Consider the following 453,400-nt stretch of genomic DNA (forward strand, 5'->3'; position numbering starts at 1 on the left):
CGATGATGATTGGCTTTGCATATGACAGAGAGACTACCGAGTTGGGGCAATCCCAATTTAATGATGGGAGTTATGAGGTGATGCTACGTTTTGAGCTTTTCAAGAAGTATAACCGAATGCTAACCCCTCGTTTCTTTTAAGAATATATTAAACACATGTAGATCACTCGAAAACATCTTATAGGTTAAGGTGTTTTTATTTTTGGGTCTCTGTATACTATATTTATTTAGGTAGTGTTATACATTATGAATTGCAGTGATGTTTTTGTAATTTTGGCGTAATAAAAAATAATGAAAGAAGAAGAAAAAGTCATTTTAGTAAACGAAAATGATGAGCAAATAGGATTGATGCCTAAGCTTGAAGCACACCAAAAAGCTGTATTGCATAGAGCTTTTTCGGTATTTATTATTAATGATAAAAATGAATTAATGCTTCAACAGCGTGCTCATCATAAATATCATTCGCCAGGTTTATGGACAAATACTTGCTGTAGTCACCAACGCGATGGAGAAAGTAATATTGAAGCCGGTACTCGTAGATTACAAGAAGAGATGGGGTTTACAACTTCGTTAAAAGATTCGGTGTCCTTTATTTATAAAGCTCCTTTTGATAATGGACTTACAGAGCATGAGTATGATCATGTATTAATAGGTAATTATCATAAAGACCCAGTAATTAATCCTGATGAAGTAGCCGATTGGAAATGGGTGTCTATCGAAACAATAAAAGAGGATATAGTAAATCATCCAGAGCAGTATACCGAATGGTTTAAAATTATTTTTGATAAATTTTACTCACATATCACACTATGAGGATAAAAGCGTGTAGAAAAGCACATTTTAATGCCGCCCATCGATTATATAGAAAAGATTGGAGTGATGAGCAAAACCTTCAGGTATTTGGTAAGTGTAGTAATCCAAAATATCATGGTCATAACTATGAATTAATAGTTTCTGTGATTGGAGAAATAGATCAGGAAACCGGATACCTAATGGACCTAAAGATTTTGAAAGATCTTATCAAAACTGAAGTAGAGGATTATATGGATCATAAAAATCTTAACGAAGAAGTAAAAGAATTTGCAACCCTTAATCCTACTGTAGAAAATATTGCGGTAGTAATTTGGAACCGATTGCGTAATAAATTAGCCTCTAAATATGATATTGAGATTACGTTATATGAAACTCCTCGTAATTTTGTAATTTATAAAGGCGAATAGGTATATGGGATTAGAAGTAGGGGATAAAGTTCCCGAATTTATTACTAAAAATGATAGTGGAGAAGATTTTCAAAGTAATAGTGTAATCGGTAAAATACCTGTGGTCATTTATTTTTATCCTAAGAATTTTACTCCAGGTTGTGTTAAAGAAGCTTGCGATTTTAGAGATAGTTATGCTGATTTTAAATCTGCAGGGGCAGAGGTGATTGGAATAAGTTCTGATAGTATAAAATCTCACGAAAGATTTAAACGTAAATATCAGCTCCCTTTTATATTTTTATCTGATACTAAAGGAAAGCTTAGAAAACTTTTTGGCGTAAAATCAGAATTGTTAGGTTTGCTTCCAGGAAGAGAAACCTATGTGATCGATAGACAAGGGGTTATACAACTTAAATTTAATAGTATGAATGCAAGTAAGCATTTGGACAAAGCAATTACCAAAATCAAGGAAATCGTTAATGAGTAGATCTCCATTGTACATATTAAAATTTAATCCCATTTTAAAAGATAAAATTTGGGGAGGGACTAAATTAAAACATCTTCTTAATAAAGCTTCTACAAGTTTTTCTGTGGGTGAAAGTTGGGAAATTAGCGATGTGGAAGGAGATTATTCTGTGGTCAGTCATGGAGAATTATCTGGTAGAACCCTTCATGAACTTTTGGAAGAATATAAAGAACAGCTTGTCGGCACAAAAAACTTTCAACGTTTTGGAACCAAATTCCCTTTATTAATTAAATTTATTGATGCTAAAGAAGATCTTTCAGTACAACTGCATCCTGGAGATGAAATTGCAAAGCAAAAACACAATTCTTTAGGTAAAACTGAAATGTGGCACATTGTCCAGGCTGATAAAGATGCCAACATTATAGCTGGATTTAATCAATCGGTTGATAAAGAATTATATCAAAAGCATGTCGAGCAAAAATCTATAAAAGATATTTTGAATTATGAGCAAGTAAGCAAGGGAGACACATTTTTTGTGTATTCTGGACTCATACATGCAATAGGTAAGGGAGTACTTCTGGCAGAAATACAGCAAACATCTGATATCACCTACCGAGTGTACGATTGGGATCGAAAAGATAGTAATGGTAAGTATAGAGAGCTTCATCAAAAAGATGCTTTGGAAGCCATTGATTTTAAAAACGAGGAAGAGTATAAAATAACATATACACCTGTTAAGAATGGGACCTCTAGTTTAGTAGAGTGTCCTCACTTTGTTACAAATCTTATTGAGGTAGATCATAGTATGACGATTTCTCATAAAGAGCTTGATTCATTTGTGGTGTATATGTGCGTAGAAGGCGAAGCTTTACTACAATATAATAGTTCAGGGGATGATGTAAAGATAAAATTTGGCGAAACAGTATTAGTTCCGGCATGTATTAAAAGTATTAATATACAATCTGAAGGAGTTAAATTACTTCAAACATATATTTGATATATGTTCATAGAAAACATTAATTTTGCATAAAAACAATTCGATATGGCAAACAAGAGAGACCTTAAGAAAGACATTAACTATGTGTTGGGAGATATCATAGAAGAAGTATATGTATGGCAGTTAGATAATCCAGATAAAGATGATAAAGCAGGAGAAGCAATTATCGATGAGGCTATTACTTCTTTTGACGGATTTATGGCAAGAGTTAATGATCGTAAAGTAGAAAATGCTTCAAAACATTTTAAGGCAATTAGAAATGATTTGCAAAAAACTGCAGAAGCTTTGGTTAAGAAAGTAAATTCATTATAATTTTTTTAAAAAAGTATTTGCAAATATCATTCAAGAAATTATATTTGCACCGCTTTTGCCGATATAGCTCAGCTGGCTAGAGCAGCTGATTTGTAATCAGCAGGTCGTGGGTTCGAGTCCCTCTATCGGCTCTTAATTAAAAGTTCTAGATGTCAAAGTCTAGGACTTTTCTATTTTAACCACTTATGTATATAGGGCGAGAAGTTTATCTTGAGTTTTGGCGAACTTGTGAGGCAAAGTATTTAAGGCAGTCCCTCTATTGGCTCTCTAATTAGGCTTTAAACATTATGTTTAGGACTTTTTATTTTGTTATATGGGCTTTATCTGTCCAACTGCACCCTTCCATTTTGTAGAAAAAGGAATTGGAAGGCCCAGAATAATTTTAGCCTGTGCTCCTTCCTCTTCTTTAGGAGCGATAATATCATAATGCTTATTAATATCACTCCAAAGTGAATTGGATTTACTACTATTTTCAAGTGAAACGATACATTGGTTAGCTATCCATAATTCTGCATAAGGAAACCAAGTTGGGATACTAATGACGTCGTCAATTAATTGTACTTCGATAAAACATACCTCATCATCATATTTATTTTTTTGTTGTACTCGAACAATTTCTATAATTTTTATTTTGATAGGAGTTATTAAAATAGCAGTTGTACTATTGTAGTACATTGAATGAATATCTAACTGATTCAGTATTTCTATTGCTTCAGATGATTTTGCAGATCCATAGCAATAGGCATTTACACTATATTGTATGGCTATGGCTAATGATTCATGATAATCCTTATTTTTTACAATTTTTTGATAGGTTTGTACTTTATCCCCCCAAGGGATAGATCCGCTACTTTCAATGAGTTTACATGCTTCATTATCTGGCAGTTTTTTATACATTTTAGAAAACAGCCAACCACCATCATCTCCGCATTCAAAGTAATCTACACCAAGTGCGTACCATATAGATTTGACTATTTTGTCATTGTCACAAACAATCATATTGATTAATTGTCTTACAAACCAATGCAATGATTTTATTGCGTAGAAGTTTTCAGGCTCCTCCTCAATATAGTCTTTTAGTTGTCTCCAAGCGTAACGAATATCTATCTGGGTACTATAGTCTGGCTCAACTTTATAAAGTATTCTAATTAAAAGGTCTATTTTACAACAAGAGGTTTTAATATCGAATGTTAGCGACTCTTCATCTAATGTGTTATCTGGTGGAAATTGTGAGATAAATCCTTCCCAATCCTTTTCATAGGATTCATGAAAATCATAATATTCAATTTTCTCTTCCATAACCATTTTGTTATGCAAATCATCCTATAAAAAGAAGTGTTCTATTTTTGTATAGAATCATTTTTGATTCGCATAGATTCTTTTGCTCTACGGTCTTCTATATATTTGAAGAGTTGTTTGCCGTATAGAGATTTTTTAACCCTAGGGCTTAATGATTTTGCCACGGTGTCCAGGTATTTAATATTGGCATCGTATACTTCTTTTAAAGTTACATAAGGAGATACTTCTAGTTTCTTATTGTTCATGGCAAAATTAATAGTATACAAATACTTTTGACGAAGTAATTTTTTATAGGCAATGTCATTTTCCATCAATTTTTCTTCATCTTTTTGCTTGCTGGCTTCAAAATCTTCTTTGATCAGTCTAAGGTTTCTTTCATTAAACCTCTTAATCATTTTTTTATACTCATCAAATTTTGCCTGATTTTTTCCGCCTATCACTTTTACATCTTTTTCAAAATCACTTAGACTCGTTGTAATTATAACTTCTCCAGGTTCTGCAAAAAAGTCAATCCGATCATTATATTGTACTCCATCTTCTTTGTCAAGGTATAAATAATGGATTTCTGGTTCTTGAACTTGAGATTGCATTATAAATTCTGAATTTCCGTCTACGATTACAGAATCTACATTAACCAGCATGGTGTCTTGTATTTTTTGTAGATATAGGGTTCCTTTTTTCAGACCTTTAATAGAACCACTAATAGTAACATTACCTTTTTTTTCTACAGAGCTACAATTGGTTAAGAAAATGCTTAATAATAATATGAAAGAAAATTGTTTCATGTATAATCTAATGAGTTAAAACTGGGCTACAAATATGCTATAATTTAGATTGAAAAACTAACTCCCCGAAGCTATTTGCATTAAAATTGTGCATAAAATTGCTCCGTATGTTCCAACTACATACCCAAATACGGCTAAAAGTACGCCTACAGTTGCTAAAGAAGGGTGAAAAGCTGCTGCTACTACCGGAGCTGATGCAGCACCACCTACATTAGCTTGACTACCAACGGCAAGAAAGAAATATGGAGCCTTTATCAATTTAGCAACCCCAATAAGAAGTACAGCATGGATAGTCATCCAAACTAAACCTATAGCAATAAGCCCAGGGTTTTCCAAAATCATGCCCAAGTCCATTTTCATTCCTATAGTTGCGACAAGTATATAGATAAATATACTCCCAATTTTACTGGCTCCAGCTCCTTCATATTGTTTTGCTTTGGTATATGATAATAAGATTCCGATGGTCGTGGCGATTGTAATCATCCAGAAAAACTTTGAAGTAAATGAGGATAGAGCAGAACTTTTATCGTTAAAGACTTCAAAATTATCAGATAAAAAATCAGAAATGCCTCCTGCCCCCCAATGGGCAATTCCCACTGTAACAAAAGCAATAGATAACATAATTATATAATCTGTAAGCGTTGGATTTCGAGTTATACTATCGGCATAATTTGATACTTTTTGTTTTAAAGATTCTATGGCACTGTTGTCAGCTTTTAACCAGCGGTCAATTTTATTACTTTTTCCTATACCTATTAATAAAATAGCCATCCATAAATTAGCAACTACTATATCAACGAGTACCATTCCGCCATACTTATCCGGATTGTATTGATAGATCTCCAGCATAGCAGCTTGATTCGCTCCACCACCAATCCAACTTCCTGCCAGCGTTGATAAACCTCGCCAAACAGCATCAAAATCGGCCCCTCCAACAGTTTCTGGTGATATCGCAGAAATTAGCAAAATTGCAATGGGTCCACCGATTATAATACCTAGTGTTCCAGTAAGAAACATGATTAAAGCTTTAGGGCCTAAATTAAATATACCTTTAAGATCAATGCTTAGTGTCATTAAAACCAAAGAAGCGGGGAGTAAATATCTACTAGCGATATAATATACTTTAGAGGATTTTTCTACCAATTCTCCATCTGCATTTAGCTCTTTCCAATCAGGAGAAATTATCCCCAATGAATTAAATATAGCAGGTAGCAAATAACAAAGTAATAATGCTGGAACAATTTTATAGAATGACTTCCAAAATCCTGTTTTTATTGATGAAGTATAAAAAACAAGTCCAAGGCAAAGCATTAAAATTCCAAAAACTATAGTATCATTGGTGAAAATAGGTGGGTTTTCCATTGTCGAGTTTTTATTTTATTGAGATGTCTCGCAAAATACATTATTTTGAAAAAGACTAAATACTAATGAAAAGAAAGTTTTAATCATTAACCCAAGTTTTTAGTAAACTTAGTTGCTTTACTGTGGCCTCGGGGTTTTGTTGTAAGATTGTCTTTTCTACGGTTGGTTCAATTACTGTTGAGTTGAGTGTAAGAATCTCGTCATTTCGCTTAATTTTAAAAACGATTTCATCTCCTATTTCCCATTGGTTAGAATCACCAAAAAGATCATAAATGTTTTTTATGTTATAGCTTTTATTATTAATGCTTAATAAGACATCTCCTCCTTGAATCCCCAGATTGTTTAGAAAATTATTATAAGAAACACCTGGTATAAAAGTAACTTCTTTTGAGATTTCTGAACCTTTAACAAAAGGTTGTTGTTCAAAAATGAAATAGGATGATTTTACATTTTCTGTGCCGTATACGACTCCCACCTTTTCAAGATAGGTTCCATAGTCAATAGGGGTGTTTCCCACGACATGCGTTTCTAAAAAATCTTTGATTTCGGGATATGAGAATTCCTTTATTGTACTAATCAACGTTTTGTCTTCAAATGGTGTGTCGATACCAAATTCGCTTGAGAGGGTTTTAATAAGGTCTAATATGCCGTATTGACCATTACTTTTTTCTCGCATAATGATATCAAGGCACATAGATATTAGTGCTCCTTTTTCGTATACATTTCTATAGTTTTTACGATAAGGATCTTCTAATATATTTTTACTCATTGTAGTAAAAGACATTGTATCATCAAATTTTCTGGAAGTTTCAATCTTTTCTTGTAGCCTTTCAAAAAACTCTTCTTTTGTGATTAAACCTTGTGTGATTTGAAATAAAAGAGAAAAATACTCTGTAGTACCTTCATACAACCATAAGTGCTCTGACATCTTAGGGTTGTTATAATTGAAATCATGTATTTCTTCAGAATGTATGGTTAATGGGGTAACAATATGAAAAAATTCATGAGAGATAACGTCGGTAAGTGCTTCATTGAGTTTTTCTCTGGAAAGAGACTCTGGAAGCACAGCTACAGTGGATGTATTGTGTTCTAAGGCTCCAAAACCTTGTGCGTCATTAGATTTTAAAGTGGAGAGGTATAATAAAATGCTATATTTCTTTGTAGTGTTGATATCTCCAAGAAAGTTTTTTTGTGCTCGGATAATGCGTTCTATTTGAGGCATAATCCTAGAAGCTTTATGTACTTTGTTTGGTGAGTAAATACTTAATTGTATCTCAATGCCATTAACTGTAAAAGTAATTTGATTATCATCAGAATACATGATAGGAGAATCTGCTACTTCTGCATACCGTGTAAAAGAGAAAAAATCAACTTCATAATTAATGTTTTCTATAGACTGTTCAAAAATGGTTTCTACAGCCGAAGTAGCACTCTTAAGATTTTTAGGATACTTTATAAATACATTATACGTACTTTCTCTAAGATCATTAAAATATCCAACCAGGGCATATAGATTTAAAACAAAGTTTTGGTTCTTTAAGATATTAATACCAGTTGGCGAAAAAATATGATTAGAATCTTCAGAATCAAAGGTGTCATTTACCCAATATGTGATTTTATCTAATTGGTTTACATTGTTTATCTTCCATCGATTATCTCCATATTTTTGAACATACATCGTATTTCCTTGCTTATCAAAGGCTTTAAAATCTTCGATATATTTTCCATAATTATTGTTTTGGTATGTGCCAGGTACAATTTTGGGTAAATAATAGCTTATCGTATCTGTATTTAAATCTTGTACTTTAATTTCTACTTTAACCTTGTCATCAATAACATTAAAAAGATCGATAGATGCGCTTATTGTAGATTTGCGCGTTTCGGTTGGTAATTGTGAAGTCTTGCAACTAGCTGCTAAATTAAAAATAGCAAATATATATACTAAGCTTGTTATTATTTTAATAGTTTTTTGCACAATTATTTAGATGTTATTTTTAATATAGGTTGCCACTCCGTCTTCTTTTCCTGATAGCGTGATCGCATCTGCAATTCTTAGTGTTTCTGGTTTTGCATTGGCTACTGCAACACCTGTTCCAACGGCTTTAAGCATATCAATATCATTATAGTTATCTCCAAAAGCCAGCACTTCGGAAATCGGAATCTTATAATGCGTATTTAACAACATTTCTATAGCCGTAAGTTTAGAGATGTTTTTATTTGCAATTTCAATATACGTTGGTTTAGAGCGATATAAATGTAATTGTTCTGAAAAATTATGCTCCAAAAAGGTATAGGCTCGATCTATATGTGCTTCTTCGCCCATACACATAATTTTATGAGCTCCTTTGCTTTCTGTTTTCCATTGTTGTATTACTTGTTGCAAAGGTTTTACGACCGGAGTAACTTTTGTATTGTTAGCTTCTCTATTGGCCCAATAATCCATTTCTGGAACATACCAGTCATCATTATGATATACACTTATATGTATATTTTGATTCGTGTTAAAATGATGAAGTTCTTCAATAATATCAGGAGTGATAAAGCTTGAATGAACAGATTTTTTATTGATTAAAATCAATCCTCCATTATAACAAATTAAAGGTTGATTGGTAATACCTAATTCCTCCTGCAGATGTGTCATTGCACTGGGCATTCTTGAAGAAATTAATATTACAGGAATCTGATCTTTAATTCGTCGAATTTCTGAAATAGTAAGTTCTGAGAGCTCTCTTTCCGGATTTAATAAAGTCCCATCAATATCTGAAAACAGAATGCTATGTGGCATTATTTTTTAAATTTTTTAGTTAAACCAAATTGGTTATAGTTGATTTACAAAGTTAGCGATACCGTTTAGAACTTCGGGCATAATTTTTCGCCAGGATTCGTTATAAGATTTGTGATTTTCTAATCTACTATTCCCTTTAATTTCTTTAAGAATATGGTTCATGTTTTGAACAATTAAATATTCGGCTTGCGGGACAGATTCTTTTAATTTTTCGGCCTGAGATAATTCTACTTGTATGTCTTTATCACCATGTATTATCAAAATAGGGATCTCTAATGTCGAGATCTCTTCAGTTGGGGTGTACCTCATCCAGGATCTCATAAATGATTGTAAATCATATCTAAAAATAGATTCTAAGGCAGGATCATAGCCCGTTGCTCTACCGTTTTCTTTAAGTTGATTAAAAGCTACCGTCGCACTTTTATCTAATCCCGGAGCTTGTTTTGCAATTTGCTCGATGATCACCTCATCTACAGACTCTGCATTTCCTGCGATAGATATAAAACCGTCTACTTTATCCTTTGCAGCAATCATACCTATCAAAGATCCTTGTCCATGGCCGGCCACAAAAATTTTCGTATAGTTTCCATTTTTTTTGAAATAGTTTATAGTGGATACTGCATCTTCAATATAGTGGTCAAAAGAAATTTCATGTTCACGAATTCCTAAGGCATCCATCTTAAAAAGTCTTTTGTCATAGCGATAGGTGGATATTCCTAATTTTGCTAATTCATAAGAAAATTGCTTAAATGTATCACTTCTAGACATTCTATCATTACCATCTCTATTTATGGCTCCAGAATCCATTATAAAAATAATTAGAGGTACTTCTTTATCTGATTCAGAATAGGGGGTTACCAATGTGCCTTCGATATATTTATTGATTTTGACTGTGGCAGAATTATATTCTTTCTCCTGGCCAAAGCAATATGATATAGGGATTATAAGGAATAGAAAAAGTTTAATTTTCATTGTAGGGCAAATTATTTTATAAGTTACATTAGAAAACGATAAATAAGATTTCATATTTTGATTTGGGCAAATTATAAGTGCTTATTCTGTACTATATGTTTGTTTCTCCGATTTATGATTTGAGGTTATATTAATGTACTTTTTGAAGAGATCTTCATAGCAAAATTTTCAAATAAATTTTAACGAATCACTAACATACCCTTTTTTATCTTTGCTACAAAATATAAAATAATGAATCTTCGTATTAAATCAGTTCTTGTCGTAGTATTAATTACTTCTTTTGCGTATTCTTCAGAATATGATTGGGGAAAAACTGGGCATAGAGCTACTGGCCAAATTGCAGAATGTTACCTTACTAAAAAGGCTAAGAAGAACATTGCTTTGCTTTTAAAAGGAAAAAGTCTTGCTTTTGTATCGACTTATGCCGACGAAATTAAAAGCGATGAACGGTTTAGACCCTATAGTCCATGGCATTATGTTAATTTTTCTTTTGAAAAAAAGTATGGAGAAGAAAAGCCAAGTGAATTTGGCGATTTGGTTCAAGGCATTAATACGTGTATACAGGTTCTTAAAAATGAAGAATCGTCAAATGATGATAAAGAATTTCACTTAAAGATGCTTGTGCATTTTATAGGAGATCTTCATCAACCTTTGCATGTGGGTAGAGGAGAGGATAAAGGAGGAAATGATATTCAGGTGCGTTGGTTTAATGATGGATCAAATTTGCATAGAGTTTGGGATAGCGATATGCTTGATTATAATGGAATGAGTTATACCGAATTATCTAAAAATACCGATAGACTATCCAAAGCACAAACTAAAGCGCTAGAAGAAGGGACTATTTTGGATTGGGTATACGAATCTCAGAAACTTGCTAAAAAAGTATACGCATCTGCAAATGTAGGAGAAAAATTAGGATACAAATATATGTATGATCATTTCTATACGGTACGCACACAACTTCATAAAGGAGGTATTCGATTGGCAAAAATATTAAATGAAGTTTTTGGCTAGAATCTAATTACTTATTATAGATTCTTTTCGATATTGTTTTGGAGACATTGCAAAATGCTTTTTGAATGTTTTGGTAAGATGACTCTCATCGGTATACCCTAATTGATAGGCAATTTCTGCGATGGTAAATTCTGTATGTTGTAAACGGTATTCTACCAGTTTCATTTTGTATTTTGTGACATACTGATGTATAGATTCTCCAGTTTTTCTTTTGAAATAGGTGCTAATAGAACTTTGAGACATGTTAAACTTATTGGCCAAAAAACTTATTTTGGTTCGATCATTATCATAAACATTTTGTCTGATATGGCCCAGGATCTGGTCAATTTTTGAATGATTTATAGGTATTTCTCTTTGGTTAGAATTATATTTTTCAGAAATATTTCGAACAATGATACTTAAAATGGTACTAATTGCATTAGAAATAATTTCTTGATAATAAATCTTTTCATTTTTAAATTCTTCTAGAACTACGTTGTGTATATCCCAAATAATACCGCGATCATCTTCATGAGAAATAACATCGCCAGGAATAATATTAGGGTGATGCAACAGTTGTTCTATGCGCTGTAACCAGAATTTCCTATCGGGTAAGTTCACTTTACTGGAAAACAAAAGTTCTGTAAATTTAAAATAAGTAAATGTAGAGTAATTTTCTATCTCAAAATGATGGGTATCTTCTGGAGCTAATAAAAAAATATTATTTTCCTTATACGGAAATCGAACACCATTGATGGTATGATAACCGTTCCCTTTTTCAACAAATATAATCTCAAAGTAATTGTGATTATGTGGTTCCGCTTCCCATTCATCGATAGAATATTGGTCTACTACAAAGGTCTCATGTAAAGTGTAACGGTTCATAACAATTCTTTAACATTTTAAAGTTACAAAAATAAAATCAATAATACATGGTTGTTTTTTACAAGTAATTATCAACTAAAACGTTTGATGGTGTTGATAAACAATGTGTTGTATTGTTTTTGTACAAGTTTTCTATAAAAAAGTACAAGACATGGATGTATATATAGTGTTACTTTTGGGCATTGGATTTTAGCCCTATCTTCACATGAAAATTAAAATTTATTTATACAGTTTTTTACGAATTTCGTTTGGAACGTTATTGGTATTACATAGTATATTCAATGCCATTAAGTATTCTGGTTTTTTAGACCGTTTGGATGTGTATTTTAATCAAGTATCTATATTTGATAATACAGTTTTAGAAACTCTTGCCCCACTAGTTCCTTTTGAAGAATTTATTATTGGTTTTTTCTTGATTCTAGGAATATTTACAAAAAAAGCCTTAAAAGTGTCCATAGCTTTATTTGCCTTCTTTACTCTGTTTTTATTAGATGCAAATTTTGTAAACTGCGCTGCAATACACTTGCTTTTATGTGCAACTTCTATTATTTTGTTGAGAAAAAATAATTATGATATAAATTCTATAGACTCATACAGAGTATTGCTGTAGATAGTTGTGTTATATTATGTAATGACTCTGAAAGTGAGATTAATTCTTGGACCTATATTTCTTTTTGTCTTAGGAATTTGATGTAACCAGTGATCTTGCGTTTTTCCCATCATCATGAGTAAGCTTCCATTTTGTAAAAGAATCTTTTGCTTTAGATTTTTGTTGTTTTTGTGTTTAAAATGAAACCATCGTTCTTCACCAAAACTTACAGAAGCAATGGTAGGGTTATTACCTAGTTCTTTTTCATTATCCGAATGCCAACCGTTACTATCCTGACCATTTCTATATAGATTGAGCAAACAAGTAGTAAACCTGGTTTTACTTACGACTTCTATTTTTTCTTTAATGAATAACAAGTCCTTAGTAAATGGATTTGGATTCATGGTTATGTTAGAATAGCTATAGGGTTTGGTGTTGTTGGCATATAAAGCAGTTAAACGAGGTTGTAAGTGTGTTTTTCCAAAAACAGTAATATGATCTTGCCTCCATTCAATATCGTTTAACAGAGCGTTAAATAACTTCTTAGATTCCCCAGGATTAAAAAAAGTAGGATGATATATTACTTTGGCATCCGGCATGTTTAATTGTACGGGTTCTTTTTGGGTGTCAAATAAATCTAAATCCATAGCAGATAATCTGTGATTTAAATATATTGATAAGCCCAATAAATTAAACCAAATTGTAATACTAGTCTGAACATTAGAACTGGTTTTGGAAGATTAAGCCCAGCTTTTTTGTTAATAAGCATATGGATATGTACTGGAAAAAACAAAACAAGCATAATAATTATAGACCAGATGGCAATCGCTTTGGTTTGTGTAAATAGTATGCCTACTCCGGCTGCTATCTCGGCAATACCACTTAGATAAACCAGTAATTTGTGATGTGGAAGATAAAGCGGCATTATACGCATAAATGCTTTCGGTCTGATAAGATGAAAAATACCAGCCAAAATAAAAATAAAGGATAGAATATATAGATGCCAACCCATTAAACACCCGTTGTTTTTTCTTTGCCGGCACTACTAAGAGCAAAATCTTTTTTTCGAGTCATATTCTTGATATAACCTACTTTTCTAAAACGAAGAGCAGACCAATCATCATCAATAGAAACTTGTCTTACGGGTTCTAAATTATAATCCCCAAGAACTCCCCAACCTTGATCCCTGGTGATTTCTGATCTATATTTTTTAGAGGTCTTTTTTGGATAAGCAAACCATAATATGGCATCGCCAACAAGTTTTGGGTATATAGTTTCAATACGATTCTCTACCTGCTTTTTTTCGGTCACAAAAACAAGTCCAAAATCAACCTCAGAAACCTGAATTAGGGATTCTTTTACGATAACGTCTTTAAGGCAATTTAATTCTTCACAAAAACCTTCTGGCTCATTAAGAATAAGAATCTCATCCAGAGCTGGTGGAAGCTGTAGTTTTTTGAAGAGCGGAGTCATGAAAATTAATTTTAAAATGAATTTATGCTTCTTAAAGATACAAAAAAAGGAAGCTATATCGGATAATTTAACTATGATTTTATAAGACTTATTGTTAATAAATACATGGTTTTACTGGAATATGATTAAGAATTTGGATTTTCCTTACCAAAGAAGAGGTATTCATGTTAAAAAACAATAAATATGTCAGGACAATACAATAAGGTGCTTGCTTTTGAAGTTTGAAGAGTTCAACTTAAATATATTAATTATGAAAACAACTGTTAAAAGTGGCGTTTTTAGCGCTATGCTATTCGCGATGTGCACTCTGTTCATCTCATGTGAGAGTGATCAATCTGAAATTTCAGAAGAACAAACAAGTAATTTTGAAGTAGTAGAAAAAGGCTTTACTCAAGAACAGGCCTATCCTGAAACTAAAGGAGAGATGGTAACCATCCAGCTTCATGGTCAATCTGTGAAAGCAGAAAAAATTGGTGATGAATATATAGTTGGTGGGGATATGATCTTTACAGATGAAGATTTGGCTTCAACCAACGGTAAAAGTACGGGTCGTACTACAAGACGCTGGCCCAACAATACTGTATATTATGAAATACAGAGTAGTTTACCTAATCAGCGTAGAGTTACTGATGCAATTGCTCATTGGGAAGCCAATACAGATCTTAAATTTGTGAGAAGAACAAATCAATCTGCTTACGTCTATTTTAGAAGTGGTAGCGGATGTTCGTCATCTGTTGGTCGTACTGGAGGAAGGCAAAATATTAATTTAGCTAACGGTTGCTCGACAGGTAATACTATTCATGAAATTGGTCATGCTGTAGGGTTATGGCATGAGCAAAGTAGAAAAGACAGAGATCAATTCGTAACAATTAATTTCCAAAATATACAATCTGGAAGAGAATTTAATTTCCAAACCTATGTACAGCGAGGAAATGATGGAGATGAATATACTAGTTCTTTAGACTTCGGTTCTATCATGTTGTATGGATCATATGCTTTTTCTGCTAACGGTCAGCCAACGATTGTGAGAAAAAATGGTTCCACGTATAACGCACAAAGAAATGGACTTTCTTCTGGAGATATTGCCGGAATAGCAATTATGTATCCAGGTGATGGTGGTCCTGGTGGAGATATTTGTGAAGGTGTGGCTCCTTGGTCAAGTTCGCAAACATATCAAGCCGGAGATCTTGTGACCTATCGAGGATATTTGTATAGAAAAAGATCAGGTAGAGGATGGGATCGTATTGGCCAGTGTGGATCATCAAGAGATTCTGGTAAATCTTCTACTACGATTTCCGATTTAAATGATGTCTCTAATGACTAATTTAAAAATTGATTACATTTAAAAATAAAAAGAAATCCCTCCACAGTCTGGAGGGATTTTTATATTGATCAAGATAATGTTACTAAAGAACTCGTTAGAGTGTTATCTCTTTTGCGTTATCAGGAGTATCAAATATGGTACCTTCTTCTTCTAAAAATGTAATATCAGTAATTGTTGCTTCCCCTAATTTTTCTGTCATTCCTTTTTCCTGGGTCCAACCATAAAATTCCCACTTTGTAGCAAACGGAATACCGTCTATCATTTTAAAATCTTTGTATCGAATTGCATGTGGATCAGCTTCAGCTTTAGATGTATCGCCGTTACTTCCAAAAGAAACAATATACGCTGCCGCCTGTAACACATTTTGAGTATCACTGTATAGAACATACCAGTCATCAGGAGCATCACCCGTTCCTTTTTCAAAAGTAAGTCGTGCCGTTTGGTGTTCTGTATCATCAAGAGATCTTGGGTTTTGAAGCTCCCATTTTGTTCCCGGATCACTTAGTTTATATGGTAACCCAAAAAAATAAGTCCACGTAAACATATCAAAGCGTGCTCCTTTTTCATTTGCGTTTTCAGGACATAAAAAAACTTTTTCGCCATTATATATTAGTTTGCTTTCATCGTGTTTGTCAATTCTAATTTTTGTAGAATTTGTGAGCATTGTAATCTTACCATTTAGATGTTCTTTACCACCAAATAAAATGTTAGCGTTAAAACTTATTGCTTTATGCTTTAGAAATTCATCTTTCTTATGTGCTTTTTCTATGCTTTGAACGTATACATTTTCTATAGAAAGACCGCCATCTCCAATTCCTCCGTCTGGCTCTACAGGAATGGATTTAGAATCCGTACTGGTCGTTTGATTTTCTTCCTTTTTTTGTTGATTGCAGCTAATGAGAGTAATTGTAAGGATTACTATCCATAAATTTTTCATGATATAGTTATTTGTGTTACTTATGTTAAAAGTAATAAAACCTAGAGTGTTCTATGATAATTTATGAAAATTGTAACAGATCCTTATTCGAAGCTAGTGAAATACCAATATGCCTTGTAAGCTTTACTGTTTGTTGGTTAACTCACTAAGGAGTTTTGTAATTCGTTTTGCTGCTATTTCAATTCCATGTTCATTCCAGTGTGTATCATCAAAATGATATAAAAGTTCCGTATGTCTTTGTTGATTAAATAATGCTATAGCATTGATCGTATGAATATTGCGTTTTTTTAGCTCGACATATAACTTCTCTAAAAAATCGGGTTGTTTGTCTAAAGGAACAAGGTCGAAGTATACAGTTTCTTTGTTGGGAATCGGAAAAAAAACAAATTCAACTCCTATGGATTTACAATAATCACGATATGAAGAAATAATATCAGCAGTTCTTTTAAGTAATGCACCTGTTGCATCAATTTTGGCGGCTTTTCCTTGGAAGAAAAACATTTTCGTATTGATATCGGATTGAATCCCATTACCATTAGCGTTATTTACTCGAGCGGTAATAAAACGTATAAAACTTCTTTTTGCAGGAATATCAATACATCTTGCCAGTCCATTAAAAAATACTGTACGTTTTAATTTTATAAATGAGTTTTTTAACCAAGAATTTTGAGGAGATACTTCAGGAAGAAAGGGTAATGCTCTTTCTACAAGGCCATAAACTAATACTTTAGGTTTGTTTACTATTTTGGCATCGATCAGTTGTGTAAACTTATTAAAGGAGTATGGTGCGATATTATACGTGGATAACCCTGAAAAATTGGATACTTGGTTAGAAATGTTTTTTTCTTGACTTACTGAATAACCAGCAATATTCGAGGTTCCTAGAAACATAACCTCCGGAAATTCTATTAAAGTTTCATTTCTGAAACCCAATTGATCGGTATCCCATAAAATATTTTTTTTCAGAATGGCATGCTCTGTATGATGGGTCAAATCACCATATCCATCTCTTATTGATTTGTTATTAGGATAAAAAGGACCAATAAATAAATCTTTAGATTTTACCTTGTTGGCTTCTAAAGGGCTATAGGTTATGGCGCTTTCAGGGATGATGATTTCTATTAAAAGAATAAAAGCAGCAACAAAAGAAGCAAAGTATAATAGGTCTGTTAGAAATCTTTTCATTGCTGTACTTAAAATTGAAAATAAATAAATTCTTGAGGCTTTGCTCCAAATACTATAATTGCATAAATCACCATAAAGAAAAGGCACCATCGCCAAATACGATGTTTAGAACTGACAGAAAATTCTAGTGCATGTTCTTTATTTCTTTGAAGCCACTCAATAATCACAAAAATGATAATAATGCCAATTTTTAACAACAGTATTGCTGTTATAATTGTTGGGATCGTAAACAAGGATTCTGAAAATATACCTTCAAGATAAAAGATAGCTTCTTTTATATTTTTTGCCCTAAAAAACACCCAAGTGATTACTGTTAAGAAGAAAGTTGTTGCTATCTGAAGTATTTCTTTGATATTAGGAAATACTCTATTTTCTGCGATAACATCAGTGTGTTTTCTGTTTCTTTTGAGTAATAATAGCGGTAAAAAATAACAGGCATTTATAAATCCCCAGACTATAAATGTCCAGTTTGCTCCATGCCAAAAACCACTGACCAAAAATATGACAAAGGTATTTCTTACTTTACTCCAGGCACCACCTCGACTACCTCCTAGGGGGATATACACGTAATCTCTAAACCAGGTCGAGAGAGAAATATGCCAACGCCTCCAAAATTCGGCTATATTTCGTGAGAAATATGGAAAAGCAAAATTCTTTTTTAATGTAAAACCAAATAATCTAGAGGTTCCTATAGCAATATCTGAATATCCAGAGAAATCCCCATAAATCTGAAATGTAAAAAAGAAAGCCCCCAAAAGTAATGTGCTACCAGAATAGGTTTCATAATTATTAAAAATATCATTGGCATAAATAGCGCAATTATCGGCGATTACTATTTTTTTGAATAGCCCCCAAAGGATCTGTCTTGATCCATCAATTGCTTTTTCATAATCAAAATGTCTTTTTTTATAAAATTGAGGGAGTAGGTTAGTAGCTCGCTCAATAGGACCAGCAACTAATTGAGGAAAAAAACTTACAAAAGCGGCGAACGAGATAAAATCTTTGGTTGGAGTTAAATTTTTACGATATACATCAATGGTATAACTAAGGGTTTGAAACGTATAAAAACTAATACCTACGGGTAAAATAATGTTAAGTGATGCTGCATTGAATGTAGTTCCGAATAAGGAAAAAGCAGTTATAAAATTATCTACAAAGAAATTGTAATATTTAAAGAAACCTAAAAAGCCAAGATTAACTAAAATACTGGTCCATAGCAGTAATTTTCTTTTGTTTTTGTCTTCTTCTTTAGAAAGAGAAATCCCAACAAAAAAATCGATCAAGGTGCTAAAAAGAATAAGAGACAAAAATCGCCAATCCCATAACCCATAAAAGACATAACTAGCCACTACAAGTAGCAAGTTTTGAATGGTGAGATTTTTATGCGTTACAAACCAGTATAAAATAAATACTACAGGTAAAAATATAGCAAAGTCTGTCGAGTTAAATAACATACTGTTTTTTTGGTAACTGATTTTAGTTTTTAAACGATCGACAAATATAAGTTTTCTTTATGGGGTGAAGCAATAATTACATTCTATTCAAATTATCATCTATATCTTTATTTTTAAAAGATGATTTGTTTTCTTTTCCAAAAGAATATTTCAGAGAAAATGAAATTTCTTGTGCATTTACATAGAATATATCTTCCGATGTGATATTATTTATGGTGTATTGATCTCTAAAATTCATGTTTCTGAAGATGTCATTTGCGTTTATAGTAACCTGGAAATCTTTGAAAAATGTTCTAGATAGAGATGCACCCAATACAAAAATAGAATTTCGCTTAAAAACACCTTGGTATCGTTTTGTTAGCCCCCAAAAATTGAAAGCTATAGTGGTCTTGGGGTTGAGTTTAAATTCATTATTAGAGTAATAGTATATATATGGTTTTGTTTTTTGAAGTAGTGCCGCTGCATCATTTATTTTACTATAATTGGCCGTTACAGCATTAATCATAGTCCATAATTTATAGGTTGTTGTGTTACGTAGTTGCAATGAGTAGCCCGATTCTTCTTCAAAATTTTGAGGAGATGAGATGATCCTATTTTCTGATGAGTCAAATATTGGGCTAAAAAAAACTGGGTTTTTAGTTTTGAAGTAGCTAAGGGTCAGGTCGTATTTTTTGTACTGAAAATTTGTAGATACTTCTTCGGTTGTTGTTGGTTTTAGATTAACATTTCTAGAGAACTCTACCAGGGGATTGATAAATGTGCTTATAGAACTTGCATTAAGGTAGCTGGGTCTGTTTATGGTTGCATTATAATTTAGCGTCATACTTTTAGTGCTATCTATTGGAATAGTTACTTTGATTTTAGGAAATAACCGTGTTTGTTTTCTATCGATCAATACTTCCTGATCGTTTCTGAAACCACCTTTTACAGTATTGACCTCTGATCGCACTCCAGCAGAATAGCTGATTTTTTTAATATTTCCTGATATTTGAATATATGAGGCATAAATATCTTCTTCATAATCATAAGTTGAAGTTATACGTCCCCGAGGGGTGAAAAATTCAAAATCTGAAAAAGCTACGGCATCTCCATTTGATAAACTTGCGCCGATTTCTAGCGTAGTATTTTTGCTTAGCTTTTTTTCAAGATCTACACGCAATGCCAAAACATTGATTTGATATTGCTGATCACGATTTTGAGATACTGCGAAACCGGTTTGGTTTATATTATTAGAAATTAAGCTTTTCAAGTCTCTTGTATAGTTAGAATATTGAATGCCCAAAAACGCAGTACTCGTATTGGTAAGTTTTTTATTGAAATTGATATTACTACTTAAAAAACTTCTGGGAGCATTATTTTGGCTATCCGAAATGATAAAATCTTTTACTTGATTCACATCCAGAATTGTATTTGTAACTACCGGAAACCTATCAATATGTGCTCTATAATTCACCTGACCTGATATATAATCACTTGGGTTCAGTTGATAAAAGAAATCACCACCCCAAATAAACTGAGGTCTTGGACCTGTGGCCTTTGTCTCTTGTTGGGATGTAATATTTTGAGAGGGAATGATAAGTTTAGAGTCAACACTTTCCCAAAATCCCAATTGATTATAGCTGAAATTAGTTCTGAGCTCTAATGTATGCTTCTTGAAATTCGCGTTTATTTGGGCATAATTGCTAAACTTTCTTTTAAATGAAGCTATTTCTGATAGCTGAATTTTGTATCCATCATCTTTGCGTTGTTTTCTGGTAATGAGAATTAAACTTCTTCCTTCGGCTTCGTATTTTGCAGAAGGGTTATCTATAATTTCAATATTCTTAATGCTTTCAGTAGATAGCGATTTTAATTGATCTAGGTCAATCTTTTGATTATCTACATAAATTAATGGGCTTCCTCTTCCTATGATTGATATAGATTCTTGATCTGGACTGATCTGAATGCCCGGTAATTTTGATAATACTTCAGTGGGAGTAGAGAGTGATTCAAAAATAGAATTTTCTATAGTAACTTTTATATTTCCGTTCTCGATCCTAAAATTACTTTTGGTGCTTTTTACAGTAACTTCATCTAATGCGACTGTAGTTTCTTTTAAAACAATTGCCATTGTTTTATCAGAGTCTAGTTGAACGGTTCTTAATTCGGTTTTATATCCCAGACTTGAAATCGAGAGTGTATATGTATCAGTTTCAATAGTGTCAAAACTAAATTTTCCGTCAATTATAATTGTGGATTTTATCAGTTTTTGTGTTTGGTCGAATAATAGAACATCTCCAGTTTCTATGGGTTGATTATCTTGATCAAATAGGTTTCCTGATAAAACATAAGATTGACTATATCCAGATGATATAACCATTAAAAATAGGATATGGAGTATTGGCTTCATATAAATGACATTTTTTTGAAGCAAATAACTATTTAAAAAGTTTCTATTCTTGTATTAGAAGGAATGAATATGGTACTAGTACCCATATGATTTTATTTTTTAAGAAGTAATTCTTTTCGTGTAGAGATGTTAAGTTTACTGTAAATGTTTGTGATATGAGTTTTTACGGTACTCAAACTAATGAATAACTCATTTGCAATTTCTTTGTTGCTTTTTCCTGATACAATAAGGTCTCTTATTTTTTCTTCTTGTTTACTTAATGCAGATTTGGTAGCATTCTTTCTTAATCTATTCTGATACTTAAAAATATAAAAGACCAATAAAACAATGATAAAAACAGCTATAGCATTTATCCAAAGACTAAAGTTGTATTTTTTTGTTGTAATTTCTTTAGTTACAAATGTGAGCTTATTTTCCAGGTATAGATAGAAATTAGGGTCGATATCGCTCGACTTTAACTCCTTCAAAAAGTCCAGATAATATTTCGGATTTGCCCTTATATCTTTTTCTAATAAATTTTGATCATCTAGTTTTTTAATGCCTATAAGTTTTACCAGTAGAATTTGCAAAGAATCTTTTACATATCCTTTAGTTTCAAGAAGGTATTGTTTTGGATCAAAATCATTGGTTAAATTTTCATATCTAGCCTCGAACTTTTTTAGTTTTTGCCATTCTAGATTGGCGTTGCTTGTCGTTTTATAATCTCCAAATACATTTTGTCCTTTATTAAAATAAATGGAGTCATTTTTTGATAGAATGAATAATTTGTAGTTTTTTATTTTATTCGAGATAATCGCTCTCTCTTCGGTTGAAATTGGATTAATATGTATTTTATAGATTCGATTTTTTGAAGTAAATAAATTTTGATCAAAAGCAAAGAAACCTTCTTTGGTCATTGGCACTGATGCGATAGTAGTAGCAGTATATGTCTCTGTATTTTCTTCAAAATGAACCTGACTTAGATGTACATTTTGTTCCCATTTTTCTGGATGTTCGATATTTACATAGCCCGAAACACCATGTTGCCCATATATTGTGATGTTAATTAAGAATAGAATTATAAATATAGGATATCGATTTCTCATCGTTCTGGGATATGGATAGCGCATACGAAGTTAAACGTTTTACCCTTTATATCAAAAGTGATAAAAAAACCGCTTCAACTGATCTTTTCAGTGAGGCGGTTTCATAAATGGTCTATCTGATAAAAAGAAAACTAATTACATTCTAACTGATTTGTATTCTGAAGTATATTATGTTTGTGCTTGTAACTTCTTAGTATCTTTTTGTCCGTTGGGAATTTATCATCTAAGCAATCATTAAAGTACTTTTTTATTATTTTGATACTTTTTTTCTTATCTCTATTTAATTTATCGAAAATTATTTCTTTTCCTTTTTTTGTATCATAAATAGCAAAATAGTCTCTTAAAAAATAGTTTTTACTCATCGAGTCCCCTGATGATTTCCATCTAGTAGTAATTCCTAGAGTATAATTCTCATTTTTTGCAACTATTCTAAATATGTAAGGTTTTTTACTATTTGTATCCAACGGAATATGTACTTCATCCCGGACAACAATTTTTTCGACTTCTACTTTTTTTATTTTTTTACTTTTTCTGTGAGAAGAAGGACCTACATGAATATCATCTTCCGGTGAGCCGAAATATACATGATTTTTATAACTAGTAATTTCCAAATCTGGATGAATGGATACCTTTTCTCCACTTTTTGTTAGAATATAATTTTCAGAATTCTGTGCTATACTATGTATAGAAAATATAAATAAAGCGACAACGATTAGATAATTGGTTTTGATAGGTGATTGATTCATAATTTTTTATTTGAGTTTTTGAAGAACATAAAAAATGCCCCACACAATGAGGTGAGGCAAAGTTGTTAATTTGTGGAAGAATATAGTAATAATCCTTACTTTATCATTTCAAAACTTCGTTTGATGAATGAAGTTAGTTCTTCACCTTTTAGTAAGTTTTGAGACAATCTGGCAAGATCCAAAGATTGTTTAATCAAGCGTTCTTTTTTCTTATCCGTTTTAGTACTTGCAATTTGCCCCACCAACTCATGGTTCGTGTTTACTATAAGATTGTACATCTCTGGCATATTACCCATTCCAAACATACCGCCACCACCAGTTTGCTGCATTTCTTTCATACGACGCATAAACTCAGGTTGTGTAATCATAAATGGTGACGCATTGCTATCCATTGCTTCTAATTGAATGGTATATTTTTCTGCAGGAATCACTTTTTCTAAATCAGATTTAAGAACATCTTTTTCTTCATCTGATAGTTTAGAAATAGTTTCTTCATCTTTTTTGATCAAATTATCAACATGATCTGCATCTACACGAGCAAAAGTTATGTTCTCTTTACTAGTTTCCAGTTTTTGAATCAAGTGAGAAACAATAGGAGAATCTAACAATAAAACTTCATACCCTTTATCTTTAGCTGCTGTAATGTATGCATGTTGCTCATCTTTATTAGAAGCATAAAGAACAACTAATTTATTATCCTTATCAGTTTGAGTATCTTTAATTTTTTCTTGTAATTCTTCAAATGTTAGATACGTACCATCTACAGTTGGATATAACGCAAACTTATCAGCTTTTTCGAAGAATTTTTCTTCAGATAACATTCCGTACTCAATCACAATTTTGATATCATTCCATTTCTGCTCAAAATCTTCTCGGTTGTTTTTGAACATAGAATTTAACTTATCGGCAACTTTACGTGTAATATAACTTGATATTTTCTTTACATTACCATCTGCCTGCAGATACGAACGTGAAACATTTAAAGGAATATCTGGAGAATCAATTACTCCACGCAGCATAGTCAGGAACTCTGGTACAATACCTTCTACATTATCGGTTACAAATACCTGGTTTTGATATAACTGAATTCTATCTTTCTGCATATTCATATCCTGACCCAGTCTTGGGAAATATAAAATTCCGGTTAGGTTGAAAGGATAATCAACGTTGAGGTGAATATTAAATAATGGTTCTTCAAATTGCATAGGGTACAATTCGCGATAAAAACCTTTATAATCCTCATCTTTTAGGTCTGTTGGTTGCTTTGTCCATGCTGGATTAGGATTATTAATAATATTGTCTACTTCTTGAGTAGGAGCCGGATCTTCTTCTTTTGCACCTTCTGGTTTTGGTAATGTTTCAGTTTTGGTTCCAAACTTAATAGGTACCGGCATAAACTTATTATACTTTACCAGTAATTCTCTAATTCTTGAATCTTCAAGAAATTCTACATCATCTTCTCCGATATGAAGAATAATTTCAGTTCCTCTTTCGGTTTTACTATGCTCTTCAAGACTATATGTAGGAGATCCATCGCAAATCCAATGTGCCGCTGGTTCATCTTTATAAGATTTTGTAATAATTTCAACTTTATTTGCTACCATAAAGGCAGAATAGAAACCAAGTCCAAAATGACCTATAATTCCAGAATCTTTGGCACTGTCTTTATATTTTTCAAGGAACTCTTCTGCACCAGAAAAAGCAACTTCGTTGATATATTTTTCAACCTCTTCTGCAGTCATACCAATCCCTTGATCAATAATACGTAATTGATTATTCTCTTTATCAATTTTTACTTCTATAAAAGGATTGCCATATTCTACCTTGGCTTCACCAATACTAGATAGATGTTTTAGCTTTAAAGTTGCATCGGTTGCATTAGAAATTAATTCTCGTAAGAAAATCTCATGATCAGAATACAAGAATTTTTTGATGAGTGGAAAAATGTTTTCTACGGATACATTAATATTTCCTGTTGTCATTGTATAAGGTTTTATATATGTGTCTTTTTTGAACTGTGTATAGTCAAAAAAAATACCAATACGAGTAATCTGCCAAACTGACATTTAACTATCTTTTTTCTGGCACTTAATTGTAATTTTTTGTCAAAAACTTAGACTAAAGATTGGGGAACAACAAATTTCATTTTTTCTGAAACAACTTTAACATTTGTTTTGTTTAAACTTTTTGTTAAAAAGTTAAACAATAATTATATTTACATGAATTAATTAATTACAACATGGCATCTGCAAATAAAAAACAAACGATTAATGATCAATATATAATCTCTAAGTATATGAATTATGTACTGGAGCATGATGCATATCCTAAATCTGTATATAAGTTTTGTAAAGACAATAAGATAAAAGAAGAAGAATTCTATACATTTTTTGGTAGTCTTGATAGTATGGATAAGAGTATTTGGAATGCTTTCTTTATTACGGCGGTAGATGCAATGAATAGAAATAAAGAGTATGCTAGTTTTTCAACCAGAGATAAGATGTTGACACTCTATTATACACTTTTTGAAGTGCTTACTTTAAATAGAAGCTATGTTCTTTTTGCCTTAAAACGATATGATATTCCGTTTAAAAACCTAAATCAATTAAGAGGTTTTCGTACTCATATCAAAAATTTTGCTAAAGAATTAATAGAGATTGACAATGATGAAAAGATGTTTAAGATTACTAAAAATCCAATATCTGTATTTTCTGAAGGTGCATGGCTACAATTTTTGTTTCTCTTAAATTTTTGGGTTGGAGATGAATCTGCAGGTTTTGAAAAAACTGATGTAGCCATAGAAAAATCAGTACATACGATTTTTGACCTTTTTGATAACACGCCATTGAATAATGTGTTGGATTTTGGGAAATTTCTATGGAATGAAAAAGTTAGATGGAATTAATGTAAGGAATGTAATAAACATTAGACTTCTTAAAACATATATAAGATAATGAAAACAATAGATAAAATACCCACCAGTAAATTAGGTCGTACAGCAGAGCTTGTAAAGACCGGTGTAAAAGTGGGTGGTAATTATCTAAAGTATTATAGTAAAAAGGCCGTTAACCCTGATTTGACTAAAGATCAATTAAATGAAGATAATGCATCAGATATCTATGATGGATTAAAAAATTTAAAGGGTAGCGCGCTTAAGGTAGCACAAATGCTTTCTATGGAAAAAAACATATTGCCAAATGCATATGTAGAAAGATTTTCTTTAGCGCAATTTAGTGTTCCACCGTTATCAGCACCACTAGTTAGAAAAACATTTAAAAAATATCACGGAAAATATCCCGAAGAATTATATGATACGTTTGCAACTCAATCTGTAAATGCTGCGAGTATCGGTCAGGTGCACAAAGCAGTTAAAGATGGGAAAAAACTTGCTGTGAAAATTCAATATCCTGGAGTTGCAAACAGTATAAGTTCTGATTTGGCGATGGTTAAGCCCATCGCCATCAGAATGTTTAATCTTAAAGGAAAAGATTCTGAAAAATATTTCAAGGAAGTTGAAGGAAAGTTGTTGGAAGAAACGGATTATGTACTTGAAGTTAAACAAAGTAAAGAAATAACAGATGCTTGTATAAATATACCTCATCTAAAATTCCCAAAGTATTACGAAACACTATCTAGTGAGCGAATTATTACTATGGATTGGATGGATGGTGTGCATCTTAGCGAGTTTACAAAACAAAATACAAATCAAAAAAAAGCAAATAAAATAGGACAAGCACTCTGGGATTTTTATATGTATCAGATGCATGTTTTAAAAGCTGTACATGCTGATCCCCATCCTGGCAATTTTATGGTGGATAAGGATGATAATCTTATAGCGATCGATTTTGGGTGTGTAAAAAAAGTGCCGTTAGAATTCTATACTCCTTATTTTGAGTTAGCCGAGAAAAAAAATATAGATGATTCACGTTTTTTTGCCCAAAAAATGTTCCAGTTGGAAATACTCCGAGAGGATGATACCCCCGAAGAAAATAGATTCTTCTCGGAGCTTTTCCACGAGATGCTAAGTCTTTTTACAAGACCTTTTAACGAAGAAATTTTTGATTTTGCTGATGAAGAGTTTTGGGGAAAAATAACAGAGTTAAGTGAGAAATACTCAAAGAATACAGAGCTAAGAAAGATGAATGGTAACAGAGGTAGTAAACACTTTCTGTATATCAATAGAACCTTTTTTGGCTTATATAATTTGTTACATGATTTGAAAGCAACAATACATGTAAAAAATTATGAAAAGTACCTATAGTCAGTCGCCCGACTGACTTGGTTTGTTTATTTATTGGTTAGGTTGTTAGAAAGATGCGCTGTGGTTGGCGCATCTTTCGCATTTTAGTGAGGCTCTATTTTTACAAGCAAAGCGCAGTAAAAATAGTTAGCCGAACTAATCCCGTTGTCTAACGGGATCTGTTTGAGTTTATGAGGAGTTTTCTAGTATCCGAAACGCAGAGAACATAGTTAGCCGAACTAATCCCGTTGCAGACTAGAGAAGCATATGTAGAATAGCATATGGATTTTCCGACATGCAAAACAAAATAACAGGCTAAAAAAACGTGAAACTAAGAGAGAATGTGGGTTTAAATGAACTTTGATGTTGTAAGAATAATCTTCAGAATAAAAAACGGATACATCATTTTCAAAAAATACATTTATCATTATCTTCACGACTAGAAATTCCCCCTAATATGTTAAAAGGCAAAATATATATATGTATTGTTGCAGTAACACTTCATTTTTATAGTTTTTCGCAAGAAAACGAAGGAGTTACAAGGTTGGTTGACAAGGTTGAAAATACTTCAGGAGAAATAGAGAAACTCTATCTATTGGATTCGTTATCGAAGACCATAGCACTAATAAAGTCTACTGACTTTGATTTTTATAAAAAAAATTATGCCAAATACGTATTGCAGTATATCGATCTAGCACAGACACTGGATAGTATTGATTTAGCTGCCTTTCAAACCTCAAAACTTACAGATCATTATTTAAAAGTAGTGCGTAGACCTGATTCTGCTCGAATTATTGTAAATACTATTTTGAAAGATAGCGGCAAAATTAAAAAGAAGAGCAATCTGGGTAATTTATATGCCAGTCAAGGGTTTGTTAATTTTCAAATAGCCGATTTAGAAAAAGCTATTATAGATTTTAGAAAAGCAGAAAAAATATTAAGTAAAACAAAGGATACCCTTAGCACTTCAAAGGTGATTTATTACACGGGGCATACGCATCAAAGATTAGGGGATTTAACCAATGCTATATTGAGATACCAACAAGTAAATGATTTATTTGTGCAGCTTCGCGATACTACGTACATGGCATTTAATAAGATTAATATTTCTTATATTTTTAGTCAATTGTCTTTGTTCGATGAAGCTATGAGAGCAAGAAAGGAAGCTAGAAGTTTGCTCACCAGTCAAAAGAACCCAAATAATTCTGCCTTATCACAAATAAGCGTAATGGATTATAGAGATCTGGTTAAGCAAAAAAAGTATGATGATGCCGAAACATCACTGTTAAAAGCATTAGAATTTTCTAAAAAAGGCTCAAGCTACAAAAGCGATATGTTTACAAGGGCATATCTTTCTGTTTTTTATTCGAAGTACAAAAATCAACCAGAAATTGCCAGAAAATATATAGATACCATAGAGCAAGATGCAGATTTTAGGAATGGTCCTGATGGTCAAATAGTATACTTAGATATTATGGCCGAATTAGAAATGGCCAGGGGTCGATACAAAGAAGCGATTCCTTTTTTGAAACAGAAACGAGAGGCTTTTTTAAAAATGAATGATGTACAGTCGCAGTTAGATGTAGAAGAATGTTTATATAAATCGTATAAAGAAATTAATAAACTTTCTGAAGCTAATGCCCATCTCGAAAAATATATGCTTCTCAAAGATTCTCTGTATAACATAAAGAGATCAAATAGTGTCATTTATTATCAAACTCTCTATGAAACAGAAAAAAGAGAAAATAAAATTGCAGCGCAAAAAGCCAGTATCGAAATCTTAGAAGCTAAAGATGAAGCAAAGAAAAATCTGATGATTTTTGGAGGGATTGGTTTAAGTTTACTTTTTTTAAGCATTTATTTATATAGAAATAGGATTTTCTTAATGCGAAATAAAAAATTACAACAATCATTTTTACAAGAATTACTTCAAACTCAAGAACGTGTAAGCAAACGAATTTCTAAGGATTTACACGATAGTGTGGGTCAAAGTTTGCTTTTGATTAAAAATAGAGTGTTAAAAAATAAAGATGATAAAACTGCAACTGTCGTTGATGGTGTTATAGATGAGGTGCGTGAAATATCCAGGACGTTGCATCCGTTTAAATTAGAAGAATTGGGGCTTACTGTAACATTGCAAAGTAGTGTGGAGAAGATCGACGAAAACTATGATATTTTTATTTCTGCAGAAATTGATGATATCGACAAAGTTTTTGATCAAGAACGAGAAATTAATATTTATAGATTGGTTCAAGAAAGTTTTAATAATATTCTTAAACATTCTAATGCCAGATCTGCAGAGATTATAGTACGTAATAAGGATCAGGATATAGAGATTGTTATTAAAGATAATGGTAAAGGATTTGATGTTTCTAAAGAGAAAATGGCTGCATCCAAAATTGGCTTAAAAACCTTGGCAGAACGATCAAAATTTTTGAAAGCTAGTTTTAATATACTTTCGGAAATTGATAAGGGGACAACATTGATTTTTAATATTCCGAAGCATGCTTAAACCTAATATACTTATTGCAGATGATCACCCTTTGTTACTAAAGGGACTTGAAGATTTTTTAAAAGAGAAGAAGTATAATATTATTGCTTCATGTACCGATGGACTTTCGGCATATAATACCATTGTTAAAGAAAAACCAGATATAGCAATTTTAGATATTGAAATGCCTAATATGACTGGGATCGATATTGCCAAAAAATGCAAAAGACATCAAATCAATACTAAAATTGTTTTAATCACGCTACACAAAGAAAAAAAGATATTCGAAGATGCTGTGAAGTATAACATTCAAGGGTATTTATTAAAAGAATTTGCACTAACCGAGATAGAAGCCTGCATTGCAGATGTCTGCCAGGGCAAGTCTTATTTTAGTGAAAAAATATATAAACGATTCTCGCATACAACAGGAGATACTACAAGTATAGAAAACCTTACTCCATCAGAGATAAAAATCTTGAGGCTTATTGCCGACGAAATGACGAGTACCCAAATAGCAGATTTTTTAAGCATATCGACCAGAACTGTCGAAAAACATCGTGCTAATATCATCAGGAAACTTCATATAGATCAAAAACCTAACTCGCTTCTTATTTGGTCTCAAAAAAATAAAGAGCTGCTACTTTAGTGCGAGTTTAATTTGAAATCAACTTTTTCTAAACTTGATTACTTCCTTCTCCCTCTGGGAGAAGGCTAGGATGAGGGTTTTTCATAATGGTCACCTTCACCTTAATCCTCTCCCAGAGGGAGGGGAAACACAACATAAATATGTTTAGTATTAGGGACTTAACCAGATGTTAACTTTAAATTATTATCAAGCCCGAAATACCATAAAACACCTCTTTTTCAACCATCTTTTTTGAATAATTACGTAGGGTTACGTATGTTTTGGTGGGTATTGATTGGATATATTTGTGTATATCAAAATTCATAATCAATCATTAAAGAACATGTTATAGGAGATGATGAGCGGAGTAGAAAGGAAAGTGTTTTCGATATATCAAAATCCAAGAGAAGGAGAAGTCTACATAGATTTTAATGATCATATCGCGACATCGTCCTATGAAGTTTTGAATACCGAGGGGCTAATTCTTGCAGAGAAAAATAATCCAGGGATTAGAAATACAATTTCTTTAAAAAATTACAAGAAAGGCGTATACACGGTTAAGGTAAAAAGTAAAAATAAAATATTAGTTAAAAATTTTCTGAAACTCTAAGTTTTAGGAAGATTGGGGGAAAAGAGGCTGCAAGTCAAATATTTGCAGCCTTTTTTAGTATACACGATTTGATCGCCTATTTAATAAAGGCATATTTAACCTGAAATTCTAAGGTTAAGAACTATTATGCATGCATACAATATCATTGAAGTTTCTTTTATCAAGATTGTAAGAATACATATATTGTGCGGCAGTTTTTAATGAATTATAGAATAACGCACAATACACAATAATTAGATATATGTATACTTCAAAAATATCAGGTTTAGGATATTATGTTCCCGAAAATGTGGTAACCAATGATGATCTTTCTAAAGTAATGGACACTAACGATGCCTGGATTCAAGAACGAACGGGTATAAAAGAAAGACGCCATATCAAAAAAGGAGATGGTAACAGTACTTCAATTATGGGAGTAAAGGCTGCCGAAATCGCATTAGAAAGGGCCAATTTAACGACCGATGATATTGATTTTATTGTTTTTGCAACCCTAAGCCCGGATATGTACTTTCCTGGAGGAGGAGTACGAGTTCAGGATATGATGAATATGAGTACAGTTCCAGCATTAGATGTACGAAATCAATGTAGTGGATTTGTGTATGCTATATCGGTTGCAGATCAGTTTGTCAAAACCGGCATGTATAAAAATGTTTTAGTCATCGGAAGCGAAAACCATAGTGGAGGTTTAGATATGACCACTCGAGGTAGAGGTGTTTCGGTTATTTTTGGAGATGGTGCAGGAGCCGCTGTAGTAACAAGAAGCGAAGAGAAGGGGAGTGGTATTTTATCTACTCATTTACATAGTGAAGGAGCGCATGCTAAAGAATTATCTTTAGAAGGACCAAGTACAGAACATTGGGTGCCAGAAATTATTGCCGAAAACCCACAAGAAGACATACCTTATTATCCTTATATGAACGGACAGTTTGTATTTAAAAATGCAGTAGTTCGTTTTTCTGAAGTAATTAACGAAGGTCTGCAAGCAAATAATCTGAGTGCTGCTGATATTGATATGTTAATCCCACATCAGGCAAACCTAAGAATCTCGCAATTTGTACAAAAACAGTTTCAGTTATCTGATGACCAGGTGTACAATAATATTCAGAAATATGGTAACACTACGGCAGCTTCTATTCCTATTGCACTAACAGAGGCTTGGGAAGCTGGTAAGATAAAAAAAGGTGACTTAGTTGTTCTTGCTGCATTTGGAAGTGGATTTACCTGGGGAAGTGCAATAATACGATGGTAACAGTATAAAATGAAAAACGCGAAGTGAGTACTTCGCGTTTTGTATATAAAAAATTCGGTTATTATTTTTTAAAGGCTAATTCAAATAAATCATAACCATGACTGTACTATAATAAACGTCGCAAATTGTGAAGTGTTACAGCTTTCACTGATTTTTTACAATTATTTAACTTTATAAAGTTTTTTGCGTATTTCGTATTAAATTTAACCAATATATTGATTATTTTTTAATGAATTAACATTTTTTTTACGAAAAATTTAGTTAAAGTAATCCGCCACCTGACTTTTCGTTAGCATCTCTTCGTTTTCTGGACACTTTTCTGTTTTTTCCGCTTCCGAAACGGTATGAAAACCCTAAATAAACGGTTTGAGTTTCTCCTTGAAACCTTCCGTTTTGAGGGAAAGGAGAATCCCCATCAAATCTAAATCGTTGAGTATTAAAGATATCATTAAAATTAATGCTCGCGGTTCCTTTTCCTTCAAGAAAGTTGTATCGGGCTCCTGTATTTATAAAATAGAATGGTTTCATGTCAAATTGAATTCCTTTTTGTTTGCCGCGATAAAAACCAAATATCTGAAAGGTTAAGTCTTTAGTTGCTTTAAAATTATTATTTATTCTAAAGTTATAAATTACAGCATCAACTTCTCTAGAAACGTTTTCTACTACTCCTTTTACAGTTTGCCCATATAAATCAAAACTTGCATTAAAATTCCACCATTTGGTCGGTCTATAATTGCTGGAGAGTTCGATTCCGTATGCAGAATTGTTATCAAAGTTATCAAAGGTTAGTATTTGTCCTTCTTCAACATTCGGGTTCTCAATTAAGGTAAGGTTTATTTCATCATTGATTAGACGATAAAATACCCCTCCGGTGATTGATCCACCTTCTATTTTTCGGGTATAATTTGCTTCAATAGAATTAGTAAACTGCGGATCTAATGATGGATTTCCTATAGAAATAATTCTTGGTGTACTCCATTCTCTAATAGGGTTTACTTGATTTAATCCTGGGCGGTCTACTCTTCGGCTATAGCTTAATTGGTAGGTGCTTTTTTCTGCGGGGGTATATGTGACATAGGCAGATGGATACGCTGTTAAAATTTCATCTTCAAATATTTTTTCTCCATTAAAAATTGCATCAACTTGATAACTTTCTAATCGTACTCCAGCTTGATATGACCATTTTTCATTATTTTTTCCGTAGGTGGCATATAAAGAATGGATGTCACGATCATACGTATATTCTGAATCTGGAAAAAGTGTAGATTGATAAATGTTATCTGTTCTTCTTAATCTTGTTTCATACCCTAACTCTAATTTGGCTTTTTCAGAAATAGGGTTTACATAGTCCAGGTTGATGGTTGTATTCTGTCTTTCGTTATCGATAAGGTCGTTATAGTTGGTAAAAGAACCATCTCCACCACTAAAATTGAATTGATCATCATTGTCTCCTTCAAAAACATTATAATCTATTTCGAGTTCTATGTTGTGCCCTTCTTTTTTAAAATCGTGCTTATAGTCAATGTTATAGGTTGACCCCAGATTCTCACTGTCACTTATAAGGTTCTGCGTGAGATCGTTTTGATCATTATTTAAAAAGATGATGTCTGTAGTACCATCAACTAACCCATCGAATAGATTCTGATTTGTATATATTGATATTGTATTTTGATCGTTGATGTAATAATCGAACCCAACTTTAAATAAGTGTGATTTGTTATTGTCTAAAAAACTAAAATTAGTTAGATAATTTTGGTCTTCTCTTAGTACAAAACCAGCATTAAGGTTTTTTGCGGCATTAGCACCATAATTACCATAAACGTTCACCTTTCCGGTTCTGTAATTTAGATCTATAGAGCTATTAAAACGAGCATTTTTATCAAAGTTTACTCCAGTATTTATGTTACCATTAAACCCTATATTACTGTTTTTGTGTAACACAATATTAATAATCCCGCTCATACCTTCTGGGTTGTATTTTGCAGAAGGATTAGTGATCAATTCGATTTTTTTGATCGAAGTAGACGGGATTTGTTTTAACAATTGAGAGGCACTCATATTTGTAGGTTTACCATCGATAAGAATACGTACGTTTTCGTTCCCTCTAAGGGCGATATTACCATCCTGATCAACGTTAATCGATGGGATATTATTCATAATTTCTGCTGCAGTACCCCCGGTAGTAGTAAGGTCTTTTCCAACGTTGATTACTTTGCGGTCTATTTTTTGCTCAATAGTAGTACGCTCTGCAACAACGGTTACATCATCCAATGCTTCTGCACTTTCTTCTAAAGCCACGGTTCCGACATCGATATCCTTACTCTTTCTTGAGATTTCTATGGGTTGCGAGTGTGTAGTGTACCCAATAAATTGAACTTTAAAAGTGTAGTTCCCTTTTGGAATATCAGTAATTAAAAAATCACCATTTTCTGTACTTATTCCACCACTAATAATTTTATTAGCTCCATCTGCAATTACAATAGTGGCATAGGGGATGGGTTGTTTAAGATTTTTGTCAATTACTTTTCCTTTTATGGTCCCTACAATAGCTTCGTTGCTTGGCTGGGCACTACTTAGTAAAAAAATTGAAAATAGAAATAGAAAAGCAAATGCTTTTTGATTGATTGATTTCATTTGGATGTTTGTTTGATTGATAAAGGTTTGGTACCTAACAGATACCCATAATGTAACACGGTGATTAGGCGTGTATATAGTACTAGACGACCATACTTGATATCTGTTACACTTTATGTGGATTTTAACAATAACTAGTTCTAAAAAAATGGTAACGATTTTTTAGAACTAGTTAAGTCTATCATACTATTCTCCCTGGTTGGGATCAAAATCATCATTTAGATCTTGATCAATTTCTGTTCTACCATTATTTAGCCGACGTTCTACCGATATATTGTATTGCTCAGTCAAGGCATTAAGATTACCAATATAGATTTCAAATTGTGCGATCCCTTTGGTTTTGGCATGAATAAAAATCCAATCCAATAACTCTCTTAAAGCTGCCGTAGTTTGTTTTCGTAACTCGGTAATACTAAGCTCGGTTTGTGACTGTTGTTGCTCTTTGATGCGTTTTTTAAAAACAGTATCAAATCCCTGGTGCGCTTTTACCATTTGGCTATAGTGTTTACCTTGATTTAAGGATTTAACTGCGGTGCTTAGTTGTGTGTCACCCTCAATTTCCTCAATAATTTCATCCATAACTCCACCTTGTTGATTATAGGCCATATCATAGATATCTTTACCATGTTTGCTAAACACTTTATACACCATGTTGGCTTGATTACGATCCTGCTCATCATCAGAAAAATCAGCAATCAATTTGATGCTACGTTGCACTAATTTTAATCCATTATCTCTTTGGCGATCAAGCATGGCTAATTCTGGAGTAAGAATACTACCTCGATTTTTCTTATACACCGCTCTAAAAGCATTATACTCTGATACAAGTTTGTCGGCGTATATACTTAACCCCATGGTATCCAAGTCGTGCTCTTGACTTAATTCTATGACGGTACGGGTGTATTTGGAGAATTCTCCATTTTTAAAGCTTTTTAATTGTGGTACTACTAATAAATTATTCATATTCTATAGGTTTTAATTATTATTTAGAATGATTATGTAATCGGGAAAAATGCCCCGGGTTTTCCGGGAGGTTTTCCCAAAGTGGGAAAGTCGTCCCGGAAAATCCGGCAACATATTCCTATGCAAGAATATGGTCCTGGGATTTCAGGCTACATATTCTAGTAAGGGATACTATTTACCCAAAAACCGAAGACATTTTTCCTCAAAAACGATGCAATGATAGTATATGCTAGTTTCATTTTTTGAAACTGGGAATTTTTTTTGAAGAATTTTGAATTGATCTTTTTCTAAGATTTTTGACTTTTTTACTGCTCAAAAAATAAGTCATAATCCCATAAAGTTTTATAAAAGATGAAGGTGAGATGATTGAAACCATTTGTTAGTTTGATATTACGTTAGCCTAATGTTTTTGCTACTTTATATTCAAAAATAGGGTTATCCTTTATGGAATAATTACCCGATTTTTATCAATTCCGACTTATAGTTCTTGTTTTCATAGAAGGAGCTCCACTACTTTTGACCAAACAAAAATTAGGAATGAAACATTTTGGATACAACAAAAAAAGTAAGTTCATCACTGATGTTATTTTGGCCCTTCAAATAAAACTAGATGAGTTCATGTATAATTTAGTACATCAACAACCTTATGAAGTAATAGTATACATATGGATTCATAAACTCTATATAAAAGGAAAATCAACAGATGATGCTACAAAACTTATTTATAAAGCAAAGAACATACTATTATCAAACTGGAAGTATAATTTGAGTAGTGTCTAAATGTTCTTTTTTTAAAGATTTTGTGTATGTATAATCCCTAAGCAACAAAATAGTATATAACAAAATCATACTAACGTAGATATCCCCGTCATAACCACAATTAAACAATACGTATAAATAAACTAAAAGTGAAAAATTATGACTTTTATCCGACAACTAGAATGTATAGAGAGAATAGATCAATTGATTCGACTTCAAGCGACAGGGCCTTCTAATGTGTTAGCCTTGAGATTAGGGATTTCAAAAACTACATTATACCGAATACTAAATATCATGAAAGAATTGGATGCACCCATTGAGTATAATGTAGGGATACAAAGCTTTGTTTATGAAGAAGAAGTTGGATTCAAATTTGGCTTTTATACAAAAGACATACAAATACATAAAATTAGATCAGTAGCGTGATGAAAATTTTAACATTTAAATTTTCTCAGTCCCGAAAAATGAAACTGGGATGTGTTAGTATTGCACTGTGAAACTAAAAAACAGTAAAGAAACGATGAGGAAAACCGTAAAATTTGAGAAAAAGTATCACTTTTTTGTGTTGTTGAACTAAGATATTCAGCCTCTTAACGAAAAGTTAAAAATAGAGGGGTATTTTCCCCTCTTGCGAATTAAAAATTAGTGGTAGTTTTGCCGCTTTGTTACAAAAAAACCTCAAAATAAATCAATGATATGAACTATTCAATAGTGCGCTATGTGTGTCTAGCACTTAGCATATTCTGTTTACAAACTACAATAGCCCAAGAGGGCTTTTACGGGGGCTATGGTCCGGCTATAACGGCGGCTCCCACGGCGGCTAAAGCCGCTAAAGCCAGCGGATCGAGTGTAGATCTTAGTACCGGGGCCATACAACATGCCCTGCCGATCTACACCATCAAACAAAATGGCGTGAGCTGGCCAGTAGGGCTGCAATACCGTTATACCGGTCTTCAGGTGATGGAAGCCCCTTCACCTATTGGACTGGGATGGAGCCTTGTGGCTACCGGGATGATTTCTCGCGAGGTACGAGGCCTTCCGGATGATCACCCTAAAGGCTATCATGGCTTAGAACATATAAGACAAACCATATTGGATCCCTATTATCATTTTGATCCTAACAACAGCCCGGGTACTGGGGGTAAACAAGTGCTCAAAGAGCACCATGCCTACCTACTGGCCAATGGGCTTATCGATGGGGAACCAGATTTATTTACCGTCAATGCGGGTGCCTTAAATTTCTCGTTTAAGATCGGGATTAACGGGCAACCGGTATTGTTATCCCATCATAATGTAGAGGTCAACTTTGGGTGGGATCAGATCGAAGTGATCGATGCTGAAGGGGTGAAATATATCTTTGCCGCCAAAGAGATCTTTGATCCTTATGAGCCTGATTTAGGGGTTATCCCCATAACAGAAGGCGACTATTATACCTACCCGCGTAGTTGGTATTTAAGCAGTATCCAACCGCCTAATACCACCCAGCAAATCACCTTTGAGTATCAAAACCAAACCGATAGAAGAAAAGCGTTTGTGCCTAAGGTATATTCATTAAAATCCTTATCCTCAGAATTTTTATTTGATCAGAATTTTGAAGGGGATGATCCAAAGACCGATCCCTATGTGTATCCACATGTGCGTATGGATGTGGATATTACCACCCCCATACTGACCAAAATCAATTTTGCAGAAGGGTCTTTAGATTTTACTATAAAACCGGGGACTTCAGGAATATACCACCAGTATAACCGTATTACTCTTAACGATTATAATCATACTGTCATTAACAGTTATGATTTGTATACCCAGCGATCACGACGATTGCTGACCGAGATCAAAAAGAATGATCAGTTAGAAGTTCGATTTGATTATTATGATCAAGACAACTCTTATGCCTTACCAGATTATGATTTTGATAAAGAAGAAATTACCTCTGGGATGGATAAATGGGGGTATTATGCAGGTAGGCAAGTATCGTCGAGTGATACAGATGCTGTGATACGGGATTATCCTTATTTTAAAGGAACGGTGCAAGGTGCCTTACAAACGATGACCAGTAAAAGTGGTGGACAAATTACGATAGTCTATGAATTGAATTCGTATGCTCAAGGCTATGGAGGGATTCGAGTACAAAGCATTGAAAGCTGTGGAGGAACCACAAGTGCATGCACCAAAAAAGAATACGACTACAGTACAGAAGAGTTAGGCTCTAGTGCCCAGATCAATTCTGTGGTTCGCAATACAAACAATGCCGATTATGTAGGCCCTGCTAAACCGATTTATTATGCACAGGTGAGTGAGCGTGTGGTATCCTCAGATCCCAATGAAGAGATTCATAACGGACGTACGGTCTATACCTTTGAAGATCCCAAGGTGTTTGAGAATGCAGAGAATTCTGGTAATGATGTACTTCATAACCTTGCACCAAGAGGTGAAGTAGAAGGAGGTATTCGAATTAAATCGGTGCGTACCTATAAAGATATTGATGGTACTCCACAACCTACAGAACAACTACTTACCGAACAACGCTATGAGTATGTGCCGGTACAGATGGATAGAGATACCTTCGGAAATTCTTTAGATCCTAATTATCCCTATGCCGTTAAAGTACGTTCTATAAAAGGTGTAAAACGTGAGTTGAACTTAAGGGAATTTATCCGTAGAGAATTAGAACGAAACGGTAGCGAACTTCTTCCGTATTTGCATCAGTTGATTCCTGGGTTTCGTGAAGTGTATGAAGAAGGTACCCAAGTAGCTTATGAGGAATGGGCCAGAGAAGCGATGAATAAAGTGGGTCTGGTGCAAGGGTTTTCCTTTGATAAATATATCCTTGCTGTAGGAGATCAGGATGCTGATGCCTGGATGAAGCAATACGAAATAGAAACCTATAAAGAAACCAACACCCAGCCGTTACAAAAACGAGTGATCAGCAGAACCTATTCTGATATCGATCCTACGCAGTATTCAGAAAATACGACAGCATATGTATATGATCAGTATCACCAAATGACAGGGCAGACTCAAACCAACTCTAAAGGAGAGGTGCAACAGTCAAGCTATTACTATCCGTATCATCCCGATATCAATAATACCCATCTGATGAGCGCCCATCGTATGGCCTCACCAGTAAAGACAGAGACCTTTATCGGGCCTAAAAAACAAGCTACAGCAGTGGTGAATTTTAATACAACCACCAGTGGGTACTATTTACCTTCTATCATACAAGGTGCTAAAGAAGGGGCACCGCTAAAAGATCAAACGATCTATCATAAATACGATGCTAAAGGAAATGCTTTAGAAATCTCCCAGGGGAAAGGCCCACATACGGTCTATATCTGGGGGTATAATGATTTGTATCCCATCGCCAAGGTTGGTAATGCCACCTATGATCAGGTAGCGGCATATGTAGCTGATCTTAAAGCCAAGTCTAATGCCGATACCGATCGTACACTGGGCTATACAGGGGCAGAGGGTGCCTTGCGACAAGCTTTGGATGCCTTACGGGATGCCTTGCCTAATGCCATAGTGACCACCTATACTTATGATCCACTTATTGGCCTGACCAGTACCACCGATCCAAGAGGATATACTACCTATACCGAGTATGATGGTCTGTATCGTTTACTGCATACCCGGGATGAAGAGCATAATATTATAGGTAAATACTATTATAACGATAGTGGAATACAATATGATCCTATAGTCGCCAGTATCATATCTGATAAAAACTGGATGTATACGAGTACCACCTTACAGATTACATCTGAAGCTAGCGGAGGCTCTTCCCGATTTGCATACAGCTGGAAGCTTACCAAACCTGGTATGGCACCAGAGTATTTTACAGGAACTAACCTTACCCTGCATGCAGGGACCACCGAAGGAATGGCAACCATAGAACTCACTATTACTGATACCATTACCAGTAAAACCAAAGTGGTAAACAAGTCGATTAGTATTTATCCACCGCTTTCGGGATCGGCTGGTCAGATTTCAAGACCTGCGAATCTTACGGTTAACAATACCGCTTCGTTTAACATTACTCCAAGTGGGGGGTCAGGAAGCTATACCTATAGCTGGACCATCAGTGGACGTGCGGGGACCTATACCAGCAGCCAAAAATCCTTCGGGCTGTATATGAACTATACCTATTATGGCAATGTAAACATCCAATGTGTAGTGCGTGATACCAAGACCGGAGATACAGAGACGCTAACTACCACCATGAATGTATACGATGGTTTTTGGACGGCTTCTATAAACACCAGGCGTCATAGTTCACCTACGGGAACCAAAAAATTAGAACTATTAGCCAAAGCAGGCAGTGGTTCTGGTAACTACAGCTACAAATGGTATGTCAACGGAAACTATAAGGGAAGCTCATCGAGTTTGTTTATTACCCTAAGATGTAGTGGTCCAAGATCAGAGAGCGTAAAATGTATTATCACCGATAATATTACCGGAAAAGCGCCTTATAGTACCCGAACCTTTAGTATAGGGGACTCAGAATGTAGTAGCTCTGGCGGCGGTGGCGGTGGAGGTGGAATCGGGATCTCACAACCTGATAACAACCAATAACCCCAAACCCGCTACAAGATGAAACAAAGAGATAAAAAACACAGTTTGATGAATACGATATTCAAAACCATAATATATACCATAGGACTGCTGCTTAGCATAAGCACTACCTATGGCCAGGGATTAGTCCCGTCTGAAGATCAGAACTATGTCATGGCAGTACAGGCACAAGCGCCTTTTACTACAGCCAATGCCTTAGAGACGGCTCCCGAAGATCAAAAAATCCAAACCATCACCTATTATGATGGATTGGGTAGAGCGATACAGCAAAATGCAATCAATGCCTCGACAAATAATAACGATATTATTTCTCATATCGAGTATGATGGTTTGGGTAGACAGACCAAACAATACCTGCCTTTTGAAGCGACAGGAGTACCGGGGAGTTACAGAGAAGTGAATATCCACCAGGATATTAACGCCTATTACCAAAACAAATATCCTGATGATTTTGCAGGAGTAGCGCTAGAAGATGTCAATGCCTATAGCGAGACCATCCTTGAGGCCTCCCCTTTAAATCGTGTAGAAGAACAAGCGGCACCGGGAAAGAACTGGAAGTATACCCGTCATAAAGATCCGGTATATGCCAGTTTCCCAACCGATATCAGCTATGTAAAGAACTGGAGTGCCTCAGAGGTGTTGGATCCGTTTCCGCCGGCATATAGTGCTGTTGATTTGGATAATGTAGTGGCCATAAATATAAACAATGCAGAACTGAAAGTGATTATATGGGCGAAGCCAGCATTAGGGATCGAGGTATTGTCTACAGGAAAACTTCGAAAAATAGAAGTCTATCCTGAGATCGAATATGCAGATCTGGGGCAGTTGACCGATGTGAACGATATCCCCGTAGATTATACCGCTAGTATCGAGAACAATTACCTGGTGATTACCCCAACCAGTGGTACTCCAAGACCACTAACCAATGGAGTAAAATTACAAAGCACCCATGATCTTAGCCACATACAATATATCAAAGAATATAACCGCTATGTGACCAATGAGCACACCGTAAAATCAGCCTATGGTCTTAACAAAGCCAATGAAGTATTGCGTTTTGATGTAGCCATTACCAATGGTATCCCAACGGTAGTGCCTAATGGCAGCTACGGAGCAGGAGAGCTGAGCAAAAGTATCGTTAAAAACGAAAACTGGACTCCAGCCGATGGGCATAAAAAAACCGCTGAGAGTTTTACCGATAAAAATGGTAGAGTAGTTTTAACCAGAAGTTATAATAATGGAGAGGCTATAGATACGTATAATGTTTACGATGACTATGGTAATCTTACTTTTGTGATCCCCCCAAAGGTCGATACTACAGACGGAGTATCGAACACTGAGCTTGCCGAAGTGTGTTATCAGTACCGATACGACGAGCGTAATCGTTTGATTGAAAAGAAAGACCCGGGCAAAGGATGGGAGTATATCGTATATAACGAGCTCGACCAACCGGTATTGACCCAGGATGAACTAATGAAGGCTAAGGACCAGTGGTTATTTACGAAGTACGATGGATTGGGTAGAAGTACCTATACCGGGATGTATACCGATACCCGAGATCGACCTACACTACAACAAGAGGTAAATACGCTTACTACCCTATGGGAGGAGCGAGGCACCGCAACCGATATCGCAGGGACTACGGTGTATTATAGCAATGTGGCGTTTCCAACAGCTAATATCCAGCTGTATACCATTAGTTATTATGGTGATTATAATGTTGATCTTCCGGCTGAGTTTAACAACCCCGGAATAGTCTTTGGTGAGCCAATAACCAATCGAACCAAAACTCTACCCACGGTAGGCAAAGTACGCATATTAGGCACCAACGATTGGACCACTACGGTATCGTATTACGATAAAAAAGCACGACCAATCTATGCAGCCAGCAAAAATGAGTATCTTAGTACCATAGATATCTTAGAAACTCAATTAGACTTTGTAGGCAAAGTGATCCAAAGTACCACCACTCATACCAAAGGCAGTAATGCAGCGATCATTATAACCGATAGGTTTACCTATGATCATATGGGTAGGGTACTTACCCATACCCAACAGATCAATGATCAGCCTGTAGAAGTAATCGCGAGTAATGAGTATGACAACCTTGGGCAATTGGTGGCCAAAAATGTAGGGGGTGGCCTGCAACATGTAGACTACAAACATAACATACGCGGTTGGTTAACCGCGATTAATGATGGGGATACGGCTAATGGAGATCTATTTGGGTATAAAATGGAGTATACGACTACTCAAAACCCATTATATAATGGAAATATCGCCAAAACCTCATGGAAATCGGCTAATGATCATCTAGAGCGAAGTTATACCTATACCTATGACGCACTAGATCGTTTAACAAGTGCGATCAGTAATGACGGGAGGTACGACTTAAGTAGTATTACATATGATACTATGGGGAATATCTTGACCCTGGATCGAAAAGGACATATAGATACAAATGCTACCACCTTTGGACAGATGGATAAACTATCGTATATCTATGAAGGGACTGGGCATAAATTACTAAGCGTCTCTGACGCTGGTAATACCACCTTTGGGTTTAAGGATGGTAATACCATAGGCAATGATTATGCCTATGATGACAATGGTAGTATCACGGCTGATAAAAACAAAGGGATTATGGATATACACTATAATCACCTGGATCTGCCGGTAGAAATCGTTTTTGATAGCATTACACCAAAAAAGATCAGTTATATTTATGATGCTACTGGTACTAAGGTTAAGAAGATTCTTAATGATAATGGTACCATTACTACGACCGAATACGCCGCAGCACAATATAAAAACGGAGAACTGGAGTTTATGGGCCAACCTGAAGGGTATATAGAAAAAGAAAGTACCTCGAGCGGAGCCGAAAGGTACAGGTACATATACCAATACGCCGACCACTTAGGTAATATTAGACTCTCGTATTCTGATAAAAACGATGACGGTGCCGTTACCCAAGACGAGATTATAGAAGAATCGAATTATTATCCTTTCGGATTAAAGCACAAAGGATATAATAGTATGATCAATGGGCGTTCGCACCAATATAAATATAACAACACAGAACTTGAAGAAGGACTAGGATTAAATTGGTATGAAATGCCTCTTAGATCCTTTGATCCTACCATAGCACGATGGAATCGTGTCGATCCTGTTACTCACCACGGTCTATCTACCTATAATGCCTTTGATAATAACCCGATCTATTATGCTGACCCTAGCGGAGGGAATAGTAGTACTATAAAAGAAGGAAGATGGATGAGTGCCAGAGAATATAGGTTAGATAGTAATGCAGGAGCAAGAGTAAGTTATAATTGGGAAAATAAAAGATATGAAGATAGTAATGGAGAAGAAGTTTCGTATGAAGATGCTTTAGCAAGTATAGCTAATCCAAATGATTTTATAAGAATTAATACAGAAACTCTAAGAGCTGAAGTTTTTGCAGATGATAATGACTATGATACTTTAGAAATAGATGGCGTTTTAAGTTCTGCAGAAAAGGGAACTACATTAGAAAGATTAAAAGCTGAAGGTTTTTTAATTAGAAATATTGAAGGGGTTGGAATGGGAGCCGTAGATGGTGCTATTTTAACACTTACAGGAGAAGCTGCATTTGCCTGGGCTTTAAGAAGCCTTAGAGGTGTATGGGCAAGTATAGTGGCAAAAGGATCAAAAAAAGGTATTGATGATGTTTCAGCTGCTGTACTAACGAGAGCAGAACAGGCAGCTATTCAAGGGTCTGGAACAACTGGCATGAGTAGCCAAATTTTATCTTGGGGAAAAAATGCAAAAGGTCATTTAATAAAACATGCTGATGCATTAGGATTTGGAGGAAACACCCCTCAACAGCTCCAAAAAATGTTACCACAATTACGATCAGCAGCAAATCAACTTTTAAATAATGCAAACCCTGCTTTAACGCGTATTGGTCAATGGCACCAACATTCTAATGCAATAATGCGTATTAGTAATGGAAAGATGTTGGTAACCCAAGCAGACGGTACTTTCATCACCGTTATTAACAAAACCTCTAACAATTGGTATCAACTTGCAAACCCTTTATAAATATGAATAGTTTTAAAGAATTAATAGATAAAGAAATCAAAAGGTTATTTCTTGTTGTCTGGCCTCCATTAGGTGAAGAAAAAGAATTAGACATTGATATATCTTTTGGGTTTGTTTTTCCTCAAAACCCGGACCGCTTATGTATTATCACCACTGATAAAGATGATATGTGGACTCCTTGTCTCCGTTTTGAAGGGATGCCCACAAAGGTATATTCTTGGTCATCTTTTGCATCCAGAATGAATGCCTGGATGAAGTCAGAATGTGAAAGTGATTTAGAGATGGAATATTATGAAGTGACAGACGTTCAGGAGTTCAGCAATATAATTGTTTCTAAAATACAATCTATTGAATTTATTGGATTAGAGAATAATCCTGAACCGTTCGGAGTAAAGGTTATGTTTGATAATGATTATATTCTTTCAACTCCAATATCAGATGGAAATACGGTTGAGACCTCTCAATTTAATAGGAATGATAATCTTTTAAATTTTGAGCGCATGGGGATTTTAGAGGTTAAACCCTTGGAATCATGATCCTAGAGAAAGCTCCCCAGCTAGCTCTCGAATGCATAAAGGCTAGTGCTCGAGGCTGTCGGGTACCGTTTAGGCTTGGTGGGAATGCGTAAGAAGATAAAAACCCCCGCTGGGTTATAGTATGTGCTAGTGCTCGTTTGTAACGAGTACCGAGCATGAGTAAGAAAAGAAGATAGCCACAACACTGTAAAAAGTGTTGTGGTTTAAAAAGTTCATTGAAATAGAGTAAAGTGTAGTTTGCTGCCAAAAAAGATCCTGAACGATAGTGGTACCATCACCACTGCCGAATACGCTGCAGCACAATATAAAAATGGAGTATTAGAATTTATAGGGCAACCTGAAGGGTATATAGAACCTTCAAATGCTGGGTATCAGTATGTTTATCAGTTCACTGATCATCTTGGAAATATACGACTCTCCTATAGCGATAAAGATGGTAACGGTACTATTACTACAGATGAAATCGTAGAAGAATCGAATTATTACCCATTTGGGCTGCAACAAAAAGGATATAACTCCACCGTTAATGGGAGATCGCACCAATACAAATATAACAATACCGAGCTTGAAGAAGGCCTGGGTCTAAACTGGTACGAGATGCCGTTACGTAGCTATGATCCAACCATTGCTAGATGGAATAGACAAGACCCTGTAGTACACCATGGCTTATCCACCTATAATGCGTTTGATAATAACCCCATTTATTATGCCGATCCTAGCGGAGCTGATAGTGCTAGCCCATGGAATCGAGATAATAGAGAAAATACCCTAGATAGTGGGGCCCGTGGTAGTTTTGGGTTTAGTAGTGTTGTAGGGAGTACCGGTGGAGCTCGTTACAATAGCTATACAGGACAATACGAAGATCGATTAGGTAGAGCAGTATCTTATAGTGATGCATTAGCTTCTCTAGGTTTAAAAGATAATAACCGTAATAGCGGTTTGTCAGGGTTAGCGATGTTAAATGCAGCGTTAGCCCCTTATGGACTTTCTGCTTCTGCTAATACGAATAAGAAAGAAAAATGGGAAGCTATTGTAGAAGATACATATCAAGAATTTGGTGAAGAATGGGGTAATTGGGATAATATTGATTGTTGTGGAGATACCGTAAGTGGCGCATTAAAAGGTGTTGGAGATGGTTTGATTGATTTAACTGTAACTTTTAATCCTTTTTTACTTACGGCTGATGTTGTAACACAAGGATTTACTGGAAAAGAATTATTCCCTGGTATGGAGGTTAGTCAAGAAGAAACAGGCGGGTATTTTGCAGGAATTTTTCTTTTTGCTTTATTAGAACCTTCTCCTGGAGGGGAAATGAATGGCATAAAATCAATAATTGCAAAAATCACTAAAAAACATGGCCTTTTCAAATGCGTACAATGTGCAGACGAAGTAGTAAGAGCACTTAAAAGTAAAGGAATAAGAGGGGAAATATTGGAAGTTACCACAAATGGAAATAGAGGTATGGCCGCCAATATTTGGAGTGATTTGATGCAAACAAATATATCTACTAATGGTCGACATCGAGCAGTTATGATAAATGATATGGTTTTCGATAATGTACATAAAAACGGAATAAAATATAGTGAATGGGTGAAAGATTTATTTTCACCAACAGGATACAAAATAACTAAAACACCTTTTTAATAATGGACTCAATCGTAGAAGTATTAAATAGTATAAAGCAAAGACCAGCAATGTATATAGGAAGGGATTCAATATCGTGTTTAAAAGCTTTCCTAGATGGTTGGTATTTTAGAAACCCAACAGGGGTTGTTGACACAGATGTCATGAATAAATTTCAAGATTGGACCGAAAAAAAATACTCTACTAAATCAAGTAAATCATGGTCTGATATATTATTGTATAACTCTCAAGATGAAAGTAAAGCATTAGAGTTGTTTTTTAAAGATTTTGATGAATTCATTGATAATCATAAGTTAGATGGGTAAGAGTAAAATGGTAATGACAAAACAGGAATTTTATAGCTTATATATCCCAGCTTTAGAAAAAGCATTGGATACTGATCATATAAACATTGGTTTCAAAGTTAAAGGACCAGAAGATTATATTGACACCAAATTACAAGTTGAAATAGAAAATTACTTAGAAGAACATGAAGATGTTTTTCTTGAAAAGGTAGCTTATTATTTTGATGCAAAATCTCATAATTTTCCTTCGATTGAAGGGGTTGAAATTGAGGTTTATAAAAAAAAAATAAAAATTGAAATTAATAATGTGAAGAAAGGGTTTTTAGATAACTCTACTGATTCCCCCGCTGGGTTATAGTATGTGTTAGTGCTCGTTTGTAACGTGTACCGGGCATGATAAGAGAATAAAATAGCCACAACGCTGTAAAAGGTGTTGTGGTTTTTAATGAAAAAATAAAATTAGTGAGAAAGAGTATTATACTATTACTTCTTTTACTGTCAACTATAGTTTACGGGCAAGAAGATATTCAAGAAGTGCTCAAACAAGATGTTTGTGAGTGTTTTGGAGAAAAAACGAAGCGTTCTTTAAACGCTGATAACATGTATGTGTTTAAATTATGTCTATTAGCTAAAATTAAGAACTACTCTGAAGAATTTCAAACGATCCTTAAAGAAGAACGTTTTGTCGAAGTAAGTAAACGTAAAGGGCAAGACTATGATATTAACTTAAGAAATTTAGGTTTATTTATAGCAGGACATTTAGAGTATTTTATTCAAGATTGTGATGTTTACTATCTATATTCTTCTGCATTGCGTATTCAAGAACTAACCATACGAGCGGGAACGTACAGATTTGAAAAAGCAATGCTATCAAGAAAATTGAAAGAACCTGGAAATAATCCTAAGCTTTTTTATGAAAGAGGGATGACGTATTTGGCTATAGGCCAATACGAAAAAGCAAAACAGGATTTTTATAAATGCCTTGATACAGATCCAAATAATGAGAAAGCGATATATAGTTTGGGTTGGGCTTGTGAGCTAAACGAAGAATTTGGAGTAGCCATAGGTTGGTATAAAGAACTAACCAAAAAAGGAAATCGTTATGATGCCGCTAAGGCATTAGAGATTACCAAACGAAAAGTAAAAGATAAAGAAGCTTTTGAGTCGCTTAAAACATTAAACCAGCTTATAGCTTTAAAAAGTGCTTCAATATCTAAAAGGAAAAAATCAATACCTGAAGGAAATTCTGTTCCAGTTATGCAGGGATGTGAAGGATTAACCGATCAAAATGAAATCAAAAAATGTATGAGTGAGCTGGTAAAAAAACATGTAAACGAAAACTTTGATGGCGATATGGTTATGAATAATTCTAGTCTAAGGAATGGAAAACATACAATACATGCTGCTTTTAAGATTTCAAAGGAAGGTAAAATCAAAGATATTAAAGTACTTTTTAATGATCCGTTTGCAATTTTTGAAACCAAAAGAGTTTTGAATTCACTACCGCCAATATTAAAACCAGGAATGACCGCAGAAGGAAAACCTGTAAGTGTATATTATTCTTTACCTATAAATTTTATAATTTCTTATGAGTAAAGGTAGTCGGATAGCTTGGATTTGCAATCCGAGATGATTTGGTAATACTATAAACTAAAACATTGTAAAAGGAGTAGCGGTTTTATACGTTTATCGAAATAATACGGAGGGCACAAGTTGCAAACTTGCGCCAGCGCAGAAGTGTAAAGGAGTAAATCAATATGGCAAAAGAAGTTAAATATATTATAATTGGATTTTTGACCACATTAATTGCGTTATCAGGACTTTATATACTACTCAATGAATATCTTTATAAAGATGTAACACTGGCTGATGGTACAAATGTATCATTAGGTCGTACTCCAGATATTATTGATACGATTATCTTTTTCTTTCTGATAGCTTTATGCTTAATCGGATTTATTTTATTTATAATAAGTTTAATAAAAGTAATTAGAAAGAATACTTTCCAATAGCTTGAATTTGCAATCCAAGATAATTTAGAAATACCATAAACCCAGATACGTTTAGTTAGAGTAGCAAGAAATAAGTATATATCATGCGCCAATCAAAGAAAAGAAGTAAGAAATTTTAATTTCTCTGGCCTCACAAATCTTCTCTAATGTTTTAACGGGCATTCTATATCCTTCAGGTTTTAGAATTTTTCGTACTGTTTTTTCATCAATATAATGTTCAGTAGCAAATGCACGATTCGATTTAGCTTTTGCAATCCATTCCTTTGCAATATAGTTGCAGATTCTTTTGTTTATATCAGCCATATCACAAAAGAATAGGATGTTGAATCAATTAATGCGGACTAAAGGACGCGTTTTGTTGGTTTTTTATATCTTTGACAAAAAATAGTGTAATGCATACCGTGATTAAACATATCGAAATGATCAAACGCATCGATCAGCTTATTCGTTTGCAGGCTACCGGTACTCCAGAAACACTAGCATGCCGCCTAAACATCTCTAGAACTAAACTATACCGCATATTAGATATGATGAAATCATTAAACGCCCCAATACACTATGATCCTAGCTTGCCAAGCTTTGTATATACAGAACCTGTAGGGTTTCTTATAGGATTTTTTAACCAACAACAACTAAACGATACCCCTACCAGGATATCCTAAAGGGGGCAAAATTATTTGGTAAATAATGATAAATAAGCCATTACTTAGGTATAGTTAAAATAGAAGAAGGAGAGGTCAACCATGAAATAGAATGGATAACAAAATAAAATAGTTTTTTGTAATAAACACAAAAACCGCCCCTGGATCAGGGGCGGTTTTCTATAATAACCAAATAGTAACACTAACCATCAACTATGAATAAAATTTGATTATTATTAAGTAACTAACTAACTAAATTTATGAAAAATCATATCTTTTATAAATAAGACGTGGCGCTTTGATTTGTGTTACACACTCCCTTAGTTTTTAACACTTTTCCTTGTTTTTTTAACTTTTTAAACTTTATTTAATAGTCGTTTAGGATGGTATTGCAAATACATTTAAAAAAGATTTATGAGTAAAAGAACATTAGTGCTAGGAGCCTCGTTAAAAGTAGATAGATATTCTAACTATGTAATTAATAAATTGGTTAGAAATAACCATGAAGTTATAGCAATAGGTATAAAAGAAGGAGAAGTTGCCGGCATAAAAATTCAAACAAATACCAATGGCATAGCAGATATAGATACCGTAACCTTGTATCTAAATCCACATCGACAAAAACCGTATTATGACTATATTATTACTCTAAACCCCAAACGAGTAATCTTTAATCCGGGAACCGAAAACCCCGAGTTTTGTCAAATGCTTAGAGAAAGAAATATAGAGGTAGAGATTGCCTGTACGCTTGTGCTACTTTCTACGAATCAGTATTAAGCCTAAAAAGGTTAGAAGACCATTAAGTATCAGGATGAAAAAACCAAATTCAAAACCAAACCAGGTGGCACTATTATCGCTAATAATATACGATAGGATTGGAGATACTATTGCTATAACGGGTACTAAGTTGTCTCTAACGTTTAATTTTGTAAATAAACCAAAAGCATATAATCCCAATAGTGGGCCATAGGTATATCCGGCAAATACAAATAATTTGGCGATAACACTTTCATCTTTGATAATATACTTAAAAGCAATAATCACCAACACCAAAATAAAAGAAAATAAAACGTGAATCTTTTTTCGTGTTTTAATCTGCTCTTGTGCACTATATTTCTTTTCAATATCAAGAATGTCAATACTAAACGATGTAGTCAACGAGGTTAAAGCACTATCTGCACTACTATATGCTGCAGCAATTAGTCCCAGAACAAAGAAAACAGCAATACCAAAACCTAATCCGCTTTGTGTGGCTATTACAGGAAACAATTGATCCTTATGCGCGTCAATCCCATTTTGCGAAGCATATTGAGTGAGCAATAAACCAAGTCCAAGAAATATAAAATTGACAATAGTCAATACAATAGTAAACCAAAACATGTTTTTTTGTGCATCTTTTAAACTTCTACAGGTCAGATTTTTTTGCATCATATCTTGATCTAAACCGGTCATTACTATAGCGATAAAGGCTCCAGAGAAAAACTGTTTCCAAAAATAATTAGCACTTTTAAAATCCTCGAAGAAAAACATTTTAGAAAGATCACTGTCTAGTACATGGCCCAGCAAATTTGATCCTGTAATTCCTAAATCATCAGATACATAATAGATCGCAACACCTACGGCAATGAGCATAAATAAAGTCTGCAAGGTATCTGTCCATACAATAGTCTTGATCCCTGATTTAAACGTATACAACCAAATCAATAGGATGGTTATAATTACCGTAACCCAAAACGGTACTCCCAAAGCATCAAAAAGAATAGCCTGTAATACATTAGCCACTAAAAACAGCCTGAAACTGGCACCAACTACCCTTGAAAGTAAAAAAAACGAAGCCCCTGTTTTATATGAATAATTACCAAAACGTTCCTCTAAGTAAGTATATATTGAGGTAAGATTGAGTTTATAATAAAGCGGCAACAATACCGTACCTATAATGGTATACCCCAAAATATAACCAAACACAACTTGCATATAACTAAATTGCGAAGCTTCTATCCAACCCGGAACCGAGATAAAAGTAACGCCGCTAAGTGAAGCTCCAATCATTCCAAAGGCTACAACATACCATGGGGATTGTCTGTTGGCTTTAAAAAAGGCATCATTGTCGGCATTTTTTCCAGTGAAATAAGAGATGAGGATAAGAACTCCAAAATACGCTGCAATTAAAAGCAGAATGTGTGTGGGTTGCATAAATTTTGGTTAAAATGAATCACCAAAATACAAATTAACTAGAAACTTCAAACTATTTAATGTGAACTTGGGATAAGAATTTGATTTGAAAAAACCGTCAAATTGAGTGGTTTTTCGCAGTGAAACGAAGAAAAATTGTATCGAAATTAGGTTTTTGCACGAAAATTTACTTGTCTTCGATTGTCCTACTGAGCTTGTCGAAGGGTGACAAGGCTTTTTATGCCAAGAGTATACATAGAACTCACGTTAATTACTAACTATTATAATCGAACAGTAAAATGTTCTTTGGCTTGTTCTTGTCTTATAAAGACAAACCCTAAACTAAAGGTATCCACAGTAACCGTGATTTTTGGATGTGTTTTTACGTTATCCCATAGTATTATATGGTGTTTTGATTGGTACATAGCCTCTGTAATAATAACAGTATCATTATGTGCTATTGAGGGTAATGTATTAGTCTTAAGATAATGAGTAAGTACATCTAGATCTATAAAAATTAAGTCGTAATGACCTTTGTGTTGAATTGAATCATGAACCTCAATACTATTGTTTAGCGACAATATTTCAGAAATAAGTCCTGATTTTTTGGATAGAAGTAGTGCTTTTTTAGAGTCAAAATAACCCGGAATACGGTATAACAGTTTGGCGGTTTTAGGGCTAAAGTGCTTCTTGTTATCACCCTGTTTCAATAAGGATGAAAGTGCAGGATACGAACCTCTTTTTTCTTTGTTATAAAAGCATTTGGTGACCAAGTTGTATACAAAAGGAGAGTGTACTCCGTGTTGATTGGTGGATTTGATTAGAAAATTTAAATAAGATTTGAATTTAAAAACCATTCTTAATGTATGCTAGTATATTTTTGAGTTGTTTGTCATCCCATTGTAGAATGGGATCCATTTTAAATCAGGGTTTGCGTTTTATTTTTAATGTTGTTTTTTTTGATCTGCAATAGAAATATAAATTTTATAGGTAAGTGATACGTTTTTTAGATTCCGGCCTACGCCGGAATGACAAAAGTTTTTGTGTTTCTTAAATATTGAAACCTAACAGCCAACAGCTAATAGCTAACCACTACCAAATCATTCTTCCATTTTTTCAGAAAGCTCGAACCAGCGCATTTCGTTTTCTTCAATTTGCTCGATAATTTTCTGAAGCTTTTGAGACTCTTCATTGATCTTTTCTTCATCGAGGTTACCTTCAACAAAAAGTGATTCAATCTCTTTTTTCTGAAGTTCTAACTTTTTGAGATCGCGTTCGATTCGATTAAACTCTTTTTGCTCATTATACGACAAGGCTGCTTTATTGTCTTTTTTCCAGGCTTTTTTTGCTTTTGGTTCTTCGTTTTCTATTTTCGGTTTTTCGGGCTCGCGGCTATTTTCATAAACACGATAATCGGTATAGTTTCCAGGAAAATCCTGAATAACCCCATTGCCTCTAAAAACAAATAAGTGATCTACAATCTTATCCATAAAATAACGATCATGCGATACAACCATCAAACATCCAGGAAAATCTAATAAAAAGTTTTCTAACACATTTAGTGTCACGATATCCAGGTCGTTTGTAGGCTCATCCAGAATTAAAAAATTAGGATTTTGTATCAATACCGTACAGAGGTATAATCTTTTACGTTCTCCACCACTCAATTTTTCTACAAAGTCGTATTGTTTTTTTCGATCAAATAGAAAGCGTTCTAACAGTTGTTGCGCCGAAATTTGTCTTCCTTTTTTTAGTGGGATGTAATCTCCAAACTCTCGAATAACGTCAATAACTTTTTGACCTTCTTTTATGGTGATTCCGCGTTGGGTATAATATCCAAATTTTATAGTATCACCCACAATTATTTTACCATGATCGGGAGTAATTCCACCGGTGATCATATTGAGAAAAGTAGATTTTCCGGTTCCGTTTTTACCGATAATTCCTATGCGTTCTCCTTTTTTGAATACATATTCGAATTTATCCAACAATACAAGGTCTTCAAAACGTTTAGAAATTTTATGCAACTCCAGGATTTTACTTCCCATACGTTCCATATTAATTTCTAGTTGTACTTCATGATCATTACGACGCTTGTGTGCACGCTCTTTGATTTCAAAGAAATCATCTATTCGTGACTTAGATTTGGTTGTACGCGCTTTGGGTTGTCTACGCATCCAATCCAATTCTTTTTTATACAGTTGTTTTGCTTTATCAGTAGCTATTTGCTCGTTGGCTATTCGGGCTTCTTTATTGCCAAGATAGTATGCATAATTACCTTTATAACTGTATAGCTTCCCGTTTTCTAATTCAACAATCTCGTTACATACATTTTCTAGAAAGTAACGATCATGAGTCACCATAAAAAGCGTGAAATTTTCTTTTGCAAAATAGTCTTCTAACCATTCTATCATCTCAAGATCCAGGTGGTTTGTAGGCTCATCGAGATATAATAAATCAGGTTTGCTTAGCAAAATATTGGCCAGGGCAAGCCTCTTTTTTTGTCCTCCGGAGAGTTCACTAACCTTTTTGTTAAGGTTTTCTAGTTTAAGCTTGAAAAGTATTTGTTTGTATTGCGTTTCAAAATCCCAAGCACTGATTGCATCCATTTGCTCAAAGGCTTTTTGGTAAGCTTCGGTATCGTCGGGGTTTTGTAATGCTTTTTCGTAAGTATTGATTACTTGTAACGTAGGGTTATCTGAAGCAAAAATGGTTTGCTCGATAGTGAGATTAGGATCAAGATTGGGTTCCTGGGGTAAGAATGAAACCTTTAGGTTTTTTCGATATACAACCTGACCTTCATCGGGGGCTTCATCTCCAGCGATGATGTTTAGTAAAGAGGTTTTTCCGGTTCCGTTTTTGGCAACAAACCCTATTTTTTGCCCTTCATTAATCCCAAAAGAAATATCCTTAAAGAGTACTCGTTCTCCAAAAGATTTGGCAATATGTTCTACAGATACGTAATTCACGTGTTATTTTTATAAGGCTTCAAAGGTACAAAGTTGAAAAGAAACACAATGATTAAGTTAATGATTTTAGTTTGAGTTATTGCATTTGTTATTTTGAGATGTTAAAAGTCTTCTGCAGGCTGCAGGAGTAAATCCTGAGTTGTGGAAAATCTCCTGCAAGCTGCAGGAGTAAATCCGGAGTTGAGGAAAATCTCCTGCAAGCTGCATGAGCAAATCCGGAGTTGAGAAAAGCTTCCTGCAAGCTGCATGAGCAAATCCAGAGTTGAGGAAAGCTTCCTGCAAGCTGCATAAGCAAATCTTACGATAAATAAAGGTAGTCGTACTAATAATAGAGTAGGTTATATTTTTCTTTTTCGACGAGTAACCGAAAACAGAAAGATAAACACAGATAAGAAAATAGAAATTCTTGCCAGATAATTTCCGACTTTGGCATAAAACGTAATTTTATCATTCGTTTTTAAGGTTCCCTTTAGGGTGCCTTGTTTTTCATATCCTAACTGGCTAACAATGGCTCCAGTTTGATTGATAATGGCAGAAATTCCAGTGTTGGCACTTCTGGCAATACTTCTTCGCATTTCGATAGCTCTTAATTTGGCATAGGATAAATGTTGTTTGTGTCCTTGCGTATTTCCCCACCAGGCATCGTTGGTGATTATGGCTAGAAAATTGGCTTTGTTTCGAACATATCCGGTAGAAAATTCTCCATATATACTTTCATAACAAATCATAGTCCCCACACCAATACTATCCTTGGTAAAGAACACCTCGCGGTCATCTTGTATTGTTTTTTTGGCTACCGTACCCCCAAGGTCAATCATTACATCGCCCAGAATTGGTTTTAATACACTTTGATACGGAAAATTTTCAACCCCTACTACCAGTTTACTTTTGTGATATAACTCATCAGTGCCATCAGGGCGAACAAAGAATGCCGAATTATAATCGTCATAAAATACATTTTCTTTATAAATATTGGTTTGCGGGCGAATTCTTGAGGGGTCATTAAACACATCGATTAACGAAATGCCCGAAAGAAAATGTGTTTTTGGATATGCCTTTATAATCTTTTGAGCTGTTTTTTTTGCGGTGGAGTGTGGGAAATTATGAAGTCTATTACTATCTGCAAAAACAGTTTCGGGAGCAATGATAAAATCGGTATTTTGGGTAATAGCGTTCTGGGTTAACGAATCTAATAAAACACTGATACGTTTATCTGTCGTATTGTATTTTTCGGTATAGGGGTTAATATTGGGTTGTAGAATGACCACTTCAATATCTTTGCCTTTTTCTGTATACGTTTTTAGAATAAGTAACGAAATAATAATTGGTAGTAGTATTATTAAACCATTACGAATTGCAGATCGATATAGAATAGCTTTGTCTTTATATTCTTGAAACAATACGATACTTTTAAACACACCAATATTGACGATCCAGACCCAAAGCGTACCACCAAAAGTACCAGTATATTCATACCACTGTATCCATGAGGTAAAACCTGCAAAACCATTGCCTAAGTTTAACCATGGCCAGGATACTTGCCACTGCAGATGAAAATATTCAAAACTCATCCAGATACAGGCCAGAAATATGCTACCAATAGTAAATGTTGTTCTTTTTGCGACAATATGATAGATTAAAAACACAAGAGCCATTAATAGAGTGTTTACAAGTTCTGCAAACCACATTCCAAAGGCTGATGAGTTGTATATCCACCAGGTAGTAATAATGTTCCAGATAAAAAAAGCGAGATATGCTAGACCAAAAACCTGGCTTTTACTGTATTTGGAATTACGAACATTATGTTCTGCTAGTAATAGCGGGACAAATCCAAAGAATAAAAATAAAGGAAAACCATAGGTAGGCCAACTAACTGCAAGTAAGAGTCCAGAAATTACGGACAGTATAATGTTTCTCATAAAAAAAGACTTCCTATATAAGAACGAAATTAAACTTATTTAGTTACAAATAATAACATTGATTACTACTTTTTTGTTAAGCATAAAATGAATTTGACCAAAATAGTTTGTTATTTTTACTCGATAATCGAGATGTAAATGCTGCGAGGCTTGACTCGAAATCAAAATATTTTTTAACAGATACCTTGTGGGCTTGCTCCGAGGAGGTTTACACAAAATCAAATGTATGTGGATTAAAAAACAAATTCCGAACATTATAACACTTCTTAATCTTTTTTGCGGATGTATTGCCGTTATTTTTGCTGTACATGGTGCTCTGGAGTTTGCAGCACTTTTTGTGATGCTAGGGATTGGGTTTGATTTTTTTGATGGTTTTGCAGCACGAATATTAAATGCACAAAGTGAGTTAGGATTGCAATTAGACTCATTAGCAGATGTGGTTACGAGCGGTGTTGCTCCAGGTATTGTAATGTTTCAATTGCTGACTAAAGTATTTGGTCAGCCTTTATATATAACAGCAGATTCTTGGGATATTACTCAAACCATAGCTGGTTTTGGAGAATCATATTTTTCGTTCCTGGGTTTATTGATTACAATGGCTTCTGCATATCGTCTAGCAAAATTTAATATAGATACGCGTCAGACCTCTTCGTTTATTGGATTACCAACTCCGGCAAATACGCTTTTAATTATTAGTCTGCCGCTTATACTTAAATTTCAGCAGGAAACCTGGATTGTAGATATTATACTTAATAAATGGTTTTTGATAGTATTGACCTTGCTGAGCTGTTATTTGTTGAATGCAGAAATCCCATTGTTTTCGTTGAAGTTTAAGACCTGGGGTTTTGTAGAAAATAAAATACGTTATATCTTTTTACTTCTTACTATTGTACTGATTGTTCTTCTCAAGTTTATCGCAATACCTATTGTGATATTGTTGTATATTTTGATGTCACTCATTTTTAGAAATGAGAAGACAAGTGTTTGAGAGGTTTGAATGGATTAAATTAGTACTGTCCTCACAGATTAATTAAAATCCAATTTCTTTTTCCTCAATTCGAAGTTTTGCCCAAGGTATACCTTACGTACCATTTCATCTTCTGCCAGTTCTTCAGGGATCCCTGCTTTAAGAATGCTACCTTCAAACATCAGATAGGTTCGGTCTGTTATGGCAAGAGTTTCTTGTACATTATGATCGGTGATCAAAATACCAATGTTTTTATTTTTTAGTTGAGCAACAATACGTTGTATGTCCTCAACAGCCACTGGGTCTACTCCGGCAAAAGGCTCATCGAGTAAAATAAAATTAGGATCTGTAGCCAATGCGCGGGCAATCTCTGTACGTCTACGCTCACCACCACTTAAAAGATCCCCACGGTTTTTTCTGATATGTCCCAGACTAAACTCTTCTATTAGCGCTTCCATTTTATGAAGCTGCTCTTTTTTTGAAAGTTTTGTGAGTTGTAATACACTTAGAATGTTGTCTTCAATACTCAACTTTCTAAAAACTGAAGCTTCTTGTGCCAAATACCCAATACCATTTTGAGCACGTTTATACATTGGAAATTTTGTGATGTCTGTATTATCCAAAGTAATTATACCACCATTAGGTTTTACTAGACCAACAATCATATAAAAAGAAGTCGTTTTACCTGCACCGTTTGGACCAAGAAGCCCAACGATTTCTCCTTGATTTACTTCAAGAGAAATCCCCTTTACTACTTTTCGTCCTTTATAGGACTTCATTAAATTATCTGCTTTCAATTTCATAATACAATGACTTCTTTATGTTTTGAATGTTGCTATAATTTTGCTGTAAATGTATAGCATTACTTGCTAACTAAAAACTTCAGTCTACGAAGCGTTTGCTTCTAAAGCATCCCAAAACTCATAAGCTCTACGCAAATGTGGGATCACAATAGTTCCTCCAACTAAAGTAGCAATACTCAAAGCTTCGGCAACTTCTTCTCTTGTTAACCCTTCTTTATGGCACGTTTCCAGATGATAGCGTACACAATCATCACATCTTAGTACAGTAGAGGCCACCAAGCCTAATAGCTCTTTAGTCTTTACATTTAAGGCGCCTTCCATAAAGGCGTTAGTGTCCAGGTTAAAAATTCTTTTAATTATTTTGTTGTTATCTTCTAGAATTCGAGAATTCATTTTTTCTCGATAAACATTGAATTCATCAACTATATTACTCATGCTGATTGTTTTTGTAATTTTTTCTTTTCTTTTTTAATGACAATTTTCGAAATGTAGATACTTACTTCGTAAAGGATTAGTATTGGAATCGCAACAATAACCTGACTTGCAATATCTGGTGGAGTAATTACTGCCGATAAAATAAGTACGATAACCAATGCAAATTTGCGGTATTTCTTTAAAAACTCTGGAGTTACTAATCCGATTTTAGTTAAGAAAAACATGATCACCGGTAGCTCAAAAATGAGTCCACAGGCAATTACCGAAGCCCTTAATAACCCAATGTAACTATCAATATCAAATTCGTTTAAAACTTCTTTACTTACCTGGTATCCTCCTAAAAAATTAATGGATAATGGGGTGATTACATAATATCCAAAAAGAACACCCAAGAAAAATAAACAAGAACAGATGATGATAAATCCTTTTGAATATTTTTTCTCATTATCATACATAGCTGGTGCTATAAACTTCCAGAATTCGTAAAGTACATAGGGAAAAGCAATAATAAATCCTGCAGTGATCGAAGTCCAGATATGAACCGAAAATTGCCCAGCCACTTTTCTACTTTGTACACTAAAAGGGAGTTCTTTAAAGCATAAACTTTCGTCTAATCCCAAAAACTTAGATAGGTTACATAGCCCTTTGTATGTAGGAAAATCCGGCTTTTTAGGACCGAATATTAACACGTCAAAAATAAATTCTTTTGCTATAAAAGCAACAACACCCGCAATAAGTACGGCTACAGTAGCTCTAATAAGGTGCCAACGCAATTCTTCCAGATGATCCAGAAAAGACATCGATTGAGGGTCTTTTTTTGTGCTTTTAGTCATTATAAGATACCTTCTCGCATTAAGTCATGAATATGTATAAGTCCGGCATACTGGCCATTTTTTTCGGCAAGTAATTGAGTAATCGAATTTTCTTCTAGTTTTTCTAAGGCATCAACGGCCATGGCATCGTTATCAATACGCTTAGGGTTAGAAGACATAATATCTTTTGCGGTTAGCCCATTAAACGAAGTATTTGTAGTAAGCATTCTTCTTAAATCTCCGTCTGTAATAATACCAAGAATCTGACCATTACTTGTAACGGCAGTGGCTCCTAATCTTTTCTCTGTAATTTCAACAATCACACTATTAATATCAGAATCGGGAGTAACTTCGGGTTTTTCATTACGAGAAGTAATATCGCTTACACGTAAATATAGTTTTTTGCCCAAGGCTCCACCAGGATGGTATTTAGCAAAATCGCGACTAGAAAACCCTTGTAAATGCAATAAACAAACCGCTACGGCATCTCCCATCACCATTTGAGCGGTAGTACTAGTTGTAGGTGCCAAATTGTTTGGACATGCTTCTTTGTCTACAAAAGCATGTAATACATAATCAGCTTCTTGACCCAAAAAAGAATCTTTATTAGAGGTCATCCCGATTAAGGTGTTTTTGAAACTTTTTATAAGCGGTACCAAAACTTTTATCTCAGGAGTGTTTCCACTTTTAGAAATACAGATAACGACATCATCCTCAAGGATGTTTCCTAAATCCCCATGTATAGCATCTGCTGCATGCATAAAAACAGCAGGGGTTCCTGTTGAATTCATTGTAGCAACAATTTTTGAAGCGATTATAGCACTTTTACCAATACCGGTTATGATTACTCTGCCTTTAGAGTTATATATGGTTTCTACCGCTTTAGAAAACTCTTCATCAACAAGTTGTTCTAAATATGCAATCGCCTGAGCTTCTTCGGCGATGGTTTTTTTAGCATATGCAATTATAGTATCTTGGGTGTTCAAAATTTAAAAAATTTGCGTGTTATAAATAAAGATTTTATTATCTTTAATTTACGCAAAGGTATACAATACCTTATTAATTTTAAATAGTGTCAAAAAAAAGCATATTAATTTATGCTTTCATTATATTTGGCATACTAAAATTGAACATGAAATATCCACTAAATCTGTGTTTGGGGAAACAGGTTTTAGTGTTAGTGAAATCTTTATTTAATTGGTATATAAAAGTTAAAAGATTTAATGAGTTTGAATGAAACTGACTTACAAAATGCTTTAAAAAAGTATTTTGGATTTGGTCAATTTAGAGGATTACAGGAAGAGGTAATTAAAAGTATTCTTGAACAAAAAAATACTTTTGTAATAATGCCTACAGGTGGAGGAAAATCCCTATGTTATCAGCTACCTGCTTTAATGTGCGAAGGAACTGCCATTGTAGTTTCGCCCCTGATCGCACTCATGAAAAATCAAGTCGATGCTATACGTAGTATTTCATCTCAGGATGGTATAGCACATGTGCTAAATTCTTCATTGAATAAATCTGAAGTAAAAAAGGTTAAGGATGATATTATTAATGGAGTTACCAAACTTCTATATGTCGCTCCAGAATCATTGACCAAAGAAGAGTACGTAGACTTTTTAAAATCTCAAAAAATTTCATTTCTCGCCGTAGATGAAGCCCACTGTATTAGTGAATGGGGGCATGATTTTAGACCAGAGTATAGAAATTTGCGTACTATTATTAAACGAATTGGTGAAGACATTCCAATTATTGGATTGACAGCTACCGCAACTCCCAAAGTACAAGAAGATATTCTGAAAAATCTGGGGATGAGCAATGCTAAAACCTTCAAAGCTTCATTTAACCGTCCGAATTTGTTTTATGAAATACGGCCAAAAACTAAAAATGTCGATGCCGATATTATTCGCTTTGTAAAACAAAACCATGGAAAAAGTGGAATTGTATATTGCCTTAGTAGAAAGCGTGTAGAAGAACTTGCACAAACTCTAGAGGTTAATGGTGTAAAAGCAGTTCCTTATCACGCAGGTTTAGATGCAAAAACCAGAGCTAGGCATCAAGATATGTTTTTGATGGAAGATACCGATGTAGTGGTAGCTACTATTGCTTTTGGTATGGGAATTGACAAACCAGATGTGCGATTTGTGATACATCATGATATTCCCAAAAGTATCGAAAGTTATTACCAAGAAACTGGTCGAGCAGGACGAGATGGAGGAGAGGGACATTGCCTAGCATATTATGCCTATAAAGATATCGAAAAACTAGAGAAGTTTATGAGTGGCAAACCGGTTGCAGAACAAGAAATCGGTCATGCATTATTACAAGAAGTTGTTGCATTTGCAGAAACATCGATATCCAGACGTAAATTTATATTGCACTATTTTGGTGAAGAGTTTGATGAGATTAATGGAGAGGGTGCTGATATGGACGATAATGTTCGTAATCCAAAGAAAAAGCATGAAGCCAAAGACGAAGTAAAACTATTGCTTGAGGTTGTAAAACAAACCGGAGAGATATATAAATCTAAAGAAGTTGTAAATACACTTATCGGGAAAAGTAATGCTCTAATATTATCTCATAAAACCGATAAGCAATCCTTTTTTGGAAGTGGAAACTCTAAAGAGGATAAATATTGGATGGCACTTATCAGGCAGGTATTAGTAGCTGGATATCTTAAAAAAGATATAGAAACATATGGTGTTATTAAGGTTACTAAACAGGGACTTGAGTTTATAGATAACCCGGTTAGTTTTATGATGACCGAAGATCATGTTTATAATGAGACTAATGATGATACCATAATAACTGCTACAAAGTCTGGTGGTGGTACTGATGATCGTTTGGTAGGAATGCTTAAAGATCTTCGAAAAGCCGTAGCCAAAAAAATAGGAGTACCTCCTTTTGTTGTATTTCAGGATCCATCGCTGGAGGATATGGCATTAAAATATCCAGTTAGCGTTGAAGAACTTGGTAATGTGCATGGTGTAGGCGAAGGTAAAGCAAAAAAATATGGAAAAGCTTTTGTAGAGTTTATTGCCAAATATGTTGAAGAGAATGATATTGTTCGTCCGGATGATTTTGTGGTCAAGAGTACGGGAGCAAACAGCGGCTTGAAACTCTATATTATACAAAATGTTGACAGAAAGTTACCTTTAAATGATATTGCCTCTGCCAAAGGGATGGAAATGCCTGAGTTTATTAAAGAAATGGAAGCTATAGTATATAGTGGTACTAAACTTAATATTACGTATTGGATAGATGAAATCCTGGATGAAGATCAACAGGAAGAGATTCATGATTATTTCCTTGAAGCAGAAAACGACAAAATTGATATTGCTATAGAAGAGTTTGATGGCGATTATGATGATGAAGAACTACGCTTATATCGTATCAAGTTTATTAGTGATGTAGCAAATTAGAAAAAGCCATGACTATAGAGTAAAAATGCTAAAGACGATTTGATATAAATCGTCTTTTTTTATATAAAAAATACCTTATCTAAATGCGCCATCTGGAGGTATGCCGTCATTATTTCCATGGTCTCTTGATATATTAATATTCAATACACTAAGGTTATCAGCAGGAATACCTTGACTTGCTGCATGTGTTCCACCATGAATTACTTTAGTATTTTTAATTTCGAACGACTTGAATTTTTCTAACATAATAAAATTTTTCTAAGATTAAAGAATAAATATAGTAAACCATAACCAATTACCTATCTTTGCAGCTCAAAAATTAAAACGCTTAAAACAACGCTGTTATGCAAGACGGATTATACGCAAAATTTAAAACAACAAAAGGAGATATTCTTATTAACTTAGAGTATAAAAAAACTCCAGGAACCGTAGGTAACTTTGTAGGCCTTGCCGAGGGTAATATTGAAAACCAAGCTATTCCACAAGGGAAACCTTATTATAATGGATTAAAATTTCATAGAGTAATTGCTGACTTTATGATCCAGGGTGGAGACCCTCAAGGAACAGGAGCTGGTGGTCCTGGATATCAGTTTGACGATGAGATACATCCAGATCTTAAGCACGATGGCCCTGGGGTTTTATCTATGGCAAATGCTGGTCCAGGTACAAATGGAAGCCAGTTTTTTATTACACATGTAGAAACATCATGGTTAGATGGAAAGCATACTGTATTTGGTAAAGTAGTAGAAGGACAAAATGTAGTGGATACGGTAGCACAAGGTGATTCTATTGATGAGGTTGAGATTATAAGAGTTGGAGCAGATGCAGAAAACTTTAACGCAGTTGAAACTTTTAGGCAATTTAACGGGGCTAAAGCAGAACGAGAGGCAGCGGCCAAGAAAAAAGCAGAAGAATTATTAGAAGAGCTAGCAGCGGGGTTTGATAAAACTGATAGCGGGCTTCGATATAAAATCATTCAAAAAGGTGATGGTGTAAAAGCCGAAAAAGGGAAAACAGTTTCAGTACATTACAAAGGTAGTTTGCCTGATGGTACTGTGTTTGACTCATCTTTTAAGAGAAATCAACCTATCGATTTTCCATTAGGGATGGGGCATGTGATCCCAGGATGGGATGAAGGGATTGCACTGTTACAAGTTGGAGATAAAGCGCGATTTGTAATTCCTCCTTATCTTGGTTATGGTGAAGCTGGTGCTGGTGGAGTGATTCCTCCAAATGCGACACTTATTTTTGATGTGGAATTGGTAAATGTGAAATAATCTTCATTTTTATTAAGAATAGTATATAAAATGTCCTTGAGATACTCAAGGACATTTTGTTTTAAAAACCATATATTTAGTGAGATAAAAAATTATGGTATACTTTATGATTATCTTAAATTGAATTTTTGTTAATAAAACCAATTTTTTATCTGACTCAAAATCATTACTTTGGTGCACTAAGTGATGATGAAAATGTTAAAATTTTCAATTGAGATTTAGATATATGCTTCTTCTTAATTATGTTTATGGGAAAACATGAAGAGGCCTTAATCAATTAATATGAAAAAAACACTACTTACAACTTTATTGGTTCTATATCTTTCAAATGCTTTGTTTGGACAAAAAAAAGAAGATATTCTTGTTGATATCAAAGATCAAATGGAAGTCATTGATGGTTATATAGAATTTGACACCTTTCATCTGGATCCCGAAGAATTTCTGGATAAAATGCCCGATAATGCTGCAGAACTTAATGGGTATTATGAACATGAACGACTTAAGAAAATTATAAGAAAAGTAGGAACGCGCTCTGCAGATGTTCTTACAACGTTTTATTTCTGGAATGACCAATTGATTTATGTGAATTATAAACATAAACCCTATTTGTCGGCAACCAATTCGAGTGGGCAAAAGGTTCTTGATTACTCTAGAACATTTACGAAATATGAGTCAAAGCATTATTTCAATAGTGGTGAGGAAATAGAAAATGAAAAAACTGGGTCTCCTGTTTCTGGAATTGCTTTAAAAGAAGATTTTTTGTCATATGCCAATAAAATGAAAGGCCTGCTTGATAATAAATTTTATAATAGGGATATATACGAAGCGTTGCAAGGAAGGTGGCTTTTTATAGAAAACACAGATGATTATATCATTTTTGAAGGAACAATACGTTTTAATTTTTACAATGGGAAATTTGCTAATCGTTTAAAAACAAGAATAGATGATGGTGTGCTTGAATGCTTTTTCCCTATGGATGATCGAATCTATAGATATAAAATAGAAAATGTTGACGAAAACGTACTTACATTAATTGATCTCTTCTCTAAAGAAGAATTTGTATATGCTAAAGTAGAATAAATACGATTGATTATGGATGCCAGATACCCAATTGGGAAATTTGAATGCCCAGATGATATAACAACAACTCATATAAAACAATGGATATCTGATATAGAAAATTTGCCTACAAAAATATCAGACCTTGTTTCTGGATTTACTGAGGAACAATTAGAAACCCCCTATCGTGAAGGTGGTTGGACAGCCAGGCAAGTAATTCATCACATTCATGATAGTCATCATAATGGTTACATTCGTTTTAAATGGGCGATGACAGAAAACAACCCGGTCATTAAAGCATACAATGAAACACTATGGGCAGAACTTTTCGATACTCAATCTGCACCAATTCATTTGTCGTTAGATCTGATTAAAGCACTACATGCTAAATGGACCTATTTTTTAAAAGGCTTATCTCCTAAAGACCTTGAAAAAACATTTATACATCCTGAAGGAGATGTTACAATCTCTTTAGCCGAAGATATTGGTATTTATGCTTGGCATGGTAACCATCACTTGGCACATTTAAAGATTGTCGCACAGTTAAGGTAAAGGCATAATCATTCGTTGCATTTCTCTATACCCATCTTTTAAACCAGGATAATCCAAATCATAGAAAGAGGTGGTTGTAAAACCGTTTTTTTGATAAAAAGTAAGAGCTGGACTGGTAGTCATTACATCTAGCCATAATACTTTTTTATCTAGACTTAGCGCATATTTTTTAGTGAATTCAAGTCCTTTTTTACCAATACCGAGGCCTGTAGCTTTTTTTAAGAGATAGATTTTCTCTAATTGCATAGCTTCAGTACTACTAAAATTATTTACACTTTCATTTTTCCGAATTTTTAACAAGCCTAAATTGGAATCTTCTTTTTGGATCAAGAAATAATTAATATTTTCAATTTTCAGATCCTTTTCGAAAACATCTTTATTAAAACTTAAATTGATATAAAAACTAGGGTCATTGTTTTTCCAGATATGTGCATAATGTTCTGGATAGAATTGTTGGCTAATAGTAACCAAACTTTCAATGTCTATTTTAGTACATTTTTTGAAGCTAATATCGACATGCATAAACTATTCTTTCCATTTTATGTTACAACCAATACTAGGTTTTTGATTTTCGGCTACCTGGGCGTTACGTAATACTGCATCTAAAGCTTGTCTTAGATCTCTACCATTAACGGGAATACCATTGCCAGGTCTGGAATCATCAAGTTGCCCCCTATAGATAAGTTTGGATTCTGCATCAAATAAGTAAAAATCGGGCGTGCACGCAGCATCATAAGCTTTAGCTACTTCTTGTGTTTCGTCAAATAAATAAGGAAAAGTATAATTGTTTTTTTGTGCAGTTTTCCACATGTGCTCAGGGGCATCTTGTGGATATTTTTTAATGTCATTACTGCTTATAGCAACAAAACCAAATCCTTGAGCACGATAATCATTAGCAACGCGTACAATTTCTTCATTTACATGAATCACAAATGGACAATGATTACATATAAACATAACTACAGTACCCTTTTTACCACAAACGTCTTTTAGGGTTACAGGATTATCCGTTACTGCATCGATCAGTTTAAAGTCTGGAGCAGCCGTTCCTAGAGGTAACATATTGGATGGAGTTCGTGCCATATTTTTTAAAATTATAGAGATGCCAAATTACAATTTTCTATAGAATAAGTCTAAAAATTATTACCTTCGTTACAACTAAATTTAACTTTATGAAGACTCTAGATACTTGGTTTAAAGAATATGCCGTAAGTCATCAGAATAAGACTAATATTGCAATTCATTTCATATGTGTGCCTGCTATATTTTTTTCAATTGTTGGGCTGATTATGAGTATACCTAATGGTTTTTTAGCTTCTATTATCCCTGGAGATAATCCTTTTATAGAAAATTGGGCTTTTGTGGTTTCGTTATTTATATTGTTGTTTTATATTAGGTTATCTGTAAAAATGGCTTTACAAATTCTAATTTTTATAGCTTTTTGTATTGTAGCGAATTATTATATAGGGCAATATGCTCCTTTATGGATGGTTTCTTTGATCATTTTTGTGGTTGCATGGATTGGACAGTTTTATGGCCATCATTTAGAAGGGAAAAAACCATCTGCAGCACAAGATTTACAATTTTTGCTAATTGGTCCAGCTTGGGTTATTCAAAAAATGTTTGGAAAAAAATAGTATGACATTAGACAGCTGGAAAAACTCGGGCTCGTATTTCGAGTATAAAGATATATATCAAATATTCTATAAAAAATCGGGTAATGGTGAGCCATTACTTTTGGTACATGGTTTTCCTACTTCATCTTGGGATTGGGAGAAGATATGGGGTTCTCTGACCAATAAGTATGAGGTGTATACCTTGGATATGATAGGATATGGCTTTTCTTCAAAGCCTATGGATTTTAATTATACTATTGCTGAACAGGTTGATTTGTGGGAAGCTTTTCTTGAAGATAAAAAACTCTTTTCTTTTCATATTTTAGCACATGACTTTGGGGATACTGTTGTTCAGGAAATGTTGGCTAGAGTTAAAGAAAACCCAGAGTATGAGTTTGATATTAAATCTGTATGCTTTTTGAATGGTGGCATGTTTCCTGAAACTAATTTCCCTACGATCACACAAAAACTCTTACTTACTCCTCTTGGATCTGTTCTTAAGCATTTTATGGGAAGAAATACACTTGCCAAGAATTTTAGAAAAATCTTTGGGAAAGATACACAGCCCAGCGATCAGGAAATCGATGATTTTTGGGAAGTGGTAGATTATAATGCAGGAAAAAATGTAATTCCAAAACTTATAAAATATCTTACAGAAAGGGATACCTATAAAATCCGATGGCGAGAAGCGATACAATATACAGATATGCCAAAACGATTAATAGACGGAGGATGTGATCCCATTTCGGGAAAACATATGGCCGAGTTTTATAAAGAGATCGTACCAGATGCAGATGTAGTAGTTTTAGAAGAAATAGGACATTACCCACAAGTCGAAGCTCCTGCAGAAGTGTTATCTCATTATTATGAGTTTAGAGATAAGTTATGATTTGCTTGCCATTGATTACATGTCCTTGCTAAAGAAGATAGCATTCATCAATAATTTATTAGTTCCATACCAAAAAGCTCTAAAGTTTGTGTTATCTGTAAATAAAATTATATCACCTTTTCCTAGATTATTATGTTTGAACGGCACCGTACCTGACAGTGAGTCCAGATTTTTTTGACTGATATAACCACTTAATAAGGGTTTTTTTGTATACTGAATAGGGTTGTTATAGCTTTGTTTGTCTGGTTTTACAAATAAAGTAGTATTTCTGAAAAGAGGTATTCTGTTATTTGTGTATCCAAAGTTTATCGGATGAGAACGATCAATTTTGGCTTCAAAAATAGCACCACCAATAACTTGTGCACCAGAAAAATCTTGTTTTTGTTCGAAAGATATATTTTTAGCAATATTCTCGGGTTTTACAAATTCGATATTCATTAACTCGGTATTGGCAAAAAACTGTGCTGCATTTCTGTATCCAATTAATGTTCCTCCATTGCTAATCCAGGTTTTAAGTTTTTCTGCTTCTTTTTTTGTAAAACTTTGTCTTCGACTATTAGGTAAGATAATATGGGTGTATTTTGATAAGGTTGTTCTATAGAAATTATCTGTTTTTAGTTTTGTGATGGGGATATCATAACGCTGATCCATTAGGTGCCATATTTCGCCAGCATCGTACGATGTGATACCAGCACCAGTAAATAGAGCAATTTTAGGTAGTTTTAAAGCTTTAAATTGATTGCTGCCAAGGTCGATACCTTGAGTAAGCCCGGTAGATACACCTGTAATGTTAATATGATTTTTTGTTGCAATTTCTTGAAGAAAAGCGTGTAATTCTTGAGTGTTTAGCTTTTGATTTTGAACCGGAATTAAAATTGTACCATAATCATAGTTATTGTTTTCTAAAGTAAAAGGTCGCATACCAACTTTGGCTCTTAATCCCTTTACTAATATTTGATACAAAGCTCTAGGGCTGTAATATTCATGCCATTGCATTACATATGCGTAATTACTTTGGTTTACAGGTTTGGTTTCTCTATGTTTTAAGTTAGAAACTTCGTTACCTAAATTAGAAACAGATATTTTGTCTGTATATTCAAGATTAAAAGCTAAAGGAAACGTCCATGCAGAAATATCATAAAAAAGGCTGTCTTGAAATGAAGTTCTTTTTTCAAAAATAGCTTTTATAAGTCGCTTTTGACGTTGATTTTTTGGAACTATATAACTATATCCTTTTTTGAATGTTTTACTTCCTGAAGTTACATCTTGCCTTGGTTCATAAAACTTAATTTGATGTCTTTTTAAAATTTCAGCGAGATGATAAACTGAAGCCGCATCTTTTGAGTTTCCGAAAATATAGGCATCTTTTGCAGGCTCTTTTCTGGCATTGCTGTAAAAATCCCTTTGATATTGTAATAATTCTTTTCGCATAGCCTTGGCAGCCTCAAGTGTAGAAAGTGTAGCTGTAAATTGATTTCTGATCGTAAATGGAAATGTTATGATTCCATTCACTGTTTGTTGTGCATGTCCTCGAGAACTTCCTTGTTCAAATAAAATTCCGATTCCTCCATTAATATCAGGAAAAGTGGATCCTTTTCCATAATAAAAATCATCAAAATTTTCTTCTGTATAGTATAAAGAGCCAATCTTGTCTAATGCATTGGCATGGTAATTTGCAATCTTTTTAGTTAATTCTTGGTTTAATTTTGGAGTAAGTGGGTGTGTCCTGGACTGTATTCCGGGTTGGAAAAAAAATGTACTATTTGATCCCATTTCATGATGGTCAGTTAGGATATTTGGATACCACTGATGAAATGTTTTAATACGCGCTCTTGATTCAGGTAGTTGTACCGGTAACCAATCACGATTCATATCAAACCAGTAGTGATTGGTTCTTCCTCCTGGCCATACTTCGCTGTATTCTCGATCCTGAGGGTCTGTACTTATATTTTTACTTTTATTCGTGTTTGCCCAATATGCAAAACGTTGTAAGCCATCTGGGTTAAGCGAAGGGTCTAATAAAATAATAGTATTGTTCAAAAGCTCTTCTATTTCTGGTCCTTGTGCGGCTGCTAAATGATATGCCAGTACTAATGCGGCATTAGATCCACTAGGCTCATTACCGTGAATAGAAAATCCCTGATAAACAACAATAGGTTGGGTATTGATGTCCAAAGTTTCAGAACCTATTTCTGTAAGCTGGAGATGCTTTTTTCGTATTTCGTTTATATTTTGATGATTTTTTTCTGAAGTGATGGTCAATAATAAAATAGGACGGTCTTCAAAAGTCTTTCCTCTATCTTCTATGGTTATTCTGGAAGAGGTTTTAGCGAGGGATTTCATATACGCTACTAATTTGTCATGAGTAACATGCCATTTTCCCGGAACGAAGCCTAAAACGCTTTGAGGAGTTGGTATTTCGGCGTTGTAAGTTATATTTTTAGGCAGATAATATTCTAATAAAAGATTGTTTTGGGCGGTAGAAAGAAATGTAGTAAGTGCTGTTAGAAATGTAAAAATATATTTCATTGAGTAGTTCTTTTGAATGTGTGAATATAAAAAAAACCGCTTCAGGCAATGAAGCGGTTTACATAACTTTAACTTTAATAAGCCTTAGTTGTTTTTTTATATATCATCAAAGTTTACATCTGTAAAACTTTCTGTAGAAGCCGAGATTTCTTCTTTAGTTTCCTCGTTAGAATTCTCATAAGATTTTTGATAATCTTTTTGATGTCTTTCACTAATTACTTCTTCACCTTTTTCTTCGACAATGTAATTTGTCATTTCATTTAAGATTTCAGTGAATCCAGAAAAATCTTCTTTGTACAAATAGATCTTATGTTTCTTGTAATGAAAAGATCCATCATCATTAGTGAATTTTTTACTTTCTGTTATTGTTAAATAGTAATCTCCAGCTTTTGTAGCCCTCACATCAAAGAAATATGTTCTTCTTCCTGCGCGTAAAACTTTTGAGAAAATTTCTTCTTTCTCCATCATTTCATTATCATTCATAATCCTTATTTCTTAAATTAATTAATATGCTATGATGGGTTAAAAATCCAAAAAAAATGTTAATCGGACAAAAAAAACTCAAATTTCTTTTTCGCTAAGCTGTTTTAAATAGAGTTCTTTGTAGTATCCTTCGGTATTGATTAGTTGATTATGAGTGCCTTGCTGGATTATTTGACCGTCTTCAAGAACAATGATTTTATCTGCGTTTTTGGCCGTAGATACTCGATGACTAACAATAAAAGTGGTTTTATCTTTAGAAATGTTGTTCAAGTTTTGAAGTATTTCTTCTTCCGTTTCGGTATCTACTGCAGATAAACAATCGTCAAAAAGAAGGATTGATGGCTCTTTAATTATAGCTCTTGCTATAGATACGCGTTGCTTCTGACCTCCAGAAAGTGTAATACCACGCTCTCCTAAAACGGTATCATATCCTTTGCTAAAACCAACAATATTATCATGCACTACGGCATTTTTTGATGCTTTATATACTTCATCGTCTGTTGCTTTTTCTTTTCCGAACTTAATATTGTTTTTAATAGAATCGCTGAATAAAAATGCATCTTGTGGTACGTAACCAATACTTTCTCTAAGATTGGTCAGGTTAAGGTTTCTTATTGGAGTCCCATCAATACGTATTTCGCCAGAAGATGCATCATATAATCTTCCAATTAGATCTAAAATAGTTGATTTTCCTGAACCTGTTTTACCAAGTATACCTATAGTTTCTCCAGTGTTGACTTCAAAACTCACCTTTTTCAAAGCAGTAATATTGGTATCATCATAGATAAAAGAAACGTTATCAAAGCTAATATTTCCTTTGATCGGGGTGTCTTGTGATATTGTATTAGTAATTTCAGGTTCTTGACTTAAAAACTCATTAATCCTTACTTGAGACGCCTCGGCCTGTTGCACTATAGAACTAACCCAGCCAACTGTGGCTACAGGCCAGGTAAGCATATTAACAAAAATTATAAACTCTACAATAACACCCAAATCCTTTATTGTGCCATCTAAGAATTGCTTACCACCGATATAGATAACAAGAATATTACTAAACCCAATAAGTAAAACCATTAAAGGAAAAAATAATGCTTGTACTTTGGCAAGATCCAGGTTTTTATCCTTACTCGTATTAGAAAGATCTGTGAAATTTTGATGTGTTTGGGTTTCTATTCCATAGGCTTTAATGACCGTAATACCACTAAATGATTCTTGAGTAAATGTGGTTAGCTTTGATAAGAACTCTTGTACGACGGTACTGCGTTTATGAATAGCAACACTAAGTTTATAGATTGATATCGATAATATAGGTAATGGAGTAACTGTGTATAAAGTAAGTTCAGGAGCAATACTAATCATATATCCAATCACCACAACAAATAAAGTAATGGTGTTTACACTATACATAATTGCAGGGCCAACATACATCCTTACCTTAGAAACATCTTCGCTAATGCGATTCATGAGATCTCCGGTTCGATTTTTTTTGTAAAAATTAAGAGATAGCTTTTCGTAATGTTGAAATACCTCATTCTTTAAATCAAATTCTATAAATCTAGAGACAACAATAAAAGTTTGTCGCATTAAGAAGGTAAAGAAAGCAGAAATTAGTACCGCTCCTAAGATTAAAAGAATATTGATTATAAGCCCGTTTTTTACTTCTGATAAATCTGTAATATCCTTGTTGATATACTGCTCTACAACATCAACAGAATCACCAACCAAAGTAGGAACGAGAGTTGCAAAAATTCTTGCAATTATAGTAATCGCAATTCCAATAAGGAGTCGATATTTATATTTCAGAAAATATTTATTCAAATGGCGTAATGCGCGCATAAAAGTTCAATTTTAAAAAACTGTTTATTAAATAATTCGTAAAATTTAACAGCTTTAAATTTTAAATTCGTAAAAAAACATTATTTTAGCAACCTGATTTTGAATATAATATAATTGTAAAATTTTAATTTTTTCACAATATGATAACCGAAGTGCTTACTGCAAATCAATTAAAAAAAGAAGCTCCAGTTTTTGGACAACTATCTTTTGATAATCATGAACAAGTTGTTTTTTGTCACGACAAAGATACAGGATTGAAGGCAATAATTGGTGTGCATAACACAATTTTAGGACCTGCTTTGGGAGGAACCAGAATGTACGATTATAAAACAGAATGGGATGCTTTAAATGATGTTTTAAGGCTATCGAGAGGAATGACGTATAAAGCGGCTATCACAGGATTGAATCTAGGAGGAGGAAAAGCAGTTATTATTGGAGATCCAAAAAAGATTAAAACTCCTGAGTTGATGAGGCGTTTCGGTAAGTTTGTTCATACTCTAGGAGGTAAGTATTATACTGCAGAAGACGTAGGTATGGAAACTTCAGATATGGATACAGTGCGAGAAGTAACGCCTTACGTAACTGGAATTTCTGAATCAAAAGGAGGAGCAGGTAACCCATCTCCTGTTACAGCATATGGTGTATATATGGGGATGAAAGCGGCAACTAAGTTTGCTTATGGTAATGATAAACTAGAAGGAAAACGAATTTTAGTTCAGGGAATAGGACATGTAGGTGAAGAATTAGTACGTTTAACATCAGAAGAAGGGGCAAACGTTATTATCAGTGATATTAATGAAGAAAGACTTACAGAAGTAAGTACTAAATATGGAGTCGATATTTATAGAGGGAATGATCTATATTCTGAAACTGCAGATATCTATGCTCCATGTGCTTTGGGTGCTACCATAAATAATGAAACTATAGATAAACTAAAAGTTAAAGTGGTTGCAGGAGCTGCTAATAATCAGTTGGCTAATGAAAGTATACATGGTCCTTTATTACAGCAGAAAGAGATCGTATATGCCCCTGATTTTTTAATCAATGCCGGAGGTATTATTAATGTTTACGCGGAAATAGAAGGTTACGGAAGAGAACAAATAATGTCTAAGACCGAAAATATCTATAATACAACATTAGATATACTCAATAGAGCAAAGGCAACGAATACTACAACTAATGCCGCTGCCATTGGCATAGCAGAAGATAGAATAGCTGCTAGAAAAAACAAACAATAATCAGATTGAAAGAAATATAATGACTAGTTATAAAAAGAGTGTTTTTTAGATAGCTAGATTAAAAATAATAGTATTTTTGCAGGGCGAAAGTTTATATATACTTTCGTCCATTTTTTTAATATAAAGTTCTTTGTAATTTTTTCTATGTTAACCAGAAGACATATTAGAGTAAAAGTAATGCAGTCGCTATATTCAATAGAGCAGACGCAAAATGATAACCTAGATAAAGAAGAAAAATTTCTTCTTTTTAGTATTGATCAGATGTATGATTTGTTTCTAATAAATCTTCAGCTTCTGGTGGAAATTAAAAAGCATGTTGCCGATTTTTTGGCTAAAAGTCAAAAAAAATACCTTGCAACGTCAGAAGAAAAAAACCCAAATACAAAATTTATTACGAATGAAATCTTGTTGTTGTTAGAAAATAATGAACAACTTAAGGCAGAAATTGAGCGAAAAAAACTCAATTGTTGGGAATTAGACGATGAGTATATAAAAATACTCTGGGGCGAGATTAAAGAAAGTGAGTTGTATAAAGATTATATGAGCACTAAGCTAAGCTCTTTTAGAGAAGATAAAGATTTTGTGTTGGATATTTTTAAAGAAGTTATAGCTCCTAATGATAAACTGTATGAGTATTTTGAAGATAAGAAACTTACTTGGGTAGATGATCTACCACTAGTGAATACAGCTATTATTAAAATGCTTCGCAAACTTAAAGCATCTCATGACGAAAATATGACGTTGCCAAAACTTTATAAAGATATAGACGATAAGAAGTTTGCTACAGATATCTTTAAAAAGACAGCGTTAAACGGAAGTGATTTCACTAAAGAAATTGATGGTAAGACACCAAATTGGGACAAAGATCGTATTGCCGAATTGGACAAAGCTATCATAAAAATGGCAATTTGCGAATTTGTAAAGTTTCCTTCTATACCCGTAAAAGTCACAATTAACGAATATTTAGAAATAGCAAAAGAATATAGTACTCCTAAAAGTAGTATTTTTATCAACGGTATCCTTGATAAGATTTCTAAGGAGTATCAAGAGAACGGTAAACTAAATAAAGTTGGCCGTGGACTTATGTAGTTCAAAAAAAATAGTATTTTTAACCCTCAATTTAATTAAAAACCCAAGTAATGAAAAAAGGAATCTTAATTTTAGCCGGTGTTTTTGCTATGACATTTGTGTCTTGTAAAGATGATGCGGCAAAAAAAGTTAAAGAAGAAAATGTAGAAATAGCAGCTGAGCGTGATGCAAAAAACACAGATTTTCCTGTAATGACTTTTGCAGAAACTGAGCACGATTTCGGAACAATTAATGAAGGAGATGTTGTAGAGCATAAATTTAGTTTTACGAATACAGGTAAAGCTCCTTTAGTTATTGTAAGTGCAAAAGGAAGCTGTGGATGTACTGTGCCAGAATGGCCGAAAGAGCCAATTGCACCCGGTGCTACAGGAGAGATGCTTGTTAAGTTTAACTCTAACGGGAAACCAAACCAGCAAACTAAGCAGGTTACAATTACTGCAAATACTGAAGCAGGAAAAGAACTTCTAAAGATTAAAGCTATGGTAACTCCAAAAGCTAAACCAGCAAGCGGAACACCAACAAGCAAGTAATTTTTTATGGAACAAATACAACAGTTTCTTCCTTTTATATTAATTTTTGTTGTGATGTATTTTTTTATGATACGTCCACAGATGCAAAAGGCAAAAAAGGAAAGAAAGTTTGCTGATGAACTTAAAAAAGGAGATCGTATCGTAACAAAAAGCGGTCTTCATGGTAAAGTTTTTGATTTCAGCGAAAAAAACAATGCTGTTATTATTGAAACAGGATCTGGTAAATTAACATTTGATAAATCGGCAATATCATTGGAGATGAGTCAAAAATTGAATACACCAACCGAAAAAAAGTAAGTAATAACTAGCCTACTTAAATAAGAGCGCGATACAAATGTTTAATTGTATCGCGCTTTTTTATGAATTTAATATAGTTTGAACCGCTGCTTATTGTTTAGCAGTTAATTCTGCAATTCGTACAATAACCTCAACAGCTTTAATCATACTTTCAACAGGTACATACTCATACCTACCATGAAAGTTATGCCCACCAGCAAAAATATTAGGGCATGGCAACCCCATATAACTTAATTGAGATCCATCAGTCCCGCCTCGTATTGGTTTTATAAGCGGGGTGATATCAAGAGACTTCATAGCTTCTTCTGCAATATCAACAATATGCATCATGGGTTCTACCTTTTCTCGCATGTTGTAATATTGATCATGAATTTCGACATGTATTGCGTCTTTATATTGAGTATTGATTTTTGAAGCTAAGGTAAGCATGGTTTCTTTTCTGGCTTCAAAATTTTCTTTATCATGATCTCTAATGATATACCGTAACTTGGTTTCTTCTACACTGCCTTTCATATCATGTAAGTGGAAAAAACCTTCACGACCACTAGTGTGTTCTGGAGTTTCTTTTTTTGGCAATCCATCGATATATTCTTGTGCAATATACATGCTGTTTATCATTTTTCCCTTGGCATATCCTGGGTGCACTATTTTTCCTTTAATCGTTACTATAGCACCAGCAGCATTGAAGTTCTCATATTCTAATTCTCCAATTTGACTACCGTCCATGGTGTAGGCCCAATCAGCACCAAATTTCTGAACATCGAACTTGTGGGCTCCACGGCCAATTTCTTCGTCGGGAGTAAAACCAATGCGAATTTTTCCGTGCTTGATTTCGGGATTTTGTAAGAGATACTCCATCGCAGAAACTATTTCCGTAATTCCGGCCTTATCATCGGCTCCAAGAAGAGTGGTTCCATCGGTAGTAATAAGGGTTTGCCCTACATATAATTTCAAATCTTCAAAATAATCAGGAGAAAGAACAATGTTATCTGCAGGATTGAGCAGTATGTCTTTTCCGTCATAGTTTTCTATAATTTGTGGTTTAACATTTGCGCCTGTAAAATCCGGAGTAGTATCAAAATGAGAGATAAAACCAATGGTAGGTACTTCTTTGTCTATGTTAGAAGGTAATGTTGCCATGATATATGCATTCTCATCGATGGTTACATCGTCTAATCCAATTGCCTTCAATTCTTCGACAAGTTTGTTTGCTAAATCCCATTGCTTCACTGTACTTGGTGTGGAGTTGCTTTCTGGGTCGCTTTCGGTATCAATAATTACATAACTGATAAACCTGTCAATGATATGTTTTTTAGAAATCATAAAAATATTCAAATATTACTTGGATTAAAGATTTCAAAAATAAGCTTTTATTAGAGCCTTCTAAAACTTATTTTTGCGCAAGCAAAATCATCATCAATGTATAAACTTTTAGTTCGTCCCATATTATTTAGGTTTGATCCTGAAAATATTCATCATTTCACATTTAAAACCATTAGATTCTTAGCTAAAATTCCTTTAGTGTCTCCAATACTAAGAAGTTTATATCAAAAAAATGATCCAAGACTGGAAAGAGAGGTCTTTGGTTTGAAATTTAAAAACCCCGTTGGGTTGGCAGCAGGATTTGATAAAGATGCCAAGTTGTTTAATGAATTATCTGATTTTGGTTTCGGATTTATTGAAATAGGTACGTTAACTCCAAAACCCCAGGCTGGAAATCCCAAAAAACGATTATTCAGGCTTAAAAAAGATAGTGCTATTATTAATAGAATGGGGTTTAATAATGGAGGGGTAGAAGATGCAGTTAAGCGATTGAAAAAAAATAAAGGAGTTTTAATAGGAGGAAATATTGGTAAGAATAAAGTTACTCCTAATGAAAATGCTGTAGAGGATTATACGTTGTGTTTTGATGCCTTATTTGATTTTGTAGATTACTTTGTTGTTAATGTAAGTTCTCCAAACACTCCTAACCTAAGAGCGTTGCAAGATAAAGAGCCACTTACAGCATTATTAAATACATTACAAAACAAGAATCAAGAAAGGCCACAGCAAAAACCGATCTTATTAAAAATAGCTCCAGATCTTACAAATGAACAACTTCTGGATATTATTGAGATCGTCAGAGAAACGAAGATTGCGGGTGTTATAGCTACAAATACTACAATTTTGAGAGAAGGGTTAAAATCAAGTGCAGTTTTATCGGGTGAGACTGGAGGTTTAAGTGGTAAGCCGTTAACGAATCGATCAACTGAAGTAATTCGATTTTTATCTGAAAAAAGTAATAAAGCGTTTCCGATTATTGGAGTAGGAGGAATCCATACCGCCAAAGATGCAATCGAAAAATTAGAAGCCGGAGCTAGTTTAGTGCAATTGTATACAGGTTTTATATACGAGGGGCCTAAATTAATTAAGGATATAAATAAAGCTATATTAAGTAAACAATCTTAATGGATATTAACTACGACATTCTCTATACTTTTATTATAGCTTCATCTGCTTTGGCTATTTCTCCAGGACCCGATAATATATTTGTATTAATGCAAAGCATGGTTAATGGTAAAAAATACGGATTAGCCGTCGTTGGAGGGTTAATGTCTGGGTGTTTTGTGCATACAACACTAGTGGCATTTGGAGTGTCTGTTCTAATACAGCAAAGCGATACTCTGTTTTTTATAATTAAGCTTTTTGGGGCCGGATATTTATTTTTTCTGGCTTTTAAGGTGTTTAAAAGTGATGCTGCGATACAACTTTCTGGAGAAACGGTGGAGAAAAAGAGTTTTGGGCAATTGTATAGGCAAGGTTTTATAATGAATGTTTTAAACCCCAAAGTTTCTATTTTTTTTCTGGCTTTCTTTCCTGGGTTTTTATTTAGTGAAATGATGAGTAGTATAACTCAATTTTATGTATTAGGAACATTATTTGTAATCGTAGGGATCATTGTTTTTGGATTAATAGCGATATTAGCGGGAGCGATTTCTGAATATTTGAAAAAGAATGCCAAAATTGGAGTCGTTCTAAAATGGTTGCAGATAATTGTCTTTATCGGAATTGGATTTTTTATCCTTTTTTCTGAAAAATAATCATATTTTTATACTCTAAGTTGAACTTCTTTTATTTTGATGCTCTAAAATGGCCGAAAAAGTAAAAATTATTGAATGCCCAAGAGATGCTATGCAAGGCATTAAAGAATTTATTCCTACCGAGAAAAAAGTTCAATACATACAATCCTTATTGCGTTGTGGTTTTGATACTATCGATTTTGGAAGTTTTGTTTCTCCTAAAGCGATACCTCAAATGGTAGATACGGCTAAGGTATTATCGCAATTAGATCTTTCTAATACCGAAAGTAAACTGTTGGCTATCATTGCTAATGTAAGAGGCGCTAATGATGCATCACAACATCCTGAAATAGATTATTTAGGATACCCATTTTCAATTTCTGAAAATTTTCAGATGCGTAATACGCATAAAACGATTGCCGAATCGGTTGAAACGCTGCAAGAAATATTAAACATTGCAGATCGGGTAAATAAAAAAGTAGTGGCTTATCTTTCTATGGGGTTTGGTAATCCGTATGGTGACCCATGGGATGTTGATATCGTAGGAGAGTGGACCGAGAAGTTGAGTGGTATGGGGGTTAAAATTCTTTCATTGTCTGATACGGTAGGTACTTCAACACCCAAAATTATCGATTATTTATTTTCTAATTTGATTCCTAAATATCCAAAAATAGAATTTGGAGCACATTTGCATACTACACCTACAACGTGGCACGAAAAAGTGGATGCAGCTTATAAGGCTGGATGTAGACGTTTTGATGGGGCAATTCAGGGGTTTGGCGGATGCCCCATGGCAAAAGATGAGCTTACTGGTAATATGCCTACAGAGCGTATGATTTCATATTTTACTTCAGTTAAAGCAGAAACTAATGTAAGGCCTATGAGTTTCGAATCTTCGTATAATGAGGCTTCAAAAATATTTTTAGAATACCATTAATAATTATTAAAGAATGAAAAAAAACATCAAGATTGTAAGTTTAGTATTGCTAGTTGTACTTGTTATTATGCAATTTATCAGACCAGATAAAAATGAATCGGGGTATGCGTCTGTTTCTTATTTTGAAAATGAAACTAAACCTACAGATCAACTTAAAACAATACTTAAGAATAATTGTTACGATTGCCATAGTAATCAAACCATATATCCATGGTATGCAGAGATTGCTCCTGTTTCTTATTGGCTAGGACATCATGTTGATGAAGGAAAAGAGCATTTTAATGTATCAGATTGGGAGCAATATACAGATGAAAAAAGAGATCATAAGCTGGAAGAACTTATTGAAGAAGTAGAAGAAGGTGAAATGCCACTTTCTTCATATACCTGGATTCATGGAAACCTATCAGAGGACGAAAAAGAGATATTAATCGACTGGGTAAAGGCCTTGAGAGTACAATATCGTACCAATTAACAATCTTATTTGGTTTGTTGTTTGATATTCAGTAAGTTAGTTTTTATTCCGTTTCAAGCTATTTAATTTTATTTAGATTTATTACAAATAAAGTTTGTCAAATGCTTTTTGATAGATATATTTGCACAGGAAAAATCAATTATTTGAATTAAGTCTAAATAAAAAGTAATGAAAATCAACAAATTAATAAATCTTGCATGTTTATCTGGAGCACTTATCCTGGGATCATGTTCTGATGATGATGATACTATTTTTCTTCCAGAAACGCAGTTTGAAGTTCCTGCAACCTATGTTTTTGAACGTAATGGTGAGAGTACTGTTAGTTTTGGAGGACAAACTACCCGAATAGCCATGTCTGAAGAAATAGTTAGCGCGTTAAAAAACGAGACATTAGATGAAGCAACTTTAGCAAATATGTTTGCTCATGTAGAGGGAGCAAACGATTTTTCTACTGAAGCACTTAATGATTCTGATAAAAGTGTACGTAGCAAAACTGCTGCATCTCGAGATTATTTCTTTGATAATGTTACTGTAACTAACGAAATCAAAGAAGAGTTTGATGGTTGGATCAAAAGCCAGGTAGACGACGTATTTACAAGTTGGACCACTCCTGCAGTAGAAGGTACAGCTGGTTTTATCGAAGAAGGTGGAGCAGACCCTGCTACCAGATACGTAAATGCAAATGGATTAGAATTAAATCAGGCATTCGGAAAAGGTTTGATTGGTGCTTTAATGGTAGATCAGGCATTAAATAATTATCTCGGGACATTAATACTAGATGAAGCTGATAATAGAACTAATAATGATAATGGTGTTGTAGCTGAGGGTAAAAATTATACAACAATGGAGCATAAATGGGATGAAGCTTATGGATATCTTTATGGTGCTTCTGTAGATGCTGCTAATCCAAATGCAACTATTGGTGATGATGACAGTTTCTTGAATAAATATATTGGTAGAGTTGAAAATGATAAAGATGGTGATTTTACTGGAATCGCAGCTGATATATATACTGCTTTCAAATTAGGAAGAGCTGCTATCGTGGCAAAACGATACGATATTCGTGATGCACAAGCTGCCATTATTAGAGAAAAAATATCACAAGTTATAGGAGTAAGGGCTGTTTATTACTTGCAACAAGGTAAAAGTACTTTAGAAGAATCAACTGTTGATTATGCTAGTGCCTTTCATGACTTATCAGAAGGGTATGGGTTCATATATAGTCTACAGTTTACTAGAAACCCTATTACAAATGCACCATATTTTAGCCGTACAGAGGTTGAAGGGCTTCTTAACCAGTTGATGGGAGCTACAAATGGATTATGGAATGTAACTCCAGAAACATTGCAAACTATCTCTGAAACTATTGCTGCTGAATTCAGTTTTACGGTAGAGCAAGCAGGAAGCTAAAAAAATTAAACAAAATATCAAATGATAAAAAAAGAGGTAGAAAGTTGATTGATTTTCAGCCTCTTTTTTTACATTTGCACAGCTTTATTAAGAATAAATAAAAATAACATGAAGAAGTTTTTGCTTTCATTTTCTGTTTTAACAATTTTTTTAGCTTCCTGTTCGTCTAGCGATGATGCTGAAAGTACAGGACCAGGAGATAGTTTTGATAGAAAAGCCATGCTTGAGAATATGGCGGATAATATTATCATCCCTGCATACCAAAGTTTTTCTACAGAGATGACCGCTTTAAAAAACGCAGCTTCAGAATTTACAACTACTACTAATGAAGAGAACTTAACAAAGTTAAGATCTGCATGGTCTACGGCCTATGTTTCTTGGCAGTCTGTAGGAATGTACGAAATAGGAAAAGCCGAAGAGCTTTCCTATAGAAACTTCATGAATGTATATCCAGTAAATACAACAAACATAGAGAGTAATATTAGCTCAGAATCTTATGATCTTACAGCTGTTTCTCAACAAGATGAGCAAGGTTTTGCAGCTTTGGATTATCTGATTAACGGATTATCTGATACCGATTTAGAAACGGTTGCCTTTTATACCGATGTAACTGATGGCGACAAATATCAAAATTATCTTATCGATGTTGTTAATCGCATGGATATGCTTACTACTACTGTAGTTACAGATTGGACCGGTGGGTATAGAAACACATTTGTTAATAATAGCGGATCTTCGGCTACAAGTTCTGTAGATAAAATCGCAAATGATTTTTTGTTTCATTATGAAAAACATTTACGAGCTGGAAAAATAGGAATTCCTGCTGGTGTTTTTGCAGAACGAGAAACTTTTCCCGATAAAGTAGAAGCTTTCTATAAAGGAGATTTTTCTAAAGACCTTTTTATAGCTAATCTTGATGCTATGCAAGATTTTTTTAACGGAAAACATTTCGGAAGTACGGTAACTGGACAAAGTTTTAAAACCTATTTAGACTTTTTGATGACAATCACCAATGGTGAAGATCTAGGCAAAATTATTAATGATCAATTTGATGTTTCAAGAACAGAAGCTTCGAGTTTGAATGATGATTTTTCGGTTCAGGTGAAGACGAATAATACCTCTATGCTTGAGGTGTATGATGAGTTACAGAAAAATGTTGTCTTCTTAAAGGTCGATATGCTTCAAAAGCTATCGATTAGTATTGATTTTGTCGATGCTGATGGAGATTAGATAGTTTCAACGCAGTGTATGAATTTTACTCTAAAAGAATATTTAAAAAAAAGTACGGAGGCTGCACCACTTGCAGTCTTTCGTATTTTTTTTGGTGTAATGATGGTGATCAGCATTATTCGTTTCTATAGTTACGGATGGATAGAGAAGCTGTATATACAACCTAAATTTTTCTTTTCATATTATGGATTCGAATATATTAAACCGATAGGAGAGTACACTTATTTGATTTTTTTGATCTGCGGCCTTTCAGCAATCTTCGTGGCATTAGGGTATAAATACAAAATAGCAATCATAACTTTCTTTTTGAGCTTCACGTATATTGAATTAATGGATAAGACTACCTATCTTAATCATTACTATTTTATAAGCCTGTTAAGTTTTTTAATGATTTTTTTACCAGCAAATGCGTATTATTCATTAGATGCAAAACAAAAAGAAACTTCATTTCAGAACATTCCCAAATGGACCATTGATGCAATCAAAGTGCTGTTAGGAATTGTATATTTTTATGCCGGATTAGCAAAACTAAATTCTGATTGGATTGTTAAGGCAATGCCTCTTAGGATTTGGTTGCCTTCTAAATATGATATTCCGTTGTTAGGAGAATTAATGCATCAGGAATGGGTTCACTATGTATTTAGTTATACGGGAGCAATTTATGACCTTACTATTCCTTTTTTGTTATTGTATAAAAGAACCCGAATTTTTGCATTTGTCTTAGTTATAATATTTCATGTGCTAACACGGGTACTTTTTCCAATAGGGATGTTTCCATACATTATGATCGTTAGTACCTTGATATTTTTTGACTCCAGACTTCATCATAAAATATTAGAATTAATAAGTAAAGTTTTTAAAATCAATAAAGAATTTTTTGATACTAAAAGACTTTTATCATTTTCATCAAAACATGAAAAAATAGTGATATCAATGTTGTCATTGTTTTTGGTAATTCAGTTACTTTTGCCGTTTCGTTATTTGCTATATCCGGGAGAATTGTTTTGGACAGAAGAAGGGTATCGTTTTTCATGGAGAGTAATGTTAATGGAAAAAGCGGGGTATGCTAATTTTAAGATTGTGGATGGCAAGACGGGTAAGAGGTTTTATGTGGATAATGATGATTTTCTTACCTCATTTCAGCAAAAACAAATGGCAACACAGCCTGATTTTATTTTAGAATATGCGCATTATTTAAAAAAACATTTTGAAAGTGAAGGGCATCAAAATGTGCAGGTATTTGTAGAAAGTTACGTAGCGCTTAATGGTAGATTAAGCAGTCAATATATTGATCCAGAAGTGGATTTGGGGAAACAAAAAGAATCATTTAAACATAAAACTTGGATTATTCCATTAAAAGATGAAATTAAGGGATTGTAGTGTATTAGTAATTACTTTTTTTATAGTAAGCTCTATTTTTAGTCAACACAAAATAACAGGAACAGTACTAGATCAAAATAACCAACCAATAAAAAATGCAGAGGTATATAACCAAAATACTGGAGAACAAACGGTAACAGATACCAATGGTAAATTTGAACTTACGAATATTGGTGATGGGGAGTACATGATTACTGTTTTTAATTATAACTATGATATACTTGAAAAACAAGCTAAAGTTGAAGGTGATGATGCAGTTATTGATTTTGAACTAAAACCCATAGGAGAAGAACTTTCTGAAGTGTTAATTACACAGCGAAGAGAAAGAATATTTGGATTGAAACAATTAAAACCCGTTGAAGGAACTGCAATATATGCAGGTAAAAAAAGCGAAGTAGTTTTATTAGAAAACGCTCTGGGCAATTTGGCATCCAATAATGCTCGACAAATATACGCACAGGTTGCCGGATTAAATATTTATGAAAATAGTGTAGGTGGATTGCAGCTTAATATTGGTGGTAGAGGACTTGATCCTAATAGAACAGCTAATTTTAATACCAGACAAAATGGTTATGATATAAGTGCAGATGTGCTAGGATACCCAGAGAGCTACTATACACCACCTGCAGAAGCTTTAAGTGAGATACAAGTAGTGCGCGGTGCAGCATCTTTACAATATGGTACCCAGTTTGGAGGGTTGATTAATTTTAAAATGAAACAACCCAATCCAAATAAAAAAATAGAGTGGGTAACCCGACAATCATTAGGTGCTTTCAACTTATTTACTAGTTTTAATAGTTTGAGCGGTACCTTAGGGAAGTTTAGCTACTATACTTATTTTAATTATAAAGAAGGAGATGGTTTTAGACCAAACTCTGAGTTTGACTCTAAAAATGCATATGCCCATTTAGGATACAAATTCTCTGAAAAAACAAAGCTTACAGGGGAGTTTACATATCTTAAGTATTTAGCAAAACAACCTGGAGGGTTAACAGATACGCAATTTGAACTAGATTCTGATTTTAGTAATAGAACAAGAAACTGGTTTGAGGTAGATTGGAAATTATTTTCTTTAAAATTAGAACATGAGTTTTCTAAGAAAACTGATTTTAGCCTAAATCTTTTTGGGCTCGACGCTTCTAGAAAAGCATTAGGATTTAGAGGTGTGCCTACAGATTTAAATTCTAATCCTATAACTGCAGTAGATGAAATAGATGCCGAAGGAAACTTTGTTACACCAAGAGATTTGATAGTAGGAAATTTTCAGAATTGGGGAGCAGAAGCTCGTTTACTTAGCCGTTATAATTTACTAGGGAAAGAATCGGTATTTCTAATAGGGTCTAAGTATTATCAAGCTAATAATGATGCAAGACAAGGACCAGGAAGTCTTGGAACTGATGCCAACTTTACTTTCCAAAATAACACGTTCCCAGATTATGCTAATCAATCTACTTTTGATTTTCCTAATCTAAATGTAGCGGTATTTGGAGAGAATATTTTTAATATAACTGATAAATTTTCGGTAACTCCAGGAATACGATTCGAGTACATTAAAACAGAATCTGATGGAATATACAACGATGTTGTTTTTGATAACGCAGGCAACCCGATAAGCAATATTACTAGAACCGATGATCAAACTCTGGAACGATCTTTTGTTCTTCTTGGGTTAGGCTCTAGTTATAAAATCAAACCAGGGCTTGAAGTGTATGCCAATATTTCTCAAAATTATAGATCAGTAACGTTTAGCGATATTCGTATCGTTAATCCAACCTTTGTTATTAGCCCCAATATAGGAGATGAAGAAGGGTATACAGCAGATGTTGGTTTTAGAGGAAAGATAAACAAAAGTCTTACGTATGATGCTAGTGTATTTGGATTGTTATATGACGATAGAATAGGTGAAGTATTTGATGATAGAGCAAGAAGAACTCGTGGAAACATAGGAGATGCTATAATTTATGGGTTGGAAAGTTATACAAACTGGAATATTGCAAATACATTCTTTGAAAACAATACGAATTATGTATTGAATACTTTTGTAAATTTAGCCATTACAGATTCAGAATATACGCAATCAGATAGACCTATTGAAGGTAGAAAAGTTGAATTCATTCCTTTAATTAACCTGAAAACCGGAATTGGTTTTGGATATAAAAACTTTTTAGGAAACATTCAATTTACACACCTATCAGAGCAATATACAGAAGCAACTAATGCCGATAGAGCACCACAAGGAAGCAAGGAAGAAGGAACTTTGGGTAAAATCCCTTCGTACTCTATATTAGACCTTTCATTTTCGTATACATACAAGAAATTTAAATTAGAAACCGGGATTAATAATGTCTTAGACGAAAATTATTTTACGCAAAGGGCAACTGGGTATCCGGGACCAGGGATTATTCCATCAGAGCCATTTTCTTGGTATGCTACACTGCAATTCAAGTTGTAATCAGAAGAAAGTTTAACCTTTGTTTAATCTAAGAATTAACTTTTGTTCAATCATACAAGTACTTATAATTGTATATTTTTGATCAAAATGATTTTTTATGGAAGATTTTAAAGGGTACGACCAAATGATGGCAGGATATTATAAAAAAATGTCTAATTATACTTTGCCGTTACTGTCGTGGGAATTCTTAGGAGAGCATCATACCACTTTAGAGACTTTTAAAGAAGATCTTAATGTGTTAAAAAAACTTACCAAGAATTGGGATTTTACTAGAAACTATCATAAAGAGTTTACACAAGAAGAATCTGTAATTATTATTACCAAACCAAATCTAAAAATTGTGTATGCTTCTCAAAATATTCAAGAATTAAATGGATATGAGCCCAATGAAGTTATAGGTCAAACTCCAAAAATGTTTCAAGGAGCAGGAACCTGCCAAAGAACTTCGGCAAAAGTACGGGATGCAGTAAATAATAAAACCCCTTTTGAAGTGTCAATCCTTAACTACAGAAAAGATAAAACTACATACAAATGTATTATCAAAGGGTTTCCTGTATACGATAAAAAAGGAAAATTGATTAATTATATAGCTTTTGAAAAAGCTGCCTAAAACACCTTCTCTTCTTATTATATTAGTTTAAGATAGTATTTCCCGTAATACTACTTTGTCTTTCTGGTTGTGTGCAGAAATTCTTAAAAAAATGTTAAAAAAATACAAGATTTCTAAAATAAAATTCTTTTATTTGCAGCCGTAAATTATGTTGGGGAAAACATAAAACTTCACAATTTCATCTTTTTTTCAGAAATATAAGACCTATGGGGTAACAATTTAATGTATTAAAACATTAAATATAGTTATGCTTTTATGGCATTTTATTATCTAAATTTTTAACACGAATCAGTAATTAAATATAAGAGCTCATTGATTTAGGAGTTTCAAAATAATTTTTAAATAATATTTCTGTTTTTATGGTCAATTTATGTAAATCAATAAGTGAAAGTAAGTGGTTTCAAAATTTTGTTACGCTTGCTATTTTAATTGCTGGTGTTTTAGTTGGTATTGCAACATATCCAGAATTTTCTGCAAAACATGAAGGAATTTTAGAACTATTAAATAAAATAATTCTAGGTGTTTTTATCATTGAAATCGTAGTTAAAATTGTTGCAGAAGGTAATAAGCCTTGGCTTTATTTTACAGATGGTTGGAACATTTTTGATTTTATAATTGTTGCTGCTGCTTTTCTTCCATTCGGAGGAAGCTCAATAGCTATTTTACGTTTGCTACGTTTATTAAGAGTTTTAAAACTTATTAAAGCATTACCAAAACTTCAGATGTTGGTAAGTGCACTTCTTAAGAGTGTACCTTCTATGGGGTATGTTTCTATATTACTTGCACTGTTATTTTATATATATGCAGTTGCTGGTGTATTCTTTTTCGCAGAAAATGATCCAATTCATTTTAAAGATTTACAAACATCAATGCTTTCCCTGTTTAGGGTAGTTACTTTAGAAGACTGGACAGATATTATGTATATCAATATGTTTGGATGCGAAAATTATGGATATGACGGTAATATGGATGTATGTATCAATTCTAATGGAGTATCAGGACTTTCTGTTGCTTATTTTGTTTCTTTCGTATTAATTGGTACTATGATTTTCTTAAACCTTTTTATTGGGGTTATCATGAATGGTATGGACGAAGCTAAAGCCGATATGCTTCTTGAAGAACAAGCTGCTTCTGGAGATAAAGATACTAATGTAGAAGATATAGAAAGTAAGTTATCCGAATTACAAGAGCTACTTATATTATATAAAGTACAGCAAAAAAATAAATAAGTATTGTAATAATGTATTCAATCAATGCCGCTTCATATTGCAGAAGCGGCATTTTTTGTTGAAAAACTATATAACTGTATCATTAAATAGTCTGATTTTAAATTGAAGAGTAAGCATGACTATCATTGCGTATAGTACAATAATTGTGTAATTTAGTTTCTTTTAAAATAATTAAAACTGAATATGATACCAGAGATCGAGAAATTATTAAATGAACAAATAAAATATGAGGCTAAGGCTTCTGCACAATATCTTTCTATGGCAAGCTGGGCAGATACCAGAGGGTATAATGGCGTTGCAAATTTTTTTTATACTCAATCTGAAGAAGAACGAGTGCATATGACTAAACTAGTTAAATTTATTAATGAACGAAGTGGTAATGCAGTAATCCCAGCTATAGAAAAACCTAGAGATGATTTTAAATCACTTATGGAACTTTTTGAAACATTTCTTACCAGCGAAGAGTTTGTTACAGAAAAAATTAATAATGTGATATATAAATGTTTGGAGTTAAAAGATTATAATGTACATAACTTTATGCAGTGGTATGTTGCAGAACAATTAGAAGAAGAAGCTGTAGCACGTACATTATTGGATAAACTTAAGATTATTGGCGATGATAAATCAGGTCATTACTTGTTTGATAGAGATATTAATACTTTTCAAGTAGATAATGAGCCTAAGTGATTGTTAATAAGTTAATAAAGAAAAAATAGAGATTCCTTTTTTCGGAGTCTTTTTTTTATATTTTTGTACCTTATTTAGATTTAATAAAAATTATTAGAGTGCAAAATACGAACACCCCATCATTATACTCTCCTTGTGTGGCCATGAATTGTGAAGTAGCTTGTGGAGGGAAAAAGAAAAAATGTTGCAAAAAGTATAAGAAGAAAGGAAAATCAAATTGTAAAAGATGTCCTAAACTTTGATATAAGATTTTAGAATATATATGGATCTAAGAATCCCTCTTTTAAAAGCGAAAAGCAGATGTGTTTTTCGCTTTTTTGTTTAAATAGTAGGGTATTTTACTATATACCTGTATTATAATAGAGAATTCATAAGTACAATACAAATAGTATTTTTAGCATTCAAAATGGATGTCATCATTTATTTAGATTTGCTATGTACAGCAATATAGACTAGATTTATACACATATGAGAAACATAATTATAGGTATAACCCTAATATTTTTAACTACCAACCTTGTAAGTGCACAAGAATGGCTAACTAATTTTGAAGATGCTAAGCATATAGCGTCCAAAGAAAATAAAAACATAATTTTGGTATTCTCGGGGTCAGATTGGTGTGCACCATGTATTAAATTAGAAAAACAAATATTAGATACTCAAGAATTTCAGAGGTCTGTAAAGGATAATTATGTGCTAGTAAAAGCAGATTTCCCAAGAAAGAAAAAAAATCAATTACCAGAAGCTGTTCAAACTCAAAATAAGAAACTAGCAGAAATGTATAATAAAAGTGGAGGTTTTCCTTTGGTGGTAGTTTTAGATAACACAGGTAAAAAATTTGGAGAGACAGGGTATAAAAAAACAACACCAAACGCTTATCTATCGATATTAAATAAAATGATTCTTCATGAATAAACTAATAATAAGTACTGTGCTATTGTTATCCCTGAACTCTTGTGTAGTTGTAAAGGAATATGAAAAAGTACAGCTTAACGATCCTGATATGGAGTTAACCGTGAAAAAATGTGATCGTTTTGAAACTAATTTTCAGGCCTATAGAGAGGCTGCAGCTGGAGCTAATGGAGGAAAGACCGGAGGAGGATGTGGTTGCAATTAAGTAAGCCTAACTATGCAAAAATAAAATCTAAAGAATTAATAAACTGACCAAATCATACCATTTGAAGCAAATTACGTTCATACTAACCCTATTATGCTCTGTGTTAACCATAGCACAAGAGATAAAGGAAGAAACTTCTGGAACCTACAAAAAAAGAGTGTTAGAAACTACAGAAGTAGATTATCTAATGAGCTACTATACTCAGGATGGTGATAATGCTGCGGTAACTGGAGGTTTAGGAACCGAAGAGCTTACTGATCTTACACCAACCATAGTGGTTTCTGTTCCATTAAATGATGATGATGTATTGACAATCGACGCAGGAATATCTGCTTATACTTCAGCATCGTCTAGTAATGTAAACCCATTTGATGGAGACGGACCAGCAGACCCCTTTGTAGCTTCAACCGGAGCTTCAGAGAGTGATGTATTGGCTACATTTTCAGGAACCTACAGCCATAGTAGTGATGATCGCAACAGTGTATGGTCTGCCAACCTGACCGTGGCTTCAGAGTATGACTATTTTTCATTAGGTTTTGGTGGAAGTTATACCCGATTATTTAATGAAAAAAATACCGAAGTAAGCATTAAAGCTAATGCATTTTTAGATACATGGAATGCCATTTACCCTTCAGAGTTAAGAAGCCTACCCAGCTTTGTTCCATTTGATGACGAATCTCGTAATTCATATTCTGTAGGATTAGGGTTTTCGCAAATACTATCTAAAAAACTACAAGGATCTTTATCCTTAGATCTGATACAACAAGAGGGACTGTTATCCACACCATTTCAACGAGTCCAATTTGCTGATGTCCAAGATGTGATCGTTCAACAATTTACGTATGCAGATGATATAGAAAGATTGCCTGATTCGAGATTCAAAATTGCAGTAGGAGGTAGGTTGCATTATTATCTTAATGAAATTGTTACTGTACGTACTTTTTACAGGTATTACTCAGATGATTGGGGGATAAATTCACATACAGCAAGTATAGAAATTCCGATTAAGATAAGTGATAAGCTCACTATATACCCTAGTTATCGATTTTATACGCAAACAGCAGCAGACTATTTTGCAGCATTTAATCAACATCTGTCTATACAGCAGTTCTATACATCTGATTATGATTTATCTGATTTTGATGCAAATCAATATGGTTTTGGTCTGAGTTATACTGATATCTTTACAAAACTCCATATTTGGAAACTTGGTTTGAAGAGTATTGATCTAAGATTTAGGCAATACGAAAGAGATTCAGGTCTAAGTTCGAGTCTTTTTTCTGGAGGATTCAATTTTATAGTGGATTAAAGAGGTATAGCAAGTTCTGGGTTTTATACCTTTGAAAAGCGAGTTATTTTTATATCGTTTTTTAAGTAATGCACTTATGATAGAAGAAAATAACCTTAATTATAATCGCATAGCCGAAGCGATTGTATACATCAAAGAAAACTTTAAGAACCAGCCCAATCTTGATGAGGTTGCAGAAAAAGTACATTTAAGCCCGTTTCATTTTCAAAGACTTTTTACAGAATGGGTTGGGGTAAGTCCTAAAAAATTTCTGCAATACACCAGTGTTGAGTATGCTAAACAAACCCTAAAAAATCAACATACCACCCTATTTGATGCGGCTTACGAGACTGGTCTCTCGGGTACAGGCAGGCTTCATGATCTTTTTGTAAAGATAGAAGGGATGACCCCTGGAGAATATAAAAGAGAAGGAAAAAACCTTACTATTAATTATAGTTTTGCTGAAAGCCCATTTGGAAAAGTGCTAGTCGCTTCAACTTCAAAAGGGATTTGTAATATGACTTTTGTAGATCATGAAGAATATGCTTTAAAAGAGTTGAAAATGATTTTTCCTGAAGCAAATTTTTGTCAGATGGTGGATAGAATTCAGCAGAATGCATTATTTATTTTTACTCAAGATTGGAAGAAATTAGATCAGATTAAACTACACCTTAAAGGAACCGATTTTCAGCTAAATGTCTGGAAAGCACTCCTAAAAATACCCAAAGGAGGATTAACTACTTATGGTACCATTGCAAAGTATATAGACAAGCCAAAAGCATCCAGAGCAGTTGGCACAGCAATTGGTTCTAATCCTGTTGCTTTTTTAATCCCGTGTCATAGGGTGATACAATCTACAGGCGATTTGGGCCAGTACCACTGGGGTAGTGCTCGTAAAACCGTGATGATCGGTTGGGAGGCTGCACAAGTTCATGATAATTGAGCAAGATTCGGGTGTTACCTCTTCATATTGATAATCATATTTGTATATGTCAATAAAAAAGTAATATCATGAGCCGATTTAAAATTATTCCTATAACAGAAGCATATGCAGCAAAAATCAGGACATTAAAAACTGACGATTTCGGGCATCCAGTAGTAGAACAGTTAGCTACAGGTTTCGGACCTTGCCGGGTTTCTCTAAAGCCTTTTAAACCTGGGAAAGATCAAAGAATATTAATAAGTCATAGTCCATTCGAAAAAAAGAATGCCTTTAATCAACCTGGCCCCATCTTCATTCATAAAAAAGAAGTAAAGCCTTATAATGATATTCATCGATTTCCTCCAGAGATTAAGAAAGATAAAAAACACTTTCCGTTGTCACTAATAGGGTATAGTAATGATCAAAAAATGATTTTTACAAAAATGGTTGGTGATGATGATGTAGATCTTTTGATTGCTGAAATATTCAAACAAAATCCTGAGGTTGCCTATTTACATGCCAGAAACTCTGAAGCTGGTTGTTATATCTGCAAAATTGAAAGAGTATAAACGCATACCGGGAAATGTAGGTTCAATAAAAAAGGATGCTGTACAGCATCCTTTTTTGCCATCTACACGTTATAGATAAAGTTATAGGCGTTTATTATAAAACGTTCTAAAAGAAGTATACCCTACCCTTTAATTTTTTAAGAGAGGTAACCCCCTATTAACAATGCTAATAGCTAAGGATTAAGTTTTTTTTATGAATAGGTTCAAAAATGTTTTTCTACTTTAGAACATTAACCTTTCTTATTAGCTAAATGGCTTAAAAATCTTGACAAATGAAGACTATAAGTGTATATATACTAATACTAATCCTTATAATTGGGTGTACATCAAAGGAACACACGTTAAGTACTGGAGATCAAAGTCAAGTGATCAAAAACATAATCAAGGCAGTTAACGAAAAAGATGCAAATAGCTATGTAGCGGGTTTTGCAGAAAATGTTGAAGTTTATGTCGAATCAGAGCTTAAGATTAATGGGAAAGAGGCATTGCAAAAAAATAGAGCACATCATTTTGAGAAATATCCTAAAGTGTACTCACAAATACAATATCTGTTAGAGATTGATAATAAAGTGATTATGCATGATAAGGTATGGCTGGATGAAAAGAATGAATCTGGCCAGGATATTGTTGAAATATTCACGTTTAATAATGGTAAAATCTCAAGAGTCGATGTAGTGCAACCTAAAAATTTATTTAAATAAAGAGTTCTAATCAATAAAAAACTAATCCGATGAAACATCTATTCACTTTACTGCTATTGTTTTCAATTTTAGGTACAAGCACCGCTCAAGAATCTGATTATGCTATGGTTGAAAAAACTGTACAATATTATTTAGAAGGTGGAACAAATAATGATTTTGAAACCCTTAAAAAAGCATTCCACAAAACCGCTACCATGCGATATATTACTGATGAGTATAAAGAAGTCAATGCCTTAGAATTCTTTAGTAAAATGAAACCTGGGCCAAAACAAAATCGTAAAACCAAAATAGATTATATCAATATCACAGGTCACGCGGCAAACGCAAAACTAGAGATTGAATACCCAACCTTTACCTTTATTGATTATATGAATCTTTTAAAAATTAATGGAGAGTGGAAGATCGTAAACAAAATTTTTTATAAGAAAGTACATGATACCAGAAAGAAATGATGAAATATGTAATTCTACTAATACTAGTGTTTAGTGTATTTTCGGTACAGTCACAAGAGTCTCTTTTGTATCTGAAACAAAAACCGCCTTCAACCACTCCAGAAGTTTTTGCACCTGGTATTATTTCTATGGAATCAATGTAGACGGAAGGTCAGAAATACGATATACATCACTTGAGGATGGAGTTTGGACGGCGCCCAAAACCATTATTTCAGATGATCAATATAGTTTTAATGATCCTTTTTTATCTCCAGACGAAAATAGATTATATTATATCTCTGATATGCCATTACAAGCAACTGGAGATAAAAAAGATCATGATATCTGGTATTCTATAAGAGAAGAAAACGGATGGTCTAAGCCTATTAATGCCGGTAAAAATATCAATACCGATAAGAATGAATATTACATGTCTTTTACTAAAGATGGTACTATGTACTTTAGCTCTAATAAAATGGCAGATCAGAATAATACCTATAATTTTGATATATACGCTTCAAAAAGAACACATGATGGTTTTCAGAAAGCAATAAGGTTACCAGATGCTATTAATACTATGGCCTATGAAGCCGATGTATTTGTGGCTCAAGACGAATCTTATATAATTTTTTGTGCAACCCGAAAAGAAGGATTTGGAAGAGGGGATCTGTATATTAGCTTCAAAAAAGATAACGGTACATGGACCAAATCTAAGAATATGGGGACTTTAATTAATACAAGAAACCATGAGTTATGCCCTTTTGTTACAGTAGATGGAAAGTATTTTTTCTACACGAGTGACAAAGATATTTATTGGGTGAGTACTAAGGTTCTGGATCAATATCGATAAAGTAGTATGAATAGAATAATATCGTTTCCCGAAAAAAACGAATATCCTGCATATGCAGCGATGTATATGGACTATGTGAAAAAAGACGGAAGCCTTTTGACACAGCTTATGGATTGTCTTGAAAGCACAAATGAATTTGTTAATTCGTTGTCAGAAAAAGAATTAAATTTCAGATATGCTCCTAATAAATGGTCGATTAAAGAAATATTGGTTCATATTATTGATGACGAAAGAATCTATGGATATCGGGCACTTGCCTTTGCCAGAAATGATAAAACCGATTTGCCCGGATTTGAAGAAAACGAATACACGCAATATGCAGATATTGCTACAAGATCAGTTGAGAATATTATGAACGAATATAAGGCAGTTAGAATGGCTACTATAGCTTTGTTTAATGGGTTTTCTGATCAGGCTTTATTGCGTATGGGTACGGCAAACAATAATAAAACCAGTGTAAGAGCTTTAGGCTATCATATTTTGGGGCACGAACTCCATCACATCCACATCATAAAAGAGAAGTATTTGACATTACTATAGGTAAAACATTTGATTTTAAACCATTGAGTTGGTATAGAGTTTGATACTACAACAAGAAGATATTGGTTTTGAATCCCATCAAAAGTGTTGTAAAACTTTTGATTACCAAAAAAAACATTAAATTTAGACCTTATAAAATTTGAATTATGAAAAGATCCCAATCTACATTTGTAATTTTTGCGATGCTTATGTTGGCAATTGTGCTAACTGGTTTTACGGCAAAATCAACTCAGAGTGCTGTTCTCGATAGTAAAGAAGTTACTGTTGATCAAATAAGCTCCAGTTTTTTAATCGGTAAATGGGTAAAACGCGATGATCCTGAAACAATAATTATATTTAAAGCCGATAAAACTGTAATCGAACAAACAAAAGAAAAAACGACTAATAACACTTGGACACATAATGACAAAAAACGTGAAGTTTGTATTGGTGGTTCAAGATGTATCTACTATGAAGCCACAGAAAGTGCACTTTTTTTATACATAAATAAAAAGAAAACGGTGTACTTTAAGTCAAGGAATGAGTAAGTACTATTAAATTAGGAACTAAAAAACAAATAAGGGTATTCATCATGAATACCCTTATTTGTTTTTACAGGATTTTTATACCTTTAGGTAATCATTATCCGAGATATACTACATTACATGTCCAAAAACTAAAGACACGTTCGTTTTAAGGGTATTAAAAAATATATTATGAAATATTCTATAAAACACCTTTTTCATATTAATGCTTCTAAATCAAAAGTATTTGAGGCGATTTCGTCGATTAAAGGACTATCTAACTGGTGGACAATTCAAACCAAGGGAAACTCAGCTTTGGGTGAAACGATTCAATTTGATTTTGGTAATGTTGATGGACCTTTAATGAAGGTAGTTAAACTTATACCAAACGAAAGAATAGTTTGGGAGTGTATATCGAGTCAGCATGGATGGTTAGGACATACATTTGTATTCTCATTAGACGATAACGACGGTAAGACCCGCGTTCGATTCTCGCATGATGGTTGGAATGAACAAGACGATTTTTATGCCATTTGCAATTTTAGCTGGGGGCGTTATATGGAGAGTCTAAGACAATACTGTCAAACTGGAAAAGGTGAGGCTTTTGGAAGTGATGGGTATCAAAAATAATTTTTTTTGGATATTTTGTAGAGATGATGTCCAAATACCCAAAGTATGTTCGTCATACTACTATAAACCATAAAAAAATGAACAATATGAAACAATTTATTTTTCTTTTTAAAGGAGGAGACGAACTGTGGGACAGCAAATCCGAAAAAGAACAAGAAGTGCATATGCAAGATTGGATGCAATGGATTGATGGGATTGCTAAAAAAGACCAATATTTGGGAGGCGAACGTTTATATCCTGGTGGAAAAACAATCCATCCAGGAGGAATAAAAGTAACCGATAGACCACTTACTGAAACCAAAGAATTAGTGGGAGGATATATAATAGTAAAAGCAAATACTATAGAAGAGGCTACCGAAATGGCAAAAGGATGCCCTGGATTATTATGGGAGTCTTCTGTAGAAGTAAGAGAAGTTTGGCCAGAAGATTAAAAAAACAGGAACAATGAAAGAATTTTTATATCTAATACGAGGAGGTCAGGAAAAGTATGAAAAAAACTCTCCTGACGAGATGCAAAAGCATATGGAACACTGGCAAGAATGGATGGGTGGCTTAGCACAAGCCGGACAGCTTGTTGGTGGTCAACCGCTAATGACCGAAGGTAAAACACTGAGCGAAGGTGGAGCAAAGATCATTGATCGACCGTTAGCCGAAGGAAAAGAATTAGTCGGTGGATATCTATTGATCAAAGCAGATTCACTGGATCATGCTTCCGAAATAGCTAAGGGATGCCCAAGTTTTGAGTATGGCTGTACTGTTGAAGTACGCGAGATTAGTCCGATGTAATATTTTTGGAACATAGTAATCACATAGATAATACGGTAAACCATCTTTTTAGGCAAGAGTCCGGAAAGATGGTTGCTGTATTGGTCAAAATATTTGGAGCCGAAAATATCGAAATGGCCGAAGATGTTGTACAAGATGCCTTAGTGAGTGCTCTGGAAACCTGGAAATATAGGGGTATGCCAGATAATCCAAGGGCTTGGCTATATCGTACTGCCAAAAACAAAGCCATTGATATCATTCGTCGAAATAAGTATAGTACTCGTATCGATTTTTCTGACCCCAATAAACAATTACTTACGTCGGGCTATACAATGAATGTGACTATGGATAATTACTGGAAAGAAGATCAAATAAAAGATGATTTTTTGGCGATGATGTACGCATGTTGTCATCCAGATATTTCAGAAGAAAATCAAATTACGTTTATATTAAAATCTCTATGCGGCTTTAGCACCAAAGAAGTAGCACGATCCTTTTTAACCAGTGAAGATACAATCTCCAAGCGTTTATATCGTACTAAGGAATATTTCAGAAAACATAAGATCCGCCCCAAAATACCAACGTCTAATGAGATTGCGGCCAAAACTAAAACAGTACTGAATGCTATTTATTTAATGTTTAACGAAGGCTATAATGCTACTCATGCAGATCAACTTATCCGCAAAGATGTAATTGAGCAAGCCATGCTACTATGTCGTTCTTTATTATCTGTAGAGCGCACCCAACTACCCGAAGTGTATGCGCTTATGGCGCTTATGTGTTTTCATGCAGCCAGGTTAGATAGCCGGCTGACCACAGAGGGCGAACTTATCTTGCTTTCAAAACAAGACAGAACACAATGGGATACTGTCATCATACAATCCGGAAAAAAATATCTTAATAAAGCCGCTTTTGGTGATACATTGTCTACCTATCATATAGAGGCCGCTATCGCATATGAACATTGCATTGCCAAAGAATATAAAAACACAAACTGGAGTATGATATTAAAGTACTATGATATATTTTTAAATATTACGCATGACCCTATCGTTTTTCTAAACAGATGTATGGTTATTTTAGAGCTGCATGGGCCTGATAAAGCACTAAAAGCTATAGAAACGATTAAAAATAATAAAGTAATCGAAAAGTATTATCTGTATCATGCTACATTGGGTGAAATTTATATACGGTTACAACAGAATACTAAAGCCGTGATTCATTATCAAAAAGCGATTCAACTTACTCAATCTAAACCCGAGAAACAGTTTCTTAAAGATAAAGTGGCTCGTATTCTTAATTAAAAAGGTTGGAAGATAGGGAGAGTGCTTAAAAATGTAACCCCAAGATGTGATATCGTAATACTAACTTTGATGTTTAATGTTCGAAAATGGCACCTCTGCCTTCAAGTTGTATAGGTTGACTTCTGATTTCCGATTCCTACCTTCAATTTCTTCAATGAAAAACTATAATACCATATTACGAGCAGTTTTGTTACCTTGCGCATGTAAATTGACAGCTGGTTTTAAAGGCAACATGTTAAATGAAATGAAGAAAATATACGTACATGCCGATGATTTTGGTATCGGTAATGAAATCACAGATAATATATTAGATTGTATACATAACGGAGTTATTAATAGTACAAGTATAGTCTGTAATACAGAGTTTTTTTCATACGGAATAGATAAGTATAAGAGTATTTCTGAAAAAGTTAGAATATGCCTTCATCTCAATTTGGTTGAAGGAACTCCATTAACTCCCAAGCAAGATGCAGACCTTATTATTGATGAAACAGGAGAATTTAAATATTCTTTTCTAATGTTGTGGTTAACCTATAGTTTGTCTTCAGGAGATAGGAAAGCAAAATTTAGAGAACAAATAAAAAGAGAAATAGAATATCAGGTTATTAAATATCAAAATGCAATTGGCAATCAAACGCCACTAAGGGTGGATAGTCATATGCACTTTCATATGATTCCTTTTGTATTTGAATGCTTATTGGAAGTTTCTGAAAAACATAATATTACTTTTATAAGAAATCCTTATGAGTTGAAATATAGTTATGGATATGCAAGAATGAAAAATCATATATCTCTAAATTTTATTAAAAATATTTTATTGAATAGGCTTTCAAAAAAATATATAACTAAAGCCAAGAAAAAGGGCATTCAAACCAATGAATATTTTGTTGGGGTTTTGTCTACGGGAAGAATGACTTATAAAGATGTATCTTCTGCATTATCAAGAGTAAAAAGTAAAAAAAGCCCAGATTCGGTTGATATTTTGTTTCACCCTGGAGGGGTAAAAGATAAGGGGAGTGTACTTTGGACAAATAAAAATGCATTTAAAACATATTATTCATCTTATGAAAGAGATATGGAGTCTGAGGTGCTTAGAAGCAATGAGTTAAAAAATCTAATTGACGACTATGAAAATATTTTTAATAATTGATGAAACTTGCTTTTATCAACCAGATTTTGTTGCAGAATTTATTAAAAAAACAAAACATGATATTGTAGGGGCCGTTTTAGTGACCAAAGTATTACCAAAAAGTAATATTGAGCGTTATATGATTAGGCATTGGTACTATTTAAAACTAATAGAGTTAATTAAGTTGGGTGCAAAAAAAACATATTTTCTGCTTAAGAATGCCTTCCAAAACCCTAAAGAGGGTTTTTATAGCGTCAAAAAGGTATATAAACATTTCAATATTGATTTTTTTGAAGTACACTATGATATTAATACAGAAGATAACTTGGATAGAATTCGTAAAACAAATCCAGATATTATCGTTAGTTCAAATTCATTAATTTTTGGCGAAGAATTATTAGCAATACCAAAATATTGTATTAATAGACATAGTGCATTATTGCCTTCATATGGTGGTTTGTGGCCCGTTTTTCAAGCTGTTAGAAAAGGAGAGCAAATTGTTGGTGTTTCTGCACATACTATGGAAAAGAAAATTGATAAAGGAATTCTTTTAAGCCAAGAAATTGTAGAAATTGAAGATGATGACACTATAGATACTATATATCAAAAATGCTTTAAATGTAGCGCATATGTAGTGAATGAAGCTATTAAAAAGATAGAAGAAGGTGATTTGGTTCCTGTAAAAAATGAGTTTAAGTCTTCATATTATAGCTTTCCTAAAAAAGAACATTGGAAACAGTTTAGACAAAAAAAAATAAAGTTTATTTAACAATGTTAAGTTTTATACAGGAATTAAATTTTGTTAAATAAAAACCTTCGTACATAACGCATAGCGTTTTTGTTATTACATATTTGCAAATAGAACTATCAATACGAAGAGAATACTACAAAGTATTGTTGCATTTCCAAGCTCCTAAATTCCGGCTCAAAAAATATCCCAGTATCGAAAAATGAAACTGGGATGTACTATTATTGTACTCGAAAACAAGAATAAAAAAACCTAAATAACTGGTAATTAGAATAAAAAAGGAATCAAGGGTAGAATGATTTTAATAATTTATTAACAAAATCATTTTCAAGGTATGGGAATGCCATAATATTAATATATTTGCGCCCTCTTCATACGACCCCAGAATAGAAGAACATATTTATAACAATTTTTAATTTATCCAAATGAAAAGAATATATTTTATTTTTTTTACACTTTACTCGTGTACAATATTTTGTCAGAATCTTTTAAATACTTCAACCTGGGAAGTAGGAAATGGGATACTTCCTGATTATAAAAATGTAGGTCTTACTCAAGAAAATTCTAGAGAATTAGGTGTTGGACCATATGGAAATAATGTAGTATTATGGAAAGGAGATCCAAGTGGAGATAGTAATGCTGATGGCGGATATGAAAGTCCATATGTTGCAATAGATCATACAAAGACGTATCGATTAGCGGTGTGGATGAAGAAAACAAACTCTAGTAATGGAACTACATATTTTGGTCTTTACTCTAAAGATAATAATTTACAGCATAGTACTCTTGGTTTAAATAACTCTCCAGTAGGGAATGCTTATTTCTGGTATGGAGATTTACCAACTTTGGATAAATGGTATTTATTAGTGGGATATATCCATCAAAGTGGTTATAACTCTACTACAAAAATTGGAGGGATATACGATGGTACAACCGGAGTTAAAGTTTTAAACGTATTGAATGACTTTAAGTTTGCTTCAACGGCGGTTTCACTTTTAAATCGAGCGTCATTATTTTATGATCCAGTTGTGGCAGATAGTCAATATTTTTATGCCCCTCGTATAGAAGAGGTTAATGGTAGCGAACCAACAATCCAACAGTTAATTTCAACAGATACATCAGGAGGTGGTAGTAATACAGCGAATACATCATGGACTAATGATGGAAATAACTTGTATTATAACGGTAGTGGTAATGTTGGTATTGGTACTATTAACCCAAGTTCTATTCTTGAATTAAAAAAAGGAAGTCAAGGATTACGGTTTTTAACTGGTGAAAATACCAGTGGATATACATTAGATATTGGAGTAAATGATGATGGAGTTAATTTTAGTAATAACTCAACAATCAGAGGCTATAATTTTAAGAATGCTTCTGGAACTTTATTTAAGATAGCCTCAAATGGAAATGTTGGAATTGGAGAAACTAATCCAAGCTCAAAATTACATGTGTATAAAGGAGCTTCTGGAGGAACTTCGCATGGTTTTTCTGATATAACGGTTGAGGATAGTGACAATGGAATGATTTCAATATTAACTCCTAGTAATAAATATGGATATTATGGTTTTGCAGATCAGGATGACGATTATGTTGCCGGGATGCAGTATGAACATGCTACAAATTTGATGCGATTTAGAGTGAATAATCATACTAGTGATGTGGTTATTAATGCTGATGGTAATGTAGGTATTGGCACTGCAACACCTGACTCCAAATTAGCGGTAAATGGTAAAATTCATGCCAAAGAGGTTAAAGTAGACCTAGTGGGCTGGCCAGATTATGTGTTTACAGAAGAGTATAATCTTCCTACACTAAAAGAGGTTGAAACGCATATCAAGGAAAAAGGACATCTACAAAATATTCCTTCTGCAAAAGAAGTCGAAGAAAACGGCGCGCTATTGGGAGAGATGAACAAAAAACTTTTAGAGAAGATAGAAGAGCTTACACTCTATACAATCGCCCAGGACAAACAACTAAAACAGCAACAAGAAATAAATAAAATACTTGAGGCTCGTTTAAACAAGTTAGAAGAGTTATTCAATAAGAAATAAATTTTTAACAAAAAATAAAATCAACCAAATTTCAAAGAGAAGAGGGGTTGATATAACTCATGTATGGTTATAATATCATAGGATACGATAGGGTGTTATAACTGGCTAACGATAGAAAAATTAAAGAAGAATGATTAAAAAACTCATAATATATTTAATTATATTCTCACCAATGATTGGTATGGCTCAGCTTGGTTCTGGTGGATGTACCAAGAAAACCTTTTGGCGCGACAAAGATGGTGATGGTTGGGGATTTCCTTTAGATAATGTATGTGCGTGGAGTGCACCATCGGGGTATATAACTCCTTCTTTCTCTAAAATGGATTGTAATGATAACGATCCAAATATTCAAGGTACCACCACTTGGTATCAAGATGCTGATGGAGATGGGTATGGTAATAGTAGTGTTACTAAAGAAAGCTGTAATCTTCCAACGGGCTATGCTAGTCGGGCTGGTGATTGTAACGATGCTAATCCTAATGCTACCATTGTACGTACTTGGTATAGAGATGCCGATGGAGACGGTTATGGGGTTTCTACCAGTACTACAAATTCTTGTAACCCTCCTTCTGGCTATAGCTTACGAGCAGGAGATTGTAATGATAGTGATGGTGCTGTTTTTGAAGTAAAAACCTGGTATCGCGATGCTGATGGAGATGGATATGGGACAACAAATACCACTATAGATTCATGTAGTCAACCTCTAGGTTATATACTTAGGAGTGGTGATTGTAATGACAGTAATGCAAGCATACACCCTGCTGCAGAAGAACCTTGTAATGGGGATGGGGTCGATAATAATTGTAATGGACAGATCGATGAGCACAGCCCTTCTGTTCCTTTAATAGAAAGTATAACTGAAGAGTGTGGAGTGACTACTATAAAAAGGCGACCACACTTTATCCAATTCGAAGTGTATTGGCAAAGTAGCCCTAATGGTATTAGTAAAGCCAATTCAGAGCGTACTATAACCCTCACTAGTGGTAATGTATATTATTTACGATTATTTGAGATACAAACCGGATGTTGGAGTGCAGCTAAAACGATTAATTATACTATTAATGAATACCCTTCTATACCACCTGTACCCAACATACAAGAAAATTGTGGTAATACGGTAGTAACCCCTGGAAGTGCCCCTAGTGGTGTAACATGGTATTGGCAAAGTAGTGCGACTGGAACCAGTACCGCAAGCGCTGAATCATTAACACGTACTACTTCAGGAAGTACTTACCTTAGAGGAAGAAACAGTATAGGGTGTTGGGGAAAAGCAAGAAAAATAGACTATACGGTTACTAATTCTACTAGATGGTATGCAGATACTGATAATGATGGGTTTGGAGATCCAAATGTTTCAATAATAGAGTGTAGTCAACCTTCTGGTTATGTCTTAGATAATAACGATCGATGTCCTCAAGAATATGGAGCAAATCAAGGTTGTGTAATACAACCTACTGTTCCGGTTGATCCTAATTTATCTAATGAAAATTATGTACTGACCAGAGTTTATAAAACACCAAAAAAGCATACAGATGCGTATGACTTTGCCACAGATGTAATAGAAAGTGTAACCTATTATGATGGCTTAGGAAGGCCTATTCAAGATATTGCTATCGCACAAAGCCCATACCGAAACGATATTGTTCAACATTATGAATATGATCAGTTTGGAAGAACTCAAAAAACATATTTGCCGTTGCCGGCAAATCAAAATACAGGTAGCTTAGTAAACAATCCAGTCTCTCAAATAAATACATATTACCAGAATACATATGGAGACACAAACCCATATAATGAGCAGCGTTTTGAAGATTCTCCGCTTAATAGAGTTGTAGAATCTGCCTCACCTGGTAATGCTTGGCAAATGTCATCTGGGCATACCAGTAAATTTGAATATAAGGCTAATGTTGATAATGAAGTTAGGAAATATATCGCTGATAATAGCAATTTAGGAGCTAGCTATGTTATCTCTTCACCCAGCAGTGATAAGAATTATTTAGCTACAGAATCGGTTACAATTACCAATGGAGGGCATCTTACCGGAAATGTACATCTTAAAATAGCTACAGGTAATCCTTTGCTTGGATATAATTTTTATGAAGCTAACGAGCTTACTAAACAAATACTCAAAAACGAAAACTGGATACAAACCGATGGCTTTTTAAATACCAAAGAAATCTTCACAGACAAAAATGGGAAAAAAGTCGCTGAGGTAAGTTACAGGGAAGAATTGGGAGTTTTACAAAAGTTAGTTACAAGATATGTATATGATGATTACGGGCGCTTGATATATGTGCTACCACCAAGTATTGGTGATGCAGAATTTAGAGAAGAAAGTACCACAGAAACATTTAGCTGGGATTATCTAAAGTTTTTCGGATTTATCCCTAAAATATATCACCCTGATGATGGCGGATCAATTGAAGCCTCAATTACAGATAATGTGTTTAAAATAACGGGGAGTACCATATTTAATGCATTTTCAGTGCCAATAAAAACAGATAGAATAGTTTTTATACAGGCAAATCTTCCTAATATGGATTTAGGAAAGATAACCACCAATCTCGGTAATTCAGACTATGTTGCATATTTAAAAGATGGATATTTATGCGTTAGAGCAAATACGAATCCTGCACCATCGATAAACAGAATTAATTTTTCTTTTGAAGTTCCTTTTGATCGTGAAATTATTACAAACTACAAAGAAGTTTTAGATAACCTGGCTTTTCAATACGAGTATGATCAATACAATAGACAAATAGCACAAAAAACACCTGGCAAAGGATGGGAATATGTGGTCTACGATCAACTAGATCGCCAAATCATGGTACAAGATGCTAATCTTAGAAATAATAACCTATGGCTGTTTACTAAATATGATGCTTACGGAAGACCAGTATATACCGGGACTTATAAAAGTACTAAAACAAGGTCGGCATTACAGTCAGAATTAGATAGTTTTATTAGTGCTTCAACAGATAAAGCTAATGTAGAAGATAGAACAAGCAGCACCACGACCATCCAAAATATGGCAATCAATTATTCTAATAATGCCTTTCCTAACACGGGTATAGAAGAACTATTGTCTGTTTCGTATTATGATGATTATAACTTTATTGATGTAGATAAGCCTGCTACTCCAATTATAATAAAGGGGCAACAAGTAACAACCAGAACAAAAGGGCTTACGACCTCTTCATGGGTTAAAACCTTAGGAGAGAGTACTTGGACTAAAACATATACCTATTTTGATGAGCGAGGAAGAAGTATCAAAACCTACGAAAAAAATCATTTAGGTGGATTTACAAACAGTGATACCGAATTAGATTTTACGGGTAAAGTTCTAGAATCTGTTACCACGCATAAAATAAATACATCTGCAGAAGAATTATTAATTACAGATCGTTTTGAATATGATGATACAGATCGTTTAACTTCTCAATATCAAACCATCAATAATCAACCTGAAGAGTTGATATCAAAATTTGAGTTTGATAATTTAGGAAATGTAAAGAGAAAGAGTGTTGGGGGATTAGCTTCGATGAGCACACCGCTTCAAAATGTTGATTATAAATACAATATTAGAGGTTGGTTGCAAAAGATTAACGAGGTAGATCGTATCGATAATGATTTATTTGCATACACACTCAATTATGACCATTTAGAAGGGGGTACGTATGCTAATGTACCTGCATTATATAACGGCAATATTGCGCAAACTATTTGGAGATCAAAACATGATAACAAAAAGCAATCTTATGTCTACCAATATGATGCGCTTAATCAGTTAACAAGAGCTAGTTATTTATCGGGTAACTCCTTTAGTAATTTTGATGAGAGTTTCGGAGTTAGAAATATACGATATGACTTAAATGGTAATATTACCAGCGTATTGCGTAATGGGATCGTTACAAATCACAATGACCCTACAAGGCCAATAGATATACCTCTGGATGTACTTACGTATAATTATGGTGCTCACGGAAACCAACTACGTTCTATCGAAGACCTTGGTGATACTAACAAAGGCTTCGTAGATGGTAACAAAACCGGTGATGACTATGCGTATGATACTAATGGTAATTTAATCAAAGACCTAAACAAGGGTATAGAGCTAATCGAATACAACCATTTGGATCTGGTAGAAAAAGTAACGTTTGCTAATGGCAAAAGCATACTCTTTACATACGATGCCTCAGGAAGAAAACTATCTAAGCTTTTTGTGCATAATGGTATTACTAATACCACAGATTATATCGGTGGATTCCAATATCAAGAAGGGCAATTACAATTTTTTCCTACAGGAGAAGGCTATGCTCGCAAAGAAACTGGCAATACCTTTAAATATGTATACATCTATGCAGATCATTTAGGAAACAACAGACTAAGTTATAGCGATCTCAATGGCGATGGTACAATTACAAATGCAGAAATCTTATCCAATAGCAATTATTATCCAATGGGTGGTATGCTTGAAGGTGAGTTTACCAATGCGATTGCTTCTAATTTTAAATACAAATTCCAGGGCAAAGAGCTACAGCAAGATGACAATATAGGGTTATATGATTTTGGATCTCGTATGTATGATCCCTACGTAGGGCGATGGTTTAATACCGATCCGCAAAATCAATACAATAGCCCATATCTGGCGCTAGGTAATAATTATATTATTACTGTAGATCCAGATGGAGAGTGGGTGTGGATAGCAATTGGTGCAGTGGTTGGTGGTGCAATTAACCTTGCTGTTAATTGGGATAATATAGATAACTTTACAGAAGGTTTAGCAGCATTTGGCACTGGGGCCTTAGCGGGTGGTCTTACCGCAGCGTGTGGTGCTTGTGGAGTGGGAGCGATTGCTGCACTTGGAGCAGGAACAGGTGCTTTAACTATGGCAACCAATAATGTTATAGGGCAAACAGGAGATGGAGTAGGTTTAGGAGATGTACAATGGGACTCAGTAGGAAAAAGTGCCTTTATAGGGGGTATTACAGGAGCAGCTTCATCGGTAGCTTCTACTTGGGCAACAAACGCACTAAGTGCACCACTTATTAATAATCTGAAAATTGCGAGCCCAGTTTTGCAAGGAGGAATTAATGGAACCATCGGTGGAGCTGCAGGAGGATTTGCAGGAGGATTTACAGGAGGTTTATTAGCAGAAGGAACTATTGATGGAGCAATTAATGCAGGTATAGATGGTCTTAGCTCTGGTGCAATCATAGGTTTAGGTAGTGGTTTAGGAGTCTCTTATGCCAATGCAAGATTAAATAATATTGATCCTTGGAATGCGAAACCAGTTGGAATAGATAATGTTGATATTACTCCTAAAGGTTTGGAACTTGTTAAGAAGCACCTTTCTAGAAGTGAATTTGATTTTGATTATGCAAATGAAGTTATGATTAGACGTTTGGAGCAAATAATTAAGGGAAAATTAACACCAACGAAACAAGATCTCAATTTTTACACACATGAGATAAGAGAAAATTATCTTATGAACACCTATGGTAAAAGTTATAAGAAAGCTCATGAACAAAGTTTATTAGACTATAATATTGATTATAAAAAAGGTTTTCAGCCTAAATTATACACTATAGAAGCCATTAAAACCGGAGATGGATATCAAAGATGGCAGCATGGGTTAGATTATTAAAACAATATTGATGAGTAAATTAACAAGTAAATTTTGGGCTTGGAAAGAGTCTTTTGATAATCAAGATTTTAGGTTAGGGGATTCTATTATTCCAAAAATAAAGAGTGGTTTAGTTTCTCCTAATGAAAATTCGGAGAACGAATATTTAGGCATAAATAATTTCCCTTGGGTGATTAAAACTGAAGAAGAAAAAATTGTATCAATTCATTACATAGACACTTTTTTTGATTTGTTGAGAGAAGATTTATGGGAGTTAGAATTAACACAGTTTACTAAAGTTGTTGATGAGGTTTTAACACCTGTAGACCAGAACTATAAAGGAAAAGTATTTTATGTTCTTTTTAGAGATTTTTATGTATCATCTGCTGGGCTAGTTGATAAAACCGTTAAATAATGAGAAATCGAAAAATGAAAAAAATAATAACGTTACTAGTACTACTAGTATCTATCTATAGCTATAGTCAAGACGCTGTAGATATTGTTACGCCACAACAATCCCCGTTTAATGCCGGGCAAAATATCGAGGGGTGGGTACAAGGATCGGTTAACGAGCCTACAGGCAAAGTAACCTTTTCAGAGCCATTGGCAACGATTAATGCCAGAACCGTATCGTATAACGTGGCGCTAGGATATAGCGGTAAAGCTGCATTTGATATAGGATCGTATACCAATAAATTTGCGCCAACAAGTACTGTTGGAGTTGGGTTTTCTATGTTTACACCCAAAATTGTAGTTGACAATAAAAACACAGGTACCCGAGAGGATGATGTATTCTATTTGCAGGATGGGGCAACCAATAGTAAATTACTTTGTACTTCTCGTACGGTAATTACTCCTGCAACACGAGGCCCTGTCATTTGGGAGTTTGAGGCTGAGAAATATGTACCCTGGAAAATACAATACTACAAAAGTTCATTTGATATAATTAATGGAGTCATCCAAGAAGTACCTCTGGATTACTGGAAAATAACGACAGATCAAGGGATACAATATTACTATGGGCGAACACAAAACGCCAGAGAAAATATAGTAGCATGGGGCAATTGGATCGGTAGTTCTAAAAGAGCAGGAGGGCAACAACAAACGATTGTTTGGAATGTTTCTAGGATCCAGGATCAATGGGGTAATAACATACGATTTGAGTATGAATTACAAGAAAGTACCATCGGTGGGGTAAAACAAACAGAAGCCTCATATCTTAAAAAGATTATTTCTTCTACCGGTGAGCATATTGCATTTACCTATGAAAATAAAAATAGTGCAGAGTATTACGAGCCGCATAAAGAACAAGTAGAACCCGATGCCTATCAAGAGCGTTATGAGAAAAAAGCATTGCGCTACGTAGATTCTTATAATAGTGAAAATAGTTTGATATATCGGCATAGTTTAGCATATACGTTGGTAAATAATAGTTCATCGTCAGACAAAAAGAGGTATTTACAGAGTATTACTCGAGAGAATAATGCCGGAGAAATATTACCTGGTAAAAGCTTTGAGTACCATACTTCCGGATCGTTTAAAGGAGGGCTAAAAAAGATACATTACCCACTTGGTGGCTCTGCAACGTATCATTATACTAATAAGGCGCTTTTCAGTAATGTTGCTAATAGATATACCGGATCTAGACCTGATAATAGCGACTATACATATTATGCGATGGTAAGCAAGGATAATTATTCGTTGAAATTTTATAAGTCCAAAACTTCAGTAGGAGGTCTGTATACTTTTAAAGTAAACAGAAGTTCCTGGAATGGAAAAAACTGGGTAGAGGATGAGTATGTTATTCCGGATATAATTAGAGATGAATATCCAAATGGTCAAATCTGGTTAGAGAACTTTCAAGCTGTTTTTGGTAAAGACTATTATGCCTTTCTGTACACTAACGGAGTGTATTCAAATATTCATTTATTTCACCTAAAACCTAATGGTCATTATTGGGAATCAAGGTATTTAACCAAACTTATTGTAGGAGGAGGAACCCCAAGTTTGTTATCTGGAGATAATTTTGTTGCCATCGGGACTCATCTTAATGGTACAATATATAGATATATATGGGATGGCGAGGATTCATGGAAATCTGATCTTATACAACAAGGACCTGGGCAATACTATTATGGGGCAACCAATAATTTTATTTTATCGCTGAATGAGGATGGAGGTATTGATATGAAGACCAATGCTATCCATGAGGATAATTATTATATTCATTATTTAGACCTTGAGAATAAGTGGAATACAAAATCTTGGTCGGCAGCTGCAGATCCTTTTATTGCAGGAATTGAAAAGCCAAGTTACTTCTATCCCGAAAACTCTATGAGTGGATTCGTGGCCGATGATAATCCAGAGTTTTATTTACGATGGGATACAGATTATAATCTTTTGGTACCCGATAATATTTTTGGAGCTCATTTGGATGCAAATCCTATTATTCCAACAGGTAGCGGTATGGCGGTCTTACAAAGTTATTTTTACCAAGCTCCTTTATTCTTTAATCGTTTTAATGGTATCGAATGGAAAGGATTCATACCGTTATCTTCAGCTCATTATTCTAAACCTGCATATGGAGAAGATATTATGACGTTTCAAAATCAAGGAGGAGCTAATAGTGCAGGATATGCAATGTATGATCCTAATTCAAATAGTTGGACATATGATAAAGAACTAGTTACATATCCTTGGTATCAGTCTAACGATAAGCTAACGGGAATAACAAGAGATTTTTTAATAGTTTCAGATAAGATATATAAATATTCTAATACGTCATTATTTCCAGTACTCGATACAACAATGCCTTATGATAATGTCTTTACATATACCGATGGTTTGGGTCATGCTTTTGTTAAACTAGCTTCGCATACAATTAGTGGAAACACTGCTTCTACGGTATTTCAACAGGGGATGTATTATTATGTCAATAGATCTACAAACCAAGTAACAGGAATTGATGTTGGTAAAATGAATAATCTTGCTGGACCTAATTTATTAGCTGGTAGAACTCCGTTTATGAGCCCTAAAACAATGTGGTTACGAAATGATGGTAGTAGTTTCAATACATATTTACATCGTATTATCGATGATAAAGTAAATAACCTTGTAAAGGACATTGTTGTCGATAACATCCAGATTAATGATGGTAAAGGTGAAGTAAGAAAAATACAGTATACGTATAGCGACCCTAACTCAGATCCAAATAATACATCTACATTTTATGGAACCGTAACGATACAAAATAAAGGGTATGGTAATGGTGCTATTGGTACAATAGAAAAAAAATATAATACAGGAGTTAAAGACATAAGATTTGCAGGTTTGTTATTAGAAGAACATGCTAAGAATAAATCTAATGTATCATTGACTATAAAAAAGAATAACTGGCGTAAATATAAGGTATCATCGCTTAGTTATGCTATAAAATTGGGAACGACAACAAATAGCCAAAATTTAAATGGAGCAATGGTTACCAACGAAGTTACTAATACATATTCATGGCCATATTATCTAAATACGCTAACTACCCGAAAAAATAGTTTAGGGCAGATTGAGAAAACTATAACAAAATATGCATATGATCAGTATTCTTTTATGAAAGAAGGGAATTTCGTGAGTCAGCCTTATGAAGTAATAAGCCAAATTGATGGTAAGGTGATTTCGGTTGGTAGAACAGTTTGGGTCAAAAATAGTAATAGTAAAGTATATGCTTCACAGATTTGGTCAGGGACTTCTACTTCTAATCTAAGAAAATCCTATGAGGTTTCTAGAATTAATTCTTATGGGCAAGTAGAAGAATCAAACAATGGTAAAGGACAGTATAATACTATTATTTATGGATTAAATTATAGATATCCAATATTATCATTATCAAATACAAGGTATAATACCTTTATAGATAATCTTGATGTTAGTATGAACAGTTTACAAGCAATGAATGTTTCAGGTTTAAAAACAGAGCTTTCTAAACTATATACAAAATTGCCAAATACTATGATTGAAATAACATCATATGATGATGAAGGAAAAATAGTAAAGAAGATAGATAATAGACAAGAAGAAATAAATTATTATTATGATAGCTTTAATAGATTAGACTACATAACCGATCATGATGATAATATGTTAAAGAAAAATATCTATAATTATAAGTCAAACTAAAGTTACCTGGATACAATAGACAATAGCGTGAAAATCTTTTCCGCGCTGCATATGGTAAACATACAAGAGTAAGAAATGAAACGGTCATATTTGTAAATCAGATATGGCTGTTTTCTTATACAGTGTCTTATGTTTTTTCAACAAACATTTTTTCTAGATACTTCACTTTGAAAAAAATATCAAAAAACATAGCGTTCTAAAACGCTGTATATCTGGTAGGTATTGGTAATAAATTATTAAAAAAGTATAGTATACGGGTTCCCGTAAAAAAGCAAAAATTCTTGGTGATAGTTTTGTGACTGTTATAACAAATATTAATCTTTTAAAACCAAAAAATGAACGACAACAGAATTAGCAAAGTGCTAGAAGTAAAAGAAGTAAAGGCGATAAATCATAGTATTTCGACTTTAAAAGAAACACTCGGTTTTCTGCAAAACTTGACTCCGCTAGAGCGCAAAAACCTACCAAAAATCAATAATGCTAATAAGATCTTTACCGAGGATAGTATTCATGTGTTAGAATCAAAACCAAAGTGGGTCCCCGAAGCGCTTACACCGGTAGAAGCCCGAAAAGATCTTACGCTTTTTGAGCAGTTAGATCCTGTAATACTGGAGTTAGAAGGACTATTGCGACAACTTAAAGATACACAGGTTATTGCAGGTAGCGAGGCTTATAAAACAGCACTAACTGTATATCGCTTGGCCGATGCGGGGCGTAAAATGCCAATCGAGGGTGCACAAAGCTCTTATGAATTGCTAAAAACTCGATTTTCGCAAAGTGTAAACAATACTAATGGAGACATCGATAACGAGACTACCGAATCTTAATTAAATGTAAGTTTAATAGCAGAAAACCACGTCAGTTTGAGTGTTTTTGCATTAGCAAAAATGTATCGACACTTCGACAAGCTCAGTGTGACAACACAGTGTTATAGCTCAGTTTAACAACTTAGGATGACAAGTGGTTTTCTACTATTGAACGCTATCTTTTGATCATAATGTTAAGTTTTGTGTAAACCTATTTTAGGACAAGACAGAGTGATTAAGAAAAGCAACAAGCCAATTTCATTTTTGAAATTGGCTTGTCGTATTTTTAGGTGTTTGCATAGGATTGCATGGCGCACTAGTTGCAAACTAGCGGCAGCGAGATACACTAGTATCAAATGAATAAGGTATTAGCTAAAGGCAAATTGCTAACACCTAATACCTGAAACCAAAAACCCAATACCAATTTTTGACTCGCTAGGCTCAAAAAACCTGCATCAGACTTCAAAAATACCTGTCTATCTTCCAAAAATGGAGCTCCTGATAACAAATTTTATAGGCTGATCTGCAAATCTACTACGTCGACTTGCAAATGAAGTGGGTCAACTGACAAAGCTACCGCGACGACGCGCAAATCTACCGGGCCAACTGACGAAGTTGCAGGAAGCTTTAACAATTGAAGTACCCCATTCTACAAATCTACCGGGTTCTTTAACAAATTTTGAGGATCATCCTGGTAATGAAGTGGAGGGGGGGCTTACCCAAGTCCCCCCTTGTCATAAAAATCACAAAGAGTTTTCATCATCTTAACTCCTGATTTGATGTCTAATTTGTCTCTCTTAACTGTTACACTGAGCTGCACACTGAGCTTGTCGAAGTGTTGTCGAAGTGTTGCTAAAGGACTGACTCCTAATCTTAAAACTTTTTTTTCAAAAAAAACGTCGGTATCACCAAATGAGACTGGCGCACCTTATCATTGCATTAGAATTTGATTAAAACTGAATTTTAATAATATCACAACCCATCAAGTCAGGCTTATATGAAAAATTTTGTATTCGTTATTGTAATGGTACTAACAGTATCGCTTAACGCCCAAACCAATGTGTTTCCTGCTACAGGTAATGTCGGGATCGGAACCACTAATCCGATAAGAGAATTACATATTCAAAAATCATCGGGAACGATTTATGAATTACTACAAACAGGCCCTAACTTTTTAGGAATTGGTGTTAATAGTGCTATGCAATTTGGTCCCGCACTGGTGTTTAATGAAAATTCGCAATTAAGAATAGGAAAAGGATCAGGGATTTCTGCTACAGGCGCCACTAATTTTAGAGAGCTTTTTAGAATCGATAATGCAGGAAATATGAGTCTCGCTACCGGAAAAATAGGAATAGGAACAAGCAGTCCAATACGAGCACTTCATATCAAAAAATCAACAGGAACGATTTATGAATTACTACAAACAGGTCCTAACTTTTTAGGGATCGGTGTTAATAGTGCCATGCAATATGGACCTGCACTGGTGTTTAATGAAAATTCGCAATTGCGAATAGGAAAAGCTTCTGGGATCTCCACTACAGGAGCCACTAACTTTAGAGAATTTTTAAGAGTTGATAAAACGGGTAATATCGGTATTGGTACCTCTACGCCAAGTAAGCTTTTAGATGTATATGGCGATGCAAAAATGGGGAAGTTAAATGCCCGACATTACATGAAAATATCCTCAAAAGAATGGCCAGAGCTAAGATTTGAGACACCTTTAAGTAATGAGAACATACGATTGGGAGTTGCGCATGAAAACCATGCAGGGTATGGTGTTTCAGAAGGAGATTTCTATGTGTTTTCTGGTACAAGTAGTTCAATGCCTTTAGCAGTGAATAAAACAGGTAACATTTCTTTAGTGAATAAAAAAGGGGCTGTAGGTGTAGGTACCAATACACCGAGTAAACTTTTAGATGTATATGGTGATGCCAAAATGGGTAAACTAAATGCCAGGCATTACATGAAAATATCCTCAAAAGAATGGCCAGAGCTAAGATTTGAGACACCTTCTGGCGATGAAAATATACGTCTTGGTGTAGCTCATGCTAATAATACTAGTTATAATGTATCAGAGGGAGATTTTTATGTTTTTACCCGTACTACGAATACAATGCCACTTGTAGTTAATAAGAATGGTAATGTGTCTATGGTAAATAAAACAGGTAATGTTGGTATAGGTACAACAAAACCAGATGCTAAGCTTACCGTAAAAGGAAACATTCATGCAGAAGAGGTGAAAATTGATCTTAGCGTACCAGCACCAGATTATGTATTCAAAAAAGACTACGATCTTTTAACGATTGAAGAAGTACAACAACATATTATCGAAAAAGGACATTTACCTAATATTCCTTCGGCATCAGTATTAGAAGCTGATGGAGTAGAATTAGGGATGATGAATATGAAGCTTCTTGAAAAAATCGAAGAACTCACCTTGTATACGATTGCACAAGAAAAGAAACATCAAGAACAAAAAGAAGTGAATTTGAAACTAGAGGCTAAAAATTGGGAGCTCGAAACCAGGTTAACAAAACTTGAAGCACTATTGTTAAAAAAGTAAAGATAAATAATTAAACGACCTCGAATCTGTTTCTTCTCCCTCGAGGGAAAGAGCTTGAATGCGGGTGTAACTCAAAATCAAAATATAAAATCTCTGACCTCGGTTTTCCGATTTCAGACAAGAAATACAAAACATGAACAAATTAGCATTACCCATCGCCATTATAGCATTAGTGGCATCAGTAGGATCATTTTTCTTTTTACAATCGTCATCAGACTTAGTGTATGTGGATGTAAACAAACTATTAGAAGGTTATAAAAGAACTACCATTGTTAAAGCAGAATTTGATGAAAAAGCCAAAACTATGAAATCTAATGTCGATAGTCTTGTGGCAAACTGGCAAGATGAGCTGAAGGCTTATGAGAAAGAGCGCAGCGCGATGTCTAAAAAAGAGCTGGAGCTAAAGCAAGAATTGTTAACCAATAAGCAACAACAAATCAATAATTATCAACAAGCGGTACAAAAGCAATTGGTTGAAGAGGATAAAAAAATCACTCAAACGGTAATTAATGATATCAATGATTTTGTAAAAGAATACGGTAAGAAAAACGGATACAAAGTAATCTTTGGTGCTACTGGTAATGGTACCATCATGTATGGCGAAGCATCCTCAGACCTCACCGAACAAGTATTAGAAGAGCTTAATGCAGAATTCGAAGGGAAATAGTTCATTAATCTGTCATTCCAGCGTAGGCTGGAATCCAAAACCAAAACGCTAATTCTAAATGAATAAGGCAGAAATATATCAAATATTAAAGGCTACTTTAATCATTATTGTGGTACTTATAATCCAATCCTGCTCCACCAAAACCTTTGATACCTCAGAGGAGTTGATGAGTTATATCCAACAACCAGAGCATGGATATCTACATACTAAAACAGTGAATGGAGTGGATTTTTCGGTTTTATATAAACCTACCGACCTGTTAGTAGATCAAGAGCTAACTGATGAAGAAGTGTCTATAGTAGACAGTTTACGAGATCAATATGGCAAGTATCTGTATTTCACTTTGTCGATGTCAAAAAACAACCAGGAGTTATTGAGCAATGTGGCAGGCAACAAACAACAGTTTGGTGCTATGGTCAATGAGTTAGCCTTTGGGATGGAACAGAAAGTACATCTGTATACTCCCCAAAAAGATACGATTGCCATGGCAGATTATATCTATCCCAGGATGTATGGGATGAGCAGAGCAACTACTATGTTATTTGTATACCCAAGAGAAGAGAATATAGAAAATAAAGAGTATCTGAATATTACCATAGAGGATTTAGGATTTTATACCGGAGAGGTAAAGTTCAAAATCCCAACAGAGATAATTAACAACGAACCAAAAATACAATTCAAGTAATACTCAAAACTGTTCCTTCTCCCTTGAGAGAGAAGGTTAGGATGAGGGTGTCACTAAAATTATAATTAAAACCATCTTCACACTAAGATGTCACACCGAGCTGTCACACTGAGCTTGCCGAAGTGTTGTCGAAGTGTTGTCGAAGTGTATCGAGAACAAATAGAAATTAAAAACAAAAATACACCTGATGAAGAACACCAGAACCAAATTTTCACATCGTGTCATTGCAGTGTTTTTTACATTGACATTTTTACAGACATTAATACCCTATAATCAGTTATGGGCAAATAATAATGGACCTAAATCACCTGAGGCTGGAGCTTTTGAACCAGTAGATGCTACAGATATGGTCAACTTGCTAACGGGTGACCTGTCCTATGTATTACCATTATTAAATGTTCCTTCACCAGAAGGTGGATATCCTTTAGCATTGTCTTATCATGCTGGTATTGCAATGGATCAAGAGGCTTCTTGGGTTGGGTTGGGTTGGAATCTAAATCCAGGTGCCATAAACAGAACCGTACATGGTTTTGCCGATGACTATAACAGTGTAAAGTTTTATGAGTTTTTTTATGACATTGGTGGGTCTGAATCTATTTATAACCTTTCAGTAGGATATGGTAGTCCCGAAGGTAACTTTTCGGCTGGTTTGGGCTTTTCATGGGGAACCAACAAAACCTTAGGCGGTAGTGTTAGTTTTGGTTTTGGACCAAAGATTGGTGACACAGGATTTGATGGAAGTGTTACTTTAGGAACTAATGGAGCATCTGTAGGTGTAGGATTTACTCCTGCTAAAGCATCAAACTTGTCGTTTGGGGTTTCGGCAAGTACATCAGGACTCGTAACTGCAAATGCCGGATATAAATTTAATTCTAATAGTATAGGAATATCAATTAATAGTAGTGGAGATTACACTTTTAATATGTCTGCTAATGGTAAAAACGCTAGTCTGGGGATAAATTATAGTAACGTTGGAGGAGTTGGTATTAAAGCTTCGGCAAATAGAAATAGCGGTACTGTGCGAGGTGCAGGAGTTAATCTTTCTCTGGGGTTTAATAATACAGTTAATCAAGGGGATCTAACAGTTAAAACGTCTAGTTATAATTATGGGATTGCAGTACCCACTCCATACGGAACTTTCTCGGCTTCTTTTGGGAAACAAAAAATTAGATGGAACTTAAATAAGACAAAACTTAATAGGGTTATAGGGCCATTGCATTTTGATAAGTTTAAAAAGGACCTTTACATAATTGATATTTTTCCGGGGGGTCTAAGTAATTTTTACACAAAAAGAGCCGATACATATTGGGATGCTGTGAATATTTATAATGAAGAAATACAAAAATGCTGGGATTCAGGATTATACCAAAGTTGTGCAGGGTCTATTCAACGGGATAATAGGTTTATGGATATTTATGAGTTTCCATTGGAGAATGAAACATTCACCTATATGGATAAGAATAATGCAGTTTTTCCAAGTATGGATAGTTACAATGTTCAGGCTCAAGGGATTTCAGGTACTATGTCTTTAAAGTATTTTGAAAATGCCAACTTATTTAGTTTGGCTAAAAATTATGATACTTTTTATACGTTCTACACCATTGATGAAAATCAAGATATACTCACGGATGATTTGATTACACCACGTCCACAAAAGGCAGAGTTTACTTTTGAAAACCGACCAGAATTCTATTTTGAAAATGAATTTGCATCATATTTAGGCACAACGCCAGCTAGCTTTAATTCTGATAGTACAAATGAGAATATTGTAGAATATCATCAGTCTTCTGATGCTAATGGCTTACCTCGAAGAAAGGTTGGTAATACTATAGAATATTTTACTAATGAAGAGGTTTTCTCTTTCAGTAACCAAGAGAAGTATGCAAGAGGATACATTGCACCTCGAAATTTATATCAAATACCTAATCGCTCACCAGATGGAATCGGTGCATTTACGATAGTCGGAATGGATGGTAAGCGTTACCATTATTCTTTACCGGTATATAATTATGCTTCTGTGACAAGAAGTTTTGGTTTTGTTGAAAATAAAGAAGAACATCAGGCATATCATGAAAAAGTTCAGGATAATCCATATGCGACGCACTGGTTACTTACTGCGGTGACAGGTGCAGATTATATTGATATGAATTCGAATGGAAAAGTGGATGAATCTGATTATGGGTATTGGGTTGAGTTTGACTACGGAAAGTGGTCTGAAGCCTATGCATGGAAATCACCCTATGGAAAAGACTATATCGAATCGAATGATAACGAAGAGGTAAAAACACGGATTGAAGGCTTTAAAGATGTATACTATCTGGATCAGGTAAAAACCAGAACACATACGGCTATTTTTAGTAAATCAGTGCGCGAAGATGATTTAAGCCATGAGTGGAAATACAGTTCGGTAGATTGGAAAAATGCAGGAAGTCCCTATACCGAGAGATTTGTAATACCAAAGCAAAAATCATTAAAACTGAATCAAATTATATTGCTTAAAAATGAAGATGCTCGCGAGGTAAGAAAAAATGCTGAGAGCTCTAATCCAATAGTCTCTGGGGTAACTAATGTTAGATTTCCCAGTCCTAATAGTGTTTCCAGAAGCTATAGCTATAATCTGAAAAATAGCGTTTTTGATATCTATGATATACCCGAAGCTATTTTGGATAAAGCGGTTAAGGTGATTAATATGAGGTATAACAATACCTTAGTAAAACAAACACCTAATGCAAGTTCTGGACGAGGTAGATTAACTTTAAATTCTGTGCAATTTAACGGAAAAAAGAATGAAAACCTTATTCCTCCATATAAGTTTGAGTATTATAACGAATCTGATTTTAATCTGGATAATAAAAATGATTGGGGATATAACGATACAACCCCATGGGATTGGTCACTTAAAAAGATCATCACGCCACAGGGAGGAAGTATTAATGTAAAATATGAATCTGATGATTATCATAAACCTGCATTGCAAATGGGGAAATTGTTTACCCGAGAATTACAGTTTACATTTTTAGATGCCCCGCCACCAGGGGGTAACCCAAGTAGTGCGCCAGAAGGTAAAATTAGAATAAAAATAGAAGTTGACCCTGAGGATCCAGAGGCAGAAGGGCTCAAATTATCTGATCATTTTACTACCAATGATACCTTCTTTATGGATATGTGGTATTCTGCAGTGTATAACCCAGGTAGTAGCGGTTATGATCGATCTTCTGTTGATATTCGAGAAAAGCAAGCTACCATCACAGAGTTAAATAGAACAGAGAATTATATGATCGTTGAGGTGATGGCTTCTAGTCCAAACTTTAGAGATGCTTTTCAATTTGATGCTAGTCCTTTTTCTTATTTGCACGGAGGACGTAAAATAAATGTTTTAGGAAGAGAGATTTGGTTGTATGGAACAAACGATAAGCATTCTCGCTATGATCTAGCCTGGAGAAGAAATGGCGATGGCCGTGCATACTCTGCAATTTTTAGAGTTATCGGAAATAAAGAAGCATTTGATCAAAAAGAAGGAGATATTAGAGTCAATGAGATTAGTGTCACCGATGGTGTAAATAGTTATAAGACCAGATATTATTATAATCAAGAAGGATATAACGAAGATCCTAATCATTTTAATTACCGTTCCTCTGGTGCAATTTCATATATACCTAATGATGACAATTCACCTATTCCATATAGTGCAGAGTTACCTGCTCCCAAGGTAATGTATGAATTTGTAAGAGTAAAGGATATCGATAATAGTGGAGCAGTTGTTGGAACAACAATGTATCAATTTAATGTGCTTAAGGATAAAGATCCTAATAAAATCAAATTCGGAGATTTCCTGGAAATTGATTTCAATGAGCAAACACATTATAATACAAGTCTTAGAGGTAATGTGAGTAAGAATGAAATAGTTGTTCATGATAACCTCGGCTCAATCGGGCAGTTATTAGAAAAGAAAACATATAATAAAGAATATCAACTTGTTTCAGTAAATCGAAATGAATATTATGAAAGAAATGATCGGCCAAATAACCAGGGTATGGATCAGCAATCGTATCAACTCTATAAAAAAATTGGGTACTGGCAAGGTAATGAAGTAGTTCGAAATGCATGGGCTGTCAACTCTTCTTCTAGAATCAAATATGCCCCGGGTATTAAGAGTAGTACTACAATCTCAGGGAATTTTTCTAAACATACCACCTATGATGCATATGATGATATTACCGGTGCAACATTACAAACCACGACTCGAATGAGTGATCAAACGCAGGTACGATCAAAGGTAATTCCGGCCTTTAGAAAGTATGATGCCATGGGTAGTAAAGTAGACAATAGTGCTAATAAAAATATGCTTGCTCAAACAGCAGCTAATATTACTCAGATAAACAAAGAGGGTACCTGGAAAACCATTGCCGCCAATATCTCCACATGGAATAATGAGTGGAGCTATCAAAATGACCAGGATGGTACTACAAGTTCTCCAGCTGATGCAGCTCAAAAAATCTGGCGTAAACATAAAACCTATACTTGGAAAGGTAATGTAGATAAAGATGGTGCTTTTATCGGATATACGGGAGAAGATGATGCATTCAATTGGGGTGCAAATGCTTCTCAAACTAATACAAAATGGATTAATACATCTACAGTTAGTTTATATGATCATTTCTCTATGCCATTAGAAGTCACAGATATTAATGAGAATAGAGTGAGTACAAAAATGGGAGATAATCAATCTAAGGTTATTGCCACAGCTAATGCAAAATACAATCACATGTTTTATAGTGGTGCAGAGTATTTTGAGAAGGATAATACTAAAACGTATTTAGATGGAGGGGTATCAACTTTAGGAAATGTTGTTACGGTAGCAGATGCGCATACTGGTAACAATATAGTAAGTGTAAATAATGCTGCTGCTTTTGAAGTTAAAATGCCTGCTGACCAAGATCGATCAGGAGGATCAGAGTTTAAAGTTTCGGTATGGGTTCGTAAAGGACAAGAAGGTAATGTAAGCCTTAGAACTCAAAACGGAACTAGTTTCCCTCTGGCAACAGATTTCAATGATAACGAACGTCTAACGGCTGGAGATTGGGTCTTGTTAAATGGATATGTTACTGTTTATGATAGAGAAGCGATTGTAACGGTAGATGCCCTTGGAGCCACAGAGTTAGATGATTTTAGAATCCACCCAGTAGAGTCTGCTATGACTAGTTATGTGTACAATGAATGGGATGAGCTAACCCATATTTTAGGAGGAAATAACCTGGCGACCAAATATGAATATGATTCTGCCGGAAGATTAATAAAAACTTTTAAAGAAGTTATCGATGTGCCTGATGTGGTAGAAGGAGGGTTTAAAGATATAGAGATAATTGATTATAACTACAAGAAATAATACGATATGAGACATTTTATTATAGATATACGAGTTTGGGTTATAGTATTTCTATTATCCTTTGCAATTAAAGGTAATGCCCAATGTAGGTTAACTAGCTTTCCAGATGTTACTTTAAATCCAATTTCTAGTAGCAGTTATGTTGAAGTTCGAGTTGCGAGTTTAGGTAGGACTTGTAGAGCTGATATTATATTTACCAATATACCTACTTGGGTAAGTGCAATTACCAATATTGGAGGTACCAGAACCAGGACAGTTGAGATTGACGTTGTAGCCAATACCTCTGGGGCATCACGATCGGCTGTTATTAATTATGATTTAGAAGGGGATAGGGGGACTTTTACAATAACACAATCCACTACCAATACCGATTTGGTGCCCGAAAACCATAATACTGTTACTACCGTTATTAAGGATGTCATGGGTAAAACAATCGGAACCAAACGTTCATATTTTGATCCTTTGGGAAAACCGGTACAAAGTCAAAGTAAAGATTTTAAAACTGGTAAAACCTGGGCTTCGCAAACCTTATACGATCATCAGGGACGTGCTGCAGTATCTACTTTAAATGCACCCATCGGGAATGCGATTGGTTATAAAAGTGATTTTGTTAAAAAGGCAGATGGCACTACGTTTTCAATTAATGATTTTGAAACTACTGACCTTGAGAATCCATCGATAGTGGGGACACAAGCAAATACATTAGGGTGGTATTATAGCGAAAGTAATATAGATGACCCGAATACGGCTGCAAAAGAAGGGGAATCATTTCAGGATATAACCGATAGGCCTTATTCTAGAGTGATTTATAGCGAGCTTAATGGAGCTCCTTTAAAAACTATTGGAGGTAATAAAATGGGTGGAGAATGGAAAAATGGCTACGCTTTTTCTATGCCCGCTGGACAAGAGTTATCTCAATCAGTGGCCTTTGGGCAAGGGATATCCAGTAATCATGAAGTTATTAAGACCGTGTATCGTAATGTCCATGGAATAGAAACTGTAGTATTTACCGATACTGATGGAAGAGCTTTAGCCAGTGCACGAAGTGGTAATGAAGAAGAAAACGTGCCAGTACGATATTCAACCATAGATGTCAATGAACAAAATTTTGTTGACATTCATATCCCAAAGGGAACTAAAGGTATTGTGGTTAAAAATTATTTGGATAACGAATTAACGAATAGCCCATATTTTTTTAAAGTATATGATTTGACAACAGAAGAAGTCATAACTACAGAGTTTGCTGATCTTCCTCCAGGTCTATATAGAATTGCTAGTATTACAGTTACCAATAATTGGTTGCCTAAAAAAGTAACCTATCCCGAAAATTACTACGATTACAATTTAAATGAATATGATAAAGCTGGGCGTTTACTTAGTGCGAAGCAACCTTTAGATCATGAAAAATTAGAGAGTACCTTTCGTTATAATTCATTAGGACAATTGGAATACGCAAATGGTCCTGATGAAGGGGATACCTGGATTTTGTACAGAGAAGATGGGCAAATACGTTTTTCTATCAACAGCAAGCAATGGAAAAACAAGGAATTTTCATACACAAACTATGATCATAGAGGTAGGCCTATAGAGAGTGGGGTGTATACCGATGAAAATCTTGTATACATCAAAGCTTACAGTACTACAGTTACTGATATAACAGATCCATTTAATGATGCATTGAAAAATATTGTTGATGATAAAACGCATAGTTTCAACATAGATAATCGCACTGAGCGGAACATCACAACCTATGATAAATTAGAAAATACGGACGCTACATTTTTATCTAATCTTAATGGTTACGAAACCCCATCATTTTTATACGGTAGTGTTGCCAAAACACAAAACGAAAATACTACCACTTATTATAGCTATGACATCTATGGTAGAGTAGTATGGATCGTACAAGATATTGCAGGTTTAGGAGTGAAAATCATGGACTACGAATATGATCCGGTTACATCTCAGGTGAATAAAGTGTTGTATCAAAAAGGAAAGGCCGATCAGTTTATTCATCAATACACCTATGATGTTGATGATTATAGCCTAATCAAAGTAGAAACTTCAAATGATGGTACAAAGTATACAGAACATGCCCAATATAATTATTACGAAACTGGAGCTTTAAAACGTATTAATCTTGCCGAAGGGTTGCAAGGGGTAGATTATGTGTACAATATTAATGGAGCCTTAAAAAGCATTAATCATGTCAAGTTAGATTCTACCAATGACCCAGGAGGAGATAGTGATGATGTATTTGGAATGAATATAGGATATTACTATAAGGATTACTCTAGAACCAATACACCAACCCCAGTGGAAACAACCATGAAAAATATTCATCGATATAACGGTGATATAAGTTCTATTGTATGGAAAAATAAGGGTTTAGAAACCAATCAGCAATCCTATTCTTTCTTGTATAACAAAAACAATTGGTTACAAGGGGCAAGCTATGGGGCTAGTATTTCTCCGAGTGATCTTAATGTATACAAAACCATTATTAAAGATCAACCGGTTACAGAGACTGAAACCGTTGAAGCTTCGCAAGAGATTTATCTAAAACCTGGTTTTAGTATGAAAGCTACTACGCAAGCTACCTTTTTAGGAAAGATTAGTAAAGGAGCAGGAGTAAATCCTAATTTGGATTATAATGTATATAATATTACCTATGATGCCAATGGTAATATCAAGACTCTCAATCGTAATAAAAATAAAGACGGTAGTGGTAATAATAGTATGGATCAATTATCGTATACCTATAAAGACAATAAACCAAATCAATTATTAAGAGTTGATGATGCCTCAGACGATGTAGCCGGAGCAGATGATATTGGTGATCAAAATGGAGATAATTATGTGTATAACGAAATTGGACAATTAATAGAGAACAAAGCTGAAAATATTAATTATATTTATAATGCCAGTGGATTGGTGATCGAGGTGCAAAAAAATAATACACCTTTGGTGAAGTTCTTTTACAACGATAAGGGACATAGAGTTCGTAAAGAATCATATAATCCTGATACGGGTCGTCTAGCCTATACAGAACATTATGTTAGAGATGCAGCAGGAACTGCTATGGCGATTTATCGTAACAAACGGGTTGTAGAGAATACGATTTATGGTTCAAATAGATTAGGAGTTATAAAATCTGATGGTACCCGTTTGTATGAAATAACGGATCATTTAGGTAATGTACGAGCTGTAGTGGGTAGAGATCCTAAAGGAGGAGTGATGAATGATAATATCGCTGTAGATTACTATCCTGGTGGGATGGCGATGCCTGGTAGAAGTTCAAAAAGTGATTATCGATATGGATATCAAGGAAAGTTTGCGGAAACTGATCCAGAGACTGGAAAACCTGCTTTCGAACTGCGTTTATATGATCCAAGAATTAATCGATGGTTAACCACAGACCCAATGGGTGAGTTTAATTCGCCTTACTTGGCTATGGGAAATAACTGGATAAATTTGGTTGATCCTACTGGTGGTATGACAGATCCTCCTACAGATTATGATTTGGGAAGCCTAGATGAAGTTATTATAAATGCACCTGGAAGTGGAGGAGGTGGTCTGCAACCCAATGGTATTAACATTGATTTACTTTGGAAACCTCTAACTGTAGATATTCTTAGGAATTATGTTTCACAAAAATATCCTGGATTTTCAAGAGAAGCTACTTTTTCAAGAGCTGGAGCACTTTTTGAAGATGCCTTTGTCAATTTTGCTAGTCAAAACCCAAATTTACTACCTGGATTCTATCCATCAGTAGATAAGTCTAGTAATAGAATCCCTGATGGTTATTCAACTGTTGCTCATATGGGAAACAGAGGTCTTATGTTTTATCCAGGAAATAATTATGTAGAAGTAAAAACCAAACCTGTTACCCTAACTGCACAAATACAAACTTTCATTGATGAGTTAGCCTTAAAAGGAGCTGCTTCTGGTATTCCAAACTACCCAGTTAGTTTAACTTTTGTTACACCAGCAGGAACTCATATAAGAAAAGATGTATATAATACAGCTAATAGACTTTTGAGAGGTACAGAACAAAAAGTGATACATATAACGGCATATTATAAGATGACCGATAACCATATGCGTGTTAGTTTTAGTACTTTTGGTAATGCGTCTGCTCACTATTTTTCTAATGACGTTTTTCTTGACTAATAATTTATGTTTTTAAATTTTTTTACCATATTGTTATTTATGAACCAAAGTTTTGAAATTCTTAAAACAGGTGACCCCGATGTTAGAAAACTTCTCGGAGAAAAAATTTCTTCTGAAATATGTGAATTTAATTCTGCTAACATTTATGAATTGAAAAATGAAAGATATTTAGTTGTACCGAAACAATTAAGTAAATATGTCATTTTATATCACTCAAAAGATGAATTAGAAAAGCATATTAAAGAAGAGTGTTTTCCTATTGAAGATTATGAAACTGATAGTCTAGTTGAACCAGAAAAAGAAAACATAAAGGAAATAAAAGATAGTATAGGGATTTATATTCAATATTTAGAAAAAAAACTCGATATTTTAAATAATTTTAGTAGTCAAATCTCTAATATTTCGAAGATAGAATCTTTACAAAGAGCAATTGATGGCTATGACAAAGATAAACTAACAAAATATGATATTCTTTGTATAGGCCTATATACTAATGAGATTTTTCGCATAGATACAAATTCTTCGTGGAATATTGAGTTGGTTTTTACATTAAACACTTATTGGTATCCAACTATAATTAATCAAAAAGACAAATATGATGTAGCAAGTAAGGTGTATAGTTCTTTTTTTGAAGGAGAGTATTTAGATTTAGTTTTCTTTTTTAAACTAGAGAAAGCTAAATATCTTGGCTATGAACCCTTTTCAAAAGAACATACAAGATACATGCAATCTAACATTCCGAAATAAGACCTTCGCACTCCTCTATCACTAGAAAGTATCTAGAAGTGTCAAAAATTGGCGGCAAGAGTGAACCAATAAAGCAAACAGCTATACATTACAAAAATGTATAGTTGTTTTTTTAATATATCGGCATATAATTACATGGAATACTAGTATGATACTGTCGGTTGTAGAGATCATTATAATCGCATGAAAAATCATGTGTAATCTTCGTTTATCCCTTGTGTAGCCTGTAAAAGATAGCCAAAAAGCATCACCCGTTTTCCGTGAAAACGGGTAACAAGCATGCCAAAAATCTTATGCAAACCTAATATCTTGCACACTCAGAATTCTTGAGAGAATCAATATTTAGCAACACGAATATAAAAAGGGGTAAAAGGTATACGTTGCGTATTCATCTAAGGGAAATATAACTGTTATTATACCAAAATTATAAACCAAACAGATCAAATCAATGAACAAAAAAATCGTATCAATCATTCTTCAAAAAACTAAGAAAAGTTTTATTGTTGGGGTATTATTGTCAACCACATGGATACATGCTCAGTTATTCACACATGTGGACACAGCTGGAGTAGAAATAAGTGGGAACACTGTTGTATCCGTCGCTAATACATCTTGGAATAACTCGGGGGGGAGTAGCGCAGAAACGCTTGGCGAAAATGGATATGTCTCAGGAATCCCGTCTTACGGGAAATATCTAAAATTAGGACTCTCAGACGTTACAGGAGGACATAATTGGGATGAATATAGCTATTGCTTTTATGTGCTGCCTAATGGCAATTTAGATCTTTATGATGGGCCAACTAAAATGCTTAGGTCTACTTATAGTGCTGGCGATGTGCTAAAAATCGAAAAATTAGGAAAAACCATCAACTTTTATAGAAATGATGTAACCATAGGCACCATAACCAATATCCCAGAAACAAAACTTCATGTCGATTATATATTTTTTGATCAATATGGCGAAATTACGTTTGTAGATTTTGCTTCTGATCAAAATCCAGATAACCGAAACCCTTGGACAGTAGAAGGGAACAATCTTTACACTTCTGTTATTGAGAATAATGTAGGAATTGGAACTAAAAACCCAGGCTCTTGGAAACTAGCTGTAGCAGGAAAAGTAGTAGCCGAAGAAGTGAAAATCGCCCTGCAAAACAATTGGCCCGATTATGTTTTTAATCATGATTATACATTGCTAACACTAGCGGACGTCGAAAAACATATTAACGAAAAAGGGCATTTGCCTAACATACCGAGTGCCAAAGAAGTCAGTGAAGAAGGAATTTTTATGGGGGAAATGAATGCCAAATTACTTCAGAAGATAGAAGAGTTAACACTCTATACCATTCATCAGGAAAAAGAAATAGAAGAATTAAAATCTTTAGTCCAAAAACTACTAGAAGCAAAGCAATAAGATATGCTTGATATGGAAATATGAATTTCATATTTCCATATTTACTCACAACAACTCAAATCAATTCTTATGAAAACAATCATTCAATACATCAAGCTTATGGAGCGAATTGATCAATTTGTTCGTTTACAGGCCACAGGAGAGCCAGAAGAATTTGCTCAACGATTGGGGATATCAAAAGCAACACTGTATCGTACTATCAAAACTATGAAAGAGCTTAATGCACCTCTTGAGTATGATATAACGCTGCGTAGCTTTATCTATAGAGAATCAGTAGGATTTAAGTTTGGGTTTTACGAAACTGACTTATCACATAATCCACGAATCTTGAACAAGTTTTTTTAATCAATACTTAAATAAGCACACAACTTACCAAAATCATACAAATTAAAATCATGAAAAAATTCAATTTGCTATTGCTGTTTGTAACACTAAGCATAAGCCTAAATGCTCAAATCACAATCGATGGATTAGTTCATCACTGGCCTTTAGATGGAAATGCCAATGATGTAAAAGGAAATAATAATGGGGTTCTTGTCGGTAATCTAGTACCCTCTACAGGTAAAAACGGTGCAGCAAATACAGCAATGTACTTTAACGGGATAGAGGATTATATTAAAATATTGTCACCTCAATATCAAGAGGTTACAATCGCATTTTGGATAAAGCCAGACGGGATTATAAATGACATGAGGTTTGTTTCTGGTATAGATGATACCGATGATTACGCTTTTGCAATGCGCTATGCAGATGCAACAATACAAGTATGGAGACCCTGGAAAGCTACAATTAATGTCTCTAATGAAACTGATCTGTTAAATTGGTCTTTAATTTGTGTGACTATTGATGCCAACAAAAATGTAAAGGGCTATTTTAATGGTGTTCCGGGAGTAGGGCAAAGTGTTAATTTTACGTGGCCCGAATATTTAGGAATTGGAAGAAGATTTTTTTATAATGGTAGTAATTTTGGTACCAACTTTAAAGGTAGTATGGACGAATTCATGATTTTTAACAGAGTCTTGTCACCGCAAGAAATTCAAAGTTTGTATACCAATACTCCAGTAGTAGATAGTTTTTGCGACACCTTACATTGCGCCGATAGTAAGGTAGGGATCGGTACTACAACACCCGATATGAAACTAACCGTAAAAGGTAATATTCATGCAGAAGAAGTTAAAATTGACCTAAGTATCCCGGCTCCTGATTATGTATTTGAAAAGGATTACGATTTAAAAAGTATTGAAGATGTAGAAAAGTATATTATAGAGAATAACCATCTTCCTGAAATACCATCTGCAAAAGAATTTTCAGAAAATGGAATAATGCTTGCTGAAATGAACATGAATCTTTTGAAAAAAATCGAAGAATTGACATTGTATCTTATTGATCAAAATAAAAAATTAGAAAAGGCTAACCAAAATATTAAAGAGCTTAAAAAAGAAGTATTAGCTCTAAAGAAATAGTTTAAGAAGTAATATAAATTCAATACAATAATCCAATTTTATTTATATGAGCAATAACAATAATAAAAACAGTCACCTAAGAGTGACTGTTTTTATTAAAGTATTGAGAGTATAGTTACTTTTTATTGGACTGAAAAGATCAAAAAAAAATATTCTAGTTTCAAAAAATGAAACTACTTGGTCGTACTATTGTGGTTTAAAAAATAGGTTATCCTAAAAAAAATGATTTCGATAGGGTAACATATTGGTATAGAAGTAACATATATGTTTATAGATACATTAACAATAGAACTTTTGTTATTGAATGTAAAAAATGAATCAGTAATATAGACCCAATATAGTATTACTATAAATTAATATATGTAATAGCTTATATTCGCCTAAAAATCATATTTTTGAGGCCCTTTTTGAAGACATGATGATTATGAGAAAAATACAATTGAACAAGGTAAAAGCCTTCAACCTACAAGAAATGCTCTTAGTATTGGCAATTATTGGGATTCTACTGCTAATTGCATTACCTAATTTTTTACCATTGATTGCACAAACTAAAGCGCAAGAAGCTAAAATACAGCTAAAGACGATTAGCAATATGCAAACGCAGTATCGTTATCTTAATTCTAAATATTCTATTGATTTTACAGAAATCAACTATGAAGCTCCAAAAACGGTTAAAACCGGTGGTACAGCCAATTATGCCTATGAGATCTTAGAAGCTACAGTCTCTAATTTTAAGGCAAGAGCTACAGCTGTGGTTGACTTTGATGGCGATGGGGTATTTAATGTATGGGAGATCGATGAAAATGGTAGTCCAAAACAAATTGTAAAAGATTGATACTACTTATTCAAATATTTACCATCTGTACACTTGCAGTAATTATATATCAGGACCTTAAAGATCGTGAGGTATATGGTATGGCGTTTCCGGTATTGATAAGTCTATTAGGTACTTTACATTATCACCATACTTCTCAAATCGACTTTTTGTATGCCATACTAATCAATATCGCTTTGCTCATTGTAATTGTTGGATTATTGTACGTATATACGTTGATAAAAATAAAGAAACCATTTTTTAAAGAAGTATTTGGCTGGGGAGATGTACTCTTTTTTATAGGATTAGCAATTGGCTTTCCTACGGTAACATTTATAATCATTTTTGTGTTTTCATTGATTTTTTCTTTACTGGTGTGGTTAGTACTAAAAAACCAAGCAAAACATAATACAGTTCCTCTGGCGGGATATATGGCGGTATTTTTAGGAGTAGTTTTTATTGCTAATTGGATGATTAATACATTAACCTTGTATGTAATATGAGTAATATTTCAACATATGAAATACCGGTTCATCTTAAGCAATTGATTACCTCTAATCAGGCATTTCATTATAGGATAGTACCGATAGCTAAAGAGGATGGAGTACTACATCTAAAAACTGACGCTGTTAATCCTGATAGCCTCAAAAAAGAACTAACTATAATTCTTGGGTGTGAGGTTATAATTATTTCTGAAACTAAAGAAAATATACAATCATATTTAACCTTTAATTATAGGAAGACTACAACTTCTGTAAGTGAAAAACTTGAGTACGAAGATCGTTTTTTACAAAAACTAATTACTACTGCAAAAGATTTTGGCAGTAGTGACATCCATATGGAACCCTATGAAAAGTTTTGTAGAGTGCGTTTCCGCTTAGATGGAAAATTAAAAGAACAATATACCATTACCAATACAGAGTATCCACAATTAGTAAATCAAATAAAAATACAATCGGGGTTAGATATTTCTCAAAAAAGATTAGCTCAAGACGGTCGTATTACCTTTAAAGAAGGTAACGATGAGTTTGATATTAGGGTATCTACAATGCCTACGCTATATGGAGAAAAAATTGTATTACGGTTACTTAATCGTAATACACAAGAAGTATCTCTAGAGGATCTTGGTTTTACAGACGAAGAATTGATGGTGTATCGCGATGCGACCAGAAAGAAACAAGGAATCGTTTTGATTTCAGGTCCTACTGGATCGGGTAAAACGACAACGCTTTATGCCACCTTAAAAGAGTTAAATGAAGAGGTTTCCAATATCCTAACGATAGAAGATCCAATAGAATATACGCTCGAAGGTGTTAATCAAGTGCAACTTAGAGAGGATATAGAGTTTGATTTTCCGGCCGCATTACGTACATTTTTACGTCAAGATCCTGATATTATTATGGTCGGGGAGATTCGTGATGATCGTACCGCCGCCATGGCCATTAAAGCAGCACTTACCGGGCATTTAGTACTATCAACAATACATACTAATTCTGCATGGGCAACAATTTCGAGATTAATTGATATGAGAGTGCCTGCGTTTTTGTTAGCCACTACCATTACGATGAGTATTGCGCAACGTTTAGTGCGTAAGTTATGTCCGCATTGCAAAACACAGAAAAAAACTGAAGTTAAGGATTTTCCACAGGATTTTGAGATTACTGATGAGTTACATCAACATTATGTAGCAGTAGGGTGTGATCGTTGTTATCATACCGGGTATTTGGGGCGTAAAGCGATTTATGAAATATTGCCCATTACCAAAGAACTTGAAACTGCAATACGGCATAATGAGCTGCAAATAGATGATTATATAGAACGAAGAGATATTAATACATTACAACATAATGCCATACGCATGGTTATAGAAGGGGAAACTTCGGTAGACGAAGTATATGCGTTATTGGCTGATAATTGAACAAAAAAAGATGAATTTAAAACAAAAGATTAGTAGTATAGGTATCGCATTACTTATCGGAATACAGGTTCTGGCCCAGGATGGTTTCCAGAATCAGGCTCAGGATAATACGCGTATTGCTACGATCGAAAATAAGCTACAATTGCTTAATGTAGATATACCAGGCCTAACAGAGAAGGTAAATGTAAATATTTCTAATACATCATTACTTAATTTTTTACGAGCTGTATCACAAGTACATAGGATCAATATTAATCTTGCCGACGAGCTTAATGCGATTACAATAGTTAATGGATTTAATGATGTTACTGTTCAGGACCTCCTGGTATTTTTGGTGAAAGAATATAATCTGGATATAGGATTTACCGGAAATATACTCTCTGTAAAAACCTATTCTGCACCTGTAGTAGCGCCCGTTGAAAAAGAAATCGTAGTACAATATGATGTACTATCCTCTGCGCTATCAACTGATTTAAATAATGACCCATTACCAAAAGTGTTTAGAAAAATTACTGAAGTTTCTGGAAAGAATCTCTTATTTACACCAGAACTAAACAATAAAAACCTAAACCTGTTTATTAGTAATGTTCCTTTTGATATAGCCATGAAGAAACTGGCCGAAGCGAATACTATGGATTTTAGAAAAACTAAGGACGGGTTTTATGAGTTTGCTGCTTTTCCGCAAGCTGGAAATTCTGGCGGTGGCGGAAGAAGCTATCGTTCTCGTAGACCGAATTTCTCTTATAAAGTATTAGATACTCTGGCCAGAGTAGTTTCGGTAGATTTAAATAATACTCCTGTAGCAGATGTTATTTATACCTTTGCAGATGATTTAAAGCTTGATATTTTTACGGCCTCTCCACTAGAAAATGCGGGTACAGTAACAGTTAAAACTGAGTCTATTACTTTTGATGCGTTATTGGTAAAGATTTTTGAGAGTAGTATTACAACATCTAATCCAGCTCCCGTTTCTAATCAGAGTACTACCAATAATTATAATGGGCAGCAACCAAATCAACAAACTAATAGAGCTTCAACTTCAGGGGCATTTACATACAAACGAGAAGGCGATGTATACTATTTTGGAACTGAAGATCAATTAGCGCTTAAAAAAATCGAATTGGTGCAAATGATGCATCGTTCAATTGCTATGTTGGGAGATGCTAACCCATCAACGTCTTATGGAAACAGTTTTGGGAACTCTAATTTTGCTACGGGTGGAACAAATTTTTTTAATGGAGGTACTAATCAAGGATTAAATCAAGGTGGTATCAATAATAGAAACCAAGGAAGATCTTCAATTAGAAATACTAGTGGCTCTAATGGCGGAGGTAACCAACAGGCAGGTTCGATATCTGATGTTTTTCCAGCTACAATTACAGAAGGTCTTGATGTAAAAATTGATACCGAACTTAATAGTTTTGTGGTTAGTGGTCCTGGTACCAGGGTTGAAAAATTTAAAAACTTTATTAAATATATAGATAAACCGGTTCCTCTTATTCTTATCGAAGTAATGATTCTTGAAGTAAACCGTTCTGCTACAGTAGAAGCTGGGGTAGAATTTGGTATCGGAAAAGAACCTGTTACAACCGAAGGTAGAGTTTTTCCGAATACCAGTATTACACTTGGTGCTGAAACTATTAATAGGGTAATTGGTGGGTTTGATGGATTTGGTTCATTAAACCTGGGGAATGTAGTTCCTAATTTTTACATGGATATCAAAGCCATGGAAACTAATGGTAATGTAAAAATACTATCAACTCCAAAATTAAGTACTCTTAACGGTCACAAGGCATATTTATCTAGTGGACAAACCACATATTATGCGGTAACAAGTCAAAATATTTTTGGATCACAAAATCCACAGACCTCAGAAATCGTAAATTATTTACCGATCGACGCAGAACTTGCATTAGAGTTTAAACCTTTTGTTTCTGGTGATGGTCAGATCACTCTTGATATACAAGTGATTCAATCTAATTTTAGTGGAGAGCGTATTGCTGAAGATGCTCCGCCAGATATTAATAGCCGTAGATTTTCTTCCATCATGAGAATGAGAGCTAACGATGTTGCCATCTTAGGAGGAATCGAACAAAAAGTAAAGAATGACTCTGGATCTGGAGTACCAATATTAGCGCGTATTCCTTTAATCAAATGGCTGTTTAGTAAAAGAGTTAGAGAAGATTCCAAGAAAAAGTTAAATGTGATTATAAAACCAACTGTATTTTATTAATGCTGGAGTTCTTATCCTCATATCGACCTTTTGGAAAAACAATCTTAGCGTTAGAACATACTAAGCAAGATACTAAACCCCTTGTTTTTGGATTAGAATTAGTTCAAAAAAAGGGAGAATTAGATATCGATCAAACCTTCGAGTTAGACCATCCTGAAGAAATTGATAACATAGTCAAAACGACAACACCCGCATATGTCGTTATAACCGATGATCAGATTTTATCAAAAGAAATCTCTCAAACAGGAACAGATACAGAAATTCTTGCTGAAGCTTTTCCAAATCTTAATCTGAACGATTTTTATTATCAAATTCTACGTACATCGAATACTTCTTTTATTGCTGTATGCCGAAAACAATACATAGAAACGATAATAGCCGCGTATCAAAAAACTAGAATTAGAGTTGTAGGAGTTCATCTTGGAGCGTTAAAAGTCATTACATTATCAGACTTTGTAAAAAGCGACATGGTCAATACTAATACAAAGCAAATAAGCTATGTAGATGGCGATATCGTTTCAATGACCGATAGAAGTGATACAATTCGTGAAGAGTACACCATAGAGGGGCTCAATTTTTCATCAACCCATACGTTGCCTTTGGCCGTTGCTCTTGATGAAGTGCTGCATAGTGAAAAAATTTCAGGTAATATTCAAAATGGAAACGAAGAACTGCAAAAGCAATATAGAGAATCCCTATTCTTTACAAAAACACTGCAAATAGGAGTTGGATTTCTTTTGATAGCATTATTGATCAATTTTTTTGTATTCAATGCAAAATATAAAAAGTGGCAAGGCCTTCAAGAAGAATTGCAAGTGTTCACAACACAGCAGGAACAAATAAAAAATAAACAATCTGATGTTAATACAAAGGAAGCTTTGGTGCAAAGTATACTTACCACCGGGTTTTCTAAAAGCTCTTATTATATTGATCAGATGATACAGCTGTTGCCGAATACAGTAGTGCTAACCTCATTTACGTTTCAACCCTTAGAAAAACCTATTCGTAAGGATAAAATAATCGACCTTAGTACGGATGTCGTTTCTGTTATAGGAAAATCAACAGACAAAGAAGAGTTTACTACCTGGTTAAGAGCTCTAGAAGGATTGTCATTTATTGAGTCGGTAACTATAGTAGAGTATGGATTGGATAAAAAAAACACTTCAGATTTTGAATTAACCATAACAATCAAGTCGGATGGAACAACGAACTAAAAATATACTATTAGTAGCTGGGTTGCTGTGCATGCTTGTTATTGCATATTATTATGGTTTTGCAAAAACTTTTGCAATAAGTGATGAATTAAACACATTAGAAAATCAGAAAGAGGAATATCAAGAGGCTCCAATTCAATTGGCTGCTTTGACAAAAAAAGAAAAACAACTCGATGTCATTTTAGCAAAGAACAATGTTGAAGGAAGTTCTTTACAACATAACCTCTTGAAAACTTTGAATGTTTTATCAGATTCTACCCATGTAAAAGTTGTTGCCTTTGAGGAGCCTCATCAATTTATTGATGAAACTACAAAAAAAGGAACAATAACCTATGATTTTACATTACAAGGGGGATATAAGGCATTGATAGAAGTTATATATGTATTAGAACAAAAATATAGCTTTGGGAATATAGTTCAAGTTGATTTTGAAAAAAAGAAAAATTTTAGAACAGGAGCAAGATATCTACAGTGTAGAGTATTGTTGCAACGATTGAATTAATAGTAATAGAATAATAAGATATTATGAATTATAAAGTATACGGTATAGCGACTTTCTTAGCTTTAATGTGCATAAGTTGTCAAAGTATCAAAATTAATAGGACGAGTATGCATACTTCTGTAACTAATCCTATCGCTTTAGGAGTTATAGGCATACAGAAAAAAGATGTGCTTAGTTCAGATTATAGAGTGTCTGCGATACCAGAATATAAAGAAAAAATAAGAGTAGGAGTAACTGCTTCAGAATTTACAACAACAACTTTTGATGCATATCAAAAAGTCTCTAAAGATAATGCGCAACAAATTAAATATGTAGATTCTCTTGAGAGCAAACCTCGCTTTGTGACACTCAAATTATTGGATCGCGTTGCTACTTTATCAGAACTACAAAAAGAGTATAACACCACTACCATTTCATATTTGAAAAGTCAAAAAGAAGCTACAATAGTTACTTCAGTTTCTTTGGCATTACCTACTGGAATGGTTGAAGAAATTATAGCTTCAGAGGCTGTGTTTTTAAGTAATAGTGGATATAAACAATATCATTTGTCATTAATAAACGGTGGAAAAGTATCCAAAAAAATCAGTTTTGATAGAACCACAATTTTTGGATATGAATTATCCTTTTTCTGCTGGAGTGAAAATGATAGAAAGCAAATAGTGCTTGCAAATATTATAGACGAAAAAACATCTTGTTCGAAAAATGCATATCGAGACGCACAAAAGGCTTTGCAAAAAATGAATTATTTTAAATTATGAAGATGAAGAAATTATCTATATATCTAATAGGTTTATGTATATCTTTTTGTACACTTTTTAGTTGTGAAGAAGTATTGTTTGAAGAAGATTTAACAGATAAAAGAATAGTACTTATTGCTCCAACTGATAGTACTACAGTGCGAAATACATCGGTAGCATTTAGTTGGGAGGCAGTTGACCTGGCAACTAATTATCGATTACAGGTGGCTCAACCTAATTTTGAGAATGCCTCTCAAGTGGTATTAGATACAACTATAGTAGCAACGAGCTTTACTGCTAGCCTATTAAAGAACGAGTATCAATGGCGTGTAAGGGCCCAAAATCCAGGCTCAGTAACACCATATACAACGGCTATGTTCACAGTTATTGAAAGTGAAGATTTTTCATCTACCGAAGTGATACTAATCGCACCAATGGAAAATGAAATCACAAATACTGCTAATGTGGATCTACAATGGCAATCTATTACCGATGCAAAAACGTATCGAATTCAGTTATTAAATAATAGCGATCAGGTTATCCAAGAAGAGGCTACTACCACAACTTCAATTTCGGTTACATTCCCAGAAGGGGTTACCAAATGGCAAGTACGTGCAGAAAATGATACTCAAAGTACATTGTACACTACAAGAACGTTAACTTTAGACAGTATGGCACCTAACCAACCTGTTGCAGTAACGCCTGCAAATAATGCTACGCAAAGTGATACTGTTGTTTCATTTAGTTGGACTAGAGAAGCTGTTGCCGGTACAACAGAGATTGATAGTATTTATGTGTATAAGGATGTAGCACTTACAGAACTGGCAACCAAAGATGAGGTGACATCACCTTCTGATATTACTTTGGAAACTGGTACAACATATTTTTGGTTTATAAAGGCATTTGATCAGGCAGGTAATGAGAGTGATCCTAGTGATGTGTCTCGTTTTACAATAAATTAATACGTATGCTAAAAGGTAAAAAAGGACTATATATTTTGTTGCCGGTTGTCGCTTTTGTTTGGGGTGCAATTATTTTTCAAGTAGTAGGGGCGTTTTCTGATGAAGATCCTGTATTTGAAAAAGGTGCAGAAGTAAATATTGCTCCTCTAGAAGAAAAAGAACGGGATACCTTTAGTATTGGTTTTATAGAACGAGATCCCTTTTTAGGAACGCTTTATAAGCCTAAAAAGAAAGTGGTCGTTAAACCCAAATCTATAACCAAAAAACCTCCTTTAGTTTGGCCTTCTATTATTTACAAAGGAGTAGTTTCGGATCATGGTAATGCCAATGCCATATATTTAATAGGTATTAATGGTACGGACCAACTTATGCAATTAAAACAAACCATATCTGAAGTGACATTGATGCGAGGGGGATCAAATACAGTACGGGTAAAGTATAAAGGAAAAATTAAAGAATTTAAAATTGCGAATTGATTTTTTTTCAAAAAATAAAGGCACAGGCAATGCAGTTTGCCATACTTATATCGGTATTGGTAGCATTGGTGTTAGGTGCATTTTTGCTCCTTACACATGTGCAATCTTTCTTTAAAGTTAAGTCTCAAGAGTTGATACAAGCTTTTGAAGACTCTAATACATTACTGTTTAATACTCTTGATTCAACAACAGCAGTTGGTGATACTATTAGTTCTGTGTTAGGCCCTAAAACTAATAAACATATCATAAGTTATCATGGGGCTTGGCTGAAGCGATATGCCGCCGTAACCGTACATAATCGTAAGGCTAGCAGAATTGCATTTACAGGGTCTGAGCGTTCTGATAGAACTCCTAACTTATATTTGGTAGACACCAATTCTCCTTTAGTTGTTGTTGGTGATACGCGATTGGAAGGAAATAGTTACTTACCGAAACAAGGTGTAAAAGCCGGTAATATTTCAGGAACGTACTATCAAGGCAATAATCTATATTACGGTAAGGCAATAGAGAGTAATGAAACGTTGCCTAAGTTGCAAAACGAATGGATCACATATCTTGAAGGAGTTATTAAAGGAAGCCTGGTCGATAATGCTATTTCAATTTCGTTAGAGGATGAAATTATGAACTCATTTCATAAACCAATTAAACTTTTATATGATTCTGATGCTATTTATATTGGAAAAGAAAAAATAATAGGTAATGTTATAATTCAATCCACTCAAAAGATTGTAATTGGACCAGGAGCACAGTTAAAAGATGTCTTGTTAATAGCACCAAGAATTGTTATAAAAAATGATGTAAAGGGGAGTTTTCAAGCGATTTCAACAAAGAACCTAGAGATTGGACAGCGATGTTATCTATCATACCCTTCTTCTGCTATACTACTAGATAAAAATATAGTTCAAAAAAACACAAATAGTAATCAAATACAAAATACTACTCCCAATTTTTCTATTGGTTCAGGTACTGTGATAGAAGGTTCGGTGGTTTATTTAAAAAATAAAAGTAATACCGATGATCGAATAAAAACTCATTTAATTATGGCCCAAAAAGCTGAGGTCGTTGGAGAAATATATTGCCAGGGGAATATTGATATACAAGGGATAGTTAGAGGTTCTATGTATGCAAAACAGTGTATTGCAAGACAATCGGGTTCTGTATATCTTAATCATATATACAATGGTAAAATTCTAATGAATCCTGTAAAAGACTATTCAGGCTTACCTTTTTCGAATTCAAAAAATAATATCGCAAAATGGTTATATTAAAAAAAATACAGGCAGCTACTTTGGTTGAAGTTCTTACAGCTTCGGTATTGATTATTATTGTATTTATGGTTGCAAGTTTGAGTTTTAATAATGTTTTTGCTAATCAAATAAAAAGAGATCATACTGCAATAGAAAATAGAGTTAAAGCATTAGGATATTTTTCAATACATGGTACTATGAAACTGCCTTATGCTGAAGATTTTGAAGGCTGGGAGATCATGATTACTTCAGAAAGTGGAAAAACGGTTTTGGTTTACAGTAAAGAGGGAGTTGAACACGAAAAAGTATTTGCCAGATGAGTAAGATCACTTCAAAAATAAAAGCATTTACGCTAACCGAGATTATGGTAGTTATTGTAATCTCGACAATTGTTGCTGGATTGGCATTTACTGTTCTTGGAGTTGTTCAAAATAATATGCGTACTATTGGTGATAATTATGAAAAAAAATCAAAAATTAAATCTCTGGAAACAGCATTGACAATTGATTTTAATTCATTTTCTGATGCTACCTGGGATTCAAAAGAAAATAAATTAAAAGTATTTTCTCCAATAGGAGAACGAGTTTATCAATTTTATACCGATAGTATCGTTACTAATATTGAAACCTACCCTGTACGAGTAGAAGAGAAAATATTCTACTTTGAAGGAAAACCTGTGACTTCAGGAGTGATAGATGCAATAAAGTTGAATTTTGATAAGAAACAAGTATCCCAACACTTGTTTGTATTTAAATATAATGATCCAACCCTACATTTTTAGCATATGGGAATAAAAATTTCGACACCCAAAAAACAACCTCAAAAGAACAATTCTTTTGATATCTCTAAGGTATTAACCAAGGAGATAACATTGTTTGGAAACGCATTTTCTGCTAAAAAGAAAGAGCAATGGTATGCAGAGCTTAACGTTCTTTTAAAATCGGGAATAGATCTTAGAAGTGGTTTAGAGTTGCTGGCAGAAACACAAAAGAAAGAAAAGGATCAAAAATTAATGCAGTCAATGTTATCCCAATTAGTAGATGGTAGCTCTTTTTCGGATATACTTAAAAAAGATAAAAATTTTACAGACTATGAGTATTATGCAGTAAGAATAGGAGAGCAGACAGGACAATTGGCACAAATTACGATAGAACTTAGCGAGTTTTATAAACGTAAAAATGAACTACGTCGAGAAATCATATCATCACTTACATATCCTATAATTGTAATGTGTACAGCCCTGTTGGTTATTGTTTTTATGTTACGTTATGTTGTACCTATGTTTGTTGATATTTTTAGGCAAAACAACGTAGAACTTCCTGGTATTACTAAGGGGATTATTAGTTTTTCTGATTTTATAGGTACTCATGGTTTGGCATTACTAATAGGTTTATTGATTGGTATTGGCGGTATTGTTTTTATTTCTAAAAAGCAATGGTATCGTAAAATAATTGGAAATTTTCAATTAAAACTACCTATTCTGGGAGACTATTTTAGAAGAATATATATGGCACAATTTACACAGGCAATTTCGTTATTAACTTCAGCAAAAGTGCCAATGGTAGAGAGCATAGATTTGGTAAAAAACATGATCAATTTTTATCCCTTACAAGAAGGTTTAGAAAAGGCTAAACAGTCTATCTTAACAGGAGGTACATTAAGTACATCATTTAATAATAATCCCATTTTTGATAAAAAAATGATTGCCATGGTTCGTGTGGCTGAAGAAACTAATCAAACCGAGTATATTTTTCAGAAATTAAATGAACAGTATAATCAACAAGTCAAATATCAATCCCAAATCATTTCAAATGTATTAAATCCTATGCTAACTATTTTTGTTGGTATCATCGTTGGTGTAATTCTAATTGCTATGTATTTACCAATGTTTAGGTTAAGTAGTGTTATTGGGTAAATGATGTAAATAACTTGTGATTATTTTATAAAAAGTTATATTTGTCGCTTCGTTATAATTGCATAAATCATAACGAGACGTAAACATTTTTTAAGACGGAGAGGGAATTCTTTCTCCGTTTTTTGTTTTTTTTATGGCTTATTTTATAATGTAAATTAACCTGCCGTCCATATGATCTGCTACACGTCCGTATGCAATCAAAGATGCTCCAATAGTCCATCGATTAGCAATTTGATACCAGAATGAATATCGCTGGTACAACCAATTGTTTTGAATATTTCTTGGACGGGTAACGTAAATTCCAAATTGCTGTAAAAAATAGAAGTTTCCTACTGAAAAATGGTGTCCTGCTGTAAGTGCAGAAGAAAAAGCAGAATCGCTAATAGCTTGTCGTTGTGCTATTTTTTCGTCTGACCAGTCATACCATAACTCTACACCTAGATTAAATCCATTAATTCCTGAAAGTGGCTTTAAAGCACCACCCATGATACCAATTAAAGGGTGATTGGATGATTCGGCCTCTCGATCTGAAGATCTGAGACTCGCAAACGACCCTAGATAATATCCCCAAGAACGGCTATATTGTTTCAATTCGCTTGGTTTTGGTTTCAATTTTAGATTATCTATGATTCGATCAACACCTATTGACAAGGTCGGGAAATTCATTCCTTTATTGGGTTGTTTTTGACCTCCGTTAGAGATGTGATTGTAATTAGCAGATACATTAATCGCATACTTGTCATTGATATGATAGTTGAGGTTTAAGGATAGAGCAAGGTAAAAACTGAAAGGAGTACTAAAGAGTACATTGTTCGGGTTAGTTTCTTCATCAAAAATAGTGTCCAGATAAGTAGCTCCTATAGAACCTCTAAGAGATAACTTAAAATTTCCTTGATATGTAAAGTAGGGTTCAACAAAATAGATAAGGTTGTAAGAGTTGCCTAAAACACTTGGGTTAGCGTAGTTAAAATATGTAAAAGCAAAACCTGTTCTACCGTAACAAAAACAAGTTTTCCATGCTTTATCGCTAGCGCGCAATTTGCTCATCTCTATTTGAAATCCATAAGGATTGGTTTGAGATATAGGTTCTAAATCTGGTGTATGTGCTATAATAAAGCCATAATGTGATTTAAGTCCATAAAATGTAGAGACCGTTTGGCAATACGACAATTGGCAAGATAGTACTAGTAAAAGAATTATGACTTTTTTCATATAAAAGTAAATTCGATTTCTAGTAAAGTTACTGAAATGCAACTATTTGTAGTTTGTTTTTTTGGTTTATAAAGAAAATATAACTTCTGTTTAAGCAATTTTAGTTGCTTTTCTTTTTTTTCGTTCTTTTGGTATTTGTAGGGAGTACTTCTTCGGGAAAAGGAAAAAGAATTGTTGAATTTTTTTCTGCAGCTATATTAGACAAGGTTTGATAAAGCCTCAGTTTTATTGCCGATGGAGATTGATCAATAAGTTTACCGGCTTCAAGTAATTTGGTTGCGGCTTGTTCTTCTGCCAATGCAAGAATGATTCTTGCTCTTCGAGATCGCTCTGCTTCCGCTTGATTTGCCATCATTCTTTTCATGTTCTCTGGCAGTTGTATGTCCTTAATTTTTACATCAATAATTTCTATCCCCCACTCTTTAGTTTCTAATTCTACAATATTTTTGATATTCTTTCCCATCTCTTCCCTTTTAGACAAAATAATATCCAATTCAACTTTACCGCAGACATCTCTTAACGCGGCTTGTGATAATTGCGAAATGGCAAACTTATATTCCTCTACTTCTAAAACTGCTTTTTCTGGATCGTTAATTCTAAAGAAAACCACACCATCTATACTACAGGGAACGTTATCTTCGGTCATTACTTCTTGAGATAGAATGTTGACTGTGATAACACGAATGTCGACTATTTGAATGGTTTCGACTAGTGGAATAATCCATCTAAATCCAGGTTGAAGGATTTTAATATATTTTCCAAATCTAAATTTGATAGCTCTTTTATATTCAAATACGATGCGTATTCCTGCTAAAAAGAATACTCCAATCAAGATGCTAATCAGTATAGAGGGATTCATAATGAATGATATTAAAATGTTTACACAATGATCTGTTTTATTAGATCATATCGAAGTATAAAGAGTATTGAAGTTATATAGTGTAGTAACTCAATAGTATGTCAAAATGATAACATTAAAAAAGAAGAAGGGCAGAGCTTCTATATCTTGTTATTAGCGGTCATTTTAAAGTTACGAAAATTAAGAAGGATAGCAAAAAATAAACTCTTAATTAAAAGCCGCTATATAACAATTATTATATCCTATTAACTAATAATTTGAAGGATTATAAATAGATATTATCAAAAGACCTGAAAATGTAGAGCTACATTTGATTTAGTACACTTCCACTGTTGCCGATTGTGAGCCAATTACATTTTTCACAATTTGTATTTTTTTCGTTCTCTCGTTTTCGGCTGGCCCATGTATCTAAATGAGAGCCATAATAACATTGACATTCTCAGGTCTTTTGATATGTTTAAGCGGCAAGATTTTCTTTACTCACCGGTAGGTTGCCTATGATCAGTTCCCCCAAATTTAAACTAGTATTAAATCGTATTGATATAGGACTTTGATTTCTAAGGGTGTCTAGGATATGTTGCAACCCTGATTCATGAAAATATATGTTTAAAATTCTGTTACTATGTTGAATGTTTTGCGGTAATACTTCACCATCTTTTATAATACCAAGATATCCCAGGTATTTAGAATTGTTTCCGTACAAATGTATATAGCCCATTTGATGTCCTCCACCTTTTGCGTAATTGCTGAAGATTAGAATATTGTAAGCCGCTATATTATGAGTGATGATCATTGAATTGGTTTTATGGTTGTTATACTTTTGGTATTGTTTATATCAAAAGTAATGTATACCATCTCGTCAGGAAAGAGGGAAAACACGCAATTTGATAAGGGGGTATTTCCCCTTATCATTTAATGCATCACATTTTAGCTCAAGTTATAGCCCTTTTATTTGAGGGTATATAGAAGTACTATTCAAACTTTTATCGTTATAAAGTTTTCGAAAAATAGAATCCTAATCCGCTATTGTTACTGTATTGAGGAGTGAAGGCAATTCCTTTCATCTTTTTGAATGGATTCCATGCGATTAAATGCTCAAAATGATATACTAGTTTTGTTGCTAATATTCCTATTCCTGCACCGACAAGAACATCTGAAAGATAATGCATATTGTTTGCTAATCGCAAACTACCCGTAGTAATCGCAAAAATATATCCACTATACGCTAAAACAGGATTTGTATTTTTGAATTCTTCAAATAAAACTGTTGCCGTTGTAAAAGCTGTTGTTGTATGTCCAGATGGAAACGAGTTGGCATGATCAGAGCCACCAGGTCTATATTTATGAACCTCCTTTTTTAGTAATGTACTTACTCCATTACTTATAATTGAGGATAGTACAAGGTTTTTAGTTTGATCAAACCAATGATTTCTGGATTGTACACCCATAATATCTGCGGCGTACATTTGAACAACAGGTGCATACCTTGTATAGTCATCAATACCAGAATAAAAATCATTTCCTACTAGGTTTCTAATATTTTTTTGAAGTGATTTTTCAAAACTACTTGTTGATAGAAGAACTCCTACAGTGATTAAGGATACAGGCAAAATTCTATTGGTTAAAGAGCCTTGTTCAGTAGTGAATTTGCTTTTTTCGAATTCATTAAATTGACGATTGGTGATTGGGGCCTCTGTGTATTGGGCATTAATAGTATTGAAACAAAAATAGATCAATACTAGACTTACTAGTATTCTCATAGCACAAATATTTTGGGGTTATAGTAGTTTGGGGCTACTGGTTATGAAAATAATGTATAAATATTAAAATATTGTTAAAATTATATGTTTTGTTAATAAATAATTAACAAATGTTGTTAAAAATTAGGATTCAGTAGAGTTTACACTGTTTTTTTATGGTTTCGCCATAGTTTTTTACAGTTTAAAAACGAATAATACTTGATAATGTTAATAGTGCTCTATTAGATCAAAATAAAATCATATCACTAAAGTATTTTTTAAAAAAGGCGTATATTTGCACGCAATTAAATTTTAATTGCCATGACAGCATATGAGTCCAAAATCGTTGGAGAAGGTTTAACCTATGACGACGTTCTTTTAGTCCCTGCTTTTTCCGAAGTGTTACCTAGAGAGGTAAGTATACAGACTAAATTCACAAAAAATATTACACTTAACATTCCAATTGTTTCAGCCGCGATGGATACTGTTACAGAAAGCCGTATGGCTATTGCCATGGCGCAAGAAGGAGGTATAGGTGTATTGCATAAAAACATGACTATCGAAGAGCAGGCGATTAAAGTTCGTAAAGTGAAACGAGCAGAAAGCGGTATGATCATAGATCCTGTAACCCTACCTCTTAGTGCCAAGGTTATTGATGCAAAAAATAATATGCGCGAGCATAGTATAGGCGGTATTCCTATTGTAGATGATCAACACAAGCTGATTGGTATTGTAACGAACCGTGATCTACGCTTTGAAAAAAATGATGATCGCCCAATCTCTGAAGTAATGACCAGTACTAATTTGGTTACAGTAGGAGAAGGAACCTCTTTACAAGAAGCAGAAGTGATTTTACAAGATAATAAGATCGAAAAACTACCTGTTGTTGATAAAGAGAACACCTTGGTAGGATTAATTACTTTTAGAGATATCACTAAACTCACTCTTAAACCAATGGCAAATAAGGATACATTAGGACGTCTTCGTGTTGCTGCCGCTATTGGTGTAACAGGAGATGCTGTCGAGCGAGCAGAAGCCTTAGTAGGAGCGGGTGTTGATGCTATTGTTATTGATACTGCACATGGTCATACCAAAGGCGTGGTAGCAGTTTTAAAAGAAGTAAAAACAAAATTTCCAACCTTAGAAGTTATTGTTGGTAATATTGCAACAGCCGATGCTGCAAAATATTTAGTAGAAGCTGGGGCTGATGCCGTAAAGGTGGGTATAGGGCCAGGCTCAATATGTACAACCCGTGTTGTAGCTGGTGTTGGGTTTCCTCAATTTTCTGCAGTTTTAGAAGTTGCTAATGCAATTAAAGGAACAGGGGTGCCTGTAATAGCAGATGGAGGAATTCGATATACCGGAGATATCCCTAAAGCACTAGCGGCAGGAGCAGATACTGTGATGCTGGGATCTTTATTGGCTGGTACTAAAGAATCTCCCGGAGAGACAATTATTTATGAAGGTCGTAAGTTTAAAAGCTATCGAGGTATGGGATCTGTAGAAGCAATGAAGAAAGGCTCTAAGGATAGGTATTTTCAAGATGTAGAAGATGATATAAAGAAATTAGTACCCGAGGGTATCGTAGGAAGAGTAGCATATAAAGGAGATTTGATAGAAAGTATACATCAATTTGTTGGCGGATTACGAGCAGGAATGGGATATTGTGGTGCAAAAGATATAGCAACACTAAAAGAAAAGGCACGTTTTGTAAAAATTACTGCTAGTGGTATTCATGAGAGCCACCCACATAATGTGACTATTACTAAAGAGGCTCCAAATTATAGTAGGAGATAATATATTTTCCTATTTCGTTTAGGATATCCTTTTAAAAAAATAACCCCTACGTAATTACGTAGGGGTTATTTTTTGAACCAAATAGATGGTGTTATTTACTTTCTTCTATTTTGATACCTAGTTTTGTCATCACCTTTTTTGTAAGGTCATAATTAGGATCAACATAGGCTAAACCACTCGTTGTTATTGTAAAAACCTGAGTGTATTTTTCTGCTTTAGCAACCTCTTCAAGCATTTTACCAATTTTTTGATATAATGGTTGAAGTAGTCTATTTTGTTCTATTTGTACTAATTGCGAACCGTTTTGGCGAAATTTTGCAATATCGTTTTCAAGAGTGATGATTTCTTCTTGTTTTGTTTTTTTCATAGGATCCGAAAAAGAAGCTTCTTTTTCCTGATATTCTTTAACCTTAGCTTGATAATCATCCACTTTTACTTTTAACTCTCCTTCAAGTTTAGTATTGTAAGCTTTTAACTCTTCTTGCACTTTAGTTAATTCTGGCATTTTAGCAAGAATAAATTCGGTGTCGATCGTTCCGGTTTTAGATTGAGCATTTAACTGTAAGCTTGTAACTAATACTAAAAATGATACTAATATCTTTTTCATTTTATTTTTTTATTTACTGGTTTTTAAATTTTTGCAAATATATAAGGTCTTACTCAATATCTATACCATTAGTTGCCTTTTTGAAAATTTATTCTTCATAAAGTACTCCGCGATGAGGTTTTAATGCATCTCTAACCGATTTCATTTCAGAATCTGTAACTACCATATATGCAATACTATGGACTTCATTAAGATCTTGGTACCCTGTGATGGTAATCGATAATTTTTCTATAGTAATGTATTCTTTGAGATGAATTTCGTGATGTTGTGCCGTTCTGCTGGCAGCCGGCCCTCTAAAATCCCAGATCAATTTTAGTTTTCTTTCCATTTATATTGTACGTAATCCTTGTTTATAAGGTCGTCATATTAAGTAGTAGCTAAAGATTTTAAAGCTTCAAAAAATATATGCCTAATGATTTAATACACTTTTTCCTTCTTCGGCAAATGCCTTAAAATCTTTCATATAAGCCAGAGATTGTTTTTTAAAAGCTCCAGGCATAAGAAACCCCATTATTTTCATAAAACCACTAAACCTAAATTCATTTTTAGAGATCCACTTTGTGTTTCCGTTAGGTAATTCTTCAAAATAATTTTCTTGAATATTATATACATTTTTGGCATCAAAAGTAAGATGTATGGCATCTGGTAAGTCTAGCATGGTAATGGTTTCAATCATTTCAAACTCTCTTTTGCCCATCTTATAGGTTAGTTTTGAGGTGGCTCCGGTTTTTCCTTTTTCTCCACTCAAATGCTCCATACTAATAAAACCTTTTTGCCAATGCTTCATATTTTCTTCGTTATCCATTTTCTTAACCACTTCATTTCTAGGTGATTTTATTTCGATATCAAGTGTATATTCCATTGTGTGATTTTTTGTTTGTTAGGTTGTAAAATATATACAATATACATAGATCATGAAAATTTTAAAAGCTAATACTATATATGTTGTTTAGTTCGTTAGAAAAGTGACTTGTAAAACATCTTAATATTGTTATTTTTGTCCGGTTTAGGGACTTTATCACGAAAAAATTATGCACAAAAAATCTTTATTATTTTTTTTAGGGGTTATTTTTTTTACACTTGTCAAAGCACAAGAATCAAAAGAAGTATTACTCTCTATTGATAACGCACCAGTATATGTTTCAGAATTTAAGAGGGTATATCTTAAAAACATTGATTTAGTTAAAGATGAATCTAAAAAAGATGTTGATGACTATCTTGATTTATTTATTAATTATAAGCTAAAGCTTAAGGAAGCCAAAGCTTTGGGGTTGGATAAAAAAGAAACGTATCTAAAAGAATTAGAAGGATATAGCAAACAATTATCAAAAGGTTATCTTACAGATACCCAAACTTCTGAAGCATTAATTAAGGAAGCATATGATCGTTCACAGGAGAGAATTAATGCAAGTCATATTTTAATTGGTTTAAACCCAAATGCAACGCCAAAAGATACTCTGGCGGCCTATCAAAAAATTTCTGAAGCTAGAAATAAAATCCTCGACGGGGCTTCATTTGAATCTATTGCTAAAACATATAGTCAGGATCCTTCTGTAAGTAAAAATGATGGAAAATTGGGATGGTTTTCTGTTTTTAGAATGGTTTATCCTTTTGAAAATTCGGCTTATACTACTAAAGTAGGAGAACTCTCTAAACCCTTTAAAACTCAATTTGGTTATCATATACTTAAGGTCAACAACAGAGAAAAGATGTTAGGAGAAGTAACTGTTGCCCATATTATGGTCGCTATTAATGATACCAGATCGGCAGTGCAAGCCGAAGAAAGAATTAAAGAAATCAACCAACAACTCAAACAAGGTGCACCTTTTGGATCTTTGGCTAAACAATACAGTGATGATCCGAGTACAGCAGTAGATGGCGGTAAGATAAGACGTTTTGGTCAAGGAGCTCTTAATTCTGAAAAATTCGAAAATGCCGCATTTAGCTTGCAAAATAAAGGCGAGATTTCTTCTCCTTTACAAACAAAATATGGATGGCATATTATTCAGCTTATAGAAAAACATCCTGTCAAAACATTCGAAGAAGAGAAAGAAAAAATAACAAAAAGGGTAGAAAAAGATAGTAGATCAAAATTGGTAACTACATCTTTTATAGCCTCGTTAAAAGAGAAATATAATGTCGTTCGAAATGAAGAAGCTATACAATATTTCAAGAAAAACATTTCGGATTCATTTCTGACTAATGAATGGGAAATTCCAGCAGATGACCAAAATCTTAAAAAACCACTATTTCAAATAAAAAAAGAGCAATATACATACAGTGATTTTGCTCGGTTTTTGAAAAAAGAACAATCCAGAGCAAAGAATTTTACAGAAGTTTCTTTATTTATCGATGAAGCTTACAAACAATTTGAATCTGCTACTTTACTTGAGTATTATAAAACACATCTGGAAGAAGATAATCAGGATTATGCAAATGTAATACAAGAGTATAGAGATGGATTATTACTTTTTGATCTGATGGAGTCTAAAATTTGGAATGCTTCTAGAACTGATTCTGTCGGACTTAAACAGTTTTATGAATCTAAAAAGAACAAATATGCTCAAAATGAAACGTATACCGTATTAAAAGCTTCTTCCTCAAAACAAGAAATAATTGATAAAGTGCAAAAATTACTTGGAGAAGGAAAGTCTGTAGACGAAATAAAAAAAGAAATAAATTCTGGAGATATAGTTTTAGTCATTTTTTCTGAAGAAGAAATGATAAAAGGAGAAGGTAAATTTCCAAAAGGTTTTAAAGCAGAAAAAGGAAAGATCTTCACATCAGAAGAAGAAAACTATATTACTTTGATTATGGTTAAAGAAATCTTACCTTCCAGAATTAAAACTTTTGAAGAGATTAAAGGGGAGGTAATCAATGATTTTCAGGAAGATATGGAAAGAAAATGGCTTGGTAAACTTAAGACCAAGTACACAGTGGATGTGAATGAGAAAATTTTAAAGAAAGTTAAAAGAGAATTATCTAAATAAATGAAATATTACACATTAATAATCTTATCAGTATTTGTCATTTCTTGCCAAAACTTTAGAAATCGAATAGATAAAGAAGTTATTGCCAGGGTAAATGAAACCTATTTGTATAAGGAAGATATTAAAGATTTAATACCTAAAGGTACACCAAAAACTGATAGTACTAATATCGTTAACAATTATATCAATACATGGGCTACCCGCCAATTGTTTATAGATCAGGCAAAACGTAACCTTACAGAACAAGAACTCAAAGAGTTTGATGAGTTAGTAAATAACTATAAAAGCACATTGTATATTAATGCATATAAGAATGCCGTGATTAATAAATCTATCAATATGGAGATTACAGATCCCGATATTGAGTCTTATTATGAACAAAATTTAGAAAATTTTAATCTTAATGAGGAGTTAGTAAAATTACGTTACTTACATTTGCCACCTGATTATGATGATATAGTTGCAACACAGCGACAATTAAATCGTTTTAAAGTAGAAGATGTTGAAGAATTAGAAGGGAAAAAACAACAATGTATAGCGTATTCTTTAAATGATTCTACTTGGATAAAACTAGATCAGATACTAAATAAAATACCTATTCTAAAGAAACAGGATAGATCAAAGTTATTAAAAGGTGGAAAATATATGCAGCTTAGAGATTCTACCGGAGTGTTTATGATAAAGATAAAAGATGTTTTAAAACGGAATGAAAAAGCACCGTTAGAATATATTAAACCTGTCATAAGACAAATTATATTAAACAAAAGAAAGCTGGAACTGGTAAAAAAAATTGAAAAAGATATCACAAAAGATGCAGTTGAGAACAAACAATTTGAAGTGTACAATTAAAATTTCAATAGTATGTGCTATACTTACTTTTAGCACACAACTTTTTGCTCAAGAAATTATTGAGGATGAAGTAAAGGATTCAATAATAGTTAATGATACCATAAGTGCGGCTATCGATTCTTTAAAAACTACAGTTGTACCTCCCAAGCCATTTCAAAGAATGAAAGTCGACGGTGTTGCCGCCGTAATAGGAGAACACGTAATTTTGGACAGTGATATAGATATTGCCTATCAGCAATTGATTAGCGAAGGAGTGTCAGCATCAGATGTTAGTCGTTGTGAGCTCGCAGGAAGTTTATTTGAAAATAAGTTATATGCCCATCATGCCGTTCAGGATAGTATAGAAGTCAGAGATGCCGAAGTTAATTCGATGGTCGATCAGCAATTAAACTATATGACCAATGAGTTGGGGACTATAGAAAAGGTATTGAGGTTCTACAAGAAAGATAACGTAGAAGATTTTAAGAAAGAGCTTTTTGATATTAACAAATCAAATCGTTTATCTGAACAAATGAGAACCAAAATCATAAGTGATATTGAAGTTACTCCAGAAGAAATTAGAGAGTTTTTTGAAGAGATACCTGTAAAAGAGAGACCTCTTTTCGGAACAGAAGTTGAACTTGCTCAGATCGTTATTGAACCAGAAATTCCTGAAGAAGAAGAACAAAAAGTTGTTGACCGATTAAAGCAATTTAGAGAAGATATAGTAGAAAAAGGAAGTAGTTTTGCAACCAAAGCTGTTTTATATTCTCAAGATCCCGGATCTAAATCTACAGGTGGAAAATATACATTAGATCGTCAAACAAATTTTGCGAAAGAATTTAAAGATGTGGCCTTTAGTTTGCAAGAAGGTGAAGTAAGTGAACCTTTCAAAACAGATTTTGGATGGCATATTGTAAAAGTAGATAAGATTAGAGGAGAAGAGATTGATGTAAGACATATATTGCTTACTCCTGAAGTGACTCGAGAAAGTGTTGATAAAGCCAAAAAGAAGATAGATTCTATTCGTGGCAGTATCGTATCGGGCTCTCTTAAATTTACTGAAGCAGCAAGAAAATTTAGTGATGAAAAAGAAACTAAAGAAGATGGAGGGCAATTAATTAATCCTACAACAGGAGATACGCATTTTGAACTTACCAAAATTGATCCTATATTGTACGATCAAGTATCTAAATTAAAGACTGATGAAGTTTCTTTAGTGATTCCAGATCAAGACCGACAAGGTCGAAAAAAGTTCAAATTAATCACTGTGCTTAATCGTTATGATGAACATATAGCCGATTATGCCAAAGATTATCTTAAGATCCAGGAGTTAGCACTAAGAAAAAAACAGATTGATGCGATTCGGAAATGGCAGAATGAAAAAATAATGGATACCTATATCAAAATTAACGGAGAGTACAGAGACTGTGAGTATAGCGGTAACTGGTTAAAAAAAGAAAAATAATATGTCAGACGACGTAGCAGCTGTTAAAAAACTTGTAGAAAAACATTCCGAACTCAAAAAAGAAATTTCCAAAGTTATTATTGGTCAGGAAGAAGTTATCGATCAGATACTAATTTCTATTTTTTCTGGCGGTCATGCATTGTTGATAGGTGTTCCGGGATTAGCAAAAACATTAATGGTCAATACGATCTCAAAAGCATTGGGGTTAGACTTTAAACGTATTCAGTTTACTCCCGATTTAATGCCAAGTGATATATTAGGAAGTGAAATCCTTGATGAGACCAGGCATTTTAAATTTATTAAAGGACCAGTGTTTTCTAATATTATTCTTGCAGACGAAATTAACCGTACTCCACCAAAAACACAGGCTGCGTTATTAGAAGCTATGCAGGAAAGAGCAGTAACTGTGGCAGGGCATCATTATAAACTTGATTTGCCATACTTTGTTCTTGCTACACAAAACCCAATAGAACAAGAAGGTACGTATCCATTACCAGAAGCGCAATTGGATAGGTTTATGTTCGCTATAGAGCTGAAATATCCTAGTTTTCAAGAAGAAGTTGAAGTTGTAAAAAGTACCACAGGAGATACTACTCAAACAATTAATCCGTTATTCACCGCACAAGAGATTATTGATTTTCAGCATCTCATTAGAAGAATTCCAGTAGCTGATAATGTAATTGAATATGCCGTGGAGATGGTTGGTAAAACCAGACCTAATGGTGGTACTGCTACCGAATTGGTTAAAAATTATATAGATTGGGGGGCTGGGCCAAGAGCTTCTCAAAATCTAATTTTGGCTGCCAAAGCTAATGCAGCAATACAAGGTAAATTTTCTCCAGATATCGAAGATGTACAGGCAGTTGCTATGGGGATTTTACGTCATCGTATTATTAAAAACTACAAAGCCGAAGCGGAAGGAGTGAGCGTTGAAGACGTTATTAAAAACCTTTTCTAAGACAATTAAACCTTTCCTCATTTCATTGGTCTAATAGGTAAATCATTTAAGAACTTAATTAAAAATTACCTATGAAAACAATTAAATTAGTATTAGCTATTTTGGTTTGCAGTTTTTCTCTATCGGCTCAATCAGACGATAAAGAGAGTATCAAAAATAAAGAACTGCGAAAAGAGTTTTATGAAAGCCTCTCTGAAGATCAAAAAACGCAATTTGAAAGTCAAAAGCAATTAAGAGAAACACAAAAACAGACCATGGAGGCAACCTTCTCTGAAGAACAAAGATCTATAGTGGCTAATCAAAGCCTTACTAAAAAAGAAAGAAGAAAAGCATTGTTTCCTACCTTTAGTGAAGAGCAACGTCAAATGTCAAAGACACATCGGGACGCCATTAAACAAGAAAAAGAGAAGTTTAAAGCATCTTTGTCAGAATCCCAACTAGAAAAGTACGAACAATTGAAAAAGCGAAAGGGTAGAGACAGGCATAAAAATCACTAAAAATTGATTTTTTCACAAAAGTGAAGTCACAAATTGACTTCGCTTTTATTTTTTGCGTTAAATTTTGCTCTTTTTTTCTGCTTTTTTGTTGTAATACTACAACGTTTTCGTAAATCGTGAATTTACCCTTTCATTTTCTTGTATATTTTTTTAGAGATTTTGTAGAATTCTTAAATGTTATTTATGGATTTATAGAATTGGATACCCTATTTTTTTTAAAAACGTAAAAAGATTGCATTAAGGCTATTCATTTAATAAAATCCTTTAAAATTCGTATTTTCGCAAGGCTTTTCATGATACAATTTCATGAACAGAATTGTTGAGATTAGCGTTGACAAGAAAAAGAAATTGATGTGTTATGTACACATTTAACATTGAAAGAATTCTATTACATATCATATGAACACTTATAATGATTACATCAAGGAGATCGAAGAAAGAAAATCTCAAGGGTTACACCCCAAACCAATTGATGGAGCTGAGTTATTAAACGAAATAATTTCGCAAATTAAAGATAAAGATAACGCACATCGAGAAGATTCTCTTAACTTTTTTATTTATAACACTTTACCCGGTACTACAAGTGCTGCCGGTGTAAAAGCTAAATTTTTAAAAGAAATCATTCTTGGTGAATCTGTTCTTGAAGAAATTTCACCTGCTTTTGCATTTGAGCAATTATCTCATATGAAAGGTGGTCCTTCAGTAGAAGTGTTATTAGATTTAGCCTTAGGAGATAATGAAACTATTTCCCAAGAAGCGGCTAAGGTTTTAAAAACTCAAGTTTTTCTGTATGAGGTAGATACCGAACGTTTAGAACAAGCCTATAAAGCAGGAAGTGCTATAGCTAAAGATATTATTGAAAGCTACGCTAAAGCTGAGTTTTTCACTAAACTACCAGAGGTTGATGAAGAAATTCAAGTCGTAACTTACATTGCCGGTGTAGGTGATATCTCAACAGATTTACTTTCTCCAGGTGGTGATGCGCACTCAAGATCGGATCGTGAATTACACGGCCAGTGTATTTTTGAGCATAACAAAGACATGCAAAATGAATTGTTGGCGTTGCAAGAAAAACATCCGAATAAAAGGGTAATGTTAATTGCCGAAAAAGGAACTATGGGAGTTGGTTCTTCAAGAATGTCTGGTGTAAACAATGTGGCATTATGGACAGGTGTTAAATCAAGTCCATATGTTCCATTTATTAATATAGCTCCTGTAATTGCAGGAACAAATGGGATTTCACCAATTTTCTTAACTACTGTTGGTGTGACAGGCGGTATTGGTATTGATCTTAAAAACTGGGTAAAGCAAAAAGATGCTGAAGGAAATACAATTGTGGATGAAGATGGCGAACCAATTTTAAAGCAAGAGTATTCTGTAGACACAGGAACAGTGCTTACGATTAACACTAAAACAAAGAAATTATATAACGGAGACAAAGAATTAAAGGATATTTCGGCTGCATTAACACCTCAAAAAATGGAGTTTATTAAAGCTGGAGGTTCTTATGCGGTTGTTTTTGGTAAAAAATTACAAACATTTGCTGCAAAAACTTTAGGAATTGAGGTTCCTCAAGTATATGCTACTTCAAAAGAAATTTCTATTGACGGGCAAGGGTTAACGGCTGTAGAAAAAATATTCAACAAAAATGCGGTAGGAACTACGCCAGGTAAAACATTACATGCGGGTTCTGATGTGCGTGTTGAGGTAAATATAGTAGGGTCTCAAGATACTACAGGATTAATGACTTCTCAGGAATTAGAAATGATGGCAGCTACAGTTGTTTCTCCAATAGTTGACGCTGGATACCAATCTGGATGTCATACGGCTTCTGTTTGGGATGATAAGTCAAAGGCTAACATTCCTAGGCTAATGAGGTTTATGAACGATTTTGGATTGATTACGGCTCGTGATCCTAAAGGAGTATATCATGCAATGACCGATGTAATCCACAAAGTGCTAAATGATATTACAATCGATGATTGGGCTATCATTATCGGCGGGGATTCTCACACGCGTATGTCAAAAGGGGTTGCGTTTGGAGCTGATTCAGGAACAGTGGCCTTGGCTTTAGCTACAGGTGAGGCTACAATGCCTATTCCACAATCTGTAAAAGTAACTTTTAAAGGCGATATGAAAAGTTACATGGATTTCCGTGATGTAGTTCATGCAACACAGCAACAAATGTTAAAGCAATTTGGTGGCGAAAATGTATTCCAGGGAAGAATCATAGAAGTTCATATCGGTACGTTGACTTCTGATCAAGCTTTTACATTTACAGATTGGACTGCAGAGATGAAAGCAAAGGCTTCGATCTGTATTTCAGAAGATGAAACCTTAATCGAATCTTTGGAAATCGCTAGAGACCGTATCCAGATCATGATTGAAAAAGGAATGGATAACGAAAAGCAAATGCTTCAAGGTTTAGTAGACAAAGCAAATGCTAGAATTCAAGAAGTAAAGACAGGTATTAAACCAGCTTTAAAACCTGATGCTGATGCTAAATACTATGCTGAAGTAGTTATTGATTTAGATGAGATTGCTGAGCCAATGATTGCAGATCCAGACGTAAACAATGAAGATGTTTCTAAACGCTATACACATGATACGATTAGACCATTATCGTATTATGGAGGAACTAAAAAAGTAGATTTAGGATTTGTAGGATCTTGTATGGTTCACAAAGGAGATATGAAAATTTTAGCTCAAATGTTAAAGAACATCGAAGCACAACAAGGCAAAGTTGAGTTTAATGCACCTCTGGTTGTTGCCCCTCCTACATACAATATCGTTGATGAATTAAAAGCTGAAGGAGATTGGGAAGTTTTACAAAAGTATTCAGGATTTGAGTTTGATGATAATGCACCAAAAGGTTTAGCGCGTACTAAATATGAAAATATGTTGTATTTAGAACGTCCTGGATGTAACCTTTGTATGGGGAACCAGGAAAAAGCTGAACCAGGAGATACCGTAATGGCTACTTCTACGCGTTTATTCCAGGGAAGAGTGGTAAAGGATTCAGGTGAGAAAAAAGGAGAATCTTTATTATCATCTACTCCGGTTGTAGTGCTGTCTACAATTCTGGGTAGAACTCCTACAATGAAAGAGTATGAGGCTGCTGTTGATGGTATTGTACTAACCAAATTTAAACCGTCTCAAAAACAGTTGGTTATATAATTATAGATATATTATAATATTTTAAAAGCCTTAGTATTGGTAATACTAGGGCTTTTTTTGTGGTTTTAATAAGAGGTGTTTCAGTTTTCGTAGTCATTGTATATTTCGTATCTTAGAATACTTAAAATAATAACCGAAATATATAAAAGTCTTATGGCATTCGATATTGAAATGATAAAAAAGGTCTACAGTCAAGTGGCCAATCGTGTTAATGCTGCGCGTGAGGTTACAGGTAAACCTTTAACCCTGGCAGAGAAAATTTTGTATTCACATCTTTGGGATGGTAAGGCCAATACGGCATTTGTAAGAGGAAAAGATTATGTTGATTTTGCTCCCGATCGTATAGCGTGTCAAGATGCGACAGCACAAATGGCGCTACTACAATTTATGCAAGCTGGAAAAAATAAAGTCGCAGTCCCTACCACAGTGCATTGTGATCATTTGATTCAGGCAAAAGTTGGAGCCGATAAAGATTTACAGTCTGCATTAAATACGAGTAGTGAGGTGTTTAACTTCTTAGAATCTGTATCTAATAAATACGGAATTGGATTTTGGAAACCCGGTGCAGGAATTATACATCAGGTGGTATTAGAAAATTATGCTTTCCCTGGAGGTATGATGATTGGAACAGATTCTCATACTGTAAATGCTGGTGGATTAGGAATGGTGGCTATTGGTGTTGGTGGAGCTGATGCTGTTGATGTAATGGCAGGAATGCCATGGGAATTAAAATTTCCTAAATTAATAGGAGTAAGGCTAACAGGTAAATTATCTGGTTGGACAGCCCCAAAAGATGTGATATTAAAAGTAGCAGAAATTCTCACTGTAAAAGGTGGAACGGGAGCTATAGTAGAATACTTTGGTCCTGGAGCTACCGCAATGTCTTGTACCGGTAAAGGTACAATTTGTAATATGGGAGCCGAGATAGGTGCTACTACATCAACATTTGGTTATGATGAATCTATGGAACGTTATTTACGAGCTACAGATCGTGCCGACGTTGCAGATGCCGCTAATGCTGTAAAAGAACATCTAACCGGAGATGCAGAAGTGTATGCAAATCCTGAGCAATATTTTGATCAAGTAATTGATATTAACTTATCAGAACTAGGACCATTATTGAATGGGCCATTTACTCCAGATTTATCTACAGAGGTTGGTACTACAATGACAGAAAAAGCAAAAGCCAATGATTGGCCTATTGTCGTAGAGTGGGGATTGATAGGGTCTTGTACAAACTCTTCTTATGAAGACTTGTCCAGGGCATCTTCAATTGCACAACAAGCTATTGATAAAGGATTAAAAATGAAAGCGGAATTAGGGATAAACCCAGGTTCTGAACAAGTACGTTTTACGGCAGAAAGAGATGGTTTGTTAGATATTTTTGAAAAATTAGATGCAAAAATATTTACTAATGCCTGTGGTCCGTGTATTGGTCAGTGGGCGCGATATAGTGATCCAAAAAATGCACCAAAAAATAGCATTGTACATTCTTTCAATAGAAACTTTGCTAAGCGTGCTGATGGTAATCCAAACACCCATGCTTTTGTTGCCTCTCCAGAGTTAACAGCTGCAATTGCAGTGGCAGGGCGATTAGATTTTAACCCGGTAACCGATAAACTAATCAATGAAGATGGACAAGAAGTAATGTTTGAAGAACCCACTGGATGGGAATTACCACCTAAAGGTTTTGAAGTTGAAGATGCAGGATATCTTGCTCCGGTAGAAGATGGATCTGGCGTAAAGATTGAGGTAGATCCTAATTCTGAACGTTTAGAATTATTAACACCATTCGAGCCCTGGGATGGTAAAAACATTACTGGCGCTAAATTGTTAATTAAAGCATTTGGTAAGTGTACCACAGATCATATTTCTATGGCCGGACCTTGGTTACGTTATCGAGGACATCTTGATAATATATCGAATAACTGTTTGATTGGTGCAGTAAATGCATATAACAAGAAAACTAATTTTGTAAAAAGTCAATTAAATGGCGAGTATGATGGCGTGCCTAATGTGCAAAGAGCATATAAAGCCGCAGGAGTTCCAACTATAGTTGTTGGAGATCATAATTATGGTGAGGGATCGTCTAGAGAGCATGCCGCTATGGAGCCACGTCATTTAGGAGTTCGTGCAGTGATAGTAAAGTCTTTTGCACGTATTCATGAAACTAACCTTAAAAAACAAGGTATGTTAGGGTTGACTTTTGCAAACGAAAATGACTATGATCTAATACAAGAAGACGATACGTTTAACTTCACAGATCTGGATCAATTTGCACCTAATAAGCAGCTTACCCTAGAAGTTGTGCATGCAGATGGAGCAAAAGATACTATTATGTTGAATCATACTTATAATGATTCTCAAATAGAATGGTTTAAAGAAGGGTCTGCATTAAATCTAATCAAGAAACAGAATGCCTAGATTTTAAATTCTAAAGATATAAAACTCCCTAAGTTTTTTCTTAGGGAGTTTTTTTGTGCAATTTGCTGTAAGGTTTGGCAGTATTTTACGTTCTAATTATGTAAGCTAACGTCTAAACACAATCATCATGAGTGCTATCTGGTTTTTTGAGGATGCTAATCTCTTTAAAGTATTATGCCCTCATAAATTTAAAAGATATAAAAAAGATCACGATTTTGACGCGTACAGAAAAAACGACTACATTTATTTCGAAGAAGATTCTGCTAATAAAGTTTACCTTATAGAAAAAGGAAAAGTAAAAATTGGATACTACGCAGAAGATGGTCATGAAATTATAAAGGCAATATTGACCAGAGGTGAGATTTTTGGAGAAAAAGCAATTTTAGGGGAAAATAAAAGAACCGAATTTGCGCAATCTGTAGATAATACGACGTCTATTTGTCCTATTGGAGTAGAAACCATGCACGGGCTTATGAGAGATAATCAATCTTTTAGTCTTAGGATATACAAGTTTATTGGCTTGCGTTTTAGACGTTTAGAAAGAAGACTTCAACTTCTTTTATTCAAAGATGCTAAAACAAGATTGTTAGAATTTTTAAATGAACTTAAAGAAGATTATGGTCATTGCTGCCCTGATACAGGTGATATGGTAATCGAGCACCCTTATACGCAAAAAGATATAGCTAGTTTAATAGGAACTTCTAGGCCTACTTTGAATATTATCCTCAATGAATTAAAGGAGTCTAATATTATTGATTTTAATAGAAAAGAGATTCGATTGAAAAATGTTGCTTAGTGTTAGCCATCTAACATTTTAAAAAGTTGGATGTAAATACTTTTATGACATAATAATCATAAAAATAAAAGCAATGTTAAAAAGACTAATTATAGGAGTAATGGCAATAGGGCTTATTGCTGTCTCTTGTAGTGATGATGATGATTCTGTAGTTACTAATGTATCAAACTTAACTTTAAACCTTACTGGACTTGAAGCTCTAGGAAGTGATTTTGTATACGAAGGTTGGGTTATAGTACCTAATCAAGATCTTCCTGTTAGTACCGGTACTTTTACAAGTGTAGCGTTTCCTCAAACATTTTCTGTAGATAGAACGACCTTAGAGGCTGCAACGGCATTTGTACTTACCATAGAACCGGTAGGCGAAACAGGAGATGCGGCATTAATGCCTGCAGAAACAAAATTACTTAGAGGTGAATTTGGAACAGGAAATACAGCAACTGTAGGATTAGGACCTGTAGGAGATTTTGCTAATGCGGCAGGAACTTTCTTCTTAAGAGCACCAACAGACGAGGATGTACCTGGTGGAGCTATGAATAATGGTAACGATCAATATGGTCTATGGTTTGGTACTCCAGGAATGCCTCCATCACCTAACTTAACACTTCCTGAACTTACAGGATGGAAATACGAAGGATGGGTAGTAACGGATAACGGGCCCATTTCTACAGGTACATTTACTTCCTTTGATATGAGAGATGATAACGCAGGCGATCCTAATGGTTTTAGTGAAACTGTTTTTGATGGCCCTCCATTACCTGGTGAAGATTTCTTTAGAAATGCACCAGAAGGAGTTACTTTTCCTTTAGATGTTAGAAACAGAATGGTCGTGATTTCTGTAGAACCAGATCCAGACGATTCTCCAGCACCCTTTGTGTTAAAACCTTTAATTGGTACCGCTGGAATGGATACTGCACCAGCGAGTTATGATTTTGAACTGAAAACAGATGCCTTTCCAGCTGGAAGTGTGTCGAGATAGTTCTAAGTTTATTTTGTTAGTTTTTAAAGCGCAATCAATGATTGCGCTTTATTAATTCATAGATTTGTTATGATTTTGAGAATTCAAATTTTTAACCAATGAAATTCAATAAGAAAAAAATATCAAATTTAATTTTTGTTATCATACTTGTGCTGTTTTTCATTCCTAACACTAGAGGAATGATGCAGATTTTTTTAACTCGAATATTTTCTTTTAGCCCTGGTTTAGTAGCAGTTGAAGAAAGAGTACAAGTAGAATCGTATGATTGGAAACTACATGGTGTAAATACAGAATCGATGAACTTTGATACTGCCAAGGGTAAAGTGGTTCTGCTAAATTATTGGGCTACGTGGTGCCCCCCATGTATCGCAGAGATGCCTTCATTACAGAAGTTATATAATGACTATAAGGATAAAGTAGTTTTTGTATTTCTAACTGAAGATGATGATCCGGAGCTAAATAAGTTTATGAAAGATAAAAGTTATTATTATCCGATTTATCGATCATTGTCAAAGCATCCAAAACCTTTTACTCATAAACCTATTCCAGGTACTTATGTGTTAGATAAGAAAGGAAATATAATAATTCATAAAGTAGGTGCAGCCGATTGGAATACTGCCAAAGTAAGAGAAACATTGGATAAATTATTAGCAGAATAAAGCCTAGATTTTATTTTTTAAAATATTTAAAAGGTACTACGAGCATCCCAAAACATTCTCCTTTTTCCTTCCCAATATTTTTATGATGTATTTTGTGTGCTCGCCTTACACCTTTAGCATACCAGTTATTCGCATTTCTAAATAACTTAAAACGCTGATGAATAAAAATATCATGCACTATAAAATAGGCAATACCGTAGGCTAAAATCCCTAAACCTATTGCTCGGCCCACCCAAAAAGTCTCAGAATCATGAAAAAGTATACATGACATACTCACTACAGCATAGAAGACAAAGAAAAAATCATTGCGCTCCCACCAACTACCATGATCCTTATGATGATGATCTTTATGTAAAGACCATAAAAATCCGTGCATTACGTATTTATGAGTAAACCATGCCATAAACTCCATAATAGAGAAGGCTGTAAAAAACACTAATATTTGGATGAAGATTTTCACAAGTAAAATTTTATACAAAAATACAGTTAAATTAGATTTAATCTATAATCAAAATAAGATTTAGCTAATAAACCAAATTTTTGATAGTTTGGTACTCTAATACGAGTGTTTTTTATTTCTAATGAAGGTGTTTTTTTAAGCTTTTTAAGCAACTTTTTATAATAAATAAACGCAGTATACACTCCAAATTTGGCCTCAACAGGAAGTTTGTGTATACCAACTAGACCTTTCTCAAAATCTTCTTCAATCTCCTTTATAATTCTAAGTTTTGAAGCTTCATCCAACTGTTTTAAATCAGTATTAGGGAAATAGGTTCTATCCAGATCTTCATAATCTGCTTTGAGATCTCTTAAAAAGTTTACTTTTTGAAATGCAGAACCCAAATGCATTGCACTTTCTTTTAATTCATTGTATTTCTCCTCATCCCCATTGACAAAAACTTTTAAACACATTAAACCTACCACATCTGCCGATCCATAAATATATTCTTTGTATTCCTGATCTGTTAAATACTTGGTTTTATGAAGATCCAAACGCATACTTTTCATAAAAGCTTCATATAACTCGGGTTGAATATTATATTCATGTACGGTTTGCTGAAAAGAATTTAATATAGGGTTTAGACTGATTCTATTTTCAATAGCTTTATACATTTCAGCTTCAAAATCATTAAAGAGCACTTCTTTATTGTAATCATGAAAGGTATCTACAATTTCATCTGCAAATCGCACAAAACCATAGATGTTATAAATATCTTGTCGTATAGAATTAGACAACATTTTTGATGCTAATGAAAATGATGTGCTATAAGAGTTAGTAACAATTTTACTACAATTATACGATACTGTATCAAAAATAACTTTCATATGAGTTGGGTTTAAGAATCTATTGTGTTGGTTTATCAGGTTGTTATGAGTTTTAATTCTTTAGTTTCTTTATATTGAGCTTCTATTAGTCCGGCTACTAGTTTTCCTGAAATCAAAGAGGGTGGTACACCAGGACCAGGAACGGTAAGTTGGCCCGTAAAAAATAAGTTTTTTACTTTTTTACTTTTAAGCTTAGGTCTTAAAAAAGCAGTTTGTAATAATGTATTTGCCATTCCGTAGGCATTTCCTTTGTAAGAGTTGTATTCTTTTACAAAATCTTTTACACAAAAGCTTTCTTTAAAGATAATATTATTTTTAACATTTTGATTTGTAAGATCCTCAAAACGAGTAATTATTTTGTCAAAATATGCTTCTCTTAGTTCATTGTTATCTTCTAACCCTGGAGCCAACGGAATAAGAAAAAAACCATTTTCTTGCCCTGTAGGAGCTGTACCTGGATCGCTTAATGAAGTGAAATTAGCATAAAAAAGAGGCTTTTCTGGCCATTTTGGTTGATCGTAAATATCTACTGCATGAGCATCAAAATCTGTATCAAAAAATAAATTATGATGATGTATGTTCTTCAGTTTTTTATCAAATCCAACATAAAAAAGCAAAGAAGAAGGGGCAAAAGTTCTACTATCCCAATACTTTTCTGAATATTGGCGATGTTCCGGATCTAATAATGTTTCTCCATGATGATAATCGGCTCCGCATAAGACTATATCAGATTCAATTTCATTAGAATTTACTTGTATACCCGTAGTTTTATGTTTTTTTACTATTATTTTTTCTACTGTAGCATTCGTTTGAATTTTTATCCCCAAGGATTGAGCTAACTTTTCCATACCCAGTATTACTTGATACATTCCTCCTTTTGGGTGCCAGGTTCCTAAGCCAAAATCGGCATAATTCATAAAACTGTAAAATGCGGGAGTGTTACTTGGTTTAGCACCTAAAAATAGTACAGGGAACTCTAGTATTTGGATTAGTTTTTCGTTTTTGAATTCTTTACGAACTTCTTTTGAAATGGTGCTAAAAAATTGACCCAAACGCTGTATGGTCTCTTTGGTTACTAATTCTAATGGCGATACGCCTGGTCTGTACACCAAATTTTTTATTGCTATTTGATAATTGTTTTGAGCTGTAGAAATGAATTTTTTCAATTTATCTGAGCTTCCTGGCTCTTCAGATTCAAAAGCCTTATATATTTTGTCCAAAGTATCTTCGATAGTGATACTCTCATGGTTTTTGAAAAAAACTTTATATGCAGGGTTCAGTTTATCCAGAGTATAATATTCAGAAACCGTTTTGTCAAAGTCATTGAAGAAACTTTCGAACACATCCGGCATCCAATACCATGAAGGGCCGATGTCGAATGTAAACCCATCTTTTTTTAATTGTCTGGCACGACCACCAATGGTAGCATTTTTTTCATATATAGTCACATCATATCCCAGCTGAGCAAGATAACAAGAGGCTGAAAGTGAAGAAAAGCCAGAACCTATAATTGATATTTTTTTTGACATGTTGTTTTTGGGGTTAAAGTTCAGATAACAAAGAACTTATAGAGTTGAAGTAGCGATGATTGCTTGCGCTACTTTCAGAAATATGCATAATTTGTTTACCGAGCATCCATAACTCATTCATGCGATCATTGCATACGGTACTATTAAAATCTTCTACATATTTCGAGATGTGATCCTTTTCGGGTCTAATCGTGAAATAAGAAACAAATACAGTATTTTCATGAAAAGAAAGCATATTTGGTAAACTATCCAAAGGTATGCTAGGTCCTAAATAAATGGCCTTGTATCCATGTAATAAAATCTCATAATTGACATATAACAAACCTAATTCGTGGATTTCATTTTCGGGAAGAAACAGTATAAATGCCCTGTCTTTTTTTGTGGGATTAGAGTATTGTAACTTTTCTATGTTAAGAAGTAATTTCTGCTTTATAAGATTAGTAATAAAATGCTCATGAGATGGATTAATAGTATCCGTTTGCCACAATAACCCTATTTCTTTCAATAGAGGAATAAAAACATCTATAAATATTTGTCTAAAATTCCTTTTCTTTTCTAATTGCTCATAGGTGCCCAAGAACAGTTCAAGGTCATAATTGAGCATAGAAATTTTAAAAGAGTTTATAGCTTGATTCTTAGTGCTATTATCTGAAACTATACTTCTTACATATTCATTGATTTCTTCTTCATTAAGCTTAGAAATTCTTGATATTTTGTAACCACTATTTACTAAATACGTAACATTGAGAAGTTTCTGTAAACTTTTTAAGTTGTATGTTCTTATATTGGTTTCTGTGCGATCAGGCGAAAGTAAATTATACCTTTTTTCCCATATTCTAATCGTGTGAGCTTTAACGCCACAAAGATTTTCAAGGTCTTTAATACTAAAAGTTTGTTGTATATTGTTCACTTTTATCTCAGAATTGTTAAACAAAACTAGGTAAAAGAAATCAGTTACTTTTTGAAATTTTGTTAAAATATCAGTAATTTATGTTAAAATGATTGAGATTTGATAGAATCGGTTTCACAATTCTCTGAATTTTATAAGGGAAATTTAAGTTCAAAATAATGCATCTAGTATATGGTTTTGTTCTCTTCGATATGATAAATATGGAGAGACTTCTAATTACTTAAGGACGCGTTCATTTTATAATGAAATTGATATGTATAATGTCTTATTTTTAAACCTTTAATTAAATTTCAATTTTTTGAACCAGATATCTTTTAGACTAAGGTTAACATTGATTAAATTAAATTTTTCTTGTATTAAAATACCTTCTACTGCTCCTTTTTGACCAGTGGCAAAAGATATATTAAGGGTTGATGTGCCTTTTCGATTTATAGGAAGCCCCAGTCCAGCTGTAAAACTATAGTTATCGATAACTTCATTGTTTACCTCTAGGTATCCGGAATCGTAATTGATCCCAGCTCTAAACTCTATATTTTGCCAATACTTTAGTCCTCTCTCTCTTGCTCTGTATTGAGCTCCAATACTAATTATTGATTGATTTACAAATTTGCCGATATCATCTCTTTGATCTGTAAAACTCCATAAATTTGTCTTGTAGTCCGCACTTAATGTGATCCCTTTAAAAGGTTTAGAAGCGAGCCCAAAACCAATTTCTAGTGGAAGTTTAAAATCAGGAATATTGAGACCTTTTTGATCTTCAACTTCGGTGTTGATAAAATCCAAGCTTTTATCGACTAATCGATCTTGAGAACTGTTTAATGATGTTGGCAGATCTATGGTGAAACCAAGTGAATATTTAGGATTGATTTTGTATTGAAATCCAAGCCCAAATCGAAAACCATTATAGTAGTTTTCTTCATCAATATTTAAAAACGCATCTCCGATCCGGATGTTTTCAGTTTCGTTAATCGATCCAAATAAAAATGAAGTTCTAAGACCTACACTAAAGTTATCGTATAATTGATATCCGTAATTCAATCTTAAGTCGCTTAAACCGCCTGACCCAAGTATATTGCTAGTAAATTGATCTTGCGATCCTTCAACATTACTTTTTATACCAATCAGCGAGTAACCAACGTCAGTAAAAGGAACAATGGACACCCCTAATCCAGATCTGTTATTTACACTAAATGCAAATGCTAAATTTGAAAAATTAGCCACCAATCGAAGTTCATCATTATCGGTATTTGATATTTTGCTTAATTCTCCTAAAAAACCAATATCTAATAAGAAAGTTTTATCAGGAATTGCAGAAAAAGAAGCCGGGTTGTAGTTGTTAATTTGATTATTAGTTTCGAGGGCAATCCCTCCATTTCCTATTCCACTGTTTTTTCCAATGTTTGAGTTTGATTGTACTCCAAGCCCAAATAAGGAATATGGAGATCCCGTGAGGTTATTGGTTTGAGAAAATAAAGCAAAAGGATGTAAAAGAACCAATAAAACTATAAAGTACTTATTCATTTTCATCATATATGGCATAGGTAATCATTAATTGTACTTCAAAATCTTCACTGTTTTCTCCCTCTAATATGGTGCGATCTACAGTGTTATTGTAATTTTGTGGTAAGATTACAATAGCATTGTCTATTTCGGGTGCTTCAAATAACTCTTTTTCTAGATAGGCGCCAACTGGGATCTCATATACGATTTCATTAAACTCTTTTTCACTTTGGTTAATCACTGCAAAGACATTTCCGAGACCATTAGATAATTGATTACCCAGTATATTATTTTGATCTACTTCATTAACAATAAGAGAATCTCGTATAGGTAATAAATCATTAAATTCTTGAGGAGGAGGTTTGATTTTTAATGTGGCATCGAGGATTGTACCTGTACCTGGAATTTGAAGAATATTTTTGATGGTTGGAAATTGAATTTTGGTAATTAAACCAACTCCTGCCTGGATATAACTCCTATTGTTTGCTTTTGGGTCTTGTGATGATAAATTGATTTCTTGATCTGTGAGATTTTCGAAGGGAGTGTCTTTGGTTTTACTTTGAATGTTGTTAAAGTAAGTAGGAAATGATTGTTGAGAATTGACAACCAAATCAAATGTTTGCTCGTTATCTTCAAATTCTCCTGGTATAGTGTAAAAACTCTAAGGTATGTTTCTGTATTATCAATTGTAAATCCTATAATCGAAGAATCATCCATTTTTCCCGGTAGCAATGCTAGCCCTTTAAATTCGTTACGTAATTCATTGTTGTCATTTATTTCTCCTGATTGTATTTTTTCAAATACAGTTTGACCTACAAAATTGGGAATGGTTATGTGTATAGAGTCTTCGCTAGCAGGTTCTGGAGAGAACCTTCTTGTTGCAATAAAATCCTCTTCATGAGATACAGTGCTGGTATTATAGAATACATCATCCTCTGGTCGTACTTCATCACTCAATAAGTGAACATTTATAGAAGAAACCTTTAAAGTATCACTATAAAAATACCCATCATAATTCAGAATTAAAGCAATACTGTCTAATTCTGCTTCATTTGAAATAGAATAATTTATTGGGGTCAGCTCAACATAGCTTTCGGCTCTCGTGGTATCAAATATTTCATCTTTATATTGACCTATTAATATTCGATTAGTGGATGAGGTTACAATGCTGTCAAATTTGTAGGTAGATAATTCGATGGCAAAAGTGTCTAGTGATACTATTCTAACATTAGAATTGGTAAAATCTTGTCCCACTTCTAATGTGGGTATGTCCTCATTATCAGAACATGAAATAAGTACTATTGAAGTACAGAATATAAATAATAAAAATCTCATCTTAATCAATTTCTGAAACAAAAGAAAAAGACAAATTGACCTTCTAAAACAATATTATACATATTGCTAAAATGTGTAGACTAATCATAGTTTTTGCCCCACCAATATGGTTTATAGAGGTTAGTAGATAAAAAGACCAGTTTTGTCAATATAGTTTTTGTATCGGTATATTTTTTTTTCTTCGGTTATACTCCTGCAATACTTTTGGTGAAAAATTTTACATGCAGTATCACTTTAGACATATTGTTCTGGTAATAGGAGCCGCCAATGTATTATGGAGCCAAAATCCGAGTAAGGAAATTGTAGGGTTTGAATATGGTTTAATTCCTAACCTTGGAGAAACCAGTGTCGAAAAATATACTGTGAATTTTAATTTAGGAAAGAGGTTAAACAAAAGCCAAACAATCGGGTTTGGTGTATCATACAACGCTTACAATTTTATGTTCAATAGCACCTCTAATGGGTTTGATGCTTCAGCGTATGAAAATATACATGATATAATGTTAAAGGTATATTATAAATATGCTATAACTACATCTTGGTCTGCAAATCTGATGTTTTCTCCTACTATATCATCCAGTTTGAGTGAAAGTCTAAGTGGAGAAGATCTTATTCTAAGTTCTATAGCAACCTTGTCAAAAAGTTGGAGAAATGGCGACAAAAGATCTTTGCTAGTTTTTGGCATTGGTTATGGGGCTTCTTTAGGTAAGCCTCAGTTTATACCGGTTATTTCATTCAGAAAAAAAATAAATGCACGATGGAGTTACATTTTAGGAGCTCCGCAAACTATGATAAGTTACCATAGTAATGAGAGGCATAAAATATCTGCCGAGGCTAGTATTAATGGTTTTTTTGGCAATGTTTCTTCTGGAGTAGACTTTCCTGAGATAGGTTCTTTACAAAATACTAAACTACAATACAATTCTTTAGATATGGCTCTGCAATACAAGTATAGGATTCAACCCAATTGGACAACTATTATAAAAATGGGGTACTCACCCTGGAACCAATTAAAAATTTTAGACAATGGAAATAATGAAATATATGATTTTGGAGCCAGTAGTTCGCTCTTCATATCCATGGGATTAAAGTATAATTTAAACAAATAAATAATGAAAATAAGAAATAGGTTAAAACAGTATTTAATTATAGAATATAAACTCATTTTATCAACTATGGTTATTCTTTCAATAGTTGGGTGCTCAGGAGATGACGATGATGATGATAGATTAGGAAATTGGGTAGGTAGTTCCGTTTTTGATGGAACTCCCAGAAGCAGTGCTGTATCTTTTACCCTAGGTAATAAAGGGTATATGGGGACTGGTTTTGATGGCGATGATTACCTGAATGATTTTTGGGTGTATGATCTAGAAGGCAACTTTTGGAGTCAATTGGCAAACTTTTCAGGAAGTCCCAGAAGTGCTGGAGTAGCTTTTACGGCAGCTGGAGATGGTTATGTAGGGCTAGGTTTTGACGGAGATAATGAATTGGGAGATTTTTATAAATATAATCTTTCTACCAATAGTTGGGATTCTATCGCACGTTTTTCAGGAACGCCAAGGCGAGGAGCCGTAGCATTTAACTCAGAAACAACAGGGTACGTAGGTACTGGTTTTGATGGTGATAATGATAAAAAAGATTTTTGGAAATACTCACCACAAACCAACACTTGGATAGAGTTAATAGGTTTTGGAGGGGCAAAAAGAAGAGAGGCTACAACATTTACAATTGATAATAAGGTTTATATGGGTACAGGTAGTTCTAGTGGTTTGAATCAAGACGATTTTTGGGTTTTTGATACCACAACAGAAACATGGACATCACTTAATGATTTGGATACAGATGATTATGATATAACACGAAGTAATTCCATCGGATTTAGTATCGGAAATAAGGGGTATTTGGCATGTGGGGTTACAGAAAATGGAATCACTTCAACAGTTTGGGAATACGATCCAGGAAATGATAATTGGATAGAAAAAACCTCTTTTGAAGGCGTTACACGACAAGATGCGATCTCCTTTTATAATGGTACAAAAGCATTTGTTGCTCTTGGTAGAAGCGGAAATTTATATTTAGATGATAATTGGGGGTTCTTTCCATTCGAGGCTGAAGATGAAAATGATTAATGTATGATTGTTTATTTGTTTGTTTGCGTCAGTAGGCTCCTAAACCTAATAGTAATATTTAATGAAATAAAACCTATGAAAACAATGATGGGTTACGTGTTGATTTTTGGAGTTATAGTAGTTGGAGTACTTATTGGAAATCATTTCTTAAAAAAGGAAACAAAATCTAATGATTATTCTAAATACTATAGAGTAAGGGTTAAGGAGCTTTCTGATGGCAAAGGATGGTATTATGAAATTTATAGAGGGAGTAGCCTATTGATCAAACAAGAGAATATACCAGGTGTATCAGGGTATCAGTATTTTAAATCTAATACCGATGCAAAGAAAATAGGAGTTTTGGTTATGGATAAATTGGAACGAAAAATCTTGCCTTTTGTAACCAAACTTGAACTGGATAGCTGTAACATAGATTTTAAAAACTAGTTATAGTATATATAAAAACCGAATAGTTTGAAGAGAACATTTCGCATTAAGGAAATCTGGATACATTTGATCTGTTGGATGTGTTTGATGTCATTCCCGATAGGAGTAAATCTTGCCCAATCGGGTAATATGCACTCATCTTTTCTAATACAATTGTTTTTAAACCCAATAATGTTTTACGCTAATTATTCTTTGTTAGCACCACGACTATTGTTAAAGAAGAAAATCATAGCCTATATCCTTATATCCATAGCCGTTATAGTGTCGTTTAATTTTATTGCTAATAGTTTTCTAATGATAACTCCTTTGGATCGAATGGAGTATTTTATCAGGTTAGAAGAAGACTTTCCGCCAATCAAAAACCTCAGAAATGTAATTAGAGGGATTTTTTCATTGGCATTTTTTCTTTTAGGCGGTATTTTTCGCCTAATGGTTGATTTTTACAAAAGAGATAAATTGTCAAAAGAAACAGATGCACAACGAACCAAAACTGAACTCCAGTTCTTAAAAGCACAATTAAATCCACATTTTCTGTTCAACTCTTTAAATAGTGTGTACTCGCTTGTACGTACTAAATCGAATAATGCTTCAGAAGCCGTGTTAACTTTATCCGAGCTTATGCGATATATGCTTTATGAAGCAAATCAGGAAATTGTGCCTCTTATCAAAGAAACCGAATATATTAAAAATTATGTCGCGTTGCAGAGGCTTCGGCTTTCTAATAGTGAAGATGTAAGGTTATCAATTAAGGGAGAATATGAGAAGAAGAAAATATATCCTTTATTACTCATCTCGTTTATAGAAAATGCATTTAAATATGGAACAGATTTTAAAGGGGTGACAGATATTGAAATTAAAATTCGAGTTAACCAAAACAAGCTTACTTTTAATGTTAATAATATCATTGGAGTGTATAGGAAAAATATTGATAGTTCGGGTGTTGGTTTGACTAACATTAAGAATAGATTAGAACTGTTATATCCCGATTTGCATACATTGGAAATAAAAGAAGAAAATGACCGATATATAGTCGATTTAACCTTAATTCTTGCTTAAAATGAGGTGTATAATTATTGATGATGAGCCATTAGCTTTAGGTATTATTAAATCGTATTGTGAAGATATAGATACTTTAGAAATTGTAGGGACGTTTATGAATGCCTTAGAAGCTATTCCGCTTTTAAGTGATGCTCAAGTCGATTTAGTGTTTTCTGATATAGAAATGCCTCAAATTAATGGTATTGATTTCATTAAAACCTTAGATCATAAACCTCTTTTTATTTTTACTACAGCATATTCTCAATATGCCTTAGAAGGATTTGAGATTAACGCAGTAGATTATTTGGTAAAACCAATTCCTTTTCCAAGGTTTGTCAAAGCAGTAAATCGGGCCAAGGAAATCTATGAACTTAAAAAGGTAAATAAAGCTTCTATCTCAGAAATTCAATCGGATCATACAGCAGTTCCCGTTACAGATCAATTCATTTTTATAAAATCTGATTATGATACGATAAAGATTAAACTAAAAGATATTAGATACATTCAAGGCTTAAAAGACTATCTTAAAATTCATGTTTCAAAAGAAAAACCGGTGTTAACCTTAATGACTTTTAGAGATATTCAATCTAAATTACCTGATGATCAATTTTTAAGAGTACATAGGTCATATATTGTAAATGTCAACAGTATTAATTCGATTCAACGAAGTAAAATTATTATTGACGGAGTTAGAATTCCTATAGGAGATAGTTATAAAAACGATTTTTTGAAGAGGATAGGAATGTAATGTGAACTAAAAAGCATAAAAAAAACTGCATGAAACACACTTTTTTATAGGTGATATATGGTAAAGAAAATTTCATTTGAATACAAAAATGGAATTTTTGTATATTTAACAATAACTATAAACTGCTTTAGGTTGTTGGAATACTTTAAAGCAATACATTATTATCGTTAAAATATAACTATGAAAAAAGTAATTGTTTTTTGCATTACTCTAGCGCTATTTGTTTCCTGTAAGTTCGGAGAAAACTCAAAAAACGGAAACAACAATGATGAGAATTTTACAGTACCCAAGGAGTTAAGAACCATACAAGGTACTGTAGTAGGTGAAAAAAAGAAAAAAATCGCCTTTGCTGCAGTAAAACTTTATCTTGATGATAACGATTGTATGAGTGCTTATACTGATGATAATGGTTTTTTTGAATTTAAGGTCGACGAATTAAGAATCAAAGATCAAAGTCATTTTGAAATCGTCTACAAAGGTTACGCTGAGAACTTATTGTCCATACGTAATTATGATGATAATAAACCAATTGTACTCAGTAAAAAAGGAAAAGTAATTCCTGCGGCAGATTACCATGTTTTTTATGAATCTATAAAGAGTTGTAATAACTAACAAACGGAGTTCTTCTGATTCTTTTTTTGATAGATATATATACCCAAAACTTCGCTCTATAAAATAATACGTATACCATGAATCCATTTGATGGTAGAAAAGGAAAAAGGCTGCCATATAGTATTGTGTCAGATATAAGGTTTTTTGCTTTTTATATAGGTAATGAAACTATTCTTGCATCAAGAAATTGTCACAATATCAATGTCGTTTTTGAAACTTCCGATGCTTTGGGAAATATGTATGCAATAAAACTATTTAAAACGTATGATGAGGTAGGAAATTCCCCAAATACTAGTGAAGAAATACCCTCTGATAAAAACAGTACAGATCTTATTGTAGAATATGTACAGGAGCTAAAAGAGAAAAATAAGTGTGAAGACTTGTTATTGCCTTTTAATAAGTTTCGGTCTCGGAATAAAGAGAATTGGAGAAATGTGATCGTACGATTTTTTAATGATTTTGGTTTAAGAGATTTGAAAGAAAAACCTTTGATGGAGTTCAATGATGATTATGCCGATGGTGTAATAAATGAAGGGAGTCCTTTGGAGCAATTAACAGCGATTTTTTGTAATGTACTACGTTTTGATGAAAAATATGACGTAATCAATGAAGAATGGACAAGGTATAGAGCAAGTCAGTACATTCGTTATTATAATGATGACTCTTATCAAATAACCCCGCCTTTAAAAGAATGGGAAACCATACTCTGGTTATAAGTTTTATGATTACGATTTCAAAATTTATCCAAGATCACTATACCGCAGCATTCTCAAAAATAGATGACCCTTCTCTTTTTCGGTAATTATATTTAAAAATAGGCGTTTAATACTTTTTTTTAATATATTTTGTATACTTGGATTTAGCGATAATAGCTTCAATTCTGTTATTGCTTCCATAGGGTGAAGACACGAATAAATAATTATGGTTTTTACCAAAAACCATAAAATGATCTAACCTTGTCTTCATATTTTGCAAACGCCAGCTTAGTACTTTTTTATTCTTGATTTTAATTCTTTTTATAGCTCCTGAGATTTGAAAAAGCTCATGATCATTGACATATTGTCTAATTTTTGCTTTTACCTTGCGTTTTGTTTTTTTAGGTAACACAAATAGAGTAGAAAGATTGGGGTTTCTAGAAAATGAACTACTAAGAGGATGATACATTAAATGATTCTCTTTATGTAAATATTGCTGATCCTCAACTGTTGATAAAACATCGGTTATTTTTTGGGGAATTGAAACCTGCTCAGGATGCTCTATGATGCGTTGTACCTCTTGCGTGATTGGTATATTGTTGGGTCGATGTGCTTCTTTTGTAGTAAATCTAATCACGTCATTTGACTTAAAAAAATATCCCAATTTGTTATCACTCGTATTTTTAAGAACTTCAATAGGACCTGAAAAATAAATCTTAAGTTCTTCGTTGCTATAGGTGTGTTTAATTATTGAATCATTTGTATTGAGTTGATTCTCTTCTTTTTGTGAGAATAATGCACTGCTAATACATAGCAAGGAGATTGAAAAAAGTAATTTAATCAGCTTCATTTTTTTTGATGTCAAGGCTATGATTTATAGAATTTGTTAGAGTGATATTATTACAAAGATACTACAGATTAAATGAGGTAATTTATACTTTTATTTATCATTTACATCAATTTTGGTGCAATTATAATGTATTTAAAGGTAAGAATAATGGCATATCAAGAACTAATAGAAGAACAATATATTTTTCAGTAGTTTCTTAATAATTGGGTGATGAGATGTACAAAATGGAAAATTTAATTCGTATAAATACTGAAACTATATTAAAAAATGAAATGTGAGATGTTATTGATTATGATGTTATCAAAACATCAGTTTTTGCCTTTGGGATTAGGGTGTGCTTTGTAAAATAAGTATTGAATATCATAGATCAATTTCGAAACTACTATCTTTATTGTAAGAAGAAACTTAGAAATTTTGTTGTTGAAAACCGGGTGTTGATAATCAAAAAACGTTTAATAAATTGTATGTCAAATTCTGAAGAGTATATCTCTGTTTATGAGGCTTGGGAGATGAATGGATGCAGTAATCAATCGGTTTTTGATTGTGTAGATGAGGTAATCAAAAGTTATGAAATACCGGATCACCTTGAAGTTGCGTTTAAAATAAGCCGAAAAATATTATGTACTAAAGGAAAAGTTGATGCCAATGATTTAGAATTAGTATCGCATGAAACTCAGACCTTGTTTAAGAGGTTAGGTATGGAGTTTTTTGATAATCAACCCAAAAGTTCAGGAGACATAAAAGTAGATATTTTAAATGGTGTTGCTTTAAACTTATTAGAATTATGTAATGAATGGCAATATTTCTTATATGGTTTTATTTTTGAAGCTTTAGAAGAGCTACTAATTTTGAAAGGTGAGGGTAAAGAAAAAATTCAGAAAAATTTTATAAGAATAATAGTAAACAGGGGCAATAAGAATTAGCACAGGTATCTTGATAATTTATAGATAGAATACTTTGTGAAGTAAAAAGTGCCCAGAGCGGGAGTCGAACCCGCACGCCCTAATGGACACATGGCCCTCAACCATGCCTGTCTACCAGTTCCAGCACCTGGGCATTAGAAATACACTACAATATAGCGTAAAAGTAAAAAAGTATCACAGATACTGCGATACTTTTTTGTGACCTGGCTGGGGCTCGAACCCAGGACCCTCTCCTTAAAAGGGAGATGCTCTACCAACTGAGCTACCAGGTCAATGATAACTGTATTATCAAAATATTTTAAAAGAACCTAATAAACAATCACTATAACTATTTATTATTTTTTGTGACCGGGCTGGGGCTCGAACCCAGGACCCTCTCCTTAAAAGGGAGATGCTCTACCAACTGAGCTACCAGGTCATGCATTTTTTGCTTCAATGCGGGTGCAAATATACTATCATTAATTTATTTTTCAAGAAGAAATTGATATAAATTTGTGTTTTATTTAAAATGATATTTCTTTTGCGGGATATCTACCTAATTTTAGCAATATGAATATAGTTTTGATGGGATATATGGGAAGTGGAAAATCCTTGATTGGCAGTAACTTGTCAAAAAAAATGAAGATGGATTATCTAGATTTGGATGATTATATAGAAAATCAAGAAAAAAAATCTATTGCAAAAATTTTTGAAGATCATGGTGAGATTTATTTCAGAAAAAAGGAATCATTCTATCTAAATGAGGTTTTAAACACGTATAATGATACCATAATTTCTTTAGGAGGAGGCACACCATGTTTTGCTGGTAATATAGAAATGATAATAAATAAAGACCATGTTAAAAGTATTTATTTGCAAACATCTCTTGACGAACTGACAAACAGACTTTTTGCTGAAAGAAGTAAACGTCCTTTAATTGCACATTTAGAATCTTTAGAAGATCTTAAAGATTTTATTCGAAAACATGTGTTTGAGAGGTCATTTTATTACAATCAAGCCGATTATAAAATTACAACAGATCAAAAGCAAGTCGATCAGATAACAGAAGAAATTACTTCTTTATTATTTTAAAATGGCAAGATCTTCTTCTCCAAATGTGACTTCAACATGTTCATGAAGAGAGGTGGATAATGAAATTCCTTTAAAATCTGCTTTGATAGGATATTTTTTATGATTCCTATTTACCAAAACGGCTGTTTTAAATCTAGTTAATGGAACATTTAAGAAATGATTTACTCCGTAGATTAATGCAGTTCCAGAACTTAGAACATCGTCTGCCAGAACCAGAGGTTTATTACTATATTCTTCAGCTTTAATAGATGTTTTTACGGTATTCTGTGGAGATTTTTTATTCATAATAACCTCACATAGTATAACTTTAATATCTGAAATATCTTCCACGATGTTTTTTAACCGTTGTGCTAAAATATATCCATTTGTTGCTATGCCAGCAATTACAATTTCTTTTTCATTAACGTTGGTTTCATATATCTGATATGCAATACGCTTTATTTTATGTTGTATTTGTTCATGGGTTAAGATAATATTAGAATCAGTTTGCATATTTCACCTACTTTTTAAGCGATTTTGATATTTCAAATATATGAAAGAGTTTGTTACCGATAATTAGATTTATAGAATTATAAAATATAACCTAACTAATTTTATTCTTCGCTATCATCGTTGTCTTCTGTCGGCTTTTCAATAAACCAATCATCAATATCTCTTCTATCTTTTTTAGTAGGCCTTCCTGTTCCTTTTTTACGATAATAGTCTTTTGAGTATTTTAAAAGGTCTAATTTTTGCAACGATTCAGTTGGCGTAGTGTCTTTACGATATATATCGACTAATTTTGCGCCAATTCTATTATCGGGTGTGTCAAGTACCACAAGTTCATAATTAACTTGATTTTTGCGTACTGTAATTTTATCCATAGGATAAATTTCTCGAGAAGGTTTTATAAGGTCTCCATTTACACGAACTTTACCTTCTTTACATGCCTTGGTGGCGATACTTCTTGTTTTGAAGTATCGAATACACCATAAATATTTGTCAACTCGCATAGAAAATGGTTAAAATGCGTTTTTATATTATAAAATTGTTAAACAAAAGTACAAGAAAATTGTATCTTGCGCCTTCAAAAATGGAATCATAATGAATTTGAAAAAATATATTTTTACAGCTATAATCTTAACTGTAGTTTTATATGCTTGTAATAATGATGATGATGGCAGTCTTATAGAGGCTGAACCTGTAAGAGATCGAGCAGAACAACAGGTTACTGATGATGCTCAGTTGGTTGAATATCTCAAAACACATTTTTTTACTACTGTTGATGTAGATTTGAATGATGACACGGTTATCGATTACCAAACGGCAATTTTGGATACCATAGCAGGTGATAATAGTGGTGAAACTTCTATTATGGACTCAGGAAAACTGATCACAAAAGAGGTTACTTTTGCCGATACAAAATATAAATTATACGTTTTAAATATCGACTCTGGAAGAGTAGATAAGCATGTGCCAAAATTTGCTGATTCTACATTGGTTACCTATAGAGGAGAATTACTGTATAATAGTACTCCTGTGTTTGATAGTGCCGCTACTCCTGTATGGTTTGATTTGACTACTTTGGTACCTGGTTTTAGAGAGGCTATGGTTGATTTTGGAGAGGCCTCTACTATTGATATTGATATGGTAGATGGTACTTTTACTGCTACCGGTTTTGGTCATTTAATTGTGTTTATGCCATCGGGTCTTGGTTATTTTGCGGGTAATGGTCCAAGTGGAAGAATCCCATCGTACTCTCCATTAATTTTCAATATTCAATTATATAGAGTAAATGAGTCTGATCATGATAGAGATGGAATACCTTCGTACTTAGAAGATTTAGATAATGATCGTCTTGTAGCAGATTCAGATGATAATACAGATGGAGATCAATTTTCAAATTATAATGATGCAGATGATGATAATGATGGTGTATTAACCAGAGATGAAATTACGGTTACAATTATTAAAAACGATAGTATTACGACCTTGGATGAAATTACTTTTTATGATGATGATGGAGACGGTATCCAAAACCATCTGGATCCAGATGATAGGGAAGTGAAAAATTAATACATAAAAAAACTCCGGTAAGTACCGGAGTTTTTTTTATTTAAAATATACTATAGATCTACTGCTATACCTAAAATAAGTTGGTTGGGTCTTGAGTCTACTCTAATCCCTTCATTTGATTCAGCTCGATTTTTGCTCAAACCGCGCTCATAGCGTAAATCCAAATTAATACGTTCCAATTGTATGCCCGCTCCAAATTGTACACCAACGGTAAATTCGTTTTTAACATCACCAAGTCGTACATCTTCAAGATCATTTTCTACAATATATTGTAAAGCAGGACCTCCAAAAACATGTATCGGGCCTAGGACAGATATCCCTAAAAGGATTGGCAAATCCAATTTCTTTATATTATAATCGAGATCTACACCTCCCAGTTTATATGTACTGTTGTTTACAGTGTATTGCAATTCTGGTTTTAGGTATATTTTATCGGCAAGTTTTCCTCTTAAAAAAACACCTAAATGGTAGCCAACACGATCTTCTGCACTTATATTGAAAAGGTCTGCTCCTTCAATTCTACCATTATCTCCATAATTTAAACCAGCCTTTACTCCAAAAGTTATTTTATTTTCTTGAGCAAGCAAAGTGCAATAACCAAAAAGAACTAGAAATACAAATATGTTTTTCATCGTATAAAAATTAAAGATTAATAAAATAATTGTTGATTTTGGTATACAGGCTAGTCTAATAAAAACGTTTATGTTTGTTTTTTATTTTTTTTGAAACCTTAAAAAAATGAAAAGCCTTCAGAATTAAATCCTGAAGGCTCTAAAGTGTAGAAAGTAAATATATTATTTTCTTTTCATAACATTTTGTACGGCATTAATAATAGCCTCTGCATTTAAGCCGTATTTTTCCATAAGTTGATCAGGTGTTCCACTTTCTCCAAAAGTATCTTTGGTTGCAATAAATTCTTGTGGTGTTGGATGATTAACTGCTAAAACTCTAGAAACACTTTCTCCTAATCCACCTAAGAAATTATGTTCTTCGGCAGTTACGATACATCCTGTTTTCTTAACAGAGTTTAAAATGGCTTCGTCGTCAAGAGGTTTTATAGTATGGATATTGATTACCTCTGCACTAATTCCATTTTCATGCAATGCTTCAGCAGCTCGTAAAGCTTCCCATACCAAGTGACCTGTAGCAACAATAGTAACATCGGTACCTTCTTGTAATAAAACAGCTTTTCCAATTTCAAATTTTTGATCTTCTGCAGTAAAATTCGCTACTTTAGGTCTCCCAAATCTTAAATATACTGGTCCAACATGATCTGCTATTGCAATAGTAGCAGCTTTGGTTTGGTTATAATCACAGGTATTAATTACTGTCATGCCTGGTAACATTTTCATTAAACCTATATCTTCTAGTATTTGATGCGTAGCTCCATCTTCTCCAAGTGTTAAACCGGCATGTGATGCGCAAATTTTAACATTCTTACCACTATAAGCAATAGATTGACGAATCTGATCGTATACTCGTCCTGTTGAAAAGTTAGCAAATGTTCCTGTAAACGGAATTTTGCCACCTACAGTCAATCCTGCTGCTATTCCCATCATATTAGCTTCTGCAATTCCTACCTGAAAAAAACGTTCTGGGTTATTAGCAATAAAAGCATCCATTTTTAACGAACCAATTAAATCAGCACAAAGCGCGACTACATTTTCATTGGTTTTGCCTAATTCTTCCAAACCAGCTCCAAAACCTGAACGAGTATCCTTTTTTCCTGTATCTATATATTTTTTCATTTCTTTTTTAATTTGGATAAATTAGTAATCGCCTAAAGTTTCAGGATTTTGAGCCAAGCCAATTTCTAGTTGCTCATCATTAGGAGCTTTACCATGCCATGCATGAGTGTGCATCATAAAATCTACTCCATGCCCCATAACGGTGTGCATTAGTACGCATACAGGTTTCCCTTTTCCAGTTCTACTTTTAGCTTCATTAAGACCTTCTATTACTGCCGTAATATTGTTTCCGTCTTTGATTTCCATGACATCCCATCCAAAAGCTTCAAATTTACCTTTTAGACTTCCCATAGGAAGAACATCATCAGTAGATCCATCTATTTGTTGTCCATTGAGATCTATAGTCGAAATTAGGTTATCTACCTTTTTTCCTGCAGCATACATAATAGCTTCCCAATTTTGTCCTTCTTGCAGCTCCCCATCACCATGCAAACTAAATACAAGATGATCATCATTGTTTAGTTTTTTAGCTTGAGCAGCACCAATAGCAACAGACATGCCTTGACCTAAAGATCCAGAGGCAATTCGAACACCTGGCAACCCTTCGTGTGTGGTAGGGTGACCTTGCAATCTACTATTGATTAACCTAAAAGTATTTAATTCTTCTACAGGAAAATATCCACTTCTAGCTAATACGCTGTAGTAAACCGGAGAGATATGACCATTGGATAGGAAGAAAAGATCTTCTCCAATACCATCCATATCAAAATCACCTTTTCGTTCTAAAACTTCTTGATATAGGGCGACAAAAAACTCTGTACATCCTAAAGAACCTCCTGGATGACCAGAATTAACCTTGTGGACTTGTCGTAGAATATCTCTACGAACTTGCGTTGCAAAATCCTCTAATTGTTTTGTTTTTGGCATTATAATGCTGATTTCTTGATAATAAAGCCCCAAAAATACAGGTTTTGAATACGGTGGCAAAATGTATAAGCAGCTTTTAATTAAGAAAGAGATGTTAATAACGAAAAGTTTTCGAAAATCTATGTTTATCAATGTGGTTTTAGTTAGTTATCTTTGCGCTCTATTAAATGTAAATTATGCAATTCGACCTTTTATCCAAAGATCCTCAAAGCAAAGCAAGAGCTGGTAAAATAACCACGGATCATGGTGTTATAGAAACTCCAATTTTTATGCCGGTAGGAACTGTGGCGACTGTAAAAGGAGTTCATCAAAGGGAACTAAAAAATGATATTAACCCTGATATCATATTAGGAAATACTTATCATTTGTATTTAAGACCCCAAACTCCGATTTTAGAAAAAGCGGGAGGGTTGCACAAGTTTATGAATTGGGATCGTAATATTTTAACCGATAGTGGAGGGTATCAAGTATATTCTCTATCAGCTAATCGAAAAATTAAAGAAGAAGGAGTAAAATTTAAATCCCATATTGATGGCTCTTATCATGTATTTACTCCTGAGAATGTAATGGAAATACAACGTACTATTGGTGCAGATATCATTATGGCCTTTGATGAGTGTACCCCTTATCCTTGTGATTACCATTATGCTAAACGCAGTATGCATATGACTCACAGGTGGTTAGATCGTTGTATGCAACATTTAGAAAAAATACCTGTTAAATATGGGTACGATCAGGCCTTTTTTCCGATAGTGCAAGGAAGTACCTATAAAGATCTTAGGATACAATCTGCAGAATATATCGCAAATGCTGGCGCTGTTGGTAATGCAATTGGTGGGTTGTCTGTAGGAGAACCTGCAGAAGAAATGTATGCTATGACAGAAGTAGTTACAGATATTTTGCCAGAAGATAAGCCCAGATATTTAATGGGAGTAGGTACTCCAATTAATATTTTGGAAAATATAGCACTGGGCGTAGATATGTTTGATTGTGTAATGCCTACTCGTAATGGCCGCAATGGAATGCTATTTACAGCCCATGGAACGATTAATATTAAAAATAAAAAATGGGAAGATGACTTCTCGCCAATAGACGAAATGGGAATTACATATGTAGACACAGAGTATTCTAAAGCATATTTAAGACACCTTTTTTCAGTAAACGAAATGTTGGGAAGACAAATAGCAACCATTCATAACCTAGGTTTTTATTTATGGTTGGTTCGAGAAGCTAGAAAACATATCTTAGCTGGAGATTTTTATACTTGGAAAAATATGATGGTTAAACAAATGGATAAAAGATTGTAGATTGAAAATATTAGATTGGTACATACTTAAAAGATATTTGGGAACTTTTTTCACGATGATTCTGCTATTTATTCCTATAGGAATTATAGTAGATCTTTCAGAAAAGATAGACAATATGTTAGAGCATAAAGTTCCTGTAAATGCTGTTATAGGATACTATTTAGATTTTACAATATACTTTGCAAATTTGTTATTCCCATTGTTTGTGTTTTTATCGGTAATTTGGTTTACCTCAAAACTTGCCAATAAAACCGAGATTATAGCCTTCTTAAGCTCTGGAGTCTCTTTTTGGAGGTTTTTAAGACCTTATATGATTGGAGCAATTATTATATGTGTTGGAGCGTTGGCTATGGGATTATTTTTAGCTCCAAAAGCAAGTCAGGGTTTTAACGAGTTTAAATATTCATACCTTAAAAAAGGGAAAAAAGTACAAGAGACTAGGAATGTTTATCGACAGGTTAATGATAGTATATTTTTGTATGCTAATAATTTTAAGCCCCTTGAGAAATCTGCAACTAATTTTACATTAGAATATTTTAATGGAAATGCTCTGGATACTAAGATTTCAGCCAGAAGAATTACATTTAAAGATAGTATTTACGAGTTAAAGGATTATGTAAAACGTAAGGTATTGGACGACAGGGATATTATAGAAAGAAGCCCGGTAAAAGACACAATGCTGCCATTTAATATTGATGAGTTTACTCCCGTAACCTATGTAGCAGAAACACTTAACTATACACAGCTAAGCGAGTTCATCGAAAAAGAAAGTAAAAGAGGCTCTTCAGATATAAATAGGTATAAAGTAGTAGCATATAAACGTTGGAGTATACCCATTTCGGCATTTATACTTACTATTATAGGTGTGGCTGTATCTTCTATGAAAAGAAGAGGAGGGATGGGTGTTAATCTTGCAGTAGGTATTTCATTGGCATTCGTTTTTATATTTTTTGACAAAGTACTAGGAACTTTAGCAAATCAGTCTGATTTTCCGCCAATTGTAGCGGTTTGGTTTCCTAATATTTCTTTTGGGATTTTAGCTATTTATCTGTTATATAATGCTAAGCGCTAAACTTCAGAATTATCTACATCTACACTTTATTATTTTCGTATGGGGGTTTACTGCCATATTAGGAGAATTAATTTCTATAGAAGCTATTCCGTTGGTTTGGTACAGAATGCTACTAGCCTCTGGGTTTATTTATGTATACATTTATTATAAAAGAATTTCGTTAGCAGTATCTAGAAAGTTATTCCTTACGCTTTTTTTTGCAGGAATTATTATTGCATTGCATTGGATTACTTTTTTTGCTGCGATAAAAGTTTCTAATGTATCAATAACATTAGCAATGCTATCAACTGGGGCATTTTTCACCTCGATTCTTGAACCGATTTTTTATAAAAGAAAATTAATCTGGTATGAGGTTGTATTTGGGATATTGGTAATTTGTGGGTTGTATATTATTTTTAATGTTGAAGGAAATTATGTTTTAGGCATTATTTATGCCTTATGCTCTGCATTTTTATCATCCGTTTTTTCATTAATTAATGGTAAGATGGCACAACAATACAACCCATCAATGATTTCTTTTTATGAATTGTTAAGTGGAGTAGGGGTAATTACATTGTATTTGGTTGGGATAACTTTTATAGGAAAAGAATTTGAAGGGTTTACCATTTCCTTTTTTCAATTGTCAATATCAGATTGGATGTATTTATTGATCTTGGCATCTGTGTGCACGGCATATGCATTTATAGGTTCGGTACAAGTAATGAAGTATTTAAGTCCATATACAGTAATGCTAACCATTAATTTAGAACCTGTTTATGGTATTGCACTGGCATTCTTCATTTTTGGGGATACAGAAAAAATGAGCCCTCAATTTTATTATGGAGCAATGCTCATTTTTTGTACTGTAATACTGAATGGAATCTTCAAAAATGCTAAAAAAATAAAAAGAGCATCCACTTTAGGTAACAATACGAAGTAAAGTTTTTATATTTGTCAGCTAACCCTAGTTAATAATAAATTATATTCTTGATTATGGAATATTTAGAATTTGAACTCCCTATAAAAGAGCTTAAAGAACAATTTGATAAAGCTTGCGCCATTGGTGAAGAAAGCGAAGTTGATGTAACAGATACCTGTAAGCAAATCGAAAAGAAACTTAAAGAGACTAAAAAAGAAATATATAAGAATCTTACTCCTTGGCAGAGAGTACAGTTGTCAAGGCACCCGTCAAGGCCTTATACTCTTGATTATATCGATGCTATTTGTGGGGAATCTTTTTTAGAACTACATGGAGATCGCACCGTAAAAGACGATAAAGCAATGATTGGTGGTTTAGGTAAAATTGGAAATCAGAGCTTTATGTTTATTGGTCAACAAAAAGGATACAATACCAAAACACGACAGTATCGTAATTTTGGAATGGCAAATCCCGAAGGATATCGTAAAGCACTTCGTCTGATGAAAAGTGCAGAAAAGTTTAATATTCCTGTGGTAAGTTTTGTTGATACTCCTGGTGCATACCCTGGTTTAGAAGCTGAAGAAAGAGGACAAGGAGAGGCGATAGCCAGAAATATTTTAGAAATGACACGCCTTAAAGTACCTATAATTGTTGTTATTATTGGTGAAGGAGCTAGTGGTGGAGCATTAGGAATTGGTGTTGGAGATAAAGTATTAATGTTAGAAAATACGTGGTATTCTGTTATCTCTCCAGAGTCTTGTTCATCAATTCTATGGCGTAGCTGGGAGTTTAAGGAGCAAGCTGCTGAAGCTTTAAAACTTACGGCAACAGATATGAAAAAACAAAAGCTCATTGACGAGATAGTAAAAGAACCATTAGGAGGAGCGCATAGCGACCGCGAAACTACATTCAAAACAGTAAGAGATAATATTTTATCATCTTTTGATGAATTAAAAAACTTATCACCAGAAGATTTGATGGAAAAACGTATGGATAAATATGCAAGCATGGGAGTCTTTAAAGACTAACCCCTAAAAAATCACTTATTACCTTAATCTGAAGTTTTTAACTTCAGATTTTTTTATACTTATTAACAATAAAAATTACTTATTAACAGTTCATTTGTTGAAGAACGGTGGACATTCGTATCTTTGTAATTGAGTAAATCTCTTTACAATTTTTTTACATTCGTGGTTATGGAAAAAGTACAGCAAGCTCAAGAAATAAGTTACGGTCGGGGGAACGTAATATCGCTTGAGAAAGGAAAAATACCTCCTCAAGCCGTTGATTTAGAGGAAGTTGTGCTCGGGGCAATGATGATTGATAAGAAAGGGGTTGATGAAATTATTGATATTCTTAATCCAGATGTTTTTTATCGAGAAGCGCATCAATACATCTTTGAAGCTATATATAAACTCTTCGAAAACTCAGAGCCAATAGACTTATTAACGGTTTCTAGCCAACTAAAGAAGGATTCTAGGTTAGAACTCGCTGGAGGAGACTATTACCTAATCCAACTTACGCAAAAAGTAGCATCTTCGGCGCATATAGAGTTTCATGCGCGTATTATTCTTCAAAAATATATTCAACGTAGTTTGATTAAAATCTCGAATGAAATTATTGAAGAGTCATATGATGAAACTACTGATGTTTTTGATTTGTTGGATATGGCAGAATCCAGGCTGTATGAGGTTACTCAAGGTAATATAAAAAGATCGACAGAAACAGCTCAGAGTTTAGTAATTCAAGCTAAGAAAAAAATACAGGAAATATCAAACAAAGAAGGACTAAGTGGAATACCGTCAGGTTTTGATAAATTGGATAGATTGACCTCGGGGTGGCAGCCAAGTGATTTAATCATTGTGGCTGCCCGTCCGGGTATGGGAAAAACGGCGTTGACATTATCTATGGCAAGAAATATGGCTGTTGGTCAAAATATTCCGGTAGCATTCTTTTCTTTGGAAATGTCATCTGTACAGCTGATAACACGTTTAATTTCTTCAGAAACAGGGCTTTCTTCTGAAAAATTGCGTACAGGAAAGCTTGAAAAACATGAATGGGAACAACTTAATGTAAAAGTTAAAGACTTAGAAAAAGCTCCATTATTTATTGATGATACTCCATCATTATCGATTTTTGACCTTAGAGCAAAAGCACGACGATTATCTTCTCAGCATGGCATCAAAATGATTGTTATTGATTATTTACAGTTGATGACCGCAGGAGGAACGGGTAAAAATGGTAATCGTGAACAAGAAATTTCTACCATTTCTCGTAACCTTAAAGCCCTAGCAAAAGAACTAAATGTTCCAGTAATTGCGCTATCTCAGCTTTCTCGTGCTGTGGAAACTCGTGGAGGTAGTAAAAGACCTTTACTTAGTGATCTTCGTGAATCTGGAGCAATCGAGCAAGATGCCGATATCGTATCATTTATTTATAGACCAGAATACTATAAAATTGATGAGTGGGATGATGAAGAAAGATCTCCTACACAAGGACAAGGAGAATTTATTGTGGCCAAGCACCGTAATGGAGGTTTAGACAATATAAGGTTAAAATTCATTGGTCACTTAGGTAAATTTGATAACTTAGATGATTTCAGTACTCCTTTTGAGTTTCATTCTAAAATGAATGAAGGGGAAGAAGATGATCCGTTTAGTACCACTCATCTTCCTAGTGCAGACGAGGCTTTTGGGAGTAGTATAAATGATTCTAGTGATGATGACGAAGTTCCTTTCTAAAACAGAAAATTTAGTTGATCGAGTGGCAATACCAAAAAAAGGTATAAAATATCTCTATGTTATTTTAATATGTCTTTTCTCGTTACAGTCGTATGCATCGTACGTATTAATCCCTATGGATGCAGAGAGTCAACAAAATCATTTAAAAGCTTATGGTATTACTTATTGGACTTTGAGCAAAGATCTTAAGGTTAAATGGTTACTTAACTATCGCGGTGGTTCTTTTCTTTTACCAGATACAGAAGATATTCGAAAAGAATGTACAATTCGAGGGGTTACATATGAAGTCTTAAGCACTTCTAAAACTGAAGAAATTCTTGAAGAAATTAGTAGTCCTTCGCAAAACATGGAGGCAGTTATTTTAGAGAAGGCTCCAAAAATTGCAGTGTATTCTCCAAAAGGAAACCAACCCTGGGATGATGCAGTAACCATGGTGCTTACATTTGCCGAAATTCCTTACGAAACGATTTATGATAGAGAAGTATTAGAAGATAATTTAATTTTGTACGATTGGTTGCACTTGCATCATGAAGATTTTACAGGGCAATATGGTAAGTTTTATGCTTCTTATAGAGCAGCTCCTTGGTATATAAGAGAAAAAGCTGAAGCCGAAAAACTTGCAAAATCTTTAGGGTATAGTAAAGTTTCTGAAGAAAAACTTGCAGTAGCTTTAAAAATAAGAGATTATGTTGTTGGAGGAGGATTTATGTTTGCCATGTGTAGTGCCACTGATAGTTTTGAAATTGCTCTTTCTGCTCAGGGGATAGATATTTGTGAACCTATGTTTGATGGTGATCCTAGTGAGCCTGGATATCAATCTAAAATTGATTACAATAAAACCTTTGCATTCAAAAATTTTACCTTAGAAAGAAGTCCAAATGTATATGAGTTTTCTTCTATTGATATGACTCGAAATCGTCGAATTTCTAAAACAACAGATTATTTTACTTTGATGGATTTTTCGGCAAAATGGGACCCTATCCCTACGATGTTATGCCAAAATCATACAGCTTTAGTCAAAGGGTTTATGGGGCAAACCACTGCGTATAATCCCAATGAGATTAAATCCAATGTTCTAATTTTAGGAGAGAATAAAACCAATGGAGAAGCTCGCTATATTCATGGTATAAAAGGAAAAGGGTTCTTTACTTTTTATGGGGGGCATGACCCAGAGGATTATACCCATAGAGTTGGGGATCCAAAAACAGAATTAGAACTTCATCCAAACTCACCTGGGTATCGTTTAATTTTGAATAATGTTCTTTTTCCTGCTGCCAAAAAGAAAAAGCAGAAAACCTGATACTTTTGTAAGTTTTTTATTCTACTACGACTATATCTGCCATAATGCAAATCATAGATTAAGATGAAAAAACTAACCTTATCAATAGTACTTACTATTGTTTTTATTTCTTGTAAACAAGAAAACACATCCAAAAAACATGTAGATATCCAAGAAGAATCAAAGGAGCAAACGATACCCGATCGATCTCAAGATTTTCCAAAAGATATAGCGGCAATTTTTAAAGCCCATGGTGGTATTAAAGCTTTTGATGAAAAAAATACTTTAATTTTTGAGTTATCCAACCCAGAAGGGAATGAAAAACATACTACAGACCTTAAAACTCGTCATGCGCGTATTGAAACTGATAAATTTACTTTAGGTTTTGATGGTAATAAAGCTTGGTTACAACAAGATTCAACATATTTTAAGGGAGACCCTCGTTTTTATCATAATCTAATGTTTTATTTTTATGCTATGCCTTTTGTATTGGGAGATGATGGAATTTCATACGAAAAAACTGAAGCGCTTATGGTGGGAGATCAATCATATCCGGGATATAAAATATCATATGGAGATGGAGTAGGAGATTCGCCAAAGGATAACTACTTTTTGTATTATGATGCCACCTCTAATCAAATGAAATACTTGGGGTATACAGTAACTTTTTTTAGTAAAGAAACTAGCGAAAAAATTAGCCTGATCGAATATTCTGATTGGAATGATGTTGATGGATTGTTGTTGCCTAAAACACTGAAATGGAGAACATATGAAGAAGGCGAAGTAGGAGATGTTAAAAGCGAAAGAACTTTTGTTAATGCTAAAGCAAGAAAAGAAAGACCTTCACCAGATATATTTAAACAGTCAGCTGTAAAAAAATAAGAATACAATAAAACTTATAACATGAAGTGACCCACCCAATAGGTGGGTTTTTCTGTTTCGATTTAACAAGTTCAAATTTTTTTTAATAAAAATACATAGGCTTTTTTCAAGATATCATAATGTACAAAGTTGTTTTTCAAGATTCGTTATAGAATTTTCAATTTTAGGATGATTTTAGACAAAAGATGCGGTACTGTAAAAAATCGACGAAGCTAAATTTTTCTAATTTTACGAAAACGATATAGTAAATCATATAAAAATTTCCATATGTATAAAGAACTTAATACTAGTACAAGGATATTAATGGGGCCAGGACCATCTGATGCACATCCTCGTGTTCTAAAAGCGATGTCTACTCCTTTAATCGGTCATTTAGATCCAGAATTTGTAACGATAATGGATGAGGTGAAAACGATGGTACAGGAAACTTTTATTACTAAAAATCATTTAACCTTTGTAGTGTCTGCACCAGGAAGTGCAGGTATGGAAACTTGTTTGGTAAATCTATTAGAACCTGGAGACGAAGCTATCATATGTATTAATGGTGTTTTTGGGGGAAGAATGGCTGATATTGCAGAACGTTGTGGAGCAACGGTTCATAAAATCGAAAAAGAATGGGGTACTGTTGTATCTCCAGAAGATATTAAAAAAGCCCTTGATAAATGCCCAAAACCCAAATTAGTAGCTCTAGTGCATGCTGAGACCTCTACAGGTGCATTGCAGCCTTTAAAAGAAATTAGTGATTTGGTTCATAATGCAGGAGGTTTATTAATGGTAGATGCCGTTACTTCATATTGTGGTATGGAACTTCAAGTTGATGATTGGGATATAGATGCAATTTATACCGGAACACAAAAATGCTTGAGTGCTCCTCCGGGATTATCGCCTGTTAGTTTTTCGGATAGAGCAGTAAAAGCTCTTGAAAATAGAAAAACCAAAGTACAAAGCTGGTTCTTAGATCTAAGTTTGGTTAAAAATTACTGGGGAGGTGCTAAACGAGCCTATCACCATACTGCACCGGTATCTTCGGTTTATGCATTGAGAGAATCATTGCGTATAGTTTTAGAAGAAGGATTAGAAAATCGTTGGAAAAGACATCAGGAAGTACATCACGTTTTAAAAACGAAATTAGAATCTTTAGGATTTAGATATTTGGTTGAAGAGCAGTATAGATTACCTAACCTAAATTCTGTCTTTTTACCAGAAGGAAATGATGAGGCTTTGATTCGATCTAAACTATTAAATGATTATAATATTGAAGTAGGAGGCGGTTTAGGCGCATTTGCTGGTAAAATATGGAGAATTGGTATTATGGGTGAAAGTTGCACGCTTAATCATGTAAATATGTTGATTAGCGCACTTGAGGATATAAAAGAATTTAAAAATTAGATATTTTAAGCCTCACAGGGCGTAGTTGCTAAACTTATCGCAGCAAAACACCTGTGAGGCTTATTTTTATTGTCCGTATTTATTACTGTAGCGTTTCCAAAGTTTAGTTTGATGACTTTCTAAACTAATTTCCCTACCTTGAATAAAAGCTTTTTCTAATTGATTCGTACGCATATCCAAAGCATCACCAACACTAATAAATAAAGTAGCATCTTTACCAACTTCTAGAGTTCCTGTGATATGATCAATACCCAAGATTTTAGCACTATTACCAGTAATCAGTTGCAGCGCTTTTTCTTTGTCCAGACCATGGGCAGCTACTGTTCCTGCCTGAAAAGGAAGATTTCTGGCATTGGCCCGTTCCATACTACCACTATTTTGTAAAGCAACCAACACTCCTGCATCTATCAATAATTTTGCATTCTTATAGGGGCGATCATAATCATCATCTTCATAACTAGGAGTAGAGTGCGTTCTTTTTAACAATATAGGAACATTATTTTGTTTCAATTGAGTGGCTACTTTATAAGCTTCATCACCTCCAACAAGTACCATTTTCTTTATGCCATATTCTTTGCTAAATGATAATGCTTCAAGAATTCCTTTTTCTGCGCTAACATGAATAAATAGTGTTTTAGAACCCTCAAAAACTCCACTCATAGCAAGATAAGGGAGGTTTTTGGAAGTCATATCTTTTGCTTTTATACCGGCTTTGGCTTGTAGCATAAACTCTTTTAATGCTTTGGTCTGCTTTGTATAGTCTTTATTGGGTTTTAAACCAGGATCTTCTCCTAACCACCATCGACCACTTTTATAACTATCCGGCCAGTTGATATGAATTCCGTCATCAACTTTAATCACGGCATCTTCCCAATTCCATGCATCTAATTGTACAATCGACGAGGTTCCCGAAATTCTACCTCCTCTTGGGGTTACTTGTGCTATTAACACACCATTTGGTCTCATACTTTCTACAATTTTACTTTCGGCATTGTAGGCAATGATACTTCTAATATGTGGATTATAACTTCCTATTTCCGAATCATCATCTGATGCACGAACTGCTGCAATTTCTACCAGTCCTAATGTAGAATTAGGAGCAATAAATCCTGGGTATACATGCTTGTCAGCGGCATCTATCATTTCTCCTTTTGCCGGTACGCTTGCTGCGCTTCCTATAGCAGTTATTTTTCCATTTTCGAAAACAATATTGCAGTTTTCTATAACTTCTCCATTACCAATATGTGCTGTTGTTCCGGTGATTGTTATCGTTTCAGATTGAGCTTTAGCCGGTGTTTGCTGTGCACTTGTTTTTCCGAAGGAAAAAACACAGAGTGCTATTAAGAATATTATATTTTTCATCTTTTTTGACATCTTGGTTTTAGCGAATCGTTTCTATGGTATTACATTCAAAATGTTGTTGCTCTTTTTTCTTTGGAGGCTGTGTTTTTAAACCTTTGTTTTTGGCTTTCAACATCATTGTAGATAACTTGTTTTTTTCTGAAGCAATAACTTTTCTCATTGCTTTATCTTTTTCCAAATCAAAATAGATTGCACCTTCAATAATTGTTTTTTCGGCTTTTGCATATATAGATAAAGGATGATCTGTCCATACTACTACATCCGCATCTTTACCAATTTTAATACTTCCAACACGATTGTCTATATGAAGCAATTTTGCAGGGTTAAGTGTTACAAATTTTAATGCATCTATTTCTGATACGCCGCCATATTTTATTGATTTTGCTGCTTCCTGATTTAAACGACGAGACATTTCTGGGTCATCACTATTAATTGCAGTTAGGACACCTTGTTTGTGCATAATTGCTGCATTATATGGGATCGCATCATTTACCTCAAATTTGTAGGCCCACCAATCAGAGAATGTTGAGCCACCCACACCATGCGCTGCCATTTTATCGGCTACTTTATATCCTTCAAGAATATGGGTGAATGTATTTATTCTAAAATTAAATTTCTCTGCAACTTTCATCAACATATTAATCTCACTTTGTACATAAGAGTGACAACTAATGTAGCGTTGCCCATTTAGAATTTCTACCAAAGTTTCCATTTCGGTATCCTTGCGATAAGGTTGACCTGTTTTTTTGAGTTTTTCGTACGCTTTTGCTCTACTAAAATAATCTGTATATACCTGTTCAACACCCATCCTGGTTTGCGGAAACCTTGTATTACTACCCCAATTACTCTGTTTTACATTTTCACCCAAAGCGAACTTGATAAATTTTGGAGAATTGTTATAGATAAGCTGGTCTGCACTTTGTCCCCATTTTAATTTAATGATGGCAGAACGCCCTCCAATTGGGTTTGCAGAACCATGTAGGATTTGTATTGAAGTTACTCCCCCGGCAAGATTTCTATAAATATTAATATCTTCGGGGTTTACTACATCTTCAATCGTAACTTCTGCAGTAGAGTTATGTCCGGCTTCATTAACGGCAGCAGTGGCAATATGTGAATGCTCATCAATGATACCAGGAGTTATATGCTTCCCTGTGGCATCTATAACTTTAGCATTTCCAGGGTTCAGGTTTTTTCCTATGGCAGAAATTTTCCCATTTTTTATCAATACATCTGTTTCGGCTAAGATACCATCCGATTCATTAGTCCATACGGTAGCATTTTTTAATAGAAGAGTTTCTGATTTTGGTACTTCAGGGTTTCCATAGGCCATATTAGGATAAGTCACCGGTAAGACTTCGGGCTTTTCTACTTTGGTATCCGAGGATTTTTGTGTTTCTTTTTTATCTGAAGTTTGATCTGGTTTCTTTTTGGCAGAAAATGAAGTCTCACCTCCATTTGGCAGAATTGCTTTTCCGCTCCAGAAGTTTTGAGTATCCCCTAATGCCGTAACAATTCTTGTATACTTCGTTGTTGTTGTATCTGCATCAGTAAATGTAATTGATACCCAATTATCTTTGTAATTAATTTTAGTGCCAAGTTTTGTGTCTCCTAATTTGACTTCGGCTTTGGGTTTAGTAGGCTTCCCCGAAATTGACAAGTCATATGTTTTTCCGGCAACGGTAAGGCTATATGCTCCGGTGATATCTTTTACAGACATATCATTGATTATAGTTTTATGCCCTTGTATCCAGTTTTCGTAAACAATATTGTCTTTTGTAAATAATTCATTTTTAGTAATCAAAAAGTTGGCATATGCCCCTTTTTTGAGGCTGCCTAAGAGATTACTCTTTCCAAGTATTTTTGCTGGAATGGTAGTTAAAGCGGCCAACGCAATGTTTTTATCCAAACCATATTCGATAGCCTTTAAGAGTTTGGTATTAAAAGCACTTATCTTTTTTAGCTTATGAGTAGTTAAAGAGAATGAAACTCCATTTTTTGCCAAAACTGATGGATTGGATGGAGCTTGATTCCAATGACGCATATCACCTAAACGGATTAAAGTTGTGGTATAAGGATCTGTTACATCATACGCATCTGGAAAATCTAACGGAATAATATAACTGGCATTAGTGGCTTTTACCTTATCAATTCTTGCATATTCGTCACCTCCACCTACAATAGTATATTGAATACCAAACTGATCTCCAATTTTATCTGCTCTAAAACCATCAATACGGCTTCCAGCTTCAAAAATTTGCGGGAGATTTTTATTTCTCTGTATTGCTTCCAGAGATAAATCTTTATTGTCGACATTGCCTGAGGCATACCAGGTTGCATCATGATACACTTGTCTTAGTAAAGCCATAGCCCCCATTAAAGATGTTGGGTACACTTGTTTACTGGCATTACTTTTTGTGAAGGATAAAAATTGAGCAGATCGATCATTTAATAGTCTTTCTCCTTCAGTTCCATCATTATGTAATGCTACCAAGAGACCAGTTCCTCTAATAATTCCGTCTGGCATATGTGTGTTTACTACTCCAAATCCTTGTTTTACATATTCTGTAGCTTTTTTATCATCATATTTGAAATGAGCTAATGAATTTGTTTCTGGACGAATATGATCATTCCAGTAATGTCCTTCTCGAGAGGCATTCCATTGGGGTTGAGCTCCTGGAGTAAAAATGCTACCTCCTTGTTTTTTTGGTTTTTTAATTCCAAAATTGGTAAACAAATCTATAAAAGAAGCATAAATATGTTTTCCTTTTAGATCAATTACAATGCTATTATTAGGGATAGTAACCGAGGTACCTATCTCGATAATTTTACCTTTTTTGATAACCAAGGTTCCATTTTTAATTACTGATCCAGGATCGGTATGAATGGTTGCGTTTGTAAATACGGTGTAATTTGTGTCTGTAGTTTTAACTCCGTCATTTTTAGGAAAGTATTCTTGAGTATACGAAGTAAAACAGCCACATATCACCAGTAGTGATATAAGTAATTTTTTCATCTGAGTGTGTAAAGTGTTTGAATCAGATTTAAAGATAGTAGTTGATCAAGAAAGAGCTCGTTAATTAATAATAATTTAACAGCTTAAGAATAATACGTTGATCATTTATGTTATCGATGTACAAAGGGATTGGCCTTGTAATAATTGACTAGCAAAGCTACAACATAGCTATAGGTATCCATACCATCCGGCTGGTTATTGGCTTTTAAATATTTATCATATGTTTCTTTAAAGATAGGCTCTAAAGGGTTTTCATAAGATTCCCAAAACTCGTTTACTTCACGATAATTTTCACGTATTCCAGGACGTAATTTTTCTATAAGACAAATGGCTTTTTCTTCATTGCGTAAGTAAAGATCATTAAGGCAGAACTTTAGCGCAAACGTAGCACCGCTGTAGTTAAAATATAGATCGTCATAATTCATTGTCGTTAGCGCTGCTATAAAATTAGCTTCATTTTCTTTTGCAAATCCTAATTGATGAGCCTCTTCGTGGCAACTTGTTGTTGGTGCTTTATAATTAAGGATTAATCCATTTACCTGGGCTTCGTTGGTGATCGGATTTAAATAACCACTAAACCCCATATAGGTTAACGGCGTGCTAAGTAAAGATTTTTTGATACTCTTTGGGTGATAGTTAAGAGAAGAAAGGGCTCCATTTAATTGATTATATGCCGGAATCGTTTTCTCAAAAACCTCTTCTTTAGAGTATGGGATTTTTATAGCCAGTGAATCATTAGATTCTAATTTTTGATGTAAAGTATTAGCGTGGGTAATTAGTTTTTCTGAAACTGCAATAAGTTCGGTCTCTGTATATTCATCATCAATCTTCAATATTTCATGTAAGGGCATTCGGTAATAGTTCATTCCCCAAAGAATATGAAAACTTGCATAAACGATAGATAACGTAGCACCTATATCGAGCAATACCTCTTTCCATATCATGTCTTTTCTAAATACTTTCTGTATCAAAAACCGCAGTAGCATAATAATCAAAACGCTATACAAAAGATCTCCAAAAGAAAATGGAAGCCACCCAAAAACATAACGTAATACTTTAGAGGTATATATAAATATACCATTACTGTAAAAACGTTCAACAAAACCAGGAAAGAATGAAATAATCTTGATCAGTATAATTTGAACAGGTAGTAGTATAAGAAGTAATAACTTTGTTTTGGATTGCATGCAGTAAATATATTTACAATTCTAAATATACAGGACGATTTTAGAGTTTTTTAGTATAAATAATGCCATATAGTGGTTAAGAATATAAGTGTTGAGTGTCGAATTTTTGAAGCGTGAATCTTAATAAAAAACTTTGTTACTCCGAAACTTTGATGCTTAATTCAAAATTGAGATTTTTGTCATGAGATTTTTATGTAAACTTCTCTATACTCAATACTAACTACTCAATACTAAATAATGAATTCAGAAATAAGAAATCTAGAACCTAAAGCTATTTGGAACAAGTTTGCCGATCTTAATGCTGTGCCCAGGCCTTCTAAAAAAGAAGAGCGCGTTATACAATTTATGAAGGATTTTGGTGAATCTCTTGGGTTAACTACAGAAATAGATGCCGTTGGTAATGTTTTGATTAGAAAACCTGCTACACCAGGTATGGAGGATCGTAAAGTTGTAGTAATGCAATCTCATCTGGACATGGTGCATCAAAAAAATGCTGATACCAAGTTTGATTTTGATACCGAGGGGATAGCTATGTATGTTGATGGAGATTGGGTAAGAGCTAAAGGTACTACTCTAGGTGCAGATAATGGTCTGGGTGTAGCTACCATCATGGCAATTTTGGAGTCAAAAGATATACAACACCCTGCGATTGAGGCTTTGTTTACTATTGATGAAGAAACTGGAATGACTGGCGCCATGGGATTAGAAGGAGGTTGGTTACAAGGAGATATATTATTAAATCTGGATACTGAAGAAGATGACGAAATAGGAGTAGGGTGTGCTGGTGGCGTTGATGTTACTGCCCAAAGAACATATAAAGAAGAGAATGTGCCAGAAGGTAAGGTGGGGTATACCATTTCGGTTAGAGGACTTAATGGAGGGCACTCGGGTATGGATATTCATAAAGGATTAGGTAACGCTAATAAAATTATGAATAGACTACTGTTTGACGGATTTGAAAATTTTGGTTTACGCGTGTATGAAATCAAGGGAGGAAGTCTTAGAAATGCAATACCAAGAGAAAGTTTTGCCACTGTTGTGGTAGATGCTATTCAAGCTGAAGCCTTTGAATTTGAAATTGGCGAATTGTCTAAAACGATTAAGAGCGAACTTACTATTGTTGATCCAGATCTTCAAATTGAAGTTGTTAAAACAGGCCTTCCTGCTCAGGTTATGGATTTAGGAGTTCAAGAAGGAGTGCTAAAAGCCTTGTATGCAGCTCATAATGGGGTGTATACAATGAGCGCTTCTATCTCAGATTTAGTAGAAACATCAAATAATATAGCCAAAGTAACTATTAGCAATGGTGAGATCGTGATCGAATGTCTTACCCGTAGTAGTGTAGAGTCTTCAAAATCAGATTTGGTGAATAAACTTAGAGCTACTTTTGAACTCATAGGTTGCGAAGTGACCACTAGTGGCGATTACCCGGGATGGGCTCCTAATATGGATTCACCAATCTTAAAAGTACTGGATGAATTATATCAAAAGTTAAATGGACAAAAGGCACACGTAGCCGCTTGTCATGCAGGCTTAGAATGTGGTATTTTGGGGCAAAACTATCCTGATATGGATATGATTTCTTTTGGCCCAACGATTTTAGGAGCACACTCTCCAGATGAACGTGCCAGTATATCGTCTACACAAAAATACTGGAAGTTTGTAGTAGAGATTTTAAAAGAAATTCCGAAGAAGTAGTATTGAGGAGTTTTTAGTATGCAGTATATATTACTTACTATCAACTATCAACAGCAATAGGCTTGGATAATTGAGTTCTACTTGAATAGTTTTTTTATTGTTAGATAAAATATACCTGAAATTGGTGAGGAATAGAATGTGAAAAATCATTAGTATTGACATTCTATATGTATGTAGTATATGTAAACAATTAAAAACAAAATTTAAAATTAAGTATTATGATAAATTTAGAAAATGGTCAATTTAAAGTATTAGATAGAGCTTCTCTCTTAAAAATAAAAGCAAGTGCTAATTTCCAAGGGACATCTGATCAAGAATTTCTTGAGGACCGAAATCGTTGTCCACGATTTCCAGACTGTCCTTAATTTTAGGACAGAATATTAAGTGATGATATTAAAAGAGTAGAGGTCTGCAAGAAGATGTATGACCTCTACTTTTTTATAGTATGTAGTAGGCAGTTAGCAGTATGCTATATCGCTAATACTCTCTGCCTACTGCCAACTGGATACTACCACTAAAAACTACTCTACGTCGGTTTTTTCTTTTCGGGTTCTGCGGGCGGCTACCTGAGTCATTACGGTATCGGTTTGTTCGTTGATTAAGGCTACCCAACTTAGATCGGTATCCTGATCTGCTACCCTGATTACATTGCGTAGGGTAGGGATAAGGTCGTTTATTAACGGAGTAAGTTCTGCACGCGCCTGACCAATAGTTGGGTAATCTTTTTTGGTATCTTCTTCTAGGCGATCGGTATAAATAGCCTTAAACCCTTGTTCAGATTTTTTTAGCTTTTTATATCGAGGGGTTAGCCCCAGTATAGCCAATGCTTCTTGATATTCTTGCTTATCCATTTCCTGAAACAGCGTTTCTAACCTACCCGATTGCTCAAGGTATCCTTCGGTATAAAGCGTAGTACCTACTTTTTCAATCAATTCAGACAAAAGCGTAAATGCTTCCTTTTCTTGAGGATCATCTGTTTTTTCGAAGGCTTGTATCATATCTCTAAATAGGATAAAAGCATGATCTCGTACTTGGTCTAAAGCGATTACCTCGTCAACCAGATTGTTGGTTCTTACTGCTGCCAGAGCGGTACGTAGTTTTTCGAGTTTCGGTTTAATGTGGTTAGCAACAGCAACCAGAAAAGCATCGTCGCAAAGATGGGTGTTAATAATGCCAAGATAGTTGTTGGTAACTTCAGACAGTTCTGAATGTGTAGCTTTGGTAACACTTAGATTTCTAAGTATTTTCATAATGTTTAGGTTTAAGAGTTTACGTATGAAAAATAGTTTTTTTTAAACGATTTTTCCTTTGTTTTTGTGTAAGATAAATCTGAGCTGTATGGTAATGTTTTGACTTTATAATGATTAACCAAGGAAAATGCTCTCCGAAACGCTGCGAAGTGGTTTTTCCCTGGGAAAATGTTCTCCAAAGCGCTGGGAAGTGGTTTTTCCCCGGGAAAATGCTCTCCAAAACGCTACGAAGTGGTTTTTCCCCGGGAAAATGTTCTCCAAAGCGCTACGAAGTGGTTTTTCCCCGGGAAAATGTTCTCCAAAGCGCTACGAAGTGGTTTTTCCCCGGGAAAATGTTCTCCAAAGTGCTACGAAGTGGTTTTTCCCGAGGAAAATATTCTCCAAAACGCTGCAAAGTAATTTTCCTCAGGAAAATACTTTTCAAAACATCAATACAGCATTTATGAAAGTTTTTCTGATGAAATAGAAGAGCCGTCGGGTAAGTTTTTGTAGTTTTATGTATATCCGAGTAAATAAATTAAAATTTCAAAAATCTCTGGTTATGTTCAATTCTCTTTATTGTATGTAAAACTGAACCACAAACCACCCCAGATACTTTAACCAATACAAATCCAAAATATGAAACATATAATGATTCTGCATTTACAAAAGAAGAGACTTTAGCCCGATACAAGAAAAGTCAATAACTAATGCACAAAAAAACTAAAAAGTAAGGTAATATTTATTCATGTTAAGACACATAATACTAAATGTTACAAAAGGGTAGAAAAATATAAGAACTAATTTTATACAAAAACACGATGTCAGGAGGAGATTGGAAATCTATGTTTAAAGCTGTTCAAGAAGGTGATTTTGAATTGGTAAAATTCTATCTAGATAAAGGGATAGATCCAAATTATCAACATCCAGAGTTTATGGCTTTGCCTTTAGTAGAAAGTATTAGGTATAACCATTTGAAAATAACAAAATTGCTATTAGAAAATGGAGGAAACCCATCAATTAAAGAAGTTATGGAAGGAGAAACATCTATTTCTATGGCAAAACAACTAAATAATCAAAAAGCTATTGATTTATTAAATTCTTATCTCAATACGAATCAATGATAAAATAGCTTTACATCTTTGTAGAATTCTTTGTCATTAAAATTAACATCAATCTAAAAAAAACTAGTAATGAAATACTCACTTATTTTTGCAACCTCATTTTTCTTCTTATTTACGTTTTATGGCATGGGGCAAACCAAGCAAGATTCTTTAGGAATTAAACAGGTGGCTTTAGATTATATCGAATCGCAACACAACGTAAAACCTGATCAGTTTAAACGTGCTGCGCATCCAAGAATGGTTAAAAGAACATTTTGGACTGATAAAAAAACGAAAAAAGAATATTTGAGAGAAACCTTTACTGATGCGATGATTTTATTAGCTGAAACCTATAATCAGAATGGAGATAAGTTTCCAGAAAACCCTAAAAAAGAAGTGATACTACTCGATGTTTACGATAAAATAGCTTCAGTAAAACTAATAGCAGATGATTGGATTGATTACATGCATATCATAAAGCTAAATGGCAAATGGCAAATTGCAAATGTACTCTGGCAGTTTAACGATACTAAAACACATTGAAAATTATATATTTAAATACTACTACTATGGAACCCATTACGTTTACCGATTTTAACTTTAAACTTGCAGTGATACAAGTGTTGATGTATGAAAAAGAGCTTATTAAGCCAAAATTTGACTTATATGAGTTTGTAAAACAACATCAAGCAAGAGAGATTAATATCGAAGATGAAGGATACGATTTTATCCCCGAAGTAACGGCATACTTCGAAAACCTGAAGATTGATAAAAATCTTGCCACCGAGGTCACAGAAATCTACCAGGATGGTGGAAATGAAATTTATCTGGAGCTTATACGATTTTGGGATGGAGAAGATGCGGCATTTGATATCACATCGGCAAAAGACGCCAAACAGTTTCCTAATCTAAAAAGAGTAACCCTTTTTGACGCATCGCCAGAGTTAGAAGATGAGTTTAAAAATCTAGGGATAGAAGTAGAATATTTATAATAATCTTTTGCAATGTTAATACGATACATTTTTAGTATAGTTTTTATAGCTTTTAGTTTTAAAAGTTTTAGACAAAAAGATTCGATTCCAAATACTGATCATATCACTACAAATGGAATTCATACCATCAAAAATGATTCTTTAAGAGCATTTGTTGTAAATTTTGAACCCATAACCTATCCCTTTACATTTTCTCAGCCTAATGACAAGAAAGATATGGACATTGAATTGTTAAACCATTTTCTAGATCAGGAGATTACTCAAGAAGAAAATTTGGGATATGGAGCAATATTCTATGGATACGTCTTTTTTGATAATAATTACTTTGGTTTAATACATACAAGATACTATGACCCGGGAGCAATGGGAATACATAATTACTTTATGGACTTAGCAACCTTATCTTACGATGGAAAAATTATTGATTATAGAGGGCTGGGATGTTTTTGTTATGATTCTAATATGGGAAGTAATGAGTATTTTGCTACCCAACTTGCTATAACGATAGATCAAGGCAAAATATCAATTAAAAAAGAGGATATCCATGCCACCCTTATTGAAGATGAAGAGACAACAGATGCTTTTGAAGATATTATTTCTAGCGCATATGAGTTAGAAATAAGCCCTAAGGGAAGAATAATTAGTAAGGACTGAAGACAATGTGAAATAGAGTTTATAAAGAATTAAAAGCTATAAAGATGAGTTGGAGAGCATTCAATCAAGAAGAAAAAGAAACTGTTTATGATTCAAAAGCTAAGTCTGTTGCTGATGTTAAATCAGAACTAGGCATTCTTCTTACAAAGATGTTAGAAGAAAAAGAAAATGCGAATTTGGGCAAAGGCTTTCTAATATCCATTAATGCAACAAATCAATACATGCAAATTAATTGGGTTGACGAAAAATGTGAAAACTTTGTTGGGGATTGGAGTTATTCACTTGAACTTTATGAATCAAGTTGGAATAAGAAATTAAAAAATTCTGTGATCTTCGATAAACGCTGTGAAAATATTGTAAAAGCTGTGGCAAAAACTTTTATGGATTCTGGCTATACATTTTATTGCCGTACAGAGTTTGTATCTACATACAAGGTAAGTGTGTAAATTTGTTGTTTTTTCTTTCCTAACCCTGAGATTTGATAAAAACATAGAACGAATAAAAAAAGCATCTCAATATTGAGATGCTTTTTTTATTTTATTTGTTCGTTTCTAGTGACCATGACCATCACCCTTTGAATGTCCTTGCGGAGCACTGTTAGGATCCTGTATGTCAACAATTTCTAGTTCGAAGATTAAGTCTGTATTAGGTGGGATTGGTCCAGCACCTCTTTCTCCATAGCCAAGGTGAGCAGGAATAAAAAGTATGGCTTTGTCTCCAACTTTCATTTGCTGTGCACCTTCTTTAAATCCAGGAATCATTTGAGCATCTGGTGAATAAGGCATTGGCATTGGCGCATACCCCTTTGGATGATCAGCTCTACGCTGGTCAAACGTTCCTGTTTCTTTTGCTACTTCAAGGATATTAGTATCAAATATTCTTCCATCGGCAAAATATCCCGCATAATTTACAAGTACAGTATCTGATGATTTTGGCTTTGTTCCATCACCTTCGGTTACAAAGGCTATTTCTAAACCACTGTCATATTTTTTAGCAGAAGCTTTTAACTCATTAAATTTTTTAGCAGTCGCTTCATTTCTTTCTTTTGCTAAACGCTCTTTTTCTGCTTTTTCTTCTTCAAGAGCTTTTAATTTATTAGTAAAAGCTGCGTCTGTATCAAAAGCTTTAGCATCAGAACCTTTACGGATGATATTTACTTCAAGCATTTTTATTTCACTCTCTGGCTTATCTCTAGGGCCTGTTTTGGCTACTCCAATGCTATCAATAATATCTTGTCCCATAACAATTTCTCCAAAAACAGTATGCTTTCCATTTAACCATGGGGTAGCTTTTAGCGTAATAAAGAATTGGCTACCATTAGTACCTGGTCCAGAATTAGCCATTGATAAAATCCCTTTTGATTTGTGTGTAAGTGAGTCCACAATCTCATCTGGAAATTTGTACCCCGGATCTCCTGTACCTGTTCCTAAGGGATCTCCTGTTTGGATCATAAAATCTTTAATGACTCTATGAAATATAATTCCGTTATAATATTTTTTCCCTTTATAAGTACTGTCTACCATTGTATTTGTACCTTCCGCTAATGATACAAAATTAGCAACGGTCATTGGAGTTTGGTCATGGTATAATTTTGCAACAGCCGTACCTTTGTTGGTTACAATTTCGGCATAAATACCTTCTTGTAAATCAGGGTATTTTTCATTACAACTACTCACAGTTATTGTGATAAGAGCTAAAAATAAAAGACTTAGTTTTTTCATTGTGTATTAAAAATTTTAATTTTTTGTTGTTGATTCTTTTGTGATTGTATTTAATGTTACTTCTGTCATTAACGGAATATTTGTCCCAATCTTATGATCATCGCCATAATATCCATATGCCTGGTATGAAGGAAAGAGAAAAGTAACAGTTTCACCTTCTTTCATAATCTTTAAACCTTCACGAAGACCTAAAAATAATTCTTCTTTATCGATGTAATAGGTAATGGTGTCTAATTCTTGTTGAGAGTATATTGTATTTCCTTTTAAATCTTTTACATCATAATTGAAATTTACAATATCTCCAAATTTGGGTGTTCTACTGGATATGGTGTCTTTTTTACTGTAGTAATACCAAAACCCTCCTTCAGAAGTTATATAATCATGCACTGTATCAGTATCAATAATTTTTTGAATTATTGCTTCTTCTTTTGCTGCAAGTTCTTTATTGCGATGAATAGATTTACTGTCACTAATAAAAGATCCTGATTTTATAGTTATAGGTTTTCTGGCTTCGGGCGCTTTACAAGAAAACATCAGAAAAAGAACACCTAACATTGAAAGAATTATTCTCATTGATTTAGGACATTTTTATAAGACGGTAAGATACTAATAAATTTATCAATGGTATCAGATAGCGAGAGATTACTTTTTCCTCCGGCAGCGTTATGATGGCCACCTCCCTCAAAATGATTTCTCGAGAATTCATTAACAGAAAAATCACCTTTAGAACGTAAAGATATTTTTATAATTCCTTCGCCTTTGTTTTCAATAAAAATCACTGCAAATTTAATCCCTTCAATAGATAATCCTAAGTTGACAAAACCTTCGGTATCTCCTTTTTTGAAATTATTTTGATCTAATTCTTTTTGAGACATGGATATATAGGCTGTATTATATTCAGGTAGCACTTTTAAATTATTTAATGCAATACCCTTTAATCTCAGTCTAGAAATTGTATTAGAATCATAGATTTTTTCATGAATACTGGTATTATCTGCGCCTTTGTCAATGAGATCTGCTACTACGCGGTGGGTAGTACTTGTAGTTGATCTAAACCTAAAAGATCCGGTATCAGTCATAATACCTACATAGATACAAGTGGCTATTTCTGGAGTGATTTTATCCAGGTCGTTCATTTTTTCAATGAAATGATAGATCATCTGACAGGTAGAACACATCGTTACATCACTATACGTGTATTTGGCATAATCATCTGGTTGTTGATGATGATCAATCATAACAAAAGTTGCCTTGGCTTTTGCTAGTATGTTTTCCATATCTCCACTTCTGGATAAGTGATTAAAATCTAAAGTAAAAATAAGATCAGCTTTTTCTATTTCAGAAATTGCAATATCAGTATTACTATCAAATTTAATTATGGTATCCTCTTTAGGAATCCATTTTAAAAAGTTTGGATACTCATTAGGTGTTATTACCTTAGAAGTATGACCTAAAGCAGTAAGATATTGATGCAATGCCAACGTTGAGCCAATTGCATCTCCATCAGGATTTTTGTGAGCGGTGATTACGATATTTTTCGGTGTGCGTAGCACCTCTTTTATTTCATGTATATCTTTATCATTCATAAGGCAGCGAATATACAATAAATAATATTTTAGTAATATTAGATCAACTAATTTTGTGTGACACTTATTTCAATGTATATGAAAATTAAAAAGATTGTAACTACAGTATTTTTATGCTACATCCAGTTGTGTTTTACACAAACAAGCAATGAGACAAATGCCTCAGATTTTATCATTGCGTTTGGAAGTTGTAATAAAGTAAACGAACCTCAACCTTTTTGGGAAGAAATTTTAAAAAATAATCCTAATGTATTTATTTGGGGAGGAGATAATATTTATGCCGATTCTGATGATATGAATGTGGTCAGCTTGGGTTACAAAACACAAAACAATAATGAAGGCTATAAAAAACTAAAACGATCTATACCCATAATGGCGACATGGGATGACCATGATTATGGAAAAAATGATGTAGGAGCCGAGTGGGAAAAGAAAAACGAAAGTCAACACTTGTTTTTGGATTTTTTAGGGATATCAGATGATAGCCCAAGAAGATTACAAGAAGGGGTATATACTTCAAAAGTATTTGATATCGAAAAGGGAAATGTAAAAGTAATAGTATTAGATACCCGATATTTTAGGTCTCCATTGAAAAAAAGTGCTATTGAAGGTAGGCGTTATGAACCTTATATGAATAATGAAGGAACTTTATTAGGAGAAAAGCAATGGAAATGGTTAGAAAAAGAGCTAGAAAGTAACTATTCTGATTTTGTAATTATTGTAAGCAGTATACAGTTTCTATCCTCAGAACATGGTTTTGAAACCTGGGGTAACTTTCCTCACGAGGTGGAACGACTTCAGCAATTGTTAGTAAGTAAAGCAGTAAGAAATGTCATTATACTTTCTGGAGATCGTCATATTTCTGAATTTTCGATGACTAAAATAAAGGGACTAAAATATCCGCTTGTTGATTTTACCTCGAGCGGATTAACGCACTCGCATTCTAATTATAAAGGAGAGTCTAATCGATATAGAGTGGGTAGAGTAATTTCAACTCCCAGCTTTGGATTACTCAAGTTTGACCTTGATACCTATACTGTTAATATGCAAATAAGAGGCAAAAATGGTATAGTGTATCAGGAATTTAAGAGACAATACCCAAAAAACTAAAAATTTAGTACCAATATTAAAAAGCATCAAAAATAATTCTTGTTTTTGATGCTTTTTAATATACTTTTGCACCAAAATTTAGAAAAAGGATTTTTATCCGAAATAATAATTCATAAAAATATTTCTATTTAATATAGAAGTAGACAACAAAACAAAATACGATGGCAACAAACAGAACTTTTACAATGCTTAAGCCGGATGCGGTAAGAAAAGGATACATTGGGGCAATCCTAGAGCAAATTACTGCTTCAGGTTTTAGAATTGTAGCAATGAAATTGACAGAACTTACTACTGCTGATGCTAAAGAGTTTTATGCAGTACATAAAGAGCGTCCTTTCTACGGAGAATTAGTAGACTATATGACTAGCGGTCCAATTGTGGCTGCTATTTTAGAAAAAGAAAATGCTGTAGAAGATTTTAGAACGTTAATCGGTGCAACTAACCCTGAAGAAGCGGCAGAAGGAACAATTCGTAAGAAGTATGCTACTTCAATTAGTGAAAATGCAGTACATGGTAGTGATAGTGATGAAAATGCAGCTATCGAAGGTGCTTTCCATTTTTCTGGAAGAGAGCAGTTCTAAGAAAGAACGATTTTATATAAAAAAACAAAAACCATCTCAAAGTTGAGATGGTTTTTTGATTACCAGAATACTCTAAAACTTAGATTAGGAGTAATGCCTAACGAAAAGATATCAGAGCTTATTAATTGATTTTCTAACGAGTTTGTAGCTCTAAACTCTTTGTTTAAGAGGTTTTTTCGATCATAAAGATTTAATACAGATAATCCGATTCGGTATTTGATATTAGGATTATACCCGATCTTAAAATCATAAATTGCAGAAAAATCTAATCTGTGATATACAGGAAGATTGTTACTATTGATTTTACCAAATTCTAGCACTACAAGTTCACCGCTTTCATCTACTCCTGATATATTTGTAAAAGCTTTACCTGTATGCCATAGCCATCCTAGCGAAAATTGGAAATTATCAATTTTATAGAAATGAGACCATTTTATGGTATGCTCTATATTCCAATTTCCAGGAAAAGACTCATTGTTATTGATGTTATCAAAAGTATTGCTCGTGTTGATATAAGAATAACTTACCCAGGTTTTGTATTTTCTGAACCTCTTTTTTAAAAAGAAATCAAGACCATAAACTGTACTTTTCCCAGTGTGATAGGTATTGTCTATTGGGTTGATAAAACCTGAGGTGAGCGTTGTGATGTCATCAATTTGTTTGTAATAGCTGTCAATATCAAAATACCATTTCTTTTTTCTGAAGCTACTGCCTAACGTATATTGATAACTAGTAATTATTGGAAATTTATCATTGTTTGCTAATGTCCATACTTGATTTTCGAGAGACAAATCACTCACTACTGATTCTTGAATCTGACTTACAGCTTGACTTCGATACTCTCCGCTAGCATTTATTTTCCAATTTTTGGTAAGGTGTTTTTGTATGAAAACTCTGGGTTCAATAAATGAAGTGTTTAATTCTGTATAATGATTAAATCGCAATCCTGCAGATATATATACGTTCTTTGGGTTTTCATATTTGTATTCGGCATATGCGGCATGTGTATTTAGAAATCGATCATCTTGGTCCAAAATCAACTCATAATCCGGAGTATTTGTTACAAAAGCATATCTGATATCATTATTCGAAAATTGATATCCTCCTGTAAGGTTCTGATAATCGGATATGTTGTAACGTAAATTCAAAGCTGCCCCAAAATCTCTAACACTATTCTTTTTGCTCTCAACTTCTGCAATCGTGCCCAGGTTCCTGGTTATAAATTGATAATTCAATACGTATTTTGCATAATACCCACTGGTTTGCATAGATAGATTACGGTTGTAAATGGTATTCCATTTAAAATTATATCCTTCATTTTCTGTGATGAGTGCATCGTTAAAAGATTCAGTAGCATTGCCTCTTCTGAAATCAAGATCATTTTTTCCGTAGATGGTATTGACTTCAAAGGTGTCATTTTGTGAAGGCTTTACAGTCAAATTTGCATTGTAATCTGTGTAATAGAAGTTGTTTTCCTCTTCATTGAGATTTGTTATCTCATTAATTTTGGTATTTTGAAAAACACGGTCTGCAAGTTGTTTATAGGTAAATGTTTCCAGTAAATCGGCATAAGATCTTCTTCCTGAAACCTGTAGTGATACCTTATCTTTGATAATTGGAGTATGTATTACGGCATCTGCATTGATCATATTAAAACCTGCACCTCCCGAAAAGCGTTCGGCAATTTTGTTTTCAGATTTGATATCAATAACTCCCGCAATGCGATCACCATATTGTGCGCTAATACCACTTTTAGAAAAATTAACTTCTTTTGCAACATATGGATTAAATGCGGATAACATCCCAAAAAAGTGTCCTTGCTGATAGGTTTTAATACCATTCCATAATACAAGGTTTTGATGGGGAGTGCTTCCTCTTACAAACAGACCCGAAGCAGTTTCGAATGGATTGTTTACTCCAGGGGTAAGTTGTACGCTTTGTAGAATATCAGGTTCTGTTCTTCCGGGAAGTACTTCTACATTTTTTAAATCTATATTGATTATCTTTTTATTTTGAGTGATTCCTTTGGCCAAATATTCTTGAATATAGACTTCATCTAGAACCTCTTCTTGCTCATGAATGAGATAGATTTTAGTACACTCCTTAGATAAAAAAAGATCAGAGCTTAGTACTTGTTGCCTAAATCCAGGGGCACTAATTAATACTACAGAGTTATAAGGAACTTTTTGATATTCGAAATAGCCATTTTGATCGGTTGAAGTATTGGCTCTAATGGCTTTAAAAAATATCCCAATATCTTTAAGAGGTTTATCTTCTTCATCTAAAACATAGCCACATACCGTAATAATATCTTTTTTAGAATATGCTCGTATTGTAACAAAATTACTACCCGTAAGCTCGAATTTAAAAGAAGTTTGTTCTTGAAGTTTTTGGAGTAGTTCTTTTAAAGAAAGTTTTGAGTCCAGAGCGATCGATAACTGCTTATCATCTATTAAATTGTCGATATAAGAAAATTTAAGATTATATATCTCCTCTATAGTCAGAATAGCTTCAGACAGAGGTTTGTTTTCTATCACAACGACTTTTGTTTCTTCCTGAGAAAAAACAGATATGCTCCATAAAAAAATGCATACAAATAAAAGTCTAATCATTCTTTTACTCGATAATCGAGATTTAAAATGCTTCGAGGCTCGCCTCGAAATCAAAATTATTTTCCAACAATGCCCTGCAGGCTTGCCCCAAAGTAGTCTACTTTTCTAGTACGACTGTCTTACCATCTTGAGATAGGCTATAGGTAATGCCTAAGGTACTAAAAACTGTTTTAAGAGCAACTTCTTGATCATTATTTGGAAAAGTTCCTGTATACATGGTTTCAAGGTCAATAGATGGTGATTTGATTTTTAGGTCGTATTGTTCTTCAAGCTCTTTAAAAACATATTTGATAGGAGTACTCCTAAAAGAGCTTGTATTACTAAGCCAGCTTGGTTGTTGCGTTGTAAAGGTCCATTGTTCTGGAATGTTATTTTCAAGGTTTCTATATGCTTTTCCTGCGGTAAGAATTTCTTTGTGATTTTTATTGAGAACACTAACCTTGCCTTCAAAACATCGAACTTCGAAGAAAGCGTTTTGTGATTGTACATTAAATTGAGTACCCAGTACAGTGACGTCTCCGTTCTTTGTTGCTACTGTAAATGTACTCCCTTTTTTTACTTTGAAATATGCTTCTCCATCCAGATTTACTAATCTGTTATCATCCCATTTTTTTTTATCAAAAATGGCATTTGATTTTGCATTTAAAATCATTTCTGAACCATCAGGAAGGGTAACAGTAAGTTGTTCTCCATACGTAGTACTAAATGATTCTCCTGAGTTAAACAAAAATAAACCTAGGATAATAGCAATAGAAGCCGCAGCAGCAAAATAGGGCCATAACTTCACAATTGACCCTGCTTTTTTTATGGGCTCATTACGCTGTTTTGATTTTAGAGCCGCAAGTTCCTTCTCAACATCGTACTCTTTTAGGTTCAAAGCATCTGCGCCAGCCATTATTTTTGTATAATGTTTATATTCTGGATGTGACTGAAACTCGCGAAGTTCTTCTTCTGAAAGTTCTCCGTTAATCCATCTTGATAAGAATATATCATCTTTTTTATCGTCCAACATAACTTCTATCTATATACAGTTAACGTCTTTATTTAGTTTTACCCTACCTTTTTTTAGTTATCAGTTTTCAGTTTCAGTACACAATCATTTCTTTTGACTAATATTTCAATACTCCTTTTACCCCAAATTTATTAGGATTATTAATCATGTAGTTTATCAAACTTCCAACCTCTTGGCTTTGAGATATAAGTTGATCAAAAGTGTTTTTGTCTATATATTTACAGGCTAAAGAAAATTCAAGCCATGTTTGAGTCTCAGTATTTTCTGCATCACTATCAGAGAGTTTACTAATAAAATTTTTTGCATAACGTCTCTTCCTATACGATTCTGAAATATTTGCGGATACACTTCTGGATGACCTTCTAATTTGATCTGTAAGAGCATATTTCTCCTCTTTTGGTAATCCTTTTGTGATTTCAAATATTTTCATTGCCAAATCAAATGATTTTTTATAGGCTAATAAATTTTTAAAATCCATACTTAATTCGTTTTTTATTTATTACTGCAAACTGAGACTTAATACTGAAAACTAGTTAATCAAATATTCCCAATCTTCTTCCTAAGAGTTAACAAGGCTTTATGCATCAATTTTTCAATAGCTTTAACCGAAACACCCGATAATTCTGCTATTTCTTTATAGGTTTTTTTATCTATTCTACTTAACAAGAAAACTTCTCGCTGTCTTTCTGGTAATTGCGCAATGGCATTCTTTAATTTATCCATGTACTCTTTTTCCAAAGCAATAAATTCAGGAGATTCATGATGTACATCACTCTTACGTTGTGTAATATAATTTTGGTATTTAAATTTTACCTTCTGATGCCGAGCATTGCTAATTCCTAAATTGGTAGCAATAGTGTATACATAACTTTTTGCCTTATCCAGAGAAACCTTAGCGCAGTTGTTCCATAATTTAATGAATGCATCTTGGACAATGTCTTCTGCTTGATCCAAATCTCCAAATTTATAATACAGGTAATTCCTCAAAAGTTTTGAGTGACTTTTGAAAAACTGATCAAAAGCTTGTTCGTTACATGTAGAGTTTTTATCGTCAGACATTTGGGGTATATAATTGTGTTACCAAATCTAGATTTTTTTTCTTAGCTATCAAAAAAATAAAAGATTGTAAATGCAAAAGGGGGTAGGGTAAGCTTTTTTTAAGGCGTTTCATTTATGTGAAGCAATACTAGTGAGCTAAACATAATATGAATAACCCTTAAATAATTATACCATGAAAAAACTTAGTATTTGGTTACTTTCTATATTAACAATGTTATTTGTAATAACATCATGTGAGATCAATGAAGAATTTGATAGATGTCCAGAATTAGCATTTACATTTCAGAAACTAGATTCTGTTCGTTTAGATAAAGTTGATGATACAATATCTAATGACTCTCTATTTGGTTATTATAAGTTTACCGCAGATTTCCCCAATATTGAAGAGACAGCTTATGAGTGGTTTGTTAATGATAGTTTGGTGGATTCAGAATTGATTTTGGATGACCGCGATAATATGTATGTAGGATTTTTTGAACCTGGGATCTATAATATTTGCATTTTTTCTGAAACTCCAGAATGCCCAGAAGGAACTTCGTATTGCAAAACGCTAAGAGTAGGAGTAACAAATCCAGCTTGTCCAGAGCTTAAATTTATAACTAGAACCGATACACTTCCTTCAGGTAAAGTTAATTATAAGTTTATTGCCGATTTTGAAGGTATTGAAGAAGTGTCATACGGTTGGTTTATCAATGGAGACCTGGTTGAAGATTCAGCACCAGGTGAAGACAATTACTTAAGATGGGATTTTGAAAAACCTGGAGTTTACGAAGTATGTATCAAGACAGAAACACCAGATTGTCCAGAAGGAACTTCATATTGTGAAGAAGTAGTGGTGAGAGAAAATGGAAATTGCCCTGAGATTTCTTTTGATAAAGAAATAGAACCAGGAACTGTAGGTACTTATGTTTTTGAAGCAAATATTGAAGGTGCAGATGAAATTAGTGAGATTATATGGCTCGTAAATGGAGAATATGTTGAATCGCCAGGGGATCCACAGGTTGGAAGTAGAATTTTAGTGTATCAATTTGAAAACGGTATACATGAAGTATGCTTAAAAGTTATAACTCCTGATTGTCCAGAAGGAGTAAAGTATTGCAAAGAAATTCGTGTAGGCAATTGCCCAGACTTATTCTTTGAATATGAGCAAGATGGTGATAACCTTGCGTATTACTTCTATCCTAGTGCCTTTGATGGAATTGATGAAGTTACTTTAGAATGGTTTGTTAATGGAGATTATGTAGGCAAATCTCCCGATTTCCCGCATAATAATCCTTTTTATTATCAATTTAATGCCCCGGGAAGATATGAGGTGTGTTTAATGATTGAAACTCCAGATTGCCCAGCAGGAACTTCAGTATGTAAGGTTATTGAGATTCCAGATGGTGTACAAGAATAAAATATTTACAATAGGTTAGTTAGGTTAGATTAATTAGGTTGATTCCCCAGAAGTATAACTAGTACTTTTGGGGAATTTTTTTGTCTTTATATCAAATACGAAGTATAAGGACTTTAAAATGAACTTTTATGTTAATTTTAGGTTCTTTAAAAAAATGATAAAAATGTCACAGGAGCATTACCAAACTAAACTCGAAATTTTAGAAGCATTACCAAAAGATTTGATTAAAAAACCAGATTTACCTATAGATACAGCAATACAAGAAGCTGAAAACCGATATGTGTGGGCTAAACAAGATGCTGATATACTTGTAAAACAAATTAACTTTGATTGGATAGGATGTGGAGAAGATCTTATCGTTCGTGCCGGGGCATTACGTTATGCTCAATCATTATGGGAACAAGAACGTAAAAGTATTGGAGAGGCTAAAAAACTATGGAAAGAAAAAGCACTCATAGCTTTAGCACTTAGAGGCGAACTGCTTGCAGCTTTTAAGTATGCCTATCATAATAGAAATGACCTTTTGAGTATTTTAAAAACTATTAGTAAAGGAAAGAAAAACACAGATGTGATACAAGACTTAAGTGATCTTAGTACATTAGGAGCCAATAATACAAAAGAATTAAAAGTGATTAATTTTGATATAAATAAGCTTGAAAAAGCAGCTTTGTTGTCAAAAGAAATGGCAACATTATTAGCTAAAGCCAATGCCGAAACATTAAAAAACAGCACTGTTAAAGATATAAGAAATCGGGCCTATATTCACCTTAAAGAAGCTATGGATGCCCTGTCTAGAGCTGGAAAATATGTCTTCAAAGATAATCCTGATCGGTTCAAAGGGTATATTAATCAATATTATAAAAAGAAAAGATAAGAATAAGATGTTTTTTGATAGATTAGTATTTTGATATATACTCCTGTATTTAAAAATAAAACTCCTGCATTTAAAATAAACTTCCTGTATATAGATAAATATTTCCTGTATAAAAATATACTATTCCTGCATATATATTTAAGATTCCTGCAATACAGGAGAATTAAATATATATACAGGAATTATATAAAATAATACAGGAGCATTATATTTAATACAGGAGATATAAAATATATGCAGGAAATATAAATATAATTACAGGAATACTGTAAAAATATACAGGAAATATAATTATATGTTATTGGCTATCGACCATATGCTATAGACTATCGGCTATCGATCATTAACCAAAAACAAAGGGTAGGGTAATGTAGCTTTCATTCGTTATACTTATATTAGAAGCTTAAATAGAAGAATTATATTATGCTAAAATCATCAATTACAATACTATATGCAATTACAATACTGGTAGCAGTACTGCTTGTTGGTTGTGTAAGTGATGATCAAGCTGATTTTCCTAATAATAGTCAAATTAATATTACATCTAATGCCGCAGTGGTGTCTCTTCTTAAAAACCTGGTTTCAGAAACTGATGCCTTATCCGAAGATCAACAGTGTTTTAAATTTAATTACCCGATTGTTTTAGGGTATAATAATGATTCAAATATAAGTATAGAGAGCTACGCAGGATTATTAAGTACAATTGCCGCTCAGAGCTCTAATTTTAATATTACGGGGGTACAATTTCCGATAGAGATTACCTTCAGAAATACAAGTGCACGTATTCGTATTGAAAACGAACAAGAATTACTTTCACTTTTAACTGAATGTGGGTATACAAGCCTACGCGACGAATTTGAAAGGCTATTTAGACAATGTTTTACTTTTGATTTTCCGGTAACTGTTTTAGATAGTATTAAAAGAGAGGTTCCTATAACTACAGATCAAGAGTTTGATACTTTCTTTAATGGTCAAAATAAAAACTACCAACCAGAATTTAAGTTTCCTTTAAACTTGTTGGTTGGGTCTGATGCTGTTTCAGAACAGATACAAACATATTTTGATTTTTATGAGGTTGTTGATGCCTGTCCAGGTTGTCCGTCTATACGTATCGATAGTTCTAGGGTTTCTAACACCATGTATAGATTTATTGCTGATTTTGAAATTAAACCAGAATACGAATTGTTTTGGATCGTTGATCAAGAAACATTTCCTTTTGTAGAAGGAGAGAATGCTATTACTCGTGGGTTTGACTTTGGTTTGCACAAAGTGTGTATTAAAGCAACCTCCCCAGATTGCCTTTCAGGAATAGAAGAATGTAAAGACATTACAGTTTGCCCAGAGTTATTTTTTATAGCAGAACAAGAAGGTGTTACTACAACATATACATTCGCCGCAGATTTTCCCGAAATACAAGATGTTCCTTATAAATGGCTGGTCAATGGGGAGTTTCAGGAAAATGATGGAGGACCTGGTGCAGATAATATGTTTACTTTTCAGTTTGAACCAGGATCTAATAATGAAGTTTGTATCCTTTCTGAAATAACCGGATGCGCAGAGATTTCTAAATTTTGTGTACAAATTGAGGTTCCTCAATAATATATAACCAGTATTTATCTATCAAAATGGTAAAAAATTATATTTATTATTCTTGATCTATTAGAACTTTTAAATGTAAATTTTTAAAGTGATAATTCTTTCCTGAATGGTTCTAAATAGGCTATTACTTGTGTTATTTTCAATAATTTTATAACAAACAAAAAAACTATGAGATACCATACAAGGAAAATTGTAAAGCCGGGAGACTTAAATCCAAACGATACATTATTTGGTGGAAGATTACTAGAATGGATTGATGAAGAAGCTGCATTATATGCAGGAATACAATTAGAAAATAGAAGAGTAGTTACCAAGTATATGTCTGAAATCAATTTTGTGAGTTCTGCAGTGCAGGGCGATATCATAGAAATTGGCGTTGATGTGGTAAAATTTGGAACATCTTCTTTGATATTAAAATGCGAAGTAAGAAATAAGTTAACTCGTAATACAATTATTAAGATTGAGAATATTACAATGGTTAATCTAGATGAAAAAGGGAAACCAACCCCACATGGAAAAACCAAAATTGAATACGTAAAAGATAGATTAGAAAAATTATCTCAGAACTAATTTTTTAATCAATTCTTTGCCTAGCTCTTCATTAAGGTTAGTAATTATTTTTTCTTTACCATAGCCTAGTTCTTCTCTTAATACAGATGAAGAGAGCTGAACAAATAATGTATCGCGTTCGAGTTTAATATTTTGGGTGTATTTGGTAATTGCTGGACCCATTACTTTTTCCCATACGTCTCTTACAGCAACCTTATCCAAACCTTTTTGAAGGTTATTGTCGGTAACGAAGTCTTTTAAAACATCGCCTAAACTCTGGTGTTCCTGATGGCGTTTGGTCATTCTAATGTTATCTTTTGATACGGTTTGTAAAAGTACATATTTCCAGCCTCATTTTTGATAATGATCTGATTTTCTTTTGCAAGTATAACGGTCTCTGTCCAGCCTGAAAGCGAGGTCTTGTAATGCATTCTTAGGCTGTCGTTTTCAATTTTTAGGGTAAACACTTCACTATCGTTTGACGTGATAAAGCTCCCATCTAATCTTGGTTGCACTTTTTTACGAATTCCAATAGAGTCTTTAATTTCAAAAAAGTCAATGCTCTGGTTAAAGGTATATTCTTTTTCAATTCCATTAGATAGTAGTACTCGTTCTATTTCCCAATATCCATTAATGTGTTTTGTAAAACTTTCTGGATGAGGTTTTGAGCAAGAAAAAACACTAATCAATGCTAGGTAAAATACAGTTTTTCTCATTTTCTTATGAATTTGTCTTTTCTTCCAGTTTGAAAATTTTATACGATTGCGAAATCTTTTTCACCACTTCTTCGGTTCTATCTGCATGTGTGTCACTAATAAAGAGTTGTCCAAAATTTTGATCATCTACAAGCTTTATAATATGTTCTACGCGCTTCTCATCAAGCTTATCAAAAATATCATCTAATAGAAGTATGGGGTTCACTTTGCTGTGATTTTTGATAAAATCAAACTGTGCTAGTTTTAACGCAATCAAAAAAGACTTTTGCTGACCTTGACTACCAAATTTTTTGATAGGATGTGAGTCTATTTCAAAGGATAAATCATCTTTATGTGTTCCTACACTGGTGTACTGTAAGGTTCTATCTTTTGCCAGGTTTTCCTCTAACAACGTTAACAGGTCGGTTTTTGTTAGTTTACTTTGATATTCTATAGATACATGTTCTTTTCCGGAGCTTATGGCTTGGTATCTATCAATAAAAATAGGGATAAAAACTTCTAAGAATTCTTTTCTCTTTTTATGAATAATACTTCCGGATTCATATAGTTGTTGGTTATAAACATCTAATGTAGTTGGATCAAAGGTGTTATTGGCAACAAAGTATTTCAATAGGGCATTACGTTGGGATACTAGTTTTGTATATTGTAAAAGAGTCGTTAAATAGTTTTGATCGCTTTGAGAAATTACGCCATCTATAAATTTACGACGCATATCGCTGCCTTCAGTAATTAAGTCTCTATCTGCAGGGGATATTATTACTAAAGGTAAAAAGCCAATATGTTCCCTAAAGGTTTCATAAGCTTTACCATTACGTTTGATTACCTTTTTTTGACCTCTTTTAACGCTTACGATTACTTTTTCATCACGATCCTCTTTGGTGTATAATCCATCAATAACAAAAAAATCTGTGCCATGCTTAATATTTTGACTGGTAATTGGATTAAAATAACTCTTTCCAAAAGATAGGTGATAAATGGCATCCAAAATGTTTGTTTTTCCGACTCCATTATTTCCAACAAAACAATTTATCTTATCATCAAAATCGAAATTGATGGATTCAAAATTTTTATAATTGATTAAAGAAAGAGATTTTAAAATCATAAAACACTGATCATCAGGGAGTGGTAACTATAAAGAAATTCGTAATTATTCCTTGCAAAATATTGAAAAATAATAAATAGTTGTGCTTTTAATTATGAATAAAAATTTTATTTTTGCCCTTCATTAAAGAAAATTTATGGCAACTTATAAGAAAAGAGGACACAAACCTAAAAATAAAGCTGAAGAAGTTGAACAAATTGAAGATAAATCAACAACTGCAGAGGTATTTAATACACTAGATGAAGGTGCTTCTAAAACCGAAGAATGGGTTGCGGCAAACCAAAAGTATATACTTGGGGCCGTAGCGGTTATAGCTCTTGTGATATTAGGGTATCTTGGTTTTCAGAAATTCATTCAAGAGCCAAAAGAACAAGAAGCTGCAAATGAAATGTTTAAAGCTCAACAATATTTTGATAATGCAGTAAATGGCAACACGACTGTTCGTGATTCATTATATACTTTAGCTCTTAATGGAGGTGAAGGTAAGTATGGTTTTTTAGAAATAATAGAGAATTATGGTGGTACTAAGGCTGCAAACCTTGCAAATTATTATGCAGGTTTTTCTTACCTTAACATGAATAAGTACCAAGAAGCTATAGAATATCTAGATAACTTCAAAAGTGATGACCAGATGCTCGGTCCATTAGCCTTAGGAGGTATAGGAGATGCTTTTTCGCAGTTAGATCAAGTAGAAGAAGCATTAGGATACTATGAAAAAGCTGCACAAACTAAAACTAATGATTTTACAACGCCTAAGTTTTTATTGAAAGCTGCAATAACTGCAATATCATTAAATAAAACTGATGCGGCAATTTCTTATTTAGAACGTATTAAAGAAGAATTTCCTAAAAGCGTTGAAGCTAATCAAGTAGATGTTCATCTTGGTCAAGCTCAGGCAATGAAACAATAGTTTATAGTTTAAAGTTTCGGGTTTTAAAAGAAACTTTGAACTTGAAACATAAAAACGATAAACTAATCATCATGGCTACAGAAAATAAAAATTTATCACAATACGATAAAGCAACAATCCCAAACGCGAAAAATTTTCGGTTTGGGATTGTTGTTTCAGAATGGAATGAAAATATAACACAAGGTCTTTTTCAGGGGGCTTTTGATGCATTAATTGACTGCGGTGCTATAAAGGAAAACATTGTACGATGGAATGTTCCTGGTAGTTTTGAACTGATTTATGGCTGTAAAAAAATGCTGGAATCTTTTGATATGCTTGATGCCGTTATTGCAATTGGAAGCGTTATTCAAGGCGAAACTAAGCATTTTGACTTTGTTTGCGAAGGGGTTACTCAAGGCATCAAAGATTTAAATATTCAAGGGGATATCCCTGTCATTTTTTGTGTGTTAACCGATAATACAATGCAACAATCCATAGATCGTTCAGGTGGTAAGCATGGTAATAAAGGGACTGAAGCTGCTATAGCAGCAATTAAAATGGCACAACTGCGCAAAGATGCTAAATTCTACAAAGAGTAATTTTTGAGTTTGATTGTATAGGTTTTTAATTCGGCTTTTTTGGATGTGGTACGTTATTTGTACTATGCATCTCGTGTTGCGGTATATGTACTTAATTCATTATTCAACACAATAAAAACAAGTTCTGACATTCAGATAGGTTTACGGTTTTTGTCCCTTCAATTTTTGTGAGTGGTTTTAAAAACATAAGCCTTTAGCTAAAAATTATTAACCACTTTCATTGTTATTGTAATGCTAAAAGCTTTAGATTACAGTGCATTTTGAGTATATTTGATTCGATTATGGGAATATTTAAAACAAGAAAAAATAAAAAATTCAGTTATTCTCCGCGTTATTGGGATGATAATGGTGAGGGTAGCCCATACCAGATAGAAAACAGGTTTGATAAATTTCGAAATGTTGGAAAGAGTAATAATTTTAAAGACAAGTTTTCAACGGCTTGGGAAGAATTAAAACAAGGTTCTGACAAGAAGGTGAATCGTAGAGTTTTGTGGATTTTTCTTATACTGCTTTTTCTTTTTTTGTATCTCATAGATTTTGATTTATCCATATTTACTGCAAGACGATAAATGTCTGATATTATTCAACTATTACCAGATCACGTGGCCAACCAGATTGCTGCAGGGGAAGTGGTTCAAAGACCAGCTTCAGTAGTTAAAGAGTTGCTAGAAAATGCTATTGATGCGCATTCTGATCATATAAAACTAATTATTAAAGAAGCAGGTAAAACTCTTATTCAGGTTATTGATAATGGTGTGGGGATGAGTGTTACCGATGCGAGACTTAGCTTTGAGCGTCATGCAACTTCAAAAATAAGAGCAGCAGAAGATCTTTTCGAGATTAATACTAAAGGTTTTAGAGGTGAAGCTTTGGCATCCATAGCTGCTATTGCGCATGTTGAGCTTAAAACTAAGCAGGAGAATGCTGAGGTTGGTACCGAAATTAAAATTGAAGGTAGTGAAGTGATCTCACAAGAGGTGTGTGTTACGCCAAAGGGTACCTCTATTAGTGTTAAGAATTTGTTTTATAATATTCCGGCTCGTCGAAATTTTCTGAAATCAAATGCTGTAGAACTACGTCATATCATAGATGAGTTTCACCGTGTTGTTATGGCGCACCCATCAATACGATTTGATATGTATCATAATGGGAGTGAGGTTTTTAATTTACCATCGTCTAATCAGCGCCAACGTATTGTAAATATTTTTGGAGGAAAAACAAATGAAAAACTAGTACCCATTAAAGAAGAAACTGATCTTGTTGCTATTGGTGGTTTTGTGGGTAAACCCGAATATGCTAAAAGATCACGTGGAGAACAATTTTTCTTTGTAAATGACCGGTTTATTAAAAGTGGCTATCTAAACCATGCTGTTAATGCTGCTTTTGAAGGCTTGTTGAAAGATAAAGCTCACCCTAGTTATTTTATTTATTTGAAAGTAGATCCAAAATCTATCGATATTAATATTCATCCTACAAAAACAGAAATTAAATTTGAAGACGAACATGCATTATATGCTATGTTGCGCTCTACTATAAAACATAGTTTAGGACAGTTTAATGTAGCGCCTGTTTTAGATTTTAATCGGGATTCTTCTATGGATACACCATATGAGTATAAAAGTAAGATAGCTCAGGCACCTACTATTGAAGTGGATCGGGATTTTAATCCATTTAAAGAAGAGAAAAAATCAGTATCAGGTTCTTCCTCTTCAGGTAAAAACTACTCTTCATTTAAAAAAGAATCAGCTGGGAGCTGGGAAAACCTATATGTGGGATTAGAATCAGAAATGACTACCCCTAAGTCAACAGAGAATGAATTTTCATCAGTTGAATTTGAAAGTACCGAAGCTACCGGTTCTTTGTTTGAAGCCGAAGATAAAAAAGTAGGGCACCATACCACATATCAGCTTAGAAAAAAATATATTGTGACTACCATTAAAAGTGGAATGGTAATTATAAATCAAAATAGAGCACATCAACGAATCTTATACGAAGAGTTGTTAAAAAATATTACGATGGCTAGTGCTGTAAGTCAACAATTATTGTTTCCACTTACACTTTCTTTTTCTAAAAAAGAAGTAGCATTACTAGAAACAGTCAAAGAGCAATTAGAGAACACGGGATTTGTGTTTGGCGAATTGTCTGTGGGAGAGATAGAAATAAAAGCCATACCTTCTGTGGTATCCGAAAAAGAAGTTTCAGTTTTGTTTGAGCAATTGCTAAGTGATCTCGAAAACGAAGTACCCGATACTGGTTTCTCTCAAACCGATGCATTGGCAAGATCAATTGCCAAGAGTATTGCAATAAGAACAGGAGTAGATTTGGCCCCAGAGCAACAACAGTATATGGCAAATAGTCTTTTTGCCTGTACAGAACCTACAGTAACACCAGATAATAAGCCGACTTTCATCACGTTAACTGTAGATGAGATCGATAAGAAATTTTAATAACATATGGGGAGAATTACAGAAACGGTAAAAGTCTTATTGATAATAAATATCATTGTTTATATAGGGTCAATTAGCCTTGGGGATAAAGCCTTTGAGTTATTTGCACTTTGGTTCCCTAAAAATGATAATTTCCAAATATGGCAAATAATCTCGCATATGTTTATGCATGCAAGTACAGGCCATATCTTTTTCAATATGTTTGCTCTCTATATGTTTGGTAGTCATCTTGAGAACTTTATTGGTAAAAATAAATTTCTTTTCATTTATTTCTTTTCTGGATTGGGAGCAGTTGGCTTTCAAATTCTATTTACGTATTTTCAATTCAATCCTGGATATCAGGCGTATATTGAAGCCGGGTTTTCGCCTGCAGAGGTTACCAAATTTATACAAGAGGCTATAGCATCTGAACAGTTTAGAGTATACCCCAATATACCACAAGAAATGACACAAAAAATGATCGGGGCATATGTGTCTCCGATGGTAGGGGCTTCTGGAGCTATCTTTGGGGTTCTTGCAGCATTTGCAGTTTTGTTTCCTAATTTACCTTTATACATTATGTTTATTCCTATACCCATCAAAGCAAAATATTTAATAGGTGGATATTTCTTATTAGATTTATATGGTGGAATTACTGGGCAAGCCATTTTAGGGCCTTCTAATGTAGCACATTGGGCACATATTGGAGGTGCAGTTATTGGTTTTATTACCATGTGGTACTGGAAAAAGAATTCGTTTAATCAACATCGTTGGTACTAATGTCGTTAATAGATGATCTAAGATTAAAATTTAAAACTATTTCAGTTGTTGAGAAACTGATAGTTGCTAATGTTTTAGTATTTATACTATTTCATGTCTTCAAAACTTTTGGTTTTCTTTTTAATTCAAATATTGAATTAATGGATTGGTTTACTTTTCCTAAACAGTTTGATAGTTATTTAACAAAACCTTGGTCAGTTATTACTTATGCTTTTTTACATGCAGGTATATGGCATATAGCTTCTAATATGATTATATTATATTTTTCAGGAAGGTATTTTGTTACCTATTTGTCTGGTAAAAGAGTACTTACTGTATATTTTTTAGGTGCTATTTTTGGAGCTTTTCTTTATATGATTTCGTATAATTTCTTTCCAGCTTTTTCTGGTACTGGAAATATTCCTCTTGTTGGCGCTTCTGCATCGGTAATGGCAATATTAATTGCAGTAGCTACTTATATTCCCTACATGACAGTTAGATTAATGTTTTTAGGTAGTATTAAGTTTTGGTGGATAGCTGCTTTTTTTGTGATATTAGATATAGTGCAGATCCCTGCTGGTAATGCAGGAGGACATATAGCCCATTTAGGAGGTGCTCTATTTGGATATTTATACGCCGTTCAGCTTAAAAAAGGAAATGATATTGGAGCCTGGTTTGAAAAAATTATGGATAGCTTGATACGTTTATTTAAACCTGGAAAGAAAAAAAGCCCATTAAAAACGGTACATAAATCTAAAACATATAAAAAGACTCCTAAGAAGGCCAAGCCATCTTCAGCTAAAAATAAAAATCCGAATCAAGCAAGAATAGATGCTATTTTGGATAAAATAAGTAAAAGTGGATATGATAGCTTAACCAAAGAAGAAAAGGATTTTTTGTTTAAAGCAGGTAAAGAATAGGAGAGTTACAGGTATGGGGGCTTTGATCAACAAGATTATTTTTGTTATTAATTCTTTAGCAGCTTTTGCTTTACTGCTTTCTTATCTATTGCCTTATGTGTCTCCAAAAATGTTTCCGTTATTATCGGTATTAAGTTTAGCAGTACCTATTTTAATAGTAATAAACATCTTGTTTTTAGTATTCTGGGCAGTTCAACTAAATAAAAAGCTAATCCTTTCTTTGGTGATACTCATTTTAGGAATATCACATGTTTCTTCATTATATAAACTAAAAGGTAAAACATCTGAGGAAATTGATGATAACAGCCTTTCTTTATTAAGTTTTAATGTTCGCAGTTTTAATCGATTTGAGTGGATTGACTCTAAATCGATACCACAAGATATTTCTAAATTAATACGAGAACAACAACCTGATATATTTTGTGCACAAGAGTATTATAATAACCCAGACACCAATTTTAGTCATTACCCGTATAAGTATGAGAACTTTAACAATGATAATGGAGAATTAGCATTGGTTATATTTTCAAAATTTCCGATAATTAATAAGGGATCTTTACAGTTTAAAAAAACTGCCAATAATATCATTTTTGCTGATATAGTGATAAAAGAGGATACATTACGGGTATATAATGTACACCTTCAATCTCATAAAATAAGTTCTAATACAGAACGGTTAGCTAAAACAGACTCTCAAAAACTTTTGAATAGAATTCAGGTTTCTTTTGAAAAGCAACAAGAGCAAATAGAAATACTAATTGAGCATATCAAAAAATCACCTCACAAAAATATAGTAATGGGTGATTTTAATAATACAGCCTACTCTTATGTGTATAATAAAGTACGGTCTGAAGGGTTAATAGATACTTTTAAAGAAGCGGGTCGGGGGTTTGGTAAAACTTTTGAGTTTGATCTTTTTCCTGTGAGAATAGACTTTATTTTGGTAGCAGAGGCTTTTGAGGTTTTAGAATTTAAAACCTTTTATAAAAGATTCTCTGATCATTACGCTATATTCTCAAGACTAAAAATCTAAGACTAAAAATTTATTACTCATCTTTACTACTCATCTTTACTACTCTTCTAAACGATCAGATTCTTTGGCCATTTGTTTTTCCCAATCTTTAGGAAAAATCGCATGCCCATTTTTTACCATAAGTTTCATTTTTTCTTTTACAGCATCTTGTATTGCTGCAGGTAATAAATAAAATTTCTTATTGATTTTAGTAAACCTACCACCAATGATATCACTATTTTGATGTTTAATTGAGACTCTTTTTTTGTTATGATATATTAAGATTTTAACTCTACCGTCTTTGTACATATCCTGACCTGTAGTGCCATACGTTAATACTAGGTTTACCAGACCATCATTATTAAGATCTGATATTTCTGAATACTGATTCCAAAAACCAATAGAAGTTTCCCAATCATCATCTATTTCACCAGTAACTGTGTATCTCTTTTTTAATTGATTGTTTTTGTTCGTTACATTTAATGCATAGATGTTATCATATAAAGTGTCCTTTTCTTCATTGATTCCTTGCATATGATCCGTTAATAAAAGATAGTATTCTCCAGATTTATCCTTATAGGAATATGCTTGATAGAGATCATTAGAGATACCTAGCCGATTTTGATTTCGTCTTGTAAAAATTGAAGAAATCTCTTTTTTAGAAAGCTTATGTGCAATTTTTGAATCCATGGGTATAGGATCATACTTTTGTATAGGGGCTGCAATAATTGCCTTTTGCTCGGTTATTTGCTCGGGTTTCTGTGTTTGTTTTTTACATGAGCATATAGATAAAAGTAAGACTAAAAATAAAAATCTCATCATAATCAAATCAAATTTAAAAAGAAGTTAATACTGGTTGTTTTGTACTAAATGTAAAAAATATTTTACAAAAAGGATTATTATGGCTAAAATTTACATCATCCAGCAGTCTAGCTGATCGGTAATAATATGCCATAATAACGCTAAACCTATAATGCGTGTCTTCGAGAAAAATAGCATTGATATATACACCAAAATAGCATAATAACTGTGTAAAGGATGAAATCCAATACTACATCGATTTGGATCAAAAATAGGATTGGCAACAAGATGATCTAGATCAATTAGCATAGTCGTAAGAAAGATGAAGTATACTTTTTTCCATTGTTTTGGGTAAAAAAGCAACAAGAATAAGAGAGGAAAAATGAAATGCAATCCGTAGTGTAGTAAGGGGCGAGACATTAAAAAATAGTTTGATTCTCGAGATAAGTTAGCGCATTAGTGCCTTCATTAAATAATAGATCCAAAATAGAGAGATTAGGAATAAAACCCTGTTTTTCTGTAAAAACTTGAATATAAGATTCTAAATTGTAGGGTTTTTCTTTTTTAGCATTAACCAATTCTCTTTTGTCAATAATCTCTTTAGGAGTCTTGATGTATTCTTTTGTTTTGGTAAAACCAGACTCTAGCTGAAGGCAATCAAAAACAGCTTGCATGCATTCATAATTAAAATCTAACAGAAATTCTTTCTTTTTATTGAATAAAAAAATAAACTCATCCTCGTAATACTCAAAGAAAGGTGAGGTCCTGTATGCTGTTTCTAATGATTTCCAATGTAATGTTTGCCACTCGAAATCATTCTCGATTCTTACATCTTTATAAAGCTGTCTTCCTTGTTTTCCGGTATGTTTGATCGGGATAGTTAATAGAAGCTTTCCATTAGCACCATAGATATATGTGCGATTACGATACGTTTGTTTTTGATAATTATCTTCGTTTTCAAAAACAATCGCATCTGATTGTGCTATAGCCGCATATTGAGTTATAGACCCAAAATACATCGGATGGAGTAGGGTAGTTTTCAATTTTTATTTTTGATGTTACGCTCCTTTTTTTCTCTTTCTGTATTGGTTATAAATGACCCATCCAAAGAGTACAATTAAAAAATATTTAAAATAAGAAATAGGCTCGCCACTACCTCCAACGGTCGTAAACATTCTTTCCCATCGTATCTTATTAAACAGTCCTTTTGCATTGGTGTCCCAACTAAACCATATAAACACAGGTTTACCAACAATATGGTTGGCAGGTACATATCCCCATACACGACTATCTTCACTATTATGGCGATTATCTCCCATCATCCAATAATAATCTTGTTTAAACGTGTATGTATCTATAGGAGTTCCATTCAGTAATATTTGAGTTCCGTTCACAGAAAGTTTATTGCCAATACCTAGTTCTGAGCCTTCATATACTTCAATAATCCTTCTATACAAAGAAAAACTTTTAAGATCCATTTTCACCGTCTTACCTGCTTCTGGGATATAAATCGGTCCAAAGTTATCAGAATTCCAGTTCACTTTCCCATTGTTGGGGAAAATGCCAGGATCTTTTTGGCCTTTTGGAGCTATCACTCTTTGGATATCTGCTACATTGGGATGGTTTTTAAATTTAGTGGCGGCATCCTCTGTAATGCATTGTGCTTCAAAAAATTGTTCGTTATACCCAAATTCATTGGACTTGATTTTATAACGATTATAGAGGTTTTGCATGTTAAAGCTACTACCTTTTGTAGTTCCAGTGTGTCTAAACTGTAATTGAGCACGATCGGGTAGCTGATTCTTTTCACCGTTAATGTGCACATATCCATCAACAACAGATAGCGAATCGCCAGGTACGCCTACACAACGCTTTACATAATTCGATTTTTTATCGATTGGTTTATAAAAACTCTTTTTGGATCGATCTCTAAAAAAGCGTACAGTATCTATGGGCCAGCTAAATACTACAATATCATTACGTTTAATATCTTGAAAACCAGGTAATCTAAAATATGGATATTGTGGTGAACTGGTATATGATTTTGTTCTCACTACCGGAATGGTATCATGCACCATAGGAAACGATACAGCAGTCATGGGAGTACGAGCCCCATAATGAAATTTACTCACGAATAGAAAATCTCCTACGAGTAGTGTTCTCTCAAGTGATCCGGTTGGAATGGTATAGGGTTGCATAAAATAAGTATGCACTATGGTAGCAGCGACTACTGCAAATAAGATAGAGCTGATCCATTCTCCAGTTGCAGTTGTTGGTTTTAGGCTACGGTCTTGGATATAGTTAACATCCAACATATAATTAACATGGAAAATGTAAAAACCGAGAGTTACTACTACGAGAATAGTATCGGTGGTAGAATTTTTACCAAAACTTCTAATCGTTTCTACCCAAATTACTGGTAGCATTATTACGTTGATTACCGGAATAAACAATAATATGACCCACCACCATGGGCGGTTTATAATTTTCATTAGTACAACCGTATTATATACAGGTACTAGAGCTTCCCAAGCTTTTCTACCTGCTTTAGTATATAATTTCCAGGTTCCTAGAAAATGAATTACCTGTAGTATCAGGAAAAAAATAAACCATTCTGTTAGTATCATCTCTAATATTTTTAAGTATAAGTACTTCTAATGTACAAAGTGTTACATTTTTTATAGTCCTAAAACGTCTTTCATTCCAAAAACTCCTGTTTTGTCGGAAAGCCATTCAGCTGCTACCACAGCACCTAGGGCAAACCCATTTCGGTTATGAGCCGTATGCTTAATTTCTATATCATCTACCTCAGAAGAATACAGTACGGTGTGGGTGCCGGGTACTTTATCAATTCTTTTTGCTGATATAGGAATAGTATTTTGATCACCTTGTTCAAGTTTCCAGTTTTTTTTATCCGTATTTTCTATAATTCCTTCGGCTAAAGTAATGGCTGTTCCACTTGGCGCATCAAGCTTTTCAGTATGATGTATTTCTTCCATTGCAATCGTATACCCATCTAAAGGGGCCATCATTTTTGCTAACTTCTTATTGAGTTCAAAAAAGAGGTTTACTCCTAAGCTATAATTAGAAGCATAAATAAAGCTACCCTTTTTCTCTTTGCAAAGATTAACGATCATTTCATAATACTCCAACCACCCAGTTGTACCAGATACCACAGGTACTCTGGCATTAAAGCAATTTGTGATGTTGTTAACGGCTGCAGAAGGAATACTGAAGTCAATTGCAACATCGATATCGGATAGATCATATGTAGTATCATCTTTATCTACTTTTAATGCGATGATATGGCCTCTTTGTACTGCAATTTTTTCAATGGTTTTACCCATTTTACCATATCCAAGAAGTGCGATTTTCATATTGTAGTTGCTAGTGTATATTGTTATTAGGTGATTTGTGTGCTAAATGCTTAAAAACTATAATTGAGTGATACACCATAATTAAGTCCGGCATCAAATTCGTTAAAATTTACTTTTGGTTTAAAGGAAAGATCTTCGGTGACATTATATTGTTGTAAATGAGCCGTAACATTGGCATCAACAATATTTAAAAGATAAATTCCTACTGTAACCAGTAATGATAATTCTTGATCTCGACGATAACGTTCTTGCAATGATATAAGTTGATCATTAGTGATGTTGGGAAATTCATCATCAGTAAAACCTGCTAACCTACGTTTGAATATATCTCGTACACGATTATAATTATCATTATTTTGGATATAGAAATATACTCCTGTACCTAAGGCCGCGTATACTATCGGAACTTTCCAGTATTTTTTTTGATAAGCTTGTCCAAGGCCAGGAAGAACTGCAGAATAAAATGCTGCTCTAGCTGGAGCTAGGGGTTCGTAAGGAGGGATCTTCTTCTCTCTTTTTTTCTTTTTTACAGCAACTTCTTCGGTGGTAACCTTTAATTCTTCATTCTCTTGAGAAAGAACATTTTGTACACTAAAAAGTATAAAAAAAATAATATAATAGCATTTAATCTTCACTATTGATAAGTTTCTTTAGGCGTTTAAAATCTTCTTCTGAAGAAAAAGGTATTATTAATTTACCACTTCCTTTACCTGAAACTTTTATATCAATTTTTGCACCAAAATATTCAGAAAATTCTTTAATTCCTTTCGAAATATGTTTTGGTAATTGAGGAGTGGTTTTATTTTCGACAGGACTTGCCGTTGGATTATTTATAGATCTAACTAGTTTTTCGGTATCACGAACAGATAACGATTTACCAATGATTTTTTCATAAATATCAAGTTGTTGCTGTTGGTCGTCGATATTAATTAAAGCGCGACCATGACCCATTGATATAAAACCATCCCGCATGCCGGTTTGTACAATAGGATCTAATTTTAATAATCTAAGATAATTAGCTATTGTAGACCTCTTTTTTCCAACTCTATCACTTAATTGTTCTTGTGTTAGACTGATTTCGTCAATTAGACGTTGGTATGATAATGCAATCTCGATAGGGTCTAAATCCTGTCGTTGTATGTTTTCAACCAAAGCCATGGTTAACGACTCGTTATCGTTTGCAATACGAATATACGCCGGTATGGTCTTTAACCCTGCTAATTTTGAAGCACGAAAACGGCGTTCACCACTTACTAATTGATAATTGTTGAAATCAAGTTTACGAACTGTAATAGGTTGTATAACGCCCACTTCTTTTATAGAAGTTGCAAGTTCTCTTAATGTTTCATCATTAAAACTAGTTCTAGGCTGAAAAGGGTTGACATCTATACTATCTAATTCTAACTCAATAATATTACCAACTACTTTATCTGCATTTTTATCTTCTACCGATTTTATATCGTTTTCTGGATCTTTGAGTAATGCAGATAATCCTCTACCTAATGCCTGTTTTTTTGTTGCCTTCGCCATGAATCCTTAACTATTTTTTTTAATAATTTCGTGTGCTAAACTTAAATAATTGCTGGCTCCTTTACTAGCAGCGTCATAATTAATAATACTTTCACCATAACTAGGTGCTTCACTTAAACGTATATTTCTCTGAATGATTGTTTTAAACACCATTTCACTAAAGTGTTTTTGAACCTCTTCTACAACTTGATTTGATAATCTTAATCTAGAGTCATACATCGTGAGTAGCAACCCTTCAATATCTAAACTCTTGTTATGTACCTTTTGTACACTTTTTATAGTGTTTAAAAGTTTACCTAAACCTTCTAGGGCAAAATATTCACATTGTATAGGTATCATAACAGAATCTGCAGCTGTTAATGCATTTAGTGTTAGTAACCCAAGAGAAGGAGCACAATCAATAAGAATAAAATCATATTCTGATTTAAGCTTTTCTATGGCTTTTTTCATCATATATTCTCGTTGATCTTTATCAACAAGCTCTATCTCAATAGCTACAAGATCAATATGCGCAGGTATAATATGCACATTGGGTGAACTAGTTTCTAATATTGCATCTTCAGGCCGCACTGTATGTTCTAAGATCTGATAGGTGCCTTTTTCAATACTTTCTACATCCAGTCCTAATCCAGAAGTGGCATTAGCCTGTGGATCGGCATCGATTAGTAATACTTTTTTCTCTAAAACACCTAGAGAAGCTGCTAAATTTACAGAGGTAGTGGTTTTACCTACACCACCTTTTTGATTGGCAATCGCTATTATTTTACCCATGTGGGGAGATTTGGATTTAAGAGGTAAAAATACAATTTATTATATATTATAAAAATGAAAAATGTTAACAGTGGTTAATAAAAAAGACCATCCGCTTTTAGGGATGGTCTAATAAACTTGTTGTACTGTTGATAACTACTTATTTAGTGTTTTTTGATCTGATAGAAGCTTCTAGCATATCCCACATTTCTTCAGGAACTTGCTCCAGCATATTAAACTCTCCGGCACCTTTTAACCATTCTCCACCATCTATAGTCACTACTTCTCCATTAACATAGGCCGAAAAATCAGAAACTAAGTATGCTGCTAAATTAGCTAGCTCTTGATGATTACCAACACGGCCCAGAGGTACTTGTTTAGTAATGTCAAGCTTTTCTTTTAGATCTCCTGGCATTAATCTATCCCATGCTCCTTTAGTTGGGAAAGGACCTGGTGCTATAGCATTAAAACGCATTCCATACTTTGCCCATTCTACAGCCAAAGATCGTGTTAAGGCAAGTACACCAGCTTTTGCTGTAGCACTTGGTACTACATAAGCAGATCCGGTCCATGCATATGTTGTTACAATATTTAATACGGTTGTACTTTTATATTTTGTATCTATCCAATGCTTTCCAAAGGCTAAAGTACAGTTTTTAGTTCCTTTAAGTACAATATCAATAATGGTGTCAAAGGCGTTAGCCGATAAACGTTCTGTTGGGGATATGAAATTACCAGCGGCATTATTCAATAATACATCGACTGTTCCAAATGTTTCAATCACTTGATCTCTCATGGCTTCAACCTGATCATAATGACGAACATCACATTGCAGTGGTAAACATGTTCCTCCTGTTTCTTCCTCAAGCTCTTTGGCTGTATTTTGTAGTTTCTCTAAATTACGAGATGTTATAGCTACTTTGGCGCCAAGTTCAAGAAAATATTTTGTCATCGATTTCCCTAACCCGCTACCACCACCGGTAACTACTATATTTTTTCCTTTTAGTGCTCCATCACGAAGCATTTTTTCTGTATGGCTCATATGTGTATTATTATCAGTTTGGTGAAAGTTACGATTTATACTTCAAATACTATGCACGCATAGTATTTTTTTGAACTTTTTTACTCAAATGTTGAGATTAGAATCTCCAAAATAGTGATAGCCGCATCACTTATTTTTGTACCGGGACCAAAAATAGCTACAGCACCAGATTCAAAAAGATGATCATAGTCATCAGGAGGAATTACGCCTCCAACGATAATCATAATATCTTCTCTACCATATTTTTTTAATTCTGAAACAATTTGAGGAACCAAAGTTTTATGTCCACCTGCCAGAGAAGATACCCCTACAATATGAACGTCATTTTCTACAGCTTGTTTGGCTGCTTCTTTTGGGGTTTGAAATAGTGGTCCTATATCCACATCAAAACCTACATCGGCATAACTTGTTGCGACTACTTTTGCACCTCTATCATGGCCATCTTGCCCCATCTTAGCAATCATGATTCTTGGTCTACGACCATCTAGTTCCGTAAATCGGTTAGCTAACTCGCGTGCCTTGTTGAAGGATTGGTCATCTTTTATTTCTTTGGCGTACACTCCCGTAAATGATTTGATTTCTGCTTTATATCTTCCGAATTCTTTTTCTAGTGCGTCACTGATTTCTCCTAGAGTAGCTCTTAATCTAGCAGCTTCTACTGCTAAAGCTAATAAATTTTGATTATTGTTAGCCGCTGCTTTAGTTAAATTGGTTAAAGCTTCAAGTACAGCTTTTTCATCTCTGGATGCCTTTACTTTCTTAAGACCCTCAATTTGTTGGTTTCGAACCGCTTGGTTGTCAACTTTTAAAGTGCTTATCGCTTCTTCCTCTTCTAATTTAAATTGGTTAACTCCAATAATTATATCTTGTTCACTGTCAATTCTTGCTTGTTTACGTGCTGCAGCTTCTTCTATGCGCATTTTTGGGATACCAGCTTCTATAGCCTTTGTCATTCCTCCTAATTCTTCAACTTCCTCAATTAATTTCCATGCTTTTTTAGCGATTTCATTAGTTAAAGATTCTACATAGTAGCTTCCTGCCCATGGATCAACTGTACGCGTAATCTGCGTTTCTTCTTGTAGATAAATTTGTGTATTTCTTGCAATTCTAGCTGAAAAATCTGTTGGTAAGGCTATAGCCTCATCCAGAGCATTTGTATGCAAACTCTGTGTGCCTCCAAAAGCTGCAGCACTTGCTTCAATGCACGTGCGGGCAACATTATTAAATGGATCTTGGGCGGTAAGACTCCAACCACTAGTTTGGCAATGTGTGCGCAACATTAATGATTTTGGATTTTTAGGATTAAATTGTTTTATCAATTTGGCCCAAAGCATTCTAGCCGCACGCATTTTAGCAATTTCCATAAAGTGATTCATGCCAATTGCCCAAAAGAAAGATAGGCGAGGAGCAAATGAATCTACATCTAATCCGGCATCAATACCTTTTCTAATATATTCTAAACCATCTGCCAAGGTATATGCTAATTCTATATCACAGGTAGCACCGGCTTCTTGCATATGATATCCCGAAATACTGATTGGATTAAATTTTGGCATATTTTTAGAGCAATATTTAAAAATATCACTAATGATACGCATAGATGGTGTAGGAGGGTAAATATAGGTGTTACGCACCATAAACTCCTTTAAAATATCATTTTGTATTGTTCCGGAAAGTAGGTTTTTTTCGACCCCCTGTTCTTCTGCAGCTACAATATAAAATGCCATGATGGGTAATACTGCACCATTCATGGTCATAGAAACAGACATTTTATCCAGTGGTATTTGATCAAAAAGCACTTTCATGTCCTCCACGGTATCAATTGCCACTCCAGCCATACCTACATCACCAAATACGCGCTCATGATCGCTGTCATATCCGCGATGCGTGGCCAGGTCAAAAGCTACCGAAAGCCCTTTTTGTCCTGCTGCTAAATTTCTACGGTAGAAAGCATTACTTTCTTCTGCGGTAGAAAATCCTGCATATTGTCTAATAGTCCATGGTCTGCGAACATACATTGTAGAGTACGGTCCACGAAGGTAGGGTGGAACACCGGCAGAAAAATTAAGATGATCAAGATTGGTAACATCATTAGAATTGTATAAAGATTTTATATCAATCCCTTCTGAAGTTGTGAAGTTTGATACTTCCTGTTTATGGTCTGATACTATTTTTTTTGGCAGTTGTAAATGCTGTATATCTTTTCTATTCATTACCTAAAACCTCGTTTTTCGAAATGATAAATTAACAAGGCTATAAAATTAAGGTTTTCGAAATGATTTTTCTTCAAAAAAAGATATTCAATTCACTATTTTAGTAAGAATTCTTTAAAATTTTACCCAAATGCTTTTTCAATAACCATTAAAATAGAATAGTAGATATCAAATGCAATAAATTTCTTGATTTCTATTTCGCAAAGTTCTTTATCTTGTAAGTAGTATATTTTTTGAGAAACTAATGAAGTGCTTACATTTCCATCTTCTTCAAGATCAGAAACAATATCTTTAAAATCCTCACTTGTGCTATTGTTTTTGAGACATTGTATAAAACCTCCTCTATAGTTGAAAATCAAGATCTCTTCTTCATTTTTTTTGCCCACAGTTGTTGGATACGATTTTTTTGTAGCCTCTTGATTTTCGTACTCACTTAGCTTAATCCATAATGAATTCTTATTATCTGCAATTTTTTTGAATTGTCGGGTTAGTTGAATAGAGTTGTCGGACGGGAGTTTTCTAAGGTCGACAGATAAACTTGCAATTTCTGCTAAAAAGGTTCGATACGTTTTAATGGAATCATTACCAAATTTATAATGATTGAATAGATCATTTTCAAAAGAATTAAATGCTTTTTTGATAATTCCTGTCTTGTCCAAGCTGAGACAGTTATATGATTGTGCATAATTTATCTGAGAGAAAACTAACCAAACTAAAAGTACAGTAATTCCTGATCTAATCTTAAGGGGCATTGATTTAGATTTAGTAATGTTAATGTATAGGCTTAAAATTTATATATAATGTGTTGCAAGTTAACAATAAGTTAGCTAATATTAACGTTTTATTGTAATTTTTTCTCTATTAAATCACTTAATCTCCTTTTTACAACAGGATTGAGTAGGGTTTTTCTTACTTTTTTTTGAGTAAATACTGGTTTTTGAAATGTAGGTGTGATTTCTTCAGAGTTTTTATACTTATTGGTACCTGTGAGTATGATTTGCTCATTATTGAAGAGTTCTTGTTCCTTGGCAGCGCTTTCTTTTATTTTTTTCTGGATAGTACCAGATTTTAATTGATTTAGAAAACCTCCTCCTTCTTCAATGTTTTTAAATAATGATAATGCTTTTTCTGCTAATTGATCTGTTAATGTTTCTATATAATAGGATCCAGAAGCTGGGTTTTTTACAATATCAAAATAACTTTCGTTTTTGAGAATCAAGAGCTGATTAAGAGAAATTCGTGTACCAAAATCATTCTCAAGATTATAAATGTCATCATAAGGGATGTTATAGACGGTATTGGCACCACCTAAAATTGCACTCATACATTCTGTTGTAGTTCTAAGCATATTTACATTATAATCCAAAATAGTTTTATTTCTATGAGATGGATAAGCAATGATGTGACATTCTTCTGTGGCCTTATACTCTTGAGCTAAACTTCTCCATAATAACCTAAGGGCTCGCAATTTTGCTATTTCAAAAAAGTAATTTCCACCAACGGCTACTTTGAATAGAATCTGTGAGTTTTTAAACGGATTTATATTTTTTGAGTTGAAATAATTTAAATATTCATTGGCATGCGAGAGTGCATAAGCCAGCTGCTGAACCATTGTTGCACCTGCATTTTGATATAGATCAATATCTATACTTATAGTACTTTTTAAATGTTTATGTTCTATAATTTCGGTTAGAGAAGCAAAATCTTCTTTAAAGGAAGTGTGCCAATTGCCTGTTGTTGCTAAATTTCCAATAATATCAGTTAAAACATGTATGTCTAGATTTGAAGTTTTAGAAACTTCTGCTAGTTTTTGAACATAAGAAAGAGATAGAAATTTAGTGTCAAAAAATACAGGTGTTTTTTTTGTAATCCCTATTAAAAGGTTTTTTGGATCAATATTTTCTTCCTCAATGACAAAATAAATACTTTCTGCTCCCTTTTTTATAGCCTTCAGTGCGAGTTGGTTTCCTGATTCAGGATCTGTAACATCAATCTTTAGCGAATTTTTCCATGATGTTGGTAGAGAGACAGGGTTTTCAATATTGAGAAGATCTTCTTGATGGTAAAATGGTTTTACATCAATGCCTTCTAAAGATTTAAAAATTAATGCTTCATTATAGTCTGCACCTTTGAGATCAAATTGAATCTTTTGTTTCCATTGTTTAGCAGAAACTTCATCAAAACTATCAAATAAGGATTTAGTCATTTTTATTATTTTTTGGGTATACTGTCTTCGTATTCGATAATATAAATTTCTTCATTATCTCGCTTCATAAAATATTCCTCTCGAGCAAATTTTTCGAGTTCATTGCTGTCTTTTAATACCTTTATATCTTTTTGATCTTTCACAATCTCTTTGATATAATATTCTTTATTGTCTTTTAATTCTTTTATTTCTTGATCCAGCTCTTTATGAATTAACCAGGAATTAGTGTCTAAAAACAGCATCCATACTACAAAAAGCAGTACGATTAGCACATATTTATTCAGCAATATGGCGAATATCGGTATTAATGCCGGTTTGTGTTTTAATTTTTGGAAATAACTTTTAAGCTTCAATCTTAGTAAGATTAATATTGGATGTAAAGGTACAAAAAGTTAATTCAAACGTTCTTTGATAATCGTGCGTACAATATCAACGGCTACATTGTTATAATGATTGTTTGGTATGATAAGATCAGCAAATTCTTTGGTTGGGTCAATAAATTGCTGGTGCATGGGTTTCAGTGTGTTTTGATAACGATCTAGAACTTCGTCCATATCACGACCACGTTCTGCAATATCTCGTTTTAGTCGTCTTATTAGGCGTTCATCGCTATCCGTATGCACATAAATTTTGATGTCAAACATGTCTCTTATTTCTGGATTTGTAAGAATAAGAATCCCTTCAACAATCATTACTTTTCTTGGTTTGGTACGTATCGTTTCAGCTGTACGATTATGCTCAACAAAAGAGTATACAGGTTGTTCTATTGTTTCTCCCTTTCTTAAAGCAGAAAGGTGTTCGCCAAGCAATTCGAAATCAATGGACTGTGGATGATCAAAATTTATTTTCACCCTCTCATCATAGGTGAGATGACTAGTGTCTTTGTAATATGAATCCTGAGATATAACGCATACCTCATTTTTGGGTAATTCATTAACAATCTGATTAACAACAGTGGTTTTTCCGCAACCAGTTCCACCAGCGATACCAATAATTAGCATTTTTTTAATTTTTGGCAAATTTAAAAATTGTTATTGAGTTATTTAGTTTTTGAGCCGGTGAGTTTTTTTGAATGTATAAATATTCATGATATTTTTCATTCTTACCTTGGATAATAAATTACTCCCGAAGAAGAATCTTTTAGAGCTCCTGTTACAGATCTGAGACAGTTTGTTTCATTGCGTTCTCTGAGTACGCCCATAAAAGCAAAGATTAAAGCTTCCTTAAAATCTATTAGATCAACTGACGGAATTACAACTGTAGCAAAATCTGTCAATTTATGCTGTAAGGTTTCGATTAGAAAATTGTTTTTTGCACCGCCACCTGTAATTAATACAGTTGCATTTACTTTTTTGGTATTTATAATATCATTTGCAATTTGAGAAGCGATATGTATTATAGATGTGTGCAAAAGGTTCTCAATGCTATCTTCAATATGGTCGAGTATAGGGATCACATTTTCTGCAAACCACTCAAATCCCAATGATTTTGGATGCTCAAGTTTATAATGTTCTAAATCATTTAGTTGAGCTAGAAGTTGAAGATTAGTCTTTCCAGTTCTGCCCAGTTGACCACCTTTATCATATTCAAGGTTGATTTTTTGGCAAATGTAATTAAGTAGCATATTTGCAGGAGAAATATCATATGCTACTCTTTGTTCACCATCGTGAAAAGAAATATTACTGATTCCACCAAGATTTAGGCAAAAATCATAATTGCTAAATAGAAGTTGATCGCCTATTGGGACAAGTGGTGCTCCTTGTCCGCCAATAGCAACATCATTGGTTCTAAAATCACAAATTACTTTTTGATTGCAAGCATTAGCAAGATGCTGCCCTGATCCGATTTGATATGTTAACCCAATCTCGGGTTGGTGAAAAACAGTATGCCCGTGACTGGCAATAAAATCTACTTTGAGATTATTTTTCTGTATGAATACCTTAACCTGTTCACCAAGCCAACTCCCATACTGATTATGAAAAGCCAATAATTTAGGGGCGTCAAGGGCTACAGTATTCTTTAATTGGGTTTTAAATGTTGCTGAGTAATTAATGCTTCGTGTTTTTTCTATTGAAAAATTCCAGGTTTTATTTTTATGTTCGAAACAACAATAGGCAATATCCAAACCATCTAAAGAGGTGCCAGACATAAGTCCAATAACGTTGTATGTTTTTGAAGTATTCAAGGTTTACGAATATACATTAGCAAAATGTAAATCAAGGCGTCTTTTTCTGAATTCTTTAGATTTTGGTAATATATTGAAGATCGAGAATTTCAGGATTTATTTCGGGCAATGATTTTTTATAATAGAAATCAATGATTTGATTTTCGAGGTAGGAGGGGATTTTTTCGATACGATTTTCGTTATACATTTTATATACAGATATCGCTTCAGACTTTTTGAAAGTCATCATAAGTTGATCCGGTTTTTTTACAATATCAATGCTTTTGTATTTTTCAAATTTTTTCTTCATCCATCGATGACATAGTAATTTAGTTTGACTATCCTGAAGCTCTTTTTTGAGCTTATCAAATTTTTCAAGGTCTGAAAAATCTTCTTTTAATGCACGATCCAAGGCGACCTTGGCTTTTGTGAATTGCCTCTCAAATTTAAAATCAACTACATGAATATCTTTTTTTACTTTTCTAACTGCTTCATGAAGTGCATTTTCATAGACATTTGCAAAATCTTCGTAATCATTTATAGCATCAAGAAATAGTATAGCGTGTTTTTTATAGTATTTGGGTATAGCTTGTTTTTTTGTAGCAATAAAAAGAGTATTTAGTTCTTCTTGTATTTCTTCTGGAATACCAGTGAATTTTGAGCTTGTTTTGAGTGATCTTAATTGCGCTGTAATCTGAAGTTTAGAGCCTTTATATACGGTAGAGCGATATTTGAATCGGTATCTGTTGGGCGATATTTCTTCATTTTGGGCATTAGCAGTCGCATGTGAGATCAAAAACATTAAAAAAAATGTAAAAAATCTCACAAATAAAGGTTTGGTTGGAATGTGTTTGCCCCTCATTTGTGTGTACAAATAGAATTACTCGATAATCGAGATTTAAATGCTCCAAGGCTTTCCTTGGAATCAAAAATATTTTACAAATACTAACGTAAAATAATCTACAATTGTTATGTAAATATAACCATTACTTTTTTATGTTGGAAACCTCTTCAGGTGTCACGATCTTTTTTTGAGTATTCCCCCAACTATTCATAATATAATTCATAACATCAGCAATTTCTTCATCTTCTAAACCTAAAGGCGTCATGGCACTATTGTATGGTTGACCATTTACTTCTATTGGGCCATTTAATCCATATTTTATAGAATGGATACTTTCTTTTCGTTTTTGAGTTAACCAGTTTGATCCTGCTAAAGGGGGAAATACTTTTGGGGTGCCCTTACCATCTGGTAAATGACATTGCATACAAAAATCAACATAGATCTCGCGACCACGAGCAATACTTTCTTTTAATTTAGTATCCTGAAATTCCGAAGTCATAAACTCCGTGTATTGTATATTGGATTTTCTGCTCTGGGCAACAATAGAAATACTAACGGTTAATACAATACATTCGAGAATTAGCAAGTGTTTGATATGCTTCTTCATAATTATTTTGGAATGATTTTGACAATACCCATGTTTTCAATAGCGGCATAAATATATCCATCTGGTCCTTGTCTTACGTTACGAACTCGCCCCATGCCATCCAATAGTTTTTTTCTGCCTGTAACTTCGTTATTGGTTAACTCAATTAATTCGAGGTATTGAAAAACTAATGAACCGACTAATAGATTATTTTTCCAACTGGGGTATATGTCACTGGTTATAAAATCCATTCCACTAGGTGCTATAGAAGGGACCCAATAATATAAAGGTTGCTCCATGCCTTCTTTTTGGGTTATGTCGGTAATTGATGTACCGCTATAATTAATGCCATATGTAATAATAGGCCACCCATAATTAGCTCCTTTTTTTATAGGATTAATCTCATCACCACCTCTTGGACCGTGTTCATGTACCCATATCGCTCCGCTGGGATGAATTGCCATTCCTTGGGGATTACGATGACCATAAGAGTAAATCGCTTTTTTTGCTCCTTTTTTATCGATAAAAGGATTGTCTTTAGGAATACTGCCGTCATCATTAAGACGATATATTTTTCCTCCATCTTTAGTAATATCTTGTGGGTTAACATCCCGATTTCCACGATCTCCAATGCTAAAATATAGGTACCCATCACGATCAAACTCTATTCGTGATCCAAAATGGTGACCTCTTGTAGTATTGGGAGTGCCTTTATATAACTTTTCGATTTGGGTTAGTTGATGATTCTCGAGTTTTGCTCTGATCAGAGCTGTATTTCCTCCTTTTTCTGTACCTTCTCTAGAAGAGTAGGTAATATAAATCCAACCATTTTCTTTATACCTTGGATGTAGTTCGATATCTAATAACCCTCCTTGATTTCTGTTGTATACTTCGGGTACATTGCCAATTATGGTTTTAGTGCCATTTTTAAAATGGATTAGTTCTCCTCTTTTTTCGGCAATAAGCATACTACCATCAGGCAGCCATGCCATACCCCAAGGTATTTGAAGATCTGGAACAATAAGTTCTGTAGTATAATTTTTAGGATCTTCTTCTATACGAATGTCATTCGTCTTCTTTTGTTGCGCACATGTTGTGCAAACAAAGAGGAGTAGTAAAAGTAGTGGTGATGATTTCATAAACCGTTTTTATTATACACTGAAAATTACAATAAAATATGATTTATAATCTATAATTTATGTTAATCCCGCCATAGATATTAAAAGGTAATCCAGGATAAAAATATCTTGGAGCGTTACCGCCAAAACCTCTGGCGTTGATTTGAAGTTGAGCTGTATATCGAGTATCTAGAATATTGTTAGCTCCAATATATAAATTGTATGAAAAGTGATCACCAATGTTGTTTTTAAAACCAATTTTGCCATGTAGTAACGTATAACTGTCACTAAAAACAGCATTTGCATCATTAGCGGGTATCTTACCAACGGTTTGAAAGTTTATATTACCATATACCCCCTTTTCTGCAATTAGATCAACCCCTAAATTTATAACATCAGATGGAACGCCAGTGAGATCATTACCTGAGAAATCATTATCTAGATCTACAAACTCATCAAAAGTGTACTGATAGATAGAGGTGTTAATATAACTGTTTAGTTGATATGAAGTAGATGTAATGATACTGTAATTAATTTCTGCTTCAATACCATTATGAATGGTTTTGCCTGCATTAATTGCAAAGAAATTATCTTCTATGGTTCTTCTAGAAACCAATAAATCACGTACTCTAAGCGTATACAAGGATATTGACCCGAATAGTTTGTTATTTATTAGTTGATAACGTGTTCCAATTTCATAATTCCAACCAATTTCTGGTTTAATATCAGGATTGAATACCCCATCCGGAAGTAGCGTTTCTGATGTAGTAGGAGTAGAGAAGCCATGGGCAATATTTCCGAATAGGATAAAGTTGTGATTAAGCTCATAATTAATACCAAGTTTAGGAGAAAGGATAAGGTTAAAATCAAAGGAGCCAGAATTATCTTCACTATCAGAAAAAAACTGATCTTTGATCTCAAAAGAAGTTTGATTTAAATGAATCCCAAGGTTAAGTCGTAATTTTTTAGTGAAATTGTAATTCGCTTCAGTAAAAAAATTATAATAATAGCGCTGTTCATCCAGGTTAGAAAGTAGATCCCCAGAAACACTACCTGTGCCAGGTGCAAAATCTTCATATAGGTTGTCAAATGTTTTACCATTATACTCATCAACGAAAAGCTCTCCACCCAACGTCCAATTCAATTCTTTTTTGGCCAAGGTATGTTTGCCTAAAATTCTTGATCGTATACCAAAGCTATTTGATTTTTCTTCTAAAATATTAAAGGGTCTTGGTTCATAATTATTTTTAAAGGAACTAAAAACGCTGGTGATTAGTGATGCTTTCTGATCAGAATTGTATTTCCATGTAAGCCCTAATATTCCATAATCGACATCTTCAAAACTTTGAGCCCTCCCCCAGGTAAAAGCTGCTTGTCTAGGAGTTTCATTAAAATCATCCGAGCTTAGAGAACTTGGAATACCCGCTTTAAGAGCGATATAACTTCCTAGGATTGAAAAGCTGTTTTTTTCCCCTAAATCAAAATCAGAAGTTAATGTTATTGTATTTCTGTCATATTCGTTATTATCTCTGTACCCATTACTATGATTATTGCTGTAGAGTACATTGAAATTTGATTTTTCTTTACCAATAGAAGCTTTTGCTAAAATTCTTTGGAATCCATAACTCCCAAATGTTGATGATAATGAACCTCCGGCATTTGAAATAGGGGTATACTCAGGTTGCAGTAAAATGGCTCCACCTAATCCCACACCATAGCTGCTCGACGAAGGCCCCTTATGAATTTCAATTCTGGATAAACTACCTAGTTCTAAATCTTCAATGGTCGATTCTCCATTGCCATCGGTTAAGGGAATGTCACCATAATAGGCTCTTATACTAGCGGTACCAAATAGATTTCTTGCTCCGATTCCTCTAATGGTAATTCTATTCGTATTAAGTGTACCACTTTGCATGAAAACTCCGGGAACACGATTTAATATAGGAGAAAGTTCTAAGGCGTTTCCTCTGCTAATTTCTTCAGCAGAAATGATTGCGACGGCTTCAGCAGCATACTTTTGAGGTTGTGGGATTGAGATATCGTTTATGATAACCTCTTCTAAAGGGATACTATCTATTTGGGCATAATTGTAGAAACTAAATAGGAGTACTACAATGAAATAGGTATTTTTCAAGACATATTATTTTACTCAAATATCGGAAACCCTTATCTAATGATTTTAAAAAACATGATTGTTTTAATGATTTACCCTAATAAAAAAAAGAAACTTAGTGTAATAATCATGCTTTAGATTGTGTCAATCTGAAGAAACTTATGGTTGTATTCTACTTTTAACTGATTAAGTACTCAAATAATGAAGTATTTTCTTATGATCGAGATTATATTTTTTAAAAAGGAATTGTTATAAACATAGTATGCTAAAAGGTTTATTAATCATAAGACAAATTTAGCCCTACTGTTATACTGTAATTGATAGGGACAGGTTGGCCATTTACTGTTTTTGGTCGCCATGTGGGACATCCTTCTGCTATTTTGATAATTTGCTCTTCTAACCATTTGTTATCGCAACCAACTACCTTTGTATTGATAACTTGTCCAGTTTTATCAATGGTAAAAGCAATACGAACCTTTTTATCACTAATATAGTCGGTGCCTTCAATGATATTAGCTAAATGAAACTTAATATATCTTTTGAACTCAATAGGCGACCTGCCAAATAAACTTGGTTCTCCATTCTTGGGTAAATCAAGATGTTGTTTTGAATTGATATTCGAATAATTAATATTGTTGAGAACAGAATCTTTATCGACAACATAAAAGTTGGCTGTATTTACAAGTTTGTTTTTACCCAAATTATCTTTTACTATAGAAACAATTGAGTAACTACCCTTTCCGATACCACCATAACTGGGTTTCCCAATCATGAATGATCCATGTAAATTGGTCTTGAGGTGTTCAAGTCTTATGCCTGATCCAATATTGAAGGTGATATAATTACCGCTGTTAGGATTAAAGTCACCATAGTAGACTAAGAATATATCTGCCGTTGCATCTATACTCTTTGTTTGATCATTGATTTGTTTCAGGTAATAGTCAACCTTGTATTTTTTTTCTTGATACTTAAAAACATTCGTACGACTTGGTACTGGAGGGTTTGTAGAAAAATAGGATGTAAAATAACTTAGGTTTAATTCATTTGATGTAGTTTCGATTCTTTTAATCGTATACTTGGAATCAATACAGAAATCAAAACTAATTTTAAGATTCTTTTTTAGAATATGCTTTGTTGCAGTATCATAAAGATCGTAGCAAAAAATATTTGCAGTATATGTTTCTTCTTTTGTAAAACGATCATCAAAATACAGTGGGAAATATAATGTGTTTCCTCCTGGATCTGGGGTGAATGTAAAATCGGACGAAGAATGTTTAAATCCAGTACCGTCGTCTTTGGAAGATATATCTATTTTATAGCCAAAATGACAAAGATTGTTCTTTACGTCAAACCCTTTTATATTATGTAAGTTGATGTATAATTCTTCACCAATTCCGAAGGTGTGATCAGCTCTTATATTTTCTTTATCAAAGTTCAACAAAGAAATAGAGTCTAAAACTAGATTATTGTGTTTTAATGTTATGGATTGTGTTTCTTGAGCATGTGATATATCACAAAGAATTAATATGAGAACATATAGCCCAAGTAAGTATCTTGTTTTCATCTTGTTTAATTTGATTATCAAATTACTACATTAATTTAACTTTTTCATTTCACAGTCAAAAACAATAAGGTAGAACTTTAGGTATTGTAACTTCGAAAATGAAAAATTTGTTTCTTTAATAGTACTGTGTCAATAGTAAGGAAGATATTACCCAATGAACCTTAATATAATAAGCGGTTCTAACTTAAGCTATATAAACAAAAAACTCCTCGCTTTTTATTTAAACGAAGAGTTTTTCTGGTCGGGGTGGCAGGATTCGAACCTACAACACCACATATATATTTATACCGTATTTTGTCGTTATTTACGCCACAAAAGTAATAAAATAGAGCGTTACACCAAGTAAAACCGTATTTTTTTTCAATTTTTTTTCTCAATCGTTTTTTGAAGTTTTTAGTGACTCAAAGTGACTCAAATTTTAAAATATTGATAGTCAAATAAATGAGGAGGTTTTGTTTGTTTTATTGCTCTTGTCGATACTGTTTTTTCACGTTTTTTTTCAAAAAGTTTTTTAAAAGTCAAAAATTAACATCTAAAAGAAAAGACCTACATTTTTAATGATAAAACCTTAATATAAAAACATTTAATTATTGAAGGAATTAGACTACTTTTTAAATTTTAATTGTTTTTGTCGGTAAAGTGCATGTTATTAAGGTTTTCTGTAATGCTTTGATTTTGAAAAATGCATTTTTATTTTATCTTTGCCACGACAAAAATTTCAGTTCCTACCCCTGAATATGGCGTAAACAACGCCATGTTGTTTTAAATAAGCAGCTATCTTTTTTTATTTTATGATGATGTGTGAAAAATATCTATTTCACATCCATTATCATCGTTTAAATGCATGTATATCTGATTAAGTGTTTGTTTAAAAACTTTTGTTAACCAAAAAAAGTATATAAATTTTAAAATCATTTTACTCTATTATGGATAGAATCAAAACTAAAAAGTACAAAATTCTTGAATGCTTAAAAAAGTTACCTTATGAAGAATATAGGATAGCTAAGAAAAACTTGCCTTTTGCTTTAGAGGTGAGTAAAAGAACCTTTGAGAGATGGTTGTATTTAGAGACAGGTTCCAAAATGCAGATACCAGCCGATAAACTTGCAATCGTATCTAATTATTTAGGTTTAGAATCTATGGACGAGCTTATCAATTATGAAGTTCCACAGTATACAACTACAAAGCTTAAAAAGCTTGAATATGAAGAAGATATTAACCTTATAAATGAATTAAATCTTATACAGTAACCTTATGAAAGAATTACGTTATAAGGCATGTAATAAAACAACTATTGCCGATGCCTATAAAGTATCATTATACACATTACAAAAATGGTTGTTGCCATTTGAGAAAAGACTAGGGGACTACATAGGAGGGCTTTATACTCCTAAACAAGTAGCCGTAATTGTTGAACATTTGGGGCAACCTGAAAATTTACAATTAATAAGTGTCTAAAAGCTACGAAAAGGTTGTTTTAGATTTTGAAAAAGCAGTATTACAGATGCAGGATGATTTACAGTACTTAGCAGACAAGGATTCGCTAAGTACTGGGTTTTTCAATAAGCAAAATCGTATCATCCGTTCTATTATAGACTACTATCAAAGAACACAAACTTATATTGAACACCTTGAAAGGGAAGCATTAGAGCAGCATAGGATAAAGCGTTTACAAATTCAAAAATATGAAGATTGGATAATTAGCTTTGAGGCTATATGTGTTATTCATGGTATTCTTGATTTTCCTATATGGTTACACAAAGGAAAAAAAATACTGATATATGAAGCTGAACAGCTAGGAAAAGAAAAACAAATGCGTTTGCCGGATCTATTTAAAGATAAGCTAAAGCAATTATCTGAAAAAGAACATACAATGGTTATGGATATATTAGAAAAGAAGGGTAACGAAGAAATAAGAAAACTACTCAGGAGGATTAATAAGAGAAAAGGAAACGAACAATATGTTATTAGATCATAAAGATATACGTCCAAATCACAGTATTGAAGATTTAAGCGAAAAACCAGATGAGAAGAAACAAAAAACGATTATAACCAGAGTACAGGACTATCTGGATGAACATTATGAATTGCGTATTAATGTACTGACAATGGAATTGGAATATAGGGAAATAAAACAAGTGAGATTTAGAACCCTAGACGACCGCCAATTAAATACCATTTGGTTAGACCTTCAAAATAAAGGTATTAAATGTACTGATAGTACATTAATGAAAATATTAAACTCAAATTATACCAAATCCTATCACCCCATACAGGAGTACTTTTATAATCTACCAGAATATGATGGTAAAGATTATATAAGAGAGTTGGCAGATACTATAACCATTGCAGATATTGAGATAGATGATATTACTTTAAAGGATCTTTGGTATGATTATCTTAAAAAATGGATAGTGGGTAATGCTTCTACTTGTTTAGGGCTAGGGATAAACCAAACTTGTCTTATCCTGGTCGGAGGTCAGGGATCAGGTAAAACTACTTGGCTCAATAGATTATGTCCAAAAGATATGCAAGAGTTTTTAGTGTGCTCTCACATTAATCCATCTTTAACTGATAAGAACACTGCTAATTTTTTAGCAGAAAAATGGTTTGTAAATATAGATGATCAGTTGGAGACTATATTCGGTAAGGATTTTAATTCTATGAAAGCTATTATAACTGCACCATTTGTTACTAATCGTAAATTATTCCATAAACTGACTAAGACACGTCCTCGTATTTGTTCTTTTATGGGTTCTGTGAATAGCCCCCGATTTTTAACAGATTCAGAAAACAGGCGATATTTAGTATTTACCGCAGCAGAGATTAATTATAAGCATAATGTAGATATGCAAAAGGTTTGGGCGCAAGCAGCTCATTTGGCAAAAGAAAAGTTTTCTTATTGGTTTTCTCATGAGGAAATGAAGCAATTGAATAAAGTCAATGATATTTATAAACAAAGTACACCAGAAGAAGAATGGTTATTAAAGTTATATGAACCCTGCAAGGCGTCTGATCCAAAAGCAATGTTTATGATGCCTTCGGAAATGCTATCACAAATGAATGCACATTCTGGTATACGCATGTCCATGAAACGATTATCTCAAGCTATGGATAGATGTAAGTTTGGGCAACCTATATCGAAACGATTTAAAGATAAAGGGTCTCGCAAAGTATACCCTGTGCGCTTAGTGTCTGATGAAATGGAGAACAACCTACAAAAAGAACTTAGAGAAATGCATAAGGAAAAACCAATATCAGAATCAAGACCTAAACCAGATCCAGAACTACCATTATAATGAAATAACAACAATTATTATCAAAGCCGATACCTAACCGTATCGGTTTTTTTGGTAGTTACGCTACTACAAGTAATTTTCAAACCACGTTTTATAGATTTTTTTCTTTTTACCTATTTATCTAGTTAATAGGTTGATTTATAATTGGTTTCTTGTCCTTCATATATTTTATTAAAATCACGCAACCACACTACCACTTACCTCATTACTGTTTACTATATTATATATATACTTAATAATAAGTATAGTAGTAGTAATAATAAAGTATTGAAAGTTAGGTAAAGTGTGGTTGTTGTGGTAATAAATTTTAAGGTGTGGTACTGTAGTAGCTTCAAAACAGCACTTTTCGTTTTCTATGCTTTTTTATTTCGATTTTAGGGACTGCACCAAACAATATCATGGAGAATATTATCTAAATCATCCTTTTTTCAAACTAAATCAAACTAAAAACAAGCATAATCCGTTTAATTTTACTTTAACTAATCATAAATATGGCTCACGATGGAAGGTTTAAGTAATTTTCAAAAAATTGGGAATGATGTTATTGCACAGGTAAAAAAACATCCAAAAGTATTTTTATCAATTCCAGTATTTTTAGGTGGGTTCTGGCAATTCTATGAATTGATATCAATGGGATTGCCCTATGGGCGTTATTTTTCTGCTACTCAACTCTTAGCTGATGGGATTCTTATATTATTGTTGATATCGGTATTAATTATAGGCTCTGTGTTACTGACTATTATAATCGACCTTATAAACGGATTGAAACAAAATTATGATGCTAAAGGTAAAAGTGATTTTTTTCAAATTATGATGTTAATATTAATTTTTCAAGGGGTCATTTCAATATTTTTTTCCATTCTAATGATAAGCTATAAGCCACTTCCTGATACATTGACGTTAGTTAAGGTATTTATATTACTTCTTATATTTCCCATTTTCTTTGTTACTATGGTGTCCTATATTGAAAAATTGAAGAGTTATTGGGAAAAGAAACGAGCGTTAAAAAAAGAGCAAAAAGAATTTAGTAAAAAGAAAGCCTACAGTATACTTTTTTGTTTTGCTCTTTTATTTGGATATATACTATTAAATCTGTTTCATAATTTTTTGCTGAAACCTAATAATCTATCCAATTTAGAGCATATTTATAGTTTGGTTGATAAAAAATACCCAAATCACCAATCAAGAAGTATAAAATACTTTAATGATAAATATATTTTCGTAGAAGTGATTATGCCTAACGATGAAAAAAAGATACAAAAATATCAGTACAAGGAAGTATTTGCCAATGATGATATATAAAGGAAGAATTTAACTCCAATCAAACTTTTTTCTCCATCGTAATAATCGATTCATTTTCTTTAAGTGCGAGGAAATTTCTTTTTCTGTGAATCCTTTTTTGGTTAACTGTTCTGCAACCTCTATTTTAAAATCTTCTAAGTCTACATTACTATGATTAAAACTAGTTCCATTATAACAATATGTGCAATAATCAGAATCGTGTTTAAAATTTATATCATGATTTAGCTTCATCCCGCAACTTTGGCAATCACTATGATGATTTTTTAAAGAATCATACTTGTTTTTTAAAATTTGAGACTCATAATTAGATTTTTTCTGAATGCCTATCATACCTATTAGCATAAGAACTCCTGAAATTACAAGCATTCTGGTATCACCTGAGCTATTAGACGTTCTTTGTACCATATCATAGTATTCGCTTATAGTGTTTGATTTAATATAGGTTTTGCCTAATATGTCTTGAATGTTCTTAGTGTTTTTATTAAGCTTATCAAATTTCGAATTTAGGAGATTTATTTTATTTTTATTTTCAGGGGTAGGGATCTTACTTAAGCTATCCATTGCATCAACTATACCCTTCATTCGATCAGCTAATAGTTGGTACTCCTTTGAATAATGCACTATTTCTTCATTGGCTAAAATCAAATCCTGATTGTATTTTTTTGTTTCATCAAGCTTGCTTTTCTTTTGCCATAAGACAAACGCAAAAAGAAATAACCCCGCAGTAAAAAGTAAGGTATTAAAGTTCGATAGATTGATATTAGGTACAGTCATATTTTTCACTGAAAGTTTTCGGTTAGTACTCAAATATAAACGAAATTAACAGAAACTCTCAAAACTTTTCTTAAGTATACTAACCAATTTCTATACAGTATAATCAGTCATTCGGGAGCGATTTACATTCGCTCTATGAAAAAAATATTTGTTTTCTCTTTACTTTTATTTGTTTTACTTGTAGGCGTTAAAGGCAGGCGTATTTACATCAAAATGCGCCATGCCAAACGCTTAAAAATAGGAGTTCAAAAATTCAAACTATTAAGCTTATCCCTTACTCCTGTAAGTAATATTATTCTATCGTTAGGGAATTTTAGCAGTTCTACTTTTACCATTTCACAAATTAAAGTAGATGCTTATACCCAAGATGGACAACTACTAGCCGAACAAACCGTCCCATTAGCAAAACCCTTTATTCTACACCCAAATCAAAATAGTGCCTTGCCACTATCCTTTGCCATTAATGCAACAACGGTAATTAATGCCTTAAAATCCATTGGGGGTCTATCGAGTGTTGCCGCTAATTTCTTGACCTCTGGAACGTATGGACTCCCCATAGTACTAAAAGGTTTTGTAGAAGCAGAAAACATTCAAATCCCTATTGAAGAATCTTTAACCATTTAACCCCATGAAAGAAATTTATTTACTTATCATATCCATACTACTAAGTGGTGTTATAGCCATACTAGGTTATTTTTTAAAGTCGGTGCATACCGAAGTAAAATCATTACTAAAAGAGCTAACAGAATACACCCAAGAACTCCGCAACCTCATTAGTGGTATTCAGGTGCAAATTGATAAGAGTATCGAAACGGATATTGCAGAAATGAAAGCCGATATCAAAGGCTTGTACAAGCTATCACAGCACAACTATTCAGAGATCGAAAAATTAAAAAAATAACCCTTAACTATGGAAGCATTATACACCGATGATTTAGGTAAAATAGAAGATGCAGGGGCAATCGTTCGTGGGGGTGGTATCGATCGTTACTGGCAAAGCATTACACCCGATAAGAAATTTTTATCCATGTTTGGAGAGAAGCGTAAGGATGTATGGCTTTTTGATAGCAATTTGGCTCTGGAACACTTTAATTTACGAAGTATTGAGTTTGGTAACTGGATGACCCAACAAGACCGAGCTAATTTTTTATATGCTTCAGCATTATCACTTCATTATTTAGCGCAGTTATTAGGGATTGATGACAATGATATTGGTATGGGTGGTCGTTTATCTCTGGCGTTAGGTGCTAGAGGAAGCGGACAGACAAAAGCACATTATGAGCCAACACCTTATGGTGTAATTAACCTTACTAAAACTAAAGGTTTTGGTTCACTAGCTCATGAATATGCACATGCGATAGACAATGTACTTAGTTTTGTCACTAAGAGTAGTCGAAGTTTTGTAACAGGAGGTAGAGAAACAGACAAGGGGTATAATGAAGAAATAGCCAAAAACGGCAACTTTTTTGAACAGCAATTTGAGGAGTTTTTTAACCTTTTATACTTTACCAAAACAGGAGAGTATACCCAATTTGCAGAAGATATCTCCAACGTTAATAAAGGTGATTATTATGAGCGCAGAGCCGAAGTGTTTGCCCGTTCCTTCGAGGTGTATATTTTCAATTTATTGAAGGATGCCAATGTTAAAAATACTTTTTTAGTTAAGCCTAGTTCAAGTTATAAGGCGGTTATTTATCCTAACGCCACACTTTCTAAATTGGTAAAACCTATTATTGATAGTGTAATAAGTAAAGGGTTTACTGAAATCCGAAAAAACAAGCAAACCCTACGAGGTATCACCACCCCAACAGGGTATAAAGGATTTAGAAAAACACTCAAAGAAAACGCCAATTTAGAGGATACGCTCATAGCTATGAAACACATTGTCTTACGTGATTTTAAACAAGTCGAAGGGCTTGCCATAGAATTACAGGGCAATACGGTTGCGGAAACGAGCGAGAACATTTGGAATTACCTAAGAGAAAATACTCGATACAAACTGGATCGTAAGGGCATCGAAGAACTACGAACTCCTGCACGAAGTATTGTAGACGGACAAAAAGGAGTACACGATATTGATTTTGGTATTGATTGTGACGATTATACCATTTTGGTGAGTGCCTTACTATTGAATTTAGGCATCGATCATGAATACCGCGTTGCCGCCTATGAAGAAGTAGGCAAATTCCAACATATCTATCCAGTTGCTTTTGATACCAATGGTACGCCTTATATCATAGATGTCGTACCCGAAATTCCACAATTTAATTACGAAGAAACACCAATTATAGACTTAAAAACAATCCCTATGGAACTACATGAATTATCAGGTGTCGAGCCTGAGATCATTGACCAAAATGATTTAGAAATCACCGAAGAAGAAATCCTAAACGATTTTGCAGAAGAAATGGAAGAAGGCAATACCATAGCAGGTATTGACGATGATAACGATGCTATACTAGACCATACATTTTTATCTGGTTTTGCCGAGGTCATGGACGAAGCCGATGCCGATATTGTACTACATGGCACATCGGATGCTGTTGCGCTGTTAGAGCGCGGCATTTTAGCCGAAGTCAATAAGGCACGACAAACTTTAATCAACGAACAAAGGCAACCCTCAGTATTAAGCCAGTTGGTAGATGTTACTATGGAGTTACGCATTATTGATAACGTAATGCAGTCATGGAACGATGAAGATTTGAGAGATAGTGCGCTTATGGCTGCCATACGTTCAGGAAGTCAGTACACTAACTTTTTTAAAGCCATTAAAAAAAGTTTGGACGAATTACAGAATGAACAATTAAACGGTTTTGATGATGAACTGGACGAACCTTTATACTTAGCCCGTATACCCAATAATGAAGATTTATTACTCGATGTTTTAGAAGATGGTGAAGATGAAGATTTGGAAGGTTTAGGAATGGTTGAGGGTGAAGAACAAGAATACTTTTCGGATTATGAAGATTTAGAAATGCTTGACGAGGGTTTTGAGGATAACGATACTCCTAATCTAAGCGGATTCTTTAAAAAAGTATTTCGCAAGATTGGAAAATTTGCTAAAAAAGCGGTAAAAGCTGTAGTGCGTTTTAATCCTGCTACTTTGGTGATGCGTGGTGCTATCATTCTTGTATTAAAACTCAACATGTTTAAATTTTCTGAAAAGCTGATCTATGGATATTTGACCGCAGCCCAAGCCAAACAACAAGGTTTAGATATGAATGAATGGGCAAAAAGGGTGCGTAAAGTTCTTAAAGCACAAAAATTCTTCACCAGAATAGGAGGACGTGCAAGTAAGTTCCGTAGGGCAGTTGTTCGAGGTAAAGCAGCGCGTAAAACAGGATTGCGTCTTGCAGGTCTTGGTGCAGCAGCTACTACAAGTACTGCGGCAGCAAGTGGATTTATTGTCTTTGTAAAGAAACTATTAAAAAACCTCAATCCTATAAAAAAGGTTATAAAAAATGTGGTTAGCAAGATCAAAAATAGAGGATCAAAGCCACAGCCTATAGTAAGTAGACCAGTACCCAGTACTATTGCAACACATTCCAGTACATCATTGCCTAGATCAGTTCCAAGACGGACTAGTACTCCCGTGCAACGATTTACTACCTCGCAAAGACCTACAGTCAATTTTAATACAACTACAGTACCAGGAACTCCAAAACAAGGGTTTTTAGATAAGGTAAAACGCTTTTTAATAAAACACAAGAAGAAATACATCTTTGCTGTTGTAGCCGTTGTTCTAGTTATTGGAGGCGCGAAATATTACAAAGCACAACAAAAGAAAAAGAAACGCTCTTTAGCCGGAATTAAAGCTGCTAGAACCAGAGCCAGAAACCGCAAGAAACTGGCTGCTCCTAAAAGAAGAACGGCAGCTAAACGCAGAACTCCTGCATTAAAAAGAAGAACCCCGCGTGCCTTGCCTGCAAGACCTGTAAGCGGAACCAGAAAGCGTAAAACTTCCAATGCAAACCGATTGAAAGCCATGCATAGGGAAGCTAAAAAACTGCAAAAAACACATCCTAAAACCAAGTATAGCACGCTACTGAAAAGGGCAGCTAAACAAATGTAACAAACCGATTATTAATTTTTAAACCACAGATACAAATGGACGATTTAACAAACGATGAAATCATACTCGCAGGATTAGGCGAGGTAGACGGCAGAAGACATGGCAGAAGCCGTAGCATGAGTAGAGTACGCAGAGCTGTAAAATCAGAGATCGGAGCGTCCCGATTCAGAAGACACTTTTTAGACCGTGTACATAAATTACCCCGTTCCTTACAACAGGAGTTAATACGTGGGAAAGCACAGATTTCGGATGCTCCCTACTATGCCACCGCAGAACTGAAGGGCACACGTTCGGAACTCATTAAACTCTCTACTTCTGAAAAGTTAGGGGTTACCAATATTGATAATGGAAAGCTAAATAAAGATCGGTATTTAACCCTTTCAGGGATTCGATTACTGTTTGATAAGGATAGTATGGAGGGGTGCTTTACCGACCCGTTCCCTGCCGACTTACTCAATGGAGAATGGGAGTTAGAACTCAACGGACAAAAGGTGTTTGAAAAACAACCGATCCGTAAGTTTTTTGATGGTTTCTATGGATATAATACCGTAAAACCCTTTGGGCTATATATTTTGAACAACCCCAAGATCATACACCCACAAACCCCAATTGAATTTAATGTCAATCTTCCTAATGAAGTACAGGGATATTTAAAAGTATTTCTGGAAGGAACAAGCGTATACAGTTTCTAATTTTCCCCTTAACCATAAAGCTACTGCAAAAGTGTTACTCCCAAAACACTATGCAGTAGCTTTTAAAAACATATTATCATGACAGACAATCCAGATTACAACAGCCTGTTAAAAGCAGAATTAGTAGAGCTTTTAGGCAAACGAGATACCGAGATTGCCAAATTAAAAGAAATCAATACCACACAAGCCACCGATATTGCAAAGCAAGTAGCTAGTATTACCCAATTAAAAAAAGACCTTTTTGAATGCAGAAATGCAGCTACCACCGCAGATGGGATTATCGAAGCCGTATTGGACTTGCCAGAAGATCAAGTGCAGGCATTACCTGTGTTGCTTAGAACCACCGATAAAGGTATAGAAGCCTTTACTGCATTTAATTACGGGGCACTATCCTGTGTTGGAGCAACTGACGGGTCGGGTTCTAGTACAGATAATCCAGACAATCCCGACAATCCAGATACTCCATTTCCATGTGAAGGTCATATACCAACCTTATAAACTGAACTATTATGAAAACAAAAATTCAGTTAATAGAAACCACCGTTGCAAAGGCAAAAGATACGGTACGTATATCAGAAGATTTTGATATTGGGTACAAGCACTTGGAAGGAGTAGCGGTATTAAGCAGTATTGGTAAAGGGCATGTATTTCGATCGTTTACCATTGCAGGGGCAGAACTGTTTCCTAAAAACTTTGAGGTTGAGTTTTTACAATCCAGTGGTCATGTAAGCCCTAACGAACGATTTTTTAAGGTATATGAGGTTGCTGATGGTAAAAAGGTAGAGCTTGAATATATCGATAGCGGAAAAGCTCCAAGTTATCCGTACAGTTTAAAAATATACATGCACCTGACCAATGGAAAATCATAAACTACATATTACCCGAATTTTGGGGGCTGAACTAGAACCAAAAGAGCGTGCCACTTTTAAGCATGTTCTGGATGGTGAAACCAAGCAAATGGCAGGGTTGTTATGCACCAATGGAACAACACTGTCTATTAGCTTTTTAAATGGGGCTGAACTAGAAATTAATAGCCTTGAAACTTTGGGTACTGATACGTTGGAACTCCCACCCAATAAACGTATTCTAACATGGCAACAAGATCTAACAGACAGTCGTATACTTATTGGAAATATTACCAATATCAAAACAGAAACTCAAAGGGTAAGCTTATACCTATTAACCTATAAAACCGCAACACATGAAAAGTAATGATGCCTTATTAACCAAAATCATAAATACCAATGAAAAAAATTATCATAAGGCCGCTAAACTCATTTCTGATGAACGGATTATCAATCCCGACACCATTAAGGTAGGAGCAAATGAAGTGGCGTATGTACACCTTTTTCATTCCAATGTTCCAGATTTTGATATAGAAATCCAAACCGCCACAGAAACCTTAACCCTGAATAGAAAAAATACGATTGATGGGAATAGTAATACCATTCTAAGAACCGTATCAGATATGACCTTTAACAGTACCAAACCCAAAGACTTTTTTATACAACTTTTAAGAATACAATATTAATGATGAAAAAGGTTAAGAACTACATAGCACCAGACTTAGCTAAAAAGAAAATAGCTCGTTATAAGTACTGGAACATCAAAGATGAAAGTGGTATTAGTATCACTTCTTCTGAAGATATCACAGATGGGCGAAGCTTCGGGGAAGTATTAGACAATATCATAGCCGACAATGTGGATGCCGAGGTACAAGTAAAGTTTGGAACCAATGAACAATCGTCCAGACAAAACGCACCTATTTTTATTCGTGTCAATGAGACGATTGAATGGGTAGAACCCGAAGAAGAAGAAACCATAAAAATTAATGGTGTTCCTCATAAACTGGATAAAAACGGAAATGTAAATATTAATCTAAGCACCCCACAGGTTGAAACTCCTATCATAGAATCCCCTAACGATGTGATACGTCAGGAAATGGAATTGCAATTGGAGGGTTTACGCAAAGAAAGTGAGTTAAAAGAGCAACGGTATCAAGCGGATTTGCATAATAAACTGGCAGAACAAACTTTAAAGTTTAAAGAAATGATGCTTTCTGACCGTGAAGCGAGAATAGCAGAACGCGAACAAGACTTAGCAACTAAAGAAGCCATACTGGAAGAAAAAGAAACAGAAATGAGCGACCAATTAAAAGGATATGTAAAGCTTATTCCTTCCACATTAGGCGGTGTTGTTACAGAATGGTTAAAAAGCAATCCATTTGGTACTAAAACTACAGGATTAGGAACGACCGAGAATAAACCTAAACGAATACCCAAACCCCGAAATCCCGTTAAGTTTTCTATTGATAATGATACGCCAGAACCAGAAGAACCCATAATTGATAAAGGTTTTGATTTAACCGATGATGAACTATTTAATATTGAGGTAAACGATGCCGAGGAAGTAGGCGAAGTGCGACCAGAACCACATGAACCAGAAATAGAAATCATTCCAGAAGAAAAAGAAGAAACCGCAAATACAAATGAAATTACAGACCATGAAGAACTTTAATATATCCCTTACCGTGCAGGCAGAAAACGAAGAACAATTGCATGAAAAGTTACAAGCCTTTCAGGATTTACAAGACCACTTAGAGCATGATGATTTTATTGCATCTACGGCTATTATTGTAGAGCATCCCGATATCGTGGATTTTATTAAAGAAGTGATCCCCGAAGAAGGTGAAGAACTGACCATGACCGACTATATCAAAATTGCCAAGAAAGCCTTTGAACGTTTTGCGTAGGCGTAGGACGACAGCCATAAAAATTAACCTTTAAAAAATCTACCATGAACCCATTAGTTGTTGCACAAGGGATAAGCTCCGCAAAATCGTTTTTCTCAAATAGAAAAGTACAAATTGTCTTACTTCTTATCGTATTGTATTTCATCTTCAAAAAAAAAATTAAACGATTCTTAGATAATAGGAGATTACAAAAGTTCCAAAAAGACGAAGGAAGTATTATTAATCAATTGGCACAACAGTATCGAGCTGCCTTCAATCCTTCTGGTATTTCTTGGATGATCAACTTTGATACTACAAAAACACAAGCAATTGAACGTTTGGCATATCAAACTAAAGGAAGGTTTCAAGCGATTGCAAATGCTTATGAATTACGATACAAGGAATTATTAACCGATAGATTAAGACGTGAATTAAGTGCAGACGAGTTTCAAAATTGGCAAAACATTGTGGATTAAAGGGGGGCTTAGCCCCTTTATATTTTTTTTAGAATATGATTATCAAATATACACCAAACAGAACCGTTAAAATCATACTATCAATTGTGTTTGTCATCATCATTGTAATCGCTTACAAAAAACGTAAATCCTTAACCTCATTAGCTATGCGAAGTATCAATTTCATCAAAGAAAAAACATGGGATATCATAACTGATCGTAGAATAGATACCCTTCATCCACTAGTTAGAGCCAAAGTAAAAGAGTTTATTATCCGCGCTCAAAAAGAATTAGGAATCAAGCTACGGGTTACTTCTGCCCTTAGAACATGGGAAGAACAAACCCGATTATATAACAAAGGAAGATCTGCTCCAGGTAACAGAGTAACCAACGCCAAAGCAGGAGAAAGTTACCATAACTATGGGCTTGCCTTTGATGTGGTAGAAATCAAAAACGGTAAAGCAATCTGGAACAACCCGAATTGGGATAAGATAGGAGAACTTGGCAAATCTCTTGGTTTCGAATGGGGTGGTGATTGGGTTAGATTGGTTGATAAACCACACTTCCAAATGCGATTTGGAAAACACCATACAGAACTGGCACAATTATATCGATCAGGACAGCGAGAAGGGGTGTTTATTAAACTATCATAAAAGAAAAATTGCAAATTAATACTAAGAACTTGTCAATTAAAACAAACACTTTTGGAATATTCATGTTTACAAGTAAACTTCTATAAGTTTATCTTTACGGGTTTCCGTAAAAAACAAAAAAATGCAAAAAAAAATGAATATTTTTTGTTTTTATAAAACGTTAAATATCAATCACATGATATTGTTTTAAATCCACAAAAACAGATAGTTACGGGAAAACCGTATTCAAAAACACTTCGATCTTTACTATATTTGGCTAGTAATAACAATAAGCAAAATAAAAGATTAGATTGATTCTACTTTAATTCAAGTTGATTGAATAAATGTACTTCCCCAAGTCACTCTAATATTATAATATAAATTATCATTTGGTAAGGATATTATCCTTAATTAATAGTATTTTTAGAGTTGATTAATTTTAAAATACTTCCAAAATGAAAAAACTTATTATTTTATTCAGTTCAGTACTTATGATTCTTGTACTAAGTAGCTGCGAAAAACAAGAGTTAAACAATGAAATCTACGAATCAGAACTACAAATGGTCGACCCAACAGATGACGGAACAGTCGATCCCGGAGACGACGACAGGTATTAAAATATTAGGAATGATTAAAGGTGTAATTGCTTTTTTAGTAGTTACACTTTCTTTATTTCATATTTTTCTTGAACCTAAATCAAAGGAACAGATCGAGTTTTCTCCTAAATATAAGGCAGAAGTTAGAAAATTAGATAGTCTTCAATTACATTATATAAATCAATTAGAGAACAAGGAACTAACCGCAAGCGAATATGCCATTATTGCTAAAAAACATTTGGCATCCTATGAACCTTCTCTTAAAAAAATATCGAAAAAAAGATTAGAACTAGCTAAAGAACATTCATTTAGAGGGCGTAGTAGCCTTCATTTTTGGATATTTGTCTTTGGTCTGGTTACAGCACTTTTTTTCTTTAGTTGTAAGTCTTTACATGATGATTTTGCAAGGGGTAGCACGTTTAGGTTTCATTTTGTTTCACTTGCAGGTATCTTAGTTTCATTCTTTTGGTTTATTCACTTAATATTTCTTACACAAAAAGATTTTACCCAAAACAAATATATCATAGCAATATTAGCAGGCGCAACCTTGTTTAGTGTATTTACTTATTTTCTTGTTAAGCATTATACATATAAAGATCATATCATTTATGAGCAACTCAGATTCTTTGAAAGAATAAGAATTATACATTATCCAAGAATGACTAAAAACGCGAAACATGCTGAAAAAGTTGGTCTAGTTGCAAAATCTGATTTAGACAATGATATTGATGAGTTTCAAGATGATTTAAGAGAGTCTATTAGTAATATTTAAAATTATCCTGTGAGAAAGGAAAGTGTTATGATAAAAAGATTACTTAAAATATTTAAAAGACGGAAATACGTTAGTGATAAGCAAAGAAAACTTGTTGAAACTGATTTGAAAAAAGAATTAGAAGAAAATGAAAAAGAAACAACCAATCAGTACAAAGAATACAAGCGTAAAAATAAAGAGATACAAATATTTAGGGAGATTTTAGAGGAAAATGAAACCCTGTATACTGAAAGTGAAATGAACTCTTTATTTCATTTAATTGTTGGAGAAATCCAAAAACTTTAAGCTACTTTAGTTTTTTTACTATAACATCTTTTAGTTTTTGCATTTCTTCATCATATTTTAGCTTTTCCTTTTCTAATTCTAAAAACTTTATATTACCTTCTATATACTTTCTAAAAAGCTCTTTTTCCATTAATTCTTTATTGTTATCAACAAGGTATTTAATTATAAAGTTTAAATTTTCACTTTGTAATAATGCTTTAGGGCTTGGAGTATAATTATCTATTTTTAACATTTCTCCTTTACCAGTTAATAACCATTCTGGACTAATATCTTCAAAAATAGTTACAATTTTGACTATTTTATCCCCTCCTAATTCACTTTTTGCTCCCGTTCCCTTAAAATTTGAAGGAGAAATCCCCGTTTTTTTGTAAAAATCTGACTTTTTAACTCCTTGATTTTCAAGATAAAAAGTGATTCTTTGCTTTATAGGGGATAAAATTCTGTCCATTTATTTTAATTTTGGTCTAAATATAGACTATATTTGTGTAACTAAACAATAACAAGAAACAAATATATGAAAACAAGAACAACAATTTGCGATTTACTTGTCATTGGATTAATTAATAAAATAAGTAGAAACATATGTTCTCTAGGATATGGCAATGAATGATCGTAAACCTATAAGCAGTTTATTATCAACGCTATTCAAAAAATCACTGTCGACAATCCAGTTACAAATGATAGCAGATGAATTTAATGTTCATTATAACACTATCATTAATATAAGAGATCGAAGAAAGAAATCACCTGATAAAATGATATTAGAAAACATGATAAAACTGTCAATTTTATCACAGAAAAAATCGATAGAAGAAGGAAAGGAGTTGATATTGCTTTTAGAACAAGAACTGGAAAAGTTAAAATAGCATTTTACAATTAATAATCATATGATCTAAAAATACAATATGGATATGGAAACTATTGAAAAACTAATTTCAACAAAGAAAGAAGTAAAAGATTTTGAACAAGAAGTATTCAATTGCTTATTAATTGACCCAGATCTTTTTGACTGTTGCGTAAATGCACATCAAGGATATGCATTTCTTTTAAGAAATTGGATAAGAGAATCTTATGAAAGTGGCGCTACTGTGAAAGAAGTGGTAAAAAAAATTAAGAACTCAAAATTGCAACTCGAATCAATAAAGATAGGAAAACCTTTAACTCTGGTCGCATAACAATTGATTTACCCCAATTAGCGAACTTTTTTATCGTCAATGTTAAAAAGGAAAATGGGAGCAGTTTGATTACTAAAAGTTGAGTTAGTATAAGTAAGCCCCCTTACTTTATGACCGTTCCCATTCCTTTTACTAAATAATAGTCAAAACAAAATGATGCCAGATAAACTAAATGAATTACCACCAGATTTTCTTTATCGCATATTGACGATATTAGACATTGAATATGGAGAATTTATGTATCGATTATTAAACGATGAACCCCATGAAGTAATGATATATGCCAGAATATACATGTTGTACCATAAGATAAACTCGTAAATGAAATGAGTTAATTTTTGAAATATCATGTTGCTAAGATCAAACCCTCAATATCAGAAAATGAGTAAAAAGCAAAAAAAAGCTATTAAAGATAAGATTGATGAATTTGTAGACATAAATACTCCAAGAGAGATAACCATGAAACTTGCAGAAGAACTTTTAAATGAATTAACACAAGATCACAGAACAATTATAAAAACTAGTGTATGGAATAGAATAAAAATAAAAATCTTAAACCTTATAAATAAACAAGAGTATTTTTTTGAGTAGTGAGTTTCCCCCAACTCCAACCATGAATGCTAACGCCTACTTATGTTTTTTTGATTAACAATATATTAACATAAATAAAAACTTAGTATCAAAAAATGAAACTTACGCATTGTACTATTGTATAACAAACATCTTAATAACCTTAAAACCAAACCTATGACACGCCAAAATTCTGAATAGCCGATTACTCATTAGGCTATTATTTCATAAACGATACGATTATTGTAGTTTTTTGTGTAGGACGTCATACACATCAACTCTTTGTCTACTGGCTTTTAGATTTCTCTTAAGCCATCCATACCGCTTAGACCATCAAACTAAGCAGTACAGGGATTCTTATTTCAAATTTTAACTTTTAAAACAAATAAAAAATGAACAAATCAAATCTTTTGGGGCTACTCTTTTTTGCCCTATGTGTTGTGCATAGCAATTATGCGCAGTTAGAAAATTATTGTCAGTATAATATTAATGCCGTTAAAATTTACCTGCCTTATTTAGATCTTGTATCTGATGAATTTAAAAAAAGTATGGCAGAAAAAATTTCAGATTGCACTTCTGGCTTTAATAATCCTGAAGCTTCTTATGTTTATGGATTGCTTGCTATTTCCAATAATTCAACAACAAGCGAATATGAAGATGCCTTTAGAAACATTCTATTTGCAGCACAAAATGGCAACATAGATGCTATGTATACACTAGCTAAATTATACAAAGAAGGAAAAGGTACAGATATAAACTTTGATCAATCTTTTTATTGGTTTAAAAAAGCTTCTGATAATGGACATGGAAAAGCTACCTATGCCGTTGGATATTTTCAAATGAAAGGATTAGGGACAACGCAAAGTTATCAAAATGCTTTACAATCTTTTGGTCCAAAAGTAGATCCTATGGCTTGTCATTGGGAGGGTATCTGCCATTATTTCGGATATGGTGTTCCTGTAGATATAGCCTATGCACAAGGAAGTTGGGCAGATTGTAATATTTCAAACAGCCAAATATTAGAAGATTATCTAAATCATCCTAATTCTAACATTTTTGCATCAGTTACAAGCAGAGATGAGAATCTTTTAAATCGGCACAATGAAGATGCTGAGTTTTTAACTCAAGAAGAATTACATTACGTTTACGAGGGTAAATTTATTGAATATGAATGGTCAGAAGAAAAAGTGAAAAGAGTTGTTTTCTTTAAGTTAACAATAGAAAACAACAATATAGGAGAGTTATTTTATAAACTGGAGATAGAGGGAAAAACCTATACAGGAATTGCAACTTATCAAGATAACACCTTATTTTTTGATAAAGACATTCTTTCTTTTCCACTTAAAAGATTATACAAAGACAGCGATTTATACGAAATTAACTATCTATTATCTTCGATACAATTGGATAGAATAACTCCTGCTTCAACCTCTGAACCTGCATTTATTGTAGGGGAAGTCCAAGGAACTATTACCGATTGGAAAGAACCAATTCCTCCTATGAAAATGATATTAGAACCTATTCACAGACCCGGAGAACTTCCACCTCCTATTCTAGAACAAATAATCGCTTCACCAAATCCTGTTGGTTTCAAATTAGATGTAAAGTTTACAGTTACTAAACCTAATACCATTGTTAAGGTTAGTTTTTTAGGAGCTCCTGGACCTAAGAGCTATGATCCCGGAACTTATACAGTAAGTTGTTTTGTTTATCCTTATCGCCCCGGACCTTATGTTTTACAAGTATTTGCAAATGATGTACTACAACACAAAGAAACAATATTAAAAAAATAGACTAATTAGATACTCATGAAATCAATATATAAAATAATGATAATAGCATTGGTATGTTTATTATCTAACAAAACAATTGCTCAGTTTGAAGAAAACCCAAAAGATTATAGCACAGATGAGACAGAAAACCCTATTTTCCAAGTTGGATTTAGTTGCTTTTGTCTAGATGCTCAAGATTTTGCAATGTTTGCTGTTGCCCGTGATGCACAAATAAATAGAGAACTATGGTTTAGAGGGCAAGAAAACCTATTAAAGCAAGCAATAGAGGATAAGATTGGTGGTGGTCCTTTTAATACTTTTGAAGATGCTCAAATAGAATTTTTTAAGAGATATCAAGCAAATAGAGTTGCTCCAAGCTACTATCAAAAAGTAGAAGAAGCTTTTGAAATTATGACAAACTATGATCAAGAACTCTATGTGTCAAGTAAAGAAAAAGTGACTTTATTAGAGTCTAGGTTACATGATTTAGTCAATGGATCACAAGATTTTGAACTTGGTGAGCTAAAGTACAAAGATGTTGAAATAAAGAAAATAACAGATATTGATTATTTAGCACAAGAAATAGGCTTAAACAATGCAGTTTATTTTTCTCAATTTAGCAACCTAGAAAACTCTTTGGGGCTTCATCAAAAATTTGATGCCGCAAAAAAAGATAAGTTTATAGAGGGGTTTTTATCTCTTAATTATATAAAACACTATCAGGATATAAATGACTACGAAGGAGCTATTACCTTAATGACTCAGTATTTAGTTAATTATAATATACGACCGGGTCTATCTCCTAATTATAGTTTTTCCCCTGCTGCATACAATTTAAATAACTATAATTTTTCTGAAAATTTAACGAGTGTTATTTCAAATTATCCAACAGAAGTAATACCTCCTGTTCCACACAATCCAGATTTTGAAACCACCCGATTTAATTATGCAATACGATCATATAGTCCTGATTTATTAAAATTTCTCAATGGTAGTAAACAAAAAAAGTTAAGAGAAACTGCTATGCAGTATCTATCAAAACAAAAATATAATCAAACGGCTATTGAGTTGGTTTATCTTTTATATAAGTATGGTCGTTCTGGTTTACCTTTCAACTTTAGACCTTTTGTAAATGGCGCGAACACTATTGAGACCGGGTTTATTGTAGAGGGATCTTGCTGCCCTAATGACCCTTTTATAATGAATGACCCTTTCTACGGTAGTGAGCTAGGGTTGGATATGGTAAGAGGTTTTCTAGATGGGTTTGATAATCTGGTATTTGCTTTTCTTGATTATGGATTTGGTGATACTGCTGAAGGTTCAGTAATTCGGGGTCTAATGACACAAATGGGAATTGATGTCCCTGCTGATATAGACGATAGAACTCTTGGAGAACTTTTTCAAGTAAAACGTAGGGAGAGAGCCGTGGTTGTAGAGTATCAAGCAGGGTTTGTGGCTAATCTTATTGATCTCACAGTTTCTTCTATTGATGTTTTAGGACTCTTATCCCCTTCTAAAGGAGGTGGGGCTTTTTTAGCGATTAGAGGAGGCGGTAGAGTAACTGCTGCTGCATTTAGAAATTTTCTTCGTCAAGCGGTTATTAACGGAAAGCGAATTGACAGTTATATTGATCTTATTAAAGATAATGCAAGATTCGTTTTAGATGGGACAGGAGAGTTTAGTGTAGTTAGAGGTCATCATCCTTTAGCCAAAAAAGCATTTGAAGGAGATAAATTTTATGATTTTCAAGAAGCCTTTAGTGTATCCCCCAATACATTACAGAACGTTTGGGAAGCAGCAAACCCTTTAGAAGATATTATAAATGTTCACAATAAAATAACAGGTCAACAAAATTCATTATATTCAGCATTCAAAAGAAATAATCCCGGAAAACGTCTAAGCATTGAAAAAATGGCAGAAATAGAAATTCAAGCAATGGTTGATGTAGGAATACCAGAAGACGTTGCTACTGGATGGGTTATTAAAGCATTAGAAAATTTAAAAGAACAAGGGGTAAAGTATATTATAAATATTCCTTGGAATGGACTAAATACTGGTAATTAATTATGAATAAGAATAAAGAAATTTTAGATAAATTTGGAGAAACATTAGTGAGAGATGTTTTTGATTTCAATTACAAAATGCTTTCATCTAACATTGCTAAAAATTTAGAAAACAAACAACTTGATAAAAAAATTAAATCATTGTCGAGAGAATCTATTAGTAGCATTTTATTTGATTTTTTGAGGATATTTGAAGAGAATGAAGAATTTAAGTTGTATTATGAAAAGAATGGCGAGAAAATAAATCTTAATAAAGCCAGTGAAATGCTTAAAGCTGAGCTAATTATTGAAAATGGATGGATAGATCGTTTTAGTAATGTTGTTGACAAAAACTAACAGCCTAATATTGTTATTTTAATATGCCAAATTACTTTTATTAATTTGGCATATTAACCAATAATTTATCACAATGAAAAAATCAATATTACAAAAGGAAAATAGACCAATTCTTTTAGGCTTATTAGCTCCTGCTATTATAGTAGTTTCAGCTCTTTTTAGTACGCTATTAAAAAATAGTATTACACTTTTTATTTCTAAAACACTTTATCTCACAGCTTTTGTTGTATCATGTTTGGGCTTTATAATGGCAACAATAAATTTTGACAAGAAAAAAAAGCTTAAAAGTATGATTGGTATAATTTTAAACCTTTTTGTTCCCTTATTAGTACTAGTATTGTTTATTAATTTGATAATAGAGATAGTTGCTTTAATCAATTTATAATACAAGAAAAAAATATAGATAGTCTAAAATAAAAAATTAACATATATAAAAGAATGATAAAAAAAAGAGGTGTCTTATATAACACCTCTTTTTTGATTTTAACTTGATCTATATCTCTGGTAACATAGATACTGCATTCTTGTCTTCTAAAAGTCCCATTGATTTAAGATAGCGTTCAGTAGTTTTTACCGTTGTATGGCGGCTCATTTTTTGGATTTTAATAATATCTTTTTCTGCCTTGTACCAATTTACACAAGCCGTATGTTTAAAGCCGTATAGAGTATAGTCGGGGTCATTATCAAAACCAAAATATTTTTTAACCTTCTTAAAATGTTTGGACATATAATTCTCTCCCATTTGAGTATTAGAAGGTTTTTTACGACCATTAAAAAGAAAATAATCATTTGGATATTGTTCTAAATTCATTTTAGTAATAATAATAAGAAGGGCAGGAGCGATAGGTATAATGTCATATCTTTTTGTTTTACTTTGTTCTACTGCAATACGTATAATGTTTTGTTTTAAATCAATATCACCAACTTTTAATCTTCTTAATTCTACAGGGCGCATAAATGAGTAATATATAAAAGAAATAATAGTCCATAAATATGGATCATTTTCTAAAATGTATTTTTTCATTTCTGCGACTTCCTCATTTGTATATGGCTTGTTTTTTGTGCCATAATCAGTAGGTAAATTATCGAATTTTTCAAGTGGATTTTCTCCTTTTACCCATTCTTGATCTATACAATCATTATAAAAAGCACTGATAACTCCTAATGAGTTATTATGTGTTTTTGATTTGTTTTTTAAATCAGTTAGTAAATACATTTGATATTCTTGCACAATTTTAAATGTAATATCATTGATGAATCTGATAGGTTGTTTTTGTTTTTCACCCCATTCAACAAATTGGAGCATTGTATTTTTGAAAAAACTAATACCTCTTTTATGATATTTTTTAGCTTCTCTTAGAGTTACAAGTTTATCAATAGCCCTACGAATTTCTATAGGCTCTTTTTTAAGTTCTTTTACTCTTTCTTTTTTTGCTTTTTCTTCTACCTTTATTTTGATCCTTTCGGTATCGATATGAAAACCTTTTATAAGAAGTTTATTAATTTGTTTTTTGCGGTCTTTTAAAAATGCTTCTTTTTCTAGATCAGTTTTATATTTAGAAGGTATATAAACCCTTTTACGTTCTAAATCGTTTTTTTGTACATTCCAAACATAGAATTTAACATAATCACCTCTTGAAGATGTTGAGCGTATTATTTCTGCTTTTTTGAATTTAGGCATGTTTTGAAATTCTCCTTTATTTATAAGGTTAAAAACCTTAATTATTGTGTTTTTATGCAACATAGTATTGACTCATTAAGTGACTCAATAACCGTATAAAATGGAAAAACCGTTGACTGTCTGTTGACAATCAACGGTTTACTTTTGTCGGGGTGGCAGGATTCGAACCTGCGACCTCCGCGTCCCAAACGCGGCGCGATAACCGGGCTACGCTACACCCCGAAGTAAATGATTTTACTTTTGAGGGTGCAAATATAGGTAATTCATTTAGTTTAATAATAAAATTAATGAATAAAATAAAAGATATTTTTGTTAATACGTTTTTAGTACTTATATATGCTATAATTGACTACTGTTATTTTTAAAACTCATTATATTTAATAAATATAGAGTAGTAAGTAATACTAATAACAGTATGGTTCAGTGTTATGAGTGGTAGTACCTTTCTCTAAAGATTTTGTCATCTTTCCATTCGGTAACAACGGTTTGTTCAGAAAGCATAGTGCTTCCGTCTTTTAACTTCAATTCCATTACTGCATCATAAAAAGAATGATTTCCATTTATAGCATAATTATTTACTTCATACTTTATAAATTCCGCAAGTTGATTATCTATAAAGTCTTGTTCAAACTTAACATTAAATGCTTTTCCTTTTTTAGGAGCATCATTTGCTTCTTTTAACTCAACATCATCATGTAAATAGGTTTCCATAGCTTCAATGAATTCTCCTTTTGCTAATAATTCATGAATGTGCTTAAGGTTTTTCTCAATTGTACTTTCCATTTTTCTTCTGTTTTTTTAATTAATAGTTAATTAGATGTATATGTAATAATAGCACAAAGATATATTCGTGATTACCGTATTAAAATGTAGTTTTTTCCTTAATGCTTGTTGATTTTTCCCTAAATCAGGAATTATAAACGAAATATGGTCTTGGTTTACTACTTCGTGTAAATTCAAATTTCGAATTCTTCAAATTATAGATTAATTATTTGAAGGGTACTCAGCTTTTTAACGTAAAAAAAATAATATATCAACACTCAAACGTTTGCGAAAAAAATAGAGACTTCAATAGTTTAAAAAACTCATTTTTTTTTAGAAATATTTATGAAAACGTTTGAGGATTATTAAACCAATAATTTTCGGATAAAAAAATTACTAATTCACAAATTCACACAAATTATGAGAAAACGCTTACTCTATTTTGGGATGCTTTTATGCATGTTGCTTCCCAAAGTCAGTTTGGCACAATCCTTAAGAAATTTGCCTTTTTCTTGGGATAATGTTACCATTTACTTTTTATTGACCGACCGCTTTAATAATGGTGATCCAACCAACGATACTAGTTTTGATCGCCAAAAAAACAGTACTGCCAACGAACTTGATTTTCAAGGAGGAGATATCCCAGGTGTTACACAAAAAATTCAAGAAGGATACTTTGATAAATTAGGTGTAAGTGCTATTTGGGTAACTCCAGTAGTCGAGAACAGACATGGATTTATTGGTACAGAATTTAATGACTATCCTTATCATGGTTATCATACTAATGACTGGACCGCATTTGATCCTAATTTTACATCTGCAGAACAGTTTCAAGAATTTATTGATGAAGCACATAACCACGGAATTAGAGTGCTTGTCGATATTGTAATGAATCATACAGGGTATCGTACTTTTAAAAGGGTGAATGGTAACTTAGAGTTTGTTGATGAAGAATACCCTCTTGATTGGGTGAGACTAGAATGCCAGAAAGATGGAGAACCAAATAATGGAGAATTACGTTGTGATGATTACAGCACGCCTTTATATGGATTGCCAGATATAAGAACAGAATCTTTTAACGAAGTTCAATTACCACAATGGTTGTTGGATAAGTGGGAAACCGAAGGAAGAAAACAACAAGAACTAGATGAGTTAAATGCATATTTTGCAAGAACAGGTAAGCCAAGAACTCCGAGATACTATTTGATCAAATGGTTAACCGATTGGGTAAGAGAATATGGTATTGATGGTTTTAGAGTAGATACAGAACGTCATGTAAGAGCTGATGTTTGGAGAGATCTAAAAGAAGAGGCAGTATTGGCATTAAGAGAGTGGAAACAAAATAACCCTGCTAAGAAATTAGACGATCTTGATTTTTATATGACCGGAGAAGATTCGGGATTAAATATTATTGGTAATCCTGGTGATCAATTACCGGAGGATTTTACCGTTAGCAAATTCAATAGTATGATTAACTTCCAATCTCCTAAAGATGCCTATACTAATATGGGGCAAGAGGAGATTTTTAGCTCTTTTGCTGCTAAACTGAATCAAGATGGAGGATTTAATACTTCTGGAGAGTATAATATGGTAAGCTACCTGAGATCACATGATTTTAGTGAATATTATACCGGAAACATGTATTATGGAGGTACTACCTTATTGTTATCACCAGGAGGGGTTCAGATTTATTATGGAGATGAATCAGGAAGACAGTTTTTTAATGCTCAAACATATCCAGATGCAGGATATCGTGGTTTTATGAACTGGGATTCATTAGATGAAGGAATGTTATTCCATTGGAGAAAATTAGGAACTTTTAGAAGAGAACATACTTCAGTTGGAGCAGGCTCACATCAAAAATTAAGCGATTCTCCTTATATTTTCAAGAGAGAATATAATCGTAACGGAGAAAATGATAAAGTATTAGTTTTTCAAGGACAAGATGGTGATTTTACAGGTCCTCTTAATGTTTTTGGGATGTGGCCTAACGGAACAAAATTAAAAGATTATTTCTCGGATACGGTTGCAACGGTTTCTAACGGCACGGTTAACTTTGGAACTGCCTTTGGAATGGTATTAGTTGGAGAGCCTTTCGAAGTTTCAGATTCTGTTAGTTTGACTGTGGATCCAGCTTCTGGAGTATATACAACACCAATTAATGTTGAGATGAATGCTTCAACAACAGCACAAGGAGCTTCTGTTTCTATCTTTTATACTATAGGAGGTGATACACCAACTGTAGCAAGTACTTCATATAATGGGCCTTTTGAAGTTAGTTCAAGTACAACTATTAAGTCAATAGCTATTGATTCTGAAGGAAACGAATCTGATGTAGTAACAAGAGACTATATAATTGGTGATGGAGGACCATTTGATATACATTTTAAGAAACCCGCAGATTGGTCTTCTGCTTTCGTATATATCTTTAATCAAAATACAGGAGAAGCATTACCAGGATTTCCGGCATGGCCAGGAGTTTCAATGCAAAAAGTAGGAGATTCTCCTTGGTACAAATATACCATCGATCAAACCGTACAGGTAGGTATTGTGTTTAACGACAATGGTGGAGCGCAATCTGATGATTTAAGTAGAATTAAAGAGGGTTGGTATGATAATCAGTGGTTTGATGAGTGCCCAAGCGAATGCCCAGGAATCATTATAGATACTGCATATGATATACATTTCAAGAAGCCAGCAAATTGGAGTTCAGCTTTCGTATATCTTTTTAATAAAACGACTGGAACTGCATTACCGGGATTTCCTGCATGGCCAGGTGTGGCAATGCAGAAAGAAGGAGATTCGCCATGGTACAAGCATACTGTAGATCAAAATGTTGAAGTTGGTATTGTATTTAACGATAATGGAGGAGCACAAACCGATGATTTATTTAGAACGACCGCAGGGTGGTATGATAACCAATGGACTGATACCTGCCCAAGCGATTGCTCTGGAATTGTAGTAGATCCATCTTTTGATGTGTACTTTAAAAAGCCATCTTTTTGGAACACAGTATATATTTACATTTTTGACAAAAATGCAAATGCTCCTATCTCCGGATTCCCAGCATGGCCAGGAGTAGAGCTCAATCCAATCGAATCAGGTTCTCCTTGGTATCCATATACTATTAATCAATCTGTTGAAGTAGGTATTGTATATCATAATGGAAATGGTTCGCAAACCGACGATTTATTTAGAACAACAGAAGGATGGTACGATAACCAGTGGTTTGATAGCTGCCCAAGCGAATGCCCAAGTTCTAATACAAACACAGCATTAGCAAGTTCTAATAACTTTAGTAAAGCTAATACAACTAGTATGGTACTGGTTTCCGAAAATCCTTTTGGTGATACATTGACATTATCTTTTACGGGTGATACATCTAAAAACCCAATACAAGTAGTAATGTATAATCTAAGTGGAGAACGAATGAATGTAACTCCAAACGGAACCGTAAAAGGACAAAACCTTACCTTAGATACTTCTTCAGTTCAAGAAGGGATTTATATATTGAGAGTAATTTCTGATCGAGGTACAGAAATAATTAAATTGGTGAAATAATAAAGTTCTATCAATTTAGAAAGCCTGCTATAGAAATTATTCTTTAGCAGGTTTTTTTGTTATTATAGTTAGATTTTTTTAAGAAAAATAAACATATTCTTTATACTTTAAGTCAGGGTTAGATCGTATCTTTATGCTTATAATTGGAAACCAATCTCTTCTCTAAATTTTATCTATGGAAAACCTTGATGCGGCAAGACTCCAGATGGCATTTACCTTGATATTTCATATTGTTTTTGCTTGTATTGGTATGGTAATGCCTTTTTTTATGGTAGTATCTCATTATAAATGGTTAAAAACGCGTGATCAAATTTATTTAACGCTTACTAAATCTTGGCAAAAGGGAGTAGCAATATTCTTTGTTACGGGTGCTGTTTCAGGGACTGCTTTATCTTTTGAATTGGGATTACTTTGGCCCGAATTTATGAAACATGCAGGCCCTATTATTGGGATGCCTTTTTCTTTGGAAGGAGCAGCTTTTTTTGTTGAAGCTATTGCGTTAGGGTTTTATTTGTATGGTTGGAATAAATTACCAGAGAAATTTCATTGGTTTACTGGTATTATTATTGGAGTTTCAGGAGTAGCATCAGGAATTTTAGTTGTAGCAGCCAATGGATGGATGAATGCTCCAAGTGGGTTTGATTATATAGATGGTGAGTTTTTAAATATAAACCCTATTGAAGCAATGCTTAACCCTGCTTGGTTTACACAGGCCTTACATATGACATTGGCGGCTTTTACGGCTACTGGATTTGCCGTAGCCGGGATTCATGCATATCAAGTCTATAAAAAACGGAAGGTTGAATTGCATAAAAAAGCATTTAAGATAGCGATTACTTTTGGTGCCGTTGCGGCAATTCTTCAACCCATTAGTGGAGACATCTCAGCAAAAGACATTGCTAAAAGGCAACCTGTTAAACTTGCCGCTATGGAGGCACATTATAATACAGAAAAAGGAGCTCCATTATACATTGGTGGGGTAGTAGATACCAAAACACAAGAGGTGAAATATAAAATTGCAATACCAAAGATGTTATCTTTTCTTGCCTTTGGTGATTTTGATGCTGAGGTGAAGGGATTAAATGATTTTCCAGAAGATGAACACCCTAATGTACCCATGGTGCATTATGCCTTTCAGATTATGGTTGGTATCGGAGGGATCCTTCTTTTAGCAGGAATCTTATATTTTATTTCACTGAAGCGGAAGAAATGGTTCAATACTAATAAATATTGGTTGTTATTTGTTGTCCTTGCTCCTTTGGGTTTTATAGCCTTAGAAGCTGGATGGATAGTTACTGAAGTCGGTAGACAACCCTGGATTATTCATAAAATAATGAGAACCAAAGATGCAGTGACTCCCATGCCTGGTATAGTATTTAGCTTTTATACTTATGTCGCTGTCTATCTTACATTATCAGTGGCAGTTACATGGTTAATGCTTCGGCAAATAAAAGTTTTAAATCATTCAAATCATTAAGTATGTTGTATGTAGTTTTATTCTTTTTGATATTCTCATTGTATCTCTATGTAGTTTTAGGTGGTGCTGATTATGGTGCCGGGATTATTGAGTTATTTTCTTCAGAAGAAAATCAAAAAATTACTAAAAAAACTATTTATCGTGTTATGGGGCCTGTTTGGGAAGCAAATCATATTTGGATTATAATTTTGATTGTGATTTTATGGATTGCTTTTCCGGTGTATTATAACATTATAGTCGTCAATCTTCATATTCCGATCACAATTGTATTGCTTGGGGTTACCTTAAGAGGAGTAGCATTTGTATTTAGACATTATGATGCAATAATTGATAATTCACAACAATTGTATGATAGTATGTTTAAGATATCCAGTTTGATCACCCCAGTTTTTTTGGGAATGGTGTTTGGAGCATTAATAAGTGGCGAAATTGTCTTAGCAGAAGATGTCTCTACCTTGTCTTTTTATGAAGCCTTTATAAGACCATGGTGTAATATTTTTAGTGTAATGGTGGGGTTGTTTTTTGCGGCGCTTTGTGCGTTTCTATCTTCTGTTTTATTGATAGGTGAATCTGAAATTGGTAAAGAAAATATTTATGTTAGAAAATCAATTATTGCAGTTATCGTTGTTTTTGTGGTTGGTTTGCTAACCTTTGGTTATGGGTATTTTTCAGGGAATATCTTTGTGAAGAATTTTATAAAGGATCCATTTGCAATAATTTCAGTAATGTTTTCCGGGGTTTTATTGTTGCCATTGTGGAAGACTATAAAAAATGGAAACAAAGTATGGAGTCGATTTTTTGCAGGGTTACAGGTGTTTTTAATTTTATTGGCAGCCTTGATTTCTCACTTTCCAAATATTATAATTACCCAAACAGGTACGATAAGCCTGATTGATAATGTAGCACCGGATTCTGTGATTAATGCATTAGGTATTACATTAATCATTGGTGGTACAGTAATTTTACCTGGGTTATTTCATTTATTAAAATCATTTAAAATGATTAAGATTTTAGAACAAAATAGTACTTCTGATTAAGTTCAAGATTATTATATTTGCAACCTAATTTTCGGGTAGTAGCTTAGTCCGGTTAAAGTGCTGGTCTGGGGGACCAGAGATCGGAGGTTCGAATCCTCTCTACCCGACTAACAAAATCCATTTGCATAGCAAATGGATTTTTTACTTTGTGCCAAAACTAAACTCGTCTGATTCTTTAATGTAAAATAGAAGAGAGCCAATACATTATCAAAATGTATTGATATTTTGATAGGCATAAATTAATAGTATCTTGCATATATTAAAATATAGCGTAGAATAAAGCGATGAATCAAAATATTAAAAACGTATTGGAGTATAGCTTAGGCGTTGTATTGGTATTGGTTATACTGGTTATAGGTATTTCTCTTACTAATGTATTAGATGAATTATTATGGGTTTTACTTTCGGTTATTCTAATCCCTATTCTGGGATTAGTATTATCTTCTTCAAAGAATAAGAAGATTGGTACCGGAATCCTTTTTTCGTTTGTCCCTGTTATAATAACACTGCTGGTTTATGTATTCATACAGTTGAGCCAGTTACATTAAAAAAGTAAATGATTTAATACATAAATGGTATGAGTAGAGCTGGGTTTTAAATTATAGCGCTTTTTTTGCTGTCTATTCAACCCTATCATAATTTTCGGCTAGAGTATAATGTCCATTTTCATCTACCGAAATTTGTTGATACATTTTTTTAGTCATAACCAATTCAAATTTAAAAACCTTCATGGTATCTACAATCTTCATCATCGGACCCGAAGCATATTCTAATCGCTCTTCAAGCATACCATCTTTGATAACATAGCTTCCGTAACCAAACCATTCATTACTGTCTTTTGGGTCAAATCGAGTCCACATAACCTTTCCTTTACTATACACCTTTACCTGCCTATATCCATTTTGATTAAAAACAGTATCACTTATATGATTGTTTTCATCATAAAGAAATTGATGTTTTAGTTCCCAAACACCTTCTAAGTTATAAGGCTCAATAGATGTGTCGTTGTTCTTTTCTGTAAACGCTAAGATAGAACAGATTGCAAGTAAAATAAATACTATGTTTTTCATTATTGAGAGGTTTTTAAATGATCTGTATTCTATTAATTTACGAAATTTTTATCAGATTATTCTGCTTTAGAATACTTTTATCATTTATTTAAACTTTGATAATGAATATATTAAAGGTTGTATTTTGGTATCATGATTTTGATAAACAAGTGATATGTTTATGATTATTATTTCAGTAGGTTTTGAGCACTGACTAAAATTCCATCCTCATCAACATATACAAAGTTTCCTGGTATAAATTTGATACTGGCAAACGCGACATTGATATCTTCTTCTCCTATATTGCGTTTTATACTTTTTATAGGGCACGTATGTATTGCTCTAATAGCAACATCCATTGTATTAATAATCTTACTGTCTCTAATACAGCCATATACAATAATCCCTTCCCATTGATTATCAATAGCTAATTGTGCTAATCTATCACCTACCAATGCACAACGCAATGATCCCCCTCCATCGACAACCAGAACTTTTCCTTTACCATTAGTTTCTAATTGTTTTCGCACAAATGAGTTGTCTTCAAAAAGTTTTAATGTTGTAATCTCTCCCCAAAAGGCAGTTTTTTTTCCAAAAGATTTAAAAATAGGGGTAGCACAACTTAGATCGCTTGGATATTGATCTGATAAATCTGCAGTTTGAAAATTGATATTATTCATTATATATGGTGTTTAAAAAATGTAATTGTTACTACTAGTATTAAAATATATAGGTTTATGTCAATAATTTTTGTTTCATCATTTCAAAAGCCAGTTTTTCAACAATATGTTTAGTATTTGTAAAAGCTTCATGTTTATCCTTGCTTGCAGATAAAACTGTTTTAAGACTTGTAATGCCTATGGATTTTATTTCCGATATTGATAAGTCTGATGTTCCTGCAATGACATATGTAGGGATATTTTTTGTCTTCGCCAGTTGGGAGACTCCAAAAACAACTTTACCATTTAAAGTTTGTTGATCAATTTTACCTTCTCCTGTAAATATCAAATCTATTTTCTCTATTTTTTTTGAAAATTGAGTGATTTCCAATATTGTTTTGATTCCTGATTGAAGTTTAGCATTTAAGAAAGCAATGCTTCCACCACCAATTCCACCAGCAGCACCTGCTCCGGGTATATTTGTAATATTTTTACCTAATTGATTATCGATTACAGCTGCAAAGTGAGATAGTCCCTTATCTAAAATGATAATCTCTTTTGTATTGGCTCCTTTTTGAGCTGAAAACATATGAGAAGCGCCTTGTGGACCAAATAAGGGATTATCAACATCACAAAGACTAATAAAGTTTACTTTGTTTAAAATGTTTTTATTTCTGGGAGGTCGTATGGTATATATTTTTCCAAGATTTGCACCAATAGGCTTCAATGACTCGTTATTTTGATTGACAAATGTATATCCTAAAGCCTGAGCTAGACCTATGCCAGCATCGCATGTGGCCGAACCGCCAAGAGATAAGTAGATAGTTTTTACACCTTTTGTTATAGCATCCAAAATCAATTGACCGGTACCATAAGATGTCGTATGCATGCAATTGCGTTCATTTTCATTAAGAAGGGCTAAGCCTGATGCTTCAGCCATTTCGATATATGCAACAGTGTTGGTTTTTTTATAACTGGCTTTTATGGTTCTAAATAAAGGATCTTTTATAGGTACAGAAATAGTATCTAAATTAAGATGTTGATCCAGTATATTCAAGGTTCCATCACCACCGTCTGCAAGAGGATGTTTAATCACCTCAATGTTTGGATTGAATTTATTGATTCCACTAGCAATAGCATCACATAGTTCTGTAGCGTTCAACGAATCCTTAAATTTATCGGGCGCTACAAGAATTTTCATAAGTATATTATTTAAATATTTCTGGGAAAAGTGTGATATCAATATTCCATACATTAGGTAAAATGAAATAAACCAAAATCGTAGCAACGAGTATAGATATTATATTCATCCAAAAGCCCGCTTTTATCATTACGGGAATGGTTAGTAGGCCTGAACCAAATACTACTGCATTAGGAGGAGTGGCAACGGGTAACATAAATGCGCAAGAAGCTGATATGGTTGCTGCTACCATTAAGAAATAAGGATGCACATCAATGGATAAAGCTAAAGCAGCTAGTATTGGCATTAGCATAGCCGCTGTAGCAACATTTGAAGTGATTTCGGTTAGAAAATTAATAACGACTATGATTGCTAATATGAGCAAAATAGATGGAAATACTTCAAACATTGTAAGTTGACTGCCAATCCACTTGGCTAGGCCCGAAACTTTAAACCCTTCGGCAAGGGCTAATCCTCCGCCAAATAATAATAAAATACCCCATGGAATATCTTCTGCTGTTTGCCAACTAATAATTCCAATTTTTTTAGACTCTCCCGATGGAATTACAAAAAGTGTAATTGCTCCAGCTATTGCTATTAAAGTATCATTAACTCCTGGAATAATCTTTTTAAGAAAAAGAGAACTAGTAATCCAGCATAGTGCTACTATTATAAATACAATTAGTACAGATTTTTCTTTATAGGAAACTTTTCCAAGTGCATTAAGTTGTGTGGCAATTGCTTTTTTTCCTCCAGGGATACCTTCTACTGAAACAGGAAACACGATTTTAGTTAGATATAGCCAACCTATTCCTAACATTAAAATGGAAAAAGGAAGACCTACAGACATCCATTGTGTAAATGAAATTGTCTGACCGTATAGATCTTCGACTATACCCACAAAAATTACATTGGTCGGGGTGCCGATAATAGTTGCAATACCACCAATCGAACAACCATAAGCAATCCCCAACATTAATGATTGTCCCATGTTTTTTTTAATATGATCATCGGTTTGTATTTGAGAAATTACGGCTAAACCTATTGGGAGCATCATTACGGCTGTTGCTGTATTAGATATCCACATACTTAAAAAAGCTGTGGCAATCATAAAACCTAAAATAACTTTATTCCAATTGCTTCCTATGGCGTAAATGATATTAAGAGCTATGCGTTTATGAAGGTTTGTTTTTTCTATGGCTACAGCCAGGATAAAACCTCCTAGAAATAAAAAAATCATTTGATTTGCAAAGGCTGCAGATACCCCTTTTACAGGCATAACACCAGTGATTGGAAATAATATAAAAGGTAATAACGCTGTTACTGAAATTGGTATAGCTTCAGTTATCCACCAAATGGCAATCCAAGTGCCAATAGCAAAAGTAGCTGTTCCTTCTCGCGGTAAACCTTCGGCTTTGAAAAAGAATAAAATTAACAAAAATAGAATGGGGCCAGTAAAAAGTCCTATCGATTTTGTTTTCATATTACAATTGCGAGTTGTTAATTTTTCGAATCTTGATTTTGTGAATTTAGTTGAAAAAATTGGATATGTTTCTAAAGAACATCAATTATTCTATACCTTCTATGTTGTTATCCATTTTATCTTTAGTGAAGTATTAATTCCATTTGAATGTTACATCGTTCATATGGAGTTGAATGCCCCATTACTTTTTTGAAACCAAGTTTTTGATATAGGTTTATAGCGGGTTTTAGAACGGTGTTACTCTCCAGGTATAGTTTTTTTGCTCCCAAAGATTTTGACTTTTGTATAACAGCTTCGCCAAGTAACCAACCTATTCCCTTTCCCTTAGCTATAGGAGATACAGCCATTTTTGCAAGTTCAAAATCATAATTTGCATCATTCATTTTTATTAATGCACATACTCCAACTGGTTCATTATTATATAGGGCAACCAAAATGTGCCCGCCTTTATCTAGTATGTACTCTTTTGGGTGATCCAGAGCTTTGCGATCGGCTTCTTCCATCTTAAAATAGGTGGTTATCCATTCTTCATTTAGGCGCTTAAAAAAATCATGATGTTTTGTTTCATAAGGCGCAATGGTCACTTTTTTGGCTTCTCGTTGTTTCTTGTTTTCTTTAACGCGTTGTAAGATAGATTGTTGATTTAATAAGAATTCGAATTCCTCTATGGCATTCCATAAATTGTTTTTACTTTGATTCAGAATTTCTTCTATGGCTTTTTCTACATCGGTATATTGTTCTTCAATTCGGATTGCGATTTTTCTACCATGATCAGAAAGTTGGATGTTGTTTTTTCTTTTATCGGTTTTGTCTTTTTTCTCTGTCGCTATACCTGCTTTGATCATTTCACGTACTATTTTGCTAACAGAAGGGTGAGAGTGACCAATATTATCTGCTAGTGCAGTAATTGACCTTGTTTCGGTATTAGATAATATATAAAAAACCGGGAACCATTTTGGTTTGAGATCTACATCATACATTTGATAAATTTTTGCCGCATCTTCGGTAACTTTTTCACTTAACATTCGTAGCCGGGTACCTATTGCCATGATACCCACATCATCAAAGAAATTCATATACAAAACTATTTACGTAACTAATTACGTAAATATACAACTTTCTTTTTATTTTTTAAATCATAGGGCATGGAGCAAAAAGGCAAACAAAAAAATCCGACCATTTTGATCGGATTTTATAGTGTATTGTTAATCGTTTATTATTTATCCTTTAGTACCATTTTTCATACTCTCTTTAATCAAACTATAAAACTGATCAAACTGCGGATTGATAATTATACGAGTTGCCGTTTCGATACTACTGGATCCATATTCGCTTTTTCCTAGTACATCCATTCTTTTTGGATCTACTTTGAAATCTTTCTGTAACATTCTTACGACCGCCGCTGCTTGCTTGGCGCTAAGGTCCCAATTATCACTTATACTCTTATCTTTAATATTGAGTGCATTGCTATTTCCTTCAACTGTTATTTTCAAATCAGCTTTTTTGTTTAGAGCTGTTGCAATTTTTCCTAAAAGTCCTTTTGCCTTATCAGTAACTGCATAGCTCTTATCATTTTCGCCAAACAAAAGTGTATTTGCTATTGTAATTAAAACGGTTCCGTTTTTTACGGCAATATTTGCATCACTTCCTAACGCATTTTTAAGTATAGTAAGGGTTGCAAGTTTAATAGAATCATTCTTGCTGATAGCATCATTAATGACTTTAATTTGCTTGTCTTTTTCTTGAAGACTCTCTAGAGACTTTTCGAGATTTTGCGCTTTCTTTTTCGAAAGTTCGGTAAAGCTTCCCATGTTAGTCAATAGTGAAGCGTTGGTTTCTTTAAGATCCTTTACCTGCGCTTCCATAGTTTCTACACGCGTTAGTGTAGCTTTTTCTTTGTTACGAGAATCGTTTAATTCACCTTTAGTTACTTTAAGTTCTTTTCTGAGCTTATCTATTTCGTCTAGAAGGTCCTTTTTCTTCTGAGCATATACAGACGACGTAGAAATAAGTATAACAGAGGCTAATAAAATAATATTTTTCATTGATTTTAATATGATTTGTTGCAGTTGCTAAAGTAAAACTTTTTTGCAAATAACAAAGCAACAGTCGACTATGACTTTTCTAATAGCTTTTTAGCATTAGAAATACTGGAGTTAATTTTGTCTCTTAACTTATTCACTTCAATTCTTTCTTCTTCTAGTAATTTCATTTGAGAAGAAAGCTTTTCGGGACTCATTTTATTGTCCTCAGATTCATGAGGAAATTTATCACTAAAATCACTCATCCACTTCATCATAAAGTCATAAGAGTCTTTTAAATCTTGTTGAGCTTTTGCATGAGACTGCCCAATCTGTGTTGTGTCAATTTTTGGATCAAGATATTTAATAAGGGTGCTTACTTCTCCCATTTTAGGCATCACCTCATCATGTACATCGATCACTTCTTGCATTAAAGCGTCAAATTTTTGTTCTTTTCGAGAAAGTTTGTTGCAGGATATACCCAGGAGCATTGTCAAACATACCAGGTATAAAAATGTTAATTTCATAATTTAAAATTTTAAAGTTGTTTAGTGCTGATAACTTAAGTTCAAAGATATTACTTTTCCTTTTTTTCTAGAAGTTTACGCTCTTTATATTGTCTTCCTATTTGGTCCATTTTGCGACCCTGAATTATAATCTGAAATACACAGAAAATAATTATTGTCATCAGTATATATGATAGCATGTTACTATTGTTTTTTTACTGTTTTCTTTGAAAATAACGGTTCTATGGTTTTCTTTTTTTATTTAATGTTTTGGAGGTTAATACATATAATGTAAATCCAGAAAGAATGGTGAAAATTCCGAAGAGTGAAAATGCACGTAATACTATATTATTAAAGTTATCACGCTCTTGGTAATCCATAGTATGCAGCATCCATAAAAAATCAAAAACTCTCCATTGATTACTTCTAAACGTTTGTACATTACCATATTTTTTTGATATGTATACCGTCGTGTTTGCTGGGTTACCATAAGTAATAGCATAAGCAGGTAGTGGTCGCCCTCTATACTCATGATGATTTCCGGTTTTGATCAAATATTCAATATCTGTAACTGTGGCTTCAATATTTAGTTTATTATTTGCTACTTTGATAGCCTCCTGCTCGTTAAGAGGTTTTCTAAGTTTTCCATTTTCTGCATTAATAAGTAAGACCTCATTTTTTCCTTCATTTGTAAATTGAAGACGATAAATTGGTTCTTCTAAAATTGTTGTTAGTTCAAGAGAAATAAGACTATCTGACTGCTTAAGATGCTTCAATAAAAAATCTGAAGGAGAGAGGTAAGTAGCTTTGTTTGATAAATATGGCTTTTCATTTTTTAGATTATCTCCTCTAATTTTATCAATATTGGTCCAACTGAAGTAAAGCCCACCTAAGGTCCATAATAAAAATTGAATTCCTAAAAATGCACCTAGATATCGATGCCATTGGCGAGTTAATCGCACTAATTTGCTTTTTCTCATGATCTCATTAATCTGTTAACGCTATACTGCGTTTCTTTCTTAATAACTTAATATAATCAAAGATAAAAAGTATGATAAGGCTTATTCCAAATAATGGAAATATAAAGCCCAAAACTATTATAGTTACTATTATACCATACCCTACTTTGAAAGCAGCAGGAACCTTAGGAACGCCCCAAGAGCCTTTTCGTTTTCTCAAAATATAGGAAATCAGCCCAGAAATACTCATTGTCGTTAGTGCAATAGCGGTTATTAGCATTAACCACCAGTTCCATGCTCCAAACTCACCTTGATGAAAAGCCATAACCCACATCCTACCGCGCATAAGAACACCAACATCATCCCAGGCATTAGATAAGATTTGTTTCCCAGAGTATTGGTCAAAATGAATCTTTTTTTGAGTGTTAAGATTTGAAGGATTTAGGTTTGAAACGCTAAACACTCCTTTTGGCCCTTTTGGGAAATGTAAAGTTACTATACCCGATAATTGAAGGGCTTGTGCTTTGGCAACCATTTGATCCAAGGTTAACGGTTCTTCTTTAGGTTGTGATTGCAAATGGCGACCTTCCCAAGTTTTAGGAAATCCAGTATTTGTTATCTTCTGAAGTTCTTTGAAATTTGAACCAAAAACATCGGTCCATGGAAAACCACCTGCCAAAATCAATATGAGTAGACCAGAAATCCAAAAACCAGTTATCGCATGCGCGTCTCTAAAAAATATTCTTTTCCCTTCTTTAATTCTGGGAATAAAAAAGCCTTTAGCACTCCACTGTCTAGCGGGCCACCAAATATATAGTCCTGTTAGAATCAATACAACCATCCAACTTGCAATTAGCTCTACGATTTTGGTGCCATATTTACCCATCAATAGTTCGCCATGTAATTTTCTAATTTTGAACATGTCGGTGTTTCTACTTATAATCTCTCCAGAAACGTTTCCGTTATATGGGTTTACATACAAACTACTTTTGCCACCAAAACGGCCAGAAACAAATTGGGTAGCCTGGTTTGCCTTAGTTGTTAAAACAACGCTATTAGGTTTTTTGATCGCATTTGAATTGGCAATTTGCCATTGCTCTTGAAGAGAAATTGGGGCTCCTTGTACTACAACTTCTTTAATATGTTGTTGTCTGGGGGTTTCATAATCTGATTTAAAAAGATAGATTCCTCCAGTGATAGATAGTAAGATTATAAAAGGAAGAGATATCAAACCAGCAATGAAATGCCACTTCCAAAGCCATTTATTTAGTTTTTCATTTTTTTTCATCTTGTTTATATAATTAAACCTCATGAGATCTTTTTAATCTCATGAGGTCTTGTTACTAATTAGAAATTATATTTAGCACCAAAATGAAATGCTAATGGGTTACCAATTGTATAGCTGTTTTCTCCTCTAAATCGGTTAAACGAAGCTCTTGCGGCATATAGTTCATCAAAAATATTGAGTGCATGCCCCCATACTTCAAAACCTTTGTAATTAATATTTACTCTAAGGTTAAATACATTATGTCCATCATAAATTGCAGTCTCAAAAGTGCCATCTTCATTTTCAATCTGCCCTTCAAAACTTGTGTTATATTCACCAACTAACTCATGCTCGGCTGTGACGCTAAAACCAAGGTCATGATTTACATTTTTACGATATGTAATTAAAGAAGTTCCCAGTAGACTAGGAGCAGTTTCTCTGTCAGTGTCAGAGTAATCAACACCTCGATCAAAAAAATCTATATAACGATGCTGTGCATAACTACCATTATGCGTTATAGATATCGCTTTTATAGGAAACCATGTGATACCATATTCAATTCCATATGATCTCGTTTTACCAGCATTAGTGTTAAAGAAGTTATCATCTTCATCCCTTAATGTGATTAATGTGTTTTCTCCATCAAGAAGATACACCGCGGCATCTAACTTTAATTTTGAAGGTATAGCAAAATATCCTCCTAATTCGTAATTATGGTAGCGACTAGGTTTTATTCCTCTTAATTCATTTCTATTGCGATATAGTGTCGAGACCTGTGGAGGTGTAAACCCTTGCGAATAGTTTGTATATACTCCTGTTGTCCTATTAAAGTTATAATTGATACCAAGTTTTGGAGTTAGATTATTGAAGTTGTCTACAGAATCATCAACTCCTACAACTCCATCTACTAAGTTATCATAATCATACTCAAAATTATCATATCGTAATGCTGTTGTGATTTTTAAAGCATCAATAGGAGATATTTCATATTGGAAAAATGAAGCATAATTAAAAATATTTGCTTCATAATTAAGAATGAAATCATTGGCATTAATGCTAAAATCTAAATTTCTTCCGGTTTCCGGATCAACAATTATATCTGTTGTTTCTGCGACATAATCTTGAGGGGAATAATCAGCAGTGGCACCAATGATTAAAGATGAATTGGCAAATTTAAAATCTAGTTTGTGCTGGATTAAACCAACGTAACTTTTAAACTGGTTAGAGTTTATTTCTCCAGATCCAAAACCAGTAAGTTGCCCAAGCTCTCTAAATTGACGAATCCTGTATGAAGGATTTTGATCCATTCGATTATTTCTAATAATCAAATTAAAGGAAGTTTTATTCTGATCATTCCATAGTTTATCTAATGTTGTTCTGGTTCTAAAAGCAATGGCCTCTCTCTCGGTAAATGTTTGGTCACTTTCATAATTTCCGCTATTGTAATCATCTTCACTTAACGAACCACTCATATCTGATCGATAATCGATAAGGTCAAATACTGTTGTCCATTTGGCAGTGTCATTAAAATCATATACTGTTTTAAATGTGACTGCGGTTTTCTCATAATTACTATGTTCTATAGGCCCATTTTCTCGTTGAACGTATTGCCCTCCCAGATAAAATCCAAATTTCTTACTAGTTTGGTCAGAGACTTCAAAATCATATCGAGTTAACCCAATATCATTTGCTTGAAAACTTACACTACCACTTAGTTTTTCTGATGGGTTTTTGGTAATAAAATTAAAACTACCTCCAATAGATTCGCTACCATAAATACTTGATGCTGGGCCCTTTAATACTTCAATACGAGCAAAAGAAACATCATTCATTTCTAACAAGGCATTATGATTAAATACTGACGTTGGGCGAATTTGTAGTCCATCTTCCAGGTATAAGAACAACGCTTTGGTGGATATTGGAGAACGTACGGCCATAAAGTGCTGTTCATTACTAGCTGCTCTTGAAGTAGACATAAAAACACCAGAAACTTGATTCACTAATTGATCAATACCAAAAGCCTTGGTGTTTTCGATAGTTTTTGCGTTTATAGTCGAAATTGAACCAGGTACTTCTGAACGTTTTTGGACTTCTCTACTTGCAGATGTTACGATAACTTCATCTAAAATTTCTTCAGAGGTTACTTCGTTTATCGTTTCTGCTTGATTTGATTGTTGTGCATGGCTATAGAATCCTATACATAGGAGTATAGCTATAACGAATATTTTTTTCATTAGTTGTTGTATATAGTTGTTTTAGGGACCTATCAACATATTAAATTTCCCTAAAAATTATTCATAATGAGTTGCTTATAAATCCATTGTCGGATTTATAAAAGAAAAATAAGCTTGTATGAATTTATATATACTGCGGTGGGTGGTCTATAGTATCAGAAATCTCCAATAATTGCAGATGATGAGATTTCCAGTTATGTGAAATTATGTCAAAGTTGGTAACGGTATTCTTTAATTGAAATGTGCTCTCCTGAAAGAATAATGGGATAAAGGCTTCAGAAATTAAAGTGGTTTCAGAGTTTTCAGTTGAAGGTTGTTTTTTTGCCTTCATTTGATTCATTAAATAACATTTCCCGTTACAATTTAATCTAGGTCTCTTTTTATTAACACAATACTTTTCTACTATGGTATCAATATTGAGTTGATAATACAAAACAGTACTAATTTCCATTGCTGGTCGTATAGCAAAAGTGGTAAATAATAGTATAGAGAATAAGATTCTCATTGAGACGTATTAAATTTTGCGCAAAAGTACGGATTTAATGACTTTAAATTGCCAAATTAAGCATAAAAGTCCGCGGAAATGAGTATCATTTGTTCTAAAATACAACCTATAGGTTTTTTAGATTTTGTCAGGACTATTTTTGAGTTCTATCAATGTTAATTGAGCCGAAGCACATAATTTCTCTTTATTATTTTTTACAATATATACGTCTGATTTGCAAATGGTAAGTGTTCTTCCATTTTTTATTACATGTGATTTTCCGATGAGTAATTCTCCATCACCTGGGCTCATTAAATTAATTTTGAACTCTACGGTTAAAACAGATGAATTTTCTTCCATTAATGAAAAGCCAGCATATCCTGCTGTATTGTCAGCGATCGTACTAATCACACCAGCATGAAAAAAACCGTGCTGTTGTGTAAGATTACTATCATATGGAACATGTATTTCGCAATATCCGGGTTGTACTGCTATTAATTTTGCATTAATCAATTTCATGAATTGCTGTCGCTCAAAACTTTCTTCTACTTTTGTCTTATAGTTTTTGGTCTTAGGCTGAAACTTCATTATGATGCGTAGTTTTAAGTGATTTTGGATATTATTTTCTGGAGGGTAATCGGCTTCTTATCCATTTAATTTGCCCGTTATGATTGGATTCGTGCTCACAAACATGAAACCATTTGCAATAGTTATTTGTAGGTCCCCATCCCCAATCATTATCCACGGTCATAAGCCATTTGTCATCACGTTTTGCCAATTCCTTTAAGGTGTTTTTACGAATTTCTCTTAACTGAGATAGATAAAAATCTAAACTATTTCCTTTTATTAACTGCCTTGCTCTTTGTCCTAATCCTGATGCTACACCCCATTTTTTTTGATCCTCAGTACTCCAATCTCCCCATTGTTTACCCTCAAAAGTATGAATTTGATAAAAACGTTCTGTAGCGGCAAGATGTAGTAGCATGGCACCTATAGAGTTAGCATTTTGATCGTGTAAATAATCCAGATCTTTTATGGTCATTCCTCTTACAGGCCCCAAAATAACGGATCTCATCCAATTTAGCATAGATACTAAAGTTCCTATCTGAGGTGAAAAACCTTCTTTAGGCCCAATAATATTACTATCATCTTGATTCGAAAAGCGATGAGAAACGGTATTTGCGGATAGTGAAAACATACTTCCTATACCGAGTGTAACTACTGAAGTTTTTTTTATGAAATTTCTTCTATTGACTATTTTGCTTTGATGTTCCATACTACAAACAGATTTATAAAACTGTTTGAAAATCAGTATAAAGGTATCCAAACAGTTCTTTAATTTTTGACTGAAAAAGAGGGTAAAGAAACCTTATTCTTTACTACCAATAATCTAATTATAATAATAAATAAGGTAGTAGAGATGTAAATTATGTTTTGATTAACACTAAGAGAATGTAATGCCATATAGCAAATTCCGCCCGCAATTGATGCTGTAGCATAAATTTCTTTTCTAAAAATAACCGGGATCTCATTACATAAAATATCACGTATGACCCCACCAAAGCACCCGGTCATAGCTCCTAAGGCTATAGAGACTATAGGTTCTAAACTGGCTTGTATTCCAATTTCCACTCCTATGATCGTAAAAATCCCTAAACCTATAGTATCAAATAAAAAAAGAGATTTTCTAAGATAATTTAATTTATTTCTCAAAATAATGGACAAGGTAGTAACGCCTCCTATTAAGTAAATGTACATTGTATTTTGCATCCAGGAAACGGGGGTATTGCCAATAAGTATGTCTCGTACCGTACCTCCTCCTATGGCAGTCACAAATGCAATAATAAAAATACCAAAAAGATCTAATCTTCTATTCATAGCACTTAGTGCTCCTGAAGCAGCAAAGGCAACAGTTCCTAAAATATCCAATACATCAAAAAATGTCATAATCTAATAGAATGGCTTTTATGTTGTCGTAAATTTAAAGGTATATAACTTATATAGGAAAAACTATAGTTGAATTTTATGAGTTAATAACAATTCTTAATAACTTTCATGTAAGGTTTATGATCAAATTGCTACTTTTACATCAGATAAAACGAAATGATTATGTCTGACACAAGAGAAAGAATTAAGTGCCTTATAATAGGTTCAGGGCCAGCAGGGTATACTGCGGCAATATATGCGGCAAGAGCCGACCTTAAGCCAGTTATGTATACAGGTATGGAACCGGGTGGACAATTAACCACAACAACAGAGGTAGATAATTTCCCCGGATACCCAGAAGGAATTGATGGACCAACAATGATGGTACAGTTACAACAGCAAGCAGAACGTTTTGGTACTGAAGTACGTATCGGAATGGTTACTGAAGTTAATTTTAGTACTGAAGTAGGAGGGATCCATAAAGTAACGGTAGACAATACTACTGAAATTGAAGCTGAAACGGTTATTATTTCTACTGGAGCTACAGCCAAATACTTAGGATTACCAAGTGAGCAAAAATTACGTGGAGGTGGTGTATCTGCATGTGCGGTTTGTGATGGATTCTTTTACAAAGGACAAGATGTAGCGATCGTTGGAGCGGGAGATACCGCAGCAGAAGAGGCAACATATTTAGCTAATATTTGTACTAATGTTACGATGTTGGTGCGTAAAGATTATATGAGAGCTTCTAAAGCGATGCAACATAGAGTAGAGAATACACCTAATATAAAAGTATTGTATAATACTGAAGTTGATGAGGTGTTAGGAGATCAGGTTGTTGAAGGGCTTAGAATGGTAAATAATCAAACTGGAGAAAAGACAGAAATTGACATCACAGGACTGTTTATCGCTATTGGTCACACGCCAAATACTCAGATTTTTAAAGGTCAGATAGATATGGATGATACCGGATATATCATAACCGAAGGTAAATCGACTAAAACTAATATCCCAGGAGTGTTTGCCTCTGGTGATGTGCAAGATAAAGAATATAGACAAGCAATTACTGCTGCAGGTACAGGTTGTATGGCTGCATTAGATGCAGAACGTTATCTCGCTACTGTAGAAACTGGAGCCGAAGTTTCTGCATAAAGCATATGAAAAATTGAAAATAAAAAAGCATCGTGATCATATCGCGATGCTTTTTTATTAGTAATAAGGTATATTATAAAATAATAGAACCATTTACCCTTAACTTATACCTTTTGGTAATGCACTCGAAGATGTGTTTATTATTCTAATTAAGCCTAAATTTACTAGGAACGTAGTCTATATTTTTTTTGAATAATGTAGCCTCATTAGAAAAAACATTGATATTGATCTTTGGCTCTCCAAGTAAAAAGATTTCAGCGTTATCAATTGCTTCAATAGTTATTTCTTTATTGGTTAATATATAACAATCACTTGTGCCTTCTGCAATTACAGAAGTTTTGGCTGTACTTAGTTTTTCGCCATAAAAGTTAGTTTCGTTATCTGCCCTTACCAGCATAGATGCTACTTCTCCTTCAAGTTTTGCATTTCCTTTTTGATATAAATCTACTTTAAGACTGTCTGCAGTAACGATTCCTTTTATTTCTGAATTTTCGTTAATTTGATAAACCACTTCTTTTGCTGTAGTATGTATATCAGCATTAGATTTTCCATACGTTGTACAACTTATTTTACCTGAATCTGTGGTTAAAAAAACTTCGGTCAAGTCATTTACCTCTATAGAAAGATCACTCGAAGTAATTGGCGATAATGATTTTGCATTTACTTTATCATGGAGTATAATTTTTTTAAGTTCTGAGGCATATGCGATATCTATATTTAAAGCTTTAGCACGACGTAAATCTTTACTCGATTTTAGGGTTAAAATACCATCAGAAATTTCAAAATTGATGAGTTCGTGTAAATTACTGTCAGCTTCAATTTTTAATAGATTATCACTGCTCTCATCAAGTGTAACTTCAAAATTATCATGTATTTCTATGGTGTGAAAACTTTCTAAGTTATGTTCTTCTGTATTCACTATTTTATTACCCTTAACTTTTTCTTTTTGTCCATATACATTTCCTAATAAAAGAAATGAACCTACAACTACTAGAAGTGATGTCCTCATATTCATGTGAAATTTATAATTATAAACAGATTTTTTTATGTTTAAGTATACTGCTCCGTAAAACTTGTTTACAAATATAAATAGACTCTCGATTTTAGAATAAGTTACAAGGGGATTATAAAGGAACTTTATTTTTTATTAGTGTCTTGTGCTGGTGGTTGATGATCATAGCTCAAAACTCTTGTCATTTTCCATTCCTCATTTTTATTTTGCCATACATGCGTAAATTTGGCGATTTCTGTTAACCGTTCTTCTTTACCTTTTTCTGAAACATAAAAGACATGCTCGCCGGTAATTATAGCCCCATATTTGTTTAAGGGGTATACGTTTATACTTCCTTTAACGGCTTCTCTGCGTACTCTTGGATTGTCTGTATTGCATAGGCTATGCTCTACAGTGTTCATCAACTTTGATAAACCAGAAGTTAGTCCATCTTTGTCATGATAGAATTCGAAATCTTCTACAAAAAAAGTTTTGAACGTGTTGATGTCACATGTATTATAGGATTTCCAAAATTTGGTGTCAAGCTTCAAAATTGTTGTTTTCAGGCTTTCGATATTTTGATTTGATTGCGAATGAAGGGATAATCCTGAGAACAGTGCAATACATAAAGTACAGATGATTGTTTTTCTAAAATTAATTTTTGATAACATATGTTCGTTTTTTGATTGATATAGATTGATGAGATCTATTTTAAATAGAAAAACTGCCTAAGAGAATTTTGAGTGCTATTATTAGGCAGTTTTAACTGTGATTGGTCAATAATTGGTTGGTTAGATTGTCATGTTATTGTCGTCTTATATTTCCTCCTGAGTTATCCACTTCAGATACTTTTTCCGGTTTTCCATAGTAAACAACATCTGCACCACTCGTTGCTTTTCCTGTGAATTCGTTTTTAGCATGAATTCGAATTGAAGCACCACTTGTTGCTTTGGCTTCAGAAACAAGGCTTAAAAGGTCTTTTGCTCTCAAATTGGCTCCACTGGTTGCATTTGCTTTATGAAAATTCACTTTTCCTGATAAGTCTATCATTGCACCACTAGTTAACGAAGAGGTTAGCGTTTCTGCCTTGACGTCTAATTTAATGTCTGCACCACTTGTGGCACTCAGTTCGATATCTTTTTGTACCAAACGCCCTTCTGAAGTTATACTTGCTCCACTGTTTACTTTTAATTGATTGAGCTTGTCATATGAAACATATACGTTTTTTTCGTCTGCAAAATATATGTTTTGATCAGAAGTTACATGCAATGTGTTTTCTTTTACATATACCTCGATGTGCTCGTGTAAGTTTTGATTAGCTTCAACGATTACTTTTCTGTCTTGATCTTTAATTAGAATTACATCTAATCCTCTGCTTGCTTTTATAGCGTCAAAGTTTTCATTAATGGTTCTTTCTTTTTTTACTACTTCTCCTTGTCCTTTAATACCATCAAACACCATATTGCATGAGCAACATGCTAGAGATAAACAAAAGGTTACTAAAATTTTGGCTAGTGTGGTCATAATTTTGCGTTTTAAATTTTTTACTGTTCGTTTTTTGATTGATCTTGCCTTTTGAGCAAAGATTGATTTAATTATCGGTTTTGATTTCTATACCGTCTTCGTCTATTTTTATGTCGACTTCTTCGCTTTTGAGGCGAACACCATCTTCGTCGATTTTAAGATTTGTATTTTGATCTTCTGAGTTGATATTTATTTTTACTTCATCATCATCTTGCCCTTCTTTGTATTCCCATTCATTTTCTTCCTCTGGACAATCATTACATTCAAAATTTCCGTCTACGACTTTGATAAATCGACCTTCCTTGTCATCGATGGTGATATAATCATCATATTTCCATGTGTTGTTATATCGAGAGGTATTTTCTTCGGCAAACACAGTAATTCCTTCTGGCAATGTAAGTATGATATTGATTTCTTGGTCTCTATATTTATTTGAGTAATCTGTAATTGCATACCCATTTAATAATAAGGTGTTGCCTTCTAATTCGTATGCGTACTTAAGATCTTCGGCTCTTTGTGAGGCTTCGTCATAGGATATGCCTTCGGCTTTCTTTTCTATAGAAATACCTACAACAGAATCTCTTTTCGAAGTTTTAAAATATAATTCTACATCTTGAATTACAATTACTCGGTTGCCTTGTTCATCTCTTTTGATTTTATAATCATTTCTATGCTGAAGATGTTTTACATATCTATTGTTGCTCTCCATTCTGATGGTTAATGTATCATTACTCGTAACAGGCAATAGTTTCTTTTCTGTAATAATTTCGGCATCATATGCCTCTAGTGTTGCTTGTCTAACACCAAGAACTGCCAATCCTATTATTGAGATGATCCATACTCCTAATAACCCAAGTTTTGCTGGTGTACCTATAGATTTTAAATTGTTAATCAAAATTCGTAATCCAAGGATAAATAAAAAGAAGAATGGGATTCCGACTGCAAAAAATGTCAATAACGATAATAACCAGAGAGGAGCTTCGGGGTGATTGCCTACTTCAAAATATTCTACCCAAGGGGTATCCATAAATCCGAAAGTTCCTAATGTAAATAATCCAATAAATAGGCTAATTAGCGTAATTCCTGCTACTATTATTAGTAATACACCAATAAACTTTACAAATATTTTCAATAAAACCAGTAGTACATCTCCTAAGGCTTCAAAAAATGTGGTTGAACTACTTTTTACTTTATCACTGTATTTTTGATAGTCTACATTTTTCACCGTATCGGCAACATCATCAAAACCTTCTTTTATTTTCTTTTCGATATTACTAATATTTACAGCTTCTCCTTTCATTGCCAAAAAATCGGCGGTAGTTTTTGCTTCGGGAACAAAAATCCAGAATGCTATATAAATTAGTATAAAGGCTCCACTAGAGAAGATTGTAAATAATATCCAAGCTAACCGAATCCATATAGGGTCTATGCCTAAATAATGACCAATCCCTGAACTTACTCCTCCTACATAAGAGTTGGTCGTATCTCTATAAAGATGTCTTGATGCTTTTGCCTTATCTTGTCCAGCTTTTGGTTCGTCTTCGAAGATTTCTTCATCTAGTCTATAATCCTCTGGTTGCCCCATTACGGCAATGACCTGATCTACTTCTTCATTACCAATAACCTGGCGTTCATCTTTTATTTTTTCACTAAATAATTCTGCAATTCTGGCTTCTATATCAGCAATGATTTCATCTCTCCCTTGCGAATCGGTAAAAGATCGTTTTATGGCTTCTAGATAACGTTGCAATTTTAGGTATGCGTCTTCATCTATATGAAAAAATATGCCTGCTAAATTTATATTAACTGTCTTGTTCATGTTACTTCTTTTTTTGTTTGGTTACCAGATTTACAGCATGTTGTAATTCGTTCCAAGTGGTATTTAGTTCTTTTAGAAATAGTTTTCCGGTTTCTGTGAGTCCATAATATTTTCTAGGTGGTCCCGAGGTAGATTCTTCCCAGCGGTAGCTCAATAATCCGGCATTCTTAAGTCTGGTTAGTAAAGGGTAGATTGTGCCCTCTACGACAAGCATTTTTGCATCTTTAAGAGTTTCCAAAATTTCGGCAACATAAGCATCATCGTCCTTAAGGATAGAAAGTATGCAATATTCCAGAACACCTTTGCGCATCTGCGCTTTTGTGTTTTCGATCTTCATAAAACTAATTTTTAAAAGTTAAACTGTTCATTTTTTGATTGATGATTGATGGTTAAAGATTGATGATTATTTTATAAATCGTATACAAAGAGGGTACTTGTATGTTTCGCCCTTATTTGCTTTTAGTGCTGCTGTGATAATAAAAATTATTTCCAGAAAAAACCCTATCAAGGCAATTATGCCTATAAATGAAGCACCTATAAGTGTTCTAAATCCTCCAGGGTTTGAAAAATTAATTGAAATGTCATTAAAATGCAGCAAGTTTGAAATTGTGGCATCTCCAAAAACATTAAAAATGAAGAATGGAAATGAAAACATGCCTAGCAAAATAGTATACAATAGAATACTTAATTGAAAATTAATAGCCTCTTTGCCATTGGTATCTATAAAATCCGATTTGTCTTTGTTAGTCGTCCATAAAAGAATGGGAACAATAAAGTTTCCAAAAGGAATAAAGTATTTTGAAAATACTCCTAAATGTATAAAAGTGGAAATATTATTATGATTAGTAGCTGTCATTTTTAAAAGTATATAATAGTTTCTTATGCAAATATATATCTAAAAGAAGGTATTATGCAAAACATAGTACCATAATTTAACATAAATTTAAGAATTAAAGCGTTTTTTACCGCCAGTTCTTTTACCTATATTGTAGCAGTTAAAACATAAAGATTATGAATATTACTCCCGGAAAACTTAATACATTTTTACTATTGAAATTACCTTCTGCATGGTTATGTGGTGTAAGAGTAAAGAAAATAGATAGAAACAACTGTACTGTTACAGTAAAACATCGATGGATCAATCAAAACCCATTTAATTCAATGTTTTGGGCAGTACAAGGCATGGCTGCAGAATTAACAACTGGGGCTCTTGTAACAGGATATATTAGAAATAGCGGAAAAAAAATATCGATGCTTGTAGCTAATAATAATGCAACCTTCACAAAAAAAGCTACAGGCCGAATTACTTTTGTTTGTAATGATGGGCATTTAGTTGAAGATGCTATTAAAAAGACAATTGAAACTGGCGAAGGACAAACTGTGTGGATGAAATCTGTTGGAACCAATAAAGAAGGAATAGAAGTCTCTTCATTTAATTTTGAATGGACGGTAAAAGTTAAGAGTTGATGCTGTTTATCGTAAAATGTTGAGTATACTGTAACACTTTATGAAAATTGTTTACTGATAAAGAAACAATTCATTAATCACTAAAAATATACATTAATTATGACTGCACACGAAATAGACTATGAGATCATCGGAGAAGAAATGCAATATGTAGAGATAGAACTTGATCCACAAGAAGGAGTAATTGCTGAAGCGGGAAGTTTTATGATGATGGAAGATGGTATCAAGATGGATACTATTTTTGGAGATGGTTCTGCAAAAAACCAGGGAGTAATCGGTAAAATCTTTGGTGCTGGTAAACGTTTGTTAACAGGAGAAAGTTTATTTATGACAGCCTTTTATAATCAGGTTTCTGGTAAAAAGAAAGTGAGTTTTGCCTCACCATATCCCGGAAAGATTATTCCTATAGATTTAACAAGCTATGGAGGTAAGTTTATCTGTCAAAAAGATGCTTTTCTTTGTGCGGCTAAAGGAGTTTCGGTAGGTATAGAGTTTTCAAGAAAATTAGGAAGAGGTTTGTTTGGTGGTGAAGGATTTATCATGCAAAAGTTAGAAGGTGATGGTATGGCTTTTGTACATGCAGGTGGAACAACAGCAAGAAAAGAATTACAACACGGAGAGAAATTAAAGATTGATACGGGTTGTATTATTGGATTTTCTAAGGATGTAAATTATGATATTGAATTTGTTGGAGGTATAAAAAATACCATTTTTGGTGGCGAAGGTTTATTTTTTGCCACTTTAACTGGCCCTGGAGTTGTATATGTGCAATCTTTACCTTTTAGTAGATTAGCTAATCGTGTATTAGCTTTGGCACCAAGAGGAGGAGGTAAAAGTAAGGGCGAAGGCAGTATTCTAGGAGGTATAGGAGACCTTTTGGATGGCGATAACAATTTTTAATGATGTTAAATAAGCGCTAAAACACATGTTTTTTGGTTTTATTTACATATATTAGCGTATAACAATTATAAAAAAGTAAGCCTATTCCTACAATTACTTGTTTAAACCTAACATTTTAAACCCCTATTAATTTATGGCTAGAGCAATGTTTGATTACACAAAGACTGTACTTAGAAAAGTAAGTTTTGATGTTAATCTTTTTACAAAGGAAGTTCTAAAAGCACTAAACAGACTACTTCCGCATGAGATTGAAGAATTAAAAATTTGGATTCAATCTCTGACTGTTAAACAACCAGAATTACAATCTTGTTTAATTTATTTAAAAACATAATAAAAAAAAGCGACTTTTTAGTCGCTTTTTGTTTTTGATAGAGGACTGATAATTTGTACGTTCTGAAAAGCAATAGCTCCTTTTACCACCCCTGCGATTGTATTGTGTAATGCATCTATGATTTGCATTTTTAACTCACTTTTATTAAAGATTAAACTGACCTCTCTAGCGGGAGAAGGATCATTAAAATAATGAAGATTCGCTTTTTCATCATTTTTTATATCTAAAGTGTGTAAATAGGGTAGAAGTGTCATTCCAAGACCTTCATTTGCCAATTTTACCAAAGTTTCAAAACTACCGCTTTCGAGTTGGAAATGATCTTCATCATAACTTTTTTTTGTTTTACATAGATTAATAATGCCATCTCTAAAACAATGTCCGTCTTCTAATAAAAGCATGTCGTCAATATCAAGATCGGCAGTATCAATCTTTTTCTTTTGATTTAATCTATGCGTAGATGGAATATATCCTACAAAGGGTTCGTAATACAAAACACGTTCTTTGATTCCTTCATTCTCTAGAGGAGTGGCAGCAATAGCAGCATCCAAATGACCATCCATAAGACGTTCTACTATGGTTTCTGTATTAAGTTCCTCTATTTTTAATTTAACCTTAGGGTATTTCTTTATAAAATTATTTAAAAACATGGGTAGTAATGTTGGCATTACTGTTGGGATGACTCCTAGTTTAAATTCGCCACCGATAAATCCCTTTTGTTGATCTACAATATCTTGAATACGTTCACTTTCGTTTACAATATTACGAGCTTGTTGTACAAGTTTGTTTCCGACTTCTGTTAGTTCAATGGGTTTTTTACTTCGATCAAAAATTAGAATGTCCAACTCTTCTTCAAGTTTCTGAATTTGCATACTTAACGTAGGTTGGGTTACAAAGGTTTTTTCAGCAGCCTTAGTGAAATTTTTGTGTTCCGCTACAGCGAGTACATATTTTAATTGTGTGATAGTCATTGCCTAAATTTAAGATCACAAAAATAGAAAAGCTATCGATAATATTTATTAATTTTTTATTAAAAATTTATTTTATCTATCGAATTGAGTTTAAAAGAAATAAAGCATACCATAAGTATACTTTATTTCTTTTGATTGATGAATTTGACTAATTTCTACATTCTAATCTCTAGATCTAAATTTTCGGTTCCTACTTCAAACTTAGCATCACCCCACATTGGTGGTCCATAGCTCATTTGATTATTCGATACCCCATAATTTTCTTTGGGCATTCCGTTTTCTTCAAAATCCATTCTTTGATTTCCGTTTTTATCATGAAAACAAGAGATAGCAAATACGCCAGCAGGTACATTTTTAAAGATGATTTTTGCAACTCCATTTTCTATGATACTTTTTTCTCCTTGTATAGGCGCTGCTTTCATAAAAGTATTTTCGTCATATAAACCAAAATGTACTTCACCTTCTGAGCTGGTGACATTAGGAACAGTAACCGTAATGGTTACTCCTTTGGGTTCTTCTTGTGCTTTGATAACAAAGCTAGAAATAAAAAAGACAAGGATTAATGCAAGAGCTTTCATGTATTTAAAGTTTTATAGTTATTGTTTTTTGATGAATCAAATGTCTATAAATCTTTAAAGGCATAGTAAAAGAAACTACCGAGTTGTCATTTTTTAGGGATAGAATGTAGGTTCTTTCTAAAATATACATAGGATAGGGGATTAGATAGGGTTGGTATTACAAATATCAACTCAAAAATGCCTATCATCAATTCAAATCGATCGGCTATATATTATGGATACAAAGTGCAATTTTCTTTATATATATTTATATGAAATGTTTTGCCTCTGTATAAAGAAGGTTTTTTTCGAAGGCTGGAACTGTTTATAATAGTTAAGAGCAAGGGGGAAATTATCATCTTAACTATTAATTCGTGTGTCAGATAGAATACTATGTGACGCACGAATTTTTTGATTAGATACTGATTAAATTGAATTTGTTTGCATCAATATCTAAATTGTTTACTTAGTATAGTAGTAGACGGTTTTGAAATAATTTACGATGAGCAAATAATATACATTATATATGTTTGCTCATCGTATAGAAAAACGTATTAATTATGAGTTTTACTTAACTTTCCCCAATTTTTATTAGCTACAGATACTAGCTTATTATGATTTTTTTCGGCAAGCCAGAGTTGTTGGGCATCTAGTTCCAAATTATAAAGGTATAAGAAGTATTTTCCGTCTTTAACGATAAACTTATTTGGATCCGGTCTGAATTTTGCTCCAGCATATATACCAAAGGCGCAAAAACCTCCATATTGAGGAGTGTACTTATTAGGATTTTTGTCAAATGCAGCTTTTTGTTCTTCAGAAGTAAAATAATAAACCACTTTATTATATGTAGATTTATATTGTTTTAATCCTTTTTGCGCTATTCCTAAGTCTAAATATGACACAGGACTATATCCTTCTAAGGCAATATTGCTATTGTCTATATTGTTAGCCATGTTGTCCTGGGCAACTATAGAGGTTCCCATTAAAATGGCAAGGGCTATGATGATTGATTTTATTGTTTTCATTTTTAAGGTAATTAAAGGTTAAACGATTTTTGATTATTGTGCATTGAAATATTCTTCCTGGACTACTTTTCCTTCATCATTCCATACTCTTCTTATGATTTCATGCCAATAGATTTTACTATTGTCTTTCATATCAAAATCAAATGTGAATTCTGAAGCAGATACGTTACCATCAACAATAGAATGATGATGTTTTATTCCATTTACCTTAGCAATTGCTCCGGCAAAATTTTCCATCTTTTCTACCATTTGTGATTTGTTACCAGTGGCAGTGCTGCCATAATCTGAAGTTGTAGCATTTTCTGCAAAAAATTGTTTTACAGCATCTACAATGGCGCCTTGACTAACAATGGCATCCATTTTTTTTACTTGTTCTTTAATATTCATCTTTTTGTTTTTTTAGTGAATTAATAATTACACTGCAAAGATGAGTGACAAACAAGAAAATAAGCGTACCAAAAAGGCGCTAAAGATTGTACTTTTTATTTTTGAAGTCAGAAGGGGATACTCCCACATAATGTTTGAAAAATCTTGAAAAGTGATTGGGTTCTTCAAAATTTAACCTTTGAGAAATCACATTAACAGGTTCTCCCTCTAGAAGCATTGTTTTGGCTGTGTGTATTAGTTCCATACGGATTAATTGTCCTAAAGAAGTATTCATTTTATGTTTTACCTTCTTAGAGAGTGTTTTAACCGATACATGCATTTTATCAGCATAAAAACCTAGAGATCTTTCATGCTCGTGATGTGTTTTGAGTAGTTCTATAATATTTTGAGTGAATGCATCTCGGTTTTCGTAATCAAAGTTTTTTCTAAAATCTTTAGGAGTTTGCCCTACATTATTTTTAAATACTCGATTAAAATATGCAGGATCTTTATATCCCAGATCAAATGAGATTTCCTGGATACTCTTATCGGTAAAAGCAATTTCTCTTTGACTTTCAGTAAGCCGCTTATTACCCATTAGATCTTTTATAGAAAGGCCAATCTTATTTCTAATAAGGGTCTGAGCGTTATATCCTTTTGAATTTATAAATGAAACTAATTCTTGGTTACTAAGGTGATTACTAAACTCTTTATCGATTACATCTTTAATGTCAAATATAATTTGATACTCATCTTTACTGGCATGAAACGGGTTTTGCCAAAACCACTGTTTAGAAGAAATGTCAAGAATTGTACTGGTGTGATCAGAAAATACTGTTTTGGATAGATATTGTTGACAATCATCGCACTCCATTAGATTAATGTATCCTAGAGAAATTAGATGCTTAAACAAAACTCTAATTTCAGAATTTTGAAATTTTTCCTGACTGGGAAACTCTATTTTTCTGATTACGAAGTTTTCAGACTGAAACTTGATGTATTGGCCTTTTTCGAGATAAATAACTTTATCTTTCCAATCATAATAGTTTTTAAAATCGACTTCTATGCCTCCCTTACCAGATAGTATATGAATAAGAGTGTATGTCTCCATAAAATACACCTTATTGATCTCGGGAAATATTTTGGTTACCATAGAATAAATGAAGAGCCTTTTTTGATTACATACAAAATTACCGGATTCAATACGAATTCAAAAGTATAATTTATAAAAGTCCTCGGGATTTAATCTCTAAATATTTATTAATAGTGTTAACAGTAAGGTCCTCTGGCGCTGTAAGGATTGAATGGATACCATGTTTGCTCAGTTCATTAACAATCATCTTTTTTTCATACACAAACTTTTCGGCTATGGTTTTTTCAAAAATTTGTTTGGTTGAAGCTGCAGGTAAGTCTAGTAGTGATTTTAATTCTGTATTTTCAAAGAAAATAACAACTAATAAATGCGTTTTGGCAATAGCCTGCAAATAGGGGAGTTGCCTGTGCAAGCCATCTAGAGTTTCGAAATTTGTATACAGCAAAAGTAGGCTGCGATGTGTGATATTGCGTTTTATATCTATATATAATCTGGCAAAATCTGATTCGGAAAAATCAGTATTAATATTATAGAGAGTTTCAAGAATTAGATTCATTTGGCTTTTTCTTCGCTGAGCAACAATAGTATTTTCTACTTTGCGAGAGAATGTAAACATGCCTGCTTTATCTTGTTTTTTTATAGCAATATTAGAAATCACAAGAGTAGCATTAATAGCATAATCTAACAAGCTTAGCTCGTTAAAAGGCATTTTCATAACACGACCTGTGTCAATAACAGAATAGATAGGTTGCGATTTTTCATCCTGATATTGATTTACCATGAGCTGGTTTTTCTTGGCAGTAGCTTTCCAATTAATGTTTCGTATATCATCACCAGAAACATATTCTTTAATTTGTTCAAATTCTAAAGTATGACCAATCCTTCTTATTTTTTTTAACCCGTATTGTTTTAGTTTGTTTGTAAATGCTATAAAATCATATTTTTTTAGTTGTAAAAATGAAGGATAACTTGGCACCATGGCATTTGTAGAAAATTGCCTCTTTTTGGCCACAAGCCCTAAAGGTGATGAGGTAAAAATATTAAGGTTGCCAAAATGATATTCTCCTCTTTCAGTTGGTCTTAGATTGTAGGTGAATTTTTTTTCTTCAGAAGGTTTCAATTTAGATTCAATAGTAAAGTTTCGATGTTGAAACTGCACAGGCATCTCATCAATAATTTTAATCGTACTCGTAAATTGATACCGATTAATTATTGTAATTTCAATATTGTTTTGATCTCCGTTGGATAATTTTTCAGGTAACAAGCGATGAGCTTGAGTACCTATTTTATTTCTGTATAATAATAGGACATCAAAAACGAGTGTAACCAAAACTATAAAAAATAGAAGCTTCGCTATGCTGAAAAGATTTTCAAAAAAATAGGAAACAATAAAGAGCACCGCTATCGAAAAGAATAGGGTGAAAAACAATTGCTTTAGGTATAAACTCTTTAAAAAAGCTTTCACTATCTAGGGATTTCTATAGTTTCAATAATTTGTAATACTACTTTTTCGGCAGTAAAGCCTTCCATTTCTCTTTCTGGAGTCAAAATAATTCTGTGTCTTAATACAGGAACTGCAACCTTTTTTATGTCATCTGGAGTCACAAAATCACGACCATTAATCGCTGCCATCGCTTTTGAGGCATTCATAATTGCTATTGATGCTCTTGGTGAGGCACCTAAATACAGATTACCATTGTTACGCGTATTATTTACAATAGATGCAATGTATTTTAAAAGGTTATTCTCTATAATAATTCCTTTAATGACTTCTTGATATTCTGAAATCTGCTCTGCGTTAAGAACGGGCTCTACGATATCAGTAGCGATGGTACTTTTTCTTTGGTGATGACCTTCGAGAATGGTTACCTCTTCTTCAACAGTTGGATACCCTACATTAATTTTGAACAAAAAACGATCTAATTGTGCTTCTGGTAAAGCATAAGTTCCTTCTTGTTCTATGGGATTTTGTGTAGCAAATACCAAAAGTGGGCTCTGCATTTTATTTTCAATACCGTCTATCGTAATTTGTCGCTCTGCCATTACTTCAAACAAAGCCGCTTGGGTTTTGGCAGGAGCACGATTAATCTCGTCAATTAGGATGATATTAGAAAATATTGGTCCCTTTTTAAATTCAAATTCTGAAGTTTTTACATTAAAAATTGAAGTTCCGAGGATATCACTAGGCATCAAATCGGGAGTAAATTGAATACGACTAAAATCTACTTTCATTGTCTTTGCCAGAAGCTTTGCGGTTACCGTTTTTGCAACTCCTGGTACTCCCTCAATAAGTGAATGCCCGTTAGCTAGGATAGATATGATCAATAAATCGATCATTTCATTTTGACCAATAATTACTTTACCCAGTTCTTCTTTAATTTTTTGAACGGCTTCTTGTAGATCTTTAAGGTCTATTCTATTACTAAACTCTAATGGTTTTTCGTTAGTCTCTTCCATAATTTATAGTGTAAATTCTTCTACTTTTTTATGTAATGCGATCAAATCTGCCTCACTATGTATAGCTTTCCCTCTTAAGTTATTGATAAGATCAATAAGTTCTTTGGTTTGCCCTACAGAATGGTTTGTTTTTACAGCAAGTCGGTTTATAAAATCTGCATTTAAGGTATTTGTATTTATATAATATGTACTTCTTATTTTTTCTAGAAAGTACGTGATTTTTTTAGAAATGATATCGCTATAATCTTTGTGTTGAAAGTATAGATTTCCAATAGTTTTGGTAAATTCTATCGACGTATTTTCTAAAGGTTTAACAATTGGGATTATACGTTGTTCTCTTTTCCCGGTAAAGATCACAAAAATCAATAAACCAATTAGCAAGAGATAATAAGCCCACCTTAGAGGAGTTTGGTTAAGTACAAATCGCATAGGCGAGTTTATGATCTTACGACCATCTTTTAGGTAATCATCCCAGTATAAGGTATCAAAATCATTTAGAAACGATAAACATGTAGCCGCATATTTATGATTTCCGTTAAGCATATAATAATTAGAAAAAGCTTCGGGTAATGTATTAAAGTATATGGCCCCTTTACCTGCTTTTACTTTTATAAAATTCACTTGGCTCAATTTTTCCTGAACTTCGTCGTCCTTATAATATCCAAGTGCTGTCGTTTTTGTGGTATCAAAACTTTTAAAAACGGTTTTATAGATGTTTTTTTTGAACTTGGGCACAATTTCTTCCTTTATAAAAGAAGAAAAAAATGTTGGTGTAATTTCTTTTTCAGTAAGTTGATACTCCATTTCTGTTTCAATATTCAGGGAGTCTTTGATAATTTGGCCAAAATCTCCTGCAGAGATGAATACAGAGTTTCCTTGTTCTACATAGGTTATCAGTTTTTCATATGATCTTTTATCAAAGTCAATTGAAGAATTAATAAATACATATGTAGAACTGGATTTGTATTCTAATTCGTCTAAAAAATCATATGGGTTTTTTGATATTACATTAATTTCTTTTTGACTATCGAGTTCTTTTAGTTCTTCAAAAAGAATATACGAGCCAAAGGGTATTTTATCTGTAGAGGTATAGCTCGATTTCCAGTTGATAGGTGTAGGTCTTACAAGCTCAATTATTATAATGGCCAATAGGGCCACACCAAATAGAATCAATATGTTTCTTGATTTTTTATCCAAAACTTTTCATTTTATCATTCAACTTGTCAAAAGACTCTTTTGCATTTAAATACCCGTTTTTATCAAGTTCAAATTTACCATACCATATATAGTCATATAAGTAAGAAACCCTATTAAAATTTTGCTTAATAGTAATATCAGCAATTTCGCGATAATAATCTGTATTGGTTTTTTCGAAGTGGTAATCGATTATTTTCTTTAATGATAAATCTTGTAAAGCTTTTAGGTACATATATCGTATAGCAAGACGATAATTTTTTTCTTTCAAGGCACCTGCAATTAATGCATCAAGATCAATTTTTTCTATGTGTTCTTCAGTAATGTTTATTGGCGCGACAAGTTTGTTCTTTTTCCTAAAAAAAGACACAGCATCTTTTCCCACAAGGACTCGTGTTACTATATAGATAGCAATACCAATAAATAAGATATAGATTATATTTTCTAATAATTTAGCGAGTTGAGGATTAATTGTTATCCCAAAAATACTTTGAAGTCCATTAAAAAACCAGTTCAACGCTCGACCCAGAAAATTCTCAGCTTCGCCTTCGACGGTATTGTAATCAAAGTCATCTCCTGTATATTTTTCAGATAAATCGTCAGAAAAATCAATAACGGATATCTTACTACTGTCAATTGCTATTTGGAGAGTGTCCTGTTGGGCCCATATTGGCGAAAATAATTGAGCAACTAAAAAAAGTAATATGATATGATATATTTTCTTACTCACTTGCACCAATTTGATCAATCTTTTCTCTAGTATTTACATTGTATTTCTGTTCATGTAATGAGAAATATAAAATTCCATTAACAAATTGAGATAATGATTGTGAGTATGCCATAATAATTAAAAAGATGCATAATGAAATGGTGTATATGATTTTAGCTACTGCAGAATTAGCAATATCGGCACCTGTATCAACCATATGGTATGTGTATACCCCAACAATTACTGAAGGAATTACCAGTACTAATAAGAGCAATAATCCAATAAGGAGGCCTAAAATAAAATTTGCTCCCACACATTTCCAGAAATTACTTTTTACTAAATCCCAACCTTCACCAAGAGCATCAATAGGACTTTTTCCTTCATATAACATCACCATAAATGAAACCCCTAACCAGGAGGTTACCCAAAACTGAATCACATATTGAACAAGAGTTCCAAGAATAGGAATAAAAGCTAGAATCACTGAAGTAATTAAAAATCCGGTATATATAACCAATAGTAACAAAATGAAGATAAAGATTCTACCAAAATTCTCTTTTACAAAACTCCAGACGTCACGCCTGTCTTCTATGATCTTTTTTTGCTTTTCATAGGTGATCATATAACCAGAAGCTAAGCTATAGTTTAGTGCAGCAATAATCATAAATACAATAAAAAAGAGAAAAAAACCGATCCCTATAAACATAAAAGAATCTTCTCTGGTAGTAGTATCTCCAAATAATCCAGTATTGGTATTGCTATCATATAAACCTACAAATCCTGTGACTAGTAGATAACTTACTCCTAGCAAGAGAAGAATAAAAATACCATTATAGCTTATAAAAGTGTTGGTGAAACTTTTTAAATTTTGTTTAAAAAAGTCAAAATAGGTAGATATTATTTCTCCAAGCTCTCTAGTCTGTTTTAACTCTATGTAATTGTTTTTCATATGTTTTTTTTAAAAGATTGGGGTATATGATATAATAAAATATGATTAATGCTAATGAACCAAAAATAATAAACATAGCTAACCAGACTGGCATATTAGAGTATCGTGTAATAAAGCCTTCAATAAATCCGGCAATAATAAAAAATGGTATCGTACTTACGACTATTTTTAAACCATCTTTGGCTCCTTTCATAAAAGATACTCTTCTTGAGTAGGTTTTTGGAAATAATATACTGTTTCCCATAACGATACCTGCACAACCGGCAATTATGATTACTGATATTTCTATGGTTCCGTGCAGCCATATCGCTTTTGAGGCTTCAAATAAGACTCCTTTCGTATAAAAAAATGTGATGAAAGCGCCAAGCATAATACCATTGCTAAATAATATATAGGCAGTTCCAACAGAGGTGATTACGCCAAAAGCATAGGCCAAAAAGGCAACTCGTATATTGTTTATTGTTATTCCTAAAAACGAACCGACCATGCTTCCGCTTTTATATATTGCAGTTGGATCTCCTTTTTCAATATTGTTCAATGTTTCATTAACATAGGCATCTCCCAAGATTAATCTTAAAAATGAAGAATCATTTAGCGCAGAAATAATACCAATACAACATGCAGTTGCGAATATTAAAAAAGTATAGAGCAATGTTTTTTGATGCTGAGAGAAGAATAATGGAAATTCTGTTTTCCAAAATTCAACAATTCTATTTTTACTTTCTTTTTTGTTAATATATATTTTTTGATGTGCTTGTGAAGCCAGAGAATTAAGATAAAGCAGTGTTTTACTATTTGGATAATAGGTTTGCGCATAAGACAAATCATTAGTCAAATGTATATAATAGTCAGCAAGTTGATCTGGACTGATCTTTAAATTTTCATGTATTGCCTTTTCAAAAGCGATCCATTTTTCTTTATTTTGCTTCACAAAAGCTGCTTCCCGCATCTATCAATTTTTTGTTAAAGATAATCACTTACATATAAATGTCAAATATAGCAATCAATACCACACAAAATGTAAACCTAGACTATAAAACAGTTAGCATAGGAGAACGAATGCTCGCTTTTTTAATAGATATGGTTATATTTTGGCTTTACCTTTTTATTGTAAATTTTATTACAGCCATAGTAGGAACGGCTTTTAAAGATAATTGGACCGTATTTGGTATACAATCTCTTTTATTGTTACCCATTATGTTTTATTCGCTGTATATGCATATTATTTTTAATGGAAGAACCGTGGGGAAGATGCTTATGAAAATAAAAGTTGTGCGTATTGATGGGTTACCAGCACATTGGAGTAATTATTTAGTGCGATGGATGCTTAGATTAGTAGATATATGGATCTTTTTTGCCTCTGTGGGAGTGTTAACTATTTTGTTTTCAAACAAACGTCAACGACTTGGTGATGCTGCGGCCGGTACTATTGTGATTAATACAAAGCAGAAAGTAAAAATTTCTCATACGATTCTCGAAGACATTAAAGACGATTATCAGCCCAAGTTTTTAAATGTAACCAAACTAACAGATAAGGATGTTCGTTTGATAAAAGAAACCTATCGCATAGCCGTCAGATCTAATGACTATAAAACATTGACAGCATTACGCATCAAGGTAGAAGAGGTTTTGGAAGTAAAATCTGAGCTGTATGACCGACAGTTTTTAGATACGATTCTAAAGGATTATAACTACTATACACAACAGCTGTAATTTTGAGTATTTGTGTGTGGGATCCTGTTATAATTTTGGTGCTTTTTTATAGGAGATTTAAAAAAAAGAAAACGGTTCGATACTTATACATCTATTTCAATACAGTATTTATTTGCTATTTAATCACTTCAGCTTTAATAAAAATGTTTTGTTTTGGCCATTCACTTCCATCAACTGGAACATTAGATATTTTGTCGGCCACCTTCATTCCTTTTACTACTTTTCCAAATATGGTATGTTCCCCATCAAGATGATGTGCTCCTTTTTTGGCAATTACAATAAAAAACTCATAGGGTGTTGACCGATTAGAAGGGTTGTCTACCCATTGTTTTGATAAAGCAACTGCACCTCTAACATGTTTTAATCTTTTTATAGGTTCTTGAGGGATTGTATATTCGCCAATTTCAAAACGTCTAACGGCCATCTGTTGACGATCGCTATTTCCTCCCTGAATCACAAATCCTTTAGCAACACGATAGAAAAAAGTTTCATCAAAATATTTTTGTTTTACCAAATAGATAAAATTTGCCCTATGAATAGGAGTCTCGTTATAAAGTTTAATATCAATGTCTCCATATTTCGTTTTTATTCTAACCAAGGTTTCTGGGTTTTCTTTTCCATAATTAGTCATAAACTCTCTAAGATTCTTATTGGTTAGCCTAAAAGGTTCTTCATCAATTTCTTTTTCTTTAGAGGCAATAATATCTAGAGAATCTTTTTTGTGCTTATCTGTTTTAGAAATCGTGTCAATTTTTACATCAGAGGTTGTTGTATTCGGTTTATTTTTTTTAGAATGTGTATCTTCACAATTACAGAAAAAAAGAATACAAGTGCAAAAAGTTAAAATTGATTTGGTAAATGACATTTGAAACATTTAAAAATTTAATTCCAAAAATAAAGAAAATGTCAGTACCGGGAGAATCTTCACACTTTATTATGGCTCCCGAAATACGAGCAAAAGAGTTAAATAGAATAAAAATAGAAGATAGAAACCCTAGAAATGCTGCTGTAATGATGCTTTTTTATCCCAAAGAAGCCAGAACTTATATTGCACTGATTTTGCGTCCGGAATACGAGGGAGTACACTCGGGTCAAATAGCTTTGCCCGGAGGTAAAGTTGAAATGCAAGATTTGAACTATACACATACAGCACTACGAGAAACACAAGAAGAAATAGGTGTAGAGATTGATACTGTTGAAGTGATAAAAACCTTGACTAAAGTATATATTCCCCCTTCAAATTTTTGGGTACATCCTTTTTTAGGTTTCACTGACAAAAAACCTGATTTTATATTACAAAAAGAAGAAGTTGCTAAAGTTATTGAGGTTGCATTAGATGATTTACTTGATGATGAAAATTTATCTTCACAAAAATTATCTACATCTTATGCAAAAAATATTGAGGTACCCTCCTTTAAACTAAACGGTTATGTGGTTTGGGGAGCAACAGCGATGATGCTTAGCGAACTCAAAATGTTTATAAAAATTTTTAAAGAGGGATGATTTTGTATATTTGGAACTTGTCTTTTCGAAATTTTCACAAGAATTTATCGAATAACATATCGGTTTTTTAATCTTTTGTTAGTAATTTTCATTGAAAATCAAATGATTATGAGTATTATAAACCGAAGCTAAATAACTTATTAAATTAGAATGTATTTATGGGATTGTTTAAAAGAAATCCTTTTGGGCATATATTATTTTTAAAAAAATGGCTCATTCGTATTATGGGGGCTATGACTCACAGACGCTATCGAGGTTTTAATGAACTGAAGATAGAGGGCAGTGAGATTTTTAAAAACCTTCCTGATCATGGCGTTTTATTTGTTTCGAACCATCAAACCTATTTTGCAGATGTAGTAGCAATGTTTCATGTTTTTAATGCCAGTTTAAGTGGTCGTACAGATTCTATCAAAAATGTAGGATACTTGTGGCAGCCAAAGTTGAATCTCTATTATGTAGCAGCAAAAGAGACGATGCAGGCAGGGCTTTTAGCCAGGATTTTAGCATATGCCGGGGCTATAACTGTAGAACGTACATGGAGAGAAAAAGGAAAGGAAATTAATCGCCAGGTTAAAATGAGCGATATTACTAATATTTCAAGAGCTTTAGAAGATGGTTGGGTAATAACTTTTCCGCAAGGAACAACAAAACCTTTTAAACCTATCAGAAAAGGAACTGCACATATTATAAGACAATATAAGCCTATTGTAATTCCTATTGTGATTGATGGATTTAGAAGATCTTTTGATAAAAAAGGAGTAGTCATTAAAAAGAAAGGGATTCTACAATCTATGGTTATCAAACCTCCTTTGGATGTCGATTATGAAAATGATTCTATTGACGATATCGTAGAAAAATTAGAGTATGCTATAGAGCAACACCCATCTTTTCTTAAAGTTATTCCACAAGAGGAACTGGAAGCCGAAGAGGAATTAAATAAAAAGAGACAGTGGGAGTATTAAAGAAATAACACCTTACTAGAAAAAATATCGTACTCGAAAAACAGAAACACTAGTGTTTCTGTTTTTTTATTCTTACTGGCCTAAATGCTAATATGTAGTGCTTTCAAAATCAAAATAGATTATTAAATATTTGTTAAATTATACTATATTCGAGGCATGAAAAAGGCCCCATTAATACAACCTCTTATATTTTTTCTTACACTAACCTGTACTTTTTTTACTACACAAGCGCAACTAGGGTTTTGTGGTGGTAACTCAGGTGATCCTATTTTTAATGAAACTTTTGGAACAGGAGTCATAAATGGACCTCAGTTGCCAGTAGGAGTTACTACCTATACCTACATAGATGGAACACCTGATGATGGCGAATATACGATTTCGAGCTTTACAGGGTATTTTGATTGGCATGATACACTTGATCATACACCAGGAGATACCGATGGGAAAAGTTTGATTTTTAATGCAGATGTTACGGCGGGAGAGTTTTTTAGAAGAACAGTAACAGGGCTTTGCGAAAATACATCCTACGAGTTTTCTGCATGGTTAATGAATTTATTACCTAGTGCAAATGGTTGTGCTGGAGGAGAAATACCAATCAATGTTAGATTTCAAATTTGGGATAACACAGATACTAATTTATTAGCCTCGGGAGATACTGGTGACATAACAAGTACGGCATCTCCGGTTTGGGAACAATATGGATTAGTATTTCAAACAGTACCAGGTCAAACTTCTGTGATTTTAAAAATGATCAATAATGGTAATGGTGGCTGTGGTAATGATTTGGCAATTGATGATATTGTTTTTAGAACTTGTGGAGATTTTATTACTGTAACCGACAATTTGAACAATGCAAACGCAGCTATTTGTCAGGACGATACTCCTTTTTCAACACAGTTAATGGCCAATCCAGACTTTTCGATATATGCTACTCATGCATATCAATGGCAGCAAAGTACAGATGGACTTAACTGGTTTGATATTCCTGGAGAAACAACTTCGTTGTATTTAACTCCACCAATTACAAGTTCAATCTCTTACAGAGTAAAAGTGGCCGAAGATCCGATTAATCTTGCTAATCCTTTATGTAATTCTTTATCTGAAGTATTTGATGTGTCGATCATACCAGAACCAACTGTTCCTGTTAGTAATGGAGATGTTTTTGTTTGCGAAAATGAAGCCTTAATCTTATCAGTGAATGTTCCAAATGATGTAACTGTAAACTGGTTCGATAGTGCCATAGGCGGAAATTTATTATTAGGCGGTGATACTAACTATCAAGCAAATGTAGCTGGTGTATATTATGCTGAAGCCATATCTACTCTTGCTAATTGTATTTCTGACACAAGAGTTCCGGTAACGGGAGGTTTTTATGATTTGCCAGTGGTCTTTGATGAAGAATTATCTTTCTGTGAAGGTGAAAATATTATTTTAGATGCCAACATAACTAATGTGACTTATCTTTGGAATACAGGAGATACTGGTTCTCAAATTGTGGTAAGTACTCCAGGGACATACACAGTAGAGGTAACTAATACAAATGGGTGTTCTAGTATTAAAACTATAACCCTTGCCCAAAATAATATACCGATTATAGAAAACATTACCTCTAACGGAGATTCAATTATTGTAACCACTTCTAATTCGGGAGCATTTGATTATTCTATAGACGGGGTGTCTTTTCAGAATTCTAATGTGTTTACAAATGTAGAAGGTGGTTTATATACGATTTCTGTAAGAGGCGAAAATGGTTGCGGTTTAGACACTCAAGATTATATATTATTAGTATATCCAGAGTATTTTACACCTAACAGCGATGGTTTTCACGATTTATGGGAGATAGAGGGTATAGAAAACTATCCAGATGCCTTACTTAGCATTTACGATAGGTTTGGAAAATTATTGAAACAGATACCACCCAACGGTCTGGGATGGAATGGAATATACCGTGGTCAATTATTACCGTCTTCTGAGTATTGGTTTAATTTAGACTTAAGAAATGGCAAGAGTGTACAAGGGCATTTTTCTTTGATTAGGTGATGAATTTAAAATATCGTCTATTTCGCTATTACTCTAACCAAGCTTTAAAATCCTTTACGCGTTCTCGTGCTACAATAACTTCTTGTTCATTAAAATGATGAAGTTTGATCTGTAGTCTTGAATTCGTATAAGATATAATATCGTTAATAGCATTGATGTTGACATAGAATTTTCTGCTTATGCGAAAGAATTGTTGCGGATTTAATTCGTTTTCTAATGCTTCGAGTGTAGTGTCTATCAAATAGTTTCGGTTGTCGGTAGTGTGTAAATATGTTCCCTTGTTTTCCGAGTAAAAACATTCGATTTCTTCAACTGGAAATATCTTGAGATGTTGACCTACTCTTGCTGTAAAACGTTTTTTATATACCCGATCCATAGGGTTGACCAATAGTTTTTTAATATCATCAAAATCTATTTGTAATTGCTGTTTCTGAGGTTGTTGCTCTTTGTATTTATTGATTGCAATTTCAAGCTCATCGTCATCAATAGGCTTGAGTAGATAATCTATACTATTTAGTTTAAATGCTTTCAGGGCATATTCGTCATAAGCTGTTGTAAAAATGATCGAACTTTTTATCGTAATGGTATCAAAAATCTCAAAAGATAAGCCGTCACTTAGTTGAATATCCAGAAAAATTAAATCTGGGTGATCATTGGTGCTAAACCAGTCTATCGATTCTTGTACAGAATGTAACATGGTATGTACTTGTATATCCAGGTCTGCTAACATTCTACTTAGGCGTCTGGCTGCGGGTTTTTCGTCTTCGATGATAATGATGTTCATTTGACAATGATTTAATGATAAAATGATTTAGTGATTGAATAAATTTGAATTGTTATGTAAATGAAATGTTTTTTCTTGCTTTTGATAATACTTTTAAAATTTCATTAGATCATTTTATGGTATCTACTCCCATAATTGTTTTTCACTATCTTGTTCTTCTTCCATATACTTTCTGATTTTACGTTCTTCCCAATCTTTATCAAACATTGGGTTAACTCTATAGGCTTTAATGGCATGAAAAACTATACCAATTCCCCAACCAAAAGCAGCCCATAAGAACCAAGCATAATGCCATTCATTTTGGTAATAATTCAACCCAGCTAAAAACCCAATAACCACAAGGTAGGATAAAAGATTATTATAAAATTTCTTCAGTTCTTCTACGCGTTCTTTCGCACGTTCGTATCTTTTTTGTTCTTCAAAATTTCTCATAGTCGTTTATATTGTTAAAAATCGTCTTTATCGATTAGTTCTTTAATTTTATTTTCTTCCCATTCTTTGCTAAAAACCGAATGTTTAAATCTCTTAAGGAGATGGAAATCCTTTTTGAAAACACAGAGCCCATGAATTAATAATCCAATTCCCCATAACACCGGCGTGAGTAACAAATTCCAATTAAGCCATTGCGTAAAATCGTGATTGGGATTGATCTTATCGATATTGAGATAAACTAGTCTGTGTATTATTACAATCGCCATATTTATGACGATGTATACGGTAAGATGGCCATAGAATCCTTTTTCTTTTTCTACTCGCTTTTTTGCTTTGTAATAGCGTTCTTGTTTTGAAGTATCGTTAGTCATAATTTTTGTTTTTTGATTCGGTCATGTATTTTTTAATCTTTCTTTTTTCCCAGTCTTTCCCTAAAAGTGGGTGGTGATCAAAGGCTTCCATGTAGTGAAAGATTATACCAATTCCCCAACCTCCCATGGCAAATAAAAACCAAGGAAACCCAAATCCATTCGTTTGATAATTTACAAAGGCCAAAAATGGAATAACAATACAGTATGCAGTAAGATTGCTATAAAAATCTTTCATCTTTTTTACTTGCTCTTTAGCACGTTCGTACTTTATACTTTTTTCTTGTTCAATAGTATCTACGGTTTGAGGACTTTCAATATCAGCAAACTTTATTTTTCTTGTTAGTATAGGAAGTTCTGCAATAAAAGCATCATTGGTTTTATAGACCGAAAATTTTCTTTTTGTCAATAATGCATATCGCTGCTGTACGTTTCCTAATCCAACACCACTACTTTGTTTTATTACTTCTTTGGGTTGAAGATTGTTTTCTACAATTAAGAAGTTATCTTTTTCATATATTTTAATGTGTAATGGTTTTGTAGACATTACTACATTATGTTTTATTGTGTTTTCTAATAATATTTGTAATGAAAGCGGTACTACTTTAGCTTCAGGATTTATGGCCTTTTCTGGCATTTCAAATACAATACTATCTTCAAAACGCAACTGTAACAGAGTCATGTATGTTTTAGCAAATGTCAATTCTTCATCTATAGTAACCAACTCTTTATCTTTTTGCTCTAATACGTATCTATATACTTTGGATAATGAAGTAGTAAACTTCTGAGCCATCTTTGGGTTTTCATCAATAAGAGATGTTAACACATTAAGACTGTTAAACAAAAAATGCGGATCGAGTTGATTTTTTAAAGCTGCAAACTTGGCTGAAGCCGTACCTGCAATAATTTTTTGCTCTGTTATTTTTCGCTTTTGTAATTCTTTAAAGAAAAAGAATGCATGAAAAAAGAGTGTAACAATAAGGGTAATAACAAACCCGCTTAGATAATAACTTAGTTTTTCATCTTGTATAAATTGTTCTAAAGGTTTTCCGTGATACCCAACAACAAGTGTTAAGCGTACGATGACGATCGTAATCATGGTTACGATGATTGCACCAATGGCTCCAAACCATAATCTTTTCTGAGGTTGCTTTTCCCAGGTATAAAATTTACCGATAAAATCAGCATAATATGCATTGACCAGTGTAAGCGGAAATGCAAACATAAATTGTATGATGGTACTTTCCAGGACGCTTTTAAAAGTCAAGGGACCTCCAATACCAAAGATGATAATAACTAATTCAATACATATCGCGATGATGATGCTTATTTTCAATATTTTTATTAGATCGAACATGTATTTTTGTCGTTTTTATAGATACAGCGTATTACTTACAGCTTTGTTGAACCCTTTTTACTTGATCCTTTCCCCATTGAGGATAAAAAGGGGTGTCATGTGTTTCTTTTTCAAAGTACAAGATAGCTTTTTCTATTTCAGGACAAAAAGCTTTTGGGTCTTTACCCCAGAATTTTGCACTTCCCATTTTCCACTCGGCGTGGTATAAAGTTGCCCTTGGGTTTTTGGGTTCAATGCTTTTTGCTTTTTGATAAAGTTCTTCAACTTTTGCCGAAAGCGTAGGGCCATATACCGAAGGGTTATATGCCACATAAGCTGTATTAAGCATTGCTTCCATAATTAGGATCTCGGCATTGTCTTTAGAAAATGTTTTGGCTTCATTAAGAAAATCCTGCGCCTTTTTTAATCTGGATTCGATTTCTTCTGCATCTTTTGTTCCAAAAGTTGTTATGATATGTACCTGTGCAGCATAATAATATGGAAGCCAATTTTCTTTTTCTGCTTTAGCAATACGTTCAAAAAAATTAATGGCCTCATCTTGTTTTTTATTTTTCCAAAGTTCAAAGGCTTTGGTCATTCCTTTTTCATATGCGGCTTGCCCGTTGATTGTGGTTGCCGTAAAAAAAACGAGTAGTATTACGATTGTTTTCATAGTTGCTGTGTTTTTTAGTTTACGAGGTAAATATCGATAGGATGTACATCTTATTACAATATTTGTTACTGAGTTGTAATTTTTTGTAGATGAAATGTAGTTTCTTTTTTAAAGCGTAATATGTTGGGTTTCTTTAGTATCAGAAACTTTGAATTTAGCATCTTCCCATTTTGGAGGTCCAAACTTTCCTTTTGCGTTGTTACTAGTGCCGTAAGGTTCGGTTGGGATTTTAAAAAATGTGTTTAATTTTTGATTATCATCCTCATCATGATATAAAGAGATTGCATATTCTCCTTCTTCAAGATTTTCAAAAGTTACTTTGATTCCTTCTTTTTTAGCTTTTTCACTAATAGATTTAATAGGGTTTCTCAAGAAAGTTTCTTCACTCTTATATAAACCAATTTTTATGGTTCCTTGATCTGATTTTATATTATCAATAATTACATCAATAGATAAATCAGAGGTTTGCGAAAATACTTGCGTCGAGGATAAGAGTAATAGAGTTAATGTAAAAAATAGAGGTTTCATGATTTTTAATTTTTAGGATTATAAATTGTCTAATTGATTATCGGTTTTATTGTCACTAATAGTCCAAAAGAACCCAAGAATAAAAAACTGATCAGCGTTTGGACGTATCGCTCGTCTTGAAAAGTTTCCATTGGCATCAGGAGTGTTTGAATATTGATAATTAAATACGTTGTTAAAATCTAATGCATTTGATACAGAGAAATACAAGATTTTTTGTTGACTAATCAAATATGCCCAACTAAAATTGATAGCGTTAAATGTTCTTGTTTTTTGATTTTGAAAAATGCTTTCATTTGGATCATTATAGGGCCTTCCGGAGGTAAAGTTATAGGTAGTGCTGATCAAAGATTTCCAATCCTGAATCCAATACTTTGTAACCAGAGAAAGATTATGTTTGGCTGCAAAATTTGGGGTAGCTCTGTTGGGATAATTTCTATAGTTTCTTTCTGTATCCAGATATGAATAGCTAACCCAATAGTCAAGATTTTTGATAGACTTATTATCTCGCCAAAATACGTCTAAACCAGCGGCATACCCATCTCCATTATTATTGAAGTTACTATCAAATTCGGGGATCTCGGTATCAAATTTCACTAAACTTTCGTATGATTTGTAATACCCTTCAGCTCTAAAAGTTCTACCATTATTTTGATATAAATAATTCAGGATATAATGAGATGCTTTTTGAGGTTCAAGGGTTGAATTATATTTTAAAACTTCTGGTTGAGGCACTTGATAAAAATCACCATAAGCAAGGGATATCTGAGACTTTGATGAGGTTTTGTATGCTAATGATGTTCTGGGTGAAACCTTGGTATATTTTAATAATGTATTATGTACACCTCTAACACCTATTTGTAATGCCAGTTTTTTGCTAAAAAAGATATTAGCTTCAGTAAATACGGCAGTACTATGATTATCATACGTTGTATTAAAAGTATCAATGTCTGGAATTTCTGCTTTTTCTGAAAAGGTATTTAAGAACTGCTCTGCACCAAAACTAAGTTTAAATTGATTGCTAAATCGTTTTCTAAGTTTCACCTTAAGATGAGCACTATTTTCGGTATCATCAATATTGGCTCCATCAATTTTGATATCATTTATATCATTGGCAAAGCTTGCTCCGGTTGTAATATCCCAATCATTTTTTAGGTCGCTTTTGTACGAAGCATTTAGGTATAAATTTCTATTTTTTAACCCAAAGTTGATACCTTCCGGGCGATTAATATCCTCTTGTATAAGTTCAAAATCAGCATAATTTAATCCCCCGTAAATTTTTAAAAGGCCATCATTACTAAATTTGTGACGATACACAGTTTCTCCGGATAATGATTCGTAAGGGCTTATCCAATTTAAGCGCTGCTCTACAATACCTTGATAAGGTTTTAGATTTATATAAAAGGCATTTACACTTAATGAATTGTTGCCCCATTTTTGTGTGTTTCCACCTCCTAATCCAACATTGATAAACTGAAGGTCGGTTTTTTCTTGATCGGGCTCATCAATGGTATTCAGTTGTAATACACTTGATAATGCATCTCCAAATTCAGCAGAATACCCACCGGTCGAAAAGTTTGTTCCTTTAAACAGGAATGGTGAGAATCGACCTCGAGTAGGAATATTATTGGTTGTTGCTAAAAAAGGTTGGAATACACGCAAACCATCAATATAAATGTTGGTTTCGTTAGCATCACCACCGCGCACAAACAGGCGACCATCTTCGGCTGCATTGGAAGTGCCAGGTAATGTTTGTAATGCAGCAATATAATCTCCAGCTGATCCAGCTGTGGTAACAATATCTAAAGGTGTTAGAACTGAAGCTTTACTATTATCTCCGGCAGAAAACGAACCCGCATTTAAAACGACACTTCCTAAAGAATTTACATCTTCCTTTAATTCAATATTTAGGTTTTTCATTTCTGAAACATCTAATTGTAATGTATAGGTTTCAAAAGAGAGGAAAGAAACGATGAAAGTTTGTTGACCAGTTTCTGTGGTTGTAAAAGAAAATGCTCCTTTGTCATCAGAAGAACTTCCATCATAAGTCCCATCAAGGTATACATTTGCGCCAATAATCGGAATACCTTTTTTGTCTGTTACTTTTCCAGAAACATTAGTTTGACCCGAAGCGTAATAAAAGAAGATGAGAAGTAGTATGGTTAGCTTTAATTTCATTTTGTAAAGTTTTTCTGAATTGATTGATAGGTCAAAAGTGATTCTTCTTTAAAAAATCTGGAATAAAGTTTTACCGAACTGTAGAAAATCAATGATAAATTGATGATAGGGGAGATGAATGTCAATAAAGTCTGCTTACATATATCAATTAAAACAATGAATTGGGTTGTAATTTATGTAGCATTTGAGTCTAAAAGATTAAAATTTGAGTAAAAAAGACTCAAGTTTGAGTAAAAAACACTGGATTTTGAATGTAAAAGACTCGAGTATCAATAAAAAATACTCGAGTTTGAGTATAAAAGGTTGGTTGTTGAGCAAAAAACACTGAAGCTTCAGTATAAAATACTCAAGATTGACTAAAAATCACTCATTATTCGTCTGGATTAATTGATAAAAGTACGCTCAACTAGCAAAAAGATGAATGTGTAGAGAATTAAAATATCAATTACACCCTTTCTGTAGAACCATTATCATTTTTAAAAGGTCTAACAATCAATCTGGCAGCTTTATCATAGTTTATATAATTGTAAGTCCAATTAAAAAACGTAACAAATCGATTTCTAAAACCTACCAAAAACCATAAATGAATAAACATCCAGATAAACCATGCGAAGAAACCACCAAACTTAAACTTTCCGATATCAACAACGGCTTTATTTCTTCCAATAGTTGCCATAGAGCCTTTGTCGAAGTATTTAAACGGAGTCATGGTTTTACCTTTTAAATGACGTTTTAAATTTTTGGCAAGATGTTCTCCTTGTTGTATTGCTGGTTGCGCAACCATGGGATGTCCTCTGGGGTACTCTTTGGTTTCCATCACAGAGATATCGCCAATAGCAAAAACATTGGTGTATCCTTCAATTTGATTGCACTGATTTACTTTATAACGGTTAGCTCTAGGGATTAAAGATTCTGATTTTATTCCAGAGACTGGTGCTCCGGTAACTCCGGCAGACCAAATAAATGTAGCGGATCTTATTGATAAATCAGTATTGGTAGTTACAAGATCATTCTCGTAATTTTTTACTTGAGTATTGAGATGAATATGCACTCCTAGGTTTTCTAAGAATTTCGTAGCTTTTTTTGAAGCATGTTCACTCATAGGAGGAAGGATACGAGGAGCGCCTTCAATTAAATGAATTTCCATTTCACTAAAATCCATGTCTGGATAGTCTTTAGGTAAAACATTTAATTTGAGTTCGGCAATACCTCCTGCTAATTCAACTCCCGTTGGACCAGCCCCTGCAAGCACAAAACTTAGTAATTCTTTTCGTTTTTCGGGGTCAGTTGTAATTACAGCTTGTTCAAGGTTTTCTAACATTAAACTACGTAGATTTAATGCTTGCGGAAGATTCTTCATTCGCATTGCATTATTTTCTATAGTAGTATTACCAAAGAAATTGGTTCTTGCTCCAGTAGCTATTACAAGATAGTCATAAGAAATACTACCAATATTGGTATGAATTTTTTGAGTATCTGGATCTATAGACGCTACTTCGGCCATTCTAAAAAAAGTATTTTTTCCTCTTTTTACAATTTTACGCAACGGGTACGCAATAGAATCAGGCTCTAAAGAAGAGGTAGATACTTGATAAAGAAGAGGTTGGAATGTGTGATAATTATGTCTATCTATTAATACCAGTTGAACTGGTTCTTTTATCATTTTTCGGGCTAATGCAACTCCCGCAAAACCACCGCCAATAATTACTAATCTCGGTAGATTAGAGAAAGGTATATTCATAATCTATGTGTTGTTTTACAAAGGTAAACTGATAAAATTATTTACCCTACAGATTCTGGATTTTTATACCTAAAATTGTACTAAAGTAATAGGGATATTATTTTTTTGTAATTGATTATAATGTCAAATTTTAAAATAGAGTGTAACAGAATTGTTTTTTTAGCTACATATATAATGTAACCGTCTACAGTGAATAAAGAATTAGAACATAGTTTTGTAACCAATCTTGAGCAGAATCAAAATATTGTGCACAAAGTTTGTAGGATATATACAAGTGATCCCGACTCACATAATGATTTGTTTCAGGAAATTACAATCCAACTTTGGAAAGCATATCCTAAGTTTAGAGGAGATGCTAAGTTTAGTACATGGATGTATAGGGTAGCATTAAATACTGCTATTACATTGTATAGAAGGTCAAAAAGAAGTATTAAGACCGCTGATATAGATGCCTTAAATTTTAAAATAAAGGCCGAAGAATATGATGATGAGGTTGAGCAACAGCTAAAACTTATGTATGCCGCTGTAAAACAATTAAACGATATCGAGAAGGCTCTTGTTTTTTTATATCTGGAAGATAAATCTTATAAAGATATTGCAGAAACAATGGGTATTAGCGAGGTAAATGCCAGGGTAAAAATGAATAGAGTGAAAACAAAGTTGAAAAAAATATTAAATCCTTAACCCCATGGATGAATTAGAGTTATTAAAAAAAGACTGGAAGAAGCAAGAAAGTGTGCTTCCTAAGTTGTCTTATAAGGAAATCTATCCAATGATATTGAAGAAATCTTCTTCAATGGTTAAGTGGATTTTTGTGATTAGTGTATTAGAATTTATATTATGGGCATCAATTGATATTGCCGTTAGATTAAGTGGAAGTTATGATGACTTGCAAGGGGTAAATATGAAAGGCTTTTCAATTATTTCTACCGTAATTTCTTATAGTATTCTTATTTATTTTATGGTTAGGTTTTATCTTAATTATAAAAGGATACAAGCTACAGATTCAGCAAAAGTGTTAATGCATAATATTCTAAAAACACGAAGAACAGTAAAGTATTATGTTTGGTTTAATCTAAGTTTTTTATCACTTACCACTATCGCACTTGTTACTTATTTAGCATTGTTTACAGATCAATTTACAAGTCAAGCATCAGACGAAGGGACATCTATATTCTTGGTTGTCATAAGTACAATTGTTGTCTTAGCATTTGCTATTGGAGTGGTAGCTTTGTTTTATCGAATAATCTATGGTATTTTAACACGTAGGTTGAAGAACAATTATAAAGAACTAGAAAAACTGGAAGTATAGATTATTGTTTGTTTTCATTAAAAGCAGATGGTAATAGCTGAGGAATAAATTTTACCAAAAGTGGCATTAATAGACTTCCGCCAGGAAGAATAAAAATCGCTAAAGAGGGTACAGTTTTACAAATGTCAAGTAGTTGTTTTTTTACCTGTTTTTTTTCTTCTTTAGACAAATCTCTAACTGCAGATTGACCAAGAAGAATCATAAGATCCTTACTTTCTGTAATTTCTTTGATTAAACGCTTTTTGTTTCTTAAAATTAATACACTAACTGTTCTGGAAGTTTGTTGATAGAAGTGTAATGCGGGATGAGAATAATTAAAAAATGAAATATCCTTTTTATGTTCATTGATAAATGCCTTAACCAAATCAATAGATTCTTTTACAACAACATTTGGGAGTTCTAATTCTGCTCCAAGAGCCGACATAAAACTTTGTTCGCCCTTATCTAGCTCTTTATCATTCCATACGGCAAGACTGGTTAAGTCAATAATGTATCTTTTTTCGATTTCATCTGTATATGGATCTAAAGCTATATAATCAAAGCTAGCCTCTTCAGTAGAAATATCTGTATATCGAACCGATGAAGAAAATAATTTCACTAATAATTTATCATAATCATCTTGCTCTTGTTTTGAGTTTAAAGCCAGAAAGACTGTATTGGTTAATGTTTCTTCAAGTTTTGCTGCATAGTCAAATGGGTTTTTATCATGAATTAAAAAATATTCAAAAGCGAGTATATCAATAAATAATAACGCATTAGTTAAGAGGTGGCTAAAGTTTTTCTTGAAAATAGATTCGTTAGTTTGGATACGAGCATGAATGATTTTTTCTAACTTTTCATTTTTATTTGAAGGGAGAACATTTGTAAAAGAAAAAAAAGATTTTTTTGTATCCAGAAAATCATAAAATTGAATTAGGGCATTAATGCAATCTTCCTTATCCGGATTTTCTATAGTGTCATAGTAGGTAATTACTAATGCAGTAAAAAGATTAATTTTCGTTTTTTCTTCTTCAGAATATACAATATCTGTTGTATTTGAAATAATGGTATCTACCGATGTTCCGTAAATAAACCCTGCTTTTCTTAAATCAGAATACAATTCATCCAGAGACCACTGAGATAGATTAATAGTATCATCCAGTTCTCTTAAGAATTTTTCTACCCATCCTAAAGTTGAAGGATTCATAAAGTAGTGTTAGTTAGATAGCTAAGTTATTTGAAAAAACATAAAAGAAAAAAGCATTCTCAGATAATATTATCTGAGAATGCTTTTTTAGTTACTATTGTCTATATTATTGTATGATACCTCCACAACTAACTCTAGTTCCTGCGGCTCCAGAGGGTTGCGATGTAAAATCATCAATACCTTGGTGTACTATTATTGCTTTACCTACAATATTCTTTTTGGCATCATCACAACCAATACACCAATCGTTGGTGGCAAAAGTGATACTTGCATTTCCATCTGCATCAGCTTTCAAATTTCCTATATCACCTTTATGATACCCTTCTTTTGCTCCCCACTTTCCATGAGGTTCCATGGTTGGGTTCCAGTGTCCTCCAGTTGATTTTCCATCTGCAGAAGAACAATCTGCTTTTTCGTGGATATGAATAGCATGCTCACCTTCACTTAATCCAGTTATTTCGGCTACCATATTGACCATACCCTCAGATTCTGTAAATGTAACCTGACCGGATACTTTACTATCACTTTTTGGTTCAAGTTTAAATGCTATTGTCTTAGTTTCCTCTTCTTCTTTTGTAGAAGTTTTTACAGTTTCATTAGTGTTTTCTTGATCTGTTGCTTCTTTCTTTTCACCCTTACAGCTAAATATGGTGATCGATAAGAAAGTTAGTATTACCAATTGTAACGTTTTCATAATTTTTATGATTTGTTTGTCATTTCTTAACGTAAGATAATGAGGTTTTAGTTTACCACAAAGGATTTAGGCATGAAATAAAGAGGTTTGTTATATTGGAGACAAAAATAGACCGTTGGATTATATTTTTTTGATTAGTTCTCTATTGTCTCTAATCCCTATTTTTAGATTTTCCGTTATAATTAACGCTTTGTCAATTCTTGTCTGTGATCGTTTAATCTTTAAAATGTAGTAGATTAAGCTTCTTTTTTTACCGTCTGTAAGTGACTCGAATATTTCAAAAGCTTCTGGATCACTTTGTAATACAGCATCAAATTCTTCTGGCATTTCGACACCATACTTTGAAGTGTCTTCAAATAACTGTACTGTAAAATAGTCTGAAGGAAAAACGCCTAACTTTTTTTGGTTTGCAGCATTAAAAGTAATGCGATATTCTTCATTTAACTTTTGCAAAGCAGCATGAAAACTTATGGTTTGATTGTTAAAAGTGATTTCAATTAACACTCTTTTGTGTTTCTGATCCAGACAGTATTGGGCTATTTCTAGCGGAACAATTATACTGTGACTGGAGACTAATGAAGTTTCAAAAATCAATCGTTTCATACGTGTATTTTTATAGGATTATCTTTTGACGTATTACAAAAATGTTCATCTAATTTTACTTTCTAAATTTAAGAATAACTTGTTTAATGTTCTAACACTTTTGTTAATCAAAATTGAATATTTATGATCTGTACAACCAATTTTTTACAGTTTTTGATTACAAAATTCGACGTTTTTACCGTAATCATAAAAGGGATTTTTATTATTCTGATTTTTAGGGGTTTATTCAAAATAAAACCTTGTTTTTTTGCTAATACTAGTATCAATAATGCTTAACGCTATTTTAACTAAGAGAAATTCCTTTTTAACATTTACGTTAAATAAAATTTAATATAAATGTTAATTTATGATAAATTAATACAGTTTAACGACTTATAGTAACATTTTATCTAAAATTCGTAATTTTGCAGGACACAAACTCAAAACTTAATTTTATGAAAAGAGTCTACTCGTTTGTCATTCTATTATTTCTGATAGGGCAAACAACTTTTGCACAAAATGCAAATCAATTAATTCAACAACATTTTGACGACGCACTTACTGTGGTAAGTAACGCAAAATCATCCTCAGAAAACATTGATTTTAAACAATGGATAATTACCGATAAGGTTCCTTCTTTAAAAGAAGGTATCTGGCATTATTATGTTCAACAACTTCACAATAATATTCCTATTTTGCATGGAACATATAAGTTTACCATACAAAATAACAAGATTACGTATGCACTTCCACAATTTGTAGAAGGTGTTAAGGACAAAGTGGTGTCTGCTAAATCTTCGCTTAATGAAGAAAGCGCGATCGGGATCGTAGCTAGAAGACACAATTTAGGTGCGCCAGCAAGATTATCTAAAACAATGAGTAAGAAATCTAGTGGATTAGAAGTTTCAGAATTCTTGGGATCTAATCTTACAATAGATGATGAAGCTATTAAGGTTCAGAAAGTATATGTATTAGATAATGACCAGTTAAAACTAACATATAATGTTAGTCTTTATGAAAAAAGCGGTCAGCATTGGTGGAGTACTTATGTAGATGCTTCTAATGGTAAAGTTCTTTTGGAGAGAGATTTTGTAATCAAATGTAATTTTGATGCGCCAGATCATTCTTCTCATAAGCACGACTCTGAATCAGTACTTTTTGATGCTCCTAAAATGGGACCTGTAACAGAAGCTACGGCAGCAGCATTGGCTCCTGATTCTTATAATGTATATGCAATGCCATTAGAAAGTCCTAGTCATGGTGGTCGTTCTATAGTTACTGACCCTGCTGAAAGTACAGCATCTCCTTTTGGATGGCATGATACTAATGGAAGTGCTGGAGCAGAATTTACAATTACCAGAGGTAATAATGTATGGGCTCAGGAAGATAGAAATGGAAATAATGGAACTGGTTTTTCTCCTGATGGAGGAGCAAGCCTTGATTTTGATTTTCCAATAAACCTTAATCAGGCGCCTAGTAATTATCAAAGCGCTGCCATTACAAACCTTTTCTACTGGAATAATATTATACATGATGTATTTTATCAGTATGGATTTAATGAAGCTAGTGGTAACTTCCAGGAAAATAACTATGGAAGAGGAGGAGCAGGAAGCGATTCTGTAAATGCAGATGCTCAAGATGGAAGTGGTAGTAACAATGCTAATTTTGCAACTCCAGGCGATGGTGGAAACCCAAGAATGCAAATGTTTACTTGGAGTGCACCTAATCCAGATAGAGATGGAGATTTAGACAACGGTATCATTATTCATGAGTATGGACATGGTATTTCTATTCGTTTAGTTGGTGGTCCTTCTTCTAATCAATTAGGAGGTTCTGAGCAAATGGGTGAAGGATGGTCAGACTGGTTCGGTCTTATGCTTACTATGAGAGCTGGAGATAGAGGTACTGATGGTAGAGGAATTGGTACTTATGCCTTAGCTCAATCAACTACGGGACCAGGAATTCGACCAACAAGATATTCTACAGACAGATCTATAAATAATACAGATTATGCTGATATAGGTGGATTAGCAAGACCACATGGTGTTGGATACGCTTTTGCAACGATACTATGGGATATGACTTGGTTACTAATAGATCAAGAAGGTTTTGATCCAGATTTCTACAATGGTACTGGAGGTAATAATATCGCTCTTGCCCTTGTAACTGAAGGATTAAAAAATACAGCTAATAACCCAGGGTTCGTTTCTGGTCGTGATGGTATTTTACAAGCGGATCAGGATTTATATAATGGAGCATACAGATGTTTAATCTGGAAAGCATTTGCCGAGCGTGGAGTTGGACAAGATGCTAACGAAAATAATAATGGAGGATCTAATGGTCAGACAGATCAAACAGTTTCTTTTGTAAACCCATGTGATGGTGGAGGACCTGGACCTGGAACAGGAGAATGTTCTGGAGATGTAGCTTCTTTCCCATTTAGTGAAAGTTTTGAATCTAATCTTGGTGAGTGGTCAAACGCAACATCAGGAGATGATATAGACTGGACTAGAGATTCTAATGGTACTCCTTCTAACCAAACTGGACCAAGTAATGCAGCAGATGGTAATTTCTATCTTTATGTAGAGGCTTCAGGAAATGGTACTGGATTCCCTAACAAAAGAGCAATCTTAAATTCACCTTGTCTTAATTTCACAAGCTTAACTTCGCCTAGACTAACGTTCCAATATCATATGTTTGGTAGTGCTATTAACAGTCTGACTGTTGAAGCAAGAACAGATAATACTGGAGATTGGACAAATATATTTAGTAGAAATGGTGCACAAGGAAACAACTGGAATGCCGCAGACGTAGATCTTGCAGCTTATGCAGGAAACGCAAGTGTTCAATTACGATTTAATGTACTTACAGGTACAGGTGGTAGTGGATGGCAAAGTGATATAGCTATCGATGCTGTAAGTATCCAAAATGGTTCTGGAGGTCCTGGACCTGATCCAACTTGTGAAGCTTTAAACTTCAATGATTTCCAGATTAATCCTTTCTCTAATCAAGATAGAGGTGGTACTGCAACTATTGTAAGTGCAGGTGCTGGATTATCAATGCAAAGCAATACATGGAAAGAAATCGCTCTTAACTATACTGTAACATCTAGTACCGTAATTGAGTTTGACTTTAGTAGTACAGCTCAAGGAGAAATCCATGCGGTTGGTTTCGAAAATGATGCTTCATTAACACCAGCTAGATACTTCAAAGTTCATGGTACTCAAAATTATGGAGTATTAGATTTTGATAACTATGCAGGAGGTACAACCACATATGTGATTCCGGTAGGTACTTTCTATACAGGAAGTATGGATAGATTAGTATTTATTAATGATAATGATGCTGGATCAGGTAATACTTCTGTATTCTCTAATGTTAAGATATATGAAGGTACTTGTGGCAGTTCTGTTGTAGAGTCAAGTTTTGGAGGTGTTTCTGGATTAGTAGGAACAGATGGAGAAGATGATAACTTCTCTGCTATTAGAATTGCTCCTAACCCTGTGAAGAAAGGTAGTTCGCTTAAGGTATACATGCCTAAGAAGAGCATGCAGGATGCTACATATAGCATATTCAATATTATGGGACAGAGAGTTGGAAATGGAAAAGTAAGTAGTAACGGTACTGTAGATGTAAATAATTTACGTTCAGGATTGTATATACTTGAACTTCAGAGTTCGCAAACCAAAATTGAAAAACGATTTATTATTGAATAGTTGATTTGTTGAGAATTTTAAATGAATAGGGAAAGGCTGTCTTAGGACAGCCTTTTTTATAATCTAGAATAAAACATGATACGTTGCTTTCGATAAAGTCTTGAACAAGATTAGGAATATAGAGATCTTGAAACGTAGTAATACCTTAGAGTTTTTCATTATCACAAAGTAAAGTGCATCAATGTTAATTTTAGTTCAATTCTGTGTTATTTTTTATAAAAGCTTGTGTTACCTGATTTAATTTTGGATTACTATTTTTTTTACTTCAGGTTCTTAAGATCCAATGATTTAGTTTTATAGCTGTAATGATCAATGTTAAATTGTTGTGTTAATGAAGCCTTAATTCTGTTAAGGTTTACTGCCTTTTATAGAATAAATGTTAAAAATTAAATACGCTTAAGATTATATATATACGTTTAATATAACATTAACCACTTAATATAAATCACATGAAAAGAGTACTTTTATTGTTAATTTCTGTATTAGCAGTTAACTCATATTCGTCTAATGGCAAATACCGCTTAACCATACGAGACAACCCGGCAACTTCTATAGTAATAGGATGGGACCAGACTTCAGGCAGTAACCCAGTTGTTTATTACGGAACCACTGACTTTGGAACAAATTATAATAACTATCCCAATTCTAAAGCCCCAGATAGAACCGTTTCATATAAGGGGATGAATAATAATTTTGCACGCCTTACAGGTTTAACACCAAATACCGCTTATTTTTTCGTAATTAGAGACAGCCAGGGAACAAGTGAGCGTTTTTGGTTTAAAACTGCTCCAGCAGATAACAGTAGATTATCGTTTATTGCTGGAGGAGATTCTCGTAATAATCGAAGACCAAGACAAAATGCCAATCGTTTGGTGGCTAAGCTAAAACCTCATGCAGTTTTGTTTGGAGGAGATATGACTAATAGTGATAGTAATGGCGAATGGAGAGATTGGTTTAATGATTGGCAGTTAACGATAGCGAGTGATAATAGAATGTTTCCTGTTATTACGGCTCGAGGAAATCATGAAGACAGTAATAATAGTATTTACCATCTTTTTGATGTACCATCTTCAAGTGTTTATTATGCAATTACTTTCGGAAACAATTTAGTAAGAACATATACACTAAATACCGAAATTTCTATTTCCGGAAATCAAACAACATGGCTGCGTAATGATTTAAATGCAAGTACTGATGTTATCTGGAAAATGGCTCAATATCATAAACCCATGCGTCCTCATGTTTCGTCAAAAAGAGAAGGGGATAGTCAATATAGTAATTGGGCGCAATTATTTTATGATAAGGGAGTAAAACTAGTTGTAGAGTGTGATGCCCATACGGTAAAAACAACCTGGCCAGTGCGCCCTTCAACAGGATCAGGAAATGATCAAGGTTTTATACGAGATAACCAAAACGGAACCGTTTATGTCGGAGAAGGATGTTGGGGAGCTCCACTTCGTTCTAATAATGACAATAAAAACTGGACACGTAACTCGGCAAGGTTTAACCAGTTTAAATGGATTTTTGTTGATGAAAATAAAATAGAGACACGTACAATAAAAGTGGATAATGCTTCGCAAGTAGGATCAGTATCTAATACTAATGTTTTTTCGATCCCTAACAACTTAGATATCTGGAATCCATCAAATGGGAGTGTAGTTACTATTAATAAGGGAACAGTAGTAGACCCCGATCCCGATAGCGGAACCATAAACGTAGCTATTAGTGACGGAAATGATGATGTTGAAGAAAGTCAAAATGGTGTATTATATACTAATAGTAGTGATTTAGAAATGGTATATGATAGTCATAACAATAATAGATACCAGAAAATAGGGCTAAGATTTAGATCTGTTCGACTTCCTAAGAATGCAACGATAACAAATGCTTATCTACAATTTACCGCAGATGAAAGTAATAGTGCAGCAGCAGAATTAGAAATCTCATTACACAATAATAGTAATTCGCCTGCATTTTCTTCTTCCAATAAAGTATCAGACAGAGTTACTTTTTCGAATAAAGTAATTTGGAAACCACAATCCTGGTCTAGAAATCAAAGTGGAAATGCACAACGATCTCCAGATCTTAAAGAAATGATACAAGACCTTGTTAATAAAAGTGGTTGGGTATCAGGTAATAATGCTAGTTTTATTATACTCGGAAAAGGGAATAGCTTAAATAACACCTCTGCAAAAAGGGTCGCTGATTCTTATGAAGGTGGAGCTAGCAAAGCTGCCAGACTCGTAGTTAGTTATACCGTTAATGGATCTACACCAATAGATATATGTCAAGGAGTTGCACCATGGCAAAGTGGAGTATCTTATGCCGTAGGAGACAGAGTTACTTATCAAGGTAATTTATTTGAGCGAATACCATCAGACTGGGAGTTTATAGGGGCTTGTGGTACTAATAGGGCCTTAGATAAAGATACTAAAATCGTTAAACCGGATATTGCTAATAACATAAAAAATCAGATTTTTAAAGTACACCCTAATCCATTTAATAATGCTATTACCATTAGTGCTGTAATGCCATTATTAAAAACTAAACCGTCATATACAGTATCTATTTATACACTTTCTGGAAAAGAGATATATTACAAAAATATATCCTCCTCATCCGAAGTAATACATCCGGCTGTTCATGGACCAGGGATTTATTTGCTTACTATTAGTGATAAGAATGGTAAAATTATTAGAACTAAAAGATTAGTAAAGAAATAAGCAGTAGAGAGATACGAAACCAAATGGAATATCTTTTTCAAGTACCGTTAATTCTATTATTGAATTAACGGTACTTGTTTTTATACGGTTATTTCAATATCAATTTGTGTTTTTAAGACTCCTTTACCTCCTGCCATTACACCTTGTATTTCGTTATTTCTAGTTTGCAAATCAACGATTATTAAACTGGGCGATGGTTGGGGCATAAATTCACCTTGTTGTATTAAAAACCTATCTTTTTTAATTTTTAGATTATCATAAAGATAGCAGGCAAGAGGTCCGGCAGCCATTCCTGTTCCCTCCTCTTCAAATATATCATATCGGGGACCAAACATTCTGGTACTGGCATCCCTTTTAGGATGTGTTGTATGTGTTGAAAAAACATAAAATCCAATCAAATCAAAGGTGTCACTTATTTCACTGATCATGTCAAAATCTGGATTTATATTTTGTAAAACTTTTGAATCTTTAACGGGAATCAACATAAATGAATTTCCGGTATTTACTACTTGAATAGGGGCATTTGGCATTAGGTCGGTTTTGCGTATACCTAGAGATTTCAGAATTATAGGTTCCTTATCGCCAATGTTAGCATACTTTGGAGGTAGTTGCTCCATAAATGCTAAATCTCCAATTAGTTTAATCTCTCTTCTACCATCTATAGTTTCTTTAGAAGAATCATTTCCTTTGATGATGTCTAATTGTTTTAAATACGAGAAGGTGGCCACAGTGGCATGCCCACAATGTGCAATCTGTTTATTGGGTGTAAAGAAATCTAGTTTAAAATCTTCTGTTGCAGATTTAGAAACGAAAGCGGTCTCAGACAAACCAACCTTTTTAGCAATTTCTAATTTGTTTTTGTTCGATAATTGATCCGCATTTAAAACTACTCCTGCTGGATTACCACCTTTGTTATTATCAACAAAAGCATTAAGAATTTGTACATTAATAATCTTTGTATTGTTCATATGTATCCTTTTTTATTATTGTAACCAATAGACGTGAACAATTAAAAAAAGACGTAGAAATGCGCATTAATTATTATCGAAATCGACTAATTTACCGGTTTTGTCAAATGTTACATTAGGACAATCCTTAATTTTATCTTTTAAAATATCTCTTGCTTTTTGAATTCTTGATTTTGTTCCAGAATATGATATTTTAAGTAAGGAGGCCAGTTCTTTTTGAGTATAATTTTTAAACGAAGTTAAAATAATGGCTTCTTTATGCTTTGTAGTAAGTGTTTGGATTTTTTGATTGATACAATTACTAAGTTTCGCATATTCAAAATTTTCATTTTGATTTTCAGGAATATGTATGTCCTCTATAGGAATCTTCTTCAATTTTGATTTTCTATAATAATCAAATATTGTGTTTCTGGTAATTTGATAAACCCAAGATGTCAGTTTAGAAGTATCCTCTAATTGATTGATTTTAGATATCACTTTAATAAAAGAATCCTGAAGAACATCTTTTGCTACTTGTTCATCTTTAACTTTACTCAAAATGAAGGTAAACAATTCTTCGTTTAAATCAATCCATATGTCTTTAATTTCATTTTGCATGGTAATTGATTTTACATGTTTTAAATGATCTGTAGGGCAAAATATTTTAGATATACCATAACTTTATAAAGTAAGGTGCATTTCAATTATTACTTCTATTTACCATAGATAACATGAAGCCGCTAAATATTAATAATGCTCCAATAATTCTATTTTGTAAATGAACTTTCTCACGATCTTCAAGATATTTTTTTAACCTTGAAGCAAAGTTGACATATAGTAATAAGCAAATTCCATCAATAACTAAATATGTAATTCCAAGAACAACAACCTGAGGTGCAAATGCTAAATTTTGATCTATAAATAAAGGAAAAAGAGCGGCAAAAAATACGATCGCTTTTGGATTTGATGCCGACATAAGAAAACCTTCACTATAAAGCTTCAAAAAACCTTTCTTGGTATTGTTTTTTTTGAATTTTCCGATTTTGGGTGCAGTAATAATTTTAATGACTCCCATATATAGTAAATATCCAACACCTGCCCATTTTATCAGACCAAAAATTTCTCCTGAAGAAATCACTATAGATGCTAAACCTAATGAAGACAAAACGATTTGAATAGAATTGGCCGATAAGTCGCCTAGGATGGTCCCTAGTGTTTTTTTAGCCCCATGGTTCATACTATTGGCAGATGCAAGAAGAACGCTGGGTCCCGGAGTAATTCCAATCACCAAAACTGTCCCGATAAAAGAAATCCAAAGTGTTGTATTCATTTAGTCTATTTTTTGGAAATAACTGATTTATAAAGTTACTCTATTAACTTGGTTATCACTTGTGTTTCGCTATGTAATGTTTTATGTACTGGACACTTATCGGCTATTTGCAAGATTCTTGCAATTTGTTTTTCATCAAGATCACCTTCAAGTTTAATTTCTCTTTCAAAAGTGTCAATCTTGGCAGTAGGATCTTCGCAGTTTTCACAGTCAATTGCGTGTGTTTTACTATAGCTAGTATGTACTTCTATATTTCTAAGATCCCATTTTTTTCGCGCAACATACATTTTTATTGTCATTGCAGTACAAGATGATAGTCCTGCTGATACATATTCGTAGGGTGACGGTCCAAAGTCATGCCCACCAACACTTTCGGGTTCGTCTGCTACCATATAATGATTTCCTACTTTCATTTGCGTTGTATAACCTTCTGCGTTTCCTAAGTTGGCGACAACATGGTGTTGACTTCTTAGTTGGGGAGTCTCAGGAATATCGACGTATCTGGAAGCCCAACCAGCTATTACCATTCCGACATAATTCGAATCTTCTTTTTTCATTAATAGATGATCAGCACCATCGAGAGATACAAAACTTTTGGGATGTTTTGCTGCGAGATAAATTTCTTCTGCATTTTTGATACCAACTGTTGTATCTTGAGGAGAATGCATTACCAAAAGAGCTTTTCCTAAGTTTTTGGCAATTTCTGGTAATGATTTGGTCTCCAGATCATCCAAAAATTGTTTTTTGATCGTAAAATCCCTTCCACTTAGATTTACTACGGCTTTTCCCTGGGCTTCTATCTCTTCAATACTACTATTAAGCAAGTGTTTCACATGCTTGGGATTTGAAGGAGCCCCAACGGTAGCAACGGCTTTTATTGAATCAATTTCTGCTGCCGCAAATATAGATGCTGCTCCCCCCAAAGAATGCCCAATAAGTAGAGTAGGGGCCTGATATTCTTTTGCCAGAAAATCCGCTGCAGATATCAAATCCTCAACATTTCCAGAAAAGTTAGTATCAGCAAAATCCCCTTCACTTTCTCCAAGTCCGGTAAAATCAAATCGCAATACTCCAAAACCTTGAGAGGTAAGTCCTCTACTTATATTTCTTACTGCTCCCAAGTTTTTATTGCATGTAAAGCAATGTGCGAATAACACAAAATTATGAGGATGCCGATCGGCTGGAAGTTCTAAACGACCTGATAGTGTTTGACCTTCGGTATTGGTAAAAGTAACTTTAGATAAGCTCATTTTGGATAGTTTATTTTTAGAGTCGTTATGTAATTAAAATACTTTCTCTAAAGATAATTTTTTCAAACCAAAATAACTATATCAATTTTATACTTCATGTGCTAAAGTTATCACTTAGTACTTTTAGAATACCAAATATAGGATCTCCTTTTTTTCCAGGATTTGGGTTCAGAAATATCAAATGAAGTCGTTGTAAGTTGTCCATCTTTGAGAATGGAGCGATGTCCATGTACATTTTTTTTCCCGTTAGGGCTCACAAATTCCTGAACCAATTCTGATTGATTGTCTTCATTCATTATCATTGGACCTATCCCAATAGTACCATCTCCACCATATTGTACAAGGATTCCTTGGTTTTTGCCAAAATCCCAATATTGTCTAAACTCCCAAAATGTGCCTTGTTTTTTACCGTTGATAATGCCATATAATGTTCCGGTAATGCTTTTTTTGCCAATTCCCCATTGCCAATCCATTCCATATTGATCGAAGGGCTCATTTTCATTTTTATATGCAGAGTTATCGGTAATCCAGGTACCAATGGATTCTTCCATATTTTTAGCAAACCAATCAGGAATCTCTTGTTGTGCTAATGAGATTTTTGAAATGCATAAGAATACTAAAGCGGTAATGTATATTTTCATAATGCTAGTTTTTAATTATTTTTTGTTTTCCGCTAATTGCTGCCAGTTATCTAATAGAAATTCGGTTTCCTTTTTGGCTTGTTTCATTCCCATAGAAAGGAAATATCCACTTAAGAATGGGCTTTTAAATTCATATGCAAAATCCATATAGAGTCGAGTTTGCATTGGACTTACGGTTTCTACTTTCCAAATACCGGATAGTGATTTAAGTGGAAAGGGGTAATCTTCTTTTTGAGTGTTTACCACAAATTGAAATTCGTTACCGGGATTCCAAACTGTGCAGGTTTCTTCCCAACTGCTACCATCGGGAGCACTGCATACTCGTTTCATACCTAAACCTTGTCCTTCTACAATTTCTACATGATGTATGTTTGGAGCGGTTACTTTGTGGTAATTACCAACATCAGATATTACCTCCCAGACCTGTTCTTTAGAAGCATGAATGATTCTCTCTGCGATGAAATGTTGTTCACCTTTGGCTTTAGGATATTGTACGAAACCGTACACCAATAAAATTACAATGTCGAGTACAAGAAAAAGAGCTACTCCTTTTAAGATTTTACGTATCATAACTGTTCGTTTTTTGAGACATAAAAGTACCTAAGAAATTGACTGTTTTTATAGGTATTATGGTGCGCTCAATTAATTGAAACTCATTTATGGGATATTCAATAAGGATGCATTTTTCCATTTAATTAAGGAATACTATTTTTATCTTATGAATAGTATTGAGTCTTTTGCATTTGTGATTACCTTTTTATTAGGAGGTGTTATTCTGGTGGGGTGTTTTATTATTTTAGTTGTACTTAAAAGCACACCGTTAAAACAATCAAGATTCTTTTTAGGAGTGTCAATTTTTGGCTTGATACAGCATTTGTTTACCTATCTTTTATTCACAACACAACTTGTAAAACAATGGCCACATTTACTGGGAGTTGGATACCCTTTATTATACCTGGTTGGTCCTTGTTTTTATTTATTTGTAAAGAGTTATGGAGATCCAACATTTCGTTTAAAAAAGATCGATGTATTGCATATCGTACCTTTTTTGATAATGTTGGTGCTTTTTATTCCAAAATACTTAGGAAATATTGAAGAAAAACAAGCAGTAATCCAGTATTACTACGATATTTTACCAAATGGAGGAGTAAAATTTTCAGATTGGTTACAGGCTAGTTTGCATCTGATATTATTATTTGTTTATGCTGTATTTGGTTTACTTTTAATTTATAAGAGAGATAAGAAAAATAGCATACTATTAAAGCGATTTAGTTTTCTTCTGATATTTTTGGCTGTAGCCGAATTGATATTGCAAACTGGATTTATACTAACCGGAGTTTCGGCGATTACTACAGAAATAATTTTGTCGGGATTAATGTCAATAACAGTGCTGTTATTGGGATATTGGATTGTTGATATAAAACAAATATTTCCAGTTTTAGAAGGAAAAAAGTACAAGACATCCCCGTTGTCTGACACGCGTTCAGAAGAGATTCAACAACAAATACAAGTGTTTTTTTGCGAAGAGAAGAGATACCTGGATCCTAATCTAAAAATTGCAGATTTATCACATACCATTAATGTTCCGTCACACCATATTTCTCAGGTATTGAGTGAGAGAATGAATTCAAATTTTTACGAAATTCTGAATCATCATCGAATAGAAAAAGCCAAAGAAATGTTACAATCCGGAGCATTACAGAAAATATCTGTACAAGCCATAGGCGAGGAGTGCGGATTTAGCAGTAAAACAAGTTTTTATAGAGCATTTAAGAAAATTACTTCGATGACCCCAAAGCAGTATGTCGAAAAAACTTCTTAACTAATGTAAGTTCGATATAACTTAGTGCATAACCGAAAGCCGTCAAATTGAGTGATTTTTCATAATGAAATGGAGAAAAATTGTATCGAAATTAGGTTTTTGATAAAAATCACTTGTTTTCGATACATTTTGCTAATACAAAAACACTCAAACTGACGTAATTTTCTTAGATCAAATTTATGTGAACTAAGAAGTTTAGTCCTAATACTATAAATCATAGTTGCTTCTTTCATCTTTATATATCCAACAATTTTTGATAAAATCCCCAGCCTTTTATTTGTTATATTGCATAAAACAAAAACAATCAACAGTGCATAAAGAGTTTTATTGGCAAGAAGAGAATAAAAAAATATATGCCCAATCCTGGCAAATTGAAAATCCAATTGCAATACTGTGTTTGGTTCATGGTATGGGAGAGCATAGTTCTCGATATGCGCATGTTGTCCGTTTTTTTAATACTCATGGTGTTAGTGTGTATTCATTTGATCACATTGGTCATGGTCAATCTGAAGGAAAACGAGGACATACTCCGTCTTACGACTTTTTACTAGATAGTGTAGAAAAAATACATTCTATAGCAAGCAACGAAAATCAAAATATTCCTATTTTTCTTTATGGTCATAGTATGGGTGGAAACGTGGTTGCTAATTATTTGCTTAGAAGAGACCCTAAACTTGATGCTGCAATTTTATCAGCGCCTTGGTTTACTTTGCCTTTTGATCCTCCTAAATTTAAAGTTGGATTGGCTAAATTGATGAATAGGATTTATCCGGCATTTAGTGATAACACTAATTTAGATGTTACTGCGATTAGCAGAGATAAAAGTGTAGTCGATGCATACCGCAATGATACATTGGTTCATGGAAAAATTACTCCTGCTTTCTTTTTGTCTTGTTTTGAAGCCGGGAAATGGGCAAAAAATAATGGAGAAATAGTAAAGATCCCTACCTTAGTTATACACGGCACAGAAGATCGACTTACAAGCTGTAAAGGGGCTGAAGAATTTGCCTCTACGAATCCATTAATACAATTTAATAGTTATAAAGGATTGTACCACGAATTGCATAACGAACCTGAACAAGAATTAGTTTTAGAAGATATACTAAGGTTTATAACTTCAGTAGTTTAATACACACATTTTATTACATATTAAAAAAATATCTCCTGATTATTTTTTAGAAACATATTTTAAAAGCGATTCTGTAGACAAAATGGATGCAAATTCATCTTTGAGACTGGCTATTGCAGTATCATGAATTAATTGAGCACTATAGTGCCGACCATTGGTTCCTGTTTTATCAAAAGTAGCAACAGCATCTTCAACTAAATATGTTGTAAACCCATAATTACCAGCCATTCTTGTTGTTGTCGACACACAATGATCGGTAGTGAGACCAATAATCACAAGAGTATTAATATTTTTGCTTTCTAACTGTTCTTGAAGGTCTGTACCTATAAACGCACTATTTACTTCCTTTTCGATAATAGGTTCTTCATCTTTAGGGATAATAAAATCTTGAAAATCGTTCCCCGGACTTCCTTTTTTTAGAGGAGAGTTTGGGGTAGTAGAACAGTGTTTTATATGAAATACGGGTAGATTATTTGCTCTCCAGAATTTTAAGAGTAGTTCTATATTCGTTTCGGCATATAAATTATTACGTTCGCTTCCCCAATACTTGATATCTTCAAATCCTTTTTGAACATCAATAAGTAATAATGCAGGGGTGTCTTTCTTAGAAATGGTCATGATGCTCTATTTACTTTTTCTAAAGTCTGTATTGTAGATAATTCCTAATTGTAATCGGTCAAAATTAATCCCAGTAAAATGATTTTTAAGGTATCCGAACTGTACATTAAAATTACTTTTTATGTTATATCCTATTGCGCCGTATAAACGATTTTGACCAAAAATAGGTTCTTGAAGATTAATAAAAACCTCATCGTATGCATTTAAAAACCATTTGTCATTTATTGGATAAGTAAGTTGTAATCGATAACGGGCTCTATGTTCTGTGAAATTATCAAATTGAGTATCTATGAATCGTTGCTCTAGGCGATAGCGATGTTCAAACTTAAATTTGCCCACGACATTTTTAAGAATAAACTGCTGAAATATTCTATGTTCTTTTGAATTTTCTTCATTCGGAACATCTTCAAAACTCCCATCGGTATTAATATAACCATAACCAAGGGTAGCTATTGCATTGTCATTAATGTGATAATTCAATCCAGTTCTTAGTAACAATTGATTAAAAGTAGAAGTGGTTTCATAAAAACGAAATTGAGCTTCAGAATGTATACTTAATTTATCCGTTATTTGATTTGTGCCAAAATACATATACCAAGCTCCTAGTTGGTCTTCTCCGGTTTCTTGAGCATTAATTGATACGGTTACTAAAACGAGTACGGATAGTAAAATGTTTTTCATGTAAATTCTAAATTAGATCAAGTTTATTTTTATTCCAGGCTAAAGGTATTTATTTTTTTAAAAGGGGAGATGTTGGATTTTTCTATTTCTTCGCGATAGGGTGTCCAATGATTATTAAAAAAGTTGTTCGTTTTATTTAATGCATCGAGTAATTCATTTTTTGCTTGTTTTATTAAGGTGTTTTCTGTTGAAGTAATACCGTTTTGCCTACTTTCTACATACCGCTCTGCGGTACGAATACGTTGTATTACGTTTGGCTTTGGATTGCGAGTTATTCCTTGTCGTTTATCTTCTTTTCCTATAAATAAAGCAACTACACTATCAATCTTTTTAGTGATATCTTTTGATAATTGTATTTGGTCCTTATATTTTTTCTTGTCAGATTTTTGTAATTCCTTTTGATAATTAGAAGCTATTGCTTTGCTTTCTACTAATTGTTTTACCGCTTCAGAAGCGGTTTGTGTCATTTTTTCTAACTGTTTAGAGGAAGCGTAAATTTCATCAATATTTTTTTGAGAGATCTGTAACCTTGGGTCACTTTTGATTTCAATTTCAGACTCAGATTTCTGATCTCCATATTCTATAACCAGTTTATAGGTACCTGGTTTTGCAGTAACACCTGCAGGTTCTTGATTTTGCTTTTCAAGTGTTCTAGAGGGTTGATCTGCTCCTTTTTCGTCCATTAACCATGCGATTTTATAAAAACCGGTAGAATCAGGAGCTTTTTCTTTTAGCGTTCTAATTAAACGATCATTATCATATACTTTTAAATAGATAGAATCCCATTTTACTTTGGTTTTTTCATTTTCATCATCTTCAATACCTTCTTCTTCATCTGCCGTTTCAACATCATCTTTCTTCTTTTCATCGACTTGTATATAATATGAAATTAAAGCTCCTTGATCACGATTTTTACCATTGTATAAAGCATCACCACCAAAACGAGTACCTGTAGGTTGTTGATACGCAGATTGATATCCCACCGGAGGATTAAAAAGTTGTAATTTTTGATTTAGAATACTCTTGTTTTTTGCTAATGCTCTCAATGGTCGTATATCGTCTAATACCCAAGCTGCTCTACCAAAAGTGCCAATTATTAAGTCATGTTCTCTGGGGTGTATCACTAGATCTTTTACTGAAACCGTAGGAAATCCTTTGGTCCATTTTGTCCAATTGTTTCCTGCATTTAATGAGATGTAGAGCCCATCGTCTGTACCTAAAAACAAAAGGTTTTTTTCTATGGGATCTTCTACGATACTCAGGGCATAACTTTTTACATCATTTTCGTCTACTATGCGTTTCCATGTTTTACCATAATCATTGGTCCTAAACACATATGGAGTATAGTTGAATCTTCTATAATCATTTGCAACAAGTAAAGCTTCTCCTTTATTTTTATTTGAAGCTTTGATTTGAACAATCCAACTTCCTTGTGGTAATCCTTTTATATTTTTAGAAACCTCTGTCCAATTAGTTCCATCATCTTTGGTGATATGCACTCGTCCATCATCAGTACCCACCCAAAACATATTTTGTTCTATTGTAGAAGGTTCTATCACGAGTATTGTACAGTGATTTTCTGCCCCGGTAGCATCCATAGTTAATCCACCACTTTCTGCTTGTTTCTGTTTATTTGGATCATTGGTCGTTAAATCTGGCGATATAATTTTCCAGGTTAGGCCTTTATCGATGCTTTTATGTACAAATTGACTTCCAAAGTATAAAGTATTATTGTCAAAAGGGTCAATATTAATAGCTGCGTTCCAATTGAACCTAAGCTTAACTTTGGAGTCAGGATGGGTTGGTCTAACGATATAGTTATTACCAGTTTTCCAATCATATCTCAATACAAAACCTTGTTGGCTCATTGACCAACCATAACGAGAATCATCTTTATCAGGAACTACATCAAAACCATCACCAAACGAAATTTCTTGCCAATATGAGTTTCTTATCCCTTGCGTTTTCCAAACATAAGCGGGCCCTCTCCAACTACCATTATCTTGCATGCCACCATAAACGTTATACGGAAATTCATTATCTATATTGATATGATAAAATTGAGCTACCGGGAGATTTCCAATAAAACGCCATGTTTTTCCACCGTCTCGTGTTATGTTTAATCCTCCATCGTTACCGTCGATCATATAATTTCCATCATTTGGATGGATCCACCAGGCATGATGATCTGGATGCACACCATTATCAACACCATAGGCAGGCATAAGTTGTGAGAAGTTCTTACCTCCATCTTCTGAAACATTTACATAGGTAAATACAGAATAGATTCTGTTTTCATTTTGGGGGTCTACAAAAATATCTGAATAATAAAAAGGACGATTTCCAATGTCATTTTTATCATTGATTTTTTGCCAATTAAATCCACCATCAGTGGATTTATAGAGGCCATTCTTTTTTGCTTCAATTAATGCATATATAATATTGGGTTTATTCTGGGCTATTGCTAATCCAATACGTCCTAAATCACCTTTAGGTAGTCCATCTTTTTCTATTCGTTGTTCCCAGGTTTTACCACCATCGTGGGTTATAAATAACCCTGAACCTTCGCCTCCTGATTTAAAAAACCATGGGTCTCTTTTATGTTCCCACAATGCCGCGATTAATTTATTGGGATTAGTTGGATCCATAATAAGATCTGCAGCTCCGGTTTTATTATTGGTAAAAAGAATTTTATTCCAGGTAACGCCTCCATCTGTAGTTTTAAAAACCCCTCTTTCTGGATGTACTCCCCAAGGAGATCCGATTGCAGCTACATATATCGTTTCAGGATTGGTGGGGTCTATAATAACACGATGAATATGACGCGTTTTTTCTAACCCCATTAATTTCCAACTTTTACCTCCATCCAGAGATTTATAAATTCCATATCCTCCATTAAGGCTATTTCTTGGATTTCCTTCTCCGGTTCCAACCCAAATTACAGAAGGGTTAGACTGTTGTATTGCCACAGCTCCAATAGATGCAGTGGCTTGATGATCAAAAATGGGGCTCCATTTTATACCACCAGAAGTAGATTTCCAAAGCCCGCCAGAAGCAGTACCGGCATATATAATATCAGGATCTGAAGTAACCACATCGATTGCTGTTACTCGTCCGCTCATGCCACCAGGCCCAATATTACGAGGAGTAAGATCTTTTATAAGATCCATAGAAAACTCCTGTGCAAATACGATACTAGTGATTCCTAAAAAAAGAAGAAAAATGTTTCTTTTCATTGTCTTAAAATTGAATTCGTTGTTGTGGTTTTGTTAAAAAATGTGCTTCGGGGAATTTATTTTTTAAAGATTGTAGGTCTTCTTTTTTTATTCGAGGAGAAATATGTGTCGCTACAATATGTTTGGGTTCTATATATTTCTTGATTAATTCTGAAGCCTGGTTGTCCAGGAGCATCCAATATGGTAAAATCGCAATATAGATAGATTGTTCTGCTAACTTTAATTGATCAAAAAGGTTAATTTCTTCCAGCCAATTTGTGTCTCCGACATGGAGTATGTTTTTATTACTTATATTGACAATATAGCCTACATTTTCAATGGTCACGTGCTTTTTTCCGACATGGTTTATTTTAAGCCCGGTTATGTTAATATCTCCATGTTTTATGGTTTGTTTCACATAATCTTTAGTAGATATTGTGAATAAGCGATCTGAAAACTCACTTAAATTCTTCGTAATCTGATTCGGACCAAATAGTATTGCTTTTTTGTTGTGGATAAGAAAATCTCTTGATAATTGTGCACTAAAATGATCACAATGTCTATGGGTAAATAACAGTGCATCGGGTTGCAGTACTGTATTTATTCTATTAACCAGTTTTTGATCAGGAAAAAGATAATCCTCTCCATATTTTGTGTGTAAGCCATCTATTAATATTGAAAACTGGTTATTTGAGATATATACTCCCATATTACCGATATAAGTAAGAGATATATTTTCTTGCGAAAATCCAAGGAAATTAAGAGTAATGACTGTAAAAAAAAGAAGTACTTTTAACACGTATTTACATATTTACTTTATGGCGTCTAAAGTAAATAAAATGAAAGAGTCAAAGTCTTAAAGCGGTGTTAAGTAAATCGAAGTACGTTTAAAAAGGATAAATAATAGAATTAAAATGAAATTTATAGAACTTACACTAAAAAATTATACTATTGTTCATGGTTTTGATGCCAGAAATAATGAAATTATAGAAAAAGTAGAAGTAGCAGAATTTTCTAAAAAGTTGGTCGCTATCGATAGAATAATGTCGATAAGTAAAGATTTTATTCTCATCCAATATGCGTATGATCGAATTATTTATTGGGAGTATGAAGAAGATTATGATCAGGTAAAAGCTACACTTTCAAAATGGCATTAAGGTGTAATTATTTTAGAATTATCACCTGTTCTCGCAGAAATAAGTCTGAAATTTTTATCCACCTTAATAATAATTTTTTTACCGGTATGTAAATTGACCATTTTCCATCTAAAACCATAAGATGTTTCAAAAATAGCTGACCTAGCCATTTTTCTTAAATCTACGCCGTCAATATTTTCAATAATTTGATTCGCTAAAAGATCTATACCTCTTTGTTTTTCTTCTTGTGGAGAAAGTTTACGTTCTCTTGGGTTTTGAATTACATCTGAAGACGATAGGGATGATTGATATTCAAAAGCGTTAGGATATAATTGTATACACAATATTAGCAAAAGGGGTAGTATGTAATTTTTCATAATTTGGGGTTTTAATAATTACATGCTAAATAGTATGTAATTATTTAAGCTTTATTTGTCTTGTCATATGTATTTGTAATAGTGCATTAACAATAAATCTACATAGGGGTTATGTAAAATTAACGCATAAAAGAGCTCTTTATGATATTATTTTGTTAAAAAAGAGTGAAATTTTATTAAAAAATAGGGTTTTGGGCTCTATGATTGAGTTTTTGATAAAATACCGTAATTTTAATATGGATTTATTGTTCTCTTTTTTCTAACTGATAGATTTCTCTTCCTAATTGGGCTAAGAAGGGGATTCCAACCTCAAAATACTCATAATTGTCATCATTATAAATCCCATTTTTATTCACATGAATTGTAGCTGAGATCATAAATTCAATAGTATTGTGCGTATCTTTTATGTAAGAACAGTCTGTAAGATAACCATAGGCACTGCCTACTTTATTATAGATCCTTATGTTTTTTGGGATATCATTTTTTGTATCTCCATACATGAAAAACTTACTGTAAGAATCATAATATGTTTTTTTATCGTATCCAACTTCCTGCGGCAAAAGACTCATAGCCTTTAAAACAAAAGCATAATCATCGGGTTTGATATCAAAGCGCTCGGATGCTGAATACTTTTCAGGAAATTGTACACGTTTCATGATGTCATGCAATGATCTTAGAGGAAGATAATTGTTTTCAGAAAAATCTTTAGGTTGGGGAATTAATGTATCATTATAAATATACCCTTTACCTTTTAAAAGTCTTTTGATAGTTAATTTAGGAAGAGGAAGATTTTCTATAGCCTCTTGTTCATATACAGAAATACTATCGTCTGGGTTGTTTTTGAATTGTATAGATTGCGTTTTTAAGTTTTGAGCATGAAATGCAGATAATCGATGAGATATCCTGCCATTTAGATTCTTAGATTTCAAATTATTATTGATGTAATCTTGTCCCAAAAACTCAAATAAGCGATTGTATGATTGATTAGAACTTACAGCAAATATTTTTGTAATAGCCTCTTCAATAGAAGTATATAGAGTATCATTTTGGGTTTTGAAACTAGTTTTTCTATTGATATGAACCTCTTTTTCTTGTAGTTCTTTTACTTTTTCCAGGGCCATTAAAGCAATAGGAAACTTTACAGAACTCGCAGGATAAAAGTAAAGACTGTCATTAACATTAAACTCAAAATCTTTAAAAATTGGGGTATCATTCTTATCTCTCTCGATTTGAGTATAAATAACCTGAAGTTCATAATCATCATAACTTTTCATTACCCTTTGAATCAATTTGGATTTTGATTTTAGGGCAATCTCTAAAGGGTTTTCTTTAGAGCATGAAACGATAAGAATAGTTAGTATTAATAGCGCTAAGGTATTTTTTATATGATTTCGAGATAAAAACAAATATTGCTGTTTTATTTTTGATATAATTTTGTTCCTGCTTCATAGTATTTATCTCCTTCAATCCAAAAAGGAGTTTTGGGATTGTCTGCAATTTTTCTGCAGGCTAATACATAGGATTGAAAAAATTTGAATAAATAATTATAATCTACAGAATCGGGGTTGTCGGTTACCTGATGATAGTATTTCGTAATTTCCTCATTGAAAGATGTGAATCCCATACTAAAAGTTGGCGAGGGGATACCTTTAGCTGCAAAATTTACATTATCTGATCGATCAAATAGGCCTTGTTCTGGTGCAGGGTCATCAATAGCCTCCAATCCGAATTTTTTGACAGCTTCAATAATGTCATTTTTTGCGGTTGTTCTGCCCAGCCCAATAATTGTCGCTTTAGTAGTATCATTATATCCTCCATTATCGCTATTAAAACAATATACCATTTTTTGCAAAGGTATCACCGGGTGTTCTACATACCATTTGCTACCTAACAATCCTTTTTCTTCTCCCGTAAAAAGAATAAAAAGCGCTGATCTTTTGGTGGGGTATTTAGCTATGTTCTCTGCAGCAGAAAGTACAGTAACTGTTCCGACAGCATTATCCCTGGCTCCATTATAAATAGAGTCATTTTCTACAGGTTTACCAATTCCCACATGATCATAATGGGCAGAATAAATGATATATTCATCCTTAAGTTTTGGATCTGATCCTTCAACTATACCAATAACATTTTGAGAATATACGGTGCTTTCTTCAACACCTTCAACCACTACTTCTACATCGATTTCTTTTTTAGTACTGAAAAGGTTATTTATTTCTTCATTTTTATCATTGATCCAAAGGTATGTAAACTCGTCTTTTTCTTTTTTCTTAGAACCGGACAAGGACATACTTTCACTATTAAGATAGTGCTCTAGTTGTGCAGCTGTAGGTTTGTCTACGCTACACACTTCAATAATACCCAGTGCTCCTTTTTCCTTAGCTAACTGTCTTTTTTCTCTGGTTTTTGAAAAAGAAGTTCTAATTGCTTTATTATCCTTGCTTCCTATAATGCATATTACGTACTTTCCAGTGACATCGATATTTTTATAATCCTCTTCTAATCCATAATTTAGAAAAACTGCTTTTCCTTTATACGAGGTATTTATCTTGTTCATGATGAAAATCTCATCCAGAGAAATACTTTCAGCCTTAAAAGTTGTTTTTGATGCTGCAGAAATCTTTTTTAACGCTACAGGTTGAAGATAACTATCGGTGTCTGGTATAGGTTTCACTCCATAGCTTCTTAACATATTGGCTAAATATTGAGCGGCAATTTTATTTTCTGGAGATCCCGTTTGTCGTCCTTTTAATTCATCTGAGGCCAGAAAATAGATATAGCCTTCAATTTCACTTTTGGAAACTGTTGATTTAACTTTTTCAACATCATCTTGAGCATTAATAAAAAATGGAAAGACAAAAAGTAAAAAAAATAGAGTCTGCTTTTTTAGTTGTAATGACGATATGTGATACATGATTGTAGTGAGTTATAGGTGTAGTATTATATAGTATGTTTTTAACTTTCTTCTCAAAGATAGTAATTGTAATCAAAAAGTACTTTAGCTGTTTTGATAGGTCGTATTTTATCATAGATTATCCAAAACAAATGTTAATTCTGATTTCTTCGATGGGTCAGGTGTCTCAATCTTATATAAAATATGCTAACTTTAATGTATGAAAGAGAAAAAGAGAATTTTTAAGAAAGGATTCAGTTTTAAAGTTTATGAAGCTCCAGAACAATCTCCATTCGATAAACTTTTTGACATTTTTCAAGAAATTATTACTCACACCTCTGGTGATCTTGATGAAGCATTGGATTGGATGAAAGAACTTGATAAAGAATATCAATTAACTGATGATGAGTACACTTTGGATGATTTTGTTGAAGACCTGAAGAAGAAGGGGTATATTCGAGAAGAAATAAAACCAGATGGGGACGGAAAAATGTCCATTACCGCAAAAACTGAACAAGCAATACGCAAACGCGCTTTAGATCAAATTTTTGGTAAATTGAAGCGTAGTGGAGCAGGCAATCACCGAACTAATTATATTGGTAGGGGGGATGAGCATGCGGGAGAGTTTAGAAGTTATCAATATGGAGACTCTTTAGAACGAATCTCTATGACAGAGAGCTTGAAAAATGCTCAAATCAATCATGGAATTGGAGATCTTAATCTTACTGAAGATGATTTAGTAGTTGAAGAAACCCAATACAAAGCACAAATGAGTACGGTATTAATGATTGATATCAGTCACAGCATGATTTTGTATGGAGAGGATCGTATTACCCCTGCAAAAAAGGTAGCTATGGCATTGGCAGAATTAATAACAACGCGATATCCTAAGGATACTTTGGATATTTTGGTTTTTGGTAATGATGCCTGGCCTATTGCAATTAAAGATCTTCCTTATTTGCAAGTAGGACCATATCATACTAACACCGTAGCGGGATTGCAATTGGCAATGGATATGTTACGCAGAAAACGTAATACCAATAAACAAATTTTTATGATAACCGATGGTAAACCTAGCTGTCTTAGAATGCCAGATGGTCAATATTATAAAAATAGTAATGGTTTGGATAGGCATATTGTTAATAAATGTTATATGATGGCCCAACAAGCACGCAGGCTTCATATTCCTATCACGACTTTTATGATAGCTCAAGATCCATATTTGATGCAATTTGTAAGAGAATTCACTTATGCCAATCAAGGGAAAGCATTTTATACAGGGTTAAAAGGCTTAGGAGAAATGATTTTTGAAGATTATGAAACCAACAGAAGAAAAAGAATAAAAGGCTAGATCAATTATAAACTTTGAATCAAAATTTATTGCTATAAAGAAATAAACACTTATGAAAATTGATACTATAAAAACTTTAGGTCAACTAAAAGAATCTGAATATAAAAGTAAGTCGATTAAAGATGAATTGAGAGATAATCTAAGAACAAAAATTAGTAATGATGAAGAAACCTTTACTGGTATTCATGGATATGAAAATACAGTAATTCCAGAACTGGAAAGAGCTATTCTTTCCAGGCATAATATTAATTTGTTAGGACTACGAGGGCAGGCAAAAACTCGATTAGCAAGACAAATGATTAATTTGCTGGATGAATGGATTCCTGTGGTTGAGGGCTCAGAGATTAATGACGATCCGTTTAATCCCATTTCTAGATATGCGGTTACGACATTAGCAGAAAAAGGAGATGATACTCCTATAGTTTGGTTACATCGATCTGATCGGTTTGCAGAAAAATTGGCAACACCAGATGTTACCGTAGCCGATATTATTGGAGATGTAGATCCAATAAAAGCAGCCAATCTAAAACTGAGCTATGCTGATGATCGCGTAATTCATTTTGGGATGATTCCAAGAGCAAATCGTTGTATTTTTGTGATTAATGAGTTGCCAGATTTACAAGCTCGTATCCAGGTGGCTCTATTTAATATTTTGCAAGAAGGCGATATTCAGATCAGAGGGTTTAAATTAAGATTACCATTAGATATTCAGTTTGTATTTACAGCTAACCCAGAAGATTATACAAATAGAGGAAGCATTGTTACTCCACTAAAAGATAGAATTGGATCTCAAATCCTGACGCATTATCCCGAAACTATTGAAATTGCCAGGACAATAACTCAGCAGGAGGCTAAACTCGATTCTAGACAAAGTGATTTAGTATACGTACCTAATCTTGCCAAGGATCTATTAGAGCAAATTAGTTTCCAGGCTAGAAACAGTGAATTTATAGATCACAAAAGCGGAATAAGTGCTCGGATGAGTATTACCGCTTATGAAAACCTTTTGAGTACGGCAGAATATAGAGCACTAAGGGCTGGCGATACGAGTACCTTATTAAGATTAAGCGATTTTATCGGCGTAATTCCTTCAATAACCGGTAAGGTAGAATTAGTATATGAGGGAGAACAAGAAGGAGCTGCTTCTGTGGCGCAAACCTTAATTACAGAGGCGGTAAAAACATTATTCTCAGATTATTTTCCTAAAATTGAGAAGCTTGAAAAAGAAGGTTTTGAAAGTCCTTACCAAGATTTAATAAATTGGTTTTTTGAAGAAAGTGGTATTGAATTATTAGATGATATATCTGATCAAGAGTACAAGAAAAAACTAGCTTCGATTCCTCCTTTAGACGATTTGATCAAAGAATATCAACCAGAAATTGAAGAGAAAGATTCTTATTTTATGAAAGAGTTTTTGTTGTGGGGTTTAGTTGAATATAAAAAATTAAGCAAACATAGACTTTCTGAAGGTTTTCATTTCAAAGACCTTTATGGTAGCTATATAAGTGGGCTTTAAGTTTTGTTTACTTTTTTGGATTATATATCCCTAAAGTATTTATGCTGGTGCTCAATTATAAAACATTTTACAGTCAACTTTATTTCAATTACCAGTAAGCGACAAAAAAACGCTCAAAAGAACCATCTCCGTTATTCATCCATAATAACGGAGATTTTTTTTGTGCATATTGAAGATGTAGTTGTTTATAGATGTCATCATAAGAAAACCAGGTATCGCAATATTTGGGGTTTACAATCCAATTTTGCTTTATAGGGATATGAAATTGTTTAGAGGTATATCTTTTTGAATTAAAATCTTTAAATTTTATCCAATATCCTATGATACAATCATTATTTATATATGTAAAAGTTTCGTGTTTTAAAGAATAGGGAACAAATAAATTTACCAAATAACAGGCCTGTTGTTTAACGCGATTTAGTTCTATATTTAATTCTTTTAAAACCTCTTTGGTTTCATTTTTATAAAGTAATGGGAACTGTTTGTTTTTTAACTTTTCAATTTTCTGGAGTAAAGAATCTTTACGATTTGGACCAATCCACCTATGCATTTCTTCATTGATATCGGGGTCATATACATAAAATTTATAGATCAATTCAATATGTAGGATTTCTTCTTTAATAAGATCTTTTATTAAAAAATCAAGCTCACCAATGGTGATTTTTTGTTTAAAAATTTGAATGTTTTTGGCAATTATCTGATAGTTTTGAGAGGCACTAACACAATATTCAAAAAAATGTTCAATTCGTTTACCTAAAACTTCGTTATCGCTAATGGTTAAGTTTATACTATTAGGTAGTAATGAGCTTTTGGATATTACATTAAAATCAAAAAGGGCTAGACCAAGAAAAGAATCAAAATTGTGGATAGCCGCGCTATTTAGAAATCCTGCATATTGTTGCTTCAAAATTGCCAAAACGTAATGTTAACTTTGGAAGAAGGAAAAATATTTCTTAAGCATTGGTTTAAGAATTTTATGATCAACAGGTTTTGATACAAAATCATCACAACCGGCATTTAAAGCTCTTTTTATATCTTCTTGGGTTGAGTATGCTGTTTGCGCAATTACCGGTAGACTAGGTCTTAGTTTTTTTATTTTCCTTGTGGCTACATATCCATCCATTATTGGCATTTTTATGTCCATTAAGACTAGGTCAATATTTTCATTGTTCTCACAGATATCAACGGCTTTTTTTCCATTTTCTGCTCGATGAATAACGAATTTATAGCCTTTCATTTTTTGCAGAATTGTTTTTAGAAACAAGAAATTCACTTCGCCATCTTCTGCTATCAAAATTACATGCTTAAATGGTTTAACTAAATTTTCATCAGAATCTGATTTCATAGTATTTTTATTGGAGTCAATAATTGGATGGTACGGTATTGAAAGTTGAAATGAAGAGCCTTTTTCTAGCGTAGAAGTAAATGAAATTTTTCCTTCAATTAAATCTGCATTTTCTTTAGCAATAGTAAGCCCTAGTCCTAAACCGCCATATGTTCTGGCAATTTCTTTTTCGGATTGAGAAAAACTATTAAATATGATTTTTTGATCCTCTGGGTTAATTCCTATACCTGTGTCTTCAACAGTAATAACTAATTGGTTTTTTATAATTTCACTATTGATTTTTACAAATCCTTTAGAGGTAAACTTAATCGCATTATCAATAAGTTTACTTAGAATTTTTTCAACTTTTGATTTATCAATTAATACAAGAGAATTTTCTCTAGATATTGCACTTTCATGATGTAATCTTATGTTTTTTTCTTCTGCAGTTTTTTCAAAAGTAGTAATAAGCTTCTGAAATAAATCATCCAGCATAGTTTCTTCCTCTATTATTTCAAATTGTTTAGATTGTAGTTTAGAAATTTCCATAATATCATCAATAATGTCCATTAGTTGTTTACCACTATTAATGATGATATCAGTATAACTTTTTCTTTGGTCAGGAGTTATTTCGGCATCGTTAAGAAATTCAGAGAACCCCATTATACCATTCATTGGTGTTCTGATTTCATGGGATATATTATTGATGAAATTGGTTTTAAGTTTATTGCTGTTTTCTGCATTTTCTTTTGCAATGCGCAATTCTCTTGTCTTTTGTTTTATTTTAAACTTGAGATATCTATTAATTAATAGTATTGTCAACAATACAATGATAATACCAATTGAGAAAATTACCCAAAATATAGTTTTTTGATAAAATGGGGTAACTACATTAAATATCCAATTGTCCAGAATGATTTGTTTTTCCTTTCTGGTTATTGCTTTAGTTCCTTTGGATATAATTTCGTTTAGAATTTTATTCTTTTTAAAGACAGCAATCCCAGTTTTATATATAAAATCGGTTTCTCCAACGATTCTTAAATTATTTAGGTTTTTTGTTCTAATCAAATAATGTACTACAGCTTTTGGACCAATATATGCGTCATACTCTCCCGAATTTAATTTTTGTAAACATACCAAATCGTCTACACCGCCAACGGCTATATTGATATTTTGGTATTTATTTTTCAAAATTTCTGCTATTGCATAATCTTTAGGTAGTACTATAGTTTTATCTACATATTTTGAAATGTTGTCGTCCAGTTGATCCTTCTTTCTGGCAACAATCATATGAGGACTTTCAAATAGAAAGGCATAAAAATTGAGGAATTTTTCCCTTTCAGGTGTAGGATGTATTTCGACAATCATATCCACCTTTTCGTCTCTTACATCTTTCATAAGTTCGGGCCATGTATTGTAAATTTTTTGATGAAATTTATACCCGATTTTTTTTTCGACTAGTTCAAGATATTCCGTAAAAACCCCATCTACATTACCTTCTTGATTTATAATCTGATAAGGAGGGTGAAATGGATAGATTGCCACTTTAATACTGTCTTGTTGTTGTAGCCACTCAACTTGTTTTTCATTCAATATTGATGAATCCTTTGAGCAAGATGAAAATAATGCAAAGACTAGTATGAGAAGTAAGAAAAGGGGTAATTTTATACGCATTTCATAGGTTTTCTTCAGGGATTATCTTTAACATTTCTTTAATAAAGATAGTACAATAGTAACACTTTTAAAAATACAAGTCTTAAAAATAGTTTTTAATCATTTCTTGTAAACGCTCTAATCTCGACTCTTGTAGAGCTTTTTGTATATAATTTAGATGAATTCATTGACTATAATTTTGGTTCGTGGGGTAGTGTAACTATAAAAGTAGATCCTTGATTTAGTGTTGAAGTAAAGGAAATATTTCCTTTAAGTAGTTGGGCATTTTTTCGTGAGATGGATAGCCCTAATCCAAGACCGTCATATGCTTTTGTTATTTCTCTTTCTGATTGTGAGAAATTTCTAAATATTAACTCTTGATCTTTTTGTTTTATCCCAATACCTGTATCTTTTATTTGAAATATCAGGCTGTTGTCCTTTATTTCGCACAAAACTTCTACACCGCCATTTTCGGTAAATTTAATAGCATTATCGATTAAATTGTATAATATTTTTTGAATTTTGTACTTATCCGTTTTTATGATATTTTGGTTCTCTGATACTGTGTTGTTAAAACTTAAGGTGATATTTTTATGGTTTGCTTTATCTTTAAAAACCATATACAATGTTTGTAGTAATTGAGTAAGATCTGTATTTTCTACAGATACTCCGACTTGTTCGCTATGCAAATTTGAAATTTCTACAATATCTTCTATAATATGTTTTAGGCGATTACTACTTTCTATTACAATATTTGTATATTCTTTTTGCTTTTCTTCGGTTAGTTCAGGGTCATTAAGTAATTCTGAAAAACCGATAATACCATTCATAGGTGTTCTTACTTCATGAGATATATTATGGATAAAAGCGGTCTTTAATTTATTACTTTCTTCTGCTTGTTTTTTAGCTATAATAAGTTCTCTAGTTTTTTTCCTGATTAGATATTTTAAATACCGATTTAGTAAAAGAATGATAATTATGATCGATAAGATAATGCTGGTTGTATATATCCAAAATATTGGTTTTTTGTAGAACGGTTTTATGTTGGTGTATAACCAATTATTAAATATGGTTTCTTTTTCATTATCCGTAATAGCATTGGTTGTTTTTCTTATAATTTGATTAAGTGTACCATTGTTATTTTGTACGGCTATACTAGGAGCGTAAACATATGGAGTTTCAGAACCAATTTTGAGATTGTTCAAATTTCTGGTTTTTATCAAATAATTTGCTACAGCTTTTGGCCCTATATATGCATCTGATACACCATTATTAACTTGTTTTAAACAAGCTAAATCATCTATTTCTGTTAAGATATTAAGTTCGGGTTCTTCATTTTTTAAGATTTCATGTATACCATAATCTAAAGGTACAGTAATGGTTTTTGTATTGGTATAGTAGTCTTCTAGTTTTGTTCCTGAAAAAGTATTTTTTCTTGAGATAATAACATAACTAGACTCAAAAAGTTTGGAGTAAAATTTTAGATAGGAATCTCTTTCAGAAGTTTGTTGTATTTCAAGTACGATATCAATCTTGTTATTCTTGGCGTCACTAAGTAATTGTTCCCAATTGGTATATAGTTTTCTCTTAAACTTATAATCAATTTTTTTTTCTATTAAGTCAAGGTAATCAATTAAAACCCCATCAATTTTTTCATTGTCATTAATGAACTGATATGGTGCGTAATATGGAAACAAAGCAACCGTAATGTTTTGGTTGTCGTCCAGCCATTTTTTTTCATCCTCATTGATACTTTCGGGAGAAGAGCAAGAATAAAAGTAGAAACATATAGAAATAGAAATAGCAAGAAAAGGATAAAGATGTTTTTTTATCATAGTTTAATTAATAAAATAGCCCCTTACTTTTCTTCCTACTGTATTAAAGATAGTATAATCGTAAATTCTTAGAAAGAAATACTCAATAATATTTTCTGTTTTTTTATTGAACGGCGTTATTGAAGACTTAACGACTTTATAGCATTTAGGATGCATTACTTTTCTATCATGGTAGTTAGAAAATATTTTCTCAATACTTTTTTTAAATGTTTGTACTGTATTGGTTTTGATATAAATCCCTTACAACCAGCTTCTAATGCTTTTTTTATATCCTCTTTAGTAGAATAAGCTGTTTGTGCGATTATTGGTAATTCGGGTCTTATTTTTTTTATGATTTTTGTGGCTTCATATCCATTCATTTCTGGCATTTTTATATCCATAAAGACTAAATCAATTTTTTGATTTTTTGAACAAAATTGTACGGCTTCTTTCCCGTTTTTAGCGCGGTAAACAATAAAATCACATGTTTTAATTTTTTTCAATAACATTTTCAGAAATAAAAAATTTACTTCGCCATCTTCAACAATTAAAACTACATATTGATTGTCTTTGAGGTTTTTTAGTTCATCCCATACGATATCAGCAGGTCTTTCGATAGGGTGAAAGGGGAGTTCAATTCTAAATGTAGACCCTTCATTCGGAATTGAAGAAAATGACAATTTGCCTCCCATTAAAATAGTATTCTCTTTAGCAATTGATAACCCTAAGCCCAATCCTCCATATTTTTGCGATATTTGATTTTCAGCCTTTGTAAAGCTTTTGAATATGTTTTCGGTAGTACTAGTATCTATTCCTACTCCAGAATCTCTAATCGAAACTATAAGAGATTGATTTTGCACTATATAAGAAACAAGTACAGCTCCTTTTTTAGTGAATTTAATAGCATTGTCAATAATACCGTTGATAATTTTAATGAATTTGGATTTATCAATGATAACAAAGCGCTCATTATCTTTTAAGTTATCATGAAAGATAAGTAGAATACCATTTTTACGGGCACTTATTTCAAAAACAGAGTGAATCGTTTCAAGTGTTTCTTTTAAATCAGTTTCCTCTTCGTCAAGTTCGACTTGTTTGGTTTGTAGTTGAGAGATTTCCAAAATGTTATCAATACTATCGACTAGTTGTTTTCCGCTATGGATTATACTATTGATATATTTTGTTTTTTCTAATGTTTTTAATTTTGGAGCAGTAAGAAGTTCAGAAAAACTTAGAATTCCATCTAAGGGCGTTTTAATTTCTTGTGATACATTACTGATAAAGGCCATTTTTAATTGGTTGTCTTTTTCAATAATATCTTTTGCAATTTTAAGTTCTTTTGTTCTTTGTTTTACAATAAACCCCAAATAAAAATGTATCAATATAGTTGTGAAAAAACCTATCAGTATTATAATGGTTATCGGAATAATGAAATTTGGATTCTTATAAAAAGGTATTGTTTTTTTGTATAACCAGTTTTCAATTATACTTTGAGTTTCTTGATTTGAGATATTTCGAGTTGCTTTATGTATAATATCATTTAGAATTTTATTTTTCTTGAGTACAGCTATACCTGGTTTGTAAGCATGATTTATTGTTGAAGTAATTTGCAAATCATTCAATTCTTCAGTTTTTATAAGGTAATTCACAACTGCTTTAGGTCCTATGTGTGCATCATATACTCCTGAGTATAATTTCTGAAGGCAGATTAGGTCATTCTCATCTTCAATAAAATTATGATTTGGGTACTCTCGTTTTAAATTTTCAAAAATTGCATAGTCTTTTGGTACTACAATAGTTTTATCGGCTAAACTACTAATTGTGCTGTATTTTGAATCTTTTCTTGTGACAATCACATTTGGGGACTCAAAGTATTCGGCATAAAAGTTTAAGTAAGAATCTCTATCTTTTGTTGATTGCATCTGTAAAACGATATCAACCCTTTCATTTTTTAGATCTTCTATTAGTTTAGGCCATTGGAAGTAATATTTTCTCTTAAATTTATGATGTATCTTATCTTCAATTAACTTAATATACTCAATAAAAATACCCTCTATGGTATTGTTGTCGTTGATAAATTCGTAAGGAGGGTAATACGGAAAAAAAGCAATCGTTATATTATCATTTTGTTTTAGCCATTCTCTTTCTTTAGTTGTTAATATCTCTTTATCTGAGCAAGAGGTATGCAAAAGTGAAAATAGCAAAAACGATAAAGGTAAAAGAAGTAGCTTTTTATAATGCATTTAAATAAAATCTTCTTGATTTTTTGATATAAAATGACTCATAAATCCTAATTACGATACTCTTAATTTTTTAAATAGATTAACCTGTAAAAAAAGTAAACAAATTATAATTATTTGCTTATTTCACTTTCATCGGGATATAGAGCAAACCTGCCTTTTGATTTATCATGAACATGATCATAACTGGGCCATGGCCAGCCTCCAAATTCAGTTTGCTGGTATTCCAGAATAGCCTCCCTTATTTCGATTTGGCTATTCATAACAAAAGGGCCATGTTTTACAACAGGTTCATTGATTGGTTTGCCTTGTAACATCAATACATGGGCTTTAGTATCTCCATTCTTGACAGTAAATTCCTGATCAGCCTTGAGAATTACTTCATGATTAACAGGAATGACAAAACCGTCATTGTTAATTTCTTTCCCTTTAAAAAAATATAAAGATCTGTTTATGCCCTGCGAAGCTATTGGAAAAGTATATGTCGCATTTGGTTCCATTTTTAAAGTCCATATAGCGACTTCGTTAATAGGATTTGCTGCCCATGAATCTGGAGCAGGCTCGGGGGCACTTTTATCATTTAGTTTTCCAGATATCAAAGTAATTTCGATAACCTTATCGTTATCATCTTTTATAAGTACCGTGGGGATTTCTTCACTCCAAAGCATTTTGAAATGGGGCTCTACCATTTTTTTATCTCTTGGAAGATTGAGCCATATTTGAAACAATAAAAAAGGATTCTCTTTTTCGGTATTTAATAGTGGAAACATTTCAGAATGTTGTACACCTTTACCGGCAGTCATCCATTGCACATCACCGTTACCAAATCGTCCTGCGGCACCTAATGAGTCTGAATGATCTACTAATCCTTTTTGTACTATAGTTACCGTTTCAAAGCCTCTATGAGGATGCGCAGGAAATCCTGGAACTTTTGTGCCATGATACATTCGCCATCCATCTTTAAGTGTAAAGTCCTGGCCTATGTTTCGCCCTTCTAAAGATGCATCCGGACCAAGTTTTTCATTTCCTTTCGGATATTGATCTTCATGATAAGCACAAAATAAAAAAGGATCACTGGTTTCCCATGGAAAACCCAAGGGTTTGATTTTGATGATTGCGGACATTGTTCTTATTTAGAAATAAACTAAAATAGATATTTTCTTGAAGAAGCTATCATAAAATTGGGTTAATAATTACTATGCTCTTATCTTGATTTGTGCTTTATGTTAAAAGTATAAAATCAATTATAAACTTAGTCATAGATCATTTTCTGTGTCTTGATTTAGTTAGATGTTTTAACCTTATAATTTCTTAAATCTTCCACAGTATACTTACTTTTAAATGAAAAAGCATATGGCGATTCTCCGTGTTCTTGCAGGTAATACAATCTTTCTTTGGCTTCTTGGGCAGTAGGATGATGATCTTGATCTACATACCAAAACGCCATATGCATTCTTGGCATATTTTTGAACCATTCTTTTTTTCGTTTTAAAATCTCTGCATGCGTAGTTTTATAAGTAAAATCAAACAAAGTATCCATATTTTCCCAAACTGACATATTGATAATCAAAAAAAGGTTATCAAAAACAGTAATAGAAGTTGCATTGCCATCGTCTCCTTTAAGTCTCCATATAAAACCATCGCTCTTTTCGGCTAATGCATTAATACGATCAAGGTTGTTTACAAAATCGGCCATAATGGGATCATTAATGGGGGCGATCATTTCGGCAATGTTAACTTGTGCTAGGTACATGGTAGTTTATTATTTTGATTAATATTTCGATCCTTTATTAATATTTGCAGAGGACTTGGCAATAAACACTCTTATATCTTCATTGGCCTGGATTAGATCTTCATTTCTGAGATACATCATATGACCACTGCGATATCCTTTAAAACTTAATCTATCCGATAATTTTCCGTTAGCATTGAGTTGCCACATTACATATTTAGCATTAAAATAAGTAGTGGCACCATCATAATATCCGGATTGGATCATAGTGTGCAAATTAGCATTCATTGCCATTGCACTTCTAAGGTTTTCTCCAGTAAAATTATCTTTCTTTCTATCCCATGGTTTTACTGGCCCAAACATGTTGTATTTAATATCGGTCTTAAATTTCAATTCTTGGCTATAATAATAATTGATTGCAGGAGTAAATGCGTGAAGCCATGAAGTTAACTCACTATTATAATCAGGAGTATCTCCTGCTTCTTTTATATCCATCCCTTTGTAACGAGAATCTAAACGTCCTATAGTATAACCATCTTTATTTCGTAAAAGGTCCTTCCAAAAATATGATTTAGGAACTTCCAGGTTATGTTGACGAATTGTTTTTTTTGATAGCCCAGAATAATAAGCCATTTTAGTAATGATCTCTTCTTTTTTTGAAGCCTCCAAGTACCCGCTTTTTATAGTAGCTGGCAGTATCGTATTGATTGTATATTCTTCTACTTCGGGTAAAATTTCTAATAAATCCTTATTCTGAAGTTCTGCAGGTAGCATTTTATGGTACCAGGCTGCAGCGGTAAAATATGGTAATCTATTAGCGACTTCTACAGGTCCGGCAAATTTGAAGCCTATCTCTGTTGGTGAAACTAAAATGACTCCGTTGAGGTACATCCAATGTTGATTTTGAAGCTCCAGGGCCAGACCTGATACGCGAGTTGTCCCGTAGCTTTCTCCAATAAGATATTTGGGTGATCTCCATCGATTATTACGAGTCACAAAAGTATTAATCCAGCTTGCAAGATATTTTACATCTTCGTTTACACCAAAGAATAACTTTTTTTCGGGCATTTTGCCATCTTCTCCGGGAATCATCCTTGAGTATCCAGTATTTACAGGATTTACATAAACAATGTCTACTACATCCAAAACCGAGTTGGGATTTGTTTTGATCCCATAAGGTTGGACTGGAAAACCTTCATCATCAATTTTAAGAATTCTTGGACCAGTATATGCAATGTGCATCCATACAGATGCTGATCCTGGTCCACCGTTAAATGATATTAATAATGGACGATTTTCATCATTTTTAATGTCGGTTCTTTTGTAATAGGTATATGATAAAGAGGCAATGGGTTTTCTTTCCTTATTCCAAACAGGTTGAAAACCAACAATAGCCTTATAAGATATAGTCTTTCCTTTTATGATAGTAGTGTGATTCGTTGTAATAGTTGTATCAATAGGAATCTCTACTTTTTGGGCTTCAGCGATAAGCGGAAAAATTGCAAATACAATTAGTAAAGGATATATTTTTTTCATTAGTAAAAGATAATGAATTATAGATTATTTTTTAATAGCATTTTGGGCAATAGTGGCCAATAGTTTATCAATATCTTTTTTTGATAGCCATGTCCCTCTAACCATAACACCAGAAACTTGTTTTAGAGCTTTGATATTTTCAATAGGGTTTGCATCTAGAAGTATTAAATCAGCATCCAAACCAACTTTTATCTGTCCGAAAACATTTTCTTTCCCCAGAAATATAGCAGGATTTATAGTTCCAGATTGGAGTATTGCCAAAGGAGATAAACCGGCTCTAATCATTCCATCAATTTCATGATGAATAGAGAATCCTGGGACATTAAATAATTGTGGAGCATCTGATCCTAAAAGGATTCTGTTTCCTGTATCATTTAATTTTTTGAGTAGCTTTCTTCTAATAGTATTAAATTGATTCCATTGATCTTCATTGAAGTCAGGATTATCTGTGGTGTATTGCCTTTTCCTTTGTTTCCAATTTTGAAGGGTAGAAGCGGGCATATATTTCATCTCAGGATCCTTTAATAACTCATCTGTCGATACTGGCGCAAACCATCTTTCAAATAAACTTTGGGTAGGAACAATCCATACTTTATTGTCATTAGCCAATTGTACTAATTCGTCGATTTTTGACTCTTCTGCTAAGGGAGCAAAATTATATCCAAAGAAACCATTATCATTAGGATTTACTTTTGCTGATTCAGGAACTAAACCCTCAAGAAAACCATCAATATGATCAATTGAAGCATATTGACTCTGCAACGCATTTTTGATCCCTACATCAACCGGAACATGTCCAGAAAAGGTAATTCCTACCTCATTCGCTGTTTTTACAACCTGACGAAACACTTCTAGTTTAATTCCGGGATGGATTTTTAAAAAATCATATCCTTCTTTTTGATACGCTGTTACCTTAGCTTTTGCTTCTTCTTTGGTCTTTACTGAGTTTCCATTTAATGACGGGCTTGATGTAAAAATCCTGGGGCTGAGTATTTGATTATTAATGGCTTTCTCTTTAAGGGCCAAATGACTTGGGTGGCCTAACATCCCTCTAATCGTTGTTATCCCATTGGATATATACAAGAATAAAACCTCTTCAATACGTTTTTGCCCGGTTGATGGTTGCGGAATATGGGCATGCATTTCAGACAGTCCCGGCATGAGATATTTTCCTTCAGCATTAATTACGGCAGCATATGCATCAGCATTTTTGACTACATCTGAAATATTTTTGATCTTTCCTGAATCTATTACTATTTGTTGTTTCCTGGATATAGTTCCGTCGACCACATTGATAATATTTACATCTGTAATTAGGATAGCAGTTTTACTATCCTTTTTTTGGGGTTGAGCGCAGGCAGCAATACATGTTAATAGTAAGAAAAGATATTTTTTCATCAGTAAAACATTTTAATTAGATCTCAACGATTTAAGAATTCATATGTTCTGCGAATTTAATTATGTCCTAAATGGCATCCACATCCCGGTCGCATAAAGCTTTGAGATTCTTGATGCCATGGAAAAGCCTGGCTATATTTGTTATTCTCCCACCAAAATTTTGATCGTTTCTTGGAGGTGTTACCAATTTCGTTCATGGTATTGGTGTCATATAACCTCCCATTCACCATAGTATATTTTACAGTTTCAGTATTTCTAATATTTTCCAATGGATTTTTATCTAAAACGATCAAGTCTGCAAGTTTTCCTTCTTTTAGAGAGCCAATATCATTTCCTGCACCGATGTATTGTGCTCCATTTATAGTGGCAGCTTGTAAAGCCTGGAGATTTGTCATGCCTCCTTGTTGTAACATCCATAGTTCCCAATGTGCACCAAGACCTTGCAATTGGCCATGTGCGCCAAGATTAACTTTAACCCCTTGGTCTGTTAATGCTTTACAAGTTTTTGATACCAAAATATGTCCATTTTCATATTCTTCATAGGGTACCATTGTTCTATGTCTTGATCTCGCATCTACAATTGATCTAGGAGTATACTTGAGAAGTTTTTCGTTTTCCCAAACATTATCTTTTTGGTAGAAATAATATTCACCATTCATTCCGCCATAATTAACAATTAGCGTTGGGGTATAACCGGTTTTGCTAGTTTTCCATAATTCGTTTACATCTTTGTAGACAGGAGCGACTGGGATATTATGTTCTATACCGGTATGTCCATCCATAATCATAGACATGTTATGATAAAAAGTAGATCCTCCTTCGGGGACTACATTAATTTGAAGTTCTCTGGCAGCCTGGATTACTTGCTGACGTTGATCTCTACGAGGTTGATTATAACTTTTTACGGATTTTGCATCAAAAGCTTTCGTTCGTCTAATTGATGATCTGGCATCTTCTAATTTATTCACTACAGCTTTAAAATCGCCATCAGCTCCATATAAAATTATTCCGGTAGAGTAGAGGCGCGGGCCAACCATTTCGCCATTTTTAATCATTTCAGACATGGTAAAGATAGATTCGGTATTGGCCGAAGGATCATGCGCAGTAGTCACACCAAAAGCTAAGTTTGCATATAATTGCCAGTGTTTCTGAGTTGTTAATCCATATCTAAATCCTCCAATATGTGCATGAGCATCAACAATACCTGGCATGATTGTTTTTCCTTTGGAGTCGTATATTTTTGCATCTGAAGGAACAGATATTTCTGAAGCGCTACCTATTTTTTCTATACGATTATCTTTAATAATTATAGTTCCATCTTCGATGATTTGATCACCTTCCATAGTGATAATTCTGGCATTCGTAAAAGCAATTCTACCTTTTGGTTTATCAGTTTTTACTGAGAGATTAATTTTTGTTCCGGTTGCTGTTACTTCTCCAACTTTTTCAGGAGAATTTGGTAGAAATGTAAACCTATCTTTGATGTCATTTGTGAAATATTCATCCCCGAGTGTCCAGAATATTTTTTTACTATCTCTTGACCAATGCAAATTGATACCGGCATCTTTTGAGATTTGCGAAACAGGAACTGTTTTAGAAGAATTGTCAAGATCAATCTCTTTTCCGTTTAAAACTAAAGGTGCAATAAAGGCTTTATGTAAATTGGTAAAAGCAATCCATTTATTATCAGGACTAGGAACTAAGCGATTCGCATATTTAGAGGTAACATGAGTCTTTTTGTCTTTACCATTAAGATTTACAGACATTAGTTTTTTGGTCAACGCTCCAAAATACGTACCTCCGGTTTGATAAAAGATACGTTTTCCATCTTTAGAAAACATAGGATATTCTCCTTCACCAATTACAAGTTTATGATCTGCACCTGTAGCAGACATGGTATAGATTCCTGTCTTTTTAGTAAAGCTTAATCCCTGGTCACTATTTCCGTTTTCTTTTCTATATGTGACAAGGTTTCCAGATGTATTGTAGGTTGGGGTTCTATAGATCCCTTTTTCGGTAGTTAGTTTTGTTGGTGTTCCTCCGGTTACAGGTAATTTACAAACTGATCCTAGATCTTCATCATTCCAAGTAACATATACTATATTTTGTCCGTCTGGAGAAAAACTAGGTTCAAATTCGAAATGTGAAGACTGGGTAGTAAGTCGTTGAGGTGTTCCTTTAGGCAAAGATGTTTTCCATAGATGGCCTAGAGCGCTAAAAACAACTGTCTTTCCATCAGGAGAAGTAACAGCATTACGAATTACTTTGGCTACAAAACTATCTGGAGCAACAGGAGAATCGAAATGTAAGGTTTCGGCAATTTTAATAGTGGCATCCACCGTAAACGGAATGTTAGTTACGGTTTTGCTTTCAATATCAATTGTATTGATTTTTCCGCCAGACCAAAAAACAATTTTTTTATCTCCTGATACCCAACTAAAATTAGGATACACGCCAAAAATAGCCCAAGCTTCTTGTTGATCTTTATTTAGTTGATCATAGATTGGCCATTCTTCACCCGTTTCAAGGTCATGTATATACAACACAGACTTAGTTCTTACGCGTTTTATAAAAGCCAATTTTTTACCATCTCTAGATACTTGCGGTCGTGCAGCTCCTCCTGGTCCTCCGGTTACTGTTGTCGTTTTACCAGTTTCAAATTCATATCTTTTGATGGCATAAATCTGTTTATTTGGATCTTTATTGTACTGAAAAGCGCCACCAGGATACATATCTTCGCTATAATACATGTATTTACCATCAGCTGAAATATTAGGTTCGTTGACATCTTGTTGATCGTTCTTCCTTTTCGTTAATTGCAGTCCTGTTCCTCCTGTGATATGATATTGCCACATTTCTCCGGCTCCTAACGAGCGTTGCGATGTAAAGTGTTTTCTAGCTACCAGATAATGACCATCTGGCATCCAGGTTGCATTATTGAGTAACCTGAATTTTTCTTTTGTAATTTGCTTGACATTACTACCATCAGTATTCATCACCCAGATATTATCACCCCCACCAGCATCACTGGTAAAAGAAATCTTTGTTCCGTCTGGGCTAAAACGAGGTTGTACTTCGAATGGAATACCTGTACGTAATGCTTTTGCTTTTCCTCCAGAAATTGGTATACTGTAAATATCTCCAAGAAGATCAAAGACAATTGTTTTTCCGTCTGGACTAACATCGAGATTCATCCATGTACCTTCATCGGTAGAGAATTTATGATCTTTATAGTTAAATTCGCCTTTTGGATTAGAAACTTCCCATTTTTCTTCCTCTTTTTTATCCTTTTTACTTTTTTGTGCTTGTGTAGTGCTACCAATAAATAATAATAGTAGCAAAGATGTAATAATGTATTTGTGCATGTTGAGTAATTTATGTGGATCGAAAATAAGGATTTCCAGCAAAAATTATCTTAAAGCGGTGTTAAGTCAGCTACCCCCAATTGCCACGTGTTTTTTGATTAGCTTCGCAATATTTGATAATTTCAATAATTCTTTTGTCTCGTGTTTCTTGACGTTTGGCATGATTTAACCAGTACAAGTAGCTTTTTCTATATCCTGGTGCAAAATTTTGGTAGTTTTCAAATGCTTTTGTGCTTAGGTCAAATGCCTTTTTTAGATCTTCGGGTATAACGCCATTTTCGACATCATCGAGTGCTGCCCATGAACCGTTCTTCTTTGCAGTTTGTATAGAGGCTAGGCCACTTTTATGCATGAGATTATTTTTGATAAGATCTTTAACATAGGATTTATTAAGCTTACTCCATACGCTTTTGGGTTTACGACGGCAGAAATATTGTCTACGGCGTTCTTCATCTAGTCTTTTTACCGTAGAATCAATCCATCCATAGCAAAGGGCGACTTTTACGGCTTCTTCCCATCTCATACTGGGTTTTTTACTTTCTACTTTGTACAAAATCAGATATACTCCATCAGAACTCTCATGATTATCGTGTAACCATGCTCGCCATTCTTGATCATTTTTAAAATAAAGTTCAGGTTTGTTAGTCATCTTTTAACTCAGCCAACTTAGATTCTATATATGCCATATGTTCTTCATAATGTGTCATATGATCACTATCAAACTGCTTTGCTACTTTTAGAGCTTTTTGTTGTATTGCTAATGCTTCTTTAAAATTGTTATTGGCTTCTAGAGCAGAAGCTAAAATACTTAAAGCCTCAGGTGATTTTGGACGATATGCAGCCAGACGACGGTATACATCAATAGATTCTGTAAATCGTTTTTGTCTAAGAAGTCTATTGGCTATTGCCTGAAGACTGTTTCCGCTATTCCATCGTTCTGCAACAGGAAGGATTGTATAACCGTATTCTTGAGATAGGTTTTGGTAATATGCATCAATATTGGCTAAGGTATTTTGTGTTGATTTTTCGAAAACACTATAATCCGGATTCCATTTTTCTTTTGGGAAAAAGGTTTCCATTGCAGAAATAAATGCCGGAAGAACAACACCATAATGACTTTCATTTACAAATGTTTCAGCCTTTAGTTTTGAGTTTTCTGACCGAAGAGCAGATAATTGTTTTTTTAATTTTTTAGCATTATTCCCTATTTCGGGATCAGAAATGATATCTGCATCTGCACATGCTATATATAAATTTGCTTTACGGTTAGGATTTGCTTTTATACTTTCTGAAATAGCCTCTATAAATGTTGTATCAGGAGTATATCCCATTGCTAAAATATTACCGGCTGCAATAGCAACATGAGCTTGAAATAAATCAGGAGTTTTACAAAACGCATGCATTGCAAATGTAGCCGTAAGGGAGGTGCCGATGACCATTCTGTAATCAGCAGTTCGGTAGTGTTTTGAGAGGTATACGAATAATTCTTCTTTTAAAAATTTTGTAAAAACATCTGGATCTCCATCAAAAGGCATTTGTTTCCAGCTCTTAGACCAAAAACTACTCTTGTTTGTATATACTTTTGGGGCATAAAATTTTTCAAAACTATTTGGGAAGCTCACCACTATTGCTTCTGGCATACTACTTACAGAACTAAGGTGCTTTACCATGCCAGTAACTTGATAGAAGAATTCGTTTTCTAATAAAATAATTAGAGGGTAGGTATGTAAATCGGAAGCTTTGTTGTATGTGTCAGGCAGATAAACATTGAGGGCAACATCTTGTTGTAAAGCATTTGAACTAAGCGTATGCTGATCTATATAAGCTAGCGGTGTCGATTTAGTTTGCGCATGGGTTTTTATAGATAATAGTACTATAAAGCAAGCCCATAGTAAAGTACAAGGTTTCATTGGTAGCGGTTGATGATTGTGTTTTCGTCCCCTAAAATATAGTATATCTGTTAATTAGCCTTAAAAATTTTCTTAAATGTTACGGTAAAAGTGTAAAAAAATGAATGGTTTGCGTTTTTAAACAGTGTTATAATAGAGGTTTACAGTGTTTTTAATAAAAGTATAACAGTGTATTGTTCTTTTTGAGATTTGAGAGCAATTGTATCATGTTTTGTAATCAGGTTTATTATTTCTTTGTTTCTTTCCTTTAGTGTTTATTGAACTTTACATTAAGATTTAGTATTTCACCAATACCAATGTAGCATCATCTTTAATTCTATAATTAAACATGGTTCCGGTTGTAGCTTCACGACTTCTTTCATAAAACAAAAAATCTTCATTGGTTGGTAGTCTTTTTAATTCCAGCTAAAATCTGGGTGAACAAAAAAATCTTCATCTCTCCATTGACCGTTATCATATTCGTATTGAATTTCTATATTATAAATTATATTCTTTGTATCGAAGTAATGAATAAAGTCCAGTACAATTTTCTTTGCCTCAATATCACCGTTATCGTTACCTGCAGAAACTAGATAATCTCCATTATTATATCCTTGAAAATATATTTCGAAGCCCGTTGGATCATTAAAATCTATAGCCAGATTATTCCCATCATCACCTAATACCATTTTATAGTTGTTTTTCGAAATGTTATATTCATCAAGAAATGGGCGAATCAATTTTGAAAGATTTTCAGATGTAGTTCTTATGATAGTTCCAGAAATACTTATGTTATTTGTTTGTTTCATGCTAACTGCTAATGGTTCAGAGACAAGTATTGATTCATTCGTAAGTACTTATGTATGTATGTATTGCTAAGTATGTTACCATTTATACATGTAACACTCATGGGATAATGCCTCTTTTTTATTTATTCATATTCTTTTCCGAATACTAAAATACTTGAAATTTCACCCCATGAGTAATCACTGTTATCATTAGACTCTTCGACATCAGAACTGATTACCAAACTATCTTCGCAAAAGCTATCGTAGGCATAAACAATTGAACAAATATCAAAGTTGTACCATCTTGATCCTATTGATGAGGTGACTCCTAAACCTCTATGAGGATCTTGTAAAACTTTAGTACCTAATCTTCTTAAATCTGAGACAAAAAATTTTATTGTGTTTTTAGTTAGTATTAGCTCATCCTCTGCAGACATTTTTTGAAAATCAGGAAAAGGTTCAGGCTCAGTGAGATTATTCCAATTGGTGTCAAATTCTACGGGTTCAGAATCTAAAGAATCTTTGAATATTTTTAATAGAAGTTCTGCTGTTGGCTTTTCAGTGCTATGTAACTCAACTTGATACAATAGTTTTCTGTAATATTCTTCTTCGGGAACAATATTTTCAATTTGTCCCTGTACTATACCTTTTAGTTCGTTTAAAAAATCGTTGTATTTCATACACGTATAAAAATACACATATTTCTATTTGGACTAGTTTTTGAATACATTATAAAAACATGTATGTACTATTTATTGAATAGTAAGATCAATTTCAAATAAACAAGCAGGTGCGGTTTGATAGTGATCTGGTAGCCCTCGAGTATCTTCTAAGTCAAACATACCAAGAAAAGTAAAACCAGATTTTGTGTAATGATGTATTAATCCTTTGTTATCGCCTAATGTATCTAAACGTATAAAATCTTTTTGATGTTCGTTTGCATATTTTTTTGCCCACTCTACAATTATCCCTACAAAATTATTCCCTCGAAAATTTGGATTAGTGGCTATGCGATGTATATAGACTGCGGCATCATTGTTTTTTTCTTGCCAAATTTGTTCATCGCTAAACGTGGTAGCCCATACACATGCTATTTTATTATCAATAATTAATTTCCACTGACGATTTTCGGTAATTTCTGTTTCAATAAGAGTTCTTTCAAATTCTGGCCAAACTACAACAGTTTTCTTGGCTTTTTGATAGTCTGAAGCTATTTTGTACAAGCGAAATATTTCGTCGATATCATTAATCGTACAGTTTTTAATATTCATGATGAGTTGTATATTTTATATAGCAAAAGTCAATGATATATTTCGATTCTAAAACCCAAAACTTGCTAATATTCTTTGATGATGCACAAAAATGTAAATGTTTATCCTTCTAAAAAAGATGCGTTGCGATTAACTATTTTTTAGAATCGTACTTTTTTGTTGGTTGAACTCGTCTTGTGTGATTGCCCCTTCATCCAAAAGTTTTTTTAGTTTGGTTAGTTTATCAATACCATCCTCTTTTGGTGCCTTAGAAGGTTGTTGGTTTACAATAATTCTTGCAGGTTTACTATCGCTAGATAAGCTCCACACCAGTGATACAACCCACCCGATAAGACTCCAGCCTAAAAAGAAATTTAGAGCGATAATAGCTACTAAATTCTTTTTCATTCGAAGCAGCGCTATTATTGATGGAATAAAGTAAAAACAAACACCTACAATAAGCATGATTACTAAAACAGTATCTTGTTCTGATAATTTTGAGCTAGATTGAAATAATAAAAACATAAATAATTCTTAGTGCGTTAATGGTTACTCATAATGACATAAAAGTAGAAGTGGGGTGTGACTTTTATGTATTGTCGCACTAAACTACCAAAATTCTTTTTTATTTCTTATATGAGGTATTACAAATTTTAAAAACTTATATGTGGTTTTAGTTCCTAAAGGTATAAGAAAGTTTATTTTATTTTACCATCATGAAACCCTGCTCTTTTCCAAGTATTTTCTTCTTTAATCCAAATATTGGTAACTCTATATTCATTTTGTGTACGATTTCCATTACTGGTACTGGAAGTGCTTATTTTGGCACTTACAATAGCCATATCATCATATAATTGCATTTCTCTTTCTTTCATCTCATAACTATGGACTACCAGATTTCCCGATTCTATTTCTTTTTTTCTTTTGGACAAATATGAAATCCAGGTATTTTTATCAATAGGTTTTGAGGTGCTATTGGTGTGCATGTAATTCTCAGTAATCATAGCTGATAGTATTTCTACATTTCCTTGTTTAAAAGCGAGATTAAATTCCTGTATTTTTTTCCAAAGGGTGTTTTCTTCAGTATGTTGTGCTACTATGCTAGTAATAGTAAAAAGTGAAACAAAAATTAAGCTAACAACTCGAATACTATTATGTTTTGTCATGATTTTATTTTTAGGTGTTGCAATGTTGTCTCTTGTGTATAGTAAATATGATATTGTCTTCATTATCAGTATCTATTCTTTCGTGTATATGATCAAAATGGAATTTCTGTAAAAGACGTTTAGAGGGTTCATTGTTTTTATGAGTATAGGCCTCAATCCGTTCTAGTGCTAATTTGCCAAAACCATAATCTAGAATGCTTTGTATGGCTTCGCTCATGATACCATTTCCTTGATGTTTTGGGTGTAAATCATATCCAATTTCTGCGATTTTTCGATCTTCAGAGAAGTTCCATAAACAAATAGTACCAATTAACACTGGATTATCTTTTATAGTAATTCCCCAAAATATCCAGTCACCTTTATGCACCCCATTCTTGATTTTAGTAATAAAATGTATAGCGTCTTCTAGGGTATCTGTCTTAGGTCGCTTAACAAATTGATTAACTGTTTGATCAGATCTCAAGAAGCGAATTGCCTCACTATCTGTTTCTTCTAAAGATCTTAATGTTAATCTTTTTGTTTCTATTACAGGTGAACTAATAAGCATTGTTGTATTTTTCTTAAAAATGAAGAAGATATGATTAATCAAACTTTTTATCCAGCCAGTGTATTATATTTAAGAGTAATTTATAATTTTCTTTGGCGTCATCTCTATTCATTCCAACTTTTATCTTCTTTGGTCCTGCCAATTGTGTGGTAAACATTGCGGCTTCTCCAAAGACTACGATTCTACCTTTTCCAAATTTTGCATACGCTCCCTGAGACCATCCTTTTAGATTATATGTAGGTGTATTCTTATCAAACACCCACGCTGTATCCGGAAGCCTGTTTACATACCTTTGATCAAAAACTAAAATAGGTTTTGCATGAGTAGGTATTTTAATGGCTTGTCCTGTAAATGTGGCAACTTGCGCGACAATTTCGTTACTATTTCTTCCTTTAGTGATAGGGCTTTCAACAAGATTACCACCTTTTAGACTAAAATATGCTGGTCCTTTGGCTAGAGTATCCATAGCAAAACCATTGGTGAATTTAAAGTCAAAAGCTCCAGCTAATTCTTTGGCTGCACCACCCATTGGCATGTGATCGGCAATAAGAAATAGACTACCTCCTTCGGTTACCCATTGTTTGATTGTCTCAATCTCTAACTTTGTAAAAGCCGAAGAAACCGGGACATACCAATTTTCAACATTAGTTTTGTGTAAGGCATTAGAAATTACAAGAATCTTTCCTTTAGCTAATTTTTCTTTTTCGAAAGCGCCAGTATATTCCCGTACAACATATCCGTCACTTTCTAGAACATTAGAGAATCCTTTATATCTTCCATTTTTTGTATGGAAATTATAATGGCCTTCATCTATAAATACTACCGGGCCTTTTCCCAATTTATATTCGGGGTTTGGTAGTTTAGGTTTATAATCTTGATCCGAAATTTGTTGAGAATAGATCGGATTTAGAATAGTAATCAAAAGACAGAAAAATGTGTAGATGGTATTGTTCATGAGTTTTTAATTTTTACTTCATCTTGGTTGAGGTTCTTTAAAATACTTCCACCTATTTTATAATGTTTTTGGTTTCCATTTAATCCAGAGGCTAGAAAAAATGTCCCAAAAAATATACTCCATCCTTTGGCCCGAGATACTAATGCCTGTGAGGGGTTATATGTTTTTATAACGGTGTTTCTTGCAGATGAAGTATGAAATAGCATCCATGTACTTGATAAATCAGTTGCTGGATCACCAGATGCAATATCTCCCCAATCAATGATCGCTTGTATTTTGTTATTGTCAATAATTACATTGCAAGGATGTAGATCGCCGTGTATCCAACAATCTTGTTTATGCGTATCGGTATCAAGAGCTTTTTCCCAAATTTGTTCTATTTCTTTTGTCAATAGGTTTGTTTTTGATTTTGAAAAAGACATCCACGATTCAACATCCTTTTTTCTGTTAATCAAAGGGATACCTCTTAAAGGATTTTTTGGAGCATTTTTTGGAGAAGGGGTATGCAGTTTCTTTAAGAATTGGGCAAAAATAAATGCTTGATCATTATCTATATATTCTTCATCAGCTGTTTGTCCTTTATACCACGGAGTTATACTCCAATGCCAGGGATAATTTTTATCGGGCTTTCCAACCCTATAAGGTTTAGGGACCTGGATTGGAAGTTCTTCTGCTATTATTGGTAACCATTTTTGTTCATTTTCAAGAAGTTGTGCGGCTACTTTTCTTCTAGGTAGCCTAACAATATATTCTGCTCCAAGAGTAAATAGTGTATTATCCCAACCACTATTTAAGTATGCTAATGGTAGGTGTGAAAGATCTGGGTGTTGAGACTCTATTAGCAATTTTGCTAATTCTTTATCAATGTTTATTTCTGCTTCTGGCGTTTTAGGTTTCAATTTTTTATTCTTTTTCTGCTCTTATTTCGGGTTGATCTTTTACGGTTAAATGAAAAATATCATTACGCGCATAGTGACCAATTACATCAAAATCTAATTTGCTATGGTTGATTTCATCAAGATCTAATTCTGCAATTAAAACTCCCGCCTCTCCAAATAAGGGACCGGCAATTACTTTTCCCAGAGGGGAAACAATAATACTACCTCCAGGACAAATATCTTCAGGTTCGTTTTCTACCAAAGATTGATATTCTTGTGGGTACATTGATTTGGTATAGTATTGATTACATCCTAAAACAAAACAACGTCCTTCTAGTGCAATATGCTTCATCGTTGCCGTCCATTGTTCTCTAGAATCTGCAGTTGGTGCAATATAAATTTCAACTCCTTTTTGATACATAGACATCCTTGCCAGAGGCATATAATTTTCCCAACAAATAAGGCCACCTAATTTTCCAATTTTTGTTTTAAAAGATACAAGTGATTCTCCGTAAGCTTCGCCCCAAATAATTCGTTCTGTACCTGTAGGTTTTATTTTTCTATGCACTCCTAGTAGCCCTTCTGTTGGAGAAATATAAAGCATTGAGCAATACAAACTACCATTTGTGTCTTGTTTTTCGGTAGCTCCTATTACCAAATAAATAGCGTACAATTTTGATACTTCTTCTAGTATCTTTAGATCTTTACTCTGAAGATCTATACTATTTTTGTAATATTCAGAATATAATTTTCTTCCTTCATCAGTTCTGCTTCCTACTTTTGCTCCAAAAGAAAATCCTCTGGGATATCCAGGGATAAAAGACTCCGGGAAAACCAAAAGTTCGCAACCTTGCTTGGCATATTTTATAGTAAGGTTTACTATTTTTTCGATGGTCTTTTTTTTGTCAAAAAATATTGGGCTGTCCTGAACAATACCTACTTTTACTTTCACGGGATTACTACTTCATTAAGAGATTAATTATGTTTTCTATGGGTTTCAATTCTGAAGGAATTGTAGTTATCGATTCTAAAACGCTACTTCCGACTATAGTAAAGTTATTCTGCAACGCTATAATACAGGTTTCTGCATCCTTAATTTTTAAACCGTTCGGAACTTTGTAATAGGTTTGGTTGTACTCTTTAGGTTCCAGACAGTCAAAATCAAAGTGAAGATACAGGTGTGAAATATTTTTCGATTTTAAAAGGTGTATTAAATCGTCTATGTCGATTTGGGCAGGCGAATAGATATTGCCCGCATTGATTCTTTCTTGCTCTGCTGCATCGATATCTCGCAAACCTATATAATGAATTTGTGAAGCCTGAATAGTGGATGATAAAAGAGAATTCATGTTTTCTTCTCCTTCACCTAATAATGTTCTTAAAGGCATGCCATGAAAATTGCAGCTAGAAGAATCACAAGGGCGATTAATATCGGCATGTGCATCAAACCAGATAACACCAAGGTTGGGGTATTTTTGATTTAAATAAGAAACAGGAACAATTTCTAATCCACAATCGCCACCAATGGTTTGAATATGGGCAGGTTGAGTTGCTTCTATTTCATTTTTAAGACGAGTTAATTGTTCAACAATAGCATCGTAATTATTGATATGGTGTTTTTGTCCTCCATTTTCATCAGTAATACCATTAGAAAGAGGAATCTGCTTGTACTCTGAATCATCTAGGAAATCCAAAATTGCCTTGGCTCCAGGTTCAATACTTTGACCAGTGCCAGAGCCTTGCCATTGTGGAAAGTAAACTTTCATCGGTTATCTTATTTAATGCTTTAATTCTTTTAATGTTTGTTTGAGCATATTTCTTACAATCAATTTATGAAACTGTTTTACAGGTAAAAAATATAGTTTACCAAACCAATTATTGAATATCACAGTTGTTGAAATTATTAACCTTTTATGTTGTGATTGTGGTTCAAGTAAAAGTGATACTCTAAAATCAAGATGTTTATCATCTTCTCCAAGAAGGAGTTCATCTATATTTTTATCAAATACTTTAAATAATCCTATACGATCTCCTTTCTCAAAGCGATAATTATGAATTTTTTTAGAAGAATCACCCGTTTTGAGGCCAAAAATTGAAACTAGCTTATTTCTAAGCATTAGCAAAATTCCTATCCACTTAGGAGAAGAAGAAAAGAATGCTTTACCCACTTCATCAGAAGTAATTATGTGTCCCGCATTAAGATTTCCACAATAACTATCGGTATAATCATAGCTGGTCCCGATTAACAATGAATTTTGCGGAAAAGCTATTTTTTTGATTTTCATTGGAGTGACTTTACATTCACATAAAAATTAGGATCAATACTTAATTTATCTCCTGTGATTTCTACAGTTTGCCAAGTTGCATTAGGTTGAATCCATTGTGCTTTATCATCAATAAAAATGCGCACAGGCATGTCGAACTTTTCAATGATATTGGTGTATCTAAATTTCAATTTACCATTTTCTAAACGATATTCTAACGTAGGAATTTTAGTCGTACGAAGGTATTGTTCAAAAAACTCGGTGAGGTCAATTTTGGTTTCTTTACTGATATATTCTTCGATCTGTTTTGTTGTAACGGTCTGATGATAGAATTCAGAATTTAATCCTCTAAGAACAGATCGCCACTTTTCATCATCTTCAATAAGTTGGCGAAGGGTATGCAACATATTCGATCCTTTAAAATACATATCTGAAGAGCCTTCTTGGTTTACGTTATAAATTCCTATTATCGGGCTATCGTTTTGAATACTTTTTCTGGTGCCAATCACGTATTCTGAAGCTGCTTTTTTTCCGAAGTGATAATCTAAAAAGAGGCTTTCTGAGTAGGCCGTAAACCCTTCATGAATCCACATATCTGCAGCATCTTTATAAGTAATGTTATTTGCAAACCATTCATGGCCGGCTTCATGTATAATAATAAAATCAAATTTTAATCCCCATCCAGACCCCGAAAGATCAGTTCCTAGATATCCATTTGCATATTGATTGCCATAGGTTACAGAACTTTGATGTTCCATTCCTAAATAAGGTACTTCTACTAACTTAAAGCTGTCTTCATAAAAAGGGTAGGGGCCAAACCAATGTTCAAAAGCCTTCATCATCTTAGGAGCATCTTTAAATTGCTTTTTGGCTTTGTCTAGATTATCTCTTATAACATAATAATCCATGTCTAAGGTTCCTTTTTCACCCTCATATTGTTCTCCAAAGTGAACATAATCACCAATATTGATATTAACGCCATAGTTATTGATTGGATTACTAACAAACCAATGAAACGTCTTAGTGTTATCATCATGTTCTTCAACTTTGCGTAGTCGTCCATTAGAAACGTTCATCAAATCTTTTGGTACATTAACACTAATAAGTAGACTATCTACCTCGTCATACATATGATCTTTGTTAGGCCACCACACGCTAGCCCCAAGTCCTTGACAAGAGGATGCTATAAAGTGTTTTCCATTGTTGTCTTTTTTCCATGAAATACCACCATCCCATGGTGCACGAATAGCTTCTCGAGGTTCTCCGCTATAATAAACTTGGATAGTATTAATACTATTTTCTTTTTGAGGGTCTACAAGTGTTATGAAGTGAGCATTTCCTTCGGACTTAACCTTTAATTCTTGATTATTCTGAAGTACTTTCTCAATCTTTAAAGGAGGTTGTAGATCAACTTGTATTATATTGTGATTCTTTAAAACTTTATAATGAATGGTGTTTTTACCCTTAATGGATTTGTTATCAGGATCTACCTTGATATCAAGATGATAATACGTAAGATCCCACCACTCACGCTCTGGCGTAATCGAACCACGAAGTGTATCTTGCTTTGTAAACTGCGGTTGTTGCGCAAAAGCAAAAAAAGTGAATATTAATAAGATAAAAACTAAAGGTATTCTATTCATAATGGTATTTCAAAACTTATAAGATGGTCGATTTAATTTTCTTCCACAACTTACTTAAAATGTAGGTGGCAACAATGACAACTATTGTTAAAATAATTGCAAATGTATACCTTCCATAAATCCAGTATCCAGTGGCAAAAAGCACGCCATAAATTAGTACACATCCCACCAACATAGCCAAAATACCCGAAGGCACACTCCATTGACTAAAATCGGTTTTGATAGAGACTTGTTGTTTTTCTGCAGCTTCTAGTGTTGATTTCCAACCGGGGCCACCTGGTTGAATTTTTTTGTAAAAGTTGAATAAAACAGCATCATCTTCCGGTTTTGTTATAAAGGTAACCACTACCCAAATGATAGTTGTTATACCGACCACAAGAAGGTATTTTGACCATGCGGGTAGCATTCCTCCTTCAAATAGAGCTAGATTAACAGATTCTAAATTGAAAATTATAGATACAATTCCTGATGCAAACATTCCTGAGATCTCACTCCAAGCATTAATACGCCACCAAAACCATCTTAGAATAAAGATTAATCCTGTACCAGCACCAAACATAATAATATAATCAAAGATTTGTTTGGCATTGGTTAGCTTAAGCGCTAAAACGGTACTTATAATCATTAAAACAGCAGTAGAAATTCTACCTACTAATACCAATTCTTTTTCTGAAGCATTTTTATTGACTTGTTGGACATAAAAATCATTTACTATATACGAGGAACCCCAATTAAGATGCGTAGAAATTGTTGACATAAAAGCAGCAATTAATGACGCTAATACAAGTCCTAATAACCCTGAAGGCAATCGGGTAAGCATTGCCGAATATGCTAAATCATGTCCAATTTTATCCTTTTGTACTTTTTCTTCAGGGAAAGCTTGACGTATAGCGGTAAGCCCTTCGGACGCAAAATAGTAGGTGTCCATACGCTCTTTTTCTTTATCGGTAAGTGCTCTGGTTTCTTCTAATTTTTGCATCTCGATGTAATTGTACTTTGCCGCTTCCATAGTATTAGCATCATCTTTTGGGTAAAGAACCAATGAAGCTAAAGCCACTAAAATCCATGGCCACGGACGTATAGCATAATGCATAATATTGAAGAAAAAAGTAGCACCAATGGCATGATTTTCATCTTTTGCAGCAAGCATACGTTGTGCTATATAACCACCACCACCAGGTTCTCCACCGGGATACCAAGAGCTCCACCATTGCACCGCTAGTGGGATGATTAGTAGAGTAATTAACAACTCGGTATTATCAAAATCTGGTAAAAGAGAGATTTTATCTACTACCTGTGGGTGCGTAATCAAGTTTGTAACACCATTTACTTCTGGAAGATTAATACAATAATAGGCCGCGCCTATAGCTCCTACCATTGCAGTAAAAAATAATACAAAATCGGTATATACTACACCTCTAAAACCGCCGACCGCACTAAATACTACTGTAATTAAAGCGGCTATTCCAACAGTATAGAGGGGATCTAATCCGAGCATAACCTGACTGATTTTTATTGCGGCGAGAGTAACACCAGACATGGCAAGTACATTAAAGATTACACCTAGATATAAAGCTCTAAATCCTCTTAAAAAATGCGCAGGTTTTCCACCATAACGCAGGTCGTAGAACTCGATGTCGGTATTTACATTAGATTTCCGCCAAAGTTTGGCATATACAAATACGGTAAGTAAACCGGTGATTAGAAAAGCCCACCATGCCCAATTGCCAGAAACCCCTCCTTTTCGTACAATGTCTGTTACAAGGTTTGGTGTATCTGTAGAGAATGTAGTTGCAACCATGGATAACCCTAAAAGCCACCAAGGCATATTTCTTCCCGAAAGGAAAAATTCGCTTGTGTTTTTTCCGGATTTTTTAGAAACTACAATTCCTATAACCAGGGTTAGGGTAAAGAAAGAAAATATTAAAATAAGGTCTAGGGTAGATAATGTGATCATTAAGATGATTTTTTAAATGTGTAAATCTTTATTGTTGCTAAAAATAGTGTCTTTTACGTGTTTAACATAGTTACGTCCAATAGGAATTTTTTTGGAGTCGATCTCCACCAGATTTCCTTCTACTGATTTTATTTTATCTATGGCGATAGTGTAAGATCGATGTACACGTATAAAGTTAGAGTTAGGTAACTCTTCAGTAATACCCGTGAGAGATTTATGAACGAGATAATTACCATGTGTTGTAATTACTTTGATATAGTCTTTAAGGCTTTCGATGTATAAAATGTCTTTCAATAGAATTTTTACTAGCTTTTTGTCAACTTTCAAAAAGATAAAAGGTTCTTTACTTCCCGTGTATTCACCATTTTTTGATTGACTTTGATTAATAGCTTGACTTAATTTATTAACGGTCTTTAAAAACCTATTAAAAGGAATGGGTTTAACCAAATAATCCAATACATCTAATTCAAAACTTTCTACTGCATATTCTCTATACGCCGTAGTAATAATAATTTGATAATTGTGTTTGCTGTTTTTTATAAAATCTAAACCGCTCATTTCGGGCATGTTAATGTCTAAAAACATGGCGTCAACCTGTCCTTGTTCAATAGTTTCTAGTGCTTCTATAGGATTACTGAAAGAACCTAATAATTCTATATTTTTAAACGAAGCTAAATGTGACTCTATGATTTTTATGGCATAGGGTTCGTCATCGATAATTATGCATTTGATGATCATAATATGGGGATTTTCAGTAATACATTAAACGTATTATCTATGATTTTGGTTTCTAAAGAATATCTGTTTTCATATAACAATTCTAGGCGACGTCGTACATTTTCGATTCCAATACCATGTTTTTTTTCTTTAGAAGTGTTTACATTAAAATTATTCGTTGCAGAAAAAATGAGCTGCTCATCTTTCGCATTTTCAAATTGAATATCCAGAGATACGGCATCATTATTTTTACTCCCATGCTTAAAGCAATTTTCGATAAACGGAAGTAATAAAAGAGGAGGGATATCAATATCATCAATATTTCCTTTGATCTGTATTTCAGAAGTTATTTTATCTCCATGACGCAACCGCTCTAATTCTAAATAGCTTTGAATGTAATTAATTTCATTTAACAAGCCTATTTTAGGTTCTTTAACATCATAGAGTACATATTGCATGATCTCTGATAACTTTAAAACCACATCCGGAGCTTTTTCAGATTTTTCTATAGTTAGATAATAAAGGTTGTTTAATGTATTAAAAAAGAAATGTGGTTGTATCTGTGATTTGAGATATTTCAATTCGGTTTGTAGTTGAAGCTGTTTTAGAGATTCATTCTTTTTACGCTCATATATCCAATCACTGGTAAGTTTTATAGCGGTAACTAGGGCTACGACATAAATTTCTCCAATAGTTACTGCTACGATATGATTAAAACTATATGCTTTTTGAGCACCTATAGCCTCAGGCCAAATATTACTGGATACTAATAAAAGATTAAGTTCGGTTCTAGCAACATATACTACAGTAAGAGAAACAATTGCAGCAATAAAATAAAGTGTAAACTTTCTTTTTAATACGAACTTAGGGATCAGATAGTAGATATGAAAGTATGTAAGAAAGATATGTATTGTAAATTCAACAAGATTAGACTTTAACGAATACACATAGTCATCAAAATAACTTCCCCAGCGAACAAAATTGACAATGAAATATCCTATCCAGAAGAAGAAATGATACTTCACAGGAATCTGATACGAGTATGTTTTTTGTATCCAGTTTGACATTAAATTTTGTTAAGTTTTATGAAAAATTGTTAATAAACGTGAAAAAATTATGTGTTTTTTTGTTTAAAAACAAAATACTTCGATAAATATTTTAAAATGTGCATATTCCAAAAAACGTTGGTATACAGAAATATGTTGTTCATTGTTTTTTTAATGCTGTTCAGATATTTAATTTCTTTTTCATTTTAATTCATAAAACCTTTAAAACTTAATAAACAAAACAAATCAATCTTACATTACATGAGAAAAAGTATTTTAATTTTCTCTGCTTTTTTGTCCTTTTTGATTATCGAACAGGTAAAAGCACAGGAAAAAGTAATTTCGGGAACAGTAACTTCTAAAGGGGAAAATTCTATGCCTCTGCCAGGAGTTAATGTAGTTGTTAAAGGAACGTCAAAAGGGGTACAAACAGATTTTGATGGAAGGTACAGCATCGAAGCATCATCGGGGCAAATTTTAGAATTTAGTTATATAGGATTTACATCTATAACAGTACAAGTTGATGCAATTACTGTAATAGATGTCGCCATGGAAGAAAGCTTAGAACAACTCGATGATGTTGTAGTTACGGCCCTTGGGATTCAAAAGAGTCGAAAATCGTTAACCTATGCCGCGCAAGATATTAGTGCTGCAGAATTGACTAAAGTAAAAGATGTTAATCCGGTTAATAGCTTATCGGGTAAAATTGCTGGAGTTGTTGTAAATAGAAGTGCTTCAGGTGTTGGGGGATCTGTAAAGCTTACCTTGAGAGGAAATACGTCTACAAGAGATAATCAGCCCTTGTACGTAATAGACGGAATCCCATTACTCAATAATTCTGCAATACAACCTAATAATTCGTTTGGTGATATTGAAAATGCAGGAAATAGAGATGGAGGAGATGCGCTATCATTGTTAAATCCTGAAGATATTGAAAGTATTACTGTTTTGAAAGGAGCATCGGCTTCTGCTTTATACGGAAGTCAAGGTTCTAATGGTGTGGTTTTGATTACTACAAAGAAAGGAAAAGCAGGAAAATTTAAAACCAGTTTTTCTTCTAATGTTACAGTAGATCAAGCAGCATATTTGCTCGATTTTAATGATAGAGCACAGGATAATGTTGATGATTTTTTTGATGTAGGTACTACTACAATCAACGCAATGTCTATATCGGGTGGTACAGAAAATGCGCAAACCTATTTTTCATATACAAATACATTTGCTTCTGGTGTAATTCCAACACACAAAGTAAAAAAGCATACCTTGAATGTTAGAGAAACTGCACAGCTTTTAGATAACAAGATGAAAGTTGATGCAAGTATATTGCTTTCAACTCAAAGTATTCGTAATAAACCTATTTCTGGGTTTTACTATAATCCTTTGGTAGGAACATATGCGTTTAATTCTGAAACTGAGAACTTAAGTAATTACGAAACTTTTGAAGAGTTTAATTCAGAAAGAAACTTGCTAGCACAGCGTTGGTTTAGAGCAACATCAGATATAGAACAAAACCCATATTGGATTTTAAATAGAAATGCTAGTGATGATGAAAATCAAAAGCTACTTGCATCATTATCGTTACAATATAAATTTAATGATTGGCTAACAATTCAGACTAGAGGGAGTTATGATAAGAATTTTTACAAATTTGAAAGAAAAATTCATGCCACTACAGATGGTACATTATCGGCGCCAAATGGGCGATATTTATATAATGATGTAGAAGATACTCAACTCTATGGAGATATCATAGCAATATTGAATGCTGATATTTCGGAAAGCTTTAGTATTTCTGCAAATGTAGGAACCAGTATTCGAAAATCTGACCTTGGTAAATCCGTATTACTGGATTCTGGAGTTAGAGGCGATTTAAAAATACCGAACATTTTTACCTTGTCTAATTTTGTAGTAGGTACAACGGGTGTAAATCCTATATTAGAACAACGCATTGCAGAACAAAAAGAAGTACAATCTATATTTGCAAGTACTACATTAGGGTATAATGATCTATTATTTTTAGATCTTACAGCCCGTAATGATTGGTCTTCTACCGTATCAGACCCATTCTTTTATCCGTCTGTTGGGCTTACTGCAATGTTATCAGAGATTTTTGAATTACCAGAAAGCATTACCTATGCAAAAATTAGAGCTTCTTATGCCGAAGTAGGTAATGATATTCAAAGTTTTGTGAATAATCCAATTAATACTATTGGTACAGGTGCTGGAGGACTTACACCACCAACCATTTTACCTCTAACCGAATTGCAACCAGAAACACAAAGGTCTTTTGAAATTGGTACTGAATGGAAGTTTTTTAATAACCGTCTTGGTTTTGATCTTGGGTATTACAAAACTAATACCATTGATCAATTTATGCTTATAGATGGTGGGGTAGCAGCAGATTTCTTGGCCATTAATGCGGGTGATTTTGAAAATAAAGGAATAGAGGCTTCAATAACTTTGGTTCCTATTCAGAATGATAATGTTAGATGGGATGCTAATATTAATTTTGCACAAAACGATAATGAAATTAAAGAACTTGACCCTAGGTTAGGAAGAGACTTTTTAGAATTGACGCCAATTGATGTTAATTCATATGCATTATTGATACGAAAAGGTGGATCTTTTGGAGATATTTATGGTAGAAAACTTAGAAAAACTCCAGGAGGACTACCAATACGAAATGCAGATGGTAATTTTACACAAGCGGACCCTGATCAAAATACTCGAGGAGGTTTTGATTTATTAGGGAATGCAAATCCTGATTTTGCTTTAGGATGGAATAATAGTATTACATATAAGAATTTCACTTTAAATTTCTTAATAGACGCAAAATTTGGAGGAGAAGTTATGAGTCTTACCGAAGCTGCAGTAGATGGATTCGGAACTTTAAATAGAACAGGAGAGGTTCGCATTTTTGATGAAGCTACAAACGCCGAAACTACAATACCGGCAAGAGAATATTATCAAATGATTGGAGGAAGAAACGGATTAACAAGTGAATATATTTATGACGCTACTAATATTCGTTTAGCAGAATTATCTTTTGGATATAATTTTAAATTACAAGATAATAGCTTCTTTACCTCTATCACCGCTTCAATAATAGGAAGAAACTTATTTTTCTTTTATAAAGACGCTCCGTATGACCCTAATATTTCATTAAGTACAGCCAATGGTCTTCAAGGGATAGACATTTTTGGTTCCCCATCCACTCAAAGCATTGGATTAAATGTAGGACTATCATTTTAATTAAAAGAAAAATATCATGAAAAATATAAGTAAAACAATTCTAAAGACAGCATGGATTTTGTCGCTCTTGTTTTCTTCTTGTACCGATGATTTTGATTCATTAAATACAAATCCAAATGGATTAACAGATGAACAGAGCGAAGCAGATTTTATAAGTATAGGAGGGCCGTTTAATCCTATTTTCCTAAATATTTATAGATATGATCCCGCGTGGAACACTCAATTACAACATAATTTAAATGCCGATACCTTTAGCGGTTATATGGCACCACCAAGACCATTTGTTGGAGGGGTAAATACAACAAACTATGGATTTGTAGACTTTTGGGATCAATTTCCATGGGATATCCCATATTCTTCAACAGGAGTAATGCAAAATGCAAGATTAGTCAAAGAACGAGGAGAAGAAGATTTCCCGTTAATGTATGCCTTAGCTCAGATACTAAGAGTGGAAGCAATGCATCGAGTAACCGATGTGTATGGACCTATAGTATATTCGAAATACGGTCTGGATGCTACTTTTGCAGAATATGATTCACAACAAGAAGTTTATAATCAATTTTTTGAAGAACTGGATCAGGCTATAAATACACTATCAACCGACCCTACCAACGGCCAGTTTGCCAAATTTGACCTTGTGTATGATGGTGATTTAGCGCAATGGATAAAGTTTGCAAATACACTACGACTGCGATTAGCTATAAGAGTCTCAAAAGTTGATCCAGCCAAAGCTCAAATTGAAGGTGAGAAATCACTGTCTGATAGCGGCGGGCTTCTGGAAACCAATGCAGATAACTTTATTATAAAGGGTGGCGTAACACATCCACTTACTATATTTAATTCGAGCTGGAATGATGTACGCATGAATGCTTCTATGGAATCTATTTTAGTAGGATATAACGACCCTCGAATAGATGAAATGTTTGAAATATCTAATGTTTCTGCTGGAATGTATAAAGGAGTTAGAGGAGGAATGCCTTTACTTGATGGATATACAGATGAATTAGATCAAAAGGCGGATTATGAAATATTCTCCAGATTAGGAGATTCTTATATACTTGATAAAGCACCAACCACCAGTATTCAATTAATGACCGCAGCTGAAGCATATTTCTTAAAAGCAGAAGCTGCTCTAAGAGGCTGGAATGGTGCTGGAGATGCACAATCTAATTATGAAATGGGAATTTCTATTTCTTTTGCACAATATGGGTTGTCTGGAAATGCAGCCGTATATATTGCCGATAATACTAGTACACCGATTGATTATATTGATCCTGTTAATGCTTCTAACAATATAAGTGCACTTACAACAACCACAATTGCATGGAATAATGGTGATGATAATGAAACTAAATTAGAAAAAATCATTACGCAAAAATGGATAGCCATGTTTCCGGATGGACAAGAAGCCTGGAGCGAATTTAGGCGTACTGGATATCCTAAAATATTTCCGGTAGTGGCAAATAATAGTAATGGTACTATTGATACTAATATTCAAATACGAAGATTACCTTTTCCTGCTAGCGAGCGTAGTACAAATCCACAGGGAGTTGCAGGGGCCAGAGTTTTATTAAATGGTCCTGATACTGGTGGTACACGATTATGGTGGGATGTAAATTCTGGTAATTTTTAAGAATAAGAAGTATCTTTAATAAAGTGATAAAATTAAAAGTTTTTTATGTGCTTTTAAACGTAATTGATAATTCGTTTTATGTCATCTGTCGAAAAACTTTTTATTAAAATGATATAGGTGATAGCTTCATTGTACTATAAGCTACTAAACAATTAATTGAAGATAAATAATGAGTTCAGATACTACATATGGGGCTGCCTTAAATAAAAACAATGCAAAACCCTTTTATAAAGATATAAGCTATCGCGAAGCTGGCAAATTTGAAGAAACTCGATTTGAAAAAATTCATAACGTTATATTCAAAAGTTCTGATTATGCTTCTATAATTATAGCACAAGAAATTGCTAGCCTTATTAAAGAAAAACAGGCAAAACAAGAATATTGTGTATTAGGACTTGCTACTGGTTCTTCACCAATAAAAGTATATGAAGAATTGGTACGATTGCATAAGGAAGAAAACTTAAGTTTTTCTAATGTGATTACGTTCAATCTTGATGAGTATTATCCTATGAAAAAGAGTAATGTACAGAGCTATCATTACTTCATGCACGAGCATCTGTTCAATCATGTAGATATTTTGTCAGAAAATGTTCATATACCAGATGGAACAATTTCTCAGGAAAATCTACATCAGTATTGCATTGATTATGAGTTGAAAATAAATGCAGCAGGAGGGTTGGATTTTCAATTATTAGGGATAGGAAGAACCGGGCATATAGGTTTTAACGAACCAGGTTCTCATTATAATTCGGTAACACGAAGTATAACATTAGATCATCTAACCAGATCTGATGCTGCTCCGGCTTTTTTTGGTATCGAAAATGTGCCAAAAAAAGCAATTACCATGGGAATAGGTACAATTCAAAAGGCAAAAAGAATTGTAATCATGGCATGGGGACACAAAAAAGCTGATGTTGTAAAAGAAACAATAGAAGGCGGGGTAACCTCAGAGGTTCCCGCCTCGTATCTTCAGCACCATAATAATGTAACATTTGTATTAGATCAGGAGGCCGCTGAGCAATTGACTCGTATCAAAACCCCATGGCTAGTGGGGCCATGTAGATGGAGCGACAAAATAAAGAGTAAAGCTATTATATGGTTAAGCCAGAAAGTGCAAAAACCTATTTTAAAGCTTACCGATAAAGACTATAATGATCATGGTATGTCGGGCCTTTTAGCTGAAGAAGGATCATGTTATGAGCTTAATATAAAAATGTTTAATACGCTACAACATACAATTACCGGATGGCCTGGAGGTAAACCAAATGCAGATGACACCAATAGGCCTGAACGTAATACACCTCATAAAAAACGTATTTTGATTCTTAGTCCGCATCCTGATGATGATGTGATCTCAATGGGAGGCACGTTTTTGCGTTTGATTGAGCAGGAACATAAAGTACATGTTGCTTATCAAACATCAGGTAATATTGCCGTATCTGATGAAGAGGCAATCAAATATGCAGAAGTTATTAAAAATATACTTCCCGAAGATGAGAAGTATGATATTAATTCGATTATTACTGATCTCAAGAAAAAAAAGGAACATGCAATCGATTCTATTGAAATTAGAAATCTAAAAGGATTGATCCGAAGAGGCGAATCATTTGGAGCAACCAGGTTTTTGGGATTACCCGATGCCTATGTACATTTCTTAGATTTACCTTTTTATGAAACCGGTTCTGTAAAAAAGAACCCTTACGGAAAAGAAGATAGTGATGCCTTATCAAAACTTATCAAAACAATAAAACCTCATCAAATATACGCTGCCGGAGATTTAGCTGATCCTCATGGTACACATAAAGTTTGTTTGGATTTACTATTTAAGGTTTTAGAAGATCTTAAGGAAGAAGAATTTATTAAAGATTGTTGGGTTTGGTTATATCGTGGCGCATGGCAAGAATGGGATATTCATGATATTGAAATGGCTGTCCCGCTTAGTCCGGATGAGGTGTTAAAAAAGCGTAAAGCTATATTTTTTCATCAATCTCAAAAAGATGGGGTAATGTTTCAAGGTGATGACTCAAGAGAATTTTGGGTTAGGGCTGAAGAGCGCAACCAGCAAACCGCACAAAAATACCATCAATTGGGGCTTGCAGAGTATGAAGCAATAGAAGCGTTTAAGAGATATCATTTTTAAAAAATTTGAATGAGAAAACTTTTTATTAGTGCCCTTATCATTTTCTGGGCAGTACAGCTGAGTAATGCTCAGTTAATTGATGAGAAAAAATATAACCTGATGCCATGGCCAAACGAAATAACGCCAGGAGAAGGGAATTTTATAATTAAAAAAGATTTTACGGTTTCAATTCTGGAAAATGGAACTCAACGATTGTACCAGGCTACAACTCGTTTTATCAGAAGGCTTAGTGGAAGATCAGGCGTATTCTTTGAAGAAGGGTTTCCTAATAGAAAAAAAGATTCTTCTTCATTTAAAATAAGGATTAAAAGAGAAGGCAAATTAAAGTTGCTCGAAGATGAATCCTATGGCATTACTGTACATAAAAATGGAATAGTACTTGAAGCTGAAACAGATATAGGAGCAATTAGGGGGTTAGAAACTATTCTTCAATTGTTAGAGTCAAATGGGGATCATTTCTATATTCCATCAGTTACAATTGTGGATTCACCTAGATTTCCATGGAGGGGCCTAATGATTGATGTGGCAAGACATTATCAACCCGTAGAGGTTCTAAAACGAAACCTTGATGCAATGGCGGCTGTAAAGCTTAATGTTTTTCATTGGCATTTGACAGATGATCAAGGGTTTAGAGTCGAGTCTAAATCACATCCAAAACTACATGAATTGGGGTCTGATAATCAATATTACACACATAATCAAATAAGCGAAATAGTACAGTATGCTTCAGATAGAGGGATACGAGTAATACCAGAGTTTGATGTTCCTGGTCATGCTACTGCAATGCTTACTGCATATCCAGAATTAGGAAGTAAAGATACAATCTATCAAATAGAACGTTATGCAGGAGTTTTTGACCCTACATTGGATCCAACTAATGAGAAAACATATCAAGTACTGGAAGATCTGTTTTCAGAAATGGCTTTGCTATTTCCAGATAAGTATTTTCATATTGGAGGAGACGAAAATGAAGGTAAGCATTGGAATGAGAATACTAAGATTATAGAATTCAAAAAAAAACATGGCTATAAAACGAATCATGATTTACAGACCTATTTTAATTTAAGAATACAAAAAATACTACAAAAGCTAGGTAAAAAACTTGTAGGTTGGGAAGAGATTATGACACCCGAGATGCCTACCACGGCTGTTATACATTCCTGGAGAGGTGTTAACGAAGGATTGTCACCAGGAGCCTCGCTTATTCAAGCAGCAAAAAAAGGGCATCATAGCATATTATCGACGGGGTATTATATAGATCGCATGAATAATGTCAAAGACCACTATTTGGTGGATCCAATACCGGATCCTTCTAATGTAACACCTCAAGAACAGCAACTTATTTTGGGCGGCGAGGTTACCATGTGGGGAGAATTGGTGACTCCGTTAACTTTAGATTCTAGAATCTGGCCCAGAACAGCTGCAATTGCCGAACGGTTTTGGTCTCCGAGGTCAGTAACCGATATTGCATACATGAGAAAAAGGCTATCTGTGATTAGTTTTCGTTTAGAAGAATTAGGAATTACACACCTCAAAAACCGTGATGTAATTCTCAGAAATATAGCTAATGGGTTTGATATACAAGCACTTATTGAGCTTACAAAAGTTTGTCAACCTTTAAAAATGTATACCCGTAATAAAGGAGGTATAGAATATAAGTCATATTCTCCTTTTACATTATTTGCCGATGCCTGTACTACCGATGCTCCTGATGCCTATCGGTTTAAGAACTTAGTAAATGCCTACGTGCTTGATCCTAAAGAATCAAAAAGAACAGTTATAGCATTATTAAATTCCTGGGTTCAAAATCACGGCGATTTGCAATCAATCAAAAATAGAACTCCATTAACTAATGATATACTAAAACTTTCCTTTGCACTTAAAGAAATGTCTGTATTCTTTTTGAAAATGATTAAACAGGAAGGAGTCTCTAAACTGGATCATGCAACATTTATAAAACTTATAGAAGAGGCTAAACAACCCCATGCAGATGTCGAACTAGTACTTAATGAGTCGTTTGAAAAGTTATTTAAGCATTTGAAGAAAAACGAGTTATAGATCATAGTAAACACTTCCATTAATAATAAAAATGAAGTCGTTTAGCGGTATTTTAATGACATCCGTATAAAAAATTGCCGTTTAGTCATTGATGTTAATATTTTTAACAGACTTAATACAAACACAAATCTTATACTCATGAAACCAATCTTACTTAAGGTTTGGGAGAATAGTTTTTTCTCCAAAACCAATTCAATGATCTTTATGTGGCTTTTTATAGTGTCACTATTACTCGGAACAACTACTATAAATTCGCAAGTAAATACAGGAGGTAATGCAACCACTTCTAATCACAACAAGCAAGTCATTGGCTATATTACCAATTGGGATGCCTGGAAAGCGGCAAGCGCAGGAGTTCCTTCTGCAGGAGCATTAACTCAATTAAATATTGATTATTCAAAATATACAATTCTTAATTATTCCTTTTTTGGTGTAGCAGTAGATGGTTCATTGCATAGTGGTGACCTTCGTAATAAGCAAATTTATCAACAAGGAACCGTACAAGAACCAGCCGATCTGTTATATGGAGATGTATATAGCAGTTGGGATTTTCATATTCTTTTTGGTGAAATCGAACCTATACAATGGATTAATGAAGCGGTAAAACAAAGAGCCGAAGCATTAGGTTTTCAGGTTACTGTAGGAGGAAATACCTGGACACATCCAGAATGGGGACTTAGTGGGGTATTACCATTACCACTTCCAAAAGAGAATAGCGAAGCTAAAGGATTACTTGAATTAGCTCATCAAAATGGAGTAAAGGTAATGGCTTCTATTGGTGGTTGGAGCATGTGTAAGCATTTTCCAGAAATGGCAGCAGATCCTATAAAAAGAGCTCGTTTTATTGAAGATTGTAAGAAACTCATTAATATGGGGTTTGATGGTATAGACCTGGATTGGGAGTACCCAGGGCCATTCCCCGGAATGAATTTCACAGGAACCAATGCTGATTATGCTAATTTCGAAAACTTGGTTCAGGAAATTAGAAATGCTATTGGACCAGATAAGCTAATTACTGCAGCAATGGCAGCAGATTATAAAAAAATAGAAGGCTTTAATTGGTCCAAGCTTTCCAATACGATGGACTATTTTAATATGATGACTTATGATTTTAATGGCGGTTGGTCTAATATCGCAGGACACAATGCTCCGGTATATCCTTATGATGGAGCAGAAGCACCAGACTTTAACTGGCAAACTTTATTAGAAAAAATGAAGGCAATGGGAGTCCCTTCAAATAAAATAAATTTTGGAGCTCCGTTTTATGGTAGAGGTGTAGTTACTGATGGGGCCGCTGATATAAATGCACCTACCGTCAAAAGAAATGTAACAATACAACCTGATGGACCAATAAGCACAGCTGCAGATTATACGAATTGGCCTTTAGAAGTTTATGATGGTACTCCAAATCACTTCTTTATTAAACAAAAAACAGGACCAGGTAGTGGGTGGACTAGAAAATGGGACAATCAAGCCAAAGTGCCTTATATGGTCAAAGACAATTTCTTTTTAAGTTATGATGATGAAGAATCTATAGCGATTAAAGCTCAATTTATTAATGACAATAACCTGGCAGGTACTATTGTATGGACTGTCTTTGGAGATCTGGAATTTAGTGGTTCTGCACAATCCTTTGGTACAAAACTAAAGAGATGGTCTAGTGTAAAATCACCATTAATTAATAAAATGAATGAAGTCTTTGCTACAGGAGGTACAGGAAACCCTGCTCCAACAGTTTCAATTACGTCACCATCTCAAGGAGCAATATTTAATGTAGGAGATACCATCAATATTACGGCAAATGCTAGTGACAGTAACGGAAACATAACTCGTGTTGAATTTTATAATGGGTCTGCTTTATTAGGGGAAGATACAACTGTGCCTTATGCCTATACTTGGAATAATGCATCGGCCGGAAGTTATTCAATCATAGCAAAAGCATATGATAATGAAGGAGCAAGTTCTACTTCATCGATTTCAATAACAGTTAATGGTATCGGAAATAATAAGTTGCCTACAGTGTCTATAACCTCGCCAGAAGACGGAGCTACTTTTACAGCAGGAACTGTAATCAATATTTCTGCAACCGCTTCAGATGCCGATGGAACTATTAGTAAAGTAGAATTCTTTGATGGGGATACTCTTTTAGGAGAAGATACAAGTGCACCATATCGTTATGATTGGAGTACTGCTTCCGAAGGAAATCATTTGATAGAGGTGAAAGCAACCGATAATGATAATGGGGTGAATTCTGCATCAGTTTCTATTACTGTAAATGGTAGTGGTAGTTCTTGTAATGCGCCAGCATATGTGCATGGAACTATATATACCAGAGGAGATAGAGTTTCGTATCAGGAGAATGAATATGAAGCTAAATGGTGGACACAAAATAATGACCCTGTAACGAATAGAGAAAATGTTTGGACATTGATTGGTCCTTGTTCAGGTGGAGGAACAGCTCCTCAGGTTTCGATTACATCTCCAACAAATGGTCAATCATTTGTACAAGGAAATAGTGTAACAATAAGCGCAAATGCATCAGACAGTGATGGTACAGTTTCTAAAGTAGAATTTTATGTAGATGGAAACATAATTGCAGAAGATACAACTGCGCCATATGCAACGAACTGGACAGCAACTTTAGGAAATCATAATCTAACAGCTAAAGCAATAGATAATGATAACCAAACAACAACTTCAACTACTATAAGTATAAGTGTTACTTCTGATGGAGGTGGATGTGAAAATAATAATTTTAAAGTTGTAGGATACATGCCAAGCTGGCAAGGCGATGCAAATGCAATACAATATGATAAATTAACACATATTAATTACTCATTTTTATTACCAAATAGTGATGGTAGTTTACGACCTCTTGAAAATGCTGCCAAAATGCAACAACTCGTTTCTCTTGGTCATGCGCAGGGAGTAAAAGTATTAATTGCCGTTGGTGGATGGATGGATGGTAATGACTCGCCGTTTACAACATTAGCTGCAAACCCTTCAACAAGAACGACGTTTGTAAATAACTTGGTCAACTTTGTTAATCAATACAATCTAGATGGTGTAGATATGGATTGGGAATATCCTCGAGAAGGTAATGAGCCTCAGAATTTTGAATTGCTAATGCAAGAGTTAGGACAAGCGATGCATAGTAGAGGTAAATTGCTCACAGCAGCAGTCGTAGTTTCTGGCTGGAATGCAGATGGTATTCTTAATGGGGTTTTTGATGACGTAGATTTCTTAAATATTATGGCATATGACGGTCCAGATCATTCTACTATGGCACAAGCCGAAGGAGGATTAAATTATTGGCTAGGTAGAGGACTACCTAAATCAAAAGCGGTACTTGGAGTGCCTTTTTATAGTCGCCCGCAAGCACAAAGCTATGCTTCGTTATTGGCACAGGGAGCCAGCCCAAATAGTGATTCTTTTCAAGGAAATAATTATAATGGAATTCCAACGATAAAAGCCAAAACAGAAATGGCTTTACAAAGAGCAGGAGGTATAATGATGTGGGAATTGTCTCATGATACAACAGATCAACTTACATCTCTTCTTACAGCGATACACCAAGTAGCTGGTGATCCTTGTGGTAATCCTCCTGGAGATAATCAACCTCCAACGGTAGAGTTAAGTAATCCTTCAAATAATACGAGGTATACAGTAGGGCAAAGTGTAACTATTTCTGCAAACGCCAATGATTCTGATGGTAGTATTAGTAAAGTAACATTTTATGTAGATGGAAATATGATTAGCGAAGATACTTCGTTACCCTACGCTACAGATTGGATTGCAACAGCGGGAAATCATGATATAACAGCTGTGGCAACCGATAACGAATTGGCAACAACAACTTCATCAATAATAAATATTATAGTAGAATCTGATACCGGAGGAAGTTGTGATGAGCCACAGTATGTAGAAAATGGAGGCTATGCCGCTGGAAGTCAAGTACAAAATGAGGGTAATGTATATCAATGTAGAGATTTTCCAAATAGTGGGTGGTGTAATGGTTCTGCGTGGGCCTATGCTCCAGGCACCGGAACATATTGGGAAGATGCATGGATTCTGGTAGGTGAATGTGGAGGTGGTAACCCTCCTGGGGGGAATCAACCTCCATCGGTGGCTATTACACAACCAACCAATGGACAAACTTTTGTTGCGGGTAGTACTATTACTATAAATGCCAATGCTTCAGATACTGATGGAAATGTATTAAAAGTAGAATTCTTTAGTAATGGTATAAAATTAGGTGAAGATACCACAAGCCCTTACCGTTATGAGTGGAGTAATGTTTCTACTGGAAATTATATGTTAACTGCAAAAGCTGTTGATGATGATAATGCAACAGGAGATGCTACTACGGTAAATATATCGGTCGGAGATGTAAACCCTCCAAATCCCGGGGGTGATCTTCCGAAGAGATTATTAGTAGGATACTGGCATAATTTTAATAATCAATCATCGATACCAAAATTGAGAGATGTATCTGATAAATGGGATGTGATTAATGTATCCTTTGCTATTCCTACAGTTCCTAATGGTGCAACGATGACATTTACTCCTGATCCTGGTATTTATTCTAGTATACAAGAGTTTAAAAGCGACGTTGCTTTACTACAAAGTAGAGGAAAAAAAGTCCTAATTTCAATGGGCGGAGCCACTGGTGCTGTAGATGTTGATAGCCCCTCTGATGCTCAGGCGTTCAGTAATTCAATGATAAACATTATTAATGAATATGGTTTTAATGGAATGGATATCGATTTTGAAGGAAGTTCAGTTTCATTGGTAGCAGGGGATACAGATTTTAGAAATCCTACCTCTCCTAAAGTGGTACATTTAATCAACGCATTTAGAACAATTCTAAGTCAATACAGCTCAGATTTCATATTATCCATGGCACCAGAAACATTGTTTGTACAAGGAGGGTTTAGTTCTTATGGAGGCCCTGCAGGAGCTTATTTGCCTCTGATTTATGCATTGCGTAATGATATGGATTATATTCATGTACAGCATTATAATACCGGATGTATGCTTGGATTAGATGGATTGTGTTATGGGTCAGGGAATGCAGATTTTCATGTTGCCATGGCAGATATGTTATTACAAGGATTTCCAGTAGCTGGCGGAATTCAATTTCCAGCATTACGACAAGATCAGGTGGCTATAGGATTGCCTGCTAGTCCATCTGCAGCAGGAAGTGGATATACAACACCAAGTGAAGTTCATAAAGCCCTGGATTATATTATCAAAGGTCAATCTTTTGAAGGGCGATATACATTACGTAACCCATCAGGTTATACTAATTTTAGAGGATTAATGACATGGTCGATAAATTGGGATATTGCAGCTAACTTTGGGTTCTCTAATCCGCATAGAGCATATTTGGATGGTTTAGATAATAGAACTACTCTTATTCAAGACAATACGAGTGCTATCAAACTTTCACCTAACCCGGTCCATGGAGATGTTGTAAATATTAATGTAGATAGTAATATCAACAATGCTTCATACGATCTAAGAATATATAATTCAAGTGGTATTATGGTTTTGGATTTTAGAAACATTAAAACCGAAAAAGGAGACAATCTAAATACTTTTGATGTTAGTAAATTAGAAGAAGGACTTTACTTCTATACCATTACAAGACCTCAGGGCAAAACTACAGGAAAACTTATTAAACGCTAGTCCTAAGTGTTTAAAAACCCTTTGATGATATCCCCAAAAATTTATATTGTCAGAGGGTTTTATAAACATATATACTAGCTAAACCTGATATCACATTAATTAAACTTTGTTTTTGAATTGTTGAAAATCTCGAACGATTAATTTAGTTCGGGGTTTTTTTGTTTTCATGTATGATTTACTATTCCTGTTCCTAGCATAATAAGTTATAATCCTCGCAGGATGAGCTGATCTCCCCGCATATAAAAATGATTCCCTCGCAGTCAAACAGTGTTTCCCAACTGCGGGGAAGCATAAAACTTATGCGAGGGAATCATTTTTATATGCGGGGAAGAAGTGAAGTATTGCGGGGGAGACTAAAATACCTACGGGGATCAGGTAATGTACCGAGGGGAAGGTTAAAATACTTGCGGGGACCAGTGATGATAGGAGTTTGGTGTTTTTTTTATATATGTTGCCCTAAATTGTATTTACATTTAGGTAACTTTAATCTTGAATACCAAAAAAAATGATAATATTGACATACATTATCATTTAGGTCAAATTGTTTTAATCAAAAAACACCTTTTAAAAGCGCATTAGTTTTAAAACTTAAAGAATAACATTTTAAAATTTCAACAAAAACTCTAGTGGAGTATGAATTCGTGCTTTCCAACTTTTCTCATTATGCTCAGCTCCTTCAAATTTTTTTGTAATCCAGTTTTCACCTTCAGTATATCCTTTTTCTTTCATAATCTGGTCTACTTGTTTTTGATAAGGTTCGTATTGTGCATCTAGCGTCTCGGTCCCATAATCAAAGTAGATTTTATGTGTTGCAGGATCGGGTAAAGAAGCAGGTAGAGTTTTGATATATAACTCACCTAGTATAGGTACAGGCCAATGCGTAGAAATACATCCAGCTGCCCCAAAAACTTTTGGATATTTACAAATTGCATATAGTGAAATGAGGCCTCCCATAGATGATCCCATAATTGATGTATCTTCACGTTTTGTTGATACGTTATAGGTATTTTCAATGAAGGGCTTCAACTCTTCTACTAAAAATTTAAGATATTCATCGGAATATAGTTGCTCAACACCTGCATATTCTTTAAGGCCTTTTTTTGCTTCTATTGTTTCTGAAGCTTCAGAAGGTGACTTGGGCATATATTCTGGAAAACGTTTTGATCCATTGTTCCATGCGGCTACTACTATAGTTTTTTCAATATTATCAAGTCGAATTAGACTATCAACAGCTTCATCAACACCCCAGTCGATTCCTGTATATGATGTTTCAGGATTAAAAACATTTTGCCCATCGTGCATGTATAATACGTTGTATTCCTGAGAAGCATTCTTATCATATCCAGTAGGTAAAAAAACTTCTACATTACGGGCATCAACATATTTTGATTTGAAATTTTTATGTAGAATTACTTTGCTTTCATTGAAAACTTCTTTTTCGGTAGTTGCAATAGTCGATGCTTGATCTTCTTTAGATTGTTGTTTGCAAGAGGTGGAGGCTAAAAGTAGTATTAAGATTGTAGATTTTAGTAGTTTCATATATAGTTTTTAGTTGGTTTGTGGTTATTATTATTCTCTAAAAATTTTTGATGGAAAAACAACTGGGCTTTCATACCCATTTTTTCCAACTGTTGAGATTCCGAAAAGGAAATTATCAATTACAATTCCTTCAAGAATAAAATTGTCGATATTTCCAACAAAACGGCTGTGATCCCATGTTGGAGATGTTGTATCTCGCCAGTATATTTTATATCCTTCAATATTTGGGTCATTTATTTTTTTCCATCTAAACTTTACAGATGGCTCTACAATACCACCTATTTCTAACTCGGTAACGGTTGGTGGTGCAGAGGCGATACTAGCTAGGTTGATTGCATTAACAGCAGTCAATTTTGCTGCATAATCAAAATTTACATGTGCTACAACATCACCATATTTTATTCCATTTTCTTCTCTAATATCTTGATGTTGCTGGGTATAGTTTTCATGAGCTTCCATAATACGTACTCCTGCAAAACCAACATCATTAAATGGTCTATGGTGTCCTCCACGCCCAAAACGATCAAGTCTATACACTAACATAGGATTCATCTCTGGCATATAGGTGTTTACAGTTTTGTGTATATATCGAGCTAATTGTCGGGATATCCCGTCTACTTCGCCACCATAAAAACGTCTGGATTTTCTTTGTTTTTCAGTTTCAGTAGGAGGTGTTGGTTCAGAGAATATCCTAAACGTCCTATTGTCTATTACTCCATCTACACCTTTTATATTACCAATCATATCATTATTCATAACTCCGATAATATCCCAGTTTTTTTCTAAAGCATAGGCTGCTAATTCTTTTCCTCCAAAGAGTCCTTGTTCTTCGCCAGATAAACCTACATATATAATACTATTTTCGAATGTATATTTTGATAGTACTCTTGAGGCTTCTATGGCACCAGCCATACCACTGGCATTATCATTCGCTCCAGGAGAATCATGAGTATAATCTGTAGGGTCTGAGATACGAGAATCTATATCACCGCTCATTATGATAAAGCGATTAGGATATTTTGTGCCTCGTTGAATAGCCACAACATTAACAACCCAAACATCTTTTGTAATTCTTTTGTTGGTTCCTTTTTTGACTAAATCTTTTTGATAAAATACGTCAAGGCATCCATTACAATCTTTAGAAATTTTATCAAATTCTGATTTGATCCATCGTCTGGCGGCACCAATACCTCTAGTTTGAGAAACTGTATCACTTAAAGTGTGACGAGTACCAAAATTTGCTAATGTTTTGATATCCTTTTCAATTCTACTAGCCGAAACAGTATTAATAATATTATATATTTTTTGATCAGTTTGGGCAATTATAAAAGTGGTTATTAAAAGTAAAGTTGAGGTAAGAATTGTCTTCATTATGATGATTTTAGTGGACTAATTTAAATAAAAGGGGCAAAGAACTCTGAAGGATTAACAAATTTATAAGAACGTAAAGGATAATGTTGTTTTTATAACCTGCTCTATGGGTGGTAGTTATGTTTTTATTTTTGAGATTGAAAACAAGATTTATATTAGTTATAAATAATATTCCTTTTGACAGTGTTGCTATTGGTTCAATTCACGAATTAATAATATCTTAGACACAAAGTTTTTTAAGACTAATTAAGGGAAGAAAACTTTTATAGGGAAATTATTTTAAAGGGGCTACAACTAGTGTTTTTATATACTATTAAATCATTAGTTTATTTTGAAAAACTGTTTTTTTCTTTTTGTTATAATCTTTAACAATTGGATTGAAAGATAATGTGTTTGTCTCTTCTGTTGCATTAATATTTCCACACGTATTTGATCTAATTTTTTAAAGTTTGTTAAATAATCATATGCATAGAATAATTAAAGTAAAAAAAAGTCTTATCCTTTTGATATTGCCTTTTGTCTTTTTTGGTCAGGATAATGATAAACAGAATTCTTATTACGATTGGTTTGACAAAGTATTAGGGAAAGAACATACTGGTTTGTATAATGGCAAACAATATGTTGACCTTGATGTAAATAGGATATATGAAAATAAGAATGCATTTTTTCTATCTGATAAGGTAATGCTAGGGTCTGTTACATATGATGGGCAAACATATTACAATATAGGGATGAAGTATAACCTGGAAAAGGATATGCTTTTGGTTGCTTTAAAATCAGCTACTACCGCATCTACCATTCAACTGATTAGTGATAAAATAGAGGAGTTTGTAATTGAGGATTTCAGATTTAAAAGGGTTGTGGGTTCTTTTGAAGAAGGTGATCTCATTAATGGGTTTTATCAGGTTTTAGTAGAAAATTCTTCTTACTCATTATTAAAGAAGCACAAAAAAAATAGAAGAAAAATTATTCAAGCTGGTAAGTTAGTGTCTTATAAGTTTGTAAGTGATAATAGTTATATCTTATTTGTAAATCAAGGTTTTAAAAAGATAACCACTAAAGCTGATATAATAAACATCTATCCAATACATAAAAAAGAGATTAAAGAGTTTTATGAAGCGTATAAAAGATTAAGAAAATCTGATCCTGATCAATTCATGCAAAGATTATTTAGAAGAGTTATTAATTCATCATCCTTATAACATGAATTTTGATATAAAGACAAACTATTTCGTATTGATATTTTTATTGCTCACGTCTGGTATTTGGGCACAACAAAAAGATTCATTAATTACAATATCTTTTAAGAATGTAGATCTACATTCTGTCCTGAATATGATAGAAGAACAAACAGACTATCATTTCTATTATATCGATTCTTGGTTACAGGAGTACAATGATCTTTCTGGAGACTACGATAATGCATTGGTTACTGATATTTTAGAAGATGTTTTTAAAAACACAGTACTTAATTTTTATGTTATGAAAGAGGGTAAAATAATTCTTACTCAAAATAACATTATATATAATAACCTTCCTGATGGCTTTTTTGGAAAACGAAAAGACAGTTTTAAGATAGAAGTGAAAAAAGTAAGAAAAACAATTTCACCTGTTTTTGCAACTAATAAAAGTGCAGTCAAAAGTAAGAAGATAGAAACTATAAGGATAGGAAAAGCGCTTAGGGGTAACCTGAGACAAAAGTTTACATTATCGGGATATGTTCAAAACATACAAACAAAGAAACCATTGCCTAGTGCTGTCATATCAGTAGAAGAATACGATACCAAAGCGATTACTGATAGTAATGGTTTTTATGAGATTGAATTAAACGTAGGCCTCAATACTATTGAGATTACCTCTTTAGGAATGGAAAATTTTAAAAAGAAAGTCATCATATATAGTGACGGAAGATTTGATGCTTTTATTAACGAAAAAATTGAACAATTAGACGAAGTGCTACTTGAAGGAAAAATTAATGATAATGTTGAAGAGGTAGTAACAAAAACTAAGATAGATGTAGAAGAATCTAAAAACATACCCTTAGCACTAGGAGAGAGAGATGTTCTAAAAGTAGCAACGGCATTACCAGGTATTACCACTGCGGGTGAAGGGGCTGCCGGATACAATGTAAGAGGAGGTAAAGCAGACCAGAATCTTATACTTTTGGATGATGCGGTTGTATATAATCCCCAACATTTTTTTGGAATTTTTTCTGCACTTAATCCATTCGCTATAGGAGATGTTAATATTTATAAAAATAGTATTCCAGCAGAATATGGTGGAAGATTGTCTTCTGTTTTTGATATCACCACAAAAGATGCAAGTGTAGAAAAGTTTAAAGGAGAAGCATCTATTGGCCCGGTAACCGGAAATGTCTTATTAGAAACCCCTGTCGTTAAAAACAAGTCAGGGTTGATGGTGGGAGGAAGAGGAGCCTATGCCAATTGGATTTTAAGTTCATTAGATGATGAGTCTCTTAAAAACAGTGAGGCTTCATTTTATGATGTTGTCGCAAAATACAACCATCAAATAACAGAAAAATCAAAAGTTGAAGCCACCGCATATTTGAGTAGGGATGATTTTAGTATTACCTCAGATTCATTATATATCTATGGTAACAGGGCATTGTCATTACGATGGGATTATCGTTTTAATCAAAAAAATACCGGAAAATTGGCACTATCCAATAGTGAATACAAGTTTGATATCGAATTTGATGGGCAATCTAATGATGACTTTGAGCTTGGATACAGTATAGAAGAAACCGAACTGAAGCTTCAATTTAAGTACTTATATAGTGATAAACTGAATTTTGATTATGGAGTTTCTAGTAAGTTATATACTGTTAGACCTGGAAAGATTAGTCCTAAAGGACCTGAATCTATAGTAGCTCCTTTTGAAGTTGACAAGGAAAGAGGTCTTGAATCGGGCATTTTTTTAACTTCAGAAATAGATATAACTAAAAAGCTTTCGCTTAGTGCAGGGATTAGATACTCTGTTTTTAATGCATTAGGAAGTGGTACTCAGAATATATATCAAGAAGGAGTTCCTAGAAGTGAAGGAACTGTAGAAGAGACTTTATCTTTTGATGAGAATGAAATCATAGAAACGTATGGAGGACCTGAGTTTAGAGTTTCTGGAAGATATTTATTAGGAGAAGACTTATCCATAAAAGCTTCCTATAATAAGACTTTTCAATATATACATACCCTTTCTAATAATACAACGGTATCTCCTATCGATACGTGGAAGCTTTCAGACCTTAATATAGAACCACAAAGTTCTCAGCAATATGCATTAGGCGCATACAAAAATTTTGATGATAATGCTTACGAATTAAGCTTGGAAGGTTTTTATAAAGAATCTAAAAACATTCTGGATTTTAAAACAGGAGCAGAAATCTTATTAAACGAAAATGTTGAAACCGAAGTATTACAAGGAAATGGAAAAGCATATGGAGTTGAGGTTCTTCTTAAAAAACAAAAAGGAAAACTTTATGGTTGGCTTGGTTATACGTATTCTCGTTCTTTAATACAGCTTGATAGTCAATTTAGAGATGAACGTGTTAATAACGGCGATTTTTTCTCTTCTAACTTTGATAAACCACATGATTTTAGTTTAGTTGCAAATTACAAATTGACAAGGCGCTTTAGTCTCTCCACAAATTTTGTATATCAGACCGGAAGACCTATTACTTTTCCTATAGGAAGTTTTACATTCAATGGGGCAGATTTTACTGTGTTTAGCGAGAGAAACAAGTTCAGAATCCCTGATTTTTATAGGCTAGATATAGGATTTAATATAGAAGGAAATCATAAAAAAAATAAGCTAGCACATAGTTTCTGGACAATATCAATTTATAATGTTTTAGGACGTAATAATCCTTTCTCTGTATTCTTTGTTACTGAAAATGGAGAAGTAAAAGGGTTGAAAAGCTCGATTTTTTCAATTCCTGTGCCTTCTATTACTTATAATTTTAAATTTTAAAGCAATGAAATCCTATTTAAAATTAATAAAATACAAAAGAGTAAGTAACATTTTGACTTTACTTTTAATCAGTAGTACAATGTGGTATTGCGTTGAACCATTTGAAATTGAAACTGAGACTTTTGAGAGTATTTTGATCATTAATACTACCATGACTGATGAGGTAAAAAATCAAAAAGTGATATTGTCAAGAACCTTTAGATTCGAAGATAGTATTACTCCTCCAGAATTAGGCGCAGAAATAAAAGTTATAGAAGGTTCCGGGATAGAATATACTTTTAAAGCCGAAGATGATAACTCTGGAATATATACTTCAGAAAATGAATTTGCAATAGAGCCAGGTAAAGAGTATGCGTTGACAATTAAAACATCAGATGGTCGAACGTATATTTCTGATAAGGTTACATTACCACAACAGACTATTATCGAAAACGTATATGCAAAACAAACAACAAATGATCAGGGAGTAGAAGGTGTGGGGATATTTGTAAACACTTTTGATCCAACAGGAAATTCCAGATATTATCGATATGAATATGAGGAGACGTATAGATTTAAAGCACCGTTTTGGGTTGAAACTGATGTTAGAGCCGTCGAAGAAACAAATGGAGAAGGTGAAACTGAAATAAGCTTTGAGTTTGATGTACGACCGCTTGGAGAAAGAACATGCTATGGAAATAGTCTATCAAATGAAATCATAATAACTGATACCAATGAACTTTCTGAGGATAGACTTACAGATTTTTTATTTAGGTTTATTCCGGCAGATGATAAAAGGCTCGAAGATCGATATAGTATCTTAGTTAAGCAATTGGTGCAATCCAGAGAGGCTAATGAGTTTTATGAGACTCTTAATAGTTTTTCAGAATCAGAGAGTTTATTTTCTCAGGTACAACCAGGATTTATAACCGGGAATATCGTCTCAGAAACCAATCCGGAGGAGAAAGTATTAGGCTATTTTGAAGTATCTTCAATAGCAACAAGACGTATATTTTTTAATCGAGCAGATGTTTTGAGAGAGGATTTGCCAAGTTTTGAGCTAGAGTGTTTTGAAGTTACTATAGCACCTGCTCCTTTTGAGCCTGAAGAAGATTTTCGTAGAAGATTAAGGGCGGTCATTAATAGTAATAGATTAAAGTTTTTAGCAGCTGCGGGAGGCTCTCCAGGAGGTAGTGTTTTTACTTTTGTTCCTAGACAATGTGGAGATTGTACTGTGTTTGGCAAAAGTAATCCTCCAGATTTTTGGGTAGATTAAGGTTAAAAAATTGTGATAATGTTTAATGTAAAAAATGGTTCTGTGAAAATAAATCCACTACTCTATATCTTTTTATTTCTATTTATTTCAAATATACATGGACAAAGAGAGTCTGTGTTAAAAACAGCAGAAGAACTGTCAGGGTATTATCAGGTGCCTCAAGAAAAGATGTTTATTCATTACAATACGACATTATTATTTTCTGGAGAGTACCTTTATTATAAAGTATATTGTTTAAACACTAAAAACAACCTATTAAGTGATATTAGTAAGATTGCTTATGTAGAACTGATAGATGAAGATAAAAATGCGATATTTAAACATAAAGTCAAACTAGAAAATGGAGTTGGGCAAGGAGATTTTTTTCTTCCGGTATCTGTTCCTTCTGGGAACTATAAACTAATTGGATATACACAATGGATGATTAATGCCAAGGATAATCTTTTCTTTCAAGGCGATATTAGTATTTTAAATCCATATCAAGGAAATCAAAAAACAATCCTATCAGATGTACCAGTCGATACAGAAATACTTCCAGTAGAAAATGATACAGCTGTAGTCAAAACAGAGATTAATACTTCAAAAGATAATACAGACATTAAACTTAATTTGGATAAACAGGTTTTCAAGAAAAGAAGCCCGGTTGTATTAACCATCAATATGGCTAATTCATTGCACAGATCTGGAAACTATTCAATATCCGTAAATAAAAAAGATTTTTTTACATCGGCAACAGCTGTTTCTGCTACCGAGTTTTCAGTATTACATCCCAAAGCTGTTATCAATAAAGAAAAATCGATCAGTTCATCATTTTTTTTACCAGAAATGAGAGGAGATTTAATTTATGGAAAAATTATACCCAAAGAATCGACTTTACCCGTTTCATCGATTCAAATTGCATTGTCGGTACCGGGTAAAAAAAATGATATCAAAATTGCCACCACGAATAATAAAGGTGTTTTTATTTTTAGTTTAAATAAAGATTATTCTACCAAAGAGTTTGTGTTTCAGATTTTAGGGGAGAACAGGAATAATTATACTATTGTACTTAATGAAATTCCTGAGATTGAATATCCTGATTTTGATTTCTATACGTTTGAAATATCAGAGAGCCTAAAGGATCATATCGTTAATCGTAGTGTTAATAATCAAATAGATAATAGTTTTTTTGTTGCAAAACCCGATACGATTCAAGAACCTAAAGAAAATATCTCTTTCTATGGAAAAGATTTTTCTACATATGACCTTGATGAGTATACCAGATTTGCTACGATAAAAGAAACTGTAATCGAAATCGTTGATGATGTATGGACAAAATCTAATAAGAAAGAGGAAAAAACCTTTGCAATAAGAGGGTATTATCCAACTCAGGAAGATTATGAATACAAACCTCTTGTTATAATAGATGGTATTGTAGAACAGGATCATAAATTTTTGATGGAATATGATGCAAGAAAAATTAAAAGAATTAGTTTCGTTAGAGATCGATATTTTTTAGGAACTAAGATTTTTGAAGGTGTATTAATTTTTGAAACGCTTAAAGGTGATTATTTAGAAAGTCTTAATAGAAGCTATATATTTAAATCCGTTCTAAAAAGACCTCTGACAAAAAAGAAGTATTACAAACAACGATACTTGGAAGGGGATAATAGTTATAATCATATTCCTGATTTTAGGCATCAATTATTTTGGGAACCAAGTATTACTTTAGAAAAAAATAACACAGTCATTACGTTTTTTACTTCAGATGCTATTGGAGATTATGAAATCTCTATAGAAGGATTTACAAATGAAGGGGTTCCGGTATCTTTAAAGCGAGATTTTAGAGTAGAATAACAGTGTTTTTGATATGTAGATACCTTTTCTGAAACTATTAAGACATAAAACGGTTTCATTTTATTGATCACTTCTGCTCAAGGATATCTCAAAAAATACTTTGGACTAAACTTATCAACACGAAAACGTTGTAGCTTATACCAGTTACAAGAGTTTTGAATATTTCCTCATATCTTAGTTTATGGGACTTCTAATAAAAATTTAGAAGAAGGATATACAGAAAAAGGATTCTGGTTCACACAACAGACGGGGATATGATTTTAGTTCAAAATATAAAGAGCACTTTGGCTTTTTTAGTACTTCCATTTTTATTTTATGGCCAAGCAAATAATGAAGAGATTGCATATTATAATTGGTTTGATAGAATGTTAGGAGAAGAGTATACCGGGCTTTATAATGGTAAACAATATATTGATCCCGATATCAATAAAATATTTGAAAATAAGCACTCTTTCTTTCTATCTGATAAAGTACTCTCAGGTTCGATTACTTATAACGGACAAACCTATTATAATTTAGGAATCAAATACAATTTGGAAACAGAACAGGTTATAGTTACTCTTAAACCGGGTGCAGTTACTTCGGTAATTCAATTGATTGCAGATAAGATAACGTCGTTTTATATTGAGGACTATAAATTTGTGAGATTAGATAATACTTTAAATTCAAAGCACCCAATTTCTGGTTTCTTTCAAATTATTACAGAACACCCCCATTTTATATTATATAAGAAGAATAAGAAAAATCGAAAAGAACGTCTTGAAGATATAGGAGGAAGTAAAATCTATTATGAATTTACTACAAAAAGCCAGTACATTCTTTTTATGGATAAAGCCTATCATGAAGTCAATAGTAAAGATGATTTTATTTCTATTTTTCCAGAAACTAAACAAGAGATAAAATCATTTTATAGTACTCAGAAAAAGATAAGAAAATCCGATCCTGATGCTTTCATGAAACAATTGCTGGAGGATGTTATTTATCGATCTATTTCAAAAAACAATTTATAAAAATGATAAAAAGAGTTTTAATATTTGTTTTTTTGATTGTTCAGTATAGCTGGTCTCAACAGGAAGAGACATTACTTTCATTATCGTACCAAAATCAAGATTTAAGATCTGTTCTACAACAAATAGAAACCATTTCAGATCATCGTTTTTTTTATCAAGATTCATGGATTGATGAGTATAAAGAATTATCAGGCAATTATAAAGAAGTAGATATTGGTACGATACTTGATGCCATTTTTAAAGACACGTTGCTTAACTTCTTTATTCTCGAAAATCGAGTTATTATAACTAAAAACAATGTTATTTATGATACACTACCTAATGGTTTTCTTATAGATACGTCTCTTGTAAACACAAAAAGTAGGGCAAATCATAATAAAAATAATGTCAAGTCTGTAACATTTACAAATGATAGTTATTCTTCAAACAAGACTTCTTTAAAAACCATTAAGATTGGTAAAGCTGTAAAAGGAAATTTAAGCGAGAATTTTAAAGTTTCCGGATACGTTACAAATAACCAAACTAAAAAACCATTAGTTGATGCTATTATCGCAATAAATGGTAATGATATCGGTGTTCGAACCAATAGTAACGGGTTTTATGAATTGCAATTAGGTGCGGGCGATCATATTCTAGAAATAAATGCTCTTGGAATGGAAGAGGTCCAAAATCGATTAATCATTTATAGTGATGGGAAATTAAATTTTAGAATAAATGAAAAAATAGAATTACTGGATGAAGTTGTGTTGCAATCTGAAATAAACAAGAATGTAGATGAAGTGGTTACTAAAACAAAGATCGATATAGAAGAATCCAAAAATATACCTCTGGCATTAGGGGAGAGAGATGTTTTAAAGGTAGCAACAACATTGCCTGGTATTACTACTGCAGGAGAGGCTTCAATTGGGTATAATGTAAGAGGAGGAAGATCAGATCAAAATCTAATTTTACTTGATGATGCCGTAATATATAGCCCTCAACATTTCTTCGGAATTTTTTCAGCCTTAAATCCTTTTGCCTTAGGAGATGCCAATATTTACAAAGGCACTATTCCTGTTGAATATGGAGGGAGATTGTCTTCGGTTTTCGATTTACGAACCAAAGATGCTAGTGTAGATAAAATTAAAGCCGAAGGTTCTATTGGTCCTGTAACCGGAAATCTACTCTTTGAAATTCCGGTAATTAAGGATAAAGCTGGACTTATGATAGGAGGGAGAGGGGCTTATGCAAATTGGATTTTGAATTCTCTAGATGAAGAATCATTAGAAAATAGCGAAGCTTCATTTTATGATGCCATTGCAAAATATAATCATCAAATAACCGAAAAATCAAAAGTAGAAGCTACTCTATACTGGAGTAAAGATGATTTTAGCATTACTTCAGATTCTCTGTATATTTATGAAAATAGAGCATTTTCATTGCGGTGGGATCATAGATTTAATGAGAAAAACAGTGGCAAATTAAACTTGTCTAACAGTCGTTATGGTTTTGATATAGAATTCGATGGGGACACTGATAATGATTTTGATCTGGGGTATAGCATTAATGAGACCGAAGTAAAATTTCAATTCAGAAATATTTACAATAGCAAGCTTAAATTTGATTATGGATTGTCTAGTAAATTGTATGAGGTAAATCCAGGAGAAATACAACCGGCTGATGCAATATCGATTGTAGAGCCTCTAAAAATAGAGAAAGAAAGAGCATTAGAATCTGCAGCTTTTCTTGGAGCTGAAATAGATTTATCAAACAAAATTAAGGTAGATGCAGGTATTCGCTATTCTATGTACAATGCCCTGGGAGAAGGTTCTCAAAATGTTTTTCTAGATGGAGCTCCAAAAGAAGAAGGGAGTATTCAAGAGACCTTGTTTTTTGATAGAAACGAAGTCATAAGGACCTATGGAGGACCTGAATATAGAATGTCTGCTAGGTACTTAATTCTTGATAATTTTTCTGTTAAAGCTTCTTATAATAAGACATTTCAGTTTATTCATACTTTATCTAATAATACCACAGTATCACCAATTGATACCTGGAAATTATCTGATCTTAATATAAAACCACAAAGCTCACAACAATATGCCCTTGGTTTGCATACAAACTTAGATGAAGGGGCTTACGAATTAAGCTTAGAAGGGTTCTATAAAAGGTCAAAAAACATACTCGATTTTAAAACCGGAGCCGAAATATTATTGAATGAGAATATTGAAACACAGGTATTACAAGGAAAAGGAAAAGCATATGGGGTTGAGTTTTTACTGAAAAAACAAAAAGGAAGACTCTATGGTTGGTTAGGATATACCTATTCAAGGTCATTTTTACAATTAGACAGCCAGTTTAGAGAAGAACGGGTTAATAACGGTGTTTTCTTTCCTTCAAATTTTGATAAACCTCATGATTTTAGTGTAGTAGCTAATTATAAGTTTACCAAACGATTTAGCATGACCACTAATTTTGTGTATCAAACAGGAAGACCTGTTACTTTTCCGGTAGGAAACTTTAGCCTTGATGGGGCAGAATTTGCAGTGTTTAGTGATAGAAATAAATTTAGGATACCAGATTTTTATAGGCTGGACATTGGAGTAAACATTGAGGGAAATCATAAAAAGAATAAGATCGCCCATAGTTTTTGGACTATTTCGGTATATAATGTTCTAGGTCGCAACAACCCGTTTTCTGTGTTTTTTGTAACAGAAAATGGAGATGTAAAAGGATTACAAAGTTCTATCTTTTCGATTCCTATTCCTTCAATTACGTATAATTTTAAATTTTAAAAAATGATATCTTTTCATAAGTATGTTTGGGGTAAAAGAAGGATGTTTTTCATGCTGCTGTTATGTTTAATGTTATCAAATTGTGTAGAAGAATTTGATTTTAAGACAGAAGATTTTGAAAGTATCTTAGTCATAAAAGCCTCTCTTACCAATGAACAAAAGTATCATCAAATGAAACTTTCCAGAACGTATAAGTTTGAAGATGATGGTCCGTTAGTTGTGCAAGGGGCAACAGTAAGCATCCTTGAAAATAAAGATATAGTACACACATTTGAAGAAATATTTCCTGGAACATATCAATCTACACAGATGTTTAGGGCAGAACCCAATAAAAGCTATCAATTGTCTATTGAAACGAGAGATGGGGGAGTGTACATGTCTGAAGAAGAAGTATTACCTTCAGAAAATTCAATAATTGATGAAGTATACCCGAAACGCATGTTTAATGATAATGGGACAGAAGGAGTAGGGATTTTAATAGATAGTTATGACATAACGGGAAATTCTAACTATTACCGCTATGAATTTGAAGAAACATATAGAATTACTGCTGATTTTTGGACTCGTGTAGATTTAACAACCTCATTAGAGTTTGTAGATCGACCCGATGGACAAGAAAAATGTTATAATGGTGGCACGTCTAATAAAATTATTATTACCGACACAAGCGGTTTGCTCGAAGATAAAGTAACCGGACTATTACTTCATTTTATTGATGCCGAAGATATTAGTGTAGCTGATCGATATAGTATTTTGGTTAGGCAATTCGTACAATCAAGAGAAGCTAATGGATTTTATAATGTGATAAATAATTTTTCAGAATCCGAAAGTTTGTTTTCGCAACTTCAACCGGGTTTTGTGAGCGGAAATATTATTTCAACTATAAATGAGAATGAGCGCATATTAGGCTTTTTTGAAGTAGCATCGGTAACCGAAAAACGAATGTTCTTTAACCGTGAGGATATTATTAGAGATCTGCCAAGATTTTCTCCGGTATGTGATCGCGTTATTCCTAGGCAAGAATCTAATGAGACTGAAGATGAGTTTTTAAGGCGTTTACGGGCTTTAATAGCATCTGGTAGTGTTAAATTTTTAGAAGAGATAAGAGACCCGGATAGTGGAAGTACCTATGTCTTTGTCCCTAGAGGGTGTGGTGATTGTACGGTGTATGGGCGAAGTATAATTCCAGATTTTTGGGAAAATTAATACGTTATTGTGCAATTATTAAATAGAATATAGTAATAGTCAGTCATTAAAAACTGAATATTAAGAAATTTAAAAGTGTGAAAATCAAATCTTTATTATATATAGTTTTCTTCTGTACAATAAGTGTACAGGCCCAACGCAAATCGGTTTTAAAAGCGGTCGAAGATGTAGTGGGGTATAATCAAATACCTTCAGAAAATGTATTTATACATTACAATACCACATTACTATTTGCCGGAGAATATTTGTACTATAATTTGTATTGTCTTAATGCCAAAAATAATTTGCTAAGTGCAATAAGTAAAATTGCTTATGTTAAGCTTATTGATGATGAAGGTCAATCTGTTTTTGAACATAAAATTAAACTAGAAAATGGTTTGGGGCAGGGTGATTTTTTTATTCCGGTTTCTATTCCCTCTGGAAATTATAAGTTAATAGGATATACTCAATGGATGCTTAATGCTAGGAAAGCCGGTTTTTTTCGGGGAGACGTTAGTATTATTAACCCCTATCAGGGAGATCAAGGTAAAATTCTGGAAACAAATCTTAGAAAAGAAGCTTCAGACAAGTACGCACAAGACAACATAATAAGTACAAATAATTTTGAAACAAGAAAAGATAATAGCACTATTTTTATAAAGGATACAGTCTACTCAAAAAGAAGTCGTGTCCAATTTAATATTCAAAAAAGTGAGGTGCAAGACGGAAATTATTCTATTTCAGTGAGAAAAATGGATACTTTTAAAAAAGCAAAACCCACTACAACTACAGATTTTTTTGAGTTAGACTCAACATCGGCTGTTAACGCTAGTGGAGCTATAGGAGATTCTATTTTTCTTCCAGAAATGAGAGGAGAATTGATATATGGAAGAATCATTTCAAACGATTCATCTTTTTCAGTTTCACAACTAGATGTAGGGTTATCTGTTTCAGGAAAAATAAATGATATTAAAATGGTATCAACAGACGATAAAGGAAATTTTATCATGTGTCTTGATCAGCATCATAATGAAGATAAAATAATGATAGAAGTTCAGGATGTGGATAAAACAAAGTATACGATTTTGACAGATAATATTCCTGAAACTGATCTAGGTAGCCTAGATTTTTACTCTTTTAAAATTGAGCAAACTTCATTAGATGAAATTATAAAAAGAAGTGTTTATAATCAGATAGAAAATAGTTTTTATAATCTAAAGCCTGATACAATACAAGACCGTGCAATAGTTTCTTCTTTTTACGGCAAAGATTATGTCAACTATGATTTGGATGAATATACAAGGTTTTCAACAATGAAAGAAACCATTGTAGAGGTTGTTGAAGGAGTTCGTATAAGAAAAAATAAGAGGGGAAAAGAGGTGTTTAGTATTTACAAAGATTATGTTGGAGGATCAAAATCCAATTATTTACCATTGGTATTGGTTGATGGAGGGATTGTACAAGATCATGAAGATATTATCAATTATGATGTTAGAGAAATAGGGAACATTAGATTTATTAAAGACCGATATTATATAGGAACCAAAGTCTTTGAAGGTATTTTAGAAATTAAAACTTTAAAAGAAAATTATTGGGAGCAATTGGAACGGAAGGGGAGTATTCAATTTAATGATTTGAAACTATTAGAGAAGAAAAGATATTATAAACAAGCATACGATAAGTCTAACAAAGATAATCGTATTCCAGACTATAGACATCAGTTGTTATGGTCTCCTAATGTTGAAATCTCTGGAGAAGGTGTAGCATTAGACTTTTATACTTCTGATGTTGCTGGCGATTTTGAGATTACCTTACAAGGATTTACTAAAAAAGGGAAAGCTGTATCAATTACACAACATTTTAAAGTAAAATAACCTTTTTATGCCTTTTCAAGTCATTAAAAAGGTTTAGAGCAAACTTAGTTCGAGTAGCATAATCCCCATGTTAACTTCCAAATAGTTGAAGTAAAAGTTATTAAAAAACCCGGAACGTTGTGTTCCGGGTTTTCGCAAGTTGAGTTAAATAGGCTATTGCGTACACGCAATAGGGAGTTAATCTTTTTTTATTCTTTTAAATTCCATAAATAGAGAACCTGAAATTTGGAAAGCTTACACTTGTTACAGAAAATGAAGGATTCGATGCAAAAGGACTTTCATTAGTTTCCTGTATATACCATCCAGATCCGTCAATAAGTAAAAGTATAACACTGATTACATCATCAATAGGGTCTGTAGCACCAAGATATCCAAGGGTTAGTCTTTCTCCTGGAGTTACAGTAAAATTGAAAGCCGCAGTTAAAGGCCCTCCAGGACCATCAACACCTCTAAAGATAATTCCATGAACACCAGGACCAAACAAATTCATTCTGATGTCTAAACCTGTTGCGCCAACACTCTTTAACAAGTTTAAAAAATCTGGAGAAGTTTGTTGTAAATAAAACTGGGATGTATTATCGAAGTACAAATATCTTGCAAACCTTGTATCAAAGGTATCTACATCATCTGAAAACAATGAAGGAACTAGTGCCGTGGCAACAGGTGCTAGGTCGTAACCAATAACAGTGTTTAACCCTCCGTCTTCGGATGTAAAAGTATTGGTTGCTTCATCGAAGATAAAGCTTATTATATCAACATTGTTTACTGTTAAAGGATTAACTAGGTCAAAACCATTATCATTTGCTAATACAGGATATGATGTTGAAGCTATGTTTCCAGTTTCTTGATCAAAAGTTGTAATGATTCCTACTCTCTCAAACTCTGAAAAGGAAAATGTTCCTTGAAACAAAGGCTCAGCCATTGGGTCTGCAGAAGGGTCAGTTACAATTATATTTCTAAGAAAACTAGTTGTACCATTACCTATGGCTATCTCATCATATGATGTTCTTGTACCAATTACTCTCTCTCTTTCTCCCGCTGTGGCTTTTTCAAAAACAATTTTTGTAATATCATCGCCATTATCAGTTTTACTTCTAAACTCAATTCGATCTGCTGTTACGCTCTCAAAAACAAATTGAAATTCAGCTTGTAAAACAAAATTATTGATTTCGAATAGGTTGTGAAAGGTAGAGTAATTCTCAAATACTAATTCGGGTAATTGACTTTTACCTACTCTATAGGTGGTCTCAAGGTCCTGACCGCCTAAAGCATAGTCAGAAACTATTTCTACAGTATCATCTTCATTGAAATCTAAGAAGATATTATAAAACCCAACACTATTATTCGGTTGGTACAAAAGTTTCCATCCAAATTCAGAATCTACCAGTGTTTTTTTATAGTTACTTAATAACTCGGTTGTTCTAGTTTCACCGTCTTCATCGAATAATCGATCTACTTCATTGTCACTACTACAAGAAATTATACTTATAGCAAGTAAAAACAATGTATATATTTTTATGTTTTTTAACATCTTGTCTCCATTTAATTAGTTAATACTTTTCAAAAATTCGTCTCTTAAGACTAAAATATCAATACCAACATCTTCTTTCATATATTTTACAACGGCATCATATTTTTGCTGTATACGCTGTCTCCCTTCATTTCTATCTAGACAATCTTGTCCTAGTCCGGTACAATCTTCCGGAGTTATATAGGTAGCTTCGAATACTGCTGGATCTGTAGTTACAATATATGACACAGTTTCTGCAAAATCTTCTCCTACCGCCGAGGTAGCATATGGTGTTACCATTCCTCTAGCAATAGCAGTCTCTAGAGTTTCGTTTGTCCAAGTACCAGGAGTGGTGTAATCTTCACTAGAAATATTATAAAAAGCTTCAACATCAAAATTAAAATTCTGATCTACGATATGGGCAAATTCGTGATGAAGCGTTCTGAAGGTTTGTAGAATCCAAGTAGTATTGTCCGGTGCATATTCATTTGCCTGCGTAAGAGTGACTCTAACTCCTGCATCAGCAATACCCAAAGTAATTGTACCGTCTCCATTGTATAAGGGAGATCCTAAAATCACAATTTCTCCAGGAAAATATGTTGTTAAGAATTCTCCTCCTTGATCTGAAGCTTTATTATAAGGTTCAATCCATGCCTGTTTAATAAGTTCGGCTATTGGTTTTACAACATCTAAACGAGGCGGTGTTGCCTGTTTTGAAGGGTCAATATATCGATCTACAAATTTGTAAATTACATTACAACCATAAGGATCTCTAAATTCTGTTTTTAGAAATTGATCAAGTTCTACAGTCGATTCAACTTCATTGTTTTCAAAAATAGAATTTGGTTTTAATGTTTCTTCTCTTTCACATCCTGATAGTATTGATAAACTAACAAGAAGTAATAATATTTTTTGCATTACTATATTTTGTGTTTTCATATTCAATATTTTATCTAGGGTTACGAGTTAATCCAAATGAAAGTGCATCTTCTGGAATTTGGATCGCTTTTCTTAAATCATTAGCTTCTAGAACGAAAGTTTGACCTCCTTCGCTAACAGGTAAAACATGAGTTATAGATATACCATGTCTTTTAACATCAAACCAGCGTAAACCATGATCCCAAAACTCTTTTTTTCTTTCGTCTAGTATTAATTCTAAAATTGCTTTATTATCATTAGATAATTCACTTACGCTACCACTTGTTGTAAGAGGAGTATAGTAGTCAACAATATCAGTTATATTATCATAAGTGGTACCATTGTATCTTTTGGTTGCTAACACATTGATATCTGCCAATGCTGCGGCCTGATCTCCTAAAAATAAGTTAGCTTCTGCTCTGTTTAATAATACTTCTTCTCCTTTTAATTCTTGAGAGATATAATAAGCTTGACCTGTATTAGACGAAAGATTTTCTCTAAAGAAATATTCTCTTAATCTTGCCTGATAACGGGCATCAGTACCAACAGTCCAACCACCTATACTAGTTCTGTTATCAGTAACTGCGAATAAGTTTCTGTATAAATTATTAACATCTGTAGCATTCAACCTATACCCGTTATTTCTTCTAGTATAAAAAGTAAACTGTTGCATAACTAATACATTACTTGGGTCTATTGGATCTCCATACTTTTCAGCTGTATCATTGTATCCTGCACCAGAAAGAGTAGAGAAATCTTTTATGTAGAAATCTGGGTTTCCGTCTAAGAATAGATCACTATATTTTTTACAGTTCACATAATCCTTTTTCCATAAATAGAACCTAGATGCAAAAGCCTGAGCCGCTTTAGTAGTAAAATGATACTTTTTTGTTCCCGAGAAAAATTCATCATTAATTAGGGCTAATCCGTCTAATAAATCTTCTTCTACCTGATCATAAACCTCTGCTACTGTGTTACGAGTGTAATCTGGTAAAAATTCTATCTCAGGCTCTAGCACATAGGGTATTCCTAGATTTGATGAAGCGTTTTCATCATAATGTAAACCGAATAAGTTTACTAACATAAAGTGATGATAAGCTCTAGATAATAGAGCTTCTCCTTTGATTGCATTTTTTTGTTTTTGATCTCCCTCTAACATATCTATTACTGCTAGCACTTGATTTGCTTGTGCTATTGCAGCATAGCTTCGATCCCAGTAAAAGGTAGGAGAATCCTGAAATAATGCAGTGATATCACTCCATGTATAGGTTTGGGTAGCTTGTAAATTTATAGTGTTTCCACCTGGAGTTTGTACAACGCCCAAGGCATCAGGGTTTCCTGTTGGACCTGCAAGATCAGTATACATGTCTGTAAACACGTAACTAGCTTGCGTGTATGCATCGGCTGCAACTTTTGCAGCTTTATCGACTGTGTCTAATTCTAATCTATTATCTGGAGCTTCTTCCAAATAATTTTCACAACTCATACTTACAATGGTAAGAAGGAATAATGCTATATATGATTTTATCTTGTTATTCTTCATAATTAATCTTTTTAAAATCCAACATTAAGTGAAAGTGTAACTGTTTTAGGCACAGGAAGTGCCGCCCCACCAGAATTGAAAAACTCTGGATCTTGACCATTCAATCCTTTGTCGGAATATAGAAGGAATAGATTTTCACCTTGTAAACGAATTCGTGCAGAAGCTATACCTAATCTTTCTGCATAATTTGAAGGAATAGTATACCCAAGAGCTATAGATCTCATACGGGCATAAGTACCATCAACAACTCTTAAATCACTATTATTATATAGTTCATAAGCATTGTCTCCTCCTACAACTAATCCATTAGGGTTAACTACAGCGTTCAATTCAGAAATTAAAGTTCTATTTTCAATAATCGCTGGAATATTAGTAACATTTTCATCTCCTGGTAACACCCATCTATTTACTAATTCACCTGGTAAAGAGTTGAAATCAGTATACGTTGCTGCAAAATTACTATTCAAACGGATTTTATAATCAAATTTAAATGAAACATTGGCAGATAATGTAAAACCTTTATATTTAAAAGTATTGTTAAATCCACCTGCTCCTCTAGGTTGAGTAGGTCCTTCATATACTAATATCTTTTCGATATCATCTCTACTCTGCAGATCTATATTGGTTACCCTATTATCATCGGCATCAAAGAATGTTGGAATACCAAATTCATTTAATCCTGCAAAACGAACCGAATACAATGCAGATATTTCACGACCTGTAAAAGGAGCTCCTGATGCAGATATTAAATCTACTAAACGAGGATCAAATCTTAACTCTTTTACTTCTTCAGTGTTATAACCTACATTAAGATTTGTAGACCATTCGAAATTTTTTGTCTTAACGTTTACGGTTGATAGAGCAAATTCATACCCTTCAACTTCTATATCAGCATAATTACCTCTTTTGAAAGCTTGACCACCAATACCACTTGTTTTGATATCTCCGATTAAGTCAAAAGCATCACGACGATAGTATCCTAGTTCACCAGCAACTCGATTATTAAATAATGCAAATTCAAGACCAGTACTAAATTCTTTTAGCTTTTCGAAAGTTAAATCTACATTTTCTAATGAGTTGATTTCAATAGTACTTTCAACATCTTGTGGACGTAAAGGTACACGACCTCTTAAGTCAAGAGATGCACTTGCATTTGATGGACCTCTACCTCCAGATAATCCATATGTACCTTTTAGTTTTAAAAGATTTACCCAATCTGCCTTAAAGAAGTTCTCTTTATCAATATTCCATGCTCCACTAATGTTATAGTTAGTAAGATATCTTGATTTAGGACTTGACCCTTGTAGGTTAGATCCATCATATCTTAAAGTACCATTAATAGTATATTTGTTATCAAATGTATATCCACCGTTAAAGAAGAATCCTGCAAAACGATCTCTGAAATTTGCTATTTCGAAATATTGGTCTCCATTATCAATTAATTGATCTATAGCGTCAGGGTTAGTATTAACAAGATATCCATTTTCATAAGAAATACCAATTCCATTAAATTCTCTACTTTCTCTATTTGAAGTTTTTATTTCTTGCCCTAGTAAGAATGTAAATTGATGAATATCATTTATTTGTGGATTCCATGAAATAGAATTTCTCCAATAAAAATAATCCAAAACATCTTCGTTATAAATATTTATACCACCTTCTGGTAATATAGAAAAAGGAGGACGTGTTAAATTATCTCTATCCTGATATAAGAAAGGGTTGATATTAGCTAAAACACCTTCATCAGCTCTAAACGCTTCTGCTTGATTAGATTTATCACCAATGATATGTTCTCTTCGCGTTATTGCTTTACGATAATTTATCGTAGAATTTGCAGTTAAATTATTGGTTATTTTATAATCTAAATCTGTTTGAAAAGAAATATCAGTAACATCTATATTAATATAGTTGTTTTGTAATTCGTGTATGATATTAAAAGGAGCATAGTTTTTTCTGAAGAATTCTAAGTTCCCATTTTCATCAAACGGAGTTACACTTCGACTATTGGTTAAAGAGTAATCGTATGGGTTTATTTCAAATTCACGTTCAAATTCCCCGGTTAATACGTTTAAGGATCTATCATTGGTTCCTGGGGCTCTTTGATCTCTAAAACTTCCTGTTAGTGTGGTACCTACAGAAAACTTGTCGGTTAGATTAAATCTAGTGCTTAGTTTAGTAGTATATCGCTGAGCATCATCGCCAATAGTCTGTCCTTCGTCATTTAAGTAACTTAAAGAGAAATAATATACAGCATCATCGCCACCTCCAGAAATACTCAAGGAATGATTTTGTTGTAATGAAAAATCATTAAAAAGTGTTTTGAACCAATCCGTATTAGCTACTTGATATCTGTCAAAATAACTATCAGCTAATTCTCCATTTGCTCCTATTTCTACATCGTTTGTTCGTCTTAAATTATAATATTGCCCTAAGACCCCATAAGATTCTGCTCGTTGAGCTGTAGTAAGGTCAATTAAACCTTTGTCTACTAATTCTGCATATACAGATAATTCTTGTTGAGAGTTTAAAACATTGAAATTAGTATATCTCGGTCTTAATCTATAAGAAAAGTTATTACTGTAGTTTACACTTAGAGCTCCTTTTTTACCTTTTTTAGTTGTAATTACTATTACACCATTTTTGGCTCGCGCACCATATAAAGCTGTTGCAGAAGCATCTTTAAGTATAGAAAAACTCTTAATATCGTCAGGGTTTAATCCGGCTATTGAAGAACCGATCAATGAGTTGATATCTCCCGATGCTAAATCACCTTGATTTAGTTCTACATTATCCTCAAGAATTACTCCATCGACTACCCAAATTGGATTGTTATTACCATTAAGTGATGTATTACCTCTAATTCTAATTCTAGGAGATGCACCAAAAGAACCAGAAACATTATCAACTACAACCCCCGCATCTCTACCTTCTAGAAGCCTAGATGCATCTGATACTCCATCAATTTTTACATCTTCCAGGTTTAGTTTTGTAGCTACCCCTGCAAATAGACGTCTATCAACTTTTTTATACCCATCTGTAATTAATACTTCATCTAATGCTTCTACAGATTCTTGAAGTACAATAGTATAATTCTTTTTACTCTTACTTGTAATTGTTATTTTTTGAGTTTCGAAACCTAAGTTTTCGATTTTAAGAATATCAGATACTGAAACTCTAATTGTAAAATTTCCATCAAAATCAGCTACAACACCATTTGAAGTTCCTTCAACAGATATGGTAGTACCTGGAATAGGGAAACCCGTTTTGTCGGTTACTATTCCATTAATCTCGAACCCATTCTGCGGAACTACAGCAGCTGATTGAGGTTGCTTGGGAGTAGTAGTTTTAGCGGTTTTCTTGACAAGTACAATTTGCTTGTCAACTATTTTGTAAGTTACACTTGTATTTTTAAAAATTCTATCTAAAATATACTCTACTCTTTTGTTTATCGCAGTAAGAGATATTTTTCTTTGAGTATTCACTTCTGATTCTTTAAAGAATACTTTAAACTCTGTTTTTTGTTGTATTAAATCGAATACTTTTTCAACAGTAGAGTTTTTTACATTTAATGAAATCTTCGTGTTTTGTGAATATGTACTTGCATTTATTCTAAATAGAGACAGTATGATTAATAGTACAGTAAGTCTCATTTTTAAATTAAATTTTAATTTAACTACATCATTTATGTAGTTCTGTCTAATTTTTTTCATATTTTTAATATGATTTAATAATTGAACCATTGTTAAATTGCTTACTCTAAAATCGGGAGATGTTGCCGCATTTCTCGATTTTATTTTTTAGTAAATTATTTTTTCATGTATTTATTTGGGTTTAGGGATTAATAACTATTTCACTTTTCTTGACTTTAAAATTGAATGGTGTATTGCTACTAAATGTTTTTAATACACCTTCTAGGCTTTCTACATCAAACCTACCGGTAAACTTTTCAGTTTTTATGTTCTCATAATTGATGGTTATTTTTTTATCATAAAACCTCTCAAGTTTTTTCATGATATTTTCAAAACTTTCATTTTTGAATAATAAAACTCCATCAACCCATGCAACATATTGATCGGTTTTTACAGTTGATACTTTTAAGTTTTGATTTGATTTAATAAGACTAGCTTTTTGGTTAGGTATAAGTTTCTTACCTGTAACACTAGAGAATCGTTCTTCTTTATTAAATACACCAACACTTCCTTCAACTAAGACAACTTCAGAAAAATTATCATCCGGATATGAAGAAATATTAAATTTGGTTCCAAAAACTTCTGTATTTATACCATTTGCATAAACTATAAATGGATCTTTTTCATTTTTTGTAACTTCAAAATATCCTTCTCCAGATAATTCTACTTTTCTAATTTGCCCGGGAATAAATCTTTCGGGAAATTTTAGCGTGGATCCTGCATTAACATGGACTATCGTTCCGTCTGATAAAACTAATTGGAGTTTTTTTCCGTAAGGTACTTTTAGGGTGTTTATAACTAATTTTTCTTCGGTTTTAGAGGTTTCTCTATTTTTATATACTAACCTGTTGTTTTCTTGAATACCAACTACAGTACCATCCTCGTTTTTGATTTCTTTAAAGGGAGTATTATCTTTTAGCGTCTCAAAACTTCCATCTTCACGCTGTAATGTTATTTCAGTGACATTATCATTGGTATTCCAAAAGACATTATTAAAAAATAAAGCTGAAGTGGTTAGTATTCCTACAAACACTGCAGCATACTTTAAATAACTTTGAATTCTGTTTTTATTAGTTTTAACCGGAGATTTTGTACTTTGTATATGTTTTTTAAATGATGATAATGCTTTTTGTTCATCAAAATCATTTTTACTTAGTTGAACATAATGATTTGTTGTGGTGTATTTTTTGAATAAATCTTGGTTTTTCTTATGCTTCAATAAACTTTCGAACTCTATGAGTTCGTTCTTTGTCATCTCATCATTTAGATATTTTAGTATTTGCTTTACATCTAAATTTTGGTCTTTTTTCATGCGAATTATTAGGTTATTTTTAAGTATGACTCAAAAAAAATAAAATACCCTTACTGTTAAGACTACTTTTTTTATTATTTATGTAAAGTTTTTGTTAATTATTTTGGAATCGGGGTTAAATATGAGTTAAAAAAAGAGGTTGCTATAGAGATCAAAACCCAAATAGAAGAACTTAAAAATGGTAATGAGTTTGTATATAGGCATTTGTATGAAATGCACTATAACGAACTATGCGCGTATATCTATAGTTTATCAAAGAATAAACAATTAGCAGAAGATATTGTTCAAAATGTAATGCTTAAAATTTGGAAGAATAGAGAAAAGCTTACAATTAATACTTCAATCAAAAATTATTTATATAAATCTTGTTATTATGAATTAATTGATAATTTCAAAAAAAATAAAAAAGAACTAAATTATATAGAACAAATTAAGAATGAAGTTTTAGAAGTTTTTATTGATGAGGATACCGATTTTGTAAAAAATCAAATACAAAAGGTGAAAGTAGAGATCGATAAACTTCCTCCAAAGTGCAAAGAAGTTTTTATTTTGAATAAAATGCAAGGATTCAAATATAAAGAAGTGGCAGAACAATTAGGAGTTTCAATTAAAACTGTTGAAGCTCAGTTATCTAAAGCAATGAGTAGAATTAAAGAGGCTTTAGATTCTAATTGATTATGAGTCGACTAAGAGGAGGTAAATATTCAAAGATTACAATCTGCGTAGCTTATAAAGCCCAATGATTGGTCCTATACTAAGAAATAGATATAAGAGTGTATTATCTATTTTGTCATTCAAAAATGATAATAATTGAATACTAATAATAGTAATTGCGAATCCGATGCAATTGGTTATGGTAAGTGCAGTGCCTCTTAATTCCGGTGGCGCAGCTGCTGCTATCATAGTTGAAAATTGTGGAGAATCTGATATCACCACCATGCCCCAAAGGCATAAGATTACTATAAATGCATGTGGCGGTAACAAAAAAAGCAGGGGAGATGCCAAGCAAAATACTCCCGATACCAGAAGAGAATTATAAGCAACTTTTCTACTTCCTTTTCGTAAAGAGATTAACCCACCAAGCACACAAGAAATAGCTCCAGCACCAATTACGATAAACGACCAAAATGATATTTGTAGTTCAATTCCTTGCTGATTAGCATACGTTTTTAAGATAACAGGTACAAACCCCCAAAAAGCATAAAGCTCCCACATATGTCCAAAATATCCAAATGCCGCTTTTTTAAAATGTGGAATACTAAAAAGTTGCGTTACAACTCCTAGCTGCAGTTTTGAAGCAGGTCTTCTGTATGGCCCGTCGGGTACTAACAGCCACATGCTTAATCCACCAAAAAGAGCTAAAAAACTTGTACTGACAATAACAGCCGTATAATCACTACTCCAAGAAAATTCATTAATAAAATGTGGGAATGCGGTCCCAAGTACTAAAGCTCCTACAAGATACCCTAATGCTCTTCCTAATCCCCCTTTGTAATAGTCTGATGCTATTTTCATTCCCACGGGATATATACCTGCTAAAAAGAAACCTGTGCCAAAACGGGCTGTAAGTAAATTAAAGACCGTAATATTTGGGATCAACAAGGATAAATTACATAAACCTCCCAGAAGCGCACAAATCATAAATATGCGAGAGGGAGAATAACGATCAGAAAGCGTTAACAAAGCAAAGGTTAGTGTTCCAATGATAAAACCAAATTGAACAAAAGACAAAAGATATCCTAAAATATTAAATCCAAAATCAAATTGAGTGGCGAGATCGTCAATAACGGCATTTCCTGCAAACCAAAGAGAAGTGCAAAAAAATTGCGAAAGAATAATTACCGGAAGTATGTAGAATTTAGGTTTCAGAATTATATAACGTTTCTAGTAGCGTTAGTATTATTTAAATGCGGTTAATAAATCGTACACTTGATTGATATCTTCTACATAATATTGAGCCACGGTTTTTTTCAAACCTACTTTTACGGTATAAGCATTAGTAGGTAATTCTTTAAACATATGCTCATCTGTCCAATCATCACCAATGGCAAAAATAAAATCATAAGTAGTATCAAGTAACATTTTAGAAGCCGACTTTCCTTTACTTACTCCACTAACTTTGATTTCCAGAACTTTATCGCCTTCGAGGATCTCCAAATTATGATTAGCAATTAATTGCTGGATAGTGGTTTTTAATGAATTAGCCCTTTTTTTACCTAAATCGGGATCAACATTTCTAAAATGCCAGGCTAGCGAATATCTCTTTTCTTCGACTAAAGATCCTGGAGTGCGGTCAGTAAATGATTCAAGAATTGGTGCAATAGATGTAAACCATTTGTTGTCTACTCGCTCCATTAATTCCCAATCTTTATTATTTTCTTTTAGCCATGCTCCATGTTCTGTGATAAGTGTGTATTCTTTATGCCCAAACCACTTTTGAATTGTATCTCTGTCACGACCCGTAATAATAATAACTTTAGTATTAGGTTGTTGATGTAACGCATCCAAAATGTCAAAAACTCTTTGAGTCGGTTTTGCATTTTCTGGTAATTTTTCAAAAGGAACCATAGTTCCGTCATAGTCCAAAAATAAAATTTTGTTTTTTGAAGCCTTAAATTTTGTAGCAATGTCATCTTTAACGGTACGATTTATTTTCTTCAAAGTGTATTTTTGAGTATCGTCTTTAGTGGTTTTCAACGACTCCATAAAATCGTTGGCCCATTTTTCGACATTGTATCGTTTTAGACGTTTTTGTAATGCGTTATTTCTTTTGATTTGTTCCTCTTCAGGCATTTCTAGTGCAAACTTTAGCGTATCCGCAATTTCTTCAAAATTATTAGGGTTAATAATTAGTGCTTCACTCATTTCATTAGATGCGCCTGTCATTTCACTTAGAATTAATACCCCTTTTTTATCTACTCTGGAGGCAATGTATTCTTTGGCAACCAAATTCATTCCGTCTCTAATAGGAGTCAATAAAGCAACTTCACTTGACGTATATAGATCGATCAAATTTTCAAATGGTAATGAGCGATAAAAATACCAAATAGGGGTCCAGCTTACTTCTGCGAATTTTCCATTAATTCGACCAACTAATTGATCGATCTCATTTTTTAACCGTTGATATTGTGGGACATTGGCTCTAGAAGGAACCGCTAGCATTACTAATCTTGCTTTCCCTTTAAACTGTGGATATTTATCGAGAAAATACTCAAAAGCCCGTAACCGATTAGCAATACCTTTAGTATAATCTAGCCTATCAATAGACAAGATAAGTTTCGCTTTATTGCTACCTTCTTTTAAATGTTTATCAATTTCTTGTTGTATCTCGGTCTGATCCTTTTTGGCTTTTTGATTGTGTACTTCTGCAGCTTCGCGAAATTTATTATAATCTATGCCCATGGGAAAAGAATCCACCTTAATGATTCTGTTATCCAGGTGTATGTTGTTGAAATGAATTTCATGGCCCAAAACTCTTTGTACAGAACTTAGAAAATGGCGTTCATAATCATACGTATGAAATCCTAATAAATCTGCTCCAAGCATGCCTTCTAATAATTCTTCTCTGCAAGGAATAGTTCTAAAAACCTCATAAGAAGGGAAGGGGATATGTAGAAAAAAGCCTATAGAAACCTCTGGTTTTTTCTTTCGTATTAAGTCTGGTAATAATAATAATTGATAATCATGTATCCATACTGTATCCCCATCGTCGAGATTTTGGATTACTACATCGGCAAATTTCTGATTAACTGATCTATAGGTTTCCCAGGTGGTTTTTTCAAACTCGGTGTATTCCATAAAATAGTGGAATAGTGGCCAAAGTGTATTGTTGCTAAAACCATAGTAAAATCCTTCGATATCATCTTCTGTCAATGGCACACCGACACATTGATGTTTTTGCAACGCTTCATTTACCTTAGTTTTTAATTCAAGGTTAAATTCTTCTTCGGTGAGTCCACTCCAACCTATCCAAATACTATCACCTTGGGTATGAACTGATCTCATACCGGTTGCTAACCCTCCAACACTTGGTATTGTTTCAATTGTATTATCATGAATTCTTAATTGTAAGGGTAGTCTATTTGAGATTATGATAGTTTTACTCATAAATTGGGATAAAGTTGGTTAACTTTTTTTGATTTTTGTTAAATTTCGGAAAAGAAGATTAAAAAAAACGGTTATTTAAAAGAAATTTAGGATTTATGAATAATCTCGACTATGGAATTATTGGAAATTGTCAAAGTGCAGCGCTTATTTCAAAGTATGGATCTTTAGATTGGTGTTGTTTACCAAATTTTGATTCGTACTCTGTTTTTGCTAAGATTTTGGACGAACAAATAGGTGGTAGTTTTGAAATTATAGTAAGTGATGATTATAAAATCTCTCAAAAATACATTCATAAGACCAATATTTTGGTTACCGAGTTTAATAATGGAGCCGATGTATTTGAGATAATTGATTTCATGCCTCGATACAAAAATGATGATGGCACTTTTTATTCACCGCCAGATATTGTAAGGTATGTGAAATTAATTTCTGGAACACCTAAATTCAAAGTAAAATATGACCCAAAGTTAGAATATGCAATGGGTAGAACAGATCTCGAAGTTAAAACTGATTATATCAAAAGTATTACTAATGAAGAGAAGTATGATACATTATACTTATACTCTAATCTTGATTTTGATTCTATTTTGAGTTCTGACGAAATTATCCTTAATGATCATGCATATTTTTTGATTAGCTATCACGAAAAAATACTAAATCAGTCTCTGGAAAGATGTTATCTCAAAATGCAACGTACACGAGTGTATTGGCTTAACTGGTGCGAAAATACGACTTCATACAAACATTATAATGACCAGATATTAAGAAGCGCACTAGTGCTAAAATTATTAAGTTATGATAAATCTGGTGCGGTTTTGGCTGCGGCTACAACTTCTTTGCCAGAGACAATTGGAGAAGTTCGTAATTGGGATTATAGGTTTTGCTGGATCCGAGATGCTTCTATGGTTATTAAAGTGATTTCTAACTTAGGACATAAAAGATTAGCAGAACGATTTCTTCAGTTTATTATAGATATTATACCCGATAAGGATGAGAAAATTCAGATCATGTATGGGATTAATGGCGAAAAAAAACTAACCGAAAAAACACTCGATCACCTTAAGGGATATCAAAATTCAAGCCCCGTGCGAATAGGAAATGCCGCATATCACCAAAAGCAGAATGATATTTATGGAATTTTAATGGATGTTATCTACCAACAGTTTATGAAATTTGATTGTGATTTGGATAATAGTGAAGGTTTATGGACCATAAGTAAGAGTATCGTACATATAGTTAATGTTAATTGGGAGAAACCTGACAAAGGAATATGGGAGTTTAGAACAGAAGAACGTCATTTTACATTTTCCAAACTATTATGTTGGGTAGCAGTAGATAGAGCGATAAAAATAGGAGAGCTAATTAATAAGACTAATAAAAACGAAAGTTGGATACGTTTACGAGATCGTATCCATGATGAGATCTACAAAAATGCTTGGAGTGAAGAAAAACAGGCATACACACAATCATATGGTTCTTCTGATTTGGATGCTTCAACATTATTGATGGAGTCTTATGGCTTTATTGATGCTATGGATACTAGGTTTATTAGTACGGTGCATGCTACAGAGAGAGAATTATGTAATGATGGATTGTTATACAGATATAAGAATAAAGATGATTTTGGATTACCATCTTCATCATTTACGATATGTAGTTTTTGGTTTGTAAATAGTTTGTTTAAAATTGGGGAGCGTGACAAAGCTCAAAAACTATTTGATCAATTACTTTCTTATAGTAATCATTTGGGGCTTTTTAGTGAAGATATAGATTTTAAAACCAAAAGATTGTTAGGTAATTTTCCGCAAGCATATTCGCATCTCGCACTTATAGAGACTGCGGCAAATTTTTCTGGAGGGATTACCAAAGAGGAAAAATTGATGGAAACCATTCATTAATATGCATACTTTGTAGGTAGGGCTAGAGAATTATTCGACAAGAATAATAGTTCCAAAGACATCTGCATTAATCCATCCGAGATTTTTTTCTTCTCCAGGGATAAAAACGGAGCCTATAAAATTTTCTCGCTCGGCACTGCCATCATTATCGTTGTAGGCAACTGCAAATCCTAATTTTTGATCTTTATTTAAAATCAAAGGATCATTTACTTTTCCTTCTTTATACGAGTCATCATAAACGATAATCTCAAATTCCCACACGGATACATCGTTATTAGTGACTCTTTTTGTAGAAACATGATTATTATAAAGTACTGGTTTTTGATTTTGATCCAAATCAACTACATTGCCATCTAAAGCTACGTGATATGCAAAAGCGTTGTTTGTATACTGGTGATTACCACCTGAGTTGTCAGCATCTATAAAAATTTCTACGCAATCGTCATCCCACCATAATTTTAAAGGATCTTTATGCTGATCATATAAAATGTTATCTTTTATTTCAACCAGAAGATACAATGCTTCAGGAGTCCAGGCTATTTTATATCGACCAAAGAAATCATTAAACTCGTAAGATGATCCAAGCCATTTTTGGTCCAGTCCATACCATAATGTCTCTTTCCATATTGGATCATCCATTTTTCCATCTAACTTGGGCACAATGACTGCTTTTTTGACTTTTCTGATTTGATGGTCTTTTTTGGTATGTGTGGTCTGATTAAGAGGAGTAGATACACTAGATTTATCAAGATTGTTGTTTTCTTTTCCCTGTGTATATCCTAGTATAGATACTATAATAAATATGAATGTGATTTTTTTCATAAGAAGATTTGGTGGTGTAATTTAGGATAAATGTAATAAACTAAATTTAAAACGCGGTTGCTACTTCTGAATAAGTAACAACCGCGTTTCTTTCTCACAGCAAAATTACTGAAAGTGAAAACAGGGGTATTTGGTTATTGTTTAATAACTTTTATTTGATCAATGGTATTGTTATTGAACTTAATGGTGTAAAAATACATCCCTTTTTGGTTCATGATTTCGCTTTTAATATCAATAGAGTGATTACCAGGGGCTACTTTCTTATTATAAAGTGTGGTTGTTTGCCCTAATATATTAGAGACAGTCACTTCCAATGCTCCTTTGGTTGGGGTAGAAACATATAATTTACTTTGATTAGTAATAGGATTTGGTGATACTATACCTCTATATTTTGAATTCTCTACAAGTCTTTGAGCTGTCTTTGAAGGGCAATTATTGGGGCAATTACCAGACCAGCTACCTGTTCTTTTTCCATTGCTAGTGCCAGTAACTGTAAACCATCCATCAGTACCTCTGGTAAGATCAACGGTTTGTTGTCCATTTCCATTATTGAAAACAACACCTACATTATTTGTAGATACACCATTTGGCAATGTAAATGTATTTGCGCTCCATGAAGTTCCACTTAGATTGCTCATAGATTGACCAGGCCAACCTGAAGTGCCAGATAAGGTTTGATTAGTGGCTTTATTATAAAGATAGATATTGGTAGTATTACCCCATCCACTTGGTCTTTGGAAATTCAAGGTCACCTGGTTAGGATTTGAGGATCCACTGCATCCAGAGGGGCATGTATCGGTCCAAGTTCCATTAGTATACCATCCATTAGTACTTCTGGATAAATTGCCAGTTTGATTACTGCCATCATTAAAAATAACTCTTATGTTATTAGCTGATGTTCCTGATTGTGGAGTAACTGTATAAGAGTACCACTGTGTTCCTGAGATATTACTCATTTGTTGTCCTGGCCAACCAGAAGTTCCAGGTAATGTAGTATTTGCTGATGCGTCAAAGAAATAGGCATTAATAGTATTACCCCATCCATTCGGTTTTTGGAAGTTTACTGTAAATGGAGCTACAGTTTCTCCACCTCCAGTATTATCTCCTCCTTGTGTCCATACGGCGTAATCGTTACCCGATGTTCTTAGGGTCCAACCACTTCCGTTAGGAGACCAATTTCCACTACCTAATTTCATCGCTATAGTACCGTTTCTACCATCTATATATGCTGCGTAAAGGTCATTTCTGGCTTCTACGATATTGATCGAAGAACCTGCATAAACTCTAACACTTTTTCTAATCGCTATTAAGTCTTTAATCGCATCGCGAACTCCTGATCCAGTATTAAAAAAATGTGTCCAAAACACCATAGGGTTTCCTGGATGTGTCAAAATATAAGCATATCCTTTTCTTAGGTTAACTTCTCCTCCTGGAAAAACAAATCCTGATCCACAACATTGCTGTGCTTCACCGGTATCGTGATTGTCCAAAAAGGTTACAGATTTGGTAGGGTTTATACCAATCATCCCAGAAGGATTCCCGGAAAAATCTCGTAAATACGATAAGTTATTATCGCGTAATGCATTTTGTAAGCTTACTTTAGTATTAAAATCGAATGCTGAAGAAGAGCCTTGGGTCCAATTTACAAAGTTATTTGTTTGTACTCTGCTGCTTTCTAGCAATTCCCCTACAGCGAAGTATGGATTTGTAGCATCGTTGTATTCTTTATTGTAAATTGGGTTATACCCATGAACAAAATCGTATCTCCATCCGTCAAATCCCAAATCATTTTTTAAGAAGTTCATCCATCGAATAATTTCCTGACGAACTTCAGGATTTTCGTGATCTAAATCTCTAGCTGCAGCAAAACCACCGTTAGATCCATCGGCTTTAAGATCAGTTCCCGGGAAAAAGTCATTATTGATACTAAAATCAACAGGGAAGTTGACAAAGTTTCTACCCTCGTCATCGGCTGTAATGTAATATGTTGGCCATGCCGGATTAGTAAAGGTAACAGCGTCATTAGAACCAACTCTATGATTTATAACAATATCACTTATTACTCTTATATCTAGAGCATGGTATTGGTTAATTAAATTTCTTAATTCAGTTTCTGTTCCATAGGCACTATCAAAATTATAAAGCTCTCTTGGAAGATATCCTTGAGGGGCAGCAGAATTACTTGGAGGTGGCATCCAGATTAAATCGATTCCTGCGTCGCTAATTTCATTTCTGTTTTGTGATATTACATTATACCACGTCTGTCCTGCAGGTTGGTTTTGAACATTCCAATCAAAAGCCTGGAACATCACATCTTCATCTTGTGCATTCATACCTATAAAAGGAATAATTAGCAACAAGGCTACTAAAATTGAATTAAATTTTTTTCGTTTCATTTTTGCAATTTTTTGAGTTTAGATAGATAGTAATTTACGTTATGATACTATGTTTGTTTTCTATGTTGTTACACTCAGTAACAGCATATCGAATAGGTTTTTCTTACAAGAAAGGCTGCTCTTTAAAATACCTTTATTTGTATAATAACTTAATACAGAAGCTTTTTTGTGAAAGAATGGTTTACCACAAATAAAAAACACAAGTCATTATACCAGAGTAGGTGCCTTTTCTTTAAAGATTAATTTGAAATATTTACAATGGAGTTGTTATAAGAATGAACTATGTTGAGATGTAAATATATGTTGAAGTAAGTGACTCAAACAAATTAATAATTTTCGTTGGAGTTGAAATAGATTTCATAATTAGTAATTTTTCGTTTATAAAAGTGTTTCTTGTGTTAAATTTCTACTAAGTTATTATGAAATATTCAATTTTGTAGGGTAACTCTTATACTACAACGTTTTCGTGTTGATAAATTATTAAATTTTTATCAAAAATGATAAGAAATTGAAGGTTTAAATAGTTGTAATCTAGTTTTTTAAGGTATTGTGTGGCGATATATGTTACAAAATTTGGGGTATAAAAAAACCGCTTTTACCCAATGAAAAAGCGGTTTTTTAAATCAAAATTAAACAACTCCCTGGTTTAATGCCCTAGGGAAGGCAATATAATTATCCTATAAAATATCCGTTCTCTTCAGAGATTTTATCAGCAATTTTGGTTCTTAAAGCAACAACATTTGGTTGATTTGCATACTTAGTAAAACGTTTAAGTCCCATAAGCATCATTCTTTGCTCATCACCTTCAGCAAAAGAAACAATAGCTTCTTTTCCTTTTTTGATTGCAATGTCTACAGCATTATATAGATATAACTGACTCATAGCAATTTGAGTTTCTTGAGCTTCTTCTCCAAAACGCTTTGCATTTTTCTCTGTACGTAAAATTGTAGATTCTGCCATATAGATTTCAATTAAGATATCTGATGCAGCCATTAACAATTGTTGGTGTTCTTCTAATTTTGGTCCGAATTTTTGAACAGCGGATCCAGCGACCATTAAGAAAACCTTTTTAAGATTAGCAATGATAGACTTTTCTTCTGCAAATAGTTCAGAATAATCAGGAGTATCAAACGAAGGAATTCCAGTAAGTTCGTTAGCAACCTGAGTAGCAGGACCTAAAAGATCTACATGACCTTTCATTGCTTTTTTAACTAACATTCCTACGGCTAACATACGGTTAATCTCGTTCGTTCCTTCATAAATACGTGAAATACGAGCGTCTCTCCATGCAGATTCCATAGGAGTATCAGCAGAGAATCCCATACCTCCAAATATTTGTACACCTTCATCAGTACAGTTTTGAACATCCTCAGAAACTGCTACTTTAAGGATAGAACATTCTATTGCGTATTCTTCTACACCTTTAAGTTCTGCTTCTTGGTGTGTATTTCCTTCCGCTTGACGGATAGCAATTCTATCTTCTATATTTTTTGCAGCTCTATAACTAGCAGACTCATCGGCATATGTATTTGTAGCCATCTCAGCAATTTTAGCTTTGATTGCTCCAAAATTCATAATTGGAGTTTTAAACTGTATACGCTCATTTGCATATTTAGTCGCTTCACCAATTACTCTACGTTGAGCATCTAGACAAGCAGCAGCAAGTTTTATACGCCCTACATTAAGGGCATTCATTGCGATTTTAAATCCATTACCTCTTTCAGATAACATATTTTCGACTGGTACTTTAGTGTCACTAAAGAATACCTGACGAGTAGAAGAGGAGTGGATACCTAATTTTTTCTCTTCATCTCCAAGGGTAATACCATTTTCTGGATCATATTCTACGATAAATCCAGTAATGTTTTTATCATCTTCGATACGAGCGAAAACGATCATTACATTACAGAACCCGGCGTTAGAAATCCACATTTTTTGACCAGAGATTGAATAATATTTTCCATCATCTGAAAGAACAGCTTTAGTTTTTCCTGAGTTTGCATCTGATCCTGCACCGGGTTCAGTTAAACAATATGCTCCCATCCACTCTCCAGTAGCTAACTTGGAAACATACTTTTTCTTTTGCTCTTCATTTCCGTATAAAGAAATTGGCATTGTACCAATACCGGTATGTGCACCAAATGCAGTACTAAAAGATCCAGTTGCACCAGAAATATAATCACATACTAACATAGTGGATACAAATCCCATTCCAAGGCCATCATAAGCTTCAGGAACTGCTACACCTAAAAGACCAAGCTCTCCAGCTTTTTTCATACATGCTTCTGTATAATCGTAGTCTTTAGTTTCAAATCTTTCCCAATGCGCCCATAATTCGCGATCAACAAATTCTCTTGCGCTATCACGCATCATTTTTTGCTCCTCAGAAAAATCTTCAGGAGTAAATACATCTTCGGCTTTCGTTTCTTTGACAAGGAATTGACCTCCTCGAAGAATGTCTTTGTTCATAGTTTCTGTACTCATTTTTAGTATTATTTTCTTTTTTCTATCGTTTTTAATTCAAAAATTCATAAATACCGGCTGCACCTTGTCCTGTTCCTACGCACATAGTGACCATACCGTATTTTCCTTTCATATCGCGTTTACGCATTTCATCAAATAACTGAACTGAAAGTTTTGCTCCAGTACATCCAAGAGGATGACCTAATGCAATGGCACCTCCATTTACGTTTACAATGTCTTGATTGATATTTAGTTCACGCATTACCGCTAGAGATTGAGAAGCAAAAGCTTCGTTTAGTTCTATTAACTCAATATCATCTTGCTTCAATCCAGCTTGTTTCAATACTTTTGGAATAGCTTTTACTGGACCGATACCCATAATTCTTGGTTCTACACCTGCTGCAGCATAATTTACCATTCTGGCAATGGGTTCAAGGTTTAGTTCTTTTACCATTTCCTCGCTCATTACCATAACAAAAGCAGCTCCATCACTCATTTGAGAAGAATTACCTGCGGTTACACTACCTCCTGCAGCAAATACAGGTCTTAGTTTACCTAATACTTCTTTGCTAGTTCCTGCACGTGGCCCTTCGTCTTTAGACACAGTATACGATTTTGTAGCTTTCTTTCCGTTTGCGTCAACATAAATTTGCTCAACATTAATAGGTACAATTTGATCTTGAAAACGACCTTCGGCTTGAGCTTTAAGTGCTTTCATGTGCGAATGATATGCAAATTCGTCCTGATCTTGTCTTGATACTTTAAACTGATCAGCAACGGCTTCTGCAGTATTTCCCATTCCCCAATAATAATCAGCATGACCAGAGTTTGCTAAATCATAATTAAGTTCTGTTTTATACCCTGTCATTGGGACTGCGCTCATGCTTTCTGCACCCCCAGCGATAATACAATCAGCCATTCCTGCTTGTATTTTAGCTGTAGCCATACCAATAGTTTCTAGTCCCGAAGAACAGAATCTATTTACAGTTACTCCAGGCACATCGATAGAGTCTAGTCCCATTAAAGAGATTAAACGCGCCATGTTTAGTCCTTGAGAGCCTTCTGGCATGGCGTTACCTACAATAACATCATCTATGCGAGCTTTGTCTAATTGTGGTAGCTCTTTCATCATGTATTGGATAGTTTCTGCTGCCAGTTCGTCTGTTCTTTTAAATCTGAACAGTCCGCGAGGTGCTTTTCCTACGGCTGTTCTATATGCTTTTACTATATATGCTGTTTTCATTTTTTAAAATAGATTTTTAGATTATTTGATTTTTAGATCAGTTGGATTTCAAAAATTCTAGAAATCCAACAATCCAGAAATCTAATTACGTAAAGGTTTTCCTTTCTTAAGCATATGTTCGATACGCTCAAGAGTTTTACGTTCCGTAGTTAACGATAAGAAAGCTTCGCGTTCTAGGTCTAATAAGTATTGTTCTGTAACTAGTGTTGGTTCTGATAAATCACCACCAGCCATTACATATCCTAGCTTATTCGCTATTTTATGATCATGTTCAGAAATATATCTACTTGCTTCCATAGAATCTGTACCTACCAAAAACATTCCAAGTGCTTGTTTACCAAGTACTTTTATGTCTTTACGGCGAGGAGGTTGCGTATACCCTTGTTCGGCCATTAATTTCGCATATGCTTTTGCAGTCGCGATTTGGCGATCTTTGTTTACTACAACGATATCTTTTCCTTTTTGAAGTAGGTTGGTATCGAATGCTTCATAAGCAGATGTTGATACTTTGGCCATACCAATAGTCAAGAAATGCTCTTGAAGTATGTTAAGCTCTACATCGTCTTTTTTGAATAGATCTGATGCTCTTAATGCCATCTCTTTAGATCCACCACCACCGGGGATTACACCAACACCAAATTCTACAAGTCCCATGTACGTTTCTGCTGCTGCAACAACTTTATCTGCGTGAAGTGATATTTCACAACCACCACCTAGTGTCATTCCGTGTGGAGCAACAACTGTTGGTATTGCAGAGTAACGCATGCGCATCATAGAGTCCTGGAAATATTTTATAGCCATGTTTAGCTCGTCATACTCTTGCTCTACAGCCATCATAAAGATCATACCAATATTGGCTCCAACAGAGAAGTTTGCTGCTTGATTACCAACAACTAATCCCTGGAAATCTTTTTCTGCTATATCTATAGCTTTATTTAGTCCAGCAAGTACATCTCCACCAATAGTGTTCATCTTGCTTTGGAATTCTACGTTTAGAATGCCGTCTCCAAGATCTTCAACGATAACACCACTGTTTTTAAATACTTCAGAAGATTTACGAATATTATCAAGGATGATAAATGCGTCTTGCCCTGGAACTTTTACTTGTTGTTTCTTTGGAATATCGTAATAATAGGTTGCACCATCTTTTACATCGTAAAAAGAAGTGCTGCCAGAAGCAATCATTTCATTGACCCAAACTGCAGGTTCATAACCTTCTGCTTTCATCATTTCAATACCTTTTTCTACACCTATTGCATCCCAAATCTGGAAAGGACCGTGCTCCCATCCAAAACCTGCTTTCATTGCATCATCAATTTTATATAAGTCATCCGTGATTTCTGGAATTCTATTGGATACATATGCAAACAGGGCAGAAAGGTTTTTGCGATAAAATTCTCCCGCTTTATCTTTTCCAGAAACTAATACTTTAAAACGATCAATAACTTTATCGATAGTTTTGGTCATTTCAAGCGTAGCGAAAGAAGCTCTTTTCTTTTCTCTATAATCTAATGTGTCTAAATCTAAAGAAAGAATATCTTTTTTGCCTTCTGGAGAAACATGTTTTTTATAAAAACCTTGTTTGGTTTTACTTCCTAACCATTTGTTTTCCATCATAGTGTTGATGAACTCCGGAAGTTTAAATAACTCATGACGTTCGTCATCAGGGCAATTGTCTGCAATACCATTAGCAACATGTACTAACGTATCTAATCCTACAACATCTACAGTACGGAAGGTCGCTGATTTAGGACGACCAATCACCGGACCAGTAAGCTTATCAACTTCTTCAATAGTTAACCCCATATCTTTTACCATATGGAATAGACTCATGATGCTGAAGATTCCAATTCTATTTCCAATAAATGCAGGAGTATCTTTAGCAACTACAGATGTTTTACCTAAGTATTGCTCACCATATCCGTTAAGGAAATCTAAAACCTCTTGAGAAGTATTAGGGCCAGGAATGATTTCGAATAATTTTAAGTAACGAGCAGGGTTAAAGAAGTGTGTTCCACAGAAATGCTTCTGGAAATCTTCGCTTCTTCCTTCACTCATAAATTTTATAGGAATACCAGATGTATTTGAAGTAATCAATGTACCTGGTGTTCTGTGCTTTTCTAAGTTTTCGAAAACTTGCTTCTTGATATCAAGTCTTTCTACAACAACCTCAATAATCCAATCTACATCTGCAATTTTTGCAATATCATCCTCCAGGTTTCCTGTTGTAATGCGATTTGCAAATTTTTGATGGTAAATAGGAGAGGGTTTGGATTTAAGAGCGGCTGTAAGAGAGTCATTTACTAATCTATTACGGACAGCTTTGTCCTCTAGAGTAAGACCTTTTGCTTTTTCTTTGTCATTTAGTTCTCTTGGAACGATATCTAATAAAAGAACTTCTGCGCCGATATTAGCGAAATGACATGCAATGCCCGACCCCATGATCCCTGAGCCGACGACTGCAACTTTTTTAATGATTCTTTTCATTTTTTAACTTAAAGTTGTTAAGGTGTTATAGATTCTTGTTTTGAGTAAATTTTTTTTGATGCTATAAGATCATTTATCGTTTGAAATACTTCTAAAAAGTTATCCAACTTTTCTTTTGGGATATGCTTTCTAACCGCGTTGTCAAACGTAAATACTACTTCTTTAGAAAAATTGCGCATTTCAACTCCAAATGGTGTTAAGTATATAAGAACACCACGTCCGTCTTGAGGATTTTTCTTTCTGAAAATCAATCCTTTCTCTTCCATCGTTTTCAAAGTGCGCGATAAACTTGTGGCTTCCATACCCATTTTGGGGCCTAATGAAGTAGAAGGAGTACCACTTTCTGGATCTATACTGAGCAATGCAAATCCGGTTGCCATAGTGCTACCTTTTTTGCCAGCTTCTTCATTATACATCTTTGCTACTGCCATCCAGGTAGCTCTAAGCGCATAATCTATTGTCTTTTCTCTCATTCAAAATGTATTGTGAATGTAAAGGTAAGAAAAATTTACTATGCATGCATAATAAATATGGTAAAAATTTAAGATAAGCTGAAGTAATTTACGTTTTTCTAATGAATTAATAAAAAAACTCCCCATAAAATGAGGAGTTTACTGATTTACTGTTAAGCTGATATGCGTTTTACATTATAATCAGTGAATTGAATTAGCCATAAATTTTAGAGTATAATTCTTTATATTTTTCTTTTATTATTTTTCGTCTAAGTTTCATCGTTGGTGTAAGATGTCCAGCATCGATACTCCATTCATCAGATGTAAGTTCGAATTTTTTTACACGTTCCCACTTTCCAAATTTTTCGTTGTGCTCATCGATTTCTTCTTGATAACGATCGATTACTTTTTGGTTTGTAATTAGTTCTTCAAAAGAATCACTAACGCTAAGTCCTTTACGCTCTGCCCAATCTTTTAAAAACTCGAAATTAGGTTGAACGAAAGCTGCCGGCATTTTTTCACCTTCGCCAATAACCATAATTTGCTCAATGAAACGTGATTGTTTCATTGCGTTTTCTATAACTTGTGGTGCAACGTATTTACCTCCAGATGTTTTGAACATTTCTTTTTTACGGTCGGTAATTCTTAAGAACCCTTCGCTGTCAATTTCTCCAATATCCCCAGTATGGAAATATCCTCCTTTTAGAGCTTCATTAGTTTTCTCTTCATCTTTGTAATACCCTTGCATTACTTGCGGTCCTTTTACAAGGATTTCACCATCATCTGCTATTTTAACTTCGGTATCTGGTAATATTTTTCCAACAGTACCTATTTTGAAACCTTTGTTTCTAACATCATTCACAGAAATTACAGGTGAAGTTTCTGTAAGACCATATCCTTCCATAACATTTAGTCCTGCAGCATTGAATACTCTAGCAAGTCTTGATTGTAAAGCGGCACTACCAGATGCAATTATTCTTAGCTCTCCACCTAAGGCTTCTTGCCACTTGCTGAAGATTAATTTTCTGGCGATACCCAGTTTCTTTTCATACCACCATCCATTAGCTCCATAAGGCTCATATTTTAATCCTAAATCAACGGCCCAGAAGAATAATTTCTTTTTCACTCCTGTAAGATCTGCTCCTTTGGCAATAATTTTATCATATACTTTCTCAAGTAGTCTAGGGACAGCAGTCATGATTTCGGGTGATACTTCTTTTAAGTTATCACTTATAGTTTCTATAGACTCTGCAAAATAAATGTTTGCACCAAGATATTGATATAGATACATAGTCATTCGTTCATAGATATGACAAACCGGTAAGAAACTTAATGCTTTTATATTACCTGGTACTAAAGGAAAACGAGTAGCTGAAGCAAGCGTATTGCTTACTACATTTTTATGACTTAACATTACTCCTTTTGGTCTTCCGGTAGTTCCTGATGTATATATTAATGTAGCAAGATCATCTTCTTTTACTGAAGCCATAATCTTTTCTACTTCTTCTTGATTGCTATCGTCTTTACCAAGTTCTAAAACTTCATTCCAACTTTTACAACCTTTGACGTCATTGTATGAGAAGACTTCTTTTAAAGAAGGAACGTTTTTTTGAATGTTCTTAACTTTTTGATATACTTCATCATCAGAAACGAAGCAGTATACAGATTCAGAATGATTTAAAACATATTCGTAATCTTCTTGAGAAATAGTTGGGTAAATAGGAACATCTTGTGCCCCAATTTGTAAAACACCAATATCAGTTATATTCCATTCAGTTCTGTTATTAGATGATATAATGGCAACTTTATCATTAGGTTTAACACCCATTCTTAGTAGGCCTCTACTAATTTGGTTTGCTTTTTCTACATATTCGGCAGAAGAAGTTGCTACCCATTCACCATCGTATTTTGTTATTAACGCTTTATCTAAATTGAATTTTTGTAGCTGATAGTGAGGAAAATCAAATAGTCTAGTAATTGTTGTCATAAGTTGTTTTAAAATATTTCATAGTAGTTTTTCTGGATTCAATAAACTACTATGCGTGCATAGTTTCGCAAATTATAAAAAATCTGATAATACGCAACTCTAATATATAAAAAAAGGAGCTCTAATTTGATAACTCCTTAATATTTTATCGTTTTTGTTAATATATTTTTGATTTAGGATATTGAAAAAACCATGCTTTAGTATTTTTAACTATTTTTTCTCTATCCATTTTCTTGCATTAACAAAAGCTTCGATCCAAGGCGATACTTCATCACGCCTTCCTTTTGGATAGTGTGCCCAATTCCATTGAAATATGGAACGTTCTATATGTGGCATCATTACAAGGTGACGCCCTGTTTTATCACTCATCATTGCCGTATTGTAATCCGATCCATTTGGATTGGCAGGATATCCTTCATATCCATATTTTGCTACAATATGATATTGATTTTCAGGAAGTGGTAAGTCAAATTTTCCTTCTCCATGAGAAATCCAAACACCCAATGTGCTTCCGGCTAAAGTAGATAACATTATAGAATCGTTTTCTTGAATTTTAACCGATGTAAATCCACTCTCGTGCTTATGAGATTCGTTATGAATCAATTTACCATGTACTTCATGTTCAGGGTTGATCACTTCTAATTCCATAAACAATTGACAACCGTTACAGATCCCTACAGATAGCGTGTCTTCTCTTTTAAAGAAGTTTTTTAAGGCTGTATTAGCCTTTTCGTTATACAAAAATGCACCTGCCCAACCTTTTGCCGAACCTAAAACATCACTGTTAGAAAAACCACCAACTGCACCAATAAACTGTATGTCTTCGAGTGTTTCTCTACCAGAGATCAAATCGGTCATATGTACATCTTTAACATCAAAACCTGCAAGGTACATGGCGTTGGCCATTTCGCGTTCAGAATTACTTCCTTTTTCACGAATAATTGCTGCTTTTGGACGTGGTTTAGAAGTGTCTAATAATGGTTTTCTTCCCATAAAATGGATAGGAAACTCAAAATTTAACGGTTGCTTAGCAAAGTTTTCATATCTATCTTTTGCAAGATCATTTGCTGTTTGCTTTTGATCTAATAAAAAAGATGTTTTATACCATGTGTTTCTTAAGTTTTCAACATCTAAATTAAAAGTGTCTGCAGCATTTTTGATCAAGACAGAAGCTCTTTCTTTTGCTTTTCCTATATTAAAAAATGTAATTCCATTTTGGTTAAGAACAGTTTCAATATCAGAGTTAAGTGCACTTTGGAAAACAATACCAGAGTTTTCTGAAAATAATAATTTTATAGAATCTGATTCTCCAATAGAGGTAAGATCAATTTCTGCTCCCAGGTTAACATCTGAAAAACATAGTTCTAGTATTGTAGTTATAAGTCCTCCTGAAGCCACATCATGACCAGCTACAATTTTATTATTCCGTATTAAATCCTGAATAACATTGAATGTTTTTTTGAAGCTGGCTGTATTGTTAATCGTTGGAGCGTCAGCACCAATTTTGTTCAGTATCTGTGCAAATGAAGAACCTCCTAATTTATGGGTGTCATTTGATAGGTTGATATAATAGATATCTCCACCATGTTTTTGCAAAACAGGTTCTACTATTTTATTGATATCGTCGCAGTTGGCAGCGGCCGAAATAATTACGGTTCCAGGAGAAATTACTTCGTCATTAGGATACTTTTGTTTCATGGATAAAGAATCTTTACCCGTTGGCACATTAATTCCTAAATCCACAGCAAAATCTGAAATTGCCTTTACTGCTTTATATAATCGTGCATCTTCACCTTCATTTTTACAAGGCCACATCCAATTGGCCGATAATGAAACTGATTTTAGTCCATCTTTAAGCGGAGCCCAAACAATATTAGTCAATGCCTCGGCAATAGAATTTCTGCTTCCGGCTTCGGGATTAATCAATCCCGAAATAGGGGAGTGCCCAATACTTGTTGCAATACCTTCGGCACTTTTGTAGTCAAGAGCCATCACTCCACAGTTATTTAGTGGTAATTGAAGCGGACCTACACATTGTTGTTTTGCCACACGTCCACCAACACAGCGGTCAACTTTATTAGTGAGCCAGTCTTTACATGCAACAGCTTCTAATTGTAATACTTGATCAAGATATTTCTGAAAATTATCTACAGTATAATTAAGATTTTCATAGCTACGGGCAATGGTTTGATCGGTCATAATAGTTTTTGGAGAGCTACCAAACATATCCTCTAGTGCCAGATCCATTGGCGTATCACCTTTGGTCTTGGATTGGAAAGAAAAGCGATGGTCACCAGTTACATCACCGACCTTATACATAGGAGATCGTTCTCTTTCTGCAATACGTTCAAGGGTATCGATATCTTTTTGCCCGATGACCAATCCCATACGTTCTTGGGATTCGTTACCGATAATTTCTTTGGCAGAAAGTGTGGGGTCACCCACTGGTAATGTATCTAGATCTATTTTTCCGCCTGTTTCTTCAACAAGTTCAGAAAGACAATTAAGGTGCCCACCAGCTCCATGATCGTGTATAGAAACGATAGTGTTTTCTTCACTTTCTACCATACCACGAATAGCATTGGCAGCACGTTTTTGCATTTCTGGATTAGATCGTTGTATCGCATTTAGTTCTATACCACTACTAAACTCTCCAGTATCGGCAGAGGATACTGCTGCACCACCCATACCTATACGGTAGTTTTCTCCACCCAAAATCACAATCTTATCTCCTGCTTCTGGAGTGTCTTTGAGCGCTTGATCTGCTTTACCATATCCAATACCACCGGCTTGCATGATTACTTTGTCAAAACCTAACTTGCGTGATTTTGCACTAAGCTTGTCGAAGTGTTCTTCATGCTCAAAAGTGAGAATCGACCCGGTAATAAGGGGTTGTCCAAATTTATTTCCAAAATCTGATGCTCCATTTGAAGCCTTGATCAATATGTCTATTGGTGTTTGGTATAACCACTTTCTTTCATTCATGGCTTGCTCCCAGGGGCGATTTTCTTCTAGCCTGGAATATGAAGTCATATATACGGCTGTTCCTGCTAGTGGTAAAGAACCTTTTCCGCCCGCAAGACGATCTCTAATTTCACCTCCAGAACCTGTTGCAGCTCCATTAAAAGGCTCTACAGTAGTTGGAAAATTATGAGTTTCTGCTTTTAGTGAAATTACACTTTCAAACTCTTTTTCTGTATAATAATCAGGTTTATCTGCTGTTTTTGGAGCAAATTGAGTGACTTTTGGACCTTTTATAAAGGCCACATTGTCTTTGTATGCAGAAACAATATCGTTTGGATTTGTTTCTGAAGTCTTTTTTATAAGTTTGAAAAGCGATGTGGGTTGTTCCTCACCATCAATAACAAAAGTTCCATTAAAGATCTTATGGCGACAATGTTCTGAATTTACTTGCGAAAAGCCAAATACTTCAGAATCGGTAAGTTTTCTTCCTATTTTTTTACTAACACCTTCTAGATATTGTATTTCTTCATCACTTAAAGCTAGCCCTTCTTTTATATTATATGTTGCTATATCATCAATTTCCAGAATAGGTTCTGGTTTGATATCTATTGTATAAATCTCCTGATTCAGATCATCATATTTTTGAGAGAGCATTGGATCAAAATCGATAAAATCTTTTGAAACTGCATTAAACTCCTCTATTCTGATGATGCCTTCGATCCCCATATTTTGAGTAATCTCAACAGCGTTGGTACTCCAAGGGGTAATCATTGCGGCACGCGGACCAACAAAAAAAGCGTCAATAGACGCCACAGATAGTTTAGGTTGGTTGCCAAATAACCAGACAAGCTTTTTTATATTTTCTTGAGATATTTCTTGATTGGTTTGTACGGCAAATACCTTTTCGTTTTGGTTTCCGAAGAAATGAATCATTTTATGGATAATTGTGTTGTGTTGAACAAGCAGCAAATTTACTGTTTTCTCTATAATATTTTTCTAAAATTATGATTCAATTTTGAAGTTGTTCATGTATTTTTTTAGGGTATCATTGTATACCATAGGTTTTATAGGTGATGAAAAAGGAATGCCTCAGGGTATGAAGGTGGTATAGACGTAGAATTTACTCATGTTAGTGACATGAAGCTTTCAAGAACTAAGGATGTGTTCATGTCATTGACATGAAGGTTTCCACAACTCAGGATTTATCCATGACACTGACATGAAGGTTTTCTTAATTCAGAACTTTCCCAAGTCACTGACTTGAAGGTTTTTGTGACTCAGGATGTGTTCATGTCATTGACATGAGAGGTATAACCATTTTAGATGTGCTCGTGAGGTTTGCTTAGTGGATTATAACTTTATTGTTTTCTTTCTAATAAAGCCATATAAAAGCCATCAAAGCCTGATTGATGTGATAATATTTTTTTATCCTTAATTAATGTAAAATCTTGTCCTGCTTCTTTTGAAAGAAAATGAGTTACCTGATCCTGATTTTCTGAAGGTAGGATTGAACATGTTGCATATACCAATTTGCCTCCATGTTTTACCATTTTTGAATAGCTTTCTAGAATTGTGGATTGTGTTTGTTTAATAGTATCCAAAAATTCAGGTTGTAATTTCCATTTAGCATCAGGATTTCTACTCAAAACACCTAAACCACTACAAGGAGCGTCTATTAATACACGATCTGCTTTGCCATGTAATTTTTTAATATCCTTAGTGCTTTCAATGACTCTGGGTTCAATATTATGAGCACCAGCTCTTCGAGCTCTTCGTTTTAATTCTTTAAGTTTATTACCATAGATATCCATAGCAATAATTTGACCTTTATTTTGCATTAATGCCGCAAGATGAAGGGTTTTTCCACCGGCACCGGCACAGGTATCTACGACTCTTTGACCAGGTTGTACATCTAAGAAATCTGCTACTAATTGGGATGATGCATCCTGTACTTCGAATAAACCATTTTTAAAGGCTTCGGTAGAAAATACATTAGTTCTTTCTACAAGTTGTAGTGCATCGGGATATCCTTTTATAAATTCGGTATCGATATTCTCATCTTCAAGAACACTTCTTAGCTTATCTCTTGATATTTTTAACGTATTTGCACGAAGAATAACCGGAGCTTGTTGATTTAAAGCACTAATTTCTTCGCTCCATTTTTTTCCTAATTCTTTCTCACCAAGTTGGTCAAGCCAATCAGGAATTGATTCTTTAAATTTTCTAATTTTACTTAATTCATCAAAGCGCCCTTTGATGCGTCGAGTAGGAGTAGGGGCAATTTGTTTCCAATCTGGTAACGAAATACCTCTTAAAGTTGCCCAAACGGCAAAAAGTCTCCATAAATTTTCTCTGGAAAATGGCTCTTTTACTTCGGCAATTTCGGCATATAAGCGTTTCCATCGTACTATTTCGTATACAGTCTCTGCCACAAAACTACGATCCCTAGATCCCCATCTTTTGTCTCGCTTTAATAACTTTTGTACAACCTTATCGGCATAGCTTCCTTCATTAAATATTTCATGTAATCCATCTATAACGGCAAAGACAAGGTTTCTGTGTAAACGCATTGTATTATTTTTTAGGTCTGCAAAGGTAGACCTTTGTTGTCAAATACAGTTATATTTGATTACAAATATTAACAATGAGATACATTATTATAGTACTGGTTGGATTTGGATTAGCCTTTTGCAATACGAAAGACGAAGCCGTAGTTCATAATTTTTCGGAAGTAAATATCAATGTTATTTATGAAGATTCAATCAGTATAAGAGCTATCGATATATATAATGATACGTTGTTGGGTTTTGGATTTGATAGGGGATATGGTTTTATCAACCTGGAAACACATAAAAGACAACTTTCATTTTTTGAAGACGTTATTGATGAGGATCAAGAGAATTGGATTGCACAACAACGGGCTGTAAATTTTACGAATGGAGCATTTTATACTTTAGGTATTGGGTCTCCAGCGAGGTTAAGAAAGATAGATTTGCATACCAGAGAAGAAAAAGTAGTGTATACCGAAGATCATGAAAAAGCATTTTATGATGCAATAGCTTTTTGGAATACTACCGAAGGAATTGCCATGGGTGACCCTACCGATGGTTGTTTGTCTATTATAATGACTAGAGATGGTGGAAAATCTTGGAAAAAAATACCTTGTGATCGTCTTCCCGGTACTGTTGAAGGAGAAGCGGCCTTTGCAGCAAGTAATGGTAATATTGCTATTGTAGGCGATCATACATGGATTGTTTCTGGAGGGAAGAAATCTAGAGTGTTTTATTCACCCGATAAAGGAGAAACATGGAATGTCTTTGAAACTCCAATTGTTCAGGGAACTCCGACAAAAGGAGCATATTCTATTCATTTTTATGATAAAAATAATGGGGTTATTTATGGGGGCGATTATACAAAGCCAGATGATAATAAGGCAAATAAAGCAATAACTACAGATGGAGGTAAAACTTGGAAATTAATTTCTAATGGTATTGGGCCTGGTTACAAAAGCTGTATACGTTATGTACCTAAAAGTGGAGGTAAAGAATTAGTATGTGTTGGGTTTACGGGCATTTCTATTTCTAATGATTTTGGGCAGCACTGGAAAGAGTTGAGTAAAGAAGGTTTTTATACCCTGCGATTCGTGAATGATAGTACTGCTGTTGCTGCAGGAAAGGGGAGGATTGCAAAGATAATTTTTAAATAGATAAAGAGGCTACTTGTGCCTCTTTATCTATTTAAAAATTAATTCATTTTTCTTCGTTCTCTTATCCTTTCTAAAATACGTTTATTAAAATCTGATTCAGCCTTTATAAGCTTTAGGATTTTCATATTGGGGAGTATCTTTTTTAAATCGGATATTAAGGCTTGTCGAGCTTTTGATTTTTGCTCTTCGTTATCCATATATTGACTTAAAAACTCTCCTGCTTGTGCATCATTTAATCCATCAGGGCCATTACTTTTATTCTGTAACCCTTTGATAAGCTTACGTCCTTTTCTTTTGAGATTTTCAACAGTTTTTTCATGGGCGTTATAAATTGGCCAGAATTGCTGCGCTTCTTTGCTTGTAAGGTTCAGTTTTTCGGTAATATATGCTACCTTAAAAGCTTTCATTCTTTCTCTTGGGCCATTTTGCGCAAAAGAACTATAGGTAGTAAAAGCAATGCAAATAAGTAAAAATATCTTTTTCATTAATTTTATTTTATTCGAGAAATATAATGTCATCTTCAATGTTTTCATTTGATAAATATTCTAATAGGTCGTCATCATTTATAAATTCTTCTTCAAAGGTTTCTTCATAAGTAGTGTTTTCATCAAATAACGATGCTATTTCTGTAGCGGTTAAATCTATACCCTCTTCATCAAAGTATGCATGAATATCTGCAATGTCTATATCATTAAAGTTTAAACTTTTTTCTTTATTAATAGAGATTGAAAAAATTATGGCAATCATGGCTGCTATACCAGATACATACACTAGATTTCTTCTAGTAAATAAAGAGATAACTTTTCTGTTAGTTTTTTGTGGTTCTATGTGCTGTAGTACACGATCTTCGATTGAATCAAAATACTTCTCGGGGACTTTAAGGCCTGAGTTAATTCTAGATTTCAATACATCATCCGAATTATTTTCAGAAAGTATTTTTTCTGAAAGCTTATTTTCTAAACGCTCAAAGTAATTATCAGGTACTTTAAAACCTCCATTGTTTTTATGTAAATTATCTTTTTTCACTATTACTAAGACTTTTTAAATGTATAAAGGTTTAATCATTCTTTAAAAATTCTTCAATTTTTTTTGTAGCCAAATGATATGATGCTTTAAGGGCACCTTCACTGGTTTCTAAAATTTCAGATATTTCTTTGTATTTCAATTCCTGAAAATATTTCATATTAAATACTTGCTGCTGTTTTTGTGGCAACAGAGCAATGGCATTTTGTAATTTTAATTGTATTTGATCTCCTTCATAATATACATCTGCTTCTAAATTTTGTACCAATTGTATACTTAACTCCTCATTTGTGATGTTATATTTTTTTGCCTTTTGATTGAGAAAAGTAATAGACTCATTTGTAGCGATTCGATACAACCATGAATATAATTTACTGTCACCTTTAAACTTTTTTATGTTTTTATATACTTTAATAAATACATTCTGTAAAATATCGTCTGTATCGTCATGATTTTTGACCATATTTCTGATATGCCAATATAAGCGTTGTTTGTATAAAGAAACAAGTTGACTAAATGCAGTGTTTATTTCTTTATCAGACTGTAATGTTGCTAATAGACGTTTTTCTTCTTCTTGAGTTATCAAGCGTTATCGTTTTGTGGTTTGTAAATAGTATTCTCTAAATACTAAGACTAATGTACATAAAAAAGGTTTAATTTGGAATATCTAAGGGTTTAGATTTAGATATATTTGTAGGAATTTTGTAAGTATAAATGTTAAATTCGATGATTATTTACTATTTTAATAGATAAAATGCACTTTTTTCTTGCGAAATTGAAATTTAGTTGTATCTTTACACTGTAATAATGAATTAACACTTTCATTTCCCCCAAGATGAAAGTTTTTAATAAAAGTGAGTTTTAATTTTAGAGTAAGCCCCTAAATTAAGATGATTTGTGTGAAGAGAAAGAGTGCAACCGCACTCTTTTTTCGTTTACATTATTTAGTAATAATATTTTAGTATTTGTAGGTAAAAGACTACTTTTTTGCAATTTATAATTGTTTATTTCAAGATAAAATACTTTTTTTTTAGGTAAAATACATTTTTTGTTTGGTAGATTTAAAATAATGTGTATCTTTACACTGTAAAAATGAGTTAGCGCTTTCATCCCCCCCAAGATGAAAGTTTTAATAAAAGTGAGTTTTAATTTTAGAGTAAGCCCCTAAATTAAGATGATTTGTGTGAAGAGAAAGAGTGCAACTGCACTCTTTTTTCGTTTATATTATTTAGTAATAATATTTTAGTATTTGTAAGTAAAAAACTACTTTTTGTAATATTTAATTGTTTATTTCAAGATAAAATGCTTTTTTTTAAGATAAAATACGATTTTTATTTGGTAGGTTCAGAATAATGTGTATCTTTACACTGTAAAAATGAGTTAGCGCTTTCATTCCCCCCAAGATGAAAGTTTCAATAAAAGTGAGTTTTAATTTTAGAGTAAGCCCCTAAATTAAGATGATTTGTGTGAAGAGAAAGAGTGCAACTGCACTCTTTTTTCGTTTATATTATTCGGTAGTAACAATTTAGTATTTGTAAGTAAAAGACTACTTTCTATGTAATTTAATTGTTTGTTTAAGGATAAAATGCTTTTTTTTTAAGATAAAATACGATTTTTATTTGGTGGGTTCAAAATAATGTGTATCTTTACATTGTAAAAATGAGTTAGCGCTTTCATCCCCCCCAAGATGAAAGTTTTAATAAAAGTGAGTTTTAATTTTAGAGTAAGCCCCTAAATTAAGATGATTTGTGTGAAGAGAAAGAGTGCAACCGCACTCTTTTTTCATTTGTATAGGTTTAGTATCGGATCCTTTAATCGATTACTTTGTTGATTTCACCCTAATTTAATTTTAAATCTTCTTTAATGTTTGCAATCTTTGCATCTAAATCTTGTTGCACCTCATCAAAATCTGAAATCGTCTTTAATGTATCTTGTACACTGATATAAAATTTAATCTTAGGCTCAGTACCACTGGGTCTGGCTGCAATTTTACTTCCAGATTCTGTATAAAATATTAATACATTAGATTTTGGAGTATCTATATTAGTTTCGGTGTGATCTTGTGTGTTGTTAGCAATGCTGGTTTGATAATCTTCAATTAACACAACCTTTTCATTATTTATGTATTCTGGTGGATTATTTCTAAGGTCGATCATGGTCTGTTTGATTTCTGCCGCACCATCGATGCCTTTTTTTACCAAAGAAATGAGACTTTCTTTATAAAAACCATGATTGACGTATAAATTTAGTAGGGTCTCATAAAAAGAACTGTTATTAGCTTTTGTGTGCGCTACAATCTCACAAGCCAATAGGGTAGAGGTTACCGCATCTTTATCTCTTACAAAATCTCCGACCATAAATCCAAAACTTTCTTCACCACCACCAATAAAATGTTTGTCGGGATTGTCCTTTATTAGCTTAGCAATCCATTTAAAACCAGTTAATACCTCTTTATATTCTACACCATATCCTTCAGAAAGAGTTCTCATCATTGGTGTAGAAACAATAGTCGAAGCAATAAACTCATTACCCTGAAACCCTTTTTCATTTTTATGATAATCTAAAAGGAACCAGGTCATTACGATCATGGTTTGATTTCCATTTAGAAGTTGTAATTCTCCTTTATCGTTACGAACAGCAATTCCCAATCGATCACAATCGGGATCAGTACCAATTACAATATCTGCATCTACTTCTTTTGCAAGTTGCATCGCCATGCTTAAGGCTTCAGGTTCTTCTGGGTTGGGTGATTTAACCGTCGGGAAATTACCATCAGGCTCGGCCTGTTCTTTTACGATATATACATTTTTAAACCCTGCTTTTTTCAAGGTTTCAGGAACTGCAGTAATCGAAGTGCCATGCAAAGAAGTAAAAACAATTTTGATATTGTCTTTTGCTTCTTGTGATGCAACAAAACTTCCGTTTTTTACACTTTGCTCTATAAATACATCATCAATTTGAGTATCGATTTTTTGTATAAGATTTGAATTCGCTTCAAACTGTATATCAGAATATTGTAATGAATTTATTTCTGAAATAATTTCTTGATCCTGAGGAGGTACTAATTGTCCACCATCTTGCCAATATACTTTATACCCGTTATATTCTGGAGGATTATGACTAGCCGTTAATACAATACCACAATGACATCCTAATTCTTTTACGGCAAAAGATAATTCAGGAGTAGGACGAAGTTCGCTAAACAAATACACCTTAATTCCGTTAGCAGAAAACACATCTGCTACAGTTTGCGCTAAAGTGTCACTGTTATTTCTACAGTCATAGGCTATAACAGCTTTTGGTTGCTCATTTGGAAATTGTTGCAGTAAATAATTACTTAATCCCTGGGTACTTTTTCCTAACGTATATTTATTAATTCGATTGGTGCCAACCCCCATAACACCTCGCATACCACCTGTTCCAAATTCAAGGTCTTTGTAGAAACTTTCTTCTAACTCTTGTGGGTTTTTTTGTAGTTTTTTGATTTCAAGTTGGGTGTTTTGATCAAAAACAGGAGTTAACCATTCTTCAACCCTAGCGTTTATATCAGAATTTGTGATTTGCATGCTCGTAATTTTAGTAGCAAAAATACTATTTAATTTTGGTAAAATTTTTTGAAACTATAAAGTTCCGGCTAGGCGGACAAATTTTAGAATATAACTTGTTGCTTATCATGAAAAAATACTAAAAAAAAAGCGTCAATTCGATTTCTATGACAAATTCAAGCGGTTTTGATAAAAAGTTTGATTTTTAATCAAAGCAAAAATGATGTGTATAATTTTGTTTCTTACAGCATTTAGTACACTCATTTTATTTTTACCTTCTTCTA

401 protein-coding genes, 6 tRNA genes and 1 pseudogene are annotated in these 453,400 nt (G+C 33.5%); 207 read left to right on the forward strand and 201 right to left on the reverse strand.

Annotated elements, in window-relative coordinates; all coding sequences use genetic code 11:
- The 7 genes and pseudogenes from JJQ60_RS11145 to JJQ60_RS11175 all read left to right on the forward strand — a co-directional run.
- A pseudogene (locus tag JJQ60_RS11145) lies at window positions 1-140 on the forward strand (type IX secretion system membrane protein PorP/SprF); the annotation flags it as partial.
- Window positions 141-290: 150 nt separating this feature from the next.
- Complete coding sequence (gene idi, locus JJQ60_RS11150; RefSeq protein ID WP_201919723.1) at window positions 291-812, forward strand: isopentenyl-diphosphate Delta-isomerase; 522 nt, start codon at window positions 291-293, stop codon at window positions 810-812.
- On the forward strand, window positions 809-1,219 hold the full coding sequence (locus tag JJQ60_RS11155; protein WP_201919724.1) for a 6-pyruvoyl trahydropterin synthase family protein: 411 nt from the start codon (window positions 809-811) through the stop codon (window positions 1,217-1,219). The genes idi and JJQ60_RS11155 overlap by 4 nt, the downstream gene beginning before the upstream one ends.
- Before the next feature lie 4 nt (window positions 1,220-1,223).
- Window positions 1,224-1,685 (forward strand): peroxiredoxin, encoded by a 462-nt coding sequence (locus tag JJQ60_RS11160; RefSeq protein WP_201919726.1) that lies wholly within the window; start codon window positions 1,224-1,226, stop codon window positions 1,683-1,685.
- Window positions 1,678-2,661: a type I phosphomannose isomerase catalytic subunit gene (locus JJQ60_RS11165; protein ID WP_236669104.1), complete on the forward strand. Its 984-nt coding sequence runs from the start codon at window positions 1,678-1,680 to the stop codon at window positions 2,659-2,661. Before JJQ60_RS11160 ends, JJQ60_RS11165 begins: the two co-directional genes overlap by 8 nt.
- A gap of 45 nt (window positions 2,662-2,706) precedes the next feature.
- Window positions 2,707-2,973 (forward strand): hypothetical protein, encoded by a 267-nt coding sequence (locus tag JJQ60_RS11170; protein WP_201919728.1) that lies wholly within the window; start codon window positions 2,707-2,709, stop codon window positions 2,971-2,973.
- 57 nt (window positions 2,974-3,030) lie between these two features.
- Window positions 3,031-3,104: transfer RNA gene (locus JJQ60_RS11175), tRNA-Thr, on the forward strand.
- A 178-nt stretch (window positions 3,105-3,282) separates the two neighbouring features.
- Here JJQ60_RS11175 and JJQ60_RS11180 read toward each other — a convergent pair.
- The 6 genes from JJQ60_RS11180 to JJQ60_RS11205 all read right to left on the reverse strand — a co-directional run bounded on the left by JJQ60_RS11180 (window position 3,283) and on the right by JJQ60_RS11205 (window position 10,176).
- Window positions 3,283-4,272, reverse strand: coding sequence for a hypothetical protein (locus tag JJQ60_RS11180; protein WP_201919730.1), 990 nt, complete (start codon window positions 4,270-4,272; stop codon window positions 3,283-3,285).
- Between the two features lie 41 nt (window positions 4,273-4,313).
- Window positions 4,314-5,057, reverse strand: coding sequence for a DUF4369 domain-containing protein (locus JJQ60_RS11185; protein ID WP_201919732.1), 744 nt, complete (start codon window positions 5,055-5,057; stop codon window positions 4,314-4,316).
- A 57-nt stretch (window positions 5,058-5,114) separates the two neighbouring features.
- Entirely contained in the window at window positions 5,115-6,419 is a 1,305-nt protein-coding gene (locus JJQ60_RS11190; protein ID WP_201919734.1) for a DUF819 family protein, read from the reverse strand.
- A gap of 79 nt (window positions 6,420-6,498) precedes the next feature.
- Window positions 6,499-8,394 (reverse strand): M61 family metallopeptidase, encoded by a 1,896-nt coding sequence (locus JJQ60_RS22295; RefSeq protein ID WP_201919736.1) that lies wholly within the window; start codon window positions 8,392-8,394, stop codon window positions 6,499-6,501.
- A gap of 6 nt (window positions 8,395-8,400) precedes the next feature.
- Complete coding sequence (locus tag JJQ60_RS11200; protein WP_201919738.1) at window positions 8,401-9,204, reverse strand: Cof-type HAD-IIB family hydrolase; 804 nt, start codon at window positions 9,202-9,204, stop codon at window positions 8,401-8,403.
- Between the two features lie 33 nt (window positions 9,205-9,237).
- Entirely contained in the window at window positions 9,238-10,176 is a 939-nt protein-coding gene (locus tag JJQ60_RS11205) for an alpha/beta hydrolase (protein WP_201919740.1), read from the reverse strand.
- Window positions 10,177-10,407: 231 nt separating this feature from the next.
- Between JJQ60_RS11205 and JJQ60_RS11210 the strand changes: the two genes are divergently transcribed.
- The gene (locus JJQ60_RS11210) at window positions 10,408-11,190 is read left to right on the forward strand and encodes a S1/P1 nuclease (protein ID WP_201919742.1); all 783 of its coding nucleotides are present in this window, start codon (window positions 10,408-10,410) and stop codon (window positions 11,188-11,190) included.
- 3 nt (window positions 11,191-11,193) lie between these two features.
- Here JJQ60_RS11210 and JJQ60_RS11215 read toward each other — a convergent pair whose 3' ends face one another.
- Window positions 11,194-12,054 carry a helix-turn-helix domain-containing protein gene (locus JJQ60_RS11215; protein WP_201919744.1) on the reverse strand — a complete coding sequence of 287 codons (861 nt, stop codon included), beginning with the start codon at window positions 12,052-12,054 and terminating at the stop codon, window positions 11,194-11,196.
- A gap of 205 nt (window positions 12,055-12,259) precedes the next feature.
- On the opposite strand from JJQ60_RS11215, the gene JJQ60_RS11220 reads away from it, so the two are divergent.
- Window positions 12,260-12,664, forward strand: coding sequence for a MauE/DoxX family redox-associated membrane protein (locus JJQ60_RS11220; RefSeq protein WP_201919746.1), 405 nt, complete (start codon window positions 12,260-12,262; stop codon window positions 12,662-12,664).
- Between the two features lie 14 nt (window positions 12,665-12,678).
- Here JJQ60_RS11220 and JJQ60_RS11225 read toward each other — a convergent pair whose 3' ends face one another.
- The 3 genes from JJQ60_RS11225 to JJQ60_RS11235 are packed head-to-tail and all read right to left on the reverse strand — an operon-like array spanning window position 12,679 to window position 14,116.
- Window positions 12,679-13,290, reverse strand: a complete 612-nt coding sequence (locus tag JJQ60_RS11225) for an alpha-ketoglutarate-dependent dioxygenase AlkB family protein (RefSeq protein ID WP_201919748.1) — start codon at window positions 13,288-13,290, stop codon at window positions 12,679-12,681.
- A 17-nt stretch (window positions 13,291-13,307) separates the two neighbouring features.
- Window positions 13,308-13,655, reverse strand: coding sequence for a DoxX family protein (locus JJQ60_RS11230; protein WP_201919750.1), 348 nt, complete (start codon window positions 13,653-13,655; stop codon window positions 13,308-13,310).
- Complete coding sequence (locus JJQ60_RS11235; RefSeq protein ID WP_201919752.1) at window positions 13,655-14,116, reverse strand: hypothetical protein; 462 nt, start codon at window positions 14,114-14,116, stop codon at window positions 13,655-13,657. The genes JJQ60_RS11230 and JJQ60_RS11235 overlap by 1 nt, the downstream gene beginning before the upstream one ends.
- A gap of 250 nt (window positions 14,117-14,366) precedes the next feature.
- Here JJQ60_RS11235 and JJQ60_RS11240 point away from each other — a divergent pair, with 250 nt between their 5' ends.
- Window positions 14,367-15,440, forward strand: coding sequence for a M12 family metallopeptidase (locus JJQ60_RS11240; RefSeq protein ID WP_236669105.1), 1,074 nt, complete (start codon window positions 14,367-14,369; stop codon window positions 15,438-15,440).
- Window positions 15,441-15,534: 94 nt separating this feature from the next.
- Here JJQ60_RS11240 and JJQ60_RS11245 read toward each other — a convergent pair whose 3' ends face one another.
- From JJQ60_RS11245 to htpG, 7 genes are all read right to left on the reverse strand, one after another.
- Window positions 15,535-16,377, reverse strand: coding sequence for a DUF6503 family protein (locus tag JJQ60_RS11245; RefSeq protein ID WP_201919754.1), 843 nt, complete (start codon window positions 16,375-16,377; stop codon window positions 15,535-15,537).
- A gap of 123 nt (window positions 16,378-16,500) precedes the next feature.
- Window positions 16,501-17,562: an alginate O-acetyltransferase AlgX-related protein gene (locus tag JJQ60_RS11250; protein WP_201919756.1), complete on the reverse strand. Its 1,062-nt coding sequence runs from the start codon at window positions 17,560-17,562 to the stop codon at window positions 16,501-16,503.
- Window positions 17,563-17,570: 8 nt separating this feature from the next.
- Window positions 17,571-19,016, reverse strand: coding sequence for an MBOAT family O-acyltransferase (locus tag JJQ60_RS11255; protein ID WP_201919758.1), 1,446 nt, complete (start codon window positions 19,014-19,016; stop codon window positions 17,571-17,573).
- Window positions 19,017-19,092: 76 nt separating this feature from the next.
- Window positions 19,093-21,405 (reverse strand): outer membrane beta-barrel family protein, encoded by a 2,313-nt coding sequence (locus tag JJQ60_RS11260; protein ID WP_201919759.1) that lies wholly within the window; start codon window positions 21,403-21,405, stop codon window positions 19,093-19,095.
- A 92-nt stretch (window positions 21,406-21,497) separates the two neighbouring features.
- Window positions 21,498-22,514, reverse strand: a complete 1,017-nt coding sequence (locus tag JJQ60_RS11265) for a response regulator transcription factor (RefSeq protein ID WP_201919761.1) — start codon at window positions 22,512-22,514, stop codon at window positions 21,498-21,500.
- A gap of 107 nt (window positions 22,515-22,621) precedes the next feature.
- Entirely contained in the window at window positions 22,622-23,236 is a 615-nt protein-coding gene (locus JJQ60_RS11270) for a hypothetical protein (RefSeq protein ID WP_201919764.1), read from the reverse strand.
- 95 nt (window positions 23,237-23,331) lie between these two features.
- A complete protein-coding gene (gene htpG / locus JJQ60_RS11275) occupies window positions 23,332-25,218 on the reverse strand; it encodes a molecular chaperone HtpG (protein WP_201920718.1) in 1,887 nt (628 codons plus the stop codon).
- Between the two features lie 257 nt (window positions 25,219-25,475).
- Here htpG and JJQ60_RS11280 point away from each other — a divergent pair, with 257 nt between their 5' ends.
- The 6 genes from JJQ60_RS11280 (at window position 25,476) to JJQ60_RS11305 (ending at window position 32,451) form a co-directional block, all read left to right on the forward strand.
- The gene (locus tag JJQ60_RS11280; RefSeq protein ID WP_201919766.1) at window positions 25,476-26,141 is read left to right on the forward strand and encodes a TetR family transcriptional regulator C-terminal domain-containing protein; all 666 of its coding nucleotides are present in this window, start codon (window positions 25,476-25,478) and stop codon (window positions 26,139-26,141) included.
- A 48-nt stretch (window positions 26,142-26,189) separates the two neighbouring features.
- The gene (locus tag JJQ60_RS11285) at window positions 26,190-27,497 is read left to right on the forward strand and encodes an ABC1 kinase family protein (protein ID WP_201919768.1); all 1,308 of its coding nucleotides are present in this window, start codon (window positions 26,190-26,192) and stop codon (window positions 27,495-27,497) included.
- A 436-nt stretch (window positions 27,498-27,933) separates the two neighbouring features.
- The gene (locus JJQ60_RS11290; protein WP_201919770.1) at window positions 27,934-29,988 is read left to right on the forward strand and encodes a tetratricopeptide repeat-containing sensor histidine kinase; all 2,055 of its coding nucleotides are present in this window, start codon (window positions 27,934-27,936) and stop codon (window positions 29,986-29,988) included.
- Window positions 29,981-30,613, forward strand: a complete 633-nt coding sequence (locus JJQ60_RS11295) for a response regulator (RefSeq protein ID WP_201919772.1) — start codon at window positions 29,981-29,983, stop codon at window positions 30,611-30,613. Before JJQ60_RS11290 ends, JJQ60_RS11295 begins: the two co-directional genes overlap by 8 nt.
- 334 nt (window positions 30,614-30,947) lie before the next feature.
- Complete coding sequence (locus tag JJQ60_RS11300; protein WP_201919774.1) at window positions 30,948-31,202, forward strand: T9SS type A sorting domain-containing protein; 255 nt, start codon at window positions 30,948-30,950, stop codon at window positions 31,200-31,202.
- A gap of 241 nt (window positions 31,203-31,443) precedes the next feature.
- On the forward strand, window positions 31,444-32,451 hold the full coding sequence (locus JJQ60_RS11305) for a 3-oxoacyl-ACP synthase III family protein (protein WP_201919776.1): 1,008 nt from the start codon (window positions 31,444-31,446) through the stop codon (window positions 32,449-32,451).
- Window positions 32,452-32,712: 261 nt separating this feature from the next.
- On the opposite strand, the gene JJQ60_RS11310 is transcribed toward JJQ60_RS11305, so the two are convergent.
- Together JJQ60_RS11310 and JJQ60_RS11315 are read right to left on the reverse strand one after the other, a co-directional pair.
- Window positions 32,713-35,085 (reverse strand): TonB-dependent receptor domain-containing protein, encoded by a 2,373-nt coding sequence (locus tag JJQ60_RS11310; protein WP_201919778.1) that lies wholly within the window; start codon window positions 35,083-35,085, stop codon window positions 32,713-32,715.
- A 186-nt stretch (window positions 35,086-35,271) separates the two neighbouring features.
- Entirely contained in the window at window positions 35,272-36,048 is a 777-nt protein-coding gene (locus JJQ60_RS11315) for a DUF6261 family protein (protein ID WP_201919781.1), read from the reverse strand.
- Between the two features lie 537 nt (window positions 36,049-36,585).
- Between JJQ60_RS11315 and JJQ60_RS11320 the strand changes: the two genes are divergently transcribed.
- From JJQ60_RS11320 to JJQ60_RS11365, 10 genes are all read left to right on the forward strand, one after another.
- A complete protein-coding gene (locus JJQ60_RS11320; RefSeq protein WP_201919782.1) occupies window positions 36,586-36,828 on the forward strand; it encodes a hypothetical protein in 243 nt (80 codons plus the stop codon).
- Between the two features lie 138 nt (window positions 36,829-36,966).
- Window positions 36,967-37,233 (forward strand): hypothetical protein, encoded by a 267-nt coding sequence (locus JJQ60_RS11325; RefSeq protein WP_201919784.1) that lies wholly within the window; start codon window positions 36,967-36,969, stop codon window positions 37,231-37,233.
- A gap of 270 nt (window positions 37,234-37,503) precedes the next feature.
- Window positions 37,504-41,382 carry a SprB repeat-containing protein gene (locus JJQ60_RS11330; RefSeq protein ID WP_201919787.1) on the forward strand — a complete coding sequence of 1,293 codons (3,879 nt, stop codon included), beginning with the start codon at window positions 37,504-37,506 and terminating at the stop codon, window positions 41,380-41,382.
- Window positions 41,383-41,430: 48 nt separating this feature from the next.
- A complete protein-coding gene (locus tag JJQ60_RS11335; protein ID WP_201919788.1) occupies window positions 41,431-45,462 on the forward strand; it encodes a DUF6443 domain-containing protein in 4,032 nt (1,343 codons plus the stop codon).
- A gap of 2 nt (window positions 45,463-45,464) precedes the next feature.
- On the forward strand, window positions 45,465-45,998 hold the full coding sequence (locus JJQ60_RS11340; RefSeq protein WP_201919790.1) for a hypothetical protein: 534 nt from the start codon (window positions 45,465-45,467) through the stop codon (window positions 45,996-45,998).
- 237 nt (window positions 45,999-46,235) lie between these two features.
- Complete coding sequence (locus JJQ60_RS11345) at window positions 46,236-47,642, forward strand: papain fold toxin domain-containing protein (protein WP_201919792.1); 1,407 nt, start codon at window positions 46,236-46,238, stop codon at window positions 47,640-47,642.
- 2 nt (window positions 47,643-47,644) lie between these two features.
- Window positions 47,645-47,947, forward strand: a complete 303-nt coding sequence (locus JJQ60_RS11350; RefSeq protein WP_201919794.1) for a hypothetical protein — start codon at window positions 47,645-47,647, stop codon at window positions 47,945-47,947.
- Complete coding sequence (locus tag JJQ60_RS11355; protein ID WP_201919796.1) at window positions 47,940-48,284, forward strand: hypothetical protein; 345 nt, start codon at window positions 47,940-47,942, stop codon at window positions 48,282-48,284. The genes JJQ60_RS11350 and JJQ60_RS11355 overlap by 8 nt, the downstream gene beginning before the upstream one ends.
- Window positions 48,285-48,388: 104 nt before the next feature.
- Window positions 48,389-49,522, forward strand: coding sequence for a hypothetical protein (locus tag JJQ60_RS22300; protein ID WP_201919798.1), 1,134 nt, complete (start codon window positions 48,389-48,391; stop codon window positions 49,520-49,522).
- Between the two features lie 161 nt (window positions 49,523-49,683).
- On the forward strand, window positions 49,684-49,938 hold the full coding sequence (locus JJQ60_RS11365; RefSeq protein ID WP_201919799.1) for a hypothetical protein: 255 nt from the start codon (window positions 49,684-49,686) through the stop codon (window positions 49,936-49,938).
- 81 nt (window positions 49,939-50,019) lie between these two features.
- Here JJQ60_RS11365 and JJQ60_RS11370 read toward each other — a convergent pair whose 3' ends face one another.
- Window positions 50,020-50,241, reverse strand: a complete 222-nt coding sequence (locus JJQ60_RS11370; protein WP_201919802.1) for a transcriptional regulator — start codon at window positions 50,239-50,241, stop codon at window positions 50,020-50,022.
- A gap of 116 nt (window positions 50,242-50,357) precedes the next feature.
- Between JJQ60_RS11370 and JJQ60_RS11375 the strand changes: the two genes are divergently transcribed.
- Both JJQ60_RS11375 and JJQ60_RS11380 read left to right on the forward strand, forming a co-directional pair.
- The gene (locus JJQ60_RS11375) at window positions 50,358-50,600 is read left to right on the forward strand and encodes a hypothetical protein (RefSeq protein ID WP_201919804.1); all 243 of its coding nucleotides are present in this window, start codon (window positions 50,358-50,360) and stop codon (window positions 50,598-50,600) included.
- A gap of 393 nt (window positions 50,601-50,993) precedes the next feature.
- Window positions 50,994-51,356, forward strand: coding sequence for a CoA-binding protein (locus tag JJQ60_RS11380; RefSeq protein ID WP_201919806.1), 363 nt, complete (start codon window positions 50,994-50,996; stop codon window positions 51,354-51,356).
- On the opposite strand, the gene JJQ60_RS11385 is transcribed toward JJQ60_RS11380, so the two are convergent.
- The 4 genes from JJQ60_RS11385 to lnt form a co-directional block, all read right to left on the reverse strand.
- Window positions 51,333-52,772, reverse strand: a complete 1,440-nt coding sequence (locus JJQ60_RS11385) for a sodium:solute symporter (protein ID WP_201919808.1) — start codon at window positions 52,770-52,772, stop codon at window positions 51,333-51,335. The two genes, JJQ60_RS11380 and JJQ60_RS11385, sit on opposite strands and share 24 nt — an antisense overlap.
- Before the next feature lie 260 nt (window positions 52,773-53,032).
- Window positions 53,033-53,608, reverse strand: coding sequence for a hypothetical protein (locus JJQ60_RS22055; RefSeq protein WP_236669106.1), 576 nt, complete (start codon window positions 53,606-53,608; stop codon window positions 53,033-53,035).
- A gap of 243 nt (window positions 53,609-53,851) precedes the next feature.
- Window positions 53,852-55,720: an ABC-F family ATP-binding cassette domain-containing protein gene (locus tag JJQ60_RS11395; RefSeq protein ID WP_201919810.1), complete on the reverse strand. Its 1,869-nt coding sequence runs from the start codon at window positions 55,718-55,720 to the stop codon at window positions 53,852-53,854.
- Window positions 55,721-56,058: 338 nt separating this feature from the next.
- A complete protein-coding gene (gene lnt / locus JJQ60_RS11400; RefSeq protein WP_201919811.1) occupies window positions 56,059-57,639 on the reverse strand; it encodes an apolipoprotein N-acyltransferase in 1,581 nt (526 codons plus the stop codon).
- Window positions 57,640-57,871: 232 nt separating this feature from the next.
- On the opposite strand from lnt, the gene JJQ60_RS11405 reads away from it, so the two are divergent.
- Window positions 57,872-58,627: a CDP-alcohol phosphatidyltransferase family protein gene (locus JJQ60_RS11405; RefSeq protein WP_394369544.1), complete on the forward strand. Its 756-nt coding sequence runs from the start codon at window positions 57,872-57,874 to the stop codon at window positions 58,625-58,627.
- Between the two features lie 38 nt (window positions 58,628-58,665).
- Here the strand turns inward: JJQ60_RS11405 and lptB are convergent, their stop codons facing one another.
- From lptB to JJQ60_RS11425, 4 genes are all read right to left on the reverse strand, one after another.
- Complete coding sequence (gene lptB / locus JJQ60_RS11410; protein ID WP_201919815.1) at window positions 58,666-59,409, reverse strand: LPS export ABC transporter ATP-binding protein; 744 nt, start codon at window positions 59,407-59,409, stop codon at window positions 58,666-58,668.
- An 84-nt stretch (window positions 59,410-59,493) separates the two neighbouring features.
- A complete protein-coding gene (locus JJQ60_RS11415) occupies window positions 59,494-59,844 on the reverse strand; it encodes a carboxymuconolactone decarboxylase family protein (protein WP_201919817.1) in 351 nt (116 codons plus the stop codon).
- Entirely contained in the window at window positions 59,841-60,677 is an 837-nt protein-coding gene (gene tatC, locus JJQ60_RS11420) for a twin-arginine translocase subunit TatC (RefSeq protein ID WP_201919819.1), read from the reverse strand. Before tatC ends, JJQ60_RS11415 begins: the two co-directional genes overlap by 4 nt.
- The gene (locus tag JJQ60_RS11425; protein ID WP_201919821.1) at window positions 60,677-61,642 is read right to left on the reverse strand and encodes a KpsF/GutQ family sugar-phosphate isomerase; all 966 of its coding nucleotides are present in this window, start codon (window positions 61,640-61,642) and stop codon (window positions 60,677-60,679) included. Before JJQ60_RS11425 ends, tatC begins: the two co-directional genes overlap by 1 nt.
- A gap of 237 nt (window positions 61,643-61,879) precedes the next feature.
- On the opposite strand from JJQ60_RS11425, the gene recQ reads away from it, so the two are divergent.
- Entirely contained in the window at window positions 61,880-64,078 is a 2,199-nt protein-coding gene (gene recQ / locus JJQ60_RS11430) for a DNA helicase RecQ (RefSeq protein WP_201919823.1), read from the forward strand.
- Between the two features lie 75 nt (window positions 64,079-64,153).
- Here recQ and JJQ60_RS11435 read toward each other — a convergent pair whose 3' ends face one another.
- Complete coding sequence (locus JJQ60_RS11435; protein ID WP_201919825.1) at window positions 64,154-64,324, reverse strand: hypothetical protein; 171 nt, start codon at window positions 64,322-64,324, stop codon at window positions 64,154-64,156.
- Window positions 64,325-64,422: 98 nt separating this feature from the next.
- On the opposite strand from JJQ60_RS11435, the gene JJQ60_RS11440 reads away from it, so the two are divergent.
- The 3 genes from JJQ60_RS11440 (at window position 64,423) to JJQ60_RS11450 (ending at window position 66,966) form a co-directional block, all read left to right on the forward strand.
- Entirely contained in the window at window positions 64,423-65,355 is a 933-nt protein-coding gene (locus tag JJQ60_RS11440) for a peptidylprolyl isomerase (RefSeq protein ID WP_201919827.1), read from the forward strand.
- 282 nt (window positions 65,356-65,637) lie between these two features.
- Window positions 65,638-66,435 carry a hypothetical protein gene (locus JJQ60_RS11445; protein ID WP_201919829.1) on the forward strand — a complete coding sequence of 266 codons (798 nt, stop codon included), beginning with the start codon at window positions 65,638-65,640 and terminating at the stop codon, window positions 66,433-66,435.
- 12 nt (window positions 66,436-66,447) lie between these two features.
- Window positions 66,448-66,966 carry a YfiT family bacillithiol transferase gene (locus JJQ60_RS11450; protein WP_201919832.1) on the forward strand — a complete coding sequence of 173 codons (519 nt, stop codon included), beginning with the start codon at window positions 66,448-66,450 and terminating at the stop codon, window positions 66,964-66,966.
- Here the strand turns inward: JJQ60_RS11450 and JJQ60_RS11455 are convergent.
- Window positions 66,958-67,488, reverse strand: coding sequence for a GNAT family N-acetyltransferase (locus JJQ60_RS11455; RefSeq protein ID WP_201919834.1), 531 nt, complete (start codon window positions 67,486-67,488; stop codon window positions 66,958-66,960). The two genes, JJQ60_RS11450 and JJQ60_RS11455, sit on opposite strands and share 9 nt — an antisense overlap.
- A 3-nt stretch (window positions 67,489-67,491) precedes the next feature.
- Window positions 67,492-68,049 carry a thioredoxin family protein gene (locus tag JJQ60_RS11460; protein ID WP_201919836.1) on the reverse strand — a complete coding sequence of 186 codons (558 nt, stop codon included), beginning with the start codon at window positions 68,047-68,049 and terminating at the stop codon, window positions 67,492-67,494.
- An 89-nt stretch (window positions 68,050-68,138) separates the two neighbouring features.
- Here JJQ60_RS11460 and JJQ60_RS11465 point away from each other — a divergent pair, with 89 nt between their 5' ends.
- Together JJQ60_RS11465 and JJQ60_RS11470 are read left to right on the forward strand one after the other, a co-directional pair.
- Window positions 68,139-68,603: an Mpo1 family 2-hydroxy fatty acid dioxygenase gene (locus tag JJQ60_RS11465; RefSeq protein ID WP_201919838.1), complete on the forward strand. Its 465-nt coding sequence runs from the start codon at window positions 68,139-68,141 to the stop codon at window positions 68,601-68,603.
- A 1-nt stretch (window position 68,604) separates the two neighbouring features.
- Window positions 68,605-69,471 (forward strand): alpha/beta fold hydrolase, encoded by an 867-nt coding sequence (locus tag JJQ60_RS11470; protein WP_201919840.1) that lies wholly within the window; start codon window positions 68,605-68,607, stop codon window positions 69,469-69,471.
- A 15-nt stretch (window positions 69,472-69,486) separates the two neighbouring features.
- Here JJQ60_RS11470 and JJQ60_RS11475 read toward each other — a convergent pair whose 3' ends face one another.
- The 3 genes from JJQ60_RS11475 to JJQ60_RS11485 all read right to left on the reverse strand — a co-directional run bounded on the left by JJQ60_RS11475 (window position 69,487) and on the right by JJQ60_RS11485 (window position 74,319).
- Window positions 69,487-72,000: a M14 family metallopeptidase gene (locus tag JJQ60_RS11475; RefSeq protein WP_201919842.1), complete on the reverse strand. Its 2,514-nt coding sequence runs from the start codon at window positions 71,998-72,000 to the stop codon at window positions 69,487-69,489.
- Between the two features lie 96 nt (window positions 72,001-72,096).
- Entirely contained in the window at window positions 72,097-72,483 is a 387-nt protein-coding gene (locus JJQ60_RS11480) for a PUR family DNA/RNA-binding protein (protein ID WP_201919844.1), read from the reverse strand.
- A gap of 78 nt (window positions 72,484-72,561) precedes the next feature.
- Window positions 72,562-74,319: an ABC transporter ATP-binding protein gene (locus JJQ60_RS11485; RefSeq protein WP_201919846.1), complete on the reverse strand. Its 1,758-nt coding sequence runs from the start codon at window positions 74,317-74,319 to the stop codon at window positions 72,562-72,564.
- 140 nt (window positions 74,320-74,459) lie between these two features.
- Between JJQ60_RS11485 and JJQ60_RS11490 the strand changes: the two genes are divergently transcribed.
- The 4 genes from JJQ60_RS11490 (at window position 74,460) to yajC (ending at window position 77,473) form a co-directional block, all read left to right on the forward strand.
- Window positions 74,460-75,557 carry a Glu/Leu/Phe/Val dehydrogenase gene (locus JJQ60_RS11490; protein WP_201919847.1) on the forward strand — a complete coding sequence of 366 codons (1,098 nt, stop codon included), beginning with the start codon at window positions 74,460-74,462 and terminating at the stop codon, window positions 75,555-75,557.
- Between the two features lie 144 nt (window positions 75,558-75,701).
- On the forward strand, window positions 75,702-76,646 hold the full coding sequence (nusB, locus tag JJQ60_RS11495) for a transcription antitermination factor NusB (protein WP_201919849.1): 945 nt from the start codon (window positions 75,702-75,704) through the stop codon (window positions 76,644-76,646).
- 50 nt (window positions 76,647-76,696) lie between these two features.
- Complete coding sequence (locus JJQ60_RS11500; protein WP_201919851.1) at window positions 76,697-77,176, forward strand: DUF1573 domain-containing protein; 480 nt, start codon at window positions 76,697-76,699, stop codon at window positions 77,174-77,176.
- Window positions 77,177-77,182: 6 nt separating this feature from the next.
- The gene (yajC, locus tag JJQ60_RS11505) at window positions 77,183-77,473 is read left to right on the forward strand and encodes a preprotein translocase subunit YajC (RefSeq protein WP_201919852.1); all 291 of its coding nucleotides are present in this window, start codon (window positions 77,183-77,185) and stop codon (window positions 77,471-77,473) included.
- 90 nt (window positions 77,474-77,563) lie between these two features.
- Here yajC and pepT read toward each other — a convergent pair whose 3' ends face one another.
- Window positions 77,564-78,796 (reverse strand): peptidase T, encoded by a 1,233-nt coding sequence (gene pepT, locus JJQ60_RS11510; protein ID WP_201919854.1) that lies wholly within the window; start codon window positions 78,794-78,796, stop codon window positions 77,564-77,566.
- 96 nt (window positions 78,797-78,892) lie between these two features.
- On the opposite strand from pepT, the gene JJQ60_RS11515 reads away from it, so the two are divergent.
- The 54 genes from JJQ60_RS11515 (at window position 78,893) to JJQ60_RS11780 (ending at window position 144,202) form a co-directional block, all read left to right on the forward strand.
- Complete coding sequence (locus JJQ60_RS11515; protein ID WP_201919856.1) at window positions 78,893-79,921, forward strand: quinone-dependent dihydroorotate dehydrogenase; 1,029 nt, start codon at window positions 78,893-78,895, stop codon at window positions 79,919-79,921.
- Window positions 79,921-80,553, forward strand: a complete 633-nt coding sequence (locus tag JJQ60_RS11520; protein WP_201919858.1) for a LysE family translocator — start codon at window positions 79,921-79,923, stop codon at window positions 80,551-80,553. Before JJQ60_RS11515 ends, JJQ60_RS11520 begins: the two co-directional genes overlap by 1 nt.
- A 49-nt stretch (window positions 80,554-80,602) precedes the next feature.
- Window positions 80,603-81,469 (forward strand): hydroxymethylglutaryl-CoA lyase, encoded by an 867-nt coding sequence (locus tag JJQ60_RS11525; RefSeq protein ID WP_201919860.1) that lies wholly within the window; start codon window positions 80,603-80,605, stop codon window positions 81,467-81,469.
- Between the two features lie 13 nt (window positions 81,470-81,482).
- On the forward strand, window positions 81,483-81,941 hold the full coding sequence (locus tag JJQ60_RS11530; protein ID WP_201919862.1) for a heme-binding domain-containing protein: 459 nt from the start codon (window positions 81,483-81,485) through the stop codon (window positions 81,939-81,941).
- Between the two features lie 168 nt (window positions 81,942-82,109).
- A complete protein-coding gene (locus JJQ60_RS11535) occupies window positions 82,110-83,351 on the forward strand; it encodes a DUF4856 domain-containing protein (RefSeq protein ID WP_201919864.1) in 1,242 nt (413 codons plus the stop codon).
- A 108-nt stretch (window positions 83,352-83,459) separates the two neighbouring features.
- Window positions 83,460-84,581, forward strand: a complete 1,122-nt coding sequence (locus tag JJQ60_RS11540) for an imelysin family protein (RefSeq protein ID WP_201919866.1) — start codon at window positions 83,460-83,462, stop codon at window positions 84,579-84,581.
- 18 nt (window positions 84,582-84,599) lie between these two features.
- A complete protein-coding gene (locus JJQ60_RS11545) occupies window positions 84,600-85,961 on the forward strand; it encodes an HTTM domain-containing protein (protein ID WP_201919868.1) in 1,362 nt (453 codons plus the stop codon).
- Window positions 85,942-88,413, forward strand: coding sequence for a TonB-dependent receptor domain-containing protein (locus JJQ60_RS11550; protein WP_201919870.1), 2,472 nt, complete (start codon window positions 85,942-85,944; stop codon window positions 88,411-88,413). Before JJQ60_RS11545 ends, JJQ60_RS11550 begins: the two co-directional genes overlap by 20 nt.
- A 97-nt stretch (window positions 88,414-88,510) precedes the next feature.
- Window positions 88,511-89,023: a PAS domain-containing protein gene (locus JJQ60_RS11555; RefSeq protein ID WP_201919871.1), complete on the forward strand. Its 513-nt coding sequence runs from the start codon at window positions 88,511-88,513 to the stop codon at window positions 89,021-89,023.
- A gap of 359 nt (window positions 89,024-89,382) precedes the next feature.
- Window positions 89,383-90,252: an ion transporter gene (locus JJQ60_RS11560; protein ID WP_201919873.1), complete on the forward strand. Its 870-nt coding sequence runs from the start codon at window positions 89,383-89,385 to the stop codon at window positions 90,250-90,252.
- A 183-nt stretch (window positions 90,253-90,435) separates the two neighbouring features.
- Window positions 90,436-90,939 (forward strand): ferritin, encoded by a 504-nt coding sequence (locus JJQ60_RS11565; RefSeq protein ID WP_201919876.1) that lies wholly within the window; start codon window positions 90,436-90,438, stop codon window positions 90,937-90,939.
- A 468-nt stretch (window positions 90,940-91,407) separates the two neighbouring features.
- Entirely contained in the window at window positions 91,408-91,854 is a 447-nt protein-coding gene (locus JJQ60_RS11570) for a thioredoxin family protein (RefSeq protein ID WP_201919888.1), read from the forward strand.
- On the forward strand, window positions 91,847-92,056 hold the full coding sequence (locus tag JJQ60_RS11575; protein WP_201919890.1) for a DUF4266 domain-containing protein: 210 nt from the start codon (window positions 91,847-91,849) through the stop codon (window positions 92,054-92,056). Before JJQ60_RS11570 ends, JJQ60_RS11575 begins: the two co-directional genes overlap by 8 nt.
- Window positions 92,057-92,117: 61 nt before the next feature.
- On the forward strand, window positions 92,118-93,365 hold the full coding sequence (locus tag JJQ60_RS11580) for a DUF3570 domain-containing protein (protein WP_236669107.1): 1,248 nt from the start codon (window positions 92,118-92,120) through the stop codon (window positions 93,363-93,365).
- A 76-nt stretch (window positions 93,366-93,441) separates the two neighbouring features.
- The gene (locus tag JJQ60_RS11585) at window positions 93,442-94,287 is read left to right on the forward strand and encodes a bifunctional helix-turn-helix domain-containing protein/methylated-DNA--[protein]-cysteine S-methyltransferase (RefSeq protein WP_201919892.1); all 846 of its coding nucleotides are present in this window, start codon (window positions 93,442-93,444) and stop codon (window positions 94,285-94,287) included.
- Window positions 94,288-94,355: 68 nt separating this feature from the next.
- Complete coding sequence (locus JJQ60_RS11590; RefSeq protein ID WP_201919893.1) at window positions 94,356-94,835, forward strand: DUF1203 domain-containing protein; 480 nt, start codon at window positions 94,356-94,358, stop codon at window positions 94,833-94,835.
- Between the two features lie 272 nt (window positions 94,836-95,107).
- Window positions 95,108-95,536, forward strand: coding sequence for a nuclear transport factor 2 family protein (locus JJQ60_RS11595; protein WP_201919895.1), 429 nt, complete (start codon window positions 95,108-95,110; stop codon window positions 95,534-95,536).
- Between the two features lie 29 nt (window positions 95,537-95,565).
- Window positions 95,566-95,988 carry a nuclear transport factor 2 family protein gene (locus tag JJQ60_RS11600; RefSeq protein WP_201919898.1) on the forward strand — a complete coding sequence of 141 codons (423 nt, stop codon included), beginning with the start codon at window positions 95,566-95,568 and terminating at the stop codon, window positions 95,986-95,988.
- A gap of 283 nt (window positions 95,989-96,271) precedes the next feature.
- A complete protein-coding gene (locus JJQ60_RS11605; RefSeq protein WP_236669108.1) occupies window positions 96,272-96,817 on the forward strand; it encodes a hypothetical protein in 546 nt (181 codons plus the stop codon).
- Window positions 96,818-96,823: 6 nt separating this feature from the next.
- The gene (locus tag JJQ60_RS11610; RefSeq protein WP_201919899.1) at window positions 96,824-97,357 is read left to right on the forward strand and encodes a DinB family protein; all 534 of its coding nucleotides are present in this window, start codon (window positions 96,824-96,826) and stop codon (window positions 97,355-97,357) included.
- A gap of 146 nt (window positions 97,358-97,503) precedes the next feature.
- Window positions 97,504-97,884: a hypothetical protein gene (locus JJQ60_RS11615; protein WP_201919902.1), complete on the forward strand. Its 381-nt coding sequence runs from the start codon at window positions 97,504-97,506 to the stop codon at window positions 97,882-97,884.
- Between the two features lie 168 nt (window positions 97,885-98,052).
- Window positions 98,053-98,490, forward strand: a complete 438-nt coding sequence (locus tag JJQ60_RS11620; protein WP_201919904.1) for an SRPBCC family protein — start codon at window positions 98,053-98,055, stop codon at window positions 98,488-98,490.
- A gap of 86 nt (window positions 98,491-98,576) precedes the next feature.
- Window positions 98,577-98,921, forward strand: coding sequence for a YciI family protein (locus JJQ60_RS11625; protein ID WP_201919906.1), 345 nt, complete (start codon window positions 98,577-98,579; stop codon window positions 98,919-98,921).
- A 13-nt stretch (window positions 98,922-98,934) separates the two neighbouring features.
- Complete coding sequence (locus tag JJQ60_RS11630; protein ID WP_201919908.1) at window positions 98,935-99,276, forward strand: YciI family protein; 342 nt, start codon at window positions 98,935-98,937, stop codon at window positions 99,274-99,276.
- Between the two features lie 5 nt (window positions 99,277-99,281).
- Window positions 99,282-100,559: an RNA polymerase sigma factor gene (locus tag JJQ60_RS11635; RefSeq protein WP_201919910.1), complete on the forward strand. Its 1,278-nt coding sequence runs from the start codon at window positions 99,282-99,284 to the stop codon at window positions 100,557-100,559.
- Between the two features lie 244 nt (window positions 100,560-100,803).
- Entirely contained in the window at window positions 100,804-101,709 is a 906-nt protein-coding gene (locus tag JJQ60_RS11640) for a carbohydrate deacetylase (RefSeq protein WP_201919912.1), read from the forward strand.
- On the forward strand, window positions 101,687-102,457 hold the full coding sequence (locus JJQ60_RS11645; protein ID WP_201919914.1) for a formyltransferase family protein: 771 nt from the start codon (window positions 101,687-101,689) through the stop codon (window positions 102,455-102,457). Before JJQ60_RS11640 ends, JJQ60_RS11645 begins: the two co-directional genes overlap by 23 nt.
- A 404-nt stretch (window positions 102,458-102,861) precedes the next feature.
- Window positions 102,862-104,487 (forward strand): tail fiber protein, encoded by a 1,626-nt coding sequence (locus JJQ60_RS11650; RefSeq protein ID WP_201919916.1) that lies wholly within the window; start codon window positions 102,862-102,864, stop codon window positions 104,485-104,487.
- A gap of 130 nt (window positions 104,488-104,617) precedes the next feature.
- Window positions 104,618-110,134, forward strand: coding sequence for a DUF6443 domain-containing protein (locus JJQ60_RS11655; RefSeq protein WP_201919918.1), 5,517 nt, complete (start codon window positions 104,618-104,620; stop codon window positions 110,132-110,134).
- Between the two features lie 10 nt (window positions 110,135-110,144).
- Window positions 110,145-110,528, forward strand: a complete 384-nt coding sequence (locus JJQ60_RS11660; RefSeq protein ID WP_201919920.1) for a hypothetical protein — start codon at window positions 110,145-110,147, stop codon at window positions 110,526-110,528.
- A gap of 14 nt (window positions 110,529-110,542) precedes the next feature.
- Window positions 110,543-114,283, forward strand: coding sequence for a hypothetical protein (locus JJQ60_RS11665; protein ID WP_201919922.1), 3,741 nt, complete (start codon window positions 110,543-110,545; stop codon window positions 114,281-114,283).
- Window positions 114,284-114,618: 335 nt separating this feature from the next.
- Window positions 114,619-115,110, forward strand: coding sequence for a hypothetical protein (locus tag JJQ60_RS11670; protein WP_201919924.1), 492 nt, complete (start codon window positions 114,619-114,621; stop codon window positions 115,108-115,110).
- Window positions 115,111-116,086: 976 nt separating this feature from the next.
- Window positions 116,087-117,652 (forward strand): tail fiber protein, encoded by a 1,566-nt coding sequence (locus JJQ60_RS11675; RefSeq protein ID WP_201919926.1) that lies wholly within the window; start codon window positions 116,087-116,089, stop codon window positions 117,650-117,652.
- Window positions 117,653-117,785: 133 nt separating this feature from the next.
- Window positions 117,786-118,319, forward strand: a complete 534-nt coding sequence (locus tag JJQ60_RS11680; RefSeq protein ID WP_201919928.1) for an OmpH family outer membrane protein — start codon at window positions 117,786-117,788, stop codon at window positions 118,317-118,319.
- A gap of 58 nt (window positions 118,320-118,377) precedes the next feature.
- Window positions 118,378-119,004 (forward strand): hypothetical protein, encoded by a 627-nt coding sequence (locus JJQ60_RS11685; protein WP_236669109.1) that lies wholly within the window; start codon window positions 118,378-118,380, stop codon window positions 119,002-119,004.
- A 187-nt stretch (window positions 119,005-119,191) separates the two neighbouring features.
- Complete coding sequence (locus tag JJQ60_RS11690) at window positions 119,192-124,390, forward strand: hypothetical protein (protein WP_201919930.1); 5,199 nt, start codon at window positions 119,192-119,194, stop codon at window positions 124,388-124,390.
- Between the two features lie 6 nt (window positions 124,391-124,396).
- On the forward strand, window positions 124,397-128,563 hold the full coding sequence (locus tag JJQ60_RS11695; protein ID WP_201919932.1) for an RHS repeat domain-containing protein: 4,167 nt from the start codon (window positions 124,397-124,399) through the stop codon (window positions 128,561-128,563).
- Between the two features lie 39 nt (window positions 128,564-128,602).
- Window positions 128,603-129,310 carry a hypothetical protein gene (locus tag JJQ60_RS11700; protein WP_201919934.1) on the forward strand — a complete coding sequence of 236 codons (708 nt, stop codon included), beginning with the start codon at window positions 128,603-128,605 and terminating at the stop codon, window positions 129,308-129,310.
- A 448-nt stretch (window positions 129,311-129,758) separates the two neighbouring features.
- Window positions 129,759-130,721, forward strand: coding sequence for a hypothetical protein (locus tag JJQ60_RS11705; RefSeq protein ID WP_201919936.1), 963 nt, complete (start codon window positions 129,759-129,761; stop codon window positions 130,719-130,721).
- A gap of 69 nt (window positions 130,722-130,790) precedes the next feature.
- Window positions 130,791-131,066, forward strand: coding sequence for an HTH domain-containing protein (locus JJQ60_RS11710; RefSeq protein WP_201919938.1), 276 nt, complete (start codon window positions 130,791-130,793; stop codon window positions 131,064-131,066).
- A gap of 50 nt (window positions 131,067-131,116) precedes the next feature.
- Window positions 131,117-132,184: a LamG domain-containing protein gene (locus JJQ60_RS11715; protein WP_201919939.1), complete on the forward strand. Its 1,068-nt coding sequence runs from the start codon at window positions 131,117-131,119 to the stop codon at window positions 132,182-132,184.
- A 424-nt stretch (window positions 132,185-132,608) separates the two neighbouring features.
- Entirely contained in the window at window positions 132,609-133,019 is a 411-nt protein-coding gene (locus tag JJQ60_RS11720) for a prepilin-type N-terminal cleavage/methylation domain-containing protein (RefSeq protein ID WP_201919941.1), read from the forward strand.
- A complete protein-coding gene (locus tag JJQ60_RS11725; protein WP_201919943.1) occupies window positions 133,016-133,501 on the forward strand; it encodes a hypothetical protein in 486 nt (161 codons plus the stop codon). The genes JJQ60_RS11720 and JJQ60_RS11725 overlap by 4 nt, the downstream gene beginning before the upstream one ends.
- On the forward strand, window positions 133,498-134,916 hold the full coding sequence (locus JJQ60_RS11730; RefSeq protein WP_201919946.1) for a GspE/PulE family protein: 1,419 nt from the start codon (window positions 133,498-133,500) through the stop codon (window positions 134,914-134,916). Before JJQ60_RS11725 ends, JJQ60_RS11730 begins: the two co-directional genes overlap by 4 nt.
- 10 nt (window positions 134,917-134,926) lie before the next feature.
- Window positions 134,927-137,149, forward strand: a complete 2,223-nt coding sequence (locus JJQ60_RS11735) for a type II secretion system protein GspD (protein WP_201919948.1) — start codon at window positions 134,927-134,929, stop codon at window positions 137,147-137,149.
- Entirely contained in the window at window positions 137,149-138,363 is a 1,215-nt protein-coding gene (locus tag JJQ60_RS11740) for a PilN domain-containing protein (protein WP_201919950.1), read from the forward strand. Before JJQ60_RS11735 ends, JJQ60_RS11740 begins: the two co-directional genes overlap by 1 nt.
- On the forward strand, window positions 138,347-138,865 hold the full coding sequence (locus tag JJQ60_RS11745) for a hypothetical protein (protein ID WP_201919952.1): 519 nt from the start codon (window positions 138,347-138,349) through the stop codon (window positions 138,863-138,865). Before JJQ60_RS11740 ends, JJQ60_RS11745 begins: the two co-directional genes overlap by 17 nt.
- Window positions 138,866-138,888: 23 nt before the next feature.
- On the forward strand, window positions 138,889-139,623 hold the full coding sequence (locus JJQ60_RS11750; protein WP_201919954.1) for a hypothetical protein: 735 nt from the start codon (window positions 138,889-138,891) through the stop codon (window positions 139,621-139,623).
- Between the two features lie 2 nt (window positions 139,624-139,625).
- Window positions 139,626-140,564, forward strand: coding sequence for a fibronectin type III domain-containing protein (locus JJQ60_RS11755; protein WP_201919956.1), 939 nt, complete (start codon window positions 139,626-139,628; stop codon window positions 140,562-140,564).
- 5 nt (window positions 140,565-140,569) lie between these two features.
- Window positions 140,570-141,040: a hypothetical protein gene (locus tag JJQ60_RS11760; protein ID WP_201919958.1), complete on the forward strand. Its 471-nt coding sequence runs from the start codon at window positions 140,570-140,572 to the stop codon at window positions 141,038-141,040.
- Complete coding sequence (locus JJQ60_RS11765; protein ID WP_201919960.1) at window positions 141,037-142,308, forward strand: bactofilin family protein; 1,272 nt, start codon at window positions 141,037-141,039, stop codon at window positions 142,306-142,308. The genes JJQ60_RS11760 and JJQ60_RS11765 overlap by 4 nt, the downstream gene beginning before the upstream one ends.
- Window positions 142,296-142,607, forward strand: coding sequence for a hypothetical protein (locus JJQ60_RS11770; RefSeq protein WP_201919962.1), 312 nt, complete (start codon window positions 142,296-142,298; stop codon window positions 142,605-142,607). Before JJQ60_RS11765 ends, JJQ60_RS11770 begins: the two co-directional genes overlap by 13 nt.
- Window positions 142,604-143,068, forward strand: coding sequence for a prepilin-type N-terminal cleavage/methylation domain-containing protein (locus JJQ60_RS11775; protein ID WP_201919964.1), 465 nt, complete (start codon window positions 142,604-142,606; stop codon window positions 143,066-143,068). Before JJQ60_RS11770 ends, JJQ60_RS11775 begins: the two co-directional genes overlap by 4 nt.
- 3 nt (window positions 143,069-143,071) lie before the next feature.
- Window positions 143,072-144,202, forward strand: a complete 1,131-nt coding sequence (locus JJQ60_RS11780) for a type II secretion system F family protein (protein WP_201919966.1) — start codon at window positions 143,072-143,074, stop codon at window positions 144,200-144,202.
- A gap of 138 nt (window positions 144,203-144,340) precedes the next feature.
- Here the strand turns inward: JJQ60_RS11780 and JJQ60_RS11785 are convergent, their stop codons facing one another.
- The 4 genes from JJQ60_RS11785 to JJQ60_RS11800 form a co-directional block, all read right to left on the reverse strand.
- Window positions 144,341-145,414, reverse strand: a complete 1,074-nt coding sequence (locus tag JJQ60_RS11785) for an acyloxyacyl hydrolase (protein WP_201919968.1) — start codon at window positions 145,412-145,414, stop codon at window positions 144,341-144,343.
- Window positions 145,415-145,514: 100 nt separating this feature from the next.
- Window positions 145,515-146,273 (reverse strand): slipin family protein, encoded by a 759-nt coding sequence (locus JJQ60_RS11790; protein ID WP_201919970.1) that lies wholly within the window; start codon window positions 146,271-146,273, stop codon window positions 145,515-145,517.
- Between the two features lie 457 nt (window positions 146,274-146,730).
- The gene (locus JJQ60_RS11795) at window positions 146,731-147,066 is read right to left on the reverse strand and encodes a hypothetical protein (protein ID WP_201919972.1); all 336 of its coding nucleotides are present in this window, start codon (window positions 147,064-147,066) and stop codon (window positions 146,731-146,733) included.
- A gap of 196 nt (window positions 147,067-147,262) precedes the next feature.
- Window positions 147,263-148,033, reverse strand: coding sequence for a phosphatase PAP2 family protein (locus JJQ60_RS11800; RefSeq protein ID WP_201919974.1), 771 nt, complete (start codon window positions 148,031-148,033; stop codon window positions 147,263-147,265).
- 300 nt (window positions 148,034-148,333) lie between these two features.
- Here JJQ60_RS11800 and guaB point away from each other — a divergent pair, with 300 nt between their 5' ends.
- Entirely contained in the window at window positions 148,334-149,809 is a 1,476-nt protein-coding gene (gene guaB, locus JJQ60_RS11805; protein ID WP_201919976.1) for an IMP dehydrogenase, read from the forward strand.
- Window positions 149,810-149,900: 91 nt separating this feature from the next.
- On the opposite strand, the gene JJQ60_RS11810 is transcribed toward guaB, so the two are convergent.
- From JJQ60_RS11810 to JJQ60_RS11820, 3 genes are all read right to left on the reverse strand, one after another.
- Window positions 149,901-150,416, reverse strand: a complete 516-nt coding sequence (locus tag JJQ60_RS11810; protein WP_201919978.1) for an OmpH family outer membrane protein — start codon at window positions 150,414-150,416, stop codon at window positions 149,901-149,903.
- Between the two features lie 88 nt (window positions 150,417-150,504).
- Entirely contained in the window at window positions 150,505-150,744 is a 240-nt protein-coding gene (locus JJQ60_RS11815; RefSeq protein ID WP_201919980.1) for a hypothetical protein, read from the reverse strand.
- Between the two features lie 81 nt (window positions 150,745-150,825).
- On the reverse strand, window positions 150,826-151,278 hold the full coding sequence (locus JJQ60_RS11820) for an SRPBCC family protein (protein WP_201919981.1): 453 nt from the start codon (window positions 151,276-151,278) through the stop codon (window positions 150,826-150,828).
- A gap of 169 nt (window positions 151,279-151,447) precedes the next feature.
- Here JJQ60_RS11820 and JJQ60_RS11825 point away from each other — a divergent pair, with 169 nt between their 5' ends.
- From JJQ60_RS11825 to JJQ60_RS11870, 10 genes are all read left to right on the forward strand, one after another.
- Complete coding sequence (locus JJQ60_RS11825) at window positions 151,448-153,406, forward strand: peptidylprolyl isomerase (protein WP_201919984.1); 1,959 nt, start codon at window positions 151,448-151,450, stop codon at window positions 153,404-153,406.
- Window positions 153,407-154,255, forward strand: a complete 849-nt coding sequence (locus JJQ60_RS11830; protein ID WP_201919986.1) for a peptidyl-prolyl cis-trans isomerase — start codon at window positions 153,407-153,409, stop codon at window positions 154,253-154,255. It begins immediately after the preceding gene.
- Complete coding sequence (locus JJQ60_RS11835) at window positions 154,239-155,702, forward strand: peptidylprolyl isomerase (protein ID WP_317194007.1); 1,464 nt, start codon at window positions 154,239-154,241, stop codon at window positions 155,700-155,702. The genes JJQ60_RS11830 and JJQ60_RS11835 overlap by 17 nt, the downstream gene beginning before the upstream one ends.
- Before the next feature lies 1 nt (window position 155,703).
- Window positions 155,704-156,660: an AAA family ATPase gene (locus JJQ60_RS11840; RefSeq protein WP_201919988.1), complete on the forward strand. Its 957-nt coding sequence runs from the start codon at window positions 155,704-155,706 to the stop codon at window positions 156,658-156,660.
- Window positions 156,661-156,731: 71 nt separating this feature from the next.
- Window positions 156,732-157,157 (forward strand): hypothetical protein, encoded by a 426-nt coding sequence (locus JJQ60_RS11845; RefSeq protein WP_201919990.1) that lies wholly within the window; start codon window positions 156,732-156,734, stop codon window positions 157,155-157,157.
- 399 nt (window positions 157,158-157,556) lie between these two features.
- Window positions 157,557-160,334: a bifunctional aconitate hydratase 2/2-methylisocitrate dehydratase gene (locus JJQ60_RS11850; RefSeq protein ID WP_201919992.1), complete on the forward strand. Its 2,778-nt coding sequence runs from the start codon at window positions 157,557-157,559 to the stop codon at window positions 160,332-160,334.
- Between the two features lie 153 nt (window positions 160,335-160,487).
- The gene (locus tag JJQ60_RS11855; protein WP_201919995.1) at window positions 160,488-162,758 is read left to right on the forward strand and encodes an aconitate hydratase; all 2,271 of its coding nucleotides are present in this window, start codon (window positions 160,488-160,490) and stop codon (window positions 162,756-162,758) included.
- A gap of 127 nt (window positions 162,759-162,885) precedes the next feature.
- Window positions 162,886-163,554 carry a Crp/Fnr family transcriptional regulator gene (locus tag JJQ60_RS11860; protein WP_201919997.1) on the forward strand — a complete coding sequence of 223 codons (669 nt, stop codon included), beginning with the start codon at window positions 162,886-162,888 and terminating at the stop codon, window positions 163,552-163,554.
- A gap of 73 nt (window positions 163,555-163,627) precedes the next feature.
- On the forward strand, window positions 163,628-164,533 hold the full coding sequence (locus JJQ60_RS11865; protein WP_201919999.1) for an anti-sigma factor: 906 nt from the start codon (window positions 163,628-163,630) through the stop codon (window positions 164,531-164,533).
- A gap of 179 nt (window positions 164,534-164,712) precedes the next feature.
- Window positions 164,713-165,192 carry a TlpA family protein disulfide reductase gene (locus JJQ60_RS11870; RefSeq protein ID WP_201920000.1) on the forward strand — a complete coding sequence of 160 codons (480 nt, stop codon included), beginning with the start codon at window positions 164,713-164,715 and terminating at the stop codon, window positions 165,190-165,192.
- Window positions 165,193-165,202: 10 nt separating this feature from the next.
- On the opposite strand, the gene JJQ60_RS11875 is transcribed toward JJQ60_RS11870, so the two are convergent.
- The 7 genes from JJQ60_RS11875 to JJQ60_RS11905 all read right to left on the reverse strand — a co-directional run bounded on the left by JJQ60_RS11875 (window position 165,203) and on the right by JJQ60_RS11905 (window position 171,792).
- Complete coding sequence (locus tag JJQ60_RS11875) at window positions 165,203-165,652, reverse strand: sterol desaturase family protein (protein WP_201920002.1); 450 nt, start codon at window positions 165,650-165,652, stop codon at window positions 165,203-165,205.
- A 26-nt stretch (window positions 165,653-165,678) separates the two neighbouring features.
- A complete protein-coding gene (locus tag JJQ60_RS11880) occupies window positions 165,679-166,518 on the reverse strand; it encodes a phytoene/squalene synthase family protein (protein WP_201920004.1) in 840 nt (279 codons plus the stop codon).
- A 35-nt stretch (window positions 166,519-166,553) separates the two neighbouring features.
- Window positions 166,554-168,047, reverse strand: a complete 1,494-nt coding sequence (locus tag JJQ60_RS11885; protein WP_201920006.1) for a phytoene desaturase family protein — start codon at window positions 168,045-168,047, stop codon at window positions 166,554-166,556.
- 13 nt (window positions 168,048-168,060) lie between these two features.
- Complete coding sequence (locus tag JJQ60_RS11890) at window positions 168,061-168,957, reverse strand: MerR family transcriptional regulator (RefSeq protein WP_201920008.1); 897 nt, start codon at window positions 168,955-168,957, stop codon at window positions 168,061-168,063.
- A 279-nt stretch (window positions 168,958-169,236) separates the two neighbouring features.
- Window positions 169,237-170,478: an OmpP1/FadL family transporter gene (locus tag JJQ60_RS11895; RefSeq protein ID WP_201920010.1), complete on the reverse strand. Its 1,242-nt coding sequence runs from the start codon at window positions 170,476-170,478 to the stop codon at window positions 169,237-169,239.
- Complete coding sequence (locus JJQ60_RS11900) at window positions 170,471-170,698, reverse strand: hypothetical protein (RefSeq protein ID WP_201920012.1); 228 nt, start codon at window positions 170,696-170,698, stop codon at window positions 170,471-170,473. Before JJQ60_RS11900 ends, JJQ60_RS11895 begins: the two co-directional genes overlap by 8 nt.
- 206 nt (window positions 170,699-170,904) lie before the next feature.
- Window positions 170,905-171,792 carry a DUF4270 family protein gene (locus tag JJQ60_RS11905; protein ID WP_201920013.1) on the reverse strand — a complete coding sequence of 296 codons (888 nt, stop codon included), beginning with the start codon at window positions 171,790-171,792 and terminating at the stop codon, window positions 170,905-170,907.
- A 221-nt stretch (window positions 171,793-172,013) separates the two neighbouring features.
- Here JJQ60_RS11905 and JJQ60_RS11910 point away from each other — a divergent pair, with 221 nt between their 5' ends.
- The 7 genes from JJQ60_RS11910 to JJQ60_RS11940 all read left to right on the forward strand — a co-directional run bounded on the left by JJQ60_RS11910 (window position 172,014) and on the right by JJQ60_RS11940 (window position 177,461).
- Window positions 172,014-172,901, forward strand: coding sequence for a DUF6268 family outer membrane beta-barrel protein (locus tag JJQ60_RS11910; protein WP_201920016.1), 888 nt, complete (start codon window positions 172,014-172,016; stop codon window positions 172,899-172,901).
- 3 nt (window positions 172,902-172,904) lie between these two features.
- Window positions 172,905-173,921 carry a Kelch repeat-containing protein gene (locus tag JJQ60_RS11915; protein WP_201920019.1) on the forward strand — a complete coding sequence of 339 codons (1,017 nt, stop codon included), beginning with the start codon at window positions 172,905-172,907 and terminating at the stop codon, window positions 173,919-173,921.
- Window positions 173,922-173,996: 75 nt separating this feature from the next.
- Window positions 173,997-174,347, forward strand: coding sequence for a DUF4907 domain-containing protein (locus JJQ60_RS11920; RefSeq protein WP_201920023.1), 351 nt, complete (start codon window positions 173,997-173,999; stop codon window positions 174,345-174,347).
- 27 nt (window positions 174,348-174,374) lie between these two features.
- The gene (locus JJQ60_RS11925; RefSeq protein ID WP_201920026.1) at window positions 174,375-175,403 is read left to right on the forward strand and encodes a sensor histidine kinase; all 1,029 of its coding nucleotides are present in this window, start codon (window positions 174,375-174,377) and stop codon (window positions 175,401-175,403) included.
- Window position 175,404: 1 nt separating this feature from the next.
- Complete coding sequence (locus JJQ60_RS11930) at window positions 175,405-176,133, forward strand: LytR/AlgR family response regulator transcription factor (protein ID WP_201920029.1); 729 nt, start codon at window positions 175,405-175,407, stop codon at window positions 176,131-176,133.
- A gap of 180 nt (window positions 176,134-176,313) precedes the next feature.
- On the forward strand, window positions 176,314-176,745 hold the full coding sequence (locus JJQ60_RS11935; RefSeq protein ID WP_201920032.1) for a hypothetical protein: 432 nt from the start codon (window positions 176,314-176,316) through the stop codon (window positions 176,743-176,745).
- Window positions 176,746-176,822: 77 nt separating this feature from the next.
- Window positions 176,823-177,461 (forward strand): DUF7677 family protein, encoded by a 639-nt coding sequence (locus JJQ60_RS11940; protein ID WP_201920035.1) that lies wholly within the window; start codon window positions 176,823-176,825, stop codon window positions 177,459-177,461.
- Between the two features lie 106 nt (window positions 177,462-177,567).
- Here the strand turns inward: JJQ60_RS11940 and JJQ60_RS11945 are convergent, their stop codons facing one another.
- Window positions 177,568-178,290 carry a hypothetical protein gene (locus tag JJQ60_RS11945; protein WP_201920038.1) on the reverse strand — a complete coding sequence of 241 codons (723 nt, stop codon included), beginning with the start codon at window positions 178,288-178,290 and terminating at the stop codon, window positions 177,568-177,570.
- Between the two features lie 464 nt (window positions 178,291-178,754).
- On the opposite strand from JJQ60_RS11945, the gene JJQ60_RS11950 reads away from it, so the two are divergent.
- A complete protein-coding gene (locus JJQ60_RS11950) occupies window positions 178,755-179,213 on the forward strand; it encodes a hypothetical protein (RefSeq protein WP_201920040.1) in 459 nt (152 codons plus the stop codon).
- Between the two features lie 49 nt (window positions 179,214-179,262).
- On the opposite strand, the gene JJQ60_RS11955 is transcribed toward JJQ60_RS11950, so the two are convergent.
- The 3 genes from JJQ60_RS11955 to JJQ60_RS11965 all read right to left on the reverse strand — a co-directional run bounded on the left by JJQ60_RS11955 (window position 179,263) and on the right by JJQ60_RS11965 (window position 179,631).
- Window positions 179,263-179,346: transfer RNA gene (locus JJQ60_RS11955), tRNA-Leu, on the reverse strand.
- 66 nt (window positions 179,347-179,412) lie between these two features.
- Window positions 179,413-179,485 (reverse strand) — tRNA-Lys (locus JJQ60_RS11960).
- Window positions 179,486-179,558: 73 nt separating this feature from the next.
- A tRNA-Lys gene (locus tag JJQ60_RS11965) sits at window positions 179,559-179,631 on the reverse strand.
- A gap of 131 nt (window positions 179,632-179,762) precedes the next feature.
- On the opposite strand from JJQ60_RS11965, the gene JJQ60_RS11970 reads away from it, so the two are divergent.
- Complete coding sequence (locus JJQ60_RS11970; RefSeq protein WP_201920043.1) at window positions 179,763-180,284, forward strand: shikimate kinase; 522 nt, start codon at window positions 179,763-179,765, stop codon at window positions 180,282-180,284.
- Here JJQ60_RS11970 and JJQ60_RS11975 read toward each other — a convergent pair.
- Window positions 180,276-180,776 (reverse strand): phosphoribosyltransferase family protein, encoded by a 501-nt coding sequence (locus JJQ60_RS11975; RefSeq protein WP_201920046.1) that lies wholly within the window; start codon window positions 180,774-180,776, stop codon window positions 180,276-180,278. The two genes, JJQ60_RS11970 and JJQ60_RS11975, sit on opposite strands and share 9 nt — an antisense overlap.
- A gap of 101 nt (window positions 180,777-180,877) precedes the next feature.
- Entirely contained in the window at window positions 180,878-181,276 is a 399-nt protein-coding gene (locus JJQ60_RS11980) for an RNA-binding S4 domain-containing protein (protein WP_201920048.1), read from the reverse strand.
- A 91-nt stretch (window positions 181,277-181,367) separates the two neighbouring features.
- Here JJQ60_RS11980 and JJQ60_RS11985 point away from each other — a divergent pair, with 91 nt between their 5' ends.
- Entirely contained in the window at window positions 181,368-182,339 is a 972-nt protein-coding gene (locus JJQ60_RS11985) for an FKBP-type peptidyl-prolyl cis-trans isomerase (RefSeq protein ID WP_201920051.1), read from the forward strand.
- Between the two features lie 50 nt (window positions 182,340-182,389).
- Here JJQ60_RS11985 and JJQ60_RS11990 read toward each other — a convergent pair whose 3' ends face one another.
- From JJQ60_RS11990 to JJQ60_RS12000, 3 genes are all read right to left on the reverse strand, one after another.
- Entirely contained in the window at window positions 182,390-182,971 is a 582-nt protein-coding gene (locus JJQ60_RS11990; RefSeq protein WP_201920054.1) for an outer membrane beta-barrel protein, read from the reverse strand.
- A gap of 162 nt (window positions 182,972-183,133) precedes the next feature.
- Entirely contained in the window at window positions 183,134-184,087 is a 954-nt protein-coding gene (locus JJQ60_RS11995; RefSeq protein WP_201920056.1) for a transketolase family protein, read from the reverse strand.
- Between the two features lie 21 nt (window positions 184,088-184,108).
- On the reverse strand, window positions 184,109-184,954 hold the full coding sequence (locus JJQ60_RS12000; protein ID WP_201920059.1) for a transketolase: 846 nt from the start codon (window positions 184,952-184,954) through the stop codon (window positions 184,109-184,111).
- 176 nt (window positions 184,955-185,130) lie between these two features.
- Here JJQ60_RS12000 and tgt point away from each other — a divergent pair, with 176 nt between their 5' ends.
- The 8 genes from tgt (at window position 185,131) to JJQ60_RS12040 (ending at window position 194,522) form a co-directional block, all read left to right on the forward strand.
- The gene (tgt, locus tag JJQ60_RS12005; RefSeq protein ID WP_201920061.1) at window positions 185,131-186,261 is read left to right on the forward strand and encodes a tRNA guanosine(34) transglycosylase Tgt; all 1,131 of its coding nucleotides are present in this window, start codon (window positions 185,131-185,133) and stop codon (window positions 186,259-186,261) included.
- A 1-nt stretch (window position 186,262) separates the two neighbouring features.
- Window positions 186,263-187,333 (forward strand): LptF/LptG family permease, encoded by a 1,071-nt coding sequence (locus tag JJQ60_RS12010; protein WP_201920064.1) that lies wholly within the window; start codon window positions 186,263-186,265, stop codon window positions 187,331-187,333.
- Window positions 187,320-188,252, forward strand: a complete 933-nt coding sequence (locus tag JJQ60_RS12015; RefSeq protein WP_201920066.1) for a DMT family transporter — start codon at window positions 187,320-187,322, stop codon at window positions 188,250-188,252. The genes JJQ60_RS12010 and JJQ60_RS12015 overlap by 14 nt, the downstream gene beginning before the upstream one ends.
- Window positions 188,253-188,305: 53 nt before the next feature.
- A complete protein-coding gene (locus JJQ60_RS12020; protein WP_201920069.1) occupies window positions 188,306-189,259 on the forward strand; it encodes an acetyl-CoA carboxylase carboxyltransferase subunit alpha in 954 nt (317 codons plus the stop codon).
- Between the two features lie 168 nt (window positions 189,260-189,427).
- Entirely contained in the window at window positions 189,428-190,972 is a 1,545-nt protein-coding gene (gene dnaB / locus JJQ60_RS12025) for a replicative DNA helicase (protein ID WP_201920072.1), read from the forward strand.
- A 115-nt stretch (window positions 190,973-191,087) separates the two neighbouring features.
- Window positions 191,088-192,272 (forward strand): asparagine synthetase B, encoded by a 1,185-nt coding sequence (locus JJQ60_RS12030; RefSeq protein WP_236669118.1) that lies wholly within the window; start codon window positions 191,088-191,090, stop codon window positions 192,270-192,272.
- A gap of 63 nt (window positions 192,273-192,335) precedes the next feature.
- Window positions 192,336-193,133: a DUF6503 family protein gene (locus JJQ60_RS12035; protein ID WP_201920075.1), complete on the forward strand. Its 798-nt coding sequence runs from the start codon at window positions 192,336-192,338 to the stop codon at window positions 193,131-193,133.
- Window positions 193,134-193,400: 267 nt separating this feature from the next.
- Window positions 193,401-194,522 carry a pyridoxal-phosphate-dependent aminotransferase family protein gene (locus tag JJQ60_RS12040; RefSeq protein ID WP_201920078.1) on the forward strand — a complete coding sequence of 374 codons (1,122 nt, stop codon included), beginning with the start codon at window positions 193,401-193,403 and terminating at the stop codon, window positions 194,520-194,522.
- A 66-nt stretch (window positions 194,523-194,588) separates the two neighbouring features.
- Here the strand turns inward: JJQ60_RS12040 and JJQ60_RS12045 are convergent, their stop codons facing one another.
- From JJQ60_RS12045 to JJQ60_RS12055, 3 genes are all read right to left on the reverse strand, one after another.
- Window positions 194,589-195,884 (reverse strand): amidohydrolase family protein, encoded by a 1,296-nt coding sequence (locus JJQ60_RS12045; protein ID WP_201920081.1) that lies wholly within the window; start codon window positions 195,882-195,884, stop codon window positions 194,589-194,591.
- 19 nt (window positions 195,885-195,903) lie between these two features.
- Window positions 195,904-198,900 carry an amidohydrolase family protein gene (locus JJQ60_RS12050; RefSeq protein WP_201920083.1) on the reverse strand — a complete coding sequence of 999 codons (2,997 nt, stop codon included), beginning with the start codon at window positions 198,898-198,900 and terminating at the stop codon, window positions 195,904-195,906.
- A gap of 110 nt (window positions 198,901-199,010) precedes the next feature.
- Entirely contained in the window at window positions 199,011-200,087 is a 1,077-nt protein-coding gene (locus tag JJQ60_RS12055; RefSeq protein ID WP_201920086.1) for a DUF3810 domain-containing protein, read from the reverse strand.
- A 237-nt stretch (window positions 200,088-200,324) separates the two neighbouring features.
- Between JJQ60_RS12055 and JJQ60_RS12060 the strand changes: the two genes are divergently transcribed.
- Window positions 200,325-201,785, forward strand: coding sequence for an aminoacyl-histidine dipeptidase (locus JJQ60_RS12060; protein WP_201920089.1), 1,461 nt, complete (start codon window positions 200,325-200,327; stop codon window positions 201,783-201,785).
- A 521-nt stretch (window positions 201,786-202,306) separates the two neighbouring features.
- Here JJQ60_RS12060 and JJQ60_RS12065 read toward each other — a convergent pair.
- Window positions 202,307-203,035 carry a DUF6261 family protein gene (locus JJQ60_RS12065; RefSeq protein ID WP_201920092.1) on the reverse strand — a complete coding sequence of 243 codons (729 nt, stop codon included), beginning with the start codon at window positions 203,033-203,035 and terminating at the stop codon, window positions 202,307-202,309.
- Between the two features lie 800 nt (window positions 203,036-203,835).
- Between JJQ60_RS12065 and JJQ60_RS12070 the strand changes: the two genes are divergently transcribed.
- The 5 genes from JJQ60_RS12070 to JJQ60_RS12090 all read left to right on the forward strand — a co-directional run bounded on the left by JJQ60_RS12070 (window position 203,836) and on the right by JJQ60_RS12090 (window position 206,209).
- Complete coding sequence (locus tag JJQ60_RS12070; RefSeq protein ID WP_201920094.1) at window positions 203,836-204,138, forward strand: ankyrin repeat domain-containing protein; 303 nt, start codon at window positions 203,836-203,838, stop codon at window positions 204,136-204,138.
- A 69-nt stretch (window positions 204,139-204,207) separates the two neighbouring features.
- Complete coding sequence (locus JJQ60_RS12075) at window positions 204,208-204,660, forward strand: nuclear transport factor 2 family protein (protein WP_201920097.1); 453 nt, start codon at window positions 204,208-204,210, stop codon at window positions 204,658-204,660.
- Between the two features lie 26 nt (window positions 204,661-204,686).
- A complete protein-coding gene (locus JJQ60_RS12080; RefSeq protein WP_201920100.1) occupies window positions 204,687-205,109 on the forward strand; it encodes a DUF6892 domain-containing protein in 423 nt (140 codons plus the stop codon).
- A gap of 12 nt (window positions 205,110-205,121) precedes the next feature.
- Window positions 205,122-205,763 carry a hypothetical protein gene (locus JJQ60_RS12085; RefSeq protein WP_201920103.1) on the forward strand — a complete coding sequence of 214 codons (642 nt, stop codon included), beginning with the start codon at window positions 205,122-205,124 and terminating at the stop codon, window positions 205,761-205,763.
- A gap of 44 nt (window positions 205,764-205,807) precedes the next feature.
- A complete protein-coding gene (locus JJQ60_RS12090) occupies window positions 205,808-206,209 on the forward strand; it encodes a hypothetical protein (protein ID WP_201920106.1) in 402 nt (133 codons plus the stop codon).
- A gap of 105 nt (window positions 206,210-206,314) precedes the next feature.
- Here the strand turns inward: JJQ60_RS12090 and JJQ60_RS12095 are convergent, their stop codons facing one another.
- From JJQ60_RS12095 to JJQ60_RS12105, 3 genes are read right to left on the reverse strand one after another with little or no spacing between them, the layout of a single operon-like run.
- Window positions 206,315-207,484 carry a peptidylprolyl isomerase gene (locus tag JJQ60_RS12095; protein ID WP_201920109.1) on the reverse strand — a complete coding sequence of 390 codons (1,170 nt, stop codon included), beginning with the start codon at window positions 207,482-207,484 and terminating at the stop codon, window positions 206,315-206,317.
- A gap of 15 nt (window positions 207,485-207,499) precedes the next feature.
- On the reverse strand, window positions 207,500-208,057 hold the full coding sequence (gene gldI / locus JJQ60_RS12100) for a gliding motility-associated peptidyl-prolyl isomerase GldI (protein WP_201920112.1): 558 nt from the start codon (window positions 208,055-208,057) through the stop codon (window positions 207,500-207,502).
- A complete protein-coding gene (locus JJQ60_RS12105; protein WP_201920115.1) occupies window positions 208,054-209,070 on the reverse strand; it encodes a DHH family phosphoesterase in 1,017 nt (338 codons plus the stop codon). The genes gldI and JJQ60_RS12105 overlap by 4 nt, the downstream gene beginning before the upstream one ends.
- 78 nt (window positions 209,071-209,148) lie before the next feature.
- Between JJQ60_RS12105 and JJQ60_RS12110 the strand changes: the two genes are divergently transcribed.
- The gene (locus JJQ60_RS12110) at window positions 209,149-210,180 is read left to right on the forward strand and encodes an alkaline phosphatase D family protein (RefSeq protein ID WP_201920117.1); all 1,032 of its coding nucleotides are present in this window, start codon (window positions 209,149-209,151) and stop codon (window positions 210,178-210,180) included.
- A gap of 161 nt (window positions 210,181-210,341) precedes the next feature.
- Window positions 210,342-210,761, forward strand: coding sequence for a nucleoside-diphosphate kinase (locus JJQ60_RS12115; RefSeq protein WP_201920120.1), 420 nt, complete (start codon window positions 210,342-210,344; stop codon window positions 210,759-210,761).
- 59 nt (window positions 210,762-210,820) lie between these two features.
- Here JJQ60_RS12115 and JJQ60_RS12120 read toward each other — a convergent pair whose 3' ends face one another.
- From JJQ60_RS12120 to JJQ60_RS12135, 4 genes are all read right to left on the reverse strand, one after another.
- On the reverse strand, window positions 210,821-213,373 hold the full coding sequence (locus JJQ60_RS12120) for a TonB-dependent receptor (RefSeq protein WP_201920123.1): 2,553 nt from the start codon (window positions 213,371-213,373) through the stop codon (window positions 210,821-210,823).
- Window positions 213,374-213,470: 97 nt separating this feature from the next.
- On the reverse strand, window positions 213,471-214,385 hold the full coding sequence (locus JJQ60_RS12125) for a FecR family protein (RefSeq protein ID WP_201920126.1): 915 nt from the start codon (window positions 214,383-214,385) through the stop codon (window positions 213,471-213,473).
- Window positions 214,386-214,482: 97 nt separating this feature from the next.
- On the reverse strand, window positions 214,483-214,863 hold the full coding sequence (locus JJQ60_RS12130; protein WP_201920129.1) for a four helix bundle protein: 381 nt from the start codon (window positions 214,861-214,863) through the stop codon (window positions 214,483-214,485).
- 59 nt (window positions 214,864-214,922) lie between these two features.
- The gene (locus JJQ60_RS12135) at window positions 214,923-215,444 is read right to left on the reverse strand and encodes an RNA polymerase sigma factor (RefSeq protein ID WP_201920132.1); all 522 of its coding nucleotides are present in this window, start codon (window positions 215,442-215,444) and stop codon (window positions 214,923-214,925) included.
- Window positions 215,445-215,616: 172 nt separating this feature from the next.
- Here JJQ60_RS12135 and JJQ60_RS12140 point away from each other — a divergent pair, with 172 nt between their 5' ends.
- The 4 genes from JJQ60_RS12140 to JJQ60_RS12155 all read left to right on the forward strand — a co-directional run bounded on the left by JJQ60_RS12140 (window position 215,617) and on the right by JJQ60_RS12155 (window position 219,886).
- Window positions 215,617-216,843, forward strand: coding sequence for a hypothetical protein (locus JJQ60_RS12140; protein ID WP_201920135.1), 1,227 nt, complete (start codon window positions 215,617-215,619; stop codon window positions 216,841-216,843).
- Window positions 216,844-217,006: 163 nt separating this feature from the next.
- Window positions 217,007-217,717: a hypothetical protein gene (locus JJQ60_RS12145; RefSeq protein ID WP_201920138.1), complete on the forward strand. Its 711-nt coding sequence runs from the start codon at window positions 217,007-217,009 to the stop codon at window positions 217,715-217,717.
- 423 nt (window positions 217,718-218,140) lie between these two features.
- Entirely contained in the window at window positions 218,141-219,316 is a 1,176-nt protein-coding gene (locus tag JJQ60_RS12150; RefSeq protein ID WP_201920140.1) for a hypothetical protein, read from the forward strand.
- Between the two features lie 168 nt (window positions 219,317-219,484).
- Window positions 219,485-219,886, forward strand: a complete 402-nt coding sequence (locus JJQ60_RS12155) for an acyl-CoA thioesterase (RefSeq protein ID WP_201920142.1) — start codon at window positions 219,485-219,487, stop codon at window positions 219,884-219,886.
- Here the strand turns inward: JJQ60_RS12155 and JJQ60_RS12160 are convergent.
- From JJQ60_RS12160 to recF, 3 genes are read right to left on the reverse strand one after another with little or no spacing between them, the layout of a single operon-like run.
- The gene (locus JJQ60_RS12160; protein WP_201920144.1) at window positions 219,872-220,168 is read right to left on the reverse strand and encodes a DUF721 domain-containing protein; all 297 of its coding nucleotides are present in this window, start codon (window positions 220,166-220,168) and stop codon (window positions 219,872-219,874) included. The genes JJQ60_RS12155 and JJQ60_RS12160 overlap by 15 nt on opposite strands.
- The gene (locus JJQ60_RS12165; protein ID WP_201920146.1) at window positions 220,165-220,581 is read right to left on the reverse strand and encodes a lipocalin family protein; all 417 of its coding nucleotides are present in this window, start codon (window positions 220,579-220,581) and stop codon (window positions 220,165-220,167) included. The genes JJQ60_RS12160 and JJQ60_RS12165 overlap by 4 nt, the downstream gene beginning before the upstream one ends.
- Before the next feature lie 4 nt (window positions 220,582-220,585).
- Window positions 220,586-221,683, reverse strand: coding sequence for a DNA replication/repair protein RecF (gene recF / locus JJQ60_RS12170; RefSeq protein WP_201920149.1), 1,098 nt, complete (start codon window positions 221,681-221,683; stop codon window positions 220,586-220,588).
- Window positions 221,684-221,819: 136 nt separating this feature from the next.
- Between recF and JJQ60_RS12175 the strand changes: the two genes are divergently transcribed.
- From JJQ60_RS12175 to JJQ60_RS12205, 7 genes are all read left to right on the forward strand, one after another.
- A complete protein-coding gene (locus JJQ60_RS12175) occupies window positions 221,820-222,593 on the forward strand; it encodes a tetratricopeptide repeat protein (protein WP_201920152.1) in 774 nt (257 codons plus the stop codon).
- Window positions 222,594-222,664: 71 nt separating this feature from the next.
- Window positions 222,665-223,171 carry a 6,7-dimethyl-8-ribityllumazine synthase gene (gene ribH / locus JJQ60_RS12180; RefSeq protein ID WP_201920155.1) on the forward strand — a complete coding sequence of 169 codons (507 nt, stop codon included), beginning with the start codon at window positions 222,665-222,667 and terminating at the stop codon, window positions 223,169-223,171.
- 281 nt (window positions 223,172-223,452) lie between these two features.
- Entirely contained in the window at window positions 223,453-223,740 is a 288-nt protein-coding gene (locus JJQ60_RS12185; RefSeq protein WP_201920159.1) for a riboflavin synthase subunit beta, read from the forward strand.
- Window positions 223,741-225,618 (forward strand): DNA mismatch repair endonuclease MutL, encoded by a 1,878-nt coding sequence (mutL, locus tag JJQ60_RS12190; protein ID WP_201920163.1) that lies wholly within the window; start codon window positions 223,741-223,743, stop codon window positions 225,616-225,618.
- Window positions 225,619-225,624: 6 nt separating this feature from the next.
- Window positions 225,625-226,377 carry a rhomboid family intramembrane serine protease gene (locus JJQ60_RS12195; RefSeq protein ID WP_201920165.1) on the forward strand — a complete coding sequence of 251 codons (753 nt, stop codon included), beginning with the start codon at window positions 225,625-225,627 and terminating at the stop codon, window positions 226,375-226,377.
- A gap of 140 nt (window positions 226,378-226,517) precedes the next feature.
- Window positions 226,518-227,276 (forward strand): rhomboid family intramembrane serine protease, encoded by a 759-nt coding sequence (locus JJQ60_RS12200; protein ID WP_317194008.1) that lies wholly within the window; start codon window positions 226,518-226,520, stop codon window positions 227,274-227,276.
- Window positions 227,277-227,298: 22 nt separating this feature from the next.
- The gene (locus JJQ60_RS12205; RefSeq protein WP_201920172.1) at window positions 227,299-228,309 is read left to right on the forward strand and encodes an endonuclease/exonuclease/phosphatase family protein; all 1,011 of its coding nucleotides are present in this window, start codon (window positions 227,299-227,301) and stop codon (window positions 228,307-228,309) included.
- A 39-nt stretch (window positions 228,310-228,348) separates the two neighbouring features.
- Here JJQ60_RS12205 and JJQ60_RS12210 read toward each other — a convergent pair whose 3' ends face one another.
- The 20 genes from JJQ60_RS12210 to JJQ60_RS12305 form a co-directional block, all read right to left on the reverse strand.
- The gene (locus JJQ60_RS12210; protein ID WP_201920175.1) at window positions 228,349-229,110 is read right to left on the reverse strand and encodes a M949_RS01915 family surface polysaccharide biosynthesis protein; all 762 of its coding nucleotides are present in this window, start codon (window positions 229,108-229,110) and stop codon (window positions 228,349-228,351) included.
- A 90-nt stretch (window positions 229,111-229,200) separates the two neighbouring features.
- The gene (locus JJQ60_RS12215) at window positions 229,201-229,509 is read right to left on the reverse strand and encodes a DUF6122 family protein (protein WP_201920177.1); all 309 of its coding nucleotides are present in this window, start codon (window positions 229,507-229,509) and stop codon (window positions 229,201-229,203) included.
- On the reverse strand, window positions 229,509-230,132 hold the full coding sequence (locus JJQ60_RS12220; protein ID WP_201920180.1) for a WbqC family protein: 624 nt from the start codon (window positions 230,130-230,132) through the stop codon (window positions 229,509-229,511). Before JJQ60_RS12220 ends, JJQ60_RS12215 begins: the two co-directional genes overlap by 1 nt.
- Window positions 230,133-230,147: 15 nt before the next feature.
- The gene (lepB, locus tag JJQ60_RS12225) at window positions 230,148-231,716 is read right to left on the reverse strand and encodes a signal peptidase I (RefSeq protein ID WP_201920183.1); all 1,569 of its coding nucleotides are present in this window, start codon (window positions 231,714-231,716) and stop codon (window positions 230,148-230,150) included.
- A 51-nt stretch (window positions 231,717-231,767) separates the two neighbouring features.
- Window positions 231,768-232,466 carry a 4-hydroxy-tetrahydrodipicolinate reductase gene (dapB, locus tag JJQ60_RS12230; RefSeq protein ID WP_201920186.1) on the reverse strand — a complete coding sequence of 233 codons (699 nt, stop codon included), beginning with the start codon at window positions 232,464-232,466 and terminating at the stop codon, window positions 231,768-231,770.
- A gap of 50 nt (window positions 232,467-232,516) precedes the next feature.
- On the reverse strand, window positions 232,517-233,101 hold the full coding sequence (locus JJQ60_RS12235) for a DUF5683 domain-containing protein (protein ID WP_317194009.1): 585 nt from the start codon (window positions 233,099-233,101) through the stop codon (window positions 232,517-232,519).
- The gene (locus JJQ60_RS12240) at window positions 233,091-233,996 is read right to left on the reverse strand and encodes a ParB/RepB/Spo0J family partition protein (protein WP_201920190.1); all 906 of its coding nucleotides are present in this window, start codon (window positions 233,994-233,996) and stop codon (window positions 233,091-233,093) included. The genes JJQ60_RS12235 and JJQ60_RS12240 overlap by 11 nt, the downstream gene beginning before the upstream one ends.
- Before the next feature lie 6 nt (window positions 233,997-234,002).
- Entirely contained in the window at window positions 234,003-234,767 is a 765-nt protein-coding gene (locus tag JJQ60_RS12245) for a ParA family protein (protein ID WP_201920193.1), read from the reverse strand.
- Window positions 234,768-234,906: 139 nt separating this feature from the next.
- Window positions 234,907-235,788: an SDR family oxidoreductase gene (locus tag JJQ60_RS12250; RefSeq protein ID WP_201920196.1), complete on the reverse strand. Its 882-nt coding sequence runs from the start codon at window positions 235,786-235,788 to the stop codon at window positions 234,907-234,909.
- An 80-nt stretch (window positions 235,789-235,868) separates the two neighbouring features.
- Window positions 235,869-238,001 carry a methylmalonyl-CoA mutase gene (gene scpA, locus JJQ60_RS12255; RefSeq protein ID WP_201920199.1) on the reverse strand — a complete coding sequence of 711 codons (2,133 nt, stop codon included), beginning with the start codon at window positions 237,999-238,001 and terminating at the stop codon, window positions 235,869-235,871.
- 122 nt (window positions 238,002-238,123) lie between these two features.
- Window positions 238,124-238,753 carry a hypothetical protein gene (locus JJQ60_RS12260; RefSeq protein ID WP_201920202.1) on the reverse strand — a complete coding sequence of 210 codons (630 nt, stop codon included), beginning with the start codon at window positions 238,751-238,753 and terminating at the stop codon, window positions 238,124-238,126.
- 89 nt (window positions 238,754-238,842) lie between these two features.
- Window positions 238,843-240,207, reverse strand: a complete 1,365-nt coding sequence (locus tag JJQ60_RS12265; protein ID WP_201920205.1) for a methylmalonyl-CoA mutase subunit beta — start codon at window positions 240,205-240,207, stop codon at window positions 238,843-238,845.
- Between the two features lie 5 nt (window positions 240,208-240,212).
- Window positions 240,213-240,560: an FtsB family cell division protein gene (locus tag JJQ60_RS12270; protein WP_394369542.1), complete on the reverse strand. Its 348-nt coding sequence runs from the start codon at window positions 240,558-240,560 to the stop codon at window positions 240,213-240,215.
- Window positions 240,561-240,599: 39 nt separating this feature from the next.
- Window positions 240,600-241,208: a uridine kinase gene (gene udk, locus JJQ60_RS12275; protein ID WP_201920208.1), complete on the reverse strand. Its 609-nt coding sequence runs from the start codon at window positions 241,206-241,208 to the stop codon at window positions 240,600-240,602.
- 101 nt (window positions 241,209-241,309) lie between these two features.
- Window positions 241,310-242,392, reverse strand: coding sequence for an anhydro-N-acetylmuramic acid kinase (locus JJQ60_RS12280; protein WP_201920211.1), 1,083 nt, complete (start codon window positions 242,390-242,392; stop codon window positions 241,310-241,312).
- Window positions 242,393-242,447: 55 nt separating this feature from the next.
- Complete coding sequence (locus JJQ60_RS12285; RefSeq protein WP_201920214.1) at window positions 242,448-243,197, reverse strand: hypothetical protein; 750 nt, start codon at window positions 243,195-243,197, stop codon at window positions 242,448-242,450.
- Between the two features lie 160 nt (window positions 243,198-243,357).
- The gene (locus JJQ60_RS12290; protein WP_236669110.1) at window positions 243,358-243,822 is read right to left on the reverse strand and encodes a c-type cytochrome; all 465 of its coding nucleotides are present in this window, start codon (window positions 243,820-243,822) and stop codon (window positions 243,358-243,360) included.
- Between the two features lie 2 nt (window positions 243,823-243,824).
- Complete coding sequence (locus tag JJQ60_RS12295) at window positions 243,825-244,940, reverse strand: PQQ-dependent sugar dehydrogenase (protein ID WP_201920217.1); 1,116 nt, start codon at window positions 244,938-244,940, stop codon at window positions 243,825-243,827.
- A gap of 43 nt (window positions 244,941-244,983) precedes the next feature.
- A complete protein-coding gene (locus JJQ60_RS12300) occupies window positions 244,984-247,053 on the reverse strand; it encodes a TonB-dependent receptor family protein (RefSeq protein ID WP_201920219.1) in 2,070 nt (689 codons plus the stop codon).
- A 256-nt stretch (window positions 247,054-247,309) separates the two neighbouring features.
- On the reverse strand, window positions 247,310-248,596 hold the full coding sequence (locus tag JJQ60_RS12305) for an energy transducer TonB (protein WP_201920222.1): 1,287 nt from the start codon (window positions 248,594-248,596) through the stop codon (window positions 247,310-247,312).
- A gap of 926 nt (window positions 248,597-249,522) precedes the next feature.
- Here JJQ60_RS12305 and JJQ60_RS12310 point away from each other — a divergent pair.
- The 5 genes from JJQ60_RS12310 to JJQ60_RS12330 all read left to right on the forward strand — a co-directional run bounded on the left by JJQ60_RS12310 (window position 249,523) and on the right by JJQ60_RS12330 (window position 253,197).
- The gene (locus JJQ60_RS12310) at window positions 249,523-249,846 is read left to right on the forward strand and encodes a hypothetical protein (RefSeq protein WP_201920224.1); all 324 of its coding nucleotides are present in this window, start codon (window positions 249,523-249,525) and stop codon (window positions 249,844-249,846) included.
- A gap of 4 nt (window positions 249,847-249,850) precedes the next feature.
- Window positions 249,851-250,054 (forward strand): hypothetical protein, encoded by a 204-nt coding sequence (locus JJQ60_RS12315; protein ID WP_201920227.1) that lies wholly within the window; start codon window positions 249,851-249,853, stop codon window positions 250,052-250,054.
- Window positions 250,047-250,574: a hypothetical protein gene (locus JJQ60_RS12320; RefSeq protein ID WP_201920230.1), complete on the forward strand. Its 528-nt coding sequence runs from the start codon at window positions 250,047-250,049 to the stop codon at window positions 250,572-250,574. Before JJQ60_RS12315 ends, JJQ60_RS12320 begins: the two co-directional genes overlap by 8 nt.
- Complete coding sequence (locus tag JJQ60_RS12325) at window positions 250,558-251,895, forward strand: VapE domain-containing protein (protein ID WP_201920233.1); 1,338 nt, start codon at window positions 250,558-250,560, stop codon at window positions 251,893-251,895. Before JJQ60_RS12320 ends, JJQ60_RS12325 begins: the two co-directional genes overlap by 17 nt.
- Before the next feature lie 501 nt (window positions 251,896-252,396).
- Window positions 252,397-253,197 (forward strand): hypothetical protein, encoded by an 801-nt coding sequence (locus JJQ60_RS12330; RefSeq protein WP_201920236.1) that lies wholly within the window; start codon window positions 252,397-252,399, stop codon window positions 253,195-253,197.
- 9 nt (window positions 253,198-253,206) lie between these two features.
- Here JJQ60_RS12330 and JJQ60_RS12335 read toward each other — a convergent pair whose 3' ends face one another.
- The gene (locus JJQ60_RS12335) at window positions 253,207-253,971 is read right to left on the reverse strand and encodes a zinc ribbon domain-containing protein (protein WP_201920239.1); all 765 of its coding nucleotides are present in this window, start codon (window positions 253,969-253,971) and stop codon (window positions 253,207-253,209) included.
- Window positions 253,972-254,106: 135 nt separating this feature from the next.
- Here JJQ60_RS12335 and JJQ60_RS12340 point away from each other — a divergent pair, with 135 nt between their 5' ends.
- The 15 genes from JJQ60_RS12340 to JJQ60_RS12410 all read left to right on the forward strand — a co-directional run bounded on the left by JJQ60_RS12340 (window position 254,107) and on the right by JJQ60_RS12410 (window position 264,206).
- On the forward strand, window positions 254,107-254,595 hold the full coding sequence (locus JJQ60_RS12340) for a hypothetical protein (RefSeq protein WP_201920242.1): 489 nt from the start codon (window positions 254,107-254,109) through the stop codon (window positions 254,593-254,595).
- 4 nt (window positions 254,596-254,599) lie between these two features.
- Window positions 254,600-254,872: a hypothetical protein gene (locus JJQ60_RS12345; protein WP_201920244.1), complete on the forward strand. Its 273-nt coding sequence runs from the start codon at window positions 254,600-254,602 to the stop codon at window positions 254,870-254,872.
- A gap of 9 nt (window positions 254,873-254,881) precedes the next feature.
- On the forward strand, window positions 254,882-258,043 hold the full coding sequence (locus tag JJQ60_RS12350; RefSeq protein ID WP_201920246.1) for an LPD1 domain-containing protein: 3,162 nt from the start codon (window positions 254,882-254,884) through the stop codon (window positions 258,041-258,043).
- A 35-nt stretch (window positions 258,044-258,078) separates the two neighbouring features.
- Window positions 258,079-258,735: a hypothetical protein gene (locus tag JJQ60_RS12355; protein ID WP_201920250.1), complete on the forward strand. Its 657-nt coding sequence runs from the start codon at window positions 258,079-258,081 to the stop codon at window positions 258,733-258,735.
- Window positions 258,736-258,813: 78 nt separating this feature from the next.
- Window positions 258,814-259,233, forward strand: a complete 420-nt coding sequence (locus tag JJQ60_RS12360; protein ID WP_201920252.1) for a hypothetical protein — start codon at window positions 258,814-258,816, stop codon at window positions 259,231-259,233.
- Between the two features lie 11 nt (window positions 259,234-259,244).
- On the forward strand, window positions 259,245-259,604 hold the full coding sequence (locus JJQ60_RS12365; RefSeq protein WP_201920254.1) for a hypothetical protein: 360 nt from the start codon (window positions 259,245-259,247) through the stop codon (window positions 259,602-259,604).
- On the forward strand, window positions 259,591-259,947 hold the full coding sequence (locus JJQ60_RS12370) for a hypothetical protein (RefSeq protein ID WP_201920257.1): 357 nt from the start codon (window positions 259,591-259,593) through the stop codon (window positions 259,945-259,947). Before JJQ60_RS12365 ends, JJQ60_RS12370 begins: the two co-directional genes overlap by 14 nt.
- The gene (locus JJQ60_RS12375; RefSeq protein WP_201920260.1) at window positions 259,937-260,266 is read left to right on the forward strand and encodes a hypothetical protein; all 330 of its coding nucleotides are present in this window, start codon (window positions 259,937-259,939) and stop codon (window positions 260,264-260,266) included. The genes JJQ60_RS12370 and JJQ60_RS12375 overlap by 11 nt, the downstream gene beginning before the upstream one ends.
- The gene (locus tag JJQ60_RS12380) at window positions 260,266-261,252 is read left to right on the forward strand and encodes a hypothetical protein (protein WP_201920263.1); all 987 of its coding nucleotides are present in this window, start codon (window positions 260,266-260,268) and stop codon (window positions 261,250-261,252) included. Before JJQ60_RS12375 ends, JJQ60_RS12380 begins: the two co-directional genes overlap by 1 nt.
- Complete coding sequence (locus tag JJQ60_RS12385; RefSeq protein WP_201920266.1) at window positions 261,239-261,487, forward strand: hypothetical protein; 249 nt, start codon at window positions 261,239-261,241, stop codon at window positions 261,485-261,487. Before JJQ60_RS12380 ends, JJQ60_RS12385 begins: the two co-directional genes overlap by 14 nt.
- Window positions 261,488-261,531: 44 nt before the next feature.
- Window positions 261,532-261,942: a hypothetical protein gene (locus tag JJQ60_RS12390; protein WP_201920270.1), complete on the forward strand. Its 411-nt coding sequence runs from the start codon at window positions 261,532-261,534 to the stop codon at window positions 261,940-261,942.
- 35 nt (window positions 261,943-261,977) lie between these two features.
- Complete coding sequence (locus JJQ60_RS12395) at window positions 261,978-262,574, forward strand: M15 family metallopeptidase (protein ID WP_201920273.1); 597 nt, start codon at window positions 261,978-261,980, stop codon at window positions 262,572-262,574.
- Between the two features lie 434 nt (window positions 262,575-263,008).
- Window positions 263,009-263,170: a hypothetical protein gene (locus tag JJQ60_RS12400; RefSeq protein WP_201920276.1), complete on the forward strand. Its 162-nt coding sequence runs from the start codon at window positions 263,009-263,011 to the stop codon at window positions 263,168-263,170.
- Between the two features lie 10 nt (window positions 263,171-263,180).
- On the forward strand, window positions 263,181-263,921 hold the full coding sequence (locus tag JJQ60_RS12405) for a hypothetical protein (RefSeq protein WP_201920279.1): 741 nt from the start codon (window positions 263,181-263,183) through the stop codon (window positions 263,919-263,921).
- Window positions 263,922-263,930: 9 nt separating this feature from the next.
- Complete coding sequence (locus JJQ60_RS12410; RefSeq protein ID WP_201920282.1) at window positions 263,931-264,206, forward strand: hypothetical protein; 276 nt, start codon at window positions 263,931-263,933, stop codon at window positions 264,204-264,206.
- 1 nt (window position 264,207) lies between these two features.
- Here JJQ60_RS12410 and JJQ60_RS12415 read toward each other — a convergent pair whose 3' ends face one another.
- Complete coding sequence (locus tag JJQ60_RS12415) at window positions 264,208-264,654, reverse strand: hypothetical protein (protein ID WP_201920285.1); 447 nt, start codon at window positions 264,652-264,654, stop codon at window positions 264,208-264,210.
- Window positions 264,655-264,883: 229 nt separating this feature from the next.
- Between JJQ60_RS12415 and JJQ60_RS12420 the strand changes: the two genes are divergently transcribed.
- The 8 genes from JJQ60_RS12420 (at window position 264,884) to JJQ60_RS12455 (ending at window position 270,507) form a co-directional block, all read left to right on the forward strand.
- On the forward strand, window positions 264,884-265,072 hold the full coding sequence (locus JJQ60_RS12420) for a hypothetical protein (RefSeq protein ID WP_201920288.1): 189 nt from the start codon (window positions 264,884-264,886) through the stop codon (window positions 265,070-265,072).
- A gap of 45 nt (window positions 265,073-265,117) precedes the next feature.
- Window positions 265,118-265,381 carry a hypothetical protein gene (locus tag JJQ60_RS12425; RefSeq protein WP_201920291.1) on the forward strand — a complete coding sequence of 88 codons (264 nt, stop codon included), beginning with the start codon at window positions 265,118-265,120 and terminating at the stop codon, window positions 265,379-265,381.
- Between the two features lie 153 nt (window positions 265,382-265,534).
- Complete coding sequence (locus JJQ60_RS12430) at window positions 265,535-265,702, forward strand: hypothetical protein (RefSeq protein WP_201920294.1); 168 nt, start codon at window positions 265,535-265,537, stop codon at window positions 265,700-265,702.
- Window positions 265,703-265,762: 60 nt separating this feature from the next.
- Window positions 265,763-265,972, forward strand: coding sequence for a hypothetical protein (locus tag JJQ60_RS12435; RefSeq protein ID WP_201920297.1), 210 nt, complete (start codon window positions 265,763-265,765; stop codon window positions 265,970-265,972).
- A 371-nt stretch (window positions 265,973-266,343) separates the two neighbouring features.
- Window positions 266,344-267,744, forward strand: coding sequence for a tetratricopeptide repeat protein (locus JJQ60_RS12440; protein WP_201920300.1), 1,401 nt, complete (start codon window positions 266,344-266,346; stop codon window positions 267,742-267,744).
- A gap of 15 nt (window positions 267,745-267,759) precedes the next feature.
- On the forward strand, window positions 267,760-269,787 hold the full coding sequence (locus JJQ60_RS12445; protein ID WP_201920303.1) for a hypothetical protein: 2,028 nt from the start codon (window positions 267,760-267,762) through the stop codon (window positions 269,785-269,787).
- A gap of 2 nt (window positions 269,788-269,789) precedes the next feature.
- The gene (locus JJQ60_RS12450; RefSeq protein WP_201920306.1) at window positions 269,790-270,122 is read left to right on the forward strand and encodes a hypothetical protein; all 333 of its coding nucleotides are present in this window, start codon (window positions 269,790-269,792) and stop codon (window positions 270,120-270,122) included.
- A 73-nt stretch (window positions 270,123-270,195) separates the two neighbouring features.
- Window positions 270,196-270,507, forward strand: coding sequence for a hypothetical protein (locus JJQ60_RS12455; RefSeq protein WP_201920309.1), 312 nt, complete (start codon window positions 270,196-270,198; stop codon window positions 270,505-270,507).
- A gap of 108 nt (window positions 270,508-270,615) precedes the next feature.
- Here JJQ60_RS12455 and JJQ60_RS12460 read toward each other — a convergent pair whose 3' ends face one another.
- The 3 genes from JJQ60_RS12460 to JJQ60_RS12470 form a co-directional block, all read right to left on the reverse strand.
- Window positions 270,616-271,803 carry a tyrosine-type recombinase/integrase gene (locus JJQ60_RS12460; RefSeq protein ID WP_201920312.1) on the reverse strand — a complete coding sequence of 396 codons (1,188 nt, stop codon included), beginning with the start codon at window positions 271,801-271,803 and terminating at the stop codon, window positions 270,616-270,618.
- A 147-nt stretch (window positions 271,804-271,950) separates the two neighbouring features.
- Window positions 271,951-272,025 (reverse strand) — tRNA-Pro (locus tag JJQ60_RS12465).
- A 204-nt stretch (window positions 272,026-272,229) separates the two neighbouring features.
- Complete coding sequence (locus tag JJQ60_RS12470) at window positions 272,230-272,586, reverse strand: hypothetical protein (protein ID WP_201920315.1); 357 nt, start codon at window positions 272,584-272,586, stop codon at window positions 272,230-272,232.
- A gap of 399 nt (window positions 272,587-272,985) precedes the next feature.
- Here JJQ60_RS12470 and JJQ60_RS12475 point away from each other — a divergent pair, with 399 nt between their 5' ends.
- The 5 genes from JJQ60_RS12475 to JJQ60_RS12495 all read left to right on the forward strand — a co-directional run bounded on the left by JJQ60_RS12475 (window position 272,986) and on the right by JJQ60_RS12495 (window position 279,188).
- Window positions 272,986-276,126 carry a starch-binding protein gene (locus tag JJQ60_RS12475; protein ID WP_201920318.1) on the forward strand — a complete coding sequence of 1,047 codons (3,141 nt, stop codon included), beginning with the start codon at window positions 272,986-272,988 and terminating at the stop codon, window positions 276,124-276,126.
- A gap of 175 nt (window positions 276,127-276,301) precedes the next feature.
- On the forward strand, window positions 276,302-277,603 hold the full coding sequence (locus JJQ60_RS12480; protein WP_201920320.1) for a cytochrome ubiquinol oxidase subunit I: 1,302 nt from the start codon (window positions 276,302-276,304) through the stop codon (window positions 277,601-277,603).
- Window positions 277,604-277,605: 2 nt separating this feature from the next.
- Entirely contained in the window at window positions 277,606-278,640 is a 1,035-nt protein-coding gene (locus JJQ60_RS12485) for a cytochrome d ubiquinol oxidase subunit II (protein ID WP_201920323.1), read from the forward strand.
- Between the two features lie 32 nt (window positions 278,641-278,672).
- Window positions 278,673-278,747 (forward strand) — tRNA-Pro (locus JJQ60_RS12490).
- A 177-nt stretch (window positions 278,748-278,924) separates the two neighbouring features.
- Entirely contained in the window at window positions 278,925-279,188 is a 264-nt protein-coding gene (locus JJQ60_RS12495) for a hypothetical protein (RefSeq protein ID WP_201920326.1), read from the forward strand.
- A gap of 72 nt (window positions 279,189-279,260) precedes the next feature.
- Here JJQ60_RS12495 and JJQ60_RS12500 read toward each other — a convergent pair whose 3' ends face one another.
- The 14 genes from JJQ60_RS12500 to JJQ60_RS12565 form a co-directional block, all read right to left on the reverse strand.
- On the reverse strand, window positions 279,261-279,710 hold the full coding sequence (locus JJQ60_RS12500) for a hypothetical protein (RefSeq protein ID WP_201920329.1): 450 nt from the start codon (window positions 279,708-279,710) through the stop codon (window positions 279,261-279,263).
- 167 nt (window positions 279,711-279,877) lie between these two features.
- Window positions 279,878-280,369, reverse strand: a complete 492-nt coding sequence (gene rraA / locus JJQ60_RS12505) for a ribonuclease E activity regulator RraA (protein WP_201920331.1) — start codon at window positions 280,367-280,369, stop codon at window positions 279,878-279,880.
- Window positions 280,370-280,424: 55 nt separating this feature from the next.
- Entirely contained in the window at window positions 280,425-281,549 is a 1,125-nt protein-coding gene (locus JJQ60_RS12510; protein WP_201920335.1) for a glycerate kinase family protein, read from the reverse strand.
- A 7-nt stretch (window positions 281,550-281,556) separates the two neighbouring features.
- Window positions 281,557-283,011, reverse strand: coding sequence for an SLC13 family permease (locus JJQ60_RS12515; protein ID WP_201920337.1), 1,455 nt, complete (start codon window positions 283,009-283,011; stop codon window positions 281,557-281,559).
- Between the two features lie 122 nt (window positions 283,012-283,133).
- Window positions 283,134-284,087, reverse strand: coding sequence for a bifunctional helix-turn-helix transcriptional regulator/GNAT family N-acetyltransferase (locus tag JJQ60_RS12520; protein WP_201920340.1), 954 nt, complete (start codon window positions 284,085-284,087; stop codon window positions 283,134-283,136).
- A gap of 144 nt (window positions 284,088-284,231) precedes the next feature.
- Window positions 284,232-285,056: an OmpA family protein gene (locus JJQ60_RS12525; RefSeq protein ID WP_201920342.1), complete on the reverse strand. Its 825-nt coding sequence runs from the start codon at window positions 285,054-285,056 to the stop codon at window positions 284,232-284,234.
- A 68-nt stretch (window positions 285,057-285,124) separates the two neighbouring features.
- Entirely contained in the window at window positions 285,125-285,559 is a 435-nt protein-coding gene (locus JJQ60_RS12530) for a hypothetical protein (RefSeq protein WP_201920345.1), read from the reverse strand.
- A gap of 221 nt (window positions 285,560-285,780) precedes the next feature.
- A complete protein-coding gene (locus tag JJQ60_RS12535; RefSeq protein ID WP_201920348.1) occupies window positions 285,781-286,518 on the reverse strand; it encodes a PepSY domain-containing protein in 738 nt (245 codons plus the stop codon).
- A 7-nt stretch (window positions 286,519-286,525) separates the two neighbouring features.
- Window positions 286,526-287,785, reverse strand: coding sequence for a PepSY-associated TM helix domain-containing protein (locus JJQ60_RS12540; protein ID WP_201920351.1), 1,260 nt, complete (start codon window positions 287,783-287,785; stop codon window positions 286,526-286,528).
- Between the two features lie 59 nt (window positions 287,786-287,844).
- Entirely contained in the window at window positions 287,845-289,998 is a 2,154-nt protein-coding gene (locus tag JJQ60_RS12545) for a TonB-dependent receptor domain-containing protein (RefSeq protein ID WP_201920354.1), read from the reverse strand.
- 124 nt (window positions 289,999-290,122) lie between these two features.
- On the reverse strand, window positions 290,123-290,503 hold the full coding sequence (locus JJQ60_RS12550) for a hypothetical protein (RefSeq protein ID WP_201920358.1): 381 nt from the start codon (window positions 290,501-290,503) through the stop codon (window positions 290,123-290,125).
- A 117-nt stretch (window positions 290,504-290,620) separates the two neighbouring features.
- Window positions 290,621-291,070, reverse strand: coding sequence for a PaaI family thioesterase (locus JJQ60_RS12555; protein ID WP_201920361.1), 450 nt, complete (start codon window positions 291,068-291,070; stop codon window positions 290,621-290,623).
- Window positions 291,071-291,101: 31 nt separating this feature from the next.
- Window positions 291,102-291,758, reverse strand: coding sequence for a DinB family protein (locus JJQ60_RS12560; RefSeq protein WP_201920364.1), 657 nt, complete (start codon window positions 291,756-291,758; stop codon window positions 291,102-291,104).
- A 59-nt stretch (window positions 291,759-291,817) separates the two neighbouring features.
- The gene (locus JJQ60_RS12565; protein ID WP_201920367.1) at window positions 291,818-292,429 is read right to left on the reverse strand and encodes a trimeric intracellular cation channel family protein; all 612 of its coding nucleotides are present in this window, start codon (window positions 292,427-292,429) and stop codon (window positions 291,818-291,820) included.
- 162 nt (window positions 292,430-292,591) lie between these two features.
- On the opposite strand from JJQ60_RS12565, the gene trxB reads away from it, so the two are divergent.
- The gene (gene trxB / locus JJQ60_RS12570) at window positions 292,592-293,560 is read left to right on the forward strand and encodes a thioredoxin-disulfide reductase (RefSeq protein WP_201920370.1); all 969 of its coding nucleotides are present in this window, start codon (window positions 292,592-292,594) and stop codon (window positions 293,558-293,560) included.
- A 145-nt stretch (window positions 293,561-293,705) separates the two neighbouring features.
- Here trxB and JJQ60_RS12575 read toward each other — a convergent pair whose 3' ends face one another.
- The 6 genes from JJQ60_RS12575 to JJQ60_RS12600 all read right to left on the reverse strand — a co-directional run bounded on the left by JJQ60_RS12575 (window position 293,706) and on the right by JJQ60_RS12600 (window position 298,750).
- Window positions 293,706-294,569: a GIN domain-containing protein gene (locus tag JJQ60_RS12575; protein WP_201920374.1), complete on the reverse strand. Its 864-nt coding sequence runs from the start codon at window positions 294,567-294,569 to the stop codon at window positions 293,706-293,708.
- A gap of 128 nt (window positions 294,570-294,697) precedes the next feature.
- The gene (locus JJQ60_RS12580; protein ID WP_201920377.1) at window positions 294,698-295,222 is read right to left on the reverse strand and encodes a nuclear transport factor 2 family protein; all 525 of its coding nucleotides are present in this window, start codon (window positions 295,220-295,222) and stop codon (window positions 294,698-294,700) included.
- A gap of 133 nt (window positions 295,223-295,355) precedes the next feature.
- Window positions 295,356-296,075, reverse strand: coding sequence for a head GIN domain-containing protein (locus tag JJQ60_RS12585; protein WP_201920380.1), 720 nt, complete (start codon window positions 296,073-296,075; stop codon window positions 295,356-295,358).
- A 67-nt stretch (window positions 296,076-296,142) separates the two neighbouring features.
- On the reverse strand, window positions 296,143-297,894 hold the full coding sequence (locus JJQ60_RS12590) for a PspC domain-containing protein (RefSeq protein WP_201920383.1): 1,752 nt from the start codon (window positions 297,892-297,894) through the stop codon (window positions 296,143-296,145).
- A 1-nt stretch (window position 297,895) separates the two neighbouring features.
- Entirely contained in the window at window positions 297,896-298,231 is a 336-nt protein-coding gene (locus JJQ60_RS12595) for a PadR family transcriptional regulator (protein ID WP_103866433.1), read from the reverse strand.
- Window positions 298,232-298,297: 66 nt separating this feature from the next.
- Window positions 298,298-298,750: a DUF4870 domain-containing protein gene (locus JJQ60_RS12600; protein ID WP_201920386.1), complete on the reverse strand. Its 453-nt coding sequence runs from the start codon at window positions 298,748-298,750 to the stop codon at window positions 298,298-298,300.
- 155 nt (window positions 298,751-298,905) lie between these two features.
- Here JJQ60_RS12600 and JJQ60_RS12605 point away from each other — a divergent pair, with 155 nt between their 5' ends.
- The 3 genes from JJQ60_RS12605 to JJQ60_RS12615 all read left to right on the forward strand — a co-directional run bounded on the left by JJQ60_RS12605 (window position 298,906) and on the right by JJQ60_RS12615 (window position 300,592).
- Window positions 298,906-299,361, forward strand: coding sequence for a DUF4442 domain-containing protein (locus JJQ60_RS12605; protein WP_201920388.1), 456 nt, complete (start codon window positions 298,906-298,908; stop codon window positions 299,359-299,361).
- A gap of 99 nt (window positions 299,362-299,460) precedes the next feature.
- Window positions 299,461-300,261 carry a TIGR00266 family protein gene (locus tag JJQ60_RS12610; protein WP_201920390.1) on the forward strand — a complete coding sequence of 267 codons (801 nt, stop codon included), beginning with the start codon at window positions 299,461-299,463 and terminating at the stop codon, window positions 300,259-300,261.
- Between the two features lie 133 nt (window positions 300,262-300,394).
- Window positions 300,395-300,592, forward strand: coding sequence for a hypothetical protein (locus JJQ60_RS12615; protein ID WP_201920392.1), 198 nt, complete (start codon window positions 300,395-300,397; stop codon window positions 300,590-300,592).
- A 17-nt stretch (window positions 300,593-300,609) separates the two neighbouring features.
- On the opposite strand, the gene JJQ60_RS12620 is transcribed toward JJQ60_RS12615, so the two are convergent.
- The 11 genes from JJQ60_RS12620 to JJQ60_RS12670 form a co-directional block, all read right to left on the reverse strand.
- Window positions 300,610-301,560 carry a LysR substrate-binding domain-containing protein gene (locus JJQ60_RS12620; protein WP_201920394.1) on the reverse strand — a complete coding sequence of 317 codons (951 nt, stop codon included), beginning with the start codon at window positions 301,558-301,560 and terminating at the stop codon, window positions 300,610-300,612.
- Between the two features lie 155 nt (window positions 301,561-301,715).
- Entirely contained in the window at window positions 301,716-302,138 is a 423-nt protein-coding gene (locus JJQ60_RS12625; protein WP_201920397.1) for a DUF2141 domain-containing protein, read from the reverse strand.
- 533 nt (window positions 302,139-302,671) lie between these two features.
- The gene (locus tag JJQ60_RS12630) at window positions 302,672-303,142 is read right to left on the reverse strand and encodes a YHS domain-containing (seleno)protein (RefSeq protein ID WP_201920400.1); all 471 of its coding nucleotides are present in this window, start codon (window positions 303,140-303,142) and stop codon (window positions 302,672-302,674) included.
- Window positions 303,143-303,175: 33 nt separating this feature from the next.
- On the reverse strand, window positions 303,176-303,529 hold the full coding sequence (locus JJQ60_RS12635; protein ID WP_201920403.1) for a hypothetical protein: 354 nt from the start codon (window positions 303,527-303,529) through the stop codon (window positions 303,176-303,178).
- Between the two features lie 79 nt (window positions 303,530-303,608).
- A complete protein-coding gene (locus JJQ60_RS12640) occupies window positions 303,609-304,619 on the reverse strand; it encodes a helix-turn-helix domain-containing protein (RefSeq protein WP_236669111.1) in 1,011 nt (336 codons plus the stop codon).
- 112 nt (window positions 304,620-304,731) lie between these two features.
- Window positions 304,732-306,066: a DUF58 domain-containing protein gene (locus JJQ60_RS12645; RefSeq protein WP_201920410.1), complete on the reverse strand. Its 1,335-nt coding sequence runs from the start codon at window positions 306,064-306,066 to the stop codon at window positions 304,732-304,734.
- Window positions 306,066-307,058 (reverse strand): AAA family ATPase, encoded by a 993-nt coding sequence (locus JJQ60_RS12650; protein WP_201920413.1) that lies wholly within the window; start codon window positions 307,056-307,058, stop codon window positions 306,066-306,068. Before JJQ60_RS12650 ends, JJQ60_RS12645 begins: the two co-directional genes overlap by 1 nt.
- A 3-nt stretch (window positions 307,059-307,061) precedes the next feature.
- Window positions 307,062-308,255, reverse strand: a complete 1,194-nt coding sequence (locus JJQ60_RS12655; RefSeq protein WP_201920416.1) for a DUF4350 domain-containing protein — start codon at window positions 308,253-308,255, stop codon at window positions 307,062-307,064.
- Window positions 308,248-308,982, reverse strand: a complete 735-nt coding sequence (locus JJQ60_RS12660; RefSeq protein WP_201920419.1) for a hypothetical protein — start codon at window positions 308,980-308,982, stop codon at window positions 308,248-308,250. The genes JJQ60_RS12655 and JJQ60_RS12660 overlap by 8 nt, the downstream gene beginning before the upstream one ends.
- Window positions 308,975-309,910: a hypothetical protein gene (locus JJQ60_RS12665; protein WP_201920422.1), complete on the reverse strand. Its 936-nt coding sequence runs from the start codon at window positions 309,908-309,910 to the stop codon at window positions 308,975-308,977. The genes JJQ60_RS12660 and JJQ60_RS12665 overlap by 8 nt, the downstream gene beginning before the upstream one ends.
- Window positions 309,876-310,859, reverse strand: a complete 984-nt coding sequence (locus JJQ60_RS12670) for a stage II sporulation protein M (protein WP_201920425.1) — start codon at window positions 310,857-310,859, stop codon at window positions 309,876-309,878. Before JJQ60_RS12670 ends, JJQ60_RS12665 begins: the two co-directional genes overlap by 35 nt.
- 38 nt (window positions 310,860-310,897) lie before the next feature.
- Here JJQ60_RS12670 and JJQ60_RS12675 point away from each other — a divergent pair, with 38 nt between their 5' ends.
- Entirely contained in the window at window positions 310,898-311,623 is a 726-nt protein-coding gene (locus JJQ60_RS12675) for an RDD family protein (protein WP_201920427.1), read from the forward strand.
- A gap of 115 nt (window positions 311,624-311,738) precedes the next feature.
- Here the strand turns inward: JJQ60_RS12675 and JJQ60_RS12680 are convergent, their stop codons facing one another.
- A complete protein-coding gene (locus JJQ60_RS12680) occupies window positions 311,739-312,488 on the reverse strand; it encodes a peptidylprolyl isomerase (RefSeq protein WP_201920429.1) in 750 nt (249 codons plus the stop codon).
- Between JJQ60_RS12680 and JJQ60_RS12685 the strand changes: the two genes are divergently transcribed.
- From JJQ60_RS12685 to JJQ60_RS12695, 3 genes are all read left to right on the forward strand, one after another.
- A complete protein-coding gene (locus tag JJQ60_RS12685) occupies window positions 312,482-313,126 on the forward strand; it encodes an NUDIX hydrolase (protein WP_201920432.1) in 645 nt (214 codons plus the stop codon). The genes JJQ60_RS12680 and JJQ60_RS12685 overlap by 7 nt on opposite strands.
- Before the next feature lie 158 nt (window positions 313,127-313,284).
- Window positions 313,285-314,088, forward strand: a complete 804-nt coding sequence (locus JJQ60_RS12690; protein ID WP_201920436.1) for a lysophospholipid acyltransferase family protein — start codon at window positions 313,285-313,287, stop codon at window positions 314,086-314,088.
- A gap of 156 nt (window positions 314,089-314,244) precedes the next feature.
- On the forward strand, window positions 314,245-316,128 hold the full coding sequence (locus tag JJQ60_RS12695) for a T9SS type B sorting domain-containing protein (RefSeq protein ID WP_201920437.1): 1,884 nt from the start codon (window positions 314,245-314,247) through the stop codon (window positions 316,126-316,128).
- 28 nt (window positions 316,129-316,156) lie between these two features.
- Here the strand turns inward: JJQ60_RS12695 and JJQ60_RS12700 are convergent, their stop codons facing one another.
- From JJQ60_RS12700 to JJQ60_RS12735, 8 genes are all read right to left on the reverse strand, one after another.
- A complete protein-coding gene (locus JJQ60_RS12700) occupies window positions 316,157-316,912 on the reverse strand; it encodes a LytR/AlgR family response regulator transcription factor (RefSeq protein WP_201920440.1) in 756 nt (251 codons plus the stop codon).
- A 123-nt stretch (window positions 316,913-317,035) separates the two neighbouring features.
- The gene (locus JJQ60_RS12705; RefSeq protein ID WP_201920443.1) at window positions 317,036-317,344 is read right to left on the reverse strand and encodes a 2TM domain-containing protein; all 309 of its coding nucleotides are present in this window, start codon (window positions 317,342-317,344) and stop codon (window positions 317,036-317,038) included.
- A gap of 14 nt (window positions 317,345-317,358) precedes the next feature.
- Complete coding sequence (locus tag JJQ60_RS12710; RefSeq protein ID WP_201920446.1) at window positions 317,359-317,715, reverse strand: 2TM domain-containing protein; 357 nt, start codon at window positions 317,713-317,715, stop codon at window positions 317,359-317,361.
- Window positions 317,708-319,069, reverse strand: coding sequence for a 2TM domain-containing protein (locus JJQ60_RS12715; RefSeq protein ID WP_201920449.1), 1,362 nt, complete (start codon window positions 319,067-319,069; stop codon window positions 317,708-317,710). Before JJQ60_RS12715 ends, JJQ60_RS12710 begins: the two co-directional genes overlap by 8 nt.
- 31 nt (window positions 319,070-319,100) lie before the next feature.
- A complete protein-coding gene (locus tag JJQ60_RS12720) occupies window positions 319,101-319,721 on the reverse strand; it encodes a hypothetical protein (RefSeq protein WP_201920452.1) in 621 nt (206 codons plus the stop codon).
- A gap of 108 nt (window positions 319,722-319,829) precedes the next feature.
- A complete protein-coding gene (locus tag JJQ60_RS12725) occupies window positions 319,830-320,249 on the reverse strand; it encodes a DUF2141 domain-containing protein (protein ID WP_201920455.1) in 420 nt (139 codons plus the stop codon).
- A gap of 18 nt (window positions 320,250-320,267) precedes the next feature.
- Window positions 320,268-322,424 carry a TonB-dependent receptor gene (locus JJQ60_RS12730; RefSeq protein ID WP_201920458.1) on the reverse strand — a complete coding sequence of 719 codons (2,157 nt, stop codon included), beginning with the start codon at window positions 322,422-322,424 and terminating at the stop codon, window positions 320,268-320,270.
- A gap of 445 nt (window positions 322,425-322,869) precedes the next feature.
- Window positions 322,870-324,165, reverse strand: a complete 1,296-nt coding sequence (locus tag JJQ60_RS12735; RefSeq protein ID WP_201920461.1) for an NAD(P)/FAD-dependent oxidoreductase — start codon at window positions 324,163-324,165, stop codon at window positions 322,870-322,872.
- 189 nt (window positions 324,166-324,354) lie between these two features.
- On the opposite strand from JJQ60_RS12735, the gene JJQ60_RS12740 reads away from it, so the two are divergent.
- Both JJQ60_RS12740 and JJQ60_RS12745 read left to right on the forward strand, forming a co-directional pair.
- On the forward strand, window positions 324,355-324,849 hold the full coding sequence (locus tag JJQ60_RS12740) for an RNA polymerase sigma factor (protein ID WP_201920464.1): 495 nt from the start codon (window positions 324,355-324,357) through the stop codon (window positions 324,847-324,849).
- Window positions 324,850-324,853: 4 nt separating this feature from the next.
- Window positions 324,854-325,477, forward strand: a complete 624-nt coding sequence (locus JJQ60_RS12745; RefSeq protein ID WP_201920467.1) for a hypothetical protein — start codon at window positions 324,854-324,856, stop codon at window positions 325,475-325,477.
- 1 nt (window position 325,478) lies between these two features.
- Here JJQ60_RS12745 and JJQ60_RS12750 read toward each other — a convergent pair whose 3' ends face one another.
- The 3 genes from JJQ60_RS12750 to JJQ60_RS12760 form a co-directional block, all read right to left on the reverse strand.
- Window positions 325,479-326,663 carry an LETM1-related biofilm-associated protein gene (locus JJQ60_RS12750; protein WP_201920470.1) on the reverse strand — a complete coding sequence of 395 codons (1,185 nt, stop codon included), beginning with the start codon at window positions 326,661-326,663 and terminating at the stop codon, window positions 325,479-325,481.
- Window positions 326,664-326,769: 106 nt separating this feature from the next.
- On the reverse strand, window positions 326,770-327,357 hold the full coding sequence (locus JJQ60_RS12755; RefSeq protein WP_201920473.1) for a superoxide dismutase family protein: 588 nt from the start codon (window positions 327,355-327,357) through the stop codon (window positions 326,770-326,772).
- 120 nt (window positions 327,358-327,477) lie between these two features.
- A complete protein-coding gene (locus JJQ60_RS12760; protein ID WP_201920476.1) occupies window positions 327,478-327,960 on the reverse strand; it encodes a YdeI/OmpD-associated family protein in 483 nt (160 codons plus the stop codon).
- A 434-nt stretch (window positions 327,961-328,394) separates the two neighbouring features.
- Here JJQ60_RS12760 and JJQ60_RS12765 point away from each other — a divergent pair, with 434 nt between their 5' ends.
- Window positions 328,395-331,655, forward strand: a complete 3,261-nt coding sequence (locus tag JJQ60_RS12765) for a M36 family metallopeptidase (protein ID WP_201920480.1) — start codon at window positions 328,395-328,397, stop codon at window positions 331,653-331,655.
- A gap of 449 nt (window positions 331,656-332,104) precedes the next feature.
- Window positions 332,105-334,378, forward strand: a complete 2,274-nt coding sequence (locus JJQ60_RS12770) for a fibronectin type III domain-containing protein (protein WP_201920483.1) — start codon at window positions 332,105-332,107, stop codon at window positions 334,376-334,378.
- A gap of 80 nt (window positions 334,379-334,458) precedes the next feature.
- Here JJQ60_RS12770 and JJQ60_RS12775 read toward each other — a convergent pair whose 3' ends face one another.
- From JJQ60_RS12775 to JJQ60_RS12800, 6 genes are all read right to left on the reverse strand, one after another.
- The gene (locus JJQ60_RS12775; protein WP_201920486.1) at window positions 334,459-335,346 is read right to left on the reverse strand and encodes a PhzF family phenazine biosynthesis protein; all 888 of its coding nucleotides are present in this window, start codon (window positions 335,344-335,346) and stop codon (window positions 334,459-334,461) included.
- 66 nt (window positions 335,347-335,412) lie between these two features.
- Entirely contained in the window at window positions 335,413-335,943 is a 531-nt protein-coding gene (locus JJQ60_RS12780) for a sigma-70 family RNA polymerase sigma factor (protein WP_201920488.1), read from the reverse strand.
- Window positions 335,944-336,025: 82 nt separating this feature from the next.
- Window positions 336,026-336,655, reverse strand: a complete 630-nt coding sequence (locus tag JJQ60_RS12785) for a LysE family translocator (protein WP_201920492.1) — start codon at window positions 336,653-336,655, stop codon at window positions 336,026-336,028.
- Window positions 336,656-336,690: 35 nt separating this feature from the next.
- A complete protein-coding gene (locus JJQ60_RS12790; RefSeq protein ID WP_201920495.1) occupies window positions 336,691-337,905 on the reverse strand; it encodes a bifunctional alpha/beta hydrolase/OsmC family protein in 1,215 nt (404 codons plus the stop codon).
- 110 nt (window positions 337,906-338,015) lie between these two features.
- Window positions 338,016-338,546 (reverse strand): hypothetical protein, encoded by a 531-nt coding sequence (locus tag JJQ60_RS12795; RefSeq protein ID WP_201920499.1) that lies wholly within the window; start codon window positions 338,544-338,546, stop codon window positions 338,016-338,018.
- Between the two features lie 15 nt (window positions 338,547-338,561).
- Window positions 338,562-339,116 carry an SRPBCC family protein gene (locus tag JJQ60_RS12800; RefSeq protein ID WP_201920502.1) on the reverse strand — a complete coding sequence of 185 codons (555 nt, stop codon included), beginning with the start codon at window positions 339,114-339,116 and terminating at the stop codon, window positions 338,562-338,564.
- Between the two features lie 148 nt (window positions 339,117-339,264).
- Here JJQ60_RS12800 and JJQ60_RS12805 point away from each other — a divergent pair, with 148 nt between their 5' ends.
- Together JJQ60_RS12805 and JJQ60_RS12810 are read left to right on the forward strand one after the other, a co-directional pair.
- Window positions 339,265-340,368, forward strand: coding sequence for a helix-turn-helix domain-containing protein (locus JJQ60_RS12805; protein ID WP_201920505.1), 1,104 nt, complete (start codon window positions 339,265-339,267; stop codon window positions 340,366-340,368).
- Window positions 340,369-340,678: 310 nt separating this feature from the next.
- Window positions 340,679-341,497 carry an alpha/beta hydrolase gene (locus tag JJQ60_RS12810; RefSeq protein WP_201920507.1) on the forward strand — a complete coding sequence of 273 codons (819 nt, stop codon included), beginning with the start codon at window positions 340,679-340,681 and terminating at the stop codon, window positions 341,495-341,497.
- A 39-nt stretch (window positions 341,498-341,536) separates the two neighbouring features.
- Here the strand turns inward: JJQ60_RS12810 and JJQ60_RS12815 are convergent, their stop codons facing one another.
- Genes JJQ60_RS12815 through JJQ60_RS12830 form a run of 4 tightly spaced genes read right to left on the reverse strand, consistent with a single transcriptional unit; the run spans window position 341,537 to window position 346,810 of the window.
- Window positions 341,537-342,115, reverse strand: coding sequence for a cysteine hydrolase family protein (locus tag JJQ60_RS12815; RefSeq protein ID WP_201920511.1), 579 nt, complete (start codon window positions 342,113-342,115; stop codon window positions 341,537-341,539).
- A 6-nt stretch (window positions 342,116-342,121) separates the two neighbouring features.
- On the reverse strand, window positions 342,122-342,796 hold the full coding sequence (locus JJQ60_RS12820) for a DUF2490 domain-containing protein (protein WP_201920514.1): 675 nt from the start codon (window positions 342,794-342,796) through the stop codon (window positions 342,122-342,124).
- Between the two features lie 29 nt (window positions 342,797-342,825).
- Window positions 342,826-346,032 (reverse strand): VPS10 domain-containing protein, encoded by a 3,207-nt coding sequence (locus JJQ60_RS12825; protein WP_201920517.1) that lies wholly within the window; start codon window positions 346,030-346,032, stop codon window positions 342,826-342,828.
- 4 nt (window positions 346,033-346,036) lie between these two features.
- Window positions 346,037-346,810 (reverse strand): MBL fold metallo-hydrolase, encoded by a 774-nt coding sequence (locus JJQ60_RS12830; protein WP_201920520.1) that lies wholly within the window; start codon window positions 346,808-346,810, stop codon window positions 346,037-346,039.
- Window positions 346,811-346,925: 115 nt separating this feature from the next.
- On the opposite strand from JJQ60_RS12830, the gene JJQ60_RS12835 reads away from it, so the two are divergent.
- Entirely contained in the window at window positions 346,926-347,168 is a 243-nt protein-coding gene (locus JJQ60_RS12835) for a hypothetical protein (protein WP_201920523.1), read from the forward strand.
- Here the strand turns inward: JJQ60_RS12835 and JJQ60_RS12840 are convergent.
- The 3 genes from JJQ60_RS12840 to JJQ60_RS12850 form a co-directional block, all read right to left on the reverse strand.
- Window positions 347,165-347,524: a hypothetical protein gene (locus JJQ60_RS12840; protein ID WP_201920525.1), complete on the reverse strand. Its 360-nt coding sequence runs from the start codon at window positions 347,522-347,524 to the stop codon at window positions 347,165-347,167. The two genes, JJQ60_RS12835 and JJQ60_RS12840, sit on opposite strands and share 4 nt — an antisense overlap.
- 242 nt (window positions 347,525-347,766) lie before the next feature.
- The gene (locus tag JJQ60_RS12845; protein ID WP_201920528.1) at window positions 347,767-348,930 is read right to left on the reverse strand and encodes a serine hydrolase; all 1,164 of its coding nucleotides are present in this window, start codon (window positions 348,928-348,930) and stop codon (window positions 347,767-347,769) included.
- Window positions 348,931-348,941: 11 nt separating this feature from the next.
- A complete protein-coding gene (locus JJQ60_RS12850) occupies window positions 348,942-350,438 on the reverse strand; it encodes a M28 family peptidase (RefSeq protein WP_201920531.1) in 1,497 nt (498 codons plus the stop codon).
- Window positions 350,439-350,637: 199 nt separating this feature from the next.
- Between JJQ60_RS12850 and JJQ60_RS12855 the strand changes: the two genes are divergently transcribed.
- Both JJQ60_RS12855 and JJQ60_RS12860 read left to right on the forward strand, forming a co-directional pair.
- The gene (locus tag JJQ60_RS12855; protein WP_201920534.1) at window positions 350,638-351,768 is read left to right on the forward strand and encodes a vWA domain-containing protein; all 1,131 of its coding nucleotides are present in this window, start codon (window positions 350,638-350,640) and stop codon (window positions 351,766-351,768) included.
- Window positions 351,769-351,820: 52 nt separating this feature from the next.
- Complete coding sequence (locus JJQ60_RS12860; protein WP_201920536.1) at window positions 351,821-353,284, forward strand: magnesium chelatase; 1,464 nt, start codon at window positions 351,821-351,823, stop codon at window positions 353,282-353,284.
- A gap of 88 nt (window positions 353,285-353,372) precedes the next feature.
- On the opposite strand, the gene JJQ60_RS12865 is transcribed toward JJQ60_RS12860, so the two are convergent.
- From JJQ60_RS12865 to JJQ60_RS12990, 26 genes are all read right to left on the reverse strand, one after another.
- Window positions 353,373-354,200 (reverse strand): DUF1853 family protein, encoded by an 828-nt coding sequence (locus tag JJQ60_RS12865; protein WP_201920539.1) that lies wholly within the window; start codon window positions 354,198-354,200, stop codon window positions 353,373-353,375.
- A gap of 9 nt (window positions 354,201-354,209) precedes the next feature.
- On the reverse strand, window positions 354,210-356,282 hold the full coding sequence (locus JJQ60_RS12870) for a response regulator (RefSeq protein WP_201920541.1): 2,073 nt from the start codon (window positions 356,280-356,282) through the stop codon (window positions 354,210-354,212).
- A gap of 170 nt (window positions 356,283-356,452) precedes the next feature.
- Window positions 356,453-358,096: an ATP-binding protein gene (locus JJQ60_RS12875; RefSeq protein WP_201920543.1), complete on the reverse strand. Its 1,644-nt coding sequence runs from the start codon at window positions 358,094-358,096 to the stop codon at window positions 356,453-356,455.
- 155 nt (window positions 358,097-358,251) lie between these two features.
- Window positions 358,252-360,318 carry a response regulator gene (locus JJQ60_RS12880; protein WP_201920546.1) on the reverse strand — a complete coding sequence of 689 codons (2,067 nt, stop codon included), beginning with the start codon at window positions 360,316-360,318 and terminating at the stop codon, window positions 358,252-358,254.
- A gap of 110 nt (window positions 360,319-360,428) precedes the next feature.
- The gene (locus tag JJQ60_RS12885) at window positions 360,429-361,439 is read right to left on the reverse strand and encodes a pirin family protein (protein WP_201920549.1); all 1,011 of its coding nucleotides are present in this window, start codon (window positions 361,437-361,439) and stop codon (window positions 360,429-360,431) included.
- A 158-nt stretch (window positions 361,440-361,597) separates the two neighbouring features.
- Window positions 361,598-362,068 carry a DUF3291 domain-containing protein gene (locus tag JJQ60_RS12890; protein WP_201920552.1) on the reverse strand — a complete coding sequence of 157 codons (471 nt, stop codon included), beginning with the start codon at window positions 362,066-362,068 and terminating at the stop codon, window positions 361,598-361,600.
- An 18-nt stretch (window positions 362,069-362,086) separates the two neighbouring features.
- Complete coding sequence (locus JJQ60_RS12895) at window positions 362,087-363,583, reverse strand: S10 family peptidase (protein ID WP_201920554.1); 1,497 nt, start codon at window positions 363,581-363,583, stop codon at window positions 362,087-362,089.
- A 24-nt stretch (window positions 363,584-363,607) separates the two neighbouring features.
- Window positions 363,608-364,981: an amidohydrolase family protein gene (locus tag JJQ60_RS12900; protein ID WP_201920557.1), complete on the reverse strand. Its 1,374-nt coding sequence runs from the start codon at window positions 364,979-364,981 to the stop codon at window positions 363,608-363,610.
- 56 nt (window positions 364,982-365,037) lie between these two features.
- On the reverse strand, window positions 365,038-368,346 hold the full coding sequence (locus JJQ60_RS12905) for an amidohydrolase family protein (protein WP_201920559.1): 3,309 nt from the start codon (window positions 368,344-368,346) through the stop codon (window positions 365,038-365,040).
- A 70-nt stretch (window positions 368,347-368,416) separates the two neighbouring features.
- Window positions 368,417-368,995 (reverse strand): YdeI/OmpD-associated family protein, encoded by a 579-nt coding sequence (locus JJQ60_RS12910; protein ID WP_201920561.1) that lies wholly within the window; start codon window positions 368,993-368,995, stop codon window positions 368,417-368,419.
- A complete protein-coding gene (locus JJQ60_RS12915; RefSeq protein WP_201920564.1) occupies window positions 368,988-370,256 on the reverse strand; it encodes an alpha/beta hydrolase in 1,269 nt (422 codons plus the stop codon). The genes JJQ60_RS12910 and JJQ60_RS12915 overlap by 8 nt, the downstream gene beginning before the upstream one ends.
- A 395-nt stretch (window positions 370,257-370,651) precedes the next feature.
- A complete protein-coding gene (locus tag JJQ60_RS12920; RefSeq protein WP_201920567.1) occupies window positions 370,652-371,044 on the reverse strand; it encodes a hypothetical protein in 393 nt (130 codons plus the stop codon).
- Between the two features lie 122 nt (window positions 371,045-371,166).
- The gene (locus tag JJQ60_RS12925) at window positions 371,167-371,703 is read right to left on the reverse strand and encodes a hypothetical protein (RefSeq protein WP_201920570.1); all 537 of its coding nucleotides are present in this window, start codon (window positions 371,701-371,703) and stop codon (window positions 371,167-371,169) included.
- Between the two features lie 72 nt (window positions 371,704-371,775).
- Complete coding sequence (locus JJQ60_RS12930; protein ID WP_201920573.1) at window positions 371,776-372,294, reverse strand: GNAT family N-acetyltransferase; 519 nt, start codon at window positions 372,292-372,294, stop codon at window positions 371,776-371,778.
- Between the two features lie 129 nt (window positions 372,295-372,423).
- Window positions 372,424-372,798 (reverse strand): superinfection immunity protein, encoded by a 375-nt coding sequence (locus JJQ60_RS12935; RefSeq protein ID WP_201920576.1) that lies wholly within the window; start codon window positions 372,796-372,798, stop codon window positions 372,424-372,426.
- Window positions 372,799-372,971: 173 nt separating this feature from the next.
- Window positions 372,972-373,439 carry a nuclear transport factor 2 family protein gene (locus JJQ60_RS12940; protein ID WP_201920578.1) on the reverse strand — a complete coding sequence of 156 codons (468 nt, stop codon included), beginning with the start codon at window positions 373,437-373,439 and terminating at the stop codon, window positions 372,972-372,974.
- Between the two features lie 10 nt (window positions 373,440-373,449).
- Window positions 373,450-373,986, reverse strand: a complete 537-nt coding sequence (locus JJQ60_RS12945) for a GNAT family N-acetyltransferase (protein ID WP_201920581.1) — start codon at window positions 373,984-373,986, stop codon at window positions 373,450-373,452.
- A 34-nt stretch (window positions 373,987-374,020) separates the two neighbouring features.
- Window positions 374,021-374,941, reverse strand: a complete 921-nt coding sequence (locus JJQ60_RS12950) for a hypothetical protein (protein ID WP_201920584.1) — start codon at window positions 374,939-374,941, stop codon at window positions 374,021-374,023.
- A complete protein-coding gene (locus JJQ60_RS12955) occupies window positions 374,938-375,840 on the reverse strand; it encodes an aminoglycoside phosphotransferase family protein (protein ID WP_201920588.1) in 903 nt (300 codons plus the stop codon). The genes JJQ60_RS12950 and JJQ60_RS12955 overlap by 4 nt, the downstream gene beginning before the upstream one ends.
- A gap of 4 nt (window positions 375,841-375,844) precedes the next feature.
- On the reverse strand, window positions 375,845-376,771 hold the full coding sequence (locus JJQ60_RS12960) for a carbon-nitrogen hydrolase family protein (protein ID WP_201920592.1): 927 nt from the start codon (window positions 376,769-376,771) through the stop codon (window positions 375,845-375,847).
- Between the two features lie 7 nt (window positions 376,772-376,778).
- Window positions 376,779-377,585 carry an arginase family protein gene (locus JJQ60_RS12965; protein WP_201920595.1) on the reverse strand — a complete coding sequence of 269 codons (807 nt, stop codon included), beginning with the start codon at window positions 377,583-377,585 and terminating at the stop codon, window positions 376,779-376,781.
- 12 nt (window positions 377,586-377,597) lie between these two features.
- Window positions 377,598-378,104 carry a DUF2867 domain-containing protein gene (locus JJQ60_RS12970; protein ID WP_201920597.1) on the reverse strand — a complete coding sequence of 169 codons (507 nt, stop codon included), beginning with the start codon at window positions 378,102-378,104 and terminating at the stop codon, window positions 377,598-377,600.
- Window positions 378,101-379,726 (reverse strand): M1 family metallopeptidase, encoded by a 1,626-nt coding sequence (locus JJQ60_RS12975; protein ID WP_201920600.1) that lies wholly within the window; start codon window positions 379,724-379,726, stop codon window positions 378,101-378,103. The genes JJQ60_RS12970 and JJQ60_RS12975 overlap by 4 nt, the downstream gene beginning before the upstream one ends.
- A gap of 16 nt (window positions 379,727-379,742) precedes the next feature.
- Window positions 379,743-381,683: a sodium:solute symporter family protein gene (locus JJQ60_RS22060; protein ID WP_236669112.1), complete on the reverse strand. Its 1,941-nt coding sequence runs from the start codon at window positions 381,681-381,683 to the stop codon at window positions 379,743-379,745.
- A gap of 12 nt (window positions 381,684-381,695) precedes the next feature.
- A complete protein-coding gene (locus JJQ60_RS12985) occupies window positions 381,696-382,421 on the reverse strand; it encodes a LytR/AlgR family response regulator transcription factor (protein ID WP_201920603.1) in 726 nt (241 codons plus the stop codon).
- Entirely contained in the window at window positions 382,418-383,467 is a 1,050-nt protein-coding gene (locus JJQ60_RS12990) for a sensor histidine kinase (protein ID WP_201920606.1), read from the reverse strand. The genes JJQ60_RS12985 and JJQ60_RS12990 overlap by 4 nt, the downstream gene beginning before the upstream one ends.
- A 240-nt stretch (window positions 383,468-383,707) precedes the next feature.
- On the opposite strand from JJQ60_RS12990, the gene JJQ60_RS12995 reads away from it, so the two are divergent.
- The 5 genes from JJQ60_RS12995 to JJQ60_RS13015 all read left to right on the forward strand — a co-directional run bounded on the left by JJQ60_RS12995 (window position 383,708) and on the right by JJQ60_RS13015 (window position 398,220).
- Window positions 383,708-386,698: a TonB-dependent receptor plug domain-containing protein gene (locus JJQ60_RS12995; RefSeq protein ID WP_201920608.1), complete on the forward strand. Its 2,991-nt coding sequence runs from the start codon at window positions 383,708-383,710 to the stop codon at window positions 386,696-386,698.
- Between the two features lie 16 nt (window positions 386,699-386,714).
- Window positions 386,715-388,331, forward strand: coding sequence for a RagB/SusD family nutrient uptake outer membrane protein (locus tag JJQ60_RS13000; RefSeq protein WP_201920611.1), 1,617 nt, complete (start codon window positions 386,715-386,717; stop codon window positions 388,329-388,331).
- A 169-nt stretch (window positions 388,332-388,500) separates the two neighbouring features.
- On the forward strand, window positions 388,501-390,471 hold the full coding sequence (gene nagB, locus JJQ60_RS13005) for a glucosamine-6-phosphate deaminase (RefSeq protein ID WP_201920614.1): 1,971 nt from the start codon (window positions 388,501-388,503) through the stop codon (window positions 390,469-390,471).
- A 9-nt stretch (window positions 390,472-390,480) separates the two neighbouring features.
- Window positions 390,481-392,529 (forward strand): beta-N-acetylhexosaminidase, encoded by a 2,049-nt coding sequence (locus tag JJQ60_RS13010; protein WP_201920617.1) that lies wholly within the window; start codon window positions 390,481-390,483, stop codon window positions 392,527-392,529.
- Window positions 392,530-392,667: 138 nt separating this feature from the next.
- Window positions 392,668-398,220, forward strand: a complete 5,553-nt coding sequence (locus JJQ60_RS13015; RefSeq protein WP_201920620.1) for a glycosyl hydrolase family 18 protein — start codon at window positions 392,668-392,670, stop codon at window positions 398,218-398,220.
- A gap of 603 nt (window positions 398,221-398,823) precedes the next feature.
- Here JJQ60_RS13015 and JJQ60_RS13020 read toward each other — a convergent pair.
- Both JJQ60_RS13020 and JJQ60_RS13025 read right to left on the reverse strand, forming a co-directional pair.
- A complete protein-coding gene (locus JJQ60_RS13020; RefSeq protein ID WP_201920623.1) occupies window positions 398,824-399,759 on the reverse strand; it encodes an alpha/beta hydrolase in 936 nt (311 codons plus the stop codon).
- 30 nt (window positions 399,760-399,789) lie between these two features.
- Entirely contained in the window at window positions 399,790-401,130 is a 1,341-nt protein-coding gene (locus JJQ60_RS13025) for a M28 family peptidase (RefSeq protein WP_201920626.1), read from the reverse strand.
- A 464-nt stretch (window positions 401,131-401,594) separates the two neighbouring features.
- Between JJQ60_RS13025 and JJQ60_RS13030 the strand changes: the two genes are divergently transcribed.
- From JJQ60_RS13030 to JJQ60_RS13065, 8 genes are all read left to right on the forward strand, one after another.
- Complete coding sequence (locus JJQ60_RS13030) at window positions 401,595-402,332, forward strand: hypothetical protein (RefSeq protein ID WP_201920629.1); 738 nt, start codon at window positions 401,595-401,597, stop codon at window positions 402,330-402,332.
- A gap of 1 nt (window position 402,333) precedes the next feature.
- Complete coding sequence (locus JJQ60_RS13035) at window positions 402,334-405,117, forward strand: TonB-dependent receptor (RefSeq protein ID WP_201920632.1); 2,784 nt, start codon at window positions 402,334-402,336, stop codon at window positions 405,115-405,117.
- Window positions 405,118-405,121: 4 nt separating this feature from the next.
- Window positions 405,122-406,372, forward strand: a complete 1,251-nt coding sequence (locus tag JJQ60_RS13040) for a DUF4249 domain-containing protein (protein WP_201920635.1) — start codon at window positions 405,122-405,124, stop codon at window positions 406,370-406,372.
- 18 nt (window positions 406,373-406,390) lie between these two features.
- Window positions 406,391-408,208 carry a hypothetical protein gene (locus JJQ60_RS13045; protein WP_201920638.1) on the forward strand — a complete coding sequence of 606 codons (1,818 nt, stop codon included), beginning with the start codon at window positions 406,391-406,393 and terminating at the stop codon, window positions 408,206-408,208.
- Between the two features lie 254 nt (window positions 408,209-408,462).
- Complete coding sequence (locus tag JJQ60_RS13050) at window positions 408,463-409,218, forward strand: hypothetical protein (protein WP_201920641.1); 756 nt, start codon at window positions 408,463-408,465, stop codon at window positions 409,216-409,218.
- A 2-nt stretch (window positions 409,219-409,220) separates the two neighbouring features.
- The gene (locus tag JJQ60_RS13055; protein ID WP_201920643.1) at window positions 409,221-411,992 is read left to right on the forward strand and encodes a TonB-dependent receptor; all 2,772 of its coding nucleotides are present in this window, start codon (window positions 409,221-409,223) and stop codon (window positions 411,990-411,992) included.
- A 3-nt stretch (window positions 411,993-411,995) separates the two neighbouring features.
- The gene (locus tag JJQ60_RS13060; RefSeq protein ID WP_201920646.1) at window positions 411,996-413,198 is read left to right on the forward strand and encodes a DUF4249 domain-containing protein; all 1,203 of its coding nucleotides are present in this window, start codon (window positions 411,996-411,998) and stop codon (window positions 413,196-413,198) included.
- A gap of 77 nt (window positions 413,199-413,275) precedes the next feature.
- The gene (locus JJQ60_RS13065; RefSeq protein ID WP_201920649.1) at window positions 413,276-415,051 is read left to right on the forward strand and encodes a hypothetical protein; all 1,776 of its coding nucleotides are present in this window, start codon (window positions 413,276-413,278) and stop codon (window positions 415,049-415,051) included.
- Window positions 415,052-415,247: 196 nt separating this feature from the next.
- Here the strand turns inward: JJQ60_RS13065 and JJQ60_RS13070 are convergent, their stop codons facing one another.
- The 5 genes from JJQ60_RS13070 to JJQ60_RS13090 all read right to left on the reverse strand — a co-directional run bounded on the left by JJQ60_RS13070 (window position 415,248) and on the right by JJQ60_RS13090 (window position 424,023).
- A complete protein-coding gene (locus tag JJQ60_RS13070; RefSeq protein ID WP_201920652.1) occupies window positions 415,248-416,582 on the reverse strand; it encodes a DUF4302 domain-containing protein in 1,335 nt (444 codons plus the stop codon).
- A 15-nt stretch (window positions 416,583-416,597) separates the two neighbouring features.
- Window positions 416,598-417,500 carry a substrate import-associated zinc metallohydrolase lipoprotein gene (locus JJQ60_RS13075; RefSeq protein ID WP_201920654.1) on the reverse strand — a complete coding sequence of 301 codons (903 nt, stop codon included), beginning with the start codon at window positions 417,498-417,500 and terminating at the stop codon, window positions 416,598-416,600.
- A 10-nt stretch (window positions 417,501-417,510) separates the two neighbouring features.
- Window positions 417,511-419,022 carry a RagB/SusD family nutrient uptake outer membrane protein gene (locus tag JJQ60_RS13080; RefSeq protein ID WP_201920656.1) on the reverse strand — a complete coding sequence of 504 codons (1,512 nt, stop codon included), beginning with the start codon at window positions 419,020-419,022 and terminating at the stop codon, window positions 417,511-417,513.
- Between the two features lie 11 nt (window positions 419,023-419,033).
- Window positions 419,034-422,732 (reverse strand): SusC/RagA family TonB-linked outer membrane protein, encoded by a 3,699-nt coding sequence (locus JJQ60_RS13085; protein ID WP_201920659.1) that lies wholly within the window; start codon window positions 422,730-422,732, stop codon window positions 419,034-419,036.
- A gap of 121 nt (window positions 422,733-422,853) precedes the next feature.
- Complete coding sequence (locus JJQ60_RS13090; protein ID WP_201920662.1) at window positions 422,854-424,023, reverse strand: FecR family protein; 1,170 nt, start codon at window positions 424,021-424,023, stop codon at window positions 422,854-422,856.
- A gap of 204 nt (window positions 424,024-424,227) precedes the next feature.
- On the opposite strand from JJQ60_RS13090, the gene JJQ60_RS13095 reads away from it, so the two are divergent.
- Window positions 424,228-424,698, forward strand: coding sequence for an RNA polymerase sigma factor (locus JJQ60_RS13095; RefSeq protein ID WP_262896674.1), 471 nt, complete (start codon window positions 424,228-424,230; stop codon window positions 424,696-424,698).
- Between the two features lie 36 nt (window positions 424,699-424,734).
- Here the strand turns inward: JJQ60_RS13095 and JJQ60_RS13100 are convergent, their stop codons facing one another.
- Both JJQ60_RS13100 and JJQ60_RS13105 read right to left on the reverse strand, forming a co-directional pair.
- Window positions 424,735-425,898 (reverse strand): MFS transporter, encoded by a 1,164-nt coding sequence (locus JJQ60_RS13100; RefSeq protein WP_317194012.1) that lies wholly within the window; start codon window positions 425,896-425,898, stop codon window positions 424,735-424,737.
- Between the two features lie 24 nt (window positions 425,899-425,922).
- Complete coding sequence (locus tag JJQ60_RS13105; RefSeq protein ID WP_201920668.1) at window positions 425,923-428,130, reverse strand: bifunctional alpha,alpha-trehalose-phosphate synthase (UDP-forming)/trehalose-phosphatase; 2,208 nt, start codon at window positions 428,128-428,130, stop codon at window positions 425,923-425,925.
- A gap of 95 nt (window positions 428,131-428,225) precedes the next feature.
- On the opposite strand from JJQ60_RS13105, the gene JJQ60_RS13110 reads away from it, so the two are divergent.
- Window positions 428,226-430,028 (forward strand): glycoside hydrolase family 15 protein, encoded by a 1,803-nt coding sequence (locus JJQ60_RS13110; protein ID WP_201920671.1) that lies wholly within the window; start codon window positions 428,226-428,228, stop codon window positions 430,026-430,028.
- Window positions 430,029-430,058: 30 nt separating this feature from the next.
- Here the strand turns inward: JJQ60_RS13110 and JJQ60_RS13115 are convergent, their stop codons facing one another.
- The 9 genes from JJQ60_RS13115 to JJQ60_RS13155 all read right to left on the reverse strand — a co-directional run bounded on the left by JJQ60_RS13115 (window position 430,059) and on the right by JJQ60_RS13155 (window position 447,412).
- Window positions 430,059-430,850, reverse strand: coding sequence for a sugar-binding protein (locus JJQ60_RS13115; protein WP_201920674.1), 792 nt, complete (start codon window positions 430,848-430,850; stop codon window positions 430,059-430,061).
- A gap of 134 nt (window positions 430,851-430,984) precedes the next feature.
- The gene (locus JJQ60_RS13120; RefSeq protein ID WP_201920677.1) at window positions 430,985-433,246 is read right to left on the reverse strand and encodes a starch-binding protein; all 2,262 of its coding nucleotides are present in this window, start codon (window positions 433,244-433,246) and stop codon (window positions 430,985-430,987) included.
- A 672-nt stretch (window positions 433,247-433,918) separates the two neighbouring features.
- Window positions 433,919-435,730: an acyl-CoA dehydrogenase family protein gene (locus tag JJQ60_RS13125; protein ID WP_201920679.1), complete on the reverse strand. Its 1,812-nt coding sequence runs from the start codon at window positions 435,728-435,730 to the stop codon at window positions 433,919-433,921.
- Between the two features lie 31 nt (window positions 435,731-435,761).
- On the reverse strand, window positions 435,762-436,952 hold the full coding sequence (locus JJQ60_RS13130; RefSeq protein ID WP_201920682.1) for an acetyl-CoA C-acyltransferase: 1,191 nt from the start codon (window positions 436,950-436,952) through the stop codon (window positions 435,762-435,764).
- Between the two features lie 81 nt (window positions 436,953-437,033).
- Window positions 437,034-439,439, reverse strand: coding sequence for a 3-hydroxyacyl-CoA dehydrogenase/enoyl-CoA hydratase family protein (locus JJQ60_RS13135; protein ID WP_201920685.1), 2,406 nt, complete (start codon window positions 439,437-439,439; stop codon window positions 437,034-437,036).
- 17 nt (window positions 439,440-439,456) lie between these two features.
- Window positions 439,457-439,912, reverse strand: coding sequence for a MarR family winged helix-turn-helix transcriptional regulator (locus tag JJQ60_RS13140; protein WP_201920687.1), 456 nt, complete (start codon window positions 439,910-439,912; stop codon window positions 439,457-439,459).
- A 193-nt stretch (window positions 439,913-440,105) separates the two neighbouring features.
- Window positions 440,106-441,878 (reverse strand): AMP-dependent synthetase/ligase, encoded by a 1,773-nt coding sequence (locus JJQ60_RS13145; protein ID WP_201920689.1) that lies wholly within the window; start codon window positions 441,876-441,878, stop codon window positions 440,106-440,108.
- A 210-nt stretch (window positions 441,879-442,088) separates the two neighbouring features.
- The gene (gene purL, locus JJQ60_RS13150) at window positions 442,089-445,775 is read right to left on the reverse strand and encodes a phosphoribosylformylglycinamidine synthase (RefSeq protein ID WP_201920692.1); all 3,687 of its coding nucleotides are present in this window, start codon (window positions 445,773-445,775) and stop codon (window positions 442,089-442,091) included.
- A 425-nt stretch (window positions 445,776-446,200) separates the two neighbouring features.
- The gene (locus JJQ60_RS13155; protein WP_201920696.1) at window positions 446,201-447,412 is read right to left on the reverse strand and encodes an RsmB/NOP family class I SAM-dependent RNA methyltransferase; all 1,212 of its coding nucleotides are present in this window, start codon (window positions 447,410-447,412) and stop codon (window positions 446,201-446,203) included.
- A 74-nt stretch (window positions 447,413-447,486) separates the two neighbouring features.
- Here JJQ60_RS13155 and JJQ60_RS13160 point away from each other — a divergent pair, with 74 nt between their 5' ends.
- Complete coding sequence (locus JJQ60_RS13160) at window positions 447,487-448,548, forward strand: WD40/YVTN/BNR-like repeat-containing protein (RefSeq protein WP_201920698.1); 1,062 nt, start codon at window positions 447,487-447,489, stop codon at window positions 448,546-448,548.
- A gap of 38 nt (window positions 448,549-448,586) precedes the next feature.
- On the opposite strand, the gene JJQ60_RS13165 is transcribed toward JJQ60_RS13160, so the two are convergent.
- From JJQ60_RS13165 to JJQ60_RS13180, 4 genes are all read right to left on the reverse strand, one after another.
- The gene (locus JJQ60_RS13165) at window positions 448,587-449,033 is read right to left on the reverse strand and encodes a sensor of ECF-type sigma factor (RefSeq protein WP_201920701.1); all 447 of its coding nucleotides are present in this window, start codon (window positions 449,031-449,033) and stop codon (window positions 448,587-448,589) included.
- A gap of 10 nt (window positions 449,034-449,043) precedes the next feature.
- Complete coding sequence (locus tag JJQ60_RS13170) at window positions 449,044-449,574, reverse strand: hypothetical protein (protein ID WP_201920704.1); 531 nt, start codon at window positions 449,572-449,574, stop codon at window positions 449,044-449,046.
- 31 nt (window positions 449,575-449,605) lie between these two features.
- On the reverse strand, window positions 449,606-450,100 hold the full coding sequence (locus tag JJQ60_RS13175; protein WP_455423519.1) for an RNA polymerase sigma factor: 495 nt from the start codon (window positions 450,098-450,100) through the stop codon (window positions 449,606-449,608).
- Between the two features lie 1,309 nt (window positions 450,101-451,409).
- Window positions 451,410-453,137, reverse strand: a complete 1,728-nt coding sequence (locus JJQ60_RS13180; protein WP_201920707.1) for a phospho-sugar mutase — start codon at window positions 453,135-453,137, stop codon at window positions 451,410-451,412.
- Window positions 453,138-453,400 lie beyond the last annotated feature (263 nt).

Origin of the sequence: Aquimarina mytili (assembly GCF_016735115.1) — a bacterium.
GTDB lineage: Bacteria > Bacteroidota > Bacteroidia > Flavobacteriales > Flavobacteriaceae > Aquimarina > Aquimarina mytili.

What these genes read in the sequence shown, in the direction of transcription:
- idi (WP_201919723.1), top strand. Translation starts at nt 291, where the DNA reads ATGAAAGAAGAAGAAAAAGTCATTTTAGTAAACGAAAATGATGAGCAA.
- JJQ60_RS11155 (WP_201919724.1), top strand. Translation starts at nt 809, where the DNA reads ATGAGGATAAAAGCGTGTAGAAAAGCACATTTTAATGCCGCCCATCGA.
- JJQ60_RS11160 (WP_201919726.1), top strand. Translation starts at nt 1,224, where the DNA reads ATGGGATTAGAAGTAGGGGATAAAGTTCCCGAATTTATTACTAAAAAT.
- JJQ60_RS11165 (WP_236669104.1), top strand. Translation starts at nt 1,678, where the DNA reads ATGAGTAGATCTCCATTGTACATATTAAAATTTAATCCCATTTTAAAA.
- JJQ60_RS11170 (WP_201919728.1), top strand. Translation starts at nt 2,707, where the DNA reads ATGGCAAACAAGAGAGACCTTAAGAAAGACATTAACTATGTGTTGGGA.
- JJQ60_RS11180 (WP_201919730.1), bottom strand. Translation starts at nt 4,272, where the DNA reads ATGGAAGAGAAAATTGAATATTATGATTTTCATGAATCCTATGAAAAG.
- JJQ60_RS11185 (WP_201919732.1), bottom strand. Translation starts at nt 5,057, where the DNA reads ATGAAACAATTTTCTTTCATATTATTATTAAGCATTTTCTTAACCAAT.
- JJQ60_RS11190 (WP_201919734.1), bottom strand. Translation starts at nt 6,419, where the DNA reads ATGGAAAACCCACCTATTTTCACCAATGATACTATAGTTTTTGGAATT.
- JJQ60_RS11200 (WP_201919738.1), bottom strand. Translation starts at nt 9,204, where the DNA reads ATGCCACATAGCATTCTGTTTTCAGATATTGATGGGACTTTATTAAAT.
- JJQ60_RS11205 (WP_201919740.1), bottom strand. Translation starts at nt 10,176, where the DNA reads ATGAAAATTAAACTTTTTCTATTCCTTATAATCCCTATATCATATTGC.
- JJQ60_RS11210 (WP_201919742.1), top strand. Translation starts at nt 10,408, where the DNA reads ATGAATCTTCGTATTAAATCAGTTCTTGTCGTAGTATTAATTACTTCT.
- JJQ60_RS11215 (WP_201919744.1), bottom strand. Translation starts at nt 12,054, where the DNA reads ATGAACCGTTACACTTTACATGAGACCTTTGTAGTAGACCAATATTCT.
- JJQ60_RS11220 (WP_201919746.1), top strand. Translation starts at nt 12,260, where the DNA reads ATGAAAATTAAAATTTATTTATACAGTTTTTTACGAATTTCGTTTGGA.
- JJQ60_RS11225 (WP_201919748.1), bottom strand. Translation starts at nt 13,290, where the DNA reads ATGGATTTAGATTTATTTGACACCCAAAAAGAACCCGTACAATTAAAC.
- JJQ60_RS11230 (WP_201919750.1), bottom strand. Translation starts at nt 13,655, where the DNA reads ATGGGTTGGCATCTATATATTCTATCCTTTATTTTTATTTTGGCTGGT.
- JJQ60_RS11235 (WP_201919752.1), bottom strand. Translation starts at nt 14,116, where the DNA reads ATGACTCCGCTCTTCAAAAAACTACAGCTTCCACCAGCTCTGGATGAG.
- JJQ60_RS11240 (WP_236669105.1), top strand. Translation starts at nt 14,367, where the DNA reads ATGAAAACAACTGTTAAAAGTGGCGTTTTTAGCGCTATGCTATTCGCG.
- JJQ60_RS11245 (WP_201919754.1), bottom strand. Translation starts at nt 16,377, where the DNA reads ATGAAAAATTTATGGATAGTAATCCTTACAATTACTCTCATTAGCTGC.
- JJQ60_RS11250 (WP_201919756.1), bottom strand. Translation starts at nt 17,562, where the DNA reads ATGAAAAGATTTCTAACAGACCTATTATACTTTGCTTCTTTTGTTGCT.
- JJQ60_RS11255 (WP_201919758.1), bottom strand. Translation starts at nt 19,016, where the DNA reads ATGTTATTTAACTCGACAGACTTTGCTATATTTTTACCTGTAGTATTT.
- JJQ60_RS11260 (WP_201919759.1), bottom strand. Translation starts at nt 21,405, where the DNA reads ATGAAGCCAATACTCCATATCCTATTTTTAATGGTTATATCATCTGGA.
- JJQ60_RS11265 (WP_201919761.1), bottom strand. Translation starts at nt 22,514, where the DNA reads ATGCGCTATCCATATCCCAGAACGATGAGAAATCGATATCCTATATTT.
- JJQ60_RS11270 (WP_201919764.1), bottom strand. Translation starts at nt 23,236, where the DNA reads ATGAATCAATCACCTATCAAAACCAATTATCTAATCGTTGTCGCTTTA.
- htpG (WP_201920718.1), bottom strand. Translation starts at nt 25,218, where the DNA reads ATGACAACAGGAAATATTAATGTATCCGTAGAAAACATTTTTCCACTC.
- JJQ60_RS11280 (WP_201919766.1), top strand. Translation starts at nt 25,476, where the DNA reads ATGGCATCTGCAAATAAAAAACAAACGATTAATGATCAATATATAATC.
- JJQ60_RS11285 (WP_201919768.1), top strand. Translation starts at nt 26,190, where the DNA reads ATGAAAACAATAGATAAAATACCCACCAGTAAATTAGGTCGTACAGCA.
- JJQ60_RS11290 (WP_201919770.1), top strand. Translation starts at nt 27,934, where the DNA reads ATGTTAAAAGGCAAAATATATATATGTATTGTTGCAGTAACACTTCAT.
- JJQ60_RS11295 (WP_201919772.1), top strand. Translation starts at nt 29,981, where the DNA reads ATGCTTAAACCTAATATACTTATTGCAGATGATCACCCTTTGTTACTA.
- JJQ60_RS11300 (WP_201919774.1), top strand. Translation starts at nt 30,948, where the DNA reads ATGATGAGCGGAGTAGAAAGGAAAGTGTTTTCGATATATCAAAATCCA.
- JJQ60_RS11305 (WP_201919776.1), top strand. Translation starts at nt 31,444, where the DNA reads ATGTATACTTCAAAAATATCAGGTTTAGGATATTATGTTCCCGAAAAT.
- JJQ60_RS11310 (WP_201919778.1), bottom strand. Translation starts at nt 35,085, where the DNA reads ATGAAATCAATCAATCAAAAAGCATTTGCTTTTCTATTTCTATTTTCA.
- JJQ60_RS11315 (WP_201919781.1), bottom strand. Translation starts at nt 36,048, where the DNA reads ATGAATAATTTATTAGTAGTACCACAATTAAAAAGCTTTAAAAATGGA.
- JJQ60_RS11320 (WP_201919782.1), top strand. Translation starts at nt 36,586, where the DNA reads ATGAAACATTTTGGATACAACAAAAAAAGTAAGTTCATCACTGATGTT.
- JJQ60_RS11325 (WP_201919784.1), top strand. Translation starts at nt 36,967, where the DNA reads ATGACTTTTATCCGACAACTAGAATGTATAGAGAGAATAGATCAATTG.
- JJQ60_RS11330 (WP_201919787.1), top strand. Translation starts at nt 37,504, where the DNA reads ATGAACTATTCAATAGTGCGCTATGTGTGTCTAGCACTTAGCATATTC.
- JJQ60_RS11335 (WP_201919788.1), top strand. Translation starts at nt 41,431, where the DNA reads ATGAATACGATATTCAAAACCATAATATATACCATAGGACTGCTGCTT.
- JJQ60_RS11340 (WP_201919790.1), top strand. Translation starts at nt 45,465, where the DNA reads ATGAATAGTTTTAAAGAATTAATAGATAAAGAAATCAAAAGGTTATTT.
- JJQ60_RS11350 (WP_201919794.1), top strand. Translation starts at nt 47,645, where the DNA reads ATGGACTCAATCGTAGAAGTATTAAATAGTATAAAGCAAAGACCAGCA.
- JJQ60_RS11355 (WP_201919796.1), top strand. Translation starts at nt 47,940, where the DNA reads ATGGGTAAGAGTAAAATGGTAATGACAAAACAGGAATTTTATAGCTTA.
- JJQ60_RS11365 (WP_201919799.1), top strand. Translation starts at nt 49,684, where the DNA reads ATGGCAAAAGAAGTTAAATATATTATAATTGGATTTTTGACCACATTA.
- JJQ60_RS11370 (WP_201919802.1), bottom strand. Translation starts at nt 50,241, where the DNA reads ATGGCTGATATAAACAAAAGAATCTGCAACTATATTGCAAAGGAATGG.
- JJQ60_RS11375 (WP_201919804.1), top strand. Translation starts at nt 50,358, where the DNA reads ATGATCAAACGCATCGATCAGCTTATTCGTTTGCAGGCTACCGGTACT.
- JJQ60_RS11380 (WP_201919806.1), top strand. Translation starts at nt 50,994, where the DNA reads ATGAGTAAAAGAACATTAGTGCTAGGAGCCTCGTTAAAAGTAGATAGA.
- JJQ60_RS11385 (WP_201919808.1), bottom strand. Translation starts at nt 52,772, where the DNA reads ATGCAACCCACACACATTCTGCTTTTAATTGCAGCGTATTTTGGAGTT.
- JJQ60_RS22055 (WP_236669106.1), bottom strand. Translation starts at nt 53,608, where the DNA reads ATGGTTTTTAAATTCAAATCTTATTTAAATTTTCTAATCAAATCCACC.
- lnt (WP_201919811.1), bottom strand. Translation starts at nt 57,639, where the DNA reads ATGAGAAACATTATACTGTCCGTAATTTCTGGACTCTTACTTGCAGTT.
- lptB (WP_201919815.1), bottom strand. Translation starts at nt 59,409, where the DNA reads ATGAAATTGAAAGCAGATAATTTAATGAAGTCCTATAAAGGACGAAAA.
- JJQ60_RS11415 (WP_201919817.1), bottom strand. Translation starts at nt 59,844, where the DNA reads ATGAGTAATATAGTTGATGAATTCAATGTTTATCGAGAAAAAATGAAT.
- tatC (WP_201919819.1), bottom strand. Translation starts at nt 60,677, where the DNA reads ATGACTAAAAGCACAAAAAAAGACCCTCAATCGATGTCTTTTCTGGAT.
- recQ (WP_201919823.1), top strand. Translation starts at nt 61,880, where the DNA reads ATGAGTTTGAATGAAACTGACTTACAAAATGCTTTAAAAAAGTATTTT.
- JJQ60_RS11435 (WP_201919825.1), bottom strand. Translation starts at nt 64,324, where the DNA reads ATGTTAGAAAAATTCAAGTCGTTCGAAATTAAAAATACTAAAGTAATT.
- JJQ60_RS11440 (WP_201919827.1), top strand. Translation starts at nt 64,423, where the DNA reads ATGCAAGACGGATTATACGCAAAATTTAAAACAACAAAAGGAGATATT.
- JJQ60_RS11445 (WP_201919829.1), top strand. Translation starts at nt 65,638, where the DNA reads ATGAAAAAAACACTACTTACAACTTTATTGGTTCTATATCTTTCAAAT.
- JJQ60_RS11450 (WP_201919832.1), top strand. Translation starts at nt 66,448, where the DNA reads ATGGATGCCAGATACCCAATTGGGAAATTTGAATGCCCAGATGATATA.
- JJQ60_RS11455 (WP_201919834.1), bottom strand. Translation starts at nt 67,488, where the DNA reads ATGCATGTCGATATTAGCTTCAAAAAATGTACTAAAATAGACATTGAA.
- JJQ60_RS11460 (WP_201919836.1), bottom strand. Translation starts at nt 68,049, where the DNA reads ATGGCACGAACTCCATCCAATATGTTACCTCTAGGAACGGCTGCTCCA.
- JJQ60_RS11465 (WP_201919838.1), top strand. Translation starts at nt 68,139, where the DNA reads ATGAAGACTCTAGATACTTGGTTTAAAGAATATGCCGTAAGTCATCAG.
- JJQ60_RS11470 (WP_201919840.1), top strand. Translation starts at nt 68,605, where the DNA reads ATGACATTAGACAGCTGGAAAAACTCGGGCTCGTATTTCGAGTATAAA.
- JJQ60_RS11475 (WP_201919842.1), bottom strand. Translation starts at nt 72,000, where the DNA reads ATGAAATATATTTTTACATTTCTAACAGCACTTACTACATTTCTTTCT.
- JJQ60_RS11480 (WP_201919844.1), bottom strand. Translation starts at nt 72,483, where the DNA reads ATGAATGATAATGAAATGATGGAGAAAGAAGAAATTTTCTCAAAAGTT.
- JJQ60_RS11485 (WP_201919846.1), bottom strand. Translation starts at nt 74,319, where the DNA reads ATGCGCGCATTACGCCATTTGAATAAATATTTTCTGAAATATAAATAT.
- JJQ60_RS11490 (WP_201919847.1), top strand. Translation starts at nt 74,460, where the DNA reads ATGATAACCGAAGTGCTTACTGCAAATCAATTAAAAAAAGAAGCTCCA.
- nusB (WP_201919849.1), top strand. Translation starts at nt 75,702, where the DNA reads ATGTTAACCAGAAGACATATTAGAGTAAAAGTAATGCAGTCGCTATAT.
- JJQ60_RS11500 (WP_201919851.1), top strand. Translation starts at nt 76,697, where the DNA reads ATGAAAAAAGGAATCTTAATTTTAGCCGGTGTTTTTGCTATGACATTT.
- yajC (WP_201919852.1), top strand. Translation starts at nt 77,183, where the DNA reads ATGGAACAAATACAACAGTTTCTTCCTTTTATATTAATTTTTGTTGTG.
- pepT (WP_201919854.1), bottom strand. Translation starts at nt 78,796, where the DNA reads ATGATTTCTAAAAAACATATCATTGACAGGTTTATCAGTTATGTAATT.
- JJQ60_RS11515 (WP_201919856.1), top strand. Translation starts at nt 78,893, where the DNA reads ATGTATAAACTTTTAGTTCGTCCCATATTATTTAGGTTTGATCCTGAA.
- JJQ60_RS11520 (WP_201919858.1), top strand. Translation starts at nt 79,921, where the DNA reads ATGGATATTAACTACGACATTCTCTATACTTTTATTATAGCTTCATCT.
- JJQ60_RS11525 (WP_201919860.1), top strand. Translation starts at nt 80,603, where the DNA reads ATGGCCGAAAAAGTAAAAATTATTGAATGCCCAAGAGATGCTATGCAA.
- JJQ60_RS11530 (WP_201919862.1), top strand. Translation starts at nt 81,483, where the DNA reads ATGAAAAAAAACATCAAGATTGTAAGTTTAGTATTGCTAGTTGTACTT.
- JJQ60_RS11535 (WP_201919864.1), top strand. Translation starts at nt 82,110, where the DNA reads ATGAAAATCAACAAATTAATAAATCTTGCATGTTTATCTGGAGCACTT.
- JJQ60_RS11540 (WP_201919866.1), top strand. Translation starts at nt 83,460, where the DNA reads ATGAAGAAGTTTTTGCTTTCATTTTCTGTTTTAACAATTTTTTTAGCT.
- JJQ60_RS11545 (WP_201919868.1), top strand. Translation starts at nt 84,600, where the DNA reads ATGAATTTTACTCTAAAAGAATATTTAAAAAAAAGTACGGAGGCTGCA.
- JJQ60_RS11550 (WP_201919870.1), top strand. Translation starts at nt 85,942, where the DNA reads ATGAAATTAAGGGATTGTAGTGTATTAGTAATTACTTTTTTTATAGTA.
- JJQ60_RS11555 (WP_201919871.1), top strand. Translation starts at nt 88,511, where the DNA reads ATGGAAGATTTTAAAGGGTACGACCAAATGATGGCAGGATATTATAAA.
- JJQ60_RS11560 (WP_201919873.1), top strand. Translation starts at nt 89,383, where the DNA reads ATGGTCAATTTATGTAAATCAATAAGTGAAAGTAAGTGGTTTCAAAAT.
- JJQ60_RS11565 (WP_201919876.1), top strand. Translation starts at nt 90,436, where the DNA reads ATGATACCAGAGATCGAGAAATTATTAAATGAACAAATAAAATATGAG.
- JJQ60_RS11570 (WP_201919888.1), top strand. Translation starts at nt 91,408, where the DNA reads ATGAGAAACATAATTATAGGTATAACCCTAATATTTTTAACTACCAAC.
- JJQ60_RS11575 (WP_201919890.1), top strand. Translation starts at nt 91,847, where the DNA reads ATGAATAAACTAATAATAAGTACTGTGCTATTGTTATCCCTGAACTCT.
- JJQ60_RS11585 (WP_201919892.1), top strand. Translation starts at nt 93,442, where the DNA reads ATGATAGAAGAAAATAACCTTAATTATAATCGCATAGCCGAAGCGATT.
- JJQ60_RS11590 (WP_201919893.1), top strand. Translation starts at nt 94,356, where the DNA reads ATGAGCCGATTTAAAATTATTCCTATAACAGAAGCATATGCAGCAAAA.
- JJQ60_RS11595 (WP_201919895.1), top strand. Translation starts at nt 95,108, where the DNA reads ATGAAGACTATAAGTGTATATATACTAATACTAATCCTTATAATTGGG.
- JJQ60_RS11600 (WP_201919898.1), top strand. Translation starts at nt 95,566, where the DNA reads ATGAAACATCTATTCACTTTACTGCTATTGTTTTCAATTTTAGGTACA.
- JJQ60_RS11605 (WP_236669108.1), top strand. Translation starts at nt 96,272, where the DNA reads ATGCCATTACAAGCAACTGGAGATAAAAAAGATCATGATATCTGGTAT.
- JJQ60_RS11610 (WP_201919899.1), top strand. Translation starts at nt 96,824, where the DNA reads ATGAATAGAATAATATCGTTTCCCGAAAAAAACGAATATCCTGCATAT.
- JJQ60_RS11615 (WP_201919902.1), top strand. Translation starts at nt 97,504, where the DNA reads ATGAAAAGATCCCAATCTACATTTGTAATTTTTGCGATGCTTATGTTG.
- JJQ60_RS11620 (WP_201919904.1), top strand. Translation starts at nt 98,053, where the DNA reads ATGAAATATTCTATAAAACACCTTTTTCATATTAATGCTTCTAAATCA.
- JJQ60_RS11625 (WP_201919906.1), top strand. Translation starts at nt 98,577, where the DNA reads ATGAAACAATTTATTTTTCTTTTTAAAGGAGGAGACGAACTGTGGGAC.
- JJQ60_RS11630 (WP_201919908.1), top strand. Translation starts at nt 98,935, where the DNA reads ATGAAAGAATTTTTATATCTAATACGAGGAGGTCAGGAAAAGTATGAA.
- JJQ60_RS11640 (WP_201919912.1), top strand. Translation starts at nt 100,804, where the DNA reads ATGAAGAAAATATACGTACATGCCGATGATTTTGGTATCGGTAATGAA.
- JJQ60_RS11645 (WP_201919914.1), top strand. Translation starts at nt 101,687, where the DNA reads ATGAAAATATTTTTAATAATTGATGAAACTTGCTTTTATCAACCAGAT.
- JJQ60_RS11650 (WP_201919916.1), top strand. Translation starts at nt 102,862, where the DNA reads ATGAAAAGAATATATTTTATTTTTTTTACACTTTACTCGTGTACAATA.
- JJQ60_RS11655 (WP_201919918.1), top strand. Translation starts at nt 104,618, where the DNA reads ATGATTAAAAAACTCATAATATATTTAATTATATTCTCACCAATGATT.
- JJQ60_RS11660 (WP_201919920.1), top strand. Translation starts at nt 110,145, where the DNA reads ATGAGTAAATTAACAAGTAAATTTTGGGCTTGGAAAGAGTCTTTTGAT.
- JJQ60_RS11665 (WP_201919922.1), top strand. Translation starts at nt 110,543, where the DNA reads ATGAAAAAAATAATAACGTTACTAGTACTACTAGTATCTATCTATAGC.
- JJQ60_RS11670 (WP_201919924.1), top strand. Translation starts at nt 114,619, where the DNA reads ATGAACGACAACAGAATTAGCAAAGTGCTAGAAGTAAAAGAAGTAAAG.
- JJQ60_RS11675 (WP_201919926.1), top strand. Translation starts at nt 116,087, where the DNA reads ATGAAAAATTTTGTATTCGTTATTGTAATGGTACTAACAGTATCGCTT.
- JJQ60_RS11680 (WP_201919928.1), top strand. Translation starts at nt 117,786, where the DNA reads ATGAACAAATTAGCATTACCCATCGCCATTATAGCATTAGTGGCATCA.
- JJQ60_RS11685 (WP_236669109.1), top strand. Translation starts at nt 118,378, where the DNA reads ATGAATAAGGCAGAAATATATCAAATATTAAAGGCTACTTTAATCATT.
- JJQ60_RS11690 (WP_201919930.1), top strand. Translation starts at nt 119,192, where the DNA reads ATGAAGAACACCAGAACCAAATTTTCACATCGTGTCATTGCAGTGTTT.
- JJQ60_RS11695 (WP_201919932.1), top strand. Translation starts at nt 124,397, where the DNA reads ATGAGACATTTTATTATAGATATACGAGTTTGGGTTATAGTATTTCTA.
- JJQ60_RS11700 (WP_201919934.1), top strand. Translation starts at nt 128,603, where the DNA reads ATGAACCAAAGTTTTGAAATTCTTAAAACAGGTGACCCCGATGTTAGA.
- JJQ60_RS11705 (WP_201919936.1), top strand. Translation starts at nt 129,759, where the DNA reads ATGAACAAAAAAATCGTATCAATCATTCTTCAAAAAACTAAGAAAAGT.
- JJQ60_RS11710 (WP_201919938.1), top strand. Translation starts at nt 130,791, where the DNA reads ATGAAAACAATCATTCAATACATCAAGCTTATGGAGCGAATTGATCAA.
- JJQ60_RS11715 (WP_201919939.1), top strand. Translation starts at nt 131,117, where the DNA reads ATGAAAAAATTCAATTTGCTATTGCTGTTTGTAACACTAAGCATAAGC.
- JJQ60_RS11720 (WP_201919941.1), top strand. Translation starts at nt 132,609, where the DNA reads ATGAGAAAAATACAATTGAACAAGGTAAAAGCCTTCAACCTACAAGAA.
- JJQ60_RS11730 (WP_201919946.1), top strand. Translation starts at nt 133,498, where the DNA reads ATGAGTAATATTTCAACATATGAAATACCGGTTCATCTTAAGCAATTG.
- JJQ60_RS11735 (WP_201919948.1), top strand. Translation starts at nt 134,927, where the DNA reads ATGAATTTAAAACAAAAGATTAGTAGTATAGGTATCGCATTACTTATC.
- JJQ60_RS11740 (WP_201919950.1), top strand. Translation starts at nt 137,149, where the DNA reads ATGCTGGAGTTCTTATCCTCATATCGACCTTTTGGAAAAACAATCTTA.
- JJQ60_RS11745 (WP_201919952.1), top strand. Translation starts at nt 138,347, where the DNA reads ATGGAACAACGAACTAAAAATATACTATTAGTAGCTGGGTTGCTGTGC.
- JJQ60_RS11750 (WP_201919954.1), top strand. Translation starts at nt 138,889, where the DNA reads ATGAATTATAAAGTATACGGTATAGCGACTTTCTTAGCTTTAATGTGC.
- JJQ60_RS11755 (WP_201919956.1), top strand. Translation starts at nt 139,626, where the DNA reads ATGAAGAAATTATCTATATATCTAATAGGTTTATGTATATCTTTTTGT.
- JJQ60_RS11760 (WP_201919958.1), top strand. Translation starts at nt 140,570, where the DNA reads ATGCTAAAAGGTAAAAAAGGACTATATATTTTGTTGCCGGTTGTCGCT.
- JJQ60_RS11770 (WP_201919962.1), top strand. Translation starts at nt 142,296, where the DNA reads ATGGTTATATTAAAAAAAATACAGGCAGCTACTTTGGTTGAAGTTCTT.
- JJQ60_RS11775 (WP_201919964.1), top strand. Translation starts at nt 142,604, where the DNA reads ATGAGTAAGATCACTTCAAAAATAAAAGCATTTACGCTAACCGAGATT.
- JJQ60_RS11780 (WP_201919966.1), top strand. Translation starts at nt 143,072, where the DNA reads ATGGGAATAAAAATTTCGACACCCAAAAAACAACCTCAAAAGAACAAT.
- JJQ60_RS11785 (WP_201919968.1), bottom strand. Translation starts at nt 145,414, where the DNA reads ATGAAAAAAGTCATAATTCTTTTACTAGTACTATCTTGCCAATTGTCG.
- JJQ60_RS11790 (WP_201919970.1), bottom strand. Translation starts at nt 146,273, where the DNA reads ATGAATCCCTCTATACTGATTAGCATCTTGATTGGAGTATTCTTTTTA.
- JJQ60_RS11795 (WP_201919972.1), bottom strand. Translation starts at nt 147,066, where the DNA reads ATGATCATCACTCATAATATAGCGGCTTACAATATTCTAATCTTCAGC.
- JJQ60_RS11800 (WP_201919974.1), bottom strand. Translation starts at nt 148,033, where the DNA reads ATGAGAATACTAGTAAGTCTAGTATTGATCTATTTTTGTTTCAATACT.
- guaB (WP_201919976.1), top strand. Translation starts at nt 148,334, where the DNA reads ATGACAGCATATGAGTCCAAAATCGTTGGAGAAGGTTTAACCTATGAC.
- JJQ60_RS11810 (WP_201919978.1), bottom strand. Translation starts at nt 150,416, where the DNA reads ATGAAAAAGATATTAGTATCATTTTTAGTATTAGTTACAAGCTTACAG.
- JJQ60_RS11815 (WP_201919980.1), bottom strand. Translation starts at nt 150,744, where the DNA reads ATGGAAAGAAAACTAAAATTGATCTGGGATTTTAGAGGGCCGGCTGCC.
- JJQ60_RS11820 (WP_201919981.1), bottom strand. Translation starts at nt 151,278, where the DNA reads ATGGAATATACACTTGATATCGAAATAAAATCACCTAGAAATGAAGTG.
- JJQ60_RS11825 (WP_201919984.1), top strand. Translation starts at nt 151,448, where the DNA reads ATGCACAAAAAATCTTTATTATTTTTTTTAGGGGTTATTTTTTTTACA.
- JJQ60_RS11830 (WP_201919986.1), top strand. Translation starts at nt 153,407, where the DNA reads ATGAAATATTACACATTAATAATCTTATCAGTATTTGTCATTTCTTGC.
- JJQ60_RS11840 (WP_201919988.1), top strand. Translation starts at nt 155,704, where the DNA reads ATGTCAGACGACGTAGCAGCTGTTAAAAAACTTGTAGAAAAACATTCC.
- JJQ60_RS11845 (WP_201919990.1), top strand. Translation starts at nt 156,732, where the DNA reads ATGAAAACAATTAAATTAGTATTAGCTATTTTGGTTTGCAGTTTTTCT.
- JJQ60_RS11850 (WP_201919992.1), top strand. Translation starts at nt 157,557, where the DNA reads ATGAACACTTATAATGATTACATCAAGGAGATCGAAGAAAGAAAATCT.
- JJQ60_RS11855 (WP_201919995.1), top strand. Translation starts at nt 160,488, where the DNA reads ATGGCATTCGATATTGAAATGATAAAAAAGGTCTACAGTCAAGTGGCC.
- JJQ60_RS11860 (WP_201919997.1), top strand. Translation starts at nt 162,886, where the DNA reads ATGAGTGCTATCTGGTTTTTTGAGGATGCTAATCTCTTTAAAGTATTA.
- JJQ60_RS11865 (WP_201919999.1), top strand. Translation starts at nt 163,628, where the DNA reads ATGTTAAAAAGACTAATTATAGGAGTAATGGCAATAGGGCTTATTGCT.
- JJQ60_RS11870 (WP_201920000.1), top strand. Translation starts at nt 164,713, where the DNA reads ATGATGCAGATTTTTTTAACTCGAATATTTTCTTTTAGCCCTGGTTTA.
- JJQ60_RS11880 (WP_201920004.1), bottom strand. Translation starts at nt 166,518, where the DNA reads ATGAAAGTTATTTTTGATACAGTATCGTATAATTGTAGTAAAATTGTT.
- JJQ60_RS11885 (WP_201920006.1), bottom strand. Translation starts at nt 168,047, where the DNA reads ATGTCAAAAAAAATATCAATTATAGGTTCTGGCTTTTCTTCACTTTCA.
- JJQ60_RS11895 (WP_201920010.1), bottom strand. Translation starts at nt 170,478, where the DNA reads ATGAATAAGTACTTTATAGTTTTATTGGTTCTTTTACATCCTTTTGCT.
- JJQ60_RS11905 (WP_201920013.1), bottom strand. Translation starts at nt 171,792, where the DNA reads ATGAGATTTTTATTATTTATATTCTGTACTTCAATAGTACTTATTTCA.
- JJQ60_RS11910 (WP_201920016.1), top strand. Translation starts at nt 172,014, where the DNA reads ATGCAGTATCACTTTAGACATATTGTTCTGGTAATAGGAGCCGCCAAT.
- JJQ60_RS11915 (WP_201920019.1), top strand. Translation starts at nt 172,905, where the DNA reads ATGAAAATAAGAAATAGGTTAAAACAGTATTTAATTATAGAATATAAA.
- JJQ60_RS11920 (WP_201920023.1), top strand. Translation starts at nt 173,997, where the DNA reads ATGAAAACAATGATGGGTTACGTGTTGATTTTTGGAGTTATAGTAGTT.
- JJQ60_RS11930 (WP_201920029.1), top strand. Translation starts at nt 175,405, where the DNA reads ATGAGGTGTATAATTATTGATGATGAGCCATTAGCTTTAGGTATTATT.
- JJQ60_RS11935 (WP_201920032.1), top strand. Translation starts at nt 176,314, where the DNA reads ATGAAAAAAGTAATTGTTTTTTGCATTACTCTAGCGCTATTTGTTTCC.
- JJQ60_RS11940 (WP_201920035.1), top strand. Translation starts at nt 176,823, where the DNA reads ATGAATCCATTTGATGGTAGAAAAGGAAAAAGGCTGCCATATAGTATT.
- JJQ60_RS11945 (WP_201920038.1), bottom strand. Translation starts at nt 178,290, where the DNA reads ATGAAGCTGATTAAATTACTTTTTTCAATCTCCTTGCTATGTATTAGC.
- JJQ60_RS11950 (WP_201920040.1), top strand. Translation starts at nt 178,755, where the DNA reads ATGTCAAATTCTGAAGAGTATATCTCTGTTTATGAGGCTTGGGAGATG.
- JJQ60_RS11970 (WP_201920043.1), top strand. Translation starts at nt 179,763, where the DNA reads ATGAATATAGTTTTGATGGGATATATGGGAAGTGGAAAATCCTTGATT.
- JJQ60_RS11975 (WP_201920046.1), bottom strand. Translation starts at nt 180,776, where the DNA reads ATGCAAACTGATTCTAATATTATCTTAACCCATGAACAAATACAACAT.
- JJQ60_RS11980 (WP_201920048.1), bottom strand. Translation starts at nt 181,276, where the DNA reads ATGCGAGTTGACAAATATTTATGGTGTATTCGATACTTCAAAACAAGA.
- JJQ60_RS11985 (WP_201920051.1), top strand. Translation starts at nt 181,368, where the DNA reads ATGAATTTGAAAAAATATATTTTTACAGCTATAATCTTAACTGTAGTT.
- JJQ60_RS11990 (WP_201920054.1), bottom strand. Translation starts at nt 182,971, where the DNA reads ATGAAAAACATATTTGTATTTCTAGTTCTTTTTGGTTATTGCACTTTG.
- JJQ60_RS11995 (WP_201920056.1), bottom strand. Translation starts at nt 184,087, where the DNA reads ATGAAAAAATATATAGATACAGGAAAAAAGGATACTCGTTCAGGTTTT.
- JJQ60_RS12000 (WP_201920059.1), bottom strand. Translation starts at nt 184,954, where the DNA reads ATGCCAAAAACAAAACAATTAGAGGATTTTGCAACGCAAGTTCGTAGA.
- tgt (WP_201920061.1), top strand. Translation starts at nt 185,131, where the DNA reads ATGCAATTCGACCTTTTATCCAAAGATCCTCAAAGCAAAGCAAGAGCT.
- JJQ60_RS12015 (WP_201920066.1), top strand. Translation starts at nt 187,320, where the DNA reads ATGCTAAGCGCTAAACTTCAGAATTATCTACATCTACACTTTATTATT.
- JJQ60_RS12020 (WP_201920069.1), top strand. Translation starts at nt 188,306, where the DNA reads ATGGAATATTTAGAATTTGAACTCCCTATAAAAGAGCTTAAAGAACAA.
- dnaB (WP_201920072.1), top strand. Translation starts at nt 189,428, where the DNA reads ATGGAAAAAGTACAGCAAGCTCAAGAAATAAGTTACGGTCGGGGGAAC.
- JJQ60_RS12030 (WP_236669118.1), top strand. Translation starts at nt 191,088, where the DNA reads ATGGATGCAGAGAGTCAACAAAATCATTTAAAAGCTTATGGTATTACT.
- JJQ60_RS12035 (WP_201920075.1), top strand. Translation starts at nt 192,336, where the DNA reads ATGAAAAAACTAACCTTATCAATAGTACTTACTATTGTTTTTATTTCT.
- JJQ60_RS12040 (WP_201920078.1), top strand. Translation starts at nt 193,401, where the DNA reads ATGTATAAAGAACTTAATACTAGTACAAGGATATTAATGGGGCCAGGA.
- JJQ60_RS12045 (WP_201920081.1), bottom strand. Translation starts at nt 195,884, where the DNA reads ATGAAAAATATAATATTCTTAATAGCACTCTGTGTTTTTTCCTTCGGA.
- JJQ60_RS12050 (WP_201920083.1), bottom strand. Translation starts at nt 198,900, where the DNA reads ATGAAAAAATTACTTATATCACTACTGGTGATATGTGGCTGTTTTACT.
- JJQ60_RS12055 (WP_201920086.1), bottom strand. Translation starts at nt 200,087, where the DNA reads ATGCAATCCAAAACAAAGTTATTACTTCTTATACTACTACCTGTTCAA.
- JJQ60_RS12060 (WP_201920089.1), top strand. Translation starts at nt 200,325, where the DNA reads ATGAATTCAGAAATAAGAAATCTAGAACCTAAAGCTATTTGGAACAAG.
- JJQ60_RS12065 (WP_201920092.1), bottom strand. Translation starts at nt 203,035, where the DNA reads ATGAAAATACTTAGAAATCTAAGTGTTACCAAAGCTACACATTCAGAA.
- JJQ60_RS12070 (WP_201920094.1), top strand. Translation starts at nt 203,836, where the DNA reads ATGTCAGGAGGAGATTGGAAATCTATGTTTAAAGCTGTTCAAGAAGGT.
- JJQ60_RS12075 (WP_201920097.1), top strand. Translation starts at nt 204,208, where the DNA reads ATGAAATACTCACTTATTTTTGCAACCTCATTTTTCTTCTTATTTACG.
- JJQ60_RS12080 (WP_201920100.1), top strand. Translation starts at nt 204,687, where the DNA reads ATGGAACCCATTACGTTTACCGATTTTAACTTTAAACTTGCAGTGATA.
- JJQ60_RS12085 (WP_201920103.1), top strand. Translation starts at nt 205,122, where the DNA reads ATGTTAATACGATACATTTTTAGTATAGTTTTTATAGCTTTTAGTTTT.
- JJQ60_RS12090 (WP_201920106.1), top strand. Translation starts at nt 205,808, where the DNA reads ATGAGTTGGAGAGCATTCAATCAAGAAGAAAAAGAAACTGTTTATGAT.
- JJQ60_RS12095 (WP_201920109.1), bottom strand. Translation starts at nt 207,484, where the DNA reads ATGAAAAAACTAAGTCTTTTATTTTTAGCTCTTATCACAATAACTGTG.
- gldI (WP_201920112.1), bottom strand. Translation starts at nt 208,057, where the DNA reads ATGAGAATAATTCTTTCAATGTTAGGTGTTCTTTTTCTGATGTTTTCT.
- JJQ60_RS12105 (WP_201920115.1), bottom strand. Translation starts at nt 209,070, where the DNA reads ATGAATGATAAAGATATACATGAAATAAAAGAGGTGCTACGCACACCG.
- JJQ60_RS12110 (WP_201920117.1), top strand. Translation starts at nt 209,149, where the DNA reads ATGAAAATTAAAAAGATTGTAACTACAGTATTTTTATGCTACATCCAG.
- JJQ60_RS12115 (WP_201920120.1), top strand. Translation starts at nt 210,342, where the DNA reads ATGGCAACAAACAGAACTTTTACAATGCTTAAGCCGGATGCGGTAAGA.
- JJQ60_RS12120 (WP_201920123.1), bottom strand. Translation starts at nt 213,373, where the DNA reads ATGATTAGACTTTTATTTGTATGCATTTTTTTATGGAGCATATCTGTT.
- JJQ60_RS12125 (WP_201920126.1), bottom strand. Translation starts at nt 214,385, where the DNA reads ATGTTGGACGATAAAAAAGATGATATATTCTTATCAAGATGGATTAAC.
- JJQ60_RS12130 (WP_201920129.1), bottom strand. Translation starts at nt 214,863, where the DNA reads ATGGATTTTAAAAATTTATTAGCCTATAAAAAATCATTTGATTTGGCA.
- JJQ60_RS12135 (WP_201920132.1), bottom strand. Translation starts at nt 215,444, where the DNA reads ATGTCTGACGATAAAAACTCTACATGTAACGAACAAGCTTTTGATCAG.
- JJQ60_RS12140 (WP_201920135.1), top strand. Translation starts at nt 215,617, where the DNA reads ATGAAAAAACTTAGTATTTGGTTACTTTCTATATTAACAATGTTATTT.
- JJQ60_RS12145 (WP_201920138.1), top strand. Translation starts at nt 217,007, where the DNA reads ATGTCACAGGAGCATTACCAAACTAAACTCGAAATTTTAGAAGCATTA.
- JJQ60_RS12150 (WP_201920140.1), top strand. Translation starts at nt 218,141, where the DNA reads ATGCTAAAATCATCAATTACAATACTATATGCAATTACAATACTGGTA.
- JJQ60_RS12155 (WP_201920142.1), top strand. Translation starts at nt 219,485, where the DNA reads ATGAGATACCATACAAGGAAAATTGTAAAGCCGGGAGACTTAAATCCA.
- JJQ60_RS12160 (WP_201920144.1), bottom strand. Translation starts at nt 220,168, where the DNA reads ATGACCAAACGCCATCAGGAACACCAGAGTTTAGGCGATGTTTTAAAA.
- JJQ60_RS12165 (WP_201920146.1), bottom strand. Translation starts at nt 220,581, where the DNA reads ATGAGAAAAACTGTATTTTACCTAGCATTGATTAGTGTTTTTTCTTGC.
- recF (WP_201920149.1), bottom strand. Translation starts at nt 221,683, where the DNA reads ATGATTTTAAAATCTCTTTCTTTAATCAATTATAAAAATTTTGAATCC.
- JJQ60_RS12175 (WP_201920152.1), top strand. Translation starts at nt 221,820, where the DNA reads ATGGCAACTTATAAGAAAAGAGGACACAAACCTAAAAATAAAGCTGAA.
- ribH (WP_201920155.1), top strand. Translation starts at nt 222,665, where the DNA reads ATGGCTACAGAAAATAAAAATTTATCACAATACGATAAAGCAACAATC.
- JJQ60_RS12185 (WP_201920159.1), top strand. Translation starts at nt 223,453, where the DNA reads ATGGGAATATTTAAAACAAGAAAAAATAAAAAATTCAGTTATTCTCCG.
- mutL (WP_201920163.1), top strand. Translation starts at nt 223,741, where the DNA reads ATGTCTGATATTATTCAACTATTACCAGATCACGTGGCCAACCAGATT.
- JJQ60_RS12195 (WP_201920165.1), top strand. Translation starts at nt 225,625, where the DNA reads ATGGGGAGAATTACAGAAACGGTAAAAGTCTTATTGATAATAAATATC.
- JJQ60_RS12200 (WP_317194008.1), top strand. Translation starts at nt 226,518, where the DNA reads ATGGATTGGTTTACTTTTCCTAAACAGTTTGATAGTTATTTAACAAAA.
- JJQ60_RS12210 (WP_201920175.1), bottom strand. Translation starts at nt 229,110, where the DNA reads ATGATGAGATTTTTATTTTTAGTCTTACTTTTATCTATATGCTCATGT.
- JJQ60_RS12215 (WP_201920177.1), bottom strand. Translation starts at nt 229,509, where the DNA reads ATGTCTCGCCCCTTACTACACTACGGATTGCATTTCATTTTTCCTCTC.
- lepB (WP_201920183.1), bottom strand. Translation starts at nt 231,716, where the DNA reads ATGATACTAACAGAATGGTTTATTTTTTTCCTGATACTACAGGTAATT.
- dapB (WP_201920186.1), bottom strand. Translation starts at nt 232,466, where the DNA reads ATGAAAATCGCACTTCTTGGATATGGTAAAATGGGTAAAACCATTGAA.
- JJQ60_RS12240 (WP_201920190.1), bottom strand. Translation starts at nt 233,996, where the DNA reads ATGGCGAAGGCAACAAAAAAACAGGCATTAGGTAGAGGATTATCTGCA.
- JJQ60_RS12245 (WP_201920193.1), bottom strand. Translation starts at nt 234,767, where the DNA reads ATGGGTAAAATAATAGCGATTGCCAATCAAAAAGGTGGTGTAGGTAAA.
- JJQ60_RS12250 (WP_201920196.1), bottom strand. Translation starts at nt 235,788, where the DNA reads ATGAGCCATACAGAAAAAATGCTTCGTGATGGAGCACTAAAAGGAAAA.
- scpA (WP_201920199.1), bottom strand. Translation starts at nt 238,001, where the DNA reads ATGAATAGAAAAGATATACAGCATTTACAACTGCCAAAAAAAATAGTA.
- JJQ60_RS12260 (WP_201920202.1), bottom strand. Translation starts at nt 238,753, where the DNA reads ATGCCCCTTAAGATTAGATCAGGAATTACTGTACTTTTAGTTTGGTTA.
- JJQ60_RS12265 (WP_201920205.1), bottom strand. Translation starts at nt 240,207, where the DNA reads ATGACTAAATCCTTATTTGATAGTTTTGATGAAGTTTCTGCTAAACAA.
- udk (WP_201920208.1), bottom strand. Translation starts at nt 241,208, where the DNA reads ATGCTAATTATTGGTATCGCTGGTGGAACTGGTTGCGGAAAAACCACT.
- JJQ60_RS12290 (WP_236669110.1), bottom strand. Translation starts at nt 243,822, where the DNA reads ATGAAGAAGCATATCAAACACTTGCTAATTCTCGAATGTATTGTATTA.
- JJQ60_RS12295 (WP_201920217.1), bottom strand. Translation starts at nt 244,940, where the DNA reads ATGAAATCATCACCACTACTTTTACTACTCCTCTTTGTTTGCACAACA.
- JJQ60_RS12305 (WP_201920222.1), bottom strand. Translation starts at nt 248,596, where the DNA reads ATGAAAACAAGATACTTACTTGGGCTATATGTTCTCATATTAATTCTT.
- JJQ60_RS12310 (WP_201920224.1), top strand. Translation starts at nt 249,523, where the DNA reads ATGGATAGAATCAAAACTAAAAAGTACAAAATTCTTGAATGCTTAAAA.
- JJQ60_RS12315 (WP_201920227.1), top strand. Translation starts at nt 249,851, where the DNA reads ATGAAAGAATTACGTTATAAGGCATGTAATAAAACAACTATTGCCGAT.
- JJQ60_RS12325 (WP_201920233.1), top strand. Translation starts at nt 250,558, where the DNA reads ATGTTATTAGATCATAAAGATATACGTCCAAATCACAGTATTGAAGAT.
- JJQ60_RS12330 (WP_201920236.1), top strand. Translation starts at nt 252,397, where the DNA reads ATGGAAGGTTTAAGTAATTTTCAAAAAATTGGGAATGATGTTATTGCA.
- JJQ60_RS12335 (WP_201920239.1), bottom strand. Translation starts at nt 253,971, where the DNA reads ATGACTGTACCTAATATCAATCTATCGAACTTTAATACCTTACTTTTT.
- JJQ60_RS12340 (WP_201920242.1), top strand. Translation starts at nt 254,107, where the DNA reads ATGAAAAAAATATTTGTTTTCTCTTTACTTTTATTTGTTTTACTTGTA.
- JJQ60_RS12345 (WP_201920244.1), top strand. Translation starts at nt 254,600, where the DNA reads ATGAAAGAAATTTATTTACTTATCATATCCATACTACTAAGTGGTGTT.
- JJQ60_RS12350 (WP_201920246.1), top strand. Translation starts at nt 254,882, where the DNA reads ATGGAAGCATTATACACCGATGATTTAGGTAAAATAGAAGATGCAGGG.
- JJQ60_RS12355 (WP_201920250.1), top strand. Translation starts at nt 258,079, where the DNA reads ATGGACGATTTAACAAACGATGAAATCATACTCGCAGGATTAGGCGAG.
- JJQ60_RS12360 (WP_201920252.1), top strand. Translation starts at nt 258,814, where the DNA reads ATGACAGACAATCCAGATTACAACAGCCTGTTAAAAGCAGAATTAGTA.
- JJQ60_RS12365 (WP_201920254.1), top strand. Translation starts at nt 259,245, where the DNA reads ATGAAAACAAAAATTCAGTTAATAGAAACCACCGTTGCAAAGGCAAAA.
- JJQ60_RS12370 (WP_201920257.1), top strand. Translation starts at nt 259,591, where the DNA reads ATGGAAAATCATAAACTACATATTACCCGAATTTTGGGGGCTGAACTA.
- JJQ60_RS12375 (WP_201920260.1), top strand. Translation starts at nt 259,937, where the DNA reads ATGAAAAGTAATGATGCCTTATTAACCAAAATCATAAATACCAATGAA.
- JJQ60_RS12380 (WP_201920263.1), top strand. Translation starts at nt 260,266, where the DNA reads ATGATGAAAAAGGTTAAGAACTACATAGCACCAGACTTAGCTAAAAAG.
- JJQ60_RS12385 (WP_201920266.1), top strand. Translation starts at nt 261,239, where the DNA reads ATGAAGAACTTTAATATATCCCTTACCGTGCAGGCAGAAAACGAAGAA.
- JJQ60_RS12390 (WP_201920270.1), top strand. Translation starts at nt 261,532, where the DNA reads ATGAACCCATTAGTTGTTGCACAAGGGATAAGCTCCGCAAAATCGTTT.
- JJQ60_RS12395 (WP_201920273.1), top strand. Translation starts at nt 261,978, where the DNA reads ATGATTATCAAATATACACCAAACAGAACCGTTAAAATCATACTATCA.
- JJQ60_RS12400 (WP_201920276.1), top strand. Translation starts at nt 263,009, where the DNA reads ATGAAAAAACTTATTATTTTATTCAGTTCAGTACTTATGATTCTTGTA.
- JJQ60_RS12405 (WP_201920279.1), top strand. Translation starts at nt 263,181, where the DNA reads ATGATTAAAGGTGTAATTGCTTTTTTAGTAGTTACACTTTCTTTATTT.
- JJQ60_RS12415 (WP_201920285.1), bottom strand. Translation starts at nt 264,654, where the DNA reads ATGGACAGAATTTTATCCCCTATAAAGCAAAGAATCACTTTTTATCTT.
- JJQ60_RS12420 (WP_201920288.1), top strand. Translation starts at nt 264,884, where the DNA reads ATGATAGCAGATGAATTTAATGTTCATTATAACACTATCATTAATATA.
- JJQ60_RS12425 (WP_201920291.1), top strand. Translation starts at nt 265,118, where the DNA reads ATGGAAACTATTGAAAAACTAATTTCAACAAAGAAAGAAGTAAAAGAT.
- JJQ60_RS12430 (WP_201920294.1), top strand. Translation starts at nt 265,535, where the DNA reads ATGATGCCAGATAAACTAAATGAATTACCACCAGATTTTCTTTATCGC.
- JJQ60_RS12435 (WP_201920297.1), top strand. Translation starts at nt 265,763, where the DNA reads ATGAGTAAAAAGCAAAAAAAAGCTATTAAAGATAAGATTGATGAATTT.
- JJQ60_RS12440 (WP_201920300.1), top strand. Translation starts at nt 266,344, where the DNA reads ATGAACAAATCAAATCTTTTGGGGCTACTCTTTTTTGCCCTATGTGTT.
- JJQ60_RS12445 (WP_201920303.1), top strand. Translation starts at nt 267,760, where the DNA reads ATGAAATCAATATATAAAATAATGATAATAGCATTGGTATGTTTATTA.
- JJQ60_RS12450 (WP_201920306.1), top strand. Translation starts at nt 269,790, where the DNA reads ATGAATAAGAATAAAGAAATTTTAGATAAATTTGGAGAAACATTAGTG.
- JJQ60_RS12455 (WP_201920309.1), top strand. Translation starts at nt 270,196, where the DNA reads ATGAAAAAATCAATATTACAAAAGGAAAATAGACCAATTCTTTTAGGC.
- JJQ60_RS12460 (WP_201920312.1), bottom strand. Translation starts at nt 271,803, where the DNA reads ATGCCTAAATTCAAAAAAGCAGAAATAATACGCTCAACATCTTCAAGA.
- JJQ60_RS12470 (WP_201920315.1), bottom strand. Translation starts at nt 272,586, where the DNA reads ATGGAAAGTACAATTGAGAAAAACCTTAAGCACATTCATGAATTATTA.
- JJQ60_RS12475 (WP_201920318.1), top strand. Translation starts at nt 272,986, where the DNA reads ATGAGAAAACGCTTACTCTATTTTGGGATGCTTTTATGCATGTTGCTT.
- JJQ60_RS12480 (WP_201920320.1), top strand. Translation starts at nt 276,302, where the DNA reads ATGGAAAACCTTGATGCGGCAAGACTCCAGATGGCATTTACCTTGATA.
- JJQ60_RS12485 (WP_201920323.1), top strand. Translation starts at nt 277,606, where the DNA reads ATGTTGTATGTAGTTTTATTCTTTTTGATATTCTCATTGTATCTCTAT.
- JJQ60_RS12495 (WP_201920326.1), top strand. Translation starts at nt 278,925, where the DNA reads ATGAATCAAAATATTAAAAACGTATTGGAGTATAGCTTAGGCGTTGTA.
- JJQ60_RS12500 (WP_201920329.1), bottom strand. Translation starts at nt 279,710, where the DNA reads ATGAAAAACATAGTATTTATTTTACTTGCAATCTGTTCTATCTTAGCG.
- rraA (WP_201920331.1), bottom strand. Translation starts at nt 280,369, where the DNA reads ATGAATAATATCAATTTTCAAACTGCAGATTTATCAGATCAATATCCA.
- JJQ60_RS12510 (WP_201920335.1), bottom strand. Translation starts at nt 281,549, where the DNA reads ATGAAAATTCTTGTAGCGCCCGATAAATTTAAGGATTCGTTGAACGCT.
- JJQ60_RS12515 (WP_201920337.1), bottom strand. Translation starts at nt 283,011, where the DNA reads ATGAAAACAAAATCGATAGGACTTTTTACTGGCCCCATTCTATTTTTG.
- JJQ60_RS12520 (WP_201920340.1), bottom strand. Translation starts at nt 284,087, where the DNA reads ATGAATTTCTTTGATGATGTGGGTATCATGGCAATAGGTACCCGGCTA.
- JJQ60_RS12525 (WP_201920342.1), bottom strand. Translation starts at nt 285,056, where the DNA reads ATGAAAAATATTATTTTATTAGCCTCTGTTATACTTATTTCTACGTCG.
- JJQ60_RS12530 (WP_201920345.1), bottom strand. Translation starts at nt 285,559, where the DNA reads ATGAAATTAACATTTTTATACCTGGTATGTTTGACAATGCTCCTGGGT.
- JJQ60_RS12535 (WP_201920348.1), bottom strand. Translation starts at nt 286,518, where the DNA reads ATGAGAAAAAGCAAATTAGTGCGATTAACTCGCCAATGGCATCGATAT.
- JJQ60_RS12540 (WP_201920351.1), bottom strand. Translation starts at nt 287,785, where the DNA reads ATGAAAAAAAATGAAAAACTAAATAAATGGCTTTGGAAGTGGCATTTC.
- JJQ60_RS12545 (WP_201920354.1), bottom strand. Translation starts at nt 289,998, where the DNA reads ATGAAAAAAATATTCGTTATAGCTATACTCCTATGTATAGGATTCTAT.
- JJQ60_RS12550 (WP_201920358.1), bottom strand. Translation starts at nt 290,503, where the DNA reads ATGAGAATCTTATTCTCTATACTATTATTTACCACTTTTGCTATACGA.
- JJQ60_RS12555 (WP_201920361.1), bottom strand. Translation starts at nt 291,070, where the DNA reads ATGAAGTTTCAGCCTAAGACCAAAAACTATAAGACAAAAGTAGAAGAA.
- JJQ60_RS12560 (WP_201920364.1), bottom strand. Translation starts at nt 291,758, where the DNA reads ATGGAACATCAAAGCAAAATAGTCAATAGAAGAAATTTCATAAAAAAA.
- JJQ60_RS12565 (WP_201920367.1), bottom strand. Translation starts at nt 292,429, where the DNA reads ATGACATTTTTTGATGTATTGGATATTTTAGGAACTGTTGCCTTTGCT.
- trxB (WP_201920370.1), top strand. Translation starts at nt 292,592, where the DNA reads ATGTCTGACACAAGAGAAAGAATTAAGTGCCTTATAATAGGTTCAGGG.
- JJQ60_RS12575 (WP_201920374.1), bottom strand. Translation starts at nt 294,569, where the DNA reads ATGAGGACATCACTTCTAGTAGTTGTAGGTTCATTTCTTTTATTAGGA.
- JJQ60_RS12580 (WP_201920377.1), bottom strand. Translation starts at nt 295,222, where the DNA reads ATGTTATCAAAAATTAATTTTAGAAAAACAATCATCTGTACTTTATGT.
- JJQ60_RS12585 (WP_201920380.1), bottom strand. Translation starts at nt 296,075, where the DNA reads ATGACCACACTAGCCAAAATTTTAGTAACCTTTTGTTTATCTCTAGCA.
- JJQ60_RS12590 (WP_201920383.1), bottom strand. Translation starts at nt 297,894, where the DNA reads ATGAACAAGACAGTTAATATAAATTTAGCAGGCATATTTTTTCATATA.
- JJQ60_RS12595 (WP_103866433.1), bottom strand. Translation starts at nt 298,231, where the DNA reads ATGAAGATCGAAAACACAAAAGCGCAGATGCGCAAAGGTGTTCTGGAA.
- JJQ60_RS12600 (WP_201920386.1), bottom strand. Translation starts at nt 298,750, where the DNA reads ATGACAGCTACTAATCATAATAATATTTCCACTTTTATACATTTAGGA.
- JJQ60_RS12605 (WP_201920388.1), top strand. Translation starts at nt 298,906, where the DNA reads ATGAATATTACTCCCGGAAAACTTAATACATTTTTACTATTGAAATTA.
- JJQ60_RS12610 (WP_201920390.1), top strand. Translation starts at nt 299,461, where the DNA reads ATGACTGCACACGAAATAGACTATGAGATCATCGGAGAAGAAATGCAA.
- JJQ60_RS12615 (WP_201920392.1), top strand. Translation starts at nt 300,395, where the DNA reads ATGGCTAGAGCAATGTTTGATTACACAAAGACTGTACTTAGAAAAGTA.
- JJQ60_RS12620 (WP_201920394.1), bottom strand. Translation starts at nt 301,560, where the DNA reads ATGACTATCACACAATTAAAATATGTACTCGCTGTAGCGGAACACAAA.
- JJQ60_RS12625 (WP_201920397.1), bottom strand. Translation starts at nt 302,138, where the DNA reads ATGAAAGCTCTTGCATTAATCCTTGTCTTTTTTATTTCTAGCTTTGTT.
- JJQ60_RS12630 (WP_201920400.1), bottom strand. Translation starts at nt 303,142, where the DNA reads ATGAAAACAATAAAATCAATCATCATAGCCCTTGCCATTTTAATGGGA.
- JJQ60_RS12635 (WP_201920403.1), bottom strand. Translation starts at nt 303,529, where the DNA reads ATGAATATTAAAGAACAAGTAAAAAAAATGGATGCCATTGTTAGTCAA.
- JJQ60_RS12640 (WP_236669111.1), bottom strand. Translation starts at nt 304,619, where the DNA reads ATGGAGACATACACTCTTATTCATATACTATCTGGTAAGGGAGGCATA.
- JJQ60_RS12650 (WP_201920413.1), bottom strand. Translation starts at nt 307,058, where the DNA reads ATGGAAGAGACTAACGAAAAACCATTAGAGTTTAGTAATAGAATAGAC.
- JJQ60_RS12665 (WP_201920422.1), bottom strand. Translation starts at nt 309,910, where the DNA reads ATGAAAAACAATTACATAGAGTTAAAACAGACTAGAGAGCTTGGAGAA.
- JJQ60_RS12670 (WP_201920425.1), bottom strand. Translation starts at nt 310,859, where the DNA reads ATGCGGGAAGCAGCTTTTGTGAAGCAAAATAAAGAAAAATGGATCGCT.
- JJQ60_RS12675 (WP_201920427.1), top strand. Translation starts at nt 310,898, where the DNA reads ATGTCAAATATAGCAATCAATACCACACAAAATGTAAACCTAGACTAT.
- JJQ60_RS12685 (WP_201920432.1), top strand. Translation starts at nt 312,482, where the DNA reads ATGACATTTGAAACATTTAAAAATTTAATTCCAAAAATAAAGAAAATG.
- JJQ60_RS12680 (WP_201920429.1), bottom strand. Translation starts at nt 312,488, where the DNA reads ATGTCATTTACCAAATCAATTTTAACTTTTTGCACTTGTATTCTTTTT.
- JJQ60_RS12690 (WP_201920436.1), top strand. Translation starts at nt 313,285, where the DNA reads ATGGGATTGTTTAAAAGAAATCCTTTTGGGCATATATTATTTTTAAAA.
- JJQ60_RS12695 (WP_201920437.1), top strand. Translation starts at nt 314,245, where the DNA reads ATGAAAAAGGCCCCATTAATACAACCTCTTATATTTTTTCTTACACTA.
- JJQ60_RS12700 (WP_201920440.1), bottom strand. Translation starts at nt 316,912, where the DNA reads ATGAACATCATTATCATCGAAGACGAAAAACCCGCAGCCAGACGCCTA.
- JJQ60_RS12705 (WP_201920443.1), bottom strand. Translation starts at nt 317,344, where the DNA reads ATGAGAAATTTTGAAGAACAAAAAAGATACGAACGTGCGAAAGAACGC.
- JJQ60_RS12710 (WP_201920446.1), bottom strand. Translation starts at nt 317,715, where the DNA reads ATGACTAACGATACTTCAAAACAAGAACGCTATTACAAAGCAAAAAAG.
- JJQ60_RS12715 (WP_201920449.1), bottom strand. Translation starts at nt 319,069, where the DNA reads ATGTTCGATCTAATAAAAATATTGAAAATAAGCATCATCATCGCGATA.
- JJQ60_RS12720 (WP_201920452.1), bottom strand. Translation starts at nt 319,721, where the DNA reads ATGAAAACAATCGTAATACTACTCGTTTTTTTTACGGCAACCACAATC.
- JJQ60_RS12725 (WP_201920455.1), bottom strand. Translation starts at nt 320,249, where the DNA reads ATGAAACCTCTATTTTTTACATTAACTCTATTACTCTTATCCTCGACG.
- JJQ60_RS12730 (WP_201920458.1), bottom strand. Translation starts at nt 322,424, where the DNA reads ATGAAATTAAAGCTAACCATACTACTTCTCATCTTCTTTTATTACGCT.
- JJQ60_RS12735 (WP_201920461.1), bottom strand. Translation starts at nt 324,165, where the DNA reads ATGAATATACCTTTCTCTAATCTACCGAGATTAGTAATTATTGGCGGT.
- JJQ60_RS12745 (WP_201920467.1), top strand. Translation starts at nt 324,854, where the DNA reads ATGGATGAATTAGAGTTATTAAAAAAAGACTGGAAGAAGCAAGAAAGT.
- JJQ60_RS12750 (WP_201920470.1), bottom strand. Translation starts at nt 326,663, where the DNA reads ATGAATCCTTCAACTTTAGGATGGGTAGAAAAATTCTTAAGAGAACTG.
- JJQ60_RS12755 (WP_201920473.1), bottom strand. Translation starts at nt 327,357, where the DNA reads ATGAAAACGTTACAATTGGTAATACTAACTTTCTTATCGATCACCATA.
- JJQ60_RS12760 (WP_201920476.1), bottom strand. Translation starts at nt 327,960, where the DNA reads ATGAAACGATTGATTTTTGAAACTTCATTAGTCTCCAGTCACAGTATA.
- JJQ60_RS12765 (WP_201920480.1), top strand. Translation starts at nt 328,395, where the DNA reads ATGAAAAGAGTCTACTCGTTTGTCATTCTATTATTTCTGATAGGGCAA.
- JJQ60_RS12770 (WP_201920483.1), top strand. Translation starts at nt 332,105, where the DNA reads ATGAAAAGAGTACTTTTATTGTTAATTTCTGTATTAGCAGTTAACTCA.
- JJQ60_RS12775 (WP_201920486.1), bottom strand. Translation starts at nt 335,346, where the DNA reads ATGAACAATACAAAGATTATTAATGTACAAATTCTTAATGCTTTTGTT.
- JJQ60_RS12780 (WP_201920488.1), bottom strand. Translation starts at nt 335,943, where the DNA reads ATGCAAAATGAAATTAAAGACATATGGATTGATTTAAACGAAGAATTG.
- JJQ60_RS12785 (WP_201920492.1), bottom strand. Translation starts at nt 336,655, where the DNA reads ATGAATACAACACTTTGGATTTCTTTTATCGGGACAGTTTTGGTGATT.
- JJQ60_RS12790 (WP_201920495.1), bottom strand. Translation starts at nt 337,905, where the DNA reads ATGAGCTTATCTAAAGTTACTTTTACCAATACCGAAGGTCAAACACTA.
- JJQ60_RS12795 (WP_201920499.1), bottom strand. Translation starts at nt 338,546, where the DNA reads ATGAAAATATACATTACCGCTTTAGTATTCTTATGCATTTCAAAAATC.
- JJQ60_RS12800 (WP_201920502.1), bottom strand. Translation starts at nt 339,116, where the DNA reads ATGATACGTAAAATCTTAAAAGGAGTAGCTCTTTTTCTTGTACTCGAC.
- JJQ60_RS12805 (WP_201920505.1), top strand. Translation starts at nt 339,265, where the DNA reads ATGAATAGTATTGAGTCTTTTGCATTTGTGATTACCTTTTTATTAGGA.
- JJQ60_RS12815 (WP_201920511.1), bottom strand. Translation starts at nt 342,115, where the DNA reads ATGACCATTTCTAAGAAAGACACCCCTGCATTATTACTTATTGATGTT.
- JJQ60_RS12820 (WP_201920514.1), bottom strand. Translation starts at nt 342,796, where the DNA reads ATGAAAAACATTTTACTATCCGTACTCGTTTTAGTAACCGTATCAATT.
- JJQ60_RS12825 (WP_201920517.1), bottom strand. Translation starts at nt 346,032, where the DNA reads ATGAAAAGAAACATTTTTCTTCTTTTTTTAGGAATCACTAGTATCGTA.
- JJQ60_RS12835 (WP_201920523.1), top strand. Translation starts at nt 346,926, where the DNA reads ATGAAATTTATAGAACTTACACTAAAAAATTATACTATTGTTCATGGT.
- JJQ60_RS12840 (WP_201920525.1), bottom strand. Translation starts at nt 347,524, where the DNA reads ATGAAAAATTACATACTACCCCTTTTGCTAATATTGTGTATACAATTA.
- JJQ60_RS12850 (WP_201920531.1), bottom strand. Translation starts at nt 350,438, where the DNA reads ATGTATCACATATCGTCATTACAACTAAAAAAGCAGACTCTATTTTTT.
- JJQ60_RS12855 (WP_201920534.1), top strand. Translation starts at nt 350,638, where the DNA reads ATGAAAGAGAAAAAGAGAATTTTTAAGAAAGGATTCAGTTTTAAAGTT.
- JJQ60_RS12860 (WP_201920536.1), top strand. Translation starts at nt 351,821, where the DNA reads ATGAAAATTGATACTATAAAAACTTTAGGTCAACTAAAAGAATCTGAA.
- JJQ60_RS12870 (WP_201920541.1), bottom strand. Translation starts at nt 356,282, where the DNA reads ATGCGTATAAAATTACCCCTTTTCTTACTTCTCATACTAGTCTTTGCA.
- JJQ60_RS12875 (WP_201920543.1), bottom strand. Translation starts at nt 358,096, where the DNA reads ATGATAAAAAAACATCTTTATCCTTTTCTTGCTATTTCTATTTCTATA.
- JJQ60_RS12880 (WP_201920546.1), bottom strand. Translation starts at nt 360,318, where the DNA reads ATGCATTATAAAAAGCTACTTCTTTTACCTTTATCGTTTTTGCTATTT.
- JJQ60_RS12885 (WP_201920549.1), bottom strand. Translation starts at nt 361,439, where the DNA reads ATGTCCGCAATCATCAAAATCAAACCCTTGGGTTTTCCATGGGAAACC.
- JJQ60_RS12890 (WP_201920552.1), bottom strand. Translation starts at nt 362,068, where the DNA reads ATGTACCTAGCACAAGTTAACATTGCCGAAATGATCGCCCCCATTAAT.
- JJQ60_RS12895 (WP_201920554.1), bottom strand. Translation starts at nt 363,583, where the DNA reads ATGAAAAAAATATATCCTTTACTAATTGTATTTGCAATTTTTCCGCTT.
- JJQ60_RS12900 (WP_201920557.1), bottom strand. Translation starts at nt 364,981, where the DNA reads ATGAAAAAATATCTTTTCTTACTATTAACATGTATTGCTGCCTGCGCT.
- JJQ60_RS12905 (WP_201920559.1), bottom strand. Translation starts at nt 368,346, where the DNA reads ATGCACAAATACATTATTACATCTTTGCTACTATTATTATTTATTGGT.
- JJQ60_RS12910 (WP_201920561.1), bottom strand. Translation starts at nt 368,995, where the DNA reads ATGACTAACAAACCTGAACTTTATTTTAAAAATGATCAAGAATGGCGA.
- JJQ60_RS12915 (WP_201920564.1), bottom strand. Translation starts at nt 370,256, where the DNA reads ATGAAACCTTGTACTTTACTATGGGCTTGCTTTATAGTACTATTATCT.
- JJQ60_RS12920 (WP_201920567.1), bottom strand. Translation starts at nt 371,044, where the DNA reads ATGAAACAAACAAATAACATAAGTATTTCTGGAACTATCATAAGAACT.
- JJQ60_RS12925 (WP_201920570.1), bottom strand. Translation starts at nt 371,703, where the DNA reads ATGAAATACAACGATTTTTTAAACGAACTAAAAGGTATAGTACAGGGA.
- JJQ60_RS12930 (WP_201920573.1), bottom strand. Translation starts at nt 372,294, where the DNA reads ATGAATATTAAAAACTGTACGATTAATGATATCGACGAAATATTTCGC.
- JJQ60_RS12935 (WP_201920576.1), bottom strand. Translation starts at nt 372,798, where the DNA reads ATGTTTTTATTATTTCAATCTAGCTCAAAATTATCAGAACAAGATACT.
- JJQ60_RS12940 (WP_201920578.1), bottom strand. Translation starts at nt 373,439, where the DNA reads ATGACAAAACATAATAGTATTCGAGTTGTTAGCTTAATTTTTGTTTCA.
- JJQ60_RS12945 (WP_201920581.1), bottom strand. Translation starts at nt 373,986, where the DNA reads ATGCTTATTAGTTCACCTGTAATAGAAACAAAAAGATTAACATTAAGA.
- JJQ60_RS12950 (WP_201920584.1), bottom strand. Translation starts at nt 374,941, where the DNA reads ATGAACAATACCATCTACACATTTTTCTGTCTTTTGATTACTATTCTA.
- JJQ60_RS12965 (WP_201920595.1), bottom strand. Translation starts at nt 377,585, where the DNA reads ATGAAAGTTTACTTTCCACAATGGCAAGGCTCTGGCACTGGTCAAAGT.
- JJQ60_RS12970 (WP_201920597.1), bottom strand. Translation starts at nt 378,104, where the DNA reads ATGAAAATCAAAAAAATAGCTTTTCCGCAAAATTCATTGTTAATCGGG.
- JJQ60_RS12975 (WP_201920600.1), bottom strand. Translation starts at nt 379,726, where the DNA reads ATGAATAGAATACCTTTAGTTTTTATCTTATTAATATTCACTTTTTTT.
- JJQ60_RS22060 (WP_236669112.1), bottom strand. Translation starts at nt 381,683, where the DNA reads ATGATCACATTATCTACCCTAGACCTTATTTTAATATTTTCTTTCTTT.
- JJQ60_RS12985 (WP_201920603.1), bottom strand. Translation starts at nt 382,421, where the DNA reads ATGATCATCAAATGCATAATTATCGATGACGAACCCTATGCCATAAAA.
- JJQ60_RS12990 (WP_201920606.1), bottom strand. Translation starts at nt 383,467, where the DNA reads ATGTCAAACTGGATACAAAAAACATACTCGTATCAGATTCCTGTGAAG.
- JJQ60_RS12995 (WP_201920608.1), top strand. Translation starts at nt 383,708, where the DNA reads ATGAGAAAAAGTATTTTAATTTTCTCTGCTTTTTTGTCCTTTTTGATT.
- JJQ60_RS13000 (WP_201920611.1), top strand. Translation starts at nt 386,715, where the DNA reads ATGAAAAATATAAGTAAAACAATTCTAAAGACAGCATGGATTTTGTCG.
- nagB (WP_201920614.1), top strand. Translation starts at nt 388,501, where the DNA reads ATGAGTTCAGATACTACATATGGGGCTGCCTTAAATAAAAACAATGCA.
- JJQ60_RS13010 (WP_201920617.1), top strand. Translation starts at nt 390,481, where the DNA reads ATGAGAAAACTTTTTATTAGTGCCCTTATCATTTTCTGGGCAGTACAG.
- JJQ60_RS13015 (WP_201920620.1), top strand. Translation starts at nt 392,668, where the DNA reads ATGAAACCAATCTTACTTAAGGTTTGGGAGAATAGTTTTTTCTCCAAA.
- JJQ60_RS13020 (WP_201920623.1), bottom strand. Translation starts at nt 399,759, where the DNA reads ATGAAACTACTAAAATCTACAATCTTAATACTACTTTTAGCCTCCACC.
- JJQ60_RS13025 (WP_201920626.1), bottom strand. Translation starts at nt 401,130, where the DNA reads ATGAAGACAATTCTTACCTCAACTTTACTTTTAATAACCACTTTTATA.
- JJQ60_RS13030 (WP_201920629.1), top strand. Translation starts at nt 401,595, where the DNA reads ATGCATAGAATAATTAAAGTAAAAAAAAGTCTTATCCTTTTGATATTG.
- JJQ60_RS13035 (WP_201920632.1), top strand. Translation starts at nt 402,334, where the DNA reads ATGAATTTTGATATAAAGACAAACTATTTCGTATTGATATTTTTATTG.
- JJQ60_RS13040 (WP_201920635.1), top strand. Translation starts at nt 405,122, where the DNA reads ATGAAATCCTATTTAAAATTAATAAAATACAAAAGAGTAAGTAACATT.
- JJQ60_RS13045 (WP_201920638.1), top strand. Translation starts at nt 406,391, where the DNA reads ATGTTTAATGTAAAAAATGGTTCTGTGAAAATAAATCCACTACTCTAT.
- JJQ60_RS13050 (WP_201920641.1), top strand. Translation starts at nt 408,463, where the DNA reads ATGATTTTAGTTCAAAATATAAAGAGCACTTTGGCTTTTTTAGTACTT.
- JJQ60_RS13055 (WP_201920643.1), top strand. Translation starts at nt 409,221, where the DNA reads ATGATAAAAAGAGTTTTAATATTTGTTTTTTTGATTGTTCAGTATAGC.
- JJQ60_RS13060 (WP_201920646.1), top strand. Translation starts at nt 411,996, where the DNA reads ATGATATCTTTTCATAAGTATGTTTGGGGTAAAAGAAGGATGTTTTTC.
- JJQ60_RS13070 (WP_201920652.1), bottom strand. Translation starts at nt 416,582, where the DNA reads ATGTTAAAAAACATAAAAATATATACATTGTTTTTACTTGCTATAAGT.
- JJQ60_RS13075 (WP_201920654.1), bottom strand. Translation starts at nt 417,500, where the DNA reads ATGAAAACACAAAATATAGTAATGCAAAAAATATTATTACTTCTTGTT.
- JJQ60_RS13080 (WP_201920656.1), bottom strand. Translation starts at nt 419,022, where the DNA reads ATGAAGAATAACAAGATAAAATCATATATAGCATTATTCCTTCTTACC.
- JJQ60_RS13085 (WP_201920659.1), bottom strand. Translation starts at nt 422,732, where the DNA reads ATGAAAAAAATTAGACAGAACTACATAAATGATGTAGTTAAATTAAAA.
- JJQ60_RS13090 (WP_201920662.1), bottom strand. Translation starts at nt 424,023, where the DNA reads ATGAAAAAAGACCAAAATTTAGATGTAAAGCAAATACTAAAATATCTA.
- JJQ60_RS13105 (WP_201920668.1), bottom strand. Translation starts at nt 428,130, where the DNA reads ATGAGTAAAACTATCATAATCTCAAATAGACTACCCTTACAATTAAGA.
- JJQ60_RS13110 (WP_201920671.1), top strand. Translation starts at nt 428,226, where the DNA reads ATGAATAATCTCGACTATGGAATTATTGGAAATTGTCAAAGTGCAGCG.
- JJQ60_RS13115 (WP_201920674.1), bottom strand. Translation starts at nt 430,850, where the DNA reads ATGAAAAAAATCACATTCATATTTATTATAGTATCTATACTAGGATAT.
- JJQ60_RS13120 (WP_201920677.1), bottom strand. Translation starts at nt 433,246, where the DNA reads ATGAAACGAAAAAAATTTAATTCAATTTTAGTAGCCTTGTTGCTAATT.
- JJQ60_RS13125 (WP_201920679.1), bottom strand. Translation starts at nt 435,730, where the DNA reads ATGAGTACAGAAACTATGAACAAAGACATTCTTCGAGGAGGTCAATTC.
- JJQ60_RS13130 (WP_201920682.1), bottom strand. Translation starts at nt 436,952, where the DNA reads ATGAAAACAGCATATATAGTAAAAGCATATAGAACAGCCGTAGGAAAA.
- JJQ60_RS13135 (WP_201920685.1), bottom strand. Translation starts at nt 439,439, where the DNA reads ATGAAAAGAATCATTAAAAAAGTTGCAGTCGTCGGCTCAGGGATCATG.
- JJQ60_RS13140 (WP_201920687.1), bottom strand. Translation starts at nt 439,912, where the DNA reads ATGAGAGAAAAGACAATAGATTATGCGCTTAGAGCTACCTGGATGGCA.
- JJQ60_RS13145 (WP_201920689.1), bottom strand. Translation starts at nt 441,878, where the DNA reads ATGACAACAATTACTAGACTATTTGATTTTCCTCACTATCAGCTACAA.
- purL (WP_201920692.1), bottom strand. Translation starts at nt 445,775, where the DNA reads ATGATTCATTTCTTCGGAAACCAAAACGAAAAGGTATTTGCCGTACAA.
- JJQ60_RS13155 (WP_201920696.1), bottom strand. Translation starts at nt 447,412, where the DNA reads ATGCGTTTACACAGAAACCTTGTCTTTGCCGTTATAGATGGATTACAT.
- JJQ60_RS13160 (WP_201920698.1), top strand. Translation starts at nt 447,487, where the DNA reads ATGAGATACATTATTATAGTACTGGTTGGATTTGGATTAGCCTTTTGC.
- JJQ60_RS13165 (WP_201920701.1), bottom strand. Translation starts at nt 449,033, where the DNA reads ATGAAAAAGATATTTTTACTTATTTGCATTGCTTTTACTACCTATAGT.
- JJQ60_RS13180 (WP_201920707.1), bottom strand. Translation starts at nt 453,137, where the DNA reads ATGCAAATCACAAATTCTGATATAAACGCTAGGGTTGAAGAATGGTTA.